The sequence below is a fragment of the Paenalicyclobacillus ferrooxydans genome, assembly GCF_001399675.1.
Taxonomy (GTDB): domain Bacteria; phylum Bacillota; class Bacilli; order Alicyclobacillales; family Alicyclobacillaceae; genus Alicyclobacillus_B; species Alicyclobacillus_B ferrooxydans.
In genome coordinates, this window is the sequence record NZ_LJCO01000008.1 from 1 (window position 1) to 422,140 (window position 422,140).

A 422,140-nucleotide genomic window follows, 5' to 3' on the forward strand; every position below is an offset into this window, starting at 1 on the left:
CAAGGTAGATCGGTCCGGTGTGGAAGCATGGTGACATGTGGAGCTGACGGATACGAATCGGTCGAGGGCTTCACCTGAGTATGTCGGGGAAAGTAGGAAACAACATTCGCTGCTCGTTTCGAAGGTACAGGGTCTGGTGTCCAGTGGACACAGTTTAGACCCGCGATAGCGAGTTACCTTCGAAGATGTTTGAACTTCAAAGAAGTCTGGTGACGATGGCGGAGGGGACACACGCGTACCCATGCCGAACACGACCGTTAAGACCTCCAGCGCCGATAATACTTGGAGCGCGAGTTCCTGGGAAGGTAGGACGTTGCCAGGCAAGTGAGTAACACAGAGGGCTCAGCAGAGATGCTGGGCTCTTTTTGTGTTGTGTCCTGATGGATTCGCGCGCGAAGGCGCGCACCTTCTATTCTTTTGTTCGATACTTTGAAAAGAGGATGTGGAAGGCAGGCCTGAGGCCTGGCCAATGCACGTGTAAGGTAAGTGGCGATACAGGGGGTTCCTTAGGATGGGGAGATAGGGGAAAGAATGTTCGTTGACGGCTGATTCCGGGCAAGTACGGACGGAACAATGAACAGAACTTCCCTTGTAGGGGTTTGCAGGCCTCGAAAGCCGGCAAACCCCTACAAGGGACATTCTGTGCGCTAAGTGCCGGCCACCATGTGAAAAGGGAGCAAGAGAGGAAGATTTGTTCGTTCTCATCTGGCGATGCGGCAACTTTGTTCGCTATACATCGGACAAAGGAAAATTCGTTTGTACCGCAGTGCCGGAGTGCCGGAGACCTCGCTCGGTGCGTCTTGTCCTGACTGATTCGCGCGCGAAGGCGCGCACCTTCTATTCTTTTGTTCGATACTTTGCTTTGAATTTGAAAGCTGGGAGACCATCGAGAATAGTAATACAAAGGACAACATTGAATGAGAGGCAGAAGCATAAAAGCAGAAGCAAAAGAGGATGTGGAAGGCAGGCCTGTGGCCTGCCCGCTGCACGTGTAAGGTAAGTGGCGTTGCAGGGGGGTCCTTAGGATGGGGAGATAAGGGAAAGAATGTTCGTTGATGGCTGATTATCGGCGAAACGGGGCGAAAAGACGAACAGGACTTCCCTTGTAGGGGTTCGGCCCCCTCAAAACTAGGGGGAACCGAGGCAACAAGGGAAGTCCTGTGCGCTAAATGCCAGTGGCCATGTGAGAATGGAGCAATAGAGGAAGTTTTGTTCGTTCCCACCTAGGCGATGCGGCAACTTTGTTCGCTGTTGCTGTAACAGAGGAGGGATCGTTCGTTACCTCTCGCCTCTCGCCTGCCGCCTGTCGCCTGCCGCCTCTCGTGGTACATTGAACCCGAAGGGACTTTCCTGTTCCTGTGAGAGCAGGGCGGCTGGAGAAAAATAAGGAGGATAACAAGGCGATAATCGGGAAGATCCTTGAAACCGTTGTCGTGAAATACCGAAAGTTAGATTATGATTAGATACATAGCTGTTCCAAATGGAGGTCCTAACAGATGTCTCAAGTTCAGGTTCAGACTGCACCAGTCATCACGGTTACCCGCGGCGGTATTGTAGAAAGTCAGCATGATGCTGTGATCTCCGTTGTCAGTGCGGAGGGCAAACAGATTGCCCATTATGGGGATACGGAGCTAGTTACTTTTGCACGGAGTTCTGCAAAACCGATACAGGCAATTCCAGTTGTCGAGTCGGGGGCTTTAGACGCATTTGGGTTTGACGAGGCGGACTTGGCACTGTTCTGTGCTTCTCACAGCAGCGAACTGCAACACACCGACAGGGTGGCAAATGTTTTAAAACGGATCGGCTTGGACGAGTCTTACTTGAAGTGCGGAGGGCATATCCCGCATAGCATGGAGACCTATGATCGCTTAATTCTTGCTGGACAAAAACCTACTTCACTATACAGCAACTGTTCAGGTAAGCACTCTGGTATGTTGACCTACACCAGGCATACCGGGACTGATCCGAACACGTATCATTTGCCTGAGCACCCGTTGCAACAGGAGATCGTTAAGGTGCTCGCAGAGCTGTCTGAAGTCCCTGCGGAGGATATTGTGATTGGTACCGACGGTTGCGGTGTACCTTGCTTTGCCATTCCGGTGTTTAACTGGGCGCTTGCGATGGCAAAGTACAGTGATCCGAAAAATACAAGCCACGGTCCAGCGATGACGCGCATCGTGAAGGCGATGGGTGCTTATCCAGAGCTTGTCGGAGGTACAGACAGATTTGACACAGACCTCATGCGGGCGACTTCCGGCCGTATTGTAGCCAAGGGCGGTGCAGAGGGATTCATCATCGCGATCGATACAGCGAACCACTACGCCATTGCAGCCAAAGTCAAGGACGGTAACGCTCGCGGCATCCCATCGCTCGTGATTAAGACACTTCTGGAGCTGAATGCGCTTACTCAGAAAGAGCGTACACTGCTCGGTCGGTACGAAGAACCTGTGATTATGAACACCCGGCAGGAGATTGTTGGCAAGATCAGTGTGGATGTTGAGTTGGTGCGAGACTAGAACTTGTCAGCGCTGAACAACACGTAAAACCGAGGGGGAGCAGAATGACGGTTGACATCCGGAGGGTAACCTCCTTAGCAGACTGCGATACAGCGCGCGCCATTGCAGCAACCGTCTGGGGCAGCGATGCTGCATGCTCAACCCCCCAGATGTCTGTGCATGCAAATTACGGTGGCGTCGTACTGCTGGCGTATGCAGGCAGTGAGCCGGTCGGATTTCTCTTCAGCTTTCCCGCCTTGTATCGAGGAGAGTGGGTGTTGTGGTCCCACGAAACTGCGGTCTTGCCTGAATACCTGCACCAAGGCATCGGATCAGCTCTGAAGCTGTACCAAAGAACTGCAGCCACCGAGTTGGGGTATCGGAGTATCGCGTGGACGTTTGACCCGCTCGTATCCCGTAATGCCCACTTTAACTTGAACAAGTTGGGTGCGAACGTGGTCGAGTACAAGGTCAACGCGTACGGTGCAGATGAAAAGGACCTAGTGAACCAGGGGATTGAAACAGACCGTTTCATTGCTCTGTGGGATGTCAATGTGGGTCAGACGATACAAGGGATTAAGTCAGACCAAGAGGGCATCATGGAGCACCGTGGGTTCGCGGAACAATATGGGTTATCAGATCAGCAGGACTTACTAGAAACGCGTCAGCACACGATCCTTGCAGTGGGTTCCGATGACGAACCACTGGTACATATCCATCAGACGCCTGCTCGGGTTGCCGGAACAGGACATATGCTGCTCGGGCACAAATGGGATCCAGGGGCTTGTGGAGACGAGGTCTTTCACACCCGTATTCCACTCGAGCTCCCTGCCAGAAGAGAGACCCGAGGCCTCTGGCGAGAAGTATTCCGAGATGCTGCCTTGTCATTGTTTAAGTCTGGTTACACACCGGTCCAGTTTCGCAGAACCAAAGGCTATGGTGAGTATATTTGGGCCAAGTGAACTGTTCTTGGCCCGCTCTTGATCTGTACCTCTATCTTGAAAACCGAAGGGAGGCCCTATAACCATGAAAATCCGAAAGGTAACCTTGCACAGACTCGAGTCCAAGATGAGAGAGCCGTTTGAAACCTCTTTTGGAAGAGAGGAAAACAAGGATGTCATTATCGTAGAGGTCGAGACAGAGGCAGGCGCAATCGGTTTTGCGGAGTGCGTCACGAGTACGGAGCCGCTCTACAGTTCAGAGACAAATGAAACAGCATGGCACGTATTACGAGACTTTATTATACCCATGGCGAAGGGCTGGCAGGCAGACTCTTTGCAAGATGTGTCGACGTTCTGGCGACGGTTTGCGTCGATTCGAGGACACCAAATGGCGAAGGCTGCATTGGAAATGGCCGTCTGGGACGCCTGGTCAAATGAGACGCAACAACCTTTGCACAAACTGCTTGGCGGCGTGAAGTCGGAGATCCCCGTCGGAATTAGTGTTGGTATTCAACCCGACATCAACGCATTGTTGAGCAAGATCGACGGGTACTTAAAGAATGGTTTTCAGCGCATCAAGGTCAAAATCAAGCCGGGCTGGGACGTTGACGTGATTGCAGCCATTCGTGATGAATTTGGTGATATCCCGCTGATGGCCGATGCCAATAGTGCTTATACGCTGGCCGACATCGATCATCTGAAGCGCCTCGATGCATACAACTTGATGATGATCGAACAACCCCTTGGATATGATGATATTGTCGATCACGCTACGCTTCAGGATAAGCTTGTCACTCCGATCTGTCTTGACGAGAGCATTCACAGACCTTCGGATGCGAGAAAAGCTGCTCAACTTGGTGCATGCCGTATTATTAACCTGAAACTCGGACGAGTTGGAGGCTTTGCACAGGCTATTGCTATTCATGATATTTGTGTCCGGGAGTCGATCCCTCTATGGTGCGGCGGGATGCTTGAGACAGGTATCGGTCGGCTGCACAACATCGCGATTACTGCGTTACCTGGCTTCACCCTTCCTGGAGATACAGCACCGAGTGCGCGCTACTTTGATGAGGATATTATTGAACCTGCGGTCACGTTTGAGCGGCCGGGTGTCTTGGCCGTCGAAGACCTGTGCGGCGTTGCGGACCGGGTGGACCGCAAACGCCTTGAACAGTGGACTATGACAAAAGAGTCATTTACCTTGTAAAAGGCGAAAGCTAGCTGGAAATGGTATTAAATGCAACGTCGGTATGAGACAATAACGGCGTAGTTAAGTTGGAGCTCTGTTCTAGCGGATTCTTTGCTTGAGCGTCAATTCACTTGTTGTTCCAAGCGGCGTTTGCCAAGGAGGCAGGTGGAAATCATGGCATGGTGGGCTTGGTTGATTATTGCTTTTGTCATTGGGATTGTAGAGGTTTCGTCTTTCACGTTTGTACTACTGTGGTTTGCGATTGCCGCATTTGTAACCGCACTGTTGTCTACTGGTGTGCACGATGTGTGGATACAACTGCTGGTCTTCGCTGTTCTTGGCGTGGCGCTTTTTGTCGCAACCCGTCCACTCGCACGAAAGTGGAAACAACAGAAGTCGTACCCCGACCGCTCTGACACGATGATTGGTAAGACGGGAGTTGTCGTCACTGCTGCAGAGCCTGGGGCTTTTGCGACAGTGCGCGTTCAGGGGGACTTGTGGAGTGCCAGATCGAATTCGGAATTAAAGCCGGGCCAACCCGTTATGGTGCGAGCTGCAAGTGCCACTGTGTTAACAGTAGAACCGATTCGAGAGGGACGGTGATTGAGGATGGTAGCAACAATTGTGGTCATTGTACTGGTTATCTTGGTTATCCTAGTCGTCTTGCGCGGTATTCGAATCATCCCGCAGCAACGTGTTGCCATCGTTGAACGGCTGGGCAAATATCAGGCGACGCTCAGTGCAGGTGTGAACTTGATCATTCCCTTTATCGATCGCGTTGCCAGGTTGCTCGACTTGCGAACGCAGCAGGTGGTTGTACCGCCGCAGATGGTGATCACGAAGGACAATGTACAAATTCAGATCGACACGGTTTTTTTCTATACAGTGGTGGAACCCAAAATGGCGACTTACAACATTGCGAATGTCGTTCAAGGTATTCAAAACATCACTGCGGCGAATATACGCCAAGTTGTGGGTCACATGGAGCTCGATGAAACGCTGTCCGGTCGTGACAAAATCAGCATGGCACTCCGTACTGCACTCGATGAGGTGACAGAGTCCTGGGGTGTCAGAATCGACCGTGTGGAAGTCGTCGATATCAAGCCACCGAAAGAGATACAGGATGCCATGGAGAAGCAGATGAAGGCTGAACGGGAGAAACGCGCATCCATTCTCCAGGCAGAGGGCTTGCGGCAAGCGGCCATTTTGAAAGCAGAAGGCGAAAAGCAGAGTGCAATCCTTGAAGCTGAGGGGATGAAAGAGGCCAAGATCCAGCAGGCAGAGGGCTTGCGGCAGGCGCAGCAACTCGAGGCAGAAGGCCGGTCCAGGGCGATTCGATTGGTTGCCGAAGCTGAAAAAGCAAGAATTGAAATGCTTCGAGAGGCAAAGCTCGATCAGCAGGTCCTCACCTATCAATCCTTTGAAGCCCTGCAGGGCATTGCACAGGGACAGGCGACAACGCTGTTTGTGCCGACGGAAGCGGTTGGCGTCTTGTCGGCTTTGGGTGGGCTGAAGACTTCATTTCAGAAGTCGGACGCTGCAGGCACAGCCGAAGGGATTATCATTGAGACACCAGGGATCAATCCCAAAATGCCCGGCCAAGGTGGACCGAATGCAGGACCTTCGGGCCCAGGTGGTATGAACAAGAACTGATGACCTGTGCCGGGAGCAGTACCTCATGGCTGCTCCTGGTGACTGGGGAGACTTTCTGCGGATTAATTCCGTCGCATCTGCCGTTTGAGCCAATCTGTTTGTAAAGAAAACTCCTTCAAACAACCCCCGAAAAGGGGTTTTTGTCTCCGAATCATGTGAAAGTTGGGACAAGACTGGGAGTTAAAAGGTCGGGAGAAGGGAGTTTTCGGGCACGTGGGGATTGTCGTGTATTCGATGTTTACCCAACCACTGTTGCGACTAGGCCTGGAACAAGTTCTTTCTGGTATCGAAGACTGTGCCTATGCGGGCGAGATGACGGAATCCATGCAACTTCGTCAACGCTTGCTCATAGAGAGGATCGGTGGTCGCGCAGGCGGACGTAAACCGCTTCTGGTCCTTGACTATCATCCGGATGATAACGATCAGCAGCAATGGTTGGTTAATTTACGTAAAGACTTTCCAGAACTCCGAGTCCTGGTGTTTCTACCTATGCTCGCAAACGAATCTGTAGTCGTACGAGCCATGCGCCTCGGGGCCCATGCATATCTGTTTCACACTGCAACTCCGGAGGTTGTTACGCGAGCTATCCGTGAGATTTCGGTCGGCCGTTCGTATCTGCAGAGTCACGTCACTCCGATTGTACTCGCTGAGATCCGTAGACCCCGTTATCAAACCGATACGGAGTGGATTGAGTTTGAGTTAACGGAACGCGATCGCATGCTCCTTCAGCTTGCAGCGGACGGGCTCAGTAATGTCCAGATTGGACAGATTCTCGGACTTGCCGAGAAAACCGTTCGAAACGCTTGGTCGCAATTGTTTGAAAAGCTTGGCATGACTGACCGGACTCAGGCTGTCTTATGGGCGATTCGTGGTGGACACGCCGAGCTTCGATAATCGGCCGGGCGCGGCGGCGTGCTAAGCACCGACGGCCGCTCGCGTTTCGACAACAGGCCGTCCAAGGTCAGTCGCGAAGGGCAAGGACCCGCGTCTCGCTGCCCATTGGCATCCTTATATAAAATGTGGTATTTCAAAACTTTAGACAGGATTTCGGCCAGCCACGTCGAAAGTGTCGCAAGACAAGATTCGACGTTTTTTGTGTTTCGTCGATGAGTGAGGAGTGCCGCAAGTGATTGAGATGCAAGATGTGTGGAAGGAATATCCGACTGGTACCAGAGCGCTGAATGGTATCTCTGTGAACATTGGGAAATCCGAATTCGTGTACGTTGTTGGACCGAGCGGTGCAGGAAAGTCAACATTTATCAAATTGATGTACCGCGAAGAGAGACCGACGAAAGGACACATCTTCATTAATGGATTTAATATTGAACGTCTGAAGAATCGCAAGGTGCCCTTGTTACGGCGCAGCATCGGCGTCGTCTTCCAGGACTTTAAACTCCTGCCAAACCTGACGGCTGCGGAAAATATTGCATTTGCGCAAGAGGTTATCGGGATTTCGCAGCGACACATCAAAAGGCGTGTCAAAGAGGTTCTCGAATGGGTGGGTCTATCTCACAAAACAGACGTATTGCCATCGCGATTGTCCGGCGGTGAACAACAACGGATCGCGGTTGCGCGTGCTTTAGTGAACAACCCAACAGTCATTATTGCCGACGAACCAACCGGAAATCTTGATCCAGAAACCTCTTGGGGCATTATGAAGTTGTTCCAGCGCATCAATGACCGCGGAACGACAATTGTCATGGCGACGCACAACAAGGATATTGTAAACACAATGAGAAAACGCGTCATTGCCATTGAACACGGTCAAATTGTTCGGGATGAAGTGAAAGGGACGTACGGATATGAGGATTAGAATTCTCCGGCATTTTCGTGAAGGCTTCAAAAACCTCATCCGAAACGGTTGGATGACTTTTGCGTCACTGAGTGCGGTCGGGATCACGCTTTTGATTCTTGGTGTGACACTGGTTATTGCCATGAACGCGCAGCAGATGTCCAATTACATTACGGGTCAACTCCAAGTGAATGTGTTCTACAAGATGACGGCGACACCGTCTCAGGAGAAGCAGACGATTGCCGAAATCGAAGCGATGCCTGGTGTTAAATCTGTGCAGTTTGTGTCGAAACAGCAGGAATTTAAGGACCTGCAAAAGTCTATCGGATCGCAGTACAACGACGTGTTATCAGGGCTCTCGGCGAACAATACTTTGCCGGATAAATTGATTGTCAAGGCTGTTGACCCAAGGAAGACGGTTGCGCTCGGTGAATCCATCGCGAAACTGCCGCAAGTGGATAAGGTTCAGGACGGCAGCGATATCGCAAACAAACTCTTCCGCTTTCTGGATGTCGTTCGGAACATTGGCCTGGCATTTGTGATTGGACTCGTCATCACAGCGATGTTTCTCATCTCAAATACCATTAAGATAACGATTTTCTCCCGGCGTCGGGAAATTGAGATTATGCGTCTCGTCGGTGCTACCAATTGGTTCATTCGTTGGCCGTTCCTGACGGAAGGGATACTGATTGGCGCGATTGGCGCGGCTATTCCATTCGCCGCCATCTTCTTCGCGTATCGAGCGGCTTACACAAAGGTCGGCGGTGCCTTCATGTCGATCGCGTTTCCGCTGATGCCGATTGGTTCGATTGGTTCAAAACTAGCACTGGTCTTGTTCGGCCTCGGACTGTTTATTGGTATCTGGGGCGGCATCATGTCCGTTCGAAAGTTTCTCAAAGTCTAGCGCCGTATAACCAACTCTCGAGACAATGAAACAGGGACGCAACAGACTGGACGCACCATACGATGTGGTGCGTCTTTTTCATCAGGGAGGAATCGTATGAGAACTTGATTCATTGCGCGAATCCGTGCATAGTGGGAAATAAAAGGGAGGAGTCTTGCATATGAAACGAGGCGCCTCTTTTCGCGCGATGGCCGGAACACTGGTGCTTGGACTTGTCATCGGAGCAGGCGGGACTCTGCTCGGGCTGAAGATTGCTGACGTGAGTCTCGTGCCAGGGACGGGATCTCCTGCATTTCAGAAGTTTTTCTCTGCATATGAAATCTTGCATACCAAGTATTTTGAGCACGAATCAGACACCAAACTGCTCAATGGCGCAGTAGCCGGGATGACCAATTCGATCGGCGATCCATTTACAGACTACTTCCCGCCGGTTGCCGCCAGTCAGTTCACCCAAATGCTTTCGGGCTCTTTCGTCGGAATCGGCGTAGAGATTGAGCAGACCCAAAACGGGATCGAGATCCAATCTGTGATGCCGAATTCGCCGGCGAAAACGGCTGGACTCAAACCTCACGATGTGATGGTTCAGGTGAATGGGAAAAGTGTAAAAGGAATGGCTCTGCAGTCGGTGAGCAATTTAGTGATGGGGCCAGAGGGGTCGTCCGTCACGATTGGGGTGAACCGTCCGTCGGACCCTGGTCATGTGTTGCAGTTTACGATGAAGCGCGCACGCATCACACAACCATCTGTAACGACACGGATGCTGTCTGGAAAAGTGGGTTATATGCAGATTTCTGTTGTTGCCCAAAATACGGCCACCGAAGTGAATCAGGGGCTGGCTGACTTGCAAAAGCAAGGTGCCAAAGCACTGATTCTCGATTTGCGTGGGAATCCCGGCGGATATCTCAATGTCGCCGTTGATATAGCGAGCGACTTTATTCCGAAGGGCAAGCTGATTGTCCAGACGCAGAATCGGAATCAACAGATTGATAAGCTGACTTCGAAAGGTCCGGGCAACAACATACCCGTTGTTGTTTTAATGGATGAAAACACTGCGAGTGCTGCAGAGATTCTATCGGCTGCCTTGAATGAAGATGATGGGGTACCGCTCGTCGGTACAAGGTCGTTTGGGAAAGGGACGGTTCAGGAAACACAAGGCTATTCCGACGGGAGCACACTGAAGTACACGGTTGCCAAGTGGTTGACACCGAACGGAAGTTGGATCAATAAGAAAGGTTTGACCCCGACTTATCCAGTGAACTTGCCGTCATACGTTTCTTTGCCGTCCATCTCCAGTCAGAAACTTCCGCTGGAGGAAAACCAGAATACAAAGACCGTGGCGTACCTTCAGCAAACACTCCAGGCTCTCAAGTATCCTGTTGACCGTACGGACGGGTATTTTGATGCCAGCACGAAACAAGCGGTGATGGACATACAGAAGTCTGCAGGATTGCCTATCACGGGTATCGTTGACGCAAAGACAGCAGCTGCAATTGACACGCGGTTCCAGAGTTTACTGGCAAATTCCGATACGCAGTTGAAAAAAGCGGAAGCACTGGCGAAAACACTTGAGTCATCCCAGTGACCCCCAAGCAGGACACCATTCGAGCATGTCGAATTACAGTCTGTGCTGTCGTGAGATTCCGTCAAGTGTTTCCATCAATATTCCATCGATAAATATTTTATCGGTAATCAATCAAGCTGTGGGAAAGGACAGGTGAACGGCAAAAAATGAACGTGCACGACGCAGTCCTTTCCGGCTTGTATGTTCTACGTGACATCTTCCTGAACCCGCTTTTATATCTTGGGTTTCTCCTCGCCTTTTGGGATCTGCGCCGAACCTCAATGTTTGAGCGCAAATTCTTTGGCATCCGGGCCACCCGGCCGCTGCGCCTGACGATTATTCGTGGCGCTCAGGGGCTGATCGCTGGTCTTGTCCTTTCCGCCGTCCTGATTGCGAGTGGGACAACAGTGGGTCTGTGGGAGGTTGTGGCCATCACCATCCTCGGACTCGTATTGGCAGCAATTCAAGTCCGATTTCTGTCCCCAGTCTACGGGGTAGCAATACTGGCACTCGTTTCAGAAATCGCAAGACGATGGGCGCCGCATCATGGCACGGGAGTCCTTAGTGCCGTATTCAACCATCTGCGTTCATTTCATGCAGTAGGATGGTCCGCGGTGCTCAGCGGCGTCTTGATTGCTGAGGCAGTTTTGGTGCTCGCAGTCCGAAAGCGCGCCGCGTCACCTGTTGTATCTGTGAGCAGACGTGGACGCGGGATCGGCGCGCTTTGGGTGCAACTCGCATTCATGGTGCCGCTCGTGATTCCTACGACTGGGACACTCTTACCGACTCCAGGTTTTGCACACACCTCTATACACCTCTTGTGGTCCAGTTCACTAGCGTCCTTCGGTCTGCTCGGTGTCCCTGTCTTGGCGGGGTTCAGCGGACTGTTTGACAATCTTCGTCCGCGCGTAGCGATTCGCCAGACGGCCTCAATGGACATTGTGTCGGCGCTGATTGCAGCCGCAGGCGCGTATCTCGGCACGCACGCAGGTACAGCGTACGCCGCTTGGACGCCGTGGCTGGTCATCCTGGTGAGAGAGGGGTCCAGGTGGTGGCTGGATCACCGTCAATCCTTGGCTGATCCGTTGTTTGCCCCTGCCGACGAAGGCGTCATGGTGCTTGCAGTGCTTCCGGATTCGTGGGCTGCGCGTCTTGGCGTGCAGCCTGGAGATACGATTACACGCGTCAACAGTGTCCCAGTACATTCTCAGTACGATTTACATTTCGCCCTAAATCAGAACCCAGCCTACGCGAAACTTGAAGTTGTGGATGGACGCGGAGAACTTCGTTTTGTCAATCATACGGTCTACGAGGGTGAACGGACGCAACTAGGCCTGATCTTTGCGCCCGATGGTCAGAGTGCTCGATTTGTTAAGGTTGGCGGCAGCGGCCTTTTGCAAAGCTTGTATGCCCGCTTATCGACATCCAGTGTCGCAATGAGTACTGGGGTGTCAACCGTCAGTCCTGTTAGTCCAACAACGACGGTGAGCGGTGGGGTTTCGGGGACAAGCAGTTCAGGGGGCGGTCAACCGTTGCAGAGTGCATCGAGTGACTTTGTCTCCCACACGAGCGATAGGGTCTCGCGATCAAATGATTTGTCTATGGAGAGAGGAACAGTGGGCGATTCACGTGGATGGCAGTCTGCGCTGCGGGATCCTAAGACGGAGCAGTCCAAACCAAGTGGAGCAATTTCTAGGGACTCTGAAGGCGTATCCTCTCCAGAAGCGAAATCAAAGTCCGGCTACTCGGGCATGGCGGCAGCGCTTGAAGCGCATCGAGTAACGAGAAGCGAGGCTGCGTCCACGAAAGAACCGGATTGATTCAAAAGAACCGGATTGATTCAAACGGATCCTAGCTTCCAAGAATTCATGGCGTTTGAGTCCGGAATATGAATACAAAAGATCTGGCGCCAATTTAAGGGAACATTTGTTCCCTTTTTGCGTTTCGTGGTAACATAAAGAAGTGACTTTTTTTCACAAGCAGGAGATTGGAGGGATTCCGTTGTCGGCAAAGGACGGACGGTTTGAACTGGTGTCCGAATACAAGCCTCAAGGGGATCAGCCAGAGGCAATTGAACAGTTGGTCGACGGCGTCAATCGTGGCCTGAAACACCAGACCTTGCTCGGCGTAACAGGCTCAGGGAAGACGTTTACGATGGCGAATGTCGTCGCTAAATTAAACCGCCCCACACTCGTCATTGCCCACAACAAGACCCTCGCAGCACAGTTGGCAGCTGAGTTTAAGGAGTTTTTCCCGAACAACGCTGTCGAGTATTTTGTCAGCTACTACGACTACTACCAACCGGAGGCGTATATCCCGTCGACGGATACCTATATCGAAAAAGATGCAAAGATCAACGATGAAATCGACAAACTGCGACACTCGGCAACGGCGTCTTTACTGGAGCGCAATGACGTCCTGGTCGTCGCCAGTGTGTCTGCGATTTATGGCTTAGGCAATCCGGAAGAGTACCGCGATCATGTCCTGTCCTTAAGGCCCGGCATGGTAAGACGGCGTGATGACATTCTCCGGCGCCTCGTTGATATGCAGTATGAACGCAACGACATCAACTTCACACGAGGCACCTTTCGCGTTCGCGGGGATGTCGTTGAGATCTTCCCGGCTTCGCGCGGGGAACAGGCGATTCGCGTGGAGTTGTTTGGCGACGAGATCGACCGCATTACTGAGATTGATGTCCTGACAGGCGAAGTGCTTGGCACGCGCGATCACGTTGGCATCTATCCGGCATCTCACTTTGTCACCTCGCGTCCGCGTCTTGAAGCAGCGATTTCTCGCATTCAGGATGAACTGAAGGAACGATTGGCGGAGCTGCGCGACAACAATAAGCTGCTCGAGGCACAGCGGCTGGAGCAACGGACCAACTACGACATTGAGATGATGAAAGAGATTGGTTTTTGTTCCGGCATCGAGAATTACTCGAGACACATGGAAGGACGCGAAGCAGGCGAGCCGCCGTTTACCTTGCTCGACTACTTCCCGGAAGACTTCCTGACCATCATCGACGAGTCCCATGTCACTTTGCCTCAGGTCCGCGGCATGTACGGCGGTGACCGGACGCGAAAGCTGACCTTGGTGGAGCATGGTTTCCGTCTTCCATCTGCTGCAGACAACCGGCCGCTTACGTTTGACGAGTTTGAGGGCAAACTTGGCCAAGCTTTGTATGTGTCTGCGACGCCCGGGCCGTATGAACTTGAGCATCAACAGGCGCAGGTACAGCAGATTATTCGTCCGACTGGCCTCCTCGATCCAGAGGTGTTTGTCCGTCCTATTAAAGGTCAGATTGACGATCTCGTTGGAGAGATTCACGATCGGACGAAGAAGGGCGAGCGCGTGCTTGTCACCACATTGACGAAGAAGATGGCGGAAGACCTCACGGATTACTTTAAAGAACTCGGCATTAAAGTGCGGTATATGCACTCAGATATCAAGACGATGGAACGCATGGTTATTCTTCGTGATCTGCGGCTGGGTGCGTTTGATGTGCTCGTCGGCATTAACCTCTTGAGAGAAGGTCTCGACCTGCCGGAAGTATCCCTTGTCGCCATTCTCGATGCCGACAAGGAAGGGTTCTTGCGCGCTGAACGGTCCTTGATTCAGACGATTGGCCGCGCAGCCAGAAACGCAAACGGCAAGGTCATTATGTATGCCGATAAGGTGACCGATTCAATGCGGGTGGCTATCGACGAGACAATGCGCCGCCGGCAGATTCAGATGGCGTTTAATGAAGAGCACGGAATCACGCCGGCAACGATTCAGAAGGCGGTTCGCGATGTGATTGAAGCGACAAAGGCCGCGGAATCGCAAGCGGACTATATGAGCGTTGCACAGCGGGCTGCTGCATTGTCCGCGAAGGAAAAGAAAGATTTGATTGCCAAGCTGCAACAGGAGATGAAGAACGCAGCCAAAGAGTTGCAGTTCGAGCGGGCTGCCGAACTGCGCGATATGATTGTCGAACTGAGTGCCTCCTAAGGCATCTTTGCCAAGGCAACGGCCGCGTCTATCGCTTCGTAAAACTGATAATCTCAGCAAGTACGGTGAAAAGGTGGGAATCAAGTGGCACATGACCGAATTGTGGTCAAGGGCGCACGTGCGCACAACCTGAAGAATGTCGATGTGGTCATTCCGCGTGACAAGTTCGTTGTGTTGACAGGGCTCAGCGGATCGGGCAAGTCGTCCCTGGCTTTTGACACGATTTACGCAGAGGGACAACGCCGCTATGTAGAATCACTGTCTGCCTACGCGCGTCAGTTTCTCGGACAGATGGACAAACCGGATGTGGACTCTATTGACGGGCTGTCGCCCGCCATCTCAATCGATCAGAAGACAACCTCTCGCAATCCGCGTTCAACGGTCGGTACCGTGACCGAGATCTACGATTACTTGCGACTGCTGTATGCGCGGATTGGGCATCCGCATTGCCCGAACTGCCATATCCCCATCAGCTCACAGACGGTGGAACAGATGGTGGACCGGATTTTAGAGTACCCGGAGAGCACCCGGCTGCAAGTGCTGGCTCCGCTTGTTCGCGGGCGCAAGGGCGAGCACAAAAACGTCTTTGAGGACATGAAAAAGAGCGGCTACGTTCGTGTCCGTGTAGACGGTGAGGTGCGGGAAGTCTCCGATCCGATTTCGCTTGAAAAGAACAAAAAACATACGATTGAGGTCGTCGTGGACCGGATTGTCATCCGGGACGACATCGCCGGCCGGTTAGCGGATTCACTGGAGACCGCACTCGGGTTGTCAGGCGGTCTCGTGGTCATTGATGTCATCGGGCAGGACGAGCTGTTGTTCAGCCAGAACTTTGCATGTCCGAACTGCGGTTTCAGTGTCGGAGAGTTGGCTCCTCGGATGTTTTCGTTTAACAGTCCGTTTGGCGCTTGTGAGGCCTGCAGCGGGCTCGGTGTGCACATGGAAGTGGACGAGGACCTGGTGATTCCGGACTGGTCAAAGAGCATTGACGAAGGAGCGATTGTGCCCTGGGTGGGATCCTCCTCGACCTACTATCCACAGTTGCTTGCCGCAGCATGCAAGGCGCTTGGCGTGTCGACAGACGTCCCAATATCGGAGATCCCGAAGCCGCTCATGGAGAAAATCCTGCATGGCACGAACGACAAGATTAAGTTTGCGTTTGAGAACGATTGGGGCCAGACGAAGGTCGCTGAGTTGCCGTTTGAAGGCGTCATTACAAACCTGCAGCGCCGCTACAAGGAAACTGCTTCTGACTGGACTCGTGAGTTCATTGAAGAATACATGAGCTCGAAGCCGTGCCCAGCCTGTAAAGGTCGTCGCTTGCGGCCAGAGAGTCTGGCGGTAAAGGTAGGCGAGAAGAACATCTCAGAGTTGACCGGTCTCGCTGTTCGGGACGCCTTACCGCACTTTGAAGGCTTGGACCTGACCGAGAAGGAGACTGCCATTGCTCGCTTGATTTTGCGTGAGATTGAGGCGCGTCTTGGTTTCCTGCGGGATGTCGGACTTGATTATTTGACATTATCCAGGTCTGCTGGCACCCTGTCCGGCGGTGAAGCACAGCGGATTCGGTTGGCAACACAGCTGGGCTCCAGCTTGATGGGCGTCCTGTACATCCTCGACGAACCGTCGATTGGGCTCCATCAGCGCGACAATGAGCGTCTGATTCGGACGTTGGAAAACATGCGCGACCTCGGGAACACCTTGATTGTTGTGGAGCATGATGAGGACACCATGCTTGCAGCAGACCATATCATCGACATGGGGCCTGGTGCGGGCGTGCATGGCGGTTCCGTGGTCAGTCAAGGGTCGCCGGAGGAGATTATGGCGGATGATGCGTCGTTGACGGGGCAGTATCTGGTAGGGAAACGTTTTATCCCGGTTCCGGAAAAACGCCGCAAGCCAGACGGCCGGAAGCTGCGCGTGAAAAAGGCAAAGGAAAACAACCTGAAGAACGTGAATGTCGATATCCCAATCGGTGTCTTTACCTGTGTTACGGGCGTGAGCGGATCGGGCAAGTCGACACTGGTCAACGAGATCGTATACAAAACGTTGGCGAGGGATCTGAACGGTGCAAGGACCAGGCCCGGAGCGTGTGCAGGTATAGAAGGACTCGATCAGTTGGATAAGGTGATCGACATCGACCAGTCGCCAATCGGCCGGACACCTCGCAGTAACCCGGCAACCTACACAGGGGTGTTTGATGATATTCGGGACTTGTTTGCAACGACCAACGAAGCCAAGATGCGCGGTTATAAGAAAGGCCGCTTCAGCTTCAACGTTCGCGGGGGTCGCTGTGAGGCCTGCAAAGGCGACGGGATCATCAAGATTGAGATGCACTTCCTGCCGGATGTGTACGTTCCCTGCGAAGTATGTAAAGGGAAGCGGTACAACCGCGAGACACTCGAAGTGAAGTATAAGGGTAAGAGTATTTCTGAAGTACTCGACATGACGATTGAAGATGCACTGGAGTTCTTCGAGAACATCCCGCGAATCGCACGGAAACTGCAGACTCTGGTCGATGTCGGCCTGGGCTATATGCATGTCGGACAGCCTGCGACGACGTTGTCCGGCGGTGAGGCGCAGCGCATCAAGCTGGCATCCGAACTCCACCGGCGCAGTACGGGACGAACACTGTACATCCTTGACGAGCCAACCACTGGTCTTCACGTGGCCGACATCGAGCGCCTGTTGACCGTTTTGCACAGACTGGTCGAGGCAGGGGACACGGTACTGGTCATTGAGCACAACCTCGATGTGATTAAAACTGCAGACTACTTGATTGACCTCGGGCCGGAAGGCGGCGAGGGCGGCGGCACCATCATTGCCACAGGTACCCCTGAACAGGTGACTCAAGTCGAGGCATCCTACACGGGCACGTTCCTCCGTCCCATCCTGGAGCGGGATAAAGCGCGGGCAAAAGGGGAGTATCGTCCGGCCGTGATTGCCACCCGGCATCCTCTCGCCGATCGCACGCAAGCTGCAACGCATCAGGCGGCGCTTGACCAGGCTGATGGGCATGGCCGGACTGATGCGCTCGACCAGGCTGATGGGCAAGATGAGGAAGAAGTGGTGCTTAAACGGAGGACAGGTGCATGACCACGGCAGGAATGTGGTGGGCTGACACGCTCGAGTCGTTTTCGGAAGCACTCGAACAAACGTATGATCTCGTTCAGGAGCGACACCCCGCCGTTCGTCACGTTGGAGAGTGGTGGATGAAAGATGGGCTGTGGTGCATTCAACTCGACTCTTGGTCGCATGCGGCCTGGAGCGGATCACTTGAGAATGCAGCTTGGCGGCGAGCCTTGAGCATTGCGCTTCAGAATGCCAGTGCTGCAAGCGCTCGACAGTTATCTTGGCGTCAAGTGGTCACGCAGCATTTTACTGAGTTGGTCCATCGTGCACTGTTAGATAGTTGGAAGTTCGATACGAAGGAACAGCGGTTGGGTTTGCGTCTGACAACCCGGGAGTTAACTACCCCGGGTTCCTTCGCATGGCTGGAGTTTTCGCGAACCCCAACAGACATCGATGAGTTTCGAACTTTGGTCGAACAGGTCCTGGAGGCATCTGCACAGGTTGTGTTTGTCGGTTGGACGGAGCACCCAAGTGCGCTTCAAGCTGCATTGGTATTTTTGCGAACCAGCAACGACGATGAATCGGCAGATCAGGACTGGGACTTCAATGAACATGACGAAGACCTCGTTACTGAGGACGGTGGTTCCGGTCCTCGGAGGACACAGGCAGGTGTTGCACGAATGCTTCGGCCGCTGCTCGATTCGCTCGAGTCGGACGCTATGGTAGCGGTGAAGGCGACGGTTGGATCTCAGTTTCCAGACGTCCGGGATTGGGCACTTGGTCTGCACTCTCTTGTCGAGGCATGGCGCGAGCGCACCTGGTTCGCTCCTGGACACGCGATTTACATATGGGGCCAGCAGCCGATTGCGTACCTACTGTCCAGTCTGCAGAGCAGCCAGATTGATCCGTTCCTTCTCATGGTCAGCAAGGAGGCAGAGGGAGACATCTTTTTGTCCACCGACTTGTCGGAGACCCTGCAGGGGGTTCTCGCTGCAAACCTCAATATCAGTGAGGCGTCTCGCCTGCTGTATCTCCATCGAAACACATTGATGAACCGAATTGAACGGATCCGCACGCAGACGGGCTACGATATTCGGCAGTTTGACGATGCGCTGATTCTCTGGGTTTCACAGGTGTTACTTCGCAGGCGGCGAGATGCACTCCCAGGCTCGTCTGTGGAGTCTGCCAGAACCTAGATCACATCGAAGTCGCTCGGGACTCAAGCAACGCGTTGTCTCGGACTCAAGCCACCGTGGGTGTGTCGGACTCGAGGTGTGCGATGTCTCTGGCCGAAGCCGTGCGATGTGCCCAACGGGACTGTGCAAAAACGTTGCACATTGCATCTCGTTCGATTTTGGGCGTGCAGAGTATACTGAGGTCATTCACTAAGAGTGATCGTAACGGCAAAGGACACAACGTCGGCGAGTTCACATCTACAAAGAGGAACGGTTTAAAGATGAGTAGATGTGTTTATAAGGAGGCAGATTTTCCATGGCAAGAGTTCAATTGAACAGCATTTGGAAAAAGTACACAGGTGATGTGGTTGCGGTAAAGGACTTCAATCTTGATGTTCAAGATAAGGAATTTGTCGTGTTTGTCGGCCCATCCGGCTGCGGTAAGACGACAACCCTGCGTATGATTGCAGGCCTCGAGGATATTACGACAGGCGACCTGTTTATCGGCGATCGCCGAGTCAACGACGTTGCACCGAAAGACCGGGACATCGCGATGGTGTTCCAGAACTATGCTCTGTACCCTCACATGACGGTATATCAGAACATGGCGTTCGGATTGAAACTTCGCAAGTTCTCGAAGGCAGAGATTGACAAGCGTGTTCGCGAAGCGGCTGACATTCTTGACATCGGACATCTGCTCGACAGAAAGCCGAAGGCGTTGTCAGGCGGTCAGAGGCAGCGTGTTGCGCTTGGCCGCGCCATTGTTCGTGAACCAGCTGTGTTTTTGATGGACGAGCCGCTGTCTAACCTTGATGCAAAACTTCGCGTTCAGATGCGTGCTGAGATTCGCAAACTTCATCAACGCATTCAGACGACAGTTGTTTACGTCACGCACGATCAGACCGAAGCTATGACCATGGGCGATCGCATTGTTGTCATGCGCGACGGCGTGATTCAACAGTCAGATACGCCGCAACAGGTGTACAACCACCCAGCAAACATGTTTGTCGCAGGCTTCATCGGATCGCCGGCAATGAACTTTGTCCGCGGCGAACTCATCGAAGAGAGCGGAAGCATCACGTTCCGTGCACCTGAAATTTCCGTCAAGATTCCTGAAGGCCGCTACCAAGCGCTGAGAAACGCAGGTGTAATCGGGAAACAGGTTGTCCTCGGGATTCGTCCGGAAGACATTCACAATGAAGAAATGTACCTGTCCACGTACCCAGACGCTATCTTGAATGCCCGCGTAGAGGTTGCGGAACACATGGGTTCTGAGGTCTACATCCACATTTCAGTGGGTGGACAATCGATGATTTCACGTGTCAGCTCGCGCTATCACTATTCGCCAGGCACTGAATTGAAGCTGGCACTCGACATGAACAAGGCGCATATCTTCAATGCAGAGACGGAGGAGACCATTCCGCACACCGTCGCAGAAGCACAGGTAGCACGATGAGTAAAACCCGATCTGTGACCGTGGAAGAGCTTGTCCGCGGCCTTGGACTGACGGTGTTCACACCAGACGCCGACATGTCCCGCACGATCAATACTGTGGATATTAACCGGCCAGGGCTTGCCTTGGCCGGCTATCTACGATATCACGCCGCGGAGCGAGTGCAATTGCTTGGCCGGACGGAATTATCGTTCTTTCGCGGGATGGATCCGAGGGAACAGGCGCTACGCGTGTTTGCGTTTTGCTCTTACGAGCAGACGCCCTGCATCATTGTTTCGCGTGGGGACATGCCCCCGGAGACCCTGCTGAAAGAAGCGATGGCACGCGGGTTGGCAGTGCTGGGTTCCAATCAAGTGACTACCAGAGCCGCGGCGATTATTTCCAACTTCCTTGAGGAAAGGTTGGCCCCGGAAACACTCGTTCATGGTGTCTTGGTGGACGTGTACGGCATTGGTATCTTAATCACCGGATCGAGCGGCATTGGCAAAAGTGAAACGGCACTAGAACTTGTCAAACGCGGGCACCGCTTGGTGGCGGACGACGCCGTTGTGATTCGCCAAGTCTCGGACGAGAGTCTCGTCGGCAGTCCGCCGCCGTTACTGCAGTATCTGCTTGAGATCCGCGGTGTTGGCGTGTTGAATGCGATGACCTTGTTTGGCGCGGGCGCAGTACGCACCCATAAGAAGGTTGCGATGGTCATCCACCTCGAAGCATGGCGCGAAGACGTGGCATACGATCGGCTCGGCATTGATGAAGAGACGATTCGCATACTCGATCTCGATCTCCCTTCGCTCACCATCCCAGTCCGTCCCGGTCGAAACTTGGCTGTCATTATTGAGGTGGCAGCAATGAACCACCGGTTGAAGCGGATCGGGTTTAATGCGGCCCAGGCCTTCTCCGATCAATTGGCGCAGGCGATTGAGGAGCAGGATGATTGAGGAGCAGGATGATTTGAGGAGCAAGATGATTAACGTCTGAAGGCGCGAAGTCAGCGCATTGGTTGGGGCAGAGCGGCGACAGGCGGGTAGGGCAGTAACGGAATGGACTGTTACCGTAGTAACACCGAAATAGCTAAAGACCATGCGGAGGCATGAACGGATGCCTTCAAGCATGGTCTTTTTGTTGTCCGTGTGTACTTCCAGGGTACCGAGTAAATGGTACGGGTAATTGTCGAAAATTGTCAAAAGAACGCCGTTTTTGCCTGCTTAAGGCAGGACATCTGTACTGAATGTCGAAAGAGGGCAGTGGTCTTTTTTGACAGGAGGGGATTGGGTGGAGCTGACACAGCGCCTGCAGAGCCTGAAAAGGCTGATGACAATGGCGAGGCAGCGCAAGCGATTGAATACGGTAACGTGGTTTAATGGTTCTTCTAACGACAAAAGTAGTGAGAGGTCCAATGGGTCGAATGTTCGACTATACGCTGCGACAATAGCAGCAGGCATGCTCCTTATTGGAGGGTCGTACCTTGCGATCGATCGGATCCAGTCTACGCAACCTTGGGTTCGCGTATTTTCCAACGGGAACTACATGGGCATGATACCCGACGACAGGTCCGTGGTTGCTAGTTTAAACCGCACAGCAAAGGCGTACCACGTGAGTATAAATCTCTCTCCCGTCCATACGCATGTTGATTCTGGATACAATTGGGGAGGGGTAGCTGCTCTTCCGACCGAAGCGACAGCCATTCGGTATAACGGGCAGCCTTTGGTCTACGTTTCTTCTCGAGCGCAGGCAGCATCCGTTCTTCGTCAGGTTCGAAATGCCCTGGTTCCAAAGGGAGTTAGTGGCAGCAGGGATGTTCATTTTGTAGGTAAGGTGGACGTTGCTCCTGCTGTCGTCAGCGTAACTTCTCTACTCGACACGAGTGCTGCGATTCGCTCGATTCTGCACCCTGAGATAAACCATTTAGCGGGACGTTCCGTCTCATTAAGCTGGTTGGCCCCGCAGTCTGGGATCTCCGGTTTCGCATCCAAGGTGAGCAGTGGTTTCCATTCAAACAATCCACCTGTCACATTTGGAGTCAGTTATAACGTGAACACCATCAGCGGGATCGCCGACACGTCAAACGCGCATCCCGAAAATGCATGGCGGGACGTACAGGCAAAAGCCAGTCACGGGGCACTAAACGGACCTCTTTTGAGTGTGCAGGCAATGGGCACAATCACGAAGGATCTCGCCCTCCCGTACGCAGTGCACTACATTCAATCTCCTGATCTAGGGCTTGGGGCAGTGAAGGTTGTACGACAAGGGCAACCTGGCAAGGTGAAGGAGAACGTTGCTGTCACCTACGTCAACGGCACGGCTGTCGCTGAGAAAGTCTTAAGTAAAAAAGTTCTCGAGCCACCTCGCCCGGAAGTTGTAGATAAAGGAACGAATGCGGGGATTGCTTCGGGATCGTGGAACTGGCCAACAGACAACTACGACATCACTTCGGGGTTCGGCTGGCGGATCTTAGGCGGGCGACCGAATTTCCACCCAGGGAAGGATATTGGGGTGCCTATCGGATCGCCCGTATATGCAACGAATAACGGTGTCGTGATTCAGGCTGGTTGGAATGCCGGCGGATATGGGAATTGGGTCATGATAAACAATGGACATGGCATCGAGACGGTCTTTGGACACATGTCAAAAGTTTTGGTGCATGTGGGGCAGACAGTCGCGAAAGGCGAATTGATTGGCAGGTCTGGAGACACAGGCTTCTCCACGGGACCCCACTTACACTACGAGGTTCGACTGAACGGCGTGCCTGTTGACCCTGCGAAGTATATGTAAAAACATGGTAGGTACCGTGTGCTGGGGGACCGGGGGACCGGGGGACCGGGGGATGCCAGGGGATGGGAGCGACTTAGGTCGCTGTGACCGACTTAGCTTCGAAAAACGGCGGGATTAAGTGGCTCAGACCGACTAAGGTGTCGAAAATCACGAGGTTAAGTCGCTGCGGCCGACTAAGCGTAGGCCGCGGACCGGTGTGGGAGCGAAATAAGTCGCTGTCACCGACTTAGCTTCGAAAAACGGCGAGATTACGTGGCTCAGACCGACTAAGGTGTCGAGAATCACGAGGTTAAGTCGCTGCGGCCGACTAAGCGTAGGCCGCGGACCGGTGTGGGAGCGAAATAAGTCGCTGTCACCGACTTAGCTTCGAAAAACGGCGAGATTAAGTGGCTCAGACCGACTAAGGTGTCGAAAATCACGAGGTTAAGTCGCTGCGGCCGACTAAGCGTAGGCCGCGGACGGGTGTGGGAGCGACTTAGGTCGCTGTGACCGACTTAGCTTCGAAAAACGGCGGGATTAAGTGGCTCAGGCCGACTAAGGTGTCGAAAATCACGAGATTAAGTCGCTGCGGCCGACTAAGCGTAGGCCGCGGACCGGTGTGGGAGCGAAATAAGTCGCTGTCACCGACTTAGCTTCGAAAAACGGCGGGATTACGTGGCTCAGACCAACTAAGGTGTCGAAAATCACGAGGTTAAGTCGCTGCGGCCGACTAAGCGTAGGCCGCGGACCGGTGTGGGAGCGAAATAAGTCGCTGTCACCGACTTAGCTTCGAAAAACGGCGAGATTACGTGGCTCAAACCGACTAAGCTGTCGAAAATCACGAGATTAAGTCGCTGCGGCCGACTAAGCGTAGGCCGCGGACCGGGCGAGTCGCATATAAGGAAAGGCCGCACCCACATAGGTGCGGCCTTCAAATTATCTAACAAGCCCCAAGCCCCAAGCCGGACACATTACATGGCTTCGGGTGCACGCAGTCCGAGCAGGTTGAGACAGTATGCGATAAATCTCCGTGAAGCGTCGGTTAACTCCAGACGAAACTCCTTCTCGGACTCTGTGTCAGCACCGAGGATGGGCACATCGTGGTAAAACCGATTAAAGGCATGACAGACATCGAGAACCAGCCTGGCGATGAGGGACGGATCGAGTTGGTCGATGGCTCGTTCAAACATCTCGTTTGCCTTGTTCATCTCTACGATGAGTCTCCACTCACTCGGCTGAAGCACAACATCGCTGGCTGATGACGAATCAAAGTTGTCCTTGACCCCTGCCTTACGAAGGACGCTGCACGCGCGCGCATGCGTGTACTGAACGTAAGGCCCGGTCTCACCGTCGAAATTGAGGACATCCTCATAACGGAAATCGACATCGTGCATGCGGTAGTTCTTCAAATCGTTGAAGACGACAGCGCCGATCCCGATCGCTTCAGCAACGTCATCTTTGTTTGGGAGCTCTGGATTCTTTTCGTCGATGATTCGCCGCGCTTCCGCAACAGCCTTCTCAAGGACGTCTTCCAGGTATACAACCTTCCCGCGCCGAGTCGACAGCCGTTCACCGTTGTACTTCATCATGCCGAACGCAACATGACGGCAATCTTTCGCCCACTCACGGCCCATCAGTTCGAGTACCTTAAACACCTGCTGGAAGTGCAGTGTTTGTTCAGCACCGACAACGTAGATGAGACGATTGCCCCCGAGCACATCGTGCCGATAGAGGGCTGCAGCCAAGTCACGCGTGGCGTAGATGGTCGCCCCATCCGACTTTCGAATGATGCAAGGAGGCAGGTCGTATGCTGATAGATCCACAACTTCTGCACCTTCGCTCTCCGTCAGAAGCCCTTTCTCCTTCAGTTCCTCGACAACCGCGTCCATTTTGTCGTTATAGAAACTCTCGCCAAGGACCTGCTCATGGTGAACACCGAGTCTGTCGTATGTTGCCTGAAAAGCCTTCAGGCTTTCATCAATGAACCACTGCCACAGGGAGCGGGCTTCTTCGTCGCCGTCCTCGAGGCGCTTAAACCATGCACGTGCCTCATCGTCGAGTGCGGGATGTTTCTCGGCCTCTGCGTGAAACCGGACATACAGCTCTAGCAATTCACGAGTTGGGTTTTTGCGGACCGTCTCTTCGTCTCCCCACATGCGGTAAGCAGCGATGTTTTTGCCAAACTGCGTACCCCAGTCGCCGAGATGGTTGATCCCGATAACTCTTGATCCATCCTCACGAAGCAGGTTGGCAATGGCATGTCCAATCATGGTCGATCTGAGATGCCCAACACCAAACGGCTTTGCGATATTTGGGGAGGAGTAGTCAATGGCTGCCGAGTCCCCAATCAGACGTTTCTCCGCGAATAAATTCTGCGGCTCTGTGCGCAGTGCACCAACGACCTCTTTTGCCACAGCTCCTTGCGCCACGTAGACGTTCACATAGCCGCCTGCCACTGCGACATCTTTAAAGTTCCCGGACTCTGTGAGCACTGCAGCAACTTCTTTGGCGATCTCGGTGGGCGCTTTGCGCAACTGTTTTGCAAAGCGGAAACACGGCAACGCCAAGTCTCCCAAATCTGGATTAGGCGGATATTCCACGAGCCCGGCTATCTCCACAGTGGGTAGTCCAACCACGGGGGCGACAAGCTCAGCAATTGTGAATTTCTGTGATTTCATGAAACCCTGTCCTCCTAAATTGACCCCTGCATGAATTTCATTATTATAGCACGGCCTAGACCAGGATAAGAAACTTCAACAGGCCGTACGACTTCATGAAGGCCGTACGACTTCATGACACCAAATAACTTCATTGCCTGTGCAGCCTGTGATATACTCGGTGTACATCGAAGTTCACATAAGTCTTGGATATTGTTTGGAGAAGTGAAGTAAAGAATCGTATGGCATAAACAACACTCTATTTGTGGAAGAATCGGAATTTGGAGACATGAAGCATCACCCTGGGACGTGAAGCACCACGGGAGACATGAAGCGTCACCCTGGGACATGATGCACACCGGGGACATGATGCAGCATAGGAAACGTGAAAGCTGCAAGGGAGGCATTGCGATGGATAGACATACAACCAGTGATTCGAACACACTGCGTGACCGGCGCTCGCTTCGGCGTGACCGGAATAACGTCATCGCCATGCAACTTGATGCCGCTTTTTTCTTTGAGCGGGGTGTCAAGTACCTGGAACGCAACCAATTAAAGAAGGCCTTACAGGCGTTTAGGAAAACTATAGAGTACGAACCGAACAACCCTGTCAATTACTGCAACCTGGCAGGTGTCTTGTCTGAACTCGGAGATTTCGAGGCCTCGAACGAGGCGCTTTTGCATGTGCTTGACAAGCTCGATCCGGAAATGACCGAGTGTCAGTTTTATCTGGCCAACAATTACGCGAACATGGGACAGTACGAAATCGCTGAGGAATACGTGATACAGTACTTGGACAAGGACCCGGAAGGCGAATTTGCGCTGGATGCGGAAGAGATGCTCGACATCCTCATGGATGAGTTTGGCGGCGGCGAGGCCTTTGCCAAGTGGGAGGAGACCCGTAAGGAACGCGAACGTACACAAGCCATTGAAGATGGACGGCATTTTCTTGAAGAGGGCCAGTTTGAAGCTGCGGTTCAGTGGCTCGAAGGACTCACCGGTCGGAATCCTGATGATATGGCAGCCCGCAACAATCTGTCACTCGCGTATTACTACACGGGACGGTATCAGGAAGCGATTGAGGCCGCCGAGCACGTTTTGCGCAAAGACCCGGACAACATTCACGGCCTGTGCAACCTGGCTGTGTTTACCGCACACCTTGGTACGCCAGCGGCCTTACAGGCGATCGTTAAACGGCTGAGGAAGGTGTTTCCGCTTCATTACGATCACGCGATGAAAATCGGCACCACCTTTGGCATCATCGGTGAGCATGATTCTGCGTTTGAGGTCTTTCGCAAACTTGTGCGCTTGGTAGACGTCCCAGAGCCGGTGTTGATGCATTCCATTGCCGCTTCTGCCGCCAACAGCGGGAGACTAGCTGCAGCACGCAAGTGGTGGAATGTACTCAGTCAGGAACCGGATATGTCTGAGGTGGCTTTGTATTACCTGGAGGCGCTGAAGCAGGTGGAAAGCATCGGATCGCGAACGATGCGTGTCAGTTACCAGTATGACATGCCCTTGCAAGTCAAGTTTGCGGAGATGAAGAAGCGGCTTTCGCGCGGGGATATCGAGGCTTGGCGAAGCGATCCGCTGCTTCGTACATCCCTTTACTGGGGCCTTCGCCATGGTTCCGATGAGATGCGGCGAGCTGTAATTCGTACCCTGTCCGTCATGGCAGATGCAGATGCGGAGCGTGCCTTACGGTCTTTTCTGCAGCGCCAGGACCTGTCCGTACCACTGCAGGCGGCAGCATTATACGCCTTACAGCGCATGGGCGCGCGCGGACGAGTTGAACTGTGGTCTGACAATGGCGAGATCTCTGTTCGCATGAGCGACGTACCGAAAGACATTATTCTTTCTGTCGATCCGGTTTGGCTCGATATCTATAACGCTGCAGAAACCTGGTTATGTGACCGTCATAAGAAGCGCTTGACTGCGGAAGCCAAACGAGTGTGGAGCGGTTTTTTGCGCCACGCGTTTGGGCGAAATGAGTTGGTGATTGGGAAACCGGAAATCTGGACCGCCGCGCTGGTCTACAGTGTTTTGAAGCGAAACGGTGTCCCAGTTCGACAGAAAGACGTAGCTGAAGAGTTTAAGGTTTCCGTTTCGTCTGTCAGTAAAGCAGCAGGCAAGCTCAGCGGGTTTTTCGTAACCATGCCGTAGTCTGCACGAGGGGATGACTGCATGGCGGAGGCAAGGTATGTAATTGTTGGGACAGCAGGACATATCGATCATGGCAAAACGTCACTCGTCTATGCCTTGACGGGAAAACATACGGATCGGTTGAAGGAAGAACAAACACGAGGTATTTCCATTGATATCGACTTTGCACCGCTGCGCTTTGATGATGGCTTGTTGATTGGCATGGTTGACGTGCCGGGTCATGAGCGGTTCATTCGCAATATGTTGGCAGGAGCCGCGGGAATTGACGCGGCTCTTCTTACGATTGATGTGAATGAAGGTGTGAAGCCGCAAACGCTTGAGCACCTGGCAATTCTTCAGATGCTTGGCGTCTCCAGTCTGGTTATTGCGCTCACAAAATGCGACCTAGCGGACGAAGAATGGATTCTTCTCGCTCGCGAGGTGTTGCAGGAGACGCTTCAAGGCACACCGTACGAAGGGGCCCCCGTGATTGCGACGAGTACGGTCACGGGCCAGGGATTAACGGAACTGAAAGTGGCGTTGCACCAACTTGCCCTCGACACACCCATCAGGGATGCAGGCGGGGCATTTCGGTTGCCTGTGGACAAGGTATTCTCTATTCCTGGCTTTGGCACGGTTGTAAGTGGGACGGTTTGGCGAGGAACTGTAGCCGTAGGAGATCACCTGGAATCCCTTCCTGGTCGCAAACCGGTTCGCGTACGTGGGATACAGTCCCACGGGAAACCAGTAAACACCGCACTCGCTGGTCAGCGTGCAGCGTTGAACCTGGTTGGTGTGGGTCACGACGAGGTTCACCGTGGTCATGCCATCGCAGCCTCGGGTACACTGATCGAGACTCGAATTGTGGACGTTCACCTTGGTGTAGTCGCCGGGTACGAAGCGGGCCTAGTGCATCGGAGCCGGGTGCACGTACACCTGGGGACAGCTCAAACCGTGGGACGTGTTCTTTTGCTCGAGGAAGATGTGATTGAAGCTGGCGCCTCGGCGTACGCACAGCTTTTGCTTGAACACCCTCTTGTCTGCGAGGCGGGGGACCACTTTGTGTTGCGAAGTTACTCACCGGTGACGACTGTCGGAGGCGGTCGAATTGTCGATCCGTCACCCGCTCGGTTATACCGCCGGAAGCGTCCGCAGGTCATTGCTGAGCTGAAGTCTCGTGACGGTGCGTCTCCACTCGAACGGGTTACACGTTTATGTCAAGTCGCACCCATCAGCACTGCGGCTATTGCATCACATTTGGGTTACACGGTCGAAGAAGCACAGTCGCTGACGTTCCAGGGCGTCGAGTCTGGTCGCTTAATGGAGGTGCCTGGCGGCTGGCTCGCTGATGAGGCGGTAGAGCGACTGCTTGAAGCGTCTTTGGCTGCCCTGACGGAAGCACACCGCAAACATCGTTTCCGCAACTGGCTGGCGAGGCGAGACGTAATCAGCCCGCGGCTAAATGCGCTCACGTCTCGCGATTTGGATTTTATCTTTCAAGAAGGCGCGCGCCGATCGTTGTGGGAGCTTCAGTCGGGGATGATCCGCATCTCAGGATGGGAAGTGACCCTCAGTGCTGAAGAGCAGACGATGTATGCGGACATGTTGGAAAGACTCAAGCATGCAGGAATCGAAGGCATGCTTCGCACGGAGCTTGTATCAGCGTACCCGAAGCGCGACAGAGTCGCCGACGCTTTGCTGCATTTTGCGGTCGAGTCGAACGACGCTGTTTCCCTCGGTGAAGGTGTGATGCTGGAAAGGTCTGTATTTGATGAGACTGTCCGACAGATTCGAGTGTTGTCTGATACAGTCGAGTCGTTTACAGTAGCACAGGTGCGGGATTTGCTGCACACGAGCCGCAGGCCGACGCTTATTCTGCTGGAAGCCCTGGATGCACTCGGAATAACCGTCCGTATTGGAGATGCACGTCAATTTGTGAAGTGACACAAATTCTTAAAGTCGGTGTAACACAACTGCAACATGAACGTTTTAAGATAAACCTGTATCACATTTGACCCCCTTTGATATACATTACTTGGGCGCCTCTTAAGGGCGCCAACTTTTTTTATATGGGTCACCATGCTATGCTACGCATAGTGAGGTGACTCTTTGTGCAGATCATTGTTAATTGCGTGATTCTTATAGATGACCAACTGGTTTTGTTGCAAAAACCGAGGAGAGGTTGGTGGGTCGCTCCTGGCGGGAAAGTGGAGCCGTCTGAGACGTGGGTCGAGGCGGTTCGAAGGGAATTTTGGGAAGAAACCGGGTTGACTGTCAGCGGCCTGCATCTCCGCGGTATTCACCGAATTTGGATTGGCGAAGGTGAGAACCGTAAAGACCGCATCATTGCACAGTTTTCAGCGTCCACCGCAACGGGAACCCTTCTTTCCGAGTCGAAAGAAGGTATACTGGATAAGGTCGGCTTGGAAAAGTGGGAGAACCTCCCCATGGACGATGGCGATCGAATCATGATTCGCCACACACTGGACAGTATGCGGAACAACAGCAGTGCCATTTGCTTCGGGAAGTTTGTGTACACAGAGGACCATGCGCTCATCACATGGGAGATCTCGGATTGTGATGTGCCAGTTGGAGCAGAATCAACATCTGGGGCAGGGGGAGACATCCATTGGACGCATGGTTTGGCATAGATATAGGTGGAACAAGCGTAAAAACAGCACTCGTTGACAATGTTGGACACATCCTTGTTTCACAGTCGTTTGACACCGGTGCAGAACGGGACGCCGAGACTGTTGCTGTTCGGATTAAAGATACCCTTGAGTTGTTGAAAGCCCGACTTAAAGACGGGGGGAGTACGTGCCAGGTACACGGGGCCGGCGTTGGCATTCCAGGCTTTTTGGACTTAGATACCGGTATTGTGGCTGAGGCCGTAAACCTGGGTTGGACAGACGTTCCCTTTCAGAGCATGCTTGAGCAACTCCTGCAATTGCCTGTGGCAATGGAAAATGATGCGAACTTGGCGGCGCTCGGTGAAGCGTTCGCTGGGGCAGGAGCCGACCGCCGCGTGGTCTTATGTGCAACTGTCGGGACAGGTATCGGTGGAGGTATCGTGATCGACGGGAGATTGCACCGAGGTGTCAACGGGATGGCCGGAGAGATTGGTCACTTGGTTGTAAAGCGGGACGGAGGCATCCTTTGCAACTGCGGGCACCATGGTTGTCTGGAGACCGTTGCTTCAGCCACCGCCATCGTGCGGCAGGCGCAGGCGTTGCAGTCTGCAGGAAAGCTTCCAGCGGATAAGGTGGTGACAGAGGCCAAGGATGTCTTTGACCTTGCTGAACGCGGGAACGAGGCGGCGCTTAGTGTCATCACAGATGCGGCAAACTGGCTTGGCTATGGTTTGTCCCTTGCGGCCATTACGTTAAATCCGGATGTGATTGTGATTGGCGGCGGTGTCTCGCGGGCCGAAGAGCGTTTCCTAATGCCGATGCAGGCTGCTTTTGAACAATACGCTTTGGAACGTGTGGCGCAGGCTGCGGAGGTTCGGGCAGCGACCTTGTCAAATGATGCAGGCGTCATCGGGGCCGCTCGTCTCGCTCAACAGCGAGTCAGCTCAAACGCCTGACGAGCAGATTATCCTGCGAAGATGCGGAGGTGCAGCAATGGCGACACGCATTGAAGTCATCGTGATGACGGGGATGTCAGGAGCCGGCAAAACGGTCGCGATGCAGGCGTTGGAGGACATCGGATTCTTTTGCGTGGACAACTTACCGCCAGCGCTGATCCCGAAGTTTGTCGAGATCATTCAGCAGAACGGGCAGACGAGGCGTGTAGCTCTCGCCTGCGACTTGCGCGGCGGCGACCTGTTCCAACCTTTGCTCGATACCGTCAATCAACTGCGGCAATTGTCTGGCCTAGAGGTGCTCCTCGTGTACCTCGATGCCAGTGACGCCGCATTGGTGCGGCGATACAAAGAGACGCGCCGACGTCACCCGTTTGTTGACGGTGCACGTCTCCTCGACGGAATTGAAGCGGAACGAAAGGCACTTGCACAAGTGAAGGCAGGTGCCGATCTGATTCTCGACACCAGCGATTGGAAACCGCCTCGTCTTAAGCAGGAACTTGCCAGTCGTTTGTCAAAAAGTCCCTATACATTACCTGTGCATATCATCTCCTTTGGCTTTAAATACGGTATCCCGATTGATGCAGACATGATTTTCGACGTCCGATTTTTGCCAAACCCGCACTACGTGGAGGGGTTGCGCCCATACACAGGGGAAGATACGCCGGTCTATGATTACGTGATGCAGTGGCCAGCCACGCAAGAGTTCTTGCAAAGGACAGAAGAGCTGATTGACTTTCTGTTGCCTCAGTTTACCAAGGAGGGGAAGAGTCAGCTCGTCATCGCGGTTGGTTGTACAGGAGGCAAACACCGTTCTGTGGCGGTGAGTCGGCATATTCTCGAACACCTGCGCGATAAAGCGGATGCCTACCTGACCCACCGCGACAGCGCTCGGGAGGGCTGATTCAGTGCGGCGATGGTGGTTATGGGCATGGACCATCGGAACCTTCGGTTGTGGCATCGTAGCTGGCACACTGGGAGTGTCCACGTGGCAGAACCGCGGGTTGTTGATGGGCCTGCTGGTGCTCGTTTTAGCTGTTTTCTTGCTCGGCTTTGGTTGGTGGCGCGATATTCGTCAGGCACGTCAACGGACAAAACAATTGCGGCGAAGGCCCCGTATAGCGGCCATCGGCGGGGGGACAGGACTCTCTGTCGTGTTGCGAGGATTGAAAGAGTTTGAGGTGGATCTAACCGCCATCGTTACGGTGGCAGATGACGGTGGGAGTTCCGGCCGTTTGCGATCCGATCTCGCGATGCCGCCCCCGGGAGACATCCGCAATTGTCTGGTCGCCCTGGCTGACACTGAGCCTCTGCTTGAACGGTTGTTGCAGTTCCGTTTCCCTGCTGGTGAAGGACTCGCAGGCCACAGTTTCGGAAACCTGTTTCTGGCTGCAATGACGCACATTATGGGGGATTTTGAGTCAGCCATTCGCGAAACCAGCCGTGTCCTTGCGGTTCGCGGGCGGGTGCTCCCTGCTGTGCACGAAGACGTGATTCTGCGCGCGGTGATGTCGGATGGGACCTTTGTCGAGGGCGAGTCCAATATCCCGCTTGCAGGGGGCAAGGTCGATCACGTTGAACTGTCCCCGTCTGAGCTCCATCCGCTTCCGGAGGCCATTGCAGCGATTCGTGAGGCGGATGCTATCGTCATAGGGCCTGGAAGTCTCTACACCAGTGTTCTACCGAATCTGTTAGTTCCTGAACTGGTAGAGGCGATTGCTGAGAGTCCCGCGAAGAAGATTTATATCTGCAACGTGATGACGCAGCCGGGTGAGACAGACGCCTTTTCAGCTGCGGAGCACGTCGAGGTTATCTATCGCCACATTGGAAGAAAGTTGTTTGATTACATCGTCGTCAACGCGTCAGCCCTTCCTGCCGAAGCACTGGAACAGTACCAGGAACAAAAATCCTATCCGGTGCTTGTCGACATGGAACGCCTGAACCAACTTGGGTTACGTGTTATCGCAAGGAATTTCGTACACTATGCAACCTATGCCAGGCATGACAGTCGCTTGATTGCGGAGCAGATTGTCAGTCTGATTGGGTACGAGCGGTGGACGCAGAGTTAAGCAAAGTGACGCGACGCTGACACTCGAGGGGGTGAGCACATGTCTTTCGCAGCACAAACGAAAAAAGAACTGACTGCTATTGTCAACGAACCTTGTTGTGCACTGGCTGAACTGCAGGCTTTGGTCGAATTGAACGGCCAGGTTAAAGTCGTCGACAGCCGCCGAACGCTTGATGTCGAAACGGAAAACGTTTCAACGGCAAGGCGTATTTACACAGAGCTGCGTAAGACGGTTGGCGTGCACCCGGAGGTTTCCGTGCGCAAGAAGATGCGCTTGAAGAAGAACAACGTGTATTCAGTGCGGCTGCAACATGGCGTGGATACTGCACTTTCGCAACTTGGCTTAGAGGTAGATGATGAAGGTGCAATTGGTCTGATGAAGCCTGTTTCCGAAGCGACCTGTTGCAGACGTGCATATCTGCGGGGAGCATTTTTGGCGGCGGGTTCAGTCAATGACCCAGGCAGCAATTCATATCATCTGGAGATGACTGTGCACTCTCTCGGCGAGGCCACCCGCCTTCAGGAACTCATGGCTGAATACGATCTTCGACCCAAGGTGATCCCGCGTAAGAACGGGTTTGTCGTCTATCTCAAAGAAGGCGAGAAGATTGTTGAATTACTCAGCGTGATTGGGGCTCACCAGGCACTTTTGCGGTTTGAAGACATTCGTATCTTAAAGGGGATGCGCAATCAGGTCAACCGCTTGGTCAACTGTGAAACGGCGAATATGAACAAAACCATCAGCGCTGCGGTTCGTCAACTTGAAGTGATTCAGACCATTGATGAACGAATGGGGTTGCACAACCTGCCTGATCACTTGCGCGAGGTAGCTGAGATGAGGCAGCAGTTCCCGGAGGCGAACCTGAAGGAATTATGCGACAGGATGGATAATAAGGTAACCAAATCAGGGTTGAACCACAGGTTAAAGAAACTTGAAGAAATTGCCGACAATCTGCGTAGTGCCAAGGCCTAGATGTGTGCGAGATGCACATTGGTCATGCCGTCTTGGCGTGTTATACTTTGCACAAAGTTGCTGGTGGGAAGGTCATTCATTTGTGCGCACTGCCGCACAGTGACGTGAGAGGGTTCCCACTCGTTAAGGAGGACTTTACATGGTAGAAAAAACGGTGATCGTCAATCTCCGTTCAGGGTTGTTAGCGCGGCCGGCAGCACTGTTTGTTCAGGAAGCCAACCGGTTCTCATCGGATATCTTTGTTGAGAAAGACGGCAAATCCGTCAATGCTAAGAGCATTATGGGAATTATGTCGCTGGCCATCGCACACGGTCAGGAAGTCATCATCAAGGCTGACGGCTCCGATGCTGAGCAAGCTGTCGCTCGCCTCGGTGAGATGATTACGAAGGAAGAATAATTTAACACCTGAGCTGCAGAGCTTGTTCTGTCTCCGCATTTCTTTTCATAGGCTTAGTCATAGGGATCGTCTTTGTGCACCGGACTCGGTGCAGCAAGCCGACGAGAGTGACTGAGCCCGAGGAGGAACGCCTGATGGAACGCTTTCGGGTTCGAACTCGTGCCGAGGCGCGGGGGAGAACAGTATGGGTGCTCGCGATTGCGGTTGCCTGCGTTGGGTTGTTTGAACTATTCCGCCTGCTCGTCCCGTTTCAATCCATCAATCCTTTGTGGAGCGAAGCGACAATTGGTCAAACGGTCCTTGGCAATTGGAGTTATGGCGGGGAAGATGCAGAAGGATACTTGCGATTCTATGACAGTGGCCACGAAATCACATTGCCGCCTAATGCGCATTTGTTTGGCGCCAATGGGCGGTTTGTTGTTCTTGAACAGCATTCGCCAACTTCCATCACCTACGCGTTACCGTGGAATGCCATCCCGGTAAGCTGGCTGATGGGCGGGGCAGCGCTGATTGCGATGCCGGTTGGCCTGTTGTTTTTACGACTGCGCGGCAGGAAAGGCTGGAAATCTGTCGGTCCGCGAGCAGGTGGTCTGAAGGCAGGGCCCCGTTTCAAAAACCATGCATCCTCAACGAGGACGAAAAGTGGAGGCCGGTCATTTCGTTCGACAAGCGGTCATCGGTTCATCACGACGCGGCGTTCATCTGGTCCAGGGTTTCGGTCTAAAAAATCCCGTTAAGCTGTGCGGATGTCCTCTACACGTGCATGAAGAATTGCATTTATTGTCGTGAGCGAACGTGTAACCTGGCGGGGTGTGATGGGCTCGTCGCGAAATTCGGTCGGTTACAGGATTGGGATGGGGGGACCCTTGTGGTCCTCCTTTTTGTGTCGGCATTTTATGTCAAGTTTTCTTGTGGGCGCGCGGTGGACATGGTACGCTAAAAGGCAGCATACAAAAGCAACCAACATTCTCGTTAATGAGGGGAAGGACGGAGGGAATGGCGTTACGTCCCGGGCGCGTCCAGCAAATCCACAAGCACGACGCGCGAGGTATCGATCGCAGCAACCAGCCCTTCACGATTGACAAGTTGATTCGCCGTCCAGGGCTCGTGTCGATTCAACGACCGGCGTTTGAACCAGGCTACAGTCATCATATGCGCGAGGTATATCCGCATTGGGGCATTGCAGTAAGCACATGTCTGGATAACGGTTTACCCGTCAAACATCCCCGGCTGAAGTTCGATCACTATGTCGACTTGGTTAAGGTCTGGGAAGACCAAGAGTACATCTATGTGGAAGATATGTACGTCGACGTGCTTCTGTATGAACGGTCGTACTACCATGTAATTGACATGGAGGAGCTCGGCGAGGCGATTGCGGACCGATTGGTTAGTTCAACTGAAGCCAAACGTGTCCTCGAGAACACTCAGAAGTTTGTTGATGCCATGAAGCGCAGCAGACTTTCCTACGTCATCTGGAAGCAGAAGTACGGGACACACCGCCGGCATCTGTAGGCCTGGGGGTTCATTCTGAAGCTGTTGTGTCGACCAGATGGCCGACCATCGTCCGGGGTATCACTTCTCGGACCGGTCACAGCCACAACACAGGGAGGTAGAGGCGCATGCGCCTCTACCGCTGACTGTTGTGGTGCATTAGAACCAGCTGCAATCGACGGCTAACCGTCGATGCTGTCAATGACCTGCTCAGCAATGCGGCTTGCGTCCCCCATACTCGTCCCATTCATACGGGTACGGCGATACGTTTCCCAGGCCGCAATCCCGACACTTGCACCGAGAACCACCGCGGTCAGGGTGCCCATCCCATTATTGTGACGCCGCGGCATCCAGCGATTTCGCATGCTTCCAGCCATACCGTTCATCAGTTCCCACATGGTCAGCACCTCCCGTAGCGTAGTTTATCCAAGTGACCTGTTTTCACACTCGGCAAGCGGGATGAAAGGGAGGGCAATAGATGGAATTTGCGGACGTGAACAATGGTGTCAGAGTTCTCCTTGGGGCGGTAAATATGGGCCTTGTAATGACTTCAGATGGTCTCACGGCGGTCGATACAGGTCTCGACAAACAGGCTGCGAAAAAGCTCATCCACGCTGCCGAAGATCTTGGCCGCCCCATTATTGCCATCATCAATACACACGCTCATGCGGACCACTTTGGGGGAAACGATGCTGTTCTGGCGAAGTACCCGCAAGCGTTGGTTTACGCCCCAGTCCATGAAGCGCCGATGATCCGTCAGCCGTCTTTTGAACCGCAGTATCTGTGGCAAGGTGCCCAACCCTTTTCACAGCTTCAGAACAAGTTTCTGCTCGCGCCTGCGAGTCGTGTCGATAACGAATTTCACCCCGGCGAAGCATGGCAGATTGGGGAAACCAGGTTTGAAGCCTTTGGATTGCCAGGACACGCCCATGCACAGTGTGGGATTCGCGTGAACGGGGTTTTGTTTGCGGCCGACAGTTACTTTGGGGCAAACGTAACGGACAAGCACGGTATCCCGTTCATGGTGGATTATCATCGCACTTTACAGAGTGCACAGGCAGCGGCTTCGATTGCGGCAGACTGGTGGGTGCCTGGACATGGCGATCCGACGAGAGACCCTTCCGCCGATATTGAACACCTTATCAACCGCCATCAATCGGCGTATGAACGCGTCATTCGGATGGTCAGTGAGTCTTCTGAGAGTGGCATCTCACTGGACGACTTGACTGGGCAGATGTGTCTTCAATTTCAACTTAAGCCGGCGAATCCAGGCGGATGGCTGTTAATCCGCACAACCATCGCAGCGTACGTCAGTGCCGCCATTGACAACCGCGAGATCGAGCCTGCTGTTGAGGCTGGCATCCTTAAATTGCGCTCGCTCTGATAGGCGGACAAAGAGGTCTGAATTAAGGAGTGTTGGTGTAAAATTGACTATAGAGGCAGCCAGTCTGGCCCATCCGGATGGTCTCTCCCTCACAGAGTGGTATGAGCGTGTACACCGGAAACTGCCTTGGCGTGAAAGTCGCGATCCTTACGCCATCTGGATCAGCGAGACGATGCTACAGCAGACCAGGGTCGAGACTGTCATTCCGTATTACCGAGCTTTTATGGAACGATATCCATCCGTTCAGGAACTGGCATCCGCAGATTTCGATGAAGTTGCCAAGCTGTGGCAAGGTCTTGGATATTACTCTCGGGCAAGGAACCTTCATCAGGCTGCCCAAGTTGTCGTCACACAGTACGGGGGCACCATGCCGAGTACGGAGGACGATGTTCGGCGTTTGCCTGGGATTGGGCCGTACACTGCAGGAGCTGTACTGAGTATCGCGTTCGACCTTCCGATACCTGCCGTCGACGGGAACGTCCTGCGCGTTATGACTCGGTATCTCGGTATTTATGAGCCGATCGAAACCAACGCGGTGAAACAGGCAGTCGCGGATCAAGTCAGGTCTTGGCTGCTGGTCTCACGACCTTCTGTGTTGACGCAAGCCGTGATGGAACTCGGAGCAATGGTGTGTACACCAAAGTCGCCAGACTGCGCATCGTGTCCGCTTCGTGAAAGGTGCCACGCTTTTGAAGCCGGGACACAGTCCACATTGCCGATGAGAAAGCCGAAGCGGGCTAAACGCATGGTGAACGTGTACGCGCTGTGGTTAGAGCACGACGGACTGGTGTGTATGCACAAGCGACCAGAAAAAGGCCTGCTGGCAGGCATGTGGGAATTCCCGTCGATTGAGCAGCTCGTCACAGAGGATTCGGCAAGGAATCGGAAGAAGTCCCGAGGAGGCAAGAGTCTCGTTCGTGACAACGTTTCTTCTGAGGGTGTGATTCCTGGTGATAGTCTGGTACTTTCGGATGAAGTGATTCCTTCTGATGAAGTGATTCCTTCTGATGATGTAATTCCTTCTGATGATGTAATTCCTTCTGATGTGGAAGCCAGTTTGACTGTGTTGCTCGAGAGTTTGAAACACCCCTCTGGCGCCGAGAGGACAGTTGAACAGCCACAAGACCTGACAATGGTCCGAGAACAGTTAGACGGAGAAAGATTGGATTTGGCAGAAGAGAGGGGATCCACCCTTCGAAAGTTCGCAAAGGTGGCTGAGGAAAGGCACCTGTTTACGCACATTGATTGGACGGTTCAAGTGTTGCGTCCAGTTGGTGTAACTGCGCTTGACTACCTGGCGCATACTGTTGACACGGGAATAACAGACGAGTACGCTTGGGTACCCAAGCGTGAATTGCACAAGTTGGTCTTGCCACGTGTGTACGAAAAGTTAGTGGAGGTCATGGTGCAAGAAACGTAAGGGACCAGAAAGATGATTTTGCTACCTGAAAAGGAGTGTGGATTCGGTGGAAACTTACGCAGTGACGAGAAGAAACAGTGTTCTTGGACGCGTGTTCCTCGGCCTGTCCATCAGTCTGGTGTTTGCCTTTGCCGGAGTCTTTACAGGACAGTACGTACCTGCTGGCGTGATTGGGCTGTTGATGATTGTCGAGTTTGCGATGCTGATTGGTGCGATGTTCCTTCAGCGTCGACGCAGCATTGGTATGTGGTTTGTCTATCTATTCACTTTTGTCTCCGGAGTCACCTTGTATCCAACGCTGTCCTACTATGCCGGTGTCTTAGGGCCTGGTGCATTGTTGAAGGCGATTGGCGTCAGTGCCATCGCGTTTCTTGTAGCCGCAGCAGTGGCTTCCCGTACCTCGTTCGATTTCTCATGGCTCGGCGGTTTCCTGCTGATTGGTTTGATTGCCATCGTCATTATGGGCCTGGTATCCTTTTTCACGGGCTTTTCGACGATGTTTGGGCTCGTGTATTCTTTGCTAGGCATCGCCATCTTTGTCGGGTATGTGCTTTATGACGTAAACCGAATGGCGCACTTCGGGCTCAGTGAAAACGCGGTGCCATGGATGGTTTTGTCCCTGTACCTCGATTTTATCAACCTGTTGTTGTTTGTTTTGCAACTGCTCGGCATTCTCGGGGGTCAGTCTTCCCGGCGGTGATTCGTGTCGAGTCTTGCAGATCACGGCAGACAGCACTATAATAAGGCAAAACTGTGAATCGATCCGATGAGGGAGCCTAGTAGCACCCAGTCTGGGTTTCAGAGAGCCGGTGGATGGTGAGAACCGGTACCCTGCGGTTGTGAACTCTCTTCCGAGGTTTCGGCGGGAAATGACGGCATCTGCACGACGCAAAAGCCATCTGTACTGTCGAACGCTGCCAGCGTTAACGGTGTGAGCGGGACTGACCCTGATTTCGGGTTCAGTTCAACATAGGTGGTACCGCGGGAGTCGCCTCTCGTCCTATTTTGGACGGGGGGCGTTTTTGACGTTTGAGACGGTCAGCAGACAAGGAGTGGAAGAGATGGAGTATCAACCACGGATCATGGAGAAGAAGTGGAGCGAGCGATGGAAGGCTGACGAAGCCCATATCGTGAAAGCCGACAGCAGCAAACCGAAGTACTATTCGCTGGACATGTTTCCCTACCCATCCGGAGCAGGGTTACACGTTGGGCATTGGCGGGGGTACACCATATCGGACGTGTGGAGTCGGTATAAAAAACTTCAGGGCTACGAAGTTTTGCACCCGATGGGCTGGGACGCATTCGGACTTCCGGCGGAAAACGCAGCAATTAAACTAGGCATTCATCCTGCGGTTTCGACAGCGAACAATGTGGCCAATTTCAAACGCCAGTTGCAAGAGATCGGGGCGATGTACGACTGGACGCGTGAAATCAATACGAGTGATCCATCTTATTACAAGTGGACTCAGTACTTCTTTGTGAAGATGTTTGAGCGAGGACTGGCCTACCGAAAAAAGATGCCGATTAACTGGTGCCCAAGTTGTAAGACTGGACTCGCCAACGAGGAAGTCATTGACGGAACCTGCGAACGATGCGGGACCGAAGTAACAAAAAAAGAAATGAATCAGTGGATGCTCAAAATTACGGCCTACGCAGACAGGCTCCTTTACGACTTGGAGAAATTGGACTGGCCAGACAAAGTCAAACGGATGCAGACCAACTGGATTGGGCGCAGTGAAGGTGCGCGGATCCACTTTGACGTCGCGGATGTGGAAGATGCCAAAATTGAGGTCTTTACCACCCGGCCGGATACGCTTTACGGGGCCACATATATGGTGCTTGCGCCTGAGCATCCGTTGGTGGACCGGATCGTCACCGAATCAGAACGGAACAGCGTTGAGGAATACGTCAAAGAAACGCTCAAGAAGAGCTCTGTAGCCAGGCAGGTCGTGGATAAGACCAAGACCGGCGTATTTACCGGTGCATACGCGATACACCCCATTTCGGGAGCAAAAATCCCCGTCTGGATCGCGGACTATGTCTTGATGGAGTATGGAACGGGTGCCATTATGGCTGTGCCGGCCCATGACGAACGCGATTATGAGTTTGCACAGGCATTTGGGCTGCCGATTGTCCAGGTGGTTGCCCCGAAAGCAGAATCAGATGCCACAGGCGAAGGTGGTTCATCGAGCAGTAAAGAGGTACCAGAGTTGTACGTTGGCCCTGGTGTGCTGGTCAACTCAGGACCGTATAATGGCTTGACCATCGAGGAAGGAAAGCAGGCTATCGTCGCCGCGTTGGCTGAGAAGGGCGTCGGTGAGAAGACAGTGACCTATCGCATGCGGGACTGGGTTTTTGCGAGACAGCGGTATTGGGGAGAACCGATACCCATCATCTACTGTGATTCCTGTGGCACGTTGCCAGTTCCAGTCGAAGACCTGCCCGTGGCACTGCCGGACGTAGAGCGCTATGAGCCGACGGGAACGGGCGAGTCACCACTGGCCGCCATCGAGTCGTTTGTACACACAACCTGCCCGAAGTGCGGCGGACCTGCGCGTCGCGAGACCGACACCATGCCGCAGTGGGCAGGATCAAGCTGGTATTTTCTGCGTTATCCGGATCCGCATAATGATACGGCACCCTTCTCAAAGGAAGCTGCTAATGAATGGCTGCCCGTAGACATGTACATCGGCGGTGTTGAGCACGCGGTATTGCACCTGCTCTATTCCCGTTTCTTTACCAAAGTGATTCACGATCTCGGTCTCATTGACTTTGACGAGCCCTTCCAGCATCTGTTTAATCAGGGCATGCTCACACTCAATGGGGCAAAGATGAGTAAGTCCAAAGGCAATGTTGTGAACCCGGATGACATCATCGAGAAACACGGTGTCGATGCACTGCGTATGTATGAGCTGTTCGTGGGTCCCCCGGAGGATGACGCTGAATGGAATGATAATGGACTTGAAGGTGTCAGTCGCTTCCTCGGGCGTTTGTATCGTGTCTTCCAACAGCATGTGACAACCCAGGCACCGAGTCGTCCTGAACTGGAAAGGCTGCGCCATCGATTCATCGCATCTTTGTCAGAACGTATGGAGACATTCAGACTGAATACAGCGGTCAGTGCGTTCATGGAATACCTCAATGCACTCACGGCTGCTGCAGCGCATGGCGGGATCGACAAAGCAACTCTGGAGACCCTGGCAATCGCTCTCGCCCCATTTGCGCCGCATCTTGGGGAAGAGCTCTGGTCTAACCTTGGTAATCAGAAGTCGGTTTTTAACGCGAAGTGGCCAACCTTTGAGGAACAATGGCTCAAAGACGACGAGGTCGAGGTTGCGGTGCAGGTAAACGGAAAGGTTCGCGCGAAAATTGTCATTTCAGCAGAGGCGACACAGGAAGACGCAGTATCAGCGGCGAAGGATCATCCTGACACGTCTGTGTGGATTGAAGGCAAGGAGATCATGAAGACGATTTATGTACCTGGGCGACTGGTAAACCTGGTTGTAAAGGGATAAATTTCGGTGGCAGCTCGGTAATGGACAGGGGGAGACGACAATGACTCCACATTCGGGCACGTCCGGAAAACTCTACGTCCAAATTGCCAATGCCATTCGGCAGCGGATCGAAGACGGCGTCTATGTGCCTGGCGACCGTCTTCCTCCGCTCGCCAAATTGGCAGATGAGTACCAATGTAGTCGTGCAACCGTTCGAGAGGCTTTAGGTACACTGCGTGGACAAGGTCTGATTGAGTTTCGACAGGGCGATGGGACATACGTCCGTACAGCCACGCTGAACTTGTGGATGGACCCGTTAGACGCAGCTCTGTTGCTTGGCCTCGGACATATCCGCGAGTTGGTCGAACTTCAGACGGCAGTGCTTGCTGCAGTCGCGAGTCGCCTTGCAGAGATGGACGGTCCCCACAGTGAACTGGCCCAAAGCCTGTTCCAATTGGAATGTGCGTTGCCAAAAACCGAAGAGGCCATCACCGCAGAGATGAATTTTTATCTGCGCATGGCCGATCATGCAGGTAATCCGCTGTTAGAAAATGTTTTACGCGTGATGCAGGAGTCTTTTCGAAGCTGTCTGCGGCTTATTAGCGGCGGTGATTCCCTAGGTCTGGATACCTGTCGTTCCGTGTATGATGCCGTCGTTCAAAAGAAGGCTGCCTTCGCGCGGGAGATTATGTACACCTATGGGAAGGCCATCATGCGACAGTTAGAACTCGAGCGGGTCGGTCATTTGCATACCGTTGAGATAATGCGCATGACAGAGCCAGAAGAGGACGTGGAGAATGTGCGACCGTTCCACACAAGCACAGAAAGACAAGACCAAGAAGATTAGGCTCGTAGGTCAAAAATGATCGTTCACAGAAATGCCATGGTGTTGTATAATGAAAATGTAAGCGCTATCATCTTGGGGGAGTGACACCATGACAATAAGAATGCTGGTGGCAGCGTTTCACCCAGAGAGCCAAAGATACGTGAAATTCGCAACCGAATCCGGAATGATTGTACGTGTCTTAGATTGCGTAGAATCCGAACATAAACGTCTTGTCCGTCGGTTTGGAGATGCTGTTTTGACGGTTCGCGGCACGCGCGGGGAAGTGCGAAAGACAGTGGCCGCCGAGGGTTTTGAAGTGGCTGTTGTCCATGAAGGTGAGGATTTCGTTCTTACAGCACTAATTACACAGTCGTTGCGTGAAGCAGGCGTACCTCTCGTGGTCGTGGTAACGTCTGACATCACGCGAGCTGCGATGTACCGAAAGTTGGGAGCACACCAGGTGATTGCAGCAGATTCAGAGGATGAGGCCTGGTCAGCTTTGGAGGGCATGTTGCCAAACTTTGCAACAGCTTAACCAAGAGACATCCATGCCGAGAGTACAAAGAGAGTAAATAACCCGAAGGCGACTGTCGAGTCAGAGCGACGTAGCCTTCGGGTTTGTTTACTTTACCAATTCAATTCAACGTCCAAGTTGCTCTACCCGTGTGGGAGCGATTTGGCTGTCTATCATCCAAAGATATGACTTGTCAAATTCTTTGGTATAGCGTCAAAACAGGTTAAAATGCGCTGGAGATGGCCATAAATGGACACAAGTGCTGTGGGTTTCGGAGATTAGGCAGGGCGTGTATGATATGATCGGAGACGTCATATGATGGAGGAAGTCTGTACGACAACTCCGTACACAAATGCGAGGGAGAGACGGTTTGTGACAAAGAAGGCAAAATTCATATATTTTATCGTTGCCGTGCTGAGCATGATCGGACTTGCATCAGCAAGCTTGGCTATGGCACAGAATCACGCAACTCTAGCGACGACTTTGTTTATCGTAACATTTATTGTTATTGGCGCTGCATTTGTCATGAAGGCGAGAATTAGACGGGCAGCAGGTACGAAGGCGTAACCAGGAGGACATGAAATGACTCAGTACACCCATCAAAAGCGAGTCCGCAAGTACTTTTGGCGCGTTGTTGAAGTTGCGGCGTTGCTCCTTTTTGTAGCACTGGTGTGTACTGTGTTCGTCGCTACATTACGCTACACGTTACCATTCGTCATTGGCGGGCTCGTGGCGATTTTGCTGTTGCCGGTAGTCCGTAGACTGGAGACGCAGGGTATTCGCCGAATGCCTGCAGTTCTCACTGTGATGATTGGCGTGATAGCAATTGTTGCCATCGGGTCTGTGTTTGTGCTCGTAGCTGTCACTCGGGAAGCAGCGTTGTGGTCGAAAAATCTGCCCGAGTACTTCCTGATTCTGCAGAACTGGGTCGAACGTCAGCTTGGGGTAGGCAAGACGGTGTTTGGACAACTGCCCCCGGATGTTGCCGCAAGCTTACAGTCGACCTTCACAAGCTCCATTACAACCGCGAAAGACTTGATGAGCGGCCTGACAAAGATCCTCATCAACTCCGTCAAGCACATGCCAGAGTATTTGTTTGTGGTTGTCATTGCGGGCATCACATCGTTTTTCATGTTGCTCAACCGAGATCGTATGTATAACAACTTCTTGAAGTTGTTACCCCCAGGCTGGGCACCGAAGGTTCGTGTGGTCAGCAACGACATGATGCGCGCCTTCGCAGGAACAATTCGGGTGCAAGTATTTTTAATGGTATTGTCTGCTGTGCTCGGCGTCCTCGGCATGTGGTTGCTTCATATCCATTACGCGGTCATCCTGGGCCTCGTTTTCGGTTTGACCGGCATGATCCCGATTCTCGGCTCCGCCTTGCTCACTGTCCCATGGGCATTTGGTGCGCTGTTAATCGGAGACGTGCCGTTGGCGATAAAGATCATTATGCTGCAACTGGTCATTTCTCTGATACGCCACATGGTCGAGCCAAAGATTCTTGCCGACAGTGTGGGGCTGGATACCTTGTCAACCCTGTTCGCCCTTTATGTAGGTATGAAGTTGGTCGGTGTTATTGGCTTGTTTGTGGGCCCCATCGTACTGATTGGAATAAAGTCACTCCTGCGCATTCGTTTGTTTGTGGACCTGATGCCAACCGTGGAGGATGCGGAGGGCGATGTTGCGAACAGTTTTGCTCAAAGAACGGGGATGGCCAAAGCTGCATCTGAAGGTAACTCTTCAACTGAGGATGGAAAGCCTGCAACTATGGATGGAAAGCCTGCAACTATGGACGAGAAGTCCGCAACTAAGTCAGAGGCTCAGTCGGATGGGATTCCACTGGGTAAGCAGGAGGGGACGATGGGAGCAAGAGATGAAAACGTTGGAACTGGTCAGTAGTCATGGCAAAGGACAGCCCCATCGCCAATGGCTGGATGTGTTCCCTACGTATGATCCATGGAGTTTTTGGATCCCTCCAGGAGGGCCGGTTGTTGAGGCGAACGGCAGGAGTTGGTCAAGCCCTTATCCTGTGATAGCGATGTTTTGGCCGCAGCAGTATTACCAGGTCTTTGTACTCCTGAAAGAGAGCTGCACCGAATACTACTGTAATATCATCACACCGCCTGTTTTTGATCCGCAGAAGCGTTGTGTTTTGTTTCAAGATTTGGAGCTTGATGTGTATGTGACAGACGACGGAGCAAAGCTGCTGGATGTTGCGGAGTTTGAGGAATCGAAGGTGACCTACCCAAAAGCATGGAGTGTTGCAGCATGGAGGGCAGCAGAGACTTTACTGCGCATGGGTGAAGCGAAGGAAGGCCCGTTCTCACGGGAGGTAGCACAGTTCTGGCGCAAAGGGAGAGGAGTGCCGTCATACATCGCCGATCCCGCAACCCGTTAAGCCTGGGTGCCCGTCAATAGACAGCTGGCCACTTGGGGGCAATTCATAAATCAGGTGGACACATGCTGTCATTTCACGTGAAGGTAAAATCAAAGGTCCACTGTCACAGTGAAGTTCCCCTGGGTTGAATCAGCGGCACGAATAATGACTCGACACATCCTGCAGGATGTTGACAGTGGACCTTGCCCGCTACTCAGTCTGTGCTTTTGGAGTACCAGGGTCGAGCAACTTTCTAGCTCGTTCCATGATTGCAAATAGTGTACGAGAGTCTTGCTCTAGTTGTTCTGGTGTAACTTCTGCTGCATCAACGAGTGATACAGTAGAACTTTCCAATTCATGAACCCTTTTAACCAATGTATCCTTCTCGGACTCCAAGTCTTGAATTCGTTGACGCAGTGACTGGTACTGCTCGTCATAGGTTTGCAAGAATTGAATGACCTCTTTCATTGAATCAGCGGAACTTACCGTTACTGCAGATGTATCCTGTTGTGGCTCGCGCACTGCAGGACTTGAACTCGCCTTCTGAGCTGCTTTTCGCGCCTGTTTGGCGGTTTCGATATCTGCTCTCCTGTCTTTGCGGAGAACTCCATTCCATCGATAACCACAGGCAGCTGAGGTACGGCCTAGTTCATTACCCGCTTGTTCAAATGCTTTGAGCTGTGTGCTTCCAGTCCTGATGTGGTCTAAAACAATCTCCGCCAGGCGTTCATCGTCTGCCGGGGTCCACGCGTCGGACCGGGTTACCCATTTCTGCGCACTCTGCAAGGCAATTCCTCCCTCGGTCTGTACTATACTTTATCTCCACGGAGTGTGAGATTCATACTGCTCCAATAGCCATCTCTTTTATCATGCTATGTATGAAATGGCAGAAGGTGACCTAGAACAGTAAATTTTCGTAGAGCAATAATTCTAAAAACACAAAATATACCAAATATAGTAGAGCGAACAGGAGTTCGGGTCTTTGCCGCGAAATACTTATTCAGCTGCATCAGCGATTTGATGCGGCTTGTCCAGCGCCCCGTACGGTGTGCGTGGAAATTTATCTAGAAGAGAGGAGCCGCGACCTTGGAACTCTCATTACTGCTCGATGAGTGGCGTCGCACGCCTGCATTCATAGAACAAGTTACAGCATGGGATATTGCTCCTGCACGAATTGGAAGATTTAGAGAGACGCCGGGGTGGGTGCATGAAGACCTGGTGTCTGTTCTTGAGAAAAAGGGGATTCGCCAGCTCTACAGCCACCAGGCGGAAGCCGTCGAAGCTGTGCATGCAAATAAGGACGTCATGGTGGTTACGCCGACGGCCAGCGGTAAAACCCTGTGTTATAACCTGCCAGTTCTTGATGCTATCAGCAAGGATTCGTCGACGAGGGCCCTTTACATCTTTCCAACGAAGGCTCTGTCACAGGATCAAGTGGCTGAGCTCCATGAGATCTCAAACGGACTGCGAACCCAGGTACAGTCGTACACGTACGACGGTGATACGCCGATGCATGCCCGGACCCGCATCCGGGAGGCCGGGCACATCGTGGTGACAAACCCGGATATGTTGCATGCGGCACTGCTGCCCCATCACACAAAGTGGCTGCGGTTGTTTGAGAACCTGAAGTACATCGTGATCGACGAAGCACATATTTACCGAGGTGTTTTTGGCAGTCATGTCGCCAATGTCATTCGGCGGTTGCTGCGGATCTGCGCGTTTTATGGAAGACATCCCCAGTTCATACTCTCCTCAGCGACGGTGGCCAATCCGGGCGATCTCGGTCGTGAACTCATCGGGCGGGATGTCGAGGTGGTGGACGAGTCAGGGGCACCGGAAGGCGAGCGGCACACAGTGCTCTACAATCCGCCCATCTTTGCGCCTCAGCTAGGTCTGCGCAAATCTTCGTTGATGGAGGCGCGAAGAATCGGCGGAAGGCTGCTAAAGGAAGGCGTATCGACGATTCATTTCGTAAAGACGCGCACCCAGGTGGAACTGCTCAGCTCCTATTTGAAGTCGGATCTGCCGGAACGCCTTCGTACGCGGGTGGTGGGTTATCGTGGGGGGTATCTTCCACATGAGCGCCGATCCATCGAACAGAGACTCCGGACTGGTGACATTCAAGGCGTTGTCAGCACCAATGCGCTCGAGCTCGGTGTCGATATCGGATCGCTCCAGGCATCCGTGACCGTCGGCTACCCTGGGACGATTGCTTCAATTCGTCAGCAAAGTGGACGAGCGGGGCGCCGCAAGGGGATGTCCCTCGCCTTGTTTATCGCCAATGCCTCCGCGCTCGACCAATACGTCGTCGGCCATCCGGATGTGATTTTGCACCATTCACCGGAAGCAGCCAGAGTGTACCCGGAGAACCTGCTGATCCTGACCGACCACTTAAAGTGCGCGGCCTATGAGCTGCCGTTCTCAAGAGATGAATCCTTTGGCGTTGAAACCACCTCGGAACTGCTCGATTATCTGGCGGAATACCGAGTCCTGCATCAAGGCGGTGATGGCCGTTACTTCTGGATGTCAGACGCACTGCCAAGCCACGGCGTGTCTCTTCGCAGCGCTGCTCAGGACAACGTGGTCATCGTCGATCAGACAGACGCCCGGGCTGAAATCATTGGTGAGATGGACCGCTTCAGTGCACTCACGATGCTCCATGAGGAAGCCATTTATCTGCATCAGTCCAAGGTGTTTCAAGTCGAGCGGCTCGATCTCGATAACGGGAAAGCGTTCGTCCGTGCTGTGAATGTAGACTACTACACTGATGCCGAACTGGCCGTTCGTTTGCGAGTTCTTGACTCATTAGAAGACAAAGACGACGGGCTTGCAAAGCACCACACGGGAGAAGTCATGGTTAACGCGATGGCAACCTTGTTTAAGAAGATCAAGTTTGACACACATGAAAACCTTGGATGGGGCAAGATTCATCTGCCCGAAGCTGAACTTCACACAGTGGGGTATTGGATATCCTGGCCCGCTTCTGCTCTTCCTTTTGACAACGAGGCTTGGGAGACGGCATTGTCAGGAGCCGCACATGCGCTTCGTCATGCAGCATCGCTCCACTGCATGTGTGCTGTCCCGGACATCCATATGGCGGTAGAAGTAAGGGATCTGTTAACGGCAAAGCCAACGCTTTACCTCTACGATGCCTACCCAGGCGGTGTCGGGCTTGCGGAGCGGGTCTTTCGAACCAGCCGCGAGGTGTTGGCAACGGCTCGAGAGATGGTCGTCAACTGTCCTTGCGAATCTGGATGTCCATCTTGCATCGGCCCGCAGGCACAGTCTTCCGAGTCAAAAACGGAGGGTCAACCGAAGGAGTGGGTGGCGCGCCTTTTGCTCTCTGCGGTCGGCAGTGAGGTGGGGGATGCGCATAAGTCTACAGGCACGGAAGGCTCAGCGCCTGTCCATTCGACGGAAGGGATGTAGCCATGACAAGGTCACTTTCTGAACGCTTGCGTGCATTGCAGGCCTCGGTCGGCGGTCCAGGCAGTACCCCTGATTCAGGTTCCGACGGCACCAGTTCCGACCGTGTCGGAAGTCTTGACGCTCCCCGAAGCATCCGTTCTCCGGAAGAGGTAGAGCAGCCGATATACCAGTCCAAGTCCGAGTCTGATTGCCACGCAGAGCATGAGTTCGCTGAAGAAGGGTATTCGGAAATTGGGCAAGGTGTCTGGCATCGCACGCTTCGTTACGACATCCTCATGGCTCATGGTGACCACCGGTTCGCAGACCTCTGTGAGGCCGACCTTGGCGGGCTCCTGAAAGCAGCAAAGTTGTCAGATCTGGTTCAGCTGCAAGCGCAAAATTTTCGGTTTTACGACACAGAGACGACAGGCCTCGGAACGGGGGCAGGTACATTTCCGTTTCTGCATGCGGTAGGGCGGTTTGAAGAGGACGAATTTGTCGTGCATCAGTATTTTCTGGCCGACTACGCGGCAGAGCGCGAACTGTTGACAGTGATGATTCATGATCACTTCCCAGATGGCGTAACAGTTGTCACATTTAATGGGAAGTCGTTTGACTGGCCGCTCTTGTCCAACCGTCTGACCATGCATCGGTTAGAGGCTCCGGTCGTGTGTCAACTCGATCTCCTCTATCCAAGTCGCCGTCTTTGGCGGCAGACCCTGACGCGTGTGTCACTCGGTGCCGTGGAATCGGCCATTCTTGGACTCGAACGGTTAGATGATCTGCCGGGCAAAGAAGCCCCCATGCGCTACTTCGAGTATGTCTCTGATGGTATCTTATCTCGTTTGGTACCGGTGTTTGACCACAATGCGACTGACGTTTGCAGTCTTGTCACGCTCGCAGGGCACTTGGCTGACATCCTGTCTGGTCGTACTTCTGTTCACGCAGCGTCCGAGTGGAGCGCGCTCGGGAGGTTGTACGATGAATGGAACGAGTCCGATCTCGCTTTGCGCTGCTTTCATCAAGCTGTGGACTGCCCTGACGCCTCTTGGCGAGAGCACTGGCTGCACAGCCTACACTGTAAACGGCGAGGTGACGTCGACACGGCTGTGGAGACCTGGCTTCGAATGGCCGATCACTATCCATGGAGTGTTCCTCCATGTGTGGAATTGGCAAAGGTATATGAACACCGAATCGGGGATTTTCAAGCGGCTTTAATGTTTGCAAGAGAAGCAAAAAACCGGATGCTCCGGTACAGCCGCGATGCAGGTGTTGAAGGGAACGGTACACCAAGATACAAAGGAGGCGCTGACGAACGGATCGTAAGCGCCTTGCAACATCGTATGGCTCGCATTGAGCGAAAGCTGAGCGCGCATTCAGCCTCATGAGCCTGATTTGGCTGTCCGAACTCATCCTGAGCGTAAAACGTGGCTGACACCCGAAGCCCTGGCTACTCTGCCAGGGCTTGTTCGCGTCGGTGGTGGCGCAGATGCAGCAACTCATACATGACCGGCACGATGAAGAGAGTGAGGGCTGTTGAACTGATGAGCCCGCCAATCACGACAACGGCCAAGCCTTGAGAGATGAGTGCTCCTTCGGCAAATCCAATGGCGAGTGGCAGCAAGGAGCAGATGGTCGCGATCGCGGTCATCAGAATCGGACGCAGCCGAGTGGTCCCGGCCTCGAGCAGAGCCTCACGGACGGTCAGGCCGCGTCGGCGTTGTTGCTCCACGCGATCGACCAGCACAATCGCATTGGTGACGACGATGCCCATCAACATCAGGATGCCGATCAACGACGACACGCTGATGGGTTGCTTGCTGATGACCGTTCCAAAGAATGCACCAATCAGAGCGACTGGCATCGAGAACAGGATCGCAAACGGCGCCGCCCAACCGCCAAACGCAATCAACATGACCATGTAGACCAGACCGACAGAGATGAGAATGGCTTCAATCAGCTGCTTGAAGCTGCTGTTCATCTCTTGCGTATCACCAGCCACCTGGACTTGAACGTCGGAGGGAAGTTTTAGTTGGCTGATGGCCTTTAGTGCATCACGACTGGTTTTGCCAGTGTTCTTCGACGTGAAATCACCAGACACGCTGGCATAGGGCTGTCCGTCTTGGTGCTCAATCTGCACAGGCGCTGAGGCCATCTGTACGGTCGCGACGTCTGCGAGCTTAATCGTCTGGCCCGTCGGTGCAGCGATGGGCAGGTTCTGAACGGTACTGAGGGACGTTAAGGGGTTCGCTGGTATTAGAGACACCCACACGGCTCTCGATTGACCGTTGATGTTTGCATTGCCAATGCTTTGGCCTTGCACGTAAGACTGCACCACGTTTGCAATCTGATACGGCGTCAAACCGTACTTCGCTGCATCCTGCAAACGCGGAACGACGTTGAGCTGTGGTCTCTTGTCAGACAGGTTGTTGTTTACATTGGCGAGGCCCGGGACTTGCTTCAGTGCACTGGTTACCATCGTCGCAGCCGTCTGAATGTCATGCGCGTTTGGCCCAATCAAATTAACGGAAAAGCCGCCGGTTGAGCCACCCATGACCAGCGTCTTGACTTGGATGGTCGCAGGTCCAGAAAGAGGTTGCAGGCGCGACCGCAGGGTGCTGACAAAACTATCGACATTCGTGTTCGGTTGCAGTTCAAGGAACATGGTTGCCTGATTTTCACCGCTCACTGATCCGGATGGACTGAGTTGTCCCGGGTCCGAGCCGACCTTTGTATTCCACTGGTCAATGGTCGATCCGTAACTGTGAAGCACGTTTTCCACTTGTTTTGCCTTCGCGTCGGTACTGCTCCGCGGTGTGCCGACGGGCATCTGAATGGATATCGTCGCGAATTTCTCATTCGAGGCAGGAATAAAGGTGCTGCCTGCGGCAGGTAAGACCGCAAGCGATCCGATGAACAGCACGAGAGTGATTCCGAGCACCCAGGCTTTGTGATTCAGGGCGCCGCGGAGGAACCCCTGATACTTACGCTGCCAGGGTCGAACGGCGAGTTGTGTTCCTTTGTCGTCAGCGAGAGCAGCTTGGGTCATGACCACAGTGTGCTGTAAGGATGACTCGGATGGAGCAGATGCGTTTGAAGCGAACGGATCATCTGCACGTGCGGAATTCTGAATCAGTACCGGATGGACTGATTCAGTCGACGATGGGTTCCCACTTAACCAACCGTAATCAGCTGCGGACTCTGGACGACGTGCGACGAACAGCCATGCCAGTGCAGGCACCACTGTCAAGGCGACCAGGAGGGAAGAGAGCAACGAACAGACCACGGTGACGGCAAACGGCATAAAGATTTTTCCGACCACGCCGCTTACGAAACCGAGTGGAAGGAACACCGCAACTGTCGTGATAGTCGACGAAGTGATGGCCTGACCGACTTCCCGTGTGGCAAAGTACACAAACGAGCGGCCATATCCAAGTCCCCGTTTCCAAGCCCGGTATATGTTCTCAATGACCACAATACTGTCGTCCACCACGCGGCCGGTGGCAATCGCCATGCCGCCAAGTGTCATGATGTTAAGTGTGATGTTGAGTCGATTTAAGACCATCAGGGCAATCAGCAGGGACAAGGGAATCGATACGACGGCGATGATGGTGGTTCGCCAGTTCCGCAAAAACAGGAGGATCACCAACACGGCGAAACCTGCGCCAAGGATGGCCTCGCGGAGCATGCCGTTTACGGACGCGACAATCATCGTGGAAGAATCAAACAAGGGAACGATGGTCACACCCGCAGGCATCTGCTTTTGCAGTTTGCTTAACTCCTGGTTGACGGCTTTAGCCATCACAACCGTGTTGGCATTTTCCGTCTTTACAACGCCGACGAAGACGCTTGGCTGCCCGTTGGTGCGGTTGATGGACCCGTCGTTTGGCGGAGCGAAAGTGACCGTTGCAAGGTCGGACAATGGCACGGTGTTGAGCGTGGTTGATGTGTTGGTCGATCCGCTGGTTTTGGTCGCGGCGGTTGCAGGCAGAGTGCCTGAGTGGGTACCCGTCTTAGGAATCGACGGAACGCCTCCTGAGTTGCTCTTTGCTGCTCCGAGGGCCCCAAGTTGTTGTTGCAGTCCGGTTAGTTTCTGACTGATGATCTTTTGTTCTTGCGACAGTGCTGCAATGGTTGCTTGAAGTGTGGCGATTTGCTGCGGGTTTTGTTGGGCCTGTGGCAGTGTTTGTTGCTTGGCGAGTGCTAACTCGGCACCAAATAATTGACCTTGCAAGCCTTGCAGACTGCTAATCAGTTGGTTTTCGGCTTGAACAGCGGCAAGGCCTTGGGACAACCCGGAAACACCTTGGCCGAGCTGTCCGACAGCTGAACCGATTTGACCTACGGCGGTCCCAAGCTGTCCGACCGACGTTCCGAGCGCCTGCATGCCTTTTCCGATGTCCTTCAGACCCGCTGTCGGATTCGCCGGGATGGGAATAGGGATGGACTTTATTTGCGCAACCGAAGAGAACGGACTCGTCAGCTGCAACGGACTGACTGATCCTGAGATGGTCTGCGAGCCAAGCGGCACTGTGACGTTGTCAGCCTGTAGGTCTTGGATCACCTGTTGCATGGTCAGGTTATGTGCTGTAAGCTGCGCTGGATTGAACTGTATGTTGACCCTTGGTTCGGATGCCCCACCGGTTTGAACCTGCCCTACACCTGCAACTCCCTGAAGTGCAGGGACAATCGTTTGATTGACAATGGTCCGCAGTTCATTGTTGGAAGCAGTCTTCGAAGCCACGGTGAAATTGACGACAGGGCTGGAGTTAAAGGAGAAGTTTTGGACAGTTGGTTTCATCGCGCTTTGCGGCAGAGATACGCCGGCAACCACCTGTTCGACCTTCTGCTGCACGCTGTTTAAATCTGCGCTCATACTGAGTTCGAGAGTGATTTCAGAGACATTTTGAACCGAAGTCGATGTGACGGTCTGAACACCGCTGACATTGCGCAAGGCGTTTTCGAGCGGATCGGATACGTCCGTTGCGACCGCCTGCGGAGACGCACCTGGGTAAGGGGTAACGACCGCGATGACTGGGAATGCAATGTTCGGCATCAATTCTTCCTTCAGTGAGAAGGCAGAGAGAATGCCACCAACACATACGAGCAGAGCAAGCAAAAAGACGACGACAGGGTTTCTCAGTGAAAATCGCGTGAACCAACCCATTGAAAAGGTGACTCCTCTCCAGAACAAAAATCCACAGTCACGTAAATCCCACGTTAAGTCTAATCATTCCCCAGCTCGGAAACAATATCTTTAGTAAATAAAATAATATCCTGCTAAATGGAGCAGATTACATATCAATTCGATTTCCAAATGTTTGTGGATGTATCGTGTATTTTACAGGACTGCAGGTACCTTACAGGCACACAACTCACGTAACTTCCAGAAAACTTTCATGATTTACTTGCACATCCCGTGGAAACTTGTCTACCTTGTAAAGTAGACAGTTCTGAACTGTGCACTACATCTTTTTCAAGGAGTCAATTCAAGGAGTCAATGAGGGGGACAAGATGACGCATTTTGTTGGTTTTGATGATGAGGATTTCGATGTTTTTTCCGTCCCGGGACTGGAATCGCGCATGGATGCGCTGAAGAGCCACCTGCGACCCAAATTGGAGCAACTTGGAGAGGATTTCTCGGCGCTGCTCGGTGACTGGCTGCATCAACCCATCTACGCTCATGTTGCAAAGCATGCGAGGCGAACAGTAAACCCGCCGAATGATAGTTGGGTGGCCTTTTGCACCGATAAACGAGGTTACAAAAAGCACCCGCATTTTCAGATTGGCGCTTGGGAGTCGCATGCATTTGCACTCTTTGGCCTCATTTATGAGTCTCCCGTACGGGGGAATTACGCAGCGAAGTTGAGGGAAAATGCAGCAGCTGTTGTGTCGCGAATCCCTAAGGACTTTGTATGGGTGCCAAACCACATGGATCCGAACGCAATTTCCGCACGCGATGTGGATGTGGACAAGCTCTGTGAACTCGCTGACGGGTTGCTGAAGAAACGTCAGGGTGAACTTCTCGTCGGCATTACTCTGCCCCGGCAAGAAGCCGTAACGATGACCGGAGAGGCCTTTGTTGCCCGAGTGAGTGATTGTTTTCAGACGTTGTTACCGCTGTTTGAACTCGCACAGACTGAAGAACTGGGGGTTACACTGTGAAGACGAGAGATGAGGCACTGAAATTGCTCCAAGAGTACACCAAAACGGACTCGCTGCTGCGACACGCCTTTGCGGTTGAAGCCTCTTGCCGTGCCTATGCGCGCAAGTTTGGTGAAGATGAAGAAAAGTGGGGCATCACGGGTCTGCTGCACGACTTTGACTACGAGATGTATCCGACGCCTGACGAGCATACCATTGTTGGAGCAAGGATTCTTGCCGAGCAGGGGTACCCTGAAGATGTGATTTACGCCATCCGGGCTCATGCAGACTACAACAACCTGGAACGTAATACGCTCTTGGATAAGGTGCTTTACGCTTCAGATGAACTGTCCGGATTTGTGATGGCCGTCGCCATGGTACGCCCAACCAAAAACGTAGCTGATGTTGAAGTGAAGAGCGTCAAAAAGAAGTTGAAAGACAAGGCATTTGCGCGCGGTGTAAATCGAGATGATGTATACCGAGGCGCTGAGGAGCTAGGTATTCCTTTAGATGAACACATTGCGTTTGTTATAGATGCCCTGACGCAGGTCGCAGACCGCCTTGGGCTGGATGGCACCGAAAGCGCCTGATGTTAAAGCTGGCCCGGATATCAGGCAGGGGATCGGCTGATGCGTCTAGGCATGTTCGATGTTCGATGTTCGATGTTCGATGTTCGATGTTCGATGTTCGATGTTCGATGTTCAATGTTCAATGTTCAATGTTCAATGTTCAATGGATGTACTGTTGAGGTGAGTCTGTGAAGGTTCATATTCTGCACGCAAACGACGTCCACAGTCAGCTTGAAAACCACATGCGTGTCGGCTGTGCACTAAGAACGCTGCGCAGTTCCCTTGAGTCGCAAGGGGAGCCCGTACTGACCTTCGACATCGGTGACGTTATGGACAGGGTTCGCCCGGAGACGGAGGCATCCCTTGGACAAGTCAATGCTGCATTATTGCGGGCACTGGGTGTGGATGCGTGGGTCTTTGGCAACAATGAAGGACTCACGGTCCCGGTTGACGGCTGGGCGGAATTGGTTCAAAACAGCGGAGCTCTGGTATTTGGAACAAATATTCGGGACAGTACCGGATCTCCCCTGCCGTATTTCACGGATCTGAAGATGTACGATGTGTGCGGTTTGAAGCTCGGCGTATTTGGGGTCACGCCGAATTATGCGAAGCCTTATGAATACCTAGGCGTTCACGTGCTCGATCCGGTCACAGAAGCTGACCGTGCCGTGCGCACGTTGCGACGGATGGGGGCTCACGTTGTGGTGGTGCTGTCGCATCTTGGACTGCGGGCGGACAGAAACCTTGCAACGACAGTCCCGGGAATTGATGTCATTCTCGGCGGACATACACATCACTTTATGGACGAACCTGTGTATGAAGGGAGAACGGCCATCTTCCAGGTCGGAAAGCACGCCATTGCCTTTGGACATACGACCCTCACCATCGACGACGACACGAAAGAGCTCCTTGCAGTAACGGGATCGGCCATTCAACCGGCCACAGGCGATCCGCTCGACTCATCCATGGAACAGGCGCTCAACGCGTATCTTCCTGAGATCCGTGGTCGTCTCGATGAGTCTGTCTGCGAACTCGACAAGCCTCTTCAAACGTCACTCGAACGGGAGTCTACTTTTGCCAACCTTTTAGCAGGGGTACTGTGGGAGGCTTACCCGTCTGATCTCGGTTTTGTCGTCTCGGGACTGTTGAACGCCAGTCTTTTGGCAGGGGAGGTAAAGCGACGTCACCTCCACGGTGCATGTCAGACTCCAACTCGGCCGATTCGACTGACCCTGACAGGGCGGCAACTCTGGAATGTGTTCGAGCGGGGGCTCCAACCTGAGATAACAGCTGCGCGAGGTTTTGGTTTCGGATTTCGAGGTTCATCTGTAGGCGGCCTCGGATTCGCGAATGTCCATGTAACGGGACAGGTGAAACCGGCTGGTGATGTCAGGCTGGAAGAGGTTCGGATTGGGGACCAACCAATTGACCTGGACAAATTCTACCGGGTAACAACGTGCGAGTATCTCTGGCTCTCATCCGTGTTTCCGGAAGTGCAACAAGGAACAGATGTTGAGATTCCACCTCCGCTGCTCCGTGACCTGCTTATGCGGCACATCGGTGACAAAAACATCCAGTCCGATGCAGGGTTACAACGTGTCCACTTGTCGTTTGAACAGGTATGATAGGACTGAAGGATATCCAGGAGAGGTAGCTGCATATGAATCTATTGTCCAGAGCACAGACAAGGCGGATGCTTGGTAAGCTGGAAGAGGCGTATCCGGATGCAAAGTGTGCACTCAACTACACTACACCGTTTGAGTTGTTGATAGCCACAATGCTTTCGGCGCAGTGCACAGACGCTCGCGTCAACATGGTGACGGCAAATCTCTTTCAAAAATATCGGACTCCCGAGGATTACGCACAGCTTACACCGGAAATACTGCAAGAAGACATAGCTCAACTAGGCTTGTTCCGGGCCAAGTCTGAGAACATTATTGCAGCATCTCGGTTGTTACTTGAGAAGTTTGGCGGTGAAGTCCCGAAAACCCAGGAAGAGTTGGTTCAACTGCCCGGCGTCGGACGGAAGACGGCGAATGTGGTATTGTCCAATGCGTTTGGCATCCCTGCGCTTGCAGTCGACACCCACGTGCAGAGAGTAGCGAATCGGATCGGCATTGCCAACTCGATGAATCCGGAGATCACCGAACGGCAGGTTTGCCAGCGCGTTCCGCAAAAACTTTGGAGCCAAGCGCACCACTGGCTGATCTTTCATGGTCGTCAGGTATGCAGCGCTCGCAATCCAAAGTGTGAGCAATGCCCGGTTTCGGAGTTCTGTCAGTTTTATCAGAAACTGCAGCAGGAATCGAAGCTGAGGGAAAAGGTGTTCGAAGACAAACCGGGTAAAAAGGCAAGCAAAGGGCGCCGAAGCAGTCGTTAAAGCTGGAGCGTCAGATAAGCAGTCGAAGGGCGATCAATGATCAGAAGCTCTCGAGCCTACTCCTGTGGGACATAAGGTTCGTACGAACCGTCGTTGGTCTTCCGTAACGGCTGTTGACAGTGACTGCAGGCGTCTTCGAGGCCCGTCAGCCGAGTGCGCTTTCCGCAGCGAGGACATTCAATCTCTGCGATGGAAGGGTTCACCGGACCGAACCTGAAGTAGATGAGGATGCCTGCCACGACGCCGATGCCGCCAACAACCAGCAGATATGGCAGCAAGGCACGGCTGTACATGCCGCAGTACATGACAAAAAAGCCGCCAAACATACAGACAAGGCCCCAGTTGCGCCAGCGATTTGACTTCATCGTGATCCCCCCATGTTTGCGAGACTATCCTAGCTGATTTGGGGGATACTGTCCAGTCATCGTTTGGGAAAGGAGGGGGTGACATGTGGAAAAAGGCATTTATCGTACTCTTGTCGCTCAATCTGTTTATTGTCGTCGGAGGCGCATTGTGGTGGGGATCCTTGCCTAAAGCAACATCTGTTCAATCTCCGACACAAGCTATCAGTACAAATGGCAAGCCTGCGACCGTTCAATTGTCCGTTGGTCAGGATGCGGTGAACACCTACTTGGAATACGCTTTGGCACAGCAACAGGACGTACAGCGTGTACTTGCGTATGCCAGTGTGCAGTTTTCCAACACGTGGCAGGTCCAGCTCGGGTTGAAGTTGCGCGACAGGGTCATTCCATGCAACATTGTCTTTGCCCCCGAAGTCCAGGGCGGCAATCTGGTTCTTCACGTACAGAGCGCTGCGATGGGGGACATCCCTGCACCACTCGGTGCACTGTTTTTTGTCCTGCGTCACTTACCCTGGCCGCAGTGGATTGTGGTCGATGGCTTAAACCACGATCTCCATGTGAATTTCACAGACCGACCGCAAAATCCTTACGGAATCAAAGTCCTCTCGTATTCCCCGACCACCCGACAGGTCACCATTCAGATTTCCATCATTCCAAAGTCCATCCTGCAATCCAAAGCGAAATAAGCTTCGTGTGAGTGCACGTGGGCAAGGCCCGCGTGCACTCACCATAGGCCGACGTGCGCCATTACGTCATTACGCCACAGGTGGGTGTCATCGCTCCCATTGTTCATTTGCCGCTGCAGCCGAAGCACGTGAAGTCACGCGAAGTCACGCGAAGTCACGCGAAGTCACGCGAAGTCACGCGAAGTCACGCGAAGTCACGCGAAGTCACGCGAAGTCACGCGAAGTCACGCGAAGTCACGCGGTTACAGCCGGTTTGGATGACCGCATAGTTCTGGATCCCTAGGCACATTCTAGATGGTGCATGAATGGAAGGGGGGTCTCTGTGGGCGTTCCAAAGTGGTTATCCAGTATGTTCACGGTGGATGACACCATCATTTCAACGCAGTTCTCGCTCATTGAAGCGGAGACTTCTGATTCTGGGAACAGCAATGCATCGAACAACAACCAGTCTACAGGAAAGACCAAACCAGCTAGAGATGATACAGACAACGCTGGAGATGTTGAGCAGGATTCTGGGATGCGGGAAGAAATAGAGGACGAAAAACGTGGGGAAGATGAACCTGAATTCATTCGTTCACAGCGCCCCATTCCTCTCTTAAAATACGTCCGACAGAGTGAAGAGCAAGCAGCGACAAGGAAAGCGGTCACCACAGATTCACCACTTATCCCAGCTCGGCTCAAAGTGGTTCATGAGCGGCTGAATCGCAGCTTTCACCTGCCAGACAATAAAGACATTGTGATTCGTGAGTTTTATATCGGGATCGACAAGCGTTGGCCAGCCATCGCCGTATTTGTCGATGGCTTAGCGAACACATTGCTGGTCAATACCAACTTGCTCGAACCGTTGATGCTGCTGTCTCATATCACGGAACATAACAGCACCGCCGAGCGGATAGATACCGTCATGGAGGCACTGCTTCCCAGCAATCAGGTGGCTGTTGTAGACCACTGGGAAGAAGCAGTTGCGGGAATACTCACCGGATCGACCGCCATTTTCGTCGAGGACTCAGATTCGGCGATTATCGCAGAGTCGAAAGGATGGGAGCATCGCAGCGTCGGTACACCACAGACTGAAAACGTCGTCAACGGTCCCCATCAGGCGTTTACCGAAAGTTTTCGGGCAAACACGGCTTTGGTGCGCTCACTTTTACGCAGTCCTGATCTCGTTACGGAGATGCTGTCTGTAGGTAGATTGGCAAAGACGGATGTCGCTATCATGTATATCCATGGGTTGACAAATGAACGCCTTGTTGCGGAGATTCGTCGACGGATTAAGGCCATTGATGTGGACTACTTGGCGGACACAGGTACGCTCAGCCAATTTATCGAAGACAACCCGCGGGTGTGGCTTCCGCAGACGTTAACCACAGAGCGGCCAGACCGAGTGGCACAGAGTCTCAGTGAAGGGTACGTGGCCATCTTCGTCGGCCAAAGCTCATTTGTGATGGTGGCTCCAATGGTCTTTTTTGGTCTGATGCAAGCCGCGGAAGACGCCTATCTGCGTTTTCCGTTTGGGAGCTTTCTGCGTCTGATCCGCTGGATCTCACTTCTTTCCGCGTTGTTTATTCCGGCTTTGTACGTTTCTGTAACGAATTATCACCCGGAGATGATTCCTACTGACCTTATGATGGCCATCGCTGGCAGTCGAGAGCAGGTTCCGTTCCCTGTGATCGTTGAAGTGCTTATGATGGAACTCGCCATTGAGCTGATCCGTGAGGCCGGAATTCGTATCCCGTCCATTATCGGACCAACTATCGGCATTGTCGGCGCATTGATCATTGGCCAAGCCGCGGTCCAAGCCGGCGTCGTCAGCCCCCTCTTGGTCATTGTCATTGCCGTGACCGCACTGGCATCCTTTACGATTCCGAATTATAACCTCCAGTTTGGCGTTCGAATTCTGCGCTTCGTATTCCTGTTCGTCGCCGCGCTGTTCGGTTTTTACGGGCTGACACTGGCCATCGTCGCTGTCCTTGCTCGACTGACCGTTCAACAATCGCTGGGTGTGCCGCTGTTTTCACCGGCAGCGCCGAAATCTGACAGCTCCCGGGATGCATTTTTACGCGGTCCGGCGTTTGAAATGAATCAGCGCCCGCTTTTCCTCTACCCTCAGAAAAGTTGGCGTCAGAAGCCCTACACACGCCCTTGGAGCGGGGTATCTGGATCTGAGTCTGTGATGAAGAGTGAATCAAAATCCCCAGGCGGGCAATCGTCAGGGTCGTCAACGAAGCGGGGGGGAGCGAGATCGGCAACGCGATCCTCGAAGCGAAAAGGGTCGGACAAGCAGTAAGACTGCGCAACAAAGGCTGAGTTCGGGCAGGAGGAACGCGAGATGACAGTAGGGAACGTGAAGGCACGAGTCGGCCGTCGGGAACTGACGAGCATGTTTACCCTGTTTGTGGCTGCGCATGCTTTTTTGGATTATCCGGATCAGGTATCTGAATATGGCTTTGAGGCAGCGTGGATGGAACCGTTACTGGCCGGCATCATGGCACTCGTTGTGTTCTTGGCCATGGATCAGCTGTTTCGGAGGTTCTTCCCAGGAAAAGGATTGCTTGAGGTTCTGCGCATCGGTTTTGGCCGGTATGTGTCAACGGCGATCGCCCTTGCCCTGGCGGGTTATTTCATCTTCGTAACGGCGAGCATCATGCGGCAGTTCTCAGAAACTGTGATTATCACTGTACTTCCTGCAACGCCAATCCTGGTGGTGTCAGCGATGTTCGTCGCTACGGTCGCCTATGTGGCGACCTGTGGTCTGGAGGCGGTTGTCAGGGTGGCACAAATCGCCTTCCCGATTGTCATTATCGCGTTCATCGGCCTTTGCCTGCTGACGATGAACTGGTGGCACCCCGCACTTTTGTTTCCGTTCTGGGGCTCCGGTATTGGTTCCCTTGCCATCGGTGGTTACAAGACATCCGCCATCTTTCTGAACGTCCTTTTGCTCTCCATCATCTACCCTCATGCCCAGGATTACAGAGACCTGCGCAAAGTAGGTGTTCGCAGCACTCTCTACAGCATGTTGTTGCTCACAGCATTTCTGTTGGTCTATCACATGGTGTTTGCGCCGTTGGAGACACAAAACCTTGCATCGCCAATTTACTCCCTGGCACGGGTCATCCACGCGGGGCGGTTCATCCAGCGGATCGAGAGCATTTATATCTTCATCTGGGTCAGTGCGGCAGTGCTCAAGATGTCGATTACGATATGGGCGGCAGCGTACATTCTGACGGATACGTTCCAGTGGCCATCCTACCGTCCGATTATGCCTGCACTCGCTTTGTTGTGTGCGTCCATCAGCCTGACGACGTCTGATGTTGCAAGCGTCGTCCGCAGCCAGGAGGATACGATGCTGGATTGGGGCTGGATTGTGGCGTTGGGAGTACCTCTCGCAATCCTTCTCATTGGGACGTTTCGTCAGCAGTTAAAGCGGGGTGACGCGCGTGTTTAGATTTATCATGACAATGCTCATCCCAATCTGGGTGGGTATTTACACCTTCCAGTTTGGCAGGTGGGTGAAGACAAAGCAGAATCCTGTCGGATCGTACGCGGCATTTATCATCGCCGTTGGCAGTGTGGCCACATCCGGATGGGTTTTATGGCGGATCACACATTGAAAACAGACTTTTGCTGCAGGATCTCTCCTTTGGCAGATGCATAGACAACCGAGGACGGTATAATGGACTCGGAGGTGATGTGATTGGTATCGGTTAAACGCAAACAGGTTGAAATCTATACAGACGGAGCATGTTCCGGCAACCCTGGACCGGGGGGATGGGCAGCCGTTTTAACATATGAAGGACATGAAAAAGAGCTCTCCGGCGGCGAGACGAATACGACCAACCAGCGCATGGAACTGAAGGCTGTTTATGAGGCGTTACGGGGATTAAAAGAGCCCTGTGAGGTTGTTTTGCACAGTGATTCTGCCTATGTCATCAACTGCTTTAAGCAAAAATGGTATGCAGGATGGCGGAAGAACGGTTGGAAAAACAGTAAGGGTGATCCGGTGCAAAACCGCGACCTGTGGGAACTTCTGCTGTCTGAGGTGGAGCGGCATCAAGTGACATTTGACAAAGTCAAGGGTCACGCCGGGGTTGAGATGAATGAGCGGTGCGACGAGCTTGCACGGGCTGCTGTCCCTAAGAGGTAGAGCATCATGGCTGAGTTGTCTTCTCACACCTTGCAGAGACTTGGCCGCGAGGCTGGGTTTGACGCGATTGGGGCCACGTCTGCAAAACCTTTTCCGGAGCTCATCCCGCGTCTTGAAGACTATGAAAAACGTGGTCGAACCGGGTTCGAACACGCAGACATCGCTGCCCGAGTTGACCCAAAGACATGGTTTCCTCCTGCACGAAGCCTGATATCCGTGGCAATGGCGTACCTGACAGACGAAGGGCGGAAGTTGGCGCGAAGCCACCCGCAGAAAGGCTGGCATGGTCACGTTACGGTGTATTCGTACGGAGAAGATTACCACCAGGTGATGGTGGCCAAAATGCGTCATCTGGTCGCTCTGATAGAGGCGGAACTCGGCAGAAAGATTGAAAGCAAGACTGCCATTGATACGGCTCCGCTTGTTGATCGACGCGTCGCTGAGCGCGCGGGGATTGGCTGGGTTGGGAAGAACTGCATGTTTTTCACACCTCAGCACGGATCCTTTGTTTTTCTCGGTACACTTGCGGTAGATATTGAAGTTGAGTCGGTAAGGACTGAACTGGAGCAAAAGTGCGGATCCTGCACGCTTTGCCTGGACGCGTGCCCGACAGGGGCGCTTCTTGCACCAGGGGTGATTGACGCTACACGGTGTTTGTCCTACATCACGCAGATGAAAGGCGTCATCCCTCGTGAATTCCGAGCTGCTTTGGGGAAAAGAGTCTGGGGTTGTGATACCTGTCAATGGGCTTGTCCAGAAAATAAGGCGGTCACGGGATCCGGTCACGGCGAATACATGCCATCGTCTCCTGCAGGTGAACTGGAGTTTCCGGACCTTGCAGAGGTGCTGTCTTGGACCAACCGTTCTTTTGCGAAGCGCTATGGGCATACAGCAGCCGCGTGGCGAGGACTTCGTACCTGGCAACGAAACGCTTTGATTGCACTCGGGAATACAAGGTCGAAAGAAGCTGTCCCACTCGTCACTCCATTTCTGAACCACGAGCGCAAGGAACTGCGAATCAGCGCCATTTGGGCACTTGGCAGGATTGGCGGGGAGGAGGCGAGGAATGCACTCACGTTATGCCTGGTAGATGAGTCGGATTCCGAAGTCATCGAGGAGTTGCAACTCGCATTGCAGGGGGAGGAGTAGTAAGGAATGGCGGTAGACTGGTGCGGCATTGTAGACGGGGAAGCAAGAGCAGTTGGGACGTTTCAGTCACAGTGGGGGCCATGTACGATTGTGACCTGCCCGGAGGGGATTTTGTCGGTGGACTGGGGCGGAGCGTTGGGACAACCTATGGAACAGGCATTGGCAAAACGAGATCGGCATACGGAGCGAAAGACGGAAGCGGCAGATGGCGAAAACGAGTCATCCACGGACAGTAGGATAGAATCGGATGAAGTTCGCATCTCGCAAGCCGCTTTGTTCGCAGAGGCGGCGATCGAGCAACTTGAGCAATACTTTGCCGGATCGCGCCACAGTTTCACACTTCCCTTGGTGCTTCGAGGAACTGAGTTTCAAAAATCGGTATGGAAGTATCTCACTGAAATTCCCTATGGAGAGACGAGGTCGTACGGGGACGTTGCACGGGCGATTGGCCGCGACAAAGCCGTTCGCGCTGTCGGACAAGCCAACCGACGGAACCCGATTCCAATTGTCGTCCCCTGCCATCGCGTCATCGGCAGCCACGGTGAATTGACCGGCTATGCCGGGTCACAAGTGCACTTAAAGGCGGCGTTGCTAAACCTCGAGCGTGGCATTGGTCAAGACTGAATCTGACGCGAAAATGAGTCGAGAAACGTGTGCCGACGAGGCATCTCCCGAACGGACAACTCAAGCTCCTCTGTCTGGCCGTCTTGTTTTCCAATTCGATAGTGGCTGTGTGCCACCCGCCAGACTCGGTAAGGGAAGCGAAGCAGCGCGTAAATGAGGCGGTATTCAGGGCCTGAGATAACCTCGGCGTGGTTGTACTCAACAAAGCACGTGTAGGCAACATCACTCAACCAACGTTGTTGCTGTAAAGCCCTTCGGAGCAGATGTGATAGGTCCAACGCCCTGGGGGCGTACGTGCACATGTCGAAATCGATAGCGATAACCTTTTGCTCGGGAGTGTAAATAAAATTTCCCGGTATCACGTCGAGATGGCACAGGCCAGGCGTGTCTTCGTCGTCGCGGAGAAATGACAGGCACTCGGTCGATTCGACAACCCGAACGCTTTCTTCGGCGTCATTTCGCAAGGCAGAAGCGTGGTTCGCGAGAAGTCGGTCAAAGGCATCCGGATCATTTCGTGTTTGGGCACGCGCGAGTAAGGCTTTCAGGTCTTCTGTGCGATCCCGCAGAAGGTCATCCAGTTTGAACTCCATGGGCGGCGAATAACCGTCGTACTCAAATCCGCGAGAGGTGTGGTGAAACTGCGCTAACACATGCGCTACTTCACGGACCTGTCCAAGCGACGCAAAGTTTGCTGGTTGGCCAGCAATCCAATCGGTGGCGTAGTATGTCTCGTTCTTTCGGACCACGTATGGCTTCCCTGAGGCCGACGTTTGAAGCGGAGCAAACAAAGTGAACCCTTGTTGCTCAACATACTGAAACGCTTTTCGTAAAAAATTGAGACGTTCCGGCGAAAGGTGCCCGCGTTTTAACGCGTAGGTGCCTTTTGTTGTCTGCAAACGGATGATCCCGTGTTTTTGCTCAGCCCGTTTGACAGTCCACCCATATCCCTTTGGTATCGAAACCGGGAAGCCACTCCGCTTAAAAACAAATTGCCAGTCGGTTGTCGGCGCAATGGGAGCAGGTACAGTCGTTCCTGCATTGACAATGTCTTTGTTATCTGCCCATTCCCCGTTTCTTGGAACGGATTGCAGGGTTGGGCCGTGCACAGATGAACTCCTGGCGAAATCCTCAGGATCAGGCTTCACCTTCTGACTAGATTTGCCGCCTTGACTACCTTTTTGGTTATGCCCTGAGCCGGAGGTCATGCTGGTCTTCGTGTAACTTGGTGAGTGACCGTAGTGCTTGCCGTTCCCGCTGCCGCTTCCGTTGCTGTTGCCGTTTGAGGCGGAACGACTTGTACTGTTTCCGTGGGAGCTTGCCTTTTTGTCACCAGGTTCGCGGTTCTCGTCGTTGGTATTACCAGTTTTTGCGGCATGAGCGCTGCTTGCCTCGCTATATAAGTGTTGCAAGAAGTACGGTGGGCGCATAAGTTCTTCCATCAGTTCATTAGCCCAATCGGGCATCGGTCGTCGTCTGCGCAACAATGGGCATCCCCCCAAACGCATAGGCACTTTACACCCATGATGAGTGGTCATGTACCCAAGGTATTCGGGGATACAGTCTGCTGTATGGGCGTTTGTCTAGGTAGCGCGGGCGGCTGCCGGCGTACGTTTCGGCTGTCCCTTAGTCGGTGTCAGCGACTAAAGGAGCCGATTGGAGCTAATTAAGAGGCTGAGACCGACTAAGCAAAGGCGGTATGGGCTACCTTAGTCGGTCTCAGCGACTTAATAGGCTGCCGGCGCACACCCAGGCTGTCCCTTAGTCGGTCTGAGCTACCTTAGTCGGCCCCAGCGACTTAATAGGCTGCCGGCGCACACCCAGGCTCTCCCTTAGTCGGTCTGAGCGACTAAAGGAGCCGATTGGAGCTAATTAAGAGGCTGAGACCGACTAAGCAAAGGCGGTATGGGCTACCTTAGTGGTCTCAGCGACTTAATAGGCTGCCGGCGCACACCTAGGCTGTCCCTTAGTCGGCCCCAGCGACTAAAGGAGCCGATTGGAGCGAATTAAGAGGCTGAGACCGACTAAGCAAAGGCGGTATGGGCCACCTTAGTCGGCCCGAGCGACTTAACAGGCTGCCGGCGCACACCAAGGCTGTCCTTTAGTCGGTCTGAGCGACTTAGCGGGCCGATTGGAGCGAATTAAGAGGCTGAGACCGACTAAGCAAAGGCGGTATAGGCCACCTTAGTCGGCCCCAGCGACTTAACAGGCTGCCGGCACACACCTAGGCTGTCCCTTAGTCGGCCCCAGCGACTAAAGGAGCCGATTGGAGCGAATTAAGAGGCTGAGACCGACTAAGCAAAGGCGGTATGGGCTACCTTAGTCGGCCCCAGCGACTTAACAGGCTGCCGGCGCACACCCAGGCTGTCCCTTAGTCGGTCTGAGCGACTAAAGGAGCCGATTGGAGCTAATTAAGAGGCTGAGACCGACTAAGCAAAGGCGGTATGGGCTACCTTAGTCGGCCCCAGCGACTTAACAGGCTGTCGGCGATTTACTTCGAAAACCTGCGAGGGTAAGAGGCTATGAGCCACCTATATGCAGCATCGAGGTCTCTTGGGGCCGATTGAATTACCAGAGCCAAAGGAGCGCGGTGCGCGAATAGATAAAAAAGGCACCCCGCAGTGGGATGCCCTTATCTTATCCTACGTCCACACCTCGACCTCGGCACCTTCCGCCGATGCCAGAGGCCTGCCACCGCGACCTCGGCACCTTCCGCCGATGCCAGAGGCCTGCCACCGCGACCTCGGCACCTTCCGCCGAGTCCCGACGCCAGCCACCTCGACCTCCGCACCTTCCGCCAAAGCCCGGTGCCTGCCATGACAACTTTCCTGGAGACTTGCGCTTGGAGACACAGGTCAGTTTATCGGCCTGCGGTATCTCCGAGTGTGCTCCAGACTTCCAACTTCGTCCGCACTCGCTCGATCACGCTGTTCGTGAACTCAGTGGTGCTGGTTCCGCCGGACAGATCCGGTGTACGGACACCGCCCAACACGGCCTCCAAGGTGGACTCATAGATGGCGCGGGAGGCCAATTGTACCTCGCGTCGCTCACTGTGTGCCAGAAGGGATGCTGCGGCAAGAATCATCGCCATCGGATTGGCCACGTTCTTACCTTGCAGACTCGGTGCCGTACCATGTGGTGCCTCGGCCATGATAACCTTTGGCTTCCAATTCTCATCCAGAGACAGAAGGATGGACTCAGAACCGGCAATCGATCCGAACATCTGCAGCACCAGATCCGATAGGCAGTCGCCATCACGGTTGAGTGCCGGTATGACCAGCGCTTCACCTGCTTTGACCAACAACAATGCGTATGTGGCGTCAATCAACTGCGGTTCGTACTCAACGTCTGGATACCGCTTAGAAGCAGCATCTAATTCCTCTTTAAACATTCCTTCGTAGATGGGGCTCACTGTGAACTTTGGTCCGCCAAATACCTTAGCCTTTGCCCGTTTCGCATATTGGAAGGCGTACTCTGCAACCCCGTGGCAAACGGAGCGTGAAATCTTTTCGGTCCTCATGGCGATCTCGTCCTGACCGCTGCCTTCTCGCCACTCTTTTGCCCCATAAGCGTCATCGACAGCCATACGAACAACAGAGATGGGGGAGTACACGCCAACCGGGGGAGCAATTCCTGGAATTCTGCGGCCTGTACGGACAATCACAGTACCGTTAATCTCTTTTCTCAGGATGGCATTCGGACTGCCGACGTCCCCCGAAGTCTCAGGAGTGATGGTAGCGGCTTTCAGACCGTAACCGTACTCGCGCATTGCTGCAGCAGCTTCATAAACCACTTGGTTTTTAGTGTTTCTGCGATTCTCGAGACTCAAATCAAAGCGTACCAATTCGATTTGAGTTCCAATCACATCTGGAGCCAGAACCCGGAGTGCTTCTTCAAGAAGCTCCTGACCGGTCTGATCGCCTTCCATGACGACAACTTTTTGAGCAGCCATATGGTTTCACCTCGTAGCAAAGGATGTCGGTTGTCACGCGCACCAGGCATGCGTCTCGGTGGTGTGGCAAAACCAAATCTTAATGTGACAGGAGTCGTGAAATCAATTGGGCAGACCGCAGAACCGTCTCCCGAATCGATTCCATCACCGCCAGTGTTAATCGATCTGCAGATCCACTTACAGAGAGCGCCGCCAAAAAATTATTCCGTCCATAAATCGGGACAGCCATCGCGGACGAATCAGCATCTCGCTCACGAAAGCTCGTTGCATAACCGCGTTCCTTCACCTTACGGAGCTCTTCCCGAAAGTTATCGTAAGCCGCGGTCGGAAGTTTTGCCTTGTCCATATGCTTTACAAATCGGGGGTCACTCATGACTTCAGCAATCAGCTGTTCATCAGAATAGGCCAGAAGCACCTTGCCAGAAGCTCCAACATAAAGCGGATACGTTCGCCCGATGTCAAGGGGCTTGTGCCCGGGTTTGTTGCTCTCCACTGTTTGAATACGGATCCGGTCATAACCTGAACGAACATACAGTACAACTGTTTCACCGGTCGAATCGCGCAAATGGGTAATCTCAGGAAGAACAATGGAGGAAAGTTCATCAGATTGGTAAATTCCACTCATCAGCTCGAGAACACTCCAGCCAAGACTGTACCGGTCAGAGTGCGGATACTTGCGCACAAAGCCCTTGGCCTGTAGTGAAGTCAGCAATCGATGAACCGTACTCTTATGTAGGTCCACTTCTCTGGCGATCTCGCTAAGCGTCAGGCCACCTTCCGATTTGGAAAAACAAAGTAAAATATCCATGGCTCTTTCGACGGCGCGGACGGTACTTTGGGGATGGGACTGGGACTGCTGCAGGTCGTCTGGCATAACAGGTCCTCCTGGGTGTCTCATCAAGCGGAACGGGGTTCCGACGGGTAGTATAGCACAACTGCTGAGACACGTCATCCGGCATTGCGCGACCGATGACGCGCAATCGAACACCGGAAGCCAGACACCGGAAGCCAGACACCGGAAGACCGAGCAATCGGTATCCATCCTCTCAAGAAGGCAATCACAGACATTCACCCATGTGTCATACCATGTACCGAGTATGTGGAGTTTGCGACTGGGGGGAGCTGTTATGGAAGCCTGTCTCGACGCAATTCGAAAGTTTTTTGATATACGCAACGAAGTCTGGCTGGAAGGCGACCCTGACACGTTACGGGATTTTCTTTCAATCAAGCGAAACCGAGGGATCGAAGCAGGGGTTACAGGAAGTGTGGAATGTAAACGCCGCTCCATGGCAGCCCGGAAAGCGCCTTTGTTGCGTACGCACACCAAGATCTCCGTACGGCGGTTACCGGCGGAATCGAGGAGCGACGATGAACAGAATTACCTGATCCGTGAAAACATCACATGGGTGTATCAGGATGGGCTCGACTACTCTGTCGAAGCTCGTATCATCTGGCATCGCCAACGCTGGCGTCTGGAGGACGGGAGTTGGAGGCTCGCTGACCTGTGGGAATCCGATGAAACGACGCTCACGCCCACGCGCATGGCCGATCTGGTCGAGGCTTCATCTGCCCCCGGCTTGGCCCCCGAACGCCCGGCTCAGTGTGTCGAGTACGACCGCTTTCGTGCATTTCGCTATGCCGAGTTGTGGTGGAACGGTTGGAACCCAAACTTTCCGAGACTGCGGGATGACTGCACGAATTTCATCTCTCAGTGCCTGTTTGCTGGCAGGGCTCCAATGGATAAACGCAAATCCCGTGCCGAGGGCTGGTGGATGCACATTGGTGCCAAACCCGATTCTGAAAACTGGAGCTACAGTTGGTCTGTTACAGAAGCTTTCAAACGGTTCCTGCTTACGACGCGTGGAGCAAAGCGAGTTCACAGCGCTGAGGAACTCAAAATTGGCGATGTTATTCTCTACGACTGGAACGGTACGGGAAGGGTCCATCATGCAACGATGGTGACCGACTTTGACAACCATGGCGATCCGCTCGTCAATGCCCATACGAACCCCAGTTATCATCGCCATTATCGCTATCTTGACAGTGCAGCCTGGACGCCAAGGACAAGATATGACTTCATTCGCATGCCAGACTCCTTGTGCTGACCGCGTGAACCTGGTATGTCAATTATGGTAAGCTAGTGGAATCGTAGTGAATTTGGTACGTTACGCGGAGGACTATAAATTGCTTCACATTGTACTCGTCGAACCTGAAATCCCATCCAATACTGGGAACATCTCGAGAACGTGTTCGGTTACGGGAGCAGTGCTTCACTTGGTTCGCCCTCTCGGTTTCTCAACGGATGATCGTCAACTCAAACGGGCAGGGTTGGACTATTGGAACCTGCTCGACATCCGTTACCATGATTCGATTGACGAACTGTGGGACAAGCATTCCAATGCTCGCTTTTTTTATGTCGAAACGAGCGGTGAACGCTGGTATTCAGACGTGAAGTACCAACCTGGGGATTTTCTTGTGTTTGGGAAGGAAACCAAGGGCCTGTCAGAGCGGATTCTCAATCATGATCCGGAAAACATTGTGCGGATACCGATTCGACAAGGGGCCCGTTCGCTGAACCTGTCTAATGCTGTCGCGATTGTTGCATTTGAGGCGTTTCGACAGATCGGATTTCCAGACATGGTATGAGCGTCTTGCCGCATCGCCTGATTTAACGCAGAGAACTATGGTAAAGGGGAAAAAACCAAGATGCTTAAAACGCTCTTATTCGATCTCGATGGAACCTTGTTGCCCTTTGACCAAAACCGCTTTATGCATGGTTATTTCCACGCACTAGTGCCCGAAATCGCGCATCTTGTGAATACCAAGGAGATCGCTGCTCAAATCCTGACGGCAACCCAGGCAATGGTTGAAAATGAAGACCCGCAGTTACCGAACATTGATGCTTTCAAACATGCATTTTTTGGCACCGTAGATGTTGCAGAATCCGACATTTGGCCGATTTTCGATGAATTTTACCACACGAAGTTTGGCGATTTACAGAGTTTGACGGAACCATCTCCAATTTCTCGGGAAATATGTCGAAGCGCCCTGTCAAAAGGGTACGAACTCGTATTAGCTACAAACCCGATTTTCCCAGACGATGCAGTGCGGCATCGCATGGCGTGGGCCGGGATTGACGATGTGCCATTCAAGCTGGTCACGACGATGGAACACATGCACTTCTGTAAGCCAAGCCCAAAATACTACCTAGAAATTCTTGACCGTATTGGACGTTCCCCTGAGGAGTGTATGATGATCGGCAACGATGTTCAGGAAGATGGTGTGGCCGGCAAACTGGGCATGCAGACGTTTCTTGTGAAGGACTTTGTGATTGATCGCGGAGTCGGGCATATCGAGTTCACACACGAGGGATCACTCAAAGATGTCCTTTCTTTTATTGAATCCTTAGCGGTACTCGAGCAGAACCCAACCTTCCCGTCATAATGTAATTTCGGCCCGTGCGAAAAGCTCAGCGGTTTGAGAGAACTATTTCAGGGATGGTGGAACGGTTTTTAGTTCTTAGAGGGTGTTAAGCGGTGTTCAGTGGTGTTCAGCGGTGTTACGCGGTACAAAGCGCTGTTAAGTGGTGCTGCTATGCGGTACTAATCCCATAAAAACGAGCAAAGAGGAGCGCCCGTGATGCGGGGGCTCCTCTTTGCGCAAAACAGCTGACTATTTGATTACTTCGTTACGATATGGATTGGTGATCCGATACCGACTTCCGCTGCTTCCATCACCATTTCACCAAGTGTTGGGTGAGCGTGGATGGTCAGCGCCAAGTCCTCAAGGGTTGCACTCATCTCGATGGCGAGACCGAGCTCCGCAATCAAATTGGAAGCCTCAACGCCAATAACTTGTGCACCGACAAGTAAGCCGGAATCTTTCTCAGAAATCAGCTTCACAAAACCTTCGCTTGCATTCAGGGCCGTAGCACGACCATTCGCGGCGTACGGGAAACGCCCGACGGTTACATCGCCGTACTGCTCTTTTGCCTCTGCTTCGCTGAGACCGACGGTTGCAATCTCGGGGTCAGAGAACACGACAGCCGGAATACATCGGTAATCCACTGTACTCGGTTTACCTGCAATGGCTTCAGCAGCAACCTTGCCCTCGTAGGATGCCTTGTGTGCAAGGGCAGCGCCAGGGACGATATCACCAATTGCGAAGATCTTCGGATTGCTTGTCCGGCACTGACCGTCCACCTCAATCAGGCCTTTTTCACCGATCTTGACACCTGCAGCCTCGAGCCCAATTTCGTCAGTATTCGGTCGACGTCCCACGGTCACAAGGACGTAATCCGCTGTCACGGACTTTTCTTCATCTTTTACTTTGAAGGTCAGCGTGACGCCCTTTTCATCCTCTTGAACCGATTGTGCTAACGCTCCGGTGTAGATGTCCACGTCGTACTTCTTCAGGTTACGTGTGACGAGGCGGGTCAACTGTGGATCGAAGACGGAAAGGATGTTGTCCAGTCCTTCGACAATGGTGACCTTCGAGCCAAACTTGGCATAGGTTTGTCCAAGTTCGATCCCGATGTAGCCGCCGCCAACAACGACGAGGCGCTCAGGCACTTCCGAGAGCGACAACGCTTCTGTTGAGGAGATGACTCGCTTGCTGTAGGGGAGGGCTCGTAATTCAATCGGTCGGCTTCCCGTTGCAAGAATGCAGTGCTGGAAGTGCAACTTCTTGCCTTCATACTCCGTGACCACACGAACCTCTTCAGGACCCGTGAAAAAGACTTCGCCTGTCATGACGTTGATTTTATTCCCTTTCATCAACGTCTTAACACCACCCGTCATCTTGTCAACGACGGATTGCTTCCAGGTTTGAACCTTAGCAAAGTCAAGACTTGCAGTGGTTTCAATCCCAGGGAACGGTTGTTCTTTCGCAGACTCATACTGATGAGCTGCAGAAATCAACGCTTTGGAAGGAATACAACCACGATTCAAGCAGACTCCGCCAAGCTCAGCTTTGTCCACGATCGTTACATTCAACCCTAGCTGAGCCGCCCGAATAGCAGCAACATATCCCCCTGGGCCGGCTCCAACAACAAGAACATCCACTTCTTCTGTAAACTCTCCAACAACCACAGCTTACACCTCCATCATGAGCAGGCGAGGATTCTCGAGCAACCGCTTGATCTCGTTGACAAAGTTCTGGCCCATCACACCGTCAATGATACGGTGGTCAAAACTTAAGGACAACGCCATCATGTGTGCACCGACAACCTCGCCATTCTTCATCACAGGTTTCTCCGTAATCCGACCAACACCGAGGATAGCGACCTCTGGATAATTGATGACAGGGGTAAAGAACATCCCGCCGGCTGAACCAATGTTCGTAATGGAGATGGTGCTTCCTCTCATCTCCGCAGGACCAAGCTTGTTGGTTCTGGCTCGGGTTGCAAGGTCGGCAATTTCACCTGCGATAGTCCACATGCTCTTGCGGTCTGCGTTGCGAACGACAGGGACGACTAAGCCTCTTTCGGTGTCAGTTGCGATGCCAATGTGGTAGTTGTGCTTGACCACAAGTTCTTGGCGATCGTCATCAAGCGACGCGTTCAGATGCGGGTACTTGCGGATAGCCGCAATCATCGCCTTTACGATAAACGGCAAGTAGGTGATCTTGACCCCGCGATCTTCGGCAAGCGGCTTTAATTCCTTTCGCAGCTGAACGAGGTCTGTCACATCGACTTCATCCATCACGGTCACATGTGGTGCAGTATACATGGACTTTGCCATCGCCGCGGCAATGATCTTGCGGATCGAGGAAAGCGGAATCCGCTCTTCTGCCGTATCCGCCGTATTCACTGCAACTGTCGCGGCCAATGGCCGTGCATCTTCCGCTGCGTCTGATAAGGTCGCTTCTGCAGGACTTACGCTCGCTCCATCGAGGACTGCGTTTACGCCGCCACCCTGCAAGAACGTCTCAACGTCTTCCTTTGTAACTTTACCATTTGCGCCCGTTCCTTTCACGCGACCGATGTCGATGCCGCTTTCACGAGCAAATTTCCGTACGCCAGGGGTGGCGAGGACTTCATGCGCCCTCGAAGCAAGGGAATCTGCGTTTGCAGCCGCAGGACTTTCAACCGCAGCTGGCGTTGCTGGCGCGCTCGGAGCAGTCGGAGCAGTCTGTGATGCGGGAGTAGGCTGAGGAGATGGGGCAGCAGTTGGTGCTGTGCCTGCTGTTACAGTCCCGTCGACATTACCCTCGCCTGCGACCTCAAGCGTTAAAAGGATATCGCCTACAACTGCCGTCGTGCCCTCTTCCAGGACGAGGTTTACAACTTTCCCGTCCACAGGGCTTGGCAGTTCCACCATCGACTTGTCGTTTTCTACTTCGGCAACCGCGTCGTCTTCCTTAATGACGTCTCCAGGTTTGACCAACCATCTGGCAATTCGACCTTCATGAAGTCCTTCGCCAAGCTCCGGGAGTTTTAATTCGTAAATCGCCATTTCGTTCACCTCCAAATTACAGGCTGAGCGCCTTATCCATACCGGCCAAAACTTGCTTGGAATCCGGAATCCATTCGTCTTCAATCTGCGCAAAAGGATAAACAGTATCCGGAGGTGTGATGCGCAGTACAGGCCCCTCCAGGTGATAAATCGCGTGCTCGTTAATCTGAGCGATGATTTCGGCTGCTGCACCAGCGCTGCGCTGTGCTTCTTGGACAACCATGGCACGGTGAGTTTTCTTAATGGATGTCACAATCGTGTCGATATCAATCGGGCTGATGCTGCGAAGGTCAATAACCTCGGCTTGAACACCCCGTTTTGCGAGTTCATCGGCCGACTTCAGTGCAGTATGAACCATTGCACCGTAGGCAATAACGGTGAGGTCTTTACCTTCGCGGACTACGTTCGCCTTATCAAGGGGAACTGTGTAAGCCTCTTCAGGAACTTCCGCGCGAATCGAACGGTATAACTTCATGTGTTCAAGGAAGATAACTGGGTCGTTGTTCCGGATCGCCGAAATCAAAAGACCTTTTGCGTCATACGGGTTTGACGGGATGACAACACGGACACCGGGAGTTTGCAGGAACAACCCCTCGAGACTGTCTGCATGCATTTCCGGCGTTTTTACGCCGCCGCCAAACGGGGAGCGAACAACCAGCGGACAGGTAAAACGTCCATTGGTGCGGTAACGCATGCGGGCCGCTTGACCGGCGATTTCATCCATCGCTTCAAATACAAAGCCGAAAAACTGAATCTCCGGAACCGGTCGGAATCCCTGCATTGCAAGCCCGGTCGCAAGTCCCATAATTCCGGATTCTGCAAGCGGCGTATCAAACACACGGTCTTTGCCGTGCTTTTTCTGCAGGCCGTCAGTGGCGCGGAAGACACCGCCGTTATGGCCAACGTCTTCGCCAAATACGAGAACGTCTTTATTCAGCCCGAGCTCAACGTCAAGGGCATTATTAATGGCTTGAATCATAGTCATTTGCGCCATGTTTACGCATCCTCCTTGCCGGTGTACTCGCTTTTCTGTCTTTTCAGGCTATCAGGCAACACTTCAAACATGCTGTCAATCAAACTTGGGATGGTCATCTTCGGATAAGCGTCCGCCTGTTTCAGAGCGTCGTTTAATTCGTTTTTGGCATCCTCCATCACTTGCTCTTCGTCCTGTTCGCTCCACAATTTCTTCTGTTCAAGGAACTTACGGAAACGTACCAGCGGATCTTTTTGCTCCCACTCGTTTTCCAGTTCTTTGGTGCGATACCGCGTCGGGTCGTCGCCGCTCATGGTGTGGGGGCCAAAACGGAACGTCAACGCTTCAATTAGGGTCGGACCGTTACCGGCGCGTGCTCGGTCGACCGCTTCTTTGGTGACTGCGTACATCGCGAGAATGTCATTTCCGTCTACTTGATAACCTGGAATGCCTGCAGCAACGGATTTCTGTGCCAACGTTTCTGCAGCCGTCTGGAGTTCAACGGGTACAGAGATTGCAAACTGGTTATTCTGTACAACAAAGACAGCTGGGAGATTGAATGCGCCAGCAAAGTTGATGCCTTCGTAAAAATCGCCTTGTGATGTACCACCATCACCGGTGTATGTGATTGCAACCCGTTTTTCACCACGAAGCTTAAATGCCATCGCGATACCAGGCGTTTGTGCATACTGCGCGCCAATGATGATCTGCGGGAGCAGTGCATGCATGTCCTGCGGCATAGCTGTTCCGTGTTGATGTCCACGTGAAAACAAAATCCACTGAGTGAGGTTCCAGCCGTGGAACAAAAGTTGGGGAATGTCGCGGTATCCTGGCAAAATGAAATCGTCTTTATTCAGTGCAGCCTGGCTGCCAATCATCGATGCTTCCTGGCCGCCCGCAGGTGCGTAGAAGCCGAGCCGGCCTTGGCGGGACAGCTTAATCGCACGTTGATCGATGATGCGCGTAAAAACCATCCGCCTCATGAGTTCGCGTAAGGTATCATTTGACAAATCCGGCATCAAACTTGGATTTACTACGTCGCCGTCCTTGTTCAGAACTTGTAAATACGGGGTTTTCTCCGTTTCAAGTACGGTACTCATATACTCACCTCATTGTTGATGTGTCGATTTCAGGCTGTTTTCCTGATTGTCAATAGTTCATTAATACAGGTTCATAATTCATTATAATACACCTTGATGAAAATGCGCTAACAACTTTTAAAATGTACACTTATCTGTTGTATAGTGTAGATGTATTGTTGTGTAACAGTTTTGCTGTTGGCACTGAAACAGTTTGAAACAGTTTTGAAACAGTTTTGAACTCTGATGTACCACACCGTTTTGTCGCCTATCCGCAGTGCGTGGCATCATGAGAAGGTGTACCATGAACAAACGTTTAGGCCGTGAAGAACGAACACTTTATGACAGACGCGAAAAACATGGAAAAGGAGGGAACCGACATGACAACGACTGACGGAAATCTGTCGGACCCGCAATATACCCGCCGTGTGATTGAAACACACACGTTACAGAGTGCCCATTTGGGCGAGGATCGAACCCTGAAGATCTATCTGCCACCGGGATACACGGAACACCCTGAAGCGCGTTATCCCGTGGTCTACTGCCACGACGGACTGGAGTTCTTCACGCACGGACGGATCGCCACCATTTGCAACAAACTCATTCTCGAGGGGAAATTGAATCCGTTGTTTATTGTGGGCATCGAGGTTCATAAGCAGACGCGCAATGACGACTATGGTCCGGACGGCGCCCGTCACGATGCATACACAGCGTTTGTTGCGAAAGAGTGCGTTCCGTTTGTCGAAGGCCGCTATCGTGTCAGTGATGACCCGTACCATCGATTTATGGCGGGGATATCGCTCGGAGCCGCTGCAAGTTTGTCGCTCCATCTTCGATATCCTGAGCTGTTTCGCCGGTTGTTATTATTCTCAGGGGCCTTTTACGATACCTCGCGTGAACTCGTTCGAAGAGAGTCGTTTTTGAACGATCTCACGGCTTATATGGTTGTGGGGCGGCAGGAGACCGGTGTTGACACTACGGCTGGTCCGTATGACTTTTACCAAGCCAACCAGACCATGCGAGACCTGTTGCGAGCTCGAAGTGCAGACGTTACCTATAAGGAGTCTGACGGGACACATATCTGGGGATTTTGGCAGAAAGAAATTCCAGATGCACTTGAGTTTCTACAAAGGACACTCGCCTAAAGAAAGAGACTTGCGAACAAAGGGACACTTGGCAGACAACTTGCATAATCTAAACAAACCCCGCGAGAGAGCGGCGCAGAGCGTCGGTCTCTCAAGTCGTCCCTACAGTTGTTTGAAGATTCAAACACGGCGCTTTATGGACGAAAGGGAATTTGGCCAAGAAGGCTACGAATATAGTGAAACAATAATAAAGATTTTGCATTTGCATTCGCCGTTGTATACGTGGCCTGACTTGGATGTGCCGCCTTGAAGCACACGTCAAAATGACCGTTGCGCCAATTTGCGCGGCGACAGCCATTGCGGAATTGAGGTGGAAGATCTTCGCGAGAGCTCAGATGGCAACAGTCGCTGGTCAACAATGGGTGGATCGCCTGCCCAGACTGAAGGAGGATGCGACAATGGACTTTCTTGACCGTCTAGGTGCTTTTCGGGCAGAGGCAGAAGGCTTACGCTGGGAAGGCACGTTTGCCGATTATCTGAAGCTTGTGCAAGCAAACCCTGGAATTGCAAAAACAGCGCATGCTCGTATCTACGACATGATTGCAGCTGCAGGCATTCATGTGGATGAAGATGGGCATCGCCATTACAAGTTCTTTGAGAAAGAGATGTTTGGCGTTGAGGAGTCGCTTGAGCGTTTGGTGGAGGAGTACTTTCATGCATCTGCAAGGCGTCTTGAGGTACGAAAACGGATCCTGTTGTTGATGGGGCCAGTTAGCGGCGGCAAGTCCACACTCGTTACGATGCTGAAACGCGGTCTGGAACGTTACAGCCGAACGGATGCCGGAGCATTGTACGCAATCGCGGGCTGTCCGATGCACGAAGACCCTTTGCACCTTGTACCGCCAGAACTGCGAGATGAACTCGAAAACGCTTATGGAGTCAGGATCGAAGGAAACCTCTGCCCGGCCTGTCAGATGCGTTTGGAAACAGAGTACGGCGGGAGAAACGAAGATGTCGTTGTGCAACGAATTGTCCTGTCAGAGGACAAACGCGTTGGTATTGGAACGTTCAGCCCGTCAGACCCGAAGTCGCAGGACATTGCAGATTTGACTGGCAGCATCGACTTTTCCACCATCACAGAGTACGGATCGGAATCGGATCCCAGGGCATACCGGTTTGACGGTGAGTTGAACAAAGCAAACCGAGGGCTGATGGAGTTCCAGGAGATGCTGAAATGTGATGAGAAATTTCTCTGGCATTTGCTCAGCCTGACGCAGGAAGGCAACTTCAAGGCGGGGCGGTTCGCACTCATCTCAGCGGACGAGATGATTATCGCCCATACGAATGAAGCGGAGTATCGATCATTCATTGCCAATAAGAAAAATGAGGCTCTGCAGTCTCGTATGATCGTGATGAATATCCCATACAACCTTCGTGTAGACGATGAAGTCAAAATATACGAAAAACTTGTACGGCAAAGTGATTTGCAGGGGATTCACATCGCTCCCCATGCACTCAAAACAGCAGCCATTTTCTCCATCTTGACGCGGCTGAAGGAGCCGAAGAAGCAAGGCGTGGACTTAATGAAGAAACTGTACCTCTACAATGGCCAGTCGGTTGAGGGACTGAAAGACACAGATCTAAAAGAACTTCGCTCGGAGTATGCGGACGAGGGGATGTCAGGTCTTGATCCACGGTATGTCATCAACCGCATCTCGACCGCCCTTATCCGTCACGACACCACCTGTATCAACGCGCTTGATGTATTACGGGCGTTGAAGGAGGGACTGTCACAACACGCTTCCATCTCTGCGGAAGTCAAGGAGCGGTTGCTGAACTTCATCGCAATGGCACGGCAAGAGTACGACCAGATGGCTAAAACAGAAGTTCAAAAGGCATTCGTGTATTCGTTTGAAGAATCCGCGAAGACTTTGCTGGAGAACTACCTTGACAATGTAGAGGCGTACTGCAGTTGGCAGAAGCTGCGCGATCCGTTGACGGGCGAGGAAGTCGACCCTGACGAAAAGTTGATGCGGTCCATTGAGGAACAGATTGGAATCTCGGAAAATGCCAAGAAGGCCTTCAGGGAAGAGATTCTCATTCGCATTTCCACCTATGCAAGACGAGGCAGACGGTTTGACTACCACTCTCATGAACGACTTCGGGAGGCGATTGAGCGGAAGTTGTTTGCCGATCTGAAGGATGTCGTGAAGATTACAACGTCAACCAAGACGCCGGATGAACAGCAGTTAAAGAAGGTCAATGAGGTAACGGCTCGCTTAATGGATGATCACGGGTACTGCCCGGTATGTGCCAACGAATTACTGCGGTACACGGGAAGTCTTTTGAATCGCTGAGCCAAGCGACGGGTGGTACTCGCCCACAATGAGAGGATTGGGGAGGGAGAACGAGATGGCCGACATGAATTTCAGTCTGCAGAGAGAAGACTGGTCCTTACACCGTAAAGGCCACCAGGACCAGGAACGTCACCGGGAGAAGGTCAAACAGGCCATCAAGGAAAACCTGGGTGACCTGATTAGCGACGAGAGCATCATTATGAGCAACGGGCGCCAAATCATCAAAATTCCCATCCGGTCGTTGGAGGAGTACCGGTTCCGCTACAACTTCAACAAAGGGCAGCACGCAGGGAGTGGCGACGGTGGCAGCCAAGTTGGTGATGTGATTGCACAAGGCAAGCCGGAAGGGAACGCAAAAGGTCCAGGCAAAGGACAGGGCGCAGGTGATGCGCCCGGCCAAGACTACCTTGAAGCAGAAGTCAGCTTGGAAGAAATCCAAGCAATGTTGTTCGAAGAGTTGGAGCTGCCAAACCTGGCGCCCAAAGCACCAGACAGGGTAACCGTTGAAGATGTGGAATATAAAGATGTTCGCAAAACAGGACTGATGGGCAACATTGACAAGAAGCGGACACTTCTCGAATCCATTCGGAGAAATCAAAGGTCCGCAACGGGCAAGGTGCAGATTTTGCCTGATGACCTCAGGTTTAAAACCTGGGAAGATGTTCAAAAACCGGAATCAAGCGCTGTTGTGCTGGCGATGATGGATACCAGCGGGTCCCCGGTTGTTACATAATCAAGTAAAAAAACTGGACAAGCCTGTGTGTTGACACAATACCCTAAGGGGTATATAAATATTTATAGACAACGTTAACGAAAATATCGGTTCCGATGCCGGGGAGGTCTTTGGATTTGCATAGCTCATGGGTGATTGTTCTTGTTGTAGTTGTATTGTTTGTCCTCTGGAGATGGTGGTCCGGACGTGGTATTAACAAGCTGAACAGCGGGGCGCTTGAAGCTCGAATTAAAGAGAAACCAAACTCTATCGAGTTAGTGGATGTACGCGAGCCATCCGAGTACAAAGGCGGGCATATCGCCTTTGCGAAGAACATTCCGCTTGGTCAGATTGACAGAAAGCTTGATACGCTGCCGAAAGACAAGGACATCGTCTTTGTTTGTCAGAGTGGTGCACGCAGTATGATGGCTGCCCGGAAAGCAAAAAAAGCGGGATTACAGGCTATCTACAACCTCTCCGGCGGTATGTCTGCTTGGCGAGGACCAGTGAAACGGTAACACCATCAGCAATCCATCTCGGTCGCTGCTTCACCTGATGACAGAATCGTATATCAAACCGGGTCAGGATCCACGAGTTGTTTTGGATCCTGGCCCGGTTTTTGTTTTTGCCCATGAGACAACCCGTAACTTGCATAGGGTTTTAGTAAGGAGGGGGGATTATGGGGGAAAGTTCGCAGAAGTATCTACCTAATGCGCGATATGAAGGAAGGACAATTCGCCAATCCAGGGACGGGCAGAAGGTTCAAATTGGCGATGCCCGCGTGGTGTACCCGGAGTCTCCGCACGTATCAGCTTGGTTTCAGAGCGAGATCGAAAGCTGGATTCTAGAAGAATTCCACGAGGAAGTGAAGGTAGACCCGTTACCGACTCTTGACAGCAAGTCCGCATCCACTCGGTTATCCAGCAACAACCATCAGAGGGGGTAAGGCTTTGCAACGTTGCGCGGTGTATGCGCGGGTAAGTACCGACATGCAGGGAGAGAGCCTCGAGAATCAGGTGGACTATGCGCTCGAGTACATTCGGCGGCTTGGTTTGGACTATCAGATTGAAGAGTCTTGTATTTACACGGATTTTGACCAAAGCGGGTACTACACTCGATTCCTCCAAAGACCAGCTATTGAACGTGCCCTCCACGATGCGAGGGAGCGTCGTTATGACGTAATTGTATTTAAGGAAATCAGCCGAATTAGTCGCGATCAAGCCGAACACATCGAAATTGTCAGTCGGTTTACTCAGTACGGTGTTCGGATGATAGCCATCAATGATAACCTCGACAGCAGCCGGCCAGAGACCCTTGACCTGCTAGGAATCCACTCCGTGATGGCAGAGCTCGAAAGCAAACGCATCTCGTCTCGCGTATCTTCAGGGAAGAAGTCGTTAGCTCGAAGGGGTCAATGGACAGGGGAAGCACCGATTGGATATGTGGTCAACAAAGAGACAAAATCGCTTGAAGAGGACATGACGAAGAGCGAGATTCCTCGACTGATTTTCAGACTGTATACAGAGGAGGGGTACGGCACGCTTCGCATCGCAGCGTATTTAAACGAGCGCGCGTTGTTCACAAAGAACGGGAAGCCGTGGTCGCGAGTGACTGTGCATCGTGTACTGTGCAATCCCGCTTACCGGGGAGATCTCGTTTACGGCCGTACTCGTAATCAATTGAAGCGAAAATTTGACGAATCAGGGTACACAAAGTCACATGGACGTGAAAAAATTCCGCAACAAGACTGGATTGTCGTAAGTGGAGCTCACCCCGCCCTGATTGATGATAAAACTTTCCAGAAGGCTCAGTCTATTCTCGCGGGCAGGAGTCACAACAATCCCAGAAGATCGCGACATCCACTGACGGGAATTCTCACGTGCGGCCGTTGTGGCGCGGGGCTCATCTGCCAGATGCAGCGTCATGACACAAAAGAATATCGTTACTATTCCTGCAGCCGGAAGTTCCGGTTCGGCAAGAACGCCTGCACTCAGCCCAACGTGAATGCAGATGAAATCGAAGCGTTACTCAGTCAGTGGCTGTTTCGCCAATTGAGTCAACTGAGCGCGCAGCGTTTTTCTGTTCAACAAAAAAAGTTATCAAACAAGAGCAGTACCAAGCGTATCGCCGAACTTGAGCGTGCCCTTGAAAGGGCGCAAACCGGCCTGACTCGCCTGCTGATGGATACGAGTCTATCGGAGGATACGGTCGAGCGCCTGAAGCTAAACTACGTGAAACTCATTGAATCCCTCGAAGAACAGATACAAGCGGTGAAGACACAGATGACGAGATCAGTAGTTAAAGCTCCGTCCATGGTATCTGGGGACGATTACCTGAATCAAATGAAGTGGCAGACTGTACATCGCGATCGTGACCGATTTCGTCAGGTGGTTCACGGGCTTGTTCAGAGTGTCACCGTTGATGGAATGAAAGTGAAGGAGATTGCACTTCGGTATGACTTTCATCCGCCTCCGTCTGACCCCATTGGTTATGAAAGTCACGGGCGTCTCAAGTAACCCGTACTCCATCATGCAACATCCGCATCAATGGGGCTGTTTGAAAAGTACTGTGCCCGCACCTTTTTCTTCTGGATGACACGGTTCTTGAAGACGAAGTACGAGACCGTTCAAATTCGTTACATTGCTCATCACACGGAGGCAAAAGAGGTCAGTGAGGATCACTTCTTCAATCGGGGAGAAAGCGGCGGAACGATTTGCTCATCTGCATACGAAAAAGCACTGCAGATCATCGAACGCGATTACCCGCCGGATTATTACAACCTGTATCCGATTCACTTTTCGGACGGTGATAACTTGACCTCAGACAACGAGAAGTGCGTTCGCTACGTGAAGCAGCTTTGCGACATATCGCAGATGTTCGGGTATGCCGAAGTGAACCAGTATAATCGCAGTTCCACCTTGATGAGTGCGTACGGAAAACTGCGCCACCCAGATTTCCGGACAGCCGTCATTCGTGACAAGTCAGGGGTTTACGAGGCGTTGCGGCAGTTCTTCTCCGCCAAGCAGAGCGGGGTGAAACCAGCATGAACCTGCTTGAAATGGAAGAGCTCGAGAACAGTATAGAGAAGATGATGGAGATTGCTACAGGGTTTGGCCTGGACTACTATCCAATGCGCTTCGAGGTCTGCCCTGCAGACATCATCTACACGTTCGGGGCATACGGAATGCCCACTCGTTACAGTCACTGGAGCTTCGGTAAAGCAAAACAACATAAAAATGAAAAAACTATACGTTCCAGATGATCTCGGCCTCAGTACCTTTGGGGTGCAGGATGATCTTTTTTATCGCCGCTCTAAGCACGGTTTGGCGTTCTTCCAACTCAAGAACGTCCCAAGCAGTTGATATGAGGTTCAACGAATCGAAAACTTCTCCGCTTTTGTCCACACGGTAGTCAGAGTCCTCAACTTCTTCTAGCCGAATCGTGAGGGCTTTTTTTGTCTCCTCAAGCGGTTGAATTCGGTCTTTAAGTTGTCTCGGATCAAGGACTCCTTCTTCAAATGCCGTGTACCAACGATCAAGTTTCTTTTCAACCTCGTTAAGATCAAACTTGATTTCGTCTATTAAGCTGTCACTCTCACTAGAGGACTCTTGCATGGTGTTGAGCTGCGATTGAACAACGGATGGATCGAGTGCGGCTTGCTTTAGCAGAGATACCACATAGTCATCCAACTTGACCTCATTGAAATACCCGAGATTGCATTTTGGTTGCCCTTTGCGCTCTTTAGGTCTAACGTGCTGTCGCTTGCAACAGTAGAGAGGGTAGACATATTCCTTTTCATGTTTACTTTTACGAATGATATGGATAATTGACCCACCACATAGCCCGCAAACCATCAGTCCGCTTAACAGATATGTACCAGCCGGAGCTTTGCCATCCCTCCGGCTCTCCATTTCCCCTTGAACTTGTTCCCACACTTCTTTACTCACAATGGCCTCATGACGCCCTTTGACGAGCTTTCCTGCGTTGTTCATATATCCCATGTAGAGCGGGCGGCGGAGGAATTCGCGAATGCGTGCATGATCAATCGTTCTGTCAGTCGTCCTATCTGCAAGCCACTCCGCGATCCAGTTATAAGACCGCCCTTGGAGATAAAAGTCGAACACATCTCGCACAAGTGACGCTTGTTGAGGGTGTATTTGCAATTCCTGTCGTTCTTTGTCCCACCGATAGCCAAAAGGAATGCGACCTCCATACCACATGCCTTTACTTGTTCTAACTCGTCTCCCCATGGTTGTTCGTTCAACGATAGTGTCCCTCTCCAATTGAGCAAAAACAGCGAGAATACCGATCATGGCTTGCCCAAGCGGGGTGCCAGTGTCAAATGGCTCTGAGGCAGATTTGAATATGACTTTGTTAGCCATGAACACATCTGAAAGCATATTGATTATATCTTGTTGTTTACGGCCCAACCTGTCGAGCTTATACACGATGACGGCATCTATTTTTTTTTGCTTGATGTGCTGGATCATCCGTTGCAACTGGGGGCGATCCGTGTTAGTTCCGCTGTATCCGTCGTCCGTGTAGAGCCTGTAGTCTGTCCATCCTTGAGAGGCACAGTAGGCTTTGAGACGTTCCTGTTGGTTTTCAATCGAAAACCCTTGTTGAGCTTGCTCATCTGTGGATACTCGGCAGTAAAGTGCAACAGTCATTAGTGATTAACACCCCGAATCGCCATTGGATGAAAAAATCATATCAAATTGTATGAGAGACGCAAGGGCAAATACTATCCTCGCCCCGCTGGCTTCCTATCAAAAGTCCCCTTTGAACGGAATCTATGACCAACGAAAACATTTTTTGAGATTCTAGCGCAAATAGTGTCGCTTTTTGAGAGCAAACGGGTACACTTACGTGCTTCGAAATTCAAAGTTCAGAGGGATGAGAAAATGAAAGAGGTTTTGACGCCGGAAGAGGTAGCACGGTTGCTGACTAAGGAATATTTAACCCCGCAAGAGATAGCAAGCCTAATGAGGCTTAACGTCAAAACCATCTACGCGCTGCTGGATAACGGAGAACTGCAAGGGAAGAAATGGGGCAACCAGTGGCGTGTTCACCGCAGCCAGTTGGAGGCGTAAAAAAACCTGAATAAAATATTTTTCGACAATATTCGACATGAAATAGGTTGTACGCCGAGAGGTTTTACAGCCCCAACTAGATGCCAGAAATACGCTGCATATAGCGTCAAAGTGACTCAATAGCGAGAAATGAACACTGCATTTATGATAAATAGTGTCACGGTTCGACAACTAAAAAGAAGGAGTGAACGACAATGAATGAGTGGCTCAAAATTGAGGAAGCGGCGGAGATTTTACGTGTTAATCCAACCACATTAAGGATTTGGGCGCGAGAAGGAAAGATTCCAGCCAAGAAATATGGACGCTGCTGGCGCATCCATCGCAGTGTCGTCGAGGCGGCCTAAAAAAAGCAAAAGACCAGCGTGTCACCGCTGGCCTTCGCCAAAACCGTCTCTGAACCTTTAGCTCCGTACTACAACCAACAGCGCAACCGCACAGCAATGCGGTTTGCAACTATCGGAGGGATAACCGTGACCGCAGATCACGATAATCATCCTCATATCCAGTTTACACCGGATGTGAGTGGCAACGCAAGCGGCTCTAGGCCGACATCGTTGGAATTCTTCTCAAAACACGGATTTCGACTCTTGCCTGTGAATTCTATGAAAAATGGTCTTTGCACTTGTGGGCGTGGCCCTGATTGCCCTGAAAAATCGCGTGGAAAGCATCCACGTATCCTAGCATGGCAGGACAACGCCACAACTGACCTCATTCAACTTGCAAAGTGGAAAAAGCAATGGCCGGACACGAACTGGGCATTAGCGTGCGGGCCAGAATCAAAGGTTTGGGTACTGGACATCGACAACCACAAGAACGGATACGAGTCGTTGGCGCGACTCGAAGAAAAGGTTGGCACTCTGCGTGGGAACACTGTCATGGTCAAAACGGGCGGCGGTGGACTACATATCTACTTTGCTTGGCCTACCGATGGCTCTCTCATCACGAACAAAGTTGATTTGAAAGAGTACGAAGGAATTGACGTTCGCGGTGATGGCGGATATGTCGTCGTTCCTCCGGCGTTGCACCGTTCAGGAAATCGCTATAAGTGGCTGGAAGGACTTGACCCGGACAGCATTACACTGGCACAGGCTCCACAAGCCTTGATTGAACTTATAAAGACATCTGAGGAATACGTGCGTTCGGGGAAACCGAAAGACACAAGACCTTGGGACAACGTTCCTGATGAAGTGATACGCGAAAAAGCCCCGGCTTTATGTGCGCGGATTGAGTATTTCACTTCTGAGGCGGGTGCAAACGATGTCAGCTACGAAGATTGGGTAGCACTCGCATCGTGGGCACATGCCATGACGGATGAAGACTCTGTTTTCCATGATTGGAGTTCAGTTGATAAAGACCGTTACAGCAAGCGTGATACGGGTCGGAAGTGGAAAGACACAAATGATATGGCTCCGCGTAGTTGCCACAGGGCGCAAGCTGATCATCCATTGGAACAGTGCGAGAATTGTCCTCTGTTTGAATTGGACAAGAACCCGTCGTATCACGTCCGAGTTGCGTATAATCGGGAACTCAGTAAACCCGGCCCATTCGGGGCACCGCCGCCGAACCTAGAACTACTTGAACAACGTCGCAAAGCACATCAGAAGGAGCGTGAGGCTTACATGGAGGCACTACAGGTAGTAAACGAGGTAGCGGCGGCTGGCATGGAGGCCACCGCACCGAAGATTGATGTGACGGAGGACAACGAAGGCGAGTACAGTTCCACAAAGGAAGCTGGACAAGCCCACGAGGAACCGGGAGCGGGGCAGGGACGGGCGAAGTTCAAGGTGTACGACAATCTCGAACCGTACCTTGAGCAGTCCCTTGCATTGGCGGAGCAACTCAAGAACGGAGACGATCCGTTCAACCTTATGCCAGAAGTTGCGAGGGTGTTGGCAGCTATCAAAAGACTGGCTCCGACACGTTACAATGCAGAACACACTCGTATAATGTCAGCCGAGTGTGATGGCCGCCCAAAAGGACAGAAAGCAAGATACACAACCAAGACAATTGATCAAGCGGTTAAATCAGCGACAGAAAATGAAGTAAATCACCTTATGAGTCATCGGGGTACTGTCGGTGATTATTGGCCGGATGCACCAGTAGCGCATCATCATCTACCTATTGCCGAGGGTTTTGGCTGTTCTGATGATGGTGTCAGTAAGGTCGTTATGGTAGGGAACGGTGTTGCACAGGAAGAGGTGAGTGGTCAACCTGTTTACGTCGCCGCGCCTCGTTTGAATATCAGCACTGGTGAAACGCAAATGGTGATTATGCACAGAACTCGTTACGCAGGTTGGCAGGAAATTACTGAGTTGCCTAGCGTGGCTACTAACCCGTACTCCGTGAGAAAGCTGGCGGACAAATCTCTGTCAGTTTTGAACGCTCCACACATGGCAGAGTACATCAATAAGTGCAACGATCTTGTGGTCAACACGTTCGGCGAAGCCCCCGGCCTCCAGACGGAGCGGCTTGGGTTGCATTTGACGACAGATGACGAGGACTCGGATGAGAAAGACAACGTCACGTTTGTCTGGCTGGACAAAAGTGTGGGAGCGAAGAAGATAACGCCTGCACCACAGTCAGGTACGCGAAGTTTCATGAGTAACTATCGCCCTAAGGGTAGTGCTGACGTTGAGATGAATGGAGTCTTTGGGGTATTGAGGAACTTCCCCAAAACGGCTTTTGCCTTTGGGGTTATGGCGTCAGCATTTTTGGTGCGTGCTGCACGCGAATCTAAAGCTATTGAGTTTTATGGTTTCTGTGCTGAGATTGTTTCGGCAAAGACAACAATCGGTAAAAGCAAAACCCTTGAATTCGCCATTGCTCCGTGGGCAAATCCGGATGTGATAAGGCCGTTAGATGGAACATCGTTTGGAGTGGGAGAGGTCTTGCACGCAATGTCTGATCTTCCTGTGGGATTTGTAGAAGGGCAGCAGCTAAATGACAATACCAAGGGAACTGCCGATGCTCAACGCATCCTGCACGCCTTGGGTGATGGTGGAACTCGTTTGCTAGGAGCAAAAACGGGGGGTATTCGGAATTCAAATCAATTGCACACCACGGTCATGATGGCGAACAACGCATCGGTCTTGCCAGATTCAGCGGATGATGGCCCCCGTGCAAGGCTTTTGCCCGTTAATCCCCTCATCCCGCCGGGTGATGAATTTATTGCGCAACAGGTGGACTCTTTCGCGGAGTTGTTTGCGGGAAATCACGGTCATGGTGGCAGGGCATTGGTCGAAGGTTTTCTGGCGGATTGTGATGGTAATTGGAAGAAGTTCAAGGACAAAGTAAATGCTGATCTGAAAGCTGAAATCGCTCAGATTAAAGTCCCTCAACTTTCCGGTGATCTTGCTCGACGTGTAAGCCGCCGTCGAAAACTTGTTGGGCTTGCACGTTTGGGTTTTAAGTACCTAATTCACTACGCCTATCCCGGCTTTGAGAGATTGCCAGCAGAATACTTTGACCCTTGGATGAATGGAATTCAAGAAGTTTTCGACGAACTTGTGAATAACGAACGCAAATACGAGCGTGAGAACAACACCTCGTTACGCTTGCTGGATCAAATCGGGGATTGGGTTCAATCGGAACTTGGAAAGGTACGAGGTTGCGAACCTAAACGGCTTGTCAGTGGTGTTGAAGAACCCGTAATCCCGTCTTACTACATCGGGGCACTTACTACTGTGAATGGGGTAAAGTGCATCGGGTTATACAAGATGCGTCTGGAGGATTTTGTGAACGGCAAATACAAAAAATCATTGCGTGCGTTGATCCCGGAGTGGGAAGAAGCAGAGGTTTTGGTGAAAGACAAAGACCAAACAACTCGAAAGGTTAATAAAATTGACCCTGTTGAGAAGAAGCCGTTTGGGAAAACGTTGGTATTTTCACTTGAATCGCTCGGCCTTGATGATTTGGATGGCGGCGACGAAGGCCAGCAGCAGAGAGATGAAAGTAATCATCAGTCGGTTGAAAGTGACAACGACATCTAAACCCAAAGCCCTCAAGCCCGCACGAATATTCACGGTGCGGGTCTTTCTTTTCTACGATTTTAACAGCACTTGTCAGGGACACCGATAGGGACATTTTGGAGTGGAATAGGGACATGCAGGGACATCCCAAATAACATGCGATCTACGGAGACATGGACGAGCGGGCTATTTTGTCGCAATGTCCCTATGTCCCTGAATTTTTCCGGGATGTATGTCTATGTATCTATTTTTTAATTTGTTCATTGATAGGGATGTAACTCTGTGAAAAAGAGATTTCGCACTTTATGTATAGTGATTGCAGTAGGGACATAGGGACATTGATCTGAAAATCCTTATATAGTGCGACTTTCTAGGCATTTTCATGTCCCTGCATGTCCCTAAAATGAGGGTAAATGTTCCTATTCTAGTGCCAAATGTCCCTGCTCTGTGAGCGGCTTTTTTTGAATTGCAATCACTGACACATTCCCCCGTAACTCTGCACCCCTTTCTCCGCCGCTCCATCTCCATGCAACCCTGCCATGCCATTACCCCAGAACTGCCGCCGTCGCACCACTCCTGCCCTGCGATTGCACATGCCACCCCCAGAATCCCCGCCCGGAACGCGGAAATCTGCATCGCGCCCTAATTCACCGCCACCCGGAACCCCGCGTCCGCCAAGGACTGTTTCCTACTCCTTGCAACCCCGTGATCCCTGTAAGCCTCGAAGCATCGCGCGGAAGGGAGAGAACCACTGTTCACGTTTACTCACAGCGACCCGCAGACCCGCACGCGGCAAGGACTCGTCACCGGGTCATCGAGTATGCAAAGGAACATTTTTGCGGAACTGAAATTCTTTATAAATGCCTTGACGTGGCAACATCTGGGTTGTATTATGTATTTAACTAGAAATATATTTCCTTACAAATGACAAGGAAGTGAACGGACGTGTCTCTAATTGATCTGGATCGTGCAATCATTCGCACTGGAGGCAAATTTGACTCTATGGTGGAGCGTTGCTACTACCGCCCAGTAGAGCGCGAGGCGTTAGTTTTTCCAATCTGTGCGCTAATCCCCGGAGACGCTTTGTACCAATGTCGCGGAGAGGACGCGGTACTTGCGTTTCTGACGCTTTCACCGTATCCACAACTGAACTCGCAAACGAGGCTTGAAAAACGGTTTGCCGCATGCGTTCACGCGGCGGAAGGACACGCCTACCGGGGCGAAGCAATCAGCGTTGTAGTCGGCGACTGCGTGTATATGGACAACCATGATGGGAAAGCTGTCTCACCGTTTCTATACGATGCTAGTAACGAGAGAACGCTTCTTGCATCATTGGTCGCAAATGGCGACCTGAAACTTTGGGAACGCGCAGACAGTAGAATTCTCCGAGGCCGTCGAGCCGACGCACAAATCATGAATAGGTCATGTAGCAATTGTGTGTTCCGCAGACAGACAGGCTCCATCGGGAGCGCGAATTACGACCGCTGGTGCCACTTGGACTTGCTTGCATTGGATGTGGATCGAGCAAAGTCCTGTGCAAGTTACCGGGCCGCAGAGCAAAGACCAAGTGACAGGTTTGTTCGCATTAAGGCCGACGACATCTGGATTCCACCGTTTGCAGAACGTCCACAAGGGCCGTTTTCAGTGGCTGCAAACGATAAATGAGGTGACATCAACGTGATGGAGAAACGAAAGCGAGGCAGACCGCCGAAAGACCCTTCCGGGCGGCGCGTTGCAAAGATAAGCACCTATGTCTCGGATGAAGTTGCAGACGCATTAAGGGCTGAGTCCGACGTTCGCGGGATGACGATCTCAGAACTAGTTGCAACGGTATTGGAAGGGCACGTTTTTAGTGACAAAAAAGACGTACAACTTCCACCGGTTCCACGCGATGCGATATACGCAGTCATCATGGCTTTGGCGGACGAGGGATTGATTCTTGGTGCGAATGTGTCACCAAAAACAATACCTAAAACAATAAGTAGTGCGAAATTGTCACCACAAACCTCACTCCCTTCTACGACGGGCGCAAAAGCAGAGGAACAGCGTGACGATGATAGCGGGTCGAATGTAGCACCAAGCACGAAACGAAGAGGCAAAGGAGGCGAGGACACATGATCTTGAATTGGGCCGACGGTCAATACACGGACACTGAAAAAATTGTAGGAGCAATCTATGACGCAGGGTGCATACGCCGCTCAGATTTGATGGAAATCCTCGAATGGAAGCGCAGCAAGACTGATGCGCATCTTCTCAAATTGAGACAGCGTGAAATGCTTATCACAAGGCGTGATCACCGTTCTGAGACTGTCTACATGCTTGCGGAAAACGGCGTTCGGTTTGCCCAACAGCTAGTCGGCTTTGACGGCAAAGTAATCACGATGGAAGCTCAAATTTCGCACCAGTTGGGAGTCAACGACATTTTGATGCGGTTTATCCGTGCTTACGGGCGCGATGGAGTCAAGTGGTATTCGACCAGAGAGGCATCGGACGAGCTTTTTAATTTTAGGAGCATGGTCGGACAATCGGACAGAGACATTCGCACCAACTACATCCGCCCTGACGCTTTGATATTGACCCCGAATGATTACATCTTCTGGATCGAATACGACAATGCGACGGAATCTAGCAGGCAGATCAGAAAGAAGTACATGCTATACATCCAAAATCTTTCAGTAATCGACGAAGTGACCTATGGAGAGATGCGCCGAGTTGTATGGATTTCCCCTAGCGTAGAACGAACCCGCTGGCTTGAAGCCAGGTGGAACGAGGTCAAGGAAAAGAGAAATACGAACGTGGAAATGCGCTTTTTTGTTGCAGGGGAAGAGACACACGATCTTGCAGGGATCAAGGTGCAGCAAACAGTGTAACAACGATACACCGATCAGCGGATCAAAGAACCAAGGCCAATCCAAGAACCAAAGAGGGCCGAAAACTAAACCGCCGGAGGCGGTAGATTGTCTCTGAGAGAACCAAGTTCCGAAGGAACTATAAGCGGCTCAACGGCTAAAAAGGATAGCGTACCAAGCGGATTCGGGGCCAAATTTGGATTGGCACCGAATTGATACCGAACATTTACCGATTTTTGTCATACAGCACACCAATGAATAAGGAGAGTGGATTCAATGACTCGAAATAGCGTTCTTTCGGCACTTTCAGGAGTTTTAGCAGTCGGAGCAGTGTTGGCATCGTTGCCAGTCGCTGCGGATGCTGCAACAGGTGGTAGTTACATCTACTACAACACGGAGATTTACGCCAACGGACAACAAATCTCACAGCCTAAGCATATTGCTACTCGCGATTGGTTTGGTGGCCCGAATGGTGCTGTGACGAGTTTCTTGCCTTTTTACTACACCGACCAAGCACTGGCGGACATGGGCATCAAAACGACTTGGAACGGCACAAACGGAATCCTCAATCTGCAAGTCCCGGCAGGCACTACGGTTAATTACCCAACCAACGTGACTCCCGTTGCAATCACACCAAACACGATGGCAATCCAAATTAACGGGCGGGCTGTGACATTCGCGCCGCGCATCGCCTATTTCGACGCTGGAACCAATATTACGACGAGCTTTATCCCTGTTTACTATTTGCAAAAGGCTTTGTCTTACGCTGGCATCACTGCTAACTGGAATGGGGCTGACTGGACTATGGTATCCCAGTCCCAAACGTCCAATGGAACGGGTGGAGCAACCAAGTTACAAGCGGCATTGGACTTTGCTCAAGCATTGGGGATCAAGACCGCTCCAAGCGGGCAGAATCCTTATTCGGACGTGAGTTCGGCAGATTCAAGCGTGATCAGCAAACTGAGTAGTGATTTCCATTACGCCGTCCCGGATTCGTTTGGAGAAACTATCGACACTGGTTCGTCCTTGTTTCAGCCGGATAGCAGCAGTAAGTTTGGCGCAAACGATCCGATCACCACACAGCAGATCGATTACGCATACATGGTCTACAGCGGTATTAAGCCTTCGCAAATGCAAAACTTACCGGGTGGTGCGACCGGGATGGCGAACCTGATTGGGTTGAACAAGGGACTGCCGAGCAGCGGGGTCTTATCATCAGCGGACTTGCAGACGATGACAAAGAACCTCGAAACACTGCAAAAAGGCTACACAGACCTTGGTTCTGGAAAGTACCAGCTTGTGTATTGCCCCACTCCGGAGATTGCAAGCGGTTTTAACGGCGGAATATCTCAATCCAAGTGGCAGTCAGATGTTTCCCAAATAGTCAAAGAGTACGACGCATCTACCGTCACTGTTGGAAATGGAGTAGTGATTACTTCAATTCCGGGGCTAAATGATGCTGGTTACAACACCACATCAGGTAACTTTCCTGTAATTGACGGCAACGGTGGGGCATCAATTACGAGTAGCGAGTACAGCTTGGACGGCGGAAAGTTGTGGCAAACGGCACAAAGTGCCTACGGGTACTCAAGCCTAGACCCGGCCAACGGGGGCACCTCAAATCCACCGTCAGAAGTGCTCTTGCGTAACTCGCAGGGTAGTAGCGTTGAGTACGGATACCTCTTCAATGGTAGTTGGTACACGTTTGCGTCTGAAATTGCCACCGGAACGGCGACTGGTGGGCTTTTAATTCAGTAAAATTCAACAATCAAAAGCGGTCACTTCGCTTATGCGGGGTGGCCGCTTTTGTCGTACAGAACCGGGATTCGTGAAGAAGATTACTCGGAAAGGAAGTGATACCTGTGCGTGGACAACATCGCAAACAAAACGGGTTTGTGGCAATAGCACACTCTAAACCTGCTATGTATGCACTTGTCGTTCTGGTTCTAGGCGGTGGGGCGTTGTACTTGTCGAAAACCTCCTATGCTGCGAATACTCCCGGAACAGGCGTATATGTAGGCACACCCGGCACCTATGATTCAAGTGGAGTGATACAAGGCGGTTCGACATTGGCTCTTCAACCCAACTCCGCCCAACCACAGGGGTATTTGCAAAGCGCAAACAATGCGCTGTTTTCTTTCGCAAAGGACTATGTAGTGATAAACAACAACGGAAATCTGATTGACACAAACCTACTTCATTTGGATGAAACCCAACGTGGCGGGGTCAAAATCAGTTCCGACAACGGCTATCTTTACACCTCTGAGTCAAGTTCAAACGGATCGGAGGACGAAATCACAGACTGGGGCACGGAATTAAACGCGAATGCGTCCTACCTGCAAAACCTTTATCAATCTGGCCAATTGGAACAAGCTGTGTATATGGTCAAAGGGACGAATCAAGGTGAACGACTGGTCGATCTTTCCGACCTAGTGCAAGAATCCGGCGCGGCTTTTGAGGATGGAAACTACATTAAGTACGGCAAGGACTACGGCTATCACTACATCATGGCAACGCAGCCGCCGCAGGCACAGTTGGTCATCCCTAAAACCACGGTCAATCCCGGAGGAACCTTGAAGTGGTACGACGAGGCTGCATTGCAGTCGTATAACGAGACGGGGTTCCACCTTGAATATGTACAAGTCAAGGACTCAAATGGTCAAGATGTGACCAGCCAGTGGGAACAAGGAATGAACGGTGGTGGCACTGTTGGTGGCACTGAAAATCTTGTAGGGAACCCCGGATATGCGACAACTCATCAGCAGGCTCCATACAGCGGCGGGCCGCAGATGACCGCTGTAATGGGTGGAGGAACAACGAGTACCACCCTAAAACCAACATGGGAGACGTGGGCTGATTCTACGAACATCGGTAGTTCCCAATCTAGCCCGCAATTTATTGACAACCCTTGGGCAAGCGTCAGGCCGAATCAGGTCAAAGTTCCATCCGATGCGTCTGGCAAGTACACCATGACCCTTTTCGTGAGCGATTGGTATGGCCGTGTGGCGCAGGCATCAGCGACTTTCACTGTCAGTGGAACTCCGCAAGGGGGAGGGAATCCTTCACCGCCTCCACCGCCACCTCCGGGAAACAGTGGCTTATGCCCCGCTCCATATGATTCATCCGAGGCTTGGAGCAGCGACGGAAATGGCGCAGAAACGCTCTCATGGGTCTACAACGTGCCAACACCGCAATATCGCAACACCAAAAACGGGCCAGTGTTCGTCGGTTGTAAAGACATTACAACGCCTATGAGCCACACGTACAACTGGACTTTGAATCAGGGTCAAATCACCGGATTGAGTTATGATCCAGGGACACCTAGCCTTATGTATCTTCCAACGTCAAACGCTGAGTCATGGGCGGTTCAAGCCAATGGCAAATCGTTTTGGAAATCCCTGCTATCGAGTCACGGTTGGGATGGATTCGAGAATTCTAGCCCTACAGCCTCACAGGTTTCCGGCACTTACACTATAAACGGAGTAGGCGGTTATCACACCTACGGCCCCGGTGAAGGTTCGAAGCCTTGGGCGTGGTCGAGACCGGGAGCAGGGTTCGGTTGGAGAATGCGTTGGACGGGTTCGCCGCACAGTTTACCCACCAGCGGTACGGTAACTTTCACAATGCGAAACCCTGACGGGACGACTCGCACTTGGAAAGAAAAGCTGATAGTCAATTCGGATACCCTCATCACCCAAGGCTCGTCGCTCATCGGCCTTAATGAGCCACCGCCGCCCGCGTCAGAGTATATCAGTGCTTGGACGCAGGTTCCCAAACACACGACGAGCGGAGTCCAACCAGAACTCGCAGCGTGGAGCGTGAGTGGAAATACCGCTACGGCATTCAACGAGGGAGCGCACATCTCTGCGACCATCACCATCGTTACACAACACGCCGGGAACATTACTCAAACTGAGGACAACATAATCGCGCTCTACAGTTTTCCAGCGTGGTTTTTCAACCAAATCAAGAGTACCACCGTCGCAGGTCAGACATACTCCAACCAGTAAAGAGTGCAAAGAGCGTTCGGCAATCGCCGGACGCTTAATTTTTTGCACGGAAAACCGCGTGGGAGCCGTTTTTGTCATACAGCAGAGGTTCATGTAAAGGGAGGTTTTTTGATGATGACAAAACGACTAATCGCATTGAGTGTAATTGCAGTCAGTGCGGTTTTTGGGCTAGCGGGTTGCGCAACAACAACTCAAACACCTGTAACAGCGACACAACCTCAAACAAAAACCGCACACATCACATCCACTGGTCACGCGGTCAACCTCAACGTGCGAACCGGGACGCGGGACAATGGCATCGCACAAGTGACGATGCTCGGCTCCAACAGCGAGTATCAGTATGCTGTGCCCGTGTCCGATGGAAGCATCCATGCAACACTCACTATTCCGTGGGATGGCAAGACAAACATCGGGGTCATTGAAGGCTCCAAGATGGTCGCTAACAGTGGTGTAACGGTGTCGGGCCAAGCCCTGTCAGAACAACAACTAGACCTACTGCCATCGTATCTCATGGACTCCAATATTCAGACCGTAGCCCAACAAGCCCATACCATCGCATCCAGTGTAACTACGCAAGGTATGAAGCGGAATCAGGCTCTCGCATCTGCGTCGATGCAGTGGGTTAGGCAGCACATCCGCACTGCAAACCAAGGCCAAACCGCACGGGCCGATCAGACGCTCCAAAGTAGAAGTGCCAATCAAGCCTCTCGGACAGCGTTGGCAGTCGCGCTTCTTCGGGCGAACAACATCCCGGCGAAAGCAGTGCAAAAGCAAGAGAACCAAGACGGACTGTACGGAACCAGCTACTCGGTGTCTGCGTGGATTAGCGGTAAATGGACAAACATCGGAACCCCCTAACCGGGGGTTTTTCACTCTGACAGGAGGTACAAAGTATGTCAACTACCGTTCCTACCAACACAGTGTTCGCAGGGCACACATCATCATTCCCCAGTGGGCCTCCGGGGTGGAACAGCCCAGACCCATCAGCGTATGCGTGGACACTACCTGACACGTCACATTGGTACAACGTTGCGCAAAACATCTCCCAAGGTGTGTTTTCGTTCGTTGCGAACACACTCTTGGAACTGATCGCGTGGATTTTGCACATTGCGATCTACGTTTGCTCTTACTTCTCCGATCCGTCGAACATTACGGACAAGGCGGTTAAAGCGACAGCGGGCATTTTCCGAAATGCTTATCAAGACATTTTTGTGAAGTTTTTGCCAGTGCTGATCATGTTTTTTGTCGCGTATTTAGCGTGGAAGTACGTGGTGGCGCATCACGCAAAAATGATACAAGGAATTGCCAGTGTGCTACTTGCAACCGGGCTTATCGCATTCTTCTGTTTCGACTTTGGGCCTGCGTTTGACACCGTTGACTCCTTTGGGCAGTTGGTAACGAATACTGCTGCTTCGGCAGTCGCGTCTACCGCTGGAACGAATGTTGGATCGGAATACGACACACTGTGGCAGAACTACGTTTTGTTCCCGTGGGAATATGGTCAGTTTGGTGGATTCTCGGGAACCTATTCAGATTTCAACGTGAGTAGTGCTGTCTGTAGCGATCCTAGTGTGAGTTGCTCTTTCACAAATGATGCAGGGCAAAAAGTGAGCATATCGGGTGGTAACTGGGTCAACTTGTTCTTAGCAAACACATCTTCGGGCGCAAGAACATCTCTCGAAAATGCCCTGACACAAGCTGCCCAAGACGGTCACAGTCCATTCACGGGTGCGTCTTTATCTGCCCAAGATGTAACCAACGCAAACCCATACGGGATGATTCCGTTTTTGGTCATCGAATTGCTCTTAATTCTCGTCCCTGTGTTTTTCTTGATTTACGTCGGGTTCCAGTTATTCGTGCGTGAGTTACTGTTCATCGTCACGATCATGATGGGGATAGTAACCATCCCGATGGCGTTCGTTCCTGAAATTGGATGGCGAATCACGTTTAACTGGTTACGCGAAGCAGTTGGTCATCAAGTGGAACGGCTTGGTAACGCAATTTACGCGGCGTTGCTGTTCTTGGTCGCATCGCTTATCACTCAGAGTGTTACCCACAGCGAGTTCGGCATGATGGAAGCATTTCTCGTCGATGCGATTTTGTTCGCGGCGGCTTTGATTTATCGCCAGAAAGTGTTCAGTATCGCAGTCAATCCGCTTTCCGATTCTGTACGCGGAGTAGATCAGCACCAACGCATGACAATGGATGAGTATGTTGCACAGCAACAAGAAAGGGAACAGCGCGAAGGTCGGCACGGTTCACAAGGTGCAGGCAGAAGTCACAAGCTCGGCAAGCTGGCAGAACATTTTGCAGCGTCGGAGCTGCATCACGAGGAACATCATGTCAGTGCGGCATCGACACGGCAGATTGGTGATGCACTGCACGTGCCGAAAGAGGACGAACAAAAGCCGGTAGGCCAGTCCAAGCAACCGCACAAGTTCGCACGCCACCTTGCAAACCTTGGACAAGCTGCCAAACAGCGCGTAGAACAACACTTGCAAGATGCCATGAGTCCCGGTCGCCCACGGACTCCGGAAGAACGCATCCGGGAGCGAGAACAGCGTGTAAGAGGGATTGAAGCCAAGCTACACGGGCACAGCGTTAAGGCGTTGCGCCGCACTATAACTTCCCTCCCCAAACTTGCGAGTGGTTTCAATAACCCATCCGACGACGATCCACCACCGTCAGCACCACCGGGCGGCGGGCCAGTGGCAGACAGTGGCGACAAGCTAAGAAAGATGATGGTCACATCGGATGGTAGCGGTTCGCAAGGAGTTATCTTTGACGGCGATGGTAATAAGATCGCGTATGATCCACCTTCGATTGCACGTCCACGCCGCGACGAAGCTGAAATCAACGCGCCGAGCCTGTCGGAAGGGTTCAACGTGCCACAAGTGCAAGATGTGAGCAGCCTAACGGAACAGCCAAGCCAACCAATCGGTGGAGCACTGCCAGAAGGAGTGGCCGAAGCCGAGCAAGCCGTTCAGTCTACTCTCGCAACTGGTTTCACGCCGGAACCGCAGTCCGAACCCGAACCAGCATCCAACCAGGCCCAGTTGTCGGCTGAGAATCCCGTGTCATACAAGGGCGAGAACGGAGAGAGTTCTAGGGCATCTACAAGGCCCGTAAAGCCTTTGACTCCCGAAAATGGAACAGTTGGTCAATCACCACCGCAAAACGCGCCAGCACCGCATTCTGTGGTGGTCAGCCACATGTCAGAGCGTCCACCAACGCCCACACAAACAAGGCCACTCCCTGCGAACGTGACGCGGTTGCAAGATGAGCGCGAACATCGTCAAGAGGTCGAAGGCAGGCAGCGCGAACAGCGGTCGCAGCGTGTGAGACAAGCGCAAGGGCGGCGAAGAGCGGTCAGAATGAACGAACGTAGTCCACGCCCGCCGCGTCCGTAAATTGTCGTGCGGGAGCCGGGAAGATGTAAGGATGGTGAGTGGTAGTGACAAAAAGACGGATGAGTAAGACTGAAAAATGGATGGTCGCCCTGACTGAGTTGTCAGGGCGTTACGGTGTGGCTTTGGTTGAGGTTTATGACGGAGCGCGGATTGTGGACGGCAAAAGCGGCAAGGAGCTTGGAAGTTCCCTTGCTTATGTTTGCGGCCTTTACACGGCACATAAACCGCGTATAGGCAAAACAAAGCAAAGTGAACCCTCACAGAATGCGCGGAATATTCAAGGATTTGTGCAGGAGCTATGCGAACTTTCAAACGCCCTTGAAGTGCGACTTGAGTTGAGGTCAAGTCCGATGGTGTTGATAGATACTACGACAATGCAACCCGTGGGACGGTTACAGAAATCTGCGGAAGGATATACCGTTGTGGAACCGCAACCAGCGTAACAACACGTGCCGATCTCAGTTGTCCGGGGTCGGCTTTACGCATAGCAAAAAAATGTCATACTGTTTCGGAAAGCGTGGAGGCGATGAAGCATGGATAAAATCGTGTTCACCCGAGCGTATCCGCTCTTTGGTGACTACGCGCCGCGAAACTCGCTTGATCAGTCGATGTATGTACTATTGGAATTGCCGGACGGTCAATGGTTGGCCTATCTAGGGTGCGACTTCGTTGGGCCATCACCGTTACAGGAAGTCTGGGCGGAGGTGTTGGTTGAGCTTGAACGGGTTTCACCGCTCCTTTATCGAGCAGCGGGTCAGTGGCCGTCAGAGCCGATTATCTTCCCGGACGATGCCATCGACATGCTGTGGCAGGATTCGGACGGCCAGATTATGTGCTTGTGTGAGTACGATGGCATGTACATGATCGCAGGGATGGAGTTTCCAACACGCGAAGAAGCCGTTGGGTTTGCGGTTGCTCATCTCTTGCCAGAAGAGATTTTTGCGGTCAGTGAAGTACTTGCCGATGAGTATCCGCAAGTTGCAAGTGCGCTGATTGACCCTTGGCACGATTAGTTTACATTGCGTTGATCTCGCATGATGGGGATCGGCGCACTATTTTGCCTGTATAGGGTCATTTTGACCCCACATAATGGGTATTCCGGAATGTTATCCAAATTGAGCTTTATAACATCGCTGGATTCAGCCTCATTTTCGTCTCTATGCCGTTTTTCTTACGAAGTCGATAGATTGGTCGTCCAGTCATGTTGAGGGGCATATACGGGCGATTAGGGGCTAAAGTTGTTTTCGACTTTAGTACATAGGGGTATTTTTCCTCCATAATGCCACCTTTCTAACACTGCCATACACGCTCTGAATCGGTGAAGGGAGAGTGATGGCAGCATGATAGCCAAGCTCAGTTCACCGATTTATCTCCGTTATGAACCAAAATCGGCAAACGGAAAACCAATCGTATATGAAGTCACAACGGTTGATGGCCTCGATGAAGTTGCAAGGGTCGTTAATCAGCAAACGGGCCAAGTCCACTTTATCGACCAGCAAGAGTTTTTGCACTGCGAGGACGCAGAGCGGATCACCGATGACTGTACTGGCATTGTCGGCGCAGTATATGCCCCGGACAGCGTGTTTTACGTCTTCGTCGGATAGCACTTGAAAGCTCAAAAACAGCCTCAACCCTTATGGCACAAGGGTTGAGGCTGTTTTTGTTTTCCTACTACGGGAAACCGCACCCGCTTGCCTTACTCTCCCACGGCCACTCATTCTACGGCCTCTAAACGCTTGAAAGAGAGATTTGACATGCAGATCAGTATAAGTGTCGCGAACCTGCTTCAAGACGCAAGAGAAGCCGAATATGAGCGTCTGGTGACTTGTTAGGAGGCGAAGCATAGATCGTCGCGTATCGGCTATCGGAGTGAATAGCGCACGTAATATAGACTTTTCAACATGCGATGATCTTTGCATTTTGGTGTTGTGAATTTCCAATTCGTGATTTTCCGTAGCCTCTTGACACTTGTTATGGTCACAAAAGGGGCGTTTTTGTGTAGGTTTGGGTCACAAAAGGGGCGATCATGGTCACAGAAACGCGATTCTTGGTCACAAATGAGGCGTAGGGTGTCACGTAGATTTGGAAATGGTAATTGCTAAAATCCTTGTTGCAGTAGGATATATATATAATATTGATGGAAAATATCTATAATCTTATATAGTATGTGACCACCTTTTTGCAATAGTGTCTATGATCATGCGGGGGATTTTTTTCTTGTTCCATTCCTGTCTTCCATATCCCTTTCCATTTCCATTTCGGATGACTCACTGATCTTAATATAAGCAGAATGTTTATACACACCCCCCGAAAAAGTTGGTCACTGAAGGCCGAAAAACCACGGTTTTTTCCAGTAAAACGACGAGGCATTCTACTCGCTCAATAAATCATTGGCAAATCTGCAAGACACAACGTCTCGTTTACGTGACCAAAGGCGATGGATTTTTGCCCGAAAACGGGTACTTTTGTGACACGCTGAGTCATGTTTTATGACCGTAATCAGATGATAGAAAGAGGTCAAAATGACTTCTATATAACTTTTTGGTTCATCAGTTTCAAATATGTTGCTATTCGTGTTCCTAAAAAGGAATGTACAATTTCCAGCGTGTGTTATATTTTTATTCACATTTCGCTTGTATAACAAAAATAATAATTACTGAAATGACATATAAACATTATATTTAAGTTCGTTTTTTTGTATATGCTTTTGTTGTAAGAACTATTATGTAATTTATGTATTGACCGTCCCAAAGCCAAGAGTTAAAATATAGTTATCACATATGGCTTGTTTACAAATTTATATGAACTTAAAAGTAATTTCGACTCAGGAGGCATGTTGAACATGGCAATGACTGTCCAGCAGTATGTCCAAGGTTTGCTTGATGAACACGGCGTAAAAGCTAATGCCGTTGCAGCAAAGGCAGAGATGAGTGCCAGCTACTTTTACCGTGTGTTGGGCAGCGACGAAAATATCTCGCCTAAGTTCCTACGTAAAATTGCGCCGCATGTACCGGGAGCGAGTGTTCACCGCATGATGGTGTTGGCCGGGTATTTGCCAGACGACGAAGGTGGTGAGAACGAGTCTCTGGAGGATTTGCGAGTGCGGGTCTACGATCTAAAGGATAAGTTGGAAGCTGCGCTCGAAAAGTATGTTGGATTATTGGGGGTCAGCGAGGAACCAGACTTTCTCGAAGCTACGGCTCCCAAAAAGGCACTTGAGCTTCTACTTAGAAGCGTTGAAACAGGAAAGGCTTTCAGGCAATTTGGGTTCGTAGAGCGGGAAGCATCAAAGGAACTCGTACGGGCTATAGCTTGGCTCAAAGAAGGACAGGGTAAACTTTTCAAACCGCTTGTTGAAGAATTGACTGGCGTGAAGGAAAGTGATGAACAAATGAAAACCCCACCAACGGCGTGACACTGTGGCGGGGTTTGTCTACTGCATGAATAAATCAAAGAGTCATAATGACCCTATAATGGAAGTAAATTGTAATTTATTAAAAACAGTGATATAGTTACTAGCGGAACGCCCCACGGAGCGGCGTTACAAGACTGGGATGAATGGGGAGACGGGACGGATGGAACGAAACGTAGCGATTTTGACGGATGACATCTGCGACGAGATTATCAGTGGAGTGTACGATTCGCAGGAATACCAAGCGGCTAGCAGTTACTTGGAATCGGAAATTATAAAACTTCTCGGCGAAGATGAGTTAAAATGGGCAAAACACAACGATGCTTATATGATGCTTGAAAATAGCGTAGTGCGTAAAGCCGTTGAGATCGGCTACGCCCTTGGCAAGGCAGACAAGCAGTCAATAGAGGTTGTTGCCACTGCTCTGTAATTTGCAATACAAAACCCCGCACGTGGTTCGGTGAGCCGTGTGCGGGGTTTTTATGTCATCACTAAACGAAAAAAGAGCCGATGGCAGTCGGCTCTCTCTTGTACACCAAGGAGGCAAATCCTTAATGCTATCAACAAAAAACATTATATCATAGTGTAGGCATATGTGTACTGCATCGGCGGCGAAGCAGCCCAAAGCGGTTCTGTGGCAGGGGTAAGCTGATACCATTCCTCGTCGTCCAGTGTAACTGGCTCCACATGATAGTCCATTACTCCATTACATGCCAAAAACGCGGCTGTACTCGGGAGTTCGTAGCGACGGACGAGAACAGCTTGTGTCACGCTATGTGCAAATAGTGTTAGTTGTGTAATGAGGTTGCCGTCCACAATGTGTCACACTTCCTTCTTGAAAATTAGAAAGACCGCCAGAACGATTCTGACGGCCTTTCGTATTGATCAGTTCAGGCACGACTTGATTTCGCTGCTTGGTACAAAACGTACAGTGCGATATGCCTTTGCCTGCATCACTTCGCCCGTATGAGGATGGCGGCAACGTCGGGCGGCATGGTCGCTGATGGCAAAGCTGCCAAAACCCCTGATGGACACCTTGTCTCCGTGTGTGACCGCGTTGGTTACTGCGTCCTGCAAGGATGTGAGCATTTTTGCAGCAACTCCTTTCGAAACCCCCGAACCTACTGCGATGGACTTGATCAACTCTGTTTTATTCATCATGTCATTCCTCCCCTTCTTCATCCATCCAGAGAAGGTATGACAAAACGCGGGTGGTGGGGCGTTACAGATTAAGCGTCAAATACACGCGATCCATCTCATCCTGCGATGCTCCAATGTACCGCAAAGTATGAGAGGGGCTGCTATGGTTCAGGAGTTGCATAATCAACGCTAAGTCCTTGCCGTCGCGGTAAGCATGGTAGCCAAACGTCTTTCGCATTGTGTGGGTTCCGATCTTGTCCTTGATGCCGACTGCTCTGGCTGCACCGTTAAGTATTTCCCATGCCCGCGCCCTTTTTAACGCGCCGCCTTTTCGACTCGCGAATAGCGGTTCATCGTCGGTTGCATCAGGGCGAGTTGCGAGGAATTCCGCTATCGCCTTCGTAACACTGACACCAACTGCAAAACTTTTGCGTTTGCCAGTCTTTTGCTCTGTGACGACCATGCGCTCCCTAATGCGACCTCTCGAATCGGTCACGTCACCGACTGTCAGGTTCAACAGGTCGGATACTCTCAAACCACTGTTGATGCCGAGAACAAACAACGCATGATCTCGCAAGCTGGTTCCACGCAGGTACTTTTTCATGGCTTCAAGTTGTTTCCGATCTCGGATCGGTTCGACAAATTCCATGACCTCATCGCTCCCTTCATAAAGAGCCATAAGGTATGACAAAGAGGCATTTTGTTTGGTTCACGGTTGACCAACTACAACCGTCCGTCTCTCAAACGCCTTAAAACCCACACCCTGTGCGACTCTCAGCCTGATTCGGTGAGCAAACACAAAATCCATTGTGTCTGGTCGATTGACATGGCTAATTCGTTTAAATGCGAAATATTTAGCCTCACGCACAGGACAAGCATCCATTCGGTTTACAGTGGTGAGCCATACGATGCGATTACGTGCTTGGCCAGCACGTCAAAGAAGTGTCTCGCGAACACTAAACCAGTTGAAAGGGATGTTTGTGGATGAGTTCTGCACCTCCGAGTGGATACAGTTGGACGAATCAGCGTACCATTTCAAATGGTGACCAAGGCGGAGACGTACTCGGTGCCCAATCAGTCTTGCACTTCATGGGATTTCTAACGGGAACTGTTTCGGTAATTGACGGTGCATTCGGGCCGAACACAGAGTCCGCAGTGAAGGCGTATCAATCTGCGTATGGATTGTCCGTTGATGGCATTGTTGGCCCGAATACTTGGAGCAGCCTTCAACAATGGCTTGCGCAAGACGGTACTTCATCGCCGTACTACGAGTACAACGTAAATTATGAGTCAGGATCGTCACATTGGTTTGCGTACCAAACCAGCACAGGGTACTGGTGTGTGAAGTATCCTTCTGAGGGTGATGCTTACTACTGGATGGAAAATGGGTTCTATCAAAACATCCTGTTTTAAGCCCCGCAACAACAAGTTCTATTTGGCAAACCCCGACACGTCAGTTGACTGTCGGGGTTTGCTATTCGATCAAAATTGAACAAGTGTAACCCAGATTAGAAAAATCACGTCCAATACATAGACACATACCGGGAGTGTTGATTTTGGAGTTGATAGAAGAGTGGTATAAGCAGTACGGCTTGGAGGTCTTTAACTATCTGGCGTATAGAATGGCTACACGTGATGTTGATGACCTTGTTCAAGAAACCTTCATCAAGGCGTTTCACGGAGTAAATCGCTTCAAAGGTGATTCATCACCCAAAACATGGTTAATATCCATTGCACGCAATGTCGCGACAGATTTTCATAGGAAGAGAAGACGTTTTGTATCTGATGAACAGTTTTCTGATTTAGTTTCGCCGGATTTGCCCATTGAGCGGTTGATCGATGTAATGGACGCGAGACACGCGATAAACAAAGCCGTTCAGAATCTAAAGCCAAACTATCAAGAAGTTGTCATTCTACGAGGGATTTTGGAACTTTCCATTGTCGAAACTGCTCAAACGTTGGGATGGACTGAATCCAAGGTGAAAGTGACTTGGCATAGGGCACTGAAAGAACTACGAAAACACCTTGAAACTGGAGGAATGGAGCATGTTTCCGTCAGATGAGCGATTCGGGAATTCTGAACTAATTGAGCACCTTAAAAGTCTGAAACTCGATAAAATGAACTCGACTACAGATGAGTTGGTATTGTCTGCACTTCGTGGTCAGAGAATCAAAATTCATAAAAGCATACGAACGTCTCGATGGTTCGGCGGTGCAGTGGCTAGTGTAGCAGGGTTGTGTATTGCAGCGGGAGCGGTGTTTGTGGTACAGGGGCGACTTCCGGGACATCAGGGTTCAACTACAGGTGCAGGTGGACAACAGACCTCAGCCACCTTACGGCCTTCAAGTGTAACGCATCAAAGTCTTTCCGGGGCAATCCCCACGACGACGTACACTTATACAGGTTCGGAAGCATTTCAGGCAATAAAGTCACTTGTAAGTTTCAAAGTGAAAGAGCCAGCAGTTCCAAAGGGATTTCCTATGTATCGGTTGCAGGTGGTAAACACAGTACCAGATTCGGGTGGTCAGGCATCGCAACAGAGTGTTTCGTTTGTGAGCTTAACGGTGCCCGGCAAAACAAATCAACTTGACAGCCAAAATCCCGAAGCCGTACTTAGGACGCACGAATGGCAACAGTATGCCGTGTCTGAGTATTCCTCGAACATGATTGACAGTACACACTATACGTCGGTTCCGTACCTTAAAACCGTTCCTTATGAAGGAATTCAGGTCAAGGTCTACTCAAATAAGAATCACTACACGAGCACATATTTATTTGCATTTGATGGACACTTAACTTCAGTCAACTTTAGTGCTGCGAACGCGACACTAGGACGCAACCCCCTCACCGACGAGAACGCTTGGAAGATTATCGACTCGTTGATTAAAGGAGACTCGTATCTGAATTAAAAATGGATTGTCAAAAGACCATCGAGCGTTGGACGCTTGATGGTCTTTACTCTCCTGTTTGTATGCTGTTAGTAGGGTATGATCCCCTCATAATTTCTTCAATAGTAGAAATTATTCAGATGTCACTTGAAGGAATTTCGTCTCACCTCTCGAATAATCAACGAGAAGAGACATATCAGACGTTTTCTCAGTCAGGGAGGACGCTCCGGGATAGGGTACAGTGTGTCAGCCTCTTCGTCATGTTGGCGGAGGGGCTTTGTGATGTTTTCAGGAGGGGGCGATCCAATGAATCCAAGCATCCTGCGAGGATTCTGCCACCGTTCACGGGAGTGGTCACGTGCCAAGCGCGGCATGGAACTGTTCGAGATGGCCGCTACGGATTTACGTGAGTTTGCCGACGCCGACTCAGGATTTTTTGTTTACAGAAAGAGGGTGCTGACATACGGCGTAACGTCGCAAACTCCGACTGTCTACGCATCATGGGGTGTATTTGCAAACGACGAAGAACGATTACAAGCTGATGTTGACCACGCATTGAGTCAGATGGAATTGCTACATCCGCATATGGAGCGGTGGATGCTAACAGAAGATATGCCGTCAGACTTGCAAGAGGCGTGGAAAGGGTATGGGTTACTCGAAGTTGGCATTTGGCCCCTTGTGTCGCGGGAGCGGATGATAGGGGCGATTGTCGTGGGCCGAACAAAACCCGTGTCAGGGCGGCTCACAATAGAGACAGGAACCGCTCTAATGGATTCGTGCGCGGCGCAGATTTCCCTTGCACTGGACTTAATTTTGACAGGAAGGATTGCGGAGGAAGCGAGTCAGCGTGACCTTTTGACAGGATTGCTCAATCGTCGTGGCTTGGAAGTGCGGCTCCCACAGCTAGTGGAGGAGTGCAATGATTTTGGAACACATCTGGTTCTAGGTCTAATCGACATGGACGAACTGAAACAGATTAACGACACACATGGCCATCCTATGGGAGATCAGGCACTCCGACAGGTGGCAGACATCATCTCTCGCAACGTCAGCACGGGTGACATTGTAGCGAGGTTTGGCGGTGATGAATTTGCAGTCGTCCTGCAATCCGATTGGCCAGACGCAATATCGGCGATGGAGAGAATCCGTCAAGCACTACAAGAAAGCGGCCTCTCCGTTAGCGTCGGCGGTGCGGTATGGGGCATTGATGGTGATTCGTTGGAACAATGCTATGTGGTCGCCGATGAACGGTTGTACGAATGTAGACAACTTGCAAAGGCTGATGCAGCTATCTAGCATTGTTCCATTAAACTAGATAAACTGGAGATATATTGCAATGGGTGGCGGTGATTTGATGAGTTTGACAGATGAGTTGAGAGTATATTGCATCCAATGTGGGCAGTTACGCGAAAAGACAGACCTGCATCGAGTCTTTCAAACCGGTTTTTATCAGATCAACGGAGTGAACTACCATATGGCTACATGCAGCAAATCATGCAATTTACATAAAATGGTCAGGGGGGCAACCGTCTAACCCTCGCAAAGCCGAGTAGTTTTCGTGCCCTAAGGCAGATGGAACTATGGTGCTGAATATCGCGCTCGGTTTCATTCTGCCTTGGATTTTTGGTGTCTTTCTCTACCGCAAACATCCTCTAATTGTCCTCGCCGTGGCACCGTTTGCCTCCGTTGTATCATTCGTGATTAACGCTGTTGGATTCGGTTTGGAATTGTGGAATCTGGCCCCATACACGCGCATAGAGACGCTTTCAGCGTTGCCACTCGACATTGGATTGTACCCTGTCTTAGGTTGTTGGTGCATTGTGTTGATACGGCGATTCGGACGGTCGCTGTCTATGGTACTGGTTTTCTCAATAGGTACAACACTGCTCGAAGGCTTTGCCGTTTTTATTGGGCACGCAAGCTACGGGAACGGCTGGAACCTCGCGTGGACGTTCATTTCGTACTTGGTTGCATATGTGGTCGTGTATAAGTTTTACACGCTCATTCGGCATGTTTTGACGGCAGGTTGGTCAAAATACGAGGCGTCGACTCGGTTCGACAGATGATCGAACTCAAAGCTGATACGATAAGTCAATGCCAAGCAAATACGGAGTAAATGGGGTAAGGTTTTGGGGGATTTATCACCAAGAGAGTATGTTTTGATGCGCCTAAAAGAAGCGAAACTACCAATAGATGTGGTCGAAAAGATTTTGAAGCAGCTTGAATTCGATGAACTATCAGAGGAAGAACGGGAGGAAATTTTGAATAATGAAGGCTGACTACGACTTGCAGACAATGGAAATGGAACCCCTGAACGTCCTTACGACCACATCTACTTTAAGGACGTTCGGAGTACAAGAGTGACTGACCCCTGATAAGGTTTACTTGGGAAAGTACCAGTGATCAGGGATATTCCAAGGGATGATTCCCTTGTTTTTGTTGAACCCCCTTCTGATAGGGCATCTTTCCAACGGGATATGCCTTTCTCCCGCAGCTACACCACATAGACGGATATGGAAATTCAGAAGCATGTTCCTTGCCGCACTCACAGACGTAGCGGGTTGCAGGTATCACTTTAAGAACCGTGGTCACGCTACTGTCGATTGGTTCGGCCCGTTCGGGAGTCCACGTTGGCGGCATCAATTGGACGCCGTTCTCGTGGAAGGGAAACTGAACAATGATGCAACCGTTCCCCGTTTCACACTTGCGCCGCTTTCCGTAATGTTTGATCACGTTGTGAGGGGATGAGGACTCGACGTAATAGACGAAATCCATGCTTCGACCGTCCTGAGGGTGCCCCACAATCCTGTACCATCTGAAAGGTTGTTGTTTGCCCACTCACATCCCTCCCACGCCATTGCGTGTTTCGAAAATTCTTCCATCAAGTATGTGTGGACAATTTTAACATATCCACAAGTCGATTGGGATAACCTTACATCATTGTGGGGGGGTTTTTCGTGTTTCGAAAGAGAACGCTATTCTGGGGTGTTGGTGTCCTGTCTTGTGTCATCCTATTTGCGACATTGGGTTTTGTGAATGCAAAACCTGCTCAAGCGGGACAAAAGGTCCTGTACCTGACCTTCGACGATGGGCCAAGCGCAGTGTACACACCTCAAATTCTGTATGTGCTGCGTCGTGAGCACGTTCATGCCACCTTCTTTGTTCTAGGGCATAGGTGTCGTGAATTACCCGCCATTACTCGCAGAATCATGCGAGAGGGGCACGAGATCGGGAATCATGGATATGACCATAGAGATTTGGCGCACGCTCCGGAGTCCGTGATCAAATCTGAAATCAGGATGGCTGATTCCGCCATTGTTGCAGTTACGGGCCAAAAGCCCTTGTACTATCGCCCAACCTATGGAGGTATTGACCGCCGTGAAATTCCGGTTATTACAAAAATGGGGCATCCAGTCGTGTTCTGGACGGTCGATTCGTTGGATTGGAAAGCGAAATCGGTGGCTACCATTGTTCAAAACGTCGAGCGAAATGCCGGGCCGGGGTCAATCGTCCTTTTTCACGATGGAATTAGCCAAAGCCGTCTAACGGCCCAAGCGTTGCCCACGATCATTCATTATTACAAGGCGAAGGGTTATGTTTTTCGTGTTCTATGATTCGGGCCGACCGATGGTGCGTAAAGGTATTTGGGTCTACGGTGGGCAATTCCGGATTAACGGTGAAGTGTCTAGAGGGTCAATGGCGATAAGTAAGCATCAAAGTAGGGGTGTCCACGAAAACGGACTCTCGTTTTTGCGTCGGCTAACCCAAAATAAAATTGTAGAGCAACAATACGGAAAGCACCGCGATTCCAATTAGGATGAACCATCCCCACGCATTATAGAGCGTCCGGTTCGCATAATTACCCATGACACGTTTATCCCTTGCTAGCAACAGCAGAAAAAACAGTGCCGGAATGATGAGAATCGCGGATACAAATTGGGCGATCACAGCCATTAGGTTGAGTGGTAGAGAGGGAATCAGAACGATGAGTGCTGCGAGTATAACGCTTCCAATGTAAATCCCGTAAAACTTTGGTGCTTTATGAACCTTATCATTTAGGCTGTTTGCCCAACCAAGAGTCGTGGCAAACGTCCAAGACGTAGACATGGAAATCGTAAATGCAGCGAGAAATCCTGCATTGAACAGCCCAAATGCAAATAAGTCTGCGCCCACAATGCCGATATATTGTGTATAGGCATGAATGACTTGAAGTGGGACCGACAAGGAGGCCACCACATTACTAGATGGTGTGTAAAGTGCTGCGCCACAAATAATCAAAATGGCAGCAATCAGAACCTGACTCACACTTCCTGTAATCGTATCGATACGACCATACCGTAGGTCTTTTACGGTCAATCCCTTGTCAAGCACTGCACCACCTTGAAAGAAGATCATCCAAGGTGCAAAGGCATTACCAATCGTGGCGATGATGTACCATAGGAAAATGGTGTGCGTTTGGGATGGAATCGACCAGTAGGTAAAGGCGTTCCCAATTTTTGCGAGGCTTGGATGGGTCATAAACGATACGAAAAGGAAAACGACATTAAAAGTGCCAAGCAACAGCGCGAGACGTTCTTTTGTCCAGTAGCTCCCGAATATGGCAAGTACAATAACGATAACTAGGCTAAGAAGATCACTGGCAACAAATGGAATGCCAAGAATTGACAGCCCTGCGCTCATGCCGATAAACTCGGTGGTCAGCGAGAGAATGTTGTTCACAAGGAGCGTACCGAGAGAAAATTTTACCCAGAACGTGCCGAATCGTTCAGAAATCAATGTTGTGAAACTGCGTTGAGTCACCACACAGAGTCGCATCACCATTTCTTGTACGGTGTACGTGAGTGGGGCGAGTAGCAATATAAATGGGACAAAAAATCCGATGCCGAATTGAGCACCAGTGATGACGTAACTCAAAACACCGCCTGCATCGTTGTCACCGATCATCGCCAACAATCCGGGGCCGAGGACTATCCAGAATAATGTCATCAGCTGAAAACGTGGCTTCCGCTCCTGTGTTGGGGCATCAATCTTCTCTTCAATATCCATCATGATGACAACTCCTCAACGGTCGATGGCATATCATATACAAACACCATGCGATGTGTGTTGATGAAGTGTTGAGAAACGATCAACGCAAGAACATCACATGTGACGAGAGGGGTGTCTAACAAGATGGAGCGGAAAGAACCGAACCAGCTTGAGGATACCGTCAAGTCGTTGTTGGAGAAGCGTTCCATGTCGCTCCGTACATTGGGAAAACAAACAGGCATCGACGTAGCTTCACTTTCACGCATGATTTCAGGCAAGCAGAAAGCCAACCCCGACTATCTACAGAGGATGGCAGTAGAGTTAGGGGTGTCCTCTGATGAATTATTCCGTGCTGCGGGATTCGACGTGGGAGGAACGATACAACGAGGTTCGGTGAATGACTCCTTTGACTTCCTCCGTGAATTGCTTAATGGACAGCGATTCTCGAAACAAGAAATCGAAGTCGAATTGGCCAAATATGAAGACTATGCTCGGACGGATGAGGGCACGAATCTTATCGTCGAGAAGTTCCCTGAAAAACGCCAACAGGTGCCAGGGACTGGCCCATTCATTGAACAGTTAGATGACATGTATAACAGCTTTTTGAAAAGCAGTTCGGATGAAGAGCGATGTATTTTGGGAAGCGGGTTACTGTATTTTGTTCTGTCTACTGATATAATCCCGGATTACATATTCCCAATTGGGTATGTTGATGATGCTTTGGCGATTCAATTAGCGTGGAGCCGTTTTTCGCTGATTCGTCGCGATTTAGGCGAAAAGGAGTAGCACAAATGAATTTGATAACGGTTAGGAACGCCTAATCAGAAATATTTCTGTTGACAAAACTGCATCGTGTGAACTACAGTGACGAAGGGTCTTACAGGCGTTTAACACGTTTTAAGACAAAGTTAGGCGAATGGGATTCACAAGTGCGAACAAGTTGCCATAAGGTATGGCAGTTGAATACAGACAGTCCTCGTTAGGCGAGGCGTCTATGCGAATACATGCCACTGCCCGGAAACGTGGAAACACGCCAATGGGTTGAACAGGTACTGCCGGATTAAGGCTTTACTTAACGTGGCCGGGTGAGAACCCTACGTCGTATAGTGCCAAAGCTCAACTAGGGGGATTGTGATGACGCTCGTATTTTAAGTGTGCGTTTTTCACGCCCCCAGAGGATTTACTTCTGGGGGCTTTTAGCATAGAAAAATCTCTCTTTGAAGGAGGTGAGGGCATGGATACTGGCCCTAGTCCGCGATCAAGCCAGTCAAGGTTTCAACACAAGGCGTTTCTATGCCCAAACCGACTTCAAGGGGGTATTTCCGATGGTGAAGGGAAATGTTTGCTTCAAAGAGTCCGCTGTGCTGGATGCAGCACATCAAGGTGACATCAAAGGTGCATTGGGCACCGTTCGTGTAGCGGATTTTGCAAAGAGAGCCACGTGGGGTACTCGAATTCGTACTCTTCTCGCCATTATGGGGCCGGGACTCATTGTCATGGTTGGGGACAATGATGCAGGCGGTGTTTCCACGTATGCTCAAGCAGGTCAGAACTATGGAACCAGCCTGTTGTGGGTGCTATTGTTGCTGATTCCTGTTCTGATTGTTTGTCAAGAAATGGCCGTGCGTTTGGGGCTTGTTACAGGTGTAGGCCATGCACGTCTCATCTTCGAGCGGTTCGGTAAGTTCTGGGGAATGTTTTCTGTCGGGGACTTGTTCGTTCTGAATTTCTTAACAATCGTTACTGAATTCATAGGGATTAGCATGGCGATGTCATATTTTGGTGTGAGTGCATACATCTCGGTTCCTGCATTCGCGTTGATCTTAATCTTAGTCACACTCACAGGGAGCTTTCGCAAATGGGAGACGTTTATGTTCGTCTGCGTTGCTGCCAACTTTGTAGCGATTCCGTTAGCGTTCTTGAGCCATCCACACATTGGCCCGATTGTGCATGATACGTTTATTCCGAGTGTTCAAGGTGGGTTGAATAGCAATGCCATGCTGCTGATCATCGGTATGGTGGGAACTACAGTGGCCCCGTGGCAGTTATTCTTTCAACAATCAAACGTAATTGACAAAAGACTGACGCCGCGCTGGATGCGGTATGAACAAATGGATACGACCATTGGTGCATTCGTCGTTGTCATTGGTGCGGCTGCGTTAATCATCGCAACTGCTTTCGCGTTTCATGGTACAAAAGTGGAAGGGCAATTCGTTGATGCTGCGACGGTAGCTCATCAGCTTCGTCATGCTATAGGCCGTGTTTCAGGCGATTTGTTTGCCATTGCGCTCTTGAATGCCTCAATCATCGGTGCTGGTGCAGTGACGCTTTCGACCTCATACGCTTTTGGAGATGTATTCAACATGAAGCACTCTTTGCATCGCAAATGGTCGGATGCGAAAGGATTCTACAGTATTTATGCGGCGATTGTACTTGTGGCTGCTGGGATTGTTCTTATTCCACATGCACCATTGGGACTCATGACAATCCTTGTTCAAGTTCTCGCAGGCGTATTATTACCGAGTGCTACGGCATTTCTGTTATTGCTCTGTAATGATAAAGCAATTCTTGGCCCGTGGGTCAATAAGGCTTGGCAAAATGTGTTGGGTAGTGTGATTGTCGGAGTTCTTACTATGTTGTCTCTCATTTTGGCAGCTACAACAATGTTCCCGCAGTGGAATGTAAATCTCATCGCGGAAGTTTTGGCTGGAGTATTGGTCGTTGGTCTGGTTGCTGTAGGAGTGTTTCAAGTTCGAAAACGTGGCACCAAGAAAGAAATCGTTCAGGAAGAGTTGGATCGTTGGACATGGCGGATGCCACCTCTAAAAAATTTACCGAAAGCGATGCCTTCACGTGCCAGTGCAATTGGGATGCTTACACTGCGGGGCTACCTTGTTGTCGCGGTTTTATTGCTAGTTGTGAAGGCTGTTGAACTTACTCTCGGTCATTGAACGGGGGGGAAGGAATGTCTACGAAGAGTCGAATCTTATTTGCAGTCGTTCATTTTTCTTGGATTATTATGTGGCTTCTGGCCAATGGCCTACAAAGGGAAATTCCAAGGGTGTACGATAATTCGTTGTGTAGTGTTGCCGTAATTACCGCTGTGTTATCTACCGTCGGCATGGTTAGAACTATGGTAAGGTTGCGGAGATAAACTGTTTTCATTTTCGAGTTGCAAAAAGTATTTGGTGAGTCAAGTTGTCAGCACGATACATCGACAGGGAGTCCAATCACCCGTACTCCCTGTTTTTTGGTTATATTTATTGGCTCATGAACCTGCTTCGTGGCATACTATATTCAAACATACGTTTGAATGAAGGTGAAAAGTCAGTGCCGAAACAGAATATGTGCCAAGTTGAATGCGTTGATGTGTCAAAGGTGGAAAGGCTCCGAACTGCACTCCCTGAGACAGGTTCGTTCGCTGTCGTCTTCAAGGCATTAGCCGATGCAACACGCCTGAAGGTGGCGTTCGCGCTTTTGACAGACGAACTGTGCGTCTGCGAAGTTGCCGCGTTACTCGATACATCAGTGCAGAACACCTCTCACCATCTGCGGTGGCTCAAACGTGCTGGGTTAGCAACGTACCGAAAAGACGGGAAGCTCGTCTACTACAGGCTGTTGCCACCAGTCTTCGTGATTCTCAATTCGGTTCAACAATGGCAAGGGGGCGAAGATGTTGTCAGTGCAAGCTATGCAGGTTAAGAAAGGCATCAATATCGAGATCGTCAGTATCCTTTGGATGATTGTCGAGGCTGCTGTCGCCATCGGAGCCGGGATAGTGGCTCATTCACTTGCGCTTACAGCGTTTGGTGCCGATAGCATTATCGAACTGGTAGCCGGAGGGATTCTGCTCTGGAGACTTTATGTTGAGGCAAGCGGTGCAAGCCTTGCAAGGGTTAAACAAGCTGAGAAGCGGGCTTCGTGGGTCGTCGGAGTGGCTTTAATCGCCTTGGCTATTTACATCGTTATCATGGCCGGATACGATCTGTGGACGCGATCTGGTTCGGAGACAAGTGTGCTCGGACTTGCACTCGCAGTAGCTTCAGGAATCATCATGCCCTACTTATCCCGTGCGAAAAAGTCCATTGGTACGCAGGCTGGCAGCAAGGCACTTCGAGCCGATGGTTCATGTAGCATCGTTTGTGTATACATGGCGTGGACACTGATCGTCGGTCTGATTCTCACCGCTTTGGTGGGATGGTGGTGGCTCAATGCGTTGGCTGGATTGGCATTGGTGTACTTCGTCGTGAAGGAAGGTATTGAGGCGATTCAGGAGGCACGCGGCGTCGAAGATGCTTGTGGATGCGGATGTCACGATGATTGAGCAGCGTAGACTCCTTGTTGGCCATGTGTCCTCCTTTTTACCCCATAAATAGGTGCTCCGCATTTAACGTGGCAGAGTCCGTATCAGTTCGCGTTTCCTCCTGTACCACGCAAACAGCCCTGCTCGTACCGCGTTATCCACTGCAATGCTTCCCCATACAGCAGGCAACCCGAACCCCATTCTCCATGCCACTAAATACACGCCCAGAGTACGAATAAACCAGATTCCGAGTGCAGTGACTATCATCGGAAACTTGCTGTTTCCTCCTGCCTGAATTGAAGCTGTATCCACCACAACTGCCGACATAAATGGCTGAAAAATTGTATCAATCGCAAGCACAATGAACAGCAAGTGAAGAACGTGAGAATTGTGAGTAAAGAGCAACCCGATCCACGGACTCAGTACGCATATAAGGGCTGTTACAATGAGTCATAGATGTCGCCGATAGGATGTAACTCCAACGGCGGTACGATTTTACTGACGATTCATCGCCGCTTCCAATTGCCTGACCGATAGTCGTTGTCGCAGCGGTTGCGAATCCTCCACCAATGGTCGAAGCAAAGACAGTGAGTGTGCCTGCGATATTGTGTGTGGCGTACACATCCACGCCCATGCGAACGATCAGACCGAAGTAGATGACCTGACCAAGCCGCATAGAAAGACGTTCAAGGGCGGCAGGAACAGCGAACTTCGTCATACTTGCGAGGAAATCTAGTTGTGGATGTAGGTTGGCTCTTTCAAGGCGAATTTCCTGCATCTGCCGTGACTTCCACCAAAGGCGTAGAAAAGCGTATAAGCGGGCCAGAAACATTGCCCACGCCGCACCTAAAAGCCCAAGACCATGAATGGGGCCGATGCCAAAGATGAGAATGTAGTCCAAAACAACATGAATCACATTCATTTCTAGCCCAACCCGCAGGGGCGTTTTCGTATCTCCTATGGCTCGAAATGCTGCTGACTGCGCCGTGAACAGTGCAATCAGTGGCGAGATACCAAGTACCATGCGAAAATAGGGCCATGCAGTTTTTTCGAGGGTTCCATGTGCGCCCATCAAGTGTAAAAGGGGTGCCGTAAAAATTAACGAGAGGGTAGAGAACAACAGACCAACGAGGAACGCGATAAACATTCCGTGAGCTATGGCTGCTTTTCCGCGATTCGCATCCGCGCCATACGCACGGGATAGAAAGACGGACAAGGCGGTAGACGTTGCTGTGAATACACCGATATACGTCATACTGTATATGTTCGTAACGCCAACTGCGTCAATTGCAACAAGTCCGATTCTTGCAATGAAAAATGAATCTACAACGCCTAGCAGGTTTTGTAGGTATGCCTCGCCTATCGCGGGCCATGCAATAGAGAATATTCTTTTTGCCGGGGACTGCGTGAGTTCAGTCATTCAGAACCTCCTTTGGGCAATACATAGTTTCATTCTATAGATTTGGTTACGGAGAGGAAATGCAGAGTGATACTTTTGAAAATGATCGTTCTAGTCCTTTCCCTCGGCATAGACACGCTACTGATGTCCGTTTCACTTGGGATGGCTCAACGTACTAATAGCAATCGACTGCGAATAGGACTGACTTTTGCGTTGGCAGAAGCAGTCATGCCACTTATCGGGCTTGGTATTGGTAAGACCCTTGGTAACTTCATTGGCAACTGGGCGTCTTTGATTGGTAGCATCGCACTCGTAGCTGTAGCGGTATGGCTTATTTTCTTTGAGGATGAAGACGATGAGGAAGAAAAGTTGGAACGAAATCTCATTGGCTGGAGGACGTTGGTTGTAACGGCGTTAAGCATTAGTCTGGATGAACTAGCGGTGGGGTTCTCCATCGGACTTATCGGTGTTCCTGCTGCACTTACGATTGTTCTAATCGCGGCGCAGGCGTTTCTATTTACGATTATAGGGCTGACTCTCGGTGGACGATTGAAACGATACCTCGGGGAGTGGTCGGAGAAGTTAGCAGGTATTGTGCTTGGGTTGCTTGGCATCTGGATACTCATTGATGCGATTCGGCATATAGCGTAGGGGAGTTCGGGTTAGAAGCCGAGTGTCTCACCTTTGCGCATTTCTTGGTAAGTTGGGCAGTAAAAAACGGCGTGTTGGAGTTACACGTCGTAACTTTAGGCAACACACTATTCCCTTTCGTTCTTGGAAAACTCCAAATGATTGCCTTCTGGATCGCGAGAGTAGAATGTTCTCTCACCCCAAGGCTTGGTTTCTGGCTGCCCTTCAGTTGAGAATCCTTCGCGCTGGAATGCCTCGTACAGACCGTCCACATCATCGGTTTCAATCTCCAAATGAAATGGAGGTTGGAGCTTCAAGTTCACCAAGTTTAGTGTGTTCTTACCAATCCGAATTACCGCAAGGTGTTTAGGACGGTGTACTTCCAACTTTGCACCCGGTATTTTCATATAGTATTCGAGACACTTTTCCACATCGCTTACGTGAATCGCAAATCCTTCGAGGCTAACCATTTTGTCACGCTCCTACTAATGCGATCTACAACCACGTCATCTGAATCTGTCTGGATCTTATCACACTACTGTTTCTACATCTCACCGAACACCCCTCCCACGCGCCATTTCACGCGGGCACCACTTTTGCGGCGTTTTAAGGGGGTTCTCACGGCCTGATGGTGCTGAATGACCAATGTATCGAACTTGTATATGAAAACAGAAGACAGGCTCAATGTGGCGGCCTGTCTTCGATGTATGATGGGATATTGTTCCTCTTCCTGCGTGAATCAGTCACGGGGATCGAGCGGATCGTCGTGAACATCAGGCACTTTGAATTCGCGCATGGTTCCTCCATCATCCCCGATACCATGCCCGCACCCGCACACAATCGTGCTACCAACTGCCTCGATATACATTTCGCCGTACTTTTTGCCATCGTCCCATTCTTGTTCGCGTCCGCATAATTCGCATTTCACCCGAAAGGCCATGTGCCCGTCTCTCCCCGTGCGATGGATTTACGGGAAGACCGTAACTCTTCGGGGACAACGAAGCAATACCTCATAGAAAATTTGAGGACTTTTGCCTTAGATACATTGATCCGCGTCAGAAAAATACCCGAAACGAGTAAACTCAGCCACTTTGCATAAAGCAGGTGGTTATATGGGTTATCAGGCAAGTCGGACAAGTATCGTCGCATACCTTTCAAAGAGAAGGGAGCGATGATATTTGGCTGACCCAAAGAAGATTCAACTCAATCCAGAAGCGTCCAGTATCATCGCTAGGATTTGTATTGGAGCACTGATAAGAGCGGGCAAGATAAAAACAAGTAACGACGATAGGGACGATCAGGTTATCACCGCCTGATCGTCCTTTTTTTCTAAGTGCCATATGGGTTCGTGATTTTTTTTCATTTTTCCGGTTGTTTGCTAAAGCCTTTCATCGAATGAAGATGGAGTACGACTTTGGCCTTAGCCGCATTTATGAACTGGTGATTAATTCGGACCCGTGTTATGCCTTTTTACTTGACGGCAATTCACTGCTGCAGAATAAGACGGTATCAGCTCACGTCCTGGCGCACTGTGACTTCTTCAAAAACAACACAGCTTTTTCCCGGACATCGCGGGATATGGTCGATCGGATGGCCTCCAATGCGGAACGCATTCGCGGATACGAGCTCGAGTATGGCAGAAAGCGCGTTGAAGCACTCCTAGATGCCGGGATGGCCGTTCAGGAACATGTCGATCCGACACTGCACGGATCACGGGGCAGAGCCGCAGCGGAACAGAGACGTCGGGCGTCAATGGCACAACGCAGGGCAGAAAGTGACGGGGGAGGTACGGCTGCTTCGAGTACCGGTTCTGCCTTGTCCAGGAGAGGGTACTCAGACCTGTGGGACCTCGACAGCGGACTGGAGAAGGGACCAGGCACCTCGGGACAGCCTTCCAAAACAGACAGTCCAGGGAGCGGCAGGCGAAAGAACCCCACCATGCCGCAAAAAGACATTATGTTGTTTCTGATTGAAAACAGCTCGACGCTCGAGGAATGGGAGCGCGATGTCCTTTCCCTGCTGCGGGAAGAAATGCTGTATTTTTGGCCGCAGATTGAGACCAAGATTATGAACGAGGGTTGGGCCACATACTGGCACTTGAGAATTATGCGTGAGCTCGATCTCGATGAATCAGATGCGGTTGAGTTCGCCAAGATGCATTCCGGAGTCGTCCTTCCATCGCGGATGTCAATCAATCCGTATCATGTGGGACTCGCCATCTGGGAGGACATTGAACGGCGTTGGGATAACCCGACGCAAGAGGAACGTGAACGATTCGGGAGAGAACCAGGGCAGGGGCGCGCAAAAATGTTTGAGATCCGAGAGATGGAAACGGACATGTCGTTTTTGCGGAACTACCTGACCAAGGACCTCGTGCACGACCTTGACCTATACCTCTATCAAAAGGTTGGCAACGAGTGGAGGATCGTCGAGAAAGACTGGGAAAAGGTTCGTGACACGTTGTGTGCCGCCCGCGTCAACGGCGGCATGCCGGTCCTCTATATAGAAGACGGCGACTATAACAACAATGGAGAGTTGTACGTCAAACACGCCTACGAAGGGCTGGAGCTTGACCTGAAGCATATGGAAAAGACCTTGCCCTATCTTCAGCAACTATGGGGAAGAACGGCCCACATGCAGACGGTGATTGAAGGTCGAGATGTCCTCTTCACGTGTGATGGGAAGAAGACGGTTCGCAAGTTTCTATAAAAATGATTTGCATAACCAAAGAGCTGTGAGAACGACAAATACTCCCCACGCAGAAGCGGGGGAGTATTTGTCTGTGTTAGTGCCTTCGGCTTTTGGGCATCATAACCATTAGGGGTAAGAAGCTTTGGAGGAATATACATGTGGAAGTTGAATCAGTTTCAAGCAATAATGCTTACATCCTCCAGTTACATGCCATTGACTTACTACTTTTTTGCCGGGACGGCGGTTGAATACAGCGGCTACTATGCCTTATGGACAATTTTTAGCATGATTTTGATTGGTTTGCTTCTTGGATGGCTACATCATCAATTGAACAAATGTTTCCCCGGATTAACTGGAGGGGACTATCACATAATCACTTTCGGGAGATTTATCGGAAAAACTGTTGCAGCCGCATATCTTCCCGTGTACCTTATGTTTGTCGGGCTATCCATACATTATTATCTAATGACTATGAAGCCATTTTTCCCCTTAACACCAGTTTCTGCACTAGGCAGTGCAATGATTACTGTTGCAATTCTAGGCGCTGTTCGCGGGCTTGAAGCACTTGGTCGAGCTGCTAGCATTATTTCCAGTTTGACGCTCTTTGGCAATTTACTGACTATGGTATTCATCATTTTTAGTGGAGAACACAGCCCCCACGTAGTCTACGCGCTCCCACCAGTAACTCCGCTATTGAATGCCATATACCACTTATTCCCTATGTACCTCGGCTTCAACTTGGTGAACATGCTTAATCCTTATGTTGACAAGACGTGGTACCCTGTCTTGGGCCCAGCCGTAAACTCGAGCATGTTGTTGGGGAATTTTATCATGAGCGTTCACGTCCTTGGGTATGGCGCGATTACGCACCTTCAATATCCATTTACGTATGTGATCCAATTACTCAGATTAACCGGCTTCATCATCGAGCGATTAGGAATTACTGTCGTTATAGTGGCAACTGCCTTTACCTGCAGTTTTGTCGCGAATCATCTATGGTGTCTTTCTGTCTTGACGAGTCGCATCTTTGGAAGGCCCGATTCGGAGTATCGAACATACGTGATCTTCTTGGCTATTCCCACGCTCCTAGTCGCAATCATCGCCGACGAAGAGTTCGATCACATTATTTTGAATTCGTTTCTTGTCCCCACGAGTTGGATTACGTTGGTTGTCTTGCCCCTAATCTCACTGGTTACTGCTAAACTCAAGCACTTACCCCACCGTATCGACAGATACAAGAAGCGATATTTTCCCACTGAGTCAAATTGAGATTTACCTTAAAGCGCCTTTACGCTTTAGTCGCACTTCAACCTGAATGTTGGTCGTGGCGTGTGCAAAGTCATGAGGCCACCGCGAGCTTACATATTCCGCCATTCGGGGATTTTGCGTGACGAGCGTCTCCCCAAAACCAAAAGGATCCGTTTCGTTGTGTTGGAATTTTTTAATTATTTGATCAACTTGCACTTTTATTTGATCAGACATCACTCGTTCATAGCGCTTTATGTCTTTGTGGTTGAGTGGTACCAATCCGTCACTCTCGTCTCGTAAGATGACCGCATTAATACGGATTTGTGCTCTTAGCACACGCCCACGCCCTCTGTTCATGGAGACAGAAAGGTTTGACTTGGTCTTAACCTCACCTACCCCAAAGGACTCTGCTCCGTCGATCACGTTGAAGGAAATGCTTTGCACACGGCGGCAAAGCATATTGAAGTACAGTGTTTCTTCCGGAGTTAACTCCATGCAATGATTGTGTTGTACCGGAACAACTAACCCGTCCACCCGAAAGCCTGTAGGCGTCTTTTGAATTTCGCCTCCATACGGCTGCCTGCCGATTGTCCAAAAATCGCGCCAAAACTCCCAGAGATGAGTTCGGACCGTGTATCCGTGTTGTTTAACGGACGAGCTCAAAATCCGATCGAAGGAATCTGCGGGCGTCAAGTCTGTTTTAGCAGCAAGCACCTCTGACGGGGGCTGTGACGTAAATTCAACCCACGATAGCTTTTCAAATCTCGGGTTTCGCATGAATTCTCCTGTTATGCGTCGAAATTGAGCATGGGATAGTTTCGTGCTATAGAGAATAAGTTGTATGTTTCCGAGGTACAATCCTTTGTCTGATTGAGTTTGAGCTTTTGATACGGCCTCATCAAAACTAAGTGCTGAGATAACGTAGTTGTGGTAATTTGACGTTGGCTCTTCACCGCCGCTTCCAGGAGCCGTCCCCCCTTGCCCGGGCTGCTGAAAAACTGGAACCTGCAGGGTATACGTGAACATCTTCTGATTGTCGCTGGTTGGTTCTACACCTACGGCTATGATTTGAGACCGATCATTGATCTTCTGATAATCCCAACACCCAGGTAAAAAAAGCATGCACAGGGTAAGCCAGGATAAAGTAATAATCCGTTGTCTAATCATTTGAGCGGTCTCCGCCAATTTCCTTTTTTTGACGGTGGACTGGATGTACTTAATGGAGCGTGTTTTGCGGGGTTGCGATAACGCGACTCTGCTGTTTGGTCTTGTACACGTAGATGTCGCGGGCGTTGCCTAAACAAGTTGTAGGGAGCCCTGATTATGCCATCCGTAACGAGGTCTCTGAAGTATTCTCCACTGAACGGGTCTGCGTAAGATACGCCAAACGATTTCAAGAAACAAACTTCGTATATGCCTGCAATCGTCACAAGCACTACACCGTATAACCCAAAAAACGCAGCTGCGACATCCATTACCCAAGTACCGACTCGAATTACAATTGCGAATTCGTAACTCGGGGATACAAAGATACTTACCGCTGCTAAGGCGACTACGATTATAAGAATGTTACTTACGATACCGGCTTGAACACTCGCTTCTCCAACGACCAAACCTCCGACGATACCGATCGTTTGACCCATTTGTTTTGGCATACGCAAAGTCGCCTCACGTAAAATTTCGATGATAAGTTGCATGATGAGAACCTCAATAAATGCGGGAAACGGGACACCCTCTCTGGACTTCGCGATTTGCAGTCCGAGGACTTTGGGTAACAACTCGGGGTTATAGTCTGTAAATGAGATGTAAAGGGCTGGGAGGTACAACCCGAACATGAACGATACAAATCGAAGCCATCGAACCAAGGTGGCTTCGTGAAATGTGTGACTAAAGTCCTCCGAAGTCTGAAAGAAATCCCGAATTGTAGCCGGAACCATAAGCACCGTCGGGTCACCGTCGACGAAGATTACCACCTTACCCTGATTCACTTCATGCGCCACACTGTCAGTTCGTTGTGCGGTTCTGGTGAGAGGAAAGATTGACGATTTGTGGTCGATGATTAAATGTTCCAGTTCCGCCCCTTGATTAATCGTATCAACGTGGACTGCGTTAATCCTTTCAAGCACCGTGTTTATCAGTGTTGGATTCGCTACATCTTCCAAGAATACAACAGCCACGTCTGTCCGGGTCCGATATCCAACGTTCAGTTTCTTTATCCGAAGTGTATCAGTGTTCAATATTTGTCTTAGTAATCCTATATTTATATCCAAATTCTCTACGAAGCTAATCTGCGGTCCTCGAACTGAAGATTCAATATAAGGCTGCTCCGGTGTACGGTGTTCAACAAACTTGGCACCCAGTACAATCGCAGGGACGACCCCATCAACCAGCAACACTAAATCTCCGGAAGTGATCGATTCTCTCAGTGCGTGTAAATTTGTCACGTATATACTATTCGAACTTGGAAGAACCTTTTCAGTTAAGTATTGAGCAAGATCCTTGGGAGATAGTCGGGGAAATTGGTGTTGCTGAAGGCTTCTTAGGCACTCCTCAACAGCTTTATGGTCGCAGACAGTAGTGATAAATATGCAAGCAGCTGAGCGTCCGGCAATTTCCGTGAGCCGTACTATGTAATCATCGCTTTTACCTAGTGTTTCAGCGAAATGTTCAAGGACCTGATTTAAATCCCCCTTGTAGTGCGGAGAATTTCGATAGTCCCGGACGTTTTGAGTTCTTGTACCTAGGAGCTGAAATTTTTTGCGTCCAGGAATCTTAAACACGAACGATTTCACCACCATATCGAAGAGGCCATATCTGTCTACCAAAGTTAAGATTCCCCAACTCAAATCAATGTATGTCTCTCTTAGTGGCAGGATATTCCGATTGAAGTGAGACAAAATTAAAACCCGCAGGTGAAATTGGAACGGAAGGTGGGTGAAATTCATTCACTCACAAATAAATGGAGTAAAATTCAAATACTTTCCTTTGTGGTATATTTGCACAAAGGCGTTAACCTTAGAGTAGTCAAGTGAAAATGAAACGTACAGTTCTGGACACGGTTCTTCGAGTTCTCCAGGAGGGAGGCATTTCCTTGGCTGGCATTGTAGGTGAACGGATTGCTGATTATCTTGAAGGGCATCGTAATGAACTCCTCAACACATGGATGTCTAGGGCTATAGCAAACCAGGAGGATCCGTATCTAGAAGTTATAAAGACAAATGGTTCTATGATGATAGACGTCATTATTGATTCGGCCAGAGGCAAAGCCACGCACATGGCAGCATTACAAGAACTAGCCTCCAAGGTGTCTTATGAACGCGTACAAGCCAATGTGAATATTAGTGAATTCGTTTACAACGTAGCAGTGGGGCGTACTGCGCTTTTTTCTCATATTCCCAAAATCGACATACCAATCCAGGACTTGTACCCAGTTTTTGAAGGGTTCAATACGTTGTTTGACCAGTTCTTGTACAGTGCAGTTCACAACTATACCGACCTTAAAGACCAACAATTGGTGGAACAGTCGATGTTCATCGAGCAGTTACATGAGGACAAGTTGACGATTTTGGGGCAGATGTCTTCGAGTTTTGTTCATGAATTTAGGAATCCGTTGACTTCAGTAATCGGATTTGTGCATCTCTTACGTGAGAAATACCCGTCCTTGGAATACATCGATGTCCTAGCAAAGGAATTAGATGAATTGAAATTCCGCGTAACCCAGTTCCTCCTTATTTCAAAAAGAGGGGGGGATGAGCCTGAAAAGCAATGGTTTCGGCTAGGAGAGATAGTTCATGAAACCTTGAATTTCTTATATCCTGTCATCGTAAACTCAAATGTTCAGGTTACCTCCGACCTCGACGAATCTGGCACGTTATTTGGTTATCGTTCTGAATTTCGCCAAGTATTAATCAACATCATCATGAATTCAATCGATGCTCTGGCTGCATGTTCCGAAAAGGTGATTTGTATTCAAGGTTACGCGGATAATGGACATTTTATTGTAGATATCTCAAACAACGGGCCAGCGATTCCCCCCAATATGATTTCAACCATTTTCGAACCATTTGTATCGACGAAAAAGCTGGGTACAGGTATCGGACTTTATCTGTGTCGAAAAATAATTACGGGTCATGGCGGCACGATTGAATGCCATTCAGATGAGCAGAAGACGACATTTCACATTGTCATTCCACGGAAGTACGTAAAATCCACGACTTAGAGAAGACTCCAGTTAGATGCAGACCTCAGTGATAGGCGTTGCTCCTTTTCCTACGATGAATAATAAATCACAAACACTCAGCTATCGCTCAGGAACATGTCGATCCGACTCTGCATGGGTCTAGAGGAAGAGCTGCAAACGGAGTAAAGGCGTCGCATGTCGATCGCTCAGCATAAGGCTGAGCATGCCGACAACCGTGACTCACTGAACGGCGTCGGGATACCCCTCTTGAAGAGGAAAAACCAAAGAGCTGTGAGAACGACCAATACTTCCTACGCAGAAGCGGGGGAGTATTGGTCTGTGTTAGTGCCTGATTAATAGTCCAGATGCCCCCCTGGTTTCAGCCGACGACGAAAGACCCAATACGTCCATAGTTGGTAGGCCATCACAATCGGCAGCAATGTCAACGCAATAATACTCATCACAGTCAAGGAATAGTGTCCGCTCGCAGCGTTATATATCGTCAGATTCCAGGCAGGGTTGAGTGAACTAAGCATGACACGCGGGAATAAATCGTAGAACACTGTTGCGCTGGAACATGCGATAGTGACTGCGTTCAGTAAAAATGCCCAACCGTCATGTTCTGTGTAGACGAGAAAGGGTACCGAGAGGAGTGTGATTCCAGCCAATACCGGCAAGCTGCCAGGATCCAGACCGACCTTCTGGAAGAGGTCCGTTTGAAAATAGCTGTAGACAACGAATAGAAACATCGCCATTGTGGTCCACACACCAATCCGTTTGGCCGTTTGCCTAGCTTTGTTGCGAAGCTCGCCTTCAAGTCGAAGTGTCAGAAATAGAGCACCATGAAGTGTGCACATCAAGGCGAGAGAGATACCGCCGAGGATAGTAAATGGGCTGAGCAAATCCCAGAACGTACCTACATAGTTCATGTGTGCGTCAATAGGGACACCCTTCATCAAGTTCGACAGAGCGACACCCCAAAGTACAGGCGGAAGCAAACTGCCGACGCATGCTGCATAGTCCCAGAAGACTCGCCAGCCCGGATGGTGTAACTTGCTCCGGAACTCGAACGCCGTGCCCCGGGCCATTAATGCCAGCAACATGAGAAACAGGGGGACGTAAAACCCACTGAAGAGCGTTGCATACCAATTTGGGAATGCTGCAAACATCGCAGCGCCTGCCGTGATGAACCATACTTCGTTGGCATCCCAAAACGGACCTATGCTATTGATAAGGAGTCGCCGCTCTTCGTCTGTCTTTCCGAGAAAGGGTGTCAGGATGCCTACACCGAAGTCAAATCCCTCCAATACAAAGAAACCCGTGAAAAGGACGGCGATAATGATAAACCACAAGACGTTGAGACTCATGAAGCTGGCCTCCCCTGAAATTTCATTCCTGTCTTACGCATGGTTCAGATCTGCGGTTCGATCGTCCGTAAAGTGTCTGTAGGATCCATTTCATCGGGGCCATCGTCAGCATCGGGTCCTCTATGAATGAATTGGTAAAACAGATACACGTCGATAACAGCAAAGGCCAGATAGACAATGCCGAACCCGAGAATTGTCATCAAAACAAGCGGGGCTCCTACGGTTGGCGAGATGCTGTCAATGGTCTTGAGCAATCCGTTTACTGCCCATGGCTGCCTTCCCATCTCTGTCATTAACCAGCCCGTTGTATTCGCTATGTAGGGAAGGGCAATGGCCCAAACCATGATCTTCAGGTACTTTCTACGCTTTACAAGCCACTCATCATCCCGAAGACCTCGAAATGCTCCGTACAAGGCAAGCAGGATCATCAGTGAACCGGCGAACACCATCAGGCGGAACGTCCAAAAGGTGACCCAAACCGAGGGAACGTAGTTTCCCGGGCCGTATTGACGGATGTACTGTGCTTGCAACTCATCGATTCCCGGGACAGAGCCGTACGTGTGGTTATAAGACAGAATACTGAGCGCGTATGGGATTTCGATATCAATTGGGTTTCGGTGATGGGCAGAATCAATCCATGCAACCAATGACCAGGGTGCGTGATACGGGCTGGTGTGCCACAGAGCTTCTGAAGCGGCCATTTTCATCGGTTGACTGTGTATTAGCAACTGTCCTTGGGCGTGACCAACTACGGCTACCAACAGACTCGAGATGAGGCCGGCATAAATAGCGATTCGAAAGGACTTAGCAAACAAGGCAGTTTCGCGTCGACGAAGCAGGTAATACGCGCTCACCCCGGCGACAAAAAATGATCCAGTCGTGATTGCGCCTAACCACACATGAGGAAATTCAACACGCAATTGCGGATTCGTGATGAGCGCACCGAAGCTGTTCATTTGTGCCCGGCCGTTGATAACCGCGTAGCCGACTGGCTCTTGCATAAAGGCGTTAGCTGTAAGAATCCAAAATGCCGACAGGCTGACGCCAAACGCGACCATCCAGATGGAGAGCAGGTGTACTTTGCGCGGAACGTGATTCCAGCCAAACAACCAAACACCGATAAACGCAGATTCAAGAAAGAACGCTGCCAGTGATTCAATCGCAAGTGGGGCGCCAAAGACATCGCCGACAAATCTGGAGTAGCTGGACCAGTTCATGCCGAATTGGAATTCCTGCATGATGCCGGTCACAACCCCAAGGGCAAAGTTAATCAGGAACAGTTTGCCCCAGAATTTCGCCATGCGCAGATAAACTCGGTCTCCTTTGATAATGTACAAAGTCTCCATAATGCTGATTAGAAACGCCAGCCCAATGGTCAGCGGCACGAACAAAAAATGATATACCGTCGTCATACCAAATTGCCATCGGTCTAGCCATGTAACCCACATCATTGTCACCCCGGAGTTCTTGCCTCAGATTTTGGGAGTCAATCGACTCGTCCAGGTTATTCCTTGTCCTAGTTTGGTATAGCGTGGAAGTTTTATACGAGGGTATGTAACCTGCTGAGGTCATGTTCGATAGCTGTTCATAGAGACTGCAATTTCTGATTCATTTCGATGTTTGAATGACCGCTAATGTTACAACTTGCGACTAGGGTTTTCCCCGATGTCAAGAGGTTTGAGGGACATGTTATTTTGTTCAAGCGGGAGGTGAGAACGAACAGATGACAGACGTTCAAGACATTCTATCAGTCGTTTCGGGAGGAACCGTTGGGTTTGCTTTGGGTCTGCTTGGTGGAGGAGGTTCGATCTTGGCCGTACCGCTGCTGCTGTACGTGGTTGGGATCCATGATGCACATGTCGTCATTGGAAGTACGGCCATGGCAGTCGCCGTGAATGCGTATTTTAACTTACTTCCTCACGCACGATCCGGTCACGTTCGCTGGAAGCCCGCTGTCTGGTTTGCAATCTTCGGAGCCGTCGGAGCGGCTTTCGGTTCCTTTGTCGGCAAGCTGGTTCCTTCGAAAGATATATTGTTTCTATTTGCGGTCCTCATGCTTGTCATGGCGTATCGCATGATGAAGGGAAATTTGCCGGGGAGTAGTGGGGATTCCGCAGCATCTCAACGAGGGCGTTTCTGGCGGTTGCCAGCAAGTGCAGGAACTGTCGGTATCTTATCTGGATTTTTCGGTATCGGCGGAGGTTTTCTCATTGTCCCGGCGCTCATGTACTCCGCAGGACTCTCAATGGTTGAAGCCGTTGGGACATCGTTGTTTTCGGTTGGAAGTTTCGGGTTGACAACAGCGGTCAGCTACAGCTTGTCTGGGCTGGTCAATTGGGGCATTGTTATCCCGTTTATTTTAGGCGGGGCGGCGGGCGGAATCGCCGGAACCATGTTGGCAAGCAGACTCGGGAAACAGAAGACGACGCTGCGATACGTTTTTTCCGGAGTCATCGCTGTTGTCGCACTGTACATGCTTGTGATGAGCTTCCAAGCGCTGCAGACGCATATCGCATAGGCGAGTGACTTCATCCCAAGCTTGAGTGTGACTCAGCCTATGAAAAGCAGTGAAGAAGTATTCAAATGAAAAATATGAGCGAGGAGAGATGACAGATGAGCAACACGTTACACTACACAGTGGTCATCGTTGGCGGCGGAACGGGTGGGATTACCACTGCAGCGCAACTCCTGCGTGCTGATAATAGACTTCTCAACGAGATCGCCATTGTGGACCCGGCTGAAAAACACTACTACCAACCCCTGTGGACTTTAGTGGGTGCTGGGCAGGTAGAGCGCGAGGTGACAGAACGGGATGAGGAGTCTGATTCGAGGCTGTCCGCATTTGATTTATATGAGGTGCTGGCTTGCCGCGTATTGTATTAGATCTGCTCGCGAGCGAGCCTGAATCCGCGCAACGATATGAGCCCTGTGAGCTTCGACGGTCTTGATACTGATGTGAAGTCGGTCGGCAACCTCTTTGTTGGTGTACCCCCGTGCAATCAGCGTCAGCACCTCTGTTTCGCGGGGCGACAGTAAGGACCGAGCGTGTTTCTGGGTCTGTAGACGCTGCAGTATGCGTGTTTTTGTGTCTAGCGGAATGCGGGCTGGCAGATACGGGATGGACGGGGAAGCTAAAATTGCTCGAATGGCCTCGATAATCTGGTCGCTGGAGTCATGCTTGAACAAGACTCCGCTGGCGCCTGCACTGAGCATTCGTTCAATGTGCGGCTCGTCATCGAACATCGTCAACATGAGAACGCGGCTGGCGGGGACCGTCTCTCGGATGTGGCGCGTGGCTACGATTCCGTCTGTCCCCTTTGGCATGTGGACGTCCATCAGTATAATGTCTGGTTGAAGACGAACGGCCAATGGCACTGCTTCATCACCGCTTTCCGCTTCGCCTACTACCTCGAGATTGCTTTCCTCCTCCAGTAACAGTCGAATCCCCTGACGAACGAGGGCATGGTCATCAACAAGTAGAATGGTCGTTGGCTGCATCAAAACTTTCCCCCTTTTTCGTCATGGCAATTGTTTGGCGTTTGAAGACGGCAAGGTTTTTCTCCAGGACATAGGAATGACAAGATGAATCTGAGTCCCCTCTCGCTCATGGCTCGTAATGGAAAAGGGACTCCCGATCGCCCGTGCGCGTTCTTGCATGTTGCGAAGGCCATATCCGGTGAAATCTTGACTTTCAGGGCGAAACCCTATGCCATTGTCATGGATGTCGAGTGTTATGATGTCGTTCTCTTGATTCAGTTGAATGACCACAAAATCGGCGCGTCCATGCAAGACGGCGTTGTGTGTGGCTTCCTGAACGATACGGTAGATGTGGACTGCAGTCTCCGGGGGAACCTGAGTGTCGCTCGGTATATTGGTGATGTACGACACCATGAGGTTTGTGTTTGTCATGGTTTCCGCAAAGGTTTGCAGCGCAGCTACGAGTCCAAGACTGTACAAAACAGCCGGATACAGTGTTTTGGACAGGGCTCGTACCTCTTCGATACTCGTGTCCATTTGCTGTTGAAGTTCACGAATTTTAGCGGACAGCTTCGGGGTGTCGATATGCTTTGCAAGATGACCCAAGCCCAGATTGACTGCGTACAGGCTCTGGGAAACACCATCGTGAAGCTCTTGTGAAAGCCGTTTTCTTTCTTCCTCTTGAACCTTCCAAGTTTGGTAAGTAAGCCGCCTCGTCAACCGAAGTTCTTCTTCTTGCTGCTCAAGCGTAACATCTCGAATTGTGATGACCATGTCTCGTATTCTCGAATCATTTTGGGGCATGAGAAAGGTACGGCTCATTCCGACTGTGACCCAGCCCTCTGTCCTCGTTGGAAGCTGTGATTCGAAGTAGCTGCGATCGCGCTCTTGGGCGAGCAGACAGCGTTGCTCTCCTGGGGCCAATTGCCGTTCTTGGCAGTATCGGCAATACGGTACCGTGTCATTTAAATTCCAACCAGTCATGCGAACGGCAGCTGGGTTTGTATATACAATAGATCGATTAGGATCCATCACGATAATGCCATCGCTCAGCGAGGTGAATAGTTCACGAAATCTTCCGTACTCCATCTTGCGAAGGTCCCTGGATTCGTGTACAAGTACGGCGAAGCCGATGATTGAACCAATCAGTAACAACACCATTGCAATGCCGAGACTGGTGTCTCTGAAGCGAAGATATGCTGCGAGAAGAAACCCTGTCCCAATCAGCATTGTCCACGTAATTCGAACAAACCCCAAGACCCGTGCAGATGGCTCCACCATTCCAACCTCTCCATTACGGAATCTGCTCTTCAGATATCCTGCGTTAGGTATACATCTTATCCCGATAAATAACGAGATTTCCAATCAGGTGTTTACCCTAATCGGGTTTTACCCGATGGAACACCTCTGTGGACAGACGTACCATGACAGAGAACCGCGCGTGGGTTCTTCGTCGTTCATAGTCTGGCCGTTTGGCGCACAATCAATGAATTTGAAAGGTTGTCGTCTACGACATCAGAAGACAATGGTCAACCTGTTTACCGATGAAATACCCGCAAGGAGTTGAGACATATGTCACATGTAATGATGGCACGTGCACTGTTTGGGATTACCCTGGGTTATCACATTGCCTATGCGACCATTTCTGTGGGAGCACCAATGTTGATTGTTGTGGCTGAAATCCTTCACCTGAAGACAGGTCAGGAAATATATCGATTATTTGCGAAGCGTGTCACGATGGTACTGGTTCTCTTGGTCGGCGTTGGGCTCGTTACTGGGACGACGGTTGCGGTCATGTTATCGGTCCTCTGGCCAGGATTTATGAAAACAGTCGGTCAGGTTATTAACCTTCCCTTTCAAATTGAGGTCTTTGCTTTCATGCTGGAATCGTTGTTCCTAGCCATCTATATCTATGGCGGACAACGCTTGTCAGCCCGTACCCGAATTATCAGCGCGGGATTGGTATCTGTCGGCAGCGGACTGTCAGCTCTTCTCATCACAGATGTAAATGCATTCATGAATACCCCGGTCGGATTTCAATGGGTGAATGGAAGGGTCACAGATGCACATCCCTGGCAAGCAATGCTCAGTCCTGCGATGCCTACTGAACTTGCTCACGTGTTGGTGTCCGCTTATATGACGGTGGGGTTTGTCTTCGCAGCTATTGCCGCAAAGGGTCTTTTGAAGCGGGGTATAACAAAGGTTGAACGAGACTACCACAACAAGGTGCTGCGCTTGACGATTATATTTGGGGGCGTGATGGCGGTTGCAACCGCTGTAATCGGAGATGCGTCGGGGAAGTTCTTAGCTCACTTTCAGCCAGAGAAGTTAGCTGCTGCAGAAGGATTGTTTCAAACAACTCATCATGCACCACTTGTTATCGGTGGGGTCGTCAATGCAGCCACCGGGAAGGTTGTCGGAGGTATCGCTATCCCAGGGTTGCTGAGTTTTCTTGCCACCGGAAGCCTGTCGGGTCAAGTCACTGGATTGGACGCATTTCCAAGGACAACCTGGCCGCCGCTCTTCGTCCACAGTTTGTTTGATGTGATGGTGAGCATTGGTTCCTTCTCTATCGCGGTCGCTGGGGTTTATGTTCTGTACTTGTGGCGCCAAAGAAGCATGCCGAGATGGCTGCTTTGGACCATCGTAACAACTGGGATTTTGTCCATGGGCGGCATTGAAGACGGTTGGGTCATTGCTGAGATTGCGCGACAACCATGGATGATTTATGGATACCTGCACGTCTCTCAAGCGGTTACGGCTTCGGGAGGCATCAGCTGGATGTTCGGCGGATTTCTATCTCTTTACACTGTACTCCTGGCGGGTACAATTTGGGCACTTCGAGTGTATTTCCGCAAGCATCCATTACCGACAGACGGGATGTCCTGCTCCACGGAAACAAGTCCAGTGAAGAAGCGAGGTGTGTCAGCATGACACTCATTCATGTGGGTGCAGGTTTGATCTGGCTGCTCATCCTTGTCTATGGCATTCTCGGCGCAATCGACTTTGGGTCAAGTTTCTGGCGCTGGTATTTCAATCGGCGGGGTGAATGGAACGCAGAAGCCATCGCGAGAAATTACGTCAGTCCAACGTGGGAACTGATTAATGCGTTTCTGATTCTGATTCCGGTGACCCTTGTGGGATTGTTCCCGGGTGCTGTGTTTGCGTATGGAACGGTGCTGCTCGTACCAGCGACACTCCTTTTGGCCTTGATCGCTCTGCGCGGCGCGTATTGGCAGTTTGGCTATGCATCAGCCCATCGGCAAAGCCAAACGATTCTGGTGGTTGGTATTACAGGTTTGATATTGCCGGGAGTATTTTCAACCTTGTTGCCGTTGTCGCAAGGTGGTTTCGTCAATGTGATGGACGGGGTGTCTCGGCTCCGGACGCTTTACTTCTTCATGAGTCCAGCTGTTTATCTGTACACGGTGTTTGGCATCACATTGGCTCTGTATGTGGCTGCTCTCTTTCTCAGTCGTTACGCGTACCTTGGCCGACAATTCTCTGTGTATGCCCGCTACCGCAGGCAAGCTCTCTGGACTGGACCCGTGAGCCTCATCGCGGGGGTTGCCGCGGTAACCGTACGGGTGCCGGGGAGTCTCAACATGGCAGCGCGGATGATGCATTGGTGGCCCATATTGGCTGCTTCACTTGCGTCATTCGCTGTGTCCTACGGAGCCTTATGGTGGGCTGGACGTTTTGGCAAGACAGACAAGGGACTCAGGTTCCTCAATATCTCCCTGGTGTTTACGTTAGTTCAGTTAACGACGGCACACTTTGCTTACGGTCTTGCACATGCTGTCTATTGGCTCTACCCCTATGTGACCTTTGCCAATTCGGTCTCGAATCCCATCATGTTCCGAGCAACGTTGCTTGTACTTGGCGTAGGAATGCTCATTCTGACACCTGGATTTTTGTGGTTTCGTCATCTGTTTATTACGGACCGCGATTACGTATCCGGGAGGTCCACCACAGGTTCACAGTGACGGCAAGTAGGGGACAGTCGGTATGGTGCAACTCAGTTCCTGGCAAACTACGTCTCAGTGCACGTTGTGACGTGGAGGGCTGTACATGGCAACTACGCCAGAAGTTTTGTATCAATCGCTGTTCGCTTTCGTCGTCTTGTTTATCCTGGCTCGGATCATGGGGAAACGTCAGGTTGCCCAGTTAAACTTCTTTGACTATATCGCGGGTATCACCATCGGGAACATTGCCGCTTCGTGGTCGCTGGATGAAATCCGTGACCTGCACGCTATTATCGCATTGCTCATCTGGACGGCTCTCTCACTAATCATGTCTTGGCTGCAAAGAAAATCACATCGTGCACGCCTCTTGATTGATGGGAGACCGACCGTATTGATTCGGAACGGCAATGTTTTGGATGGGAACTTGAAGAAGGCGAAGCTCGACATCGACGAAATGATGTTGCTGCTTCGCACCAAAAACGCTTTTAAGCTTGCGGATGTCGAGTTTGCCATTCTGGAGACAAACGGAACACTGAACGTCATGAGAAAATCTGATGTGGAACCCCTCACGCCGAAAGCTGCCGGGATTCCGGTCTTGTCAGAGCGTGAACCACGAGTCTTGATCGTGGACGGAAATGTGATGGAGCAGTCCCTGGACAGAAGCGGCTATACGAAAGAGTGGCTGTACGGGGAAATCCTGAAACAGGGTGCAAAGCGATTCGAAGACGTTTTTCTTGCTCAGGTAGACTCAAATGGCAGTTTGTACGTGGACTTGTACTCTGACCCCCAGAAAGAACCACAAGTTAAAGAGAAACCCTTACAAGCAGCGTCGTTGAAGAAGATTCAGGCTGACCTTGAAAATTTCGCATTGGAAACCAAAAATCCGGAAGCAAAGGCCTTGTATACAACGTGTTCACAACAACTGCAGGAAGTGATTGAAAAGGTGGGGCCGTATTTAAAGGGATAACCGACAGGTCAGTTTGGCAACGATTCGAAGCATATTTGTCCTAACGCGGCGTATGGTGGTAAATGTACCAACTTGTCCGCCGTTGGAGGGGTGAATGTGCACGGGGAATTGACTGCCTTGCTATCAGCAACCTGTTACGCCGTCTCAAACCTCTTAATCCGGAAAGGGCAGGACGACACACTACCTTCTGATTACGGACTGTTTCCCGTCTTGTTGATCACAGGAGTCATTCTGTCGATCACTTTGACTATCGATGTTTCATATGACAGAGGGCCCTTGATGGATAAAGGCTTGGCGGGAACCATGGGTATTTTGTTCTGTGCTCTGTCTGGACTGTTAGCGACACTTTTCGGACGCCTCGCACTTTACACAGCGATATCCCGGATTGGAGCTACACGAGGTTCTATCATTGCAGCGATGTCTCCGCTCGTTACACTGACGGTGGCACTGGTCATTTTGCGAGAACGGTTGACGCTCTTTGATAAAACTGGCATCGGTGTTTTGCTGGTTGGTGTGTTCTTGCTGCTCTTCGAACAAAAACTGTTTCCAACGAGGTTTGCGCCAAGTGATGTTGTAAAGAGCGGTATCGCGATTGCCGTTTGGGCAACTTTGTTCCAGGGAGTTGGGTACGCCTTTCGCAAAGTTGGCATACTGTACCCGATTGACTCGCTCTTTGCCGGCGTTGTCGACACCTGGGCTGCTCTGCTCTTGTACATCGTTTTTCTGTCTCTAACGGGCCGACTAGTTCCGCTTCTCAGGCACTACTGGTCCCATATGAACCTCTCTATCGTCTCGGCTGGTGTTGTCATGTCAGCCGCGGTATATCTGTTTTTTGAGGCTGTATCAGACGTTCCCGTATCCACGGTGTCTGTCATCATGGGTACGCAACCTGTCATTGTGGCACTTCTCGCAGGCCTGTTCATGAATAAACTGGAACGGCTGACGATAGCCACCTGGTTGAGCTCACTGATTGTGTGTGTGGGCGTCATCTTGCTTGGTATCTAGTTGACGTCTGCACTAGGCACCAATGGCATCTTCTTGCGCAGGTTTCCCGTCCGCAACTGCGGTCGCGCGAAGGCTGTTCACATGTCCAGTTAATGCCTCTTTTCGGGAAGTGATGTTGCACACGCCGAGCGCGTAATCAACCCCGTTGATTCGTCGAAATCCGGTTGAGAACTGTCGCTTAACTTCTGAAGCTAGGTGAAGGCAATCGCAATTCAAGCAATATACGAAGCTTTCCACACGTGTTCCCTTCTCTCTACGAATACTTTACATATTATTCGACAAAGTCTCGCAGTTTCTGACGGTACTTGATCGAAAACAGTTGCGAAATAGAAATCAACCCCAACGAATATTGTCAGGGTTGATTGTTTCGCCTGGGCTTCAACAGCCATTCAAATCGGTCGTTGTACACTTTCACGTGATATCACCCGTGTTCATTCAGTGCGGATTAATCCTCGGTGTACATTGCAAAATCACTCGGGCCTGCGCCGCAGGCCGGGCATTCGGATGGAACGCCGTGGTTTCGCTTTACCAGTTCACCGCACTCCGTACACCTGTAGGTGAGGTGCATCGCAAAGGTTCGCACTTCTAAGACCTGACGAGGATGACCGCTTTGAGTCTTCGCTTCATCAACGGCCCAGTGTACCTGAGGAATGATTCCCTGATATGTGCCGTCGTGATCGACCACCATGATGGTGCGATGGGGGATAGGGGACTCGGCATCATGGTTCAAGTCTTCCAGTGCAAATGCGCGATCACAGATCAGTGCGTCCTCACAACAGACGTTCGTGACGCTGTCTTCATCAGAACCTCTGTAGTCCAAGAGTGATGATTTCTGGACTGCACCATGGTATCTGCCGCTGTCATCAACAACTGGAATGACGTCGAGAGCGGACCTGGCCACGCGGCGTTTAGCATCTGCTACGGAGGACGTGGGGCGGAGGATGAGATCCGAATCGAGCATCACTTCGTTTGCTTTCATGCACTTTCACCGTCCTTACGGCCAGATGATGTGACTTCGTGAGGCTTTCCCGGTCGGAACTGTCCATTGCTCGACACCATGGTCGATTCGCCAAGGTGTCCGGCGGCTTCGACAGCACTCTGGGTAACTGTGCTGCCTTCTTCGGCTTGGCTGTGCTTAATGTGATTTAAGAGCCCGCCGGAGAAGAGGATATTTCGCTGTCGCTCGGATACGTCGCAGACGGTCTTGATCTCTCGACCCGATCCGATGCGTACAACAATCTCTGAGCCGCTCTGAAGCTGCTTCTGGACATCGTCGATGATGAGCTCATCGAAGCTTGAGACGAGTTCGTAATCGGCTTCATCCGCGAAACGAAGCGGGAGAATACCGAAGTTGATGAGGTTGGAGCGGTGAATGCGCGCAAATGATTTCGCGATGACGGCTTTCACACCCAAGTACATCGGGGCGAGGGCAGCGTGCTCGCGGCTCGAACCTTGTCCGTAGTTTGCACCCGCAACAATGAAACCGCCGTTGTTCTCCTTAGCCCGTTTTGGGAAATCGGGATCGACCCGGATAAACACGAATTCACTGATGGCAGGGATGTTCGAACGCAAAGGCAGGATTTTCGATCCAGCTGGCATGATGTGGTCTGTCGTGATGTTGTCCCCGACTTTAATGAGCACCTTGCCTTCCATCTTCTCTTCGAGCGGACCACGAATCGGGAGAGGCTTAATGTTCGGGCCACGGACAACTTCCACGCTGTCGGGGTCTTCGGATGGTTCGATAATCATCCCTGTATCGTTGGTGTCATACACCTCTGGTTCCTTCTCTGTTACGTAGTCGCCTTCGAAGTCGCGGGGGTCTGTCAAGATACCCCGAAGCGCAGACACAGCGGCGGTTTCCGGACTGCACAGATAGACCTTGGCATCTGGTGTTCCGGACCTGCCTTCAAAGTTTCGATTAAAGCTGCGCAGGCTGATACCACCCGATTTCGGGGCTTGACCCATACCAATGCAGGGACCGCAGGCTGACTCGAGGATCCGAGCCCCAGCAGAGATGATGTCTGCCAAGATACCGTTGCGGGCAATCGTCGCGAACACCTGTCTTGACCCGGGGGTGAGGGTCATCTGCACGTTCTGTGCAACGCGCTTTTTGCGCAAGACGTGACCGGCAATGGCCAGATCGTGAAAGGATGAATTCGTGCAGGAACCGATGCATACTTGGTCCAGTTTTAGACCTTGGATGGACCGGACGGTGGCCACGTTGTCCGGGCTGTGCGGCTGTGCTATCAGCGGTTCGAGCTCAGAGAGGTTAATCTCAATCAGTTCATCATACCTTGCGCCTTCATCGGGCCCCAGTTCGCGCCACATCTTTTCCCTGTTTTGACGTTTAAAGTAGGAGAGCGTGATGTGATCGCTTGGAAAGATGGAAGTTGTCGCTCCGAGTTCTGCACCCATGTTGCAAATGGTGGCCCGTTCCGGCACAGTCAGGTCTTCAATCCCATCCCCGTGGTATTCGAATACCTTCCCTACGCCGCCTTTGACGGTGAGCCTGCGGAGCATCTCCAGGATAATATCTTTGGCCGCGACCCATGGTTGGCGTTTTCCCGTCAGTTTCACTCCAACCACTTTTGGCATCGGCATTCCAAAGGGTCCGCCTGCCATCGCAACTGCGACATCAAGACCGCCTGCACCAATTGCAAGCATTCCGGCCCCGCCGGATGTAGGCGTGTGAGAGTCTGAGCCAAGCAGGATGTAGCCCGGTTCGGAAAACCGTTCGAGATGAACTTGATGGCAGATCCCGTTCCCTGGACGAGAGAAGTAAACCCCGTGTTTTTGGGCGAAGGTTTGGAGGAAAACGTGATCGTCCATATTCTCATATCCGGTCTGCAATGTGTTGTGGTCAACGTAGCTGACTGACACACGGGTCCGCACCTTCGGAATCCCCATGGCCTCAAACTGCAGATAAGCCATCGTGCCAGTCGCGTCTTGGGTTAACGTGTGGTCGACTTTGACCAGCACTTCTTCGCCGGGCCGCACGTTATCTGCGGTAGAAATCATGTGTTCGCGGATAATTTTCATGGTCAGATTTTCTGACATTATGTAGCCTCCCGATGGTTACTGTGCAATAGTATGGATTCAATTGGGGCTTCTATACAGGATTTGGAGGCTGCCAATGTACCTGGAGACTCGCAATTCTATGGGATCGTTCTATATTTTTCGTTCAAGAAATTGTAGAATCAAACTAACGGTCGGTCGTTGACTAAGAAATGGATTGAAAGCGTGTACAGGATGCGAAATGGAGGACTCAATGTGCTGAACTTTGAATTAAGCGATGAGCAAAAGGAAATGCAGAATCTGGCTCATGATTTTGCGGAGGAAAAAATCCGCCCTGTAGCGGCTTATTACGATGAGACTGAAGAGTTTCCTTGGGATGTTGTAAAGGAAGCACACAAGATTGGGTTGACCACCTATCAGTATCCGGAAGAATACGGCGGCGGCGGTATCAGCGATCCGGTGACAGGTCTTTTGATCGCTGAAGAGCTGGCTTGGGGATGCGCAGGTATTCAGACCTCGATCACTGGCAGCGGATTGGCTGGACAAGGTATCCTCGCAACCGGCACCGAAGAGCAGAAGAAAAAGTATATCGGCTACCTGTGCGACCCAAAGGAACTGCACCTCGGGGCAATGGGACTGACTGAGCCTGACGCAGGGTCTGACGTCTCATCGATGCGGACCACAGCTGTCCGCGACGGAGATCACTGGGTCCTGAACGGAACCAAACAGTTTATCACACACGGCGGCATTGCCGACCTTCATGTCATTTTCGCCCAAACACAGCCCGGCAGTGGTTGGAAGGGCATCGAGTGCTTTGTTGTTGAAAAGGGCACTCCGGGATTGTCGATGGGACGAAAGGAAAAGAAGTTGGGGGTACGCGCCTCGCACACCGCACAGGTTGTGTTGGAAGACTGCCGGATTCCGCTTGAGAACCGCCTCAGCGGTCTCGATGGCAACCCGAAAGGCATTTCCGGCGGACTTGGCTGCTTGATGATGCTTGAGCGCACACGCCCGGCTGTTGGCGCTGCAGCACTCGGTGTGGCTCGTGCTGCATACGAATATGCACTCGAGTATGCGAAGACCCGTGTTGCCTTTGGGCACAAGATCATCGCAAACCAAGGTATTTCCTTCAAGCTTGCGGACATGGCAACGGAGATCGACGCGGCAAGACTCCTCGTGTGGCGTGCAGGATGGGTGCAGGGTCAAGGTAAAAACGCAGGTCTTCAAGCCAGCATGGCGAAGTTGTTTGCAGGTGACACTGCGATGAAGGTGACGGAAGAGGCAGTACAGATTCTTGGCGGAAACGGTTATATCCGGGAGTATCCTGTGGAGAAGTGGATGCGGGACGCGAAGATCTTCAAGATCTGGGAAGGTACGGCTGAAATCCAACGTCTGGTCATTTCACGCACGATTGCAGGCCGCTGATTCGAAATCGGTCGTGGAAATCGGTTGCCGGAACTGGTTGCCGGAATCGATGGCCAAATCGACGGTACGTTAAATTGCGTTTGAAATGCTGTTCATGAACAAGCAAAGGCTGCGGGGGACACCTGATTGGGTTCCCGCAGCCTTTGTTCACGTGTTGCCATTACGCCCAAATCTCTGATCTCCAAAGCGGTTGGAAAATTAGGAACCGCCTTTTGGCGTGCCTTCTTGTTCTAGGTTCTGCGACTGATGCGGTGCTGGTTTTCGCTTTTGGACGCGCGAACTGTGACCTGCTTGCGAACTGGTGCTGCGTGAATTGGATTTTGGATAGTTGTATGTCTTGCTGTCCCCCAATAAATCCACCTCCTGATTCCGGTTGAGCTTAACTTGTGCTGCTACGGTCTGTATATGCAGGGAAGCGGGACGCAAATGGAATTGCGGCTAAAGCGCCGACCAGCAATACTGCGACGGCTGCGGTAGTCGATGCAATCAGGCCTTGAACGAGCAATGCCAGTACAATCCCCCCAGCGTTTCCGAACAACATTAATAAAGCGTTGACTGTACCCGCTTGTTCTGGTTCAGCGATGAGCTCAGAGATGGTAAGGACCACGGGCAAGTCTGCCAACAGCAGAAATCCGGCGATGACGAGCAAGCTGGTCATGAGCCAGAACGGCAGCCCAATCAGGATGTACAAAGAGGCTGCAATCGACGCAATGAGTGACGCGAGTATCATCATTTTTGCCTTTTTACGGCGGATCGCCCAGTCGGGCACAATGGCTGCACCAATCATGCCAGCTGCGGTCATCAGCGCCAGTGCAATGCCTACCTCAACAGCGTCAATTCGTTTTGGGGCGAGCAGCACTTGTAACCACGTCGTAAGTGCGATAAAGAGACCAAAACCGATGAACAACAGGAAGCAGAGCTGTCGGATTTCGCGCCTTGCCCAAACCTGCCGTAAGGATGTCTGCTGATTACGAGAATGTTGCACAGGCAGATGAAGCGGATTGTCGACATGTACAAAGCGCCTTGAAGCAAAGAGAGCTGACAGGAGCCATATGCCAGTCGCGACAGCAAACGCGGCTTGCGCGTAGAGGAGACCGGACATTCCAAATTGACCGAGGATTATCGGACCTGACAGCATGGCTAAGAGAATACCGAGAAAAAGACTGGCCGAAGACACGCTGATGGCCACCGTTTGCTTGTTTGGGGCAGCATACACGACTGCAGTCTTGTTGATGGCATTGAGAATCAGTGGCTGCCCAACAGATGTGACCAACTGGCCGATGAGAATAAACGTGAAATGTCCTTGGATACGCAGTGCGGCACCGATGAATGTCAGCAGCGTTCCCAGTACTAATGACGGGCGAAACCACCTGTCCGTGATAAGCCCGAACGGTATGGCGAGCACAACATAAACGAGTGGGAAGACCTCCGACAACCAGCCCACAGCCCCTTCACTGACCCCTAGCAGACGAGCTGATTCTGTCGTGATGGGCGTGAAAGTAACCCACAAAAGTTGGGTAGATACAGCGACTGCAGCGAATGCCAAGATGGTATTCCAGTTGGTCGTTTGATTTGCGATGGGAGCTTGTTGCCGAAATTCAAGCATGGTCCGTCACCTCCTGCAACAGAGGGAGACCGAATAGTGTGCGCAGGTACGAGTTTAGAAAGATGCCAGCGGGATCGCAAGATGCACGAATCGTTAAAAACTCACCCCAAGCCGGATAGCGGGTACTAAGTTCGGTTGACGTCAGTGTGTGGAGCTTGCCCCAGTGGGGCCGACCGCCGTATCGGAGGAAGATTTCCTCCACGGCACGAAAGTATGGCTCGTGGGGCATCCCTTTGTACATATGGACGGCCACGTAGGCCGACTCTCGACTGTTTGCGGGACTGAGAGGGATGTTGTCACCGTGGGCAAATCGGCATTCGATGGGAAAGTGGACGGGGATTTTTGCTGCTTCAATTTTAGCCAAGACTTCACGGACCACATCGGGCAGTGCTTCAGCAGGGATGTTGTATTCCATCTCGTTAAACCGGACCAAGCGAGGCGTGGCAAATACTGAATAGCTCGGGCCAACCTCTTCGCTGACGGGAACACTGCTTGCGGACAGCCGACTGACGGGCCTGCACAGGCTCGGCATACTTTTGCATGCTGTGGAGAGTGCGCCGAATAACCAGTTCTCCATGACAACTTTATTGAAATAATCGCGTATTGGCCGATGGGTTGCGGGGGTCTCGGTTTCCGTCATCAGTTTCAGCTGGACAGTGTCTGAGTACGGGAAGCAGTAGAACTCAAACTGCCGGAAATTCTCTTTATACTCTTCAAGGTGAGTGAGGCAATCATTGAGTCGGACTCGACGGCTCTCATAGTGAAGTTGGAAAGCCTTTTTGCATTGCAACCGCATCTTTACAATCACTCCAATGGCACCAAGAGAGACTTGAAGTGCCCGGAACAGCTCGGGGCTGGATTCGGCAGAACAGGTTACGACCTCACCGGTACCGAGGACGGCGGTGATCTCGATAACCTGCGTTGCGAGGATGCCGAACTGTGATCCTGTCCCGTGGGTGCCTGTGCTGATGGCACCCGCGATGGACTGGGCATCGATATCGCCGAGATTCTCTTGTGCCAGGCCATGCTTCCATAAGAGGGGCCCCAAGTCGTGTAACCGAGTGCCTGCCCAAACCAGTGCAGTTTGTTCTGCGTGGTTGATTTCAATAATGCCGCTCATACGGTCTAGTGACATCAATACGTCGTTTGTCGCCGCGAGTGCAGTAAATGAATGACCAGCTCCCACAACTCTTAGGCTGCGTCTCGATGCGGCGCAGGACTGAACAATTGCACGGACCTCTTCAATTGACGACGGGTATACGATGTCGCGCGGGGCGCTCGTCACAATTCCAGACCAGTTTGACCACCGATTGGGCTGGCCCTTTTGGATTCCCAAAGCACCCGCTTTTGACCTTGACGGTTCTACAGAAAGCATTTTCCATCCCCCCGGTAGGTTGAGATGATGTCCGTTATGGCTCCATTTTGGACGCAGTACAGGCTGTTGAACCGCTCACACAGTTCGCCGGCTTTGCTGTGCCGCATGAAGACCGGATCGCCGAGGGATAGTGAGACACCCTGCGGCACCTGAAAGGGGGTCTGCACCTCACCTGCGCCTTCCAGCGAAATGAGTTGAAGGTCGGCTGGTAAGTACGGTTTTGGCAGTTTGTCTTTCGCAGCGGCACCTGAAGCAACATATCCTCCGCCCGCACACGTGACGATGTTGGCCGCCGGTTGTCGAACGACTTCAATGGCAAAACCAAGAGCCGGCTGGTACTGAAACGACCGATAGTTATCAAACAGCCCAGGCGAGTAAAAGCCGGAACCTACCGTAATCTCGGTTACGAGTTTTTCTCGTTTTGTTGTTTCAAGGCTTCCTGTCCCGCCGCCATTGACGAATTTCAGCTGGATACCTTGGCTGAGAATGTATTCGACAACTTCAGTGCGGCGCGATGCGATGGCAGATACGGATCGGCGTTTGAGCTGCTGAACGAGGGCATTCTTGGCTCTTTGTCCGGGATACTGGTCACCGACGCCGGCAATTTGGGCCTCATAACCCATAAGTCCATCTAGTCGAATAAACGGCAGGCGAAGAAGTTTATCAATAACGGGCTTTGCCTGTGCCACATTCGAAATTGGGGATCGCCAGACTCCAAAGTGCAGACCGGGGAAGTTCGTCGACATATCCACATCCAAACAGACAGGGATGACGATGCCTGTTCGCTCTCCAATTGAATTGATGTGGGTCACGTGTTCAAGTGAATCTATCATCAGTGTGATGGAATGCCCGTCGTTGATTGCACGTGCAAGGTCTTGAATGGCTTTTGGCGACCAGACGGGATAGCCGAGCAGGATGTCTTGAATCCCCTCTTGGCAGAGGTATAGCGCTTCATTCGCAGTGAACGACATGACACCAGAAAAAGCATCCGGCTCGGCGCTCAGGATCCGTTTGAGCACGCCAATCGAACGTACAGACTTACTTGCAACCCGAATTTTCTTTGTGCCGCGTCTTTGCAGGATATCGTGGATGTTTTGTTCGAGCAGGTCGAGATCGACAAATGCGAACGGCATTTGGGTTTTTGTAAAGATGTCTCGGTAATATGCGTAATCTCGGCGCAAAGCGGACGTCGTTGACACGGAACCCCTCCCGGAAAAAACGTTGACTTGCCCACGTATCAATCTAGCTGGCTAACAAAATACATATAATTTTATGAAATATGAAATAATTGTATGGCGTGTCTTTGGCAGCAGTCAATGTCATTGATGGATTTGGCTGTCTGTCTTCTGGCTTTTCGGTAAAATGAATACAAAAGGGGGAATCGCCAATGAACGAGACGCGGAATGGCAACTCGGAACCCAATTACAGTTTGCAAGACAAATCGAAAGACAAACCGATCCATGGAATTTCGGTGATTTCCCTGACGCCGTTTACGGACGATGGGACAGTGGATACACAAAGTCTGCGTTCGTTACTCGACTTTTACCTTGCGGCTGGTGTCCATGGCGTCACACTGCTTGGCATTATGGGTGAAGCAAACAAGGTTACGGAGCGTGAACGACGAACCATTATCGATACTGCGGTAAAGCAGGTGGGTGGTCGAGTGCCCGTAACGGTTGGGTGTTCAGCCGCGGGTACGCATCAGGCTGCTGAGTTTGCGCGAGAGGCGGAAATGGCCGGCGCAGATGCCATTATGGTTGCTCCACCGCAGAACCAGCGGAACCTGAACCTTGTACTTGAGCATTATCGGCGGATCTCCGAGGCGTGCACGCTGCCGCTTGTCATCCAGGATGAACCAACGACGACAGGGGTCATGTTGCCGCCGGATTTTTTCTCTCGTGCAGTCAAAGAGGTTCCCACTGCTCGCTATGTCAAGATTGAAGAGTCTCCGACCATTATGAAGGTGTCAAGAATTCGCGAGGCAACAGAAGGCAAGTTAGGGTTGTTCGGGGGACTCGGCGGTATGTACTTCTATGAGGAATTGGAGCGAGGCGCGATCGGGATCATGACTGGCTTCGCCTATCCGGAAATTTTGGTTCAGGTTTATGAGCAGTTCATGTCGGGTATGCGTGCACAGGCACGACGCTACTTCTATCAGTATCTGCCGCTGATTCGTTTTGAGGCGCAACTGGGTGTAACCGGGGTAGCGATTCGGAAGGAAACGTACAAACTTCGGGGAGCCATCGCGTCATCTTACGTTCGGCCCCCGGCGCCCGCGGTGGATCGACAGACATTGAATGAACTGGCCGATCTCGTTCAATTTCTGGGTCTCGAAAACATCTGATGCGAAATCCCTAGCATGACAGTCAGCCGGATCAATCTGTCGGGTCAATCAGCCGGATCAATCTGCAATATTGGTTCTCGCGGACGCAGCATGCGCTTGGCTGCGGGAAGCCGGCGTCTGCTGGAGTGACTGTTCCGCCCGTCTCTGGACGTTTGTGCGGCGGCCGCGTTGGTAGACAATCCAGTACCGGACGAACACAGACGCTGCTACGCAAAGACCGGTTACAATGTACAGCCAGCGAATGCTCGGCGTATCAGCTCCGGTCAAAGCCCCGTGAGACCACGCTGCCACAAACGTGTACAGGGAGACTCGATGTACAGTGAGCCAGCGGTTGTTGGGGAGAACGCGAGGGAACCGCGCTGTCACTGCGACAAGCAACAAGGCGAAGAAGGAGATTGTGCCAATTGCGACCGGTACAGTTCGGTAGCTGGAAAGCCCGGGAATCAGCGCGCCAATAACGCCGACCTTGGCAAACGGATCGATTGCGATGGTAACGATGTGGAGTCCTAAAAAGAACAACATGAACAGTGCCAGATATCGGTGCCAGGGCAGAAGATAGCGGGTCAGCCGCCATGACTGTTTGTTTGGCGCACTGCTCAAAATCATACCGAAACAGACCAAAACGGTGAGCAACACCAATGCCGTGACCCCGCCTGCCCTGGCAATCAGCCATGGGGTCATCTTGCTGAACTGGAACACCGACTGACCAGTATGTTGCACAGACATCCTGGACAGCCCAAGAATGATGGCGAGTATGGCTGCCAGCCAAACTCCGACCCACACCCAAATCGTGTTTCTCTTTCTGTTCGACACAGCCCATCACCCCATTGATTTGATATATCCGCTTACGACCCGCCCGACGTTGTGACGATAGGCGGCGGCGTACTGCTCACCTGGATACCTTGGAGCGGTTTCGGACTGGCGGGCAAGGGAACCGGCGTCAAGCCCATACCCTGCAACCGTTGATTCAGCACTTGCAAGACCTGGTCATCTTGTTGACTCACTGAGTAGGCCTGTTGGTAGTTTTGCGTCGTCGTTTGCAGTGTCCCTTGGGCGTTCTGAAGTTGTTGGAGAACGCTTTGCAATTCCTGTTGTTTCTTGGTCAGCTCTTGCTGTGCGTTCTGCCCTGTCGCAGTAGAGATCGTCATCGCCTTTGCAGTTTTGGTGGAGACAGACTGAAACATCGCCAGATAGGCACCAATACTGGAGATTGAGAGGACACTGAGAATCAAGGCGTGTACCTTAGCATCCTTCATACCATCACCTCATTTGCGTGTTGCTAACAGGAATGACTGCAGTCTGCGTCCTTTCGGACGGAGGACTCAAGAGAACAATTGACGGATTTCTCAAATAACGGACCCCGCAAACTGCGAATGACTCCACGGATTACTGATTTGACCCTGCTTTTGCGAGGATCTCATGATACGTGTTGACGTCGTCTTGCAGATGCTGCTGCACCCCTTGAATAGCCTGATTGATTTGATTTATCTGCTGGTTGGTTTTGTTGAGTTGGGCTTTGCTGCTGTTCACTTGTGAGGATACCGTGTTCAGTTGAGACAGCACCGTCGGCTGTAATTAATAACCGGGTGAGTGCAGCAGGACCAGCGATCCAACCAAGATGCCAAACGACACCCCGCTGATAAGCATGATTCTGCGTAGCATCAATGTCTCCCCTTCCGATGGAAGTTTGTTCGCCACACTATTTTTTACATATATCCACGATAGTGAAGTTATTGTAGCAACGAAATGCGAATTAGCTGAGGATTTTGTATGGAGAAGATATGGAGAATGCAAGAGCGAGCGAGCCGATTTACACGGCTCGCGAAAGGTACGCATTCCTAGTGCAGATTGGTCAGAGCTGTGGATGATTGGGATGTTCAATCGCCAGCCCGTCGACGTGGCGTTTGTTCATCAGTTTTCTTTTCTTTCGCACATCCTTTGACTCGAGCACGATATCTAAATCATAGTTTTCGGGGTACAGTTCCTCACGAGACAAGTAAGGTGCCACGCGTTTTTGATTGATTACGTGACGGCGCTTTTGAACCATCACAACGAGATTCCCTCGGGTGTCCGGTAGTTCGGCTACAATCCCACTTTGACGCATGGGATGGATCCAAACTCGGTCGCCGATCTGAAACGGTTTTGTCTTCGTAATGAGTGCGGCATCGTTGCCGTCCCGTACCCCATTCACTTGAGGCACCTTCTCGAGTTCACTGTGGTGACGGGGGGCCCGGAGATCAGAATGCTGTTCAGCCGGGCTCAGTTCATTCATATGCTTGTGCACCTTTGTCTGGACCTTTCCATTTTCACCAGCACCAGACTGCGTCTCGACAATCGTGCGTGCTCTATCGATCAACTCTTTGCTAAGCCCAAGTTTCCGAGCTATCAGCAGGGCATAGCTTTCACCGGCCTCGCCAATTGTGATCCGGTAGAGCGGCCGCAGGGTCTCGACGTCGAACTCCATCCGGGCAACCTCAAAACCTGGAGTCACGATGGCGAAGTCTTTAATCTCGCTAAAGTGGGTCGTGGCAACGATGGTACAGCCGCGTTCAAACAACTTCTCCAAAACTGCAATGGACAGGCCGATCCCTTCGCCAGGATCAGTACCTGAGGCGAGTTCATCGAGTAATATCAGACTCCGGTGGTTTGCGTGTTCCATGATGTCCACAAGGCTTCTTATATGTGCTGAAAAAGTACTCAGGGATTGTTCAAGACTCTGCCCGTCTCCAATGTCTGGCAACACTTGTTGAAATACAGCCAGCGAACTTCCAGGTAATGCAGGCACCAGCAGTCCACACTGCATCATTATCGTCAGCAAGCCAACAGTTTTGAGCGTAGCGGTTTTTCCGCCCGTATTTGGACCAGTGATGATGAGTGCTTGGTTTTCCTTACCCATACAGAAATCGATGGGGACACTGTTTTTGCCGATCAGCGGATGCCTGCCCTGCCTAATCTCTATCCATCCCTCCTGATTGACGTCAACGCGATTTGCCTCCAAGGCTTTCGCATATTTGCCTTTCGCTATGACAAAGTCGCAAATACCGATCGTCTCAAGGTTTTGTATGATGGCAGCCCGTTCCAAGTCCAATTGCTCCGAAAGTGAACATAGTACCCGGTGCTTCTCCTGTTCGATCTCGTTCCTCCAGTCGTCCAACTCAAGGGATAGTGCCGATACGTCCGCAGGTTCAATGAAGACCGTTTGTCCGCTTGACGATTCGTCAACAATGCTGCCGCGTACCACTTTCTTTTGATCACGCCGCACTGCCAGGACATATCGTCCTCCTCGTTGTATCACAAAGCTTTCCTGGAGATATGCATGGTACTTCTGCAGCAAACTGTCGAGCTTTTTGCGCAGGCGCGATTCTACGATGGACTCCTGCTTCTTTGCCCGAAGCAGAGCATCGCTCGCACTGTCGATAACGTCACCTTGTGCAATACAGCGATGGATTTCGTTGTACAAGTCTTGCAGGAGGTGCAGGCTCTCTCCATAACCATATAAACGCGGAGCAATCTCTTGTTTTCTTCGCAAATAGGCTTGCAGTTGAGCCGTACTGCGCAAAAACGTTGCAACGGACTCAAAGTCGGCTGGCGTAAAAACAAAATTTTTTCCCAGCATGAGTGCCACGCGTTCAATTCCGTCTAGTGTGGGTATCGGCACACTGCCACCGCTCTCAACCAAACGCTTGGCCTCGGCTGCCTCGTCGAGGCGATATTGAATCCGCTTGATGTCAGTATCCGGGGTCATCTGATGGATGTGCTGATGACCGAGATACGACAGTGCGTAGTGTGCGAGTTCCTCTTTGACTTTGTCGAATTCGAGCGCAGAATAGGTCTTTTCGTTCAAGATGAACAGCCTCCTTGAATCTCTGAATGACGTGTTCCATTCCGGGCATGGTTGCGATTCACATGATGCTCGATATGCCTGTTCTGCGCCTGCGAGATGTTGACCGACGAAAGAAAAGAGGGTGAACCACGGTGGGTTCACCCTCATGCCCCTGATTGTCTGCCGACTGCTTTCTCACCGACAACGGGAACACATACTAACACAGTGTGCTTCCCGTCAAAGGAAAAATTGAAAGGCCAAATCAGACAATAAAAAAACGTGCCTTAAGAGCACGGTTTTCGCAAACTGCTGCAGGAGATGATGCGATTTCCGCCGTTCTTAACTCGAATTCGCGCAGGCAGCCACAAAGGTGCCAGTTCGGCAACCTGCTGTTTCTGCGAGGCATATCAAATTCGTTAGTTAAGAACAACCGCCAACATCCACACAGCCCCTAGGAAATGATGTTGAAACACTCTTAGGATATGGGAAGACAAAGTCCAATGTCAAGTCGGTACGGTGAAACGAAACCGTATGACAAAATGTCACCTTTCACACTGGTTCGTATGCACTTGCGAATTGCAATGCGTGTTACAATCAGGGAAAACCAGGCAAGGGAGCGACATCATGCGCATTATCTGCTTTGGTGACAGTGTGACGAGAGGGATTTCGTACGTTCGTGGGCGGCTTCGCATCTTAAAGGAAAATTATCCTGCGTTGTTACAGGCTGCCCTTACTCAACATGGAGAGTTTGACGTGGTGAATAAAGGCGTCTTTAATGATAACTCAGACCTGTTGGTCAGTCGCTTGGCTGACGACGTGGTGATGGAACATCCGGATTACGTGTTGATTGAGATTGGCGGAAATGATTGTAATTTTCGGTGGGATGAGGTGGCATTGGCCAAGGATGGGGAGCACGAGCCAATTGTCCCTCTGGATAGATACCTCACTAATCTGCAACATATCGTGCTTGTACTGCGTGAAAATGGCATAACCCCTGTGTTGATGAACTTACTCCCTCTTGATCCGGTACGTTACTACAATGCAGTCTGCGCCCAGCATGGTTCAAACGTTGCCCACTGGATTGGAAGGTGCGGCGGCATCGAACACTGGCATGGAATGTACAACAGAGCACTGGTGCAACTCGTCCACAGGCTGAACGTGCTGACGATAGACGTGCGAACTGCGTTCAAACAAGCGGCAGACTTGTCTGTGCTGCTGAGTGATGACGGCATTCACCCGACTGCGGAAGGATACCGGGTTATGGCAAGAACTATCGTGTCTGCACTTCCACGGTTGATTGGCAATCCGGTTACAATGTAGCAAAGGTCTTACATAACAGTTGCTGAAAATGACACCTCCAACTTCATTCACATTCAAACTTCATTCACATTCAAAGAAAACTCTAAAAAAGAGCTCTAGAACAGACCCAGCGTGCCAATTGGCGCGCTTTTTTGTTGTGCTGGGAAGGTAAAGATTGCCACTGAACTCATGAGGCATGTTGTCCAATCGGCACTGTCCCGTTGTCTAGTGTGACTACACGATGATGCACTGAGCTAGTACATTTCGCCACCGAGGAGCGGTTGTGATGTAGTCGTTAAGGGGTGCGATGATACGCGAGGATGATGAGAAAGGTCTAGCCCGCTTAGCACCGCGAAATCATCCTGTTTGAGCTCCTGTAAACGCGGCAAGCAGGCGATAATAAGGCTGTAACAAAGAGTAAGTAACGCGTCGGTAAGTAGTTAATCACCTAGGACTACTTCATTATGAAGGGGTTGGGTCTTATGTTCACAAATTTCCTGAGAAGGAACGTCTGGGCCGCCGGTATCTTGACGATTCTCCGGATTTACGTTGGATGGCAGTTTCTCCAGGCAGGTTGGGAAAAACTGACGAGTTCGCCGGCGTTTACAGCGGCTGGATTTCTGAAAGGTGCAATCGCTAAACCAGTGCTTGTTTCGCACTCGACCGCGCTTGAGTATCCAAACTATGTGGCATTCATCAAGAACTTTGCACTGCCGCATGTCGCATTCTTCAACTTTATGATTCCGTGGGGCGAATTTCTGGTCGGTGTGGGTCTCATTACCGGTACACTGACGACCGCCGCTGCATTCTTTGGCATGGTCATGAACTTCGCGTATATGTTTGCAGGCACCCTGTCGAGCAACCCTTGGCTGGTCATGATTAGCATCTTCTTGATTGTTGCGGGGTACAATGCCGGCCGCTTTGGTGGAGACTATTGGGTTATCCCTTACATCCGTAGAATGACTGCTGGCTGGTGGAAGCGGGAAGTTGAAATCCCAAGCGTTGGCGGTAACAAGGCGGCTCATTAAGCAACGGGTTATCCGAAACGAAGGATACGATACAAAGACGACTGATTACAGATAAACAGTTTCATACAAGTTCACCCCGGAGTGTACACGTCCTCCGGGGTGAACTTGTATGACCGATCAAGAAACCGGTGTTGTATGGATGCCTGTTTTAGGTGGCAACACACCGTTGACAATTTCGCCGCAAATGGTCGTAGTAGTATGTATAATAGTTGAATGAGTTCTATCATTCGGTACACGTTGATGTCTAGAACCTGAACTGGAGGAGTGAATCAGGCTGAAGAACTACTGGAAATCTCTTTGACCGTCACAAAAATTGATGTTCCTGTTAGGAGCATTTGGCTCGATTTTGATTGTCGGCAGTTGGGTTGTAGCGAGGTTTTAAATTTTGCGGCAGGCAGGCAACATAGGCAGGCAACAAACCTGTTTATGTTTCGGATTACGTTTCGGAGGTGGTTACGAAGTGGACTGGGATCACGGTCTTCACATCCTAGAACAGCTGAGCACGTCTGATATCGTGATTGCCCCTTGGTTATATTGGCAAGGTGATACAGAACGTTTGTCACGTCATCAAACGCAGATGCTCACACGAATTGCACAGCGGTTAACCCGGCAACACTGGCGGCAGACACGCGCAACGAATGAATGGCCTGAATACTCCGTCACTCCACAGTTGGCTCAACGGGCTGTGTACGAGACACTTACATCAACCGCGGCCTACCTGACAAACCTACGGTTGGGAACCCTCGTTATCACGGATGAAATGGTGGTTGTCACAGAGCGCCTTTTTGACACCTTTATTCGCGAAAACAGTTTCTCTTCGTTCCTTACTGCATACCTGCTCATCTCTACATTCGAAAACTTACATGCAGTTGCTCACTATGGAACTGTGCAGGAGGAAGTCTTTGTCCGTGGATCTCTGCATCGTCCATGGATTGGAGATGCCCAAACTAATGGTGTCATAGGCTCAGACGGGGAGTTGCTGGAGGGACAGGTCGGCACGGCAATGGACCTTCGCGATGAACTGACCGCTTTGCTGGCGAATGGTCTTCTATCGGTGAACAGCGGTACGCCCATAGGGGTGGAGTTAACTCAGTCTGGTCGGCAGACTTTTGAAGCCCTGGACGAATTGCTGCACAAAAGCCGTATCTTTCACCTGCGCGCGGGTTTGATGCGTGCTTCGGAGTTTACGAACCTTGAAGATTACGATGCGATTATGGAAAAACTGGGACCGAAGAGCCATGAGCTGCGCAGAACTTTGATTGAGTGGACAGGTATTCGCCCGGGTATGAAAGTTCTCGAGCTCGGTTGCGGCACAGGCATCCTCACATTTGAGGATGGACTCGCTTCTGCAGTTGGTCCATCTGGATCCATCACCGCGATTGACCCCGCTCCTGGCATGTTAGCGCGGGCTGACCATAAACGGTGCCGACTCAAAGCTGAGAACGTACAGTTTATCCAGGCTCGAGCCGAGAGTCTGCCTTTTAGCGACAATGAATTCGATGCCGTGATTGGATGCGCCTTTTTACACTTTACAGACGCCGACGCTGTCCTCAAGGAAGCTGCCCGCGTGGCCAAGCCGGGTGCTGTGTTTGGTACAAACTTTCCACTTAGTTTCGGTAACCACCCCGCTTTTTTTCGTGAGTGGTTTGCACCCATCATGAGCGGCCTTCCTGCGGGTGGGAGCAATGATATTCTCCCGGACCATGAGCGAATTCCGCGAATCGCAGCGTCTGTATTTAATGATGCCGTGTTCGAACTGTCCAAGGTCCCTATCGACTACAGTGATCCTGAGGCAGCCGTACGTTTCTTTGTAAAAGTTGCCAACGTTTTTGAGCAACCGATGTCAGCGTTGCCTTGGCAGGCACGACGCCAAATGGAGCATGAGTTGGTCAACCGAGGATTGGCCGTGCGCGAGCAGTACGGAGCTGAGAATCTGTTCGACTTCCATGAATTCCAGTGGATTCGAGGGATTATCAAATAGTACATCTGCCAAAAAGAACAATAACCTTACTAGTAAAGAACTAGTAAAGCGGAACTGTCCGCGTGTCGGGAGGCCACCTCTGATGGAAGTTGTCGATGTGTTTGACACGGTTCAGCGGATTCGTAACAACGTACACCATGTGATTGTTGGAAAGGAGGAGGTCGTCGACCTCCTTCTTGTTGCGTTGTTTACCGGAGGACATGTTTTACTCGAAGATGTGCCCGGAACAGGCAAGACCCTCATCGCAAAGACTCTGGCGAAGTCGATTCAGGCAACGTTTCGGCGAGTTCAGTTCACTCCGGATCTACTTCCGAGTGACTTGAGTGGAATTCACTTCTACAACCAGAAACAAGGAGAGTTTGAATTTCGGAGAGGACCTGTGTTCACGAATATTTTGCTTGCTGACGAGTTAAACCGGGCCACTCCCCGGACACAGTCGAGCCTCCTCGAGGCAATGGAAGAGCGGCAAGTCTCTCTGGATGGAGAGACGTACCCACTGGCGGCCCCGTTTATGGTGATCGCCACACAGAATCCGATTGAAAACCAAGGTACCTATCCATTGCCTGAGGCTCAGTTGGACCGGTTTATGCTACGGATTCGGATGGGCTACCCGAACCACGAAGAAGGCCTGCGGATTCTGAAGCGTTTTCAGTCAGAAAACCCGTTTTTACAGATTTCTCCTGCTGTTGAAGCCAAGGAAGTCGTCGAAGCTGCCATTTCGCTCAGTCAAATCCGTGTGAGTGAGGACGTACTGGATTACCTGCTCCAGGTTGTAGAGGCGACAAGGAACCACCCGGATGTTGTACTTGGCATCAGTCCACGCGGAAGCCAAGCCTTGCTCAGAGCATCTCAAGCGTACGCGATGCTTCAGCAGCGGGACTACGTCATTCCTGAAGACATCAAGGGTTTGGCCGATCCGGTCCTGTCGCACCGATTGATTGTCCGACAACGCAGCATCTCAGACCGCGATGATGGCGGTCGCGTATTAGCTGAAATCGTAAACGGTGTCCCGGTTCCGACTGAGGATGTCGTGTAGCGGGGGATTGGCCCATGGTCATCTATGCGATATTGGCGGCAACACTGCTGGTCATACTGTTGCAAATGCTTATCTATCGCTGGGTTAGTTTGAGGGCGGTCGATTACACCGCAGGGTTTGACGCTCGTCGAGCGAGTGCTGGAGATACGATTCACTTTTCGGAACAGATCCGTAACCAAGCGCTCATCCCGATTCCGTGGGTTCGGGTTGAGTCCTCCTTTGACTTAAGCCTTCGGTTCCACGGTGCATCGGATCGGCAAATCAAGCTTGGACAGCAGTTTCATCAGTTTCATTACAGCGTTTTTTCGCTGGCGAGGCGGACTCAAATTACCCGTCGGCACGATGTCGTCTGTTCGGCACGAGGCGTATTTGAGTTAGATGGTGCTGTCATGACCACTGGCGACCTGTTTGGTCTATGGCGAAGCACCAGGCACTACCCTGTCAAGTCCGAAGTTATTGTTTATCCGAGAGTTGAAGCATACGAAGACCTGCCGTTGCCTGTCAGTCGTTCGCTCGGAGAGATGTTGGTTCGAAGGTCCTTCGTCGACGATCCGTTCATGGTCAGCGGTGTTCGCGAATACGTCCCCGGTGACTCGCTGAAACTCATCAATTGGAAGGCCACTGCCCACACCGGAGACGTCATGGTCCACCGTCGGGATGCCACGGCAGACCTTCAACTGATGATTTATCTAAACGTAGAAGACATGGAAAACATGTGGAATAAGGTCAGCCACCCCGAATGGATTGAACAAGGGATCGTAATTGCTGCATCGGCAGCGGCGTTTGCTGTTCAGCATGGCATGCGTGTGGGATTTGTGACGAACGCAGAGAACGCAACCCGTACCTTAATGCTCACAGGGGACGCTCATCTTGAAGAGCTTTTGGACCGGATGGCTCGTATCCGGATCGAGCGGGAGATTGGCTTTGAGAGGCTTCTCGAAGCAGAGATTCGTGACCAGACCAAAAACACCGCCATGCTCATCTTGACCGCCTACGTCAATGAAGACCTTGAAGCTGCATTCATCGCTTTGCGACGACTTGGGAATTTCGTTCATGTTGTGAACCTCCGTGAACTGTCGGAACAGGAGGGGAAGATGGTCCGATGAATCAAGGATGGAATCGCGTCACTCAAAGCATCCGGGATACCTGTCTGGAGGGGCTGTTTTATCTTCCGGTCGCGGTGGCGGTAGCGAAGCTGATTGAACGAGGGTACGAACTGCTGCTGTTTGTTGCAATTGTATTTGTCATCCGTGTCATCGGAGTCGTAGTGACCCGTTATGTGCAGCGCAGAGTTTGGCTGTTTGGATTCGGCGTCATCGCCAGTGGACTCGGTGCACTGCTGGTGCCGGCCACTCTTAGTCAGCAGTTTGTCTTATTTTTGCTGATAGGAGCATCGTTCTGGCGTTCCATCCGGATTGTTTCAGCCAGCGAATACTTGTATCCACTGGCACTCTATGTTGTCGGGCTCGTCAGCTATGCGGGATACGCAGCACTCAGTTTTCATTACCCAACCTATCGTCCTTTGCTGGGGCTCATGACAACGCTCGCCATTGTATGTATCTTGCTGTTTCTTGTTTTCCTAAATCGTACGACACTTCTTGATGCCAGTTTTACAGAGACAGACAAAGTCGAGATCGATCGGAAAGTGAAAGAGACGAACCGGATGCACCTGGCTGCTTTATTCGGTGTGATTGTATTTTTGTCGCTATTCTGGCCGGTTCTCGGTGTGATTGCCCATGCCTTCACTGCTTGGACAGCAGGGCACGGAAGTCACACGCAGGTCAGTGCTCCTCACACATCAGGAACCCAGGCGCTGCATATGAAGCCAAGCCGTACGGGTCACGCATCCCGGATTCTGTCCATCGTGTTGCAGATCTTTGGCATCGCCCTGCTTGTTGTAGTCGGGGCTTGGTTTGCGATTCAAGCTGGCAGACTCATCATCGCCTTGGCTCTCAGGCTGTTTTATGCACTCAAAGGAAAAGTAAATACGGAAAATCATGGGTACATCGATCACGTGGATCATCTCAAAGGGCCGTCCATAAAAGAACGTTTGGCCCTTACGAGATTAAGAAGGGCCAAACGTTCACTTCGGTGGGATGACTTGAAGGATCCGCGAGATAAAATTCGTTACGTGTATCTCAAACTAGTACAGGACGCAATCGCACGAGGTCTCCCATGGTCAAGGAGCAAAGACTCCTCTGAAGTCATTCATCAGGTCAGGGAATATTTCGCAGACTCCAGTGCCGTGGAGCAACTCAGGCCGTTTGCCACGCTGTACCATCGTGCGAGGTACAGCGACCATCTTGTGACCGAAGCAGAGTCTGAGGAGACACTGCAGATTCTGAAGAGTGCACGTCTCATTGATAGGAAACAAGGACAGTGACGAAGCAGACTGAAGCAGACTTAGTGTGGGCCTAGGGCGAAAGGGACGCAGACCGGTATACGGCGCGTCCCCTTTTCATGAGATGAAATGGCCTGATGATTAAGCGAATTGTTCCTGTTCAGTCGAGCCGTCGAGTGCAGTGGTCGAGGACAATCCGCCTGTGATAACCTGTGCTACTTCATCAAAGTAACCTGTTCCCACCTCGCGCTGATGCTTGGTAGCGGTATAACCGTAGACCTCATTGGCGAATTCCTTTTGTTGTAGTTCTGAGTACGCAGCCATTCCACGCTGCTTGTATTCACGGGCGAGTTCAAACATGCTGTTGTTCAAAGCATGGAACCCGGCGAGGGTGACGAACTGGAATTTATAACCCATGTCTCCGAGTTGATCCTGGAAGGATTCAATCGTTGACTCATCCAGTTTTTTGCGCCAATTGAACGACGGAGAGCAGTTGTATGCGAGCAGCTTGCCTGGGAACTTGGCGTGAATGGCTTCGGCAAACCGACGTGCCTCCTCAAGATTTGGCTCTGAGGTTTCACACCAAATGAGGTCAGCGTACGGTGCGTAAGCAAGGCCCCTCGCGATGGCAGAATCAATACCGCCGCGGATGCGGAAGAAACCTTCTGCTGTCCGTTCTCCAGTAATAAACTCATGATCTCGCTCATCCACATCACTGGTGAGGAGGAACGCTCCGTTCGCATCGGTTCGTGCCACGATGAGCGTTGGAACATCCATCACGTCAGCTGCAAGACGGGCTGCAATCAGGTTTCTCACAGCCTGTGATGTTGGGATGAGAACTTTGCCACCCATGTGTCCGCACTTTTTCTCGGAAGAAAGCTGGTCTTCGAAGTGCACTCCAGCGGCACCCGCTTCAATCATCTGTTTCATTAGTTCGAAGACATTCAGATGTCCGCCGAATCCAGCCTCTGCATCCGCCACGATAGGGGCAAACCAGTGAATATCAGAATTGCCTTCCACGTGGTGGATTTGATCGGCACGCTGCAGTGCCTGGTTGATCCGTTTTACCACGCTTGGCACGCTGTTCGATGGATACAGACTCTGATCTGGGTACATATGCCCTGAGAGGTTGGCATCGGCAGCAACCTGCCAGCCGCTGAGATAAATAGCTTGCAAGCCCGCCTTGACCTGCTGGACTGCCTGATTCCCTGTGAGTGCCCCGAGGGCTTTAACATGATGTTCATGGTTCAAGAGTGTCCAAAGGCGCTCTGCACCAAGTCGGGCTAGGGTGTGCTCGATTTTGATGCTGCCGCGCAGACGGATGACGTCTTCCGGCGTGTAAGGCCGTGTAATTCCATTCCAACGGTCGTTCTTGGTCCAATTCTTTTGCATCTGTTCCACGTCGTTGGTGAAAGTCATTAATAATTCCTCCTCAAAGTCAATTCAATGTATTTTTAAAGCGCGTTCCACGATTTTGACAGTGAATTTTGCTGTTCTGACAAAGCCCCCCGTGATCCAAAACGTCATTCTGCGATTTTCACGGAAACCTTACGCAAATCGCTGATACCCTGGGGTGGTGAGAAAGTCTTCGAATGTCTCTTGACGGGTCAGATCCCACAGAAGTTCTGCTGCCTCGTCAAACAGACGGTTTTGATCCGCATCACTGAGCTTTTGGCGCAAGGATGCAAGTTCTTCGTCCATAACGCTTCGAACGTAGTCGAGCGTGATATCCACACCAGTGTCGGTAACGCCTGATGGGTAGCGGATCCATTGCCACAACTGCGCTCGTGAAATCTCAGCAGTCGCTGCATCTTCCATCAGATTGTTGATGGGGACCGCTCCCGAACCGCGCAACCAGGCTTCGATATATTCAAGTCCAACACGTACATTCGTACGAACGCCGACCTCGGTGATTGGACCTTTGGGCGGGGTTAACAGGTCTGTGTTTCGCACAGTGAAGTCATCCAGCTTTTTATCCAGTTGATTTGGCTTAGGCATGAGCCTGTTGAAAACCTCGAGTGCCACTGGCACAAGTCCGGGATGAGCAACCCATGTTCCGTCATGGCCGTCTGAGGCCTCGCGTTCTTTGTCAACGCGGACCTTTTCGAGTGCCTGTTGGTTCGCCGCAGGGTCGTTTTTGATGGGGATTTGTGCTGCCATACCACCAATGGCATGTGCGCCTCTTCGATGACATGTTTGAATGGCTAATTTCGAATAGTTGCGCATCATCTCGGTCGTCATGGTGACAAGGCTTCGGTCAGGTAACACCGCACCAGGGTGAGAACGGTGTTTTTTAATGAAACTGAAAATATAGTCCCAACGACCGCAATTCAAACCGGAGGCGTGAGGGCGAAGTTCGTAAAGGATTTCATCCATTTCAAACGCAGCCGGAATGGTTTCAATGAGGACCGTAGCGCGGATGCTGCCGACAGGTATGCCAACATAATGCTCCGCGAACGTAAACACGTCGTTCCACAGACGTGCCTCCTGGTGACTCTCAAGCTTTGGCAGATAAAAATACGGACCTGAACCGCGCGAAAGCAACTCTTTGGCGTTATGGAAGAAATAAAATCCAAAGTCAAAGAGGCTTGCCGGTACGGGTTCTCCATCAACGAGGAGATGCTTTTCAAGCATGTGCCAACCACGCGGTCGTACAATCAATGTTGCCGGGTTGCCCCCCAGCTCATAGTGTTTCCCTTCAGGGTTAACGAAGGAGATTTGCCGTCGAATCGCATCGCGCAGATTCACCTGGCCCATCAGGCTGTTCTCCCAGGTTGGGGAATTGGCGTCTTCAAAGTCTGCCATGAACACTTTCGCGCCTGAATTGAGCGCGTTGATAACCATCTTGCGGTCGCCAGAAGGCCCTGTAATTTCAACGCGCCGGTCCTGCAGGTCGGCTGGCGCTGATGGCACATGCCACTCTCCGTCGCGCAGCTTTTTTGTTTCCGGCAGAAAATCAAGCGTGGCTCCCGCATCGAGTGCAGCCTGTCGACGTGTTCGAGCCCACAACAGGTGCTGACGGCGGGAATCAAATGAGCGTGCGAGATTCACAACGAAGTGCACAGCTTCGTGTGTCAAGATGTCACGAAACAGCGGGTTCTCGACCGGTGCGAGGTACACTCCGGTATGACCAGGCAGAACCTCATAGCTTACCTGCATGCCAAATCCCCCTTGCGAATCATGCGGCGTTACAACCCACCGCATTTTGTTGTATGACAACAATTCATTTATATGATCTGTTATACAACAATGTCAACACATAAATTTTTTTATTTGTATAAAAAACTCAGCACATTTATTTTGTTTTGTGTTATATAATACAACAAACAATATCTGATTGTGTTATACAACACAGTGGGGGTGGCCACGATGAATAGTTCAGCGATGTTTCAGCCAGAGTGGAACCGAGTTCAGCGCAGACAATTTCGCCACATGGAGGTGCTGCGAAGGATGACAAAGTCATCAGGAGTTGGTGAAGACAGCTTTCCAGTAGAGGATTTGACTCGAGGAGAATGTGTTTGCCTGGAATGTGGACGTGAGTTTGGGGTACAGCGGGAAGGCGCCATGTATATGTGCGAACGGTGCACGGCAAAGGCAGAGTAGCCCTCTATTGCGATGGGAACGCGGCCTGTTCCATTGACGAAACCTTATCCGTGTAATATCCTGTAGATAATACACAAAACACATAATGTTACTCGGAAAAGGGAGTTCGACAATGACAACAACGACAACGACGAATTCTGCATCCCGGCCCATATCCGTTCCGCGGCCGCTGGTTCGTGTCAACCAATGGTTGATTGTCCTCTCTGTTGTACTTGCATGGGCAACGCGCGATGTTTGGATTATGGCCATCCCACTCGTGTGCGGACTATGCGGTTTGTTTTTGAACTGGAACCCCGCGATGAAAATTGGCCGTCTCTTTTTGCATAAGCCAATGAGCGAATATATCCCTGAGGATCGCGATCAACAACAGTTCAATCAGGTTATCTCGGTCGTCTGCTTGGGACTGGCGATTTTGTCTGCAATTCTTGGTTGGACGATTGTGATGTACGTGTTTTCGGCATTGGTTCTGGTTGCTGCGTTTATCGCTATTCTGGGTTTTTGCATCGGATGCTTCATTCGGTATCAGTGGTCGCAGTATCGTTACAGACGGTCAACCCGTGCAAGGTAACGAATACAGACCAGCACTCATACCGGCACTCATACCGATTACATGAGACACTTCGATGTGACGTTGCAGCACCACCTGTTGAATTGCACGGCAGCTTTCACGGCAACGAAAACAATCTGGAACAACTGGAACAATGAATGACGCCTTGACCGGAGAAATGTCAGGGCGTCTTTTTGTTACATAAACTATTTTTGATGCTATAAGTTGTCAGACTGCAATGGTAGAATTCGTAAGACTGATATTTTCTGATGATCGTTTCGATTGACGTCTCCGTTTTGGCGTTGAGAGGAAAGGAGCACCTAATGAATACACCAGAATGCGCGGCCTGTCAGGGGAGAACGGGCATCGTGATCGCTTTTCCGGATCGCCATGCGCTGACCGCAGTCCTAAATGGGCTACATGCAACACATACATCCGACTGGCGTCTGTTTGAAAACCAAACCATATGGTTCAGCCTTTCCTTCGCTTATAATTTGCTTCCTTATTGGGAAGAGTTTCATACCCCTGAAGACTGGCAGATGCAGTATGCCACCCTATCTGCAGACGGTCGAGTCGAGTATGGGGATGTGCTTCACTGGCAAGATTTCCGGGTTGTTAACCCAAGCTTGTGGGTGGAGGACATTGTGCGTGAGCAGCGACTTCGCATGATGATGCAGCCGATTGTGGATTTGGCCGCCGGCAGGGTCGTCGGTTACGAATTGCTTGCCCGCGGCATCTCAAAGGACAACGAAGTGATTTCCCCGCTGAAGTTATACCAGGCCGCTCGTGAGCAGAACCAGTTGTTTCGCCTTGACAGAGCTTGTCGGATTTGCGGAATTGAAACAGGACAAGAGGTCCCTGCCGATGCGCTGATGTTTATCAACTTCATTCCAACCTCTATTTACGTGCCGGAACACTGTCTCGCCACGACAATTGCGGCTGCCGAGCGCTGTGGAATCGAACGCAATCGTGTCGTATTCGAAGTGGTAGAAACAGACCTTGTCGAGGATATGGGGCATTTGCGACGGATCCTCGAATATTACCGGAAACAAGGCTTCCAAACGGCCCTTGATGATGTCGGTACGGGCTACAACAATCTGGACGTCTTAGCGGCACTCGAGCCCGATATTGTGAAACTCGATCGCGCGTTTGTCTCCGACATTCATGAATCCAAGGAGAAGCGGGACGCCGCCAAGCAAATCCTTGAAGCGGGGCGCAAAATTGGCGCACGCATGTTGGCAGAAGGTGTCGAGCGGCCTGAAGAGGGTAGGGTTCTGCTGGAGATGGGTTACGAATGGCAGCAGGGATACTGGTATGGACGCCCCGATTGGAAAGCTCCGTCTGTTCCGGCAGAACGCATGGCACCAGTCCAGATTGGCTAAAGCTGACACTTTGCCGTTGCAAAGTGCCGCTCAGATTGTGTAAAGTAATACCATATTGTTGCAATGTCGGGCAGTGATTCGCCGGCACTGAAATATGACGTCTAGCTTGGATACGCTTGATATGTATCTTGGATGGGGAAGGTGTGCAGGAAGTGGGTAGCTTTGGTATTTCCGCTCGATTGATGCTCGCAGTGGCTTGATACGGGACAGATCTGTCCATTTTCGCCATACCGAGCTGACGCGAAGCGGAGAAGCACCTGACCTGCGATGATAGGACTGCTGACGACACGTATGTTGGCAGGCATACTACATGCAGATACAACAGGGCTTACAGCCCTGTTTTTTTGATCTCTTCGCCCTTCGCTCGGCTGGAATCAATGTCCAGTACGAGGAGGAATCCCCTGTGAGTTTATTGAATGCGGATAATATCTCATATACATTTGGCGACCAACTCATTTTTCGTTCCGTCAGTATGAAGTTGTCTCAGCACGATCACACTGGCCTGGTTGGTGCAAACGGCGCAGGCAAGACGACTTTGCTGTCGCTTTTATCGGGGGAGCGGCAGCCGGATGAAGGCAAGATTGAGTGGCTCCCGGAAACCCGAATCGGGTACCTCGAACAACATCTCAATTTAAACGAAGACATGACTGTTCGGGATGTCCTTCGGAGCGCCTTTGCTCCTCTGTACGATATGGAGCGTCAGATGATTGACATGGCGGACAAGATGGCTGCAGCTGAGGATGTGTCAGAAGCGGAGGATGTGTATAAAGGCGAGCGGACTCGGTTGGATTCCTATTTGCGCCGCTTTGCAGAACTTGAGGAGCAACTGCAGCAGTCAGGGTTCTACCAGGTTGAGATCGAGATCGACCGGATCGCGGAAGGCCTCGGTCTATCTGAAATTGGCCTCGACAAGACTGTTGGGTACCTAAGCGGTGGGCAAAAGACGAAATTGGCTCTTGCCGTCTTGCTGTTGCAGAAGCCGCACGCACTTTTGCTTGATGAACCAACGAACTATCTGGACCAGCAGCATGTAGAGTGGCTCGCAACGTATCTGAAAAACTATCCTCATGCATTTGTGGTGATCTCACATGACGAGTTGTTCTTACAGCAGGTCGTCAATGTCGTCTTTCATCTGGAACACCACCGTGTCACGAGATATCCCGGAGATTACCGAGCCTTTGCGGCAGCTTACGAGCTGCGGAAGAATCAAGTTCAGACAATGTATCAGCAACAACAGGCGGAAATTCGAAGACTTGAGACGTACATTCAGAAAAATAAGGTGAGGGCTTCGACGGCCAAACAGGCAAAAAGCCGGGAGAAGCGTCTGGAGAAGACGATGGAGAATCGGATTAAGCCGCCAAAGCTGGCTGCCAGACCGCACTTTCGTTTCCATTTTTCGAAGCCAGCTTCCGGAACGGTCATGGAGGCGACAAAGCTTCTCGTCGGCTATGGCGATCCGCTCTTCCCACCACTCGATTTGAAGTTGAAACAAGGGCAGAAGGTGGCGGTGACGGGGTTTAACGGGATCGGGAAAACAACGCTGCTACGCACCCTGCTCGGGCAAATTCCGCAACTGTCAGGACAAGTCAAACTCGGAGATGGTGTTGTAGTCGGTTACTTTGAACAGGAACCAAAGGTTGATGGCGTCGAGAGTGCAATTGAAAGGGTATGGGGAGCATTCCCGGCGCTCACGCAAAGGGAAGTGCGAACGGGACTGGCGCAGTGCGGCTTGCGCGGAGAGCAGGTATTTCAGGCCTTCAAAGACCTGAGCGGGGGCGAACAATCGAAAGTCCGCCTTTGCCAACTGATGATGAGGCAGGCAAACTGGCTCGTACTTGATGAACCGACCAACCATCTGGATGCGCTGGCAAAGGAAGCGCTTCGCGATGCCTTGGCGAAGTTCCCTGGGACGGTTCTTGTCGTTGCCCACGAGCCGCAGTTTTACGAGGACTGGGTCACAGATGTGTGGGATGTGAGCGCGTGGAGCAACGAAGAAGCTGGTGCGTTGGGAGAAGACTAGAGTGGCCAGGCGGCAGATGGCGTCGTAAGGGGGGAGCATGGGACTGGGACAGAAGGTCGGTGTCGCAAGCAGACAGCATGGGGACACAGGGACTTTGTCGCCAGCGGAGTAGAGCGGGCAAACGAGGCAGTCACATGGGGGAGGGGACCAATAGTGAGTAAACTGACACTTAAGGTTAATTTGTCTCCGCTGGAAGCATTAGCGAAAGTAACCGAGGTGATGGGGGTTGACCTCGTCCACGAAGAGCAGCATAAACTTGACGGTGGACTTGAGATCGGCACACTCATCTTCGAAAAATATTACATGCGGGTGAAAAACCGGATCGCGCTGATTGTGATAGCAGACAACTTTCAAGGCAGTACGGAAATTCGGGCCATTGCGACTGCAAGTTCTGAGGGGATTATCTTCAACTTTGACTGGGGAGCAGGGGATAGTTTCTTGCGGGAGCTGGAAGGTATCTTGGAACCATATGTCACCCATGCGGAATGGGTAGACTGAAAGGGATATGAAGGTGGAAGGCGGCCTTAGCGGCCGCCTCAGATTGTCGAGAAAGTTCATCGGATGAAAAATCCCTTTGCTCAATGCCCAACCGCATAGGAACTGAGTTCCTCTGTAGTCAGACCCGTGGCGACTCGAAGGGATTTAGAGGAACTGAGTTCCTCTGCAGTGGGACCCGTGGCGACTGCGAAGGATTTAGAGGAACTGAGTTCCTCAACAACCTGAGGCGGCCGCCTACGAATGAATGGAAAAATGACCGGCAGGGTCGACCCTCGTGAGCGTCCGACGCACCTCGGGAGCCCTCCGAAGCACCTCCGAAACACCGACACAGGTAGGGTACAGGTAGGGCGTTAAGTATCATACAAGGGACAATTTGTCCCTACGGCAATCTGCATTCTCCCGTGTCTTCATCGATCAGGGGAAAGATTGTTCGCTAACCGCTGAATTCTACACACGGGTGAGAAATTAGGGGGAAATGTGTACCTTGTTCGCCAGATCGAGTGCCCAAACAGCCTCCGGACAGGTCAGAAGGGAAAAAAGTTCCCTTGTTTGGATGCGGAATCGCGAAAAATACCGTATAAGAAACAAAATGACTGTTGTTGACGATTGCCGCCTCGCTGTCGGTGAGGCTGCCCCCTACTGCCCCCCATACTGTCCACTGCCCCCTCGCTGTAGGTGATTGCCCCCCGTCTGGTGCACAGGCTTATTGTCTTATGTCTTATTGTTGCCTCAGGCTGCGCGCGATGGCTTCTGCCGCACGTTGGACCAAGGGTATCCACGATTTGCGTTCCTCAGTCGTGTGACGGAAGAGCGGACCGAGCACGGCTACCCCTCCAAGTAACAGGCCCTGCCCTGTTCGAATCGGTGCTGCGATGGCAAAAGCCCCTTTGTCCAGTTCCTCTTCACTATAGGCATAGCCATCGTGCACGATTTGCTCCAGTTCGCACTGCAAATCAGCGTTCAGGACCCTGCCGAATCCCGATCCTGACATGTTTCCCGTCTCGGCACCGGATGGTGTACTCAGGTCACCGCTGCTCGCCGACGCCCTGACGCGAGTCATGTAGGAATGTTGCTGATCCGGTGGCAGGTACGCGAGCAGCACTTTACGGGTCGCTCCCCTGTGCAGAGGGCGCATGCTGCCGACGACCGTCGTCAGTTTGATGCTGTTTGCACTGTCGATGGAGGCGATGCATAGACCGTCGTGGCTGACCGGATCGACAACCGTTAGGCTTACACTCTCGCCCGTTTCCCGCGCAAGCTGTTCCATCCATGGCCATGCTGCCCGTTTGAGTTCTTCATGAGGATTCGCGGCCATACCCAGCGTAAACGCAGTGAGGCCCAAACGGTACTTCCGAGTCGTCGGATTTTGATACAGGTAACCATACTCGACTAAGGTGGCTGTCAGCCGCGACACGACGGTCTGCGGCAAGCCCAGCCTCTGCACCAGTTCTTTGATCCCAAGTTCCCTGCCTTGAGCCGAGGCCGATCCCGATTCACCCAGGTTGTTACCGAGATGATTTAACCCACTGTCTGGTTGATCGCTTTGGAAGCAGTTTAAGAGCATGAGGCCGCGCGCCAGAGTTTGCGCGGTTCGGGTCTGCTGTGCGCGATTCTCCGTTGTCCGGGTCTGTATCGCTCCGGCCTGCACGACTTCCGGGCTCTGATCTGTCCGGGTCTGCTGTGCGCGCGCCTCCATTGTGCCCGTCTGAGCCGTTCGAGCCTGCGCTCTCTCATCGTGTGTTGCCCGGGTCTGAGCCGCCCGGATCTGCGCTCTCTCATCGTGCGCCATCTGGGTCTGAGCCTTACTGGATGTCTGTTCCTCGATGGCTCACACCTCCGGGTTCCATGCCGGGAGCATTTTGTTGAGCGGCCTGTCTTCGCGAAATCCGAGTGCGTACTCGGCCTGCATAATGGTGTGGATTTCGTGGGTCCCTTCGTAAATCACGAGGGCCTTCGAGTTCCTGAGGAAGCGCTCCACCGGGTACTCGTTGGAATAGCCGTTCGCGCCGTGGATCTCGATGGCGTCCGTTGCCGATTTAAACGCCGTGTCTGCCGCGACCCACTTGGCAAGTGAGGTCTCACGGGTGTTCCGGACGCCTTGGTTTTTCAGCCACCCTGCACGGTACACCAGCAGATCGGATACCTGCAGTCCGGCTTCCATTTTCGCAATCATCTGTTGCACCAGCTGATGGTGGGCGATGGCTTTGCCGAACGTTTTTCGTTCGAGCGCGTATTTGACCGAGGCATCGAGGCAAGCCCGGGTTAATCCGGCAGCCCCTGCGGCAACAGTGAAGCGTCCGTTGTCGAGAGCAGACATCGCAATCTTGAACCCTTCGCCTTCTTCGCCAACGCGGTTTTCCACTGGGACACGGACGTTCTCAAGGATGACCTCACCTGTGTCACCGCCGTGGATGCCGAGTTTGCCCTTGATGGGGCGTGTGGTGACCCCCGGGAACGAACGTTCTACGATGAACGCCGTCATGCCTTTGTGTTTCAGACTGGGATCGACGGTTGCGAACACCAGGATGTTGTCCGCGTAATTGGCCATCGAGATCCACAGTTTCGATCCGTTCAGCACATACGAGTTTCCGTCACGGACCGCGCGGGTGCGGATGGAGCCAGCGTCTGACCCTGCGTCCGGTTCAGTCAGACCGAATGCTCCGAGTTTCTTGCCTTGGGCTTGAGGAACCAGGTAGCGCTGTTTCTGGTCTTCCGTACCCCACTGTAAAAGGGTCATGCTGTTTAGACCAGTATGTACTGACACCGCAGTCCGATAGGCTGTGTCCCCGTATTCCAGCTCACTACAGACAATCGCTAAGGCGTTGTAGTCCATTCCAGCACCGCCGTATTGCTCCGGAATGCAGACACCCATCAGGCCAAGCGCTGAAAGTTTGTCGATCACGCTCATTTCAAAATGGTGATCCTCATCCCACTCCTTAATGTGCGGCAGGATCTCGTTTTGCGTAAACCTGCGGACCATCGACTGAAGCTCAAGTTGTTCTTGACTCAGTGAGAAATCGAACATGTTTTCAACACTCCTTTGTCTATCCATGATTGAACTTGCTCTGGCAGAAAGCCAAGCTCGTTCAGAACATCGACGGTGTGTTCGCCGTGCCTAGGAGGAACGCGCTTGTAACAGACTGGGCTCTCCGACAGCTTCAGCGGGCTCGCAACCAGACGTAAATCGCCAAGCACGGGATGGTTGACATGCCACAGCATGTCTCGCCTTGCAGTGTCCTCAGCTTCTAGCGCTTCTTTCACACTTAGGACGGGCCCCGATGGAACATTCGCCTCAGCACAGCCAGCAAGGATCTGCGATGTAGTAAGCTGCTTGAAAGTTGCAGACAGGACCCTGACCAAAGTGTCCCGGTTCGCCACTCGCAGTTCGTTCGTTTGAAACCGCGGGTCTAAGAGGACATCATCAAGCCCAAACACGCGGCACAAAGCCGCAAATTGATGATTGTTACCGACGGTGATAATGACGGAACCATCTGCTGTATCAAACAACTGATAAGGAACGATGTTTGGGTGACCATTTCCGAGCCGGGGGGCGTCTTTACCTCCAATCAGCACATTGCTTGCCACATTTGCCAACATGGCAATTTGAGCATCGTAGAGCGCCATGTCGATCCGTTGGCCTTTTCCCGTTCTCTGTTTGAACAAGAGTGCAGCCTGAATCGCAATCGTCGCGTAAAGTCCAGTGAAGAGGTCTGTGATGGCCACCCCGACTTTCATCGGCTGGCCTTGTGGTTCACCCGTAATCCTCATCAGTCCGCCAACAGCCTGCATGATGTAGTCGTATCCCGGACGTAGGTCATTACTGCCATAACCGGAAACGGAGCAGTAAATAACCTCCTGGTTGAACTCACGGATGTGGTTGTAGGAGACCCCAAGTTTATCGGCCACAGGCGGAAGAAAGTTGTGAATGACAACATCAGACTGTTTCACTAAGCACTCGATGATCCGCTTGCCCTCAGTAGATTTGAGGTCCACAGCGATAGAACGCTTGTTTCGGTTGACACATAAAAAGTATGCGCTTTCACCGCCAACGAACGGCGGCCCCCAAGTCCTTGTTTCGTCACCTGTTGCGACGGGCTCCACTTTGATGACATCAGCACCGAGATCGGCCAGGTTCATTGTGCAAAACGGGCCGGCGAGCACTCTGGACAGATCGAGGACCTTGATACCGTCAAGTGGCTGCAGGTCCACCATCTCCTTTCGAGATCCGATAATCGAATGATGATTCCTATAATCAATGGTAGAACAGTTTACTGAACATTACAACTAGAGCCCCGGAAATCCCTCAGGGGAGATTCGACAAGGGACACGAAAGTAGGGACGCAGAAGTAGGGACGCAGAAGTAGGGACGCAGAAGTAGGGACGCAGAAGTAGGGACGCAGAAGTAGGGACGCAGAAGTAGGGACGCAGAAGTAGGGGCGCAGAGAAAGGGAGAAGGAAGACCGGAAACAAAAGAAGGGGCAGAAGACCAAGGAAGTCGATTCCGGGGTCCAATCCTATCGCAGATCTTCGAACAAAGGGGAGAGCTTCTTCTTGTTCAGGTTGTCGTTGGTTGTATTCCTGGTACCGGTTCTGCTACCGGCGTCCGTTTCGATATCGGATGGTTCCAGACCTCTGGGTTCACTGGAAAGAGTAAAAGAGCCGGGCAGTGATGTTTGAGATTCCTTTTCCAATCCAAACTCCATCAGTATCCGATGGAGGTCTCTAACGGTTAACGGGCGTGCCTCAGGGATGAGTTCGTAACTCAGTTCCCCGTTTGACTCAATAACTGCGATTTCAATGTCGGACAACTTTTCGATCCCGGCTTTGCGGAGCCGCGTGTTGAGCTGCCCAAATGTCATATGTAGTTTCTTTAGACGGTCTCCGTAAGGTACACCGTTTTCGATCACAACGGTTGGCGGCGGAGTCATGAGTTTTGTCAGGAACTTCGACCGCAGTTCAAACCATTCAAAGACCCACAACAGACCAACATAAAGGCCGAGTGCAGCAACGGTTTTCCCAAGCCCCTTATCCACCAGCGGGCCTACCATTACTGCACCGACCGAGATCATCACGACTGTTGTCGCAATGGTCATTTGCGAGAGTGATTTCTTGCCTGAAAGTCTAACAAACACCAAACTGCAAACAAACAATACAACGCACTTGATAATGACACTCAAAGACGACACCTCGTTGTATCAGACGATCTCAACGGACGACTCTTCAGTCGAAACCCCCCGTACATAGAGATCTCTCTCCACGACAGACTTCAACCAGAGTTCCATCGTGACCAAACTCCATAAAAGTCTTGCGGACCGACGCTGAGCATCAGGAGAGCTCGAGAGCAGGGATTCAACCATCTGCCGCTGGTACATATCTTTGGTTACGGCGTCTGGAGACAGCAGAAGATCGCGAATCTGATCATGCCATTCGCCATACACCCATGCTGTAATGGGAACAGGGAAGCCTGCTTTGGGACGGTGAAGCACATCGTACGGAATCACATCCTGAAATGCTTTCCGGATGATGAACTTGTGTACACCTCTGCGCATCTTATATTTTGCCGGCAAGCTCAGTGCGTATTCAAACAATCGTTCATTTAAGAATGGCACACGCAACTCTACTGAGTGCGCCATTGATATTTTGTCTGACTTCGTCAGCGTGTTCTCCGGCAGCCAGTGTACGCAGTCAAACAGTAACATCTGCTGCAGCGGATCGATATTCGTACGAGCGTGATCGCTCAGATGAAGGAATCTTGTGATGGTGCTTGCACTCCAGTGCCTTGGCGCGGTCTTGGCTGCGTCTCGGAGTTCCTGTGCAAACAGGCGGTTTATTTCATCCGTATCGAACAGTTCACCAATACTCCGGTACCACTCTGTGACGGGCTTGATGGAGTGCTCGACAAGGTTCGTACCCGGCCAGCGAGCGTCTTTCAGGAATTCGTACAACCCCTGTCTGAAGTTTTTCGGGAACGCATTTAGTGCTCTCAGCCAGTACGTTTGCCGGTACAGACTGTACCCAGCAAACAGCTCGTCCATTCCTTCACCGCTGAACATGACGCGGTGTCCAGATTGATGCGCCAGCCGGCTTGCAAACCAGAGCGGCAGTGCAGTCGGATCGGCGATGGGTTCATCGAGATCGGAAACAATCTGGGGAAGTAGATCCCAGGTTTCATTTGCGTCGAACTCTTCTGCACGGTGCTCACAGCCGAACAGGTCAGCGACCTGACGCGCATAGCTGTGTTCGTCGTATTCGGTCGATACGTATTGATTTGCGGAGGCGGGGGGCTTAAAACTGACTGTAATGGTATTCGGCGCCGTCCCAAACAGTTTCGTTTGCAACGCGACGAGGAGCGTTGAATCGAGGCCTCCGCTTAACAGTACGCTCGACTTTACTCCGTCGGCCCGTTGTGCGTTAACTGCATCTTCAATCAGCCCACGCACATGCTGTTGCTTTTCAACGTCTGTTGTGAGATGAGAAACGACGGGGGCGGTCGGACTGGAATCACTCGCTTGCCGAGCGGGGTTGACGGATGAATCAACATCAATCGATGTCATTAGCGTCGGTTTCCAGTACCCTTGCACACGCAATTGACGTCCATGAATGACGGCGTAATGGGCGGGCGGCAATTTTTCAATGCGCTCGACCAATGTGTACGGGGCAGGTGCAAACCGTAATTCGTGATAGGATGCGAGTGCGGATACGTTCAGCTGACCAGGCGCAAAAGGGAGCAGCGCTCTTAGCTCGGAAGCAAAGGCGAAGGCATCGTCAGTGTTGATGTAGTACAAGGGCTTCACGCCAATGCGATCGCGCGCGATCAGCATGCGCTGCCGTTCAGCATCCCAGATGGACAGCGCAAAGATACCCTCCAAGTGTGAGAGGAACTGCTCACCATATTCTTCATACAGGTGAATGATGACCTCGACATCGGAGTCCGTCTGGAATTCGTGACCGTGGAAGGTCAAGGTTTCTTTTAGAGCATGATAATTGTATATCTCACCATTACAGACAACAGCACAGGTGTGCGTTTCATTCCAAATTGGTTGAACACCGTTATCGCCGCCGACAATTGCAAGTCGTGTCATTCCGAGTGCGACGTTCGGATTAATAAAATGATAAGTGGCGTCCGGACCTCGGTGCTCCAACTCCGTCAGCATTGCTTTCAAGTCTTCCGTGTAAAGCAAACCTGAGTTGGACCGTGGGACGATGCCAGCGATTCCACACATAATTTCAACCTCTTTCCCTGGGCAAAAGGCATCACGTTCGGAGCAGGAATCTCTTTAACTCTTAACTGTGGCAATGGTTGCCAAACGATTGTAAGATACCCAGATGAGAGCAAAACAATGCGTTCTTTAAGATTGCATGACCACATCATGAGAATTTGGTGAGAAACACCCACTCAAAGACTTGCTGCTCTACTTTAGGAGAAGACATCGGTGTATGATGCGATTGCGAGGTGAGATGATGGACGAACTGTATCGAAGTACGGATGAGCAGTACCGAATTCTCATTGTCGAGGATGAATTGGATATTGCCGGCTTTTTAAAACTCGAACTGGAACATGAAGGCTATGAGGTCGTCGCTTGTCATGATGGACGCAGCGCATTAGAGGAAGCACGAAATCAGGAGTGGAACTTGATTATCCTGGATATTATGCTGCCTGGTATCAATGGTATGGAGATTTGCAGACGGATTCGGACGCAAAGTGACGTGCCGATTATCATGTTGACGGCGAGGAATACAGTTCCGGACCGGGTTGCAGGTCTCGACAGCGGGGCGGACGATTACGTCGTCAAGCCGTTTGCGATTGAAGAGCTCCTTGCTCGCGTACGGGCTCTAATTCGTCGCAACGTCCCCAAGTCAAAAGCGGAACAAATGCAACTTGGCGGCCTGACTTTGGACAAGGCTACGAGAGAGGTTTTCCGCGGCGAGGAATCGATTCAGTTGACGGCGCGGGAATTTGACCTGTTAGAGACCTTCATGATGCACGCGAATCACGTATTAACAAGACAGCAAATCCTTGAATTGGTCTGGGGATATGATTTCGTCGGTGAGACCAATGTGGTCGATGTTTATGTCCGTTATCTGCGGGCCAAAATTGATGTCCCGTTTCGCACACAACTAATTCAAACCGTACGTGGAGTCGGTTACATTTTTAAAGTTTGACAGGATTAAGCTGTGGAAAGTCAGTTAGATGGCACGACCAAACAGCCAGCCGCAAGTCCGTTGACTGGCATGACCAAACAGACTGTAAAGGCCAGACTAGGTGGGATGGAATGAAATTAAAAATCGCATCGTTTACAGCTGTTGTCATGATGGTCGTACTCTGTATTCTGGATGTGTTCATTTACTTTACATTACAGACCCATCTGGCGAACCTTCAAATGGGCAACATGAATAACACTTCGGTGTCCGCGGCGGATTATGTGGAACGTGTACTGACCGACGGGGGAAGCCTGCGTACCGGGTCGGATTATCGTTGGTTGGACCGTTTTCTGCGCGAAGGGCAGGAGATCTACGTCCTTGGTCCAGATGGCAAAGTTCGTGGACGAACGGGGGCCAATTTACTGAAAACCGTTGCACCGCCTGTGGATGTGGAGTCAGGCGTGCAACAGGGGCATCTGACTGTGCACGGCGCTTCCATCATGTACTCCGTAACTCCCATTGTTGATGACGACTCTGCCCGGATTATTGGGTACGTAGAACTCCTTTCGGACACCGCTTCGGAAAAAGACTACATGAGGTTGCTTGTTACAGTGCTGGTGATTGGATCGTTTGGTGCCGTCCTGTTGACAGCCCTCGGCGGATACGTCATTTCGGCAGCAGCCACGCGCCCACTGAAGCGGATGATGATCACGGTGGGACGCATCGAGGCAAACCGGTTGCATGAACGGGTGCCACTGCCCCGCCGAAGGGACGAGGTGGCAGCTTTATCGCAGGCATTTAACCGCATGCTGGGACGGATTGAGCGCTCCTTCGAACAGCAGAGCCAATTCGTGGCTGACGCGTCGCATGAAATCCGGACACCGCTGACCATTATCCAAGGTTACGCAAATCTGCTCAAACGGTGGGGGAAATCGGATCCCAATGTGCTTGAGCAAGGGCTTCTTGTGATTGAAAACGAGTCGAGAAGATTACGTACGCTCGCCGATGACCTCCTGACCCTTGCCGGGATGGAGGCTTCAGTCAACGATGAGCCGCATGTTGTGGATGTTGATGAAGTCATCGCAGAGACGATTGAAACGCTCGCGCCGCTTTATCCAGAGCGGACCATTCAGTCCTTTCTTGGAGGAGCGGAGGTCGCGATGGCTCCTTCGCATTTCAGAAGACTCTGCACAAACCTGCTCGACAACGCCCTCAAATACACGCCGCAGGGGCAGGAAGTTAATGTTCGAACTTCTGTGGATGGCCGCGTGGTGCAACTCGAATTTGAAGATACCGGTGCAGGGATCCCGGAAGATGCGCTCCCACATATTTTTGAGCGGTTTTATCGTGTAGAGAAGTCCCGAGATCGCAAAGGCGGTGGGACAGGACTTGGTTTGGCAATTGTCAAGGAACTCATCGATCTGTACGGTGGGACCATCGGTGTTCACAGCACCCTCGCGCAAGGAACCACGTTTACGGTACGCTTGCCGCGTGTACGGGAACGGCCAGGAAAGACACAGGAGTAGGGCGTAGGGCGCAGCGGGCGTAGCGGATATGGCGTAGGGCGCAGCGGACATGGCGTAGGGGCGTGGGTTATTGACGTTCCTTTTTTGTTTACATAGGATAGAATGGATGATCCGTCTGACTTATTTGGCTTGCCTGCATCTTTTATTAGACATTCTGAGACGGAAAGACTTGTCTGTCCAAATGAGGTGAATACCGTGACTGTGCAAATCAGAAAACCGTTGATCGGGATTTCGGGTAATCGTAATAACCGCAAAATGGATGTTGCAGCACCGAATTTACTTGGCGTGAATGTCAGTGACGACTATGTACACGGGGTTGAAACTGCAGGCGGGATCCCTGTGGTCATCCCGTTTTACGAAGACAAAAGCAGCGTAGACAGTCTCGCAGCTCATCTCGATGGCCTTTTGTTGTCCGGAGGAGAAGACATCAATCCCTTGTTGTTTGGCGAACAGCCGAGGCGTGGTCTTGGCAGTGTGACGCCTGAGCGCGATGAGCTAGAAAAAGCCTTGATTGAAGTCATGATGGAGCAAGGGAAACCGATTTTGGCCATCTGCCGTGGGATTCAAATTCTCAATGCGGTACTCGGCGGGACGCTCTATCAAGACCTCCCGAGCCAGTGGGCAAGCACCATTCAGCACGCGCAAAAGTCCCGTCGTGATCACCTGAGCCATACAATCCGCATCGAACGGGACAGCAAACTGTTTACCCTTCTCGGCAAACAAGATGAGGTGTACTGCAACTCATACCACCATCAGGCCATCAAGGAGTGTGCTCCTTCTCTTCGTCCGGTCGGATGGGATCCGGACGGCTTAATTGAAGCAGTCGAACACGTGGATGCAGACTTTGTCGTTGGGGTGCAGTGGCATCCCGAAAACCTGTGGCGAACGACGCCTTATTATCTGGGACTGTTCCAAGGCCTCGTCGAGGCAGCAACGAAGGGATAAACACACCCGCCAAAGGATAGTCACACCCGCGAAACGATAAAGACACCTGCCCGCACCGTAACAGACATTCCGAAACAATTACATTCAAAAGGGTACTCACCGTGGTCCTTCCTGCGACTTTGCCAGCCAGGAAGGACCTCTCTTTCTCAATATATTTTATATATCAAAATATTGACATATATATATATGTCGGATATGGTAATATACGTGTTTGAGCCGGGGAGGAACGTTGTTCCCTGGCATTGTTTGCAGGCCGTGGAGGTGAGCGGGGTAGACAAAGACGGGGTACTTTTATTCCTGCACGTGGTCCGGAAAATGTCACGGGAAGTGAGCGAGGCGCTTCGCATCCCGGTTGTCGGACCCCAGGTAGAACTGCTTGAATTGCTGGCCAACCAAGGACCTATGAAGATGTCCGATCTGGCTGCGGAACTCGGGATCTCACTTGGAGCGGTGACTGCGCTTGCTGACCGGATGGTGCGCGCAGGCGTCATCGAGCGAAAGCGATCCACAACGGATCGGCGTGTGATTCTACTCGTTCAGACGGATCACGGCCGTCAGGTGCTTCAGAACATCTCGGAGACGCGCAGCGCCGTGATGGGGCGGTACTTTGGACGTCTGACCGACGAAGAGATGATGCAGATGGAGAACATCTGCCGAAAGATGCTGGGAGTAGAGAAATCCAGATAATGACCAAGGTGGTGTGAGAGAGGACACATGTCTATGAGTGAACAAGTTACAACGGGGGAACATCAGCACGAGCACGTGAATATTTGGCACCAGCCGATGGCGGTTTGGGCTGTTGCGTTTGCGTGTGTGGTTGCATTTATGGGGCTTGGCTTGGTCGATCCGATTTTGCCTGCCATTGCAACTCAACTGCACGCGTTGCCCGCAACAGTTGAGCTGTTGTTTACCAGTTATCTGTTGGTGACTGGTATAGCCATGCTGATCACAGGTGTCGTATCATCCAATATCGGGTACAAAGCAACCTTGTTAACAGGCCTCTTTTTGATTGTCGTTTTTTCCGCTCTCGGCGGTCATGCAGCCAATGTAGGGCAGATCATCTGGTTCCGTGCAGGATGGGGACTTGGCAACGCCCTCTTTATCGCCACCGCACTAGCGGTCATTGTCAATGTGGCCAAAGGTGGAACGGAAGGCGCCATCATTCTGTACGAAGCAGCACTGGGCCTTGGGATTTCAGTCGGTCCGTTGCTCGGAGGGTTACTCGGGGGCATCAGTTGGCGCGGACCATTTTATGGCGTAGCTGTATTGATGTCGATTGGCTTTATTGCAATTTCCACGTGGTTGCGGGGGCTGGAACGTCCGAAACGGCGCAGTTCGATTGCCGATCCGTTCCGCGCTCTCGGACATGGCGGATTGTTTCGCCTTGGTTTAACCGCGCTGCTCTACAACTTCGGCTTCTTTACCCTTTTGGCATACACGCCTTACGTGTTGGCGAATTTCAAGGTGGGTGTTCACGGACTCGGCTTCATCTTCTTTGGGTGGGGTGTGTTGCTTGCGCTCACCTCGGTATTTGTAGCGCCGAGACTACAAGAACGTTTTGGGACTCTGGCTACATTGATGGGCGTACTTGTGTGTATTGGACTTGATCTCTTGTTTATCGGGCTGGGTTTGTCTTCTGAGATAGTCGTGATTGTCATGGTCATTGTGGCCGGGGCATTTCTTGGTGTCAACAACACCTTGATTACGACGGCAGTCATGGAAGTATCACCGTTCGAACGGCCAGTCGCGTCTGCCGCGTACAGCTTTATCCGCTTCTTTGGCGGTGCGATTGCGCCTTGGGTAGCTGGCAAGCTTGCTGCGGCCTACAGCCCGCATGTCCCGTACTATGTCGGGGCGGTGGCGCTGGGGTTGGCGGTACTCGTGCTGCTCAGCGGCCGCAAATACTTGCGCGCGATTTGATGGAGAGTGTAAGGTGCGGAATGGGCAGGCGGTGGCGACCGGTGGGCCGTGCGCGGGGGGCGAGGGGGGCGACATCCGGATCGTCTATCCGGCCCGACTTCCGGATCGTCTAAAGGAACTCAGTTCCGCTATTGGTTGGCGGGCGGCGCCCTTGGGTATTTTAGAGGAACTCAGTTCCGCTATTGGATGACGGCCTGCGCCCCCGAGTGTTTTAGAGGAACTCAGTTCCGCTACGGCGGGGCGAACGGCGACCCCTGGTATTTTAGAGGAACTCAGTTCCGCTATCGGATGACGAGCGGCGCCCTTGGGTGTTTTAGAGGAACTCAGTTCCGCTATTGGATGACGGCCTGAGACCCCGGGTGTTTTAGAGGAACTCAGTTCCGCTATTGGATGACGGCCTGAGACCCCGGGTGTTTTAGAGGAACTCAGTTCCGCTATTGGATGACGGCCTGCGCCCTTGGGTATTTTAGAGGAACTCAGTTCCGCTATCGCCCGCCCCAAAAACCCATAAACGGATTAGGTGAGCCCAGGAGTCTTCACTCCTGGGCTCTTTATCAGTGAGGGAAGCCTCCCAACCAAATCATGGGATCGTCGCGAACGGACCGCGGTTACCGTAGAGCATACTTACGGCTCATCGCCGATGCGATGTCACCCTGCGATGGCTCCCATTAAACGATGTATGTTATCCCGGCGATGATGGCTCGCGAAAACTATGGTTACCCCCGGCGATGGTTGCGGCCTGGACCACGCCGCCGCTCCCTTCGCACTCGAGCCAAGTTCAACAGGTTGAAGACGGTGAGCACACCAAACAACCCAGTAGCAACGAATGCTACGTCTGCTTCTGTATAGGCGGTCTTTGCTTGCAAGTACAGGCCTGCAACACCACTCACACAGGTGCAGAGTACCCAAACGCTGCGGACTAAAAGCTTCTCCTGGCGTTCAATTCTGAAGAGTGCTTCCTGAAGGTCGAGTCGAATGCTGAGATCACCTTGCTCAGCCTGTTTAAGAACGCGTTCGAGCGACTGTGGCAAACGGATGGAGGCTGATGCCGTCTCGGACGCCTGTGTGAGAATCACATCCGCTGCAATGGCGGCCTTGTCGCCAAGAAAACGACGAATCAGGTCGGTAGCCGACTTTTTCCATGCACTTTGACCCTGGCTGTTCGGATCGTCCAGCAGGCGATTCAGCATCGGTAATGCCCGCGTCTCGAGGATATTCATCCACTTGATGTTGGGGTGGAGCGATGTTGCTACGCCTGCAACCATTCCGATGGTGCGGCCAAGGAACATAAACTTAGCCTGCAAAACCAAAGGTTCATCGTGCAGGAAGTTTTGGAAATCATCAACAAACCTATCGAGTTCAGGGCCCTTCTGCAACTGGATTCCCGTGATCCGATCGAGGATGACACCGAGGGCTCGTCTCAGAAAGCGACGGTCCGCATGGGCTTGCAAAAAGCCGAGTTCGTCCATGCACTCGACGACCGTATCGAGATCGCGCAGGAGTGCAGCTCGAACCAGCCGTGCAAAGGAAGAAACTTCAGACGCAGGCAGATCCGCCATCATCCCAAAGTCGAGGAAGCAAAGTCTGCCATCGGAAAGGACGAAGAGATTCCCGGGGTGCGGATCGAGATGGACAAACCCGTGTGCCAGCAATTGTTCCAGGTAGGCATCGACCAGTATGTTCACGACACCCCGCGGGTCAATATTTGCCGTTTTCATCGCCTCGAGATCGGTGATTTTGATACCTCGCATAAACTCCATGACGAGCACACGGCGAGAAACAAACTCTTCATATACGCGAGGAACCACGATGTTTGGTCTGTCCCTGAACTGTTTTGTGAAGCGTTTTAGATGATCCGCTTCCGTTCGGTAGTCAAGTTCCTCGAGCACATTTTTTCGAAACTCTGCGTAAATCTCATTGACCCTGAGCCGCTTGCCTGTCTTTGTGAAACGATAGAGGACTTGCACCACTCGGTGGAGGGCCCGAAGGTCAATCTCTGCGAGTCTCTCGATGCCGGGGCGCAGCACTTTAACAGCTACAGCTTGTCCGTCTCGAAGCACTGCCTCATGAACCTGTCCGAGCGACGCAGCGGCAATCGGCTCTTCTCGGAACGAAGAAAATACCGTCTCGAGCTTTGCACCGAGTTCCGATTCCACGGCGGACTGTATCCTGCGGAACGCAACCCCTGGAACAGCATCTTGCAACTGTGTCAGCTCCCGTGTAAATGCGAGCGGCAACACATCTGCTCGCGCACTGAGAAACTGCCCAACCTTGACAATGAGCCCTTGCAGACGTAAAGCAGCCCGCCGAACACGCGCGCCTGAGCGGGCGTAGACGCGGGCTTCTGCTTCTTCGAGCATGGAACCGGACAGCTTTTTACGCAGTCGCTTGATTGTGCGGTAATCCCGCAAGAACGACAGCGCCAAGAGGAAAATCTGTAAAGACCGAGTGATTTGTCGCCACACAGCGAGATCTCCTATCTACAGCAGGCGGTTATTCAGCCGATTTGGTATCTTCCGGCTCCTCGTCCCAAACAGCCAAGGCTTCCCGGAACTTGGTGCGGAAGCGCCGAGCCTTATCGCGGTACGCGTCACGGTCTTCATCAGACAGACGGCTTTTTGCGACGAATTTAATTCCAAAGAGCAACAATAACAGGCGCAATGGAGCTGGTACTGGGCAATACCTGCGTCGGAACCAAAACATGCCTACCACACCCTTCACAGTCTCAAAATGTCGTATAACTGATAGTTCAACGATACAGCGTTAGGAGGTACTGGTCAATCAGACAGCGTTGAGTCGACCGCAGGTGGCCACGGGATCACGTTGATAAAGTGGACGATTGTCGGCTGTTTGTCACGGATACTCTCGCCTGTATCGATCGAATTGAAACGCTGTTATAAAACAGGAACATGCTTATAAATTCAGTATTCATACACACATTCGGGAAACTTTAAAACCACATTTAAGACTGTTCTCATCAAAAAATAGGCACTGTTTTGTGTTGCATCTTCAAAAGTATGTTAGAATTCAGAGTATTAAGGCGGACAGAGAAAACGTTTACAGAGCTTGGCCATCCATGTTGACTAGTATGTCTAGCAGGTAAGCACTATCGAAATGGTTGGTCTGGAGCTTATGTCTCTGTCTGTCGCAGATTATCATCTGTTTCGAGGAGGGTTTCGCATGCAGGACTGCGGTTGGAAGATCGGTGGCAAACAGGGCGAAGGCATCGACAGCACAGGCGATATCTATGCCATCGCATTGCATCGAATGGGTTACTACGTCTTCACGTACCGCCACTTTATGTCCCTCATCAAAGGTGGCCACACAAACTACAAAATCCGTGTGGCTGATGAACAGATTCGACATCATGGAGACCTGGTACACGTGCTGATTGCCTTTGACCAGACGACCATTGATGAGAACTGGCAGGAACTCGCCGACGGTGCTGTTGTCATATACGACGGTGCGGCATTCGAAGCAAAACTGCCTGGCGATCGCGATGTGAACCTCTGTCAGGTGCCACTCACCGAGATCGCGAAACAAGCAGGTGGTGCCATCATGAAAAACATGGTGTCCATCGGGGTTACGGCGGCAATTCACAATATGGACCCAGAGTTATTTCACCCAGTGATTGAAGACAAGTTTGGCAAGAAAGGCGCCAAAGTCGTCCAGTCGAACCTTGAAGCGGTGCGGCAAGGCTATGTGTATTACGAGGAGCATTACAAGGCACACATTCCGATGCCTAAACCGAGCGTGGTACCTTCCGACGAACGGCATTTTTACGTCTCGGGCAACCAAGCTGCAGGTTTTGGAGCACTGGCTGGCGGGTGCCGCTTCCTTGCGGCCTATCCAATTACGCCGGCGACGGAGATCATGTACTGGCTTATCAACGAGATGCCGAAGCACGGCGGAATTGTAGTACAGGCAGAAGATGAGATTGCTGCCGTGAACATGGCCATCGGGGCGAACTTCTCCGGCGTGCCAGCCATGACATCGACTTCAGGACCTGGTTTTTCACTGATGATGGAAGCACTCGGTCTCGCAGGCATGTCGGAGACGCCGTTGGTCATTGTGGATGTGCAGCGCAGCGGGCCGTCGACAGGTCTGCCGACAAAGACGGAACAGAGCGACTTAAACGAAGCTCTGTACGGGACACACGGGGAAATTCAGCGCATTGTCTTGACGCCTCGGACTGTCGAAGAGTGTTTCCTCTATACGGCGGATGCTTTCAGCCTGGCAGAGAAGTATCAAATGCCGGTGATTGTTCTGACCGATTTGTACATGGGCATGTCGTCGCAAACGATTGATCGGTTTCCAGCCGACAAAGTAATGGCCGACACAGGCAAGCGGATCTCTGACGAGGCTCTGTTGGCGCTCGAACCTGGTGCATTTGTTCGTTACGACGAAACCGTGAAAGACGGAGTCTCCCCACGCAGCCTGCCAGGGCAGAAAAACGGGAGATACGTCGCACTTGGCAACGAGCATAACGGCATTGGGCTTGAAGTCGAAGAGACCTACATCCGCCAGGCACAAGCTGACAAGCGGATGCGGAAATTGCAGCACTTTACCCACCAGAGTGGTGTCACTGTGGACGGTATCAAAGATGCACCGTTCGCCCTTGTCGGTTTTGGCAGCACCTATGGCCTGCTGGAAGAAGCACGCCAAAAGCTCGCACAGAGTGGACTGCAGGTCAAACACATCCACTTCTCACGGGTTGCTCCGTTCCCCAAAGAGGATTTTGCAGCAGCTATGGGCGGGGTGGAGCGTGCACTTGTCGTTGAATTGAATCAGCAAGGACAACTCGCCAATGTCATTCGGCGTGAAGCAGGTTACCACGACATCCTGTTTAACGGACTGAAATACAATGGCGATCCGCTCTATCTTCACGAGGTGCTCGAGCGCGCGGGTCAAGTCTTCCCGATGGGGGTGCTGCAGTAATGTCTACGATGAAGGATTTTAAAGCAGAAAAACCTACTTGGTGTCCAGGCTGCGGCGATTTTGGCGTCTTAAATGCGATGCAGCGTGCCGCAGTGTCGCTTGGACTCGAGCCCGAGAACGTGGCGGTCATCTCCGGTATCGGCTGTTCAGGTAAAATGTCGCAGCACTTTGGCGGCTATGGATTGCACTCTCTGCACGGCAGGTCATTACCGACTGCTCAGGCGGTAAAACTGGCCAACAAGAACTTGACGGTCATGGCGGCTGGCGGTGACGGGGATGGGTTTGGCATCGGCATGGGACACTTCATCCACGCGATGCGCCGGAATGTGGACATCACATACATCGTGATGGATAACCATATTTATGGCCTGACCACAGGGCAGGCATCACCGACGAGTGACATCGGATCGACAACGAAGACCTCGCCGCACGGAACCGTGGAGAAACCGATTGAGCCGCTGCAACTCGCCCTCTCGGAGCGTTGTGGTTTTATCGCTCAGGGATTCTCTGGTGACACAAAGCATCTTGCGACGTTGATTGAAAAGGCCATCCGCCATCGCGGATTCTCGTTTGTCAACGTGTTCAGCCCGTGCGTGACATTCAACAAGGTCAACACGTATGAGTTCTACAAGACGGGCCTCGTAAACCTCGATGAAGACGAAGGTTACAACAATGCGGATCGATTTGAGGCGATGCGCCGAGTAAGTGAGGCTAACAACCTTGTGGTCGGGGTAGTCTACGAGGACCCAGCACAGACGGCTTACGAAGACACCGTCTACGGTTACCCGTCTGAGTCCCTCGTGAGCATGGAGCGCGGCCTAAAGCAGGAAGAGTACGACCGCATTCTCGCTGCTTTCCATTGAGTCTAGAGAACTTCGCTGATGAGTCTAGAGAACTTCGCTGAAGTGTAGAGAAGTTCGACGAAGTCACCAAATGTTGTTTCCGTTTGTGAGTTATCTCTCAGCGCCCTTCATGCAAGAGGCGCAAACTAAAATAGATAAAGATGTCTGCAGTGCGAAGATCAGGCCCGAGTACAAAATACAGACCCGAAGCGCATCAGGCAGACACACGAGCTAGGAGTAATCGGGGAGGAATCAGATATGGAAGCACGCATCCGAATGCCAAAACTCCAAGAACGTATTATGTCAGCTGATGATGCTGCCGGGTTCATCAAAGATGGAATGATCGTCGGCATTAGCGGATTCACTAGGGCAGGGGATGCAAAGGCGGTTCCGATGGCGCTTGCCGAGCGAAGCAAACGCCTTGGTACCCCGATGCACATTCAACTGTGGACAGGTGCATCTGTAGCTGAAGAGGTCGACAGGGTACTGGCCGAAGCCGGGATCGTCACGCGCCGTTTGCCTTACCAGTCAGACAGGTTGCTGCGGGACGCCATCAACCGCGGTGAAGTGATGTATACCGACCAGCACTTGAGTTTAACCGTAGAGATGATCAGGGCCGGTCAGTTAGGAAGACTAGACGTAGCCATTATTGAGGCCGTGGCAATCACGGAAGAGGGCGGCATTATTCCATCGACGTCGGTCGGCAACTCACCGACATTTGCCCTTATGGCAGATAAGGTCATTGTTGAGTTGAATACGAGGCAATCTGCACTTCTTGAAGGGATGCACGACATCTACTTGCCAGGGGCTCGTCCGCACCGTGAGCCGCTGCCCTTGCAAGAGGTCGATCAGCGGATCGGCACCACGTTCATTCCTGTTGATCCGGACAAGATTGTCGGTATCGTCCTGACAGACAGGGTCGACCACTTTGTCGATATGGTTCCGGGGGACGAAGAGACAGACCGGATTGCTGAGCATCTGCTTGATTTCTTTGAGTATCAGGTGAAGACGGGGCAAATGCCACCGGAACTGTATCCTCTGCAATCGGGCGTCGGTGCGGTATCAAACGCTGTTCTCAGCGGACTAAAGCACGCCAGTTTCCGAGATTTGACGATGTACTCCGAGGTTTTGCAGGACTCAGTGTTTGAGCTCCTTGACAGTGGGGTGCTTCGCTTCGCATCCGGTTGCGCGATCACGGTCACGCCGGAACATGCATCAGATGTGATGCGTCGATTGCATGAATACAAAGACAAAATCATTCTCCGTCCACAGGAGATCTCGAATCATCCTGAACTCATTCGTCGTCTCGGAATCATTGCGATGAACACGGCGCTCGAAGCCGATATTTACGGCAATGTGAACTCAACGCACGTCGGCGGAACGCACATCATGAACGGCATTGGCGGTTCGGGGGACTTTGCCAGAAACGCGCTCTTATCTGTGTTCGTGACGAAATCGACGGCCAAAGGCGGAAGAATCTCCTCTATTGTGCCGATGGTCTCGCATGTGGATCACACCGAGCATGACGTAGACATCCTGGTCACAGAGCAAGGACTCGCTGACCTTCGAGGATTGGCACCACGCGAACGTTCGCGCCTAGTGATTGAGAAGTGTGTGCACCCGGACTACCGTGACGCGATGATCGACTACGTAGAACGTGCGGAACAGAGAGGCGGCCAGACACCGCACATCCTTGAAGAGGCACTCTCCTGGCATGAACGGTACCGCGAGACTGGAACGATGCAGGTCCGCCGGCCCCAACTTGCCGGGCAGAGATAGGGCGAAAACACGACAGAGGTGATGAATGTCACAGCACATACCGCTCGTCACGTGTACGCTGAAGACAGTAATCATAAAGATACTCATTCATATGAAGTCTTGAAGATTGTCGGAGGCGTTAACCATGATAAATCAACCATCAGAGCGGTTTGTTGCAAGGGACTTTCAACAGAACCCGTTTATTGTTATCTGGGAAGTGACCCGTGCCTGTCAGTTGCATTGTCTGCACTGTCGCGCAGAGGCACAGCGACATCGCGATCCGCGGGAGCTCAGTACAGAGGAAGGTCGAGCGTTGATTCGATCTGTCGCAGAAATGGACCACCCACTGTTGGTCTTTACCGGCGGCGATCCGCTCGAACGTCCTGACCTTTTCGAGTTCATTCAGTACGGTCGAAGTCTCGGCCTGCAGGTCTCCATTACGCCAAGTGCTACGCCAAAGGTGACACGAGAGGCGATTATCGCAGCGAAATCTGCTGGGCTCGAACGATGGGCGTTTAGTCTCGATGGATCGCGTGCCGAGATTCACGATAAGTTTCGCGGAACCAAAGGTTCTTTTGACAGAACGATGGCTGCATTAGAGATTCTGGTGGAGCAAGGCATCCCCATCCAAATCAATACCACCGTTACCCGATACAACTTGGGTGACCTTGAGCAAATCGCCCGCGTGGTGGAGTCTTACGGGGCTGTGCTGTGGAGCGTCTTCTTCCTGGTCCCAACGGGCCGTGCAAGGACAAAGGATATGGTTACGGCTGAGGAACACGAAGCTGTGATGAATTGGCTGTATGAACGTGCCAAGAACAGCACCTTTGACGTCAAGACGACAGCAGCTCCGCACTACCGTCGGATCGTGATTGAGCATCGCGCCAAAGAAACCGGTGCGGCTCCGGCCAACAGAGGATTCAGTATCGGTAAGGATCCGCTGCGGTCTGGACGCGGCGTGAACGATGGTAATGGCTTCGTGTTTATCTCGCATACGGGGGAAGTCTACCCAAGCGGTTTTCTCCCTGTTGCAGCAGGGAATGTCAGGGAGCAGGCACTGGCAGATTTATATCGGGAGTCGCCATTGTTCAAGGCCCTTCGCGACACCAATCAGTTAAAAGGAAAGTGCGGGGTTTGCGAGTTCAGAAACGTCTGCGGTGGTTCAAGAGCGCGTGCGTATGCACTGACAGGCGATTATCTCGAGAGTGATCCCAGTTGCGCATATGTCCCACAGGCTCTGCGGGCATCGGGAGACTAACAATCAGAGTGCCATGATTCTGCAATACTTAGGGCCCCGTCAAGACGACGGGGCCCTAACTCATATCTCGATAAGCCAGTAAAAGAACTGAACGGTTTCTGTAATTAGACGACCATGTACTCGACGTCATCTGCAACCTGGGTAATCGAGAGATTCTTTCCGTCAAAATACCAAGCATCTTCATCTCTGACAAACAGGGTAATGCCGTCGATTTCGGCAGCAGCGACGACATTCTTCGGCGGCTCGAGGCTGATGCCGAGAGAAAATCCAGGTTGTACAACGCTTTCGCCCCCGTACTTAACGAAAAAACGAATGGCGTCCCCACTGTTTACACCTAGTTCTGATTTAAACCACTGCAGCGCTTTACTGTCACATTCAATTCGCACCATGATTCACTCCTCGTTACGGGTCGTCAAGAGCGTTTTTCCAACCATGTCTTTGTTATAGTGACCACTACGATTCTTTTACAACCAACACCGGAATTTCAGATCGATGCACAACTCCTTGGCTGGTGCTGCCTAGCAACATTCTATCAACAGCACCTTGAGTATGGCTCCCAATCACAATTAAATTTGCCCCGAGCTTGACCGCAGCTCGACATATTGTATGCACCGGGTGCCCGCGCTCGTTATAAAACTGTACTCGATTGCCTAAGCGATGCCACAAGGTGTGTGTAACATGTTCTCTCAGTCGTTCCACCAGTGCTTGTTCATAGTGTTCCGGCACGTTTCCGAAGCGAAGGGTTTCTGCTGGGCTCACGTAGATGGCAATGAGCTCGGCTTCCTCAAAACGGTCCATTAACGTGTTTACCATGCTGACAAGCTTTCGGGTTTCTGAGCCGTCCACTGCTACGACAATTCTCTCCATGTGAACACCCCCGTCTTGACTCTATTTTCAAGTATCGCTCGAGGAGATGCATCGTCCGATTGGGGGATTTATAGATAAGTCACGGACCATCTGCCGAACTTAGTGCACTGCTGACCGCATCGATCACACTTTGATACCTAGGCCTGTCCCAAGAGTTGTAGGAGGGGTGCGGCACATCGTGAATGACATTCCAGTTTGAACTTTCCTGTCCCGTGAGACGGAAAAACTTTTGTGCAAAGCGACCGCAGGGGACAATAGTGCACGGCCGGTCCTTCAAGCTTTCGAGTTTGTCACGGAGTGAGGAAACGAGTATGGACTGCACTGCTTGACAATACGGGTTGCTGGCACGGTCTCTTTGGTTGTCCGTGCGTACGGCAGACATGGCGTCAAACCAAACTTGATGCGTTTGAACTAGGGATTGGTTTTGGTACGCACTGCTCTGGAGGGGCACGTTACACACATTAATCAGGCCGATACGATTCAACTGGGGTCCGATGGATTCATCCGTGAATTCACGAGCGGATGCATCAGCTGATTCACGAGGGCTCTCTTTCACCAGCCGCCCAAGTGGAAACTTGGCGTAGTCTGCGCCAAACAGATGACGCGTCATGGTGGCACCAGACAAACCTGATACCGGGGCCCCAAACTGCAATTCTTGGACATGTGGGGACTCCAAAATAAAAATAAGGGTTGCGGAGGGAAAGAGGATATCCTGAACTTCGTAGCGGGGGCAAAGCCCTTGTAAAAAGTCTAGAAATGACTCCTCGAGTCCGGCGCTCGATTCATAATGTGTTGTGATAGAACGTTCGTCGTTGGTCAGCTTTGATCCCTCCCGTTTCTTTGATATTAGACACTGCCGTTTCTTTTATATTAGAACTTGCTGTCAACGCGACGGGCGGTTCTTTCTAACCAGAAGGTAAGATTGGAAACGTGATCGGGGGCTGTGTATAAAAGGCTTGCAGAAACAACTTCAAGAAACGCGGCATTGGAAAACGTCCCTAGGGCTTCGACGCAGCGAGTGACCTGTAGTATGATGAGCCCAAAGAACAGTGGCGTATGGCCTTAACAACCCATTTATGAAAGGAGCCCGCGGCTTGACTGACATTCACCCGCATGCAAATCAGAAGATTGAGTCAGACCCGTTCCTCAAAGCAAAAGCTGTGCGCCTTCATCCATCAGCGTACCCTCTCCAAGGCGACGTCGAGATCTCTGGCAGCAAGAGTCTGACCAACAGAGCTCTGATTCTCGCGGCCCTTTCCGATCCAACAGTACTGGCGTCTACCGATACGACACCTTTTGAGAATGCCAATCCCGATGTTGCAGATAGAAGTGTTGCAGATAGCAGTGTTGCAGATAGCAGTGTTGCAGATAGCAGTGTTGCAGACAGAAGTGTTGCAGACAGAAGTGTTGCAGACAGAAGTGTTGCAGACAGCGGCAGGGTTTCTGTCGTCCACGGTGTCCTGCACTGCGACGACTCTCATTGGTGCATTGGGGCACTCGAATCACTCGGCATCCAGATTGGCGTGAACGGGACAACCGTGACAGTCGGGGGATGTGGGGGGCGCTGGGCCAACCAAGAGGCAGCTGTGTTTACCGGATCGTCTGGTACACTGTCCCGCTTTTTACCGCCTGCACTTGCGGCTGGGACTGGTACTTATACTCTTCGCGCAAGCGAGCAGATGTCAAAGAGGCCGGTTGGCCCGCTGGTTGATGCACTCCGGGCACTTGGGACAGACATTCAGTATCTCGGCAGCGATGGCTACTATCCGTTTGTGCTAAACGCTCGTGGATTTCACGGAAGCGAGGTTCAAGTGCCAGGAAATGTCTCGAGCCAGTACCTGAGCGGACTATTGATGGCTGCGCCGCTTGCACAGTCTCCGCTGACGATCCGCATTGAAAACGACCTGGTCCAACCCGCTTACATCGACTTAACCCTCAGCCTGATGAGGGAGTTTGGTGTTGAAGTCGATCGTGTAGCGGATGAGAGAGGAATCGGCTTTAGGGTCTCTCCGCAGCGCTACAGACCAGAAACAGTCACCCTTGAAGCGGACGCATCCACAGCAGGCTACTTTTTTGCGCTGGCGGCACTCACCAGGGGAAGGATTCGCGTTGTGAATCTGGACGCGCGTACGACTCAACCGGACATTGCTTTGCTTGATGTTCTGGAACGCATGGGTGCCCGCGTTGTGCGCGGGGCAGGGTGGACCGAGGTGCATGGTCCTCAGCAACTGCGTGGCGGATTTTCTGTGAGTCTGCATGAGTTCAGCGATCAAGCACTGACTGTCGGCGCCCTCGCCGTGTTCGCAGACGGGCCGGTGACGGTGACGGATGTCGGGCACATCCGAAAGCATGAGTCTGATCGGATCGCCGCGCTGCACGCTTGTCTGGAACGGCTGGGAGTTCAAATGACGGAAATGGAGGACGGCTTCACGGTAACGCCCGGTTTAGTCAGTCCGGCTCGTCTTGCAACCTTCGATGACCACCGGGTGGCCATGTCGATGGCGCTCATTGGGGCTGTGATTCCAGGGATCGAGTTGGAGGATCCAGGCTGCGTATCGAAAACCTGTCCCGACTTTTTCTCGCGTATTCAAAACATCGGCGTAGGTGTTGAGGTTGTCGAGAGGAGGCCCTCGTCCTGAATCCAAACGAACCACGGTTCCACACGCTCGGGGACAGTGCGGTGGTCATCGAATTTGCAGATCGCGACATCAGCGAAGCGTATCCCTTGGTGCAGGCTGCGTACCGTCGGTTCCATCACTTGCGGGGGTCTCACGGCATTGTGACGGTTGTGCCAGGCTACACCAGTGTCACAGTCTTTTACGATCCGATGACCGCTCATCAGCTGCATATGACGGAATACCTGCGCAGGGAAGTCAACGGTCTGACCCCGTATGTGCAGGAAGCAGCGAGAACCGTGGAGATCCCTGTGTGCTACGGGGGAGAATACGGTCCTGACTTGGCTGAGGTGGCGGATTATGCATCGTTGACGGAAGATGAGGTCATCTCCATCCACAGCTCGCAACGGTACACGGTCTACATGATTGGCTTTGCACCGGGGTTCCCGTACCTTGGGGGGATGGACGAGCGGATCGCGATGCCAAGGCGTTCAACGCCGAGGGTGAATATCCCGGCTGGATCGGTTGGCGTGGCAGGTGCACAAACCGGTGTATACCCGAATGACAGCCCCGGCGGCTGGCAGCTGATTGGCCGGACTCCGATACGTTTGTTCGATCCGCTGGCTGCTCAGCCGAGCGTCCTACAGTCTGGCGACGAGGTTCGGTTTCGACCCATCAGCGATGCTGAATACCTGAATCTCAAGGTGATGGAAAGTCCGGAGGGCAGTCGTGATGTGCGTGTGGAGGGTCCATCGGCGGGCCCGCGAGATGGTAGTGGTGATGTGCGTGTGGAGGGTCCATCGGAGTGCTCGCAAAATCCCCCAGCTAGCCCGTCTACGATTGAAGTCATCAAGCCTGGTCTGCTGACGACGGTCCAAGATCAAGGGCGGTACGGCTATGAACACCTTGGCGTCAGTCCAGGTGGAGCAATGGATCCAATGAGTGCCGCCATGGCCAACACCATTCTGGGCAACGACGAGGACGCTGCTGTCTTGGAGATGACCTGGATTGGCCCTGTCCTCGAATTCAACACGGAGAGTTGGATTGCACTTTGCGGAGCGGACATGGAGGCCAAGGTGGACGGCATCTACCTGCCGACAAATCGTTTGATCCGGGTTGCGAAGGGAGCTGTGCTCTCGTTTGGCCGAGCGAAACAGGGCGCGCGAACGTACTTGGCGGTTGCAGGCGGCATTCAGGTGCCAAATGTGCTCGGGAGCCGAAGCACGCATGTTCACGGGAAACTCGGAGGGTATGAAGGGCGTCCTCTTCGCGCAGGTGACCTTCTTCAAAGTGGCTCCCCTGCTTGGATTGCGAACGTGGAATCGAAACTAAGGACGGTGTCCATGCAACAAACCAGTACGCATGCCTGGGTGTCTAGGTGGCAAGTGAGATGGACCTCGTGGCAGACCAGATGGACTTCACACAGTGCCGAAGCGTTTTCCGTGGCTGGAGGGAGTCGTTTCACAGACCACGGAACTTCGGCAGATGACAGCCGCGTCGTAACCGTGCGAGTCATCAAAGGGCCCGAAGCGGACTGGTTTTCCGAAGGTGACCTCGTAGACTTCACGGACAGACCCTATCAGATATCCCAGGATTCGAATCGGATGGGATATCGGCTGGCAGGGACGCCGATATCCCGAACGCACAGCAGACACCTTTGGTCGAGCGCTGTATCATTTGGCACAGTTCAGGTACCGCCAAGCGGCCAGCCTGTCATTTTGATGGCAGAGCGACAAACAACCGGAGGATATCCACGGATCGGGGTGGTCGCGACCGTGGATAGACCCCTTCTGGCACAATTACGACCGGGTCATCAAGTAAGGTTTCACTGGATCGATGCAGAAACGGCACAAAAGTTACTTCGGGAGCAGCAAGAGGTTGCGAAACAAGTTAAAACTGCGGTGAGGCTGATGGGGGGCAGGTTGTGATGAGTTATCGGATCGATCTCAATTGCGATTTAGGAGAAAGCTTTGGGCACTATCATCTTGGCAATGATCAACAAGTCCTACAGTATGTAACTTCAGCGAACATCGCCTGTGGATTCCACGGAGGAGACCCGAGTGTCATGAAAAGGACAGTTGCCATTTGTGTGGAAAATGGGGTGGCAATTGGTGTGCATCCTGGATTACCCGACCTTGTCGGCTTTGGGCGGCGCACGATGTCGGTATCCGCAGATGAGGTACACGATATGGTGGTCTACCAGATTGGAGCGTTGCTCGGATTTGCTTTGGCAGAAGGCGCGGTATTGCACCACGTTAAGCCGCACGGAGCACTGTACAATATGGCTGCCAAAGACAGAACCGTCGCAGATGCCATTGCGAGGGCCGTTCAAGATGTCGATAGAAATTTGGTGTTGTTCGGTCTATCCGGGAGTCAACTGATTGAAGCAGGGAAAGCGGCCGGTCTTACCACGGCGAGTGAAGTGTTTGCTGATAGAACCTATCAGCCGGATGGGAGTTTGACACCTCGAGACCAGGCGGGAGCCTTGATTACAGATGTCTCAGAAGCAGTGACACAAGTGCTCAAAATGGTGAAGGAGCAGACAGTGCGAACAGTGGGGGGCGGAGAGATTCAAATTGTTGCAGACACGGTCTGTCTCCACGGAGACGGCGCACATGCAATGGAACTCGCACAAATGCTGCGTCAAACACTGACGGCAGAGGGGATTCAATGTCTGGCGGGGTGACATTGAACGGCACTGAGGGTGCTGTGGTGTAGCACCGGAGGAGACTGAGGGTGGTGCAGTGTAGCAGCGGATCGCGCCCTGTGTGGAACGGGTGGCAGTGGATGGGATTCATGTCTGCCGGTCTACGGAGTCAGTCGTTACGGATCGTCAAAAAGAGGAGTATACTTCTAAGTCAGCATCGCAAGATCGGTCAAAGACCGAAGATATCCTGCAGGAGGAAGAAAATATGGCTACAATTCGTGAGTTGAAAACCGTTGAGGAATGGCAAGCACTGCACACAGATAACGGCGGACAAAAGGTTCTGATTATGAAACATAGTACAACCTGTCCCATCAGCGCTGCAGCATGGAGAGCGGTGCAAACCTTCGTGAACAACGATGAGACGGGCAAAGCGGACTACGTGATGGTCAAGGTGATTGAGTCTCGAACCGTGTCGAATGCTATCGCCGAAGATTTACATGTTCGACACCAGTCTCCGCAAGCAATTTTGCTCCAGAACGGAGAAGTAGCTTGGCAAGCTACACACTGGGATATAACGGAAAAATCACTGGCGAAGGCGCTCGGCTGATCGACGGATCGCGACAAGAGATTCTATGTTTCGAGACCAGTGATCAGATCTATTTCGGGGTTGCTCTCATGGATTGAAGGAGGAGCGATCGGGGGACCAAAATAGATCTGATCTTTTTTGCTGAATTTGTCGCGAAAACGCGAGCTTTGGAGGCGTTTTTGAAGGCCCTCATGACCGGACGATCTCGATGTCAATGCCACACGCCCGAGCTAAGTCGGTGTCGGCGACTTAACGACCATGGAGCCGCATAGTTAAGTCGGTGTCGGCGACTTAACGACCATGGAGTCGCATAGCTAAGTGGGTCCCAGCGACTTAACGACCGTGGAGCCGCATAGTTAAGTCGGTCTCAGCGACTAAAGTGGAGGAAAATGTCGTGCTAAGGGGCTGAGACCGACTTAAGCTGGTGCTGCCGAAGTATTTGAGCCGAGCTAAGTCGGTGTCGGCGACTTAACGACCGTGGAGCCGCATAGTTAAGTCGGTCTCAGCGACTAAAGTGGAGGAAAATGTCGTGCTAAGGGGCTGAGACCGACTTAAGCTGGTGCTGCCGAAGCATTTGAGCCGAGCTAAGTCGGTCCCAGCGACTTAACGACCATGGAGCCGCATAGTTAAGTCGGTCTCAGCGACTAAAGTGGAGGAAAATGTCGTGCTAAGGGGCTGAGACCGACTTAAGCTGACTTTGCCGATCCCGTTTGGCCCACACCCGGCACAGGCCACATAAGCGGGCAGCTGGTCGGCTGTCACCACACCTCATCGAGTGCACGCAGGAGTTTCGCGTGCTGAGTCGGAGTGCCAATTGTGATACGGATACATTCGCTAAGCGGGAGGATCCCAGGTTTGCGGATGAACACGCCGCGGACTAGCAGTTCATCGACCATTTGGCTCGATCTCGCATCACTGCCCACGTGGGTCAGCAGGAAGTTCGTCGATGATGGGATCGCGAAGTGTCCGTGGCGTTCCGCAGCCATTGCCAGATCGGCCCGGCCGACCCTCGTCTGCTCGACAACCATCTCCAGAAACTCCGTGTCCTCGAGTGCCGCCAAAGCTCCGGCTTGTGCCACCCGATTGACGCCAAAATGGTTGCGGAACTTGTCAAACACGGCGATGATTTCTGGTCCTGAAATCGCATACCCGATCCGAAGTCCCGCCATTCCGTATGCCTTCGAGAAAGTCCGCAAGCGAATGACTCGGTCCATCACGGGCGAAAGCGGCAGCACTTCACTCTGATCCGCAAATTCGATGTAAGCCTCATCCAGGATCAATACCGCGTCTTTGGGGAGAGACTCGATGAACTCCATCACCGCCTGTGCCGAATAAAAGGTTCCGGTCGGGTTGTCGGGGTTCGCCAGGTAAACAAGGCGCGCATGGGTCTCACGGGCTGCTTGAGACAGACCAGCCAAGTCGTTCTTCCACTCGGCTGTATACGGGACGAAATGCAGTTTGCCGCCAAAACTTGTGACGTGATAGTTGAACGTCGGGTATCCGCCGAGGGAAGTCACGACCGTGTCCCCAGGATCGAGAAAGGCGCGGGTAATCCAACCCAAAATTTCGTCGATCCCGCTTCCCACAGCCATCTGATTGAGGCTGATGCCGTGTTTCGCAGCCAGTGCCGTGCGCAGTTCGAGACTTTCCGGATCGCCGTAGAAATTTCCCATTGCAGCCTCGGCTCGGATGGCCTCCATAGCCTTCGGCGAGATGCCAAACGGACTTTCGTTCGCACCGAGTCGCAGCTCAATCGGCTTTCCTGATTGCCGCTCAAGTGCCTCGGGTGCGACGAACGGAACGGTGGCGGGCAGTGCGTCAATTACTTTGGAAAAGCGCAGATGATTGGCCGCCATTGGTGACCTCCTTTGCACAAAATGCTTTACGACAATGCTTTACGACACCGCCGACCACTGATGCCTACAAAGATGCCTACAAAGATGCCTACAAAAATCCTTACGAAAAAGCGGGGTCTGCAAACGGGTGAGCCACCCAGCCAGACGGATCGATGAACAGGCGAACGGCAACGACTTTCCGCTCACTGGTCAAGGTGAAAAAGTGAGGGTTGTTCTCAGGCACGGAAATGACGTCGCCTGCCTCGAGAACAACATCGAAGTACCCGACATCATCGGATCCCTTGATCACAAAAATCCCGCTGCCCGCCGCAATGGCACGCACTTCGTCTTCGGTGTGGGTATGGACTTGTTCGAACTTCTTTAAGAGCGCGTCAAGGTCAGGGGTCGAGTCAGACAGAGCGATGACGTCCCACTTAACATATCCGCGTGCTCCGGCCAAACGGGTGATGTCACCGTTGAAGCTCGAGAGGATTTCCTCCTTATCGGCATCACTCAGGTTGAATTTATCTTGCAGGTGCGAGGGCAATTGGTTTGTGTCCCAGTGCTCGTATAAGACGCCTTGCTTGTCCAGAAATGCACTGACTTCTGCGAAGCCGCTGATGGTTTCTCCCGTGTTTCGAATGTTGATTTGTGCCAATTGATTCATCCCCTTAAATCAGGTGTAGTATGCGTATAATTGGTTGCTTCAAGTTCGTTATCGCAACAGGACACTTTGTTTGACAACCAATAAGATGCATTTGTATAGTAACACTATTCAAACTTGCACTCGCAATCAAGAGGAAAATGTATGCGATCCGGTGATTTCGGAGACTCTGAGGCCGCAACCGGATCGCCTTTTTGTGAGGTGGAAGCACGCTATGAAGAACACCAATACGGGAGATCGTGCACTTACACATGTAATTGCAACGTATCGAGTTCGTGATAAACAGGAAAACCTATCAAAGCGCGCAGAAGGTATTGCTGTCGGACTGACAGTAGGAAGTTGGACAGACTTGCCAGCCATGAAGCAGTCCGCAGTCTTACGGCATTGCGGAACTGTGGAAGACATTCGTGTACTAGATACATCAGAAGCACCAAGCTCAGACGCATCCGTTGGGGATCCCGTTGACAGAGGCCACGCCGCATTGGACACAGTCATTGCGGATATCTCCATCGGATACCCGATAGACAATTTCAACAACACTATCACTTCCATTTTAACGACGGTGTTTGGAAAGCTATCCATGGACGGGGAAATTCGGCTCATAGCACTCCAAATACCAGATGCACTAGCTGAAAGATTCAGCGGCCCAAAATTCGGTGTGAGCGGTATTCGGGATCGCCTCAAAATCTATGATCGGCCGCTTTTGATGAGTATTTTTAAAGCCTGCGTAGGCAGAGATGTGTCTGACTTGACGAAGGCCTTCTTGGAACAGGCGCGGGGCGGGGCAGACCTGATCAAGGATGATGAAATCTTCTTCTCCGAACAGTATGCAACGCCAGAGGCGCGCGTAGCAGCGTTTACGGAGGCAGCGAGACAGCTGCAGGCAGAGACAGGCCAGCGTGTCAGCTACGCGGTCAACCTGACCGGCCCCGTGCGCCAACTGTTTGACAGGGCGCGTCGTTTGGCTGAATTGGGGGCAGGAGCCCTGCTCGTGAACGCTGTGGCTTACGGATACGATGTCCTCGCCGAGCTAGCGGCCGATCCCGATGTGACCGTTCCTTTGATGGTCCATCCCGCAGTTTCTGGCGCTTTGTATGGATCCGACACCCACGGTATAGCCGCGGACATCGTGCTTGGGAGCCTGATGAGATTAGCTGGGGCCGATATTGTGATCTACCCGTCTCCGTACGGCACCGTTACGCTTTCACGAGCTGAGGGGCTGCGGCTCGTCGACGCCTTGCGAACCCCGAGTGTGCACAAAGAGGTTCTGCCAGCGCCATCTGCTGGAATCTTCCCCGGCTTGGTTCCCAAGCTTGTTTCCGATCTCGGTGTCGATTGCATCGTCAACGCAGGTGGTGCTATCCACGGTCACCCAGGTGGTGCGACGGACGGTGCAGCGGCGTTTATGGCGTCGATTGAGGCCACTGTTGCAGGCGTATCCCTCGAGCAGGCAGCAAACGGCAATGCAGCCCTCAAAGCGGCGCTCAAGAAGTGGGGGCAGCCATCATGAACCAGGTTCCAATCGGCATTTTTTGTGATTTTGACGGAACGATTTCGAAGAGTGATCTGATTACCTCGATCGCCAACGAGTTTGCAGGGCAAACTGGGCGCGCCATCGTAGACCGCGTTCAGCGGCGAGAACTGAGTATTAAAAGCGGCGTCGAAGCCATCTTCCACTCCATCCCGTCATCCAGGCTCCCGGACATCATTGATTACACGAGGAGCTTGACCGTGATTCGCGACGGTTTTGACGAATTGGTCCAAGGATGTATCTCGCGTGGGTGGATGTTCGCCGTTGTCAGCGGTGGACTCGATGTGTTTGTCGATCCGGTGGTGGAGCCGTACCGAGACTCCATCAAGGTGTTTTGCAATCACCTTGACGATACCGGTGAGCATCTCGCCATTCGTTGGATGGTCGAATGCGATGCAGCTTGCGATGGCGGTTGTGGTTTGTGTAAGCCGAGTGTACTGAGGCAGTTTCGTTCGCAGATTCAGGCAGAGGTTGTCATCGGTGATGGTGTAACGGACTTAAAGGCGGCTGCGGAAGCCGACTACGTGTTCGCGCGTGACCGTTTACGGCGGGCCTGCGACGAACAAGGCATCTCGTACTGGCCGTTTAAATCATTATCCGAGATCATTCCAATTCTCGACCGGGAGGTGCAAAACCAGAGTGACCTCTAATCAAGCGATTCTCGAAGCAAAACAAGCAGTTGCGAAGCTCGCTGTGGACCTGTCAGGCCGCGGTTGGATGCCTGCCACGAGCGGGAACCTTAGCGTTCGTGTGGACGGTACCACCGACTTCTGCATTACGCCAAGCGGCGTGGACAAAGGGGCGCTGCAGGCGACAGACGTGTTGTTGCTGGACCTTGACGGCACCGTTTTGGAAGAGACCCGATATCGTCCTTCCGCAGAGACGATCGTTCATCAAAAGCTTTACGCGTCAGAGGAGTGCGGCTCAGTTCTGCACGTACACACCGTTTATAACAATATGGTTTCACAGCTCTATTTCAATCAAGGACATGTAGAGTTCGCGGACCACGAACTATTAAAAGCACTGGGCCACTGGGAGCCTGATGCAAAGATTACACTGCCGATTGTAGAAAACCATGCAGATTTACAGCTCCTTGGACAAGCGGTGGGTGAGGCGGCTGTGGCCGGCGTGCCGGGTGTTCTTGTTCGAAATCACGGAATCTACGCGTTTGGAAGGAAACCTTTTGATGCAAAACGACACTTAGAGGCGTTCGAGTTTCTGTTTGAATATCATGTTCGTATGTTGCAGCTCGCACAAGTTCCACTGCACAGATAAAAAAGATAGTGTAAACTAGCATTGATACGCTGGAGTACGGAGTGTTTTTGGCTTTGGGTGTTATGCCTAATCATGCGGCAGGGCCAGCGGGCTTGATGGGCGGCTTGGAGCCGAACTTGGCGTTAAACAAGCGTCTTGGATGGGGGAGTTTGCGATCCCTGCGTGGAACATGGAAATTAACTGGCGGGCATTGTTCCGAGCAGTCGGAGGCATTCGCACTCTGATTGTTTACGGATTTGTCTTGCTGTTAGCCCTTGGTGTCCTGTATCTGGATCGGTCAGGCGTGATTACAAATACAGTCCGCAATTGGGGAACGGCAGGAATCATCCTTGCCGTGTTGCTGATGTTTGTCGTTTGTTTGACACCGATCCCCTCTGAAGGTCTGCTCATCATCTACCTGAAAGTCTATGGTGTTTGGTGGGGTGTCTTTTATTCTTGGTTCGGTGCGGTGCTGAGCACCGTCATCATCTTTCCCGTTGCTCGCACATACGGTCAGGCGGCGTTGCGGCGCTTTGCCAGCCAGAGCACATTTGTAGAGATTGACGAGTGGGTGAAACGCAAAGGCAGTCTGGGACTTTTGGTTGCCCGTCTGTTGCCGTTGCCTGGTTTTGCTGTGAGTTATGTTGCCGGGATTTTACCATCGATTGGATTTTGGGCGTACGTCTGGACTGCAGGCGTCTCACTGATCCCGTATTATGTAGGTGCAGCACTTGTATTCCTTGGAATTACCTCGAAATTCACGATCGCGATTGTCTTTGGCTTTGTGGCACTCGCTGCCTTCTGGGTCGTGGGTTTTTCTATACACCGGCGTTACCGCATGAGAAAGTGACATCGTTGGCATTGAAGGGATGGGAGCATGGCCGGGGAGACATATCGTAAGCTGTGGATGGCCTGGGAACGTGTGTTTAATGTTGCGGCACACGTACAAAATCTAAGTGACGATGGCGAGGAGTACCTGTTTCACGTCGCGAAGCGGCGGTATATGGGCCATCCGTTCACAGTTGACGGTGTTGAGGTGCACGCATTCGATCCGGTGATTGAATTACATATGAACAATGAACTGCTGGCCCAGATCTTGAGTCAAGAAACAAGTATGGTTCGGGTGGCTGTTAAACTCATCGCGGAAGCCAAACGATCGTTTCCTGCGCTTGTAAAACATGTCAGCAGTGAGGAGTATGAACGGGAACAGGTTCTCTACGGAACGACTTTTATCCACCGCAGCGTCGAGCGCTTTGGCTTTTCCACGTTCCCCTTTTACTGGCGATGGAGTGAGATTATCTTTACTCGTTATCTGCAATTGGTGTTTCGGGCAGTGAATCCCCGGGCTGCCGACCTCTTAAAGAACCATGCCGACACCTTCGTACCCCGAGTCGTTGCGATTTCCAAACAAAAACTCGTTCAATTGCATGCACCGGATGGAACCGGCGCAGCAAAGTCCTGACCATGACTATCCGCGTGCTGTTGTTTGTGGCTCATTTCGGGGATGGCCACCGGCAGGTGGCAAGTGCCCTTCGTGCCGCATTTGAGCGGGAGGGTGTCGAGGTCAAGGAAATTGATTGCATGCGCAGTGCACATCCGAAGTTTGCCAAGTTGAACGAAGCGTCGTTCGAACTGACAACGCGTTATTTGCCGCACATGTACGGGTTCAGTTACATCTGGACTCGGCGCCTGCCAAACAACTCATTTTTGTGGCGCATGCTGTCTATTGGTGCTCGACAGACTGCTGAGGCTGCCATCGCTGAATTTTCCCCTGATGCTGTCCTGCAGTTGTTTCCTGAACACACTCTCGTCAATCTGAAGACCTCGGACTCTTGTGATTCGGACTCTTCTGATTCGGCCCCTTGGTCTGATGATGATTCGGACGTGCTGTCTGAGGGACAGCTATTGCCGACCGACGTTAACCATCGGGCGAAGCGTCCTGTATCCGGAGTCGTTTTGACTGACTTCAGCACACACTCCCGCTGGTTCTGTCCGAATACGGATGTTTATTATCTTCCCCACGACAGCTTTTTGTCCGACGCTAAGAAATTAGCCAAGAGCTCCAAGGACGACGCCGATTTTGTCGTCAGCGGGATCCCTCTTCGGGAGCAGTTCATGAAACAGGGACCTCGCGCGAATGGTCATATCCTGGTGGCGACAGGCGGCAGGGGTGTCTTCAGCGGGCTGACACAAGTGCTCACAACCCTCTACGAACGACGCAACGGTCGGGATGTAATTGTCATGTGCGGTCGAAATGAAGCGATGCGAAGTCTCGTCGAGGAACTATCTGCAGATAAACCAGATCTTGTCGCGCTGCCGTTCGTGGAAGAAGTCGCGCCGCTTTTACAGTCCGCCGCATTCGCAGTCATCAAGCCAGGCGGAGTGACTGTCGCAGAATGCCTCGCAAGCGGCTGTCCAATGTTGTTTTACCGGCCGCCGCTGGGCCAGGAATTGGACAACGCAAGGTGGGTTACTCGTTTTGGTGCCGGCAAGATTGCCAACAACATGCATGAATTTGAAGCGGCAGCAACGTTTTTGTCTCAGTCGGAAAACAGCCAAAGGGCTGCACGTGCTGCACAGGATTTGGGGCGGGCGGATGCAGCAAAGAACGTGGTTCAGGATATTATGACAAGGCTATCTAAGCGCCGATGAGCGCTGTTGAAAGGTGGGCAGCCTGTGAATGAGGCGCTGAAAGTGTTTTTGTCTGTCGTCGAATACGGTAACTTTACCAGGGCTGCCGAGTCGTTGCACATGACACAGCCTGCCGTCAGTCAACATATTCGCGCTCTCGAACAGGACTTAGATGCTTGCCTGATTGAGCGGACCAACCGAATGGTGAGGCTGACAAGAGCAGGTGAAATTGTACACGATCATGCTTTACGTATGGTGGGCATTGAGGACTCGATGCGACGGCTGGTCGATGACCTGTCAAATACGATCGGGGGGCCGCTTCGGATCGGCGCAAGCTATAGCATTGGTGAGTACATGCTGCCAGGAATCCTTGCCGAATTTTGCCGCGTCTATCCCAATGTCGTGCCTGACATTGAGATCGGTAACACGCAGCATATCGGATCGCTCGTCAGCAGTCGCCAGCTTGACCTTGGGTTCGTAGAAGGGCATTACGCTGGACCTGATGTGCAGACAGAGACGCTTGGCGAAGACACCTTGATCTTAGTGGGAAGTCAGAATCATCGTCTGATCGAGACAGAAGCCGCCACCGCATCGGACATCGCAGAGGAATGCTGGCTGGTACGTGAAGAAGGTTCGGGTACACGAAGTGTCACCGACAACGTGCTTCAGCAGTATCAAATTTCACCACGGCGCACAATGACGTTTAGCAGCACGCAAGCGATTAAAGAAGCGGTCCGGGCCGGCCTGGGTATCAGCGTGCTGTCCATTTGGACCGTGCAGACCGAACTCAGCTTAGGGATGTTGCAACCGATTCATTTTTCTGGAATGCCAATCCGCCGAAGCTTGTACGTTGTCACTCAGAGCTCGGGATTTCAACCAAAGGTCGTGAGTGCATTTGCTGAGTTTGCACAGCACTACTTTGATGACATTCCGAAACCGGAGGCGCATATGCTCGCCGGTGAAATCAACACTGACAAGGTCGGCACGGACAAGGTCGACACGGACAAGGTCGACACGGACAACGAAGTCATCAGCGCCGCGGTTAACACAGACAAAGTCAACACTGATAAAGTCAATCCAGAATGACTTTACAACGAACGTTTGTTTTTCCATCAAAAAATTTCGAGTCTAAAGTGTGATCCCATATGTTCTGTCGAGAATACGCGGTATACTAGACCTGTTGAGCTTCGAGCAAGTCCGTCCGGAGGTGAAAGATTGTGACAGATGAGAACGGCAAACAACTCGGAGACGCACACATGTATGAGATGTACCGTATGAAAGCTCCCTATGTGCAGGTTGCCATTATCGTGCTTGGGGTTTTCATGGCGGTCCTCGACATGGGCGTCGTCAACGTTGCAATTCCGACGATGGAATCGGACCTGCACGCCACCACGAACCAGATTCAATGGGTATTAACTGCCTACATGCTTGTCATCGGCGTACTTGTCCCGATTTCTGGCTGGATGGCAGACCGCTTTGGTGCCAAAAAACTGTTCTTGTTTTCCTTGTTCATGTTCACGCTTGGTTCTGCCCTGTGCGGTATGGCCTGGAATGTGGGAAGCATCATTGGATTCCGGGTCGTTCAGGCACTTGGCGGCGGGTTTATGATGCCCGTGGCGATGGCAATGATTTACCGAATATTCCCACCGGATCGGCGCGGGTTAGTCATGGGTGTCTTTGGTGTGGCCATCATGGCAGCACCTGCTTTCGGTCCAGCACTCAGTGGTTATCTTGTCGAGTACTCAAGCTGGCGGCTGATTTTTTACATCAACGTTCCAATTGGTATCATCGCGCTGTTGCTCGGGGCCACGATGATGCACGAATTCTCGCATGAGGTCAAAAACAAGCTCGACATCTGGGGCTTTATGCTCTCGACCGTCGGCTTCTTTAGTCTGTTGTACGGATTTAACAATGTTCCGGATCACGGTTGGCACTCTCTGCTGGTCACGGGCTTTGTGGCCCTCGGTGTGATTTGTCTGATTTTGCTTGTGATTGTGGAGCTTACCACGAAGTCGCCAATCATTGAACTTCGAGTACTCAAAAACTACATGTTTTCCATGAGTCTCGTCATTAGTTCAATCATCAACACAGCGCTTTTTGTCGGTATCTTCCTGCTTCCACTGTATCTGCAGAATATCCTCGGACTCAGCGCCGTACGCACAGGCTTGTTCATGACCCCTGCCGCACTCGCTTCTGCGGTGGTAATGCCCATCAGCGGTCGCTTGTTCGACCGTATTGGAGCACGCCCGCTCGCACTAATCGGGCTCTTGTTCGTCACGGTCGCTTCCTTCGGATTTACCTCAATGACGACGGACAGTGGTACGGGTCACATCCAGTGGTTGTACATTATTCGCAGCATCGGCATGGGTATGACCATGATGCCCATCATGACAGCCGGTATGAATACGGTAAAACGGGAATGGGTCAGCCAAGGTACTGCAATGACGAACACGGTGCGGCAGGTAGCCTCATCGCTTGGAACTGCAATTTTGACCTCGTACTTCACGACGAGGATGCACTTCCATCAAACGGTAGCATCTTGGTCCGTAACGCCGTTTTCCCCGTCGGGGGCAGCAGTCAATCACCTGCAGGGTGCCCTGCAGGGGAAGGGCATGGCACCTGGGGTGGCGCATCAGTTAGCCTTGTCGATGATGTCAGGCTTAACTTCGGAACAAGGGTTTGTTGCCGGGCTGAACGATACATTCTGGGCATCAACCATTCTTGCCGGAATTGCGTGGATCCTCGTCTGGTTCTACGGCAGCAAAACGGAGCGGGAAATGCGTCTCAGTAATCGGCGCCAAAAAGAAAAGCCCGCCCGCAAAGCGGCAAAAGAGGTTTCCGTTAAGGCGAACAGAGATGTTGCCATAAACTAAGCTGCCAAGGTTTAGTGAATCAAGTAGGATAGAGGACGAAATGTCCTCTATCATCATATTTCAAACGCTTTGAGAACACGCTAGCCCGCTGTAGCGCAACTCAGTTCCTTAAAGCGGCGGAGAGCGCCGCCGCCCCTGTGGTGTAGCGGAACTGAGTTCCGTTAAGCGTGGGAGAGCGCCGCGGCGCCGCCGCTCCTGTGGTCCGAATGCCGTAAGACAAAAAGAATACAACAAACGGGCAGAGCCCGCCGGATACACTCGGCGCTCTGCCCGTTGTGATTTTTCATTCTAAAACGACGCCACGATCGAAACGACGCGACGATTAGGAATAACTTAGCGGACGGCCGTGCTCGAAACGGACCAGTCCTGGAAAGCCGAACCTTCGAGGTATTTTTCAACATCCAATGCAGCTTTGCACCCGCTGCCGGCAGCTGTCACCGCTTGACGATAATGGGAATCCATCACGTCACCGCAAGCAAACACACCTTCAACACTGGTCGCCGTCGTGATGCCCTTGGTGACGATATAGCCGACCGGATCAACCTCGATTTGATTGTTCAAGAACGCGGTGTTCGGCTGATGACCAATCGCAACAAACACGCCATCCGTTGGAAGCACGCGGGTTTCGCCTGTCTCATTGTCACGAACTTCAAGGCCGTTGACCTTGTTTCCATCCGATTTCACTGAGAGCGGTGTCACGTTCAGAGCCCACTTGATTTTGGGGTTATTGCGAGCCCTGTCCTGCATCACCTTGGAGGCGCGAAGTTCATTCCGTCGGTGGACAATCGTCACCTCGGAAGCAAACTTCGTCAAAAATGTCGCTTCCTCCATCGCGGAATCCCCGCCGCCGACCACGATGATGGGTTTGTTGCGGAAGAAGAATCCGTCACAGGTTGCGCACGTGGAGACGCCGCGTCCAATCAAGTCGGACTCGCCTTCAATACCCAGCATCTTCGCAGATGCACCCGTTGAGATGATGAGGGTCTCGGACACGTACTCATCGTTCTCGTCAACCGTCACATGAAACGGACGCTGACTCAGGTCCACGCCGGAAACCCATCCTTGAACAAACTTGGCGCCGAACCGCTCGGCTTGTTTGCGCATATTGTCCATCAGTTCCGGACCCATAATTCCGTCCGTGAAACCGGGGAAGTTCTCGACTTCTGTCGTTAATGTTAATTGACCACCAGGCTCATTTCCTTCGATGACAACCGGGTTCAAGTTGGCTCTTGCAGCGTAGATTGCTGCCGTAAGTCCAGCAGGACCAGTGCCAAGAATCATGACCTTGTGCTGTTCCATGCATATATCACCCTTTCGATTTCAACATTCATGGTTTGTGGGAGACCATCCCTTTCATTATACACCGGGTGGTATGCTTGTCGAAACGACCTCATCTGAAAACTGCCGTATCTAGAAATTGTCTTATCTGAAACTGCCGTATCTGAAAACGACCTCATTTGTAAACCGGCTCATCTGGAAACTGGCTTATTTGGAAACACACTCACCCCATCTCAAGAAATCAATGCATTGCGAACAACGGTTAGGCAGACTATACTGAACCTATCGAAGTCCCAACAACCGCATACTAGGAATAACGGTCTCACCTTAAGTGAGTGAAATGGGAATCCGGTGAAAATCCGGGACAGCCCCCGCTACTGTGAGTGAATACGAAATCTCAGGTGCCACTGCAGCTGATGCTGCGGGAAGGCGAGAGAGTAGGTAAGTCACGAGTCAGGAGACCAGCCGATTATCCTTTTGTGATCCGCTTCGGAGGGAAGCTGTGGCGCAAGTGAATGAGTCTGATGTTCATTGTGTTCTATGCTCCCCAAATGCGGGGGGCATTTTTTATTGTTTCAGCGGGACGTCAAGCCCGCTTCAGTCCTGCTATTCATTTCTAAGAGGGGGAACCATGGTGAGAAAGACATGGGCTCGTTTGGTCCTTATCGTTGCTGTGGTGTGCGCAGTTGGTGTCGGCTGGATCTACCATCAGCGTGCATCTGCAAGCGCGAGTTCGCACTGGCTGACCGCGCTTGCCAATCAAACGGCGGTCAGTACGAACAACAGTGCAGCAGTGACCGCGTCCTCGACGGTTGGGGCCAACGCTCAGCCGACCAACACTCAGCTGACCAACACGGCCAATCCGTCTACCGGTAAGACAGGTCAGTCCGGTCAGACAGGGAACGAGACAAAGGCCGGTGATCCATCTGCGGCATCTAACATGAGCCAAAGTTCGGGCAATGGAACGACGTCGCATCAAACTACTTCGTCAGCAAGCGATGCCGCCCGTGCGGCTGCCACGGGTACAAAGTCCAGCGGTACAGGGACAGGCAAGGTCAACGAAACTGCTCACCAACCAACGAGGAGCACCAACAGTACAAATACTTCCGCATCCACAGATCCATCGAAGACGTCGAGTGCACCGGCCAAATCGGGGACAACCAACTCGACTAGCGTAAGCAATACGACGCAGAACAGTGGGTCTTTCACGGTCATTGTGAGCGAGAACCACGGACAAACAGTCCTCGAGAAAAAGGTCATCTCAATTCATCCGGGAGAAAACCTGATGCAGTACATGGAGCAGAACTTCCAGATTGGAACCGCATATGGCGGTGCGTACATTACCTCGATTGACGGTATCAAGTCACAGTGGACCGGAGTGCCAGTCGACCAGAGAAAGCCTGTGGATTGGTTCCTGTACATCAATACCCAAGAGGCTCCTGTGGGAGCGGAATCCATCGTTCCCCGCAAGGGAGATGTGGATGATTGGGACTACCATAGTTGGAACCCGAGTACGGGGCAGGGTTGAGATGAGGAATATACGGCAGATGCACCCGTACAATCTGCTCATTGCCCTCGTGGGATGGGTCGTTGTTGTATACCAGATCAGCGGATTTGTTGCCGCCGCCGTTTCTTTTCTGAGCGCATCCGCTCTGCAGGCAGGCATCAATCAAGCTGCAGACGTGCGATCTCGATTGGGCGGAATGGTACGCGTTCTCCAGTTTTCGTTGCCGCTGATGCTCGTGTACACCCTGATTCAAGCGGCTTTATCTTCGGACCAGAGCAGCCCGAGCAGCGTTGCAGGAACGATCCTATCGCAGGCTCCAGGCGCACAGGGACTAAGCCGTATCCTATGGGTCGGACCAGCAGTCCCTACCTTGGGTCAGCTGATGATTACAACCGGCAGCTTGCTTGGCGGTATCGACCGCGCGCTGCATCTCTGGGCGTTGCTGCTTGGCGTGATGGCCATCACGAGGATGATCCGACCCGACCACGTGACGGTTTGGCTGGGTCGGCACTTTGGGCGCGTCGGTTTGACGATTTCGATGATGATGAACTTTTTACCGCTGATGCAGGCGGAATACCACCGGATCCACGAGTATGTCTGGCTCCGTGCAGGAATCGGCAGTGACGCAAAATGGCGGGATCGTCTTCGGGCGACGGGTGCGGTCTTGCAGGCATTGCTCATGAATGCACTCGAGCGCTCATGGTTCCTCGCTGAGAGTATGTTTGTGCGGGGTTATGGAGATCGAGTACGAACTTTTTATAACCATACGCCTTGGCGAACAAGGGACACGTGGACGCTGACGGCTTGGGTTCTGCTCGGAGCAGCCGCTGTCGTACTGAATGTCGCTAACCCGGGCACAGGAGGGATGACGGCAAACCCTTCCGCCATTTCTCTTGGAGCCCAGTGCTGGTTGGCCGCTGACGTATTGGTCGCGAGTTTGATCTGTCTGTGGATGGGAGGTTTGTTTCATGCCAATCGTGACCGTTGATCACCTGACTTACCGATATGGCGGAGCATCCTCTGATGCACTGAAAGACGTTTCTTTGCAAATTGAACCAGGCGAGTGGGTGGTCATTCAAGGCGTAACAGGATCGGGCAAGTCGACCCTCCTTAAGACGTTGACCGGGGCCTGCCCAGAGTTTTACGGGGGTACGATACAGGGGAGCGTCGCTCTCGGCGGCAAGGCGGTTCACGAGATGACGGTTGCAGAGCGTGTCGGCATGGTTGGATTCGTGAATCAGGACCCGGAAGCCGGCACAGTCTACGACGTCACTGACCGGGAAGTTGCCTTTACCTTGGAGAACCAAGGACTGCCCGGAGTTGATATGGCGTGGAGGGTTGCCGAAGCGATGGAACTCGCAGGTCTGTCGGAAGTCGCACTGCGCCACACCAGTGAACTGTCCGGAGGGCAGCGACAGCGCCTTGCTCTCGCAGCTGCACTGGTTCACCAACCGAGAATCCTTGTGTTGGACGAGCCTTCTTCTCAGCTCGATCCGGTGTCAGCGAGTGACCTGCTCGACCATCTTCGCCGCCTTCAAGAGGAGTTCGGCATGACGATTGTGATGTCAGAGCATCGCCTCGATGCAGTCTACGCAGTGGCTGACAGAGCCGTCTTTATGGCAGACGGCGAGATTAAATATATCGGCTCCACACGCGACATGGCGCGTTGGACCCGCATCCATGCTCCCGGTCAGACACCGGCCATCGCGAGACTGTTTCCAACCGATGAATCACCTGCGCTGTCTGTGCGCGAAGCGCGTGAGCATCTCCTGCTCCCGAATGAGCAGAAGTCTCAGCCAGACGCTAGGAACGATTGGTCTGCTCCGAGTGCACGGCGAGACGCCAGCCACGAGCCGTTTGCTGCGGCCGCGAACGGCGAGATAAACGAGCACGGCCACAAGGACGAGAATGGTTACAAGGACGGCCACGGTCACAAGGACGAGAATGGTTACAACGACGACCACGGTCACAAGGACGAGAATGGTTACAACGACGACCACGGTCACAAGGACGAGATGACCAGACACCGGGATCGGCGAGTCATCACCCTCGACAGGGTCAGCGCTCGTTACAGGGGGGCCTCCGAGCTGACCCTTCGCGATTGTTCACTGGAACTTCAGGAGGGGCAGGCAACAGCCGTTATTGGGCCAAACGGATCGGGCAAGTCGACGCTCCTGAGGGTGCTCGCGGGACTGATGCCGGTGGAATCTGGCAGGCTGACAGCCCCAACAGCGAATCGACAGAGAAAGAGGTGGCTTTCAAGAAAGGACGCACCTTCTTATCCGGGAGACCTAAAGGTCGGATACTTGCCGCAAAAACCGTCCGATTTGTTTAGTCAACTGAAGGTTCGAGATGAAATCCTGCTTGGACTTCGGCTCGCCGGCGGTTCGGCGGGGGAAATGACAAAGCAGCTCGAGCGGGTGTCAGCAGAACTGCGTGTGGGACATCTGTTAGACCGCTCACCGCGCGACCTGTCGGGCGGTGAACAAATGCAGGTTGCCCTGGCTGGGTTACTCGTGACAAACCCTTCTGTACTTTTGCTTGATGAACCAACACGAGGCCTCGATGCTGAGCAAAAGGTTAAGGTTGGAGCGCTCATTAAAGAACTGACGCAACGACGCGGCCTGATCGTAGTCATGGTGTCCCACGATATGGAACTCGTGGCGCAGACCGCAGACCAGGTGCTGTTTCTGTTCAACGGATCGATCGCGCTTCGGGGCGGTCCTGACCAGGTGTTCTCGAAAGGGCTCTATTTCTCTCCACCTGTTGCACGCGTGTTCCGCGGGTTTGACGACCGGGTATTGTCCCTCGAGGATGCTGTGCAGAAGGGGTGGGCGAGATGAGTCGGAAACACCTTGCGACGACAGCATTGATTCTTGCCGTGCTCAGTGTGCTCGTTTGCACCGCGCTTCGGTTTCCGTGGTGGGCGGAACTCATTATTTTACTTGCTTTAGGAGCCTATGCCCTCCTCGAATGGTATGAGCATTTTGCAATCGACCCCAAGCAGATTGCGCTTGTGGCTACTTTATCCGCGCTCGGTGCAGTTGGTCGAACGGCTGTGCAGGGCGTCCCTGGTGTACAACCTGCTACGTTTCTGGTCATTGCAAGCGGCTACGCTTTTGGTCCGGTGGTCGGAGCAGTTGTTGGGGCGTTTACGGGCATCGGATCGGACTTGTTTCTTGGCGAAGGGGGGTGGACACCTTGGCACGTGTTGGCCTGGGGGCTGGCTGGGTTCTGCAGCGGTCTGCTCCGATACGTCGTCAACCGTTACCGTAGAGGACTGATGGGGTTATACGGTGCTGTGTGGGGATATGTCTTTGGTTGGATCATGAACACTTGGCTCTTACTTGGCGGCAGCAGCGTCAGTCTGCATGCATACTTTGCACTTTGCGCAGCGAGCTTCTGGTTTGACACCTTGCATGCGGCAGCGACAGGAGCCCTTTGTGTCTTTGTAGGCAAACCGGTTGATACCGTGCTCAGTCGTTTTCGACATCGCATGAAAGTCAGCCGAATCGCATCATAACCGGATTGCATCATAACCAAATTCGCACGATAAAAGGAGAGGTTAAAACATGAAAAAACAACTCACGCTGACTGGAGTCAGTGCAGCACTGGCGCTTGGGATGGTGGTCCCGGCAGCCTTGGCCGCACAGACAGGAACAACTTCGACAGCAACTCTGTCTGCAGAAAAAACGTCTGCAGTGGCGTGGATGCAGAAAAATGCGGTCAGTCAGATGCCAGACTGGACAGCGGTAGCGACCTATGCGGCAACCGGAAACTTTGCCAACATCACATTCCCTAAGTCGTACGTGTCGGGACTCAAAAGCAGTACGGATTACGCACGGGCCATTTTGGGCGTGTTGGCGACAGGAGGGGACCCTCATTCATTCCAAGGGGTGAATCTGGTGGCAAAACTCGCAGCGACACAGCTCACGAGCGGATCGAATGAAGGCAAGTTTACAGACAATATTGATAAGACGGGTACGGACATGATTAACAACCAGGCATGGGCCATCATTGCACTTGAAGATGCTGGCGGGGTTACATATAACCGTGCTGCTGCAGCCATGTGGCTCATCAGTCATCAAAACAAGGATGGCGGATTTGGCTATTCCGCACAGTACAATACCAGTGACGCGGACGATACCGCCGCCGCGGTGGTTGCGCTCGGGCTACTAGGCTTCACCAAGGACAGCAAGCCAGTGTCAGCAGCCTTACAGTACTTAAAGACCCAACAGGCCGCTGACGGCGGGTTTGTCAATGGAGCCACAACAAGCAATTCTGATTCGACAGGCGTGACTATTGATGCACTCGAAAGTGCCGGCATTCCGGCTGCAAGCTGGACAGCGAAAGACGGGAACCCAGTTTCCGCATTGTTGTCCTTTTATGATAAGGCAAGCGGCGGGTTCAACTACGATAACACAGGCAGTGAGTGGTCAGGCGTATCGGCGATGTCGACCCGCGATTCCATCTTTGGTCTGTCCGCAGTCCAAACCGGCAAATCGGTCTATCAACGCTTGCATTATCGGCGGTTGAACTCATTGAACAGCTATTGGAGCCACATTTATGCAGCAGGCGGGGCATGGTTCAATCATCAGTGGATTGCGTGGCCTCAGCTGCGATCGATGGCGATTGCGGGCAGCTATCTTTCAGATTTGACGCCAGAGTGGCAAAAGGTGGTTGCCGCCAGGGGGGAATGGGTGACGCAAAATGGACATCGAACATGGCTGACGTGGGGGCCAGCACTGGCAAATGAGGCATTGGCTCAAAGTTTTGGACTCGATACCCTACACCTCAGTCTGATTGCCGCTGTGAAATAAGGCGCATACAACCTTGATGCGTGAGGACACCCTAGCAGGTACACACATAGTCCGGGGTGATCCAATGCGCAATCGATGGTTTGGGATGCTTACAATGACTCTCACAGTCACGCTCACAATGACTGCTGCGCTCGGAGTCACAGCCTGTGGGTCTGGAAACACCGCGGCACAAGCCAGCGGTGAGCAGTTACCCGCCGGGGTCGTTGAAGTGCTGCCTCAAGATGTGGCGGGTGCACCGATGAACCTGCGTATTCCGGCGCTTGACAGGCCCTCTGTGACGAAGGCAGTCCATAATGGGCAGACGGTGAATATCGCAGCACGCGCCAGGTGGAGGGGGAGCACCGTCACACTGTACTATCTTCCTCGCTACAACTTGAAACATGAAGGAACACATTTCAAACTGGTCAGTGCGCAAGGCGTACAGCGGATCGGAAAATATCCGATCGACCAAAAAGGAAACTGGACGGCAAGCTGGGGTGTAGGGGACTATCCGATACCACAGCATAAACCAATGTATTTGCTCGCAGTGACAGATGCAGGGCAGGTTGGACTTGTCCAGATGGATACCACGTAAGACATAGCATGATTGACGAAGGGCTGGACGCATGTGTCCAGCCCTGTCGCTTGAATGAATGATTGACGATCCGGTTTCCTGTCCTGAGTCAGGACAACTCGGGTCATTATAGACTACTGGATGACACGCCTGGCAAAGACAAGATTCCGTCCCAACCAGGTGCCACGGAGAGGTTCAATGGTTACTTTGCCCCAACCGCCGCCTTCCTGAATCACCATTCCATTGCCCATATAGATACCCACATGCCCTCCGCCTGTCGGGTTATTCGCCGTAGCAAAGAACAGAAGGTCTCCTTCACGGATGTCACTCAAGGCAACAGGGGTACCGACAGAGTTTCTCTGCGTGACAGAACTCCCTGAGAATCTGATACCAAGGGCTGTACGAAACGTCCAAGCGGTAAAGTTGCTGCAGTCAAAACCAACTCCAGGCTCCTGTTTCCCCCACAGGTATGGAACGTTTAACTGGGTCTTGGCCGTGGCAATGACTTTATCAGCTTCCACCTGCCAACTTGGCGTAGTGGTTGGAGCAGGACTCGTTGCGGGTGAAGATGATGCGGGTGCGGAAGCTGCAGTCGGGGATACGGGTTGGGTTGGGCTTGTCCCTGTTGTAGTTACGGTAACGAGGTGCGTATAGAAGCTGTCTGTCGTGATGTATACGTCTTTCCCATTCCATTTGATCTCGTACCAGTACGCATTCGCTTTGGCAACAAGCGGTGCTTTATCGCCGATGAGCAATCTGCCGAGAATGGGACTCTTCAGGGATGCCGCACTGTGGTAAGAGACCCACCCGTGGTTTGTTTCGACAAAGTTGTGAACCTGCGTTGTTCCGGCAAAGGCCGTCGGCGTGATAGCCGCAACTGTAAGGGCACCGGTGATAAGGGATAGTTTGAGGTTTCGCAAAAGACGAATCGCTCCTTCGTAGCTGCAGCATATCAGAATTGGCCCTGTTTCCACCCATGTAGCTGGGATACCGGGCTTTTCCTGTACATGTTGATTTCTTCCTGCGAAGTCCTATCCCTTCCGGTAATCGTTTCCTGTAATTCCATGACGAAATCAGGCGATTTTACGTAATATTGACCAACGTTCCAAGGTGCATGTAGGGCCATACCTGCTTCGCTGCCGGGATGGGAAGCTCAACACAACCGAGGCTCTGTGGATAGCCGTACTGTGATCGAACGAACCCATGTACAGCCTCGCCGCCATAGAAGTAGCTGACGTAGGGGACACCGGGATCAGAATAGTGCTGACCGTTCGGATCTTTTCCTTTCATGGTTTGGGAAAGATACTGCAGGTACACGGGGTACGTCCCGGTCACTGTCGGACTTTGTGGAATCCCGCTGTTGGCTAAGGATTTAATGATGATCTGGCCGTTATGCCAGAGGCTTAGGGACTCAGGCACCGAAAGGGAGACTTGAACATATGTGAACCCGTATGGGCTCGTTCGGTGAGCCGCTGCAGCGCTCTTCAACGCGGCGAAGACTTGCGGACCGGCGACACCATCTACAGCCAGCTGATGGACTTCTTCAAATGTCATGACAGCCGATTTGGTCAGCAACGTGTACTTTGTCGGTGACCAAAGTGAGACGAGCGACTTCGGTGTCGAAGCGTATTTCCAGTGCCATGAGTTTTGCCCGGCTGTCCATTCAAGTGGGAGGTAGCCAGTTACGGCGAGCAACTCCTGCAGGCGTTCAACGTTTGTTCCTTGGGATCCGAGGGAAAGGACAATTGGCTGCTGTTTTGGCGGGCTGGTTCTTACTTGTGCCGCTGGTTCACGTGAAACGGTACTCTTGGCAGCCACCTTCACGGCCTTTGAAGCAGATTTGCTTTTCACGGGGGCAGCTGCGGAGCCTGCAGACGAATCTCTGGATGTGGATTTTGTTTGTGTAGTTGCCGTACTGTTTGGTCCAGCCGGGTGACTTGAAAGAGCGACAGTTCCACAGCCTGTTACAACTGCACACAAACAGACACTCAACACAATGCCCAGTCCGTACTTCATACAAACCCCAACCTTTGCCATCGATTACGGAGCCAGAAAAGGCATCCAATCTACCCTATGGCAGCGGTTGACGATTATGAACGGACATTTGGTTGAGATTTCCTCTTATTCACAAAAAAACCCCCGATGTATTCATCGGGAGTGCAAAGCAATTTTGTGTTGCACGGTCGGTCGGGGAATCCAATCATCGGCCCATTGTTGAACGCTATCCATGACAGGAGCGAGTGCACGGCCTTTGTCAGTCAACTCGTATTCGATACGTACCGGTGTCTCTGGATAGACCCGGCGCACCAGAATGCCAGCCGCCTCCAGCTCACGAAATCGCTCAGCAAGCATCCTGTCACTCATGTTGGGAATCATGCCTGAAATGTCTTTAAAACGCTTCGGGCCGGTTAAAAGCACCCGAATCATAAGCCCTGTCCAGCGTTTTCCCAACAATTCAAAAGCGGATTCGAATTTTGGGCACAGTTCGAAGGTTTCCTTTTCCATCTCCGATCATCTCCATGCTTATCGTACCACAGATACTTAAGAAACGTAACTGGAAAGCTTAGTAACTAACCTTATATAAGCAAACAGCCCTGCCGAACCTACACTGCAGGCAGGGAAGCCGCGATTCACTCAAAAGTGTGACGCTCTGCATGCCTACGTTTTACAGTATGGCCATTTTTCTGACTGGTTTAGTCAGACATATCAAGGCGTGAGTTTGTAACCCACGCCGCGAATCGTTTTGATGATTTCAGGTGACTTTGGATTCTCCTCGACCTTGTCGCGAAGATGCGAGATGTGAACATCGACAATACGCGTATCGCCAGGGTAGTCATAACCCCATACATTTTCCAACAGTTGGTTTCTTGAGAGCACATTCCCATTGTTCCTGCAAAGATAGAAGAGCAGGTCAAATTCACGGGATGTCAGTTCAATGCGTTCATCACGGACATATACCTCGTGTTTGCCGGTATCAATCCGAATGACCCCGACTTGGAGTTCCTTGTCATTTTTCTCGACCCGCTCATCAGGTTGTTGTCCGAGGCGGCGAAGGATCGCACGGACACGAGCCACAAGTTCTCTCGGTGAGAATGGCTTAGTTACGTAATCGTCCGCACCTAATTCGAGCCCGATGATCCGGTCGACTTCATCGTCCCTTGCAGTCAACATAATTACGGGCGTGTGGATGCCATCCATTCTGAGCGTTCGACAGACTTGCAATCCGTCCATTCCTGGCAACATCAAGTCTAACACGATGATGTCGGGGTTTGTGCTTTTCACGAACTGGACTGCTTGAGGCCCGTTTTCGGCGGTCACTACTTCGAATCCCGCTTGGGAAAGATTATACTCCACCAACTTCAGGATAGACTTCTCATCATCCACTACCAGAACACGGGTCATACCGTTTGGGAGACCTCCTGCTTTACATGAATGCCTTCTTGGTTATTCTAACATGTCGAACTGGTCTTGTCCGAGATTAGGGTGTACCTGAAGGTTCGGCGACGGAACCCTCCACCTGCTGCAGCGTGGACGGTTCGAGCACAGCCGCTTCTGATGGTGACTTGGCAGAACGGACAGCCGGATGAAGAAATGCCCCAAGTCCTGCAAGCGTTGCCATGCCGCCCATGATACTGATGAGCGGTCCAAGTGGCACGATTGCTGCCAACTCCCCAAACACAACCTGGGACAGCGGAGTGGCTCCATCAAACAGTGCGCCGAGGAGTGCCCATACCCGTCCTAAGGCATCAATTGGAATCTGTTGTTGAATGCCTGTAAAGAACGAGATGTTGACGATACTCATGCAGAAACCTGTGATAAACATCAGCACCCCGACCATCCATGCGTAAGGCGAAAATCCAACCGCAGTGATGCACAGTGCAGTGATAACCATATTTACTACGAGCCCGCGGGTGCTTGTCCATTTGGTTTGAACAAAGACCAAAACGGTTCCGGACAGAAGCTCACCGACCGCCCCTGCAGCTGTTACAAGGCCGATAATCAGAGGACCTTGACCGAGTGTGTTGGACAAAAACTGAACCAACAGGAGGTTTTCCAAAGCCGCCAACATGAAGTTAAATACCAACATAAAGGGGGTTAAGGCACGAACCGTGGGTACTCCCTTGAGCACGGCCACTCCTCCGCCCATTTCTTGAAACAACGCACGAATTGAGAGCCTTTCGTGCACACGGACAGGTTCACTCACTTGGACGAATGTCAACCCGAGGAGGGAGACAATAAACGTTCCTGCATCAATGGCAAATGCGGCCCCAATCCCAACCGTACCGACAAAAATTCCGGCCAGCGCAGGACCTGCGATTTGCGAAATATTGATGCTCACCTGCTGCAACGAGTTCGCCTGCATCAGCTGGTCTTCCGCAACAATCCGCTTCTGCAAAACAGTATAAGCCGGTGTAAAGAGCGTTGAAGCGGCAGCGAGGATAAATGAAAACACAATCAGGATCCAAGCCGTCACATGATGTGAAAAGGTAAGGTACGTCAAGGCCATAAGAAGCAGAAAGCGCACTGCGTCAGTTACAATCAAGATCCGTCGTTTTCGCCACCTGTCGGCAAGCACCCCGGCCATCGGGCCAAGCACAACCCGGGGGAGGAAGCTGGCTGCCAAAGTGAGCGACATCAAGAGCGTAGAGTTTGTGAGGACATGCATCATCCAGACCAAACCAAGCGTGTAGATGCCATCGCCCAGCCTGGATATCAGTTGACCGCCAAAGAACAGCAGAAAGTTGCGATTGCCAAACACAGATGGTTGCCGCAATCGGGTCACTCCTTGTAGACCAAAGAATAGGTGTGTGGAGCAAACCTGTTGACGGGAATCGGCCAGTTCTTCGCTGTTCTTTCATGTTGGCGGCCGTTCGGGGATCTAGCCCAGATCGTCATTTCTCTGTTTTTATTTCTCTCTCAAAGTGGTTCTATCTAACAACGATGGTGTCAGTGTCCAAGCCAAGCTCGGAACATATTCGTTGTCTCACCCTGGGGAAACACAATGTATAACATCAGAAACACGAGGAAACCGGTGACAGCCGTGACAAACCAAGTCGAGGTGGTCCACGGGCCAATTTTTCTGTGGGAGCCAAACCTGCTCTTGAAGGCAAAGGTCAAGGTGATGATACCGAGAATTGCCGCCACCGTTGCCAAAATAGAGTGGGCTTGTAAAAACACTTGATATGGTGTCTGCCACATCTTGGGGCCTCCAAATGTCGTATCACCAAAGATGACCGTTTTCAACACGTAAGTGATGAAAAACAAGGCTGCCAGTGTCGATCCGATTAACATCAATCGACGGTGAACTTCGACATTTCTACGGCGGATAAAGTACCAGCCAAATGCCATGACGATTGCACTCGACAAGATGAAGGCTTCATTGACATAAGCCATTGCGACCGCCATTTCATGTGGCCCCTTTCAGACTATATGGTTGCATTCTAGCAAGAATCAACTAGAGTCGCAAACAATTCCTCCCCGGAATGCATTCGCCAAACCTGTCGATAATTTCCTGGACGTGTCGACGGGACACAAGTCATCAGGCGAAGATTGTCAGTCTGCCGGAACAGCCGCTTTGGCATACTACTCACGTCTTGCACATTCTGCTGTTGAGGAGGCGTTGCGTGTGGCGTTAAAAGCACATGAAGTCGCAGAGCTGAACGAACTTTTGATGAGTTGCACAAACACCATCAATTCCATGGGCATATTCCTGAATCAAGTTCAATGTCAGGAGTTGAAAGGGATTCTTCAAAAGCAACTTGCAGCCCACATTCAGGATTACAACATGAAGGTGGATTGGATTGAAAAGGGATCTAGCACGCAAAAGTTGGCGGTGCCGAGTATGCCAACGCCATCCTCAGGGGGCACACACAAATTGCCGCAGGCGGTAACCCCGAATCCAGGGATGACTTCATTTGATGACCGGGCGATCGCGACATCTTATCTGCTGACATTAAAACGCGCCGGTCGAGAATACGCATGGGCCACCTTTGAAACAGACAATCCCCAGTTACGGGCTCTGTTTGAAGATGCCTTCACAGTTGCTTCGCATCATGCTTTTGAAGTTGGCGAGTACATGGCGAAAAAAGGCTACTACCCGTCGGAAGAGGCAACGACTACGTATGTAAACAAGGTCGCACAGACGTACGAGCCGATTCGGGAACTTGCAGGGGTTCACTAACCCCATTGCGATAGTCTTGCACAAAGGGTACGGGACCGAGACCAACGCGTCTCGTGTTCCGTACCCTCTTTTTTACTCGTTTGTGATCATGTTTAGTCAAAGAATTTAGTCAAAGAAAAAAGCCGCCTCCCAGATGGGACACGGCCTTCTTTTGCTGTTTTCTTTCTCGTTGGTCGGAATGACAGGACTCGAACCTGCGACCTCACGGTCCCGAACCGTGCGCTCTACCACCTGAGCTACATTCCGTCAGTAATTATCTGTTCGCATTCCTTTGTTAACGTGCGGACAGTCAACGTGACAGGTGCTAATATACCACGCTGGAAAACCACCGTCAACTCCTCCCTTCTGGAAAAGACAGGTCTTCGTAACTCGTCCACGTAACACTTCAAATCGAATATAATGTAGAGAGCATATTGAAACTGTTGAAAGGTGGACTACGGGTGCAGAAATCGATACCGACGGCCGAACAGATATTGTCTGGCCTCAATCCGCCTCAACGTCAGGCTGTGGAACAAGTGGATGGGCCGGTCTTAGTGATTGCTGGTGCTGGGAGCGGCAAAACGAATGTGTTAACCCGGAGAATTGCCTATCTGATTGTCGAACGGCGGGTTCCGCCGTGGGCGATTTTGGCGATTACGTTTACGAATAAAGCCGCAAAGGAGATGCAAGAGCGGATTGAAGCGTGGACTGGCTCGATAGCTGCAGATGTTTGGGCCATGACCTTCCATGCCATGTGTGTCCGCATCCTCCGCCGCGACGGCGAACACATGGGGATTTCACGGAACTTTACGATCCTTGATGCAGCTGACCAGCTAGCGATTGTAAAACGCATCATGGACAGTCTGAACATTGATACCAAGCGGTACGATCCAAAAGCAGTCTTGCACAGTATCAGCTCAGCGAAGAACGAACTGCAAACAGCGGTGGAGTACACCGATAAAGCCGCCGATCCGTTTCGGAAGATTGTCGCTCAAGTGTACCAGGAGTATGAGCGCCGCCTAAAGGCCAATCAGTCCTTGGATTTTGATGACCTCATCTTCAAAACGGTGCAATTGCTCTCAAATAACCCGGACGTGTTGCGTTTTTACCAGACGCGTTTTCAATACATCCATGTCGACGAGTATCAGGACACCAACCATGCGCAGTATAAGATCGTGTCACTGCTTTCTGGCAAACGGCAGAATATCTGCGTTGTCGGTGACTCGGATCAGTCTATTTACGCTTGGCGGGGCGCTGATATTCGGAACATACTCGACTTTGAAAAAGAGTATCCCAATGCGCGGGTCATTCGGCTCGAGCAGAACTACCGCTCCACGAAGACCATTCTTGAGATTGCCAACGGCGTGATTGAAAACAATCGCCAACGGCGTGCAAAAAAGCTCTGGACAGAAAACCATGAGGGAGACAAGGCGGTGTTGTACCAGGCACCGGATGAACGAGCCGAGGCCAGATACATCGTTGAGAAAATCCAGTCGTTGCACACGGACGGACTCCCGTACGGTGAAATGTCTATCCTCTATCGAACCAATGCACAGTCCCGCGTGATTGAAGAGGCGTTTTTACAGGCAGGGATTCCGTACCGCGTGTTTGGCGGCTTAAAGTTCTACGACCGAAAAGAAATTAAGGATGTCCTTTCATACCTGCGCCTTGTCATCAACCCGGATGACGATGTCAGTATGCGTCGGGTCATCAATGTACCAAAACGCGGTATTGGGGATACAAGTATCGATAAGCTGCAGACGATGGCGGATCGATATGGTACATCATTGTACGGTGCGCTTGGTCGTGCTGATGAAGCAGGCGTACATGGCAAGTCGCTAAAGTCATTGGCAGAGTTTGTGAGGGTTCTTGATACCCTGATTCAACAGCGTCCATTTTTGAATGTCACAGAGCTGACAGAGTCTCTTCTCGGCAAAATTGGATATCGGGAAATGTTAAAGGCGGAAAAAAGTCTCGAGGCTGAAGCTCGTCTCGAAAACCTGGACGAGTTTTTGTCTGTTACAAGGGAGTTTGATGCACGCTACCAAGACGGTGCAGAAGAAGACGCACTGGCCTCGTTTTTGACTGAAGTGGCTTTGATTGCGGATGTCGATTTGAATGCTGGCAGACCGGAAGAGACCATAAAAACCGAGTCAGAGGATCAAGTGGTGATGATGACTCTCCACAGTGCCAAAGGTCTCGAGTTTCCCACCGTTTTTTTGCCGGGGATGGAAGAAGGACTGTTCCCACACATGCGTTCTCTCGAATCAGATACGGGTATGGAGGAAGAACGAAGGTTGTGTTATGTCGGGGTGACCCGTGCAAAACAGAAACTCTTCCTGACCACTTGTACCATGCGGACCATCTTCGGACAGACGCGTCCGGCACGCCAATCCCGGTTTCTCGCTGAGATGCCAAAGGATCACCTGACACTGGAGTCAGGCATGGGTTCTAGAGGGTTGTTTTCGTATGGGACAGCTTCGGAGTCGTCTCCTTCTCGGGGGTGGACCCCGCGTCCCGATTCAGCTGGCCGGCGTCCGGATGCCAGTGCGGGCAGTGAGGGGGCGTTTGCCATCGACCCCGATGCATCCTTTCATTCGGGTGACAAGGTAGAGCATCGAAAATGGGGTCAAGGAACGGTCGTTTCCGTCCATGCAGGCGACGACCTTGAATTGACGATTGCCTTTCCTGCGCCAATCGGGATTAAACGTCTCGTGGCTCGTTTTGCTCCGATTCGCAAAGTCGACTAAAAATGCACAGGCAGCAACGGGCTGCACGGCTAGCAACGAGATATACAGATATCAACCAGCGGGAGCAGGTGGAATGAGTGGCAGAATCCAAATTGGACAAGTCCGCTGCAAAGGAGCGGATCGACCAGCTGAAAAGTGAGATCGAGCGCCATAACTACCAATACTACGTGCTCGACAATCCCACCATCAGTGACTTTGAATGGGATGCTTTGATGCGAGAGTTGAATCAACTCGAGCAAGAGTATCCGGAGTTTGCAACGCCTGATTCTCCGACACAGCGCGTTGGTGGGGCTCCGGTTGATGGATTTACAAAAGTGGTGCACGACATCCCTATGCTCTCGCTCGGAAACGCCTACAGTCCTGACGAGATGCGTGAATTCGACCGCCGCGTCCGCGAACTCACAGGAGGACCGGTGCGGTATGCCTGTGAACTCAAAATCGACGGGTTGGCAGTCAGTTTGCGCTATGAGGATGGTGTGCTCATGCAAGGGGCCACACGCGGAGACGGGGACATTGGAGAAGACATCACGACCAATATTCGGACCATCCAAACCGTTCCACTTCGCCTGAAGAAGCCAATTTCCCTCGAGGTTCGCGGCGAAGCGTACATGCCGAAACGGGCCTTTGAGCGCTTGAATCAAGCGCGGGAAGCAAGAGGCGAGGCGCTGTTTGCAAATCCGCGCAACGCGGCTGCCGGCTCACTTCGACAGCTCGATCCGAAAATCGCAGCGGATCGGCGCCTGTCTGTCTTCGTGTACACCCTCGCCAGAGCAGACATGGATACGCCCCCTGCACATTCGGAATCCTTGAAGTGGCTTGAGGACCTTGGCCTGCCGGTGAATCCAGAATTGGTGGTCCTTGAAGACATTGAGGATGTCATTGAGTTCATCATGTCTTGGCAGACCAAGCGTCATGAACTGCCATACGCGACAGACGGAATGGTCATCAAGGTAGACAGTTTAGAACAGCAGCAACGGCTTGGGTTTACCGCGAAAAGTCCGCGTTGGGCGATTGCCTACAAGTATGCTGCCGAGCAGGCTGAGACACGTCTTCACAGTATCCTGCTTACAGTTGGTCGGACAGGTGCCGTGACACCGACTGCTGTGTTCGATCCGGTACAGTTGGCTGGCACGACGGTTACCCGTGCATCTTTGCACAATGAGGACTACATTCGGGAGAAAGATGTCCGGATCGGAGACACGATTGTTGTTCAGAAGGCTGGGGATATTATTCCTGAGGTCGTGCGTGTTGTTCTGGAGAGCCGGAACGGTGATGAGGAGCCCTTCCAGATGCCCATGCATTGTCCTCAATGCCATGAACCCTTGCAACGGTTGCCCGGCGAGGCAGCATGGCGATGTGTAAACCCGAGTTGTCCGGCACAGATTCGGGAGCGGATTATCCACTTTGCATCGCGGGATGCAATGAACATCGACGGACTCGGAGAACAGTGGGTTGCACAACTCCTGCAGGAGGGGTTGATTGCGGACGTTGCGGACTTGTACGGGCTGACCAAAGAACAACTGCAGGGCCTTGAACGGATGGGAGAGCGCTCCGCCCAGAATCTCATAGATGCCATTTTGGCCAGCAAGCAAAATTCGCTGGAACGACTGCTGTTTGGGCTTGGCATCCGGTTAGTGGGGGAGAAGGCTGCGAAAACGGTAGCTCGGCACTTTGGGAACCTTACGGCGATTGAGCACGCGAGTGTCGAAGACCTCATGGCAATTCCGGAAATCGGACCGAAGATGGCGGAGAGCATCGTCGAGTTTTTCGCAAGTGACGCGGCAGAGGAACTATTGAATCGGTTGGTCGGATACGGCTTGAACACAGAGTATCTCGGAGCCCGGGTGGAAACGAACAGTACATCGCCGTTTGCCGGAAAAACGGTTGTGCTCACGGGTACGCTGGCCACACTCGACAGGAAGCGGGCGGGTGAGTACGTGGAACGCCTCGGTGGTACGGTGACAGGCAGTGTCAGTGCGCGGACAGATGTGCTGGTCGCAGGGGAGAAAGCGGGATCGAAGCTGGCAAAGGCCGAACAGTTGATTGCATCCGGACAGAAACCAGAACTGCAGATTATGGATGAAGCAAGGTTCCTTGAGATTCTGCGCCAGGAAGGGCTTGAAGTGGAATAATCAAGATGGGAGAGGCCAATCGGCCTCTCCCATCGCATTGCGCCGAGGTCAGCAAGAGCTGTTACGAATCCTCAACGGCGACCGCGAACGAATTCCGGAAGGCTGTATTTTTCCTCGGTAGTTGCGTGGAACCACGCGAGTTTGGTCGATAGGCGACCGAGATAAAATGCCACGGGAACTGCAACAACCCACGCTACAATAATGTCGTTTTGCGTCAGCGTCAATGAAATCCCTCCAGTCTGTCTGAAAATGGCGGATATTGCCTTGCTGATTGATGTGTATGAACTTGTCATACGAGACATGCTATTTGACAGTCGAAAAAGATCCATCTCTTCACAGGCAGACCCACTATCCTGTGTGGGCTTGCCTTGCTATAATGTTTTCGAACTTTATTCATTCGCCGAATCTCGACAAGAACTGCGTATCGACAACGAGTAGAAATGTTCAGTACCGACGCAAGCGAGGACATTGCTCCGAATAACTGTGAACAGCAGTTGTCAAACGGATCCACAGGAAGGGTGTACTCCGGGGATGCATAGTGGTTGGTACTATATCATGAGCTTTGCGACTGCTTTTGTTTTTGTGTACGTGTCGATTCCATATGTGCGTAAGCTGGCCGTTAGGCTTGGCTTCGTGGATAGACCGAACCAGCGTAAGATTCACAAAGAGCCCATCCCGTTGCTCGGGGGACTTCCTTTATATGTAGGTTTTCTGGTTTCAGCGGGTGCCTTTGGCAAAGGCGGACAGACGTTCTGGGGTGTAGCCGTCGGAGGACTGCTGATTCTGTTGATTGGGATCCTCGACGACTATTACAAGACACGCGGTCGTGATTTTAAAGCTTGGCCTAAATTTCTGACGCAGATTGTTGCAGCACTCATCCTGGTTGCCTTTGGCATTAACATCAACGGGGTAAATCTACCCCTGAGTCATGGCTACTACGCATTTCCGACTTGGCTGTCGATTGTAACTACGGTCGTCTGGGTGGTTGCCATCACGAATATGATGAATTTTCTTGATGGCGTGGATGGATTGGCTGCTGGTATCTCAGCGATTTCAGCCATGACCCTGTTTTTTATCGCGCTTCTCAAAGGCCAAGGGGCCATGGCTGTGTTTGCAGTCGTATTGATGGGATCGGCACTGGGATTTTTGCGACACAATTTTCATCCGGCTCGCATCTTCATGGGAGACGCCGGAGCCACATTTCTTGGCTACGTTCTCGCTGCAGTCGCGGTGCAAGGAGCGTTTAAGAGTGCAACGTTGGTTTCCTTGGTGGTTCCCGTTCTGGCACTCGGTGTCCCAATTCTAGACACGGTTTGGGTCATTATCCGCCGCTTTCGTGAGAATCGGCCGATCTACGTTGCGGATAAGGGACATACCTTTCATTTGTTGATGAAGTCCGGCTTGTCTCAGGTACAGACGGTGGCATTCTTGTACTTGCTCGGATTGTGTTTCTCACTGGCGTCCATTGTTGTCCTCTTAGCGGTCCACTAACCACTCATGGTTTGAAGGAACCCTGTGTCCATTTGGATGCAGGGCTTTTTGTGCTTCTGTGCTATAATCCCCAAAAAGACCGCCGCGGACCGAAGTCCGAAAGGAAAGACTTGAAGTCTGAAGGGAAGCGTTTAAAGTCCGAAAGGAAGCCGTTTGAAGTCTGAAGGGAAGCGTTTGAAGTCTGAAGGGAAGCGTTTAAGGAGGGAGTCCGTTGAACATTACCGAGGACGTTGTAAAAAACGTGGCCAAGTTAGCACGCCTGGCTGTGAGCGAAGAAGATGCGCAAAAGCTGGCACCGGAGTTGAGTGAAATCATCTCCTACGCACAGCAACTGCAAGAGGTTGACCTGACGGATGTGCCCCCGACAAGTCACTCTCTGTCACTGGTCAACGTTATGCGCCCAGACATTCCAAGTGCCGGACTGACAAGAGAGGAAGCACTCAAAAATGCACCTGATTCAGATGGAGCAGAGATTCGAGTGCCTGCGGTGTTGGACGTATGAAGGTGACGATGCCGACAGTCAAAGAGGTCTACAATTCGCTCTGGCGGCGTGAAACAAAGCCATCTGACTGGGCACAAAGATCGCTCCTCGCGATTCGCGGGATGGACAAGCAAATAGGGGCCTTCCTGACAGTAGAAGAGGATCAAGTGATGGCCAATGCGAGACGGCTTGACGATGCAAAATCCAATCATCGGATGTTTGGCGTTCCCTTCGCGCTGAAGGATAACATCTGTACCGCTGGACAAAAAACAACGGCAGCCAGTCGAATCCTTGAGAACTATATACCGCCCTACTCGGCGACAGTTTATCAACGGCTTCTGGACCAGAGTGCTGTGTTAATGGGAAAGACGAATCTGGACGAGTTTGCGATGGGCTCATCGACGGAAAACTCCGCCTATCAGAAGACAAGAAACCCATACAATCTTGAACGGGTGCCAGGCGGGTCGAGTGGCGGTTCTGCAGCAGCGGTTGCCGCAGGCATGGTTCCGTTTGCCCTCGGTTCTGATACCGGAGGCTCGATTCGACAGCCCGCGGCGTATTGCGGCGTCGTTGGACTGAAACCTACATATGGGCGTGTCTCACGCTACGGTCTGATCGCATTTGCTTCTTCACTGGACCAAATTGGGCCGTTTACCCGCAACGTTGAGGATGCTGCATTCGTTCTGCAGGCCATCAGCGGTCACGATCCGATGGACTCCACGTCAGCCCCGATGGACGTCGACGACTATGTCACGCATATTGGAGACAGCATCAAGGGACTGCGTGTTGGTGTTGTCACAGACGCGGCGACCGACGGGCTCCATCCCGGAGTGCAAGAGGCCGTGGACAAAGCTGTCCAGGTGTTGGCACAGGCAGGTGCGGAAGTCGTTGAAGTGTCACTGCCGCACAGTGTGTACGCCGTTGCAACCTATTATCTTGTGGCACCGGCTGAGGCCTCTTCAAACCTGGCTCGCTATGACGGTGTCCGTTATGGGCGCCGTGCGGCGGGTGAGTCTTTACTCGAGATGTACGAACGAACCAGAAGTGAAGGGTTTGGCTTGGAAGTCAAACGCCGGATCATGATTGGCACTTACGCCTTATCCTCCGGCTACTATGACGCGTATTATCTGCGTGCACAACAGATGCGTACGCTGATTCGCCGGGATTACGATGAGGCTTTTGAGCGCTGTGACGTGATAGTCACCCCGACTGCCCCGACTCCGGCTTTTCGCTTTGGAGAAAACAGTGATCCGCTCGAGATGTACCTCAACGACCTGTACACCATTCCGGCAAACCTCGCAGGTCTGCCAGGCATCAGTGTACCGTGCGGCCTAGTGGACGGACTCCCAGTCGGAATGCAATTGGTTGGCAAGGCATTTGACGAAAAGACCCTCCTGCAGGTGGCCCACGCCTATGAAAAGCTGCGCGGTTTCGAAATGCCGCAACCGGAGGTGACGTTGTGAGTACACAAGCGACGTTTGAAACGGTGATTGGTCTCGAGGTCCACGTCGAATTAAAGACAGAGACAAAGATTTTTTGCGGTTGCAAGACGACATTTGGAGCACCGCCGAACACAAATGTCTGTCCAGTCTGTTTAGGTCATCCTGGTGCACTGCCGGTGTTGAACAGACAAGCGGTCGATCTCGCTGTCAAAGCAGCAATGGCCCTCAATTGCCACATCAATCACGACAGCAAGTTTGATCGGAAGAACTACTTTTATCCGGACCTGCCGAAGGGCTATCAGATTTCACAGTACGATAAGCCGATTGGCGAGCATGGCTTTATCGAGATCGAAGTGGGCGGGGAGACCAAGCGGATCGGCATTACACGTGTTCATCTCGAAGATGACGCTGGCAAATCGTCGCATGCTGCCGACGGCACACATACGCTGGTCGACTACAACCGCACGGGTGTACCGCTGATTGAGATTGTCTCGGAGCCGGACATTCGTTCGCCGGAGGAAGCAAGACTGTACCTCGAGGGTATCAAGGCCATCATGCAGTACTGCGACATCTCGGATGTCCGCATGGAGGAGGGGTCTTTACGTTGCGATGCCAACATCTCCCTGCGCCCCGCGGGTCAGAAGGAATTTGGGCAAAAGACAGAGCTCAAGAACATGAACTCGTTTCGAAACGTCCAGCGTGGACTTGAGTATGAGGTCATCCGCCAGACCGAAGTCCTGTCGTCTGGAGGAGAGGTTTCGCAGGAAACCCGCCGTTTTGACGAGGCATCGCAAACAACGGTGCTCATGCGAACCAAAGAAGAAGCGCACGACTATCGCTATTTTCCCGACCCTGACCTGGTTTGGTTGAAGATCGACTTTGCTTGGTTGGACAGGTTACGTGAAAGTCTGCCCGAGCTGCCCGCAGCAAAGCGTCGACGTTTTATCACTGAACTTGGGCTGCCGCCCTACGACGCAGGCGTTCTGACAAGCGACTTGGCACTTGCCAATTACTTTGAAGGCGTCGTGAAAGCTGGTGCAGAACCAAAACCGGCCAGTAATTGGATCATGGGCGACCTGCTTGCCTACCTGAACAGCAGCGGCCAGACCATTGCGCAGTCGCCCATCCCACCGGGCCAGCTCGCCGGATTGTTAGCCGAGGTTGCAAACCAGACGATTTCCGGAAAACAGGCGAAAGATGTCTTTCAACTGATGTGCGGGTCGGGTAAAGATGCAAAGACTGTCATCAAGGAACAGGGTCTTGAGCAAATCAGTGACGAGTCAGCGCTTTTGCCCATTATTGATGAGGTCATCGCGAACAACGAAAAGTCCGTTGCCGACTATTTGAATGGCAAAGAGAAGGCGCTTGGTGCACTCGTTGGTCAGACTATGAAGGCGACAAAGGGCCAAGCAAACCCCGGTCTGGTAAACAAGCTCTTGATTAAGCGCCTGAAAGAGCGCTCCTGATGGCAAAGGCATCGCATCTCGGAAGCAGGCATTCGAATCGAAATCAACGGGCACGACGTAGACCGACGGAGGAGTCAAACCCGCTGTCGGCCTTCGTCAAAACCATCCATACGGTGGATATCGTGCGCCTTAACGACGACGGGGACGGGGTCGGTCTCATCGATGACGTGACTGTATTTGTGCGGGGGGCACTCCCCGGTGAGAACGTTCGCGTAGAGGTGACAGAGGCGCATCGCCGTCACTTAATCGCCCAGGTCGTAGAATGGCTCGGCGTTGAAGGGCACCGTTCGTCAGGAGTCGAAGTGCTGCGTTTATCAGGAATCGAAGAACAGCGTACATCTAGAGTTGAAGAGCAGCGTTCGTCCGATGAACAAGATGAGGTGTCGGGTGATGCAGTGACGAGTAACTCTCAAGACATCCTGTCACTGGATCGCGTGACACCGCTTTGCGGTGTTTTCGAGGCGTGCGGAGGATGTCAGTTGCAACATGTCTCTTATCGAGGTCAACTTCTGCATAAGAGAAGTGTCGTGGTGAACGCTCTTCAGCGGATCGGCCGCTTCAGCGAATTCGTGGTGCAACCTACCATCGGAATGGACGAGCCGTGGCGTTATCGAAACCAGATTCAGGTCCCACTCAAGTGGGATGAGGAGTCTCTCAGTCTCAGCCAAGGCTTTTTTGCCCCTGGCAGTCATACGGTCGTACAGACAAATAGTTGCGCCCTCGTGCCGGAGGTTGTCGAACAGACAATGACGCTGGTACCGAAGGCCTTAACGGAAGTCCTCGGCCCTGATGCCGCCTTCGTTCACCATCTGATTATCAGGTTTTCTGTGCATACAGGGGAACAGATGCTGATTCTTGGTGTGAGCAGGCGCTTACGTCAGGAGCGTGAGTTGATGGACGCCTTGATGGTCGGTTCCATTGTGTCTCTCGCAATGACGGTTCAGGAGCGGTCAACCGGGCCGGTCTGGGGTAAAACGGTGGAACACCTTGCTGGTAAGAGGGTGTTGACAGAGCGACTTGGAGACGTCGAGTTTCTCATCTCACCTCGATCATTTTTCCAAGTCAACACCAGACAGGCTGAAGTCCTGACGAAGCTCGTTCAGGACAGGGCCGCATTGTCTGGGAACGAAACAATACTTGATGCCTATTGCGGTACGGGGACCTTCAGTCTGACTCTTGCGCGTTTTGTGAAGCAAACGGTCGGGATTGAGACGGTGGTGGCTGCAGTTCATGATGCAAGGGAAAACGCCCGGGTCAATCGGATCGACAATGCCAGATTTGAGGTTGGCGAAGTTGAGCAACTCTTGCCAGAGTGGGTGCGACACGGGCAGAAATTCGATGTCGCCGTACTTGATCCGCCGAGAAAAGGGTGTCACCCGGATGTCTTACGTGCCTTGATAGACGCAGGCATTCCGAAAATTGTATACGTCTCGTGCAATCCATCTACACTTGCCAGGGATGTCCGTTTGCTAGCTGATGAAGGGTACCAATTGGGAGAATTTCAGCCTGTAGACATGTTTCCGCAGACGAGTCATGTGGAGTGCGTAGTGGCAGCTTTCAAAAGCTTGTAACCCCATAACAAACCTCCGCAATCTCGAATAATCACCTGCTCCAGAACAAATAAACACCTGCTCCAAGCGGGAAAAGAGCGTGAGGCAAAACGGAGAAATCCTGATTCCTCAAGCCTTTTCCCTGTTTTTTACCCGAACTTTATTATCCTAAGAATAAAGATTTGCCAGACTGAAAGCGGGAGAAAAGGCATGAACAGGAAATCCCTTGCAGGACACTATATTCACAAGTCATAATTGAGAACGGTGGAATGCGGGATTGAGGCGGGGAATGAAGCAAGGGAATAATATTCCGCAACAGCTGAAGTGCAGCATTGCTAACGTAGTGCCCCAAACCGAGACTACAAACCGAGACTACAAACCGAGACTACAAACCGAGACTACAAACCGAGACTACAAACCGAGACTACAAACCGAGACCAGACAGCTTCACCGTGTCCACGCGTCTCACCTCGGACTGGAATACACTGTTTTATTCCAAATTGGGAGGGGAATGTTGTTGAACAACGAGATTGAACTGCTTGGTACGGCGTCTCGGGAGCAGCAACCAGAGGTACAGCAGTGCATATTGCCGCTCATCGTTTTATTTTCTATTGCCGCACAGGAAAATCGCGCAACTGCTGGAGGCGCACGCAGGATGGGACGCGTCTCACCGATCTACCCGGGAATGGCCCCCGGTTTCCCACCTGGCAGAGGTGTTCGAAGACGCGTAATGGTGCAACAGCCAGCACCTGGTTTGTATTATGGACGTCGTAGAATCTATTAGGTCAAATGGCTGGTTTAGAAACCCGTATGTAGAAATGAGGAGATAGGTTGTCCGACAATGATGTGAACAAACCTTCACCGTTAAGGTTCCGATACGACGCTGCATATGAAAAACTTATGGATGTCATCCGAACAGCTGGGCTGAATGCCTACGACGTCATTGCGGAAGCGGTTGATGATGAACCCCCTAAAAAAGCTGTTTTAATCCGCATCCGATATGGAGATGGATTTCGGCAGACGAAAGAACAATCGTTTGATGAATCCTGCTTACGTGTCCCGTGTGCTGAGATGATTGAGTTTTTTCAGCAAGTTGCAAAGGATTGCAATCAGACTAACATAACCGAGTATCGAGCATACATGAAAAACCCCCGTCCCTGACTGACGGGGGTTTTTCATCAGGCTGTCGGGAAAGTGCATCAGCTGGAAACACGCAAATTTCCATTCGTTCTGAAACACGATCCGGTCTCTTTATCTTACGAGAGACGTCTTAAAATGGATTTCCGAAGAACAAACTTTCACTCTTGTTTTTTTGTGAATTTCAACAGGCCAACGGTACTCCGACGGCCGACAGGGGAGCCTCACAAAGGAACTGAGTTCCTCTGTTGGGGCGAGATGGGCGTGACGGCTGGATTTAGCGGAACTGAGTTCCGCTGTAGAGACGAGATGAGCGTGACGGCTGGATTTAGCGGAACTGAGTTCCGCTGTAGAGACGAGATGAGCGTGACGGCTGGATTTAACGGAACTGAGTTCCGCTGTAGAGACGAGATGAGCGTGACGGCTGGATTTAGCGGAACTGAGTTCCTCTGTGGTAGCGAGATGAGCGTGACGGCTGGATTTAGCGGAACTGAGTTCCTCTGTGGTAGCGAGATGAGCGTGACGGCTGGATTTAGCGGAACTGAGTTCCGCTGTAGAGACGAGATGAGCGTGACGGCTGGATTTAGCGGAACTGAGTTCCTCTGTGGGGGCGAGATGAGCGTGACGGCTGGATTTAGCGGAACTGAGTTCCTCTGTAGAGACGAGATGAGCGTGACGGCTGGATTTAGCGGAACTGAGTTCCTCTGTGGTAGCGAGATGAGCGTGACGGCTGGATTTAGCGGAACTGAGTTCCGCTGTAGAGACGAGATGAGCATGACGGCTGGATTTAGCGGAACTGAGTTCCTCTGATGAAAAATCCCCGTCCTTGTCTGACGGGGGTTTTTCATGTGTTGAGAATTCCCCGTCTAAACACACGGAAATGTGTGAATGGCAGTGGACGAACACCCTCCCAGCCTACTTGTCCCACAACATACTCTGCAGCATGTCGTCCGAAAGGAGGAGTTTCGAATGTACGGTGGTGGAGCTTTCGGAGGATATACACGTTGGGCAGTTGTCTTCCTGATCATCTTCGTACTGTTCTTCCTGCTTGTTCCAGGTGCTTCTGGATACGGCGGGGGGGCGGGTGTCGGAGGAGCTTATTAAGAGATCGTTTAACCCGTGCCACATGCAAGATTCAAATGCAACATTCGCGTACACCATTCACATGCAACATTTGCCTGAAGATTCACGTGCAACATTCATTCGAGAACGTATGACGGCCATTAACAGCAGCCTAAGTGACTGCCGACACCGAGCAGGGTCGGCAGGCTTGGGTCGAACTGCGGTGGAGGTGGTCTCGCGAAGGAGGTGGGTGTCGTGTGCTCAAGAGCAGAATGCCAACGTCTTGTCGGGCAATATGTCCGATTTCAAAGTCCATATGGATACCATGAGGGAATTATTGAAAGGGTCTCTGGAAACCGGGCTGTCGTGATGTCGCCTCGCAAGTACATCCCTGTTCAGTTTGCCAGTGAGTCAATTGACAGCGATGCTGAACAACGGCTGGATCTGGCACTTGCCTGGGGCGGCTATGGACGTGGATACGGAGGCTACGGAGCTGGTTATGGCGGCGGAGGCTGGGGCTACGGTTGGGGTCGCTGGGCTGTCTCATTCCTCGTTATCTACGCTCTATGGGGACTGTTGTGGTAAGAACTCAGAGTCCCCAAACCGGGCTTCTGTCTCTGTCGGCAGGTGCCGACGGATAGTATTGTAAATCGATTCAAGAAGGGGGGGCACAGTATGTACGGTGGAACTTTTGGCGGATACACGCGTTGGGCAGTTGTGTTCCTGATTATCTTTGTTCTGTTCATTTTGCTCGTTCCCTACGTAACCACAACATGCACAACCACCCCCGTTTATTAATCAAGACTTGCGACGAGCTCCCATCCGCCTGACTTCCATCCACCTGAACATTGTGGGTGGGTGGAGGAGAGGGGGGATATCCCCCAGCCCGATTCTGGTACTTGCCTCGGAAGAATCCCCATACTCGATCAATTTCAGATAACTGGTCAGTACAGGCACGTGGTCGTTCACTCCAAGCGTTGAAGTCTTTTACCAGGCTTTTCTTCTAGTACGCAGACGACCGCGTAGTTGACGCCTGTTTGGCTCACGCCTGTGCTTTGGCTTCGGCTTTGGAATGGCTTCACCAGACAGATATTCGTTAATCAGATGGGCAATCTCGCGGTGGCCCATGTTGTTTGGATGAATTGGCCGCCGAAATGGTGATGCCAGGTCCTCAAAACGGCCGTTGCGGTACCCTTCAATATAAAGGGCTTCGTTGTTTCGAAATCTCTCGTAGACATGTATCAGGCCAAACTTGTAATGTTCTGCAATCTGTCTCGTGACCTGGTTGAGTCCTTCGATAGCATCTACGCCGAGTGGAAAATGGGGTACGGGGTTATAGATGGTGGCGAGGATGATGTGAGGAATGTTCTTTTGCTTTAGAAAGCTGCATAAGTGGTCCATGTAAACGGTGAATTCGTCAAGCTGTTTGGCAACCATTTGAGGCGAGATGGGGGCTCCTGACAGTGAGAGATACTGTCGCCTGAGAAGCCTGCGCAAGTCGTTCCCCCCAGCTATCAGAGTCAACACGTTTGCAGCCTCCCAGACCGCTGGAGGCAGAGTGTGCACTGCATTCCCAATATCTCTGCTCGTCCATCCGTTCTTCGCGATGACGAGGGTCCGGTTTGCCAGGCCCTGTTTACTGCAGAACTCCGCAACGTGGGTGGTGAAGCCCAAACTGGGGTGGGTTGCACTGTAACCCGCTGTCACGGAGTCACCGAGAGCTACGTAAAGATTGCGCTCCATATCCTCCCTCCTTAATCATTCAGCAAGCCTGCTGTATACAGATGCCGACATAGACGGTATGGACTCCACAAATATCCCCTGGATACCAGCCCCTTTTGTGTACACCTGGGCCGCTTTTCAGGGACAACGCCCCATGCCAAAGAAGGCATGTCAGCATAGGCTTTGAAAAGGTAGTACACAAGGTGATCTCCTGAAAGAAAAGGTGAGGGGTGTGAGTAAGGTGCGGGAGTCACAACCTCTTGGTGACGGGGTGAGGGCCCCTGGCCGTACTGCGGGCACGGTTTGTGTCGTGCGCATGTCGGCACTTCGGCAGTTTCTGCAGGCTGCCTGCAATGCAGCGCACACTTGTCAGGAAACTCCCTGGGTCGTTGTTGTGGGGGGGCCTGCATTGGAGGGACAGGAAGGATAGGATTCAGTGTAAAAAGAATCTGTGGAGGTTTTGGTTCTGCCTAACATCTGCCTAACATCTCGCTGACATCTCCCTGACTTCTCCCCAACATCTACCGATGCGGGAAGATTGTTCGGGAGATTTTTGTGTCCGGTACATTTGCCAGGAAAACAAGTTGTCTACTTTGCAAATTCCGTCATCAGCCTCTGTTGTCTCGGATATTCCGGCAAAATGACAGCTGACTCCAGATATGCACTATAATTCGTACTTTGCCCTCTTGCCGCTGTTCATCATATGATGGTGGATGGGGGTGGGGCCTATGGAAGCCAGTGACACGATGCAACACGAAGTGCTCGACCGAAAATGGTATTCTCCAAAGCTCGGACTACATACTCGCTTGACCCGGCTGTTGCCGGAGCCGCTTGTGCTGTTGTTCTATGCGGTATTGATCGGTGTTGTGGCTGGCTACGGTGCGGTGGGCTTTCGGAAGCTGATTGATGTGTTTACGAACTTATTCTTTGTTCATTTATCCGGTGGCTTGTCTTGGATTGGTCGGGCAGACGTATTCCTGTTGCCAGTAATTGGCCTCGTGATTGTCAGCTTTATCGTCAAGAAGTTTGCACCGGAGGCCAAGGGACATGGCGTTCCTGAAGTGATGGCCGCTATTGCAGAGCATGGAAGCATCATTCGACCGCGAGTTGTCCTTGTCAAGGCTGTTGCTTCTGCGTTGACAATAGGCTCTGGGGGATCCGTTGGGCGTGAAGGTCCGATTGTCCAGATCGGATCGGCATTCGGATCGACCTTGGGCCAATACCTCGGTTTACCGGAACGTTATCTGCGACTGATGGTTGCATGCGGAGCGGGGGCTGGAATTGCCGCTACTTTTAATGCACCGGTTGGCGGCGTGATGTTCGCAACCGAAGTAATCCTCGGCAGTTTCGCACTGCAGAATTTCACCGCGATCGTGATTTCTTGTGTGGTGAGTGCGGCCATTGGTCGGATTTACCTTGGTGATCACCCGTCGTTCCCCATGCCGACGTATCATGTTGGCCACTTTTCAGTTTATTGGATCTACGTCATCATTGGAATTCTGGCCGGTGTGTGGGGCTACGTGTACATCAAGGTCCTTTACTACCTGGAGGACTGGTTCGACGCAAGGCATTGGCCATTCTGGCTGAAGGCCGCGTTTGGCGGGCTGATCGTTGGTGTTATCGGCATTTGGTTTCCACAGATTTTTGGTGTCGGATACAACTCAGTGGACCAAGCCTTGACGAATCATATGGGTCTCAAATTGCTCTTGGCCTTGTTGCTTTTAAAGCTGTTTGTTACTTCCGTCACGATCGCGGCCGGTGGATCCGGCGGTGTATTCTCCCCAGGACTCTACCAAGGGTCTATGCTTGGCGGAGCGATTGGCGTTGTGATCTCGATGGCTTTCCCCCACTTAGGCGTGAGTCCCGGGGCAATGGCCGCAATGGCCATGGCAGGCGTTTTTGCAGGCAGTGCGCAAGCGCCGGTTACGTCCATCATGATGTTGTTTGAGATGACGGGGGATTACAGCATTATCCTGCCGCTGATGATCTCATCTGTATTGGCTGCCACAATCGCCGGTACTCTCTCCAAAGACTCCATCTATACGCTGAAACTTGTTCGACGTGGGCTTGACATCGCCCGGCTGCGTCACCCTGACAGAATGAAGGCTGTCTACGTCGGCGAAGCTGTCGCCAAAGAGAGATTGACCCTGCGCAGCAATATGACTGTTGATCAGGCATGGGAACGGTTTGCGGAAACGGGAGAATGGTTTGCGTTGGTGCGTACAGAAAAAGGGTTGCTCCTCGGTTCCGTTGCTCGAGCACAGGTGTTGGAGGCGCTGAATGACCACCGAAACAGTGCTGTCGTGTCGGACTTGCTGCCGAAAACTGTGCATCGAATACAGGAGCGGGCCACGTTAGCGGATGCCTTGTCGCAAATGAACCTTCACCACGTAACGTACCTGCTCGTTTGTCGACAAGATATACCCGTCGGGGTTATCGGAAGCTCGGATGTCATTCATGCATATAAGAGTGTTGAGTAAGGGCAGTTCCGTCTAACTGCTCTAACTGCTTTTGACAGGGAGCGCCGATCTCGATCAAGGCAGATGTGTCTATCGCTCGTATAAACAAGCTGCAAGTAAAGAAGCGGCAAGTCACCGTGTTTGACTTGCCGCTTCTTTGTGTCAGTGTGGGTGATGTACCAAGAGGTCACTAGGGAGTACGCGCAGATACGATTATGACCGACTGCCGTCCTTTGACGGGTGCAGCACTGCGTAGACTGACCGTACAGAGGGGACAGAGATTCCATGCCGCTCTGCGAGTGCCAGGACAGCCCCCTGCAAGCTGTCAATCTCGAGGGGTAGCCCTTTTTCGAGGTCGCGGTGCAGAGAAGACGTCATCGATGGGGAAACGCTGCTGAGTTTATTCATCACTTGCTCAAATGCATTCTCCGAAAGGTTGACAGCGGCTTTGGCAACGGACTCAATCTCGCGAACCAGGTCGTTAAGAAACGGGCGTGTGACCGGATCGCTGAGGACATCTCCAATCGGCTTCCGAGTGGCTGCAGTAATGCCGCTGAACGAAGTCAGGAAGATGAATTTTTGCCACATCTCAATCAAGATAGAACTGCTCTGCCGTGCAGGAACCCCGCAGGCTTGGAAGGCAGCTTCCAGCTCCGAGAGCAGCGGGTGGTTCTTGCCAGACAGTGTACCGAAGATAATATCATGCATCGGGCTGGTGTGAACGACATGTCCTTCGGTATCCAAGGTCGCTTCTATGTAACATGCTCCCCCTACTACGGAGTTGGCACCGAAATGGTGAACAAGTGTGTCAATGTGGGAGACGCCGTTCAGGAGGGGAAGAACCAGAGCTCCTTTGTCCACCAGCGCACGAATCTGAGGAAGGGCACCCTCCAGATGGTAGTTTTTTAGAGCCACGATCACGATGTCCGGATGGTCAATTTCGCTCGCGGACAGGGCAAGTTGCGGTGCCACCGTAAAGTTACCGTGTCTACTTTCAACGACAAGCCCGTGTGCTGACAATTGTTCATACCTTCGTTCACGCACTAAAAACGTGACGGGAACCCCTACCGCCGCCAACTTTCCACCAAAATATCCACCTACCGCTCCTGCACCAAGTACGACAACGTTCATGTAAATCCCTCCACGACAACTAATGAATCACCTGCTAATGAATCACCTTCGTCTGAATCATCTATGTCCCATGTTAGCATCGGATGTTTGGCATGTCACAACGTCTGGCATGTCACCATGTTTGGCGTGTCGCAACGTCTGGTATGTCGCAGTGTCTGGCATGTCACAACGTCTGGCATGTCACCATGTTTGGCATGTCGCGGAAGACCGGAGACAGGGGAGGCCTCGCTTAGACCAGCGGGACGACGCGTCACGGAAGCTGGACTTTACGAGGGGAGTCGATCCGCCAGGGGAGGCGGACTTGGACCATGGGAGTTCACCCGCACGGGAAGTCGGACTCGGACCATGGGATCACGTCAGGGAAGTCGGACTCGGACCACGGGATCACGCCAGGGAAGTAGGATAGTCCCTTAAGACCGCGATCAGTCTGTTTTCATACCAGCGTCAGCAGCGTACTGAGCCAGAGATTGTTCTGTCAGTGGTCCGACAGTATGGCGTACAATTTTGCCTGAGGGTGTAATAAAAAAGGTCTCCGGCTGGCCCGTGACTCCGTATTGCAAAGACCAGTTATCATTCGGGTTGATGAGAACGGTCATGAAAGACGGGGTATGGTATTGCTGGACATAGTCGCGGACAAAACCTGCGCCGTCACCGCGATCGATGAGCACCACATGCACTTTTCCTTCATATTTTTTTGTGAAGTGAATCAGGTCCGGCGTTTCTTGGATACAAGGAGCACACCAAGGCGTAAAGAAATCAAGCACCACGGTTTGGCCGCGCAGACTATTGAGGGCAAACGCATTACCTGAGGTTGTGACAGCAGTAATATTCGGAGCCATGTCGCCGACACTGGCAGGGGCTTCATGTTTCCCGTACAACCACAGGCAGAAACCGAGGACTAGAGATGATATAACGGCAAAGACCAAAGCCATTTTCGTTCTTCGTGTCAAACTGGACATCTGTCGTTCTAGCTCCTTCGTGGCATCTCTCCTCATTGTAACGAAACGTCACTTGAGTGGTACAGAGAGGCTCCGCCACAGGCGTGAGATCAGGCTTGACAGTTGTTGACTGTCGGAAGATAATATACCCCATACGGTATGTGTGGTGGCGTAATCGACAGAATGTCTTTATGCTGGATAAGGTTGATTTTACTGTGAGACAGTGTAAATGGAGTAATTTTTCATTTCAGGTGCAGGGTTAAACAAACGGGTCCACTCGATTTCGAGGGGGAGAGAGTATGGAATACGATGATTCAGCAAAACATCGCCTGCGGCGTATCGAAGGACAAGTTCGCGGTGTATTGAACATGATGGAACAAGAGAAGATGTGCCAGGACGTCGTCACGCAGTTGTCAGCGATACGTTCTGCACTCGACAGGGTAACGCTATATGTAATTGGCCAGAATATGGAGAGGTGCCTTCGGGACGAGATGCAAAAGCCTGACGGCGGTATGACGGATGAAGTGCTTAAGGAAGCGATTGCCCTGTTCATGAAGAGTCGTTAAGTGTTTGAGCAGTTGAGGAGGGATTCTTTTGAGTCATCGGTTTAATCCGAAACACCTTCATAAGTTAGAGAGCCCGGAGCGACGAAAAGCGTTGCCTCCGGATGAGATTTTAGGGTTGTTTGGAACACCCGGTGACGCAAATTTTGCTGATGTCGGCTGTGGGCCAGGGTATTTTACAATCCCCTTGGCGAAGCGGACGACAGGCAAAGTCTATGCCTTGGATGTGTCTTCGGAGATGTTGAATGTCCTCACTGAACGTGTTCAGGAAGCAAACGTAACGAATGTGGAGAACGTCCTGTCGAACGCGGAACAGATTGCACTGCCGGACCACAGCGTCGACGGAGTCCTGTGTTCATTGGTGCTTCACGAAGTTGATGATTTGAAGCAGACACTGAGTGAGTTTCGGCGAGTACTCAGACCAGGCGGGAAGATGCTCCTGATTGAATGGGAAAAGAAGCAGATGGAGATGGGACCGCCAGTCGAGATTCGAATCTCAAGTGATGAGTTGTTAGAGTACGTCGGTGCAGCAGGATTACAAGGACAGATCGTTCGACCCAATCCCGACCAATACATTGTCCTAGCTCATTAGTTTCATGTAGCAAGGCCCGCTCAAGCGCGCCTTGCTTTCCATATTCAAGAGAGGACAAGTGCCTTGCGGGGATGGGCGGATGGGCGCGCCCTGAGATGATCTGCATCCGTGGGTATACACAGAGGAAAATTTGTACGCTAATGTGGGTTTTTGGGTAAGAGACCTCTAAAACAACGAACCGGATGTTCGTTGTTTGGGCTGACACTACCCAGAATGCGGCAGAAACACGTCATAAGGGAAAGTTTGTACCTTGATTGCAAGCGATATCTAGGAATCCAAGCGTTAAGGGAAGTTTTGTTCGTTACCCATACTGGCCAGGGATGTCCCGCAACGGATGGCCAAGGATGTCTCAGAATCGAAGCCCCGAATCACCATTCCAGAGCCACCCAGCGACCTCAATAGCTCTATCTCCTACTGCAATTACCCCCATGGGGTTTATGGTCCGTTCAGAAAACCAGATTCCCTCTTTCATTCTTAAATAATTGGCTTGATTATCTTTCTATAATTTTCCCTAACGGACATCATATATACCCCGTATGGTATATTGAGACTATATGAATTGGTCCATTACAACCTCGTGAGAATTTGTAGAGACGTCTACATTTGATTACGAGGAGGTATTGAAAATGGATGACAAACAATCAGGCAAAAAAATCGTAATTGTCGGCGGTGTAGCCCTTGGAGCCGGAGCAGCCGCGAAGGCTAGACGGATGGACGAAGGCTCAGAAATCGTCTTGATTGAACGAGGTCCTTATGTGTCATTTGCAAATTGCGGTTTGCCTTATTATGTAGGAAATGAGATATCCGACCGCGGGGCACTGCTTTTAAATACTCCAGAATCACTGAAAAGCCGCTTCAACATTGATGTACGTGTTTTGCAGGAGGTGGTTTCAATCAACCGCTCGGACAAAACGATTACTGTCCGAAAGGTTGAGTCCGGTGAAACCTACGATGAACCATACGACAAGCTGGTTCTTGCCATGGGGGCGAAGCCGATTGTGCCGCCGCTTCCGGGCATCCAATTGTCAGGTATTTTTAACCTTCGTTCAGTGCCTGATGCAGACCAAATTAAGTCTTGGGTCAGCCAGCAATTGGTCAAGCGAGCGGTTGTCATCGGCGCAGGTTTCATTGGCTTAGAGACCGTTGAAAACCTTGTGAAACTCGGCATTGAGGTCACATTGGTTGAAAAAGCACCGCAGGTACTGCCACCTTTCGATGCTGAGATGACAGCTGCTGCTTTACGCGAGTTGAACCGGATGGGTGTTCATGTGATTCTCGGAGATGGCATTTCGGGGTTCGATGGCGTGGACAAGGCAACAGCTGTGAATCTTGAGAGCGGCCTGAGGCTTGAAGCAGACATTTTCTTACTTGGCATCGGCGTCCGGCCAGAAACCGGTTTGGCGAAGGATGCAGGTCTTGAGCTCGGTGTCGCGGGCGCACTCGTGATCAACGAATATCTACAGACGAGCGATCCGGACATTTACAGTGGCGGAGACCTGGCGGAGATTGTTCACCTTGTGGATGGCGTTCGACGGTGGATCCCGCTGGCTGGCCCGGCAAACAAGCAGGGGCGTGTGATTGGCATCAATGTGTCGGGTGGTAAAGAGACATTCGATGGTGCACAAGGCACATCCATTGTGCGCGTTGGTCGTGCAACACTTGCGACAACAGGATTTTCAGAGAGAACAGCCAAGTCCCTCGGTCTGAACTTCTTTGTTTCGTTCACGACTGCGGGTCATCACGCAGGATACTATCCTGGGGCGAAGGACATGACCATCAAGCTGATCGTAGAAACATCCACAGGGCGCCTGCTCGGAGCCGAAATTGCGGGACGAGAAGGGGTGGATAAGCGGATCGACGTGCTCGCTACAGCGATTGCTGCTCGCATGACGGTCTCACAGATTGCTGCTCTGGACTTGGCCTATGCGCCGCCATTTTCCTCAGCCAAAGACCCGGTCATTATGGCTGCAATGGCAGCGGAAAACGTTCAGTATGGAACCGTTCGGACGGTTCAAGTTGTAGAGGACCTGCCGTTTGACAACGTGGGTATTTTAGACGTAAGACGGCCGGATGAGGTTGAAGCCGGGATGCTTCCGGGCGCTGTTCATATTCCGCTTGATGAACTACGAGACAGGTTCACCGAACTCGACACCAATAAACACTGGGTTGTCTATTGTCGCAGCGGTCAGCGTAGTTACTTCGCGACACAGATTCTTCTGCGGCTAGGGTTGCCGCATGTGTATAACTTGAGTGGCGGGTACCTGGTACAGCAAATGAGACAGGATGTTGCAGAGTCACAGAAGTCCGCATCTGATGCAAAAGTCGCGATGATCTGAGACGTGAAAATCCCCTGGTTTGGTCTTTGTACTGACTAACCAGGGGATTTTGTTATCCATGCGACATGGGATTTCGACACGGATGAATCTGAACAATGGAGACTGGCAGATTCTACATTCACAAGTCCGACACGGTGGAGGCAGGCTAATTCCACACTGACGACTCGGATGTGGTGGAGACAGGGAAAATTCTACACTGACGAGTCGGATGCAGTGGAGACAGTGGAGACGGCACTAGGTGCACCTCGACTTGATTCACTTTCAGAACGCTCAGAATGAGTGATTGTCGGCGCGCTCTGGCTCGTGTTTGCACCGGTCTGTTGAGCACCAGCACCAGTACTAGCACCAGCACTTTTCTTCAGGTGCGTCATGATGACACCGGCCACTGTAATCAGTGCCGCAACGCCGTTTGCAATCGCATCAATCTGTTGGCTCGTGATAATATCGATGCCAAACGCCTGCAAAATCAGTTTTACAGCGCCGAGCACCGCAATAAGCAACGTTGCGAGGTTGCGGTTTTGCAGAACTTGCATAACACGACTCCTTCCTGGCACGCCTGTCCAACACAGCCTTGAATCAGCCGCGTCGCAGCTGCGCTGCTTGAAAATTAACCTCTGGTTACAGTAGATGCAGTTTGTCGCGGGTTCGGGAGGACATCTAGCTAGACTGCACGCTGAAATCCACTCTCGCCACGAAAAACAGCGAGGGAATTTGCATGGCGATGAAAACTGGGTGTGGTCTGCGAAGTAAGCGATTACACGGTGTCAATCGAATGTTGAAGCCGGACATGGCCAGAATATAATGGAGGATGCGATGACAAAATGGGGATCACAGGTCCAAAGGACGGGAGCTGTGAGTCGGATCAGAACCGAGTACCCACTGTCGGAAAGCGCTGGCTTCTTTGGAGGGTCCGGAATGACAAACATCTTCACCGAAGGTGATACGTGTGTAGGCTGTGAAGAGGACAATCTAGTGGTCCAGTGCCAAGGCCAAACAACTTCTGTCCCAGTGTCTCAACTTGAGAGTGTGGCTGAGTTGTCTCCTTGTTCAACTTTTGGGAAGTACTTGGACATCCGCGTTGTCGCCTTGAAATCGGCACAGAGCGGGACCATTTTGATCCCGATTTCGAAAGAAGGCGCGCACACGCTGTTGAAGGGAATTCAGCAATGGCGTTTGAGGTGTGCATACAACCGTCAGAACTCATAGATGACAAAGGTGTTGAACACATGACTTATGAGGTCTATTTGGAGGCGGCGAGAGCCGCCTCTTCAACTGATCCGGCACATGATATCCTTCACGTGGAGCGCGTTGTGCAAAACGCCAGGGCTATATTGATCCAAGAGGGTGGTCGTGAAGAGATTGTTCTTCCGGCGGTCATACTCCATGAACTGTTTTCGTATCCGAAGGGACACCCGGACAGCAAGCGTTCAGGGGATATGTGCGCGCTTAGGGCCAGGGAAGTGCTTGAATCCGCAGGTTTCCCAGAGAAGGACATGCCGCTCGTACTTACATGTATTCGCGACCATTCCTTTTCGAAGGGTGTTGTTCCAGACACCCTGGAAGGCCGGATCGTACAGGATGCGGACCGGCTTGATGCACTTGGGGCTATCGGGATCGCCAGAACGTTCGCAACCTGCGTTGAAATGGGGACACCATTTTACCAAGCGGGCGATCCGTTCTGTGAGCACCGCACGCCTGACGACAAGTCTTATGGGATCGACCATTTTTACACCAAACTGTTGCGATTGGCCGAGGGCATGCACACCGAAACTGCACGTAACATGGCTCGCGAACGCACCGATTTTATGCACGGTTTTCTTCAGCAGTGGCGGCGTGAGCTCTCCATTTGAGGACAGAGATGACCACTGTAACGGAATGAGCAAGGCAACCGGATGACCACTGCAACCGGATGACCACTGCAACGGAATGAGCAGCGCAACCAAAATACGTAGATTTGTCGAGACAAGAGCCGCTTTTTGAGCCGGACTCGGGCTGATATCGTGCCCCTGTCCGGCTTTTGCGTATAAAGTGTACTATCTCGGTTGGAAAGGAGGAATGAAGGATGTACGGAGTATTCGGCGGATACACCCGATGGGCGGTTGTATTCTTGATTATCTTCGTCCTGTTCTTCCTGCTGGTGCCGGGCTATGGCGCTGGCGCGGGGTACTGATTGTCAGGCAGATGCCGATAATCGAAGCACCGTCCATCGCGAAATGCAATGACCACGAGCGGCAGCCCCTCCTCCTGTTGCTGCCGCTCGGTTTATGGTCAGAGAGGAGGGAATGACATTGTCGACACGCTCAAATGTTGAGAACGCAGTTGGCCAATGGGTGCAATTTCGCACACCATGGGGATATCATCGGGGGATTGTTGAACAGGTGAACCAGCGCGCTGTATTGGTGAAAGTACCGAAAGAATACGCGCCGATAAGCCTAGCGTATGGTTCAGTGAACGGGGCTCAAAATGATGCCGAACGATTAAATACAGCACTCACCAAACACAACTACCGGATCTCTGGTGACGTGACGCCGGCCTTTGGCGGATACGGACCAGGCTATGGACCAGGAGCTGGCGCAGCGCCTGGAGCTCGCTGGGGATATCCTGGCTACGGTGCATGGGGCGGCGGCTGGTGGTGGTGGTGGCTGGCTTTCGCTTGGATTTTTTTCTTTGCTTTTTGGTTTTGGTAACAAATTCAAAGGGGAGCGTTGGAGATGATTCCAACGCTCCCATTTATGTTGTACAGCCGGGGTCGGTGCCCACGGACAAGTCAGGGGGGATCGCGCTACGAAGACAAGCCCTCAACTTGCTGTCCGGATGCAGCTCACGACTCGACAGGCATCACGGTGTGAATCACACTTACGTGGCGCAACTCTTGGAGCCGTTTCACCGTGATATCCATGTGCTGGGCTGATGCATTGTGTGTTACGACGACGATGTCCGCGTGACCGAGTCTTGTTGGCGTCTGCAGCACATTGCTCATACTGACCTCGGTCTCGCCGAAAACTTTTGCAATCTCTGCGAACACGCCTGGTTGGTCCTCGGCAGACAGCCTCATGTAATAAGGCGTCAAGTCTTTCGATGCTTCGGCAGTTTTCTGTGTCCCGATGAGATTTTGACTGTGTCCACTGACACCGAGTTGAATGTTTCGAAGGGCCTCAATAACGTCGCCGACGACGGCACTTGCGGTTGGCATCGACCCTGCACCTTGTCCGAAGAACATCAGATCTCCGGCGGCATCACCTCGTACGTACAGTGCATTGTACGACTCAGAGACGTGTGCAAGTGGATGAGATTTGGGCACCAGCGAGGGACGGACCTCGAGGCTTAGCCGGCCATCCCGGTCTTTGCCTACCGCGAGCAGTTTGATGACGTACCCAAGTTGATCTGCAAACCGCACGTCAGCAGCCGTGACGTTTCGAATTCCCTGCACCCGTACGTCGGAAAGTTCAACGATGGACGCGAACGCGATGGAAGACAAGATGGCGAGCTTGCGTGCTGCATCGAGTCCATCCACGTCACTGGAAGGGTCGCTTTCAGCGTAACCGAGGCGCTGTGCTTCGCTGAGCGCCTCGTCAAAGCTGAGGCCCGCATCCGTCATCTTGGAGAGAATATAGTTGGTCGTGCCATTGATAATTCCTTTTAGGTCTGTAATATCGCTGCTCGCCAAGGATTCCTTCAGGGGGCGTACGAGCGGAATTGCCCCGCCGACCGCAGCCTCATACAGGATATCCACCTGATTGCGTTCGGCGGTCTCAAGGATCTCGGGTCCGTGAAGCGCAATCAGGTCTTTGTTGGCCGTTACAACATGTTTGCCCGCCTTCAGAGCAGCCAGAATGAATTCGCGGGCAGGCTCAATGCCGCCTATCGTCTCAATGACCAAGCTGATCTTCGGATCGTCGAGAATGTCCTTGGGGTCTGTCGTCAGCTTCGCTGGGTCAATGCTGCTTGGCCGGGCCTTCTCTTTGTTACGAACCAGGATTTTTGCAATAGAGGGTCTGAGTCCTGTCATTTGGGCAATTTTGTCTGCGCGCCGTTCCACCAATTCAACGACGCCGCTCCCAACCGTGCCGCAGCCTAAGAGTCCGATGAGTAATGTCAAGTGTCCTGCCTCCTTCTCAACTTTTATTCTGGGCAATCCAGTTTCCTGTCACAACGCTGTAGTGCGTACCGTTGGGGTATCCAGATAGACCGTGAACACATCTGTGATGCACTCCACGTTGTACATTCGCCAGGCTAAAGTCATTTCATCAGCAGCCTGTGTAGCCTCGGATTCACTTTCACACCAAGCGACCATCGACGGGCCTGCACCGCTCAACGTAACGGTGAGTGCGCCAGATCGAATGGCAGCTCTGCGCACATCGTCATATCCCGGGATGAGTGTTTTGCGATAGGGCTCATGCAATCGATCCTGGAAACCACCCCGCAGCAATTCGAGGTGGCCAGTTGAAAGCGCCAGGACCAGGCGGGCGGCCTGGGCTGCGTTGTAGGCGGCATCTCCACGTGGCACCACATCCGGTAATACCCGTCGCGCGGCTTCTGTCGGTAACGGAAAATTCGGAATCGCAACGGCAAAGGACAGAGCAGCTGGGACTGGAAGACGAAATGTCCGTGTATTTCCGGCGTCTGTGATGCACAACCAGGCACCACCGTACATCGCGGGGGTCACGTTGTCAGGATGGCCTTCCATGTCAATCGCGAGCTCTAGCAACGCATGTGACGACAAAGCAAGGGTGGGATGGAACGTGGTAAGCAATTGGTTGCCGAGCAAGAGCCCGCCAACGATGGCTGAAGCGCTTGAACCGAGTCCGCCTGCCACAGGGATATGGTTATCCAGAGCGAGGTGGAATTCAGGTACCTCGGTTACACCGACTTCCTTGAACACACGGAAAATAGCCTGAATAACCACGTTGGTTTTGTCCGTTGGCAGCATCGTGGCTGATTCGCCAGTGATCTCGACTTGAAATGGCCTTCCCGTGGTGAGAACCATATCGTTCACGCGTCCAAATGCGATGCCCATGCTGTCGAAACCTGGGCCGAGGTTTGCTGATGTGGCAGGGACTTGAACGGAGAACTGGTATTGCTTTGAACTCATAGCATTCGCTCCAATGCCATTGTGACTTGCGCTTCATCGGCGTCAATCACGAGTGGTTCCACTGCGGAGGTCTTGACTGCGCTGTCGGGGTCTTTGAGTCCGTTGCCAGTCAGAACACAGACAATCGTCTCATCCCGGCTGATTCGACCGCCTTCATGGAGCTTCAGCAATCCGGCCACAGACGCCGCAGAGGCAGGCTCTGCAAACACACCCTCTGACGCAATCAACTGATAAGCAGACCTGATTTCGTCATCGGTGACAAAGTCAATCGTACCTCCCGATTCGTTTACGGCCTGCATGGCGAGATGGGCAGACGCGGGATTACCAATGCGGATGGCGGTGGCAAAGGTTTCAGGGTGGGGGATGGCCTGGCCCTTGACGAGTGCTGCGGCACCTTCTGCTTCAAATCCGCACATTTTTGGCAGAGAGGAAGTCTTTTGCTTGCTGTAATAGGCTTTAAAACCCTTCCAATAGGCGCTGATATTGCCGGCATTTCCGACAGGGATACACAACCTGTCTGGAGCTTCCGAAAGCGCATCGCAGATTTCAAACGCAGCGGTTTGTTGCCCCTCCAGACGGTACGGGTTGATAGAGTTGACGACGGTGACGGGAAGATGTTCAGCGGAACGGCGAACAAATTCGAGTGCCTGGTCAAAGTTACCGCGAATGGCGAGAACACGTGCACCGTAAATCAGCGCCTGTGCCAACTTGCCAAGTGCGACATATCCATGCGGAATGACAATCAATGACGGGATGCCAGACCGGGCTGCATACGCCGCCGCAGACGCGGACGTGTTCCCTGTGGATGCACAGATGACAGCCTTTGACCCTTCCTCCAAGGCTTTTGCTACAGCAAGCACCATACCTCGGTCTTTAAAGGAACCCGTAGGATTTAGACCCTCGTATTTAAAATAAACGTTCGCACCAACGCGATCACTCAATCGGTCTGAATAGATGAGAGGTGTATTTCCTTCACACAGGGTGAGGTTTGGTGTCTTCTCCGTGATTGGGAGCCAGTCCCGATATCCCTGCAGTAATCCCTGCCACGTTTGCATGAGCCATCTCCTCCTGGACGCGCACCGAAGCATGAGGCGAACGCGTTATACGAAATTGGGTGCACTAAATTAGCTGAACGAAATTGTTACATACTCTTTGACTATTTCGTTATTATTCCCTGTAACTGATCTGCCTGTCAACGAATTTTCCGCCTATTTTGCCTGTCTGGCAGGATTTATTGATAGTGGGAGAACCTCTGCGTACTTTTTCAATGAAAGACAAGAAATATACAAAAAAAAATAAAATCTGAATATTTCCAATCACCGCAAGCAAGTAAGCGTTTACCTATATTATAAGGAAGCGTTTACATGAACCAAACGGACGTCCGATAGCGTTGACATGCACCACTAAGGGCTATAAAATCTCCACAAACCATATGGTGACTGAAGTTTCCGAATAGGGGTTCGCTTTGGCATTGCAGTTGGCGATTCTGGCCTCGAGTCGGACCATTTTAGTTCACCAATGAAGTTAGAATATTCAGTTCTGGGGGTGCCATCATGACACAGTGGATTTTTATGAATGGTGAGTACGTAGGCAAAGAAGATGCCAAAGTTTCCGTCTACGACCACGGCTTCTTGTATGGGGATGGCATCTTTGAAGGGATTCGGGCGTACGACGGAAATATCTTTCGACTTGATGAACACATTCGTCGACTCTACGACTCAGCGAAGGCTATGTTGTTGACCATTCCATACACGCAACAGGAGATGGCAGAGATTGTCGCGGATACCGTTCGTAGAAACGAGCTCGAGGATGCCTACATTCGCCTCGTTGTTTCACGCGGACCCGGCAATCTGGGACTTGACCCGTTTACTTGCAAGACTCCTCAGGTCATCGTGATTGCGGAACAACTTGCGCTGTTCCCGAAAGAGTTTTACGAGCGCGGCATGGAAATCGTAACGGTGGCGACGCGCAGAAACCGATCTGATATTTTGAACCCGAAACTGAAATCTTTGAACTATTTAAACAATATTTTGATTAAGATAGAAGCAAGTCTAGCAGGTGCTGGGGAAGCATTGACCCTGAATACAGAAGGTTATGTTGCAGAAGGGTCCGGCGACAACGTGTTTATCGTTCGTGATGGGGAGTTGTGGACACCGCCGAGCTATCTTGGCGCTCTCGAAGGAATCACGCGCAACGCCGTGATGGAGTTCGCCCGCGATATGGGCTATGTAGTGCATGAGCAACCGTTCACAAGACACGACGTTTATGTTGCGGATGAAGTCTTTTTGACAGGCACTGCAGCAGAGCTTATCCCCGTCATCAGGGTCGACGGGCGAACAATCGGTGACGGAGTCCCCGGCGTGCATACCCTGCGTCTACTGGAAATCTTCCAGACACATGTCCGTACAGACGGTGTCAAGGTTTATCCGGAACGCCAGGTGTCGTGAGCTCGGGCAAGTCAGTTTTGTAGGTCACTACTGTTTCACGCAGAAAAGGGAGGCGCCGCTTTTGAAACCAATGCGCAGTGATGTCATCAAGAAGGGGGTCGATCGCGCTCCACACCGCAGTTTGCTCTACGCAACAGGTGTCAAACCAACCGATCTGCCCAAACCATTTATCGGGATCTGCAATTCTTACGTCGACATCGTACCAGGTCACGTTCACTTGAAGGAACTTGCCGAAGTGGTGAAAGACGCTATCCGGCAGGCTGGAGGTATCCCGTTTGAGTTCAACACCATCGGTGTGGACGACGGGATCGCTATGGGACACATCGGAATGCGCTACTCGCTGCCCAGTCGTGAATTGATCGCCGATTCTGCCGAAACGATGATTCAGGCACATTGGTTTGACGGAGTCTTTTACATGCCGAATTGCGACAAAATCACGCCAGGTATGTTGATGGCAGCCGCTCGGACCAACGTACCGGCGGTTTTTGTGTCCGGGGGGCCGATGGCAGCGGGGAGGTCGAGTACCGGACATAACCTTTCGCTGACCTCCGTATTTGAAGGGGTTGGCGCATATCGGTCGGGGAAGATGACGGAAGCACAGCTTGTGGAGCTTGAAGAGCAGGCCTGTCCCACGTGCGGCAGCTGTTCCGGTATGTTCACCGCGAATTCCATGAACTGCATTATGGAGATGCTCGGTGTTGCGCTTCCCGGAAACGGCACCATCCTCGCCACGTCACAAGAACGTCACGACCTCATTTACGAAGCAGCCCGCCATTTGATGAAGTTAGTTGAAAACGACATCCGCCCGCGCGATATCATCACTCGCGAAGCCATTGATGACGCCTTTGCCCTCGATATGGCCATGGGCGGTTCCACGAACACCGTCCTTCACCTGCTCGCGATTGCCCACGAGGCGGGGATTGAATACGACTTGGCACAGATCAACGAGATCGCCAAACGCGTTCCCTATCTCGCAAAAATCAGCCCGGCGTCCGAATACTCCATGCATGACGTGCATCTCGCCGGTGGTATCAGTGCCATCATTCACGAGCTGACCAAGGTGGAAGGGGCCATGCATCCGGAGCGGATCACCATCAGCCAAAGGCCGATTGGAGAGGTTGTGGCCGAGGCTGAGATTGTGAACGAACAGGTGATTCATCCGCGTCACAACCCGTACAGTTCGGTCGGGGGTCTCTCGATTCTCTATGGAAATATCGCTCCTGACGGAGCTGTCATTAAAGTGGGTGCGGTCGATCCCGGGATTGAGACGTTTGAAGGCGAGGCCATCATCTTTAACTCGCAAGAAGACGCGCAAGCGGGCATCGACGACGGAACAGTGCGAGAGGGCCACGTGGTGGTCATTCGCTACGAAGGCCCGAAAGGCGGTCCAGGCATGCCAGAGATGCTTGCCCCCACATCGTCCATTGTCGGACGTGGTCTTGGGAAGCAGGTAGCGCTCATCACAGACGGCCGCTTCTCTGGTGCCACGCGTGGCATCGCAGTCGGTCATATCTCCCCCGAAGCAGCGGAGGGTGGACCAATTGCACTCTTGCAAAACGGCGATCGGATTGTCATCGACCTGCCAAACCGGACTATCAACGTCCTCTTGTCTGACGAAGAACTTGCGGCCCGCAGGAACGACCTGCAATCGTTTGAACCGAAGGTCAAGACAGGTTACTTGGCCCGCTACACCAAGCTAGTCACCTCCGCCAATACCGGTGGTGTCCTAAAAATCTAAGTCTTTTGAGAGGGAGGAATCGATGGATGACGACGGTGCTGCAACGCGAGGGGCAGGATGGGGTGACAAAGAACCTTGTGCACCCAAAACCCATTTCTGGAGCCCAGATGTTGGTCGAGGCCCTGAGACAGGAGAACGTCGAGTACATTTTCGGTTACCCTGGCGGTGCAGTACTGCCGATTTACGATGCCCTGTACGAATGCGGGATTCGCCACATCTTGCCGCGGCATGAACAGGGTGCCATTCACGCCGCTGAGGGTTATGCGAGGGTCACAGGCAGAACCGGAGTGGTGATTGGCACGTCGGGGCCGGGGGCAACAAACCTCGTGACAGGACTCGCAGATGCCATGATGGACTCGTTGCCGCTCGTGGTGATTACCGGTCAGGTTGGTACGCAGGTGCTCGGAACCGATGCGTTTCAGGAGGCCTCGATCGTCGGGATCACGATGCCCGTGACCAAACACAACTACCAGGTCCGGAACGTCGCAGACCTGCCGCAGGTCATCAAGGAAGCTTTCCACATTGCGAACTCGGGACGCCCGGGTCCGGTCTTGATTGACATCCCGAAAGACATCACACAAACCGAAGGGTTGTTCGATTACAGCCAACCGGTCAAAATCCCAGGTTATCAACCGACAGTTGTGCCAAATCGGTTGCAGATCCGCAAAGTCGCTTCTGCCATTCGCGCTGCCAAGCGTCCTGTCATCTTGGCAGGAGCGGGGGTGCTGCATGCGAAGGCAAACGAGGAACTCCTCCGGCTTGTCAATCAAACGCAGATTCCCTTGGCGCATACCTTGCTTGGACTCGGAGGCCTGCCAGGGTCCCATCCGTTGTTTCTCGGAATGGCTGGGATGCACGGGACTGTTGCGGCAAACACCGCGCTTTATGAAGCCGACCTGCTCATTAACATCGGAGCGCGTTTCGACGATCGCGTTACGGGAAACCTCGCCCACTTCGCGAAACAGGCGATTGTCGTCCATATCGATATTGACCCCGCTGAAATTGGTAAGAACGTGCCTACGGATATTCCGGTTGTTGGGGATGCCGGAGAGGCCTTGCGCATGTTGCTTGCTGAAAACCTTGTCGTAACGGAAGCCGCGGACTGGCGAGAATCTCTCGATAAACTGAAGCAAGATTACCCGCTTTGGTATGTCGACACGCCTGACGAGCTGAAACCGCAAAAACTCATCGAGCTCATCTCAGAGGTCACAAAGGGCGAGGCCATTGTGGTGACGGACGTCGGTCAGCATCAGATGTGGGCTGCGCAGTTCTATGGTTTTGACCGCCCGCACCGCTTTGTCACATCAGGCGGGCTTGGCACGATGGGGTTTGGTCTGCCGGCTGCCATTGGTGCACAGCTCGGCCGGATGGACAGCACGGTTATTGCGCTCCTTGGCGACGGGGGGTTCCAAATGACCTTGCAGGAACTCGCTCTGCTCGTCGAATACAGGCTGCCTGTGAAAGTCGTTATCGTAAACAACGGATCGCTTGGGATGGTCAGGCAGTGGCAAGAGCTGTTCTTTGGCAAACGTTACTCGGAATCACTCCTGAGGTCTGGTCCTGATTTCATCAAGCTGGCAGAAGCGTACGGCATTCGAGGTCATCGTGTTCACTCCTACGAAGAGGCAAAGGACGTCCTGAGCCGGGAAGTTCAGTACGACGGTCCTGTGTTAATTGACTGTCGGGTCACACCGGAGGAAAACGTGTATCCCATGGTGCCAACAGGCAAGGGTCTGCACGAGATGGTAGGGGTGAAACCATGAACCGTGTATTTGCAGTCACAGTCAACAATCATTCAGGGGTTTTAAACCGCATCACAGGCCTGTTCCTGCGACGCGGATTCAATATCCAGAGTATTACTGTCGGTGCGACGGAGACGGACGGCATCTCGCGGATGACGATTGTCCTCAATGTGGATGATGAACGCGACACAGAGCAGGTCGTCAAACAACTGCACAAGCAGATTGATGTCCTCAAGGTGCAGGACATCACCGAAGCCCCGATTGTGGCTCGTGAACTTGTATTGATTCGAGTGAACAGTCCGCTTACGACGAGATCGGAGCTGACCACACTGATCGGCCCGTTCCGCGCGTCCATCATCGACGTCAGTCGCGACTCCGTCACGATTCAAGCCGTCGGCAGCCCAGAGAAGGTGGAAGCGCTGATTTTCCTCCTTCAGCCGTACGGAATCAAGGAACTGGCCCGTACCGGTGTTACCGCAGTGCTCCGGGCAAACGACGCTGCTGAGTTGAGTCGGTCGTCGCGCAACTACGTGCTCTCGATTTAATTTGCGTCATCTATGGTTTCAACGTAATCCACAGCTAGTCTGCTTAGCGCATGCCTGCCCCAGTGCACACCTGCGTATCCATACACAGCTGCGCACGTTCCATTTCAATGAAGCAGGACTCAAACAACCAGAAGGGATGATCATTTCATGGCACAGATGTACTTTGATGACGATGTAACTTTGAACGCACTACAGGACAAAACAGTAGCGATTATCGGCTACGGATCGCAAGGGCATGCGCACGCACAGAACCTTCGAGACAGCGGTGTGGATGTCATTGTTGGCTTGCGCCGCGGCAAGTCCTTTGCAAAGGCCGAGGAAGACGGCTTTCGCGTCATGTCCGTCGGTGAGGCAACGGCACAAGCAGACGTCATCATGGTCCTCTTGCCAGATGAGAAGCAACCAGCTGTTTATGAAGCGGAAATTGCCCCAAATTTGAGTTCAGGTAAAGCACTCGCATTTGCACACGGCTTCAACATTCACTTCACCCAGATTGTGCCGCCAGCTGATGTCGATGTGTTCCTCGCAGCACCAAAGGGACCCGGCCATCTCGTCCGTCGTGTGTACGTCGAGGGCGGCGGCGTGCCGGCACTCATCGCTGTCCAACAGGACGCAAGCGGCAACGCAAAGGACATCGCACTCGCGTACGTCAAAGGCATTGGCGCAGCCCGTGCTGCTGTTATTGAAACGAGCTTCCAGGAAGAAACCGAAACCGACCTGTTTGGTGAGCAGGCAGTCCTCTGCGGCGGTATGTCTGCACTCATCAAGGCTGGCTTTGAGACCCTCGTCGGTGCAGGTTACCAACCGGAAATTGCATATTTCGAGTGCCTGCACGAGATGAAGTTGATTGTCGACCTCATTTACGAAGGCGGCTTGGAGTACATGCGCTACTCCATTTCGGACACGGCACAGTGGGGGGACTTTACCGCAGGTCCTCGGATTGTGACGGAAGAAACGAAAGCAACCATGAAACAACTGCTGAAGGAGATTCAAGACGGGCAGTTTGCCAAACAGTGGGTTCTTGAGAACCAGGTGAACCGACCCGTATTTAACGCTGTCAACCGCCAGGAGCAACAGCATTTGTTGGCCGTCGTAGGAAGTGAGCTGCGCGAAAAGATGCCGTTTATCCGACAGGGGAAACCATTACCCAAAGAGGTGGTTGCGAGTGCGCCGAATCGAAGTATTTGACACGACGCTGAGAGACGGAGAACAGTCAGCTGGTGTAAACCTTCATCGCCACGAGAAACTTGAAATCGCCTATCAACTGGAAGCGTATGGCGTCGATGTCATGGAAGCCGGGTTCCCGGCTTCCTCTCGGGGTGACTTGGAGTCGGTCAAGGAGATTGCCGGACACATCAAGGATTCCGTGGTTGCGGGCCTTGCCCGTTCGACAGTCGCAGATATCGACGCAGCCTGGGAGGCGTTACGGGGGGCGGCGGCACCGAGGTTGCACCTGTTTATCGGTACGTCTCCCATTCATATGGAGTACAAGTTTCGGATGACCCCGGAGCAAGTCCTGGAGTCCACCGTTGCTGCCGTACGTTACGCGAAGCAGTTTTTCTCAGACATTGAATGGTCTGCCGAAGACGCGACACGAAGTGACAGGGAGTTTTTGGCGCGTGTCATCGAAGCGGTCATCCGCGAAGGTGCGACCGTCATTAACCTGCCCGACACAGTCGGGTACACCACCCCCAGTGAGTACGCAGACCTGTTCCGCTACGTGCAGATGACCGTTCCCAGCATCGAGAAAGTCAAATTATCGGCGCACTGTCACGATGACCTCGGTATGGCTGTCATCAATACCCTCTCTGCTATTGGAGCGGGGGTTCATCAGTTTGAGGGGACCATCAACGGCATCGGTGAGCGGGCAGGAAATGTGGCAATCGAAGAGGTAGCGCTTGCCTTGGCTACTCGCAAGGACGTGTTTGCCGCCGAGACGGGGTTACAACTCGCCCAAACAGTGCGCACCAGCCGACTCGTCAGCAAGCTCACAGGAATGCCGGTCCCGCCAAACAAAGCGGTCGTTGGTGCGAATGCCTTTGCACACGAGTCCGGGATTCACCAGGACGGCGTACTGAAAAACAAGGAAACGTACGAGATTCTCAAGCCTGAGATGATTGGTCTTTCGAGTAACAGTCTGCCGATTGGCAAACATTCCGGGCGTCACGCGCTGCGTGTCAAGTGTGAAGACCTCGGGATCAAACTCGATGAGGCAGAGTTTTTGCGGCTCTTTAAAGCTGTTAAGGAACTGACGGACAAGAAAAAGCTGGTCACCGATGACGACATTATGGCTTTGGCCTATGACACAGTCGGCCTGGCAGAACAGCCGCATTACGAATTGCAGTCCCTTCACGTGTCTTACAGCGCAGGGTCCATCAGCACTACGACTCTTGAGCTCGTGAAACCGGACGGTGAGGTTGTACGCGAGGCTGCAACCGGCAGTGGCAGTGTCGAGGCCATTTATCACACGATTGAACGTGTCGTAGGCACGCCGCTCGAACTCCTTGATTACCGGATTCAATCCACTACGAGCGGGCGTGATTCGCTCGCCGAGGTGTACGTCAAGGTGGCGATTGACGGCAAGACAGGAAGGGGCCGAGGTGTTGACAACGACGTCCTTGCAGCCTCAGCAAAAGCTTATATCGATGCGGTAAACCGGATTTCCATGGTGACACAGCGCGCAGTCGAGCCGGTCACGGAGGCTTGATCTCGGTCGCGCCTGAGGCGACTTGGCGACTGAATGACCTGTCTCTCGAATAGCCTAGGGAAGGTGATCTCAATGCATGCAAAAATTGCAGTCCTACCGGGTGATGGCATTGGGCCAGAGGTCACAACCGAAGCGGTAGCCTTGCTCCAAGTGGTGGCTGAAGTCTATGGGCATCAATTTGAATTTGAACAAGGGTTGATTGGCGGCTCTGCCATCGACGATGCAGGTACGCCGCTGCCAGACGCGACCTTGGCTCTGGCCAAGGCCAGCCAAGGTGTCCTGCTTGGGGCGGTTGGCGGACCAAAGTGGGATAAGGAGCCTGCTTCTCGTCGCCCGGAGACCGGGCTCCTCGGACTCCGCAAAGGTCTTGAGGTGTTTGCAAACCTTCGGCCCATCACGGTGTTCCCAGAGCTTGTAGATGCATCTCCTTTGAAGCGGGAGGTTGTTGACGGAGTCGACATGTTGATTGTCCGTGAGTTAACAGGCGGCTTGTACTTTGGGCAGCCTCGCGGCCGATCCGCTGGAAAAGGCGGCATTGAGGTGGTCGACACGCTGCAGTACAGCGAACACGAGATTCGTCGAATTCTTCAACTTGGGTTCGAGATTGCCTCGCAGAGAAGCGGCAACCTGACTTCAGTCGATAAGGCAAATGTACTGGAAAGCAGCCGCGTCTGGCGGGAACTCGCCGAGGCGATGGCGGTCGATTATCCGGGTGTCACGTTATCGCATCAACTGGTTGACAGTGCAGCGATGCAGATTGTGCAAAACCCGAAACGGTTTGATGTGGTCGTGACGGAGAATCTGTTTGGTGACATTTTGTCGGATGAGGCGGCGGTCATCACCGGGTCCATCGGCTTATTGCCATCGGCTAGCCTTGGCGCGGGCGGGCCCGGGATTTACGAACCCATTCACGGTTCAGCGCCCGACATCGCAGGCAAAGGTGTCGCGAATCCACTCGCGACGATGTTGTCTTGTGCGATGCTGCTTCGGCACAGCCTGTCTCTCGAAGTCGAGGCGCAGGTGATTGAGGAAGCGGTCAAGCGGGTACTCGCAGAGGGGGCAAGAACGGCCGATCTGGCAGGTCAAAGCATCGGATCGACCGGCAACAGTCCGATAGGAACACAGGAAATGGCAAAGCGTGTACGTGAGGCGGTGAAGCGTGTTGCAGAAGACAGGGCCAAAAACGCTGGTTGAAAAGATTTGGGAAGCACACCAGGTGGCTTCCGAAGAGGGAAAGCCTGATCTGTTGTACATTGACCTCCATCTGGTTCATGAAGTCACATCTCCGCAGGCTTTTGAAGGGCTGCGTCTAGCCGGGCGAAAGGTGCGGCGTCCGGACTTAACGTACGCGACGATGGACCACAACGTACCGACAGATAATCCATTTGTGGTGAACGATCCGATTGCAGCCAAACAGATTGCCGTCCTTGAGGAGAACTGTAAAGAGTTTGCTATTGATCTGGCCGACCTGAACAGCTCCGCTCAGGGCATTGTCCACGTCATTGGTCCGGAACTCGGGCTCACACAACCGGGGAAGACGATTGTGTGCGGCGACTCCCACACTTCGACGCACGGGGCGTTTGGTGCCTTGGCGTTTGGGATTGGCACAAGTGAAGTGGAGCACGTTCTCGCCACGCAGTGTTTGTGGCAGTCAAAGCCGAAGACGATGCAAGTCAACATTGTCGGAGAGCGTCCGCACAGTGTGTCGGCAAAAGACATCGTGCTTGGCGTCATTGCAGCGAATGGAATTGGCTTTGGGACAGGACACGTGATTGAGTTCACAGGAGATGTCATCCGAAGCATGACAATGGAAGAGCGGATGACGGTTTGCAACATGTCGATTGAAGCTGGTGCGAGAGCAGGTCTTGTCGCACCCGATGAGACCACATTTGCCTACCTCGAAGGGCGCCGCTTTGTGCCAAGCGGGGACGCATTCGAGTTCGCGAAGGAAAAGTGGCGGACGCTTAGGACGGACGAAGGCGCAACGTATGACAAGGAAATCGTCTTTGATGTGACGGCCATGAAGGAACAGGTCACCTGGGGAACCAATCCTGGCATGGGTACCGATGTAGACGGCCGCGTGCCATATCCAGAAGAGATGGAAAGCGAATCTGCACGGCGGGCGACGGCCTCGGCGATTGCTTACATGGGACTGGAACCGGGCATGCGTATCCAGGATATCGAGATTCAGCATGTGTTTATCGGATCGTGTACGAATGCAAGGATTGAAGACCTTCGTATGGCGGCAAGCATCGTCCGGGGACGGACTGTCAAGCCGGGGGTACGTGCACTGGTCGTCCCAGGCAGCAAGCAGGTCAAACTGCAAGCGGAAGCGGAAGGACTTGACGAGGTCTTTAAGTCGGCTGGCTTTGAGTGGCGTGAGCCAGGTTGCAGCATGTGTCTTGGGATGAATCCGGATATCGTACCGGAAGGCGAGCGCTGTGCATCCACTTCGAACCGCAACTTTGAGGGGCGCCAGGGCCGTGGTGCGCGGACGCATTTGGTCAGCCCTGCGATGGCAGCGGCTGCAGCCATTGCAGGACGCTTCGTCAGTGCGAAGGCGATGCTCGAGGAGAGCATCGTGTCGTAGACAGGGTGGCAGGGAGCATCGATATCGTAGATAGGGCTGGCGGGCGAGCATCATGTCGCCAACTGAGTGAGATTTGAAAACGGGAGGGTGACCCACATATGGAGCCGCTTCGTCGTCATCGTGGCAAGGTCGCAGTGTTGGATAGGCTGAATGTGGACACGGATCAGATTATCCCCAAGCAGTTCCTGAAGCGCGTCGAGCGCAGTGGTTTTGGCCAGTTTCTCTTTTACGACTGGCGCTTCCACGCGGACGGCACGCCCAACCCACAGTTCGAGTGGGGCAATGGGAGTGCAGATGGGGCATCCATTCTGCTGACGGGGGAGAACTTCGGCTGTGGGTCCTCCCGGGAACACGCAGCATGGGCCCTGTCCGACTTCGGATTCCGTGTCATTCTGGCACCTTCATTCGCGGATATCTTCTTTAACAACTGTTTCAAAAACGGCGTACTGCCGATTGCATTACCTAAGGAGACGGTTGACCGTCTATTTGCCCAAGTGAAGGCTGCGGGGGACGGTGGGCAGGACTCCGGGTATGCATTGACAGTTGATCTGGAGCAACAGACGATCTACAACGACAACGGGCTCGAAGTCTCATTCGATGTTGATCCGTTCCGTCGCAAATGCCTCCTCGAGGGTCTTGATGATATCGGGTTGACGATGCAGTGGGAAGATCGGATCGCAGAGTTTGAGAAGAAGTACGCACCACGGGAGCGCTACGAGCTTTTCTCCAATTGCTACCTGAACTTCGAGTAGGAAGCGAAGTGGAAGTAAGAACAAAGGCAGGACGAGTAAAAGGCAGTGCAAAGCAAGGGCACGACAAGTAAAGGACAGTGCAAAGCGAGGGCACGACGAGTAAAAGGCAGTGAGAGCCAAAGCAAAGGCCATGGGAAAGTCGATGCAGAGGCAAGAAGGTTTGGCGTGCCCGAGTGGGGCACGCCATTTTCCGCTTATGAGGACTTCCGCAGCGCGTTTTGGCCGTTCGAGAAAATGGCCTCAACAACCATTCTTACAATGATGCCGATAAGGGTGTATATCGGGAAGGAGTAGATGGACTTCCAGTGTAATGGAACATATAGTCCCATGGACGTTGCCAGAGGTTCAAGCACAAAGGAAAAGAGAGCGGAAGTGGCGGAGACGCTGATAAGGAAAGAGCGCCACGACCGGAAGTACTGATAAACCCACATATAACTTACGGGGAGTGCAACAAAATCGACCGGAATGAATCTGCTGTAGGTGGGTGTCAACTGGACAGGGTAGTCCCACAAGAGCAGTTGAGCGCCCATCCCATCAAGAAGCGTGGTAACGATTAACACTGCCCCCCCAAACATCACAATCTGTGGGAGTCTGCCCCGGTCAACGGTTTTCCACCAAATCGTCCACAACAAAATGGACATGAGCACAAGAAACCACCATTCAAAGCTAAACAGCACATGGGTTCGCCAGAATGCGATCTGTGACGAAATCAGTGTTTCCTCCGTAGCTCTGATAGCCTGATATTCGCTGTCCAAGACGTCACCCCGGAAAACCATCAATTCAATGCGTCCTATTTATGCATTACGAGTGAATGAATTTCAAGAAAAAGGGATTTTGTAAAAATAAAGGTATTTATTAGTTTGCGTACGGTCATGATGATACCATCGTTCAGATATCCCTCGTCCGAAACGACAGGTGAGGCCATATGAAGCGCAATCCACCAGCTTATAGTCGTAATTCTGCCGTTGTCGGCATGTTTAGCATGAACCAACTGCACTATTCCAACCCGTGGGTAATCATGGCATGGTCATTCTTTTTCCCGGGCTTCGGGCAAATCATGCTCGGCCAGTACATCCTCGGATGGATCTTGTTTCTCTGGGAACTGTTCATCAATGTTCATGCCGGGTTTAACACTGCCATCGTCCTCAGTCTGACAGGACACTTCAAGGAAGCTGTCAACGTGCTGTCTGCCGGAGGGACCTACTGGATTTTACTGTATGGTGCAGTCTTTTGCTTTTCGTTGTTTACGAGTTACCAGTTGGCTGTTGAGGCAAATCTGCTCACGTTTGCAGCCATCGAGGAAAATGTTCCTGTGGGGATTTTCGCGATAAACTCGCTTCACTTTAATTTTGTCTCCAAACGACGGCCTTGGATTGGAGCGTGCTGGTCCCTTCTCATGCCGGGCCTTGGACAAGTTTACAACGGCAGGATCCCGTCATCCATTTTTATATTGGCTTGGTGGGTCGTGATCATCAATTTCTCTCATTTCTTGCCGGCACTGTTCTATACGTACACGGGCCACTTTGTAAAGGCCGTGTCTGTCCTCAATGTGGAATGGTTCCTTTTTATGCCATCCATTTACGGCTTTGCATTTTACAACTCATATCTGTCTACGGTTGAGCAAAATTCGCTGTTCGACCGGCAACAGGCCAACTACTTGAAGGCCAAGTACCAGCCGTTGTCGTTTCCTCTTAATCCGGATAAGGAGGGAAGGAAAATCCGCATTGTAGCCACTTTTGAACATTCTCCCGATCTCGAAACTGCGATTTTGTACATTCAACAGAAGGGTGTTCCTGAAGAGAAAATCCTCGCGATCCCGCTTGAGCAGAAGAACGAGGGACCGGCTGCCGGACTCAAATCGCTGTATTGGTTTGATATGAAAGGCTTCCTGGACTATCCTGCCCTGATGGCCGCGTGCTTTTGTGCACTCGGAGCTATTTATGGCTTTGTATTGCCGTGGGGACCTGTCATGTGGGGTTTGATCGGTTTTTTAGGCGGTCTTGGTCTCGGGATATTGGTGAAGCTGACTTTGCCTCGAAACCCAAAAAACCGGGCCAGCCGAGAGTCAAAAGTACAAGTGGTGTTGATGGTGGATTGTGAGGATGAACAGGTTCGTTCAGTCGAGGAGATTTTGTGGAGTCATCATGCTTTAGCCATTTCCAAGGTTGGGCAGCACACCGCATAGAGATTTGCTGTCGAACAGCGCAGACAACGCACACATCAGCAGGTGGGGAACATAGTGTTTCATATGGAGTGTCACGCCCTTGAGTGGTACGCATCCCTCGACACAGGGCAACTTGCTATACAACCGTTCCTTGTCTTAAAAGTGCCAATTATGCAAACGCCGCTTGACATTGCTGTAATTGGCGAGTAACATGACAACAATTCAACACAACAACTCCATACAACAATGGCTTGGATGAAGAGAGTACGGGTTCCTTTCAGTGCAGAGAGTCGGTGGTTGGTGAAAACCGAACTGAGGCGAATCACGGAAGTTCACTTCGGAGCCGCAAGGTGAAGTTCTTGGCATATCTAAACCACGTGGGTGCCCTGGATGGTAGCCTGAGCCGGAAGCGTCCCAACGTTTCCGTTATCACAACGAAGTGAAAGGCGTATGCCTTTGATTAGGGTGGTACCGCGAGATAATCCTCGTCCCTTCTGGGATGGGGTTTTTTGATTTTTTAGCGGTGTCACCGGGTCTTGGCGTCGATCTTTTATTAGGGTGGTACCGCGAGAGCCTCGTCCCTAACCGGAGGAGGCTTTTTTTGATCTCAATCGAACTTTTTTGATCTCAATAGAACGAGGAGGGGCATGATGAGCATTCATGGAAAAACACCAGCGTACAAACTTGCCAGTCGTGAACGTCATCCGGAACCAACTGTGGTTCGCGTCGGAAAGCAAGCCGTTGGAGGTGGGGCGAATACCGTGATCGCCGGCCCCTGTTCGGTAGAAAACCGAGAGCAAATCATCCAGGTCGCGCAACAACTGAAACAATACGGGGCTACGATGCTTCGAGGCGGGGCGTTTAAACCGCGGAGTTCCCCTTACTCGTTCCAGGGACTTGGCGAGGAGGGTCTTAAGTATCTGGCACAAGCGAGAGAACGCACGGGTCTGCCGATTGTCTCAGAGGTGATGGATATTGAACACCTCCCGATGGCCTGTGATTATATCGACGTCATCCAAATCGGGGCACGGAACATGCAAAACTATCCGCTGTTGCGCGCTGTCGGCCGCCTAAAGAAGCCGGTCCTTTTGAAACGTGGACTGTCCGCGACCATTGAGGAATGGCTGATGTCCGCGGAGTACATCCTGTCGGAAGGAAACCCGAACGTCATCTTGTGTGAGCGCGGGATTCGGACGTTTGAAACAGCCACGCGGAACACTCTCGATCTCAACGCCGTACCAGTGGTGAAGGACCTGTCCCACTTACCCATTATTGTTGATCCAAGTCACGGTGTCGGTATCGCGCGCTACGTGCCTGCGATGAGTCTCGCAGCGCTTGCAGCTGGTGCGGATGGACTGATTCTTGAGGTCCATCCCGATCCGGAACGGGCCATGTCGGACGGACAACAGAGCCTCACACCGGCAGAGTTCAACCTCTTGATGCAGCGGATCGAAAAACTGACTGCACCGATTGCACCAGAGGTTGCTGCGCGATCCGTTTAACAGCTTTGGCCCCCAAGCCTCACTCAGCCTGGTGACCGTGGGGACCGTACTCGCACGCACAGGAACGTTTGCCACCGGCGTTGTCTCCTGGCTGTGGTGTTGACAAAAGGTAAGTAACTAATATAAAGTTAACAATATGATAGGTGCTTACAAAAGATAAGCTAACTTTTGGGATGACACACTACAGTGGGAGCTGAGTGACATGAGTGAGGGGATTTTGGGGATTCATCATATCACGGCCATGGCAGGCGTCGCGCAGAAGAACGTTGATTTTTACGTCGGCGTGCTCGGACTTCGCATGGTGAAGAAGACGGTGAACTTCGACGCACCTGATGTATACCACTTTTACTACGGTGACTCGGTGGGTACGCCCGGAACCATCATGACATTCTTTCCTTTTGGTGAAGGACCCCGGGGAAGCTCGGGAGCTGGCCAAGCGACGGTCACATCGTACTCCATCCGACACGAGTCAGTGGACTTTTGGACACAGCGCCTGACGGAGTATGGGGTGTCGTTCAGCGGTCCGCAAGCGAGAACGGGCGGGAGGCAGGTCATTACCCTTCGCGATCCCGATGGTATTGCGGTCGAACTCGTTGCTCACGAAGGTGCAGATGCGAGACCGGGGTGGGGAGACGGTCCAGTCCCATCGGATCACGCGATTCGTGGATTTTACAGCGTCACACTGAAAGTGAAGCACCATGAGCGGACATCTCAGTTGCTGACAGATGTGATGGGCTTCCGACGGATTGAAGAAAACGGAAACCGCCATCGCTATGAAGTCGGCAGTGGGGGACCGGGAACGATTGTTGACGTGATTGGTCAAGAAGATGCGCAGTTTGCGCGAAACTCGCTTGGTACAATTCACCATGTCGCGTGGCGCGTTGCCGACGAGGAGGAATTGCGTCGCTGGCAGAAGAGGCTGATGGCCGCTGGGTTGAATGTGACGGAAGTCAAAGACCGCAACTATTTTCGGTCGATTTACTTTCGTGAGCCAGGCGGTGTTTTGTTTGAACTGGCAACGGACCCGCCGGGGTTTGCCATCGACGAGTCAGTCGACGCGCTTGGTGAGGAGCTGAAGTTGCCAGAGTGGCTCGAGGCGTCACGGTCGAGGCTGGAGGACGAACTCCCACCGATTACCTTGCCGGGTCGGAGTTGAGGTTAGTGCGCGGGGCCTGTTCACGTCGCGGATTCCTGGGGATAAGCGGCTCCCAGCCGCTTATCCCCTCACGGCGTAGGTAGAGAGTCAAATTGAATTCCATAAGGTAAGGCGTGCCGGTTGGGCACGCCTTTTTTCATAGAAAACCGATACACTGAATGCGAATCAGTGCGCTCGCTGCCGTGATGGGGCGTGATGGGGCGGCACCCCAGCAGGCAACAGGACGCGCCTTGCAACCAAATCAGGACGTGGTACGTCATTATCAGTGGATGACACGGTACCAATGGGTCCCGGAAAGGGGTGGGCCATGGAACAACTGAAGAAGGAATTGGCGTCCGTGATTGACGAGCTGTATGACCTCTATGCGGACGAATTGTATCGTTATGCGCGGTTTACCCTGCGAGATGCTCATCTCGCAGAAGATGTGGTGCAAGAGGTCTTTATTCGAGCCATCCGTACTTGGGACTCGTTCCGCGGCGAAGCTTCTGCGCGGACTTGGCTTTGGCACATTGCTCGCAACTATATGCGGGACGTCATGCGGCGGAAGCAGGTTCGCAACAGGCATAGCGTGCCTGATCCCGTTGAACTGTACGATGTTGGCACTCCATTTGAGAGTCTTGTGGAGCTTGAAGACCAGCTGACCAGACTGACGGATGATCAGCGCCAAGCTTTTGTCCTGCGCTGTATGCAGGACCTTTCGGTCCGGGACACTGCGGAGATCCTGGGGTGGACGGAATCGAAAGTGAAAAGCACATTGAGTCGTGCTCTCACCAAGCTGCGCGAACAGTTGGCTGAACCTGAGGCTAAGCTTGGCAAGGCCGGGCCGCCTGCTGACCTTGGCAAGGCTGAGCTTAGTAAGGCCGGGCCGCTTGGTAAGCTCGGTGAGGATGAGCTTGCGGCTCAGCTAGATAAGGATGGTCCTCCTGCTAAGCCAGGAGATCAGAAGTCAAGCGACAGGACATTTGTGCGCCGAACCAGTGTCTCAGATGCGTTACCAGATAAACAGATTCCCCCCCAGCCGACAGAGATTCACGAAGGAGGTGGTCCACGTGGATTGGAACGACCTGAAAGACAAATTTGAGCCACTGAATCAGAGCGTCAGGATGCCGAGTGATAGAAAAGAACAGATCAGACAACGCTTGCACGCTGAGCTTGAACATATTCATCAACCCCCGGAACCTTCCAGCCAAAGGCGAAACCGCCGGGTTGTCAGAGCGGGTTCTTTAGGCGCTGCTTTGGCTGCTGTGATTTGTATTGCCGCAGTCATCGATTATACAAATCACTTTGGGGTACAAAGTGGACCTGCGGCGGGTACGACCGTTACGGAGTCTGCGGCAAGTGCCGGAACAAATGCATCATCGTCGTCAGGCATTGCAGCGGGAGGATCATACAGTGCGGCCTCTAGCAACTCCTCCCGGAACTCGCCTATGCAGAGTAGCATCATACAGCCGGTGGGAACTCAAGGTGTGCAACTGACGGCTGACAAGCCGATCGAGATGTACGGCAATTACGGCTGGATGCTGACAAAATCAGGGCTGATGCACACCTCGGACGGCGGCCGCACATGGAATCAGACTCATCTGCCGATCCAAGGCAAACCGTACAATGAGGTCATCTCTGTTCTAAACGGGGCAGCAGTTCGGGTAGCAGCAGGAGTCGTAACGAACAGCCACGGGGTCATTGAAATCTTTCGATCCGAAGATAACGGTGTCACTTGGCAGACCACCACCATCAACGAAAACCTGCCTGGGAAAGGCAACGGACAGGTGCCGGCAACACTGACATTTTCCGACTCGAAGGACGGCTGGATGACGACAAGTGTGCCCAACTTCGGTATGGGAGGAACGCAGCCTGGGGCTCTGTACCGAACTACGAATGGAGCGGAGTCGTGGCAAAGGATGCAGCCAAGTGGCTTTACCAATGGAACGGTGCCGTTTCAGTGGATCACGTTTATCAACTCGACGGTTGGCTTCACGATTGGTGCACCTCAGATAAACGCCGACGCAGGTGTGACAAACGGCCATGATCAGCTTTACCAGACAACGGACGCCGGCATCTCGTGGACCAAGGTCGACCTGGCACTGCCTCCGGCTAATCGGATCGACATTTTGCAGCCACAGTTTACTGGAAACACAGGTTACCTTGCTGTGCTGATGCCGCAATCGAATGGCACCACGTCACTCAATTTGTTCCGTTCCACCAATGACGGTGCAACGTGGAAGCAGGTCAATGCGTTTGCCGTTGCGAAAGGAATCGGAAATGGAGTGACGATGTCCGTCAACGCGGAGTCAGTCTGGCTCTACATGAATGGCTATCTATGGGTCTCCACGGATAACGGGGCGCGGTTTACGGAAGTTCCAAACGTCCCTGGCGCAGTCACGGAAGTGGATATGACCGATGCCCATCGGGGTTACCTTGTGATTGCCGAGCCGCAGCCAGGAACGGCCGGCCAAACGCACACGTTATACCACACCGACAATGGTGGTTCGACGTGGACAAAGATTTCGCAACTGCCATAGGAGTTGCCGATGACAGGGGCAGGTATACGAGCCGCCACGGCCCGGAAGCAGGCTCGGGAAACCCAGGCTACGGAACCCAGGCTACGGAAACCAGGCCGAGTGACCTAAGCTAGCAGTCTCCGACAGACAGGTAAGCGGCGTGACGAGTGCAGATCTAATGACTCGCCGCGCCGCTTTTGTGTGGGAAGATGAACAGGTCTGGGATGGCACTGACAACACGCCTGGGATTGCGCTGACAACAGCCCTGGGAGCACGCTGATAATATTCTAGGGCTGCCTTTACGGCCCTGTCTGATAAGACACGTCATTCCTGGTCTCGGTTGGTGCACCGTTGATCCACCCGATGGTCTCATCAGAGACGAGGTCTTTCCCGTCGAACAGTCGCACCCAGAGGTCATCTCCAATCGGCGACTTCACTAAAATCCGGCTAGGCAGCTTACCGGCAGGCAGCCCACCATATGAGGCATCCGCCGATTCGTAGAATGAGAACAGGTTGGAGGATGGGTTCTTAGCGGTCTGCCAGGTCTGGCCGCCGTCCAAGCTGAACTGAACCTTGTTTCCGACGATCATCTTCCACTCGTTGTCGATGGCAAAGGCGGGGATGGACAAAATCAAGTTGTTGCCAGATTGCTTAACGAGCAGGTCATTCATAATGTGATAGGTTTTCGTAATCGAGGCCTGGTACCCATCTGGCGGCTGTCCAGCAGGAAAAGTATTGGCTTCGTCGCGGATAGGGTAGACCAGTTGGTCGTACCCTTGTGCTGCCGGGCGGTACCCCCGACTGAATGCATTGACATTGGCTAGGAAGCTGGTCATGTCTTGCTGACGAACGCACAACCCATCCCCAGGACCGAGGTTTTGGTAGGCTGTAGTCGGGTAACCGCCTGTGACGCCGTTTAACAGACCAACAGTCCGATCCCAGACGAGGGGTTGATCGTAACCGGGATCGTAGATGGATGGATAGATATGAATATGCGCATAGGCGAGGTAGAGGCTTGAGAGGTCGCGGATGCGATAGTTGATGTTCGCACCGAAGTACGTGCTCGAAATGCCGTCACGGATGAGTCCTTGCTCAATCATGGCATGAATGATGCCCCAGTCCGGGTTCGACGTGGGGAGATCCTTGAAGGTGCTGGTTCCTGATGGGTCCGGCTTGATCCCGATATCCTTTCCAAAGTCGGCGAGGACCTGGAGGTTCGAGAGGTACCCAGGCTTGACCGAGTCGTCGAAGGGACCGTTACCGGATCCCAGAATGGTCGATCCGCCACTATTTCCAGTGGAGCTCGATCCGCTCGCGTTCGCACCGCCGTTCGCACCGCCGCTCGCACCGCCGCTCGCACCACCGGTCGATGATTGGCCCGCACCGCCGCCAGCACCTGATTGTGATTGGGCGCTACCACTGCCTGGTTGATTTGTAGGATTGGCCACCCCATTCTGAGTGGAACCAGATAAAGGACCCTGGTTGCTGCTGTTGGGGTTCGCACTTGTGGAGGCCAAATTTGATGACCCGGAGGTGTTCTCCGCTGCGGTATTAGCGGGCGTGTTTGCGGAACCGCTCTCGGCAGTATTGTCGCCATTCGACGATTGGTTTGTCAGAGCTGTTGCCAGAGCATTGCTATTGGTCGAGGCGTGGCTGAGTGCGTTGCTGTTTGAAGTGACCGGATGTTGCGCGTGGTAAATGACTTTGGCGCCAGCGGCACCGGCTACTCCGATACCGGCAATCGCGACGAGGGTCGAGGCAATCGATGTCCATTTTATCTTCACAAGGGGCGGGCTCCTTTATCGGTACTAGCTCCGTCTGCAGTGTGGGATCGGGCTTCTTGGCAGCGGCAGGCCCTGTCGGACCATGATTGGTGCTGACAGGGCTTGATGGGCCCTGTTTGGCGTTGGCAAGGCTTGATGGGTCCTGTTTGGCCAAGCCCGACACACATCGCATTCTAATCCTCTTTCAAATTGCGGGTCGTGACCCGCAAATCCTGCTGGGAGTTGGTGGGATTCCATCGTGGGGTCCAACACTGAAACCGGCGTAGCGGAACTGGGTTCCTCTATGGCGGGGGTCGCCTGGTGCTCGTTGTGACATAGCGGAACTGGGTTCCTTTATGGCGGTGGCCCGCTGGTGCCTGTTGGGAGATAGCGGAACTGGGTTCCTTTATGGCGCCCAAGGAGGCCAAGGAGGCCAACCGCCAACCGCCAACCGCCAACCGCCAACCGCCGTCCCCACAACCTGCGCTCCCCAGCCCGCCTAAGCCTGCCTACTGCCTACTGCCTGACCTTCAGAAATCTGCCGATTCGGTCGGCTGCTTCAGCTAGGCGCTCGGCCGACTGGACGAGCGCGATCCGCACATATCCTTCGCCCTCTTTGCCGAAGGCATAGCCAGGGGTGACAGCGACACCCGCTTCGCTGATGAGCGAAAGGGCAAAGTCATGTGACCCCCATCCCGTCGGCAGCTTTGCCCAGAGAAACATCGTGGCGTGCGGCCTGTCCACTTTCCAACCAACGGTTGCAAGGCCATCCACGAGTGCGTCCCGCCGAGCCTCATAGATGTGGGCCTGTTCATCGAGCAACGCCGGATCAGATAGGAGCGCCGCAGTCGCGGCGTGCTGAATTGGAAGGAACACACCGTAGTCGATATGGGACTTCAGCAGCCCTAGCGCGCCAAGCACGTCCGCGTTACCCAACACATAGCCAATGCGCGCCCCTGCCATATTGAACGTTTTGGAGAGTGAATTGAACTCGATGCCCACGTCCTTTGCACCCGGCACTGACAAGAAGCTGACTGGACGGATACCAAACACCAGCTCGGAATAAGCAAAGTCGTGCGCGATCACGATGTTATGCCGCTTCGCAAATGCGATGGCTTCCTCAAAGAACTCCTTTGTCGCTAGCGTAGGGACCGGGTTGCCAGGATGGTTCAAGATCATCAACTTGGTTTTCGACAAAATTTCCTGGGGAATGTTGTCGAATTTCGGGAGGAATCCATTCTCTTCCCGGAGCGGCATGGTGTGCAGCGTCCCGCCTGCAATGTGGACACTTGCGTGATAAATCGGATACCCCGGATCCGGTGCCAATACGACATCCCCTGGCTCCAAAAGAGACATCGCCAGGTGGGCAAGCCCGTCCTGAGATCCCATCACCTGCAGCACTTCTGTTTTCGGGTTAAGCGTTACACCGTAACGCTTTTCGTAGAACGCAGCAGCTGCAACTGCGAAGGATTCCGTGCCGGACAGCGCGTATCCGTATAGGTTGACATCCTGAACTGCCTCGGCCAAGGCGTTTCGGACCACTGGCGGCGGGGGAAGGTCTGGACTGCCGACACTCAGATCGATCACGTCTAACCCGCGCAGTTGCACCTCGCGTTTACGGTTTGCGAGTTCGGAAAAAATTCCAGTTGGAAGTTCACGTAGTCGGCGTGCCGCCAGATGAGTCACATCATCGCCTCCAAGCTTAATCACATGATGCTACTGATTATAACGGGATCGGGCCGTTGGTGGCAGTAGAATTCATAAATTCAGACGCAAGAGTCAGAAATCTGGCCGGAGCGTGCGTGTTGTCTGATATGATAAAACGAGAAAATTCAGTCGCGCCAAAGGGGACACAAGCTCGGGGGCAATGACTCGATACGGTGAGAAGGGAGCACCTAGCCAACTGGGGCCGGACCAGGCCCCAGTGACAGGGGGATCCGCCAGCCGAGCGAGAGGAGCTCCCCATGCGCGCGAAGGATGCAACTGAAGCGGGAGAAGAGGGGATTCGGGGTGCTGGAGGCAACGGGACTGCGCAAGGAATTCGGACACAAGGTAGCCGTGGAGGACGTGAGTTTTACCCTCAACAAGGGAGAATTGTTTGGCTTTCTGGGGCCAAACGGGGCAGGCAAGACAACTACTATCCGTATGCTTGTCGGATTACTCCGCCCAACTCGCGGTGAGATTCAAGTAGCGGGTGTAGACCTGCAGCGTCGCCCTATGGAGGCCAAGCGCCGGCTTGGATACGTACCGGATCGGCCTATGGTGCACGACAAACTAACGGGGCGAGAGTTCCTTCGTTTCATGGCGAGTCTGTACGATTTGCCTGCACGTGCGGTCGATGAAGCAGACCATTGGCTCGAGCAGTTCGACCTCACTGAGTCCGCGGACGATCTCATTTCGACCTACTCGCACGGTATGAAGCAGAAGATTGGGCTGATTGGGCAGTTGATCCATGAGCCGGAGGTCCTGCTGCTGGATGAACCAACCGTTGGGCTCGATCCGAAGAGTGCCCGCACACTTCGCAACGTTTTGAACGGGTTGTGCGCCAAAGGGGTCACGGTGCTTATCTCTACGCACCTGTTGCCGATCGCGGAGATGATGTGCCACCGAGTCGGCATTATGGATAGAGGGCGGCTGATTGCCATCGGATCCATCGCTGAATTACAGGAACGCTATCACACAGAGTCAAACCTCGAGGACCTGTTCTTACGCCTGACGGAGGCTGCAGAAGGGGAGAGACGTACATGAACGCGTTCTGGGACGACTTTCGCAAAGCGCGGAACTTGAACCGGTGGCAGCGTCTGCTTCGGAAACGGGACGCAAAGCGCACGCCTGTAAGAATCATTCTGATGGGCATCGTGGGGCTGTTCATGCTGTTCAGTGTCGGATCGGCGTCAGTCAGTCCTCTGATGGCAGTCCGCGGGGACGTACAGGGGATGAACGGGTTCGTTGTCTTTGCCTCGGTATTGGCAGGGGCATTCCTCCTCTACATTCAACTCGTCGTGGTCTACCAGCGGCTCGTCGTTGAAGACTCGTCGATCATGCTCGTAGCCCCCATCACAGGCCGCGCCATTCTCATGTTTCGACTCCTGGAGGGTTTCAATATCACGCTCTTTTTTTCACTGCTGGGTCTGCCTATGATTGCAGCCTACCTTTGGCTGTCCCACGCTCCGTGGATCGCGTATCTTATTGGCCTCGCCGCGATTTGGGCTTCAGCCTGGTTGATTGTCTCGGTTGCACTCCTGTTGATGACATTGCTGCTTCGCATCATTCGTCGTCCGATTAGCCGGGATATGCTCGGGGTGTTTAGTTCCCTTGTGGCGATCGCGATTTTACTCGGTACTCGCGTCCTGGTTCATGACGCTGTTGGCAGTGCCGGCGGGCCGGGCGGTACCGGTCCTGACACGTTGTTCGCGAACTGGCTTTCACCGGGTTTCATCTACCTGCCCCTCTCTTGGTTTGGATACAGCCTGATTGGGCTGGGCAGCGGGATCACGATGGGGTTTGTCTACTTTCTCTTCATCTTGATTTTTACGGCCGTGGTGGCAGGCCTGACGTTTTCGGTTGGCAGTCCCATCTTGCATGAACGGTTGACACAGCTGTCCGATGCCGCAGCACTTGGGCGACGCCAAGGGAAGGCTGCTCGTAAGATGGGCATATTTGGGCTAGGACAACAGAGTGAGCATGCAACAGGTACCCGGCAGGGCCGCCAACAGGCTGACCAGGGTACCCTGCAGGGCCGCTACCAGGCTGACCGAGACACCCGGAAAGGCCGCCAACAGGCTGACTTTGACACTCTGCAAGGCCGCCAACCAGCCAACCGTGGACGGCTGATATGGGAGGTTACGCGTAAGGACCTGCTGCGGCTTCGCCGCACACCGGTCGATCTCGCGAATTACCTGTTCCCGACTGCCTATCTGTTGTATTTTGCGACTCAACCGGCGAAGGTTGGAGGTGGGGCTTTGTTCGGGCTGCTTCCGGTATTCATCCTCGTTCTCGCCAGTACCATGGGACGTGTGCCAATTTCGAGCTTTGGGCTCGAAGGTGAACAGGTCTGGCTCTATCTTCAGGCGCCTGCCCCCAGCAATACCATCCTGTGGGCAAAGTGGCTGTATGGAACCTTGCCTACTTTATTATGGTGGGAAGTCCTCTGTGTTTTGTTGGCCGTGTTTCATGCGCTTTCTGTCGGCTTGGCTGTTTTGCTTGGTGTTGCTGGCTTCTGGCTGATTCCAGGAGCAGTGGCCCTGACACTGCCATTTGCCATTCACGGTGCAGCATTCATTCCGCGTATGGTAGGTCGTCGAAATCGGTACGTGAACGCGAGAAGCGCTTGGTATATACTCGTGATATTTCCGTACTTGTTATTACAGGTAGCTGCACTTGGCGCGGTGTCCATTGGGCTGTTGCCGTCGGTTTCGACCAATGTCTTGATGGGCGGGTTCATCCACCAGTTGCAGTCTGTCAGCTGGCTTATGTATGCGGGTCTCCTTGCCTCTATACTGATCACGGGTGTTGGAACTCTCATCGGCCGCTCGATGGGGCTTGAGGCGTGGCGAAACAAACGCATCCAATTGTATGAAACCGGCAGCTTGGACGGTCAAGGCTAACGACCAAAGCTAACGACGATCAAGGCTAACATGGAACGATTCTGACGCGCGTTCGCGCGAAAAAATAGAAGTGGCTGAAGAGGCTGTTTAGGAGTGGAGTTGGAATGGCAGAGGAGCAGAGGGCAGAGGACATGGCCCCTGGTGTGCTCGAGTGGCCGGGGCACGGCACGTGGGGAACGATGGAAGTGCTCGACAATCAGCACCTTTCTATCGGTGGCTGCGATGTGGTCGAATTGGCAAACCAGTTTGGAACCCCTCTCTTTGTCTATGATGTGGAATGGGTGCGACAGCGGATCCGCGGTATCTTGCAAGCCGTTAAGCGAAGCAACTTAAACGTACGCGTATCCTATGCATCGAAGGCGTTTTGCACCGTAGCTGTCTGTCAACTCGTTCACGAGGAAGGACTCGGTCTCGATGTCGTTTCTGGCGGTGAACTGTACACGGCGCTGCAGGCGGGCGTGCCGGCGAGTGACATCCACCTGCACGGGAACAACAAATCCTGGGCTGAACTGGAATTCGCTGTTTCTTCGGGCATTGGACTCATCATTGTCGACAACTTTGTCGAACTCGACATGTTGTCGGAGGTCGCAGACAAGTTGGAGAAAGACGTGAGCATTCTCCTCCGGATTTCTCCGGGCGTCGAGGCACACACACATGAATTCATCTCCACAGGGCAGCAGGACAGTAAGTTTGGATTCGATCTTGAAAGCGGGCAAGCTGAGGATGTGCTTACCCAGTTGGGGGACTATCCGCGGCTGCACTGTGTGGGGTTGCACTCCCATATCGGATCGCAAATCTTTGAACCCCAGGGATTCACGGCTGCGGTATTTCGAATGGTGGAATTGTACAGAGACGGCCTGGCGTTGGGGCTGCCTTTGAAGATATTAAACCTTGGTGGTGGATTTGGGATCCGATATACATCCGGAGATCGTCCCCTGGCTTTCGATGTTTATATGGATGCGATTGAGACTGCCTTAACGGAGGCATGCAGGCGCCAAGGGGTGCAGGTTCCCGAGGTCTGGCTGGAACCTGGACGCGTGATTGTCGGGCCTCCGGGGACGACGCTTTACACTGTGGGGACGCAGAAGTCCGTGCCTGGTGTGCGGAACTATGTGTCCGTCGACGGCGGCATGACAGACAATCCTCGACTTGCGTTGTACGGAGCAAAGTATGAGGCAGTCCTCGCCAATCGGATGGATGAGGCATGGGGGAACCATTGGTTGCGTGGGGGAGTGGAAGGGAGCGGATCGACAAAACTCGTCAATAGGCCACTACGAGACGAGACGGGAGTGCCAACACCGCACGAAGCCAAGACGCTCGTACTGCACGCAAACAAGATGCCGGTAATGGGCGATACGGGTGTGAATGGAGTTCTTGACAATGCACACGGGCAATCGGAAGGATCGTCTCTGGAGCGCTGGTCGGTCGCCGGCAAGTGCTGCGAGAGCGGCGACATGCTCATCTGGGACGCCACACTGCCGCATCCGAAGCAGGGAGATGTGTTGGCCGTGTTTTCGACGGGAGCCTACAACTACTCGATGGCCAGCAACTACAACCGTAATCCGAAGCCTGCTGTGGTGTTTGTGGAGAACGGAAACCCAACGGTTGTCGTGGAGCGTGAGACGTGGGCGGATATGGTGAGGCAGGATCGGCCGCTCTACTGAGCACACCAGGCCGATCCGATTTCTAGCCAGATTCTCGTTGCTGACCGAATCGCAGGATCGAGGCGCAGGCTTCAAAGTGTCACAAAGTGACACCGGTGACGCTGCTTTGGCAGCGTCTTTTTACGCACAACCGAACCGGTTATCTCCAACACGGAAGATGGGGCCGTCAAAATCTTCGTCTTCAAGCCAGTCGAGTTCTACATCCTCCATCAGGTATTCCAGAAAGTTTGAGTATACGAATGAGAATCCCTCTATCTGAACGACTGTGTCTGAGTCCCACGCATTTTCCACCGGGGTCAGCATCCAGTTGGCGCCTCCACAAGCCGGACTGGCCTGGATGCGGAACAGGGTTGAGGGTTCTTCAGCTTGCCATGCACTCAGATGACGTTTTGCACCATCCGTCAACCGAATTCCGATTTTGGTTTGCACCTGTTATGCCCCCTATGGTTGACTTCATCCTATGCGATGCACCTGTACCACGCATGCCCCTTGACGAAATCAGATTTGTCTTCGACTATTGTAACGTGTTTGTGTGGGAGGTGCGATAGGATGGTTCGTCCAATCCTTGCGTTATTGTTTGTCAGTGCCCTGTGGGGCAGCCATCCGGTCGTGGGCCAACTGGTTGAGCACCAGATGTCTCCGCTTGCATTAACTGTATGGCGGTTTACATTCAGCAGTGTATGTTACCTGCCGATTTACAAATCCCTCGGCCGGATCCTGAAACTGCCGAGAAAGACCCTGTGGCGGCTCGGCGGCACGACGATCTTTTGGTGTATCCTTTATCCGCTCTTTTACTATCAATCCTTGAAGTCCATTCCACCGATAGATTCCTTAGTGTTGGTGAACAGTGCGCCGCTGCTAGCAGCACTGTTTGCGTTTTTGTTCCTGCGGGAGAAGCTCCGGAGGAATGAGTGGACCGGAATTATTGTGGCTTTTGTTGGCGTTCTCGTGTTGGCCGGTTACCGTATCACCTTCCATGCATCCTGGAACGGAATGATGTTCGCGGTCCTCGCCGCCCTATCCTTTGCAGGTTACACGGTCATGTCTCGAAGTCTGTTTCAGCAGTTGAGGCTGTTTGATGTTTTACTTGCGACGACCGTGTTTGGAGCCATCGCGCTTTGGATTGTCACCTTGGTAACAGGGGAGGCGGGCAGCGTGATCGGCCAACTCATTCACTTGTCCCCGACCGGTTTCTGGCAGTTTGTCTACATCGCCATCGCGGTCAGCACGATTGCCTACGTCCTCTATGGTTACGGTCTGCGGAAACTTCCGGCGGCCGTATCGTCAGCGATCACGTTCTACCCCCAGGTCTTCTTCGCCGGTCTGCTCCAGTGGGTCTGGCTGGGTCAAGTACCGACGGTCTGGAGTATCGTCGCTGTGATTTTCGTGTTTGCGGGCACAGCGCTGATGAGTTTACGAAAACGACCTAGATCCAGCGTTCCACTACAGGTCGGACACGATACGTGATGTTATAATAGTGTCGGTAGAAATCCGGGTATCGGGAAATCGGGTTCCTTGCAGTGTGTCCACGGAATCTCGGTCCACCGATGTTCAGCAAGTGAGCGTTCAGTAAGTGAGGGTTCACCAATTGACGTTCCAGACCCACCAGCCGCAAGGCCGCAAGCCGTGGAACAGGGGAGAGATGACTAGTGAGTGCTATGCAGGAGAGTTTGTACCAACTGATTACGGAGACATCCACCAACCTGCCGCCTGACGTACGGCGGGCTATCAAGCGGGCCGAGATGCAAGAAGAGCTCGGATCGCGCGCCGCCCTCGCCCTCGAAACGATTGTCGACAACATTGTATCTGCAGAAGAAGACGTACAGCCTATTTGCCAGGATACCGGCATGCCAACATTTATCGTCAAGTGTCCGGTCGGGTTCAATCAGATTGAGCTTGAGAAAGACATCCGTGCCGCTATCGTCCGCGCGACCAAAGAAGGCAAACTTCGTCCAAACTCGGTCGATCCGTTGGCAGGCAAAAACTCGGGCGACAACCTCGGCCCAGGAACACCGGTTGTTCACTTCCACCAGTGGGAGCAGGACGATGTGGAGATCCGCCTGATTCTGAAAGGCGGCGGCTGTGAGAACAAGAACATCCAGTACGCACTGCCAATGGATGTCCCAGGCTTGGGCCGTGCCGGACGCGACCTCGAAGGGATCCGCAAGTGCATCCTCCACGCTGTGTATCAGGCGCAAGGATATGGTTGCAGCGCAGGCTTCATCGGTGTAGGTATCGGTGGTGACCGCACGACCGGTTACGAGCTTGCGAAAGAGCAATTGTTCCGCAATTTGGAAGACACCAATCCGAACGAAACCCTGGCAGAATTGGAATCATATATTATGGACAAGGCGAATCATCTGGAAATCGGCACCATGGGATTTGGCGGCAAGGTGACGTTGCTTGGCTGTAAGATCGGTGTGATGAATCGGATCCCAGCAAGCTTCTACGTCTCCGTCGCGTATAACTGCTGGGCATTCCGCCGCTTAGGTGTCGTGGTCGATCCGGTATCCGGCGAGATCAAAAACTGGCTCTATCGCGAGAAGCCAGAAGAGATGCAACGCCCAACTGGCGGCTTTGATGTCGACAAGGCGATTGTGTTGCAGGCACCGATTTCTGAGGAGACCATTCGCTCGCTGAAGGTTGGCGACGTGGTACTCATCAAGGGCGAGATGCACACCGGCCGTGATGAGATCCACAAGTACCTCATGCACAACGATGCACCGATTGACCTGAACGGCGGCATCATTTACCACTGTGGACCGGTTATGCTGCAGGACGACAGTGGGGAGTGGCATGTCAAAGCGGCAGGGCCGACCACGAGTTCCCGCGAGGAACCATACCAAGCGGACATCATTGAGAAGTTCGGCCTCCGCGCCATCATCGGGAAAGGCGGCATGGGCCAGAAGACCCTCGACGGTCTGCAAAAGTCTGGGGCCGTGTACTTGAATGCTATCGGTGGCGCCGCGCAGTATTATGCCAGGTCAGTCAAGAAGGTCACCGGTGTCGACTTCCTCGACAAGTTCGGCGTTCCGGAGGCCATGTGGCACCTTGAAGTCGAAGGCTTCCCAGCGATTGTCACCATGGACGCAAACGGCAACAGCCTGCACAAGGAAGTAGCTGACGCGTCGATGGTGAAGCTTGAGGACCTGAAGGAGCCGGTGTTCTCGTAAAGCCTTTGTTGTAACTTGTCGAGGGTTCTAAGGAGTCTAAGATTCCAAGGCTTCTTTCACGGCGGTGGGCGTTTCCAGGGCTTCGAAGGCTTCTTTCACGGGTGCGGACGCTTCCAGGGCTTCGAAGGTTTCTTTCACGGGTGCGGACGCTTCCAGGGCTTCGAAGGCTTTTTTTCACGGGTGCGATAAAATAGGCCTGACTGAAGCTATCAGGTTTCGTGCAGACGTTACGACATAATTGGAGGGCAGGCCGCGCGCGGCCTGCCTTCGACTTTAAACCAGTACATATTGCCGCGCTGATGGGGGTTGTGATTAGAGGAACCCAGTTCCTCTATAGCGAGACCTGCGCCGATGTCGGCTGGATTAAAGGAACCCAGTTCCTCTACGGAGAGGCCGTCGCCGATGTCGGCTGGATTAGAGGAACCCAGTTCCTCTAAAGCGATGCCGTCGCCGATGCCGGCTGGATTAGAGGAACCCAGTTCCTCTATAGCGAGACCTGCGCCGATGTCGGCTGGATTAGAGGAACCCAGTTCCTCTACTGAGAGGCCGTCGTCGATGCCGGCTGGATTAGAGGAACCCAGTTCCTCTGATAACTATAATTCCACCCTTCCGCCGTATTCACCGTCCGGTGCTCACCGTTCCACCGTGTCCACCGTCCCGCATGCTGCATCTCCGTTTACCGGCCTCGCCTGACCAAATTTCGCGCAACATTGATGTATGCCATAATATCTTCGCGCCGGATCCGAACCAGTCCCAGGCCTGACATGCCGTTGACCTTTCCAAACCAGTACACGTAGACGATAAAGGACAATACATAGCTTCCTGTCGAGGCGATGGCCCCGCCTACTAGACCGAGCATCGGTAAGAAGATGACGCAGAGCACGGCGTTGATGGCTGCAGACAGACCGTTCATGACAATGGTGGTCTTCGGGCTCCCAAGCTGATTTGTGTAGTATTGGAGGACAACGTTACTTGCCGCTTTGATGATAAGGCCGGGCAACAGGATGAAAAAGGGCAGTAACGCCCCTGTGTACTTGTGACCGTATGCCCCAACGATGAGCCAAGGGAAGAATATGTACATGGCGATGGCGACAATTGTTGTTGACACAAGCGTTTGTCGGGACGAAAGTTCTGTAATTTGAATGGCGTCTTGTCTCGACTCACCGCTCATGCGAGTGAACACAACCTGCGTAATGGACTGGGAGATGTTCAGTAGAACCTCTGACGCCACGACAGCGATTCCGTAGTCAGAAGCAATCCGCGCGGGAATAAACACCTTGACCAACCAAAAGTCCATCCGGTAGTTCGCTATGTTCACGAGGTTCGAAATGGAGAGCCATCCCCCGTAGTGAAACATACCGAGCCACTCTTCCTTTGAGTACCGCCAGCGGCGCACTCGGTGTTTGCCGAAGAGTTTGTATGAGATGAGGATCGATCCGATACCGGCCACAGCAAATGACACCGTCCAGCCAGCGTAGGACAGGGTTAGGCGCATCGACTGCGGAAGTTGGCGATCGAAAAATAACGGCAGATAAATAATCAGGAAGATTAACGGTTGTGCCAAGTTGACGCGATTCAACCACGTCATTTGATTGCTGCCTTGCAGTAAGCGGGAACCATAGCCGAACATAAACGTGAACGGCATGACCAAGAAGGCCCACAGCCAAGCTGATTCAAAATGAGGACCAAGTGTCACTTTGAGAACAAGTGCGATGATCCATACCACAAAACTGAGTACAAAGACGAACAGATTACCCATCTGTGTGATGTCTTCAAGGTCGCCTGGGCGCCTGGATAGGGCGTAGGCGTAATAGCCGTTGTAGCCACCGACATATGTCATACCCGTATTTGAAATGGTGCCGGAAAATTGAAAGTCCAGCCGATCCGCTTTGTTCATGTAACGCGCAGTTAAGGCTCCATTCACGAAGCCAACGAACGACAGCACAATCTTATAGATAAATGTAACGAGAGTTTTGCTCATCATGCTCATTAAGTGATCTTCTCCGCCGCTGTTTGACTTCCGTGCACGTCATACGTCATCGACAGTATCACGCCGGATGAAAGGCATCAACTGTCCATGTATTAAGCTTTGCTTAAAATGCTTCCTCCCTAAACCTTCACCGAGAGCCATCCCCATGCTGCAAAGGACGCTGCAGAGGTCGAAGCGACTGAACAAAACAGCCTCCAAAACAGCTTCCAAAACAGCTTCCAAAACAGCTTCTCGTTTGGTCATGAGCTCATCTGTCTTGCGGTTTGCCAAGGAAACGGGTCAAGAGGAAGTTGCTCGCCAATTATGGTAAGATCTTTTCTGCATGTTGTAATCACGCAGGGGGCGAAACAGTTTGAGAGCGGTCGACCTCATTCACAAGAAGCGTCTAGGAGAAGTCCTCAGCAAAGAAGAGATCCTGTTTCTAATTCAGGGATATGTGAAGGGTGATATCCCGGATTATCAAATGAGCGCTTTCTCGATGGCTGTATGTTTCCAGGGCATGAACCCCGAAGAGACAGCCAATTTGACTTCCGCTATGGTAGAGTCGGGAGATCAAATTGACCTGTCTGAGATCAAGGGGATTAAGGTAGATAAACACAGCACAGGCGGCGTAGGAGATACGACGACCCTCGTCCTTGGACCTATGGTTGCGGCGCTTGGAATTCCAGTCGCAAAAATGTCAGGGAGAGGACTCGGGCACACCGGAGGGACACTCGACAAACTCGAATCCATTCCAGGATTTCGTACGGACTTGTCCAGGGATGACCTGATTTCACAGGTTGGTGAGATTGGACTGGCAGTGGCCGGTCAGACGGCGAACCTCACGCCTGCTGATAAAAAGCTCTATGCCCTGCGGGACGTAACTGACACTGTCCAGTCCATACCACTCATTGCAAGCTCCATCATGAGCAAAAAGCTTGCCAGTGGTGCTGATGCCATTGTCCTTGATGTGAAGGTTGGAGATGGGGCGTTTATGAAAGACCTTGAACATGCCCGTACTCTGGCTGAAGCCATGGTTTCCATTGGAACACACTCACACCGGGATACCGTCGCTGTATTGACGACGATGGAACAGCCGCTTGGTCGTGCCATTGGAAATGCACTCGAGGTGAGGGAAGCCATTGCAACGCTTCGCGGTGAGGGACCAGAGGACTTGACTGAACTCTGTATAACGCTTGGAGCAGAGATGGTAATGCTTGCAGGCGGAGCCACGAGCGTGCAGGGGGCTGAAGTGAAGCTTCGCAAATGTCTTGAAGATGGAACAGCCCTCGAGAAGCTGAAACAATTTGTGGCCGCGCAAGGCGGGGATGAGCGGGTTGTTGATGACCCAGCTCTCTTGCCAAAAGCTCCTGTCATCACAAGCTGGAAGTCTCCCGCAGATGGATATATCGCGACCCTCCATGCAGAAGAAATCGGGCGGGTGGCGATGCGTCTCGGTGCGGGTCGGGCTACCAGTGATGCAAAAATTGATCCGAGTGTAGGGCTGGTACTGCAACGAAAGGTCGGGCAATCGGTACGCAAAAATGAATCCGTCGTCGAGATTCATGCAAAAACCCGTGAGGATGCTGAACAAGCCGCACGGGAACTAGATCGTTGTATTGAAATCGTTCCTCAGGAAGTGAAAATCCCGAAATTGGTCCTAGATGTTGTGCGTGCCACAAAGGATAAGGCTGAAAATGTGGACAAGACGGCTGGGGAATCTCAGTCTACCGGTAAAAAACCGGCAACGGAGAACGATTCTGCAGTGGATTTTAGATCAGCACGTGGGCTTAACAGTAATGGGTCAGATGCACATGAGGCCAAATCAGATGCACAGGATGCAAAATCAGGTACACAGGATGCCAAATCAGGTACACAGGATGCCAAGTCAGATGCCCGGTTCGACAATCTGCTTCAGTCAGCGCGCGATGCCATGGAGAAGGCATACGTACCGTATTCGGGATTTCCGGTAGGAGCGGCGCTTCGTCTGGCGAATGGCCAAGTTGTCACAGGTGCCAACATTGAAAATGCGTCCTACGGACTGACCAATTGTGCAGAACGGACAGCCGTGTTTAGGGCAATGATGCAGTACGATATTGCTGGTAAGGACCGAATTGTTGAGATTGCGGTAGTTGCAGACAGTGATGGTGCCATTTCACCGTGCGGTGCCTGCAGACAGGTGCTAGCAGAGTTCTGCAGACCTGATGTACCTGTTGCTTTGGCTGATCTCAAAGGAGATCAGTTGCAGACCACCATTAGTCAATTGCTTCCTTATGCATTTGACGCGCATCAGATGGATGATAGATAACGGATTAAAACGGAACGACAACGGAACGACAACGGAACGACAACGGAACGACAACGGAACGACAACGGAACGACAACGGAACGACAACCGGATCAGCGGGATGAAAGAGAGGAGCGATTCAGAATGGCGAACTTTACAGGTGGACTCAATGTCAACAACAAGACACTAGGGGTCGGGAGTCGCATGGAACCGTTGCACCGTCCAAACGAAGGTGGAGGCAGCAGTAACCGGGATGTCCTAACCCGGGATAAGGTTGATCCCCAGTATAAATGGCGCCTCGAAGACATGTACACCTCTGTCGACGCCTGGGACGCCGATGCGAACACCGTATTGAAGTTGGGTGAGGAGTTGGCTGGACTTGAAGGCCAACTGAATCAAAGTGCCGACGTACTGCTGAAGGCTCTCCGTCTGCAAGATGACCTCGGGCAACGTCTGTCGATGATGTTCGCATTCGCGCGCATGCGACGCGACGAGGACAACACGAACCCGACCTACCAAGCCCTGACAGACAAGGCCATGTCCATTGCCGTTCAGGTAGAGCAAGCGAAGGCATTTCTCGTGCCGGAAATTCTCGAGATCCCGGAAACACAACTGCGCTCATTTCTGCATGCAAACACAGAACTGCAACTGTATGAGTTTGTCATCGACGATTTAATCCGTCAAAAAGCGCACGTCTTGCCGACCGAGCAAGAGGCACTGCTTGCGGCTGCAGGTGAAGTTACCAGCGCCCCTGGGCAGATCTTTACGATGTTCAACAATGCTGATCTCAAGTTTCCAATGGTGATCGATGATGATGGTGAAGAGATTCAGCTGACACACGGACGCTACATACAACTTCTTGAAAGCAGCAACCAAGCCGTTCGCAAGACGGCCTTTGAAGCTATGTACAAGACGTACGGAGAACACAAGAACACGCTGGCAGCTGTGTACGGAGCAAGCGTTAAGAAAGACATCTTTTACTCGCGGGTCCGCGGCTACGAATCGGCTCGAAAAGCAGCACTCGATGACGACAATGTGCCAGTGTCGGTCTACGACAACTTAATTGCTGCCGTGCATGAGTCACTGCCAGCGTTGCACAAGTACCTGAACCTGCGCAAACGGGTGCTGGGGCTTAAGGAATTGCATCTGTACGACATTTACCAGCCGCTTGTTTCGGAGATGAAAGTCAAAATCCCCTACGACGAGGCTGTGTCCACCGTCGGCGAGGCGATTTCGCCACTTGGTGAGGAGTATCAGAGGATTGCGCGGGATGGACTGAAAAGTGGTTGGGTCGACGTGTACGAGACGAAAGGTAAGACGAGTGGCGCCTACTCATGGGGCGCGTATGGCGTACACCCGTACATCCTGCTGAATTATCAGGACTCACTCGACAATATGTTCACGCTTGCTCACGAACTCGGTCACGCGATGCATACCTACTACAGCCACGAGAACCAACCCTTTGTGTACTCTGGTTACACCATCTTCGTAGCGGAGGTTGCGTCAACCTGTAATGAAGCCTTGCTGACGCATCATCTGCTGAGCAATACGACAGACCCCCAGATGCGGGCATACCTCCTGAACCATCACTTGGAAACGTTGCGTGGGACCTTGTTCCGCCAGACCATGTTTGCAGAGTTTGAGAAGCTGACACACGCCCACGCCGAAGAAGGAGGCGCTCTGACACCCGAATGGTTGTCGAATACCTATTACAAGCTGAATGAACAGTTCTTCGGTGCTGAGTGCGTGGTAGACGAGGCCATCGCCATTGAATGGGCTCGCATTCCACACTTCTACAACCCGTTTTACGTGTATAAATACGCCACTGGTATCTCTGCCTCAACGGCCTTGTCGCAGAAGATCCTGAACGACGGGCCAGAGGCATCTGCACGCTACTTGGAATTTCTGAAGAGCGGCGGTTCGGACTATCCGATTGAGTTGCTCCGCAAGGCAGGCGTTGACATGGAGTCACCAGAGCCGGTTCGTGCAACACTGGCGCAATTCTCGAGCATGGTTGACGAGCTGGCCTCCATCCTGGAGAAGTAAGGCGCTGAGGAGAGAAGCAAGATGTCAGAAAGTCGTAAGGGCAATGGGATGCGTTACGCGCGATCCGTTGTCATCTGGGCATCACTCGCAGTGACCATTGTGGCCTTAGTCGTGTATGTCGTCATGGTTTTTGCCCGTCAAGGCAACCCGGTTTGGAACAGAGCACTCCTCGCCTATTGTGGAGTGTTCTGGGTATTTTTCGCTTTTGATGAGGTCGGCCGCCGAACCGCTATTCTTGGCGAACAGAAGCGAGCGTTGGCACCCGCTCCGAGACCTCGTCCGCAACCAAACTCGTTCATGCCATTGCCTGGCGCAGACGGTTCGCTGCTAGGCCAGCGTTTTTCTGAATCAGCAGGAGGCACGCTAGGTGAGCTTCCACCTGAGGTCGGCTTGCAACGGATACAACGGGAGATGTTGCAGGATGCGCAAGCTATGGTTGACGACTGCCTGACAGAGGTCCTGGCTTTGTCCGGAACCGTGCCCCGCCCGGGCCCGTCTGGGCATGTACCAGGGTTTGATGTTGAGGCTTGGCTTGGAGATGATCATGTTTTCCCCTTTCTGATCACGTCAGGAGGAGTAACCGCAGGCGTCGCAGCTTTGGAGCAAAATGAATCGAGTTACGAACTGAAGCTGTTGTATGTAAAGCAGGGACTGCGCAGGCAACGGATCGGCCAACGCGCCTTTACGAAACTCGAGGAGTTTAGCCGCCTGCTCGGTATCCGGCAGGCTATTACGGCACACGTATCTTCTTTAAACATGCGGGGGCAACGGTTTTATCGTTCAGTGGGCATGGCTTTAGCCCAGGAACGGGCGCTGGACGTGGAGGCACGCGACGTGGCTTCAGAGCTGGCCCCTGAGCACCAAGTTGAACTCCAAAAAGATATCCTGCGCGATTCGTGAGTGCCGGATTCGTGAGTGCCGGATTCGTGAGTCCCGGATTCGTGAGTCCCGGACTCGTCAGTCTCCGGTTGGTGAGTCCCCGATATTGTGAGTGAAAGAAGTCAAACTTGAGACGGCCCCGGATTCCCCAGCAATCTGGGGTTTTGTATTTCTGAGTCGGGGGCAGGTGCGACGACAGGAAGTTGAAAGGTCACGGTGGTTCCTTCGCCCAGCTGACTATAAATTTCGATCGATCCTCCGTGCTCTTGCATGATCTGTCGACAAATGGCGAGTCCTAACCCAGTTCCGGAGTCCTTGGTCGTGTAAAACGGCTGAAAGACACGTCCCAGTTGGTCTTTGGTCAGTCCCACACCGGTGTCACGCACACTGACGACTGCGGAAGAGGACTTTTGAGTTGTGCAGATGTCCACTTTTCCGTGTGCACTGCAGGCCTGCAGTGCATTCTGCAGGATATTCATCAAGACTTGCTTTAACTGATTGGGATCGCCCTTGACGTAGATGGTGGACCGCTCGGTTCCGAACTCCATTGTCACACCATGGAGCATCGCTTCTGGCATCATAAAGTGGATGAGCTCTTGCACGAGATGGTTTAATTCAATTCGCTGGTAGCGGGTCGGTTCAGGCCGTGCCAGAGTCATAAAATCTTTTACAAGTCGGCCGATCCGATCCAATTCCTGAATCGTCAAATCAATGTACCGATGGTCAGGGTTACTGAGTTGACGCTCTGCAAACAGTTGCAAAAAACCTTTTGCAGTCGTCAGTGGATTCCGGATTTCATGCGCGATACCCGCAGCCAGGGAGGCCAAGATAGAGATGCGATCCGTCTCGCGCATGCGTCGTTCAATCTTCCGTTGGTCAGTGATGTCCCGGAATAAGCCGAGTCTACCGGCAGGCAGACCGGTCGGATGCGTGAGGGTGCGCAGAACGCAAGTGTACAACCGATCTCCGAGTGTAAGATCGATGTCGCCATCGGGGGTTCTCTCTGTGTGGATGAGCATTTGATTGTGAACGTCGTCCTGAATGGGAATCGGGTGATACGCTCTGACACGCCCATCCGAGCCGATACGGACGACATGGTAGTCAAGATGGCTGAGCAGTGTTTGATACAGCATGGCATTATCGCGCAGCTGCCATTCTGCCTCGAGCTCTCGCTCGACTGCAGCAGCAATCGATTTGGTGAATGTATCGAGTATCCAGGTGCTTGTCTCATCCGCGACTACGACGGTGACAACACCAATCAGGTTTTCTCTGGCTAAGACGACCGGAGCGTGACTGACGCGAAAGCCTCGCGGGAGTTCAGCAAAGGCGCTCTCAATGCCCGAAGATGTCGGTGCCTCCAGGATACGAACCCCAGTCTTAATGGCGTGTGTCTTCAGGACTGCTCTGATTTCTGAGTTACCAAGGATATCTAAAATCAGGTTGTGCGCATCTATGGCGATGACGGACCAAGGGCCGTCGGAATTCTCGTTCCCGTACAATGCTCGAATGTGTTTCCGTAAAGCCTCTTTAAAGTACATGTTTGGGATGTTTCCGAAGTCATGGTTTTGTTCTTGTGCGTCGTAATATGGCGGCAAGGAAAGAACAACCGGGTCCGACAAGGATGGCGCCCTGTTGGAGAGCGAGAGTTTCGACGAAAGGTTGTCTGCCATACGTATCACACCCGTTCTGGTGCGTGAATCGAGTCTTTACGTTTGTAGAGCTCGTCCACGTCATCACTCCATTTCCCCTATTATCTTCTTATATTTACAGTGAAACAAGTATCATGTCACAACTTGCCAGAATTCGACAAGAATTAGCTTACTTCTCACTCTCTGATACAGCATGGTTGGGTTGACGACCATGTCCGTGATGTCGCGTTGCCTGATGCAAATTTTGAAACACAGCAGGAGTGTCCTGACGAAGAGCGAGGATTCCGGTTTCCGTGACTCCTCCTGGAACTGCCACATGCGTAATGACCTCCGCAAACGTTTTTCCCGACTTGAGCAGGTTTGCAAGACCGATCACGGTGTTGGACAACAATAATTGCGCTTCATCAGCAGAAATTTGCCCAGTCATTGCGGCAGCATCAGCCCAATGAACGAGCATTTCCGAGAGGAAAGCAGGTCCGCAGCTGCACAGGTCACTGCAGACACGTACTTGGGACTCTGTGACCTCGTACGGGTATGATGCGATAGAGGTTAACAGTTGATACAGTCGATTACGTGCATCCTGTTTGATGGTTGGTCCGCAGGTAACCAGGATGACTCCGCTTTGCACGGATTGCACAATGCTTGGGATAACCTTCGCAACAGATGCGTTTGTCATGTGTTCAATCTCGGACAGTGGAATGGAACTGATGGTTGTGACCAGGGTTTGCGTCGATTCAAGGCGTGGCCCGATATCATCCAAAACGGCCCAGCCATCAGCAGGCTTTGTACACAGAAAGATTGTGTCTGAAGCGTTTGCCACATCTGCGGCTGACAGAGCAACCTGAACATTGGACAGTCCCTCTGCTACTCGGTCGGCCTTGGAACGGGTTCGATTATAAATGGTGATGTGTGCATCAGGGTGTGCCGTGGCGAAGGCCTTCGACAGCATTCCACCAATGTTTCCGGTTCCGATGATGCCAATCCGCAATAGGCTCCCCTCCTGAATGTTGAGTGATGTTTCGCAGATACGCCTTCTCGGTGCTTCACGGACGGACCGCGCCCATTGACCTTGGGCTCTCACTCTCAGTCTATTGCAACGTGACTTGTCTCTGTACCAAGATGTTTCACTGGAATGTCTAGCGGCTTTCCGCATATAATGCAGTCAGAGTACGCTAGCAGGAATCATGCCATGGTTGTCAAAGTGTTTGGTTGTCAAGGTACATGGTTGTCAAGGTACATGGTTATCAAAGTATTTCGGTGACATACAAGAATGGGGTGTTCGCAGTGGATATGACCTTTCACATGAATCAGGAACAGTCACAAAAGCTGGTCATGACCACTCAAATGCGTGAAGCCCTGTCTGTGCTTGAAATGTCGCATGAAGAGCTGCGTCAGTACGTATCGGATCGCGCGGAGAAAAACGTTTTTTTGGAAGTACAGCCTGACGCTGTGTCTCAAAACAGCACAAACTCACTGTCTGCACCAAGCACTGTACACGCTGACAGAGAGGCAAACGGCAGTCAGCTTCGCGAAGTTACGCCATCTTGGTCGTCGAACTCGTTCACAAGCCGCGGAGTAAGCAGCGGACGAGCCGCGACATCCAGTGCAGGTGCAGGGGCAGGGGCAGGATATCCGCTTGAGAACATGCTGAGCGCGAGTTGGACCTTGATTGACGACATCAAACAACAGCTGCTCTTTCTCGATACCCACCCGGTTCTGCGAGATGCTGCCCGGAGGCTTTCTGAGGATTTGGATGAAAACGGTTACCTTGGGGCGTACAGTCCAGAACTCAAGCTGCGCTTGCAACTCGATGAAACGGAGTGGGAGAGCGCAGTGGCGTGTATTCAACAGTGTGAACCTGCAGGTGTTGGAGCACGGAGTTTGCGAGAGTGTTTATTGCTTCAATTGCATCTCGTTCCGCTCGAAGTCCAATCGGTTGTGGAACAGATGATCACTCATCATCTTGAAGATGTGGCGAATGGAAGGTTATCGCAGATTGCCAGGCGGCTAAAGGTGACAACGGACGAGGTTTTGACAGCACTTGAGGCCATCCGACGGCTGAACCCAAGACCGGGTTCCGAATACGGACATTTTGTTCCACACCATATCCGACCTGACCTCAGTCTGGTTCACACCGAGAGCGGGTTTGTCGTCGTTGTTGCAGATGCATCCGGTGAAGTGAGTTGGCAGGATACACATTATCAACGGCTCATGCGGCAAGCTGATTTCGAAGTTCGGCAGTATCTTGGCGAACAGTGGCGTGAAGCCCGTTGGATCCGTCATTGCCTGGTGCAGCGTACGCTGACCTTGCAGCGGATCGGAGAAGCGATCATTACCCTGCAACCGGAATTTTTGCTGAACGGATTTGAATACCTGCGACCCATGCGCCTGCGGGACATCGCTGACCTCATGGACGTACACGAATCAACGGTCAGCCGTGCCATCCGCCACAAGACGATGGCTACGCCGATTGGGATCGTTGAGCTTCGTCAGTTGTTCACAGCAACGATTCACACGGGCGGGGGAGATGTGTCTGCTGCGTCCGTCAAGCACATGATTAAAGACTGGATTAAAGCAGAGCCGGGAGATGCGCCGTTAACGGATGCAGCCATTGCTGCACGTTTAACAGACACCGGGGTTCGTGTGAGCCGCCGTACCGTGGCGAAATACCGGGAAGCGATGGGGATTCCAGGCTCTTTGTCGCGCAGGACACACACGTTACCGTGACTTATCGATTGAAAAATAGACAGAAAATCACACTCTTCGTTGTTGCACATGGGAGGGGTGTGATCTACAATAAAACCGAAAAATAAATTCCCTTTAGCAACGCTTTTTTTCTTGGCCAACGTGGGACACAATATGTTGCTGCGGGACGAAAATAGTCCCTTTGAGGAATGGCCTAGGGGAGTGGTGGGGAAACCTGCCTTAGATGACCTGACCACTCTGCAGTGCTAGGGGGTAGTGGCTTGGATTCCATCAATCTGTATGCAGCGCAACGCATCGTACCGGAACTGCTGGAAACGTTGCGCTCGCGCTCGCGGATTCTACACCGGATTCGCCTGCTTCAACCCATTGGGCGAAGGGCTTTGGCCACAGAGCTCGGTACAACGGAGAGAGTGCTTCGCAGCGAAGTCGAGTTCTTGAGACAGCAGGGATTACTTGACGCTGGTCCGGCTGGCATGGTGCTGTCTGACGAAGGGAACGCTCTACTTGATGAGTTAGACTCAGTGCTGGCCACGATGGAAGGCCGGACAGAACTTGCCTTAACGCTGGAGAAAGTGCTCGGAATTCCTCGCGTTGTCGTTGTTGTTGGGGACAGTGACGGCGAGCAATGGGTTAAAGATACGCTGGGTTTTCAAGCCGCAAATGAACTTCGAAACCTGCTTTGCGAAGGCGATGTAGTCGCTGTTACGGGTGGAAGTACGATGGCAACGGTGGCCAAGATGATGCCCCAGGGCAAGGCGCTTCCGGTTCGAGTCGTTCCGGCACGCGGCGGTCTTGGTGAGTCCACTTCAATTCAGGCGAATACCATCGCAGAGCAGCTCGCAACAGTGATGGGCGGATCGTACAGTGTGCTCCACGTACCGGATCGGCTGAGTGAAGAAACGCTCAAAAGGTTAACGGATGAGCCCATGGTTCAGGAGCGGCTTGCGGAAATTCGTCAGGCCACAGTGGTTGTTCACGGCATCGGCGGTGCTTTGCAGATGGCAGAACGGCGCGCGCTGAGTCACGACGAGTATCTGATGCTTGAAGAGCAAGGCGCGGTGGCTGAGGCATTTGGGTACTACTTCAACCAACAAGGTCAGACGGTACACAGCATGACCACGGTTGGGTTGAAGTTAGCTGATTTAAATCGAATGAGATTCGTCATGGGAGTTGCAGGCGGCACCAGCAAGGCGCCGGCAATTGCATCTGTTGCAAAGGCGTATCGGATCGACCTGTTGGTCACCGATGAGGGCGCTGCAAGAGCAATCCTGAATCATGTTCATGGAGGGGTTAGATCATGACCGTAAAAGTTGGAATCAATGGATTTGGACGTATTGGACGTAACGTTTTTCGCGCAGCTCTTGGCCGAACCGATATGGAGATTGTCGCAGTCAACGACCTCACGGATGCAGCGACGCTTGCGATGCTGCTTCAGTATGACTCCGTCCATGGCCGCTTGAATGCCGAAGTGAAAGCTGAAGACGGCGCCATCGTCGTCGACGGAAAGCGTGTGATTGTGCTTGCTGAGCGCGATCCGGCGAACCTGCCTTGGGGCAAGCTCGGCGTCGACGTCGTGATTGAGTCGACAGGTCGATTTACGGATAAAGAGAAAGCTGAGGCACACATCACCAGCGGCGGAGCGAAGAAGGTCATCATCTCCGCACCAGCAAAGCATGAGGATGCCACGATTGTCCTTGGCGTTAACGATGACATCTACGACGCAGAAAAACACAACGTCATTTCGAACGCATCTTGCACCACCAACTGCCTGGCGCCACTGGCCAAGGTCATCGACGAGAAGTTCGGCATCGTCCGCGGCCTCATGACGACCGTGCACTCTTACACCAACGACCAGCAGATTTTGGACCTGCCGCACAAGGACCTCCGTCGTGCCCGCGCTGCCGCGTTGTCCATCATCCCGACAAGCACGGGTGCTGCAAAGGCTGTCGGACTGGTTCTGCCACACCTGAATGGAAAACTGAACGGAATGGCGATGCGCGTCCCAACCCCGAACGTCTCACTGGTCGATTTGACCGCAGAGCTTCGTGAGAACGTAACCGTCGAAGACGTGAACAACGCACTGCGCGAAGCAGCAGGGACTTCGCTGAAGGGCATTCTCGGATACAGCGACGATCCGCTCGTGTCCCGTGACTACAACGGCGACCCTCGTTCTTCCATCGTCGACGGACTGTCCACGATGGTGATGGAAGGCAACATGGTCAAGGTCATCTCTTGGTACGACAACGAATGGGGTTATTCCAACCGTGTTGTAGACCTGACCGCCCTCGTTGGAAGCAAACTGCCTGTCGGCACAAAGTAAGCCAAGGTTTTGTATCAGCAAGGTTTTGTATCAGCAAGGTTTTGTTTAGAAAGGTTTTGTTCAGAAAGGTTTTGTTTAGAAAGATGCGCACAGGGGAGAATCATATTCTCCCCTCAGGTTGTTGAGAAAGTTCGTCGGCTGAAAAATCCCTTTTTACACTGCGGAACCTCATGGAACTGGGTTCCTCTGCAGTCGGACGCCTGGCGACTCAGGGGGATTTAGAGGAACTGAGTTCCTCTGCAGTCGAACGTCTGTCGACTCCGAAGGATTTAGAGGAACTGAGTTCCTCTGTAGTCGGACGTCTGTCGACTCATAGGGATTTAGAGGAACTGAGTTCCTCTGTAGCTGGACCCGTGGCGACTCAGAGGGATTTAGAGGAACTGAGTTCCTCTGCAGTCGGACGCCTGGCGACTCGGAGGGATTTAGAGGAACTGAGTTCCTCTGTAGCTGGACGTCTGGCGACTCCGAAGGATTTAGAGGAACTGAGTTCCTCTGCAGTCGGACACCTGGCGACTCCGGAGGATTTAGAGGAACTGAGTTCCTCTGCAGACGGACGCCTGGCGACTCATAGGGATTTAGAGGAACTGAGTTCCTCTGTAGCTGGACCCGTGGCGACTCAGAGGGATTTAGAGGAACTGAGTTCCTCTGTAGCTGGACCCGTGGCGACTCAGAGGGATTTAGAGGAACTGAGTTCCTCTGTAGCCGGACGTCTGGCGACTCCGAAGGATTTAGAGGAACTGAGTTCCTCTGCAGTCGAACGTCTGTCGACTCCGAAGGATTTAGAGGAACTGAGTTCCTCTGCAGTCGGACGCCTGGCGACTCAGAGGGATTTAGAGGAACTGAGTTCCTCTGCAGTCGGACGCCTGGCGACTCAGAGGGATTTAGAGGAACTGAGTTCCTCAACAACCTGAGGGGAGAATCATATTCTCCCCTTTTACCTGTGCAGAAGCGTTGATTTGTCAGGGTGAAGACGGAACACGCGGTCGATTTTTGAAACCGGGCAGTGAACTGGTCGTGGTCGATTTCGTTACGAAATGAACAAATGGTATGTTTACAGTAAAGCGGTCTCGCTAGAACTGACAGGCGATTTATGAGAACTGGAGTCACAGCGAGTTACGTGAGTACGAGTTACATAAGGAGGATTTCCATCATGGACAAGATGACGGTTCGGGACGTCGATTGGGCAGGGAAGACAGCCCTTGTTCGCGTGGACTTCAACGTCCCCATGAAAGACGGCGTAATTACAGACGATACGCGAATTCGTGCTGCCTTGCCAACCATTGAATACCTGTCTGGCCAAGGGGCGAAGGTTGTCCTGATGAGTCACTTAGGTCGTCCAAAAGGTGAACGGAATGAAAAGTACAGTTTACGTCCCGTCGCTGAACACTTGTCAAACCTGTTGCAGGGAAAGACGGTGACATTTGCTGACGATTGCATTGGTGAGCAGGCAGAGGCCAAAGCTGCCAGTCTTCAATCGTCTGACGTTCTCCTCCTCGAAAATCTCCGTTTCTACGCACAAGAGGAGAAAAACGATCCAGCGTTTGCGAAAGCGCTCAGTCAGCTGGGTGACGTGTATGTGAACGATGCTTTCGGGACGGCTCATCGAGCTCACGCTTCCACGGCTGGAGTCGCCGATTATCTCCCTGCGGTGGCTGGGTTCCTGATGGAAAAAGAGATTGGGATTATGGGCGAAGCATTGGCCAACCCGCGGAAGCCGTTCGTTGCGATTATTGGCGGGGCCAAGGTATCGGATAAAATCGGCGTGATCGAAAACTTGCTGCCCAAAGTGGACTCACTGCTTATCGGTGGCGGTATGGCGAACACGTTCCTCGCCGCGAAGGGATATCAAATGGCTGACTCCTTGGTCGAGACGGACGCCATTGAGGTAGCAAAAGCTCTGCTTGAATCAGCTAAAAAACAAGGTGCAGACCTGTTGCTACCAACAGATTTGGTGTTTGCAGAGAGGTTCGCAGCCGATGCACGGCATGAAGTGACCGATCTCAACAGTCTGCCGAGTTCTGGCATGGCCCTCGACATTGGTCCAAATACCGTTAAAAAGTATGCTGACGTGATTGCAAACGCAAAGACCGTCATTTGGAACGGACCGATGGGTGTGTTTGAAATGCCTGCATTTGCAGCAGGAACGTTAGCGGTTGCTGAGGCGATGGCAAAGGTCGACGGCGTTACGATTGTCGGCGGCGGCGACTCCGTAGCGGCCATTGAACAGGCAGGGCTGGCCGAGAAGATGACTCATGTGTCTACGGGAGGCGGCGCATCGCTGGAGTTCCTGGAAGGCAAAGCATTGCCTGGTGTTGTGGCGCTGAAGTCGGCCAAGTAAACAGGACTGGGGTGCCATCGCGCGAGAAGCGCCGGGCAAGCTAGGGTGCCATTGCGCAACCGGAGCCATTGTGCGAGTGCTGAGCGGGCTGGGTGCCATTATGCAACCTGGATCATCGCGCGAGGCTTCCCCATTGCGCAACCGGGTTCTGACGTTTTCATGAGAGGAGACAAAGCCAGATGACTAGGCGAAAGATGCTCGTTGGCAACTGGAAGATGTACAAAACGATTGCCGAGACCAGAAGTTTTGCGGAGGTTCTCGGTCGAAATCTGGGCAAACTGTCGGCGGAGATGGATTTCGCTGTGTGCCCTCCGTTTACCGCGTTACAAGTTGCGAAGGTTGTCCTGCCAACCCAGGTGGCTGTCGGGGCCCAGAACATGCATCAGTCGAAAAACGGTGCATTTACCGGCGAAGTCGCTGCACCAATGCTTCAGGAGATTGGCGTGAAGTATGTGGTCCTTGGACACTCCGAACGGCGTCAGATGTTTGCAGAAACGGATGAAGCCGTCCGCGACAAGGTTGAAGCAGCCCAAGAAGCAGGTTTTATTCCCATTCTGTGTGTAGGGGAAAACGACGCAGAACGCAATTCAGGAGAGACGATGACGGTCGTTGCCCGTCAAACCCAAATTGGCCTTGAGAAGGCTCGTCCGGACGGGGATGCCATCGTGATCGCCTATGAACCGGTATGGGCGATTGGGACAGGAAAGACCCCGAGTCCAAAAGACGCCGAGAAGGTCATTGCGGCCATCCGCGAGGTTGTGGTGGTCGCACTCGGAGAGACTGAGGCAGCAAAGACAAGGATCCTCTACGGCGGCAGTGTCAAGCCGGCGAATATCGCTGAGTTTGTCGCTGAAAAGGACATCGACGGTGCTCTTGTCGGCGGCGCCAGCCTCGATCCGGAGTCATTTGTCGCCATGGCCGAAGCAATGGGGCAAGTTTCAGGGAGGTGATCACGATGGGAGAATCACAGCAGCAAACACAAGTCGATTTTGTACGCAAGCCGCGCCCGTCTGGGGAAGGCCCTGTGGCACTCATTATCCTCGACGGTTTCGGTTGCCGCTCGGAGACTGTTGGTAATGCAGTTGCAGCAGCGAAAAAGCCGAATTTTGATAACCTGTGGAAAACATATCCGCACACCCATTTGCTAGCCAGCGGCAAGGCCGTTGGACTGCCAGAGGGCCAATTCGGCAACAGCGAAGTGGGACATTCAAACATCGGGGCAGGACGTGTGCTGTACCAGGATCTCACCCGGATCGACAAAGCTATTGACGAGGGTGACTTCTTCTCGAACCCGGCGCTGAAGGGCGCAATGGATCATGTCAACGAGCACGGGACAGCCCTCCATTTATATGGGCTAGTGTCGGACGGCGGTGTACACAGCCACATGCGCCACCTCTTGGCGCTGCTTCGGATGGCCAAAGAATATAGTGTGAAGAAGGTTTACGTTCACGCCTTTCTGGATGGCCGCGACGTGGCACCGACAAGTGGACGCAAGGATGTCAAACGCTTGTTGGAAGAGATGGAGCGACTCGGCGTTGGCCAAATTGCAACCATCCAGGGTCGCTACTACGCAATGGATCGGGACAACCGTTGGGAACGAACATCTAAAGCCTATCGTGCCATGGTGGATGCAGAGGGTGATAAAGCGACAGACCCCTTGCAGGCGCTTGAAGACTCATATGCCAAGAGTGTGACGGATGAGTTTATTATTCCAACCGTGATCGTCGATGAAAATGGTCAACCAGTCGGCCAAATTCGCGACGGTGACGCGGTCATTATGTTCAACTTCCGACCGGACAGAGCCATTCAGATTTCCCGCGTCTTTACGAATGAAGATTTTCGCGACTTCGACAGAGGTCCAAATTTCCCGCATGTCCACTATGTCTGTATGACCAAGTTCAGCGAGCTTGTCGGTGGAGTGGTGGCGTACAAGCCGGCGAATCTCGATAACACCATGGGTGAAGTCCTAGCCCAAAACGGACTCACACAGTTGCGGATTGCTGAAACGGAGAAGTACCCGCACGTGACCTTCTTTTTCTCGGGTGGTCGTGAGCAGCCATTCCCTGGTGAGGAGCGCGTCCTGATTCCCTCGCCCAAAGTGGCGACATATGATTTGAAGCCGGAGATGAGTGCCTACGAGTTGGCTGACGCCGCTCAGAAGCGCATAAAATCGGGTGACATCGACTGCGTCATCCTCAACTTTGCCAACCCGGATATGGTTGGACATACGGGCGTCTTTGAAGCGGCGGTGCATGCGGTCGAGGCTGTGGATGAGTGTCTCGGAACCGTCCTCGACGCATTGCATAGTGTTGGCGGCGTGGCGCTGGTCACAGCGGATCACGGAAACGCAGACATCATGTTCTTCAAGGATACCGGGGATGTCTGCACAACCCACACGACCAACCCAGTACCTCTGGTCATCACCAAGCCTGGGGTAGAGTTAAAGGACGACGGTGTCCTGGCCGATCTCGCTCCAACCATGCTCGACCTCCTCGGCGTCAAGCAGCCGACGGAGATGACGGGCCATACGCTGCTCAAGCACTGAACGAACGAGTGAACACCGCAGGCGTCAGGGTGGTGCAGGGGCTCGTCGGTTCGCGGTTAAGTCGGTGGAACCGACTTAGCACCGACACCGGATCGCCATTAAGCGGGTAATGAGGCGGACCAGGGTCAAAATGGGTCACAATTGTGCAAGCCTAAATTAGAAACGGTATGATGGAAAAAGCAAAGTGAAGAGTGCAGGAGGTTGACTGAAAATGGCAGAGATTTTTGACGTACACGCACGCGAAGTACTGGACTCCCGCGGGAATCCGACGGTTGAAGTAGAGGTGACACTCGATAGCGGAGCAGTGGGCCGCGCAATCGTTCCGTCAGGCGCATCCACAGGTGCACACGAAGCGGTTGAGCTTCGCGATGGCAACAGCAAGCGTTACCTCGGTAAAGGTGTTGAAAAGGCCGTTGCAAACGTAGTCGAAAAGATTGGTCCGGAACTGATTGGGGAGGAAGCTGCCGATCAGGTTGCAATTGACCAGATGCTGCTCCAACTCGATGGAACTCCAAACAAGGGCAAACTCGGTGCAAACGCAATTCTTGGGGTTTCAATGGCTGTAGCGAAAGCTTCAGCGGCTGATCTCAATATGCCGCTCTATCGTTACTTAGGCGGTTTCAACGCAAGAATGCTGCCTGTGCCGATGATGAACATCCTGAACGGCGGCAAGCACGCAGACAACACCGTGGACATTCAGGAATTTATGGTCGTGCCGCACGGTGCACCAACGTTTAAGGAAGCTCTGCGCATGGGAGCTGAAGTTTTCCACAATCTGAAGACGGTCCTGAAGTCAAAGGGCATGTCCACCACGGTTGGCGATGAAGGCGGATTTGCGCCAAACGTGAAGACCAACGAGGAAGCCATTGCGCTCATCGTCGAGGCCATTGAACGGGCTGGGTACAAACCAGGCACAGATGCATCCATCGCCATGGACGTGGCTGCAAACGAATTGCTGCAAGGCGGCAAGTACGTGTTCGAGGGCGAGGGCGTAACGCGCACCGCAGCAGAACTGATTGCATATTATGAGTCATTGATTAACAAGTATCCTATTATCTCGCTCGAGGACGGATTGGCCGAGGATGATTGGGATAATTGGGGTGAGCTCACGCGTACCATCGGATCGCGCATCCAATTGGTCGGTGATGACCTGTTTGTGACCAACACAGAGCGCCTGGGCCAGGGGATTCAGAGCGGCGTCGGGAATTCAATCTTGGTTAAGGTCAACCAAATTGGCTCTTTGACCGAGACATTCGCATGTGTCGAGATGGCTAAAACAGCATCATATACATCGATCATTTCTCATCGCTCCGGAGAGACGGAAGACGTCACCATTGCTGATATCGCCGTGGCGACGAATGCTGGACAGATTAAGACGGGGGCGCCGAGCCGAACTGACCGAGTTGCCAAGTACAACCAGTTACTCCGGATCGAAGAAGAACTTGGAACACAAGGTATATATGCAGGTCCTGTGATTTTTGGCAACCGCCGTTGACCGAATCCAAATAATAGAACCTCACAGGTTGTGGCTTGAAAGTGTCATAAATGCTAGACTACCTGGAGTATAGTAATGTGGTGTAGAGTTGCGCTCCGTGCAACTAGCGTGTACACTTCAAGCAAACAGAGCTTCGGGTACGGGCACCTGAGAGGTTCCCTGGTGACCCACGCGAGTGGGGGTGAACGACAATGCTTGCAGCGGCCAAAGTATCTCTGGTTGTGCTGTCCGTTTTATTGATTCTTGTAATCCTGCTCCAGTCTGGGAGAAGCGCCGGGTTGTCCGGTGTTATTACAGGCGGTTCGGATCAGGTGACAAACCGTCGCCCCAAAGGCATGGATTCCTTCCTTGCCAAGGTGACTGTGGTTCTGGCCACACTGTTCTTGCTGGTAACTTTGTTTATCGCATATCTGGGAGCAAACCTCGTGTAGGTGTCGTGATGGCGTCGTCGGTGGACGGCGCCATTCCTGCAACTCTTTGGGAGATTCAGGGGAGGTTCGTACGATGGCGAAGGGACTGTGCGTGCTTATTCACGGCTTTACGGGTACACCTGAAGAACTCGCTCCACTAGCCGAAGCCCTCTTAGCCGAAGGTTATGACGTCGAGTTACCTGTGTTACCCGGGCACTGCGGTTCCAAAGCAGACCTCGAAACAGCCACTGCAAGTCAGTGGTTGCAAGCCGTTGAACCAGTGATCGAAGCAGGGCTGGCCGAAGGGCCTGTGCACTTGATTGGATTTTCAATGGGTGCGATGATCGCGTCAGTGATGGCGGCGAAGTATCCTGTCACGACGGTGACCATGCTTGCACCAGCTGTTTTCTACGTCGGTACAAAACAATTGTTCCGGCAAATTGCTGGTGTGATTAAGGAGTCATGGGACAAAGGTGCCAATACGTCAACGTACCTCAAACAGCGTATTGAGCGCGTATCGCAGACACCGCTTAAGAGCGTGAAGCAGTTTCGACGAATTGTCCAGTTGGGGAAAACAGCCTTGCCTCAAGTCACGCAACCTCTTTGCGTCATTCAGGGGGAGATGGACGAGGTCGTTGAACCGCGAGGTGCATCCTATGTCTATCACACCGTCGGATCGCACGAGAAAGAGATTCATTGGTTGCCGCAAGCTGGGCATATGGTTTGTTACAGCCAGGTAAGTTCGGTATTGAACGCATATGTCATTGACTTTCTCAAATCGTATCCACATCGGGAAGAGCACTTGATGAATCACGCCAAAGCGGAATAAACACCTGATTTGCCTGCAAACAGCGACATGTGTGTCCGTACGAAACTGAGTAGACTGCCGGCCACCGGCAAACGCATACTGAACCAAAGAGGGGGGAATTCCGCGACATGCGGAATTCCTTCCTTCATGTTTAGGTCTAGCAAACCTTCCCCACCCACTTGCCAATCCGCTATTCCATCGACGTACGCCGTATCAATTCCTTCCAAGATAGCTCATACTAGAAGAGCATGCAATTTATCGGCGGAAGGCCTGGTCTTACAAGCACGTTCTCTGGAATGCCCTCGCACGGAGGCACGTTCACAAGCAGAGAAACCAGTCAAGAACGGCAGACCCGCCAGTCAGGAAGGTGAAGTATTGGACGTTCGACGCGAATCCTTGATTGCCTTTATGGAACTTGAAGCCTATCGGCCGATGAAGGTCGATGAGCTGGTTGAGGAATTTGGCATCGAGACCAGCGATGATTTCAAGGCCTTTGTGCGTCTGTTGAACGAGATGGAGGAGACGGGCGACGTTGTACGCACCCGGACAAACCGCTACGGCTTACCCGAGCGGATGAATCTCGTCGTCGGCACGTTGCAGATGAAGGCGCGCGGATTTGGATTTGTGATTCCTGAGGCCACGGGCGATCCCGATGTCTACGTCGCCTCCGGCGACATGAATGGGGCCATGAGCGGAGACAAGGTCATGGTTCGCGTCGAGCGATCCGCTGGCGGCGGCAATCGCCGTGAAGGCAAGGTCATCCGCGTCCTTGAGCGCGCTACCAGCAACGTGGTAGGGAAGTTCACACGATACAAAGATCATGCATTCGTCACTCCACTCGACAAGCGCTTCCCGCAGGATATCTTCATCGATACCGAAGGGATGATGGGTGCCCATGACGGGTATGTCGTCGTTGTTGAGATCACTACCTTTCCGACCCCAACCCGTGGTCCCGAAGGAAAGGTCATTGAAGTTCTCGGACATCCTGATGCCCCTGGCATCGACATCCTAGCCGTTGTCCGCAAGTACCAGTTGCCAGAGGAGTTCCCGGACGATGTACTTCAGGCCGCTGAAGCGATTCCGCTTGATTTGTCTCCAGAAGACCTGAAAGGGCGGCGCGATCTGCGCCACGAGACCATTGTTACCATCGACGGCGAAGATGCGAAAGACCTCGACGACGCGGTGCACGTCAAGCTCCTCGCGAACGGAAACTACGAGCTCGGCGTGCACATTGCAGATGTCGGCTACTACGTCAAGGAAGGCAGTCCGCTGGACAAAGAGGCCTTTGAACGCGGGACAAGTGTCTACCTGGTGGACAGGGTCATCCCCATGTTGCCGCAACGGCTGTCGAACAACATTTGTTCGCTGAACCCCCATGTGGACCGGATCACGATGTCGTGCATCATGGAGATCACGCCGCAAGGTGAAGTGGTGGCACACGATATTTTCCCAAGCATCATCAAGACGACAGAGCGGATGACCTATACGAACGTGAACAAAATCCTTGTCGACAAAGACAAAGAAGTCCTCGGCCGCTACAAGGAACTGCTGACCGACTTTGAGCGAATGGCCGAACTTGCACAAATCCTCCGTGACAAACGGACGGAGCGCGGCGCCATCGACTTTGACTTTGAAGAGTTGAAAGTCGTCGTGGACGATCTCGGTCATCCTACCGACATCATCCCGCGTCAGCGCGGGATTGCGGAGAAGTTGATTGAAGAGTTCATGCTGGCCGCCAATGAAACGGTTGCCGAGCACTTCTACTGGATAGGCGTTCCATTTGTGTACCGGATCCACGAAGAACCGGATCTCGCCAAAATGATGGACTTCAACGAGTTCATCCATAACTTCGGTTATCACGTGAAGGGGCTCGGGAACAAGATTCATCCGCGAGCGTTGCAGGACATTTTGAAGCGGATCGCGGGGACTAGAGAACAGATGGTCATCTCGAAGCTGATGCTCCGCTCCATGCGGCAGGCGAAGTATGGGCCGGATTGTGTAGGTCACTTCGGTCTTGCCGCCGAGTACTATACACACTTCACATCGCCAATCCGACGATACCCGGACCTCGCCATTCATCGCATTATGCGCGAGGTGCTGACGGGTGCGTTATCCACTCATCGCGAGGAGGAACTTGGTGAGTTTGTGCACGACGCCTCGATGCACTCGAGCATTCGCGAACGTATTGCTCAGGATGCAGAGCGCGAGGTCGATCAAATGAAGATGGTCGAATATATGCTCGATCACGTGGGCGAGCAGTTTGACGGTATCATCAGCGGCGTGACGCAGTTCGGCCTGTTTATCCAGCTCGATAACGGCGTGGAAGGACTCATCCACATCAGCTACCTCGCAGATGATTACTACGTGTTGAATGAAAAGCAGATGGCCCTCGTCGGAGAGCGGACGAGGAGAGTATTTCGTCTCGGCGATCCGGTGTCGGTTGAGGTCTCTGGCGCGAGCAAGGAGGATTTGACGGTCGACTTTCAGCTCGTCGCGCATCGACGTGAAGGCACCATGGTGCAGATGGGTGGCGTAGAGTCTGTCGTTTACGATGAAGATCTCTCACCAAAAGCCAGACGTCGTCAAGTAGCCGAACGGTTGGAACGTGCGAGCGAACCGCGCGGCCGCGGGCGTGACAGCGGGGGCCGAGATAATGGCGGTCGTGGTCATGGACGGAGCGACCACAGCGGCGGTTTCCAAGGACGAAGCGACAGAGGCAACCGCAGTGGCGGGTTCCGCGGACGAACCAGTGAAGGCCGTGGTGGCTTCGGTCACCGCAACAACGAAGGCGGCGGAGACAGACACGGACGCAAGGGACCCAGCGGTCAAAGCGGGCACGGCGAAGACGGCTTCACCGCGCGTGGGCGTGGCAGCGGAGGCCGCGGCAGGAACTGGCGAAATGGCGGCGAGGAACCGTACGGCGCGAATGCTGACCCCAGCACACGTTCAAATCAAGACGGCTTCGAACAAGACTTCGGTGGACGCAGAGAAAAGCCCCGCGGGGGAAGCAGGTTTAACGGTCGTCGCGATGACAGACCTCGCAGTGCCGGAAGAAGCGGCGCTTGGGCGAGTGAGCGTAGTGACGTTGCAGACGCAGCTGGGAGCAGCTCTAAGGGACGAGCAGGGGGAAACGGTGCGGCATGGGTGAGTGATGGTGCGACGCACCGAGCAGAACGGGGGAATGTGCCGTGGGGGCAACCACTGTCTTTACCAAGCGAAAGCAAAGGCGGTATGGACGGCAATGGACGACGAACAGAAGTTAGCAGTGCGTGGGGTGGATCTGTCGGTGGTGCTGCAGATGCAGATCAAGGTGCCAATCCCCATGCACCACAGCTGTGGCTAGGGTTGAACGGGTACGCCAGTCCGGGTGCTGATCACAGAGGAAGCATCGGGAGCAGTGAGCCTCGGAAACCGCACCGTCCGCACAATCCCGGTCGGAACCACCGGGCAGGCAGCAGTTCCGGTGAGAGTCCTTCAGGTGCAGGCGGCTCGTATCGTGGGGCGGGCAGGCGCCGTCGCCCCAGTCATTAGTCGCGCAGTGGTACAAAACGAGCATTGAACGGGACGCGCAGGTTTGGTACGATATGGTGTACGCGCCCCTCGTCGTAATGGGCGTCACACGATGCAGATGTACGATAGAGGGTGGAACTGATGGGTAAAGGACAAGATGGAAAGGCTCTGGCACAAAACCGCAAAGCGTACCACGATTACTTTATCGAAGATACGTATGAGGCGGGTATTGTCCTTTCCGGCACAGAAATCAAGTCCATCCGCAAAGGTTCCGCAAACCTGCGCGACGCATATGCTCAGGTTGACAACGGTGAGGTCTGGCTGAATAACATGCACGTCAGTCCATACGAGCAGGGGAATCGCTTTAACCACGAACCCATGCGGCCGCGGAAGCTGTTGTTGCATCGAAGCGAGATCGCCAAATTAATCGGTGCGGTCAAGGAACACGGCTATACGCTTATTCCAACGAAGTTGTACATTAAGAACGGGTTCTGCAAGGTGGAACTCGGCCTTGCAAAAGGTAAGAAACTGTACGACAAGCGTGAGTCAGCTAAGAAGCGAGACGCCAACCGCGAGATTCAGCGTGCATTGCGGGATAGAAATCGTTAAACATTACCATGGAAACACCACCACGAAGCACACATTGTTGTTTTGCTCATCGTGCGTTATGATAAATGAGCAGTGAGTGAGAGATTCATGATTTCGCCGCTGCAGCTAGAGTGCTTGCCAGTTCCTTTGGTGATTTAGAACATGATGTGCTCAGCGCTCATGTTAGCTAAGTCATCGTTGACCTTCGAGTCAACCCAAAACGCGGGGGCGTTTTGGATTCGACGGGGATTGTTCGAGCATGAATAGCGGGTCGTGGGGCCGCGAGGCCACGTAAAAAACGCGGACCTAAATTTAACTGGCAAAACTAAGAAAAGCTTTACCTCAAACAGCAACCTCGCCCTCGCTGCTTAATTGCAGTTAGGCCGTCATCTTGTCTGTCTCCCGTGCAGACTTGGTGACGTCAACTTAGCGGGATAGTCGGCGGCACGTGCTCGTGGGCCACCGGCGAAACTTAACGAGCTGACCATTTCGCAAGCGCGTGTGTCCGCGTGCGGATGGGACATGTAAAAGACGCACTACACCCGTAGAAGTTCATGTCGCGAGGTCTTCGGACGCGGGTTCGACTCCCGTCGCCTCCACCAGCTATAACCCTAAGACCCAGGGTTAACTCGAAATCGTCGGTTTCGTCACAATTAATGGTGACGGAATCGGCGAATTCTTGTATTACGAGCTTTTTCTCTTCATCGTCATCCGAAAAAAGCTGGTGTTTCTTTGCCAGTAACGTAGACAAAATTTTTGACTCATCAAGTTCAGTTTGCTCATTGAGTATTTTAGTTCGATTCAATTCGGCTTCTAAAGCTTCTTTACGTGCAGTCGCCTCGTTAATTTTTTCTATAAGCGTGCCTTTCGCACTAATACCACTACCCAATAACTCAAACCAGTTATCAATTTTAACCTCGATGTCGGCTATCTCCGTTTGAATGGGGCGAATGTCTTGGACTACTGTTGTACGTTGCGTTCGATACAATTCCTGTACACGGACGACAATGTTGTTCATGGCTTCATCACTAAAACAGTTTTCAATGAGTTGTTCCACGACGGATTGCTCAAGTTTATCCTTTCGAATACTCTTGTTACCGCATTTCCCGGCACAAGTGTAATACCGGTACTGGGCTCCTTTGTTTGTGTACGCATTTCCGTTGTACCTAGCTCCGCATTTGCCACAGAATACCTTGTCACTGAGTAAATAACAAATCTTTGCCTTACGATGCGACGGCTTCCACTGTCGGCTTTTCATTGCTTCGTTCACTTTTTCCCATAGTTCTACATCTACGATTGGTGGTACGCTGTCAGGGACCTGAACTTGTTCTTCTTCTGGCTTGTATCGATGATTATTTCTTGTTCCTCGATCCGTTTTTTGAGTCTTGACGTCCCATGTATAAATACCAATGTATTTCTTATTCCTGGCCCATCCGTCAAAACTATTTTTTGTGAACCTTCGACCAGTTTGTGTTCGATAGCCCATTTCGTTCAATTCCTGCGCAATCTGCGTTAAGGATTTACCGATTGCCACTTGTTCAAAGAAATGACGAACAGCCCCAGCAGCTTTTTCATCGATTTCGAGTTTCTTAGTCTGGTGATTGATAAGATATCCGTACGGTGGCCGTCCGCCGGCATGTAAGCCTTTTGTTGCGTTCTCAAACATCCCCTTGCGGCTTTCGCGGGCGAGATTCTTGCTATAGTACTCTGCCATGCCCTCAAGAACAGATTCAAGAATGATACTTTCTGGACTATTATCCAGTTGTTCAAGCACGCTCTCCAGGCGAACGCCATTTCTTTTCAAGGTTCTTTTATAATACGCGCTGTCATACCGGTCTCGTGCGAACCTGTCCAACTTGTGCACGACAACGACGTCAAACAGATCTTTCTCACTGTCGGCAATCATACGTTGAAAATTAGGCCTATTGTCTGTTGTTGCACTGCGGGCCTCGTCTGGATAGCTATCCACGAGAATATAGCCCTTCCGTTCACAATATTCTTCAATCGCCCGAATTTGTGCAGTGATGGACTCTTCGCGTTGATTGTCCGAACTGTAACGAGGATAAGCCACTGCTCGTAATTGTTTTTTCATGGACAACACCCCAGGATATAAATTCATTTCACTTAACCTTTGTATCTCTTCCGAAGCCCCAATACTTCACCACTGCAGACGACATATTCGAGATTTTCATCCAAAGGGTGTCGATAGGAGTAGTCATAGTCTTCTGTTTCCTCTCGAACTACGAAGAGTGGGGAACTTGTTCCGCCTAGGAATCCGTAAGCTCTCCCGGATAGTAGCCGCAGACGAACATCCATAAATGGGGTGGGCACATTAAACTCCTCTGCAAGATACGTTACCTGAGACCCCCATGAGCAATCGTCTATCATATGCTTGGCTAGCATATACGTAGGCGCCAACGCGTACATCGCAAAATGATTCGCTTCCCGTTCCTGGCGGGTCCGTTCATCATGAGACAGTACCTCCTGGTCCCCGGTATGCAAAATTACGTGTCCAAGTTCATGTGCCAATTCTACCCGTTGCTGCAGCTTTGGAAGCCGATCATCAACGATGATCGTGTACATGTCGTCACTCATTTCATAATAAGTACTTCCGAGTGGGACGTGATGTACCCAGATGCCGGCTTCCTTTGCCCATGACTCTAAATCGATTTCACTCGGTGACTGAATGTCACGTCGTCTATAGTAGTTCAAAACTCTCCATTCCAATTTGGTTGGTTGATAGTTCTTCATAATCTGATTCACCCTTACATTCGTCCCCATTCCCGCTGTATTCACCGTAAAGATACGGTTTCTCTAGAATGTGGGGAAACCCGCTATTTCTCTCTATTTCATTCTCCTTGTTTCTGTCCGGGTTTTCGTCCCTTTTCCAGTTCGTAAATAATCCTTAGCCCTCGCATCATCTCTTTCTTACGGGTGGTCGGGCTTTTACTAAAGTCATAAAAAAAAGTGCCGGTTAAATGATTTTTCACCCACGTTAAAAACTCGCGTTCCTCCGGTGCTAGCGTTGGCATATCATCTCCACTCTTTCCTGTTAGTAGCCAATCTAAAGAAACCTCATAAAGTTCCGCCAATCGAATCAAAGTTTTGGTATCTGGCTCCCGATACTCAGTCTCGTACCCTGTGTAAGTCGACCGTGCTATCCCCAGTTCATCTGCAACCTGCTGGGTAGTAAGCTGTTTCGCTGTTCTTATTTGTGTCAATCTCTCGCCAAGTGTCATCGTAATGTCACCTCCAATCTTCAGTCGCATATTGCGACTCTAAATAGGCGTCGCTGATAGCGTCATTATACTTGACCTAGGTCTCTGTACGCAACTATGATCGGTCTATTAACACAGATGTCGCATTTTGCGATAGAGGAGGTAGGGTTGTGGACAGGCAACCGCGTATTTGGTTAATTCGTATGCGTCATCAACGGCGTATGTCTCAACAGCAACTGGCCATGCGAGCCAAGATTTCTCGTAATTATTTATCTGAGATTGAGTGTGGAGTAAAGAATCCAAGCGTATTGGTATCAAAGCGCATCGCTCAGGTAGTGGGGTGTGAATGGAGCCAATTTTTTTGACTATCAATGTTGCAATATGCGACTTATAAATCATGGGAGAGTGCTGCAAATGAGCTTGAGAAAGCAACCGAATGGTGGTGCAGAAAAAGTCGTGATTCGGATTAATCGTGTTCCTCATCCGCATCCAGATGAAGCGGAGGATTTAATTGCACGTTTAGTCGTGAAGGAACTGGTATTACGCCGGGGGACGGCTGAAGGAATGCTCTAAACACTTAGTCCGTTTGGCACGGATGGTTTCAGAGCGGAATCGGGGTTTTCATATGAACATTCCAAATGAATTAAAAAGGATTGTGATCAAAGAGGAGTTCGTGTGGCTCACTGGTGACATCTATAGAGCCATTATTCTGAACCAGTTCGTTTATTGGAGTCAACGAGTACGCGATGTGGACAGATTTATTTACGAGGAACAGAAACGTATGGAGCAAGAAGCAACCGAACTAAACATTAAGCCAACGAATGGTTGGATTTATAAAACGGCAGAGGAACTACTGGAAGAAACGATGTTGGGGATTTCGAGACAATCGATTAACCGACATGTTAATGCACTGGTAGAGCAGGGGTACCTACTGTGTCGGAACAACCCTGATCACAAATGGGATCGTACGAGGCAGTATCGGATCGATTTCGTTAAAGTACGTCGAGATTTGGCAGCACTCGGATACACACTCGATGGCTATGCAATGCTCAATTTGAGCGATGCAATGCTCACCGTGAGCCATGGAGGGCCCGATTTGAGCAATGGGGAGCTCAAAATGAGCAATGGACTGCCCAATGAGAGCGATGGAACGCCCACAGTGAGCCATCGAATGGTATCAGATGAGCAAGCAATACCAGAGATTACTACAGATCATGTTGTTGTTAATGATAATGCTATTGGCTCAAGGACATTGGAAGACGACTTGACCGATGCTGAAGACGAGTTTACGAGAGCATTCGTGAATTTTGAGAACCATGCCCCACTAGGTGCTGATGAGTTGGGGAACTCTGCAGATCCGTATGAGGCGGTAGAACTTCGCATGAGAGCACATGTGAACGACTCATACGTGGCAAAGCAGGGAGATCACGAGGCTTTGAATACATTGCTTGAACATCGGATCCCAATCAGCTTCATTCTAGCTGGAATTGATCATACCTTTGCTCAATATCCGACGAAGAGGATTAACAGCTTCGCGTACTGTGCGGAGGTCATCAAACACCGCTGGAATGCAGAGACGGCCAAACGTAACTGGACCAAAGAAGATCGAAGCAAAGTGTTTGGCTCTTTCGAGAGGCCAGCCACGAGACAGGCGAGACGCTCTAGCAAACCGGCCAGAGACCCGCGATACAAGGCGTTCTATGATCTGTTTCCGGATAGTTAAAAAGTGTAAACCACACTGCGGATAGAGGTGAAACATCGTGCAGATGGATTATTACAGATACACGGTGGTCAATTTGACCAACCAGAGAGAATTGATGGCGGCAGCGCCACCGGATATGTTTGCTGAGCAAGTCGGTGCGCTTTTGGATATCATCGGACAAGGGCCGACGAATATTGTCATTTACTCGCATCAGGACGGCGGGTTATATCGGCCGAAAGCTGCGAATGACGTGTCCATCATGAATAACGAATTCTTCATATTAGATGGCTCTTATTTCGAAGTGAGGCCGACCATGTCCGCTTCAGAAAGTTTGGAACTCGGGCAACGGATTGCTTCGGCGTATGTCGTCATCCGAAAGAAATTTGTCTATCTCAAGATGAAAAGATGGGGATTAACAAAACCCGAAATTCAACAGGAGTTGATTGCACTTTCTCACAAATTGAATCTTGTCGAGAACGCGATTTCAGGCACTGGAGAGATGGAAGCCGTATTTGATTTATGGCTTCGTAAACAGTTTAGCCCAGACAAATGTGCGATGGAATTACATATGGGGAAGTCGACTTGGTATCGGCGGTGCCGAGCCGTAGCCCGGCACATCGCCTATCACCTAACCGAACGTCTATCACCAGGAGCACTGCGTGAACTTCTTCAGGACGCCGGGAAAATGGAGGATTGGATGGCCCTGTTTGAGTACCTTGATGACGCAAACGCATAAATCGCTCTTTGCTATTCGGGAGATGTCGAAGACAAAGAAGTGTGTTGAGGTGGTTGTGGCTCGCTAATCAATCGGATGGCGCTCTCAACCACTTCTTCATATGAAATTTGGTATTCCTTCGCAAGCCGAACAATGACGTCAAGAACTGTGGACGAAATCATCCACTGCACAGGCTCAACGAGTTGGTATAAACCATCCCTTACCTCAATTGGATATTCGGCTTCGCCGACAACAACCTTGTTTCCTGTCAGATAAATCGTCATGGCACGATTCGCCACGATAAATTCAATTGGCAATAATACACGAAAGTGTTCAAAGAGGTCGACCAAGGTTCGAGAAGCGTGACCAATATAGTCCGTTCGAAAAGTACGAAAATGGTAGACCGCCTGTGCAGTAGATACTGTCACCTGCGTTTCCTCTGATTCATCGACAGCGACCTCAATCATTTCCGCCTGTTCCTCCACTGACTTGGCGAAGGCCAGTTCCTCATCGTTCGTCGCAAAGTTGCTGTAAATATGTTGAATACGGTCGATGTACTGAATGCTTGTTCCAGCTTGATAATGCACGTCCACACGGATTCCCCCTCACTGGTTTCATCCATCGAAGCGTAGCAAATCATGACACGAACTTGGCACCAAGTGCGTGCCAATCCGCGGTACGGTCAAAGCGGACATATTTGACGATGACTCATGTCCGGGAAAGAAGTGTGATGGAAGTGGCGAGTTCCTCAAACGACGCGCTCGCGCCGCTGAATCTCAACCAGACCATGAAGGGATTAGGATTTCAACCGGTTGACCCGTTTGGATTGCTGGCCAGCATTACAAAGTCCTTTGGACTCGTGATTCAAGAGGTTTTTTCCTGGGTGTATTTTCTTGCAGAAGTAGGCGTCTTCGTTGGACTGATTGTGTTCATTGGAGGGGCGATTGGTCATAACGCCCGTGTGAAGCGAACAGGTTCCCTGATTGTGCTGTACGCCATTTTGGGATTCTTCGCTGCAGTGATTTTACCCGGCGTCATTGTCTCGATTGATAGTCATTTTCACGCGTAGTGGACAGGAGGCATTGAAATGAAAAAGTTCGGATTGCGCTGGATGATCACCGGCGGGGTGATGCTGTCGACTCTGTGTACGACGATTCAGGTTTACGCAGCGAGCAGTGGCGTTACCAACCCGTTGTCAGGTCAGCAAGGGTCGGTATCCAGCATTTTAAACACCCTCATTAGCTGGGTACTTGGGGCCGTTTCCGCTGTGGCAGGCGCATGGCTTCTGTTTCACCTGTATAAGGCCGTGATGTCGTTTATGGCGGGTGCGAATCATGCGCAAAGGAGAGAGGAAGCTCGGGCGCATTTGGTACATGTCGTTGTAGCAGGTGTGTTGCTTGGAGCAGCAGGCGTCATTGCGGGAGCTCTTTATAATTTCGGGTCAAGTTTGCACTGAAAATCCGTGTGTAACGGAAGACATTCAAGTCGAAGGAATGATGCACAATGCTTGAAGTTCATTCTCCAGTTCCGCTCACGGAAGGGGAAAGCTTGATTTGGGGGATTAGCACCAAACATGTCACGCACTTTTTTATTGGACTCGCAGTGTCAAGTCCGTTGATTGGATTGGCTGCCGTTTTGCTACCGGTCCTGCACAGTCCACGCTGGGTAAGTATGTTCTTTGGCATCGGCATCGGACTGATGTTCGCCGCGGTGCCGTATCGAAATCGTCCGCTTGCAGAATTCATGTGGCTCAGGGTCCGATTTTCGATGCGGCCGAAAATTGTCCTGTTTGATCGTGGCTATCGCATTCTGGTTCATCGAAACATGGGCGCCCAAAGAAATGGGAGAAGGAAATGAGACTGTATATCATTGCGGTGGTTGCAGTGGTTGTGCTGGTCAGTCTCATTGCAGTCGATCTTCGTAAACGGAACCGCAAAGCCAACAAATCACGGAGAAGATCAAAATCGGCATCCTCTTTACAAGCGTTTCTACCGATAGAACGATTCCATCCATCAGGTGCGCTCGTGGTTCACGGGCACTTCCGAAGACAAATTCGTGTGGGGGATATGAATTTACATTCCATGTCCCTTTCAGAGATTCAAGTTGTACGAGATCGATTTAAGGAGATGCTCAAATACCTGGACCATCCGTTCCAACTCTCCGTTCAGGCGAGGCGTGCGAACTATACGGATTTTCTGAAACATGCTGAAGCAACCATCAACGACATTGGAAGAGCGTATCAGAATCGGCCGTTTGCAGAGTATGCAGAGGCGCTCAAAGCCTACTTGCGTGAAGAAGCGCAGAAGCCTCGTACAGACCGTTCAAACTTGATTGTCATTGGTGTATTACCCAAGGTCGGTGGGGAGGACGAGAGCGCTCAAATTGAGCGTTTAGAGCGGGAACAAGGTTATGTGGAAACAGGTATTGCCAGTATGGGGCTCCCCTATGAGGTTCTTGACCCGATAGAGAGTATCGAAGCGATACAAAACTTCTGGAACCGGGAACGAGCGGTATCTCAAAGATATCGGGATGCGTTTGCAAGCCAGGTTCACGCGCCACGCGTGGATGGCGCCGATGTGGAGGTGACAGACATTGATGAAGCTCAGTAGGAGAAAGAAACAACCGAAAAAGGTTTACACCGACGACGCAAGTGTTCTTGGCGAGAATACGCCGACATTCCATGACCTAATGACCCTCGCAGATGGGATTGAAGTGAGTTCCACAGAAATTTATGTATCGCCGAGTGGGTTTACAAAGACGTACTACGTCACCGGGTTACCGTCTACGATTCACTTTGGATACCTCAATCGCTTCTTTCATATCGGTGCTGACGTTCATGTCTCGATTCATGTGGAGCCAGCGGATTCTACGCTCGCTATCTCCAAGCGAACGAAAATGATGACAAAGCTCGAAGCGGAAATTCTCGCGGAACAAAAGGCTGGGACGAATAAGGCCATTGCATTCTACCAGCAGGAGTATCAATTGCTAGAGAAAGAGCGTGAGGAACTGCGGCTTGGTATCGAAAGGCTATTTTACACGACCATCATTTTTGCTGTGAGCTCACCGAATCGCGAAGAGTTTCTCAGTGCCTGTGAACGGATCGAGCGAGAAGGGTTTGAGGGCTTCATGATTCGGCAAGCGTATCAGGAACATGATCTCGGATTTCGGTCTGTAGCCCCGATTGGGGAAAATCTTCTCCGGCATCCGATAGAGATGACATCGAGTGCGTTGGCGAATGCATTTCCCTTTACGAACAGTCGCTTCAGTCACGAATACGGCATTCCGATTGGCATCGATTGGTCTTCGGGACATCTGAACCGCTATGACCCTTGGCATGAGAAACTGGCGAATTCGAACATGATCATCATCGGGACGTCGGGCGCTGGGAAGAGTTATTTGGTGAAGGGACTGGTGGCGAGAGGGGCCGCATTCGGAATTCGATTTGTCATTATCGATTATGAGGGAGAATACACGGCGGTTGTGAAGGCACTTGGCGGGGCATCGATTCGGATTAATGAACGCTCACCTTATCGAATGAACCCGTTCGAGTTGGAAGAAGAGGAAGAGAAACTGCAAGATGGGACGATTCATCGTTTCGTCGATGTGAAAGAGAAAATCTCCGAAATGGAACGCTTTATCGTTAGTATGGCCCATCTACATGCTGCAGACCGATTGGATGCGTACAACGTGGCGGTCATCAACACGCTGTTGCAAACGCTGTATGAGAAAGACTTCCGCTTTACCTCCGATCCCGAGTCCCTCTACGAGAGCCGAGATAGCTGGGAGCGAAACGCGAACGGGGACCGTCTCATTTTACGCGTTAAGAGACAGCAGCCTTGCTTCTCCGACTTTTTTGCAAAGCTCGAACAGCAGGCTGAAACGGATCCACGTTTAGAGGAACTGGTCATGCGCCTTCGACGATTTCAAAAGGGTGGAACTGAGGGGATGTTTGATTGCTACAGCAATGTAGAACTGTCCGATGCGCCAATCATTCATTTTGACCTCTCTTCGCTGCCTGAGAAGAGCCACGCACGTAGGCTTGGTATGCAAGTTACATTTGAGTGGGTTCTGGAGAAATTCATTAAGAAAAATGTGCACATCAAGAAATGTGTCGTGTCTGACGAGACACAAAAGATGCTGGAATTGGAGGACACCGCTCGGTTCATTGAAGATGTGTTTCGTCGGATTCGGAAGCGCTCTGGCGCAGCTGTGGCCGCGAGTCAGGATTTTCGAAAGTTTGCAGATAATGAATTTGGTCGGGCAATCGTTCAGAACTCGGCAACAAAGGTTCTACTGCGACAGGATAAAAACGATAAGGCTGCCGTGATGGAAGTCTTTGGACTGGAAGAACGAGAGTTTGACGATTTGGTTGGATACAGAAAAGGGATGGGGCGTTGGTGGGCCGGAGGAGAGGTGTTTTATAACGTACTGAATTCTTTCTCTGAAGAAGAACAATTGTTCTCTACGACGTTTGTTCAATCGGAACATCAGCTGGCATTGCATCGAGATCGAGTGATGACGCGATGAATTGGTTCGATAATCTCATTGCCAATCTCATTAACGCCCTGGCGAACGGCATACAGATGCTGCTAGATCACACCATCGTTTCAGGTGGCAATGTTACCGGGAACGTCATGGGGAATGTAATCCTAACAGGCTTCTTTCCAAGTGCTCATGTACCAGCTTGGGGAACGGGGAGTTTTGCGGATGTGATGGATGCAAAAGCGACGACCTCCCTACAACCGTTCGCAGTTGCTTTTTGGGCGTTTGGATGGACATTTCTGCTTGTGGCGCTGTATTTACTGGTTATCCAGGTATCTGGAGCCGCCAACAGCGCCATTCAGCGGGAACGGTTAAAAAACGGGTGTGTAGGGCTCGTCATCGCGGCTGTGATGATGTGGGTTGGACCACATTTCGCGGTTCTGATCACGCAATTGTTCTACTACCCAAGCGATTACTTTCTGACCTTGAATCCATTGATGAAGTGGACCTCGCTGAACACCAGCGGTGGTCAGGGGCTGCTGAACTCCGTGGTCAATTTTCTACAGGCCATCTTGTCATTGGTTGTGTGGCTTGTTTATGAGTTTCGAAAGGTGTTCTTGTATGTTTGGATGTTGTTCTTTCCACTGGCCATGGCGTTTCATGCCAATGACCGCACCAGGCCGATTGCGAAAATGTGGTGGACTGAATGGATATATCAAATGGCGATACCGCTTGGGCAGGCGATTGTTTTTGGCATTGCGAGTGCAGTCGCCAGTCCAATGAACAGCACGTCACTCACGATTGAAGATATCTTTGTCGCGTTGGCGGGAACCATTGGTCTTTTGGCTTCGGCGGTTTACGTAAGAAAATTGATTGAGGTCGTCGCCAATACGTTCGGAGCATCCATGGTTGGGTTTAATGGGGGTGCACGACTTGGTCAAATGGCCGCTCTCGGGCTGAGCGCTTACGCAGCGGATGTAGGAGGGAAGATGGCGGTAAAGGGTGCCGCAAAGGCTATCGGGACACCTGCTAAATCCATTTTCAAGGCGATGGACAATATGCCTGCTGTGCGTTCCAAGGCGGAGCAGGCGGTGAAGGAGCGGCCAGAGATGTTCGCCCAAGCCATTCAGGCAGGGGCAGGTGTGGATGACATGATGTTGCATCACCAACTCGGGGCGTTTGGGGATGCCATACAGGCTGACGGTTTCGGTCTAGAATCAGGTGGTACAAAGACGAGGTACGCATCATCCATGCCGATAAACAAGGGTAATTCGCGTCAGACGGGCGGGCTTTACGGAGGTCCACTCAAACATTCGGTTCGTTCAGGAACGCTAGATGCTATTCGGGGTACAGTGTCAACTGTAAAAGGCACTGTAACGAACAGCAATCTTGGATTGATTGGGAAGAGCTTGGCCAAGGATTACGCGGATTCCGGGGGCATGGCAGGAGCGATTGCTTCAAGAACCATACCGGCGATTGGCACGGTAGCAAACGCGGTGAACGGTCGATTCACTGGTTTCGTTTCACAGCCCGTGGCTCGGGCATCCGCGAAATATGCTGCAAATCAGCACTTGAAACAAGAGCGACTCCAAACCATGCGAAACCACATGCGAGGGGTGATGGAGACCAACTCTCTGGCAGCACGGTTGCCGAATATTAACCATTTGTACGACCCAAAAGAAAATGCGTTCACGCGACTATCGACTGCTGAAGAGTCTTACCGCACTGCGCATATGAACCTGGCATCTGCGCTGCAGAGTTCTACATCCATGAGTTCGAAACAGGCTGGAATGACGATCATGAAGATGGAGAATCAATGGAATTCGGGGCTTCACGTTTCGAATTTGACCTCATATAGTCCCTCGGTACAAGCAGCTTATAAACAGGCATATTCCAGCTATCGGCCAGCCATACTTGACCGACAAGCAAAAGATGCAGTGGTCGCAGGCAGGCTTCATGTCACGCCTCCGGTCGACCTGCACAAAAACAACCGGAGTGGTACTCAAGCGCTCATGCAGGATGCGCGTAACGCTGTCATGTATGGTCGTTAAAAATGTGACTCGGCGAACGATGCCGGGTCACATTTTTGATCAAAAATCCTCAACGAGATTGATCCTTTCGTGTTAGTGTCGAAGGGAAGGAGGGATGCTAAAATGCACTGGCTGATCATTCAAATTCGAGATTTACCTTGGTGGATTCCGGGCGTGACGGCTTTGGCTATTTATTGGATACCGAAAGTTATGCTATGGCCATTGCGCCGACTCGATTGGGTTCATATCCTCGTTGAAGAACAGGCTGAAATGTTGGCCGTAATGGCTCTAGTGGGATTTTACTCGGTGTATGTATTGTCCAAGACGTCGGTTCCCATGGCTGAGATTGCACTATTTATTGTTACTTGTGGGACTTTGGGTGGCCTTGTCTGGTTGTGTATGGCAAGTGCCACTTTTTTTGTCTGGCTAATTCGCTTGCCGGCAAATACCGCATCAGACGAAAATCTAGCTGATGAGAGTGAAGGGATTGAGGGGATTAAACAGACATGGCACAACAACTTCCGGGTTTTACAAGGGGGGAAGGATGGGTGAACACATTTCCGTACAATCGAAAAATGCACCAAAACGCGGTGTAAAAATATACCACGTTTTTGACGTTTATGCAGTTTCGGCAGGGTGCGCTTCTTCAGCATTTGGAGCGTTTAGTTGAGCAAGCACCGCTATCAATCAAGTAAGTTGAGGTGGGAATTCAGGAGGTTTAGTAGGATAAACTGTTTGGAAATGGAATACCTATATCTCCATGATGCTGAAGTAGGTCCAATCACTGTGGATACAAACAGCGTGAGCGGCTACAGTAAGGCTAACCTATCCAGGAAATTATGAGGCCACTCTCCTGTTCCGTGACGTAATTCACGTACACATACCACTACATAAGCCTTCGGGCAGCGGCATTTATGTGTCCTATGTAGAAGTACGGAGCACAGACAGTGGAATAGATCCTCTTATTTTAAGACGGTCATTGTTCTCAACTCGGGCGATGAAATAACTATTAGTGCTGGCAAATTAGATGTTGATGGATACAAGGACCCACGACCACGGCTTCCTTAAAGGCTGTACGCAGCAAAGTTTCTCAGTTAACGGGCAGCACAATTCAAAACAGGCGGTGAAACTGTGCACGATATCATCCAACCGAATTTTTCAGTCGACATTGACGGCTACACGTATCTGGGACGAGGATCAACTGTTGTCGGTGGAACACCTAGATCGAGCAGAAATAAAGATATTGCATATGCCAACTGTGGCTCGCTAATGCCAGCCTCGTTTAACCCGTTTCGACGGTTGTTCATTGAACAGGCTCAGGGGGCTGTTCAATGAAGTGGAAAATAAGTTAGCGTTCGCGACGAACGAGAGCCCCAGGTAGTTGTAAAAGCCGCCTTCGTATCGTCCGACTGTCTACCGTCGAACTGCAGGTTGCAGCGCTACTTCTTTGTATAGCAGGAACAGTTTGTACGCCAGTAGCTTCAGAGCTTGCAGTGCTTTGTTGGCACTGAAATGCTGACTGGAGAACTGGTTGATGGCGAAATCATATTTGGCTTCCTTGACTTGACTCTTGCAAAAATGGTGTCGTCGAATTGAATCAGTGAATGATGAACAAATAGAACCTTTATCGAATGCCGGAACATCAATAGGACGACCTTCCTTTTCGTCGAATCGGCTGTAACGGGGCCATTTCCGAGAAAGGGGCTGGCCACCTTGATAGTGTCGTTCTATTCGTATATCGTTAATTCTTTTTGCTTCTCCAGTTGGAACTCTCTCGTCCGCAGATGAACCATTTTCTTGCCATTATGCACGGCATCATCCTGTGTGACGGCAGAAAGACTGTTACGCAAATACGAAGCCAGACCAAGGCAAATCGTGACCTGAGTTGTATGACCTGCTTCCTTTCGGAATCGCCTTGGAATCAACATATGGTCAACCGGCAGCGCAGACGATTTTCTTCAATGGTTCATCCACCGAGAGCAAGCAAGGCATCCGGACGAACCGATTGTTTTTCTTCTCATCGACGATACAGATTGCATGAAGAACCCGACCGGTCGCGAGATGGAGCAACTCGACTTCCACTTTCTGCACTCTGAAGGCAAGGCGGTTTGGTCGCATATCCTAGTCACCTCCCACGTGGTTCGGGCGATAAGTCGGCTGTTTGGGATTTCCACCCATATTTTCGGGACCCGGCATGTGCTGATCTCGGATTCCAATTCAAGAGCAAGATTGATTTGGCGGTCGAACTCGTGTACGTTTTATTCGACAGTAAGTACGCCAGCAAGAAGCTCGTTGATGCATGCAATGCGAAGGGTTTCCATGTGATTGCTGCCTTCAAGACTAACCGGACGATGTACCCAGCCGGGGTACGAATCCAAGTCTCAGATTACGCAAACGAGTACATTCGCTGCACGAACCTCCACTCCGTTACCGTGGAGGACCGTCGTTATCAGATATACGAGTACGAAGGGCAACTCAGCGACATCGAGAGCGTCAAAGTTCTGCTGTGCTGGGAAGGCGGATTCAACTCCGATAAGACACCATTTTGCATTCTGAGTACGGATGGCGCATTGGATGTCATTACCGTCCTTCGCCATTACCTGGTGAGGTGGAATATCGAGACTGGATACCAATATTTCAAAGACCTGCTGGGCTTTGACCAATACCAAGTGCAATCGTTTCAGGCAATCGAACGTTTCTGGAGTATCCAATGCCTGGTGGATGCATATCTCGAGCCACCAGTGAAGCAGTCAGAGTTCCATTTTGACACTGGGAGATGTCGTACGTCGCATCCGCAACGAGTATCTGGGCAACATCGTCTTACCAGCGAGCACTCGAAAAGCAATCGCTCGTTGAAGTGCTGAAGACCCTGAAGCTTTCCGCCTGACTGAGGCTGACAAAAGCCCTGCTACTCGTGTGCCCAAATTCAGAATGCTGAGGCCCGTTTTGCAAGGGCCAAGTTATTGACAGCAACGTGGTAGAGGCGTAAGGTTAATTCACACACTATTCGGATTTGTTCGGGGCAGCAATGTTGGGGAAAGGAAGGAAAGAATTATAAAGTTTTGCATACACTTTATCCGAAGTTGGTGATCTGCCTCATCGCTACGTCTTTTGCATACTTTGCATATATAAGGTGGTGTCTAACTTGTTTCGTGCATATACGATATCGCAACAAGACTTGGACGATAGGCTACACATATACGAAAAGGCTAGAAAAGCATACGACTGGAATCCTAAGCATGACATTTCCTGGAATGATTCATGGGGGTTTAAGGATAGCGAGTTAGAATTCGCATGGAACCTTGCAAGTCAATCTGTAAGTGCGGAAGAAGTAGGAATGTTAGTTGCCGCAAAGTTGCTTACTGAGGCTGATGATGCTCCTTCAAGACTGTGTTTGGCAACAGCAGTTTCTGATGAAGCAAAGCACTGTGAAGTATTTTCTAGATTTGCGCTACTTTGTGGTGGAAATATAAAACCACCGGATCCCGCTAGGGATGATTTGTTGGACACATTATTAGGTCTAAACCCCACAGGGAGGTTTCTAGTACATACGTTATTAGAAGGGCTAGCATCTGATGAATTCGCTATGTTTAGAAGAGCTTTCCAAGGAACTATATTAGACGAAATATATCAAAGAGTCATACAGGATGAATCTAGGCATGTGGCAATGGGCATCGAGTATCTTAAATGGGCTGTTGAAAGAATGAACGATGATGAAATACAGGAATTAAGGGAGCACTCAAAAAGGATATATGATTTAACGGGGATTGATCAACCGGGGGCTTTTAACTGGTTAGGGAAATTAATAGGGCAGTCTCCTGATAAAATTCAAAAGACGTTCATATTGAGGAATAGGAGTAGATTAAACCTGATTTTGTCGCGAAAGGGGGTGAAAGCGTGAAGAAGGTTAAGATTCCGAAACGAGTAAAACCAGGTACATGTCACTACATGATTACACAGTCATAATGATGTCAATCAATTCAGAATTGTAAGACCGCGGGTGGAGCAACTGCTTCACCCCCATTACATAAAATCAAGTCAATACATATCCCATTTTAAGTAAAGCGTAAGTATAAGGGAGTAGTAATATCTTACTCAAGTCTCCGGAAAAAGGTGATTCAGTTGAAGATCTCTCTAGTGAATATGCCTTGGCAAGCTTTAGATTACCCTTCTCTAGCCTGTGGTATTTTACAAACAGTTATATCTAAACTCAGACCAAATGACGAGGTATTAGAATACCACGGAAATATAAAATGGGCCGAGTACCTGTTAGAAATCACATCAGGAGATATCACGCCAATTGAGTACAATATAATTTCCGACAATACTTTTTACTATGGTGCAGGAGATTGGGTCTTCGGAATTGCAGAAAAAGATAGGACTTCGTGTGGGAAGGACTATATAGGATACCTGACTGATATAGGTGTTTCCAATGACATTATCCGACTCGTGATTAACCTCCGTAAGCTTTCTAATGAATTTGTCGAAAGATCATCGCGAGAAATATTAAGTACTAAACCCGATGTCGTCGGATTTTCCACCACATTTATGCAAAATGCTGCATCACTTCAGGTGGCAAAAAGGATAAAAGAAATCTCATCAGGCACAACAATCGTTTTCGGAGGCGGAAATTGTGACGATCAACAAGGATTAGCGTTACACAGAAACTTCCCGTTTATAGACTTTGTTGTTCGTGGCGAGGGTGAAGAAACTTTCCCACAATTACTAGACGCAATTGAGTCTGGAAATGGATTTGAACAGATTATGGGACTGTGTTGGAGAAACAGGGAAAAACAAATCGTACATAACGAACAGAGTAAGCACCCTGTTCCCATATGGAAGGTTCCCGAGCCAATCTATGATTCCTATTTCGAAATGATTAATCAATCCCCTATTCGAGGTTATATTGAACCAAAACTTACTTTTGAGGGTGCCAGAGGCTGTTGGTGGGGTGAAAAAAGTCAGTGCACTTTTTGTGGACTAAATGGGTCAAGTATGGCGTTTCGGAGTAAAGATCCTGAATTACTTGTATCCACTATAGAATCTGCAGTTAAGAAGTATCAAACACTTGACGTGATAATGGTTGATAACATAATTGACACGAAGTTCTTTTCTACTCTTCTTCCTAAGTTACGTGATGATGATTGGGATTTAAGAATGCACTATGAAGTAAAATCAAACCTTAGTGAAGAGCAAGTTAGTATGCTCAAGGACGCAAAAGTGTTTCACATACAGCCCGGTATCGAGAGTCTAAATACCAGGGTTTTAAAACTCATGAAGAAGGGGGTTACAGGTACCCAGAATATAAAGTTACTTCGATGGTGCGAGGAGAGCAATTTGGACGTGTCATGGAACTATTTGTACGGGTTCCCGGGTGAAGAACAAACTGATTATGACGATATTATCAGCCAGATTTCTTCATTACATCACTTACACCCCCCGGCTGGGGCAACACGTATAGCACTTGAACGGTTTAGTCCATACTTTGAGGATTCGTCATTAGGTTTAACCAACTTAGGGGCTGCCAAGTTTTATAGATATTTATATGAGTTGTCCGATAATGAATTGGCAGAAATGGCGTATTTATTCGACGCGACACGGCAAGGTATCGATGAGCAAGTGGCTCTCAGATTAAAAAGAGAATTGGAGAAATGGATTAAAAATTACCCAACAAGTACATTAGAGTATTTTGCGCTTCCTGGTGGCCAACTTCTAATTGAGGATCGACGGATGCCAAATCAAAAGGAATACATCATTGAGAATCCTATTTTAGCTCGAGCGTACATTGAATTATTTAACGGCCTTACAATAAGCTCTTTGTCTAAAAAACTGATATCACAGTTTGGACACCAGGAGGCATGCTTAGAAGACTTTCTTAGCTCATGGATTAATAGTCAAGTTAATTTAGGGCTAGTATTTCGTGATCGGGAAAGGTTTACTTCGTTAGCAACCAAACCTAACGCTCAAAGAATTAGGATTGTGGGGTAATGCAAATGCAAATCTTATCACGCATTAGATACCTTGACAAGGAGGAATATCCCTCTTTCGAGGAACTGTCGAATATGATAGATAGTGGTGCTGAAAGGTGCGAGGCAACAGTGAAATTCGACTTAAACAGTCCCGGTTCCACCGTACACGCAATAGAATTTTTACGTAATGCCATGGCTTTGGGCATGAGGGTATCCTGGAGGTTAATTCTAGAGTCTGACATTGAACTTTCAAATCTATACCACATTACCCCTCCATCCTCGTGTAATGGTGATACGTCCGTAGTAAAAAAATGGGCTGAAAACTATCACTATGGCTCATTTTTCTGGAGGAAGGGACCCGACTTTGTAATTATAAAGGATACTCGTGATGAGAATAATTCCTCCCAGTTCGTCATTGATGATCCTGAAACTCTTGAAGCCTTCTATAAATGTCTTACCCCCCAACAACTTCGAAACATAGACATCGTTGATAATCCAATAATAGAAGAATTGGTTTCAGAAGGAGTAATTCTAAAACTTGGGGATTGGCTTTTAACTTTGCCATACAGAATTCATAGCTGGCCGGTACCTTACGATTCGATTTAGGGGAGGTGATTAACTTGCCAAAAACAGCTATAGTCACAGGTGCAAGTAGCGGAATAGGACGCAGTATTGCGGAACTTCTCGCTTCGAAGGGATATAATCTTGTTGTGTTATCTAGGAGAAAAAAGCTATTAGAACAAATGTCCAAGGAAATCATGCGCAAACATGAAGTAGCGGTGGAACCGTATGAAATAGATATAGCGGATCCTATCCAGGTTAAAAATACGTCTCAGGAGGTTCTGAACACTCATAATAAAATTGACGTTCTAGTGAATGCAGCAGGACATGGTAAGGGTGTAGGACGAGTGCTTAATATTAGTGACGAAGACGTGGTGGATCAAATCTCCACTAATTTGACAGGTACAATATTACTCACAAAGTCCTATATTAAGCACATGGAAGAGGGACACATAATTTTTATCGGTTCCATATTCTCATCCGTCCTCTTGCCTGATTGGAGCATTTACTCGGCGGCAAAACATGGTTTGCTGGCATTTTCCAAAACGTTACGTACCGAGTCAAAGAATACTAAGGTAACAGTTGTAGATCCAGGGTCTGTAGATACAGATTTTATATATACTGCTACCCATGGCTCACACCGTAACAATTGGCCCTATAAACCATTGGATCCCGGTGATATTGCAGAAACAGTTCACTGGATACTGTGTCAGCCCCAGCATGTTGAAATAACTCACGTGGAAATAAAGCCTTGGAAAGAACGCCAAATTCCATAAACGATGGGAGGGATCCGATTTTGCTCAAAGCACTAAGAAAACCACAATTTCGCCTATTATGGGGTGGCCAAGCTATCTCCGCGTTGGGGGATTCTAGTTACCAATTGGCTTTAAATTGGTTAATCGCTACGCAATTTGGAACTGCCCAGACGATGGCAATTGTGCAGATGGCAAGTGCTCTTCCTACAGCGATCACCCGTCCTCTTTCTGGAACATTAATTGACCGGTGGACCCCGAAGTTTATGCTTACATTCTCGAATACTGCAATGACAATATTGATGGCAATTTTTGCAGTTGTTTCACTTCACAGTCAGCACTTTTTGGTGATAATAACTTTAATAGCGTTATTCGGAGTATTCAGCTCAAATATTGAGCCCGCGTTTTTTACCAGTATTCCAGAAACAATGAACAATAAGGATTTGGAGTCCGCTAACTCTGCGATTGTATTTCTGTATTCACTAACCGGCATGATTGGCCCTGTCCTTGGCGCGGCATTAATCACACTTATGGGGAATTCTTCATCATTTTGGTTTGACTCTGGTACATTTTTATTGGCGGCGCTGACTACTATTGTAATTAAATACAAACACAGGTCACAAGAACACCCCAAAGTTGAAAAGAATCTTCGAATGAAAGATAGCTGGCTATGGATTCTGAAGAATCCTTGGGCTGTTAGAGTTCATGTTACCGAAGCAATGGCTAATCTATTATTAGGATTATTTTGGGCAGGATTTCCAATCGCATTACGAACTGGCGCTAATGCTCATATACTTAGCTTTGGCGGAGGATACACATTAATTTATGCAGGTGCAACTCTCACATCGTTGTTTTCAGGAAAGTACCTTAAACGTATTAATGATAAAGGTTTGATCGCCTACCTCAGTATCAGCGGCTTAGCGATAGCTATCTCGCTAAGTGTAGCCGGAAAAACAGCATGGATGTTATATCCGTCCGCTTTCGCTATTGGAATATTGCTGCCTTGGTTTAACCTGATTTCCCATCAGTCTCTTCAAGAATCGGCACCAAGAGAAATGCTTGGAAGAATAACTTCAGTAGGAAGTTTGTTGACAACAGTAATGAGATTTTTAGGTTACTTCCTCGTTGCAGTATTTAATCAAGATGTTTTGTTCACTTTTGCTACCTCCGGCATTATAGTTTTACTCATGATAGGCTTTGTCGTTTTTAGAAGACGCTCACTAATGAATGATGTGGCTGCATCACTCTAACGACATTAAACTGTGGCTAAAAACCTGATTTTTTAGCTTCACAAAAATCAGGTTTTTAGTTTGTTCCATAAAAACGTTTGAATATCTGCCCACTCATCGATCAGAGTTTGGAGTGGTAAATTGAATCCGTGCCCGACGGTATCTGTCAATCGTAAGAGTAACTCTGGATTGTTTGTGTTGGAAATAGTCCACGCAAATCTTATGGCATGAGATGCATCGACTATAGAGTCACCAATATCGGCCATTATTAACATAGCCGGGTACTTTTCCAATTTTCTTACGTTGTGTAACGGGGAGTAAGTCTTTAGATGTTCGAAATCCTCGCTGTTATTCGGGTCCCCATATTCAGGTATCCACATATCTCCTATACCGTAAGTGTGATACGACAGCATGTCTGTAAGAGGCGACTTGCATACTATCGCCCCAAATAGGTGTGGGTTTTGTACTGCACATGCACTAACTAAGAGTCCGCCGTTACTTTCACCTTGAATCGCTAGTTTGCTTGGAACTGTATATCCTTTGTCAATGAGATATTTTGCGGCTCGCGCAAAATCCGTAATGGAATTTTGCTTTTTTCGAAGCCTTCCTTCTTCGTGCCATGCTTTACCCTTTTCTCCCCCTCCACGTACGTTCGCCAATGCATAGATGCCTCCACATTCCAACCAGCAACTTACGAAAGCAGAGAAAGTAGGTGTTATGGTGTCACCAAACCCACCATAACCATACAGAAGAGTCGGCTGTGGTTTATCATTAGAATAGTCTTTTCGGTGAACAATGAACATTGGTATAAGAACGTTGTTTGTCGATGGCACCTTGACATGATCAACTGCAAATTTTGAAGCATCAAAGATTGTTTCTCCCTTCCACAAAGGTTCTACTAAGCAACTGTTGGTATGGAGAACATAGACGGATGTAGGATTAAGGAATGAACTAAAGGCGAAGTAGAGCACGTTTTCCTCAGCGAAGCTTGACCAGTCAACAAGAGTTCCGTAGTCCGGAAGTTCAATTTCGGTTTGCTCCCCCGATGCTATATTTATTAACCTTAATACATGAAATGCATCATGACAGTATAAGCATGCAATTATATCGTTAATCAGTACTGCTGTTTCTAACAAATCGCCAGTACCTGTAACCACCATTCGGATAGAATCAAGACTGTCTACTCCGCCGATCCCTATGATGGACCCATTCTCATGATAGAAATCGGTTAGAAAATAGAATTCATTTTCGACGTTGCCTATAAAGCGAAAGTATGAGTTACATTCTTTAAACAGGTGTCGGAACGAACTGGTAAAGGGTAACTCACATATAAATAATTCTGATGACTCAGTAACGCCAAAAATCGCCTCAATTAAAAGGAACTTGCCATCCGAACTAATTGTCGGGTACACGACGGCGTGTTCTGAAAACTCCGCTGTCCATATTATTCGAGAATAGTGGGCACTAATATCATGGAATATAAGTAAATGCCTATCTTCAATTCGGGTAGCATAGAAAAACCCACTAGAATCCCCTAACCATTCAATTTGTGTGTCTTCGTTACCAATTAATTCGTATGGAAGATATTCGCCAGTTGTAATATTTTTTATACGTATAGAGGTTAAGTCATTGCCTCCGTAAAATACCGCATATGAAATATAAAGCTCGTCTGGAGAAACTTTATAGTCATGCAACGTGGCATTGTCTCCGCCATCCCACACTCTGGGGTCTACGATTACACACGATTCACCAGATATAATATTGTATTTCTTAATGGATGGATGATTATCAAGTGCTGTGTGGAATTGATAATATAATGATGAACCAATTCTGGCAGGGACGGAACACTTCTTCGTTGAAAGCAGACTTTCAATTGCTCCAACAATTTCGTCACGTTTATCTGATTCCGCATAATACATTGAGGCCTGTTGTTGGTGGGTAACAATCCACGAGGAATTAATGCCTGGGAGGTGTTCCTTTGCCCAGTCTAAAAGCTTCTCTTTGTTTGCGACGAAGTTCATTCACAACACTTCCTATCTCCCAAAAATCCACAGAATATCAAAACCTTCTAAGGCAGAGCGTTCTAATTTCAATTGTGGAAGATTAGCTTGTTTTGTGCAGGATAAAAAATAATCCACCACGTCTTTATTTGAATCATTTTTACTTGCTCTTGGCTTACCGTCGTTTCCTATAATACAAGGAGCAATTCCTACACGTATCCCCAGGTCACTCACCTCCAATAAAAAGACAGCGGTATAACGACACTCAGGAGGATATGGATAAGTGGGATAGCCTTGCCTTTCCCAAATTCCAAAGTCACCAATCTGTTCGGAGATTGAAGAAATAGTTGTGTCGTCGATTTCGGTCTGCATCTTCAATCTGTTTGAAACGTTTGGTACATCCATAAGGAAATTACCCAAACCGTACAAAATCGGTTTTCCATCATGAAACTCTATACCTCTAAGCGAATGATGATGGTGGCCAATTACTATATCTGCTCCCGAATCAATACACATATGAGCTGCATTTCTCTCAAAATCAGTTATCACGCTTGGCTTCGTAGAATCACCCCAGTGGGCACAAACAATAACATAATCGACGTTTTGCTTTAATTTCATTATGGATTCAGATATTTGTTGAGAATCATGCTCATCCATTAAAGTAATTACTTGAGGAATAATTCCTGGGCTCCAGGACTTTGCATCAGGGTGAGCATAAAAGTCATATGTGCGTAATGGTGATACTCCTGGCAGACCCTGCCTTGCCTCATATCCTTGAGGGAACACTGCAGTAAAAGAGAGTATTCCAAATGTATTCCCCTTACGGCTAACTTCAACTGGACATCGAGCTTTTTCCAGATTTTGTCCAGCACCTATCGTTTTAATACCGATTGAGGCGAGTGCTTCCAAAGTTGATCTGAGGCCGGTATAGCCTCCGTCTAATGCATGATTGTTTGCTAGAGAAACCACCTCTATTCCTGTATTATCCAGTAGTTTCACCATTCCGGTAGAGCTTATTAAAGGAAAACTGGCATTGGGTACGGGCTCAGTTGTATCGCAATACACTCCCTCATTATTTGCGATAGTAAAATCACCACTTCTGAGGATACCCTCAACTTCCGAAAATGGGCTATCTTCTAAATCCCTGTCAATAAAAGTGTCACCAATTGCCATAATTAAAACTGGTTGTTTCATAAAGTTAAGCTCTCCTTCGTTTGGTTCGATAAATCTAATATGAATATATTGCAAAGAGCGAATGATCATACATTTCTTATGCGACTTTGTGGTTTAATGTTATCACACTATTCTGTTTATAACTTGCCTGATATAGCATCTTTAGCGGTAATAAGATGGGGGTATTCCCGAATATATTAAGCTGGTTGGCTTGTTCCATGTTCATAATGCTTATTTATGGGGGAATCAATTAGTGGATTTTCAAAGAAATTTAAGGGAGTACGCGAAGCTAGCTGTTCGCGTAGGTGTAAACATACAGCCCGAGCAAGGCCTTTTCGTTCAAGCTCCTGTCCAAGCGGCCGAATTTACGCATCTTATTGTAGATGAAGCTTACCAAGCTGGGGCTAGAGTAGTTGATGTGGAATGGTCTGATGGGTATGTACGAAAAGCTAGGCTATCTAATTCTCCGTTGGATGAGTTAAAAATCTTTCCGCAATGGCGTGTGAATGGAATACTAGAGCGTGCGAAAAGTGGATATGCCTTCCTTACCGTCGTATACCCTCAGCCAGGGTTAATGGACGATATCCCTGTTGAGCGCCATTCTGCGTCCCAACAAGCTATACTAGAAGGTCTATCTGAATTCATTGCTATGCAAATGTCACATAAGGTGCGTTGGTGTGGTATTTCTGTAGCCACACCTGAGTGGGCTAACCGAGTATTCCCAGGCCTCCATTATGAGGAACGGCTTTTACATTTATGGGGAATTGTATTTAACATTACTCGGGTTAATCAGGAAAATCCACTTAAAGCTTGGGAACATCACATTAGCTCACTTCGGTATAGAACAGACAATCTTAACGGTTACCGATTTTCACGCCTACATTATAAAAGCCCAGTTACTGATTTAACTATAGAACTTCCGAGGGATCACGTATGGCAAGGGGGTGTTGGGAGGGCAGATAACATAATCCAAAGTATACCGAATATACCAACGGAAGAGGTATTCACTGCTCCAATGCGAACTGGGGTGAACGGCTATGTTACAAGCACGAAACCAGTGGTGTTTAACGATCATATCATTGAAGGCATTCGTATAGTGTTCCAAAATGGTAGAATTGTTGATTTTACTGCGGAAAAAGGATATGAGGTGTTAAAAAGTATTATTGAGACCGATGAAGGCTCTCACTATCTTGGGGAGTTGGCTTTAGTACCATATAGCTCACCTATATCACGGACTGGATTAACCTTTTACGATATTTTATACGATGAGAATGCATCCTGTCATTTAGCAATTGGTGCAGCATATCCGGCATGTATTAAAAATGGCACAGAAATGTCAAAAGTAGACCAGTTGGCAAAGGGGCTTAATAACAGTCTCATTCATGTCGATTTCATGATAGGTTCAAAAGAACTTAATATTGACGGAGAAACTGAGGACTCTAAAGTTATTCCGCTGTTTAGAAATGGGGAATGGGTATAAAAGAAGAGACCATACCTATACTAGAGCCTGGCGCCATCAAGAGCCTGTTCAATTGGCTGACGGAAGAAGAGTTCGTTATCCGGAATCCAACATTGAAGCTCAAAGAGCCAAAGCAGGGCAAGAGAATTCCAAAGGCACTGACTATCGAGGAACTGGGACTTCTCCGAGATTCCTGCGAGTCTACTATGGAACACGCTTTTTCTTCGCGACAGGTGGCCGTCTGGCGGAAATACAGCAAGTGAACCGCAATGAAATCGATTGGCAACGCGGAGCGCTGATGGTTCTAGGAAAAGGCGATAAAGAACGGGAAGTGTATTTTGGTGCGATAGCTCGAATATGGGTGCAACGGTATCTCCGAGAACGTAATGACAATGACTTGGCTTTATTTGTCACGACTAGGAATCATTACCGGATGTCGGTTCACCAAATGCAGTACGTATTCAAACGGATTGCCAAACGGTGTGGGCTTGAAACGCGAGTTTCACCACACAAGATGAGACATACGCTGGCCACATTGTTACTGAACCAGGGCGCACCACTAGTGGCTGTTCAGTCCATTCTTGGACACGAAAAACCGGAAACAACGCAGTTGTATGCGACTTTGAGTGGAGCTTCAAGACAACAATCATATCAACGATACTTTGTTCAATGAGTCAACGATAGGCATGGATCTGGACGTGGCAGCGGATACGACCACTGTTTCAGTGTAAGGGTTTCTCCGGACAGTGAGAACCGGGAAAGGCTGCCTTGGATGGCGCCGCGATTTACATATGACCTCTTCATCAAGGCAGAATGCCCTGTGACAAAGAGGTCATTTTGTTTGTCAACGTAAAGTTCTCGAACACAAATTTTTTCGAGTTACTTCGTGCACCTGCATGTAAATAGCCGAGTAACGGGAACGACCCATCCCCCTTGGTGACCCACAAGGATTGGTACCAAAATGGCACATGAAAGAAATTGGGGCGTGATAGACTTCGCATCAGTGAAGTAATCAGGTTGAAGGGGGATAAGTGTATGAACAAGACAATGCTCGCAATCGTTTCAGGCACATCCATACTGACTGGACTTACTGCGGGTTTTCCCGCGACAGCACTAGCCGCAGGGCAGAGCTACAAAGCGTACCCGACGCACATCTACCTGAATGGGCATGACATTAGCAATCCGTCTCACATTGTGGCTAAGGAATATCCGAAGGCCCAGGAACCGACAAGTTGGATCCCGATTTGGTACTTGATACAGGCACTCAAATCGCTCAACATCCAATCCACTTGGAACGGGGAAACGTGGAATCTGCAATTGCCCACAGGGATGAGCGTGAACCTAGATAGCCTTCCAGCAGTTCAAAAAGTGAACACAGGTGAAATGCAAATCTCCCTAAACGGAACTGTGGTTCAACATGCACCGCGTATTGCTTATAAGGATCCGGGCGGGAATGTCGTAACCAGCTACGCTCCCGTTTGGTACCTCATGCAGGTATTGAAGCGTGTAGGTATTCAGTATACGTGGGACGGAATGAACTGGAAAATGTCTCAGGCCGTGAACACGACCAAACTCGATGTTGTGAAAGATTTTATTCAGGTATTACACATTCAACTCGATTCCAGTGGAACGAATTCCTTTGATGACGTATCAGGCCGTGACTGGCCCTATGTTCATGCTGCAATCGAAAAAGGGTATTTCCAGCCAGTCAATTCGACACATTTCGGTTCGTCAGATGCTATCGACATGAAAACCGTTGACCATGCTTATCAAGCGTATATTGGTATCCCTGACAACGGGATGGGATGGCAAGCCGGTGGGGATTTGGCTAAATGGGCGAATATCATCGGCTTAAATCGTGACCTCAACACGACAAGCTCCATGTCCACAGTAGATCTGACGCAACTGAATGAAAACCTGAACCGGCTCTTCAATGGCTACTACAAAGACGGCTCGGGGACGTATCACCTAGTGTTCAAACCATACAATGCGTACCCGATATATCACAAAAACAAGGAAGTCACCGAAGCCTTTGTTTCGTTGGGAAAAGCAGACGCCATTCGGAACATTGACAGCATTACCATGACCAATACCGGTGGGCACGAAGTCTATGACATTCCTGGTTTATCGAGTAAATCTCCGGAAGAACTCACTGTAGGCAATGTCGGAATTGCAACGAGCAATACCTACTACAGCCTAAATCATGGTGATAGTTGGAAGTTTGCAAGTGGCTTCTTCGGCTATGATTCAAGGGATCCAGATAACGGGGGAACATCAAGTCCACCATCGAGGGTGCTGGTAACAGATGCCGGTGAAACACATATCATGGCTGCTGAAATCAATCAGTATGACGGGATTGCATTTGGCGCGGTAGACATCACATTTGATGCAAATGGCGCTCAATTCGCCTATTCCAGCGGTTCGGCGAACCAATAACCGAGCCAACGGAAAGGAAGTGAGAATTTGCGGTTGAGTCCGAAATTCCGAATGGTCGCTGTTGGGGCGTTGGCTTGCTTGGCGGTCGTGTTTGGGGACATCAGTTACGCGTTCGCCTACATCAGTCGCGGATGGAGTCCAGCAAGCACAGCAGGCTACTCCGCCAATACGCAGTACGGCATGATGATCCAAGGGGGGACAGATTTTCAAGTTCTTCAGTCGAGTGAACCAGCGTTAACAGGCATGGGACAAGCTGACCTCTTTCGTTACGGTGCAGATGGCATCCATATCATTGGCGGTACGGATTCTTTGGGTGGTATTTGGCACTTTGATCGTGTGTCGCACAATGGTATCTCCATTGATTCAGACAATGGTTATCTTGAAGTCGATGACAACATATCAACCATCGACCAGTGGATTGCTGCGTTGAACGGGAATCAATCATATGTTACCTCGCAATTGTGGCATACGACTTGGGGAGATCGCGCTGGGGATCGGTTTAATACGGCATCGATATCACAGATTGTGGACGAATCGGGAGGGAAATTTGCACCCAATGCGAGCAATTACAATGATACGGTGTACGCCACGCAACCACCTAAGGCCGAAGTAGGGGTCGTTGGATCGACGCAGACCGTGCAACAGGGTCAGCTAGTCGAGTTTTACAATCATGCATTTATCGAGGGGTACCATTCTAACTATCATTTCGAATATGTAGAGGTCACGAATTCGAACGGGCGAAATGTGACAAGCCAGGCTTTCGCTGAAAGTTCCCTTCAAGGGAGAGCACCATATAACGGTGAAACGTTGTATACCTCAAACGGAGCTGTCATGGTAGAGGTGAATGGGGGCGGGCCAACAAGTCAGCCGCCAACCTATGTGGAAACGGTAGACGGCGGGGATGCGCAACCCAACATCATCCATACGTCCAACCTGGTGCCCGGACGCTATACGATCACGCTTTACGTTAAGGATTGGTTCAATCGTTCCGCGTCTGCCGCTACGGCGACATTTACAGTGACACGTGGTAAGAATCCGCCACCTCCCCCAGGCGGTAATCCACCCCAGCCACCATCTGGAGGAAGGGGAGGCGGTGCATCGTGCCCACCGCCATCAATCCCATCCAAACCAGCGAATCAAGTGTTGAGCTACAACTGGGCGCCAGATGGGGCTGGCGGGCAGATTCTCACTTGGACGGATACCAACTGGTTGCTGGAGACGATAACGGATTCTAATGGCTGCGTCATGTACGAGTGGGTAGATGAGCCCAAGACATACTCTCATGACTATCCACTCTCTGTCAGTAACCATGAGATTACAGGGCTCTTTTATGACCCCGGTCGGCCGGGGGATTTATGGTCGCCGACGAATACCACAGCTTCGCAAGTGAACAATGACGGATACTTAGACGGTTCCACCGTTGCTGGCAATCCAAGTTTGCCGACATACGGAAACCCCAATGGCACTCCTGTTGTCTATACCAGAGTCGGGGGTGGCTTTTCGTTCCGATTGATGTGGACGGGTTCTCCGCATGACATGCCGGATCGAGCTGAAGTTGCGTATCACTTGGTGAATCCAGATGGAGAAACACGCGGTTGGGATAAATCGTTTGACTTACTGCCACAGACAATATTCAATCAGGGGGACGTTCCGGTCTGGGATTCTTATGGTAATGGCTATCCGCCACCGGCTACGGAATACGGGTGGGCCTATACGTCAATACCCAAATACGCTAGCCCCGGTACACCGAGCTCATATTCAGAATTGACGGCTTGGAACTTGACGGGCGCATCAAGCGGGGCCGCCCATATTCGAGCAGATGTAACTTTTACAACGGGCACAGGGTCAACCGTGACTTGGCACCATCCGGATTTAGCGCAAATGTTAGGCTATCCAACTTGGTACTATATTCACGAGATCCCGGACCCAAATGCCCGGTATGAGCAGAACCAGCCGAACTATACACGTAACTCCACGTATTCTTTTCCTCAAATTCAGGCCAATGGACAGTTGTTGCCTGCATATCACACACCAGCGCCATAGCAAAACAAAACCGACGGGCTTCTCCTACTGGGGGAGGCTCGTTTTATTTGAACCCCATGCTCCCGTTATCCGACGCGACATTTTCAATGTTCTCCGCGCTCCCTCAAATATGGTGTGAAAATGGCACAAACACTCCATGCCATATTGGTACGCTTCGATGTAAGGGGGGATTCGATGCACCCGTACATCGTTCTCATTGAACGACTCTCATCTGGAGCTTCCTGGGAAGATGCTGTGACGTCTTTCTGGATCGACATGGGTGCCGTGAAGGTGGAGCGCTTTGTCGAAGGTCACCTCACAGCAGGAAAGGAGTTTGCATCATCGGAAGTTGGTTCAATCCGTGAGCGGGATACGCTCGACGTGAAACTGACCACTGCGACATACAAACTCTATCTCCACAAGGGCACCCATCTCATCGACGAACTGAACGCGATCCGATTCATCAAGGGGCTCGACTGGTTGCTTCATGATCGCGAGTTTCTTTATGAAAGTGCGATTCACGATGCGTTAACCGGTGCACTGAATCGCCGTGGACTCATCGAGTGGTTCGAACAACGTCGTCGAAGTGAAGGTGGGTTTGTCCTTGCTTTCTTCGATTTAGACCACTTCAAGGAGTTAAACGATACCAAGGGACATCAGCAGGGGGATGAGGCGCTGAAAGAAGTAACAGCCGCATTACAGAAGATGTTGCGAAGTACAGACGTCGTGGCCCGATTAGGTGGAGATGAGTTCGTCTTTATCGTTGACCAAACCCCATGCCATCCCAATATAAAAACACGTCTACAGGGAATCATTCGTCAACTTCCACTCAAAAAGTACGGACTGACACTGACGGTGGGGACAGCCTGCTTCCCGGCGCACGGTACCGAGTTGCCCCAATTGATTTCGAAAGCCGATTTCGGATTGTATCAGGGCAAGGCTCAAGGCAGAAATGCAATCGTACTGTGGGAGGAGTGCCATGTAGATGGTTCAACGAAGGACCTTGTCTGACCGTGCGGGCACGCTTCGTGCCACGCCTCATCGATGTTCCACTGTGAGGGGTTTCCCTTGAGACGATTTCGACACCTTTTGAGCATTCCCCGTGACCCGAAGGACGTGTTTCGCTGGCTGATGACCCAACTTGTTCTGTCATTGGGCGCTGGATGGATACTCGGCTTCGCGGCTTTGTTTATCGCTGCCATCATGTTGTTTGGTTTTCTCCTTGGAGATTATCAAGGGAACGGGGCTGGCACACTGAACAATTCCGCGAACGGCATCTCTCTCAGTTCAGCCACAATGGCCCAAAACAAGGCATTGCTGACCCATTACGATGAAATCGCATCCGCTTGGGCGGCGGGGCTCAGTGAGAACCAGGTTCAACAGGTTCAAACCGAACAGGTGGATTTGCCGGGGGCTGTCCTTCTTGGCGTCGGGAAGATGGTGAATAATTTTGCCCCGACGAATGGCCATCTGTATTACAGGTATCTAGCCCCTATCTACAAATGGCAAACATTCACGGACATCACAATCACCTATCACGAGGTCACGGAGCAAATTAGAGGACAAACGGTGTCCACCTGTCAGGCAACGGAACAGAAAACGCCCTTCACCATGCTTATCACCGCGAACACCTGGGATGGTACTTTGGTGAATTCGTACAAGTGGGTCACGACACGGATAGGCAGTGGTTGTAGTGGCACGTATACCAAGAAGATTGAGTTGGCGAATACGAAGAGAACGTACGACTGGTCAAGAATTTGGCACCTCTTCTCGCATGTTCAGGCACACAGCGATGGAAAGCCGTTTACGATAAAGCCCAATCAGACGAACCAGGATACGCTGGCTGGTCTGATTGGAATGGTCGATTACGGCCTCACGGACCCATATGTGCAAGCGATGGTGAACGCCGTCCTTTTCCCAACCGATTCAGATGTAACGCTGACAGGGCATATGGAACCGGCGGATGGAAACACGATTCACGACATCCTGAGATGGAAAGGCGCGATTAAGGCGGCCGCCAAAAAGTATCAGGTTCCGGCTGTCCTCATCGCCGCTGTGATGTATCAGGAATCAGGCGGTCGCCAGCACTTTTCCGATGGGCGTCTGAAGATTTCGTCTGCTGGGGCGATGGGCCTCATGCAGGTCGAACCCTCTACCGCAGCAGGGTTGATGGTCGGTGGGAAACCCATTGGTGTGAATGCGTATGCAACGTTGGCCAATCCGTTCATGAACATCGAGATGGGTTCCATGTACTTATCCGAGCTATACCACGAGTTTGGCAAGAGTCCGGCTGAGACGGAAGCCGCGTACAACGCCGGACCTGGTGCGGAAGAGACTGCACTCGCACAGGGCCATCAAGTGGCCCAAAACGAACAAACCATCCAGTATGTGCAAAATATTCAAGGGAGCTGGATCCCTGCGCTAACCCCCTATTTCGGATTGGACGCGAATCAATCCTCAACTACCAATTGACCTGGCACGATGTTGGCACCAACCGTTCCCTGAGAGGGTGTACGGTATCGTTCAGAAAGGAGGCCAACATCGTGCTGTATCTGGCATTTCCAACAGATTTACGAGACCGATATCAGAACAGTCAGTGGCTGGTATACGGAAAAATGGTGAGCGAAACGCGATTCACACCAGAGGACATTTTGGTGCTGTCGGAGTGGACCATTCCTGAACGGATGGAGATGGTACAAACCCTATATCGGGTACGCGAACAAGGCGCGCGTGTGATTTTTATTGGCCCGTCGCAGAGTGACACAGACGATTTTAGACGGCAGTTGTGTCTGATGGGTGTCTTTGATTTTGCATTTTTCGGTGATGAGATTTTGCTCGGTACGTTGGATGAGCTGATTGAGCATCCCCGAACGCCGATGGATGTCAAAGCGTACATGGAACAGGGTAATGACGCATTGACCGACCTTCCGCCCGTCGTCGACGTGTATGAAGCGGACACAGCCTCTGAACCAGAACTGGCAGATGCGACAGATGAATCCCGAGGGTTTGGAGGAATCGGACAGTTATTTCGAAGGCATAGCCATGAGAAGGGGCATCCTTCGGGAGCGACCGCGGAGGATGGTCACAACGGTACGAACATCGGTGTTCGAAAGTTTGTCTGGCCAAATCCCAAGGCGGTTCGTGTTCGACTGCTCGGTGAGCCAGGGTGCGGGAAAACATTTGTTGCATGGAATCTGGCTGCAATTTGCAACCGTCGAGAGTTGCCTACTGCGGTCGTTGAGGAGAATTTGTTGCCGCTCACAGACTGGACGGACATCAAGACCGGTGTACATGTGGTTCAAGAGGCACCGAAAAAAGGGTATCGCGTACTTCTCGATACCAGGCCGCTAGCAGAACACATCTCATCAGATACGGATTTGGTGATCGCCGTATGTTGGGCAGATAAAACTCGAATTGAACGATTGGCGCTAGCACTTCATCAACAGATGATGTCACCCGATCAAGTTTGCTGGGTCATCAATGGTCACGATGCAGCGTTGTCCCTTCCTGTGAAACTGGATGGCGATTACGTCGTATTGCCTAATGAACCTCGCCAAATAGCAGCCATGCGGATGAAACGGCCATTGGCTGACCTGGATGACACCTTCTCCGCGTTGCTGAACCCCATTGCGGATCGTATTTCCGAGATGTTCATTCAAAACTCGAAAGGGGGAACGGCCCTGCATGTGGATGCTGTTGGAATATGACCGAGTCTTGCAAAACAAAGCCATATCCGTGATGAAACGAAGCGGGATTCAAGCAACGGGTGTCGATCACGAAGAACAACTCGCGCAAATTCAATATGCCAGCGTTCAGCTACTGCTGATTGGTGCAGGGTGGCAGGAAGCGACAATCAGTCACCTGCGGGAGCAGGGTCTGTCGTGTCCATCAATCTATATTGCCGCTGACGTAAAGGACGAGAGTTATGAGTTGGCTCGAATGCTCGGTTGTGTGGATGCCGTCTCTTATCCGCTGCCAATCGACTATTTGAAACGGTGGGCACCGGTTGTAAAGGATTTGGCATCACCGCAAAGCGTCACTGAGGAGGAGCTTTCGCCTCTCGATGAGGTGTTGCGGTCGAAGAACGTCCTGAACAAGAAACAAACCTACACGCGTGCCCACACAGTACATGAAACCACAGAGGTGGATGAAACATCCACTTTCGGACGTGGGCGCGTGATCGCTGTACACAGTGCACGGGGTGGTGTTGGGAAATCAGTTCTTGTGTCCATGATTGCCAGGCAGATGGCTGGACGGAATTACACGGTTGCCGTTGTTGATTTGGATCCGAAAGGGAATCTCCTTGCCATGCACCGTGGACAGGCCGCGGTGACAACGGACGAATGGTCGCGGCTGCCCGCACAGATGGATGAGCGCATGGTGAAACAGTCACTCGTGCAGATGAACGGATTTTATGTGTTGCCAAGCGGCAAGAGCCGAGACGGTGTGGACGCCAGTACACTACGCCGGATGATTCATCATCTGGCACAGTACTTCGATTTGGTACTTGTCGACACGACACCTTCTGCACAGGCAACGTACACAGCGCTCGAGTTGGCACAAAAAATTGTATTTGTGATGACCCCGGAATGGGTGTCGTTCAAACGGTTTATCGATGAATACCAGACAGTTCGTTATCAGAAGACGGCAGAGAATGTGACGGTGGTGATCAACCGCATCCGCAAACGGGTGTCGGAGCACGCTCGTACGTTACGGTTGCTCGAAGAGGCAGATATCCCCTCCGACATTGTGCGGGTTCCAGAGGATCGGACCCTGTATCGTGAACTCATTGGTGCTGCTGCGCTGGTGGGTGGGAGAGACGTAAGGGATGGGTTAGACCACCTTCTCTCTGCGCTGCGTTTGGATCCTGCCATGGGTTCTACCAAACGCGGTCTTCGACGGAGACGGAGGTGGAACGGGTGAAAACATCCAGACTCATGTTCGGCGTGAGTGTCGCCCTGGCGCTCGGTGCTGGGGGAATCGCCACGACCGTCCTGCTCAAGGCGAGCCAAACGGAAACGGTGGTCGTGTCGACACACAACTTACAACCTTATAAACAGATTGGGCCATCCGACGTAAAAGTCGTGACCGTTCCGAAAAGCTCAGGGATTCAGGGACCTGCGACAAACGAGGGGGATGTGATTGGACACTATCTGTCGTTTGCGGTGCCAAACGGATACCCGATTACAAAAGGGGACCTAAATGCCTCCAGCAGTTTTTCATCATTCCTCACACAATATGTAGAGAAAACAGGGAAGCCAGGCATGCTGCTATCGATTCCTGTTCAGTCTCCTTTGTCTCAAGTTGTAAACGCCGGGGAAAGTATTGCGCTGATTGTGCCCAATCAAACAGGAAGCAGTCCATCGTTTCAAACCATCGAACCGGTTCCTGTGCTTAATGTCTTGCAGCCAGCCAAAGGGGGTTCGGCAACGGCGCTTCTCGTGTTTGTAACGGAACAGGATTACAGCGTGCTCGCTCCAGCGATTTTGAACAACAATGTGCAGATTGGGCTCATCCCACAGAACGGTTCTTTTACGGCACCACAGGCCATTCAGTTACCCACGATGCCAATGCAATCTGGGGATGCGGCGAATTCGTCACCCGTTACATTGACCCGTACACAGGGTAAGCAGTCATCTGTAATGCCAAACAATTCCACCTTGAATGGAGGCACGCACGGATGACGATAGACCACAGCTTGGAAGGATACATCCATACACTGAAACGCATTGCGCTGAATGATGCAAAAGTCTCTCAGTCCGGTGTGACGCGTAAAGAGATGTACACCTACCTGTACACGAAATCCGTAGAGCCTGAGTCGTATGTACCGGTTGAGTATCGCGAGAAAGTCATTTCCTCCTTGCTCAATAGCTGGTACACCTACGATGTCCTTCAGGGGGCCATGGATGACCCGTATGTCAGCGATGTGCACGTGATTGGGTCCACCACCATCGTGAAACGCAATGGGTCCAATTACGAATCTACGGAGTCACGGTTTCCATCAGAAGATGCGCTCATGGAGTTTATCGCGAGAAAGTTGGAGAATACGCCCTATGCTTACTCGCTCGCATATCCGATTACGGATGCCATCCTGCCAGATGGTTCCCGGGTCAACATCATTGGTGGACCGAGCACGCGATACACCGTACGGGATGAAAATGGGCGGCTCATTACAGAACCGCGGACCATTGTAACGATTCGCAAGCCGATTTACCCGTTTTCTATGGACGATCTCGTGAAGTTACAAATGCTCGATGAGGAGACGAGAGCGTTCTTCAGGCTCATGATGCAACTCGGAGACAGCTTCATCATTGCTGGGGGTGTAGGTTCTGGAAAAACGACTCTGATGAATGCATTGACAGGAGACATTCCGAAGGGACTCCTATCGATTTTTGTGGAAGAACTTCCCGAAATGACGCCGCTCACAGACTGGTGCATCCGGCTCACTGACCGAAGCCAAAACGTTGAGGGCAAAGGGCGACTCGATATGGCGACCAACATCATCAATACGCTGCGAATGGATAACGACAACGGATATATCGGCGAGGTGAGAACTGCTTCAATCGCACACTTATTCTTGCGAATGAGCTTGCTGGTGAAACGCCAAACGGGTACGACGTTTCACAGTCACATCGGCCACAAGAACAACGTGGAGGGTGTGCTCACGCGGTTTATCCTGGAAGCCACAGAAGGGGCCGGTGCACAGGCGTCCTACTTAAATACAGCCAGTCGAATGGCCGATAAAATTCGCCATATCGTGACGACGCGGGACACCAAGTATGGGAAGCGAGTGACCGAGATTGGTGAAATCATTGGGTTCGATTTTACGGAACGAGCGCTGTTATGGCAACCCATCGTTACGTACGACTTTTTTAAAGACGAGTTCTGTTTCCACGGTGTGACCGAAGGAATGATCGACCGGGCACGCGTCGAGGGGGTCGATGTGGCCTTGCCAGTCAACGTGGAACCGGTTCGTAAATACCAGTTTGCATCGTGAATAAAGGGGGCACGTGTCCATGACTATCATCGCCGGTGCCAGGATCTTCGGAGTACTGGTCACCATGGCACTGGCCATATGGGCCATCGGCAGAGAGCTACAGAATGTCGAATGGAAGCAACGGATCCGCGTCGTCATGGAGGAGCGTTCTGAAACACAAGGTCGTGTGGGGAACCTGTGGCGGCAATATCTGTTTCGAATCAAGGTACATCGACTGATTTTGGACAAGCCGTACAAGGCACAAATCGTCTCGATCCATGTGCTCGCGCTGTTTCTTCTGTTTTTCGGTATCACTCTGCTCTTGCATTATTTCTTTGTGATCGGACTCTTCGTCAGTGGCGGGCTTTCACTATTTCTATACGAAAGGTTTTGGTTCAATCGAGCGAGGAAGAGAAGAGAAGAAATCACAGCTGCGTGGCTGTACGAGGCGGTTCCAATTGCCGTTCACGTCATCACGGCGACCAAGCGGCTGGATCAAGCGATTCTTCGTATGACCCAAATGACCCATCACGTCCATCTCAAAGAAAAGTTGATGCGGTTATCAGAAGTCATGCATGCCCCACAATTCGCGACACCGGAAGATGCGTTTTTGTTTTGGGCAAACGACATGGCCATACGGGATATTGAGTACTTCGCACTGGCGACAAAAGAAGCAAAGAAATACAACGTTCCCATTGAACAACTTTGGATTGATATGGCCGATTTACTGGGCAAGGACCTGGAGTATAAACGCGGCATTCGTGCTCAGACGGCTCATCATCGCTCCGGCGGCTACATTTTCTACGGGATGCTCGCAGGGACATTTCTTGTCGTGTATCCATTTACGTCGAAATTCATGACGGAAAGCACCCGCGTTTTATTTTGGGCCGTGATCGGAGTCATGACCATCGGGTTATATCTCATCATGCGTGAGAGCCAAAGGATCGACGCATAGAAGGGAGGGAGCGGGGAGGATGAACTTAGAAGCCATTCTGGTTGGCGGGCTGATTACATTATCCGGTTTATTTACCATTGCATCACGGCAACAGGCTGCCAAAGAGTTTATAGTACGTGTCTTTAAGCCGATACACGGGTCAAGCCGCAAACATGGATTCAGTCTTGCAACATACAAGGCCATCTTGCAAGCGGAAGCGGAGGCGATTGACGAACCTGAAAAAGCCACGCTATGGATGCGTCTCGCGATGATTGCCAGTGCCATGGTTGTGTCTCTCTGTGTGTTATTGAGACAGCCCGCTGTGCTTTTCTTGATTCCGCTGGTATTCGCGATGCCATTGATGGTGGCTAGAACAAAGCGTACGGCACATCTGCGTCGGCTTCGCGAACAAACGCGTGTGTCGGAAATACTGATTGCATTTCTGATGAAGTCGGGGGCCACCCTTTCTGACACACTATTCATTTTGGAAAAGAAAATGGAATCGCCGATGCGCGAGAAGATTGTGGAGGTCAACCACAAGAAGCGGTTGACTACGCTTCCGGATGCACTTCATGCACTCTCCGAATCGACAGGCATCACGCAGTTAAAAGACTTTGCGATGATCGTTTCTGAGTCGGAAACGTATGGAACCCCTGTCGCAGAAGCGCTGCTTCGGAGCTTGCAGTTGGACACAAAGATTCGCGATGCGAACGCGGCCAAACGGTATGGAAACGTGCAACTGCAGCTAGGTCTCTATGCCACGCTGCTCATCGCCATGCCGGGATTTGGTTTTGTGATATATGCCATGTTTGCCTACATGATGAAGTCGTTCATTGGGATGCCGTTTTAACGGAGGCTCATGGCACGAATATGGCACGCCCCGCAGGAGACAATTCGGTATCTTGACGGTGGAGGTGACATACGTGCTGTCGTCTAGACGAGGTCGGGTCACAAGGTTGTGGCGATGGCTTGATGGTGAGTACGGCGGAATCATGGATGAGTTTATTGTGACCGCAGGCATGTGGATCTTTTCAAGTTTGGTCGTCATGATCCTAGCGGGTCTCATCTGGGCTGCACTATCTGGTGATGTCAAAGCAATGACAAGTGTGCTCCAAAACCTATTTTAAAACTTGGGAGGAGAAACAGGGAATGAGTCAATGGATTCGCGTAAAAAGGTGGATTCGGTCAGACCGTGCAAATACAGCGGAGGAAAACAGCAACCGCGGTCTGTGGTGGATTGCAAGCATTCTCGCAGTCGCCATCGTGGGTGGCGTTGCGTATTTCATGATTGGTCACATGGTAAGCCAGGCGCAAGGTGGCGCATCTACCCTAACCAGTAGCTTGAGTACACAACAAGGACTCACACAGTTGGCGCAACAAGCTGAAAGTGGGAGTATCACCGGTGGGCAAGCGACCGTGGGAAGTGGTGGATTCAAGGCTCCGTAATCGGCATGAGGTGGAAGGGACAGGCCGGGACTCGGTCTGTCCCTTCTCTGAATGGAGGCGTTTTTCTTGCCGAGTAATTTAATCACGACGTTTTTCATGATCTGTGTCGGGTTCGCGGTCGCCATGATTCTGTTTTTAGCCCCGCCGCTTGTCGTCATGAAATTGGAACTTGCTACGGTAGCGCATAACGCAGCACGGGTTGCGGCAATCACGGGTAGTGTGCAAGATGTTCAAAACCAAATGAACGCAGATCTAAGAGCGGAGAACCTGCCCACGACATGGAACGGGCAGACACTCTTCCATGTGACCGAACTACAGGTCGGCCAAAATGGACCGGGGTATCTCGTCACGTCCACACCAACGTCTCCAAGTGCGACGGTTGAAATCCAGTACAATGCACCGCTGCCATTTGATAGGGCGCTGACATTGTTTGGTGGACCTGTTCTCAGTGCTACCGTTCCGATGACCACGCGAGCATCGTATTGGAACGAGGTACAGTACACGGGGGCCAATCCATGACGAAGTTAAAGGAAGTCCTGAGCAAGCGCTGCTATCCATTTCTACGCCGGGAGGACGGGTATACCGTTGCCATCAATCTGACGTTTCTCTTTGTCACATTGGGCATGGTCGTGCTCGCAATGCTCATGTGGTTTGGGACGGCGATGACCGCTTATGCATCTCTGAGAAGTGCTGCGACGAGTGCTGCATTTGCAGCACAGGCCCAAGTTGCTGAGCAAAGTTCAGGTTCCGGAACGGGGTTTTCGACCGGGGTCAATTGGGTCCTTCAAAGCGATTATCAAAGTGTTGCAAACACGCTCTTTGAGACCCAAGCGTCCAACCTTCACTTGGATCACGCCTTTACGAACTTGCAGTGTGCTACCAGTTCAAATGGAAATCAAATTATTGTGACGGCCACAGGTTCCTACCTGCCGCTATTTTTACAGAAGGTTTCTCAAAGGTATCCGGTGATTGAGGCATTGTCGATTCCCATGAAGTCCACGGTGATGGACGCATACAAAGTCGTAGGTTAGGGGGTGGAAAGCGATGGAACGGGAGATGAACATACTCCTTTGGTCGATATTTGGGATTGGGGTGTTGACCGTTGCAGTCATCCCCTCCGCGTGGGGCATGCTCGGTCATACCACAGCGGCGGGTAGTGTAGAGAATGCGAACATGGCCCAGGTGTTATGGGGACAATCGACGCCGGTTTCCGAGACCGTTTCGCAGATGGCGAATGACAGCGGTGTGGCTATTATTCCGGGGGCCACCGCACCACATATTGAAAGTGTTGCGTGGAATACGTCTGTTTGGGGACCGGAACTCACGCTAACAGGCTATGGTTTTGGCAACACGCCGCAGAACCAAAACGGGACACTCACCATCGGTGACCAAAGCCGGGGGTGGGTGGCTGGGAACGCGGCGAGTTACGGTGTCCAGCCAACGATTCAAACTTGGCGCAATGACAAGATTGTCGTTACGGGTTTTGCGGGTTATGGCCAAAGTGATGCGTCCAATTGGAATGACGGGCTCGGTAGTTGGGTGTTTGCACCCGGAGATAACCTCGCGGTTCAAGTGGAGAATCCACAAACAGGGGTGGCAGGGACGGATAACGTCACATACCCAGAGAATGCGCCCATGCCTTCACTCCGTGTGAACGCCATCGCCAAGAATTTGACGGGAGGAACCGTTACAGACATTTCAGGGGACGTCACATTTGGTGGGCAGTCACTGTCCAATCAGGTGGTCAATGTTTCCGTGACCGGTGGGACACTTCAGGGAACCGCGTATCAGAATAACACGAGCGAGTATGTTGTGCAGACAGACGCGAATGGCGATTTTTCAGTTCCCTATACCGTGCCGAATCAACCAGGTACGTATCAGGTGTCTGTGATGGTCGATAGCGTTAGTTCGTCCGTGTCCGTGACGGTGTGGGCCCCAAAGATCGAACTTCAAGAAAACACATCTACACCAGAGATCGGGCAGAGTGATTTGGTGAGCGGACAATTGACATCGAATGGAACCCCACTTGTAAATGAGGTCATTACGTTCAGTACAACAGGCGGTACGATTTCGCCTACGACCGTGACCACGGATGCGAACGGAAGGTTTCAGGCAACGTACACGGCCCCCAATACATCAGGAACATATACGATCACGGCTCAAGGTGCTGGTACTTCTGCGCAGTCCTCGATTACGGTGACAGAGCCGCCACTGAGTAAAGGCCCAGTGATGAATAACATGCCGTCGCAGTGGAGCGGAAATTGGGCTTCCCATATGTACTTGACGAATTTGCCGAGTGGCGCACAAATCCTTGCGACGAACGGATCACAACCAACGGCTGCCTATTTCCGCTACGGGAATGGACAAGTATTTGTTGATACCCAAACGGTTGAATATTACTACAATAGTGCTGCCTGGGCCACGACGGAGTGGAACAACACTATCAATGATTTCTTATCCCCCAGTCACAAACCCGTTCTTCTTTTGAATGACGGGGCGTCTTGGGGAAGTAATCAACAGGCCGTGTCAGCAATTGAACGGGCGGTTCAAAACGTGACACAAAATTCCTTGTCGTCGCCAAGCATTCCGAACATCAATCAGTACGGAACGATTGTGATTGACGCGGTTCAGGACAGTTACTTTGCACAGAATCTCGAACAAGTCATACCACAATTAGATACCTGGATTCAACATGGTGGAACCCTCATCTTCGATTCCACAGACCAGGCAAATTCAGGTGTGGGTTGGAACATAGGACCGGATGGGATTTCGAATGTATGGGACTTGCAAGCAGAGAACTATTTGGCTGGAAACATCCGATAGTCTTGCTGTCGAAGATTCAGGTGGCGCAGGGAAATCTCCCTGCGCCACACCGTTATAGAGGGGGCGAGAATGTGGGTACCGCATTCCTTCATTTGTTTCCGGCAAACGCATGGCACTGGCATGGATATGCGGAGCTGATGATATGGATTGGGCTTGTGGTTTATACGGCAATTGCCGCATGGATTGACTTTCGTGAACGGCGCATTCCAAACAAGTGGACTCTGCTATGGCTGCTCCTGTTTTTCGGAGTGCATGTGGCGAACCAAACCTTAGAATCGTCGCTTGTGGGATTCATTTTAGTGGCCGTGCTGATGTACATCCCGACTCTTCTCGGGCTGTGGGGGCAAGGAGATTGGAAGATGTCGATGGTACTTGGGGCAGCCATTGGCGCACTGCCAGCCCTTGTGATCTGGTTTGTTGGGTTTTTATTTGTACCATTTTTGAAGCCTTGGATCTACCGAGCAAGTCTTCGGCATCTTCCAGAGGGACAGGCACGCAGTATTCCTGTTGCAGTGCCAGTATTTGTAGCAACAAGCGCCATGTTCGTTGTGCTTTTGTTCTTCAACAGGATGTAGAGGCGATAAAGATTGTTCGTTCAACCTATTGTCGACTTGTGGACCGGTCGGCCTGCTGCGTATGTACTGACAGATGAACATGCGAGCCGTTCCATATGGCCCTTTGTATCGAACCATCTGTTTGAAGTTTTCATTGCGCCCGCAGTACAAAAGCGACAATAGTGGAGCTTCGAAAAATGTGGATCAATCGATTAGTCTGTGAATCTCATCAAGGAGTTTTTTTGTACCTGTTAACAATCCTTCAGCTTCGTCTTCTTCAAACAATTGGACATCATAGTCAGCATCCGAACGCTGATCCATCAACCGATTGTATAGCTTGGCCGATTCCCGCGTGATCAAACCTGTTTTTGCGAGTTCCTTGTTCACGAAACTTCTGACCTGTCTGTGCTTGTTAGCTAAAACGCCTTGTTGGATCATATAGGCAGTCGTAGCTTGAAAAGCTGAGTAATACAAATTGCTAACGCAACTGTCGTACCGTCCCTTTGAGAAATCGTCGAGGGCCGATTCGTATTTCTCCTCGGACTTCCGTAACATGACCATTTTTGCCTTTTTATTGTAGGACAAGAGGAACTCCCTCCCGTTCTACATTTTCTTTAAGAAGAGGATTGATTTCATCTCCGACTTCCCAATCAGATTCATTGTAATATAAACATTCTAAAGCCACACCGTAGTCAATGTTGACATCCGCTGCAATGTCAGACAGCAGCCACCTATCCTGTTTGTCTTTCTTTCTCCGGGTTAAAACAAGGAGATCGACATCGGAATATTCTTTTGCTTCATTTCGCGCTTTCGAACCAAACAGTATGACCTTTGAGACGTCAAGTTTGTCTTTGATTTCGGCGTACAATCTTTCGATTGCCTCTGTCTCGCTCTTCGTCAATGAAGAACAATTCATGTCCAATGCCCCCCCTTCCTGAGTTCGGAAGTTTCACTACTATCATTATACCCTTCAACCGTGTAAACCCGCGACCAACTATCTGTGAAGTCGAGCAACCGCCTTGAAATTGACTATGAGTAGTTTCGGTGTAGGTAGTACTTTCGGGTCATAGCAACAGTCTTTGCGAAAAACAGCCTTTCGGATTGAATGGGGATGGTAAACCGGTCTGTTTGCTACCCATAACTACATGTCTCATGACAGCACAGTGACGGCACATTCATGGTGCCATGACTGCACGAATGGTCCCAAAATGGCACACGATGGTGCCGTCACGGGCCCATAATGATGTTGTCACAGCACAAACATGGACCCATCAAACAATAATTCGGGAGGGATTGTGCATGAAATCGATTGGACTGGATGTAGGGAACGGAACCACTTGTCTCGTCGCTCGTCGTGAGGATGGCTCCGTTTCACGTAGGATGTTTGCTTCGACTTATGGACTCTACGACAAGGAGAAGGAGAAAACGGCGATTGGAACGCCGAAAGATCGTGCCAGTGGTGGATCACGGGCGAACGTTTTCACGTTACATGGCCGCGAATATGTTATTGGTTACCAGGATGTACAAGCTGTGGGGAGCACGCCAATGAGCACGTATGGTCGTGAGGAGCGGGTTCATCTTGGGGCATATCAGACGATGACACGGTTGGCATTACTAGACGCAGCGACGATGGACGGAGAGACCGGCGTGATCGAAGTCGCGTTGGGATTCGGTCTGCCAAATGAAGATTATCGGGAAGAAAAGTTGGCTGAGTTCACGAAATGGTTCCAAGAGCCTGTCACGGGTGCGAAAAATGGCGAACAAGTGGTCGTGATGGTCAAGCAGCTTGAGCTTTTGAGCCAGCCCATTGCCGTTTTGGTGGACGCCTATTTTGATGACGAGGGGTACGTTCAAGACGAATCCATTGAATCGGAAAATATACTAGTCATCGATAGTGGATCCGGCACGTTAGATATGACTGAATTTCGCGGGATGAAGCTTCAAAAGCAGGCGAGTGAGGCCATTGGGATGAATGACGTGTACCAGCGTGTGATCGAAGAGATCGAGAAACGCCAGCCGAAAGTTCGGGCCGACGCGTACAACTTGGAATACCAAATTCGTAGCCAGGATGGGCAGCAAGAATTGGTGTATCAACATGGTACATTGTCTATTCCGATCACGGACTTATACGTGAATGCGATGAACGACATATGGATGGACATGGTCGGGCGTGTGGAGCGGCGTTACCCGGATCGCATGCGATTCAATCGTGTACTTTTGGCCGGGGGAACGGGAGATGCATTTGCACAACGGTTTGCGCAGTGGATGCCGCACATTCAAAAAACAACAGAACCACAACTCGCGATTGCGCGGGGACTGTGCAAGTATGTTGTATCGCTCGTTGGAGCCGCAGAATGAGCAAACTCCGTCGATTCCCACTCACCTACGACGAGGAATTCGATGCAGACATTCACAAAATGTTGATGGAAACGCCTCAAAAGCGAAGAAGTGAGCGACTGCGACAACTCATTCGTCTCGGTTTGTCCGTCGAGTCTGGTCATTATGTGGAGCCGACGAATCGAGTGCCCCAACCTAAACAGCAGCCGTCAAACAACCTGGCTATTCAGTCAGAGCGTCCTGTGGAACCTTCCAAGCGAGTACGTAATCCACTCAGATTTGAACCACCATCGTAAACCCATACACCGCCACGTCGCCTGAGGACGTGGCTTATTTATTTGCATCTGGCACTGAATTGGCATGTATCAAAGTGATCCCCATGGTAGGGTCATCCCAGTGCAAAAAAAAACTTAACGAGAAGGATGTGGATTTGATGGAACAGGAACGAGAACAACGTCTTGAACCGCCAGAAGTGCGTAGTTTTAATGGTGATGATCCCATTCAAATACTCTCGTTGTTCCGGCAGACGATGTCGCGAATGAATGAGCAATTGTTGCACCTTACCACCAAAGACGGAAGCGAGTCGGTTACATCCGAATTGGAACAGATTGAGGAATACCAGGAGAGAGTGGAGACCTACCTGCTTGAGGAATGTTTTGGACGTCTCGCCTCGTATGAGTGGCGAACCAACAATGTCGTTCTAGAGCATCTTCCCAGCGATATTCGATTTGTCCCTACATCCGAGGGGGTCACGATTTCAGACATCCCGCTTTGGATGATAGGTCACAGGAGCCGTAAGAAATTGCCGCCGATGTATCACCGAGATCGCCCAATGATTCGGAAAATCCCCATGTGGCAAGCCTTGGTGGGTCATTTGAAAGCTTCTTACCTACAATCCGTATTGCAGGAGAATAACATGCTTCCGGACCGGCCATCCGACTACGCTCACATGGTGTTTCATTTTCACACGGGTCATTTCCAAGTACGCGATCTGGATCACTATGAGGTAGCCCCCATCGTGAACGCATGTGTGTCGAATGGATTGTTTGCCAGCGATCACCCCAGTCGATTGTCTTTGACGATGATTTGGAACAAGGTGACGGGCGAGCCCCGTTTTGATGTACACGTTCGATATGTGGCTTGTGCTGCACCTCTACCTTTGGATTTAGGAATGCTTCTAGGTTTGGATTTACAGAAATCGTCTAAATCCAAAGGCGAAATCCAAAGGTAGAACACACGAAATCCTCGGTGCGAGTAGGCAGTATCACGAATTGCGCGGTGCAGACCGCCCTTGGAAAAGTGACGAGGGGAAGTAAAGGACGTTTTGGGGATTGGATGTTGGTGAAAACAAGGTGGCCCCTGATGGGGCTAAACCGTTAGGTTTAGTCACGGCAGGGGCCACTCCCACATGAGCCACAAAGCCAATCGGTGGTGGTAAATCGAGTCACATACAGGGGGAGGGGGGACCACGATATGGGCAAGGTGTCGCAGCAGTGGGAGCAGCAAACCAATATCCGCGCAGACGAGGTGTGCAAGGCACTCGTGCGGATGCCGCTCATGACGTATGTACAAATGGCGCGATTGCTATCGATAAGCCCGCAACAAGCGCGTAACCTCGTAACCCACACTTGGGACAGGTTGTGCGAGCAGCCATATCACAAGGCGTATCGTTCACCCAGATTCAAATTTGGTAGCAACCGGTTGAAGGCAATGGTTAAATTGACTGACCCAGCAATGGATACATGGTCGAAACAGGAGGGGGTAGCATCCCGTAACCAAGTCAAGCCGAAGGACATTGACCGCGTGCTCACCGTTACAGACATTTTGGTTGAATTGAGACTTCGGGGCGCGCTCTATGATAACTGGGATATGATGCTCCCTCAAACCGTCAATGAGGGGTTGCACGCATGGCTGGTTCGCAAGGATGGGTACAAAATGGGGGTGTACGTATTGCCGACGCAGTACGACCAAATGGAGGACGCAAAACGAACAGTGATTTTACGGGGGATTATCCGCAGGGTGACGCAACATATCGGCGTGACGGACACGTTGTTTCTGGTGCCTGCCCAGCAATACGAAAGCATTCTGCGAATCATGACGAAGCTGAAAAACGATGGGCATTCTTTGTTTTTGTTACCGCTTGAACCATTGCTAACGGAACCGGAATGGTTCTTAAACGCAATTGCAGACCACGAGAAACGGGCCATGGAAGCACTTTGGCCACTACTGGACGTGCAGGAGACCCTACCGTTTACGGCTCAGTATCAATATGCTGCACTTTGTAAATTTGGTCCACGATTGTGTCGGTTCATTGATGTGTACAGCAATGGTAGCGTCGACCGTGTACGAACATGGCTCAGCTCGAGGAATTCGTTTGCCTATCAGGTACCGGGAACAGGGGAAGCGGCTAAGGCGTGGGTATATGCATATCATCCAATCATGACGGAGGTCCTGGCGACAGTTCTAAGTGAGCGAGAGACCATAACGGAAGTCTATCCGTGGCCGGAGGCGGCTCGCTCTGTGTCATCGAAAAACGCTGCCTTGGTGTCCGACAACCGGGAGGATTGGAGTCTATTTGATGATACTTGGGGGCAGATGAACAGAACAAAAAGCCACAGTGATGAGTTGCAGAAGGTATAGACACAGACTTTGCTAAGACTTTGGGCCACATCCCCAGATGAAACGAAAGCGTCTCGGCTTGTCGTTCGAGACGCTTCGCATTGAACGGGATTAACAATTGGTTTGCCCGACCAAGACAAGCCCTGATCCCGCCTCAGTGCTTTTAAAATCTAAGCTAACGTCTTGTGTATGTGGAACCACGCGATTTTCGATGGCAACCTTAATATCGTTAATGATTTGGACAATGTCATCGTCATGTGGTTCATCTAGCGACAATCCAAGTTTTGGACCACAACAGCCCGCGCCAGCAAAAATCACACGAATACCTTCTGCATTGTGTTCTTTCAATAACCTGTCCACATATATCTTTCCAGCATCCGTAATTTGCATTATGCATTACCCCCTCTCGACGGAACTTCAATTTGTATAAAGCTTGGTTGCGAAGGTGGAGCACAGCAAAGAGAGAGATTATGACGTGCATCGTCTGCCGACTCAAACTCACTGTCTTCTTTAGTGAAGAAAATCTCCCACGCGTTGCCGTCTGGGTCGTAAACCCAAACCTTGTCTTGCACGGCATAACAGCAAGTTGTGTTCATTTCATCGATCAACACTAAATGATTTTGGCGAAGTCGTTCACCCATTGCCAATACTTCTTCGGTATTGTTCACTTGAAAGCCAAGATGATTGAGTACACCATCTTTTTCAAACGGACGTACGTTCAACGAAAAGTGAAGGGCTGGTTCATCCAGTTCAAATTTGGCATAGTTTTCTTTAATCTTCGTCGGTTCTGCACCAAAAAACGCACGGTAGAACTTCAGGGACGCCTCTAAATCACTGCAATTGACAGCGATGTGCATTCGTTTGATCGTCATTGGCTGACTTCCTCCTCAAGAAACTTGGCAATGCGGTCTTTAATGGCGTCACGGACCTCGTGAAATTTTGCAGTAACTTCTTCTTCCGATCCTGTTGCTCTAGCAGGGTCTTCAAATCCCCAGTGCAGACGGTTCACGGTTGGCGGCGTAACAGGGCATTTGTCATTTGCGTCCCCGCACAGCGTAATAACGTAGTCAGCTTTATTCAAAATCTCAGGGTCAATCAACTCTGATTTGTGATGGGAAATGTCGACTCCTGCCTCTTTCATTGCTGCGACGGCACGTGGGTTCAGTCCATGCGTCTCGATCCCTGCGCTGTAAACATCAATTTTGCCTTGTCCGAGGTGTCTTGCCCATCCTTCAGCCATCTGACTGCGGCATGAGTTACCGGTGCAAAGGAAGTAAATGAGTGGTTTTTTCATGTAAGTCTCCTCCTCCAAATTAGTGAATCAGTGTTAGCCATAAGTAGAGTCCTGTCAGTGTCACAAAGAGTGTTGGAATGGTTAGCACAATACCGGTCTTGAAGTATTGACCCCACCCGATTTTCACACCTTTTTGTGACAGAACGTGTAGCCACAAAAGCGTTGCCAGTGAGCCAATTGGCGTAATTTTTGGTCCGAGGTCGCTTCCGATGACATTCGCATACACCATGGCCTCATGCATCACGCCCGTGGCGTTTGTTGAGTGAATGGCAAGTGCATCAATCATGACCGTCGGCATGTTGTTCATGATGCTTGACAGAATCGCCGCGACAAAGCCCGTGAAGAGCGTACCGCCATAGAGACCACCACCCGTCGACCATTGCATCAGGTGACCCAACAACTTGGTCAGCCCTGCATTTCGCAGTCCATACACGACCACATACATACCAATGGAAAACACAACGATTGCCCACGGTGCAGACTGAATTGTTTTCCATGGGGCAATGGTCTTGGTTCGTGTCCCTGCAATTAAAAAGACCAGCGCAATCACAAGAGCAACAGCAGATACCGGAATATGGAGAAGCTCCGTCAAAATGTAGCCGACGAGCAAAATTACGAGAATAATCCAGGATGTTTTAAACATGCCATTGTGCTTAATCGCGTGTGTGGCTTCTGGTAAATCACTCGGATTGTATTCTTTCGGAATATCTTTGCGAAAGAACAGATATAACATCAGGAGACTCGCACCGAATGAGAATAAATCAGGAACAATCATGTGAAGGGCATATCGAATAAAGCCAATCCTAAAATAATCTGCCGACACGATGTTCACCAGGTTACTCACGATGAGTGGCAACGAAGTGGTATCCGCAATGAACCCACTTGCCAAAATAAACGGAAACATCTTCTTCATGTCGAACTTCAAAAGTTTTACTTTTTCAAGCACGATCGGTGTCAAAATGAGTGCGGCACCGTCGTTTGCAAAAAACGCGGCAACAATCGCACCGAGGATAGAGATGAAAAGAAATACCTTCCGTCCATTCCCCTTCGCAGCGTGTGCCATTTTCAAGGCTGCCCACTCAAAGAATCCAATTTGATCAAGAATGGTCGAAATGATGATAATGCCAACGAAGGACAGTGTCGCATCCCATACGATTTTGGTCACAGACCACACGTCACCCAAATGAACGACGTGAAGCAGCAAGGCAAGAACTGCCCCACCTAACGCACTCCAACCAATTGACAGCCCTTTTGGTTGCCAAATCACAAACACCAATGTAATCACAAATACGCCGATCGCTAACCATGTCATGAATGTCATGAATTCATCGCACCGTCACACTGGACGAGTAAGCCTTTCTCTTGAAGCTCATTTAGTTCATTCGTCATGTCAGGCAAATTGTTTAGCGATACACCAATCTCATTCAATCGATCACGGTTGAGCGAGTAAAACACCCACATTCCTTTGCGGGTTTCTTTCACGATGCCTGCGCTCTTAAGTCTGCTCATGTGTTTCGATACCGCAGGCTGCGAAATCCCAAACAAAGGAACCAATTCGCAAACACAACAGTCTCGGATATTTAACAAAGCAATGACCTTGAGCCGTGTCGGATCTGCCAGTGCTTTTAGGGCATCCGCTAGGCTTTCAAAGTTCATATGTACATCACTCCTCTCCAATATAATAACCATATCGTTATGTAATTATCAATAGCTGTGGAACATACGCAGCGAATTCTGAAGAAGGACATTGTCGATATACCTCAGGAGATGGGGATGAGGTATATTTTGACGCCTCGTTTTCCTACTACTACACGCCGTACGAGAATGCGGATGTGGCACAAAGTTGGCGTTCGAACACATCACGTGTCAGCTACCCTGTATCTGATATCCTGCTGTAATCGTCGGGGAGGGGTACAAGATGGGGACTTGGATTCGGGCTACCGTAGGACGGCGCAACTTCAAACTTGCGTATGCAGACTTGATACAAGGCGATGCTGCCACTCAGGAACTTCTCCATGAACTGTACGAGGCACGCGCCGAAGTTGCATGCATGTGTGATGACAAGCCGATCCCTATGCACATCCGGAGAATTCGAATCCGCCCTCCGACGTATTGCCTCGTGACGAATAAGCATCATCAGCATGCTGAATCCTGCTTTCGCGGTAACCGCCCCCTCACGACGTCCAAATCAATCCCATCCACCCTGCGTGACGATGCTCCCGAAGTTCCCAACAAGCAAATCCAGATGATATCCGCAACGTCCATAACCGCGGATGACTACTCGGACCATACATTCAATCCAGACATATCACGGGACGAAAGGAGAACGTTCGTGCCAAACGTAGTAGAACTCAATGCTGGACAAAGAGAGGCGGCGATCCATAAAGACGGTCCATGTATTGTTGTCGCGGCGGCTGGGTCAGGAAAAACGGCGATGCTCATTGCGAGGATGAGCTTACTTGTAGAAAACAGCGTGAAACCGGAACGGATTCTTGCGTGTACGTTCACCCGTAAGGCGGCAGACGAAATGAAGGATAGATTGGTTGCTGTCCTTGGGAGCCGTGGAAATCAGATTACCATCGGAACGATTCACTCGATAGCCTACCGTATGGTGATGCCGCAACTCGGTCAGGGTTGGAGTGTGGTAACGGAACCTTCGTGGTTGATTGAACAGGTACTGGAATCACCAGGCGGGTCACACAATCGTCATGGGGTAGGGAAGATTTTGGCGCAGAACGAGGCGACTCTTGGCGTGTGTCGCGCAAAGGCGAATGCACTTTGGCCGATGCAGGTTGACGGGGCACTAGGGAAGGTGTACAAGGCATATGAGAATCTGAAGTTAGAGAAAAAGAAGCTGGATTTCGAGGACCTCCTACTCCATGCTGTGCGCCTGTTTCAGACGCGCCCTGACCTCGCACAACAGTGGCAAAATCGCTTTGACTATGTTCTGGTCGATGAGTTTCAAGACGTCAACCAGATACAGTGGCTGTTTTTATGTGAATTGGTGAAAAAGACGCGGAACTTGTGTGTGGTTGGTGACGATTGGCAGAGTATTTACGGATTTCGGGGTGCCCGGCCTGCGCTGATGCAGTCGTTTCTACGGCAGTTTCCGAATGCGAAGAAAGTCGTGCTGTCGATGAATTATCGGTCGCATGACCTGATTGTCGATCTCGGGAATCGTGTTATCGAATTGAACCAAGGGCACCAGATCGAAAAGCGTGTGCAGGCGAACCGTGGCATCTCTGAAAGTGCCGTTGTTCAGATTGTGACTGTACAGTCAGACGTGGAGGAAGCGCGTTTTGTCGCGAATGAAATTCAGCAAATGAAAGAAAGGTGGCCAGAAGTTCCGTACAACGAGTACGCCGTGCTCTATCGGACGAATATACAGTCCCGCGTGTATGAAGAGGCTCTGGCCGAACGTGGGATCGCTTATCAGATTGTTGGGGACAGCCATTTCTATGAAAGCCGGGATGTAAAGGTGATTCTCGATTACCTTCGTATGGTGTGTGACAAATCGGATCCGACACTGTGGGGACCACTGATCAACCGTCCCAAGCGATTTGTACCAAATGCAGTCGTACGCGACGTGCAACAGGGTGGCTGGGAAGCTGTGAAAAATCATGAGAAGTGCCAAGCGTTTATAAGGACCATCACAGAACTCGAGAAACACTTGTCTCCAGCGGATGCCATCCGATGGCTCGTTGAAGCTGAACCCGGGCTTGTTCGGTCTCAAGATGATTTAGAGCCGATAAAGTGGGTCGACTCGCTCATCCATTCCGCCACTCGATATGAAACCATACCTGAGTTCTTACGGTTCGTGGATTGGGTTATCGAGTGGAGTCAATCGCCAAAGCGGGACGCTGTGCAATTGATGTCTATTCATCGGAGCAAAGGATTGGAATTCGAAACGGTATTTGTAACAGGTCTGGTCGAAGGACTGCTTCCGCACAAAAAGTCGCTGACAGAAGAAGGGGTACGTGAAGAAACCCGCCTTTGCTATGTCGCCATTACTCGCGCAAGGGAAAACCTTTATCTCTTATCGTCTGAGACGTATGGCGATACGGCGTTTGAAATGTCACGGTACATCAAAGCCCTCCAGGGATGAGCAACCTGAGCGTATGGATAAGACATCGCAAGACAATTCAAATCAGTGAGGCGATGGGATTCGAAATTGCCGCTCAATCGTTTCACTGAATAACGAATGACACGAAGATGGCAAGCATCGACTCGACCAGTGAGTTACCTTCATTCCAATTGGATCAAAAACCATCAACGGTATACCCAAAGACGTGATAGCCTAGGGAAAGTCCGCATCACGAGGAGGGCTATCTATCATGCTTGGAAGAACCCACATGGCCATAGGGGCACTGGGCGCAGCGACTTTGCTACCGCTCATTGAACATGCACCTTCGGAACCATTGAGGCAGATGTTACACAGTTCATCAGGCTCGACGTCACTGGCCACCGTGGCCACGATGGCTTTTGCTGCCGTTGTCGGGAGTATCATTCCAGACTTGGATCAAGCGGACTCGACGATGGCGCATAAGGTGGAACGGATCGGTCAACTGGCGATCATCGGGGTCCTAATTGCATCCATCCTGTTATTGCACCTTGAGACTTCCATGACTGCCTGGATATTTGTGGTTGTTTTTGGATGGTTGAGTAGTACGAAAGGGAACACATCTCGTCTTGCCGGACTCGGGCTACTTGGTGCCGGGGTGGTTTATCTTGGGCTACATCATGACATACCGCTGTCTGCCGCCATTCTACTGGCAGGTTGGACAGTCGGCGCGATGTTCACCCCTCACCGGACCTTTACGCATAGTCTCGTAGGTCTCTTTATCTTTGCAATGGGTGTTATTGAAGCACTCAAAGGCTTTACCCACCTGCACTTCGTATTTGTCGCAGATGGGCTTGTTCTTGGCTACGCTCTGCACATGGCCGCAGATGCGGTTGCAGGTGGGGTGCCGTTGTTGTGGCCATGGAAACATCGACAAGGCATTCGGCTCGTGCGTACCGGAAGCCCAGTGGACCATTTAATCGGGGGACTTGCGGTGTTGGCTTTTGTTGGACTGATCGTCTATTAACATGCACAAACGGAACACGAGTTTCGACAGAGATACAATAAAGATTTGAATGAGGGAAGGGGAAGGGTATGCAACCACCGACAATCATACCCGGTTCGAGCATCATGCACGGATTGGGGATTATCCCAGGGGCAGTCTGGATCGTGCTTGGTACAGGGCTGGTTGTCTTCTTCTTTTACAAATTCCTCTATAAAGCATTGGGGTTAGGTGCCACAATCGCTGGTGTCCTCGTTCTTGGTGGCTTGGGTTTTGGTCTGGTACGTATTCATCAGGCTGTGGTGCGTTGGCAATCGTCGCTTATCCATCCGACACAACATGCCGAGCGTACACCTGTGAACGGGGCAAACAGTGTAGACTTCCTTCATCCACAGTTTCAGATGCAAAGTGTGTTCCCCAACCTGAATTCGATGAATCCATTGGCTCATCAGAGTCCTTGGCTCATTGCCGCCGTCATCCTCATTGCAATCATGACCGCGGTGACGTTTCTTACATATCGAATGATGTCACCCAGGGCGCGAACCAACCTTCTTCATCGTTGTAGGACAGCCAGTGCCTCTACCGTACAGAAACGAGATCGGGAAGATGGGGACTACGCGCTGGCTGACATCGAGATTGGGGTTCGAAAAGATAATGGTCGGTCGATTGTATTAGAGGGGCGAGATCGCTTTCTTCACACACTGGTTGTCGGGAGTACGGGAACTGGGAAGACCAGCCGTATTTTGACGAAGGGCGTGTATCAGGACATCCGCAGAATGGCTGACGGAAATCCGATGGACGTGATTGTTCTCGATCCCGATGGAGGATTTGCACAGAGTGCACTCGACTTCGCAACAAAGCTTGGCGTAAAGCGAGACGTTATCGACCTACGGGGAGGATCGGGGCATGTCAGCACGGTGTCTTTCAATCCATTTTCAGGCGGGGATATCGCGGATATCGTGGATAACGTCCGCGTTGTGCTGAAGGAGCAGATGGGCGAGCAGGACTCATTTTTTCAGAATGCCCAGGACGATCTCGTTCGTACGGTTATACAGGTCCAAGTGCCACTTTGGCCGGAGACGGACTTCGTTCAATTTGCAGAGCTTGTCACGGACCCTGTACATTTTCGCACGGTGTGTACGATGGTGTATGACCATGCACTGGGGCGAACAGCAGAGCATGGCAAGGGAAAGAAGGACGATGGTGGCAGCCTTTCAGACTTGTGGGCGCATGAACGACCGTATATCGAGGCTCGATATGATGACATGGAGGAGCACCATCGCAGCTTGGTGTTATCCGCCGCACGCTCATTCCTCATGGACACACGAACAGAGGCCAAATTGGAGCACCTGGAGAAAATCACGAAGGGACTCAAAATTGTTGTCAACGAGCTCGCGACCAATGAGCGAATGCGGCAGGTTCTGCGCCGAGGCGAACTACCGATGTTTGATTTTCAGTCGTTCTTTCGGGCGGGCAAAGAAGAGCCTGGTCGGTTAATTGTCGTCATTACCGGCAACCGCACGTTTGGCAAACTGTTCGGGAAGCTGTTCCTCATCACCATGAAGACGTACGCGCTGAGTCGAGATGGTAGTGAGTGGACACGCCGGCCAGTGTATTTATACGCTGACGAGTTTTCAGTGTTCGGAACCGATTCGTTTATTGAGGCGTTCTCACAGATCCGGAAATATCGGGTCGCCATGATGCTGGCCATTCAAGCGCGATCACAGTTACAAGATGTGAGTAAAAAGTTTCTTGAAGTCGTGGAGGGGAACTGTCGTAACAAGATTGTCTTTCCCGCACCATCCTCGAATGACGCAAAGTTTTTTGAGGACGCACTTGGTACGGTGGTCAATGTCAAAGAAACGAAAATGGAGAATAAGCTAAATTGGTTTTGGTTTGACAACCGCAATATTGACCGACGAGTGAGTGCAAGGGAAGAGGTGGATCCGCGTTTTCGGATTGAGGACTTGTCGTATGGCCTCACTAAAGATGAAGCCGTATTCTTGTTGACCCTTGATAACCAGGCTCAGGTGCCATTTATCGGTTATACATCGGTGGCCGATACTTGGGCCAAGCAAAAGCGGGGATTTCTAAGTTCACCATCAGACGCTGGCAGACCCGGTACTACTCACTTGTTCCTGCGATTGAGGCGGAGTGAAGTTAAGCTCACTCCGTTAGGCTTAGTACAAGGAGGTCTGGAGGAAGCAGCGTCTGATTTATCGACCACGAACGTGGCATTACATACGTTGGATGCGACGGCTTTGGGAGAAACATCGTTTGTGAAACCGACGGCGAACCCGAATGAGGTGATACACGTGCAAGCCTTGGCGACGACGGATCCATACGAATCCGTTGAGGAAGATATGGGCAGACAACAGGAGTTGGATGTTGACCCGTTAGAGATGGCCAATTTGATGGAGAACGTTGCATCAATACATCACACGAAAAATGAGAGCGGTCAGGAGCAAGCCACCTCATCTGTGCATCGATTCGATTTGCGTCGGCGAGAAACACCACCTGACGTCCCTAGCGAATGTCGACAGGGGAAACAGTGCCCGGATTGCCAGGAGGCCTATCTTGAGTTGACACCCGATGAGCGAAAGTGGCGTTGCCCGAAGTGTGGATTTAACCGTAAAAATCGCATGTAGGTGGCACGATTTTGGCACGATTCCTATTCCTCTAAGTGTTACCGTGACGAAAGATGCCACAGTCAGTACCGAGAGGAGAATGTAAATGGAAAACAGCCAGGTCATATACGTGAATACCCTCGCTGAAGGGGCGCTGCTGGGGAACCCGGAAGAGATTGCGGACAAACAGCTTCCAGCGGTGGCTAAGGCATGGAAGAAAAGTGCAGCGGTCGCACACTATCGCCTGTTTGGTACGGAGTCGGTGTCACTACGTGGGGAACGCAAGAAGTTTCTGATCGGAGACATCGGTTCAGCGAAAATCATCTTGCCGATGGAAGAGGAATATTCAGGTGTAGCCGCTGCGGATAACCCGGAGCGCTTGCTCAATTATTGGATTTCAGCCGTCATCGATGACTTTGACCTAGAAGACGAAGCGAATCCGGTTCTTGTCCTCAATCGTAAAAAGGCGCTTGAGCGTCTGCGTGAAATCAATGCACGACGAGTGGTTGAGGGCGGACAAGTCTATGGTGTCATTCAAGCTGAAATTCGCGGTGGATACATCATGAATGTGGCAGGCTATCAGGCTTTGATGCCGCGATCGTTTTATGATTGGGATACGAACCTCGTAGGACACATCGGCGAAGGATTTAATGTTCAAGTGGTGTCGATAGGCAACAACGGTCCCCTTGTTTCACGTCGCGATTTGTTGCCGAATCCCTTTCATGCAGTTGGTGATCGGATTCAACGGGGGGCTCGGCTGAGAGCCAGAATCACGCACGTCTATAACGGCCTTTTCAAGGCGGAAATTAGACCCGGCGTTCGTATCAGTATATCGACGCCTAGGATGTACCGGCTGTTACATGTGGGAGATGAGGTGATGGTGGAGGTCAAGGGGAAGAATCGGCGCGAGTTTTATGGGGTTGTGATTTGAAAAGGGTTGCAGTAAAGATATTAGTGAAATCCATCGTGACTATCATAGATTTACATAACTACTCGCCACTACTCTCCATACTGAAGTGGCGAGTTTTGATGTGCCCAAATTCTCACTTATAGCCTGAACACTCGATCTGGACATATATGGCCTTAGGACAACGTGGCCAATCGGACTCATAATCCATTGTGTCTGGTAGATATGATAAAATGAATGCGAACAGACGTTTGTGTTTTAGCTATGCGTGGGGGTGGGTTCATGTCATTCAGCATGACTGAAGCAAAAAGGCTGGTTAAAGAGCATTTTGATCGTGCGCGTGGGAAAATGCTCATGGCAAAGAGTATGACGGACAGTTTCAAAATGGCCGAACCTATATCCGACGTTGTTCCGGGCTATCATGCAAAAGAGATGGAGTTCGGTGACTACGAAAAGGACAACTATACTGCACTTTTCATCGACATCCGAAACTCAACAAAGCGTGCTCATCGAATTGGAGCAGAAAAAACATTTCTGTCTCTACATGCCTTCTTTCCGGGAGTAGCATACACCATTGAGGAATTTGGTGGATATGTGATGGACTTCATGGGTGATGGTGTGATGGCGTTTTTTGGTGGAAAAGAATCTGAAATGAATAAGTCTTGGGCTGCTCAACAAGCTGGGACGTGCGGATTGAAACTAATTGATGTTGTGCAAAACGCAGTGAATCCCGTGCTGAAAGACGGGGGCATAGACTGGCTTTTTCAATGCGGCGTTGGAATAGATCACGGTTCAGTGGTTGTTACGAAAATTGGTACCTACGACAACTACGATGTGAAAGCGTTTGGTGATTGCATCAACAAGGCCAGCAAGTATTCTGACGGAACAGATTCAGTCGTGGTAAGTCAACAAATTAAAGATTTGTGGCCAACCAGCGAGGGTGGAAAAATGAGGTTTCACAAGTTAGGACACAGTGACGGGTATGAAGTGAGAAGGGAAGAGTAGCATGGGGCAAACTAGCCCGCCAAGTTTCAATGTTTCTTCGGAGGCAATTGAATTTCTTTATAAAGCCATTGAAGATACGCAGAACACAATTCGGTTCACGGATACCAAGGCGGGCGTTGTTATCGTCAGCAGCGGAATCATCGCGGGGTATTTCCTTGAATTAGTAACTCCCCTGCTCAAGCATATTCAGACGAGGCATCCATTGGTTTTGTCTATCGTTGTGGCCATAGGGATATTTAGCTTATTTGCAATTGTTGTGACTATCTTATCAAGTCTCCGCTCTATCTCGCCTATTTTGGATGCCAGTTGTCATGTTAAGGCCGATGGAGTAGCGAGTCAAATTCCGTTTTCAATAAACGCAGCACCTAAGATGGGATTTTTCGATTTGTTTCGTGAAAGACGCAAGTCATCACTCACTATGAGCGTGAGGGAGTTATTGCAGAAAGCTTCAGGTGATACATTGAGTCAAGAAATATCTAAGACACTGGCATTTGAATTGCTGAAGTTATCGTACATTCGTGACAAGAAGGTGTTTCGTACCAGTCGGTCAATTTTATGGCTCGTGATTAGCATGTTTTCAATTATCGCATTTTCGATTGCCTTGAGGTTTTTGGGCTGGATATAAGATGTCCCGGAGGATTTCCGGGACACTGGAATACCTTGACTTATGAACCGACGATATGACCGACCAACGAGCGAACGAAAGTGTACATGGTCAAGTCGTCAGACGGTTCGCCGTAATTCCCTTCCGGCCCGAAACTTTTATTTGACATGAGAAACGCCGCAGCCGTATAGTTTCGCTCCAACAAGAGTTTCTTGCAAAACAACTCATACCGTTGTGCGTAGGATGTATCTCGAAACTCCTCAAAGACGTTGAAATGAGGTTCGGCCACCCGAACAGGCACCGTTGACTTTGGGGACTCTTCCAAAACCATCAGATAGCCTAACCACGGTGAAGGTGCGGAATCACCAAAAGCTCCTTCACGGTAAGCCGTCAGAATGTCCAGCGAACTGCCCATCGCCTCTTCAGTGCGGTTATTAAAATTGTTACCGAATGAACCAACTTGTGATTTCAGTTCCACCGCTGCAATCAATCGTTTTTCTCCCGATTGCTGTTGCCGAACTACGACCAAATCCCATTGCTTTGATGGGCGATAGAACCCCGGCAACTCTAGCTTTCCAGACGTGAATATCTCGTCCTCAGTTACCCCGTTTTTCAACAGAATCCACCTAAGCACTTCCAAGAAACCATCTAACTGTTTACCGCCCGTAACTGCGCCGCGTGTGCCTTGATTTTGCACGCCGCGATCCATGTTTTTCCCTTGCTGTGATAAGCGGGTTGTCCAAAAAAAGCGGATGGCTTCCTTGGTTCGTTCGTCTAGTTCATCTTTTGCTGGAATGAAGATGTTCAAAGCGTGTTCCTCCGTCAAACTACAGTTTTGCGAATTACTTCTAGGTCTGAATCCGTCAAACCGTAAATTTCAGCAACAAGTCGATCTAATGTCTCTTTGTCCGCCATTAAAGCTGGATTTTTCAGTGCAACTAGCTGCTCATCGGTGATGGAATCAAGCATAGGAAGATGGATTCGGCGAAGGTATTGAGCTTGATACCTTAGAAAATCGCCACGCATCTTGACCGCATATGACCAGATAAAGAACCGAACCACAGATGAGAGCAGAATGGCACGCAACGCATCAATGTCCCACTTTCCCGGTAACACGTAATACAAGTTGTGGTGCGGGTAGTAGCGACCTTCATCCTTTACGATGTGGTTATCCGCCTTCACATCTGGAATCAGTAACTTCGGCGTACCAACCAGTTCAGGATAAATTCGATCAATCGTCCTGTACCATTTTGCACCCGATTTTTTCGCCACGTTGCGGTTCTTTACAACTTCTCCATGTATGTCAAAGTACCTCTTCAACTTTGGATACTCGTCCAAATCAATAAGAGAACCGTCTGACATGAACGGGTTGATAACGTACTTGCCACTCCATCGTATCTCGCCGCTGGCAATGTCACGTGTCGTCACGATTGGCAGTAGAGCCTCCGCCTCAATGTCGATGTCTTGCTTTGTAGGATTTACTATATAAACCCGGTCAGCACCAGTTGCAACGCCGATTCCAACTTTGATACCGTGCGTTTCGTCCTCGATTAGCGGGTGTTCCGCCTCCAACTTGCGTAAGACGGCGTGGTGGTCGGCTGATTCTAAAATCCACGGCGCATCACCCGTTACCCAATAATCGAAGCGATGAGATACAATGCCGTCGTTGGAACTTGCCTGCTCTTCATTTAGGAGAACTCTACGAGCCTTGTCGCATGAATCTTCATCGACTGTCTCCATAGACAGTACGTGAACCGATTCATCATCACTGGAATCAAAAATGACGAAAATCGCGGGATAGGCAGATACATCGTCTGCGAAAGGGCTGGTTTTGTGCATGTCGATAATGTACTTCAATTGATAATTCGAAACGATAAAATCCCTCAACCGCTTCCCATAGCGATTCCGCATAAAACGGTCAGCACAAATGAACGACAATGAGCCATTAGTGGTTAAGAGTTCCAAACTATGCTGTATAAAAGGGACATATAAATCTGCACGGTCGTAGATGGTTGAGTACAGCGACCGATATAGACTCATCTTTGCATCTGGGATGAGTTCTTGCCGAACATATGGTGGATTGCCAACCACGTAGTCAAATCGAGAGTTTCCATATTCGTCTGAAGACAGTAAATCCCTGTTCCAGAGTAGGAAATCCTCGCATACTAGCCACTTGTCTAGGAGTTGAGTAATTTCGATGTTGGTAAGGCCGTGGCTACTCATCACAGTTTTCAAATTTTGTTTACACAATCCTTGAGCCTGTGGATTTATTTCTATTCCACGAATGCACGAAGACAAGGCTTCGACCGTATCTCGGATGCTTCCATTGCGCTTTTTGTACGATGAAAGCAACCGCGAGACAGCTTGAATCAAAAAGGCACCATCCCCGGCTGATGGATCAAGCAACCGTTGAGTAAATAGGGGTTTATCAACCGTATACCCAACAAGATCAAGTATTAAATTTACGACCTCTGGATTGGTGTACACTGCCCCATGAAGCTTTTGGAAAATAGGGTCTTGAGTATCAAGCAATTGAAGTGGCCTCCCATGTAAAAACTATAGTGAATTGTAACACGGTCTCTCAGCAGAGTGCGTAGCTAGAAGAACCACGTCTACGGCAGTTCATATTTTGAGAATACAGAGACTGCGGAAATACGTCGATAATTTGGAGGGGATTTCGTAATACGAGTGAAAAAGTTTTTTCCTCAATAGAAGAATTTCACGCGGTTTCAATGGAGGAATTCGGAAACACTCATCGAATAGGAAACGGGAAGAGACAAATCAAGCGCGTAACCTCCTTCGGGAGGCCGCTTCGGGATAGGTACAGTGTATAGCCTCTTCGTCATAATGGCGGAGGGGCTTTGTGATGTTTTAAGGGGGTGACTCGGTTGAACGAGAGTGTTTTGCGTGGATTCTGCCATCGTTCACGGGAGTGGTCGCGTGCCACACGTGGTATGGAACTGTTTGAGATGGCCGCTACGGATTTGCGCGAGTTCGCCGACGCTGACTCTGGATTCTTTGTATATCGGAAACGGGTTCTGACAAACGGCGTAACGCCGCAAAATCCGACTGTCTACGCATCGTGGGGTGTGTTTGCAAGCGATGAAGAACGATTGCAAGCCGATGTTGACCAAGCACTAGGTCAGATGGAGTTGCTACATCCGCTCATGGAACGATGGATGCTAATTGAGGGTATGCCATTCGACTTGCAAGAAGCATGGAAAGAATACGGATTGCTCGAAGTTGGAATCTGGCCTCTGGTTTCACGTGAGCAAATGATCGGAGCGATTGTTGTCGCACGTACAAAGCCCGCAGATCGGGTGTCTGTCGTAACGGCAACCGCACTGATGGATTCCTGCGCTGCACAGGTGTCGTTGGCACTTGACTTCATTCTAACAGGAAGAATCGCGGAGGAAGCGAGTCACCGTGACCTCCTTACGGGATTGTTCAACCGCCGAGGTTTAGAAGCACAAGTCCCTCAATTATTACAGGACTGCGAGGCTTCTGGCAACCAGCTTGTGTTTGGTTTGCTGGATATGGATGACCTGAAACAGGTTAATGACACGGAAGGTCATCCGTCGGGGGACAATGCACTACGGCAAATAGCTGGTATCATTAGTCGGAACGTACGAGTTGGTGATCTGGTGGCTCGATTTGGTGGAGATGAGTTTGCCGTGCTCATGCAGTACGACAAGGCCAACCCATTTGCCGCTATGGAGAGGATTCGGCGGGCAGTTGAGGAACAGTCGGACGGGCTTTCGGTTAGTGTAGGAGGGGCCGTGTGGGGAATCGAAGGTGACTCCTTGGAGGAATGCTATGCGATAGCCGATGAACGACTATACGAATGCAAGCAGCTTGCAAAGGTGAATATGAGCGTATAGATTTCACGAGAAGAACTCGGTAAACTGGAGATATATTGCAGTGGACGGCGGTGACGTGATGAGTTTGACAGATGAGTTGAGAGTATATTGTATCCAATGTAGGCAGTTGCGCGAGAAAAATGACCTTCATCGGGTTTTTCAGACAGGGTTTCATCAGAGCAATGGCGTGAACTATCACATGGCCACCTGCAACACATTATGTAATTTCCACAAAATGGTCGGGGGGCGCCTAACCCTCGCAGTACAGAGTAGTTTTCGTGCCCTAAGGCGGACGGAACTATGCTGCTGAATATCGCGCTCGGTTTCGTTCTGCCTTGGATTCTTGGTGCCTTTCTCTATCGCAATCATCCTCTTACAGTCCTCACAGTGGCCCCTTTTGCCTCCGTTGTATCATTCTTGATTAACGCTGTTGGATTCGGCTTGGAATGGTGGAATCTGGCCCCATACACGCGCATAGAGACGTTTTCTGCATTGCCGCTCAACATGGGCTTGTATCCGGTTCTAGGGTGCTGGTGCATTGTATTGATTCGGCGATTCGGACGGTCGCTGTCTATGGTACTGGTTTTCTCAATAAGCACTACACTGCTCGAAGGCTTTGCCGTTTTTATTGGGCACGCAAGCTACGGGAACGGCTGGAACCTCGCGTGGACGTTCATTTCGTACTTGGTTGCATATGTGGTCGTGTATAAGTTTTACACGCTCATTCGGCATGTTCTGATGGAAGTCGGGTCAAAATACGAGACGTCGACTCGGTTCGACAGATGACCGAATTCAAAGCTGATACGATAAGTCGGTGCCAAACAAATACCGAGTAAATGGGGTAAGGTTTTGGGGGATTTATCACCACGAGAGTATGTTTTGATGCGCTTAAAAGAAGCGAAACTACCGATAGATGTGGTCGAAAAGATTTTGAAGCAGCTTGAATTCGATGAACTATCAGAGGAAGAACGGGAGGAAATTTTGAATAATGAAGGCTGACTACGAGTTGCGCACATAGTGAATGTGAATCCCTGAACGCCCTTTCGGCCACGGTCACTTTAAGGACGTTCGGAGTTTAAGATTGATTGACCCTGATAAGTTTACTTGGTAAAGTACCAGTTTCCAAGGGATGATTTCCGTGTTGTTGGAATCTCTCCTGAGACGGTATCTTTCCAACTGGATATGCCTTTCTCCCACAACTACACCACATCGAAGGTCATGGAAATTCAGAAGCATGTTCCTTCCCGCACTCGCAAACGTAACGGGTAGCAGGTATCACTTTGACAACCGTGGTCACGCTACTGTCGATTGGCTCGGCCCGTTCGGGAACCCACGTTGGCGGCATCAATTGGACGCCGTTCTCGTGGAAGGGGAACTGAACAGTGATGCGACCGTTCTCCGTTTCACACTTGCGCCACTTTCCGTAATATTTGATCACGTTGTGAGACGATGAGGACTCGACGTAATATACGAAATCGGTGCTTCGACCGTCCTGAGGGTGCCCGATAATCCTGTACCATCTGAAAGGTTGTTGTTTGCCCATTCACATCCCTCCCGCGCCATTACGTGTTTCGAACATTCTCAATCAAGTATGTGTGGACAATTTTAACATATCCACAAGCCGATTGGGATAACCTTACATAATTGTGTGGTGGTTTTTCGTGTTACAAAGTAGATTGCTGATTCGAGTTGCTGCTGTCATATCCTGCGGCATTTTGTTTTTGACATTGGGTCTTGTGAATACAAAACCTGTTCAAGCCGGGCAAAAGGTTCTGTACCTGACTTTCGACGATGGGCCGGGCGCGGTTTACACGCCTCAAATCCTTAACGTATTGCGTCGTGAGCACGTTCATGCCACCTTTTTTGTTCTTGGGTATCGGTGCCGTGAATTACCTGCAATTGTTCGCCGAATTAAGCGAGAGGGGCACGAAATCGGAAGTCATGGATATGATCATAGGAATTTGACCCACGCGCCAGAATCTGTGGTCAAATCCGAAATCAAAATGGCTGACACAGCCATCGTTGCAGTGACCGGGCACAAGCCTTTGTACTATCGCCCCACATATGGGGGTATAGATCGTCGAGAAATACCCGTCATCCGAAAAATGGGGCACCCTGTTGTGTTCTGGACAGTGGATTCTTTGGACTGGAAAGCGAAGTCGGCTGCGAACATTGTGCATAATGTTGAAAGAAACGCAGGGCCGGAGTCGATTGTATTGTTTCATGACGGAATCAGTCAAAGCCAATTAACAGTTCGAGCATTACCGGACATTATTCGTTACTACAAAGCGAAGGGATATGCTTTCCGAATTCTGTAACCCCGAATGGTGTGGGTGACATACATAATTTACCGCACAACTTCCGTAACCTCCACCGTGTCCTCTCCGTCTACATCACTGACAACGGCCATGAGAGCCGAAATCTGCATAACCATTGGGAGGATGAATTAGCAGTGAAAAATAAAGCTGCTGTAATTGGAGTAATCGCTGCCGGAGCCATCGCTTCACAAGGTCTAATGCCAGTTGTAGCGCACGCTTCCACGCAGGTCGCATATGCGCCTACGACAATTTCTGTGACAGGGCAAGCAACCCTACAACCTGAGCACGTTGTCGCAAACGATCCTTGGTCAGGAAAACTGACAAGTTGGGTGCCTGTCTACTATTTGCAAGAGGCATTGAAATCAGTTGGAGTGCAAGCAACGTGGAATGGCAACTCGTTGGACATCGGTACAACCCCCAACGGGTGGGAGGTGAATGTGGCCGGGGCACCGTCCGTTGGAAATCCACCCGCAGGACAAATGCAATTCTCTATCGGCGCGGTGCAGGATGAATTTTTGAGGGCACCCAAGTTAGTTGCGAAAGACCCGGCAAGTGGCGTTGATACGACTTATATCCCAGTCTATTACGCTGACTTATTCTTGCAGCAGCGATTGTTCATGGGAGCGTCTTGGAGTGGTTCGCAGTGGAGCTTGGCACCGCAGACGGTAGTGCCGAAGGGTCAATCGTTTGTGGTCACATCACCTACGAATCTTGAAAGTGTAAAACCCGGACAGACAATTGAAATCAGTGGTCGTTTAGCGTCGGACTTTTACAACGATGCCATTTCCGCCGACTTGTCATCGGGAGTCACACATGGTTCAAGCCTTCTGAAGCACACACAAATGCAGACAGACGGTGCAGGAATGTTCAGTGAGTCGTTCACACTCCCTGCGAACCTTAAACCCGGTACAGAGGTCGCTTTGACCTTTGAGATTCAAGTTCATAGCGGGCCTACAAAAACAATCGATCTCAAAATATCGTAACAGATGAAACAGGGCAGCCACGTTGCATGGCTGCCCTGAACTTTTAGTACCCGCCACCGCCAGCAGGTGCAATCAAGACAAACAGAACGAAAATAATCAGGAACACAACTGCCCAACGAGTGTAGCCGCCAAATGCGCCACCCATTGATTTCACTCCTTTCAGAAGCTGCGTTTCTTAATAGCCGCCCATTCCGCCGCCAGCACCTGCTCCGCCGCCAAAGCCGCCGCCGTAGCCCGGTACAAGCAAGAAGAACAACACAAAGATGATCAGGAAAACGACTGCCCATTGTGTGTAGCCGCCAAATGTTCCCACTGTAAAACCTCCTCAATTCTGATTGGACTTACCGTGTAGCATACGTTTCGCATGGCGAAGAAGCGTGGGCCAATCACTTGAGACATTTGATGGGGAGGGGTATTGCACTAGTTTTTCTATTTGACTTTTGTCTAGTAAGTTCGAATGGTTGTCCAGTTCATGAATACATTTTGATTTGAAGACAGAACACGTCGATAGAGATGAGCAATCCAGCTTGCCCGACTAATTTCCCCGGTTGTTTTATTGGGGATGTAGAGTGGAGTCTTTGATTTGAGGTGAAATATGGCGAAATTTTTAGGAATTATCCTGATCGCTCTCGTTGTCACAATCGATAACGCACTTCTCGCGGGTTTATTGTTGCCCACCTCCAGTCGAGTACAAAAGCGAAGCATTCTAATGATTGTGGGGGTTCTCCTTGGTATTGCACAGATTGTTTTAGCTGCAAGCGTAGATAAATTGTTAGACCACTTGATTTTTCGTGCGTTAGCAATTGTTCTTCTCGGGTGGATGTGTATTCGGACGTTGGGGGTGCAATCGAATCGGAGTGATGTTTCATGGAGAACGGTTTTGAAGTTATGGTTATATACCGTATTTGGTAATTTGGACAATATGATTTGGCTCGGGTCAGATGAAGGGAGATCGCTTCTGGCTAATTGTTGCATCATTTGGCACGATTCCTGTTTTCGTAAGTCCGCGCGGGGATAAATTGGATGCGATTATACAAACTGCTTTACAGCAGTTATTCAAAAGTCAAACACCACAAGGCGTTTGGATAGATTGCTTTGATACTGGAGCTATGCCTAATGCACAAACGTCAATTGCTTTGTACTTATTAGGGGTATCGGATACCGATTGGACGAATTTACTCCTGCGGCAAATCCTCGCAACTCAACGAAGTGATGGCGCATGGAGCATCTATCCCACAGGTCAAGGGGATTTATCGACTACTGTGGAGTGTTACTACGCCCTTCAACTATATGGATACTGGGATGGGTATGATGATCGGCAGCGTCTTGCCGAGGCGTTTATTCGGCAAAGTGGTGGATTGAAAAAGTGCAGGAATCTTACGAAAGTATTCTTGGCTTTAGGCGGCGAAATTTCGTGGTCATGGTTACCATCACCAAAGATTTATCTACTCTTGTTCTCAAAGTGGTTTCCTGTTGGAATCTGGGACATTGTGACATTCACACGCCTTCATGTCGCGCCGATGCTTTTGCTATCATCGCTGAAGTTCGTTTCCGACAAGCCGAAAAACTCAGTCTTGACGAATTTAATGGTGAAGTCGCAGCACTACACAGAAAAACATGACGTGAGCAAACAACTATCACCTAAAGCACATCGACGATTGTATCGATGTTTGAAGTGGGTGTTGGAGAGACGAGAATCTGATGGAACAGTAGCAGGGTATCACTCGTCGACACTGCTGGTTATCTTTGCGCTACGCGCATTTGGATATGGAGTTGACCATCCTGACATTCAAAATATGATTCACGCCTTACGTCGGGCACTTTACTTGGAGCAGGAAACAGGATATTGCCACCAGCAAACGTGTGATGCACATATTTGGAATACGGCTCTCGCAGTTAATGCGATTTCAGCAACTGGCGTACGACTGCAAACTAAAGCGGTTGAAAGGGCTATTCAATATTTAGCATCTAAACAACAAAGGAATGTTGGAGAGTGGTTTTTGAAAAACCCGCGTCAACCGGGGGGATGGGCATTTTCAAGCAACAATACGATACATCCTGACATCGACGATACTGTGGCTTGTTTAGAGGCACTGTACCCATACCGGGAGCAGTTTGAGAAGTCATGGTGGATCGGTGTGAATTGGCTGCTCGGGATGCAAAACAACGACGGTGGATGGTCGGCATTTGATAAAAATTGCAATAGACGTTGGTTGGAATGGATTCCTGCTAACGATATGAAGCGGACAATGTGCGATCCTTCTACTCCAGATATAACAGGAAGGGTCGTTGAATTCCTCATCAGGAACCATGTACTCCCACTCGACGACCGCAAGATTGTGCGTGCATTACGTTGGATTCATAAACACCAAGAGTCAGATGGATCGTGGTTTGGTAGATGGGGCACAACTTACATCTATGGAACATGGTGTGCAGTGAAGGCACTTGTGGCAGCAGAAGTAGCTAGTAGTGATCATTCATTGTCTCGCGCGAAAGAATGGCTATTTACAATTCAGCATTTGGACGGAAGTTTCGGAGAGTCGTGTCAAAGTGATATCCAAGGGAGATTTGTTCCCGTCTCATTCGGATTGCCAAGCCAAACTGCATGGGGACTGGATTCTCTTCTATATCTCTTCGAATGTGAAGAAATGGCACGGGAAAAAGAGAAAATCTGGTTAGCGTGTGAAAAGGCAGTAGGTTGGTTGTTAGCACATTTTAATGGTCAGACATGGACTGAAGACCTGCCAACGGGTTCCGCGTTTCCGGGAGCATTACACATTCGATATCACATCTATCCCAAAGTATGGCCCTTGATCGCATTAAGTCACTATAGATCATTGGCTTTAACGAAGGGAGGTGAATAATATGCTTGATCCGAGATTATTAAGTACCTTTCGGGGACGAATCGCTAATCCTTTGTATTGGCGGAGGACATATGGAATTCTCCGTTCCTATAATCGTTATCATTTGGCAACGCATGATGGTGCTGGTGCGCTCGTTGATCATCTATGTGGGGCGTTGAAGGTTTCATTGACTCCAACTCAACGAACGGGAGCGGTGAACTGGTTGGTTTCCCAACGTATTGACCCTCAGAATCGCTGGCATCAAATGAGGATGTGGAGCATCGTAAATGGCGGTTGAAGGGGCTAGGAGTTTGTTTGCAGGGAGTCCGTGTGAATGGACTCCTTCTTTTCACACGCTTCTCGGAACACCCCTCCCACACACCGTTTCAAGCGGGCACCACATTTGCGGCGTTTAACGGGCGTTCTCACGGCTTCTGGGTACTGGATGACCAATGTATCGTCATGGGTTCAGAAAAGCGAAGACAGGCCAATCTGTGCGGCCTGTCTTCCTGATGCTATGGGATATTGTTCCTCTTCGGTGACGGCACTTCAAATCCAGTTGCAGCCACTCAACTCCACAGTTTGATTTGAAACTCCTGTTCAAACATGCTGCGCCCAAGGCTTGACACAACAATCGAGCGTCGAATTTCTCCTTCTGCAATCCACTCCAGTTCGGTCAGGCGACGAGTGATACACACAGCAATTGGCCCGCCAATGTGGTGACGACGCTCTGTCCAATCAATATGGCGCGGGATCGGTTCTGTGTGGTTTGTCTTAACGCCGAATTCGTTGAGCCACTGGCTACCTGAAGGGGTAAGCTGGTAGCTTTCTTCCCCCTCTTGAAAGTACCCTTTTTGTACAAGTGCAGTGGTGAAGGCCACTCCAAGTTCTCCCGCTAAGTGTTTGTAGCAGGTGCGGGCAAATCGGAGCCTTTTTGCTTGTTCAGATTCTCGAAGGGAACGGATCGGAGAAGGGGGTGCAATTTTCGCAATCGCTTCGATAATCTCAGCCACTGAAGAACTCGATAGCCGATAATAGCGATGCCGACCCTGAATCTGAACGGTTAGAAGTCCACCGTCCACTAATTTAGTCAAATGCGAACTCGCAGTTTGCGGTGACACCTTGGTAATCCGGGACAATTCACCAGCAGTTAATGCCTTCCCGTCAGCGAGTGAAGCCAGAATTGTTGTTCGAGTTTGATCGCCGATCAGGGCAGCGATGGACGCGATGTTTTTGTACATATTCATATTTCGATCATACGTGAAATATCTGCGGGTTACAATCGCCTCAGTTCGTTGAAAAGGGGGTGACGTATAGTGCAAGAAAAGACAGCAATCATTCAGTCAAGGGCTGTTGAGCGGCGGGATATACAGATCGTGCTTACGGCCAGCGTGGGATTGTTTCTCTCAACACTAGACACTGGAATAATCAATGTCGCACTTCCATCATTAGAGCGGAAGTTTGATGTGGGAATAAGTGAAATGGCTTGGTCTATCACTCTCTATCTCCTTTTGTTGAGTGCTACCATCGTGATTTTTGGGAGAATCAGTGATCGGATCGGCAGACTGAAGGTCTATTTCTCGGGGTTGGTTCTATTTGCAGTTGCGTCTCTCCTATGTGGCTTCGCTTCGTCTGCGGTAGGACTGATTCTGTTTAGAGGAATTCAGGGTATTGGAGCAGCAATGCTTCAAGCGACGGCAGCGGCTATTATCACGACACAGATTCCCCGTAATCGCCAAGGTGCTGCGCTTGGAACACTTGGTATGATGCTAGGTCTAGGGCCAGTTCTTGGGCCAAGTGTTGGGGGATTACTTTTGTCGTTTGTCGGTTGGCGATGGATTTTCTGGGTCAACATTCCTATATGCGTGATGGGGCTTATTGGTACACAGAGACTGATGAGGATTGGAGAAGAGCCGAGAAACACAGCTTCACTCAATCTGGTGGGGAGTTTCCTTCTGGGTGCGTCAGTGTTCGGGATTATTTATGGGCTTTCGGAAACTGGTTCGCACGGAGTTATGAGGATATTTCCATATTGCTTGGCTGTAGTAGCATTCATCATCTATTTTGTTCGGGAAGCAAGGACAAGTCAGCCTATCGTGAAACTGCTACTGTTTCGTAATGGCATCTTTAGTGCTTCGATTCTTTCCGTTAATGTACTTGGCTTTGCCACGGCCATCGCCTTCATTGTTCCTCCGTATTTTCTTGAACAGATACTTCATCTTCCACCTTGGAAGGTTGGATTGGTCAATCTGGCAACGCCATTGGGTCTGGTTGTACTTTCTAGGGCATCTGGAAGGCTCATCGGAACATGGGGTGCAAGGAGGCTTATGGCAATAGGCTTGGGACTCATGTTCGTAGCATTAGCGACACTCTGCGCAATGCAACTTCATTGGATGATTCTCTCCATCGTTGCACTACTACTGCTGTATGGCTTTGGGGCTGGTGTTTTTGTCCCGGCAAATTTGTCGGCGATCATGAGGGCAGTGGGAAATGAATCACAAGGAACCATCGGTGCTGTTCAGCGAATGGTACAAAATATTGGCATCGCCTTGGGAACGTCAGTGGCAGCACTGTTGATACGGTCGGGGTCAAAGTTTGGAACAGCAGGGTACATGTCTGCATTCAGAGGGGGCTTGGATGGTTGCAGATGGGGCGGTGCTGATTTGTTTACTTGCATTGGGATTCGTGAACTTGACGCGAGGCAGGGTGCGTTGATCATCTCGTTTTTATGTTTCAGTTCCTTTTACGAACACCCCAACCACGTGCAATTTCAGGCGAATACCACCTTTGCAGCGATTTAGGGGCTGTCTGGGGCGTTGAGGGTCGTTTTGGAACAATGTATCGTTGAAGCTGAAAAGATAGAAGACAGCCCACAAAATGAGTGGCTGTCTTCGCAATGTGATGGGATATTGTTCCTCTTCATGCGTGAATCAGTCACGGGGATCGAGTGGCTCGTCCTCACTGCGATACCCGGTCGGCACATCAAACTCCCTCAAAGCATCATGACCCGCGTCCTCGGCGATACCGTGACCGCAGGAGCAGATGACCACAGAACCGCTCACCTCAATTGCCATGCGGACCGACTTGGGAGCCTGTTTTCCATTCGACTTCTCTATTGCATTTCGTACACTTGATGATGAACATTGGGATTCCTCATTTCCCGTTAGGATGTCCCTCGGTGCTTTCCCGTTGCACTGCAACTTGACTGGGCGAGGCCGCTGAGTGCTTTGGGAATCCCCGTGGGAATTTTTTTGGGAATCTGAGCAGTTGGATGTGGGTTCCGTTCGTTGGAGTTAGATTCCGTTAGAATCCTTTTGGGACGCGGATTCTTTGGGTCTAAATTCCGTTCGATGGAGTCCGATGGATGGGGGTATAACGGTCTGCAAAACCTTTACCATATCGCGAGCTGATGACGTAGACCCACGAGTCAACCTTTAAAATTCATTGTACCCCAAAACCCCAACATGACGTTGGGAAACTGCGTGTTGACAAATTGCATCTAGCTTATCTATTATGAATTTGTATAAAATTCCCCATCGAAAAGTCCTGTGATCATCATCCTACAGGAACTAGCTTATCCATAGTATTTGAATAGAGGATAAGTGAAGCACGTGGGTGGAGCATACAGTATCGAAACCATCGCGATACTTGACGGGCAGTGAAGAAGATGAACATGGAGTAGCAAATGCGAAGAATTGTTCATTGGAGTAACAAACCCGCTCCAGCGCATCCCCTAAAAAAGCGCCGTGCTTAATGTCGAAGATGGACCATGCATTTCTGTAGTGAGTTGATTCTTTGACAACGAAACGTTGAGTTCAAAGAGGGATTCATACAGATTGGAAACAATGGCTGACCTGTGTGGGGATTTAGCAGGGAAAAAAGCCGGAACGTCCGAAGAAGCGACGACACATTGAGTCATCGTGGAGTAGGAATAACGAGTGATGATTTCCACATGAACAAGATGACATGACCGTCATCGCCATAGGCAAGAATCCTCATTCAGCGACACCACATCAAAACTCGGTATCCCCAGTAAAGCGAACCATTTAGTTTGAATTCAAGATTTACGCGTTTCGATCCGTGTGAACGGATTCACCGCGCGGACGGACACACCTAAATTAGACTGGTACTCCTGAAAATGAAGGAGAGCGAGTCTGTTTTGTGTTTCCTGCGCGTTTGAAAACTTTGAGAGGGGTGATGACAAGTTCGAATCCCACACTGCAGAAATCAGGCAGCGGATCAACACGAATCAGAGGAGGTGATTCAATTGATTGGGATCGAAGAAGTGGCCCTACGCAATCGATTCCGACTCTATCCAACCGCACGATTTGGGCAATTCAAAGCACATTGCCCAGAGTGTCAAGACAAACGAAGACAATTTCACTTGTACGTTTCTGCAGTCAAGGACACCTTCTATTGCCACAAATGCGGAGCCAAGGGAGGCGTGGTTGCATTTCATGCCTGGCTCACAGGCATTCCGTTTCAAATGGCGAGAAATGAGTTGTATCCTGCGAGCAAGCGGAAGTTCCCTCGTCATCCGGCTGAGCAATTGACACGTGAACAACTGGCGGAAATGGGTTTCACGACGCGTATGCCGTCTCCAATTGCACCGAAAGCATTTACCCAAAGTGAATGGTCTCGCTATCGACGTCGAACCCTTGATTGGATATGGCGTGAATGGTGTGAATACGAGAAGTTTCGCAAAGAACAAGATGCGCGATTATACCGGATGATCTGTCAAGGCATGGCGAGTGAATCCGCTCATCCGGAGTCTCTGCAGGAACCTGTGCTTCGAGAAGTGCCCCTACCAAACGGCTCCGCCATTCACGAAGACGCACGCGCAGATATTGCGTGATTCAAGCGGACAATAAGCATCCTCGAAACGAGTTATGAGTGTCCCGTAAACAATGCCCACCATCAGCGACGCCACGTCGCCTTCTAGAATCCCGAATCCAAAAACAACCTTCACCATGAATCAGAAGACCAAAAGCGAGGAATCAATTGAGCGCGTTATATACGCATGTCCCATTTTGCTACCCGTCTAAAGAGGGAGGAGTCTACATGCCGATTAAAGGCCGTAGTGACGTCTCAAGGATTCCAAGAATCGGGAAAATCCATCTCGGTGTTAAGCAAAAATCCGAGAGAAGTGGGAATGAGTACCCGACTGCGGTGGACTATTTCGTCGTGAAGCCGGATGAATCCACCAGTGAAAAAGCGGTTGAAGCATTTCGTTCTGTCTACGGAGAGCAGCCACGGGAAATCACAGTTGCATTCCCGTCCAACAATCCAGAACAGTTCTTTCCGCAATTCCTCTCGTCCTATCGACGTGTCGGGGAGCGATACGAACTGTACTGCAAAGGGGACGGTGAAACGGCGAATCGTGTGGACGGTCAGGGTGGACGTGTTCAAATTGCGTGTCTGTATCGTGATTGCCCTGTTTTTCAGGAAGGGAAGTGTAAGGAACTCGGACAGCTCCAATTCTTTCTTCCGGATGTTCCTGGCATCGGTGCCTGGCAACTGGATACGTCAAGCTGGCACACCACGATCAACTTGAACGGCAGCATTCAAATGGTCCTGGCACTTACGGGTGGCCGCATTGCAATGGTCCCGTTAAAGCTACGGATCGTGCCGAAGATTGTGAATCCGGATGGGCGTCCGAAGACTGTTTACGTCCTGACACTGGGGATTGACGACATGAAACTCACCGACTTCTTGACAAGACCCCCTCTGCTCACTGCGGGGATGCCCAGTGTGGAACCCATTCCGGAAGACGAACTTCCGGATGATTTGTATTTGGACACGCAGATCGTGGATGACACCATGGCCGTGCAGGAGCGACCGCACCACGATTCGGAGGCCGATGCAAAGGATATTGCGGCGGTCAGTGAGGTGAAATTCAAGCCTTATCGGGATACAGAAGCGGCGATGGTCCGTCTTGCATCCCTGGATGGGAAACTTCTGGAGCTTCTTACAGCAGAACCGGGCGTCGTTCAAAAATTGAAGTCTCTGCGGGAGGGTACCGCGATCCGATTTCAGGCGACACCCTCACAGCGCTGGGTAGACCGCCTCGAACTCATCGACTTCAAGGTGGTTTCCTAAATGCATATCGAAAGGGGCTGTTCACTTTGATGAATCGAGTGATTCTCATTGGTCGTTTAACAGCGGATCCAGAGTTGCGGTATACCCATTCGGGGACGGCGGTCTCGTCGTTTACGTTAGCGGTGGATCGAGCGAGAAAAAACCAACAAGGCGAGCGAGAGACGGATTTTGTCAACATCGTGGTCTGGCAAAAACAAGCGGAAACTTGTGCGCAGTACCTACACAAGGGACGCATGGCAGGCGTAGATGGACGACTTCAAATTCGGACGTATGAGGATCGCGAAGGGCGAAAGGTCCGCGTAGCGGAAGTCATCGCAGAAAATGTTCGCTTCCTTGACCGGGGAGATAACACGAACCCCGTGTCGGGCGCACGAGCCAGTGATCCCAGTTCACCCCATGTACAAGCACCGAACCTTTCTCGATACACGGATGACCCGTTTGCCGATGATACGCCAATCGACCTCAACGACGACCCGTTCGCGGATTCGCATTCTGCCTGATTTCGAAATCAGCGATTCTATTTGATGTAGAAAGGACGTGCTACGCATGAACCTCCTATCGAAAATACGCTGGACTCTCTATGGCAAACGTAGACGAATGAACGCGTTGATGGAAGACCTCGAACGCATTCGCGTGAGTTATCGATTGACGCCACTGGAGCGAACTTCAAAGAGTTCCATCCAACCTGCTGTGCGGCTGTCCGGCAACATCGACAGGTAACGCAGTTTGCTGTCGACAACACGGAAAGGAGGGACGCCCCTCTCGTTCAACAACGAGAGGTGGAGCCTCGCGATGTGTTGGACGATGGGTGGACGAATTTGACTCATGGACGTTCGTACGAAGAAGTCTGGGAGGATTTGCAGCAGGCGTTGCTTCAGCATCTGAACCTGCAATGGATCAGTCGGAGTCAACATGCCGTTTTGCAAATGACGGTCAGAAAGATTGACTGGGCAGACATTCAACATGTCGTAGAGAATAATCTACCGGATGAAATGTACAAGCCATACGAGTATCCGCATGGGGAACACCCCTTTTCAAACTCTCATCCGGTATGTTCAATCACGGGCCAGGACAGGAGAGGACGCTTTCTCACCGTTGCGGTGGTCGTTCGCATGAGACATGGCCGATTACACTTTGGCATCATTACGGCCATTGCGCCGGTCAGTCCAAAAAGTCGGCATAGAAATGTTAAACCCGCCGCGCGCATTGCTCTATGATGGTGAGACCATCAGAGCAGGAGGCGGCACAACTCAATGAATCAGGATGTGGAAAATGTGTATCGAACCGTGATCGGTTCAGGCGGCGTTGTCTTCGAGAACTTCCCGGTTTCCATGTACGACGGTCAGGAATTTTACCGGATGCGAGACGAGTGGCTGGTAGAGCGGATCGAAACCTTCGTTCCCAAATGCCTTCGTCGAGCTGCAAGGTTCGACTGTCGTCTCATTCGAGCCTTTCACGAAGAGCCAAACCGAGATCCATCGGAATCGGAATCAAACATCATGAAGTGGTTGCAAAGAATGCACCTGTAGGGTGTACGACTGCCACGACACGAACCAGTCGGTTCGACACGACCAGTACAGACGAGCGAATGAATCGCTCGGTATCCTGCTGGTCTTTTTCATTTTGAGGGGAGGAATTCGCGATGAATACGTTCATCACGATGACCAAAGACACTGAGTCCGCGTATCGGGCCAAGCGCTTTTTGATGAAGCGCGGGATCCCATGTGAGATACACAAACGTCGGGACGGTCGCTATCTGCTGTTTACGGACATTTCCTACCGTTACGCGATTCGCAATGTACGCCGCCAGATGTCCGCTTGACACGTCCATGGAATTCAAGCCCCATCATCACGGGCTTGAGGATTACCAACACAACGAATGGTGAAAGGATGGAGCAAACATGAGAATTGAATCCATCACATTGGAGAATTTCAGGTGCCACGAGCACATGGAGTTTCAATTCAGCCCTGTGACAGCTGTATATGGTCACAATGGCGCCGGAAAATCAACACTGGCGGAAGCTGTGGTCTGGTGCCTCTACGGTACGGATATTCTCGGCAAAAGTAAGCAGGATGAAAACCTGATGCACATCGGGGCACAAAGTATGGCTGTCGCGGTCACGTTCGTCAGTTCGGGGGGTCAATCCCTGACCGTTTCTAGAATCCGGTCTGGCAAACGAGCTTCCGCGATCACGGTGAATGGATCGCGTCCGAAGGCAGGGCAGATAGAAGGATGGTTTGGATCGGTATCTGAATTCCTCTCCATGTTCTTTCCAGGCTATTTCAGCAGCCTGGAGCCAAAGGAAGCGAAAATCATCCTTTCGAAATGTGTGCCAGAGGTTTCAAAGGACGATGTGCTCGCTCGAATGAACGCTGATTCGGCAGAGCTCTTAGCCCACGACAAATTTGCCATGGGAATTGAATCGGCCGACTTCGCGATGAAGAGGGTTCGTACGGATATTGCCGAGTGCGAGCAGTCACTCACCCGTTTTGAAGGTGAATTGGATGCCTATGAGTCCGTCATCGCGCGGGGAGAGCCAAGCCCGTTCGTGAGTAAAATCCCAAGCGAGACGATGGCGCAGTATGAGGCCATAAAACAGGACATGGTCAGACACGAAGTCAACTTTGGGAATCGCGAAGCGCGCCTTGATGCATTACTTGCACAACACAAATCGCTCGCCGACTCGTACCGGATGCTGAAAGCAAGCATCCCTAAAGCAGACACGCACTGCCATACCTGTGGTCAAACATTGCCGATCGACCAAGCGGAACAAATTCGCCAGCAAGTGGCCTTGAAACAAACAGGCATTCAGAGAAACCTCGCGCAAATCGTCGCAGAAGGGAAACGGGTCAAAGCAGAAATTGAGCATCTGAATGCGCTGCCCAAAATACCCGAAATGGATCCGAATGGTGAGGCTCTCGTGAAACAGGTAGAAAAACAACTCCGTGACGAAGAGCAGTTGAAAATTGCCCACGAAGCCATGAGACGGACGGTTCAAATGGCCAAGGAGAACATCGCTCAAACCAAACAATGCATGGTGGAGGAACGAACACATCTGGAAGCTTTGCGTCGCAAGTTAAAAGCCTTGCAAGATTTCCGCTTCGAGTATGTTCGCGCTCAGCATGACAAGTTAAACGGCTTGTTTGGGCATGTACGCATTCACTTAATGGACCCCAACAAGGAGACCGGAGAAATTCGAGAGTCGTTCCGGATTGAGTGGAAGGGCAGGCCGTACCGGTTGTTGTCGTTCTCTGAGAAAATCCGCTGCGACCTCGAAATCGGGCGAGTCTTAGCCGAGGCCCGGGGAGAAGTGATACCGGTTTATATCGATAATGCGGAATCGGTGCAAAACCTCCTCGCGGAGCCGTTTTGTGGGCAAGTCATCGCGGCCTACGTTTCGGACATGAAGTTGACGGTCAAACACTCGGTTGATTCACAGGTGGCCTGAGAAACGGTCGAAGACGACCGACAATTCATGGAAGCAGTAAGGTGGTGAATGCCATGGCAACGAAGCGTAACCGACCCCTGTACGACATCCACGCTGTCAAACGGATGGTACAAAGGCGGCTTCCGGTCGACGTGATCGATCAGATTGCTCAGGTCGGTGTCACGGTACAAGAAGATAGAAACCGTGTGATGAAACGAGGAGATTTGAATGGCAAGCCCATTCACGTTGTGCTCGCGAAACCGAATACCGTCATCACGGTGTACACGGCGGATGAGTGGGATTCCACCATTACCGTTTGTCGAAAACGAATCCGTTCGTTGAACGCATAAAACTGTTCCCTGACTGCCGCCTGGGGGTGTCTTTTCACCCTCGGGAAGCGGCCCCGTGGGTGAAATCTTGTCCATGGAGGGATGGAAGTGAAAGTCATCAAGCGATACGTAGGGATGGGGACGTTCGTGCTTCTCATCGAAGCCTTGCTCGTACTGCGAGTGATGCCACCAGGGTTTGACGGATGGAAATCTGTAACCGTTGGTCCAGGGCAAACACTCTGGGAACTAGGCGAGCTGTACTGTCCCAATACGGATCCGCGATATGTTGTGGGGGCCATTGAAACCCGCAATCATATCGGAGCAAACATTCAGCCAGGCGACGTCCTGTGGGTACCGACAAAGTCGGTCTCCATGTGGGCACGGCTGGTTTTTTAGTCCCTGCGAACGGACTTCAACTTGACCCCTTGTGGGGAAGGAGCGCGAAATCGCATGAAAGTAACGTTTCGTTGCGAAGAACTGGTCAAAGTCCTGCGTGACATTGTACGCGTGGTGCCAAGTTCAACCAACCGACCTGTACTCAAACACGTCCTGATCCGAGCGAATCAAGCGGATGATCGGGTCGATTTGTATGCAAGCAGTGAAGACATGTCGATACGACGAACCCTGTACGAGACGATTGCCGATCCGCCAGTCACGATTGAAGCTTCCGGCGCTTGTCTCTTACCGGCGAAGGAACTCTTCGAGATCGTGAAAAAGGCGAGTGGTCATGTGACCGTTCAGGCCAATGCTACGAAGACAAAGTTAGTTTTCGGAAAGACGAAGTACGAGTTGGCCGGCTTAGACCCGGATCTCTTCACACCGTATACCAATGAAAATGATGCCACCACTTCTGTCGTGTTGCTGGCTCCGGAGTTGCATCGGCTGCTGCGGCGCACGACGTATGCCACGGCTAAAGGTCCTGCGCGTCCAATTCTGACTGGTGTGCACTTGGCACTGGCAGCGTCCGTTCTCCAAGCAACCGCTACGGACGGTCTACGACTCGCAGGGTTCACGGTTCCCTATCAGACAATTACTGGGGAACAGAGAAGTTTAACCGTGCCAGCAGCACTATTGGACAAGGTGGCGCTCGGCTTACCCGCGCATGATGACGATGAGAAAATCACGTTGGTGTTTGGCTCAAGTTCACTCATTGTGTCGTGGGACGACGACTCGTATCGCACGGTCATTCGTGCGCTCGATGGGCATTACCCAGACACATCACGCATCATTCCACAGAACGCGCCCTACCGGATCGAACTCGACCGACAGGAACTGCTGGATGCGTGTGAGCGCGTGTCGATTCTGTCCGAAACGGAGCATCAACGGGCACAGTTTGAGTTTTCACGAGAAGGGCTGATTCTTACGGCAATCTCGTCTCAGTATGGGAATGCCAGAGACACAGTTGAAGTGAAAAGCGTGTCCACAGATAGGGCGTTCACCCTTGTGTGCAACATTCACTATTGGATTACGCTGCTTCGGTCATTTGAGGGCATTGAGCAAATTGAAGTGGGTCTGGTGGATGCGAATCAACCATTTACGGTGAAACCCGTCGGCGTAACCGGCCTATGCCTCATTGCGCCAATGGCGAATACCCAAGCGGTGTCGAAGGAGACCGCAAGTAGCGAGTCAACAGACGAGCGTGTGAGCGCTTAGGCCACGATTCGAAGGGAGGAAGTCCCCTGGTTACATTGGGGGCTTTCCCTCGATGTGGCTTGTGGGGCGGACGTGTATGAACGAGAAGGTGAACGAGGCGCTGGAACGGCTAGAGCAGGGAATTGCATCCTTGCTCGATACCGAGCAGTGGAAACGGTACTTGATGTTTCAAAGCCGGTTCCATAGCTACAGCTTTCACAATACCCTGCTGATTTTCGTGCAAAAGCCCGACGCGACGATGGTTGCGGGTTTTCATCGGTGGAAAGAGCTGGGGCGCTTTGTACGGAAGGGAGAGCGTGGAATTTCGATCCTTGCCCCAATGTTCCGCACAAAGTGTGACGACGAAGGGATGTCAGGTATTGAACCGCAACCCAGTTCGGGCGAGGAGGAAAAGCGCCAGATCCTATACGGCTTTCGTCCCGTCTACGTCTTTGACGTGGCGCAAACAGATGGCGAGCCCATCCCAACGGTAGATGTACCTACCATCATGAACGGACACACAGGGTGGTATGAATCGCTTTGCCGAGCCTGCCCCTTTCCACTTCGTGAAGTTCCTGAAATGGAAGGTGGAGCACTGGGCACTTTTCACCACCGTAGTCGTTCGATTGAGATTGTCGAGACGTTACCGGAAGCCCAAAAAGCAAAGGTGCTCATTCACGAATGGGCCCACGGGCTGTTACACAGCTTAGCGGATCGACCGAATCGAGAAACACGAGAACTTGAAGCGGAGTCCACTGCGTTTGTCGTCGCAAGTGCGCTTGGTTTCGATACGGCAGATTACTCCTTTGGCTACATTGTGGGCTGGAGCGGCGAAGAAGCCATACAGACACTCAAAGCGTGTGGAACGAGAATTCAAAAATCAGCAGACACCATTTTGTCCGCGTTACAGCTCCAGCCGCAAGTCAAAAAGGAGGCGGTATAGATTCAGCTAAAACGGACAAATGTCGCACGGGATGGTTTATGCAATTACGTGAGCAACGGCGAAGACTGGATGCCATTCACCGATAGTTTCGGTAAAGAGAAACTGGGTGTACTTGCACCTCGGCGCAGAGATGTGGAGCAAGATGCGGCGGTACGCGTCGTGATCTTCAGCTACCAGATTGAAAACCCGAAGTGGGGGTATGCTGCATTAATTCTCAATTGTGGCGTGATTTGGGCTGCGTATGCATCCTTTGATGCCACTGATATCAAGGGAAGCCCACTCTTTGCACTCAGACTGATGGGGCGCTTTGAGTGGACATATCCATCTATCCAGTTGGCAAAAGAGGCCATCGCGCAGTCACAGTCTTTCAAGCGTGTGTCGGATGAGGCCCTAATGGAACGGTTGAAAATCGATTTGTTGCGGTGACATAAGGCCATATAAAGCCCACTGCACTGGGTTCATTTATCCACCCGGTGCAGGCGGGTGGCGTATGGGGGACGGACAAATGGCGACCATCAATGTCGTACGGATTGAGCTGATTAAAGAACGGAACTTCAAATACTCGGGAAGCCGACAAATCCGGTGTGCAGAGGATGCTGCGAGCATTCTGTGGGAATACATCGGGAACACCGATCGAGAAGAAGTTGTGGTCATGGTGTTATCAACGAAGCACTATGTGAATGCCTTAAACACGGTCAGCATCGGATCGCTCGACGCATCCGTGGTTCATCCGCGGGAAGTATTTAAGCCCGCCATCTTGGCCAACGCGTCGGATATCATTGTTGGGCATAATCATCCGAGCGGTGACCCTGCCGCCAGTCCGGAAGATATCGCGGTCACGAAACGACTCGTAGAAGCGGGGCGCATGCTGGGGATTGATGTATTGGACCACATCATCATTGGCGATCCTGGGCGATCCGTAAGCATGAAAGCTCAGGGGCTGATGTGAGCGGCATGGATAATGAGATGTATTCCTTTGAGCCATCTGTTGTGAGGGCGCTCATACGTTCATGTCCAAGGTACCAGATACTCTATCAAGACTGTCGCTTGGCAGGGCTGCTAGATGTAGCGTGGACGGTTCTTCGCGATGCTAGCGAAGGCGGCGAACGTGTCTGGGTAAACGATAGAGAAATGCAGGCTAACCACATCAGCTACATGGACTGGCTTTCAGTCAAGCGCATTTGCAAACTTGCTGAGAGGTTCGATGAGGATGCACGTAACGAGGGCTTCACATTTAGGTTTGAGTTACGGCCTTCCTTGAAAGATCTTGAACCCCCAAACTGTGATTGCACCAAGCGGGGATACGAAATTAGTGACACAGTCACTATCCAGGGTAATCGGTACAACTCAAATGCGGATACCTATGCTACGCAATTGGGTATCAAGGCGGAGAGTATGTACGTGTTTTGGATTATTGATGCAAAGAAATACGGCATTGTGCATGAAGCCTATTGGTGCCTTTAAAAACTCGACACTCAGATAATTTTAAAACACGGGAGGTGAATCCCTCCGTCTTGCACATATGGACGGAGGGAGAAATCCTTTACGTCGCGGGTGCTTGGCGTGAGGGAACGATGCGAAACGAAGGCGTTGCGAAAATGGGGTATTACCCGACACCGCTGACTATGATGATGAAAATCAAAAGCCGTCTTACTTGTACCGGCGCTTGTCGACTGATGGATCCGTGTTGTGGCGAGGGAGATGCACTTGCTGAGTTAGCGAGTATGTCATCTGGCTTTGAATCCATGACATACGGTATCGAGTTGGATGGACATCGGGCACAAGCGGCGCAGGACAAAATCCACCATGTTGTCCATTGTGGGTATGAGCGAGCGAGAGTGGAACAGGCGAGCATGCAACTCTTATTTTTGAATCCACCGTACGACGCACAATCTGGCCTTGGGGGACTCGAAATGCGCAAGGAGCTGATCTTCTTGCGGGATTTGTCCAAGCTACTTGCTCCAGACGGTGTGCTTGTATTCGTCATTCCACGCTACACGCTTGGGCCAGAGATGGTGAACGCACTGTTTCAGCGCTTTACGAACCTCGCGGTGTATCGATTTGATGACGATGAATATCAAGCATTCCGTCAAGTGGTCATCTTTGGCCAGCGGCGCAAGAAGAATTTGACGAGCGCCAAAGCGTTGTCGGATACAGAGCGCCAGATGAAAAACGAGATGCTCATGTTCGGAAAAGACATGGAGCAAAGCATGCCGTATTTGGACGAACCCGATGGGCGGATGTGGCTCGTACCACCCGCAGTGGATATTGCGGTGCCGATTTTGTTTCGCGGCTATGTGCTGGATGAGGCGGAATTATGCCTGGACTTGGCGCAATCGGATGTGTTCAAAATCGCAGACAATTTACTTCTGTCGACCGATGCACAGGCTTCTCTCAAGCGGCCGTTACTCCCATTTCGACGCACGCATATGGCCACTTTGATTTCGGCCGGGGCGTTAAACGGTGCGGTTGGTGTTGGAGCAGATCGGCATATGGTCGTCGGTATGACGAGGAAGATTGTCAACCGAGACATTGTGAGAAATGAAGATGGTTCAGAAACCGTGATCGACACGGAGTCGTACGTTACCGCGGTTCGAACCATTCAGCCGGATGGAACCATTCTCGACCTACAGTAATCCAACATAAAGGAGGCGAAAGCCCCGGTGTACCAATCCGGGGCGATGGCCTCTCTGGACATGGTGCAGCTGGGGCAGATTGCGAGTGAAGATTCTATCCTACCAAGATGACAAGAACTTGATTGAGGCTGCCGTACACATGGTCGTCACCCGAAAGAATGCTGAGAAGAACACAGAGGATTTGATGGCAGCGGGGCTCATCGATCTGGATAGCCCAACGAGAGCGTTGGTTGCGCATGCGTTGAAAGGGGACCGATTGCGTTTGAAATGGAATCGGCAATCGTTTAGCGCGGAGCCAATTCATACGGAGAAGTACGGATACCGGTTTGTTGCTCGACCAATTGGAAAACTCACACATGTAGTTTTGCTCCATAAAGCTGCGGTCGATGAGCAACTAGAACCCGGGATGTCTCGGGTGATCATCGTCCCACAAGGGGGCGATGTGGCAGATTTGTTTCTGCGACGTTTCGCATCCGATTTCAATCTGCCCTATGTAGAGGCGTGGAAAGACGTCTTGTGGCAGGTCTGTCGTCAAAAGGACTTTGTCACAGATCTTTTGGTCTGGACAGACCCGAATGTGCCAGAGTGGCAGGGGCTACAGGCGTTTGAGTTATCTGCAACGCTTACGGAGGAACAAGCCAAGGGGATACTTGGGTGCCTACTCTCCGAAAGGAGAATTGAGTTGCCATCGGGGGTTACCGATGCGCCACCTCTTTCAGAGGCACTACACCCTGACGACAACGGGGAGTACCAGGTGATTGACTATTTGCAGACATTCGCGACTCATCTTGCGACAACGATTGAGGATTTGGCTGCGCCTGCGCACGACCTGGATCGACCGATTGATGAAGCCATCGCACAGATGCACAGAGTTCCATTCCCGGCACAGGCGCATACCGTTCAAGCAATCCTGAACGGCTTTGATGCCAATAAAGGGATCATCGCCTCGTCGGACATGGGAACAGGAAAAAGCATCATCAGTTTGGCGGTAGCGAATGCGTTGGCAAACCAATCAAACCATGGATTTGTCGTACTGCTGCTCGTTCCCGGGATCACGATACCCAAATGGGTGAGGGATGAGATCGGTCGAACACTGCCGCAGGCGCGGGTCACTGTCATGGAGAGCTGGAAGGACGTTGTCCGTTATCGGGACAAGCGCGTGCGACGAGGAGACAAAGCTGCGATTGAGTTTGTTTTACTCTCTCGCGATACTGCAAAGCTTGGCATGACCAAGGCCCCGGCCTTGATTCATAAAGCGCGCTGGATCGTACCAAACAAGGCGCGCTGGCATGACGGCTACAATTCAGTATCCATGATTGAGGACGTGTGGCTGTGCCCAGAGTGCGGTGGAATTCAGCAAAAGCATACGAAGACTGCGGAAAAGGACGCTCGTAAGCACGATCACGAGGCTGATCAAATTGCGGAACGGAAGCTCGGTTTCAAGGACTTGGCCACCGAACGAAATTCGTACACAGCGTTCTCCGTTGGGAGATGTAGGAGGCAGCGGACGCAGTACATGTTTAAGAAGTCACTGACCGAGTATCACTGCTCGGAGTGTGGCGCAAATCTGATGCGAGATGTCGTACCAGAACGGGAAACCGTGAGCGGACTCAAGCATCGACGGTTGCAACCAGCCTGGTTTATTCAGAAGTACGTGCGTGGCTGGTTTGACTTGACCATTATCGATGAACTCCATCAGTACAAATCAAACAGTGGTCAAGGTGAAGCCATGGGCGCCATTGCCGGTGCTTCAAAACGGATCCTTGGACTGACCGGAACACTCAGCGATGGAAAGGCATCGAGTCTGTACCACCTGCTGTGGCGGATCTGTCCCGCAGAAATGAAGGCGGACGGACTGGATCATCGTTCTTTGAACAAGTTCGTTCATCTCTATGGGACGATGGAACAACGCGGCCGTTATTCCGAAGATGACGTGGCCGCCGCAGGAGGAGCCACACCACGCAAAGTGATCCTCAATCCTCCCAAAGAAGTACCAGGCTTGTCGGCCAAATTGTTCGTGAACCATTTGGCCGACAAGACGGTGTTCTTAGAACTGGGAGACATGGGATTGCCTCTTGTGGAACTCGATGAACGACCGGTCTTTGTGGACATGGACGAAGACCACAGTCTGGCCTACCAGGGATTTCACAATGAGCTGGAATCCGTCATGCGCCAGCAATATGCCATCGGAAATACGAATGCATTTGCAAAATTCATCCCGTCTGTTGTAAACGCGGCGAATCAACCGCATGTGTCTCAAACGGTGACGTTGGGGGATGACATGGTTACGTTCTATGCCCCAAACGACGAGCGTGTCCTGTCTGCCAAGGAAGAGAAGCTGCTAGAGGATATTGAGGTTGAGTTGGCACAAAGCCGTCGTTGCGTCGTGTATGTAAGGTACAGCGGTGATGCCGAGCAAGATAAGCGCATTGCGAGTGTATTAAAACAACGCGGGATACGGGTTCAGACACTTCAAGCAAGCGTATCACCTGAGGAGCGTATCGAGTGGCTTGAGAAGGCTGTAGACAAAGGGACAGAAGTCGTTGTTTGCAACGCCAAACTGGTGGAAGTCGGACTCGATTTGATGTTTTTCCCGACCCTCCTGTTTTTTCAGTTCACTGACGAGATTGCGACCATGCGTCAAGCCAGTCGCAGGGCATGGCGAATCGGACAGCACCGGGCGTGCAAGGTATTCTACTACGTCTACAACGGGTCATACGAGATGGTTCAATTTCGACGAATGCTGCAAAAGCGAAGTCATGCGATGCTGCTCGAAGGAAGGCTGGATAAGTCGGAGGTATCACAGTTTGCAGTACAAGATGCCAAGTCCGCATCCACCTTCGCCATTGCGAACTGTCTCGGGAACGTCGAAGACCTTTCCCAAAAGTGGAGAGCGCTTGCCGATAAAGACATTCCGGCTGGAGTGACGATGCTCGTCGAGGAACGATTCAAAGAGGAAATCGGACGAGCCATAAATCGGCTTGCGTCTGAAACACGCCGACTGGCGAATGTCCCTGAACCGGTCAAGCTTGCATCTGCAATCCATTCGGACAGCCGGGAAGATCGGCTTGGTGGTTCACACAATGATCAAATGGACAGAAAGCTCGCGATCCTGCCGCTGTTTGCGGTTCCGGATCAAAATGAACCCATTCAGCCAGAACCTACACATAACGAACCCCCGATTACGATCGGAGATTTGCGCCGGAAGATGGGGCTCATCGAGAAGGTCAAACCCGGAAGGCGTAAGGTCAGTGACGACCAAATTGCGCTGTTTGCCTTGGATGCCATCTAACCTCTCGATTGACTGTGAACCGTTAACATCAGGGAACGACATCACCTCCCTTCGGCATGGGGAGGTGAATGGAGGGATGAAAAAATGTACAACAACTCAACTAAGCCTCAAGTGATCACGCTTCACTGGGACCAACTGGTCAGCGAACTGGAAAGCACGCCCGACCAACACAAAGAGGGAAATGCTCTGGTTGAAGCAGCGTGCGAACTCCTCCAACGGATCCAATCGGAACATCTGCCTGCCACGTTCATTTTAGGGCTTTCAGATGAAGTCTTTCGTATGGCGTCTCAACTGATTGATCCTACGGACGAGGCGAGTGCTGCAGTCGAAACTGCCCATTTTTCGATTGATGATGAGGCATGGGATATGACTTGGCACAACTGTATGAGGCTGACGTCCCTTTGCGACCCTTCCGTTGCGGAGGTGTTCATCTGATGTATGACGAGCTGCGTGAACATTTGTATCACGGGTTGGACGACATCTGGTTTATTCGGGACTTCATGCGCAGAACCGGATTTGTTGAGGGAGTGGACCGCGAAGGCTGGGCCTATGGGTACGACATGAACGGAATGGGAGACCTAGAGAACGCTCAGGTTCAGGCCATGATGGCTCTGTTGGCACCTGAGCTAGAGGTCGAGGTGTCCGTTCCCGATGTCGAGTCTGGAATGTGGCTGGATGTGATGACCCGTGTGGACATCACTGGTCCCGTTCAAGAACTCATCCACAACGCGCCCACATTGTCGGTACATTTCCACGGGGAACCACAAGAATTGCGGAAATGGGCACATTTCATTCATTGGCTGCTTCCAAATACCAACCTGATTCAGCAGGAGCGGGCGGAGCAAACGCTCGGCCACTTATGCTGGACGGACATCTATTGGGTCATCGATTGGGAGTGGCATACCACGCTGGAAGCGTGGGAAACGCTGCTCAGAGCCTGGGAGGTGATGACCTTTTATGAACACGTTGCAGACGCAAGTCGTTGGCGAGACCTGCGCAGAGGAGATTGTGCTGCGTCTAACGCCGACCCATCTTCCGCAGCTTGAGCTGAAAGCGAACGGAATTACACGATATAAGACGGCCGGATGGCATCAACTGCTCAAAATGTTGGACCGTTCGATGGTGGTTGAACAATTGGAACGTCCACCGGTACACAAAGTCGCCATTCCACAGTTGCCTGAGCGGGTATTGTTTGTGGATACGGAGGAGACCGTCGATGACTTAACGGTTGTCATGACCGGATGGGTACCTGGAGTTGAATACCCGTTTGTTTTTCGCGAACGGATGTACCTCGTTCAAATGCCAACCATCGTTTACCGGGTGCGTTGGAGCAATCGCAAAAAGGCGATTATGGAGCTCTCCATAGCGGTATCGACGGACACCAAGGTAACCGCTGAATCTTCGTTATTCCGGTGGCCATTTTCCAACGTCTATCACGATGGACGGGTTTGTTGGACGGCGCAGGTTGCTTGCGAGTTACGAGAAGTGGTTGAACAGGGCGTATTCGGTTTTTTACAGACGCCGAACAATACGCATCTTTACGGACTCGGTGCTTCGCACAATGCACCCTATCGAGAATACGACGAGTTTCTGAGGTCCGTACAGGACCACCAGGGTGTGCCAAGCGATTGGTTGATTCCGATTGGGAAAACCGTCGTCGAATTCCATCAAAGCTAATTGGATGAGGGATCGATTCTAAAACATCTGCAAAAGGGGATAGGTTTTCATGACAATGAATTCAGCGCAAACCACCATTTTTGATGCCTTGCCAGAAGAGGAACGAAATGAATTGGTTTCGGTAGAGGCACCAAACAAAACCCAGAAGTCTGCGAAGACAAGCCAGCAATCCAAATCTGTTTCGTCGGTGAAATCCGCTGAAGAGCCGGAACCAGAGGAGTATGAAATCGACCGCGTAGTTTACTATGCAGGTCACCGGAAGGAAGTCCCTAGTCGCACGATGAAACTGGAAGAGGTTCGTGCATGGTTGGAGCGAGAGCATTTTCCCGAGCTTACCAAAGAGCGAACGGACATGGTCTATGACAAGACAACAGGCCACATTGTCCCAGTTTTAAAAGGACACAAAAAAGGCGCTCAGATGACCGTCTTCACGGAACACCCTACGGAAACGCTCCCCAACTATTATTTCTTGGACGAATATGGGGTCGTAAGCGAGGTGCGCCGTACTCAAGCAGGGGTGTTTTCGATCCCAGTACGAGGAACGGGGTTGTCTGAACCGCCAGTGACTCTGTCTGTCCCACGGATTCCTGTAGGTATCCTTGAGGAAATTGTGCGGGTTTTTCAAACGGAACCGGATGTCGAACACCTGGCCTATGTGGTTTGGGACACCGATCATCATTATTCGGTGTACTGGCCAGAACAAACATCGTCGGCAGTGAGTGTTCAGTCCGAAGAGGGCTTCATGGAAACCGATGAGCGGTTTATCGTACTTCAAGTTCATTCGCATGGTCGGTTGCCTGCATTTTTCAGTCGGCAGGATGATTCGGATGAAATTCGCACGGGTCTCTACGGCGTTGTTGGGCTGTGCCATCAACCGTATCCAGAAATGAGGTTTCGCATGTCGTGTGGCGGCAAGTTCTGGAGCGTGGCACCAGGCGAAATCTTCTCGGGTGTCATTCGATGTGGGGTGGTGAGCTGAGAATGACGGTTACACCTGTACGGGTGATTGATCCGGGAAAGACCCAGTTGGTTTTAATTGGTGTCGGCGGAACGGGCGGCTATGTACTTCAGCAGGTCGCCCGCCTGCTTTATGCCTTGAAAGAACAAGGGCGACGCGTTCCCAGTGTACTCTTATGCGATGGGGATGTTGTCGAGCAGAAAAATCTGCTCCGTCAGTATTTTTTGGAACAAGATGTTGGCCGAAACAAGGCTGAGGTTCTTGCCGAGCGATATGCACGGGCCTATGGCATCGACATCGCGGCCTACTCAGCGTATCTCGCGCCGGAAACGAATCTCAAAGAGATTGGTGTTGAGGACGGCTCAGTTGTAGTTGGAGCCGTGGATAACGGGTCTACGCGGCGTCTGATTCATGAAAAATTGCATCAGTTGCGCCATGTGGTGTATGTGGACAGCGGAAACAGTGCTGTACGCGTTCCAGACGATCCGAACCATATGGATCGGTATCAGCTTGCGGCGATCAAACATTCGGGGTGGGAAGGTCAGGTTGTAGTTGGTGCCCGTGTGCATGGACAAGATGTGCTGCCATTTCCGGGTGAAGTCTTCCCTGACCTGATTGAACCGGACCATTTGCCCACAGAAGTGTCTTGCGGTGAGGTTGCAGTGTCCAACCCTCAACGGTTGTTCACCAACCTGATGTCGGCTACAACAGTGCTTCTTTATCTGCACACATTGCTCGTAGATGGAACCATACTTCATCACCGAACATTTTTTGAGGCCCGCAAAAGCTGGATGCGCAGTGAATCGGCGATTGATCAGATGTTAGAGGTGCGCGTATGACCCCACGCTTGAGTCCATCCCTATAGAAGGCTTGTGTCCGGGGATAGTCAAGTGAAGTGCTGATCCTTATAATGAAGACAAAGATGGTGAGACCATGACGATGCCGAGAAATGTGAAGGATATACTCGCCAAGCACTTGCTTGGGGCATTTCCTTCAGAAGGTCTGGAAGTACTCGGGATATCAGACGTACATGTTGTTCGTACGCTTCCGACAGAGTTGGACTGTGTTGAAATACGACAGGAATTTACGGTTGTTGTACTCGAATTAGCGAATGATACGATTTTTCACATGGAATTCCAGACAACGAGGGAGCCAGCGTTATATCGCTTTCTTCTGTACGATGTACAACTTTCGATGAAGTTTCGTCGAAAGGTTCGCACGGTAATACTGTATATTGGCGACATTTATGATGCACCCACAATTCTCGATATTGGAACCGCGCAGTATTCCGTTGAAAACGTCTATCTGATGGAATTTGACGGAGACGGCGCTTTAGAGACGGTTGAACGACATCTTGTGACAGGTGAATGGACAGAACAGGATCGTATTCGTTTGGCGTTTGCATTGCATATGCGATACGCTCGACAGACTCGTTCGGAGGCGCTGGACAGGATTCTTGATATTACCAAACGGATACCTGATAAATATGAACAGAATTATGTCGTTGCCCTAATTTTGGGATTAAGTGGTCGCAGGTTAAGCGAAATAGAACATTCCTGTTTAAAGGAGGCTTTGAAAATGACGGATCTAATCAAAGAGATTGTGGACGAAATTGCGAATGAAGTGGCAAAAGAAGTTGCGACTAAGACCCGGATGGAGGCTTTACACGAAATGGCCAAGAAGTTGCTTACTCTTGGCGATGGCGTAGATAAAGTCGCCGATGTCACTGGTCTTCCCAAACATGAGATAGAGGAAATTCGGAAAAACCTTCATTAAAACTGAAATGACTGACGGCTAAGCAAATAAGCTTGGCCGTTTTTTTTGCAGCAGTTGTTGGCCAGGGCTAAATTATGTAGCCGTCCCGCTTAGGAGGGGCTTGAGATGAATGATCTCGTCAAAAAAATTGCAGATGAGAGCCGTTTAGAGGCAGTGCGTGATGTCGCCAGGAAGCTGCTCGCACTTGGTGACGATGTGGAGGAGGTTGCTAACGTGACCGGATTGTCGCAGGATGAGGTAGAGGAAATACGTAGGAATTTACATTAATTTGAGCGCCTCCTTGTATTGTACTTCCGTGGTCACGGATACGATGTTGAGGAGCCAGGTATCAGTGGAGCTGATGGTGAGGTGGATCTTGGTCATCACGAATAAGCGGACTCGCGAACGCACGGCTGTTCAGGCTAAGCATTGGACGGATCGTTGTCACGTAGGTCCGAACATCATTCGTGAATTGCATGCACGGATGAATACGAAACCGTCCTGGCAACTTGGAATGCTCATTCCTTCGTCGGATGTATCTGCGCAAGCAAGGAAAGAGGCGCAGGACAGGCATATAGAGTTTTGGCACGGGGCAACGCCTAAACACAAGCTAGAGAAATGGGAGAAGTGGCGTGGCAAGCAAACACGCCGTAGAGGTACTGGCTCTAGTACATACAAGCTCAAGTGACAAGGAATTTAGACTCTATCTGGAATATGTTGGATAAGTATTATTGATAATTTATATCAACCAACGAGGAAGGTTCCTCGGGATTGATGTAGCAGACTGCGAATTGCGAGCCAGACAATCGTAAGTGTAACCAGACCTAGCAGGAAGAGAGAAACGAAATTCATAAATTCGGTGTGCAAGTAAGCAGCATACTCCAAAGAACTGTTTGCAAGTGCAGCCATTGGGAAACTGACGGCCCACCAGGCGGGGCCAAATGTCAGGTCTTTACGGAAAAATACACGAAAGTACATGACACAGAACATGAATAAGCCAAAATAGAACAGCATTGATGCGAATAAGTCAATGTGTTGATGGCGGATCCCGTCGACGTAGCCAAGGAATCCGACGGAAAATGGTGCAAAGAGAATCATCAACGAAGGAGTCAATTTCTTTGGGATGGGTTCCTGATAAATCAGTCGTGCGAAAATAAGGATGAGCAACATCAAAGCGAGTACAGAACCGATGGCAAAGGATAAAAGATTCACTTGATGTACCCAGGGAAATGGGATATCGCCACTTGTGACAGGTACATCGAGCACCCCCACGCCGGGGATAATCCACGCTGGGGTGGCGTGTAATACATTTATTTTCTGACCGAGTAGGCGGGAAAACGATATGTACGCCATAGCAATGGTCAGGATGACACCGATGATCCAGATGACTTCACCCGTGGTGCTGTTGTACGGAAATACAACAGAGGACAGGAGTAACAAGGCAATTGTAAACGTCCCAAAGAAACTTCCGGAAATGGGGTGCAGAAATTCTTCGATCACATGCGCGTTATGTCGCATGACCTTCATGGCATAAACGATGGCCACTAGGATGAAGTCAAGGATAGCGATGACAGAGATAGCTTGAGAAATCCAAAATGGTGCGTGAAACTGCGTAAAAGCAATTCGCCAACCCAGTGCAAGACCGGAAAGCCCCATCACAGAACCAAAAAGACTAATGGGGAAGAGCTTTAGTTGCCCATTTGCTTCGTTAGTGTTTAACTTGGCCTGCATTGGCTTACTCAATTGAATTCCACTCCTTTCTATCATCCGGGTTGGTTGGATTGAGGAGCCGCATGGCCGCCCGACCCGCTTGTTTCGCTGCTTCTTTGTTCCCCATCATAGCTCCAATAATGGCGCCATCCATTAGTATAAGAAGCTGTTCGGTGAGCTCATCCGAAACTTGCAACGCTTGCAGGGATACTTGCTCACTAAAATAAGACCGGATAAATGTTCTGTGTTCATACGCCACCGCAGCTCCGGGGTGTTCGGCATTCGCCAGTTCGACCACTGAGTTGATGAAAGGACAGCCACGGAAATCGTTGATGTGAATCCATTCGTTGAGCGCATGGAAACACGCCAGGATACGATGATTCAAGGAACGATTGTAATTTTCGACCGCCTCAACAAACCAGCCTTTCCACTGCTCGTGCGAACAGCGAAGGAATTCGACGATTAACTCATCCTTTGATCGGAAATGCTTGTAAAGGCTCATTTTGGCAACGGACGACTCACTGACAATTCGGTCCACGCCGACATTTTGAATGCCTTCCTCATAAAACAGCCTCGACGCAGTGTCCAGGATACGCTGGCGGACTTCGCTGGCCATAAGACAATCCACTCCTCACGCCTATATTACAGACAGGTCTGTATACTGTCAACTCACAAGTTTCCGTTGACAGATGAAAGATTAGGTTACACCAGTCCTGATGGTGACTCGATATCCCGTAATGGTTGATACAGATAAGTCCATGCACCGGGAACGTTAGCTATGTCCGTACAATACACGGCTTGCAGATAGGAAGAAAGGGAGGCAACCGAACGGTGTATCAAAATTTCATGGATCTCGGAGGGAACTCTGGGAGTCAACGCATCTTCCCGTTCACCAAACTCACAAAGTTGCAAAAACATGCGTAGTGACTTTCGATACGAAGTCCGTTTTGGGTATCGAGGCATACTCCCGGCATCATATTTGGAAAGGAGAACTCGGTCGTAGTGATTGGTCATGAGAGTACAAGCATCCAAGTTGTAGGACCGCAAATTGTTCACCTGGTTCTCTACGGGTGTACATTTGCAGCATTTGTTGGTAAAGCCGGAGTGTTGGCCATAGAAACACATGCTCGTCAAGGAACGCTCGAAACTGGCCAACACTTGTGTCAGCATCCATGATGTCCGGTGAGATTTGCAGATGTGCGTTCAGAATCACTTGATGATCATCAATTTCATGTATTTCTGTCCTCGGGCGACGCTCTCCATTGGGATTTGTTTGAATCACATCACTAGCATAGAGTGCACCTGAAGCGGCGATTGAGGCCAAATTATCCACTCGTGTGAAGTGATACAACGATTTTCGTTTCGGTGTGTTTGTAATGCGCTGTACAATCCTCAGGTTCATGTGGTCCTCCAAACTGGGCTCAGTCTCCAACTGACGCTTGTGAACTGTGAGTCATTATGTATGCCCGACCCTGCATGAGCAATACCGCTTGTCCTTGTTGGTTTGTCGATGTGAACTGAAGAGCAATCATCCCCCTGTCTAGGCGGGACGATCTCGTTGTTTCGCTGACTGTCACCACTGTGTCTAGTGTATCACCAGGTAAACGGGTGCGGGCCACTTGATATAGTCCATTTCCGTCCCTACAGCAATGTGGCTGAAACAATTGCTTAGTATGCAGGCTCCCCAAACAATGCTCACAGTGTGAAACCCAGACGCAATGACGCCGCCAAACATCCCCTCTGAGGCCGACGTTGGGTCATGTGAATGCCGTGGGTCAAATTTCGGGGCAAACTCATCGACTGCTTCGTTCGTGAGGGTGACCGACTCGATATCGAATCGTTGACCTTCGGAAGTCCTCAAAGTACATAGAGCCCTCCTCGTAAATGAAAATCACGCTGGGCCAACTATATTTTGACCAGCATGGCATCCGCGCTTATACATAAATGTTATTTCTGGGCAAGTTGATAATCACCGGTAACCGCAACAGTGGCTATAGATAGTCGGTTCCAGCTATTGATTATATTAATGGCCATCACCAATTGCAGTAACTGCTCTTCGTCGAAATAGTAAGCGTCAAAATAATCCAGACCCCTTTTCTACGTAGAGATTCCTGAGAGAATGTAGTCAAAATTTCAAGATGTCGTGATCATGTTGTACCCGTAGCCACGCGGATAATTTACGACATGGGATTTGAGTCAGTCTCTTACATGACGTCGGCAGGTACCTAGAGGACTTGTGGGTTCGTCTGATTCGTCCGTCTACAAGTCCTCGCCTGTATGAGGGTTACCGCGTCATGTTTGATGGCACGTTGCTACCAGGGACGTCTGGGCCAGTACGATTGGTTCGAATACGGCTTGCGATTTTGGGGCGGCAATGGCACAATCGGCGGATCAAAAAGTCCCCTGCGTTTGGCCCCGCCATGTGCAAGCTTCCAAAGCTCACGGATTTTCTCGTCTTGAGCCACATTGAAAGCGAGTGAGCCGAGCTTAATAACCGTGTCCAATTTCATCCCAATCCCCTCCTTGAAAATATCGACACTTACACTGTATGTCCTTTGTATCGATGGATGGGTGGGGCACATACCTGAAGATAAATATGGAATTTCCAACCGTTCACAATCCTTCAATAGCGTCCACGCATTTGTGAGCTATCCGAATATACTGTCGGTAGTCGAATGGATTGGAGTGAGTGTGATGTCACAGGAAATTGGACTTCTTGGCACGCAACCGAAGCAGGAGCAACCGGATGTACAACCGTGCATCTTGCCGCTCGTGGTGCTGTTTTCGATTGCTGCACAGGAAAACAGATCAGGCGCTGGGACAAGGCGTGTAGGCAGTGGGTATGACGCTGGACCTCAGGGTGTCCCGATGGCTAGACCTGGGAGCGGTCCGTGGGGGCCGAGGGCACGGAGGGTTGCACCGGGCGTCCCGATGCAAGGGATGAATGTCCGTCGTAGACGATTTTACTAATCACGAAGATCCATTGGCGGAATTTGAAACCCTTGACTAGGCAACATTGCCGCTGTCAAGGGTTTTTGCATCTAAACGAATAATAGATTAAGCATGGCGTTATTGACGAATCATTGGTGTTAATCCCTGGGCGATGGCTAAGTGCCCTTGATTATTCGGATGAACAGGGGGGCGTGGGCTAGTGAGAACGTCCTGAATCCTTCCTGTCCGATATCCTGCGATTAACTCAGCCTGTTTCCCCTCAAACCACACATGTGTCGGCGCGAGTTGAGTTTTCAAACGCCCGGCCACTCCTTCCGTGACGGTGTTTAGGCCACCAATTGCTTCTGTGACAATCGGAGTGTTTGGGAACGGGTTGTACTGCGTACACAAGATGATTGGTCGCCGACTGACTTTTCGAATAGCCAACACCAACGTGACGATGTCGCGACCATAACGCTCGATGGAACGCTTAATCGTCTGCTTTGGGGCACCATGTAAAACCGCCAATCCGGCATCGACGAGATCATCTGCACCCACCCAAATGCTAATCGCGCTCGCCTGTTGAAGATACACTGGTGAGTTTTCTAAGACTGCCCATTCAAGCGAAGCACTGGTCCAACCTGGATGCGCGAGAACTTCTCCGATGGCACGAATCGATCGTGTCTGTAACATCGACACAATGAGGCTTGGATAAGCGTGAGCGGGGGATGTTGCCCCGACGCCGGCCGTGATTGAGTCTCCAAGTGCTGTATATAGCATGAGCAATTCACCTCCTCCACGTTACATTCACGCATCGAACTTCTCAATTACATCGAATGCGGCCGAAATCTTTCCTGAGACGGGTATGGGGCTAGGGGGATACAGAGATGGGGCGAATGTCTGATGAGATTTGAGAGGGTCCCTTGCCCCAGCACGTCCGGTTTTGTTCGTACCAGTACCGTTATTAACGAGGATACATATTCTGTGCAGTCAATGTAAGCGTCGTGACCAACCGCAAATTCCGGAGGGGTGAAGGGCTTGTTGCACGAGCAATATTGGGGTGACAGTGGTGATGAATGGGCATATGAGGACGCATTCAGGATGAAGAAAGACAAGGACGACCAAGAAGTATTGCGGACGCCTGTTACACGGTTGATTTCTAACCCAAAATTTGAATTGCCACGACATGTGATTGTGTTATCCATTCCATATCCGCATTTTTGAGGGCTAAGTGTAGTGTGGAATGGGTGACTATCATCAGCATGGACGAACTTTCGAAGCATAGAATAATTGTTCGGAGGTAGATATCAATCGTTTTAGGCTAGGAGGGTTATAACACGGACCTTTCGGGCTCACTGAAAGGTCCGTGTTTGCCTCTTGGGACGGGATTAAGGGGTGCCCGCCAATACAGCACTTTGCGGAGATTTTTATGCCCAACTTATTGGCAAGCTGTCGACAATGCCACCGTGATCAGCGGAATTGTTTCAAAGATCAAAGTGCCTTTGGCCGCTTATGGGTTGTTCAATTAGTTCTTTTGACGATTTGTCGAACATCTCTCACTGTTAGTGTGATTTCGATTGCCAATGAGCAGGGGAGCGAATAGGCCTTTGACCATTGTGTTTTTAATCGCTGTCAATATGGTGGGGATGCCATCTGTATCACGGCGGGACGAGCCTTCATTCCTCAGACTCCTCATGATGATCATCGATGTGATGAACAAACTGTATGGATACAAATCCTCGCTGCGGGATTAGTAGGTGAATTGTGGATGAGAGGGGGTGTGCATGTTGTGCACGAGGGCGGATTGTGAGCGCCATGTTGGGCAGTGGGTAAGTTTCCGAACCAAATACGGCTATCATGTCGGACTTGTCGAACGGGTCACGAAGGATTCTGCCATCGTACTGTCGCCACGTCAACATATCCCGACGCATTTGGCCAGCGCAGATATAAGAGCCGACGACGTTGAAAGACTCGATTTGGCACTTGCATGGGGCGGCTTTGGCCGCGGTGGATATCCGGGATCTGGTTTTGGTGGAGGTGCCCCTGGAGCTGGAGCGTATGGTGGTGGCTTTGGTGGTCGTGGAGGTTATGGCTGGGGCCGCTGGGCCGTATCATTTCTCATTATCTACGTCCTTTGGGGACTGTGGCTGTGGTAAAGACTTTCATATCGGAAACGTACCTGGGACGGGGCAAATACCGATACGGAGTTCCGGAGATGGACGTACGCTGAAAGCACGTTAAAAGGCGAGGGGGTGCAACAATGGGGGCTTTTGGTGGATACACCCAGTGGGCGGTCGTGTTCCTGATCATCTTTGTACTGTTCTTCTTGCTGGTTCCAGGCTACGGCGGCGGCGCTGGTTACTAATCTGCGGTGAATATCACTGACCCGTATAGAGAGGAGGCAAACTGCGATGTACGATGGTGGCGCTTTTGGAGGATACACCCGCTGGGCAGTCGTGTTCCTTATCATCTTCGTTCTGTTCATCCTGCTTGTCCCGTATGCAACGACGACATGCACCACAACGCCAGTGTACTAGGAGAACTTGAAAACCGACTGCACCGCTTCAACTGCTACCTTGCAGAATGGAGGCAGTGTAGTCGGTTTTGGTCTGAATATGTAGGTAACCATTTTCGACAGAGAGGAGGGAAAGAGCGTGTGCAATCGAATGGACTGCGTGAGCAATATGGGCAAATGGGTACAGTTTCAGACCCAGTGGGGCACCCATCGAGGCATCATTACCGATGTCAACAACCGGGCCGTGCTGGTTCGTGTTCCCCGCCAGTATGCACCTACTGGACTTGTCAGTCATTTTCAAGCAGTTGACAAAGACGACGAGGAAAAACTCGACCTCGCACTCGCACAGTGGGGCGGGTACGGTGGCGCTCCCGGTTGGGGGGGCGGATATGGACGCCCTGGCTACGGAGCATATGGTGGACGAGGTTGGGGACGCCCCGGCTACGGTGGCTGGTACGGCGGCTGGTGGTGGTGGTGGCTCGCATTTGCTTGGATTTGGTGGCTTGCATTCCTGTGGTGAATCCATCGTGCAAAACGGTGATACGCTGTTTTAACACAAAGAGTCGATTGGGGTGCGAGACTCACGTCTGGGGCGGATTCGCCCCATTCTCTTTGGGGGTTTAAGGTCCGCGAATGGTCTCTAACAGGGGCAAGCAGACAATCATACCATGTCGTTATCTGGGGTGGGGGGCTGGAAATGAAAATTTGGATGATTGTTTTTCTCATCATATACGTACTTCTGTCACTGCTAATTCCTATGTTCCATCGTCGCACTGTTCGGACGTAACGGTTTCTTATATCCATCACGCATAGTCGCCAACGTCCAGGTGCAAAGGCGGGCAATTGAATTAGCGGTGATTGGCATGGAGGGGTATGTCCATGCCTCTTGCCATAAACTTGATAGACTATCGGGCAACTTAGAGTTCACGCCCTCACTACTTCTGCATGCGTATAACCACGAATGTGTTTTTCCCTCCTACCCTTAAGCCCCATTTCCGTTGCGTGGTTTACAACGATGCTGCCACGATGGGTCCATAAAATTGGATGTCGGGCAAACGCCGACAAGTTGCCCCTTTGTCCCAGAATACACTTTTGCATGCTATAAGCATCTTCTGACGTGAGGGGGAGGGGCATGCAGGGTTTTTCGACAGAGACTCGATTAGAAAAAGATGCCCTAGAACACACCATTCACAAGGCCGTACAAAGGTTGATGGAAAGCCAAGACAAGGGTGGATTTTGGGCAGAATGTTTTGACACAGGGGTTATGCCGGATGCCCAGACTGTGGTTTATCTGCACCTATTGGGTGTGAATGACACGGAATGGACCGATCCGCTGCTTGAGCGTATTCTGTCCAACCAGCGAGAGAACGGAGCGTGGGGCGTATATCCTGGCGACGAAGGGGATCTATCCACGAGTGTAGAGTGTTATTATGCGTTGCAATTATATGGACGGTGGGACAATCACACTGAAAAGAAAAGCCTTGCGAAGCATTTTATTCTGCGGAATGGCGGATTAAAACGCTGCCGCAACCTGACAAAAATATTGTTGGCAATTGGTGACGAAATCCCATGGTCTTGGCTGCCGTCGCCAAGACTCTATTTACTCTTATTCTCAGACTGGTCTCCTTTATCCATCTGGGACATTGTGACGTTTACCCGGTTGCACATCCCGCCTATGTTGGCGCTATCCACATTTGAATATGTTGAACACAGCAATGAGGCACCGATTCTCAGGGAACTGGTGCCTGAGGCACAACAACGTAACCTTCGCTTCCTAAGCCGGGGGTGCTTCGGACGGCGACCCACTTCAAACATGTTGCATCGACTCTTTCGCTGTTTGAAGTGGATGCTTGAAAAACGTGAAGAGGACGGCACAGCAGCTGGCTATCATTCTTCTACCTTTCTGATCATTTTCGCACTGCGTGCTCTCGGATATGAGAAAAATCATCCGGAAATTCAAGCGTTGCTTCATGCGATGCGCAAATCATTGTTTGTGGATCCTGAAACGGGGTATGCGCATCAGCAAACCTGCGATGCGCATGTTTGGAACACGGCACTGTCTGTGAAGGCATTACAGGCAAGTCGTATGATGCCGCAGCCGTCGGCAGTTCGCAAAGCCATTCGATACTTGGTGTCGAAACAACATCGCACCGTCGGTGAATGGGTCATTAAGAATTCGAGTCCTCCGGGCGGCTGGGCGTTCTCAAGCAACAACACAACCCATCCGGACATCGATGACACCGTGGCCTGCCTAGAAGTCCTATTCCCTTTTCGTCTGGAACACGAACAGGTTTGGCAAAAGGGTGTTCATTGGTTGATGGGAATGCAGAACAAAGACGGCGGTTGGTCGGCATTCGAGAAGGATTGCAACAAACGGTGGTTAGAATGGATTCCGGCCAACGACATGCGACGTGCTATGTACGATCCTTCCACACCAGACATTACGGCAAGAGTCGTGGAATTCCTGATTCACCATCAAGTGCTGCCGCTTGATGACAGCAAGATAAATCGCGCGATCCGATGGCTTCGCAAACATCAAGAACCGGATGGTTCGTGGTTTGGCCGATGGGGAACGACCTACATCTACGGGACTTGGTGTGCCATCAAGGCATTGACGGCCGCAGAGGTCTCAAGCGGCGACGAGACGATGCGAAAGGCAAAGGAATGGCTGCTCGGTGTGCAACGGGTCGACGGGAGCTTCGGTGAGTCCTGTCAAAGTGATCTTCAGGGCCGATTTGTACCGCTTAACAAAGGGTTGCCTACGCAAACAGCATGGGGGCTAGATGCACTTTTACATTTATATCAAATGGAAGAAAGCCATCGTGAGCAGCGCCGTCTACAGCGTGCTTGTCGAAAAGCAGCTGACTGGCTTTTGGCGCAAGCTGACAACGGAGCGTGGCGTGAAGACGTTCCGACCGGATCCGCCTTTCCAGGCGCACTCCACATTCGATATCACATTTATCCGAAGGTCTGGCCGATTATGGCGTTGAGTCATTACCGTTCTGTTGAATCTCTCCTTGCCGTGAAGGGAGGTGAAACAGATGCTGGATCCGAGGCTTCTGAATACGTTCCGTGGTAGAATCGCCAATCCAATGTATTGGCGGCGTACCCATCGCATTCTCCGTTCTTATAGTCGCTATGACCTTGCAACGCCAGATGGCGCTGGAGCGATGGTGGATCATCTGTGTGGCGCACTTAATGTTCAGATCACACCTGCCCAGAGAGCCCATGCAGCGAACTGGATTGTATCCCAACGGATTGATCCGCAACACCCATGGCATCAAATGCGGATGTGGGGCGTCGTCAATGGGAGCTGATCCAAAGTCAATCGATTGAGAAAAAGGGCCAGTCAAACTGGTCCTTTTGTCATGGTAGTACGCCCGGCATGGGCGGAATCTTTAGGGTGTAAGTCCCGAACGGGGGTTGGCGACAAACCTACCGTTAGCCAAGAGCAAGAGTGTCCATCGTGAGATGGAATCTGAAGGAAGCTGGCGGCAAACCCTCGACCTGAGGTACACGAACCGCATTTGAGGCTGGCGCAGTCGGACATGCTTGACACCCCGCCGAACCAAGACCCAATTTGCCGGATAAGTGGCGGCAAAGCCGACCATCATTGCGATTTGCATCATGAACCAGTAGACAGGCTGTGCAGGCGTCATCAAAATTAGCCACCTTGTGATGCCCATCCAAGAAAACATACCGATTTCAAACGTAATCAACGAGACGGTATCAGCTTGTAACGCTGCCTTGATTCCTTCAGCCGGTGAAAGTCCTTGCATGGGAACGATTGAAAAGTATTGAAATGCGATTCCGATGACGTAAGCCAGTACGAAATCCACAACGTATGACGTCAATAGGTTCGATCCAGCGATTACAAAGGGCGACATGGAAAGAAGCGCCTCGCCAATTATGTCTCCGAATGCGCAACCTGCACCGCAATGGGTGAGGAGATGAACACGCTTTCCCAAAACGGACGGGACTGTGATCCATCATATGATGCATGTCCACATGCCCACCCTGATGGTCGGGATGTGCAGAGTGTAAGGTGGGCGTTCGCACCCAAGTCCTATACGCATACAATCCGATGGGTCCCATGTAGAGTGTTGTCAGTGGCCAAACAGCTTTCATGATGCTCATGGAGAGGTTTTGCCTTGGAACATCGATCAGTACAATCACGAACGAAATCGATGAGAGAGTTAGCCAAGCGTACGCAAGGATTTGCAACCAATTCGGTACCATAGAGAAGTTCACCTCACCAATCGGATTGAGAACGCCAGTCGGAGATGGAAGGCACGTGTTTGTAATGTCCTTACATCTTTGAGTGCCTTGTTTACGATTGTGTCGCAAGTGCCAAGCATACACGGAATACTCCCAGTTCACCCCGGGGGCTGGAGGTGCTAATCTTGGCGTCATCCGGTCTTTGTATGGCATATATGGCGTGGGCGCTGTGGGACGGGGGATCGGTGTCGATGGGGCTTAGCGCTGCGCTACTCGTGAGTGTTTAATCCGAGGGTTGGTCGGTGCGGAGAGCATTCGACTCTATGGTTTGTTTGGCTATCATATTGGTTCGTGCATGCACCTAAGATAACAGACTGAGGTCAGCGCGAAGTTTATTCTCAGGCAATAAGTTTCATCTTGACTATCAACATATTAAAACATTACAATATGTAAAGAGGTGAAAATTCAGATGGACAACAATCAGCAAAACCGGAATAGGAACGTCAGCAAGGTTGCTTTGTGGGGACTTCCTGCTATTATGTTCGTTTGCTGTGGTCTCCCAATTTTGCTCGCAGCCATTGGGTTCACAGCGGCCGGGGCATTCCTGGTTGGACACCAGTACTGGCTACTGGGCGGCATGATTTTGGCCATGGGCATCGTTATGTTTGTCATGTCTAGGCGTAAACGGAAATCCGGCAAAGGAGGATCATGTTGCTCGATCCCTGCAAAGGAGAAATAAGGTCTTAAAAACGAGGTTTCCATCCTGCAAGGAGATGAATGCGATGGAAAGAGTTGAGTCGATAGAGACGGCTGATGACGTGCAGACGGAGATATATGCTAAGTTCTTTCATGGTCTCTCGAATCCAACGAGGTTCAAGATTATTAAGGTCTTGCTTGATAAGGAAATGAGTGTTGGCCAACTGGTTGAGGCAATTGGCGCTTCCCAAAGTCAGGTATCGAATCAGCTTGCCTGTTTGAAGTGGTGTGGATACGTGGCCTCAAGGCAGGACGGCAAGTATGTGCTGTACCGAATCATAGACGAGCGAGTGAGAACAATCCTCCAATTGGCAAAGGAGATTGTCGCCGATAACGCTGAGCACATTCGCTGTTGTACAAGAATGTAACGGAGGTGCAGCATTGAAACGGATCGGTTTAATCGCCTTGTTATTGGTTGTTCTTGGGGGAGGATTCTTTGTCGTAAGGACATTGGGACATCCTGCTGCCGCCCAAACGGTTGCGACGAGTACGAGTACAGCAAGTACGGGACACGGGACATCGGTGAGTAAGAAATCAAACACGTCGGGTGTATCGGAACTTTCGGGGATGACACTCACCTCGGTGTCTGGCAAGACGATTACAGTGAATCCAAATCAGAAAACGATACTACATTTTATGGTTTCGTCTTGCGGGACTTGCGTAGGGACGGAGATCGGGTTGACGAAGTTTGCTCATACGCCCGGTGTCCAAATTGTTTCCGTAGACGTGGATCCCCAAAACGATAGTTTGAGTACGATTCAATCTTTCAAGAAAGCAACCAAGGCGTCGTGGCCGTATGTGATGGATACGAACCAATTATTGGTGAAGCAATTTAACGTCAGCGAATTGGATACAGTGGTGGTCTTATACCACGACAAAGTGATTCTTGATGAAGTAGCACCTTCCGTATCGACCTTACAGAAGGTGCTCGCATGACCGCAGGTACTCTTGTCGTGCTTGGGGCAGGGATCATGGCGGCGTTTAACCCGTGTGGTGTTGCGATGCTACCATCGTATATTTTGAATCTGTTGGCCGGTCGGGAACGTCGAATCTGGGGCGGGTTGTTGGCTGGACTGTTGATGACTGCCGGTTTTCTTGTCATCTTTCTGCTTGCCGGGGTCATTTCCTTTGCGTTTTCAGCAGCACTCGGCAAAATGTCCGCGTGGATTGCGGTGATTCTTGGTGTGGTGTTTTTGGTTGTGGGTGTCCTCATGCTGTTTGGGAAAAATGGAATTGCATTTCATATCGGGGGTATCTGGCGGGGACAGCCAGGAACGAACCGGTCGATTTTCCTTTACGGGATTGCGTATGCGCTAGGGTCTCTTGGTTGCACATTGCCACTGTTCTCCGTTCTCGTGTTGTCGTCGTTTCATACACAAGGGGCATTCGCGGGGCTTGTCGATTTTGTGCTGTATGCCCTTGGAATGGGGTTTGTTGTCACAGTGATTTCATTAGGATCGACGATTTCGCAGAACCTTGTTTCTGGATGGGTGCGCAAAAGTGCCAGGTGGATGGGCAAGCTGAGTGGAGTCATTACGCTCGGCACGGGCTTGTATTTAATTGTTTACTGGCTGCCGTATGTTCGCTTGTACGCTGGGTTTTAATTGATGAATTGGGGTGTCGATATGTCGGAATCAATGAAGCACGTCCGATTGGTTGTGGATGGAATGACTTGCGATGACTGTGAAAGACATGTCATCCACGCTTTACAGAACGTAGGTGCCGAGAATATTTCCGCCAATTTCCGCAGGAACGAGGCGACGTTTGAACTGGCTGACCTGAACCGGCTGGAAGACGCGAAGCAAGCGGTTACTGACACGGGGTACAAGCCTGGTGATGCCACAATACTGAGTGATCGGCTGTCGGTAGCGCCTATCGACGACGGTGGTAGCTACGATTTCGACTTGTTAATCATCGGTTCCGGTGGGGCGGCGTTCTCCGCAGCCATTCAAGCGGTCAGGTACGGGGCGAAAGTAGCTATGGTAGAACGTGGAACCGTCGGCGGCACGTGCGTGAACATTGGCTGCGTTCCATCGAAAACCATGCTCCGGGCTGGTGAAATCAATCACCTGGCAGCCAACAATCCGTTTGAAGGGTTGAATACAAGTGTCGGGCCGGTCGACGTAGCTAAGCTGATTGAGCGAAAGGATGAACTGGTGGGGGATCTCCGTCAACATAAATACGTGGACCTGATTGACGAATATGGCTTTGAACTGATTCGAGGGGAAGCCCACTTTGTCGATGAAGGCACGGTAGAAGTGAACGGTAGTCGAATCAAGGCTCGGAACTTCCTGATTTCAACAGGCGCTTCAGCAGCCGTGCCGAATATTCCCGGCCTAAATGAAGTCGATTACCTGGTTAGCACCACCGCTCTTGAAGTAAAAGAGCTGCCGAAGCGCTTGGCCGTCATCGGATCGGGATATATCGCCATGGAACTGGGGCAAATGTTTCACAATCTCGGTTCTGAAGTCATCTTGATGCAACGGATCGCTCGTGTCTTGAAGTCGTACGATCCCGAAGTGTCAGAAGCTATTACGAAAGCGATGACGGATCAAGGGATAGACATCATCACTGGTGCGACATTCAACCGGGTGGAACAGGATGGGAACATCAAGAAACTGTATGTTACTGTGGACGGCGAGGAACGGATTGTCGAAGCAGAAGCACTGCTCGTCGCAACAGGCCGTAAACCGAATACGGAGACGCTGAATCTTGATGCTGCAAAGGTGACGGTTGGAGACCGTGGTGAGGTTGTCGTCAACAAGTATTTACGCACGAGCAATCACCGGATCTATGCGGCGGGTGATGTGACTATGGGACCACAATTTGTCTATGTGGCGGCGTATGAGGGTGCCATTGTTGCTGAGAACGCGGTGAATGGAAGCGAGACGAAAGTTGACTTGAGCGTGGTACCTGGTGTGACATTCACGAGCCCAGCCATTGCAACCGTCGGATTAACGGAAGAGCAGGCGAAAACGGAGGGGTATGAGGTTCTGACCTCTGTGCTTCCGCTGGATGCCGTACCACGGGCACTTGTGAATCGAGAAACAACGGGCGTCTTCAAACTGGTGGCAGATGCGAAGACCCGGAAGATTCTCGGTGCTCATGTCGTTGCCGAGAATGCAGGAGATGTTATTTACTCGGCTGTACTCGCAGTGAAGTTTGGACTAACCATAGAAGACCTGCGATCAACGCTGGCTCCATATCTCACGATGGCGGAAGGACTGAAGTTGGCGACGCTGACGTTCGATAAGGATGTGTCAAAGCTTTCGTGCTGTGCAGGTTAATAGACTTACCAACACTTAGCTGGAGAGGGAAGGTTGGTATTAGGTCAAGAGGGTGGACACACCAAACAGAGACTATCTGAATATTCGTGTCACCCATTCCTATCGCCATGATTAAGCTGCGGTTTCGCTTAGACGACGCTCATACAATGTCTGGAACTGAACCGGCGTTTTGTAGTCAATGGATGAGTGAATGCGCCGACGATTGTACCACCATTCTATGTACTCCCATATCTGTCGCTTTGCCCGAGCCGCGTTTTGAAGTTCTCTAAGTGAATGAGTTCTCGCTTAATCACGCTGTGGAATGATTCAATACAAGCATTATCGTAACAGCAGCCTTTTCGACTCATGCTACCAATCATTTTGTACTGCTTCAGCTTCTCCTGATATTCCTTTGATGCATACTGACTACCCCGGTCCGAGTGATGTAATACGCCTTTAGCTGGCTTTTCGCGATGATACGCCTGTTCTAGTGCTTCGATAACTAGGTCCTTCGTCATTCGTGAGTCAGCTTTCCAACCGACGATTTTGCGTGTATAAAGATCCATGATACTTGCAACGTACAGCCAACCTTCGTTTGTCCAGCAATAGGTGATATCCGCCATCCATACCTGATTCGGCCGATTCGCTTGGAACGTTTGGTTGAGGATATTATCGTGTACGGGGTGGGAGTGCTTCGAATTCGTAGTCGCTTTATACTTGCGGACTGTACGACTTCTCAAGCCAATCTCGCGCATGACTTGAGCAACCGTCTTTTGTCCGACTCGAATGCCTTCTTCGCGAAGTACACGCGTAATCTTCGGACCCCATATAAACGTCGAGAGGACAGAAAGATTTCGTGCACACGTCGAGTTAGTTCTCCAGCTAAAATATGTTCACCTAAAATAGGAGGGGTATCTATGGCGGATAGCAACAAAAAAACATCTGGTGGGAGGCGTGTTTTCTCTATACTTGGATCTTTTGGGGCCGTTTTCAGTTGTTGTGCTCTGCTGGTGTCTCTGATCATGTCCCTTCTTGGTTCCATTGGGGTAACGGCTTTAACTGGAATGAGTGCACACCCTGCTTGGGTGAAGTCTGTTATGCATTACTCGTTACCTATTTTGATTCTTTCTGTGATTCTGCTGATCCTCGGAATATGGCGTGCGACAAGATTAACGCGAACCATTGTTGGCGTCGGTATTCTATTGATAGTGCTTAATATATTCGTAAAGTCACCAGTCCTTGCATATCCAAGCCTTGTTCTTATCGTCGGTGGGAACATCATTGGTTGGGCTCAACGGTGAAAACGAAATGTCGACTGCTGATTTCAAATATCCGGTTGCTTGATCTTCACTTCGTAGGAAGTGATCATTATTGCACTCAACAACACAACATATCAAAGTATTGAAATTCGTATGTATGTTTCTAGTATTACGCTAACTACTGCCGAACCTCACAATGGTGAGCACGGGGGAACTAAAGGCGTCCATACGGACTTGGGGTGAATCACGATTGTGACGGGTGGTCCTTTGTACCCGAACCCGACAAACTCGTCGCAAACGACGGTGGTTCGTGCTGCCTACCTGAAGAGCCCCCCCACATTTAGGAATCTGGAACGAGAGTAAGCTTGTACGTAAAGGAAGTCATTTGACAGTATTGAGTTCTACACGGTATTGGATGCACGTTCGGTTGCCTAACGGAAAAGTTGGATATATTACAGGCAATCCATACTATGTAGATTGCTGTACGCCTCGTCATCCAGAAAAGGGGTTGCAGCAAGTAACGGTTAAACTTCTAGGAGTCCGTAGTGGCACAAGGGGGACAGATGACAATATGGGTTGGACGGTTTGTCTTTTGTTGCAACGTGTATCATCATGCGCTAGGATACAAATTTGCCGGTGTAAATAAAGTTCAATTTGACAGCGTTGGCAAGCCGGTTCCCGTCCGTCAAATGAGACTAGGCGATGAATTGTTCTTCTCTGATTCAACGAACCCTTCAGGTTCTGCACATGGAGTAAGCATCTGGTTGCTGTAGACCGATTGTATTGATACAAGGAAACAATTGAAGGCTATTTGCTTAATTACGCAAGGAGGGGACATCCCCTCCTTGCACTTAGCAGCAATGCTCGATTTCTTCGCAACAGCGCTTAATCTCCGATGTGTTGATGGTCCATTGGATATCCTCGTTCCAGTAAAAGTTTCCGACCCTGTTGTGTAACGCTAGGCGTAACTAAATCACAAATGAAAATTCTTCGAGTAGGGTTACCGTGGGTGTTCCTTCGCCTCCACCATTAAAAAACCTGTCTCCGACCGGAGATGGGTTTTTGCCTGTTGTAGAGCCATTTTTTCCTTCAAAAAACTTGTACGTAACCTCTGCTTCAAAGTCGTCGATGGACTTGGAGGGGAGGATGACAATCCTATCTACAAATTCCTGAACGACTTGTTTTTGCTCTTCTTCATTGAGCGAGAACAGTGCATTTTTCTTTGATGTCAAAACCTCAAGAATGAGCTCTTCATTTATGTCGAGTGTGGTTGCCATCATACTGATTCGTTCTAGCTCTGACTCTAATACCTTTTTCCGATTTGTGGCCTCTCGGATTCGTTGACTGATGAGGTCCTTTACTACATCGCCCTCTCCAAGTGCATCAACCCAATTTTCAAGCTTGCGGTTTATTTCGTTAAGTTCATTTCGGATGGGTTGCAAATCTAGGCCATCGCTTTCTCGTTCCTTCTGGTACAATTCTTTCACTTTGACAACAATGTTCTTTATCGCGTCCTCGCTGAAAACATTGGCGACGAGGTTTTGAATGATCGATTCTTCAATCGTTGATTTACGGAGGTTTGTGTTTCCGCACCGGCCTCCACATTTATAGAATTTCAAAATCGTTCCTTGGCTGCTCTTTGAGTTTCGATAAGACTCACCTCGGTACAACATCCCGCATTGACCACAGACAATTTTGCCTGCAAGGAGATATACTTGCTTCGCCTTCAATCGACCGGGCTTCAACTTACGCGTTTCCATCAACTCATTTACTTTTTCGAAAAGCTCTACGGGGATAATTGCTGGTACCGCGCCAGGGACTTGAATTTGCTCCTCTTCTGGCTTATACCGATGATTGTTTCTCCGACCATCTTCATCTTTTGAGGACTTAATGTCCCACGTGTAAATTCCAATGTATTTTTTATTTCTTGCCCAACCGTCAAAGCTGTTCCGCGTAAATCGGCGGCCGGTTTGTGTACGATAACCAAGCTCATTTAACGTATCGGCAATTGCGGTTGTAGAGCGACCTTCAGCTACACCTTGAAAGTAGATGAGTACGGCCTTAGCTGCCTGCGCGTCTACTTCGAGTTTCAATGTCTCTGGATTTATTCTGTATCCATAAGGAGGTCGCCCACCAGCATGAATTGCTTTTGAGGCGTTTTGCAGCATTCCCTTGCGCGACTCTCGCGCTAAATTTTTACTGTAATACTCGGCCATGCCTTCGAGGACAGATTCGAGAATAATCGATTCGGGCGAATTATCCAGATGCTCTAGGACGCTTTCTAACCGCACACCGTTTTTCCTGAGTTGTCGCTTGTAATAAGCACTGTCGTATCTATCTCGCGCAAAGCGGTCCAGTTTGTGGACCAATACAACATCAAATAAATCCTTTTCACTGTCAGCAATCATCCGTTGGAAGTTAGGACGGTTGTCTGTGGTCGCACTGCGTGCTTCATCGGGATAACTACCAACCAGGGTGTAGCCTTTACGGTCGCAATATTCCTGGATAGCTTGCATTTGTGCGTCGATGGATTCTTCACGCTGGTTGTCTGAGCTATAACGTGGGTAAGCGACTGCACGTAATGTCTTTTTCACGATAATCACCCCATGTATGAATTTGATTATAGGGGCCAAACAGTTTTCCGCTTGCGGAGGCCTAAAATTTCACCGTTGTAGATTACATATTCAAGCGTCTCGTCAAGCGGGTGCCGATACGAGTAATCGTAGTCTTCTGTACATTCCCGAATCATATCGCCTGAATGCCCTGTCCAAGCTGATAGACCATATACATCCTGAGTCAACAGCATTAGACGTGCGTCCATAAATGGTAAGGGAACATTAAACGCGTCGGCGAGATGAACCACTTGGGATTGCCACGAACAATCTTCAACCATGTGTTGGGCAATCAAATAAGTTGGTGCTAGTGCGTACATGGCAAAATAATTCGCCTGGCGTTCTTGTCGCTTTCGTTCATCCGAGCACATCACCTCCTGGTCCCCTGTATGCAATAATACGTGTCCAAACTCATGAGCTAATTCTACCCGTTGCTGTGAATGTGGAAGCCGATTATCAACAATAATCGTGTACATGTCGTCAATCATTGCAAAATGGGTACTTTCGACCGGCTCATGATGCACCCAGATACCTGCTTCCTTTGCAAATGATTCAATGTCGATTTCGCTTGGTGATTGAATGTTACGTCGTCTGTAGCAGTGCAAAATTCTCCATTCCAATTTAGATGGTTGATAATTCTCTATAATCGTACACACCCTTGTATTCGTCCCCATTCTTGCTGTTTTCATGGTGGTGTCCTTCCTAGAATGAGGGGGAAACCCGTAAATCGTCTTTATATCATTCTCCTTGTTTCTGTCCGGGTTTTCTTCCCTTTTCCAGTTCATAAATAAGTCGTAGCCCGCGCATCATCTCTTTTTTTCGGGTAGATGGACTTTTACTGAAATCATAAAAAAAGGTTCCGGTTAAATGATTTTTGACCCATGTTAAAAACTCACGTTCCTCCGGTGGTAGTGCCGGAAGGTCATCCCCACTTTTCCCCGTCAATAACCAATCTAACGAAACCTCATACATCTCCGCTAATCGAATTAAGGTCTTCGTATCGGGTTCCCGATACTCGGTTTCGTAACCTGTGTACGTTGAACGAGCAATTCCCAATTCATCTGCGACTTGTTGAGTGGTGAGTTGTTTTGTAGCCCTGGCCTGTGTCAATCTTTCGCCAAGTGTCACCGAGGTTCCACCTCCAATCTTTTTGTGCAACGAGTAGTGTCGAAAAAAGTCGTCGCTGATAGCGTCATTATACTTGACCATAGTCTCGTATCGCAACTATGATTTATCTATCAAAATGAATGTCGCGTTTCGCGATAGAGGAGGTAGAGCCATGGATAGACAACCACGTACGTGGTTAATTCGTTTACGTCATCAGCGGCGTATGTCCCAGCAGCAAATTGCTATGCGGGCTAGGATTTCTCGCAATTATTTATCTGAAATTGAGTGTGGTGTTAAAAATCCAAGTGTGGATGTTTCGAAGCGCATCGCCCAAGTAGTGGGGTGCGAATGGATGCAATTTTTTTAACCATCAATGTTGCAATACGCGACTTAGAATTTTAGGAGTGTGTGTAAATGAGTTTGAGACGGAAACCGTCTAATGGACCAGAAAAAGTGGTGATTCGCGTCAATCGTGTTCCTCATCCTCACCCAGATGCTGCAGAGGATTTAATCGCACGATTGGTGGTCAGGGATCTCGTATCAAGGCGAGGTATATCAGAAGGGATGCTCTAAAACATCCCATCGTAAGAACGATTGAGTTTGGAGCAGAATTGGGGTTTTCACATGAACATTCCAAATGAGCTAAAAAGGATTGTGATCAAGGAAGAGTTGGTGAGGCTCACTGGCGACCTATATAGAGCCATTATTTTGAATCAATTCATTTATTGGAGTCAACGTGTGCGAGATGTTGACCGATTTATTGCTGAGGAACAGAAGCGTATGGAACATGAAGCTGCCGAAATAAACATGAAGCCGACCAACGGATGGGTTTATAAAACAGCAGATGAATTGCTGGAAGAAACGATGATGGGAATTTCGAGGCAATCCATAAATCGATATCTCAACGCTCTGGTTGAACAAGGATACTTATTGTGCCGGAACAATCCTGAACATAAATGGGATCGAACCAAGCAGTACCGAGTTGACTTTGTAAAGGTTCGTCAGGAGCTAGCTGCACTTGGATATACACTGGATGGCTATGCAATGCTCAAAATGAGCAATGCAATGCTCGGTCAGAGCGATGGAAAGCTTAGTTTGAGCAATGGGAAGCTCAATATGAGCAATGGAGTGCCCAATGAGAGCGATCGAGCGCCTACAATGAGCGATCGAATGTTGTCGGATGAGCAAGCAATACCAGAGATTACTACAGATCATATTGTTGATAGTGATAAAGCTGTTACATCGGTTAGGTCCGAAGACGGTTTGAACAGCACTGATGACGAACTTATGGACGCATCCATGCATTTTGTAGCCAGTGCTCTACAAGACGTTGATGAGTCGGCAGCTTCTCCTGATCCGTACGAGGCTATAGAGCTTCGTATGAGAAATCATGTGAATTACCCATACACATCGAAGCAGAGAGATTACGAAGCTTTGAATGAGTTGCTTGCACACCAGGTTCCCCTTCACTTCATCCTAGATGGAATTGACTTTACTTTTGCCCAGTATCCGACGAAAAGGATTAACAGCTTCGCGTACTGTGCAGAGGTTATTAAACAGCGATGGGGCGCAGAGACAGCCAAACGGATTTGGGCGCAAGACGACTTCAACAAAGGATATGTTCCTTTTGAGAGACCTTCCCCAAGACAGGTGAGACGTTCTGAAAAACCAGCGAAGGATCCGCGATACAAAGCGTTTTATGATCTGTTTCCAGACAGCTGAAAAGAAGCTTACAAACCAACCTGCGGATAGAGGTGAGGAATCATGCAGATAGAGTATTACAAATACACGGTCGTCAATTTGAATGACCAGAGAGAATTGACTGCAGCGGCTCCGCCGGAAATGTTTGCTGAAGAAGTTGGTGCTCTTCTAGAAATCATTGGACAAGGACCAACGAATATTGTGATTTATTCGCATCGGGACGGAGGGTTATACCGCCCGAAAACCAATGCTGATCTATCCATTACGGACAACGTGTTTTTCAGATTGGATGGTTCCAATTTTGAGCCGAGACCGACGATGTCTGCGGCAGAAAGCTTAGAACTCGGGCAACGCATTGCTTCTGCATATGTCGTGATCCGAAAGAAATTTGTATATCTTAAGATGAAAAAATGGGGCTCCGTGAAACCAGAAACACAGCAAGAGTTGAACGAACTATCGCATAAATTGAACATTGTTGAAAACGCAATTGCGGGCACTGGTGAAATGGAGGCTGTTTTTGATTTGTGGCTTCGTAAGCAATTTAGTCCAGAGAAATGTGCGATGGAGTTACATATGGGGAAATCGACCTGGTACCGGCGTTGCCGAGCTGTGGCCCGGCACATCGCCTATCACTTAACAGATCGGTTATCCCCAAGCGCTCTACGTGAGCTGCTTCAGGACGCCGGTAAAATGGAAGATTGGATGTCCCTATTTGAATACCTTGACGCGACAAACACATAAGCCGTTTCTTGTTATTCGATGTTTTAGGTCGAAGACAAGGGCACATCTTGAGGTGGTTGTGATTCGCTAATCAATCGAATGGCGCTCTCAACCACCTCTTCATATGAAATTTGGTACTCGTCTGCAAGTCGGACGATGACGTCAAGTATTGAAGAAGAAATCATCCACTGCACGGGTTCTACCAATTGGTATTGACCGTCTCGTACTTCGATAGGATATTCTGTTTCTCCTACAACAACCTTGTTTCCAGTTAGATAAATCGCCATCACGCGATTCGCGACAAGAAATTCAATCGGAAGACACACGCCAAAGTGTTCGAAAAGATCGACTAACGTTCGAGAAGCGTGGCCAATATAGTCGGTTCGAAACGTGTGAAAATGGTATATCGCCTGTGCAGTCGAGACTGTAACCTGCGTTTCACCTGATTCTTCGACCGCGACTTCGATCATTTCGGCTTGCTCCATTACTGACCTGGCAAAGGTTAACTCCTCATCGTTTGTCGTGAAGTTGCTGAAAATGTGCTGGATTCGGTCAATGTACTGGATGTATACTCCCGCTTGGTGACTCAATTCCAAAGTAATTCCTCCCCACTCATTTCATCCATCGAAGCATAGCAAATCGTGATACGAACTTGGCACCACGTAAGTGCCATTTCGCGGTACGGTCAAAACGGACGCAACGTACCTTGTCCAGATGTCCGAGAAAGAAGAGTGATAGGAGTGGCAGGTTCGTCGAATAACGCGCTCACGCCATTGAATCTCAACCAGACCATGAAAGGTTTAGGGTTTCGACCTGTTGACCCTTTTG

At 51.4% G+C, this 422,140-nt stretch carries 387 protein-coding genes, 1 tRNA gene, 1 rRNA gene, 1 other RNA gene, 7 pseudogenes, 3 riboswitches and 2 other annotated features; of the genes and pseudogenes, 288 read left to right on the forward strand and 109 right to left on the reverse strand.

Annotation, left to right across the window (positions count from 1 at the left end):
- The first annotated feature begins 205 nt into the window (after positions 1-205).
- The 17 genes from rrf to AN477_RS00260 all read left to right on the forward strand — a co-directional run bounded on the left by rrf (position 206) and on the right by AN477_RS00260 (position 22,997).
- Positions 206-322, forward strand: a 5S ribosomal RNA gene (rrf, locus tag AN477_RS00180).
- Between the two features lie 1,174 nt (positions 323-1,496).
- Positions 1,497-2,516: an asparaginase gene (locus tag AN477_RS00185; protein ID WP_054967176.1), complete on the forward strand. Its 1,020-nt coding sequence runs from the start codon at positions 1,497-1,499 to the stop codon at positions 2,514-2,516.
- A gap of 44 nt (positions 2,517-2,560) precedes the next feature.
- A complete protein-coding gene (locus tag AN477_RS00190; RefSeq protein ID WP_054967177.1) occupies positions 2,561-3,457 on the forward strand; it encodes a GNAT family N-acetyltransferase in 897 nt (298 codons plus the stop codon).
- Between the two features lie 64 nt (positions 3,458-3,521).
- Positions 3,522-4,643 carry an o-succinylbenzoate synthase gene (gene menC / locus AN477_RS00195; RefSeq protein WP_054967178.1) on the forward strand — a complete coding sequence of 374 codons (1,122 nt, stop codon included), beginning with the start codon at positions 3,522-3,524 and terminating at the stop codon, positions 4,641-4,643.
- Between the two features lie 156 nt (positions 4,644-4,799).
- Positions 4,800-5,228 (forward strand): NfeD family protein, encoded by a 429-nt coding sequence (locus AN477_RS00200; RefSeq protein ID WP_054967179.1) that lies wholly within the window; start codon positions 4,800-4,802, stop codon positions 5,226-5,228.
- A 6-nt stretch (positions 5,229-5,234) separates the two neighbouring features.
- The gene (locus AN477_RS00205; RefSeq protein WP_083485862.1) at positions 5,235-6,278 is read left to right on the forward strand and encodes an SPFH domain-containing protein; all 1,044 of its coding nucleotides are present in this window, start codon (positions 5,235-5,237) and stop codon (positions 6,276-6,278) included.
- A gap of 213 nt (positions 6,279-6,491) precedes the next feature.
- Entirely contained in the window at positions 6,492-7,172 is a 681-nt protein-coding gene (locus AN477_RS00210) for a LuxR C-terminal-related transcriptional regulator (RefSeq protein ID WP_054967180.1), read from the forward strand.
- 232 nt (positions 7,173-7,404) lie between these two features.
- The gene (ftsE, locus tag AN477_RS00215; RefSeq protein ID WP_054967181.1) at positions 7,405-8,091 is read left to right on the forward strand and encodes a cell division ATP-binding protein FtsE; all 687 of its coding nucleotides are present in this window, start codon (positions 7,405-7,407) and stop codon (positions 8,089-8,091) included.
- A complete protein-coding gene (gene ftsX, locus AN477_RS00220) occupies positions 8,081-8,974 on the forward strand; it encodes a permease-like cell division protein FtsX (protein WP_054967182.1) in 894 nt (297 codons plus the stop codon). Before ftsE ends, ftsX begins: the two co-directional genes overlap by 11 nt.
- 160 nt (positions 8,975-9,134) lie before the next feature.
- Positions 9,135-10,556, forward strand: coding sequence for a S41 family peptidase (locus AN477_RS00225; RefSeq protein ID WP_054967183.1), 1,422 nt, complete (start codon positions 9,135-9,137; stop codon positions 10,554-10,556).
- 146 nt (positions 10,557-10,702) lie between these two features.
- The gene (locus tag AN477_RS00230) at positions 10,703-12,355 is read left to right on the forward strand and encodes a PDZ domain-containing protein (RefSeq protein WP_054967184.1); all 1,653 of its coding nucleotides are present in this window, start codon (positions 10,703-10,705) and stop codon (positions 12,353-12,355) included.
- A gap of 181 nt (positions 12,356-12,536) precedes the next feature.
- A complete protein-coding gene (uvrB, locus tag AN477_RS00235; RefSeq protein WP_054967185.1) occupies positions 12,537-14,525 on the forward strand; it encodes an excinuclease ABC subunit UvrB in 1,989 nt (662 codons plus the stop codon).
- A gap of 84 nt (positions 14,526-14,609) precedes the next feature.
- Positions 14,610-17,621, forward strand: a complete 3,012-nt coding sequence (uvrA, locus tag AN477_RS00240; RefSeq protein WP_083485794.1) for an excinuclease ABC subunit UvrA — start codon at positions 14,610-14,612, stop codon at positions 17,619-17,621.
- The gene (locus AN477_RS00245; RefSeq protein WP_054967186.1) at positions 17,618-18,793 is read left to right on the forward strand and encodes a PucR family transcriptional regulator; all 1,176 of its coding nucleotides are present in this window, start codon (positions 17,618-17,620) and stop codon (positions 18,791-18,793) included. The genes uvrA and AN477_RS00245 overlap by 4 nt, the downstream gene beginning before the upstream one ends.
- Before the next feature lie 295 nt (positions 18,794-19,088).
- Positions 19,089-20,228 carry an ABC transporter ATP-binding protein gene (locus AN477_RS00250; RefSeq protein ID WP_054967187.1) on the forward strand — a complete coding sequence of 380 codons (1,140 nt, stop codon included), beginning with the start codon at positions 19,089-19,091 and terminating at the stop codon, positions 20,226-20,228.
- Positions 20,225-21,163, forward strand: a complete 939-nt coding sequence (gene hprK / locus AN477_RS00255) for an HPr(Ser) kinase/phosphatase (protein ID WP_054967188.1) — start codon at positions 20,225-20,227, stop codon at positions 21,161-21,163. The genes AN477_RS00250 and hprK overlap by 4 nt, the downstream gene beginning before the upstream one ends.
- Positions 21,164-21,497: 334 nt before the next feature.
- Positions 21,498-22,997, forward strand: a complete 1,500-nt coding sequence (locus AN477_RS00260; protein ID WP_054967189.1) for a peptidoglycan DD-metalloendopeptidase family protein — start codon at positions 21,498-21,500, stop codon at positions 22,995-22,997.
- 950 nt (positions 22,998-23,947) lie between these two features.
- Here the strand turns inward: AN477_RS00260 and argS are convergent.
- A complete protein-coding gene (gene argS, locus AN477_RS00265) occupies positions 23,948-25,654 on the reverse strand; it encodes an arginine--tRNA ligase (protein WP_054967190.1) in 1,707 nt (568 codons plus the stop codon).
- 390 nt (positions 25,655-26,044) lie between these two features.
- On the opposite strand from argS, the gene AN477_RS00270 reads away from it, so the two are divergent.
- From AN477_RS00270 to AN477_RS00315, 10 genes are all read left to right on the forward strand, one after another.
- Positions 26,045-27,796: a tetratricopeptide repeat protein gene (locus tag AN477_RS00270; protein WP_054967191.1), complete on the forward strand. Its 1,752-nt coding sequence runs from the start codon at positions 26,045-26,047 to the stop codon at positions 27,794-27,796.
- Between the two features lie 21 nt (positions 27,797-27,817).
- Complete coding sequence (gene selB, locus AN477_RS00275; RefSeq protein ID WP_054967192.1) at positions 27,818-29,719, forward strand: selenocysteine-specific translation elongation factor; 1,902 nt, start codon at positions 27,818-27,820, stop codon at positions 29,717-29,719.
- Positions 29,720-29,886: 167 nt separating this feature from the next.
- Positions 29,887-30,426, forward strand: a complete 540-nt coding sequence (locus tag AN477_RS00280; RefSeq protein ID WP_054967193.1) for an NUDIX domain-containing protein — start codon at positions 29,887-29,889, stop codon at positions 30,424-30,426.
- The gene (locus tag AN477_RS00285; protein ID WP_054967194.1) at positions 30,405-31,361 is read left to right on the forward strand and encodes an ROK family protein; all 957 of its coding nucleotides are present in this window, start codon (positions 30,405-30,407) and stop codon (positions 31,359-31,361) included. Before AN477_RS00280 ends, AN477_RS00285 begins: the two co-directional genes overlap by 22 nt.
- 37 nt (positions 31,362-31,398) lie before the next feature.
- Positions 31,399-32,262: an RNase adapter RapZ gene (gene rapZ, locus AN477_RS00290; RefSeq protein ID WP_054967195.1), complete on the forward strand. Its 864-nt coding sequence runs from the start codon at positions 31,399-31,401 to the stop codon at positions 32,260-32,262.
- Between the two features lie 106 nt (positions 32,263-32,368).
- Positions 32,369-33,427 (forward strand): gluconeogenesis factor YvcK family protein, encoded by a 1,059-nt coding sequence (locus tag AN477_RS00295; RefSeq protein WP_425388109.1) that lies wholly within the window; start codon positions 32,369-32,371, stop codon positions 33,425-33,427.
- Positions 33,428-33,466: 39 nt separating this feature from the next.
- The gene (gene whiA, locus AN477_RS00300; protein ID WP_054967196.1) at positions 33,467-34,399 is read left to right on the forward strand and encodes a DNA-binding protein WhiA; all 933 of its coding nucleotides are present in this window, start codon (positions 33,467-33,469) and stop codon (positions 34,397-34,399) included.
- Positions 34,400-34,538: 139 nt separating this feature from the next.
- Positions 34,539-34,796, forward strand: coding sequence for an HPr family phosphocarrier protein (locus tag AN477_RS00305; RefSeq protein ID WP_054967197.1), 258 nt, complete (start codon positions 34,539-34,541; stop codon positions 34,794-34,796).
- A 134-nt stretch (positions 34,797-34,930) separates the two neighbouring features.
- Positions 34,931-35,533, forward strand: coding sequence for a hypothetical protein (locus tag AN477_RS00310; protein WP_054967198.1), 603 nt, complete (start codon positions 34,931-34,933; stop codon positions 35,531-35,533).
- 259 nt (positions 35,534-35,792) lie between these two features.
- On the forward strand, positions 35,793-36,308 hold the full coding sequence (locus tag AN477_RS00315) for a DUF402 domain-containing protein (RefSeq protein ID WP_054967199.1): 516 nt from the start codon (positions 35,793-35,795) through the stop codon (positions 36,306-36,308).
- A 161-nt stretch (positions 36,309-36,469) separates the two neighbouring features.
- Here AN477_RS00315 and AN477_RS00320 read toward each other — a convergent pair whose 3' ends face one another.
- Positions 36,470-36,685 (reverse strand): hypothetical protein, encoded by a 216-nt coding sequence (locus AN477_RS00320; protein ID WP_054967200.1) that lies wholly within the window; start codon positions 36,683-36,685, stop codon positions 36,470-36,472.
- An 80-nt stretch (positions 36,686-36,765) separates the two neighbouring features.
- Here AN477_RS00320 and AN477_RS00325 point away from each other — a divergent pair, with 80 nt between their 5' ends.
- The 9 genes from AN477_RS00325 to AN477_RS00365 all read left to right on the forward strand — a co-directional run bounded on the left by AN477_RS00325 (position 36,766) and on the right by AN477_RS00365 (position 46,326).
- Positions 36,766-37,671 carry an MBL fold metallo-hydrolase gene (locus tag AN477_RS00325; protein ID WP_054967201.1) on the forward strand — a complete coding sequence of 302 codons (906 nt, stop codon included), beginning with the start codon at positions 36,766-36,768 and terminating at the stop codon, positions 37,669-37,671.
- A gap of 43 nt (positions 37,672-37,714) precedes the next feature.
- A complete protein-coding gene (mutY, locus tag AN477_RS00330; protein WP_054967202.1) occupies positions 37,715-39,091 on the forward strand; it encodes an A/G-specific adenine glycosylase in 1,377 nt (458 codons plus the stop codon).
- A 46-nt stretch (positions 39,092-39,137) separates the two neighbouring features.
- A complete protein-coding gene (locus AN477_RS00335; protein ID WP_054967203.1) occupies positions 39,138-39,791 on the forward strand; it encodes a Bax inhibitor-1/YccA family protein in 654 nt (217 codons plus the stop codon).
- Between the two features lie 57 nt (positions 39,792-39,848).
- Positions 39,849-40,097 (forward strand) — a binding site (T-box leader).
- 55 nt (positions 40,098-40,152) lie between these two features.
- The gene (leuS, locus tag AN477_RS00340; RefSeq protein ID WP_054967514.1) at positions 40,153-42,606 is read left to right on the forward strand and encodes a leucine--tRNA ligase; all 2,454 of its coding nucleotides are present in this window, start codon (positions 40,153-40,155) and stop codon (positions 42,604-42,606) included.
- A 40-nt stretch (positions 42,607-42,646) separates the two neighbouring features.
- Positions 42,647-43,432, forward strand: a complete 786-nt coding sequence (locus AN477_RS00345) for a FadR/GntR family transcriptional regulator (RefSeq protein ID WP_083485797.1) — start codon at positions 42,647-42,649, stop codon at positions 43,430-43,432.
- 88 nt (positions 43,433-43,520) lie between these two features.
- Positions 43,521-43,946 (forward strand): hypothetical protein, encoded by a 426-nt coding sequence (locus AN477_RS00350; protein WP_054967204.1) that lies wholly within the window; start codon positions 43,521-43,523, stop codon positions 43,944-43,946.
- 351 nt (positions 43,947-44,297) lie between these two features.
- Positions 44,298-44,492, forward strand: coding sequence for a hypothetical protein (locus AN477_RS00355; RefSeq protein WP_157061733.1), 195 nt, complete (start codon positions 44,298-44,300; stop codon positions 44,490-44,492).
- Positions 44,493-44,507: 15 nt separating this feature from the next.
- Complete coding sequence (ytvI, locus tag AN477_RS00360; protein ID WP_157061734.1) at positions 44,508-45,827, forward strand: sporulation integral membrane protein YtvI; 1,320 nt, start codon at positions 44,508-44,510, stop codon at positions 45,825-45,827.
- Complete coding sequence (locus AN477_RS00365; RefSeq protein WP_054967206.1) at positions 45,802-46,326, forward strand: DUF402 domain-containing protein; 525 nt, start codon at positions 45,802-45,804, stop codon at positions 46,324-46,326. Before ytvI ends, AN477_RS00365 begins: the two co-directional genes overlap by 26 nt.
- Before the next feature lie 189 nt (positions 46,327-46,515).
- Here AN477_RS00365 and AN477_RS25595 read toward each other — a convergent pair whose 3' ends face one another.
- Positions 46,516-47,091: a transcriptional regulator gene (locus AN477_RS25595; RefSeq protein ID WP_054967207.1), complete on the reverse strand. Its 576-nt coding sequence runs from the start codon at positions 47,089-47,091 to the stop codon at positions 46,516-46,518.
- 300 nt (positions 47,092-47,391) lie between these two features.
- Between AN477_RS25595 and AN477_RS00375 the strand changes: the two genes are divergently transcribed.
- Positions 47,392-49,734: a DEAD/DEAH box helicase gene (locus tag AN477_RS00375; RefSeq protein WP_083485798.1), complete on the forward strand. Its 2,343-nt coding sequence runs from the start codon at positions 47,392-47,394 to the stop codon at positions 49,732-49,734.
- Positions 49,735-49,736: 2 nt separating this feature from the next.
- Entirely contained in the window at positions 49,737-51,101 is a 1,365-nt protein-coding gene (locus tag AN477_RS00380; protein ID WP_054967208.1) for a ribonuclease H-like domain-containing protein, read from the forward strand.
- Positions 51,102-51,163: 62 nt separating this feature from the next.
- Here the strand turns inward: AN477_RS00380 and AN477_RS00385 are convergent, their stop codons facing one another.
- Entirely contained in the window at positions 51,164-54,880 is a 3,717-nt protein-coding gene (locus AN477_RS00385; RefSeq protein ID WP_054967209.1) for an efflux RND transporter permease subunit, read from the reverse strand.
- 347 nt (positions 54,881-55,227) lie between these two features.
- On the opposite strand from AN477_RS00385, the gene AN477_RS00390 reads away from it, so the two are divergent.
- The 4 genes from AN477_RS00390 to nth all read left to right on the forward strand — a co-directional run bounded on the left by AN477_RS00390 (position 55,228) and on the right by nth (position 58,806).
- Entirely contained in the window at positions 55,228-55,878 is a 651-nt protein-coding gene (locus tag AN477_RS00390; RefSeq protein ID WP_054967210.1) for a YktB family protein, read from the forward strand.
- Positions 55,875-56,447 carry an HD domain-containing protein gene (locus AN477_RS00395; RefSeq protein WP_054967211.1) on the forward strand — a complete coding sequence of 191 codons (573 nt, stop codon included), beginning with the start codon at positions 55,875-55,877 and terminating at the stop codon, positions 56,445-56,447. The genes AN477_RS00390 and AN477_RS00395 overlap by 4 nt, the downstream gene beginning before the upstream one ends.
- Positions 56,448-56,614: 167 nt before the next feature.
- Entirely contained in the window at positions 56,615-58,051 is a 1,437-nt protein-coding gene (locus tag AN477_RS00400) for a bifunctional metallophosphatase/5'-nucleotidase (protein ID WP_054967212.1), read from the forward strand.
- A 35-nt stretch (positions 58,052-58,086) separates the two neighbouring features.
- The gene (gene nth, locus AN477_RS00405; RefSeq protein WP_054967213.1) at positions 58,087-58,806 is read left to right on the forward strand and encodes an endonuclease III; all 720 of its coding nucleotides are present in this window, start codon (positions 58,087-58,089) and stop codon (positions 58,804-58,806) included.
- Positions 58,807-58,862: 56 nt separating this feature from the next.
- Here nth and AN477_RS00410 read toward each other — a convergent pair whose 3' ends face one another.
- On the reverse strand, positions 58,863-59,171 hold the full coding sequence (locus AN477_RS00410; protein ID WP_054967214.1) for a DUF2614 family zinc ribbon-containing protein: 309 nt from the start codon (positions 59,169-59,171) through the stop codon (positions 58,863-58,865).
- Between the two features lie 83 nt (positions 59,172-59,254).
- On the opposite strand from AN477_RS00410, the gene AN477_RS00415 reads away from it, so the two are divergent.
- The 7 genes from AN477_RS00415 (at position 59,255) to AN477_RS25600 (ending at position 65,771) form a co-directional block, all read left to right on the forward strand.
- Positions 59,255-59,854, forward strand: coding sequence for a DUF2140 family protein (locus tag AN477_RS00415; RefSeq protein ID WP_054967215.1), 600 nt, complete (start codon positions 59,255-59,257; stop codon positions 59,852-59,854).
- Between the two features lie 322 nt (positions 59,855-60,176).
- A complete protein-coding gene (locus tag AN477_RS00420; RefSeq protein WP_245631663.1) occupies positions 60,177-62,141 on the forward strand; it encodes a spore germination protein in 1,965 nt (654 codons plus the stop codon).
- 42 nt (positions 62,142-62,183) lie between these two features.
- Positions 62,184-63,299: a GerAB/ArcD/ProY family transporter gene (locus AN477_RS00425; RefSeq protein ID WP_054967216.1), complete on the forward strand. Its 1,116-nt coding sequence runs from the start codon at positions 62,184-62,186 to the stop codon at positions 63,297-63,299.
- Positions 63,292-63,465 carry a hypothetical protein gene (locus AN477_RS24095; protein WP_157061735.1) on the forward strand — a complete coding sequence of 58 codons (174 nt, stop codon included), beginning with the start codon at positions 63,292-63,294 and terminating at the stop codon, positions 63,463-63,465. The genes AN477_RS00425 and AN477_RS24095 overlap by 8 nt, the downstream gene beginning before the upstream one ends.
- Positions 63,466-63,548: 83 nt before the next feature.
- Positions 63,549-63,998 carry a ribonuclease HI gene (gene rnhA / locus AN477_RS00430; RefSeq protein ID WP_054967217.1) on the forward strand — a complete coding sequence of 150 codons (450 nt, stop codon included), beginning with the start codon at positions 63,549-63,551 and terminating at the stop codon, positions 63,996-63,998.
- Positions 63,999-64,004: 6 nt separating this feature from the next.
- Complete coding sequence (gene queG, locus AN477_RS00435; RefSeq protein ID WP_054967218.1) at positions 64,005-65,147, forward strand: tRNA epoxyqueuosine(34) reductase QueG; 1,143 nt, start codon at positions 64,005-64,007, stop codon at positions 65,145-65,147.
- A gap of 6 nt (positions 65,148-65,153) precedes the next feature.
- Entirely contained in the window at positions 65,154-65,771 is a 618-nt protein-coding gene (locus tag AN477_RS25600) for a methylated-DNA--[protein]-cysteine S-methyltransferase (protein WP_054967219.1), read from the forward strand.
- On the opposite strand, the gene AN477_RS00445 is transcribed toward AN477_RS25600, so the two are convergent.
- The 3 genes from AN477_RS00445 to AN477_RS00455 form a co-directional block, all read right to left on the reverse strand.
- On the reverse strand, positions 65,762-67,255 hold the full coding sequence (locus AN477_RS00445) for a phosphotransferase (protein WP_054967220.1): 1,494 nt from the start codon (positions 67,253-67,255) through the stop codon (positions 65,762-65,764). The two genes, AN477_RS25600 and AN477_RS00445, sit on opposite strands and share 10 nt — an antisense overlap.
- Before the next feature lie 1,373 nt (positions 67,256-68,628).
- Positions 68,629-69,720: an isocitrate/isopropylmalate family dehydrogenase gene (locus AN477_RS00450; protein WP_054967221.1), complete on the reverse strand. Its 1,092-nt coding sequence runs from the start codon at positions 69,718-69,720 to the stop codon at positions 68,629-68,631.
- A gap of 79 nt (positions 69,721-69,799) precedes the next feature.
- Positions 69,800-70,594, reverse strand: a complete 795-nt coding sequence (locus AN477_RS00455) for an IclR family transcriptional regulator (protein WP_054967222.1) — start codon at positions 70,592-70,594, stop codon at positions 69,800-69,802.
- Between the two features lie 253 nt (positions 70,595-70,847).
- Here AN477_RS00455 and AN477_RS00460 point away from each other — a divergent pair, with 253 nt between their 5' ends.
- The 3 genes from AN477_RS00460 (at position 70,848) to AN477_RS00470 (ending at position 73,164) form a co-directional block, all read left to right on the forward strand.
- Positions 70,848-71,825 (forward strand): amidase domain-containing protein, encoded by a 978-nt coding sequence (locus AN477_RS00460; protein WP_054967223.1) that lies wholly within the window; start codon positions 70,848-70,850, stop codon positions 71,823-71,825.
- A 79-nt stretch (positions 71,826-71,904) separates the two neighbouring features.
- Complete coding sequence (locus tag AN477_RS00465) at positions 71,905-72,366, forward strand: tRNA (cytidine(34)-2'-O)-methyltransferase (RefSeq protein WP_054967224.1); 462 nt, start codon at positions 71,905-71,907, stop codon at positions 72,364-72,366.
- A 60-nt stretch (positions 72,367-72,426) separates the two neighbouring features.
- The gene (locus tag AN477_RS00470; RefSeq protein ID WP_054967225.1) at positions 72,427-73,164 is read left to right on the forward strand and encodes an HAD family hydrolase; all 738 of its coding nucleotides are present in this window, start codon (positions 72,427-72,429) and stop codon (positions 73,162-73,164) included.
- Positions 73,165-73,400: 236 nt separating this feature from the next.
- Here AN477_RS00470 and lpdA read toward each other — a convergent pair whose 3' ends face one another.
- The 4 genes from lpdA to pdhA are packed head-to-tail and all read right to left on the reverse strand — an operon-like array spanning position 73,401 to position 78,248.
- Positions 73,401-74,810, reverse strand: a complete 1,410-nt coding sequence (gene lpdA, locus AN477_RS00475) for a dihydrolipoyl dehydrogenase (protein WP_054967226.1) — start codon at positions 74,808-74,810, stop codon at positions 73,401-73,403.
- A gap of 3 nt (positions 74,811-74,813) precedes the next feature.
- Positions 74,814-76,175, reverse strand: a complete 1,362-nt coding sequence (locus AN477_RS00480) for a dihydrolipoamide acetyltransferase family protein (protein ID WP_054967227.1) — start codon at positions 76,173-76,175, stop codon at positions 74,814-74,816.
- Between the two features lie 16 nt (positions 76,176-76,191).
- Positions 76,192-77,169 carry an alpha-ketoacid dehydrogenase subunit beta gene (locus tag AN477_RS00485; RefSeq protein WP_054967228.1) on the reverse strand — a complete coding sequence of 326 codons (978 nt, stop codon included), beginning with the start codon at positions 77,167-77,169 and terminating at the stop codon, positions 76,192-76,194.
- A gap of 2 nt (positions 77,170-77,171) precedes the next feature.
- The gene (gene pdhA / locus AN477_RS00490) at positions 77,172-78,248 is read right to left on the reverse strand and encodes a pyruvate dehydrogenase (acetyl-transferring) E1 component subunit alpha (protein WP_054967229.1); all 1,077 of its coding nucleotides are present in this window, start codon (positions 78,246-78,248) and stop codon (positions 77,172-77,174) included.
- 359 nt (positions 78,249-78,607) lie between these two features.
- On the opposite strand from pdhA, the gene AN477_RS00495 reads away from it, so the two are divergent.
- The 8 genes and pseudogenes from AN477_RS00495 (at position 78,608) to AN477_RS00530 (ending at position 85,643) form a co-directional block, all read left to right on the forward strand.
- Positions 78,608-79,372 carry an alpha/beta hydrolase gene (locus AN477_RS00495; RefSeq protein ID WP_054967230.1) on the forward strand — a complete coding sequence of 255 codons (765 nt, stop codon included), beginning with the start codon at positions 78,608-78,610 and terminating at the stop codon, positions 79,370-79,372.
- A 398-nt stretch (positions 79,373-79,770) separates the two neighbouring features.
- Positions 79,771-81,669, forward strand: coding sequence for a PrkA family serine protein kinase (locus tag AN477_RS00500; protein ID WP_054967515.1), 1,899 nt, complete (start codon positions 79,771-79,773; stop codon positions 81,667-81,669).
- 55 nt (positions 81,670-81,724) lie between these two features.
- A pseudogene (locus AN477_RS00505) lies at positions 81,725-82,387 on the forward strand (DUF444 family protein); the annotation flags it as partial.
- Positions 82,388-82,518: 131 nt separating this feature from the next.
- Positions 82,519-82,899 carry a rhodanese-like domain-containing protein gene (locus AN477_RS00510; RefSeq protein WP_054967232.1) on the forward strand — a complete coding sequence of 127 codons (381 nt, stop codon included), beginning with the start codon at positions 82,519-82,521 and terminating at the stop codon, positions 82,897-82,899.
- A 161-nt stretch (positions 82,900-83,060) separates the two neighbouring features.
- Entirely contained in the window at positions 83,061-83,327 is a 267-nt protein-coding gene (locus tag AN477_RS00515) for a hypothetical protein (protein ID WP_054967233.1), read from the forward strand.
- A gap of 4 nt (positions 83,328-83,331) precedes the next feature.
- A complete protein-coding gene (locus AN477_RS00520) occupies positions 83,332-84,897 on the forward strand; it encodes a recombinase family protein (RefSeq protein ID WP_054967234.1) in 1,566 nt (521 codons plus the stop codon).
- 18 nt (positions 84,898-84,915) lie between these two features.
- Positions 84,916-85,428, forward strand: a pseudogene (locus tag AN477_RS00525) (DUF444 family protein); the annotation flags it as partial.
- On the forward strand, positions 85,425-85,643 hold the full coding sequence (locus AN477_RS00530; RefSeq protein WP_054967235.1) for a SpoVR family protein: 219 nt from the start codon (positions 85,425-85,427) through the stop codon (positions 85,641-85,643). The pseudogene AN477_RS00525 and the gene AN477_RS00530, both read left to right, overlap by 4 nt.
- On the opposite strand, the gene AN477_RS00535 is transcribed toward AN477_RS00530, so the two are convergent.
- Entirely contained in the window at positions 85,627-87,051 is a 1,425-nt protein-coding gene (locus tag AN477_RS00535; protein WP_083485805.1) for a recombinase family protein, read from the reverse strand. The genes AN477_RS00530 and AN477_RS00535 overlap by 17 nt on opposite strands.
- A gap of 234 nt (positions 87,052-87,285) precedes the next feature.
- Here AN477_RS00535 and AN477_RS00540 point away from each other — a divergent pair, with 234 nt between their 5' ends.
- From AN477_RS00540 to AN477_RS00605, 15 genes are all read left to right on the forward strand, one after another.
- The gene (locus AN477_RS00540) at positions 87,286-87,474 is read left to right on the forward strand and encodes a helix-turn-helix domain-containing protein (protein ID WP_054967236.1); all 189 of its coding nucleotides are present in this window, start codon (positions 87,286-87,288) and stop codon (positions 87,472-87,474) included.
- A gap of 194 nt (positions 87,475-87,668) precedes the next feature.
- Positions 87,669-87,818 carry a helix-turn-helix domain-containing protein gene (locus AN477_RS23580; RefSeq protein ID WP_083485806.1) on the forward strand — a complete coding sequence of 50 codons (150 nt, stop codon included), beginning with the start codon at positions 87,669-87,671 and terminating at the stop codon, positions 87,816-87,818.
- A gap of 126 nt (positions 87,819-87,944) precedes the next feature.
- Positions 87,945-91,463: a bifunctional DNA primase/polymerase gene (locus AN477_RS00545; protein ID WP_054967237.1), complete on the forward strand. Its 3,519-nt coding sequence runs from the start codon at positions 87,945-87,947 to the stop codon at positions 91,461-91,463.
- Between the two features lie 924 nt (positions 91,464-92,387).
- Positions 92,388-93,107, forward strand: coding sequence for a hypothetical protein (locus tag AN477_RS00550; protein ID WP_054967238.1), 720 nt, complete (start codon positions 92,388-92,390; stop codon positions 93,105-93,107).
- 12 nt (positions 93,108-93,119) lie between these two features.
- Entirely contained in the window at positions 93,120-93,560 is a 441-nt protein-coding gene (locus tag AN477_RS00555; protein WP_157061736.1) for a hypothetical protein, read from the forward strand.
- Entirely contained in the window at positions 93,557-94,312 is a 756-nt protein-coding gene (locus AN477_RS00560) for a replication-relaxation family protein (protein WP_054967240.1), read from the forward strand. The genes AN477_RS00555 and AN477_RS00560 overlap by 4 nt, the downstream gene beginning before the upstream one ends.
- Before the next feature lie 255 nt (positions 94,313-94,567).
- Positions 94,568-96,049 (forward strand): hypothetical protein, encoded by a 1,482-nt coding sequence (locus AN477_RS00565; protein WP_054967241.1) that lies wholly within the window; start codon positions 94,568-94,570, stop codon positions 96,047-96,049.
- 104 nt (positions 96,050-96,153) lie between these two features.
- The gene (locus AN477_RS00570; protein WP_054967242.1) at positions 96,154-98,301 is read left to right on the forward strand and encodes a hypothetical protein; all 2,148 of its coding nucleotides are present in this window, start codon (positions 96,154-96,156) and stop codon (positions 98,299-98,301) included.
- 111 nt (positions 98,302-98,412) lie between these two features.
- Positions 98,413-99,159 (forward strand): transglutaminase domain-containing protein, encoded by a 747-nt coding sequence (locus AN477_RS00575; protein WP_054967243.1) that lies wholly within the window; start codon positions 98,413-98,415, stop codon positions 99,157-99,159.
- Between the two features lie 35 nt (positions 99,160-99,194).
- Positions 99,195-101,711 (forward strand): ICP22 family protein, encoded by a 2,517-nt coding sequence (locus tag AN477_RS00580; protein WP_054967244.1) that lies wholly within the window; start codon positions 99,195-99,197, stop codon positions 101,709-101,711.
- A gap of 44 nt (positions 101,712-101,755) precedes the next feature.
- A complete protein-coding gene (locus AN477_RS00585) occupies positions 101,756-102,154 on the forward strand; it encodes a hypothetical protein (RefSeq protein WP_054967245.1) in 399 nt (132 codons plus the stop codon).
- Between the two features lie 90 nt (positions 102,155-102,244).
- Positions 102,245-102,724 (forward strand): hypothetical protein, encoded by a 480-nt coding sequence (locus AN477_RS00590; protein WP_054967246.1) that lies wholly within the window; start codon positions 102,245-102,247, stop codon positions 102,722-102,724.
- 327 nt (positions 102,725-103,051) lie between these two features.
- Positions 103,052-103,315: a hypothetical protein gene (locus AN477_RS00595; protein ID WP_054967247.1), complete on the forward strand. Its 264-nt coding sequence runs from the start codon at positions 103,052-103,054 to the stop codon at positions 103,313-103,315.
- A gap of 1,238 nt (positions 103,316-104,553) precedes the next feature.
- A complete protein-coding gene (locus tag AN477_RS00600) occupies positions 104,554-105,126 on the forward strand; it encodes a hypothetical protein (protein WP_054967248.1) in 573 nt (190 codons plus the stop codon).
- 160 nt (positions 105,127-105,286) lie between these two features.
- A complete protein-coding gene (locus tag AN477_RS00605; RefSeq protein ID WP_054967249.1) occupies positions 105,287-105,553 on the forward strand; it encodes a hypothetical protein in 267 nt (88 codons plus the stop codon).
- A gap of 143 nt (positions 105,554-105,696) precedes the next feature.
- Here AN477_RS00605 and AN477_RS00610 read toward each other — a convergent pair whose 3' ends face one another.
- The 3 genes from AN477_RS00610 to AN477_RS00620 all read right to left on the reverse strand — a co-directional run bounded on the left by AN477_RS00610 (position 105,697) and on the right by AN477_RS00620 (position 106,912).
- Positions 105,697-105,939: a hypothetical protein gene (locus tag AN477_RS00610; protein WP_054967250.1), complete on the reverse strand. Its 243-nt coding sequence runs from the start codon at positions 105,937-105,939 to the stop codon at positions 105,697-105,699.
- 69 nt (positions 105,940-106,008) lie between these two features.
- Positions 106,009-106,284 carry an HU family DNA-binding protein gene (locus tag AN477_RS00615; protein WP_169787821.1) on the reverse strand — a complete coding sequence of 92 codons (276 nt, stop codon included), beginning with the start codon at positions 106,282-106,284 and terminating at the stop codon, positions 106,009-106,011.
- Positions 106,285-106,345: 61 nt separating this feature from the next.
- The gene (locus tag AN477_RS00620; RefSeq protein ID WP_054967251.1) at positions 106,346-106,912 is read right to left on the reverse strand and encodes a site-specific integrase; all 567 of its coding nucleotides are present in this window, start codon (positions 106,910-106,912) and stop codon (positions 106,346-106,348) included.
- A gap of 335 nt (positions 106,913-107,247) precedes the next feature.
- On the opposite strand from AN477_RS00620, the gene AN477_RS00625 reads away from it, so the two are divergent.
- From AN477_RS00625 to AN477_RS24100, 6 genes are all read left to right on the forward strand, one after another.
- Complete coding sequence (locus AN477_RS00625; protein WP_054967252.1) at positions 107,248-107,676, forward strand: peptidoglycan-binding domain-containing protein; 429 nt, start codon at positions 107,248-107,250, stop codon at positions 107,674-107,676.
- 143 nt (positions 107,677-107,819) lie between these two features.
- Positions 107,820-108,326 (forward strand): RNA polymerase sigma factor, encoded by a 507-nt coding sequence (locus AN477_RS00630; RefSeq protein WP_054967253.1) that lies wholly within the window; start codon positions 107,820-107,822, stop codon positions 108,324-108,326.
- Positions 108,310-109,173 (forward strand): hypothetical protein, encoded by an 864-nt coding sequence (locus AN477_RS00635; RefSeq protein ID WP_054967254.1) that lies wholly within the window; start codon positions 108,310-108,312, stop codon positions 109,171-109,173. Before AN477_RS00630 ends, AN477_RS00635 begins: the two co-directional genes overlap by 17 nt.
- A gap of 285 nt (positions 109,174-109,458) precedes the next feature.
- Positions 109,459-110,448, forward strand: a complete 990-nt coding sequence (locus AN477_RS00640; protein ID WP_054967255.1) for a GGDEF domain-containing protein — start codon at positions 109,459-109,461, stop codon at positions 110,446-110,448.
- A gap of 284 nt (positions 110,449-110,732) precedes the next feature.
- Entirely contained in the window at positions 110,733-111,218 is a 486-nt protein-coding gene (locus AN477_RS00645; RefSeq protein WP_169787822.1) for a CBO0543 family protein, read from the forward strand.
- 63 nt (positions 111,219-111,281) lie between these two features.
- Entirely contained in the window at positions 111,282-111,431 is a 150-nt protein-coding gene (locus tag AN477_RS24100) for a hypothetical protein (protein ID WP_157061737.1), read from the forward strand.
- Between the two features lie 124 nt (positions 111,432-111,555).
- On the opposite strand, the gene AN477_RS00650 is transcribed toward AN477_RS24100, so the two are convergent.
- Positions 111,556-111,990, reverse strand: coding sequence for a hypothetical protein (locus tag AN477_RS00650; protein WP_054967257.1), 435 nt, complete (start codon positions 111,988-111,990; stop codon positions 111,556-111,558).
- Positions 111,991-112,109: 119 nt separating this feature from the next.
- On the opposite strand from AN477_RS00650, the gene AN477_RS00655 reads away from it, so the two are divergent.
- A complete protein-coding gene (locus AN477_RS00655) occupies positions 112,110-112,766 on the forward strand; it encodes a polysaccharide deacetylase family protein (protein ID WP_054967258.1) in 657 nt (218 codons plus the stop codon).
- A gap of 145 nt (positions 112,767-112,911) precedes the next feature.
- Here AN477_RS00655 and AN477_RS00660 read toward each other — a convergent pair whose 3' ends face one another.
- Complete coding sequence (locus tag AN477_RS00660; RefSeq protein ID WP_054967259.1) at positions 112,912-114,201, reverse strand: NRAMP family divalent metal transporter; 1,290 nt, start codon at positions 114,199-114,201, stop codon at positions 112,912-112,914.
- 123 nt (positions 114,202-114,324) lie between these two features.
- Between AN477_RS00660 and AN477_RS00665 the strand changes: the two genes are divergently transcribed.
- The 4 genes from AN477_RS00665 (at position 114,325) to AN477_RS00680 (ending at position 118,504) form a co-directional block, all read left to right on the forward strand.
- On the forward strand, positions 114,325-114,966 hold the full coding sequence (locus AN477_RS00665) for a DUF1232 domain-containing protein (RefSeq protein ID WP_054967260.1): 642 nt from the start codon (positions 114,325-114,327) through the stop codon (positions 114,964-114,966).
- 182 nt (positions 114,967-115,148) lie between these two features.
- A riboswitch (M-box (ykoK) riboswitch) is annotated at positions 115,149-115,314 on the forward strand.
- A 191-nt stretch (positions 115,315-115,505) separates the two neighbouring features.
- On the forward strand, positions 115,506-117,131 hold the full coding sequence (locus AN477_RS00670) for an Nramp family divalent metal transporter (RefSeq protein ID WP_054967261.1): 1,626 nt from the start codon (positions 115,506-115,508) through the stop codon (positions 117,129-117,131).
- Between the two features lie 379 nt (positions 117,132-117,510).
- Positions 117,511-117,882 (forward strand): ArsR/SmtB family transcription factor, encoded by a 372-nt coding sequence (locus tag AN477_RS00675; RefSeq protein ID WP_169787823.1) that lies wholly within the window; start codon positions 117,511-117,513, stop codon positions 117,880-117,882.
- Positions 117,854-118,504: a cation efflux transmembrane domain-containing protein gene (locus tag AN477_RS00680; protein ID WP_054967263.1), complete on the forward strand. Its 651-nt coding sequence runs from the start codon at positions 117,854-117,856 to the stop codon at positions 118,502-118,504. The genes AN477_RS00675 and AN477_RS00680 overlap by 29 nt, the downstream gene beginning before the upstream one ends.
- Before the next feature lie 325 nt (positions 118,505-118,829).
- Here AN477_RS00680 and AN477_RS00690 read toward each other — a convergent pair whose 3' ends face one another.
- Positions 118,830-119,903 carry an MATE family efflux transporter gene (locus tag AN477_RS00690; RefSeq protein WP_054967265.1) on the reverse strand — a complete coding sequence of 358 codons (1,074 nt, stop codon included), beginning with the start codon at positions 119,901-119,903 and terminating at the stop codon, positions 118,830-118,832.
- Between the two features lie 66 nt (positions 119,904-119,969).
- Between AN477_RS00690 and AN477_RS00695 the strand changes: the two genes are divergently transcribed.
- The gene (locus AN477_RS00695; protein ID WP_157061739.1) at positions 119,970-120,533 is read left to right on the forward strand and encodes a manganese efflux pump MntP; all 564 of its coding nucleotides are present in this window, start codon (positions 119,970-119,972) and stop codon (positions 120,531-120,533) included.
- A gap of 107 nt (positions 120,534-120,640) precedes the next feature.
- On the opposite strand, the gene AN477_RS00700 is transcribed toward AN477_RS00695, so the two are convergent.
- Positions 120,641-120,982: a VOC family protein gene (locus AN477_RS00700; protein WP_054967266.1), complete on the reverse strand. Its 342-nt coding sequence runs from the start codon at positions 120,980-120,982 to the stop codon at positions 120,641-120,643.
- A 269-nt stretch (positions 120,983-121,251) separates the two neighbouring features.
- Positions 121,252-121,452, reverse strand: coding sequence for a hypothetical protein (locus tag AN477_RS00705; RefSeq protein WP_054967267.1), 201 nt, complete (start codon positions 121,450-121,452; stop codon positions 121,252-121,254).
- A gap of 461 nt (positions 121,453-121,913) precedes the next feature.
- Between AN477_RS00705 and AN477_RS00710 the strand changes: the two genes are divergently transcribed.
- Both AN477_RS00710 and AN477_RS00715 read left to right on the forward strand, forming a co-directional pair.
- Positions 121,914-123,221 (forward strand): SpoVR family protein, encoded by a 1,308-nt coding sequence (locus AN477_RS00710; RefSeq protein WP_425388098.1) that lies wholly within the window; start codon positions 121,914-121,916, stop codon positions 123,219-123,221.
- A 138-nt stretch (positions 123,222-123,359) separates the two neighbouring features.
- On the forward strand, positions 123,360-124,472 hold the full coding sequence (locus AN477_RS00715; RefSeq protein ID WP_054967268.1) for a GerAB/ArcD/ProY family transporter: 1,113 nt from the start codon (positions 123,360-123,362) through the stop codon (positions 124,470-124,472).
- 3 nt (positions 124,473-124,475) lie between these two features.
- On the opposite strand, the gene AN477_RS00720 is transcribed toward AN477_RS00715, so the two are convergent.
- On the reverse strand, positions 124,476-125,636 hold the full coding sequence (locus tag AN477_RS00720) for a Ger(x)C family spore germination protein (protein ID WP_157061740.1): 1,161 nt from the start codon (positions 125,634-125,636) through the stop codon (positions 124,476-124,478).
- Positions 125,615-127,396: a spore germination protein gene (locus tag AN477_RS00725; protein ID WP_083485811.1), complete on the reverse strand. Its 1,782-nt coding sequence runs from the start codon at positions 127,394-127,396 to the stop codon at positions 125,615-125,617. The genes AN477_RS00720 and AN477_RS00725 overlap by 22 nt, the downstream gene beginning before the upstream one ends.
- A gap of 146 nt (positions 127,397-127,542) precedes the next feature.
- On the opposite strand from AN477_RS00725, the gene AN477_RS00730 reads away from it, so the two are divergent.
- Positions 127,543-128,670: a sensor histidine kinase gene (locus AN477_RS00730; RefSeq protein WP_054967271.1), complete on the forward strand. Its 1,128-nt coding sequence runs from the start codon at positions 127,543-127,545 to the stop codon at positions 128,668-128,670.
- Positions 128,671-128,984: 314 nt separating this feature from the next.
- Here the strand turns inward: AN477_RS00730 and cydB are convergent, their stop codons facing one another.
- Together cydB and AN477_RS00740 are read right to left on the reverse strand one after the other, a co-directional pair.
- Complete coding sequence (gene cydB, locus AN477_RS00735) at positions 128,985-129,998, reverse strand: cytochrome d ubiquinol oxidase subunit II (RefSeq protein WP_054967272.1); 1,014 nt, start codon at positions 129,996-129,998, stop codon at positions 128,985-128,987.
- Between the two features lie 44 nt (positions 129,999-130,042).
- Complete coding sequence (locus AN477_RS00740; protein WP_054967273.1) at positions 130,043-131,446, reverse strand: cytochrome ubiquinol oxidase subunit I; 1,404 nt, start codon at positions 131,444-131,446, stop codon at positions 130,043-130,045.
- 275 nt (positions 131,447-131,721) lie between these two features.
- Between AN477_RS00740 and AN477_RS00745 the strand changes: the two genes are divergently transcribed.
- Together AN477_RS00745 and AN477_RS25345 are read left to right on the forward strand one after the other, a co-directional pair.
- A complete protein-coding gene (locus tag AN477_RS00745; protein WP_054967274.1) occupies positions 131,722-132,516 on the forward strand; it encodes a sulfite exporter TauE/SafE family protein in 795 nt (264 codons plus the stop codon).
- A gap of 95 nt (positions 132,517-132,611) precedes the next feature.
- Positions 132,612-132,821, forward strand: a pseudogene (locus AN477_RS25345) (pyridine nucleotide-disulfide oxidoreductase); the annotation flags it as partial.
- 24 nt (positions 132,822-132,845) lie between these two features.
- Here the strand turns inward: AN477_RS25345 and AN477_RS00755 are convergent.
- On the reverse strand, positions 132,846-133,496 hold the full coding sequence (locus AN477_RS00755) for a response regulator transcription factor (RefSeq protein ID WP_054967276.1): 651 nt from the start codon (positions 133,494-133,496) through the stop codon (positions 132,846-132,848).
- Positions 133,497-133,517: 21 nt separating this feature from the next.
- Complete coding sequence (locus AN477_RS00760; RefSeq protein WP_054967277.1) at positions 133,518-134,756, reverse strand: sensor histidine kinase; 1,239 nt, start codon at positions 134,754-134,756, stop codon at positions 133,518-133,520.
- 291 nt (positions 134,757-135,047) lie between these two features.
- Between AN477_RS00760 and AN477_RS00765 the strand changes: the two genes are divergently transcribed.
- The 4 genes from AN477_RS00765 (at position 135,048) to AN477_RS00780 (ending at position 139,412) form a co-directional block, all read left to right on the forward strand.
- Positions 135,048-136,409, forward strand: a complete 1,362-nt coding sequence (locus tag AN477_RS00765) for a cytochrome ubiquinol oxidase subunit I (protein ID WP_054967278.1) — start codon at positions 135,048-135,050, stop codon at positions 136,407-136,409.
- On the forward strand, positions 136,406-137,461 hold the full coding sequence (locus tag AN477_RS00770; protein WP_054967279.1) for a cytochrome d ubiquinol oxidase subunit II: 1,056 nt from the start codon (positions 136,406-136,408) through the stop codon (positions 137,459-137,461). The genes AN477_RS00765 and AN477_RS00770 overlap by 4 nt, the downstream gene beginning before the upstream one ends.
- Before the next feature lie 85 nt (positions 137,462-137,546).
- Complete coding sequence (locus tag AN477_RS00775; protein ID WP_054967280.1) at positions 137,547-138,407, forward strand: DUF421 domain-containing protein; 861 nt, start codon at positions 137,547-137,549, stop codon at positions 138,405-138,407.
- 96 nt (positions 138,408-138,503) lie between these two features.
- Positions 138,504-139,412: an EamA family transporter gene (locus tag AN477_RS00780; protein ID WP_054967281.1), complete on the forward strand. Its 909-nt coding sequence runs from the start codon at positions 138,504-138,506 to the stop codon at positions 139,410-139,412.
- A gap of 12 nt (positions 139,413-139,424) precedes the next feature.
- On the opposite strand, the gene AN477_RS00785 is transcribed toward AN477_RS00780, so the two are convergent.
- The 3 genes from AN477_RS00785 to AN477_RS00795 form a co-directional block, all read right to left on the reverse strand.
- On the reverse strand, positions 139,425-139,649 hold the full coding sequence (locus AN477_RS00785) for a hypothetical protein (RefSeq protein WP_054967282.1): 225 nt from the start codon (positions 139,647-139,649) through the stop codon (positions 139,425-139,427).
- 208 nt (positions 139,650-139,857) lie between these two features.
- Entirely contained in the window at positions 139,858-140,391 is a 534-nt protein-coding gene (locus AN477_RS00790; protein ID WP_054967283.1) for a DUF7130 family rubredoxin-like protein, read from the reverse strand.
- The gene (locus AN477_RS00795; protein WP_083485814.1) at positions 140,388-142,469 is read right to left on the reverse strand and encodes an aconitate hydratase; all 2,082 of its coding nucleotides are present in this window, start codon (positions 142,467-142,469) and stop codon (positions 140,388-140,390) included. Before AN477_RS00795 ends, AN477_RS00790 begins: the two co-directional genes overlap by 4 nt.
- A gap of 216 nt (positions 142,470-142,685) precedes the next feature.
- Here AN477_RS00795 and AN477_RS00800 point away from each other — a divergent pair, with 216 nt between their 5' ends.
- Positions 142,686-143,852 carry an acyl-CoA dehydrogenase family protein gene (locus AN477_RS00800; RefSeq protein WP_211265935.1) on the forward strand — a complete coding sequence of 389 codons (1,167 nt, stop codon included), beginning with the start codon at positions 142,686-142,688 and terminating at the stop codon, positions 143,850-143,852.
- A 198-nt stretch (positions 143,853-144,050) separates the two neighbouring features.
- Here the strand turns inward: AN477_RS00800 and AN477_RS24105 are convergent, their stop codons facing one another.
- From AN477_RS24105 to AN477_RS00815, 4 genes are read right to left on the reverse strand one after another with little or no spacing between them, the layout of a single operon-like run.
- Positions 144,051-144,203, reverse strand: coding sequence for a hypothetical protein (locus AN477_RS24105; protein WP_157061741.1), 153 nt, complete (start codon positions 144,201-144,203; stop codon positions 144,051-144,053).
- 28 nt (positions 144,204-144,231) lie between these two features.
- Entirely contained in the window at positions 144,232-145,458 is a 1,227-nt protein-coding gene (locus AN477_RS00805) for an MFS transporter (RefSeq protein ID WP_054967285.1), read from the reverse strand.
- Positions 145,451-146,833, reverse strand: coding sequence for a D-arabinono-1,4-lactone oxidase (locus AN477_RS00810; protein ID WP_054967286.1), 1,383 nt, complete (start codon positions 146,831-146,833; stop codon positions 145,451-145,453). Before AN477_RS00810 ends, AN477_RS00805 begins: the two co-directional genes overlap by 8 nt.
- Positions 146,821-148,032 carry an amino acid deaminase/aldolase gene (locus AN477_RS00815; RefSeq protein ID WP_425388100.1) on the reverse strand — a complete coding sequence of 404 codons (1,212 nt, stop codon included), beginning with the start codon at positions 148,030-148,032 and terminating at the stop codon, positions 146,821-146,823. Before AN477_RS00815 ends, AN477_RS00810 begins: the two co-directional genes overlap by 13 nt.
- A 188-nt stretch (positions 148,033-148,220) precedes the next feature.
- Between AN477_RS00815 and AN477_RS00820 the strand changes: the two genes are divergently transcribed.
- A complete protein-coding gene (locus AN477_RS00820; RefSeq protein ID WP_083485815.1) occupies positions 148,221-149,177 on the forward strand; it encodes a dihydrodipicolinate synthase family protein in 957 nt (318 codons plus the stop codon).
- A gap of 57 nt (positions 149,178-149,234) precedes the next feature.
- On the opposite strand, the gene AN477_RS00825 is transcribed toward AN477_RS00820, so the two are convergent.
- From AN477_RS00825 to AN477_RS00835, 3 genes are all read right to left on the reverse strand, one after another.
- Positions 149,235-149,990, reverse strand: coding sequence for a ferric reductase-like transmembrane domain-containing protein (locus tag AN477_RS00825; RefSeq protein WP_054967287.1), 756 nt, complete (start codon positions 149,988-149,990; stop codon positions 149,235-149,237).
- Positions 149,991-150,022: 32 nt separating this feature from the next.
- The gene (locus AN477_RS00830; protein ID WP_054967288.1) at positions 150,023-150,433 is read right to left on the reverse strand and encodes a hypothetical protein; all 411 of its coding nucleotides are present in this window, start codon (positions 150,431-150,433) and stop codon (positions 150,023-150,025) included.
- A 596-nt stretch (positions 150,434-151,029) separates the two neighbouring features.
- Entirely contained in the window at positions 151,030-153,021 is a 1,992-nt protein-coding gene (locus AN477_RS00835) for an endonuclease MutS2 (RefSeq protein WP_245631664.1), read from the reverse strand.
- Between the two features lie 603 nt (positions 153,022-153,624).
- Between AN477_RS00835 and AN477_RS00840 the strand changes: the two genes are divergently transcribed.
- The 6 genes from AN477_RS00840 to AN477_RS00865 all read left to right on the forward strand — a co-directional run bounded on the left by AN477_RS00840 (position 153,625) and on the right by AN477_RS00865 (position 160,727).
- Positions 153,625-154,320: an SGNH/GDSL hydrolase family protein gene (locus AN477_RS00840; RefSeq protein WP_054967289.1), complete on the forward strand. Its 696-nt coding sequence runs from the start codon at positions 153,625-153,627 to the stop codon at positions 154,318-154,320.
- Positions 154,321-154,781: 461 nt separating this feature from the next.
- The gene (locus tag AN477_RS00845; RefSeq protein ID WP_054967290.1) at positions 154,782-155,327 is read left to right on the forward strand and encodes a DoxX family protein; all 546 of its coding nucleotides are present in this window, start codon (positions 154,782-154,784) and stop codon (positions 155,325-155,327) included.
- Between the two features lie 460 nt (positions 155,328-155,787).
- Entirely contained in the window at positions 155,788-157,308 is a 1,521-nt protein-coding gene (locus tag AN477_RS00850) for a class I SAM-dependent methyltransferase (RefSeq protein ID WP_054967291.1), read from the forward strand.
- Between the two features lie 82 nt (positions 157,309-157,390).
- On the forward strand, positions 157,391-158,344 hold the full coding sequence (locus tag AN477_RS00855) for an AAA family ATPase (protein ID WP_054967292.1): 954 nt from the start codon (positions 157,391-157,393) through the stop codon (positions 158,342-158,344).
- Positions 158,345-158,358: 14 nt separating this feature from the next.
- Positions 158,359-159,450: a DUF58 domain-containing protein gene (locus AN477_RS00860; RefSeq protein WP_054967293.1), complete on the forward strand. Its 1,092-nt coding sequence runs from the start codon at positions 158,359-158,361 to the stop codon at positions 159,448-159,450.
- A complete protein-coding gene (locus AN477_RS00865) occupies positions 159,447-160,727 on the forward strand; it encodes a DUF4129 domain-containing protein (RefSeq protein WP_054967294.1) in 1,281 nt (426 codons plus the stop codon). The genes AN477_RS00860 and AN477_RS00865 overlap by 4 nt, the downstream gene beginning before the upstream one ends.
- Before the next feature lie 99 nt (positions 160,728-160,826).
- Here the strand turns inward: AN477_RS00865 and aceA are convergent, their stop codons facing one another.
- Both aceA and aceB read right to left on the reverse strand, forming a co-directional pair.
- Positions 160,827-162,104 carry an isocitrate lyase gene (aceA, locus tag AN477_RS00870; RefSeq protein ID WP_054967295.1) on the reverse strand — a complete coding sequence of 426 codons (1,278 nt, stop codon included), beginning with the start codon at positions 162,102-162,104 and terminating at the stop codon, positions 160,827-160,829.
- Positions 162,105-162,233: 129 nt separating this feature from the next.
- On the reverse strand, positions 162,234-163,844 hold the full coding sequence (gene aceB, locus AN477_RS00875) for a malate synthase A (RefSeq protein ID WP_083485817.1): 1,611 nt from the start codon (positions 163,842-163,844) through the stop codon (positions 162,234-162,236).
- A gap of 210 nt (positions 163,845-164,054) precedes the next feature.
- Here aceB and AN477_RS00880 point away from each other — a divergent pair, with 210 nt between their 5' ends.
- From AN477_RS00880 to AN477_RS00900, 5 genes are all read left to right on the forward strand, one after another.
- Complete coding sequence (locus AN477_RS00880) at positions 164,055-164,288, forward strand: hypothetical protein (protein WP_054967296.1); 234 nt, start codon at positions 164,055-164,057, stop codon at positions 164,286-164,288.
- 112 nt (positions 164,289-164,400) lie between these two features.
- Positions 164,401-164,856, forward strand: a complete 456-nt coding sequence (locus AN477_RS00885) for a DUF4395 domain-containing protein (protein ID WP_054967297.1) — start codon at positions 164,401-164,403, stop codon at positions 164,854-164,856.
- A 302-nt stretch (positions 164,857-165,158) separates the two neighbouring features.
- Complete coding sequence (locus tag AN477_RS00890) at positions 165,159-166,217, forward strand: EAL domain-containing protein (protein ID WP_169787825.1); 1,059 nt, start codon at positions 165,159-165,161, stop codon at positions 166,215-166,217.
- A 403-nt stretch (positions 166,218-166,620) separates the two neighbouring features.
- Positions 166,621-168,237: an ABC-F family ATP-binding cassette domain-containing protein gene (locus tag AN477_RS00895; RefSeq protein ID WP_054967299.1), complete on the forward strand. Its 1,617-nt coding sequence runs from the start codon at positions 166,621-166,623 to the stop codon at positions 168,235-168,237.
- Positions 168,238-168,390: 153 nt separating this feature from the next.
- Positions 168,391-168,735, forward strand: coding sequence for a DUF6054 family protein (locus AN477_RS00900; protein ID WP_054967300.1), 345 nt, complete (start codon positions 168,391-168,393; stop codon positions 168,733-168,735).
- Between the two features lie 718 nt (positions 168,736-169,453).
- On the opposite strand, the gene AN477_RS00905 is transcribed toward AN477_RS00900, so the two are convergent.
- The 5 genes from AN477_RS00905 to asnB all read right to left on the reverse strand — a co-directional run bounded on the left by AN477_RS00905 (position 169,454) and on the right by asnB (position 175,958).
- Positions 169,454-170,524, reverse strand: coding sequence for an IclR family transcriptional regulator (locus AN477_RS00905; protein ID WP_054967301.1), 1,071 nt, complete (start codon positions 170,522-170,524; stop codon positions 169,454-169,456).
- A 39-nt stretch (positions 170,525-170,563) separates the two neighbouring features.
- Positions 170,564-171,760 carry an acyl-CoA dehydrogenase family protein gene (locus AN477_RS00910; protein ID WP_054967302.1) on the reverse strand — a complete coding sequence of 399 codons (1,197 nt, stop codon included), beginning with the start codon at positions 171,758-171,760 and terminating at the stop codon, positions 170,564-170,566.
- A complete protein-coding gene (locus tag AN477_RS00915) occupies positions 171,742-172,944 on the reverse strand; it encodes a CaiB/BaiF CoA transferase family protein (RefSeq protein ID WP_245631665.1) in 1,203 nt (400 codons plus the stop codon). Before AN477_RS00915 ends, AN477_RS00910 begins: the two co-directional genes overlap by 19 nt.
- Before the next feature lie 305 nt (positions 172,945-173,249).
- The gene (locus AN477_RS00920; RefSeq protein WP_054967304.1) at positions 173,250-173,912 is read right to left on the reverse strand and encodes a DUF421 domain-containing protein; all 663 of its coding nucleotides are present in this window, start codon (positions 173,910-173,912) and stop codon (positions 173,250-173,252) included.
- Between the two features lie 18 nt (positions 173,913-173,930).
- The gene (asnB, locus tag AN477_RS00925) at positions 173,931-175,958 is read right to left on the reverse strand and encodes an asparagine synthase (glutamine-hydrolyzing) (RefSeq protein ID WP_054967305.1); all 2,028 of its coding nucleotides are present in this window, start codon (positions 175,956-175,958) and stop codon (positions 173,931-173,933) included.
- A gap of 217 nt (positions 175,959-176,175) precedes the next feature.
- Between asnB and AN477_RS00930 the strand changes: the two genes are divergently transcribed.
- From AN477_RS00930 to AN477_RS00950, 5 genes are all read left to right on the forward strand, one after another.
- On the forward strand, positions 176,176-176,898 hold the full coding sequence (locus AN477_RS00930; RefSeq protein ID WP_281176297.1) for a response regulator transcription factor: 723 nt from the start codon (positions 176,176-176,178) through the stop codon (positions 176,896-176,898).
- Positions 176,899-177,008: 110 nt separating this feature from the next.
- The gene (locus AN477_RS00935; RefSeq protein WP_054967306.1) at positions 177,009-178,403 is read left to right on the forward strand and encodes a sensor histidine kinase; all 1,395 of its coding nucleotides are present in this window, start codon (positions 177,009-177,011) and stop codon (positions 178,401-178,403) included.
- Positions 178,404-178,598: 195 nt separating this feature from the next.
- Positions 178,599-179,348, forward strand: a complete 750-nt coding sequence (locus tag AN477_RS00940) for a gamma-glutamyl-gamma-aminobutyrate hydrolase family protein (RefSeq protein WP_245631666.1) — start codon at positions 178,599-178,601, stop codon at positions 179,346-179,348.
- A 261-nt stretch (positions 179,349-179,609) separates the two neighbouring features.
- Positions 179,610-180,035 carry a MarR family winged helix-turn-helix transcriptional regulator gene (locus tag AN477_RS00945; RefSeq protein ID WP_169787826.1) on the forward strand — a complete coding sequence of 142 codons (426 nt, stop codon included), beginning with the start codon at positions 179,610-179,612 and terminating at the stop codon, positions 180,033-180,035.
- Positions 180,036-180,062: 27 nt separating this feature from the next.
- A complete protein-coding gene (locus AN477_RS00950) occupies positions 180,063-181,268 on the forward strand; it encodes an MFS transporter (protein ID WP_157061742.1) in 1,206 nt (401 codons plus the stop codon).
- 84 nt (positions 181,269-181,352) lie between these two features.
- Here AN477_RS00950 and AN477_RS24110 read toward each other — a convergent pair whose 3' ends face one another.
- The 3 genes from AN477_RS24110 to AN477_RS00960 all read right to left on the reverse strand — a co-directional run bounded on the left by AN477_RS24110 (position 181,353) and on the right by AN477_RS00960 (position 183,971).
- Positions 181,353-181,769, reverse strand: coding sequence for a hypothetical protein (locus AN477_RS24110; RefSeq protein ID WP_157061743.1), 417 nt, complete (start codon positions 181,767-181,769; stop codon positions 181,353-181,355).
- Positions 181,770-181,984: 215 nt separating this feature from the next.
- Positions 181,985-183,733, reverse strand: coding sequence for an ABC1 kinase family protein (locus tag AN477_RS00955; RefSeq protein ID WP_054967309.1), 1,749 nt, complete (start codon positions 183,731-183,733; stop codon positions 181,985-181,987).
- Between the two features lie 28 nt (positions 183,734-183,761).
- On the reverse strand, positions 183,762-183,971 hold the full coding sequence (locus tag AN477_RS00960; RefSeq protein WP_054967310.1) for a hypothetical protein: 210 nt from the start codon (positions 183,969-183,971) through the stop codon (positions 183,762-183,764).
- Between the two features lie 477 nt (positions 183,972-184,448).
- On the opposite strand from AN477_RS00960, the gene AN477_RS00965 reads away from it, so the two are divergent.
- From AN477_RS00965 to AN477_RS00980, 4 genes are all read left to right on the forward strand, one after another.
- Positions 184,449-186,206: a 2-oxoacid:acceptor oxidoreductase subunit alpha gene (locus tag AN477_RS00965; protein ID WP_157061744.1), complete on the forward strand. Its 1,758-nt coding sequence runs from the start codon at positions 184,449-184,451 to the stop codon at positions 186,204-186,206.
- Positions 186,206-187,069 carry a 2-oxoacid:ferredoxin oxidoreductase subunit beta gene (locus AN477_RS00970; RefSeq protein ID WP_054967312.1) on the forward strand — a complete coding sequence of 288 codons (864 nt, stop codon included), beginning with the start codon at positions 186,206-186,208 and terminating at the stop codon, positions 187,067-187,069. Before AN477_RS00965 ends, AN477_RS00970 begins: the two co-directional genes overlap by 1 nt.
- 237 nt (positions 187,070-187,306) lie before the next feature.
- Positions 187,307-188,827: a succinyl-CoA:acetate CoA-transferase ScpC gene (scpC, locus tag AN477_RS00975; RefSeq protein WP_054967313.1), complete on the forward strand. Its 1,521-nt coding sequence runs from the start codon at positions 187,307-187,309 to the stop codon at positions 188,825-188,827.
- Positions 188,828-188,951: 124 nt separating this feature from the next.
- Complete coding sequence (locus AN477_RS00980; protein ID WP_054967314.1) at positions 188,952-190,064, forward strand: TIGR04053 family radical SAM/SPASM domain-containing protein; 1,113 nt, start codon at positions 188,952-188,954, stop codon at positions 190,062-190,064.
- A gap of 104 nt (positions 190,065-190,168) precedes the next feature.
- Here the strand turns inward: AN477_RS00980 and AN477_RS00985 are convergent, their stop codons facing one another.
- The 3 genes from AN477_RS00985 to AN477_RS00995 form a co-directional block, all read right to left on the reverse strand.
- Positions 190,169-190,450, reverse strand: a complete 282-nt coding sequence (locus AN477_RS00985; RefSeq protein WP_054967525.1) for a HesB/YadR/YfhF family protein — start codon at positions 190,448-190,450, stop codon at positions 190,169-190,171.
- 67 nt (positions 190,451-190,517) lie between these two features.
- Complete coding sequence (locus AN477_RS00990; protein ID WP_054967315.1) at positions 190,518-190,931, reverse strand: universal stress protein; 414 nt, start codon at positions 190,929-190,931, stop codon at positions 190,518-190,520.
- Between the two features lie 79 nt (positions 190,932-191,010).
- Positions 191,011-191,556 carry a hypothetical protein gene (locus tag AN477_RS00995; RefSeq protein WP_211265931.1) on the reverse strand — a complete coding sequence of 182 codons (546 nt, stop codon included), beginning with the start codon at positions 191,554-191,556 and terminating at the stop codon, positions 191,011-191,013.
- A gap of 469 nt (positions 191,557-192,025) precedes the next feature.
- On the opposite strand from AN477_RS00995, the gene aroA reads away from it, so the two are divergent.
- The 4 genes from aroA (at position 192,026) to ytxJ (ending at position 196,800) form a co-directional block, all read left to right on the forward strand.
- On the forward strand, positions 192,026-193,570 hold the full coding sequence (gene aroA, locus AN477_RS01000) for a 3-phosphoshikimate 1-carboxyvinyltransferase (RefSeq protein ID WP_054967317.1): 1,545 nt from the start codon (positions 192,026-192,028) through the stop codon (positions 193,568-193,570).
- Positions 193,567-195,474 carry a 5-oxoprolinase subunit PxpB gene (gene pxpB / locus AN477_RS25350; RefSeq protein WP_281176298.1) on the forward strand — a complete coding sequence of 636 codons (1,908 nt, stop codon included), beginning with the start codon at positions 193,567-193,569 and terminating at the stop codon, positions 195,472-195,474. The genes aroA and pxpB overlap by 4 nt, the downstream gene beginning before the upstream one ends.
- Positions 195,474-196,232 (forward strand): LamB/YcsF family protein, encoded by a 759-nt coding sequence (locus AN477_RS01010; protein ID WP_054967319.1) that lies wholly within the window; start codon positions 195,474-195,476, stop codon positions 196,230-196,232. Before pxpB ends, AN477_RS01010 begins: the two co-directional genes overlap by 1 nt.
- 226 nt (positions 196,233-196,458) lie before the next feature.
- Complete coding sequence (gene ytxJ / locus AN477_RS01015; protein ID WP_054967526.1) at positions 196,459-196,800, forward strand: bacillithiol system redox-active protein YtxJ; 342 nt, start codon at positions 196,459-196,461, stop codon at positions 196,798-196,800.
- A 737-nt stretch (positions 196,801-197,537) separates the two neighbouring features.
- Here the strand turns inward: ytxJ and hisC are convergent.
- Together hisC and AN477_RS01025 are read right to left on the reverse strand one after the other, a co-directional pair.
- Positions 197,538-198,635: a histidinol-phosphate transaminase gene (gene hisC, locus AN477_RS01020; RefSeq protein ID WP_054967320.1), complete on the reverse strand. Its 1,098-nt coding sequence runs from the start codon at positions 198,633-198,635 to the stop codon at positions 197,538-197,540.
- A gap of 100 nt (positions 198,636-198,735) precedes the next feature.
- Positions 198,736-199,272 carry a 1,2-dihydroxy-3-keto-5-methylthiopentene dioxygenase gene (locus AN477_RS01025; protein WP_054967321.1) on the reverse strand — a complete coding sequence of 179 codons (537 nt, stop codon included), beginning with the start codon at positions 199,270-199,272 and terminating at the stop codon, positions 198,736-198,738.
- Positions 199,273-199,492: 220 nt separating this feature from the next.
- Here AN477_RS01025 and AN477_RS01030 point away from each other — a divergent pair, with 220 nt between their 5' ends.
- The 8 genes from AN477_RS01030 to AN477_RS01065 all read left to right on the forward strand — a co-directional run bounded on the left by AN477_RS01030 (position 199,493) and on the right by AN477_RS01065 (position 207,567).
- Complete coding sequence (locus tag AN477_RS01030) at positions 199,493-200,788, forward strand: 2,3-diketo-5-methylthiopentyl-1-phosphate enolase (RefSeq protein ID WP_054967322.1); 1,296 nt, start codon at positions 199,493-199,495, stop codon at positions 200,786-200,788.
- Positions 200,785-201,459, forward strand: coding sequence for an MtnX-like HAD-IB family phosphatase (locus tag AN477_RS01035; protein ID WP_054967323.1), 675 nt, complete (start codon positions 200,785-200,787; stop codon positions 201,457-201,459). The genes AN477_RS01030 and AN477_RS01035 overlap by 4 nt, the downstream gene beginning before the upstream one ends.
- Entirely contained in the window at positions 201,449-202,084 is a 636-nt protein-coding gene (gene mtnB, locus AN477_RS01040) for a methylthioribulose 1-phosphate dehydratase (RefSeq protein ID WP_245631667.1), read from the forward strand. The genes AN477_RS01035 and mtnB overlap by 11 nt, the downstream gene beginning before the upstream one ends.
- Before the next feature lie 139 nt (positions 202,085-202,223).
- Positions 202,224-202,913 carry a TVP38/TMEM64 family protein gene (locus tag AN477_RS01045; protein WP_054967324.1) on the forward strand — a complete coding sequence of 230 codons (690 nt, stop codon included), beginning with the start codon at positions 202,224-202,226 and terminating at the stop codon, positions 202,911-202,913.
- A gap of 27 nt (positions 202,914-202,940) precedes the next feature.
- Positions 202,941-203,525, forward strand: coding sequence for a YkoP family protein (locus AN477_RS01050; protein ID WP_054967325.1), 585 nt, complete (start codon positions 202,941-202,943; stop codon positions 203,523-203,525).
- A 2-nt stretch (positions 203,526-203,527) separates the two neighbouring features.
- Positions 203,528-204,715 carry an MGDG synthase family glycosyltransferase gene (locus AN477_RS01055; RefSeq protein ID WP_054967326.1) on the forward strand — a complete coding sequence of 396 codons (1,188 nt, stop codon included), beginning with the start codon at positions 203,528-203,530 and terminating at the stop codon, positions 204,713-204,715.
- Positions 204,716-204,739: 24 nt separating this feature from the next.
- Positions 204,740-205,780 (forward strand): LysR family transcriptional regulator, encoded by a 1,041-nt coding sequence (locus AN477_RS01060; RefSeq protein WP_054967327.1) that lies wholly within the window; start codon positions 204,740-204,742, stop codon positions 205,778-205,780.
- 131 nt (positions 205,781-205,911) lie between these two features.
- The gene (locus tag AN477_RS01065) at positions 205,912-207,567 is read left to right on the forward strand and encodes a DHA2 family efflux MFS transporter permease subunit (RefSeq protein ID WP_054967328.1); all 1,656 of its coding nucleotides are present in this window, start codon (positions 205,912-205,914) and stop codon (positions 207,565-207,567) included.
- A 333-nt stretch (positions 207,568-207,900) separates the two neighbouring features.
- Here AN477_RS01065 and trxB read toward each other — a convergent pair whose 3' ends face one another.
- Positions 207,901-208,866, reverse strand: a complete 966-nt coding sequence (trxB, locus tag AN477_RS01070) for a thioredoxin-disulfide reductase (protein WP_054967329.1) — start codon at positions 208,864-208,866, stop codon at positions 207,901-207,903.
- A 279-nt stretch (positions 208,867-209,145) separates the two neighbouring features.
- Positions 209,146-209,329, forward strand: a riboswitch (cobalamin riboswitch).
- Between the two features lie 150 nt (positions 209,330-209,479).
- Here trxB and AN477_RS01075 point away from each other — a divergent pair.
- The 6 genes from AN477_RS01075 to AN477_RS01100 all read left to right on the forward strand — a co-directional run bounded on the left by AN477_RS01075 (position 209,480) and on the right by AN477_RS01100 (position 215,746).
- Positions 209,480-210,373, forward strand: coding sequence for a DUF4430 domain-containing protein (locus AN477_RS01075; RefSeq protein ID WP_169787828.1), 894 nt, complete (start codon positions 209,480-209,482; stop codon positions 210,371-210,373).
- Between the two features lies 1 nt (position 210,374).
- Positions 210,375-211,340, forward strand: coding sequence for an energy-coupling factor transporter transmembrane component T (locus AN477_RS01080; RefSeq protein WP_157061745.1), 966 nt, complete (start codon positions 210,375-210,377; stop codon positions 211,338-211,340).
- On the forward strand, positions 211,321-213,195 hold the full coding sequence (locus AN477_RS01085; protein WP_054967332.1) for an ABC transporter ATP-binding protein: 1,875 nt from the start codon (positions 211,321-211,323) through the stop codon (positions 213,193-213,195). The genes AN477_RS01080 and AN477_RS01085 overlap by 20 nt, the downstream gene beginning before the upstream one ends.
- Positions 213,192-213,875, forward strand: a complete 684-nt coding sequence (locus tag AN477_RS01090; RefSeq protein WP_054967333.1) for an ECF transporter S component — start codon at positions 213,192-213,194, stop codon at positions 213,873-213,875. Before AN477_RS01085 ends, AN477_RS01090 begins: the two co-directional genes overlap by 4 nt.
- 49 nt (positions 213,876-213,924) lie before the next feature.
- Positions 213,925-215,172: a prenyltransferase/squalene oxidase repeat-containing protein gene (locus AN477_RS01095; RefSeq protein ID WP_054967334.1), complete on the forward strand. Its 1,248-nt coding sequence runs from the start codon at positions 213,925-213,927 to the stop codon at positions 215,170-215,172.
- A 94-nt stretch (positions 215,173-215,266) separates the two neighbouring features.
- On the forward strand, positions 215,267-215,746 hold the full coding sequence (locus AN477_RS01100) for a hypothetical protein (protein WP_157061746.1): 480 nt from the start codon (positions 215,267-215,269) through the stop codon (positions 215,744-215,746).
- A gap of 113 nt (positions 215,747-215,859) precedes the next feature.
- Here AN477_RS01100 and AN477_RS01105 read toward each other — a convergent pair whose 3' ends face one another.
- The 6 genes from AN477_RS01105 to AN477_RS01130 form a co-directional block, all read right to left on the reverse strand.
- On the reverse strand, positions 215,860-216,645 hold the full coding sequence (locus tag AN477_RS01105) for an NlpC/P60 family protein (RefSeq protein ID WP_054967336.1): 786 nt from the start codon (positions 216,643-216,645) through the stop codon (positions 215,860-215,862).
- Positions 216,646-216,808: 163 nt separating this feature from the next.
- Complete coding sequence (locus AN477_RS01110) at positions 216,809-217,741, reverse strand: L,D-transpeptidase family protein (protein WP_054967337.1); 933 nt, start codon at positions 217,739-217,741, stop codon at positions 216,809-216,811.
- A 132-nt stretch (positions 217,742-217,873) separates the two neighbouring features.
- Positions 217,874-218,230, reverse strand: a complete 357-nt coding sequence (locus AN477_RS01115) for a winged helix-turn-helix transcriptional regulator (RefSeq protein WP_054967338.1) — start codon at positions 218,228-218,230, stop codon at positions 217,874-217,876.
- A 201-nt stretch (positions 218,231-218,431) separates the two neighbouring features.
- Complete coding sequence (locus AN477_RS01120; RefSeq protein WP_054967339.1) at positions 218,432-219,127, reverse strand: response regulator transcription factor; 696 nt, start codon at positions 219,125-219,127, stop codon at positions 218,432-218,434.
- Between the two features lie 76 nt (positions 219,128-219,203).
- Positions 219,204-220,499: an MFS transporter gene (locus AN477_RS01125; protein WP_054967340.1), complete on the reverse strand. Its 1,296-nt coding sequence runs from the start codon at positions 220,497-220,499 to the stop codon at positions 219,204-219,206.
- A gap of 173 nt (positions 220,500-220,672) precedes the next feature.
- Positions 220,673-221,131, reverse strand: a complete 459-nt coding sequence (locus AN477_RS01130) for a DUF420 domain-containing protein (RefSeq protein WP_054967341.1) — start codon at positions 221,129-221,131, stop codon at positions 220,673-220,675.
- Positions 221,132-221,351: 220 nt separating this feature from the next.
- Here AN477_RS01130 and AN477_RS01135 point away from each other — a divergent pair, with 220 nt between their 5' ends.
- A complete protein-coding gene (locus AN477_RS01135; protein ID WP_054967342.1) occupies positions 221,352-221,906 on the forward strand; it encodes a spore coat protein in 555 nt (184 codons plus the stop codon).
- 170 nt (positions 221,907-222,076) lie between these two features.
- Here the strand turns inward: AN477_RS01135 and AN477_RS01140 are convergent.
- A tRNA-Pro gene (locus AN477_RS01140) sits at positions 222,077-222,152 on the reverse strand.
- A 194-nt stretch (positions 222,153-222,346) separates the two neighbouring features.
- On the opposite strand from AN477_RS01140, the gene pcrA reads away from it, so the two are divergent.
- Together pcrA and ligA are read left to right on the forward strand one after the other, a co-directional pair.
- Positions 222,347-224,635: a DNA helicase PcrA gene (pcrA, locus tag AN477_RS01145; protein ID WP_245631668.1), complete on the forward strand. Its 2,289-nt coding sequence runs from the start codon at positions 222,347-222,349 to the stop codon at positions 224,633-224,635.
- Positions 224,636-224,727: 92 nt separating this feature from the next.
- Entirely contained in the window at positions 224,728-226,767 is a 2,040-nt protein-coding gene (ligA, locus tag AN477_RS01150) for an NAD-dependent DNA ligase LigA (protein WP_054967529.1), read from the forward strand.
- A 71-nt stretch (positions 226,768-226,838) separates the two neighbouring features.
- On the opposite strand, the gene AN477_RS24120 is transcribed toward ligA, so the two are convergent.
- Positions 226,839-226,991: a hypothetical protein gene (locus AN477_RS24120; RefSeq protein ID WP_157061747.1), complete on the reverse strand. Its 153-nt coding sequence runs from the start codon at positions 226,989-226,991 to the stop codon at positions 226,839-226,841.
- A gap of 307 nt (positions 226,992-227,298) precedes the next feature.
- On the opposite strand from AN477_RS24120, the gene AN477_RS01155 reads away from it, so the two are divergent.
- From AN477_RS01155 to AN477_RS01185, 7 genes are all read left to right on the forward strand, one after another.
- The gene (locus AN477_RS01155) at positions 227,299-228,258 is read left to right on the forward strand and encodes a glycosyltransferase family 4 protein (protein ID WP_054967343.1); all 960 of its coding nucleotides are present in this window, start codon (positions 227,299-227,301) and stop codon (positions 228,256-228,258) included.
- A gap of 211 nt (positions 228,259-228,469) precedes the next feature.
- Positions 228,470-228,760: an Asp-tRNA(Asn)/Glu-tRNA(Gln) amidotransferase subunit GatC gene (gene gatC / locus AN477_RS01160; RefSeq protein WP_054967344.1), complete on the forward strand. Its 291-nt coding sequence runs from the start codon at positions 228,470-228,472 to the stop codon at positions 228,758-228,760.
- On the forward strand, positions 228,757-230,202 hold the full coding sequence (gatA, locus tag AN477_RS01165; RefSeq protein ID WP_054967345.1) for an Asp-tRNA(Asn)/Glu-tRNA(Gln) amidotransferase subunit GatA: 1,446 nt from the start codon (positions 228,757-228,759) through the stop codon (positions 230,200-230,202). Before gatC ends, gatA begins: the two co-directional genes overlap by 4 nt.
- Positions 230,199-231,647: an Asp-tRNA(Asn)/Glu-tRNA(Gln) amidotransferase subunit GatB gene (gene gatB / locus AN477_RS01170; protein WP_054967346.1), complete on the forward strand. Its 1,449-nt coding sequence runs from the start codon at positions 230,199-230,201 to the stop codon at positions 231,645-231,647. Before gatA ends, gatB begins: the two co-directional genes overlap by 4 nt.
- Complete coding sequence (gene rlmD, locus AN477_RS01175) at positions 231,647-233,218, forward strand: 23S rRNA (uracil(1939)-C(5))-methyltransferase RlmD (protein WP_054967347.1); 1,572 nt, start codon at positions 231,647-231,649, stop codon at positions 233,216-233,218. Before gatB ends, rlmD begins: the two co-directional genes overlap by 1 nt.
- A gap of 496 nt (positions 233,219-233,714) precedes the next feature.
- Positions 233,715-233,981: a hypothetical protein gene (locus AN477_RS24125; RefSeq protein ID WP_157061748.1), complete on the forward strand. Its 267-nt coding sequence runs from the start codon at positions 233,715-233,717 to the stop codon at positions 233,979-233,981.
- A 47-nt stretch (positions 233,982-234,028) separates the two neighbouring features.
- On the forward strand, positions 234,029-234,358 hold the full coding sequence (locus tag AN477_RS01185) for a hypothetical protein (protein ID WP_054967349.1): 330 nt from the start codon (positions 234,029-234,031) through the stop codon (positions 234,356-234,358).
- A gap of 90 nt (positions 234,359-234,448) precedes the next feature.
- On the opposite strand, the gene AN477_RS24130 is transcribed toward AN477_RS01185, so the two are convergent.
- Positions 234,449-235,240: a hypothetical protein gene (locus AN477_RS24130; protein WP_157061749.1), complete on the reverse strand. Its 792-nt coding sequence runs from the start codon at positions 235,238-235,240 to the stop codon at positions 234,449-234,451.
- Positions 235,241-235,303: 63 nt separating this feature from the next.
- Between AN477_RS24130 and AN477_RS25605 the strand changes: the two genes are divergently transcribed.
- The 3 genes from AN477_RS25605 to AN477_RS25610 all read left to right on the forward strand — a co-directional run bounded on the left by AN477_RS25605 (position 235,304) and on the right by AN477_RS25610 (position 236,194).
- Positions 235,304-235,438, forward strand: coding sequence for a hypothetical protein (locus AN477_RS25605; protein ID WP_281176291.1), 135 nt, complete (start codon positions 235,304-235,306; stop codon positions 235,436-235,438).
- A 213-nt stretch (positions 235,439-235,651) separates the two neighbouring features.
- Positions 235,652-235,981, forward strand: coding sequence for a hypothetical protein (locus AN477_RS01195; protein ID WP_054967351.1), 330 nt, complete (start codon positions 235,652-235,654; stop codon positions 235,979-235,981).
- A 90-nt stretch (positions 235,982-236,071) separates the two neighbouring features.
- A complete protein-coding gene (locus tag AN477_RS25610; RefSeq protein ID WP_281176292.1) occupies positions 236,072-236,194 on the forward strand; it encodes a hypothetical protein in 123 nt (40 codons plus the stop codon).
- Between the two features lie 189 nt (positions 236,195-236,383).
- Here AN477_RS25610 and AN477_RS01200 read toward each other — a convergent pair whose 3' ends face one another.
- Complete coding sequence (locus AN477_RS01200) at positions 236,384-237,139, reverse strand: SGNH/GDSL hydrolase family protein (protein WP_054967352.1); 756 nt, start codon at positions 237,137-237,139, stop codon at positions 236,384-236,386.
- 707 nt (positions 237,140-237,846) lie between these two features.
- Between AN477_RS01200 and AN477_RS01210 the strand changes: the two genes are divergently transcribed.
- Positions 237,847-239,598 carry a chloride channel protein gene (locus AN477_RS01210; protein ID WP_054967354.1) on the forward strand — a complete coding sequence of 584 codons (1,752 nt, stop codon included), beginning with the start codon at positions 237,847-237,849 and terminating at the stop codon, positions 239,596-239,598.
- 192 nt (positions 239,599-239,790) lie between these two features.
- Here the strand turns inward: AN477_RS01210 and AN477_RS01215 are convergent, their stop codons facing one another.
- The gene (locus tag AN477_RS01215) at positions 239,791-240,708 is read right to left on the reverse strand and encodes a ketopantoate reductase family protein (RefSeq protein WP_054967355.1); all 918 of its coding nucleotides are present in this window, start codon (positions 240,706-240,708) and stop codon (positions 239,791-239,793) included.
- A gap of 422 nt (positions 240,709-241,130) precedes the next feature.
- Complete coding sequence (locus AN477_RS01220) at positions 241,131-241,667, reverse strand: TlpA family protein disulfide reductase (RefSeq protein WP_054967356.1); 537 nt, start codon at positions 241,665-241,667, stop codon at positions 241,131-241,133.
- 278 nt (positions 241,668-241,945) lie between these two features.
- On the opposite strand from AN477_RS01220, the gene AN477_RS01225 reads away from it, so the two are divergent.
- The 3 genes from AN477_RS01225 to AN477_RS01235 all read left to right on the forward strand — a co-directional run bounded on the left by AN477_RS01225 (position 241,946) and on the right by AN477_RS01235 (position 245,137).
- Positions 241,946-242,212 (forward strand): metal-sensitive transcriptional regulator, encoded by a 267-nt coding sequence (locus AN477_RS01225; RefSeq protein WP_054967357.1) that lies wholly within the window; start codon positions 241,946-241,948, stop codon positions 242,210-242,212.
- Between the two features lie 28 nt (positions 242,213-242,240).
- Positions 242,241-242,801 carry a class I SAM-dependent methyltransferase gene (locus AN477_RS01230; RefSeq protein ID WP_054967358.1) on the forward strand — a complete coding sequence of 187 codons (561 nt, stop codon included), beginning with the start codon at positions 242,241-242,243 and terminating at the stop codon, positions 242,799-242,801.
- A gap of 626 nt (positions 242,802-243,427) precedes the next feature.
- Positions 243,428-245,137 (forward strand): FAD-dependent oxidoreductase, encoded by a 1,710-nt coding sequence (locus AN477_RS01235; protein WP_054967359.1) that lies wholly within the window; start codon positions 243,428-243,430, stop codon positions 245,135-245,137.
- 191 nt (positions 245,138-245,328) lie between these two features.
- On the opposite strand, the gene AN477_RS01240 is transcribed toward AN477_RS01235, so the two are convergent.
- On the reverse strand, positions 245,329-245,670 hold the full coding sequence (locus AN477_RS01240; RefSeq protein WP_054967360.1) for a hypothetical protein: 342 nt from the start codon (positions 245,668-245,670) through the stop codon (positions 245,329-245,331).
- Between the two features lie 382 nt (positions 245,671-246,052).
- Between AN477_RS01240 and AN477_RS01245 the strand changes: the two genes are divergently transcribed.
- The 3 genes from AN477_RS01245 (at position 246,053) to AN477_RS01255 (ending at position 247,824) form a co-directional block, all read left to right on the forward strand.
- On the forward strand, positions 246,053-246,343 hold the full coding sequence (locus tag AN477_RS01245) for a hypothetical protein (RefSeq protein ID WP_157061750.1): 291 nt from the start codon (positions 246,053-246,055) through the stop codon (positions 246,341-246,343).
- A 20-nt stretch (positions 246,344-246,363) separates the two neighbouring features.
- A complete protein-coding gene (locus AN477_RS01250) occupies positions 246,364-246,987 on the forward strand; it encodes an HD domain-containing protein (protein WP_054967362.1) in 624 nt (207 codons plus the stop codon).
- A 438-nt stretch (positions 246,988-247,425) separates the two neighbouring features.
- Positions 247,426-247,824: a hypothetical protein gene (locus tag AN477_RS01255; protein WP_054967363.1), complete on the forward strand. Its 399-nt coding sequence runs from the start codon at positions 247,426-247,428 to the stop codon at positions 247,822-247,824.
- A 134-nt stretch (positions 247,825-247,958) separates the two neighbouring features.
- On the opposite strand, the gene AN477_RS01260 is transcribed toward AN477_RS01255, so the two are convergent.
- From AN477_RS01260 to thrC, 3 genes are read right to left on the reverse strand one after another with little or no spacing between them, the layout of a single operon-like run.
- The gene (locus tag AN477_RS01260) at positions 247,959-249,236 is read right to left on the reverse strand and encodes a homoserine dehydrogenase (protein WP_054967364.1); all 1,278 of its coding nucleotides are present in this window, start codon (positions 249,234-249,236) and stop codon (positions 247,959-247,961) included.
- A 48-nt stretch (positions 249,237-249,284) separates the two neighbouring features.
- The gene (gene thrB, locus AN477_RS01265) at positions 249,285-250,229 is read right to left on the reverse strand and encodes a homoserine kinase (protein ID WP_054967365.1); all 945 of its coding nucleotides are present in this window, start codon (positions 250,227-250,229) and stop codon (positions 249,285-249,287) included.
- Positions 250,226-251,284 (reverse strand): threonine synthase, encoded by a 1,059-nt coding sequence (gene thrC / locus AN477_RS01270; RefSeq protein WP_054967366.1) that lies wholly within the window; start codon positions 251,282-251,284, stop codon positions 250,226-250,228. The genes thrB and thrC overlap by 4 nt, the downstream gene beginning before the upstream one ends.
- Positions 251,285-251,779: 495 nt before the next feature.
- On the opposite strand from thrC, the gene ilvE reads away from it, so the two are divergent.
- The 9 genes from ilvE (at position 251,780) to leuD (ending at position 262,750) form a co-directional block, all read left to right on the forward strand.
- On the forward strand, positions 251,780-252,676 hold the full coding sequence (ilvE, locus tag AN477_RS01275) for a branched-chain-amino-acid transaminase (RefSeq protein ID WP_157061751.1): 897 nt from the start codon (positions 251,780-251,782) through the stop codon (positions 252,674-252,676).
- Between the two features lie 70 nt (positions 252,677-252,746).
- On the forward strand, positions 252,747-254,414 hold the full coding sequence (ilvD, locus tag AN477_RS01280; RefSeq protein ID WP_054967530.1) for a dihydroxy-acid dehydratase: 1,668 nt from the start codon (positions 252,747-252,749) through the stop codon (positions 254,412-254,414).
- Positions 254,415-254,521: 107 nt separating this feature from the next.
- The gene (gene ilvB / locus AN477_RS01285; RefSeq protein WP_054967531.1) at positions 254,522-256,177 is read left to right on the forward strand and encodes a biosynthetic-type acetolactate synthase large subunit; all 1,656 of its coding nucleotides are present in this window, start codon (positions 254,522-254,524) and stop codon (positions 256,175-256,177) included.
- Positions 256,174-256,701: an acetolactate synthase small subunit gene (gene ilvN, locus AN477_RS01290; protein WP_054967368.1), complete on the forward strand. Its 528-nt coding sequence runs from the start codon at positions 256,174-256,176 to the stop codon at positions 256,699-256,701. Before ilvB ends, ilvN begins: the two co-directional genes overlap by 4 nt.
- Before the next feature lie 147 nt (positions 256,702-256,848).
- Positions 256,849-257,889: a ketol-acid reductoisomerase gene (gene ilvC / locus AN477_RS01295; RefSeq protein WP_054967369.1), complete on the forward strand. Its 1,041-nt coding sequence runs from the start codon at positions 256,849-256,851 to the stop codon at positions 257,887-257,889.
- Positions 257,867-259,408, forward strand: coding sequence for a 2-isopropylmalate synthase (locus AN477_RS01300; protein ID WP_054967370.1), 1,542 nt, complete (start codon positions 257,867-257,869; stop codon positions 259,406-259,408). The genes ilvC and AN477_RS01300 overlap by 23 nt, the downstream gene beginning before the upstream one ends.
- A 72-nt stretch (positions 259,409-259,480) precedes the next feature.
- The gene (gene leuB, locus AN477_RS01305; protein ID WP_054967371.1) at positions 259,481-260,602 is read left to right on the forward strand and encodes a 3-isopropylmalate dehydrogenase; all 1,122 of its coding nucleotides are present in this window, start codon (positions 259,481-259,483) and stop codon (positions 260,600-260,602) included.
- Positions 260,568-261,998 (forward strand): 3-isopropylmalate dehydratase large subunit, encoded by a 1,431-nt coding sequence (gene leuC / locus AN477_RS01310; RefSeq protein WP_425388102.1) that lies wholly within the window; start codon positions 260,568-260,570, stop codon positions 261,996-261,998. Before leuB ends, leuC begins: the two co-directional genes overlap by 35 nt.
- 98 nt (positions 261,999-262,096) lie before the next feature.
- Positions 262,097-262,750: a 3-isopropylmalate dehydratase small subunit gene (gene leuD, locus AN477_RS01315; protein ID WP_054967372.1), complete on the forward strand. Its 654-nt coding sequence runs from the start codon at positions 262,097-262,099 to the stop codon at positions 262,748-262,750.
- A gap of 194 nt (positions 262,751-262,944) precedes the next feature.
- On the opposite strand, the gene AN477_RS01320 is transcribed toward leuD, so the two are convergent.
- Positions 262,945-263,526, reverse strand: a complete 582-nt coding sequence (locus AN477_RS01320) for a CBO0543 family protein (RefSeq protein WP_054967373.1) — start codon at positions 263,524-263,526, stop codon at positions 262,945-262,947.
- 149 nt (positions 263,527-263,675) lie between these two features.
- On the opposite strand from AN477_RS01320, the gene AN477_RS01325 reads away from it, so the two are divergent.
- The 6 genes from AN477_RS01325 to AN477_RS01345 all read left to right on the forward strand — a co-directional run bounded on the left by AN477_RS01325 (position 263,676) and on the right by AN477_RS01345 (position 270,091).
- Positions 263,676-264,935 (forward strand): hypothetical protein, encoded by a 1,260-nt coding sequence (locus AN477_RS01325; RefSeq protein ID WP_054967374.1) that lies wholly within the window; start codon positions 263,676-263,678, stop codon positions 264,933-264,935.
- Positions 264,936-264,989: 54 nt separating this feature from the next.
- Complete coding sequence (locus tag AN477_RS25615) at positions 264,990-265,124, forward strand: hypothetical protein (RefSeq protein WP_281176293.1); 135 nt, start codon at positions 264,990-264,992, stop codon at positions 265,122-265,124.
- A gap of 33 nt (positions 265,125-265,157) precedes the next feature.
- Positions 265,158-265,410 (forward strand) — a binding site (T-box leader).
- Between the two features lie 154 nt (positions 265,411-265,564).
- Positions 265,565-266,416 (forward strand): 3-deoxy-7-phosphoheptulonate synthase, encoded by an 852-nt coding sequence (aroF, locus tag AN477_RS01330; RefSeq protein ID WP_245631669.1) that lies wholly within the window; start codon positions 265,565-265,567, stop codon positions 266,414-266,416.
- 202 nt (positions 266,417-266,618) lie between these two features.
- Complete coding sequence (locus tag AN477_RS01335; protein WP_054967375.1) at positions 266,619-267,572, forward strand: ring-cleaving dioxygenase; 954 nt, start codon at positions 266,619-266,621, stop codon at positions 267,570-267,572.
- Positions 267,573-267,879: 307 nt separating this feature from the next.
- A complete protein-coding gene (locus AN477_RS01340; protein WP_054967376.1) occupies positions 267,880-268,653 on the forward strand; it encodes an RNA polymerase sigma factor in 774 nt (257 codons plus the stop codon).
- The gene (locus tag AN477_RS01345; RefSeq protein WP_054967377.1) at positions 268,622-270,091 is read left to right on the forward strand and encodes a WD40/YVTN/BNR-like repeat-containing protein; all 1,470 of its coding nucleotides are present in this window, start codon (positions 268,622-268,624) and stop codon (positions 270,089-270,091) included. The genes AN477_RS01340 and AN477_RS01345 overlap by 32 nt, the downstream gene beginning before the upstream one ends.
- Before the next feature lie 278 nt (positions 270,092-270,369).
- Here the strand turns inward: AN477_RS01345 and AN477_RS25170 are convergent, their stop codons facing one another.
- Positions 270,370-271,854 (reverse strand): hypothetical protein, encoded by a 1,485-nt coding sequence (locus AN477_RS25170; RefSeq protein WP_054967378.1) that lies wholly within the window; start codon positions 271,852-271,854, stop codon positions 270,370-270,372.
- Positions 271,855-272,349: 495 nt separating this feature from the next.
- On the reverse strand, positions 272,350-273,519 hold the full coding sequence (locus AN477_RS01355; RefSeq protein WP_054967379.1) for an LL-diaminopimelate aminotransferase: 1,170 nt from the start codon (positions 273,517-273,519) through the stop codon (positions 272,350-272,352).
- Between the two features lie 324 nt (positions 273,520-273,843).
- Between AN477_RS01355 and AN477_RS01360 the strand changes: the two genes are divergently transcribed.
- The 3 genes from AN477_RS01360 (at position 273,844) to lysA (ending at position 278,104) form a co-directional block, all read left to right on the forward strand.
- The gene (locus tag AN477_RS01360; protein ID WP_245631670.1) at positions 273,844-274,581 is read left to right on the forward strand and encodes an ABC transporter ATP-binding protein; all 738 of its coding nucleotides are present in this window, start codon (positions 273,844-273,846) and stop codon (positions 274,579-274,581) included.
- Complete coding sequence (locus AN477_RS01365; protein WP_054967381.1) at positions 274,578-276,440, forward strand: hypothetical protein; 1,863 nt, start codon at positions 274,578-274,580, stop codon at positions 276,438-276,440. The genes AN477_RS01360 and AN477_RS01365 overlap by 4 nt, the downstream gene beginning before the upstream one ends.
- Positions 276,441-276,544: 104 nt before the next feature.
- Entirely contained in the window at positions 276,545-278,104 is a 1,560-nt protein-coding gene (gene lysA, locus AN477_RS01370) for a diaminopimelate decarboxylase (protein ID WP_083485834.1), read from the forward strand.
- A 120-nt stretch (positions 278,105-278,224) separates the two neighbouring features.
- On the opposite strand, the gene AN477_RS24920 is transcribed toward lysA, so the two are convergent.
- The gene (locus AN477_RS24920; protein ID WP_054967382.1) at positions 278,225-278,533 is read right to left on the reverse strand and encodes a hypothetical protein; all 309 of its coding nucleotides are present in this window, start codon (positions 278,531-278,533) and stop codon (positions 278,225-278,227) included.
- Between the two features lie 120 nt (positions 278,534-278,653).
- Here AN477_RS24920 and AN477_RS01380 point away from each other — a divergent pair, with 120 nt between their 5' ends.
- From AN477_RS01380 to AN477_RS24140, 3 genes are all read left to right on the forward strand, one after another.
- Entirely contained in the window at positions 278,654-279,571 is a 918-nt protein-coding gene (locus tag AN477_RS01380; protein ID WP_054967383.1) for a DMT family transporter, read from the forward strand.
- A gap of 191 nt (positions 279,572-279,762) precedes the next feature.
- The gene (locus AN477_RS01385; protein WP_054967534.1) at positions 279,763-281,277 is read left to right on the forward strand and encodes a fumarate hydratase; all 1,515 of its coding nucleotides are present in this window, start codon (positions 279,763-279,765) and stop codon (positions 281,275-281,277) included.
- Positions 281,278-281,628: 351 nt separating this feature from the next.
- Entirely contained in the window at positions 281,629-281,970 is a 342-nt protein-coding gene (locus tag AN477_RS24140; RefSeq protein ID WP_157061756.1) for a hypothetical protein, read from the forward strand.
- Here the strand turns inward: AN477_RS24140 and AN477_RS01390 are convergent.
- On the reverse strand, positions 281,954-283,267 hold the full coding sequence (locus AN477_RS01390; RefSeq protein WP_054967384.1) for an oligosaccharide flippase family protein: 1,314 nt from the start codon (positions 283,265-283,267) through the stop codon (positions 281,954-281,956). The two genes, AN477_RS24140 and AN477_RS01390, sit on opposite strands and share 17 nt — an antisense overlap.
- 352 nt (positions 283,268-283,619) lie before the next feature.
- Here AN477_RS01390 and AN477_RS25355 point away from each other — a divergent pair.
- The 4 genes and pseudogenes from AN477_RS25355 to AN477_RS01410 form a co-directional block, all read left to right on the forward strand.
- Positions 283,620-284,918, forward strand: a pseudogene (locus AN477_RS25355) (pyrimidine-nucleoside phosphorylase); the annotation flags it as partial.
- 93 nt (positions 284,919-285,011) lie between these two features.
- Complete coding sequence (locus tag AN477_RS25750; RefSeq protein WP_169787834.1) at positions 285,012-285,554, forward strand: cytidine deaminase; 543 nt, start codon at positions 285,012-285,014, stop codon at positions 285,552-285,554.
- Positions 285,555-285,677: 123 nt separating this feature from the next.
- Positions 285,678-287,579 carry an oligoendopeptidase F gene (pepF, locus tag AN477_RS01405; protein ID WP_245631672.1) on the forward strand — a complete coding sequence of 634 codons (1,902 nt, stop codon included), beginning with the start codon at positions 285,678-285,680 and terminating at the stop codon, positions 287,577-287,579.
- A gap of 21 nt (positions 287,580-287,600) precedes the next feature.
- The gene (locus tag AN477_RS01410; RefSeq protein ID WP_054967386.1) at positions 287,601-288,479 is read left to right on the forward strand and encodes a GNAT family N-acetyltransferase; all 879 of its coding nucleotides are present in this window, start codon (positions 287,601-287,603) and stop codon (positions 288,477-288,479) included.
- A 101-nt stretch (positions 288,480-288,580) separates the two neighbouring features.
- Here the strand turns inward: AN477_RS01410 and AN477_RS01415 are convergent, their stop codons facing one another.
- Both AN477_RS01415 and AN477_RS01420 read right to left on the reverse strand, forming a co-directional pair.
- A complete protein-coding gene (locus tag AN477_RS01415; protein ID WP_054967387.1) occupies positions 288,581-290,128 on the reverse strand; it encodes an ATP-binding protein in 1,548 nt (515 codons plus the stop codon).
- 148 nt (positions 290,129-290,276) lie between these two features.
- Complete coding sequence (locus tag AN477_RS01420) at positions 290,277-291,095, reverse strand: pyrroline-5-carboxylate reductase dimerization domain-containing protein (protein WP_054967388.1); 819 nt, start codon at positions 291,093-291,095, stop codon at positions 290,277-290,279.
- Between the two features lie 233 nt (positions 291,096-291,328).
- On the opposite strand from AN477_RS01420, the gene rpoN reads away from it, so the two are divergent.
- The 13 genes from rpoN (at position 291,329) to ssrA (ending at position 307,429) form a co-directional block, all read left to right on the forward strand.
- Positions 291,329-292,834 carry an RNA polymerase factor sigma-54 gene (gene rpoN, locus AN477_RS01425; RefSeq protein WP_054967389.1) on the forward strand — a complete coding sequence of 502 codons (1,506 nt, stop codon included), beginning with the start codon at positions 291,329-291,331 and terminating at the stop codon, positions 292,832-292,834.
- Between the two features lie 239 nt (positions 292,835-293,073).
- Positions 293,074-294,114: a sugar-binding transcriptional regulator gene (locus AN477_RS01430; RefSeq protein WP_054967390.1), complete on the forward strand. Its 1,041-nt coding sequence runs from the start codon at positions 293,074-293,076 to the stop codon at positions 294,112-294,114.
- Entirely contained in the window at positions 294,111-295,133 is a 1,023-nt protein-coding gene (gene gap, locus AN477_RS01435; RefSeq protein ID WP_054967391.1) for a type I glyceraldehyde-3-phosphate dehydrogenase, read from the forward strand. Before AN477_RS01430 ends, gap begins: the two co-directional genes overlap by 4 nt.
- Positions 295,134-295,303: 170 nt before the next feature.
- On the forward strand, positions 295,304-296,044 hold the full coding sequence (locus tag AN477_RS01440; RefSeq protein WP_054967392.1) for a hypothetical protein: 741 nt from the start codon (positions 295,304-295,306) through the stop codon (positions 296,042-296,044).
- A gap of 239 nt (positions 296,045-296,283) precedes the next feature.
- Complete coding sequence (locus tag AN477_RS01445) at positions 296,284-297,471, forward strand: phosphoglycerate kinase (protein WP_054967393.1); 1,188 nt, start codon at positions 296,284-296,286, stop codon at positions 297,469-297,471.
- 179 nt (positions 297,472-297,650) lie between these two features.
- Positions 297,651-298,421: a triose-phosphate isomerase gene (gene tpiA, locus AN477_RS01450; protein ID WP_054967394.1), complete on the forward strand. Its 771-nt coding sequence runs from the start codon at positions 297,651-297,653 to the stop codon at positions 298,419-298,421.
- A gap of 5 nt (positions 298,422-298,426) precedes the next feature.
- Positions 298,427-300,016, forward strand: a complete 1,590-nt coding sequence (gene gpmI, locus AN477_RS01455; protein ID WP_054967395.1) for a 2,3-bisphosphoglycerate-independent phosphoglycerate mutase — start codon at positions 298,427-298,429, stop codon at positions 300,014-300,016.
- Positions 300,017-300,227: 211 nt separating this feature from the next.
- Complete coding sequence (eno, locus tag AN477_RS01460; protein WP_054967396.1) at positions 300,228-301,511, forward strand: phosphopyruvate hydratase; 1,284 nt, start codon at positions 300,228-300,230, stop codon at positions 301,509-301,511.
- 191 nt (positions 301,512-301,702) lie between these two features.
- Positions 301,703-301,942, forward strand: coding sequence for a preprotein translocase subunit SecG (gene secG, locus AN477_RS01465; protein WP_054967397.1), 240 nt, complete (start codon positions 301,703-301,705; stop codon positions 301,940-301,942).
- A 73-nt stretch (positions 301,943-302,015) separates the two neighbouring features.
- Positions 302,016-302,750, forward strand: coding sequence for an alpha/beta hydrolase (locus AN477_RS01470; protein ID WP_054967398.1), 735 nt, complete (start codon positions 302,016-302,018; stop codon positions 302,748-302,750).
- A gap of 354 nt (positions 302,751-303,104) precedes the next feature.
- Entirely contained in the window at positions 303,105-306,260 is a 3,156-nt protein-coding gene (gene rnr, locus AN477_RS01475; protein ID WP_245631673.1) for a ribonuclease R, read from the forward strand.
- A 120-nt stretch (positions 306,261-306,380) separates the two neighbouring features.
- On the forward strand, positions 306,381-306,848 hold the full coding sequence (gene smpB / locus AN477_RS01480; protein ID WP_054967399.1) for an SsrA-binding protein SmpB: 468 nt from the start codon (positions 306,381-306,383) through the stop codon (positions 306,846-306,848).
- A 203-nt stretch (positions 306,849-307,051) separates the two neighbouring features.
- Positions 307,052-307,429, forward strand: a transfer-messenger RNA (tmRNA) gene (ssrA, locus tag AN477_RS23590).
- A 455-nt stretch (positions 307,430-307,884) separates the two neighbouring features.
- On the opposite strand, the pseudogene AN477_RS25775 reads toward ssrA, so the two are convergent.
- From AN477_RS25775 to AN477_RS23600, 3 genes and pseudogenes are all read right to left on the reverse strand, one after another.
- Positions 307,885-308,946 (reverse strand): annotated as a pseudogene (locus AN477_RS25775) (recombinase family protein); the annotation flags it as partial.
- Between the two features lie 5 nt (positions 308,947-308,951).
- Positions 308,952-309,578: an ImmA/IrrE family metallo-endopeptidase gene (locus AN477_RS01490; protein WP_054967401.1), complete on the reverse strand. Its 627-nt coding sequence runs from the start codon at positions 309,576-309,578 to the stop codon at positions 308,952-308,954.
- 98 nt (positions 309,579-309,676) lie between these two features.
- Positions 309,677-310,066 (reverse strand): helix-turn-helix domain-containing protein, encoded by a 390-nt coding sequence (locus AN477_RS23600; RefSeq protein WP_083485840.1) that lies wholly within the window; start codon positions 310,064-310,066, stop codon positions 309,677-309,679.
- 182 nt (positions 310,067-310,248) lie between these two features.
- Between AN477_RS23600 and AN477_RS25780 the strand changes: the two genes are divergently transcribed.
- From AN477_RS25780 to AN477_RS01510, 4 genes are read left to right on the forward strand one after another with little or no spacing between them, the layout of a single operon-like run.
- Positions 310,249-310,410 carry a helix-turn-helix domain-containing protein gene (locus tag AN477_RS25780; RefSeq protein ID WP_425388110.1) on the forward strand — a complete coding sequence of 54 codons (162 nt, stop codon included), beginning with the start codon at positions 310,249-310,251 and terminating at the stop codon, positions 310,408-310,410.
- 49 nt (positions 310,411-310,459) lie between these two features.
- A complete protein-coding gene (locus tag AN477_RS24155) occupies positions 310,460-310,618 on the forward strand; it encodes a hypothetical protein (protein WP_157061757.1) in 159 nt (52 codons plus the stop codon).
- A 52-nt stretch (positions 310,619-310,670) separates the two neighbouring features.
- Entirely contained in the window at positions 310,671-311,768 is a 1,098-nt protein-coding gene (locus AN477_RS01505) for a MarR family transcriptional regulator (RefSeq protein WP_054967403.1), read from the forward strand.
- A gap of 43 nt (positions 311,769-311,811) precedes the next feature.
- The gene (locus tag AN477_RS01510; RefSeq protein ID WP_157061758.1) at positions 311,812-312,483 is read left to right on the forward strand and encodes a hypothetical protein; all 672 of its coding nucleotides are present in this window, start codon (positions 311,812-311,814) and stop codon (positions 312,481-312,483) included.
- Positions 312,484-312,494: 11 nt separating this feature from the next.
- Here the strand turns inward: AN477_RS01510 and AN477_RS01515 are convergent, their stop codons facing one another.
- Complete coding sequence (locus tag AN477_RS01515) at positions 312,495-313,055, reverse strand: hypothetical protein (protein ID WP_054967405.1); 561 nt, start codon at positions 313,053-313,055, stop codon at positions 312,495-312,497.
- A 137-nt stretch (positions 313,056-313,192) separates the two neighbouring features.
- Here AN477_RS01515 and AN477_RS01520 point away from each other — a divergent pair, with 137 nt between their 5' ends.
- The 7 genes from AN477_RS01520 to AN477_RS01550 all read left to right on the forward strand — a co-directional run bounded on the left by AN477_RS01520 (position 313,193) and on the right by AN477_RS01550 (position 319,526).
- Complete coding sequence (locus AN477_RS01520; RefSeq protein ID WP_054967406.1) at positions 313,193-313,531, forward strand: hypothetical protein; 339 nt, start codon at positions 313,193-313,195, stop codon at positions 313,529-313,531.
- A gap of 18 nt (positions 313,532-313,549) precedes the next feature.
- A complete protein-coding gene (locus AN477_RS01525; RefSeq protein WP_054967407.1) occupies positions 313,550-313,918 on the forward strand; it encodes a hypothetical protein in 369 nt (122 codons plus the stop codon).
- 47 nt (positions 313,919-313,965) lie between these two features.
- On the forward strand, positions 313,966-314,319 hold the full coding sequence (locus AN477_RS01530; RefSeq protein WP_054967408.1) for a hypothetical protein: 354 nt from the start codon (positions 313,966-313,968) through the stop codon (positions 314,317-314,319).
- Positions 314,316-315,071 (forward strand): hypothetical protein, encoded by a 756-nt coding sequence (locus AN477_RS01535; RefSeq protein ID WP_054967409.1) that lies wholly within the window; start codon positions 314,316-314,318, stop codon positions 315,069-315,071. The genes AN477_RS01530 and AN477_RS01535 overlap by 4 nt, the downstream gene beginning before the upstream one ends.
- The gene (locus AN477_RS01540; protein ID WP_054967537.1) at positions 315,058-316,989 is read left to right on the forward strand and encodes a VirB4 family type IV secretion system protein; all 1,932 of its coding nucleotides are present in this window, start codon (positions 315,058-315,060) and stop codon (positions 316,987-316,989) included. Before AN477_RS01535 ends, AN477_RS01540 begins: the two co-directional genes overlap by 14 nt.
- Positions 316,986-318,995, forward strand: a complete 2,010-nt coding sequence (locus AN477_RS01545) for a hypothetical protein (RefSeq protein ID WP_054967410.1) — start codon at positions 316,986-316,988, stop codon at positions 318,993-318,995. Before AN477_RS01540 ends, AN477_RS01545 begins: the two co-directional genes overlap by 4 nt.
- A gap of 102 nt (positions 318,996-319,097) precedes the next feature.
- Entirely contained in the window at positions 319,098-319,526 is a 429-nt protein-coding gene (locus AN477_RS01550) for a hypothetical protein (protein ID WP_054967411.1), read from the forward strand.
- Between the two features lie 1,380 nt (positions 319,527-320,906).
- Here AN477_RS01550 and AN477_RS01560 read toward each other — a convergent pair.
- Positions 320,907-321,092: a hypothetical protein gene (locus AN477_RS01560; protein WP_054967413.1), complete on the reverse strand. Its 186-nt coding sequence runs from the start codon at positions 321,090-321,092 to the stop codon at positions 320,907-320,909.
- Between the two features lie 116 nt (positions 321,093-321,208).
- Between AN477_RS01560 and AN477_RS01565 the strand changes: the two genes are divergently transcribed.
- From AN477_RS01565 to AN477_RS01590, 6 genes are all read left to right on the forward strand, one after another.
- Positions 321,209-321,838 carry a transposase gene (locus AN477_RS01565; RefSeq protein ID WP_169787829.1) on the forward strand — a complete coding sequence of 210 codons (630 nt, stop codon included), beginning with the start codon at positions 321,209-321,211 and terminating at the stop codon, positions 321,836-321,838.
- A 281-nt stretch (positions 321,839-322,119) separates the two neighbouring features.
- Positions 322,120-322,875: a ferritin family protein gene (locus AN477_RS01570; protein WP_054967415.1), complete on the forward strand. Its 756-nt coding sequence runs from the start codon at positions 322,120-322,122 to the stop codon at positions 322,873-322,875.
- Between the two features lie 221 nt (positions 322,876-323,096).
- Positions 323,097-324,962, forward strand: coding sequence for a RiPP maturation radical SAM C-methyltransferase (locus AN477_RS01575; RefSeq protein ID WP_054967416.1), 1,866 nt, complete (start codon positions 323,097-323,099; stop codon positions 324,960-324,962).
- A 5-nt stretch (positions 324,963-324,967) separates the two neighbouring features.
- Entirely contained in the window at positions 324,968-325,549 is a 582-nt protein-coding gene (locus tag AN477_RS01580; protein WP_157061759.1) for a DUF5825 family protein, read from the forward strand.
- Positions 325,550-325,563: 14 nt separating this feature from the next.
- Positions 325,564-326,280, forward strand: a complete 717-nt coding sequence (locus AN477_RS01585) for an SDR family oxidoreductase (protein ID WP_054967418.1) — start codon at positions 325,564-325,566, stop codon at positions 326,278-326,280.
- 20 nt (positions 326,281-326,300) lie between these two features.
- Positions 326,301-327,506, forward strand: a complete 1,206-nt coding sequence (locus tag AN477_RS01590; RefSeq protein WP_054967419.1) for an MFS transporter — start codon at positions 326,301-326,303, stop codon at positions 327,504-327,506.
- 47 nt (positions 327,507-327,553) lie between these two features.
- Here the strand turns inward: AN477_RS01590 and AN477_RS01595 are convergent, their stop codons facing one another.
- Complete coding sequence (locus tag AN477_RS01595; protein ID WP_054967420.1) at positions 327,554-329,506, reverse strand: prolyl oligopeptidase family serine peptidase; 1,953 nt, start codon at positions 329,504-329,506, stop codon at positions 327,554-327,556.
- Positions 329,507-329,518: 12 nt separating this feature from the next.
- On the reverse strand, positions 329,519-330,679 hold the full coding sequence (locus tag AN477_RS01600) for a CapA family protein (protein WP_054967421.1): 1,161 nt from the start codon (positions 330,677-330,679) through the stop codon (positions 329,519-329,521).
- Positions 330,680-330,911: 232 nt separating this feature from the next.
- On the opposite strand from AN477_RS01600, the gene AN477_RS01605 reads away from it, so the two are divergent.
- The 18 genes from AN477_RS01605 to AN477_RS01695 all read left to right on the forward strand — a co-directional run bounded on the left by AN477_RS01605 (position 330,912) and on the right by AN477_RS01695 (position 349,329).
- Complete coding sequence (locus AN477_RS01605; protein WP_169787830.1) at positions 330,912-332,138, forward strand: aminopeptidase; 1,227 nt, start codon at positions 330,912-330,914, stop codon at positions 332,136-332,138.
- Positions 332,139-332,190: 52 nt separating this feature from the next.
- Positions 332,191-332,790 carry a tyrosine-type recombinase/integrase gene (locus tag AN477_RS23605; protein WP_169787831.1) on the forward strand — a complete coding sequence of 200 codons (600 nt, stop codon included), beginning with the start codon at positions 332,191-332,193 and terminating at the stop codon, positions 332,788-332,790.
- Between the two features lie 362 nt (positions 332,791-333,152).
- Entirely contained in the window at positions 333,153-334,553 is a 1,401-nt protein-coding gene (locus AN477_RS01620; protein WP_054967425.1) for a hypothetical protein, read from the forward strand.
- A gap of 27 nt (positions 334,554-334,580) precedes the next feature.
- A complete protein-coding gene (locus tag AN477_RS01625) occupies positions 334,581-336,596 on the forward strand; it encodes a hypothetical protein (RefSeq protein ID WP_054967426.1) in 2,016 nt (671 codons plus the stop codon).
- A 174-nt stretch (positions 336,597-336,770) separates the two neighbouring features.
- Complete coding sequence (locus AN477_RS01630; protein WP_054967427.1) at positions 336,771-337,586, forward strand: GGDEF domain-containing protein; 816 nt, start codon at positions 336,771-336,773, stop codon at positions 337,584-337,586.
- A 57-nt stretch (positions 337,587-337,643) separates the two neighbouring features.
- The gene (locus AN477_RS01635; RefSeq protein ID WP_054967428.1) at positions 337,644-339,047 is read left to right on the forward strand and encodes a lytic transglycosylase domain-containing protein; all 1,404 of its coding nucleotides are present in this window, start codon (positions 337,644-337,646) and stop codon (positions 339,045-339,047) included.
- Positions 339,048-339,118: 71 nt separating this feature from the next.
- Entirely contained in the window at positions 339,119-340,282 is a 1,164-nt protein-coding gene (locus tag AN477_RS01640) for a hypothetical protein (RefSeq protein WP_054967429.1), read from the forward strand.
- Entirely contained in the window at positions 340,260-341,498 is a 1,239-nt protein-coding gene (locus AN477_RS01645; RefSeq protein WP_054967430.1) for a CpaE/TadZ family protein, read from the forward strand. Before AN477_RS01640 ends, AN477_RS01645 begins: the two co-directional genes overlap by 23 nt.
- Positions 341,495-342,259, forward strand: a complete 765-nt coding sequence (locus tag AN477_RS01650; protein WP_054967431.1) for an SAF domain-containing protein — start codon at positions 341,495-341,497, stop codon at positions 342,257-342,259. Before AN477_RS01645 ends, AN477_RS01650 begins: the two co-directional genes overlap by 4 nt.
- Entirely contained in the window at positions 342,256-343,572 is a 1,317-nt protein-coding gene (locus AN477_RS01655) for an ATPase, T2SS/T4P/T4SS family (protein WP_054967432.1), read from the forward strand. The genes AN477_RS01650 and AN477_RS01655 overlap by 4 nt, the downstream gene beginning before the upstream one ends.
- 19 nt (positions 343,573-343,591) lie before the next feature.
- Positions 343,592-344,506, forward strand: coding sequence for a type II secretion system F family protein (locus AN477_RS01660; RefSeq protein ID WP_054967433.1), 915 nt, complete (start codon positions 343,592-343,594; stop codon positions 344,504-344,506).
- Between the two features lie 19 nt (positions 344,507-344,525).
- Positions 344,526-345,335, forward strand: a complete 810-nt coding sequence (locus AN477_RS01665; protein ID WP_054967434.1) for a type II secretion system F family protein — start codon at positions 344,526-344,528, stop codon at positions 345,333-345,335.
- 73 nt (positions 345,336-345,408) lie between these two features.
- Positions 345,409-345,612 carry a hypothetical protein gene (locus tag AN477_RS01670; RefSeq protein ID WP_157061761.1) on the forward strand — a complete coding sequence of 68 codons (204 nt, stop codon included), beginning with the start codon at positions 345,409-345,411 and terminating at the stop codon, positions 345,610-345,612.
- A 22-nt stretch (positions 345,613-345,634) separates the two neighbouring features.
- Entirely contained in the window at positions 345,635-345,931 is a 297-nt protein-coding gene (locus AN477_RS01675; RefSeq protein ID WP_054967436.1) for a hypothetical protein, read from the forward strand.
- Positions 345,932-345,997: 66 nt separating this feature from the next.
- Positions 345,998-346,450 (forward strand): hypothetical protein, encoded by a 453-nt coding sequence (locus AN477_RS01680; RefSeq protein WP_054967437.1) that lies wholly within the window; start codon positions 345,998-346,000, stop codon positions 346,448-346,450.
- Positions 346,447-346,962: a hypothetical protein gene (locus AN477_RS01685; RefSeq protein ID WP_054967438.1), complete on the forward strand. Its 516-nt coding sequence runs from the start codon at positions 346,447-346,449 to the stop codon at positions 346,960-346,962. The genes AN477_RS01680 and AN477_RS01685 overlap by 4 nt, the downstream gene beginning before the upstream one ends.
- A gap of 13 nt (positions 346,963-346,975) precedes the next feature.
- Positions 346,976-348,754, forward strand: a complete 1,779-nt coding sequence (locus AN477_RS01690) for an Ig-like domain-containing protein (protein ID WP_054967439.1) — start codon at positions 346,976-346,978, stop codon at positions 348,752-348,754.
- A 71-nt stretch (positions 348,755-348,825) separates the two neighbouring features.
- A complete protein-coding gene (locus AN477_RS01695) occupies positions 348,826-349,329 on the forward strand; it encodes a prepilin peptidase (protein WP_054967440.1) in 504 nt (167 codons plus the stop codon).
- 183 nt (positions 349,330-349,512) lie between these two features.
- Here AN477_RS01695 and AN477_RS01700 read toward each other — a convergent pair whose 3' ends face one another.
- Positions 349,513-349,893, reverse strand: a complete 381-nt coding sequence (locus AN477_RS01700; RefSeq protein ID WP_054967441.1) for a HEPN domain-containing protein — start codon at positions 349,891-349,893, stop codon at positions 349,513-349,515.
- Positions 349,880-350,224: a nucleotidyltransferase domain-containing protein gene (locus tag AN477_RS01705; protein WP_054967442.1), complete on the reverse strand. Its 345-nt coding sequence runs from the start codon at positions 350,222-350,224 to the stop codon at positions 349,880-349,882. Before AN477_RS01705 ends, AN477_RS01700 begins: the two co-directional genes overlap by 14 nt.
- A 383-nt stretch (positions 350,225-350,607) precedes the next feature.
- Here AN477_RS01705 and AN477_RS01710 point away from each other — a divergent pair, with 383 nt between their 5' ends.
- The 4 genes from AN477_RS01710 to AN477_RS01725 all read left to right on the forward strand — a co-directional run bounded on the left by AN477_RS01710 (position 350,608) and on the right by AN477_RS01725 (position 354,285).
- A complete protein-coding gene (locus AN477_RS01710) occupies positions 350,608-351,666 on the forward strand; it encodes a ParM/StbA family protein (protein ID WP_054967443.1) in 1,059 nt (352 codons plus the stop codon).
- Positions 351,663-351,941: a hypothetical protein gene (locus tag AN477_RS01715; RefSeq protein ID WP_054967444.1), complete on the forward strand. Its 279-nt coding sequence runs from the start codon at positions 351,663-351,665 to the stop codon at positions 351,939-351,941. The genes AN477_RS01710 and AN477_RS01715 overlap by 4 nt, the downstream gene beginning before the upstream one ends.
- Positions 351,942-352,078: 137 nt before the next feature.
- Positions 352,079-352,876, forward strand: coding sequence for a hypothetical protein (locus AN477_RS01720; RefSeq protein WP_054967445.1), 798 nt, complete (start codon positions 352,079-352,081; stop codon positions 352,874-352,876).
- Positions 352,877-353,118: 242 nt separating this feature from the next.
- Positions 353,119-354,285, forward strand: coding sequence for a hypothetical protein (locus AN477_RS01725; protein ID WP_054967446.1), 1,167 nt, complete (start codon positions 353,119-353,121; stop codon positions 354,283-354,285).
- A gap of 90 nt (positions 354,286-354,375) precedes the next feature.
- Here the strand turns inward: AN477_RS01725 and AN477_RS01730 are convergent, their stop codons facing one another.
- Genes AN477_RS01730 through AN477_RS01750 form a run of 5 tightly spaced genes read right to left on the reverse strand, consistent with a single transcriptional unit; the run spans position 354,376 to position 357,214 of the window.
- Positions 354,376-354,654 (reverse strand): hypothetical protein, encoded by a 279-nt coding sequence (locus tag AN477_RS01730; protein WP_054967447.1) that lies wholly within the window; start codon positions 354,652-354,654, stop codon positions 354,376-354,378.
- Positions 354,654-355,136, reverse strand: a complete 483-nt coding sequence (locus tag AN477_RS01735; RefSeq protein ID WP_054967448.1) for an ArsI/CadI family heavy metal resistance metalloenzyme — start codon at positions 355,134-355,136, stop codon at positions 354,654-354,656. Before AN477_RS01735 ends, AN477_RS01730 begins: the two co-directional genes overlap by 1 nt.
- Complete coding sequence (gene arsC / locus AN477_RS01740; protein ID WP_054967449.1) at positions 355,133-355,558, reverse strand: arsenate reductase (thioredoxin); 426 nt, start codon at positions 355,556-355,558, stop codon at positions 355,133-355,135. The genes AN477_RS01735 and arsC overlap by 4 nt, the downstream gene beginning before the upstream one ends.
- A 19-nt stretch (positions 355,559-355,577) precedes the next feature.
- Entirely contained in the window at positions 355,578-356,870 is a 1,293-nt protein-coding gene (locus AN477_RS01745) for an arsenic transporter (RefSeq protein WP_425388111.1), read from the reverse strand.
- A 5-nt stretch (positions 356,871-356,875) separates the two neighbouring features.
- Positions 356,876-357,214 (reverse strand): ArsR/SmtB family transcription factor, encoded by a 339-nt coding sequence (locus AN477_RS01750; protein ID WP_054967451.1) that lies wholly within the window; start codon positions 357,212-357,214, stop codon positions 356,876-356,878.
- A gap of 262 nt (positions 357,215-357,476) precedes the next feature.
- On the opposite strand from AN477_RS01750, the gene AN477_RS01755 reads away from it, so the two are divergent.
- The 6 genes from AN477_RS01755 to AN477_RS01780 all read left to right on the forward strand — a co-directional run bounded on the left by AN477_RS01755 (position 357,477) and on the right by AN477_RS01780 (position 365,785).
- Positions 357,477-359,663, forward strand: coding sequence for an ATP-dependent helicase (locus AN477_RS01755; protein WP_054967452.1), 2,187 nt, complete (start codon positions 357,477-357,479; stop codon positions 359,661-359,663).
- Between the two features lie 229 nt (positions 359,664-359,892).
- Entirely contained in the window at positions 359,893-360,645 is a 753-nt protein-coding gene (locus tag AN477_RS01760; protein ID WP_054967453.1) for a metal-dependent hydrolase, read from the forward strand.
- A gap of 68 nt (positions 360,646-360,713) precedes the next feature.
- Positions 360,714-363,269, forward strand: coding sequence for a type IV secretion system DNA-binding domain-containing protein (locus AN477_RS01765; protein WP_157061762.1), 2,556 nt, complete (start codon positions 360,714-360,716; stop codon positions 363,267-363,269).
- 85 nt (positions 363,270-363,354) lie between these two features.
- On the forward strand, positions 363,355-364,179 hold the full coding sequence (locus AN477_RS01770) for a hypothetical protein (RefSeq protein ID WP_054967454.1): 825 nt from the start codon (positions 363,355-363,357) through the stop codon (positions 364,177-364,179).
- Positions 364,180-364,437: 258 nt separating this feature from the next.
- Positions 364,438-365,160, forward strand: a complete 723-nt coding sequence (locus tag AN477_RS01775) for an adenylate/guanylate cyclase domain-containing protein (protein WP_054967455.1) — start codon at positions 364,438-364,440, stop codon at positions 365,158-365,160.
- A gap of 1 nt (position 365,161) precedes the next feature.
- Positions 365,162-365,785, forward strand: a complete 624-nt coding sequence (locus tag AN477_RS01780; protein WP_054967456.1) for a Pycsar system effector family protein — start codon at positions 365,162-365,164, stop codon at positions 365,783-365,785.
- Between the two features lie 40 nt (positions 365,786-365,825).
- Here AN477_RS01780 and AN477_RS01785 read toward each other — a convergent pair whose 3' ends face one another.
- Positions 365,826-366,572, reverse strand: a complete 747-nt coding sequence (locus tag AN477_RS01785; RefSeq protein ID WP_211265933.1) for a PaeR7I family type II restriction endonuclease — start codon at positions 366,570-366,572, stop codon at positions 365,826-365,828.
- A 14-nt stretch (positions 366,573-366,586) separates the two neighbouring features.
- Positions 366,587-368,296 carry an Eco57I restriction-modification methylase domain-containing protein gene (locus tag AN477_RS01790; protein ID WP_054967457.1) on the reverse strand — a complete coding sequence of 570 codons (1,710 nt, stop codon included), beginning with the start codon at positions 368,294-368,296 and terminating at the stop codon, positions 366,587-366,589.
- 356 nt (positions 368,297-368,652) lie between these two features.
- On the opposite strand from AN477_RS01790, the gene AN477_RS01795 reads away from it, so the two are divergent.
- From AN477_RS01795 to AN477_RS24160, 3 genes are all read left to right on the forward strand, one after another.
- The gene (locus AN477_RS01795) at positions 368,653-369,645 is read left to right on the forward strand and encodes a GGDEF domain-containing protein (protein ID WP_054967458.1); all 993 of its coding nucleotides are present in this window, start codon (positions 368,653-368,655) and stop codon (positions 369,643-369,645) included.
- A 279-nt stretch (positions 369,646-369,924) separates the two neighbouring features.
- Positions 369,925-370,410, forward strand: a complete 486-nt coding sequence (locus AN477_RS01800) for a CBO0543 family protein (protein ID WP_054967459.1) — start codon at positions 369,925-369,927, stop codon at positions 370,408-370,410.
- A gap of 63 nt (positions 370,411-370,473) precedes the next feature.
- On the forward strand, positions 370,474-370,623 hold the full coding sequence (locus AN477_RS24160) for a hypothetical protein (protein WP_157061737.1): 150 nt from the start codon (positions 370,474-370,476) through the stop codon (positions 370,621-370,623).
- A gap of 217 nt (positions 370,624-370,840) precedes the next feature.
- Here AN477_RS24160 and AN477_RS01805 read toward each other — a convergent pair whose 3' ends face one another.
- Positions 370,841-371,167 carry a hypothetical protein gene (locus AN477_RS01805; protein ID WP_054967460.1) on the reverse strand — a complete coding sequence of 109 codons (327 nt, stop codon included), beginning with the start codon at positions 371,165-371,167 and terminating at the stop codon, positions 370,841-370,843.
- A 118-nt stretch (positions 371,168-371,285) separates the two neighbouring features.
- Here AN477_RS01805 and AN477_RS01810 point away from each other — a divergent pair, with 118 nt between their 5' ends.
- Together AN477_RS01810 and AN477_RS01815 are read left to right on the forward strand one after the other, a co-directional pair.
- The gene (locus AN477_RS01810) at positions 371,286-371,942 is read left to right on the forward strand and encodes a polysaccharide deacetylase family protein (RefSeq protein ID WP_054967461.1); all 657 of its coding nucleotides are present in this window, start codon (positions 371,286-371,288) and stop codon (positions 371,940-371,942) included.
- A 134-nt stretch (positions 371,943-372,076) separates the two neighbouring features.
- On the forward strand, positions 372,077-372,925 hold the full coding sequence (locus AN477_RS01815; RefSeq protein WP_054967462.1) for a hypothetical protein: 849 nt from the start codon (positions 372,077-372,079) through the stop codon (positions 372,923-372,925).
- Positions 372,926-373,100: 175 nt separating this feature from the next.
- Here AN477_RS01815 and AN477_RS24930 read toward each other — a convergent pair whose 3' ends face one another.
- Entirely contained in the window at positions 373,101-373,238 is a 138-nt protein-coding gene (locus AN477_RS24930; protein WP_169787832.1) for a hypothetical protein, read from the reverse strand.
- Positions 373,239-373,866: 628 nt separating this feature from the next.
- Between AN477_RS24930 and AN477_RS01825 the strand changes: the two genes are divergently transcribed.
- A complete protein-coding gene (locus tag AN477_RS01825; RefSeq protein ID WP_083485849.1) occupies positions 373,867-375,789 on the forward strand; it encodes a prenyltransferase/squalene oxidase repeat-containing protein in 1,923 nt (640 codons plus the stop codon).
- Between the two features lie 548 nt (positions 375,790-376,337).
- On the opposite strand, the gene AN477_RS01835 is transcribed toward AN477_RS01825, so the two are convergent.
- Positions 376,338-377,009, reverse strand: a complete 672-nt coding sequence (locus AN477_RS01835) for an ArsR/SmtB family transcription factor (protein WP_054967540.1) — start codon at positions 377,007-377,009, stop codon at positions 376,338-376,340.
- A gap of 75 nt (positions 377,010-377,084) precedes the next feature.
- Between AN477_RS01835 and AN477_RS01840 the strand changes: the two genes are divergently transcribed.
- The 27 genes from AN477_RS01840 to AN477_RS01960 all read left to right on the forward strand — a co-directional run bounded on the left by AN477_RS01840 (position 377,085) and on the right by AN477_RS01960 (position 399,205).
- Complete coding sequence (locus AN477_RS01840; protein ID WP_054967466.1) at positions 377,085-378,569, forward strand: MFS transporter; 1,485 nt, start codon at positions 377,085-377,087, stop codon at positions 378,567-378,569.
- A 27-nt stretch (positions 378,570-378,596) separates the two neighbouring features.
- Positions 378,597-378,902, forward strand: coding sequence for a hypothetical protein (locus AN477_RS01845; protein WP_054967467.1), 306 nt, complete (start codon positions 378,597-378,599; stop codon positions 378,900-378,902).
- 1,133 nt (positions 378,903-380,035) lie between these two features.
- Positions 380,036-380,623, forward strand: a complete 588-nt coding sequence (locus tag AN477_RS01850; RefSeq protein ID WP_083485852.1) for a CHC2 zinc finger domain-containing protein — start codon at positions 380,036-380,038, stop codon at positions 380,621-380,623.
- 206 nt (positions 380,624-380,829) lie between these two features.
- Positions 380,830-381,867: a recombination directionality factor gene (locus AN477_RS01855; protein ID WP_054967468.1), complete on the forward strand. Its 1,038-nt coding sequence runs from the start codon at positions 380,830-380,832 to the stop codon at positions 381,865-381,867.
- 26 nt (positions 381,868-381,893) lie between these two features.
- Positions 381,894-382,367 carry a single-stranded DNA-binding protein gene (locus AN477_RS01860; protein ID WP_054967469.1) on the forward strand — a complete coding sequence of 158 codons (474 nt, stop codon included), beginning with the start codon at positions 381,894-381,896 and terminating at the stop codon, positions 382,365-382,367.
- Positions 382,368-382,413: 46 nt separating this feature from the next.
- Positions 382,414-382,587, forward strand: a complete 174-nt coding sequence (locus AN477_RS24165; RefSeq protein ID WP_157061763.1) for a hypothetical protein — start codon at positions 382,414-382,416, stop codon at positions 382,585-382,587.
- Between the two features lie 98 nt (positions 382,588-382,685).
- On the forward strand, positions 382,686-383,084 hold the full coding sequence (locus tag AN477_RS01865) for a hypothetical protein (protein WP_157061764.1): 399 nt from the start codon (positions 382,686-382,688) through the stop codon (positions 383,082-383,084).
- Positions 383,085-383,120: 36 nt separating this feature from the next.
- Positions 383,121-383,396 carry a hypothetical protein gene (locus AN477_RS01870; protein WP_054967471.1) on the forward strand — a complete coding sequence of 92 codons (276 nt, stop codon included), beginning with the start codon at positions 383,121-383,123 and terminating at the stop codon, positions 383,394-383,396.
- 113 nt (positions 383,397-383,509) lie between these two features.
- Positions 383,510-383,689: a hypothetical protein gene (locus AN477_RS01875; protein ID WP_054967472.1), complete on the forward strand. Its 180-nt coding sequence runs from the start codon at positions 383,510-383,512 to the stop codon at positions 383,687-383,689.
- Positions 383,690-383,768: 79 nt separating this feature from the next.
- Entirely contained in the window at positions 383,769-385,316 is a 1,548-nt protein-coding gene (locus AN477_RS01880; RefSeq protein ID WP_054967473.1) for an AAA family ATPase, read from the forward strand.
- Positions 385,317-385,369: 53 nt separating this feature from the next.
- Positions 385,370-385,645 (forward strand): DUF4258 domain-containing protein, encoded by a 276-nt coding sequence (locus AN477_RS01885; RefSeq protein WP_054967474.1) that lies wholly within the window; start codon positions 385,370-385,372, stop codon positions 385,643-385,645.
- An 87-nt stretch (positions 385,646-385,732) separates the two neighbouring features.
- Positions 385,733-386,020 carry a LysM domain-containing protein gene (locus tag AN477_RS01890; protein ID WP_245631674.1) on the forward strand — a complete coding sequence of 96 codons (288 nt, stop codon included), beginning with the start codon at positions 385,733-385,735 and terminating at the stop codon, positions 386,018-386,020.
- A 54-nt stretch (positions 386,021-386,074) separates the two neighbouring features.
- Positions 386,075-387,277, forward strand: coding sequence for a DNA polymerase III subunit beta (gene dnaN, locus AN477_RS01895; protein ID WP_054967475.1), 1,203 nt, complete (start codon positions 386,075-386,077; stop codon positions 387,275-387,277).
- Between the two features lie 76 nt (positions 387,278-387,353).
- On the forward strand, positions 387,354-388,199 hold the full coding sequence (locus AN477_RS01900) for an ArdC-like ssDNA-binding domain-containing protein (RefSeq protein ID WP_054967542.1): 846 nt from the start codon (positions 387,354-387,356) through the stop codon (positions 388,197-388,199).
- A 48-nt stretch (positions 388,200-388,247) separates the two neighbouring features.
- A complete protein-coding gene (locus AN477_RS01905) occupies positions 388,248-388,625 on the forward strand; it encodes a hypothetical protein (protein WP_054967476.1) in 378 nt (125 codons plus the stop codon).
- Between the two features lie 64 nt (positions 388,626-388,689).
- Positions 388,690-389,148: a JAB domain-containing protein gene (locus AN477_RS01910; protein WP_054967477.1), complete on the forward strand. Its 459-nt coding sequence runs from the start codon at positions 388,690-388,692 to the stop codon at positions 389,146-389,148.
- A 5-nt stretch (positions 389,149-389,153) separates the two neighbouring features.
- Positions 389,154-389,663, forward strand: a complete 510-nt coding sequence (locus tag AN477_RS01915; RefSeq protein WP_157061765.1) for a hypothetical protein — start codon at positions 389,154-389,156, stop codon at positions 389,661-389,663.
- 50 nt (positions 389,664-389,713) lie between these two features.
- On the forward strand, positions 389,714-390,835 hold the full coding sequence (locus tag AN477_RS01920) for a DUF6094 domain-containing protein (protein ID WP_054967479.1): 1,122 nt from the start codon (positions 389,714-389,716) through the stop codon (positions 390,833-390,835).
- 85 nt (positions 390,836-390,920) lie between these two features.
- Positions 390,921-394,127 (forward strand): helicase-related protein, encoded by a 3,207-nt coding sequence (locus AN477_RS01925; protein ID WP_054967480.1) that lies wholly within the window; start codon positions 390,921-390,923, stop codon positions 394,125-394,127.
- An 84-nt stretch (positions 394,128-394,211) separates the two neighbouring features.
- A complete protein-coding gene (locus tag AN477_RS01930; protein ID WP_054967481.1) occupies positions 394,212-394,562 on the forward strand; it encodes a hypothetical protein in 351 nt (116 codons plus the stop codon).
- Positions 394,562-395,173 carry a hypothetical protein gene (locus AN477_RS01935; RefSeq protein WP_054967482.1) on the forward strand — a complete coding sequence of 204 codons (612 nt, stop codon included), beginning with the start codon at positions 394,562-394,564 and terminating at the stop codon, positions 395,171-395,173. Before AN477_RS01930 ends, AN477_RS01935 begins: the two co-directional genes overlap by 1 nt.
- Positions 395,085-395,804, forward strand: a complete 720-nt coding sequence (locus tag AN477_RS01940; protein ID WP_157061766.1) for a hypothetical protein — start codon at positions 395,085-395,087, stop codon at positions 395,802-395,804. The genes AN477_RS01935 and AN477_RS01940 overlap by 89 nt, the downstream gene beginning before the upstream one ends.
- A gap of 49 nt (positions 395,805-395,853) precedes the next feature.
- Positions 395,854-396,783 carry a Mov34/MPN/PAD-1 family protein gene (locus AN477_RS01945; protein ID WP_054967484.1) on the forward strand — a complete coding sequence of 310 codons (930 nt, stop codon included), beginning with the start codon at positions 395,854-395,856 and terminating at the stop codon, positions 396,781-396,783.
- A gap of 2 nt (positions 396,784-396,785) precedes the next feature.
- Positions 396,786-397,601 (forward strand): ThiF family adenylyltransferase, encoded by an 816-nt coding sequence (locus AN477_RS01950; protein WP_054967485.1) that lies wholly within the window; start codon positions 396,786-396,788, stop codon positions 397,599-397,601.
- A gap of 94 nt (positions 397,602-397,695) precedes the next feature.
- Entirely contained in the window at positions 397,696-398,538 is an 843-nt protein-coding gene (locus tag AN477_RS01955; protein WP_054967486.1) for an RpnC/YadD family protein, read from the forward strand.
- 105 nt (positions 398,539-398,643) lie between these two features.
- A complete protein-coding gene (locus AN477_RS24170; protein ID WP_157061767.1) occupies positions 398,644-398,805 on the forward strand; it encodes a hypothetical protein in 162 nt (53 codons plus the stop codon).
- Positions 398,806-398,878: 73 nt separating this feature from the next.
- The gene (locus AN477_RS01960; protein WP_245631678.1) at positions 398,879-399,205 is read left to right on the forward strand and encodes a restriction endonuclease; all 327 of its coding nucleotides are present in this window, start codon (positions 398,879-398,881) and stop codon (positions 399,203-399,205) included.
- Between the two features lie 56 nt (positions 399,206-399,261).
- Here AN477_RS01960 and AN477_RS01965 read toward each other — a convergent pair whose 3' ends face one another.
- From AN477_RS01965 to AN477_RS01985, 6 genes are all read right to left on the reverse strand, one after another.
- Positions 399,262-400,260, reverse strand: coding sequence for an SLAC1 anion channel family protein (locus tag AN477_RS01965; RefSeq protein WP_054967488.1), 999 nt, complete (start codon positions 400,258-400,260; stop codon positions 399,262-399,264).
- Positions 400,253-400,843: a TetR/AcrR family transcriptional regulator gene (locus AN477_RS01970; protein ID WP_054967489.1), complete on the reverse strand. Its 591-nt coding sequence runs from the start codon at positions 400,841-400,843 to the stop codon at positions 400,253-400,255. The genes AN477_RS01965 and AN477_RS01970 overlap by 8 nt, the downstream gene beginning before the upstream one ends.
- An 86-nt stretch (positions 400,844-400,929) precedes the next feature.
- Entirely contained in the window at positions 400,930-401,241 is a 312-nt protein-coding gene (locus AN477_RS25785; RefSeq protein ID WP_425388108.1) for a DUF7002 family protein, read from the reverse strand.
- Positions 401,201-401,629, reverse strand: coding sequence for a DUF7002 family protein (locus tag AN477_RS01975; protein ID WP_054967490.1), 429 nt, complete (start codon positions 401,627-401,629; stop codon positions 401,201-401,203). The genes AN477_RS25785 and AN477_RS01975 overlap by 41 nt, the downstream gene beginning before the upstream one ends.
- 183 nt (positions 401,630-401,812) lie before the next feature.
- On the reverse strand, positions 401,813-402,088 hold the full coding sequence (locus AN477_RS25790) for a MaoC/PaaZ C-terminal domain-containing protein (protein WP_054967491.1): 276 nt from the start codon (positions 402,086-402,088) through the stop codon (positions 401,813-401,815).
- 451 nt (positions 402,089-402,539) lie between these two features.
- Positions 402,540-402,737 carry a hypothetical protein gene (locus AN477_RS01985; RefSeq protein WP_054967492.1) on the reverse strand — a complete coding sequence of 66 codons (198 nt, stop codon included), beginning with the start codon at positions 402,735-402,737 and terminating at the stop codon, positions 402,540-402,542.
- A 184-nt stretch (positions 402,738-402,921) separates the two neighbouring features.
- Between AN477_RS01985 and AN477_RS01990 the strand changes: the two genes are divergently transcribed.
- Positions 402,922-403,197: a hypothetical protein gene (locus tag AN477_RS01990; RefSeq protein ID WP_054967493.1), complete on the forward strand. Its 276-nt coding sequence runs from the start codon at positions 402,922-402,924 to the stop codon at positions 403,195-403,197.
- Between the two features lie 99 nt (positions 403,198-403,296).
- Here AN477_RS01990 and AN477_RS01995 read toward each other — a convergent pair whose 3' ends face one another.
- A complete protein-coding gene (locus AN477_RS01995; protein ID WP_054967494.1) occupies positions 403,297-403,938 on the reverse strand; it encodes an SGNH/GDSL hydrolase family protein in 642 nt (213 codons plus the stop codon).
- A 1,004-nt stretch (positions 403,939-404,942) separates the two neighbouring features.
- Between AN477_RS01995 and AN477_RS02005 the strand changes: the two genes are divergently transcribed.
- The 5 genes from AN477_RS02005 (at position 404,943) to AN477_RS02020 (ending at position 408,990) form a co-directional block, all read left to right on the forward strand.
- Positions 404,943-405,314, forward strand: coding sequence for a hypothetical protein (locus tag AN477_RS02005; protein WP_245631675.1), 372 nt, complete (start codon positions 404,943-404,945; stop codon positions 405,312-405,314).
- Between the two features lie 255 nt (positions 405,315-405,569).
- A complete protein-coding gene (locus tag AN477_RS25620; protein WP_281176295.1) occupies positions 405,570-405,695 on the forward strand; it encodes a hypothetical protein in 126 nt (41 codons plus the stop codon).
- A 117-nt stretch (positions 405,696-405,812) separates the two neighbouring features.
- Entirely contained in the window at positions 405,813-406,193 is a 381-nt protein-coding gene (locus tag AN477_RS02010; RefSeq protein ID WP_054967496.1) for a hypothetical protein, read from the forward strand.
- Between the two features lie 612 nt (positions 406,194-406,805).
- Positions 406,806-408,752: a prenyltransferase/squalene oxidase repeat-containing protein gene (locus tag AN477_RS02015; RefSeq protein WP_054967497.1), complete on the forward strand. Its 1,947-nt coding sequence runs from the start codon at positions 406,806-406,808 to the stop codon at positions 408,750-408,752.
- Positions 408,715-408,990: a hypothetical protein gene (locus AN477_RS02020; protein WP_054967498.1), complete on the forward strand. Its 276-nt coding sequence runs from the start codon at positions 408,715-408,717 to the stop codon at positions 408,988-408,990. The genes AN477_RS02015 and AN477_RS02020 overlap by 38 nt, the downstream gene beginning before the upstream one ends.
- A gap of 81 nt (positions 408,991-409,071) precedes the next feature.
- On the opposite strand, the gene AN477_RS02025 is transcribed toward AN477_RS02020, so the two are convergent.
- Complete coding sequence (locus AN477_RS02025; protein WP_169787833.1) at positions 409,072-409,641, reverse strand: DUF4396 domain-containing protein; 570 nt, start codon at positions 409,639-409,641, stop codon at positions 409,072-409,074.
- A gap of 719 nt (positions 409,642-410,360) precedes the next feature.
- On the opposite strand from AN477_RS02025, the gene AN477_RS02030 reads away from it, so the two are divergent.
- The 5 genes from AN477_RS02030 to merA are packed head-to-tail and all read left to right on the forward strand — an operon-like array spanning position 410,361 to position 413,934.
- Positions 410,361-410,630 (forward strand): hypothetical protein, encoded by a 270-nt coding sequence (locus AN477_RS02030; RefSeq protein WP_054967500.1) that lies wholly within the window; start codon positions 410,361-410,363, stop codon positions 410,628-410,630.
- 43 nt (positions 410,631-410,673) lie between these two features.
- A complete protein-coding gene (locus AN477_RS02035) occupies positions 410,674-411,015 on the forward strand; it encodes an ArsR/SmtB family transcription factor (protein WP_157061768.1) in 342 nt (113 codons plus the stop codon).
- A 13-nt stretch (positions 411,016-411,028) separates the two neighbouring features.
- Entirely contained in the window at positions 411,029-411,583 is a 555-nt protein-coding gene (locus tag AN477_RS02040; protein WP_054967502.1) for a TlpA family protein disulfide reductase, read from the forward strand.
- Complete coding sequence (locus AN477_RS02045) at positions 411,580-412,251, forward strand: cytochrome c biogenesis CcdA family protein (RefSeq protein WP_054967503.1); 672 nt, start codon at positions 411,580-411,582, stop codon at positions 412,249-412,251. Before AN477_RS02040 ends, AN477_RS02045 begins: the two co-directional genes overlap by 4 nt.
- A 33-nt stretch (positions 412,252-412,284) precedes the next feature.
- Entirely contained in the window at positions 412,285-413,934 is a 1,650-nt protein-coding gene (gene merA, locus AN477_RS02050) for a mercury(II) reductase (protein ID WP_054967544.1), read from the forward strand.
- A gap of 111 nt (positions 413,935-414,045) precedes the next feature.
- Here merA and AN477_RS25360 read toward each other — a convergent pair.
- Together AN477_RS25360 and AN477_RS25795 are read right to left on the reverse strand one after the other, a co-directional pair.
- Positions 414,046-414,701, reverse strand: a pseudogene (locus tag AN477_RS25360) (IS3 family transposase).
- Positions 414,678-414,743: pseudogene (locus AN477_RS25795) on the reverse strand (hypothetical protein); the annotation flags it as partial. The pseudogenes AN477_RS25360 and AN477_RS25795, both read right to left, overlap by 24 nt.
- A gap of 87 nt (positions 414,744-414,830) precedes the next feature.
- Here AN477_RS25795 and AN477_RS02060 point away from each other — a divergent pair.
- Positions 414,831-415,214, forward strand: coding sequence for a hypothetical protein (locus tag AN477_RS02060; protein ID WP_054967504.1), 384 nt, complete (start codon positions 414,831-414,833; stop codon positions 415,212-415,214).
- 130 nt (positions 415,215-415,344) lie between these two features.
- Positions 415,345-415,483, forward strand: a riboswitch (cyclic di-AMP (ydaO/yuaA leader).
- 657 nt (positions 415,484-416,140) lie between these two features.
- On the opposite strand, the gene AN477_RS02070 is transcribed toward AN477_RS02060, so the two are convergent.
- From AN477_RS02070 to AN477_RS02080, 3 genes are read right to left on the reverse strand one after another with little or no spacing between them, the layout of a single operon-like run.
- The gene (locus AN477_RS02070; protein WP_054967506.1) at positions 416,141-417,766 is read right to left on the reverse strand and encodes a recombinase family protein; all 1,626 of its coding nucleotides are present in this window, start codon (positions 417,764-417,766) and stop codon (positions 416,141-416,143) included.
- 26 nt (positions 417,767-417,792) lie between these two features.
- Positions 417,793-418,473 carry an ImmA/IrrE family metallo-endopeptidase gene (locus AN477_RS02075; protein WP_054967507.1) on the reverse strand — a complete coding sequence of 227 codons (681 nt, stop codon included), beginning with the start codon at positions 418,471-418,473 and terminating at the stop codon, positions 417,793-417,795.
- A 49-nt stretch (positions 418,474-418,522) separates the two neighbouring features.
- Complete coding sequence (locus AN477_RS02080; protein ID WP_054967508.1) at positions 418,523-418,912, reverse strand: helix-turn-helix domain-containing protein; 390 nt, start codon at positions 418,910-418,912, stop codon at positions 418,523-418,525.
- A gap of 151 nt (positions 418,913-419,063) precedes the next feature.
- On the opposite strand from AN477_RS02080, the gene AN477_RS02085 reads away from it, so the two are divergent.
- Genes AN477_RS02085 through AN477_RS02095 form a run of 4 tightly spaced genes read left to right on the forward strand, consistent with a single transcriptional unit; the run spans position 419,064 to position 421,333 of the window.
- Complete coding sequence (locus AN477_RS02085; RefSeq protein ID WP_054967509.1) at positions 419,064-419,258, forward strand: helix-turn-helix transcriptional regulator; 195 nt, start codon at positions 419,064-419,066, stop codon at positions 419,256-419,258.
- A gap of 47 nt (positions 419,259-419,305) precedes the next feature.
- Positions 419,306-419,464: a hypothetical protein gene (locus AN477_RS24175; RefSeq protein ID WP_157061770.1), complete on the forward strand. Its 159-nt coding sequence runs from the start codon at positions 419,306-419,308 to the stop codon at positions 419,462-419,464.
- Between the two features lie 51 nt (positions 419,465-419,515).
- Positions 419,516-420,613 (forward strand): MarR family transcriptional regulator, encoded by a 1,098-nt coding sequence (locus tag AN477_RS02090; protein ID WP_054967510.1) that lies wholly within the window; start codon positions 419,516-419,518, stop codon positions 420,611-420,613.
- A 42-nt stretch (positions 420,614-420,655) separates the two neighbouring features.
- Positions 420,656-421,333, forward strand: coding sequence for a hypothetical protein (locus AN477_RS02095; RefSeq protein ID WP_054967511.1), 678 nt, complete (start codon positions 420,656-420,658; stop codon positions 421,331-421,333).
- Positions 421,334-421,356: 23 nt separating this feature from the next.
- Here the strand turns inward: AN477_RS02095 and AN477_RS02100 are convergent, their stop codons facing one another.
- Positions 421,357-421,908, reverse strand: a complete 552-nt coding sequence (locus AN477_RS02100; RefSeq protein WP_054967512.1) for a hypothetical protein — start codon at positions 421,906-421,908, stop codon at positions 421,357-421,359.
- Between the last annotated feature and the right edge of the window lie 232 nt (positions 421,909-422,140).

What these genes read in the sequence shown, in the direction of transcription:
- AN477_RS01490 (WP_054967401.1), bottom strand. Translation starts at nt 309,578, where the DNA reads ATGAAGAACTATCAACCAACCAAATTGGAATGGAGAGTTTTGAACTAC.
- AN477_RS01235 (WP_054967359.1), top strand. Translation starts at nt 243,428, where the DNA reads ATGGATGACAAACAATCAGGCAAAAAAATCGTAATTGTCGGCGGTGTA.
- AN477_RS25620 (WP_281176295.1), top strand. Translation starts at nt 405,570, where the DNA reads ATGTACGATGGTGGCGCTTTTGGAGGATACACCCGCTGGGCAGTCGTG.
- AN477_RS01335 (WP_054967375.1), top strand. Translation starts at nt 266,619, where the DNA reads ATGAGTGAGGGGATTTTGGGGATTCATCATATCACGGCCATGGCAGGC.
- leuS (WP_054967514.1), top strand. Translation starts at nt 40,153, where the DNA reads ATGGAGTATCAACCACGGATCATGGAGAAGAAGTGGAGCGAGCGATGG.
- AN477_RS01470 (WP_054967398.1), top strand. Translation starts at nt 302,016, where the DNA reads ATGGCGAAGGGACTGTGCGTGCTTATTCACGGCTTTACGGGTACACCT.
- AN477_RS25605 (WP_281176291.1), top strand. Translation starts at nt 235,304, where the DNA reads ATGTACGGTGGTGGAGCTTTCGGAGGATATACACGTTGGGCAGTTGTC.
- AN477_RS01030 (WP_054967322.1), top strand. Translation starts at nt 199,493, where the DNA reads ATGAAGAACACCAATACGGGAGATCGTGCACTTACACATGTAATTGCA.
- AN477_RS01630 (WP_054967427.1), top strand. Translation starts at nt 336,771, where the DNA reads ATGCACCCGTACATCGTTCTCATTGAACGACTCTCATCTGGAGCTTCC.
- AN477_RS00245 (WP_054967186.1), top strand. Translation starts at nt 17,618, where the DNA reads ATGACCACGGCAGGAATGTGGTGGGCTGACACGCTCGAGTCGTTTTCG.
- AN477_RS01580 (WP_157061759.1), top strand. Translation starts at nt 324,968, where the DNA reads ATGCAAATCTTATCACGCATTAGATACCTTGACAAGGAGGAATATCCC.
- AN477_RS02015 (WP_054967497.1), top strand. Translation starts at nt 406,806, where the DNA reads ATGCAGGGTTTTTCGACAGAGACTCGATTAGAAAAAGATGCCCTAGAA.
- AN477_RS01560 (WP_054967413.1), bottom strand. Translation starts at nt 321,092, where the DNA reads ATGCGACCAAACCGCCTTGCCTTCAGAGTGCAGAAAGTGGAAGTCGAG.
- AN477_RS00770 (WP_054967279.1), top strand. Translation starts at nt 136,406, where the DNA reads ATGACACTCATTCATGTGGGTGCAGGTTTGATCTGGCTGCTCATCCTT.
- AN477_RS00500 (WP_054967515.1), top strand. Translation starts at nt 79,771, where the DNA reads ATGGACTTTCTTGACCGTCTAGGTGCTTTTCGGGCAGAGGCAGAAGGC.
- AN477_RS01120 (WP_054967339.1), bottom strand. Translation starts at nt 219,127, where the DNA reads ATGACCCGTGTTCTGGTAGTGGATGATGAGAAGTCTATCCTGAAGTTG.
- AN477_RS01675 (WP_054967436.1), top strand. Translation starts at nt 345,635, where the DNA reads ATGAGTCAATGGATTCGCGTAAAAAGGTGGATTCGGTCAGACCGTGCA.
- AN477_RS02095 (WP_054967511.1), top strand. Translation starts at nt 420,656, where the DNA reads ATGCAGATAGAGTATTACAAATACACGGTCGTCAATTTGAATGACCAG.
- aceA (WP_054967295.1), bottom strand. Translation starts at nt 162,104, where the DNA reads ATGACTTTCACCAACGACGTGGAACAGATGCAAAAGAATTGGACCAAG.
- AN477_RS01975 (WP_054967490.1), bottom strand. Translation starts at nt 401,629, where the DNA reads ATGAACCTGAGGATTGTACAGCGCATTACAAACACACCGAAACGAAAA.
- AN477_RS00845 (WP_054967290.1), top strand. Translation starts at nt 154,782, where the DNA reads ATGTTCACAAATTTCCTGAGAAGGAACGTCTGGGCCGCCGGTATCTTG.
- AN477_RS01225 (WP_054967357.1), top strand. Translation starts at nt 241,946, where the DNA reads ATGGAATACGATGATTCAGCAAAACATCGCCTGCGGCGTATCGAAGGA.
- AN477_RS01665 (WP_054967434.1), top strand. Translation starts at nt 344,526, where the DNA reads ATGAACTTAGAAGCCATTCTGGTTGGCGGGCTGATTACATTATCCGGT.
- AN477_RS01155 (WP_054967343.1), top strand. Translation starts at nt 227,299, where the DNA reads ATGCATAGTGGTTGGTACTATATCATGAGCTTTGCGACTGCTTTTGTT.
- ilvN (WP_054967368.1), top strand. Translation starts at nt 256,174, where the DNA reads ATGAACCGTGTATTTGCAGTCACAGTCAACAATCATTCAGGGGTTTTA.
- AN477_RS00485 (WP_054967228.1), bottom strand. Translation starts at nt 77,169, where the DNA reads ATGGCGCAAATGACTATGATTCAAGCCATTAATAATGCCCTTGACGTT.
- AN477_RS01970 (WP_054967489.1), bottom strand. Translation starts at nt 400,843, where the DNA reads ATGGCCAGCGAAGTCCGCCAGCGTATCCTGGACACTGCGTCGAGGCTG.
- AN477_RS00315 (WP_054967199.1), top strand. Translation starts at nt 35,793, where the DNA reads ATGGCGTTACGTCCCGGGCGCGTCCAGCAAATCCACAAGCACGACGCG.
- AN477_RS01380 (WP_054967383.1), top strand. Translation starts at nt 278,654, where the DNA reads ATGGTTCGTCCAATCCTTGCGTTATTGTTTGTCAGTGCCCTGTGGGGC.
- AN477_RS00645 (WP_169787822.1), top strand. Translation starts at nt 110,733, where the DNA reads ATGGTGCTGAATATCGCGCTCGGTTTCATTCTGCCTTGGATTTTTGGT.
- AN477_RS00755 (WP_054967276.1), bottom strand. Translation starts at nt 133,496, where the DNA reads ATGCAGCCAACGACCATTCTACTTGTTGATGACCATGCCCTCGTTCGT.
- AN477_RS02090 (WP_054967510.1), top strand. Translation starts at nt 419,516, where the DNA reads ATGAACATTCCAAATGAGCTAAAAAGGATTGTGATCAAGGAAGAGTTG.
- AN477_RS00865 (WP_054967294.1), top strand. Translation starts at nt 159,447, where the DNA reads ATGAATCAAGGATGGAATCGCGTCACTCAAAGCATCCGGGATACCTGT.
- AN477_RS01115 (WP_054967338.1), bottom strand. Translation starts at nt 218,230, where the DNA reads ATGGAAAAGGAAACCTTCGAACTGTGCCCAAAATTCGAATCCGCTTTT.
- AN477_RS00390 (WP_054967210.1), top strand. Translation starts at nt 55,228, where the DNA reads ATGACGCATTTTGTTGGTTTTGATGATGAGGATTTCGATGTTTTTTCC.
- AN477_RS01320 (WP_054967373.1), bottom strand. Translation starts at nt 263,526, where the DNA reads ATGGTTTTCCGGGGTGACGTCTTGGACAGCGAATATCAGGCTATCAGA.
- AN477_RS00805 (WP_054967285.1), bottom strand. Translation starts at nt 145,458, where the DNA reads ATGCTTGAATTTCGGCAACAAGCTCCCATCGCAAATCAAACGACCAAC.
- AN477_RS01855 (WP_054967468.1), top strand. Translation starts at nt 380,830, where the DNA reads ATGCCGATTAAAGGCCGTAGTGACGTCTCAAGGATTCCAAGAATCGGG.
- ilvB (WP_054967531.1), top strand. Translation starts at nt 254,522, where the DNA reads ATGTTGGTCGAGGCCCTGAGACAGGAGAACGTCGAGTACATTTTCGGT.
- AN477_RS00560 (WP_054967240.1), top strand. Translation starts at nt 93,557, where the DNA reads ATGATCTTGAATTGGGCCGACGGTCAATACACGGACACTGAAAAAATT.
- AN477_RS01885 (WP_054967474.1), top strand. Translation starts at nt 385,370, where the DNA reads ATGGCAACGAAGCGTAACCGACCCCTGTACGACATCCACGCTGTCAAA.
- AN477_RS00460 (WP_054967223.1), top strand. Translation starts at nt 70,848, where the DNA reads ATGGAAGCCTGTCTCGACGCAATTCGAAAGTTTTTTGATATACGCAAC.
- asnB (WP_054967305.1), bottom strand. Translation starts at nt 175,958, where the DNA reads ATGTGTGGAATCGCTGGCATCGTCCCACGGTCCAACTCAGGTTTGCTT.
- AN477_RS00200 (WP_054967179.1), top strand. Translation starts at nt 4,800, where the DNA reads ATGGCATGGTGGGCTTGGTTGATTATTGCTTTTGTCATTGGGATTGTA.
- ytvI (WP_157061734.1), top strand. Translation starts at nt 44,508, where the DNA reads ATGACTCAGTACACCCATCAAAAGCGAGTCCGCAAGTACTTTTGGCGC.
- AN477_RS01950 (WP_054967485.1), top strand. Translation starts at nt 396,786, where the DNA reads ATGACGGTTACACCTGTACGGGTGATTGATCCGGGAAAGACCCAGTTG.
- AN477_RS00185 (WP_054967176.1), top strand. Translation starts at nt 1,497, where the DNA reads ATGTCTCAAGTTCAGGTTCAGACTGCACCAGTCATCACGGTTACCCGC.
- AN477_RS01245 (WP_157061750.1), top strand. Translation starts at nt 246,053, where the DNA reads ATGACAAACATCTTCACCGAAGGTGATACGTGTGTAGGCTGTGAAGAG.
- AN477_RS01600 (WP_054967421.1), bottom strand. Translation starts at nt 330,679, where the DNA reads ATGAAACAACCAGTTTTAATTATGGCAATTGGTGACACTTTTATTGAC.
- AN477_RS01095 (WP_054967334.1), top strand. Translation starts at nt 213,925, where the DNA reads ATGAAAAAACAACTCACGCTGACTGGAGTCAGTGCAGCACTGGCGCTT.
- AN477_RS25785 (WP_425388108.1), bottom strand. Translation starts at nt 401,241, where the DNA reads ATGACCAATCACTACGACCGAGTTCTCCTTTCCAAATATGATGCCGGG.
- AN477_RS00725 (WP_083485811.1), bottom strand. Translation starts at nt 127,396, where the DNA reads ATGAATTTCACCCACCTTCCGTTCCAATTTCACCTGCGGGTTTTAATT.
- AN477_RS01690 (WP_054967439.1), top strand. Translation starts at nt 346,976, where the DNA reads ATGGAACGGGAGATGAACATACTCCTTTGGTCGATATTTGGGATTGGG.
- AN477_RS23600 (WP_083485840.1), bottom strand. Translation starts at nt 310,066, where the DNA reads ATGACACTTGGCGAGAGATTGACACAAATAAGAACAGCGAAACAGCTT.
- AN477_RS01525 (WP_054967407.1), top strand. Translation starts at nt 313,550, where the DNA reads ATGAAAAAGTTCGGATTGCGCTGGATGATCACCGGCGGGGTGATGCTG.
- AN477_RS01200 (WP_054967352.1), bottom strand. Translation starts at nt 237,139, where the DNA reads ATGGAGCGCAATCTTTACGTAGCTCTCGGTGACTCCGTGACAGCGGGT.
- AN477_RS01545 (WP_054967410.1), top strand. Translation starts at nt 316,986, where the DNA reads ATGAATTGGTTCGATAATCTCATTGCCAATCTCATTAACGCCCTGGCG.
- AN477_RS01110 (WP_054967337.1), bottom strand. Translation starts at nt 217,741, where the DNA reads ATGAAGTACGGACTGGGCATTGTGTTGAGTGTCTGTTTGTGTGCAGTT.
- hprK (WP_054967188.1), top strand. Translation starts at nt 20,225, where the DNA reads ATGAGTAAAACCCGATCTGTGACCGTGGAAGAGCTTGTCCGCGGCCTT.
- AN477_RS01900 (WP_054967542.1), top strand. Translation starts at nt 387,354, where the DNA reads ATGAACGAGAAGGTGAACGAGGCGCTGGAACGGCTAGAGCAGGGAATT.
- argS (WP_054967190.1), bottom strand. Translation starts at nt 25,654, where the DNA reads ATGAAATCACAGAAATTCACAATTGCTGAGCTTGTCGCCCCCGTGGTT.
- AN477_RS00205 (WP_083485862.1), top strand. Translation starts at nt 5,235, where the DNA reads ATGGTAGCAACAATTGTGGTCATTGTACTGGTTATCTTGGTTATCCTA.
- AN477_RS01985 (WP_054967492.1), bottom strand. Translation starts at nt 402,737, where the DNA reads ATGAAATTGGACACGGTTATTAAGCTCGGCTCACTCGCTTTCAATGTG.
- thrC (WP_054967366.1), bottom strand. Translation starts at nt 251,284, where the DNA reads ATGCAAACGTGGCAGGGATTACTGCAGGGATATCGGGACTGGCTCCCA.
- AN477_RS01715 (WP_054967444.1), top strand. Translation starts at nt 351,663, where the DNA reads ATGAGCAAACTCCGTCGATTCCCACTCACCTACGACGAGGAATTCGAT.
- AN477_RS00760 (WP_054967277.1), bottom strand. Translation starts at nt 134,756, where the DNA reads ATGGTGGAGCCATCTGCACGGGTCTTGGGGTTTGTTCGAATTACGTGG.
- AN477_RS01540 (WP_054967537.1), top strand. Translation starts at nt 315,058, where the DNA reads ATGAAGCTCAGTAGGAGAAAGAAACAACCGAAAAAGGTTTACACCGAC.
- AN477_RS01915 (WP_157061765.1), top strand. Translation starts at nt 389,154, where the DNA reads ATGGATAATGAGATGTATTCCTTTGAGCCATCTGTTGTGAGGGCGCTC.
- pdhA (WP_054967229.1), bottom strand. Translation starts at nt 78,248, where the DNA reads ATGAGTACCGTACTTGAAACGGAGAAAACCCCGTATTTACAAGTTCTG.
- rapZ (WP_054967195.1), top strand. Translation starts at nt 31,399, where the DNA reads ATGGCGACACGCATTGAAGTCATCGTGATGACGGGGATGTCAGGAGCC.
- AN477_RS00950 (WP_157061742.1), top strand. Translation starts at nt 180,063, where the DNA reads ATGTCTATGAGTGAACAAGTTACAACGGGGGAACATCAGCACGAGCAC.
- AN477_RS00480 (WP_054967227.1), bottom strand. Translation starts at nt 76,175, where the DNA reads ATGGCGATTTACGAATTAAAACTCCCGGAGCTTGGCGAAGGACTTCAT.
- AN477_RS00670 (WP_054967261.1), top strand. Translation starts at nt 115,506, where the DNA reads ATGGTGAAGGGAAATGTTTGCTTCAAAGAGTCCGCTGTGCTGGATGCA.
- AN477_RS01100 (WP_157061746.1), top strand. Translation starts at nt 215,267, where the DNA reads ATGACTCTCACAGTCACGCTCACAATGACTGCTGCGCTCGGAGTCACA.
- AN477_RS24165 (WP_157061763.1), top strand. Translation starts at nt 382,414, where the DNA reads ATGAACCTCCTATCGAAAATACGCTGGACTCTCTATGGCAAACGTAGA.
- AN477_RS01805 (WP_054967460.1), bottom strand. Translation starts at nt 371,167, where the DNA reads ATGGGCAAACAACAACCTTTCAGATGGTACAGGATTATCGGGCACCCT.
- AN477_RS00910 (WP_054967302.1), bottom strand. Translation starts at nt 171,760, where the DNA reads ATGTTCGATTTCTCACTGAGTCAAGAACAACTTGAGCTTCAGTCGATG.
- AN477_RS00660 (WP_054967259.1), bottom strand. Translation starts at nt 114,201, where the DNA reads ATGATGGATATTGAAGAGAAGATTGATGCCCCAACACAGGAGCGGAAG.
- AN477_RS00740 (WP_054967273.1), bottom strand. Translation starts at nt 131,446, where the DNA reads ATGTGGGTTACATGGCTAGACCGATGGCAATTTGGTATGACGACGGTA.
- AN477_RS00600 (WP_054967248.1), top strand. Translation starts at nt 104,554, where the DNA reads ATGGCAATGACTGTCCAGCAGTATGTCCAAGGTTTGCTTGATGAACAC.
- AN477_RS00795 (WP_083485814.1), bottom strand. Translation starts at nt 142,469, where the DNA reads ATGTCAGAAAATCTGACCATGAAAATTATCCGCGAACACATGATTTCT.
- gap (WP_054967391.1), top strand. Translation starts at nt 294,111, where the DNA reads ATGACCGTAAAAGTTGGAATCAATGGATTTGGACGTATTGGACGTAAC.
- AN477_RS02060 (WP_054967504.1), top strand. Translation starts at nt 414,831, where the DNA reads ATGGCGGATAGCAACAAAAAAACATCTGGTGGGAGGCGTGTTTTCTCT.
- AN477_RS01080 (WP_157061745.1), top strand. Translation starts at nt 210,375, where the DNA reads ATGAGGAATATACGGCAGATGCACCCGTACAATCTGCTCATTGCCCTC.
- AN477_RS25610 (WP_281176292.1), top strand. Translation starts at nt 236,072, where the DNA reads ATGTACGGTGGAACTTTTGGCGGATACACGCGTTGGGCAGTTGTGTTC.
- AN477_RS00765 (WP_054967278.1), top strand. Translation starts at nt 135,048, where the DNA reads ATGTCACATGTAATGATGGCACGTGCACTGTTTGGGATTACCCTGGGT.
- AN477_RS00495 (WP_054967230.1), top strand. Translation starts at nt 78,608, where the DNA reads ATGACAACGACTGACGGAAATCTGTCGGACCCGCAATATACCCGCCGT.
- gpmI (WP_054967395.1), top strand. Translation starts at nt 298,427, where the DNA reads ATGGGAGAATCACAGCAGCAAACACAAGTCGATTTTGTACGCAAGCCG.
- AN477_RS00625 (WP_054967252.1), top strand. Translation starts at nt 107,248, where the DNA reads ATGAGTTCTGCACCTCCGAGTGGATACAGTTGGACGAATCAGCGTACC.
- queG (WP_054967218.1), top strand. Translation starts at nt 64,005, where the DNA reads ATGGCTGAGTTGTCTTCTCACACCTTGCAGAGACTTGGCCGCGAGGCT.
- AN477_RS00775 (WP_054967280.1), top strand. Translation starts at nt 137,547, where the DNA reads ATGGCAACTACGCCAGAAGTTTTGTATCAATCGCTGTTCGCTTTCGTC.
- AN477_RS00310 (WP_054967198.1), top strand. Translation starts at nt 34,931, where the DNA reads ATGGAACGCTTTCGGGTTCGAACTCGTGCCGAGGCGCGGGGGAGAACA.
- AN477_RS01780 (WP_054967456.1), top strand. Translation starts at nt 365,162, where the DNA reads ATGGGGCAAACTAGCCCGCCAAGTTTCAATGTTTCTTCGGAGGCAATT.
- AN477_RS00470 (WP_054967225.1), top strand. Translation starts at nt 72,427, where the DNA reads ATGCTTAAAACGCTCTTATTCGATCTCGATGGAACCTTGTTGCCCTTT.
- AN477_RS01595 (WP_054967420.1), bottom strand. Translation starts at nt 329,506, where the DNA reads ATGAACTTCGTCGCAAACAAAGAGAAGCTTTTAGACTGGGCAAAGGAA.
- AN477_RS01365 (WP_054967381.1), top strand. Translation starts at nt 274,578, where the DNA reads ATGAACGCGTTCTGGGACGACTTTCGCAAAGCGCGGAACTTGAACCGG.
- AN477_RS01385 (WP_054967534.1), top strand. Translation starts at nt 279,763, where the DNA reads ATGCAGGAGAGTTTGTACCAACTGATTACGGAGACATCCACCAACCTG.
- AN477_RS25600 (WP_054967219.1), top strand. Translation starts at nt 65,154, where the DNA reads ATGGCGGTAGACTGGTGCGGCATTGTAGACGGGGAAGCAAGAGCAGTT.
- AN477_RS00410 (WP_054967214.1), bottom strand. Translation starts at nt 59,171, where the DNA reads ATGAAGTCAAATCGCTGGCGCAACTGGGGCCTTGTCTGTATGTTTGGC.
- AN477_RS01735 (WP_054967448.1), bottom strand. Translation starts at nt 355,136, where the DNA reads ATGACGATCAAACGAATGCACATCGCTGTCAATTGCAGTGATTTAGAG.
- AN477_RS00325 (WP_054967201.1), top strand. Translation starts at nt 36,766, where the DNA reads ATGGAATTTGCGGACGTGAACAATGGTGTCAGAGTTCTCCTTGGGGCG.
- AN477_RS00690 (WP_054967265.1), bottom strand. Translation starts at nt 119,903, where the DNA reads ATGACTGAACTCACGCAGTCCCCGGCAAAAAGAATATTCTCTATTGCA.
- AN477_RS01940 (WP_157061766.1), top strand. Translation starts at nt 395,085, where the DNA reads ATGAACACGTTGCAGACGCAAGTCGTTGGCGAGACCTGCGCAGAGGAG.
- AN477_RS00990 (WP_054967315.1), bottom strand. Translation starts at nt 190,931, where the DNA reads ATGGAGAGAATTGTCGTAGCAGTGGACGGCTCAGAAACCCGAAAGCTT.
- AN477_RS01445 (WP_054967393.1), top strand. Translation starts at nt 296,284, where the DNA reads ATGGACAAGATGACGGTTCGGGACGTCGATTGGGCAGGGAAGACAGCC.
- AN477_RS00665 (WP_054967260.1), top strand. Translation starts at nt 114,325, where the DNA reads ATGGAGCGGAAAGAACCGAACCAGCTTGAGGATACCGTCAAGTCGTTG.
- AN477_RS00515 (WP_054967233.1), top strand. Translation starts at nt 83,061, where the DNA reads ATGGGGGAAAGTTCGCAGAAGTATCTACCTAATGCGCGATATGAAGGA.
- AN477_RS00605 (WP_054967249.1), top strand. Translation starts at nt 105,287, where the DNA reads ATGGAACGAAACGTAGCGATTTTGACGGATGACATCTGCGACGAGATT.
- AN477_RS00230 (WP_054967184.1), top strand. Translation starts at nt 10,703, where the DNA reads ATGAACGTGCACGACGCAGTCCTTTCCGGCTTGTATGTTCTACGTGAC.
- AN477_RS00565 (WP_054967241.1), top strand. Translation starts at nt 94,568, where the DNA reads ATGACTCGAAATAGCGTTCTTTCGGCACTTTCAGGAGTTTTAGCAGTC.
- AN477_RS01045 (WP_054967324.1), top strand. Translation starts at nt 202,224, where the DNA reads ATGGGGGAGTTTGCGATCCCTGCGTGGAACATGGAAATTAACTGGCGG.
- AN477_RS01130 (WP_054967341.1), bottom strand. Translation starts at nt 221,131, where the DNA reads ATGGCGGTCGCAATGGCTTATGTCAATGAAGCCTTCATCTTGTCGAGT.
- arsC (WP_054967449.1), bottom strand. Translation starts at nt 355,558, where the DNA reads ATGAAAAAACCACTCATTTACTTCCTTTGCACCGGTAACTCATGCCGC.
- AN477_RS01220 (WP_054967356.1), bottom strand. Translation starts at nt 241,667, where the DNA reads ATGTCCAGTTTGACACGAAGAACGAAAATGGCTTTGGTCTTTGCCGTT.
- AN477_RS00305 (WP_054967197.1), top strand. Translation starts at nt 34,539, where the DNA reads ATGGTAGAAAAAACGGTGATCGTCAATCTCCGTTCAGGGTTGTTAGCG.
- ilvC (WP_054967369.1), top strand. Translation starts at nt 256,849, where the DNA reads ATGGCACAGATGTACTTTGATGACGATGTAACTTTGAACGCACTACAG.
- AN477_RS24155 (WP_157061757.1), top strand. Translation starts at nt 310,460, where the DNA reads ATGAGCTTGAGAAAGCAACCGAATGGTGGTGCAGAAAAAGTCGTGATT.
- AN477_RS01750 (WP_054967451.1), bottom strand. Translation starts at nt 357,214, where the DNA reads ATGAACTTTGAAAGCCTAGCGGATGCCCTAAAAGCACTGGCAGATCCG.
- AN477_RS01090 (WP_054967333.1), top strand. Translation starts at nt 213,192, where the DNA reads ATGAGTCGGAAACACCTTGCGACGACAGCATTGATTCTTGCCGTGCTC.
- AN477_RS00885 (WP_054967297.1), top strand. Translation starts at nt 164,401, where the DNA reads ATGACAACAACGACAACGACGAATTCTGCATCCCGGCCCATATCCGTT.
- AN477_RS02005 (WP_245631675.1), top strand. Translation starts at nt 404,943, where the DNA reads ATGTTGTGCACGAGGGCGGATTGTGAGCGCCATGTTGGGCAGTGGGTA.
- AN477_RS02085 (WP_054967509.1), top strand. Translation starts at nt 419,064, where the DNA reads ATGGATAGACAACCACGTACGTGGTTAATTCGTTTACGTCATCAGCGG.
- AN477_RS01055 (WP_054967326.1), top strand. Translation starts at nt 203,528, where the DNA reads ATGACTATCCGCGTGCTGTTGTTTGTGGCTCATTTCGGGGATGGCCAC.
- eno (WP_054967396.1), top strand. Translation starts at nt 300,228, where the DNA reads ATGGCAGAGATTTTTGACGTACACGCACGCGAAGTACTGGACTCCCGC.
- AN477_RS00905 (WP_054967301.1), bottom strand. Translation starts at nt 170,524, where the DNA reads ATGGCGCACGATGAGAGAGCGCAGATCCGGGCGGCTCAGACCCGGGCA.
- AN477_RS00715 (WP_054967268.1), top strand. Translation starts at nt 123,360, where the DNA reads ATGTGGAAGTTGAATCAGTTTCAAGCAATAATGCTTACATCCTCCAGT.
- secG (WP_054967397.1), top strand. Translation starts at nt 301,703, where the DNA reads ATGCTTGCAGCGGCCAAAGTATCTCTGGTTGTGCTGTCCGTTTTATTG.
- AN477_RS00295 (WP_425388109.1), top strand. Translation starts at nt 32,369, where the DNA reads ATGGGCCTGCTGGTGCTCGTTTTAGCTGTTTTCTTGCTCGGCTTTGGT.
- AN477_RS00225 (WP_054967183.1), top strand. Translation starts at nt 9,135, where the DNA reads ATGAAACGAGGCGCCTCTTTTCGCGCGATGGCCGGAACACTGGTGCTT.
- AN477_RS00745 (WP_054967274.1), top strand. Translation starts at nt 131,722, where the DNA reads ATGACAGACGTTCAAGACATTCTATCAGTCGTTTCGGGAGGAACCGTT.
- AN477_RS00705 (WP_054967267.1), bottom strand. Translation starts at nt 121,452, where the DNA reads ATGGCCTTTCGGGTGAAATGCGAATTATGCGGACGCGAACAAGAATGG.
- AN477_RS01390 (WP_054967384.1), bottom strand. Translation starts at nt 283,267, where the DNA reads ATGAGCATGATGAGCAAAACTCTCGTTACATTTATCTATAAGATTGTG.
- AN477_RS00380 (WP_054967208.1), top strand. Translation starts at nt 49,737, where the DNA reads ATGACAAGGTCACTTTCTGAACGCTTGCGTGCATTGCAGGCCTCGGTC.
- ilvD (WP_054967530.1), top strand. Translation starts at nt 252,747, where the DNA reads ATGCGCAGTGATGTCATCAAGAAGGGGGTCGATCGCGCTCCACACCGC.
- AN477_RS00935 (WP_054967306.1), top strand. Translation starts at nt 177,009, where the DNA reads ATGAAATTAAAAATCGCATCGTTTACAGCTGTTGTCATGATGGTCGTA.
- AN477_RS01725 (WP_054967446.1), top strand. Translation starts at nt 353,119, where the DNA reads ATGGGCAAGGTGTCGCAGCAGTGGGAGCAGCAAACCAATATCCGCGCA.
- AN477_RS01755 (WP_054967452.1), top strand. Translation starts at nt 357,477, where the DNA reads ATGGGGACTTGGATTCGGGCTACCGTAGGACGGCGCAACTTCAAACTT.
- AN477_RS01765 (WP_157061762.1), top strand. Translation starts at nt 360,714, where the DNA reads ATGCAACCACCGACAATCATACCCGGTTCGAGCATCATGCACGGATTG.
- menC (WP_054967178.1), top strand. Translation starts at nt 3,522, where the DNA reads ATGAAAATCCGAAAGGTAACCTTGCACAGACTCGAGTCCAAGATGAGA.
- AN477_RS01875 (WP_054967472.1), top strand. Translation starts at nt 383,510, where the DNA reads ATGAATACGTTCATCACGATGACCAAAGACACTGAGTCCGCGTATCGG.
- cydB (WP_054967272.1), bottom strand. Translation starts at nt 129,998, where the DNA reads ATGAGTCTCAACGTCTTGTGGTTTATCATTATCGCCGTCCTTTTCACG.
- AN477_RS00580 (WP_054967244.1), top strand. Translation starts at nt 99,195, where the DNA reads ATGTCAACTACCGTTCCTACCAACACAGTGTTCGCAGGGCACACATCA.
- AN477_RS01770 (WP_054967454.1), top strand. Translation starts at nt 363,355, where the DNA reads ATGGAAAACAGCCAGGTCATATACGTGAATACCCTCGCTGAAGGGGCG.
- AN477_RS00890 (WP_169787825.1), top strand. Translation starts at nt 165,159, where the DNA reads ATGAATACACCAGAATGCGCGGCCTGTCAGGGGAGAACGGGCATCGTG.
- AN477_RS01730 (WP_054967447.1), bottom strand. Translation starts at nt 354,654, where the DNA reads ATGCAAATTACGGATGCTGGAAAGATATATGTGGACAGGTTATTGAAA.
- AN477_RS01775 (WP_054967455.1), top strand. Translation starts at nt 364,438, where the DNA reads ATGTCATTCAGCATGACTGAAGCAAAAAGGCTGGTTAAAGAGCATTTT.
- AN477_RS02045 (WP_054967503.1), top strand. Translation starts at nt 411,580, where the DNA reads ATGACCGCAGGTACTCTTGTCGTGCTTGGGGCAGGGATCATGGCGGCG.
- AN477_RS01990 (WP_054967493.1), top strand. Translation starts at nt 402,922, where the DNA reads ATGTCACAGGAAATTGGACTTCTTGGCACGCAACCGAAGCAGGAGCAA.
- AN477_RS00345 (WP_083485797.1), top strand. Translation starts at nt 42,647, where the DNA reads ATGACTCCACATTCGGGCACGTCCGGAAAACTCTACGTCCAAATTGCC.
- AN477_RS01880 (WP_054967473.1), top strand. Translation starts at nt 383,769, where the DNA reads ATGAGAATTGAATCCATCACATTGGAGAATTTCAGGTGCCACGAGCAC.
- AN477_RS00700 (WP_054967266.1), bottom strand. Translation starts at nt 120,982, where the DNA reads ATGGTTAGCCTCGAAGGATTTGCGATTCACGTAAGCGATGTGGAAAAG.
- AN477_RS00385 (WP_054967209.1), bottom strand. Translation starts at nt 54,880, where the DNA reads ATGGGTTGGTTCACGCGATTTTCACTGAGAAACCCTGTCGTCGTCTTT.
- AN477_RS01995 (WP_054967494.1), bottom strand. Translation starts at nt 403,938, where the DNA reads ATGCTATATACAGCACTTGGAGACTCAATCACGGCCGGCGTCGGGGCA.
- AN477_RS01550 (WP_054967411.1), top strand. Translation starts at nt 319,098, where the DNA reads ATGCACTGGCTGATCATTCAAATTCGAGATTTACCTTGGTGGATTCCG.
- AN477_RS00620 (WP_054967251.1), bottom strand. Translation starts at nt 106,912, where the DNA reads ATGGAATTTGTCGAACCGATCCGAGATCGGAAACAACTTGAAGCCATG.
- AN477_RS00530 (WP_054967235.1), top strand. Translation starts at nt 85,425, where the DNA reads ATGAACCTGCTTGAAATGGAAGAGCTCGAGAACAGTATAGAGAAGATG.
- aroF (WP_245631669.1), top strand. Translation starts at nt 265,565, where the DNA reads ATGAGCATTCATGGAAAAACACCAGCGTACAAACTTGCCAGTCGTGAA.
- AN477_RS01440 (WP_054967392.1), top strand. Translation starts at nt 295,304, where the DNA reads ATGGAACTGGGTTCCTCTGCAGTCGGACGCCTGGCGACTCAGGGGGAT.
- AN477_RS00365 (WP_054967206.1), top strand. Translation starts at nt 45,802, where the DNA reads ATGAAAACGTTGGAACTGGTCAGTAGTCATGGCAAAGGACAGCCCCAT.
- AN477_RS02030 (WP_054967500.1), top strand. Translation starts at nt 410,361, where the DNA reads ATGGACAACAATCAGCAAAACCGGAATAGGAACGTCAGCAAGGTTGCT.
- AN477_RS00980 (WP_054967314.1), top strand. Translation starts at nt 188,952, where the DNA reads ATGATAAATCAACCATCAGAGCGGTTTGTTGCAAGGGACTTTCAACAG.
- AN477_RS01870 (WP_054967471.1), top strand. Translation starts at nt 383,121, where the DNA reads ATGAATCAGGATGTGGAAAATGTGTATCGAACCGTGATCGGTTCAGGC.
- AN477_RS00840 (WP_054967289.1), top strand. Translation starts at nt 153,625, where the DNA reads ATGCGCATTATCTGCTTTGGTGACAGTGTGACGAGAGGGATTTCGTAC.
- AN477_RS00190 (WP_054967177.1), top strand. Translation starts at nt 2,561, where the DNA reads ATGACGGTTGACATCCGGAGGGTAACCTCCTTAGCAGACTGCGATACA.
- trxB (WP_054967329.1), bottom strand. Translation starts at nt 208,866, where the DNA reads ATGGAACAGCACAAGGTCATGATTCTTGGCACTGGTCCTGCTGGACTT.
- aceB (WP_083485817.1), bottom strand. Translation starts at nt 163,844, where the DNA reads ATGCAGGTAAGCTATGAGGTTCTGCCTGGTCATACCGGAGTGTACCTC.
- AN477_RS00450 (WP_054967221.1), bottom strand. Translation starts at nt 69,720, where the DNA reads ATGGCTGCTCAAAAAGTTGTCGTCATGGAAGGCGATCAGACCGGTCAG.
- AN477_RS01215 (WP_054967355.1), bottom strand. Translation starts at nt 240,708, where the DNA reads ATGAACGTTGTCGTACTTGGTGCAGGAGCGGTAGGTGGATATTTTGGT.
- AN477_RS01660 (WP_054967433.1), top strand. Translation starts at nt 343,592, where the DNA reads ATGACTATCATCGCCGGTGCCAGGATCTTCGGAGTACTGGTCACCATG.
- AN477_RS01340 (WP_054967376.1), top strand. Translation starts at nt 267,880, where the DNA reads ATGGAACAACTGAAGAAGGAATTGGCGTCCGTGATTGACGAGCTGTAT.
- AN477_RS01010 (WP_054967319.1), top strand. Translation starts at nt 195,474, where the DNA reads ATGAGTTATCGGATCGATCTCAATTGCGATTTAGGAGAAAGCTTTGGG.
- AN477_RS01645 (WP_054967430.1), top strand. Translation starts at nt 340,260, where the DNA reads ATGTGGATGCTGTTGGAATATGACCGAGTCTTGCAAAACAAAGCCATA.
- AN477_RS01240 (WP_054967360.1), bottom strand. Translation starts at nt 245,670, where the DNA reads ATGCAAGTTCTGCAAAACCGCAACCTCGCAACGTTGCTTATTGCGGTG.
- dnaN (WP_054967475.1), top strand. Translation starts at nt 386,075, where the DNA reads ATGAAAGTAACGTTTCGTTGCGAAGAACTGGTCAAAGTCCTGCGTGAC.
- AN477_RS01250 (WP_054967362.1), top strand. Translation starts at nt 246,364, where the DNA reads ATGACTTATGAGGTCTATTTGGAGGCGGCGAGAGCCGCCTCTTCAACT.
- thrB (WP_054967365.1), bottom strand. Translation starts at nt 250,229, where the DNA reads ATGAGTTCAAAGCAATACCAGTTCTCCGTTCAAGTCCCTGCCACATCA.
- AN477_RS24175 (WP_157061770.1), top strand. Translation starts at nt 419,306, where the DNA reads ATGAGTTTGAGACGGAAACCGTCTAATGGACCAGAAAAAGTGGTGATT.
- smpB (WP_054967399.1), top strand. Translation starts at nt 306,381, where the DNA reads ATGGGTAAAGGACAAGATGGAAAGGCTCTGGCACAAAACCGCAAAGCG.
- AN477_RS01930 (WP_054967481.1), top strand. Translation starts at nt 394,212, where the DNA reads ATGTACAACAACTCAACTAAGCCTCAAGTGATCACGCTTCACTGGGAC.
- AN477_RS01745 (WP_425388111.1), bottom strand. Translation starts at nt 356,870, where the DNA reads ATGACATGGTTAGCGATCGGCGTATTTGTGATTACATTGGTGTTTGTG.
- scpC (WP_054967313.1), top strand. Translation starts at nt 187,307, where the DNA reads ATGGAAGCACGCATCCGAATGCCAAAACTCCAAGAACGTATTATGTCA.
- nth (WP_054967213.1), top strand. Translation starts at nt 58,087, where the DNA reads ATGAATCTATTGTCCAGAGCACAGACAAGGCGGATGCTTGGTAAGCTG.
- AN477_RS01415 (WP_054967387.1), bottom strand. Translation starts at nt 290,128, where the DNA reads ATGGCAGACAACCTTTCGTCGAAACTCTCGCTCTCCAACAGGGCGCCA.
- AN477_RS24140 (WP_157061756.1), top strand. Translation starts at nt 281,629, where the DNA reads ATGTCGGCTGGATTAAAGGAACCCAGTTCCTCTACGGAGAGGCCGTCG.
- rlmD (WP_054967347.1), top strand. Translation starts at nt 231,647, where the DNA reads ATGGCAAAGGCATCGCATCTCGGAAGCAGGCATTCGAATCGAAATCAA.
- AN477_RS01655 (WP_054967432.1), top strand. Translation starts at nt 342,256, where the DNA reads ATGACGATAGACCACAGCTTGGAAGGATACATCCATACACTGAAACGC.
- ftsX (WP_054967182.1), top strand. Translation starts at nt 8,081, where the DNA reads ATGAGGATTAGAATTCTCCGGCATTTTCGTGAAGGCTTCAAAAACCTC.
- AN477_RS01710 (WP_054967443.1), top strand. Translation starts at nt 350,608, where the DNA reads ATGAAATCGATTGGACTGGATGTAGGGAACGGAACCACTTGTCTCGTC.
- AN477_RS00930 (WP_281176297.1), top strand. Translation starts at nt 176,176, where the DNA reads ATGCGATTGCGAGGTGAGATGATGGACGAACTGTATCGAAGTACGGAT.
- AN477_RS00615 (WP_169787821.1), bottom strand. Translation starts at nt 106,284, where the DNA reads ATGATGAATAAAACAGAGTTGATCAAGTCCATCGCAGTAGGTTCGGGG.
- AN477_RS01085 (WP_054967332.1), top strand. Translation starts at nt 211,321, where the DNA reads ATGCCAATCGTGACCGTTGATCACCTGACTTACCGATATGGCGGAGCA.
- AN477_RS01050 (WP_054967325.1), top strand. Translation starts at nt 202,941, where the DNA reads ATGGCCGGGGAGACATATCGTAAGCTGTGGATGGCCTGGGAACGTGTG.
- pepF (WP_245631672.1), top strand. Translation starts at nt 285,678, where the DNA reads ATGGCGAACTTTACAGGTGGACTCAATGTCAACAACAAGACACTAGGG.
- AN477_RS00535 (WP_083485805.1), bottom strand. Translation starts at nt 87,051, where the DNA reads ATGACTGTTGCACTTTACTGCCGAGTATCCACAGATGAGCAAGCTCAA.
- AN477_RS01800 (WP_054967459.1), top strand. Translation starts at nt 369,925, where the DNA reads ATGCTGCTGAATATCGCGCTCGGTTTCGTTCTGCCTTGGATTCTTGGT.
- rpoN (WP_054967389.1), top strand. Translation starts at nt 291,329, where the DNA reads ATGGTTGTCAAGGTACATGGTTATCAAAGTATTTCGGTGACATACAAG.
- AN477_RS00960 (WP_054967310.1), bottom strand. Translation starts at nt 183,971, where the DNA reads ATGTTTTGGTTCCGACGCAGGTATTGCCCAGTACCAGCTCCATTGCGC.
- AN477_RS00880 (WP_054967296.1), top strand. Translation starts at nt 164,055, where the DNA reads ATGAATAGTTCAGCGATGTTTCAGCCAGAGTGGAACCGAGTTCAGCGC.
- AN477_RS00635 (WP_054967254.1), top strand. Translation starts at nt 108,310, where the DNA reads ATGTTTCCGTCAGATGAGCGATTCGGGAATTCTGAACTAATTGAGCAC.
- AN477_RS00680 (WP_054967263.1), top strand. Translation starts at nt 117,854, where the DNA reads ATGTTGTCAGTGCAAGCTATGCAGGTTAAGAAAGGCATCAATATCGAG.
- AN477_RS00350 (WP_054967204.1), top strand. Translation starts at nt 43,521, where the DNA reads ATGACAATAAGAATGCTGGTGGCAGCGTTTCACCCAGAGAGCCAAAGA.
- AN477_RS01910 (WP_054967477.1), top strand. Translation starts at nt 388,690, where the DNA reads ATGGGGGACGGACAAATGGCGACCATCAATGTCGTACGGATTGAGCTG.
- AN477_RS25780 (WP_425388110.1), top strand. Translation starts at nt 310,249, where the DNA reads ATGCGTCATCAACGGCGTATGTCTCAACAGCAACTGGCCATGCGAGCC.
- AN477_RS00790 (WP_054967283.1), bottom strand. Translation starts at nt 140,391, where the DNA reads ATGAAAGCAAACGAAGTGATGCTCGATTCGGATCTCATCCTCCGCCCC.
- AN477_RS01685 (WP_054967438.1), top strand. Translation starts at nt 346,447, where the DNA reads ATGACGAAGTTAAAGGAAGTCCTGAGCAAGCGCTGCTATCCATTTCTA.
- AN477_RS01945 (WP_054967484.1), top strand. Translation starts at nt 395,854, where the DNA reads ATGACAATGAATTCAGCGCAAACCACCATTTTTGATGCCTTGCCAGAA.
- AN477_RS00415 (WP_054967215.1), top strand. Translation starts at nt 59,255, where the DNA reads ATGTGGAAAAAGGCATTTATCGTACTCTTGTCGCTCAATCTGTTTATT.
- AN477_RS00820 (WP_083485815.1), top strand. Translation starts at nt 148,221, where the DNA reads ATGAACGAGACGCGGAATGGCAACTCGGAACCCAATTACAGTTTGCAA.
- AN477_RS00710 (WP_425388098.1), top strand. Translation starts at nt 121,914, where the DNA reads ATGGAGTACGACTTTGGCCTTAGCCGCATTTATGAACTGGTGATTAAT.
- AN477_RS00455 (WP_054967222.1), bottom strand. Translation starts at nt 70,594, where the DNA reads ATGCCAGACGACCTGCAGCAGTCCCAGTCCCATCCCCAAAGTACCGTC.
- AN477_RS01825 (WP_083485849.1), top strand. Translation starts at nt 373,867, where the DNA reads ATGAAGGGAGATCGCTTCTGGCTAATTGTTGCATCATTTGGCACGATT.
- lysA (WP_083485834.1), top strand. Translation starts at nt 276,545, where the DNA reads ATGGCAGAGGAGCAGAGGGCAGAGGACATGGCCCCTGGTGTGCTCGAG.
- AN477_RS01955 (WP_054967486.1), top strand. Translation starts at nt 397,696, where the DNA reads ATGACGATGCCGAGAAATGTGAAGGATATACTCGCCAAGCACTTGCTT.
- AN477_RS01620 (WP_054967425.1), top strand. Translation starts at nt 333,153, where the DNA reads ATGAACAAGACAATGCTCGCAATCGTTTCAGGCACATCCATACTGACT.
- whiA (WP_054967196.1), top strand. Translation starts at nt 33,467, where the DNA reads ATGTCTTTCGCAGCACAAACGAAAAAAGAACTGACTGCTATTGTCAAC.
- AN477_RS01705 (WP_054967442.1), bottom strand. Translation starts at nt 350,224, where the DNA reads ATGAATTGTTCTTCATTGACGAAGAGCGAGACAGAGGCAATCGAAAGA.
- AN477_RS00640 (WP_054967255.1), top strand. Translation starts at nt 109,459, where the DNA reads ATGAATCCAAGCATCCTGCGAGGATTCTGCCACCGTTCACGGGAGTGG.
- AN477_RS01760 (WP_054967453.1), top strand. Translation starts at nt 359,893, where the DNA reads ATGCTTGGAAGAACCCACATGGCCATAGGGGCACTGGGCGCAGCGACT.
- AN477_RS01530 (WP_054967408.1), top strand. Translation starts at nt 313,966, where the DNA reads ATGCTTGAAGTTCATTCTCCAGTTCCGCTCACGGAAGGGGAAAGCTTG.
- AN477_RS01835 (WP_054967540.1), bottom strand. Translation starts at nt 377,009, where the DNA reads ATGTACAAAAACATCGCGTCCATCGCTGCCCTGATCGGCGATCAAACT.
- AN477_RS00575 (WP_054967243.1), top strand. Translation starts at nt 98,413, where the DNA reads ATGATGACAAAACGACTAATCGCATTGAGTGTAATTGCAGTCAGTGCG.
- AN477_RS00540 (WP_054967236.1), top strand. Translation starts at nt 87,286, where the DNA reads ATGAAAGAGGTTTTGACGCCGGAAGAGGTAGCACGGTTGCTGACTAAG.
- AN477_RS00320 (WP_054967200.1), bottom strand. Translation starts at nt 36,685, where the DNA reads ATGTGGGAACTGATGAACGGTATGGCTGGAAGCATGCGAAATCGCTGG.
- AN477_RS02020 (WP_054967498.1), top strand. Translation starts at nt 408,715, where the DNA reads ATGCTGGATCCGAGGCTTCTGAATACGTTCCGTGGTAGAATCGCCAAT.
- AN477_RS01720 (WP_054967445.1), top strand. Translation starts at nt 352,079, where the DNA reads ATGGAACAGGAACGAGAACAACGTCTTGAACCGCCAGAAGTGCGTAGT.
- AN477_RS00965 (WP_157061744.1), top strand. Translation starts at nt 184,449, where the DNA reads ATGCAGGACTGCGGTTGGAAGATCGGTGGCAAACAGGGCGAAGGCATC.
- selB (WP_054967192.1), top strand. Translation starts at nt 27,818, where the DNA reads ATGGCGGAGGCAAGGTATGTAATTGTTGGGACAGCAGGACATATCGAT.
- AN477_RS01410 (WP_054967386.1), top strand. Translation starts at nt 287,601, where the DNA reads ATGTCAGAAAGTCGTAAGGGCAATGGGATGCGTTACGCGCGATCCGTT.
- leuD (WP_054967372.1), top strand. Translation starts at nt 262,097, where the DNA reads ATGGAGCCGCTTCGTCGTCATCGTGGCAAGGTCGCAGTGTTGGATAGG.
- ytxJ (WP_054967526.1), top strand. Translation starts at nt 196,459, where the DNA reads ATGGCTACAATTCGTGAGTTGAAAACCGTTGAGGAATGGCAAGCACTG.
- AN477_RS23580 (WP_083485806.1), top strand. Translation starts at nt 87,669, where the DNA reads ATGAATGAGTGGCTCAAAATTGAGGAAGCGGCGGAGATTTTACGTGTT.
- merA (WP_054967544.1), top strand. Translation starts at nt 412,285, where the DNA reads ATGAAGCACGTCCGATTGGTTGTGGATGGAATGACTTGCGATGACTGT.
- AN477_RS00970 (WP_054967312.1), top strand. Translation starts at nt 186,206, where the DNA reads ATGTCTACGATGAAGGATTTTAAAGCAGAAAAACCTACTTGGTGTCCA.
- AN477_RS01520 (WP_054967406.1), top strand. Translation starts at nt 313,193, where the DNA reads ATGGAAGTGGCGAGTTCCTCAAACGACGCGCTCGCGCCGCTGAATCTC.
- AN477_RS24170 (WP_157061767.1), top strand. Translation starts at nt 398,644, where the DNA reads ATGAATGATCTCGTCAAAAAAATTGCAGATGAGAGCCGTTTAGAGGCA.
- AN477_RS00810 (WP_054967286.1), bottom strand. Translation starts at nt 146,833, where the DNA reads ATGCTTTCTGTAGAACCGTCAAGGTCAAAAGCGGGTGCTTTGGGAATC.
- AN477_RS01325 (WP_054967374.1), top strand. Translation starts at nt 263,676, where the DNA reads ATGAAGCGCAATCCACCAGCTTATAGTCGTAATTCTGCCGTTGTCGGC.
- tpiA (WP_054967394.1), top strand. Translation starts at nt 297,651, where the DNA reads ATGACTAGGCGAAAGATGCTCGTTGGCAACTGGAAGATGTACAAAACG.
- AN477_RS00590 (WP_054967246.1), top strand. Translation starts at nt 102,245, where the DNA reads ATGGATAAAATCGTGTTCACCCGAGCGTATCCGCTCTTTGGTGACTAC.
- AN477_RS00830 (WP_054967288.1), bottom strand. Translation starts at nt 150,433, where the DNA reads ATGAAGGATGCTAAGGTACACGCCTTGATTCTCAGTGTCCTCTCAATC.
- AN477_RS01505 (WP_054967403.1), top strand. Translation starts at nt 310,671, where the DNA reads ATGAACATTCCAAATGAATTAAAAAGGATTGTGATCAAAGAGGAGTTC.
- AN477_RS01935 (WP_054967482.1), top strand. Translation starts at nt 394,562, where the DNA reads ATGTATGACGAGCTGCGTGAACATTTGTATCACGGGTTGGACGACATC.
- gatA (WP_054967345.1), top strand. Translation starts at nt 228,757, where the DNA reads ATGAAGGTGACGATGCCGACAGTCAAAGAGGTCTACAATTCGCTCTGG.
- AN477_RS01510 (WP_157061758.1), top strand. Translation starts at nt 311,812, where the DNA reads ATGGATTATTACAGATACACGGTGGTCAATTTGACCAACCAGAGAGAA.
- AN477_RS00595 (WP_054967247.1), top strand. Translation starts at nt 103,052, where the DNA reads ATGATAGCCAAGCTCAGTTCACCGATTTATCTCCGTTATGAACCAAAA.
- AN477_RS00250 (WP_054967187.1), top strand. Translation starts at nt 19,089, where the DNA reads ATGGCAAGAGTTCAATTGAACAGCATTTGGAAAAAGTACACAGGTGAT.
- AN477_RS00860 (WP_054967293.1), top strand. Translation starts at nt 158,359, where the DNA reads ATGGTCATCTATGCGATATTGGCGGCAACACTGCTGGTCATACTGTTG.
- AN477_RS00270 (WP_054967191.1), top strand. Translation starts at nt 26,045, where the DNA reads ATGGATAGACATACAACCAGTGATTCGAACACACTGCGTGACCGGCGC.
- AN477_RS02075 (WP_054967507.1), bottom strand. Translation starts at nt 418,473, where the DNA reads ATGAAAACAGCAAGAATGGGGACGAATACAAGGGTGTGTACGATTATA.
- AN477_RS01535 (WP_054967409.1), top strand. Translation starts at nt 314,316, where the DNA reads ATGAGACTGTATATCATTGCGGTGGTTGCAGTGGTTGTGCTGGTCAGT.
- AN477_RS01210 (WP_054967354.1), top strand. Translation starts at nt 237,847, where the DNA reads ATGGAAGCCAGTGACACGATGCAACACGAAGTGCTCGACCGAAAATGG.
- AN477_RS01960 (WP_245631678.1), top strand. Translation starts at nt 398,879, where the DNA reads ATGGTGAGGTGGATCTTGGTCATCACGAATAAGCGGACTCGCGAACGC.
- AN477_RS02035 (WP_157061768.1), top strand. Translation starts at nt 410,674, where the DNA reads ATGGAAAGAGTTGAGTCGATAGAGACGGCTGATGACGTGCAGACGGAG.
- AN477_RS01035 (WP_054967323.1), top strand. Translation starts at nt 200,785, where the DNA reads ATGAACCAGGTTCCAATCGGCATTTTTTGTGATTTTGACGGAACGATT.
- hisC (WP_054967320.1), bottom strand. Translation starts at nt 198,635, where the DNA reads ATGGCGGCCAATCATCTGCGCTTTTCCAAAGTAATTGACGCACTGCCC.
- AN477_RS00855 (WP_054967292.1), top strand. Translation starts at nt 157,391, where the DNA reads ATGGAAGTTGTCGATGTGTTTGACACGGTTCAGCGGATTCGTAACAAC.
- AN477_RS00425 (WP_054967216.1), top strand. Translation starts at nt 62,184, where the DNA reads ATGACAGTAGGGAACGTGAAGGCACGAGTCGGCCGTCGGGAACTGACG.
- leuB (WP_054967371.1), top strand. Translation starts at nt 259,481, where the DNA reads ATGCATGCAAAAATTGCAGTCCTACCGGGTGATGGCATTGGGCCAGAG.